At 48.1% G+C, this 461,373-nt stretch carries 407 protein-coding genes, 12 tRNA genes, 7 pseudogenes and 2 riboswitches (2 of these 428 running past the window's edge); of the genes and pseudogenes, 325 read left to right on the top strand and 101 right to left on the bottom strand.

Features of this window, described 5'->3' with window-relative positions:
* The 13 genes from A7975_RS15525 to A7975_RS15465 form a co-directional block, all read left to right on the top strand.
* Positions 1-491, top strand: the 3' portion of a protein-coding gene (locus A7975_RS15525; RefSeq protein ID WP_053372357.1) for a transporter substrate-binding domain-containing protein. It extends 346 nt beyond the left edge of the window; only the last 491 of its 837 coding nucleotides appear in the window; the start codon falls outside the window, past its left edge; its stop codon occupies positions 489-491.
* Between the two features lie 26 nt (positions 492-517).
* Positions 518-1,306, top strand: coding sequence for an amino acid ABC transporter permease (locus A7975_RS15520; protein ID WP_053372356.1), 789 nt, complete (start codon positions 518-520; stop codon positions 1,304-1,306).
* Positions 1,296-2,006 (top strand): amino acid ABC transporter permease, encoded by a 711-nt coding sequence (locus A7975_RS15515; RefSeq protein WP_053372355.1) that lies wholly within the window; start codon positions 1,296-1,298, stop codon positions 2,004-2,006. The genes A7975_RS15520 and A7975_RS15515 overlap by 11 nt, the downstream gene beginning before the upstream one ends.
* The gene (locus A7975_RS15510) at positions 2,003-2,755 is read left to right on the top strand and encodes an amino acid ABC transporter ATP-binding protein (protein ID WP_053372354.1); all 753 of its coding nucleotides are present in this window, start codon (positions 2,003-2,005) and stop codon (positions 2,753-2,755) included. Before A7975_RS15515 ends, A7975_RS15510 begins: the two co-directional genes overlap by 4 nt.
* 21 nt (positions 2,756-2,776) lie before the next feature.
* Positions 2,777-3,787, top strand: a complete 1,011-nt coding sequence (locus tag A7975_RS15505) for an LLM class flavin-dependent oxidoreductase (protein WP_053372353.1) — start codon at positions 2,777-2,779, stop codon at positions 3,785-3,787.
* On the top strand, positions 3,784-4,974 hold the full coding sequence (locus A7975_RS15500; RefSeq protein ID WP_065385672.1) for an amidohydrolase: 1,191 nt from the start codon (positions 3,784-3,786) through the stop codon (positions 4,972-4,974). The genes A7975_RS15505 and A7975_RS15500 overlap by 4 nt, the downstream gene beginning before the upstream one ends.
* Complete coding sequence (gene solA / locus A7975_RS15495; RefSeq protein WP_065385671.1) at positions 4,931-6,094, top strand: N-methyl-L-tryptophan oxidase; 1,164 nt, start codon at positions 4,931-4,933, stop codon at positions 6,092-6,094. The genes A7975_RS15500 and solA overlap by 44 nt, the downstream gene beginning before the upstream one ends.
* A 36-nt stretch (positions 6,095-6,130) precedes the next feature.
* Complete coding sequence (locus A7975_RS15490; protein ID WP_065385670.1) at positions 6,131-6,625, top strand: DinB family protein; 495 nt, start codon at positions 6,131-6,133, stop codon at positions 6,623-6,625.
* A gap of 48 nt (positions 6,626-6,673) precedes the next feature.
* Positions 6,674-7,210: a GNAT family N-acetyltransferase gene (locus tag A7975_RS15485; protein ID WP_065385669.1), complete on the top strand. Its 537-nt coding sequence runs from the start codon at positions 6,674-6,676 to the stop codon at positions 7,208-7,210.
* A gap of 81 nt (positions 7,211-7,291) precedes the next feature.
* The gene (locus A7975_RS15480; RefSeq protein WP_053372348.1) at positions 7,292-8,620 is read left to right on the top strand and encodes an LLM class flavin-dependent oxidoreductase; all 1,329 of its coding nucleotides are present in this window, start codon (positions 7,292-7,294) and stop codon (positions 8,618-8,620) included.
* A 4-nt stretch (positions 8,621-8,624) separates the two neighbouring features.
* The gene (locus tag A7975_RS15475; protein WP_255314295.1) at positions 8,625-9,845 is read left to right on the top strand and encodes a M20 metallopeptidase family protein; all 1,221 of its coding nucleotides are present in this window, start codon (positions 8,625-8,627) and stop codon (positions 9,843-9,845) included.
* Positions 9,846-9,930: 85 nt separating this feature from the next.
* A complete protein-coding gene (locus A7975_RS15470; protein WP_053372346.1) occupies positions 9,931-10,170 on the top strand; it encodes a helix-turn-helix domain-containing protein in 240 nt (79 codons plus the stop codon).
* A gap of 66 nt (positions 10,171-10,236) precedes the next feature.
* Positions 10,237-10,524, top strand: coding sequence for a 4a-hydroxytetrahydrobiopterin dehydratase (locus tag A7975_RS15465; protein WP_065385668.1), 288 nt, complete (start codon positions 10,237-10,239; stop codon positions 10,522-10,524).
* An 82-nt stretch (positions 10,525-10,606) separates the two neighbouring features.
* Here the strand turns inward: A7975_RS15465 and A7975_RS34915 are convergent, their stop codons facing one another.
* The 6 genes from A7975_RS34915 to A7975_RS15445 form a co-directional block, all read right to left on the bottom strand.
* Positions 10,607-10,741, bottom strand: coding sequence for a DUF6254 family protein (locus tag A7975_RS34915; RefSeq protein WP_231637296.1), 135 nt, complete (start codon positions 10,739-10,741; stop codon positions 10,607-10,609).
* A 116-nt stretch (positions 10,742-10,857) separates the two neighbouring features.
* Positions 10,858-11,718, bottom strand: coding sequence for an SDR family oxidoreductase (locus A7975_RS15460; RefSeq protein WP_065385667.1), 861 nt, complete (start codon positions 11,716-11,718; stop codon positions 10,858-10,860).
* A complete protein-coding gene (gene uxuA, locus A7975_RS15455) occupies positions 11,715-12,806 on the bottom strand; it encodes a mannonate dehydratase (RefSeq protein WP_065385666.1) in 1,092 nt (363 codons plus the stop codon). The genes A7975_RS15460 and uxuA overlap by 4 nt, the downstream gene beginning before the upstream one ends.
* 20 nt (positions 12,807-12,826) lie before the next feature.
* Positions 12,827-13,504: a GntR family transcriptional regulator gene (locus A7975_RS15450; RefSeq protein WP_065385665.1), complete on the bottom strand. Its 678-nt coding sequence runs from the start codon at positions 13,502-13,504 to the stop codon at positions 12,827-12,829.
* A 147-nt stretch (positions 13,505-13,651) separates the two neighbouring features.
* Positions 13,652-13,810 carry a hypothetical protein gene (locus A7975_RS34190; protein WP_157265562.1) on the bottom strand — a complete coding sequence of 53 codons (159 nt, stop codon included), beginning with the start codon at positions 13,808-13,810 and terminating at the stop codon, positions 13,652-13,654.
* Between the two features lie 109 nt (positions 13,811-13,919).
* Entirely contained in the window at positions 13,920-14,801 is an 882-nt protein-coding gene (locus A7975_RS15445) for an alpha/beta fold hydrolase (protein ID WP_063845934.1), read from the bottom strand.
* Between the two features lie 220 nt (positions 14,802-15,021).
* Between A7975_RS15445 and A7975_RS15440 the strand changes: the two genes are divergently transcribed.
* The 11 genes from A7975_RS15440 (at position 15,022) to A7975_RS15390 (ending at position 22,196) form a co-directional block, all read left to right on the top strand.
* Positions 15,022-15,186 carry a DUF1328 domain-containing protein gene (locus A7975_RS15440; protein WP_065385664.1) on the top strand — a complete coding sequence of 55 codons (165 nt, stop codon included), beginning with the start codon at positions 15,022-15,024 and terminating at the stop codon, positions 15,184-15,186.
* Between the two features lie 58 nt (positions 15,187-15,244).
* Positions 15,245-15,643 carry a YflT domain-containing protein gene (locus A7975_RS15435; protein WP_053372340.1) on the top strand — a complete coding sequence of 133 codons (399 nt, stop codon included), beginning with the start codon at positions 15,245-15,247 and terminating at the stop codon, positions 15,641-15,643.
* 152 nt (positions 15,644-15,795) lie between these two features.
* Positions 15,796-16,932, top strand: a complete 1,137-nt coding sequence (locus A7975_RS15430; protein ID WP_053372339.1) for a SpoIIE family protein phosphatase — start codon at positions 15,796-15,798, stop codon at positions 16,930-16,932.
* A gap of 136 nt (positions 16,933-17,068) precedes the next feature.
* Positions 17,069-17,683 (top strand): hypothetical protein, encoded by a 615-nt coding sequence (locus A7975_RS15425; RefSeq protein WP_065385663.1) that lies wholly within the window; start codon positions 17,069-17,071, stop codon positions 17,681-17,683.
* Between the two features lie 75 nt (positions 17,684-17,758).
* Complete coding sequence (locus tag A7975_RS15420) at positions 17,759-18,091, top strand: STAS domain-containing protein (protein ID WP_053372337.1); 333 nt, start codon at positions 17,759-17,761, stop codon at positions 18,089-18,091.
* Positions 18,088-18,525, top strand: coding sequence for an anti-sigma B factor RsbW (rsbW, locus tag A7975_RS15415; RefSeq protein ID WP_053372336.1), 438 nt, complete (start codon positions 18,088-18,090; stop codon positions 18,523-18,525). The genes A7975_RS15420 and rsbW (A7975_RS15415) overlap by 4 nt, the downstream gene beginning before the upstream one ends.
* A gap of 187 nt (positions 18,526-18,712) precedes the next feature.
* Positions 18,713-19,123, top strand: coding sequence for a GntR family transcriptional regulator (locus A7975_RS15410; RefSeq protein WP_255314294.1), 411 nt, complete (start codon positions 18,713-18,715; stop codon positions 19,121-19,123).
* Positions 19,116-19,805 (top strand): ABC transporter ATP-binding protein, encoded by a 690-nt coding sequence (locus tag A7975_RS15405; protein WP_065385662.1) that lies wholly within the window; start codon positions 19,116-19,118, stop codon positions 19,803-19,805. Before A7975_RS15410 ends, A7975_RS15405 begins: the two co-directional genes overlap by 8 nt.
* Entirely contained in the window at positions 19,802-20,641 is an 840-nt protein-coding gene (locus A7975_RS15400; RefSeq protein WP_065385661.1) for a hypothetical protein, read from the top strand. Before A7975_RS15405 ends, A7975_RS15400 begins: the two co-directional genes overlap by 4 nt.
* 11 nt (positions 20,642-20,652) lie before the next feature.
* Positions 20,653-21,903 carry a hypothetical protein gene (locus tag A7975_RS15395; RefSeq protein ID WP_065385660.1) on the top strand — a complete coding sequence of 417 codons (1,251 nt, stop codon included), beginning with the start codon at positions 20,653-20,655 and terminating at the stop codon, positions 21,901-21,903.
* Between the two features lie 17 nt (positions 21,904-21,920).
* On the top strand, positions 21,921-22,196 hold the full coding sequence (locus A7975_RS15390) for a hypothetical protein (protein WP_053372332.1): 276 nt from the start codon (positions 21,921-21,923) through the stop codon (positions 22,194-22,196).
* Positions 22,197-22,366: 170 nt separating this feature from the next.
* On the opposite strand, the gene A7975_RS15385 is transcribed toward A7975_RS15390, so the two are convergent.
* Both A7975_RS15385 and A7975_RS15380 read right to left on the bottom strand, forming a co-directional pair.
* Positions 22,367-23,236, bottom strand: coding sequence for a CheR family methyltransferase (locus A7975_RS15385; protein WP_442950600.1), 870 nt, complete (start codon positions 23,234-23,236; stop codon positions 22,367-22,369).
* A complete protein-coding gene (locus tag A7975_RS15380) occupies positions 23,233-25,983 on the bottom strand; it encodes an ATP-binding protein (protein WP_065385659.1) in 2,751 nt (916 codons plus the stop codon). The genes A7975_RS15385 and A7975_RS15380 overlap by 4 nt, the downstream gene beginning before the upstream one ends.
* A gap of 163 nt (positions 25,984-26,146) precedes the next feature.
* On the opposite strand from A7975_RS15380, the gene A7975_RS15375 reads away from it, so the two are divergent.
* Genes A7975_RS15375 through A7975_RS15365 form a run of 3 tightly spaced genes read left to right on the top strand, consistent with a single transcriptional unit; the run spans position 26,147 to position 27,839 of the window.
* Entirely contained in the window at positions 26,147-26,581 is a 435-nt protein-coding gene (locus A7975_RS15375) for a DUF948 domain-containing protein (protein WP_053372330.1), read from the top strand.
* Between the two features lie 38 nt (positions 26,582-26,619).
* Positions 26,620-27,060, top strand: coding sequence for an anti-sigma B factor RsbW (gene rsbW, locus A7975_RS15370; RefSeq protein WP_053372329.1), 441 nt, complete (start codon positions 26,620-26,622; stop codon positions 27,058-27,060).
* Positions 27,057-27,839 (top strand): sigma-70 family RNA polymerase sigma factor, encoded by a 783-nt coding sequence (locus tag A7975_RS15365; RefSeq protein WP_053372328.1) that lies wholly within the window; start codon positions 27,057-27,059, stop codon positions 27,837-27,839. Before rsbW (A7975_RS15370) ends, A7975_RS15365 begins: the two co-directional genes overlap by 4 nt.
* A 75-nt stretch (positions 27,840-27,914) precedes the next feature.
* Here A7975_RS15365 and A7975_RS34185 read toward each other — a convergent pair whose 3' ends face one another.
* Positions 27,915-28,058: a hypothetical protein gene (locus A7975_RS34185; protein WP_176707735.1), complete on the bottom strand. Its 144-nt coding sequence runs from the start codon at positions 28,056-28,058 to the stop codon at positions 27,915-27,917.
* Between the two features lies 1 nt (position 28,059).
* Entirely contained in the window at positions 28,060-28,416 is a 357-nt protein-coding gene (locus A7975_RS15360; RefSeq protein ID WP_065385658.1) for a YtxH domain-containing protein, read from the bottom strand.
* 399 nt (positions 28,417-28,815) lie between these two features.
* Here A7975_RS15360 and A7975_RS15355 point away from each other — a divergent pair, with 399 nt between their 5' ends.
* The 3 genes from A7975_RS15355 to A7975_RS15345 all read left to right on the top strand — a co-directional run bounded on the left by A7975_RS15355 (position 28,816) and on the right by A7975_RS15345 (position 31,328).
* Positions 28,816-29,382, top strand: coding sequence for a hypothetical protein (locus tag A7975_RS15355; protein ID WP_065385657.1), 567 nt, complete (start codon positions 28,816-28,818; stop codon positions 29,380-29,382).
* Positions 29,383-29,543: 161 nt separating this feature from the next.
* Positions 29,544-30,911, top strand: a complete 1,368-nt coding sequence (locus tag A7975_RS15350; protein WP_483295921.1) for a methyl-accepting chemotaxis protein — start codon at positions 29,544-29,546, stop codon at positions 30,909-30,911.
* Positions 30,912-30,980: 69 nt separating this feature from the next.
* A complete protein-coding gene (locus tag A7975_RS15345; protein ID WP_369688924.1) occupies positions 30,981-31,328 on the top strand; it encodes a CDP-alcohol phosphatidyltransferase family protein in 348 nt (115 codons plus the stop codon).
* An 82-nt stretch (positions 31,329-31,410) separates the two neighbouring features.
* Here the strand turns inward: A7975_RS15345 and A7975_RS15340 are convergent, their stop codons facing one another.
* On the bottom strand, positions 31,411-31,824 hold the full coding sequence (locus A7975_RS15340; protein ID WP_065385654.1) for a DUF2500 domain-containing protein: 414 nt from the start codon (positions 31,822-31,824) through the stop codon (positions 31,411-31,413).
* Between the two features lie 247 nt (positions 31,825-32,071).
* Positions 32,072-32,170, top strand: a riboswitch (guanidine-I (ykkC/yxkD leader).
* Positions 32,171-32,252: 82 nt separating this feature from the next.
* Here A7975_RS15340 and A7975_RS15335 point away from each other — a divergent pair.
* The 15 genes and pseudogenes from A7975_RS15335 to A7975_RS15270 all read left to right on the top strand — a co-directional run bounded on the left by A7975_RS15335 (position 32,253) and on the right by A7975_RS15270 (position 51,780).
* On the top strand, positions 32,253-33,578 hold the full coding sequence (locus A7975_RS15335; RefSeq protein ID WP_065385653.1) for an APC family permease: 1,326 nt from the start codon (positions 32,253-32,255) through the stop codon (positions 33,576-33,578).
* 376 nt (positions 33,579-33,954) lie between these two features.
* On the top strand, positions 33,955-34,116 hold the full coding sequence (locus A7975_RS34180) for a nitroreductase family protein (RefSeq protein WP_176707734.1): 162 nt from the start codon (positions 33,955-33,957) through the stop codon (positions 34,114-34,116).
* A 43-nt stretch (positions 34,117-34,159) separates the two neighbouring features.
* On the top strand, positions 34,160-34,342 hold the full coding sequence (locus A7975_RS15330; protein WP_053372320.1) for a YezD family protein: 183 nt from the start codon (positions 34,160-34,162) through the stop codon (positions 34,340-34,342).
* Positions 34,342-34,650 (top strand): hypothetical protein, encoded by a 309-nt coding sequence (locus A7975_RS15325; RefSeq protein WP_053372319.1) that lies wholly within the window; start codon positions 34,342-34,344, stop codon positions 34,648-34,650. The genes A7975_RS15330 and A7975_RS15325 overlap by 1 nt, the downstream gene beginning before the upstream one ends.
* Positions 34,651-34,856: 206 nt before the next feature.
* Entirely contained in the window at positions 34,857-35,453 is a 597-nt protein-coding gene (locus A7975_RS15320; RefSeq protein WP_065385652.1) for a PadR family transcriptional regulator, read from the top strand.
* A complete protein-coding gene (locus A7975_RS15315; RefSeq protein WP_255314293.1) occupies positions 35,443-37,278 on the top strand; it encodes an ABC transporter ATP-binding protein in 1,836 nt (611 codons plus the stop codon). The genes A7975_RS15320 and A7975_RS15315 overlap by 11 nt, the downstream gene beginning before the upstream one ends.
* 32 nt (positions 37,279-37,310) lie before the next feature.
* A complete protein-coding gene (locus A7975_RS15310) occupies positions 37,311-39,074 on the top strand; it encodes an ABC transporter ATP-binding protein (RefSeq protein WP_141680303.1) in 1,764 nt (587 codons plus the stop codon).
* On the top strand, positions 39,049-40,935 hold the full coding sequence (locus A7975_RS15305; protein ID WP_065385650.1) for an ABC transporter ATP-binding protein: 1,887 nt from the start codon (positions 39,049-39,051) through the stop codon (positions 40,933-40,935). The genes A7975_RS15310 and A7975_RS15305 overlap by 26 nt, the downstream gene beginning before the upstream one ends.
* A 134-nt stretch (positions 40,936-41,069) precedes the next feature.
* Positions 41,070-41,249 (top strand): annotated as a pseudogene (locus tag A7975_RS35655) (cysteine synthase A); the annotation flags it as partial.
* Positions 41,250-41,431: 182 nt separating this feature from the next.
* A complete protein-coding gene (locus A7975_RS15295; RefSeq protein WP_065385648.1) occupies positions 41,432-42,364 on the top strand; it encodes an AEC family transporter in 933 nt (310 codons plus the stop codon).
* A gap of 156 nt (positions 42,365-42,520) precedes the next feature.
* Complete coding sequence (locus A7975_RS15290; protein WP_065385647.1) at positions 42,521-43,213, top strand: ABC transporter ATP-binding protein; 693 nt, start codon at positions 42,521-42,523, stop codon at positions 43,211-43,213.
* Positions 43,197-44,222 (top strand): efflux RND transporter periplasmic adaptor subunit, encoded by a 1,026-nt coding sequence (locus tag A7975_RS15285; RefSeq protein WP_053372312.1) that lies wholly within the window; start codon positions 43,197-43,199, stop codon positions 44,220-44,222. Before A7975_RS15290 ends, A7975_RS15285 begins: the two co-directional genes overlap by 17 nt.
* 63 nt (positions 44,223-44,285) lie before the next feature.
* On the top strand, positions 44,286-47,165 hold the full coding sequence (locus tag A7975_RS15280; RefSeq protein ID WP_065385646.1) for an ABC transporter permease: 2,880 nt from the start codon (positions 44,286-44,288) through the stop codon (positions 47,163-47,165).
* A 3-nt stretch (positions 47,166-47,168) separates the two neighbouring features.
* Complete coding sequence (locus A7975_RS15275; protein ID WP_065385645.1) at positions 47,169-48,053, top strand: ABC transporter ATP-binding protein; 885 nt, start codon at positions 47,169-47,171, stop codon at positions 48,051-48,053.
* A gap of 2,611 nt (positions 48,054-50,664) precedes the next feature.
* Positions 50,665-51,780, top strand: coding sequence for an NADH:flavin oxidoreductase (locus tag A7975_RS15270; protein ID WP_065385644.1), 1,116 nt, complete (start codon positions 50,665-50,667; stop codon positions 51,778-51,780).
* Between the two features lie 74 nt (positions 51,781-51,854).
* On the opposite strand, the gene A7975_RS15265 is transcribed toward A7975_RS15270, so the two are convergent.
* From A7975_RS15265 to A7975_RS15230, 8 genes are all read right to left on the bottom strand, one after another.
* The gene (locus A7975_RS15265) at positions 51,855-52,691 is read right to left on the bottom strand and encodes a sulfurtransferase (RefSeq protein WP_065385643.1); all 837 of its coding nucleotides are present in this window, start codon (positions 52,689-52,691) and stop codon (positions 51,855-51,857) included.
* A 15-nt stretch (positions 52,692-52,706) separates the two neighbouring features.
* The gene (locus A7975_RS15260; protein ID WP_065385642.1) at positions 52,707-54,017 is read right to left on the bottom strand and encodes an LLM class flavin-dependent oxidoreductase; all 1,311 of its coding nucleotides are present in this window, start codon (positions 54,015-54,017) and stop codon (positions 52,707-52,709) included.
* An 18-nt stretch (positions 54,018-54,035) separates the two neighbouring features.
* Complete coding sequence (locus A7975_RS15255; protein WP_065385641.1) at positions 54,036-54,893, bottom strand: carbohydrate ABC transporter permease; 858 nt, start codon at positions 54,891-54,893, stop codon at positions 54,036-54,038.
* Between the two features lie 15 nt (positions 54,894-54,908).
* The gene (locus A7975_RS15250; RefSeq protein WP_176707733.1) at positions 54,909-55,841 is read right to left on the bottom strand and encodes a carbohydrate ABC transporter permease; all 933 of its coding nucleotides are present in this window, start codon (positions 55,839-55,841) and stop codon (positions 54,909-54,911) included.
* Between the two features lie 74 nt (positions 55,842-55,915).
* The gene (locus A7975_RS15245) at positions 55,916-57,271 is read right to left on the bottom strand and encodes a sugar ABC transporter substrate-binding protein (RefSeq protein ID WP_065385640.1); all 1,356 of its coding nucleotides are present in this window, start codon (positions 57,269-57,271) and stop codon (positions 55,916-55,918) included.
* Positions 57,272-57,303: 32 nt separating this feature from the next.
* Positions 57,304-58,272, bottom strand: a complete 969-nt coding sequence (locus A7975_RS15240) for an amidohydrolase family protein (protein WP_065385639.1) — start codon at positions 58,270-58,272, stop codon at positions 57,304-57,306.
* Between the two features lie 13 nt (positions 58,273-58,285).
* Positions 58,286-59,797 carry an argininosuccinate lyase gene (gene argH / locus A7975_RS15235; RefSeq protein WP_082198207.1) on the bottom strand — a complete coding sequence of 504 codons (1,512 nt, stop codon included), beginning with the start codon at positions 59,795-59,797 and terminating at the stop codon, positions 58,286-58,288.
* 294 nt (positions 59,798-60,091) lie between these two features.
* A complete protein-coding gene (locus A7975_RS15230; RefSeq protein ID WP_053372304.1) occupies positions 60,092-61,024 on the bottom strand; it encodes an ArsR/SmtB family transcription factor in 933 nt (310 codons plus the stop codon).
* 293 nt (positions 61,025-61,317) lie between these two features.
* Here A7975_RS15230 and A7975_RS15225 point away from each other — a divergent pair, with 293 nt between their 5' ends.
* The 13 genes from A7975_RS15225 to A7975_RS15165 all read left to right on the top strand — a co-directional run bounded on the left by A7975_RS15225 (position 61,318) and on the right by A7975_RS15165 (position 81,990).
* A complete protein-coding gene (locus A7975_RS15225) occupies positions 61,318-62,079 on the top strand; it encodes an SDR family NAD(P)-dependent oxidoreductase (RefSeq protein WP_065385638.1) in 762 nt (253 codons plus the stop codon).
* A 17-nt stretch (positions 62,080-62,096) separates the two neighbouring features.
* Positions 62,097-63,962, top strand: a complete 1,866-nt coding sequence (locus tag A7975_RS15220; protein WP_065385637.1) for a cache domain-containing sensor histidine kinase — start codon at positions 62,097-62,099, stop codon at positions 63,960-63,962.
* The gene (locus tag A7975_RS15215; protein WP_065385636.1) at positions 63,959-65,248 is read left to right on the top strand and encodes an ABC transporter substrate-binding protein; all 1,290 of its coding nucleotides are present in this window, start codon (positions 63,959-63,961) and stop codon (positions 65,246-65,248) included. Before A7975_RS15220 ends, A7975_RS15215 begins: the two co-directional genes overlap by 4 nt.
* A 14-nt stretch (positions 65,249-65,262) precedes the next feature.
* The gene (locus A7975_RS15210; protein ID WP_065385635.1) at positions 65,263-66,336 is read left to right on the top strand and encodes a LacI family DNA-binding transcriptional regulator; all 1,074 of its coding nucleotides are present in this window, start codon (positions 65,263-65,265) and stop codon (positions 66,334-66,336) included.
* Positions 66,337-66,391: 55 nt separating this feature from the next.
* The gene (locus tag A7975_RS15205; RefSeq protein WP_065385634.1) at positions 66,392-66,784 is read left to right on the top strand and encodes a VOC family protein; all 393 of its coding nucleotides are present in this window, start codon (positions 66,392-66,394) and stop codon (positions 66,782-66,784) included.
* Positions 66,785-67,193: 409 nt separating this feature from the next.
* On the top strand, positions 67,194-68,369 hold the full coding sequence (locus A7975_RS15200) for a GntR family transcriptional regulator (RefSeq protein ID WP_053372298.1): 1,176 nt from the start codon (positions 67,194-67,196) through the stop codon (positions 68,367-68,369).
* Between the two features lie 196 nt (positions 68,370-68,565).
* A complete protein-coding gene (locus tag A7975_RS15195) occupies positions 68,566-71,649 on the top strand; it encodes an alpha-mannosidase (RefSeq protein WP_065385633.1) in 3,084 nt (1,027 codons plus the stop codon).
* Entirely contained in the window at positions 71,649-72,560 is a 912-nt protein-coding gene (locus A7975_RS15190) for an ABC transporter permease (RefSeq protein ID WP_053372296.1), read from the top strand. Before A7975_RS15195 ends, A7975_RS15190 begins: the two co-directional genes overlap by 1 nt.
* 13 nt (positions 72,561-72,573) lie before the next feature.
* Positions 72,574-73,470, top strand: a complete 897-nt coding sequence (locus A7975_RS15185) for a carbohydrate ABC transporter permease (RefSeq protein ID WP_442950599.1) — start codon at positions 72,574-72,576, stop codon at positions 73,468-73,470.
* 55 nt (positions 73,471-73,525) lie between these two features.
* On the top strand, positions 73,526-75,220 hold the full coding sequence (locus A7975_RS15180; protein WP_065385632.1) for an extracellular solute-binding protein: 1,695 nt from the start codon (positions 73,526-73,528) through the stop codon (positions 75,218-75,220).
* 14 nt (positions 75,221-75,234) lie between these two features.
* Positions 75,235-77,421 carry a hypothetical protein gene (locus A7975_RS15175; protein ID WP_065385631.1) on the top strand — a complete coding sequence of 729 codons (2,187 nt, stop codon included), beginning with the start codon at positions 75,235-75,237 and terminating at the stop codon, positions 77,419-77,421.
* A gap of 78 nt (positions 77,422-77,499) precedes the next feature.
* Entirely contained in the window at positions 77,500-80,622 is a 3,123-nt protein-coding gene (locus tag A7975_RS15170) for a GxGYxYP domain-containing protein (RefSeq protein WP_065385630.1), read from the top strand.
* Positions 80,623-80,814: 192 nt separating this feature from the next.
* Complete coding sequence (locus A7975_RS15165) at positions 80,815-81,990, top strand: benzoate/H(+) symporter BenE family transporter (RefSeq protein ID WP_255314292.1); 1,176 nt, start codon at positions 80,815-80,817, stop codon at positions 81,988-81,990.
* Positions 81,991-82,034: 44 nt separating this feature from the next.
* Here A7975_RS15165 and A7975_RS15160 read toward each other — a convergent pair whose 3' ends face one another.
* The 3 genes from A7975_RS15160 to A7975_RS15150 are packed head-to-tail and all read right to left on the bottom strand — an operon-like array spanning position 82,035 to position 85,407.
* Positions 82,035-83,210 (bottom strand): glycoside hydrolase family 130 protein, encoded by a 1,176-nt coding sequence (locus A7975_RS15160; RefSeq protein WP_053372292.1) that lies wholly within the window; start codon positions 83,208-83,210, stop codon positions 82,035-82,037.
* Positions 83,211-83,224: 14 nt separating this feature from the next.
* Complete coding sequence (locus A7975_RS15155; protein WP_065385629.1) at positions 83,225-84,436, bottom strand: AGE family epimerase/isomerase; 1,212 nt, start codon at positions 84,434-84,436, stop codon at positions 83,225-83,227.
* Positions 84,433-85,407, bottom strand: coding sequence for a glycoside hydrolase family 113 (locus A7975_RS15150; RefSeq protein ID WP_065385628.1), 975 nt, complete (start codon positions 85,405-85,407; stop codon positions 84,433-84,435). Before A7975_RS15150 ends, A7975_RS15155 begins: the two co-directional genes overlap by 4 nt.
* 315 nt (positions 85,408-85,722) lie before the next feature.
* On the opposite strand from A7975_RS15150, the gene A7975_RS15145 reads away from it, so the two are divergent.
* The 5 genes from A7975_RS15145 to A7975_RS15125 all read left to right on the top strand — a co-directional run bounded on the left by A7975_RS15145 (position 85,723) and on the right by A7975_RS15125 (position 91,649).
* The gene (locus tag A7975_RS15145) at positions 85,723-87,042 is read left to right on the top strand and encodes an ABC transporter substrate-binding protein (RefSeq protein WP_053372289.1); all 1,320 of its coding nucleotides are present in this window, start codon (positions 85,723-85,725) and stop codon (positions 87,040-87,042) included.
* Between the two features lie 95 nt (positions 87,043-87,137).
* Positions 87,138-88,028 (top strand): carbohydrate ABC transporter permease, encoded by an 891-nt coding sequence (locus A7975_RS15140; RefSeq protein WP_053372288.1) that lies wholly within the window; start codon positions 87,138-87,140, stop codon positions 88,026-88,028.
* A gap of 3 nt (positions 88,029-88,031) precedes the next feature.
* A complete protein-coding gene (locus A7975_RS15135) occupies positions 88,032-88,862 on the top strand; it encodes a carbohydrate ABC transporter permease (RefSeq protein ID WP_053372287.1) in 831 nt (276 codons plus the stop codon).
* A gap of 77 nt (positions 88,863-88,939) precedes the next feature.
* A complete protein-coding gene (locus A7975_RS15130; protein ID WP_065385627.1) occupies positions 88,940-89,704 on the top strand; it encodes a response regulator transcription factor in 765 nt (254 codons plus the stop codon).
* A gap of 139 nt (positions 89,705-89,843) precedes the next feature.
* Complete coding sequence (locus A7975_RS15125) at positions 89,844-91,649, top strand: ABC transporter ATP-binding protein (RefSeq protein WP_065385626.1); 1,806 nt, start codon at positions 89,844-89,846, stop codon at positions 91,647-91,649.
* 112 nt (positions 91,650-91,761) lie between these two features.
* Here A7975_RS15125 and A7975_RS15120 read toward each other — a convergent pair whose 3' ends face one another.
* Positions 91,762-92,598, bottom strand: a complete 837-nt coding sequence (locus tag A7975_RS15120) for a M23 family metallopeptidase (protein ID WP_065385625.1) — start codon at positions 92,596-92,598, stop codon at positions 91,762-91,764.
* Between the two features lie 231 nt (positions 92,599-92,829).
* Here A7975_RS15120 and lacZ point away from each other — a divergent pair, with 231 nt between their 5' ends.
* The gene (lacZ, locus tag A7975_RS15115) at positions 92,830-95,937 is read left to right on the top strand and encodes a beta-galactosidase, LacZ type (RefSeq protein WP_065385624.1); all 3,108 of its coding nucleotides are present in this window, start codon (positions 92,830-92,832) and stop codon (positions 95,935-95,937) included.
* Between the two features lie 50 nt (positions 95,938-95,987).
* Here the strand turns inward: lacZ and A7975_RS15110 are convergent, their stop codons facing one another.
* The 4 genes from A7975_RS15110 to A7975_RS15095 all read right to left on the bottom strand — a co-directional run bounded on the left by A7975_RS15110 (position 95,988) and on the right by A7975_RS15095 (position 98,808).
* A complete protein-coding gene (locus tag A7975_RS15110; protein ID WP_065385623.1) occupies positions 95,988-96,677 on the bottom strand; it encodes an AIM24 family protein in 690 nt (229 codons plus the stop codon).
* Positions 96,674-97,141 (bottom strand): hypothetical protein, encoded by a 468-nt coding sequence (locus tag A7975_RS15105; protein WP_053372281.1) that lies wholly within the window; start codon positions 97,139-97,141, stop codon positions 96,674-96,676. Before A7975_RS15105 ends, A7975_RS15110 begins: the two co-directional genes overlap by 4 nt.
* 150 nt (positions 97,142-97,291) lie before the next feature.
* Entirely contained in the window at positions 97,292-98,290 is a 999-nt protein-coding gene (locus A7975_RS15100; protein ID WP_065385621.1) for an aldose 1-epimerase, read from the bottom strand.
* Between the two features lie 155 nt (positions 98,291-98,445).
* Positions 98,446-98,808, bottom strand: a complete 363-nt coding sequence (locus tag A7975_RS15095; protein WP_053372279.1) for a LytTR family transcriptional regulator DNA-binding domain-containing protein — start codon at positions 98,806-98,808, stop codon at positions 98,446-98,448.
* 165 nt (positions 98,809-98,973) lie between these two features.
* Here A7975_RS15095 and A7975_RS15090 point away from each other — a divergent pair, with 165 nt between their 5' ends.
* The 7 genes and pseudogenes from A7975_RS15090 (at position 98,974) to A7975_RS15060 (ending at position 112,235) form a co-directional block, all read left to right on the top strand.
* The gene (locus A7975_RS15090; protein ID WP_065385620.1) at positions 98,974-100,074 is read left to right on the top strand and encodes a lactonase family protein; all 1,101 of its coding nucleotides are present in this window, start codon (positions 98,974-98,976) and stop codon (positions 100,072-100,074) included.
* A gap of 55 nt (positions 100,075-100,129) precedes the next feature.
* Positions 100,130-101,356: an MFS transporter gene (locus tag A7975_RS15085; protein ID WP_065385619.1), complete on the top strand. Its 1,227-nt coding sequence runs from the start codon at positions 100,130-100,132 to the stop codon at positions 101,354-101,356.
* A gap of 149 nt (positions 101,357-101,505) precedes the next feature.
* Positions 101,506-102,858 carry a DUF2087 domain-containing protein gene (locus tag A7975_RS35440; protein ID WP_065385618.1) on the top strand — a complete coding sequence of 451 codons (1,353 nt, stop codon included), beginning with the start codon at positions 101,506-101,508 and terminating at the stop codon, positions 102,856-102,858.
* Between the two features lie 35 nt (positions 102,859-102,893).
* Positions 102,894-104,138, top strand: a complete 1,245-nt coding sequence (locus A7975_RS15075; protein WP_065385617.1) for an MFS transporter — start codon at positions 102,894-102,896, stop codon at positions 104,136-104,138.
* Positions 104,139-104,444: 306 nt separating this feature from the next.
* The gene (locus A7975_RS15070) at positions 104,445-105,428 is read left to right on the top strand and encodes an S-layer homology domain-containing protein (RefSeq protein ID WP_065385616.1); all 984 of its coding nucleotides are present in this window, start codon (positions 104,445-104,447) and stop codon (positions 105,426-105,428) included.
* A gap of 51 nt (positions 105,429-105,479) precedes the next feature.
* Positions 105,480-106,124 (top strand): annotated as a pseudogene (locus tag A7975_RS35435) (Athe_2463 domain-containing protein); the annotation flags it as partial.
* 9 nt (positions 106,125-106,133) lie between these two features.
* Positions 106,134-112,235: a CARDB domain-containing protein gene (locus A7975_RS15060; RefSeq protein WP_176707732.1), complete on the top strand. Its 6,102-nt coding sequence runs from the start codon at positions 106,134-106,136 to the stop codon at positions 112,233-112,235.
* 58 nt (positions 112,236-112,293) lie between these two features.
* On the opposite strand, the gene A7975_RS15055 is transcribed toward A7975_RS15060, so the two are convergent.
* On the bottom strand, positions 112,294-113,454 hold the full coding sequence (locus A7975_RS15055; protein ID WP_065385613.1) for an ROK family protein: 1,161 nt from the start codon (positions 113,452-113,454) through the stop codon (positions 112,294-112,296).
* 230 nt (positions 113,455-113,684) lie between these two features.
* Between A7975_RS15055 and xylA the strand changes: the two genes are divergently transcribed.
* The 3 genes from xylA to A7975_RS15040 all read left to right on the top strand — a co-directional run bounded on the left by xylA (position 113,685) and on the right by A7975_RS15040 (position 118,505).
* Positions 113,685-114,998 carry a xylose isomerase gene (gene xylA, locus A7975_RS15050; RefSeq protein WP_053372272.1) on the top strand — a complete coding sequence of 438 codons (1,314 nt, stop codon included), beginning with the start codon at positions 113,685-113,687 and terminating at the stop codon, positions 114,996-114,998.
* A gap of 21 nt (positions 114,999-115,019) precedes the next feature.
* Complete coding sequence (gene xylB, locus A7975_RS15045; RefSeq protein WP_065385612.1) at positions 115,020-116,516, top strand: xylulokinase; 1,497 nt, start codon at positions 115,020-115,022, stop codon at positions 116,514-116,516.
* A gap of 273 nt (positions 116,517-116,789) precedes the next feature.
* On the top strand, positions 116,790-118,505 hold the full coding sequence (locus A7975_RS15040; protein ID WP_065385611.1) for a methyl-accepting chemotaxis protein: 1,716 nt from the start codon (positions 116,790-116,792) through the stop codon (positions 118,503-118,505).
* A gap of 19 nt (positions 118,506-118,524) precedes the next feature.
* On the opposite strand, the gene A7975_RS15035 is transcribed toward A7975_RS15040, so the two are convergent.
* Positions 118,525-119,430 carry a helix-turn-helix domain-containing protein gene (locus A7975_RS15035; protein ID WP_065385610.1) on the bottom strand — a complete coding sequence of 302 codons (906 nt, stop codon included), beginning with the start codon at positions 119,428-119,430 and terminating at the stop codon, positions 118,525-118,527.
* A gap of 181 nt (positions 119,431-119,611) precedes the next feature.
* On the opposite strand from A7975_RS15035, the gene A7975_RS15030 reads away from it, so the two are divergent.
* Complete coding sequence (locus A7975_RS15030) at positions 119,612-120,028, top strand: hypothetical protein (protein WP_255314291.1); 417 nt, start codon at positions 119,612-119,614, stop codon at positions 120,026-120,028.
* A 75-nt stretch (positions 120,029-120,103) separates the two neighbouring features.
* Here A7975_RS15030 and A7975_RS15025 read toward each other — a convergent pair whose 3' ends face one another.
* Positions 120,104-121,360, bottom strand: a complete 1,257-nt coding sequence (locus tag A7975_RS15025; protein WP_065385608.1) for a BaiN/RdsA family NAD(P)/FAD-dependent oxidoreductase — start codon at positions 121,358-121,360, stop codon at positions 120,104-120,106.
* Positions 121,361-121,419: 59 nt separating this feature from the next.
* Between A7975_RS15025 and A7975_RS15020 the strand changes: the two genes are divergently transcribed.
* The 9 genes from A7975_RS15020 (at position 121,420) to A7975_RS14985 (ending at position 127,963) form a co-directional block, all read left to right on the top strand.
* Positions 121,420-122,259: an alpha/beta hydrolase gene (locus tag A7975_RS15020; RefSeq protein ID WP_065385607.1), complete on the top strand. Its 840-nt coding sequence runs from the start codon at positions 121,420-121,422 to the stop codon at positions 122,257-122,259.
* Positions 122,260-122,371: 112 nt separating this feature from the next.
* The gene (locus A7975_RS15015) at positions 122,372-124,045 is read left to right on the top strand and encodes an ATP-binding protein (RefSeq protein WP_065385606.1); all 1,674 of its coding nucleotides are present in this window, start codon (positions 122,372-122,374) and stop codon (positions 124,043-124,045) included.
* Positions 124,046-124,124: 79 nt separating this feature from the next.
* The gene (locus A7975_RS15010) at positions 124,125-124,577 is read left to right on the top strand and encodes a GNAT family N-acetyltransferase (protein WP_065385915.1); all 453 of its coding nucleotides are present in this window, start codon (positions 124,125-124,127) and stop codon (positions 124,575-124,577) included.
* A gap of 81 nt (positions 124,578-124,658) precedes the next feature.
* A complete protein-coding gene (locus A7975_RS34165) occupies positions 124,659-124,799 on the top strand; it encodes a hypothetical protein (RefSeq protein ID WP_176707731.1) in 141 nt (46 codons plus the stop codon).
* 15 nt (positions 124,800-124,814) lie between these two features.
* Positions 124,815-125,192 (top strand): DUF3905 domain-containing protein, encoded by a 378-nt coding sequence (locus A7975_RS15005; RefSeq protein ID WP_065385605.1) that lies wholly within the window; start codon positions 124,815-124,817, stop codon positions 125,190-125,192.
* 99 nt (positions 125,193-125,291) lie between these two features.
* Positions 125,292-125,726 (top strand): BrxA/BrxB family bacilliredoxin, encoded by a 435-nt coding sequence (locus A7975_RS15000; protein ID WP_053372263.1) that lies wholly within the window; start codon positions 125,292-125,294, stop codon positions 125,724-125,726.
* A 14-nt stretch (positions 125,727-125,740) separates the two neighbouring features.
* Positions 125,741-126,550, top strand: a complete 810-nt coding sequence (gene nadE / locus A7975_RS14995; protein ID WP_065385604.1) for an ammonia-dependent NAD(+) synthetase — start codon at positions 125,741-125,743, stop codon at positions 126,548-126,550.
* Positions 126,551-126,726: 176 nt separating this feature from the next.
* Complete coding sequence (locus A7975_RS14990) at positions 126,727-127,557, top strand: P-loop NTPase family protein (protein WP_065385603.1); 831 nt, start codon at positions 126,727-126,729, stop codon at positions 127,555-127,557.
* Between the two features lie 7 nt (positions 127,558-127,564).
* A complete protein-coding gene (locus tag A7975_RS14985; protein ID WP_053372260.1) occupies positions 127,565-127,963 on the top strand; it encodes a ribosomal maturation YjgA family protein in 399 nt (132 codons plus the stop codon).
* Between the two features lie 103 nt (positions 127,964-128,066).
* Here A7975_RS14985 and A7975_RS14980 read toward each other — a convergent pair whose 3' ends face one another.
* Positions 128,067-129,164 carry an SGNH/GDSL hydrolase family protein gene (locus A7975_RS14980; RefSeq protein ID WP_065385602.1) on the bottom strand — a complete coding sequence of 366 codons (1,098 nt, stop codon included), beginning with the start codon at positions 129,162-129,164 and terminating at the stop codon, positions 128,067-128,069.
* Between the two features lie 163 nt (positions 129,165-129,327).
* Here A7975_RS14980 and A7975_RS14975 point away from each other — a divergent pair, with 163 nt between their 5' ends.
* The 5 genes from A7975_RS14975 (at position 129,328) to A7975_RS14955 (ending at position 135,071) form a co-directional block, all read left to right on the top strand.
* Positions 129,328-130,959, top strand: a complete 1,632-nt coding sequence (locus tag A7975_RS14975) for a hypothetical protein (RefSeq protein ID WP_065385601.1) — start codon at positions 129,328-129,330, stop codon at positions 130,957-130,959.
* 116 nt (positions 130,960-131,075) lie between these two features.
* Positions 131,076-132,137: a DUF4198 domain-containing protein gene (locus tag A7975_RS14970; protein WP_065385600.1), complete on the top strand. Its 1,062-nt coding sequence runs from the start codon at positions 131,076-131,078 to the stop codon at positions 132,135-132,137.
* 9 nt (positions 132,138-132,146) lie between these two features.
* Positions 132,147-134,288, top strand: a complete 2,142-nt coding sequence (locus A7975_RS14965) for a copper resistance protein CopC (RefSeq protein WP_065385599.1) — start codon at positions 132,147-132,149, stop codon at positions 134,286-134,288.
* Positions 134,289-134,386: 98 nt separating this feature from the next.
* Positions 134,387-134,779 (top strand): holo-ACP synthase, encoded by a 393-nt coding sequence (gene acpS, locus A7975_RS14960; protein ID WP_053372255.1) that lies wholly within the window; start codon positions 134,387-134,389, stop codon positions 134,777-134,779.
* A 67-nt stretch (positions 134,780-134,846) separates the two neighbouring features.
* Positions 134,847-135,071, top strand: coding sequence for a hypothetical protein (locus tag A7975_RS14955; RefSeq protein WP_053372254.1), 225 nt, complete (start codon positions 134,847-134,849; stop codon positions 135,069-135,071).
* 66 nt (positions 135,072-135,137) lie between these two features.
* On the opposite strand, the gene A7975_RS14950 is transcribed toward A7975_RS14955, so the two are convergent.
* A complete protein-coding gene (locus A7975_RS14950; protein WP_053372253.1) occupies positions 135,138-135,482 on the bottom strand; it encodes a c-type cytochrome in 345 nt (114 codons plus the stop codon).
* Positions 135,483-135,658: 176 nt separating this feature from the next.
* Between A7975_RS14950 and A7975_RS14945 the strand changes: the two genes are divergently transcribed.
* The 5 genes from A7975_RS14945 to A7975_RS14925 all read left to right on the top strand — a co-directional run bounded on the left by A7975_RS14945 (position 135,659) and on the right by A7975_RS14925 (position 140,800).
* Complete coding sequence (locus tag A7975_RS14945) at positions 135,659-136,537, top strand: helix-turn-helix transcriptional regulator (protein WP_053372252.1); 879 nt, start codon at positions 135,659-135,661, stop codon at positions 136,535-136,537.
* Positions 136,537-137,784, top strand: coding sequence for an A/G-specific adenine glycosylase (mutY, locus tag A7975_RS14940; RefSeq protein WP_065385598.1), 1,248 nt, complete (start codon positions 136,537-136,539; stop codon positions 137,782-137,784). Before A7975_RS14945 ends, mutY begins: the two co-directional genes overlap by 1 nt.
* Positions 137,785-137,812: 28 nt before the next feature.
* Entirely contained in the window at positions 137,813-138,445 is a 633-nt protein-coding gene (locus A7975_RS14935; RefSeq protein WP_065385597.1) for a bifunctional 4-hydroxy-2-oxoglutarate aldolase/2-dehydro-3-deoxy-phosphogluconate aldolase, read from the top strand.
* Positions 138,446-138,460: 15 nt separating this feature from the next.
* Complete coding sequence (locus A7975_RS14930; protein ID WP_082198203.1) at positions 138,461-139,441, top strand: alpha/beta hydrolase; 981 nt, start codon at positions 138,461-138,463, stop codon at positions 139,439-139,441.
* 174 nt (positions 139,442-139,615) lie between these two features.
* The gene (locus A7975_RS14925; protein WP_065385595.1) at positions 139,616-140,800 is read left to right on the top strand and encodes a transglutaminase domain-containing protein; all 1,185 of its coding nucleotides are present in this window, start codon (positions 139,616-139,618) and stop codon (positions 140,798-140,800) included.
* A gap of 164 nt (positions 140,801-140,964) precedes the next feature.
* On the opposite strand, the gene A7975_RS14920 is transcribed toward A7975_RS14925, so the two are convergent.
* The gene (locus A7975_RS14920) at positions 140,965-142,122 is read right to left on the bottom strand and encodes a virulence factor (RefSeq protein WP_065385594.1); all 1,158 of its coding nucleotides are present in this window, start codon (positions 142,120-142,122) and stop codon (positions 140,965-140,967) included.
* 291 nt (positions 142,123-142,413) lie between these two features.
* On the opposite strand from A7975_RS14920, the gene A7975_RS14915 reads away from it, so the two are divergent.
* From A7975_RS14915 to A7975_RS14870, 10 genes are all read left to right on the top strand, one after another.
* Positions 142,414-143,520, top strand: a complete 1,107-nt coding sequence (locus tag A7975_RS14915; RefSeq protein ID WP_053372246.1) for an MBL fold metallo-hydrolase — start codon at positions 142,414-142,416, stop codon at positions 143,518-143,520.
* A gap of 211 nt (positions 143,521-143,731) precedes the next feature.
* The gene (locus A7975_RS14910; RefSeq protein WP_065385593.1) at positions 143,732-144,799 is read left to right on the top strand and encodes a Gfo/Idh/MocA family protein; all 1,068 of its coding nucleotides are present in this window, start codon (positions 143,732-143,734) and stop codon (positions 144,797-144,799) included.
* A gap of 116 nt (positions 144,800-144,915) precedes the next feature.
* The gene (locus tag A7975_RS14905) at positions 144,916-146,361 is read left to right on the top strand and encodes an FAD-binding oxidoreductase (RefSeq protein WP_065385592.1); all 1,446 of its coding nucleotides are present in this window, start codon (positions 144,916-144,918) and stop codon (positions 146,359-146,361) included.
* The gene (locus tag A7975_RS14900) at positions 146,358-146,939 is read left to right on the top strand and encodes an MFS transporter (RefSeq protein WP_065385591.1); all 582 of its coding nucleotides are present in this window, start codon (positions 146,358-146,360) and stop codon (positions 146,937-146,939) included. The genes A7975_RS14905 and A7975_RS14900 overlap by 4 nt, the downstream gene beginning before the upstream one ends.
* A 46-nt stretch (positions 146,940-146,985) precedes the next feature.
* Positions 146,986-148,605, top strand: a complete 1,620-nt coding sequence (locus A7975_RS14895; protein WP_053372242.1) for an ABC-F family ATP-binding cassette domain-containing protein — start codon at positions 146,986-146,988, stop codon at positions 148,603-148,605.
* A 274-nt stretch (positions 148,606-148,879) separates the two neighbouring features.
* Positions 148,880-149,893: a LacI family DNA-binding transcriptional regulator gene (locus A7975_RS14890; protein ID WP_331459218.1), complete on the top strand. Its 1,014-nt coding sequence runs from the start codon at positions 148,880-148,882 to the stop codon at positions 149,891-149,893.
* A gap of 283 nt (positions 149,894-150,176) precedes the next feature.
* Positions 150,177-151,574: an ABC transporter substrate-binding protein gene (locus A7975_RS14885; protein ID WP_065385590.1), complete on the top strand. Its 1,398-nt coding sequence runs from the start codon at positions 150,177-150,179 to the stop codon at positions 151,572-151,574.
* A gap of 120 nt (positions 151,575-151,694) precedes the next feature.
* The gene (locus A7975_RS14880; protein WP_065385589.1) at positions 151,695-152,777 is read left to right on the top strand and encodes a carbohydrate ABC transporter permease; all 1,083 of its coding nucleotides are present in this window, start codon (positions 151,695-151,697) and stop codon (positions 152,775-152,777) included.
* 1 nt (position 152,778) lies between these two features.
* A complete protein-coding gene (locus A7975_RS14875; protein WP_053372239.1) occupies positions 152,779-153,870 on the top strand; it encodes a carbohydrate ABC transporter permease in 1,092 nt (363 codons plus the stop codon).
* Positions 153,871-153,964: 94 nt separating this feature from the next.
* Positions 153,965-155,626: an alpha-glucosidase gene (locus tag A7975_RS14870; protein ID WP_065385588.1), complete on the top strand. Its 1,662-nt coding sequence runs from the start codon at positions 153,965-153,967 to the stop codon at positions 155,624-155,626.
* 60 nt (positions 155,627-155,686) lie between these two features.
* On the opposite strand, the gene A7975_RS14865 is transcribed toward A7975_RS14870, so the two are convergent.
* Genes A7975_RS14865 through A7975_RS14855 form a run of 3 tightly spaced genes read right to left on the bottom strand, consistent with a single transcriptional unit; the run spans position 155,687 to position 158,617 of the window.
* Positions 155,687-156,502, bottom strand: coding sequence for an ABC transporter ATP-binding protein (locus A7975_RS14865; protein WP_065385587.1), 816 nt, complete (start codon positions 156,500-156,502; stop codon positions 155,687-155,689).
* 59 nt (positions 156,503-156,561) lie between these two features.
* Positions 156,562-157,605: a FecCD family ABC transporter permease gene (locus A7975_RS14860; protein ID WP_065385586.1), complete on the bottom strand. Its 1,044-nt coding sequence runs from the start codon at positions 157,603-157,605 to the stop codon at positions 156,562-156,564.
* A 1-nt stretch (position 157,606) separates the two neighbouring features.
* The gene (locus tag A7975_RS14855; RefSeq protein ID WP_065385585.1) at positions 157,607-158,617 is read right to left on the bottom strand and encodes a FecCD family ABC transporter permease; all 1,011 of its coding nucleotides are present in this window, start codon (positions 158,615-158,617) and stop codon (positions 157,607-157,609) included.
* A 265-nt stretch (positions 158,618-158,882) separates the two neighbouring features.
* Between A7975_RS14855 and A7975_RS14850 the strand changes: the two genes are divergently transcribed.
* Together A7975_RS14850 and A7975_RS14845 are read left to right on the top strand one after the other, a co-directional pair.
* Complete coding sequence (locus A7975_RS14850; RefSeq protein WP_065385584.1) at positions 158,883-159,881, top strand: ABC transporter substrate-binding protein; 999 nt, start codon at positions 158,883-158,885, stop codon at positions 159,879-159,881.
* A gap of 255 nt (positions 159,882-160,136) precedes the next feature.
* Positions 160,137-161,042 (top strand): cation diffusion facilitator family transporter, encoded by a 906-nt coding sequence (locus tag A7975_RS14845; protein ID WP_053377422.1) that lies wholly within the window; start codon positions 160,137-160,139, stop codon positions 161,040-161,042.
* Between the two features lie 74 nt (positions 161,043-161,116).
* Here A7975_RS14845 and A7975_RS14840 read toward each other — a convergent pair whose 3' ends face one another.
* From A7975_RS14840 to A7975_RS14830, 3 genes are all read right to left on the bottom strand, one after another.
* A complete protein-coding gene (locus A7975_RS14840) occupies positions 161,117-161,770 on the bottom strand; it encodes a YqaA family protein (protein WP_082198202.1) in 654 nt (217 codons plus the stop codon).
* A gap of 397 nt (positions 161,771-162,167) precedes the next feature.
* On the bottom strand, positions 162,168-163,583 hold the full coding sequence (locus A7975_RS14835) for an NAD-dependent malic enzyme (RefSeq protein ID WP_053372233.1): 1,416 nt from the start codon (positions 163,581-163,583) through the stop codon (positions 162,168-162,170).
* Between the two features lie 84 nt (positions 163,584-163,667).
* Positions 163,668-164,783: an MGDG synthase family glycosyltransferase gene (locus tag A7975_RS14830; RefSeq protein ID WP_053372232.1), complete on the bottom strand. Its 1,116-nt coding sequence runs from the start codon at positions 164,781-164,783 to the stop codon at positions 163,668-163,670.
* Between the two features lie 203 nt (positions 164,784-164,986).
* Between A7975_RS14830 and kapB the strand changes: the two genes are divergently transcribed.
* Entirely contained in the window at positions 164,987-165,382 is a 396-nt protein-coding gene (gene kapB, locus A7975_RS14825) for a sporulation phosphorelay system protein KapB (protein ID WP_053372231.1), read from the top strand.
* Between the two features lie 6 nt (positions 165,383-165,388).
* Here kapB and A7975_RS14820 read toward each other — a convergent pair whose 3' ends face one another.
* A complete protein-coding gene (locus A7975_RS14820) occupies positions 165,389-166,732 on the bottom strand; it encodes a stalk domain-containing protein (protein WP_065385583.1) in 1,344 nt (447 codons plus the stop codon).
* A gap of 426 nt (positions 166,733-167,158) precedes the next feature.
* On the opposite strand from A7975_RS14820, the gene gltB reads away from it, so the two are divergent.
* Positions 167,159-171,763: a glutamate synthase large subunit gene (gene gltB, locus A7975_RS14815; protein WP_065385582.1), complete on the top strand. Its 4,605-nt coding sequence runs from the start codon at positions 167,159-167,161 to the stop codon at positions 171,761-171,763.
* Positions 171,764-171,976: 213 nt separating this feature from the next.
* On the top strand, positions 171,977-172,138 hold the full coding sequence (locus tag A7975_RS34160; RefSeq protein ID WP_157265553.1) for a hypothetical protein: 162 nt from the start codon (positions 171,977-171,979) through the stop codon (positions 172,136-172,138).
* On the opposite strand, the gene A7975_RS14810 is transcribed toward A7975_RS34160, so the two are convergent.
* On the bottom strand, positions 172,113-172,481 hold the full coding sequence (locus A7975_RS14810) for a helix-turn-helix domain-containing protein (RefSeq protein WP_053372228.1): 369 nt from the start codon (positions 172,479-172,481) through the stop codon (positions 172,113-172,115). The genes A7975_RS34160 and A7975_RS14810 overlap by 26 nt on opposite strands.
* A gap of 129 nt (positions 172,482-172,610) precedes the next feature.
* Between A7975_RS14810 and A7975_RS14805 the strand changes: the two genes are divergently transcribed.
* The 4 genes from A7975_RS14805 (at position 172,611) to A7975_RS14785 (ending at position 176,727) form a co-directional block, all read left to right on the top strand.
* The gene (locus A7975_RS14805; protein WP_053372227.1) at positions 172,611-173,051 is read left to right on the top strand and encodes a PilZ domain-containing protein; all 441 of its coding nucleotides are present in this window, start codon (positions 172,611-172,613) and stop codon (positions 173,049-173,051) included.
* A gap of 53 nt (positions 173,052-173,104) precedes the next feature.
* Positions 173,105-174,487 (top strand): sugar phosphate nucleotidyltransferase, encoded by a 1,383-nt coding sequence (locus tag A7975_RS14800; RefSeq protein ID WP_065385581.1) that lies wholly within the window; start codon positions 173,105-173,107, stop codon positions 174,485-174,487.
* Positions 174,488-175,019: 532 nt separating this feature from the next.
* A complete protein-coding gene (locus A7975_RS14790; protein ID WP_053372224.1) occupies positions 175,020-175,940 on the top strand; it encodes an ABC transporter ATP-binding protein in 921 nt (306 codons plus the stop codon).
* Positions 175,933-176,727, top strand: coding sequence for an ABC transporter permease (locus tag A7975_RS14785; RefSeq protein WP_065385580.1), 795 nt, complete (start codon positions 175,933-175,935; stop codon positions 176,725-176,727). The genes A7975_RS14790 and A7975_RS14785 overlap by 8 nt, the downstream gene beginning before the upstream one ends.
* Positions 176,728-176,811: 84 nt before the next feature.
* On the opposite strand, the gene A7975_RS14780 is transcribed toward A7975_RS14785, so the two are convergent.
* The 3 genes from A7975_RS14780 to A7975_RS14770 all read right to left on the bottom strand — a co-directional run bounded on the left by A7975_RS14780 (position 176,812) and on the right by A7975_RS14770 (position 180,716).
* Positions 176,812-177,258 carry a bactofilin family protein gene (locus tag A7975_RS14780; protein ID WP_053372222.1) on the bottom strand — a complete coding sequence of 149 codons (447 nt, stop codon included), beginning with the start codon at positions 177,256-177,258 and terminating at the stop codon, positions 176,812-176,814.
* Between the two features lie 5 nt (positions 177,259-177,263).
* Positions 177,264-178,277, bottom strand: coding sequence for a M23 family metallopeptidase (locus tag A7975_RS14775; RefSeq protein WP_082198200.1), 1,014 nt, complete (start codon positions 178,275-178,277; stop codon positions 177,264-177,266).
* A 177-nt stretch (positions 178,278-178,454) separates the two neighbouring features.
* Positions 178,455-180,716 (bottom strand): O-antigen ligase family protein, encoded by a 2,262-nt coding sequence (locus A7975_RS14770; protein WP_065385579.1) that lies wholly within the window; start codon positions 180,714-180,716, stop codon positions 178,455-178,457.
* Between the two features lie 344 nt (positions 180,717-181,060).
* Between A7975_RS14770 and A7975_RS14765 the strand changes: the two genes are divergently transcribed.
* The 21 genes from A7975_RS14765 (at position 181,061) to A7975_RS14665 (ending at position 202,808) form a co-directional block, all read left to right on the top strand.
* A complete protein-coding gene (locus A7975_RS14765) occupies positions 181,061-181,873 on the top strand; it encodes an ABC transporter permease (RefSeq protein WP_141680302.1) in 813 nt (270 codons plus the stop codon).
* The gene (locus A7975_RS14760) at positions 181,863-183,068 is read left to right on the top strand and encodes an ABC transporter ATP-binding protein (protein WP_065385577.1); all 1,206 of its coding nucleotides are present in this window, start codon (positions 181,863-181,865) and stop codon (positions 183,066-183,068) included. The genes A7975_RS14765 and A7975_RS14760 overlap by 11 nt, the downstream gene beginning before the upstream one ends.
* Before the next feature lie 8 nt (positions 183,069-183,076).
* Entirely contained in the window at positions 183,077-184,537 is a 1,461-nt protein-coding gene (locus tag A7975_RS14755) for a class I SAM-dependent methyltransferase (RefSeq protein ID WP_065385576.1), read from the top strand.
* On the top strand, positions 184,534-186,348 hold the full coding sequence (locus A7975_RS14750; RefSeq protein WP_065385575.1) for a glycosyltransferase family 2 protein: 1,815 nt from the start codon (positions 184,534-184,536) through the stop codon (positions 186,346-186,348). The genes A7975_RS14755 and A7975_RS14750 overlap by 4 nt, the downstream gene beginning before the upstream one ends.
* 18 nt (positions 186,349-186,366) lie before the next feature.
* Entirely contained in the window at positions 186,367-189,078 is a 2,712-nt protein-coding gene (locus A7975_RS14745; RefSeq protein ID WP_065385574.1) for a YfhO family protein, read from the top strand.
* A 3-nt stretch (positions 189,079-189,081) separates the two neighbouring features.
* Positions 189,082-189,639, top strand: coding sequence for a dTDP-4-dehydrorhamnose 3,5-epimerase (gene rfbC, locus A7975_RS14740; protein WP_065385573.1), 558 nt, complete (start codon positions 189,082-189,084; stop codon positions 189,637-189,639).
* A 50-nt stretch (positions 189,640-189,689) separates the two neighbouring features.
* Positions 189,690-190,562 (top strand): glucose-1-phosphate thymidylyltransferase RfbA, encoded by an 873-nt coding sequence (gene rfbA / locus A7975_RS14735; RefSeq protein ID WP_065385572.1) that lies wholly within the window; start codon positions 189,690-189,692, stop codon positions 190,560-190,562.
* A 2-nt stretch (positions 190,563-190,564) separates the two neighbouring features.
* A complete protein-coding gene (locus tag A7975_RS14730) occupies positions 190,565-191,002 on the top strand; it encodes a sugar 3,4-ketoisomerase (protein WP_255314290.1) in 438 nt (145 codons plus the stop codon).
* Positions 190,987-192,309: a hypothetical protein gene (locus tag A7975_RS14725; protein WP_065385570.1), complete on the top strand. Its 1,323-nt coding sequence runs from the start codon at positions 190,987-190,989 to the stop codon at positions 192,307-192,309. Before A7975_RS14730 ends, A7975_RS14725 begins: the two co-directional genes overlap by 16 nt.
* Before the next feature lie 49 nt (positions 192,310-192,358).
* Positions 192,359-193,450 carry a DegT/DnrJ/EryC1/StrS family aminotransferase gene (locus A7975_RS14720; RefSeq protein ID WP_065385569.1) on the top strand — a complete coding sequence of 364 codons (1,092 nt, stop codon included), beginning with the start codon at positions 192,359-192,361 and terminating at the stop codon, positions 193,448-193,450.
* Entirely contained in the window at positions 193,440-194,384 is a 945-nt protein-coding gene (locus tag A7975_RS14715; protein WP_065385568.1) for a glycosyltransferase family 2 protein, read from the top strand. The genes A7975_RS14720 and A7975_RS14715 overlap by 11 nt, the downstream gene beginning before the upstream one ends.
* Positions 194,381-194,947, top strand: coding sequence for an acyltransferase (locus A7975_RS14710; protein ID WP_065385567.1), 567 nt, complete (start codon positions 194,381-194,383; stop codon positions 194,945-194,947). Before A7975_RS14715 ends, A7975_RS14710 begins: the two co-directional genes overlap by 4 nt.
* Positions 194,910-195,317, top strand: coding sequence for a GtrA family protein (locus A7975_RS35430; protein WP_082198198.1), 408 nt, complete (start codon positions 194,910-194,912; stop codon positions 195,315-195,317). The genes A7975_RS14710 and A7975_RS35430 overlap by 38 nt, the downstream gene beginning before the upstream one ends.
* 90 nt (positions 195,318-195,407) lie before the next feature.
* A complete protein-coding gene (rfbB, locus tag A7975_RS14700; RefSeq protein WP_053372208.1) occupies positions 195,408-196,430 on the top strand; it encodes a dTDP-glucose 4,6-dehydratase in 1,023 nt (340 codons plus the stop codon).
* A 1-nt stretch (position 196,431) separates the two neighbouring features.
* Positions 196,432-197,280 carry a dTDP-4-dehydrorhamnose reductase gene (rfbD, locus tag A7975_RS14695; RefSeq protein WP_483295920.1) on the top strand — a complete coding sequence of 283 codons (849 nt, stop codon included), beginning with the start codon at positions 196,432-196,434 and terminating at the stop codon, positions 197,278-197,280.
* An 8-nt stretch (positions 197,281-197,288) separates the two neighbouring features.
* A complete protein-coding gene (locus tag A7975_RS14690; protein WP_065385565.1) occupies positions 197,289-198,227 on the top strand; it encodes a glycosyltransferase family 2 protein in 939 nt (312 codons plus the stop codon).
* Positions 198,228-198,322: 95 nt separating this feature from the next.
* Positions 198,323-199,729, top strand: coding sequence for an undecaprenyl-phosphate glucose phosphotransferase (locus A7975_RS14685; RefSeq protein WP_065385564.1), 1,407 nt, complete (start codon positions 198,323-198,325; stop codon positions 199,727-199,729).
* A complete protein-coding gene (locus A7975_RS14680) occupies positions 199,719-200,693 on the top strand; it encodes a glycosyltransferase family 2 protein (RefSeq protein WP_065385563.1) in 975 nt (324 codons plus the stop codon). Before A7975_RS14685 ends, A7975_RS14680 begins: the two co-directional genes overlap by 11 nt.
* 141 nt (positions 200,694-200,834) lie before the next feature.
* Positions 200,835-202,265: a cardiolipin synthase gene (cls, locus tag A7975_RS14675; protein WP_065385562.1), complete on the top strand. Its 1,431-nt coding sequence runs from the start codon at positions 200,835-200,837 to the stop codon at positions 202,263-202,265.
* 124 nt (positions 202,266-202,389) lie between these two features.
* A complete protein-coding gene (locus tag A7975_RS14670) occupies positions 202,390-202,575 on the top strand; it encodes a hypothetical protein (RefSeq protein ID WP_053372203.1) in 186 nt (61 codons plus the stop codon).
* 47 nt (positions 202,576-202,622) lie between these two features.
* Positions 202,623-202,808, top strand: a complete 186-nt coding sequence (locus A7975_RS14665) for an H-type small acid-soluble spore protein (RefSeq protein ID WP_053372202.1) — start codon at positions 202,623-202,625, stop codon at positions 202,806-202,808.
* 62 nt (positions 202,809-202,870) lie between these two features.
* Here the strand turns inward: A7975_RS14665 and A7975_RS14660 are convergent, their stop codons facing one another.
* The gene (locus A7975_RS14660; RefSeq protein ID WP_053372201.1) at positions 202,871-203,182 is read right to left on the bottom strand and encodes a hypothetical protein; all 312 of its coding nucleotides are present in this window, start codon (positions 203,180-203,182) and stop codon (positions 202,871-202,873) included.
* A gap of 84 nt (positions 203,183-203,266) precedes the next feature.
* Positions 203,267-203,713 (bottom strand): cupredoxin domain-containing protein, encoded by a 447-nt coding sequence (locus A7975_RS14655; RefSeq protein ID WP_053372200.1) that lies wholly within the window; start codon positions 203,711-203,713, stop codon positions 203,267-203,269.
* A gap of 166 nt (positions 203,714-203,879) precedes the next feature.
* Here A7975_RS14655 and uptA point away from each other — a divergent pair, with 166 nt between their 5' ends.
* The 6 genes from uptA to A7975_RS14625 all read left to right on the top strand — a co-directional run bounded on the left by uptA (position 203,880) and on the right by A7975_RS14625 (position 209,472).
* Positions 203,880-204,488 carry an undecaprenyl phosphate transporter UptA gene (gene uptA / locus A7975_RS14650; RefSeq protein WP_053377418.1) on the top strand — a complete coding sequence of 203 codons (609 nt, stop codon included), beginning with the start codon at positions 203,880-203,882 and terminating at the stop codon, positions 204,486-204,488.
* A 62-nt stretch (positions 204,489-204,550) separates the two neighbouring features.
* Complete coding sequence (locus A7975_RS14645; RefSeq protein ID WP_053372199.1) at positions 204,551-205,117, top strand: thioredoxin family protein; 567 nt, start codon at positions 204,551-204,553, stop codon at positions 205,115-205,117.
* Between the two features lie 7 nt (positions 205,118-205,124).
* Positions 205,125-205,790, top strand: a complete 666-nt coding sequence (locus A7975_RS14640) for an MBL fold metallo-hydrolase (RefSeq protein WP_255314289.1) — start codon at positions 205,125-205,127, stop codon at positions 205,788-205,790.
* A gap of 21 nt (positions 205,791-205,811) precedes the next feature.
* The gene (locus A7975_RS14635; RefSeq protein ID WP_082198197.1) at positions 205,812-208,070 is read left to right on the top strand and encodes a Tex family protein; all 2,259 of its coding nucleotides are present in this window, start codon (positions 205,812-205,814) and stop codon (positions 208,068-208,070) included.
* A gap of 102 nt (positions 208,071-208,172) precedes the next feature.
* Entirely contained in the window at positions 208,173-208,619 is a 447-nt protein-coding gene (locus A7975_RS14630) for an RrF2 family transcriptional regulator (RefSeq protein ID WP_065385560.1), read from the top strand.
* A 178-nt stretch (positions 208,620-208,797) separates the two neighbouring features.
* The gene (locus tag A7975_RS14625) at positions 208,798-209,472 is read left to right on the top strand and encodes a nitroreductase family protein (protein WP_053372196.1); all 675 of its coding nucleotides are present in this window, start codon (positions 208,798-208,800) and stop codon (positions 209,470-209,472) included.
* A gap of 177 nt (positions 209,473-209,649) precedes the next feature.
* On the opposite strand, the gene cmpA is transcribed toward A7975_RS14625, so the two are convergent.
* Together cmpA and A7975_RS14620 are read right to left on the bottom strand one after the other, a co-directional pair.
* On the bottom strand, positions 209,650-209,793 hold the full coding sequence (gene cmpA / locus A7975_RS33680; RefSeq protein ID WP_141680301.1) for a cortex morphogenetic protein CmpA: 144 nt from the start codon (positions 209,791-209,793) through the stop codon (positions 209,650-209,652).
* A gap of 77 nt (positions 209,794-209,870) precedes the next feature.
* Positions 209,871-210,233, bottom strand: coding sequence for a hypothetical protein (locus A7975_RS14620; RefSeq protein ID WP_053372195.1), 363 nt, complete (start codon positions 210,231-210,233; stop codon positions 209,871-209,873).
* A 130-nt stretch (positions 210,234-210,363) separates the two neighbouring features.
* On the opposite strand from A7975_RS14620, the gene A7975_RS14615 reads away from it, so the two are divergent.
* From A7975_RS14615 to A7975_RS14515, 21 genes are all read left to right on the top strand, one after another.
* Complete coding sequence (locus A7975_RS14615) at positions 210,364-210,843, top strand: SprT family protein (RefSeq protein WP_053372194.1); 480 nt, start codon at positions 210,364-210,366, stop codon at positions 210,841-210,843.
* 27 nt (positions 210,844-210,870) lie between these two features.
* A tRNA-Asn gene (locus A7975_RS14610) sits at positions 210,871-210,946 on the top strand.
* Positions 210,947-210,955: 9 nt separating this feature from the next.
* Positions 210,956-211,043 (top strand) — tRNA-Ser (locus A7975_RS14605).
* Positions 211,044-211,057: 14 nt separating this feature from the next.
* A tRNA-Glu gene (locus A7975_RS14600) sits at positions 211,058-211,132 on the top strand.
* A gap of 16 nt (positions 211,133-211,148) precedes the next feature.
* Positions 211,149-211,225, top strand: a tRNA-Met gene (locus tag A7975_RS14595).
* A gap of 32 nt (positions 211,226-211,257) precedes the next feature.
* A tRNA-Thr gene (locus A7975_RS14590) sits at positions 211,258-211,333 on the top strand.
* A 73-nt stretch (positions 211,334-211,406) separates the two neighbouring features.
* A tRNA-Thr gene (locus A7975_RS14585) sits at positions 211,407-211,482 on the top strand.
* 73 nt (positions 211,483-211,555) lie between these two features.
* Positions 211,556-211,631 (top strand) — tRNA-Thr (locus A7975_RS14580).
* Positions 211,632-211,704: 73 nt separating this feature from the next.
* Positions 211,705-211,780 (top strand) — tRNA-Thr (locus tag A7975_RS14575).
* A 73-nt stretch (positions 211,781-211,853) separates the two neighbouring features.
* Positions 211,854-211,929, top strand: a tRNA-Thr gene (locus A7975_RS14570).
* A 111-nt stretch (positions 211,930-212,040) separates the two neighbouring features.
* Positions 212,041-212,116 (top strand) — tRNA-Thr (locus A7975_RS14565).
* Between the two features lie 8 nt (positions 212,117-212,124).
* A tRNA-Pro gene (locus tag A7975_RS14560) sits at positions 212,125-212,201 on the top strand.
* A 163-nt stretch (positions 212,202-212,364) separates the two neighbouring features.
* Positions 212,365-213,174, top strand: a complete 810-nt coding sequence (pdaA, locus tag A7975_RS14555) for a delta-lactam-biosynthetic de-N-acetylase (RefSeq protein ID WP_082198262.1) — start codon at positions 212,365-212,367, stop codon at positions 213,172-213,174.
* 151 nt (positions 213,175-213,325) lie between these two features.
* Positions 213,326-215,146: a sensor histidine kinase gene (locus tag A7975_RS14550; RefSeq protein WP_255314288.1), complete on the top strand. Its 1,821-nt coding sequence runs from the start codon at positions 213,326-213,328 to the stop codon at positions 215,144-215,146.
* Positions 215,130-216,755: a response regulator transcription factor gene (locus A7975_RS14545; protein WP_255314287.1), complete on the top strand. Its 1,626-nt coding sequence runs from the start codon at positions 215,130-215,132 to the stop codon at positions 216,753-216,755. Before A7975_RS14550 ends, A7975_RS14545 begins: the two co-directional genes overlap by 17 nt.
* Positions 216,756-216,884: 129 nt before the next feature.
* On the top strand, positions 216,885-218,279 hold the full coding sequence (locus A7975_RS14540) for an ABC transporter substrate-binding protein (protein ID WP_065385557.1): 1,395 nt from the start codon (positions 216,885-216,887) through the stop codon (positions 218,277-218,279).
* Between the two features lie 94 nt (positions 218,280-218,373).
* Entirely contained in the window at positions 218,374-219,273 is a 900-nt protein-coding gene (locus tag A7975_RS14535) for a carbohydrate ABC transporter permease (protein WP_065385910.1), read from the top strand.
* A gap of 67 nt (positions 219,274-219,340) precedes the next feature.
* Complete coding sequence (locus A7975_RS14530; protein ID WP_065385909.1) at positions 219,341-220,171, top strand: carbohydrate ABC transporter permease; 831 nt, start codon at positions 219,341-219,343, stop codon at positions 220,169-220,171.
* A 19-nt stretch (positions 220,172-220,190) separates the two neighbouring features.
* Positions 220,191-222,302: a heparinase II/III domain-containing protein gene (locus A7975_RS14525; RefSeq protein ID WP_065385556.1), complete on the top strand. Its 2,112-nt coding sequence runs from the start codon at positions 220,191-220,193 to the stop codon at positions 222,300-222,302.
* Positions 222,303-222,320: 18 nt separating this feature from the next.
* Complete coding sequence (locus tag A7975_RS14520; RefSeq protein WP_053377348.1) at positions 222,321-222,635, top strand: cupin domain-containing protein; 315 nt, start codon at positions 222,321-222,323, stop codon at positions 222,633-222,635.
* 233 nt (positions 222,636-222,868) lie between these two features.
* Positions 222,869-224,104 (top strand): MFS transporter, encoded by a 1,236-nt coding sequence (locus tag A7975_RS14515; protein WP_065385908.1) that lies wholly within the window; start codon positions 222,869-222,871, stop codon positions 224,102-224,104.
* 65 nt (positions 224,105-224,169) lie between these two features.
* On the opposite strand, the gene yhbH is transcribed toward A7975_RS14515, so the two are convergent.
* On the bottom strand, positions 224,170-225,324 hold the full coding sequence (yhbH, locus tag A7975_RS14510; protein ID WP_053377346.1) for a sporulation protein YhbH: 1,155 nt from the start codon (positions 225,322-225,324) through the stop codon (positions 224,170-224,172).
* 311 nt (positions 225,325-225,635) lie between these two features.
* Between yhbH and A7975_RS14505 the strand changes: the two genes are divergently transcribed.
* The 11 genes from A7975_RS14505 (at position 225,636) to A7975_RS14455 (ending at position 237,243) form a co-directional block, all read left to right on the top strand.
* The gene (locus A7975_RS14505) at positions 225,636-226,448 is read left to right on the top strand and encodes an ABC transporter ATP-binding protein (RefSeq protein ID WP_065385555.1); all 813 of its coding nucleotides are present in this window, start codon (positions 225,636-225,638) and stop codon (positions 226,446-226,448) included.
* Entirely contained in the window at positions 226,432-227,244 is an 813-nt protein-coding gene (locus A7975_RS14500; RefSeq protein WP_065385554.1) for an ABC transporter permease, read from the top strand. Before A7975_RS14505 ends, A7975_RS14500 begins: the two co-directional genes overlap by 17 nt.
* Positions 227,241-228,086, top strand: coding sequence for an ABC transporter permease (locus tag A7975_RS14495; protein ID WP_082198196.1), 846 nt, complete (start codon positions 227,241-227,243; stop codon positions 228,084-228,086). The genes A7975_RS14500 and A7975_RS14495 overlap by 4 nt, the downstream gene beginning before the upstream one ends.
* A gap of 98 nt (positions 228,087-228,184) precedes the next feature.
* On the top strand, positions 228,185-229,276 hold the full coding sequence (locus tag A7975_RS14490) for an ABC transporter substrate-binding protein (protein ID WP_065385553.1): 1,092 nt from the start codon (positions 228,185-228,187) through the stop codon (positions 229,274-229,276).
* A 92-nt stretch (positions 229,277-229,368) separates the two neighbouring features.
* Complete coding sequence (locus A7975_RS14485; RefSeq protein WP_065385552.1) at positions 229,369-230,730, top strand: aspartate aminotransferase family protein; 1,362 nt, start codon at positions 229,369-229,371, stop codon at positions 230,728-230,730.
* A 16-nt stretch (positions 230,731-230,746) separates the two neighbouring features.
* A complete protein-coding gene (locus A7975_RS14480; RefSeq protein WP_053377341.1) occupies positions 230,747-232,018 on the top strand; it encodes a M20 family metallo-hydrolase in 1,272 nt (423 codons plus the stop codon).
* Positions 232,015-232,896, top strand: coding sequence for a nitrilase-related carbon-nitrogen hydrolase (locus A7975_RS14475; RefSeq protein ID WP_065385551.1), 882 nt, complete (start codon positions 232,015-232,017; stop codon positions 232,894-232,896). Before A7975_RS14480 ends, A7975_RS14475 begins: the two co-directional genes overlap by 4 nt.
* A 19-nt stretch (positions 232,897-232,915) precedes the next feature.
* Positions 232,916-234,283: an NAD(P)-dependent oxidoreductase gene (locus A7975_RS14470; RefSeq protein WP_065385907.1), complete on the top strand. Its 1,368-nt coding sequence runs from the start codon at positions 232,916-232,918 to the stop codon at positions 234,281-234,283.
* On the top strand, positions 234,276-235,580 hold the full coding sequence (gene preA / locus A7975_RS14465) for an NAD-dependent dihydropyrimidine dehydrogenase subunit PreA (RefSeq protein ID WP_065385550.1): 1,305 nt from the start codon (positions 234,276-234,278) through the stop codon (positions 235,578-235,580). Before A7975_RS14470 ends, preA begins: the two co-directional genes overlap by 8 nt.
* 1 nt (position 235,581) lies before the next feature.
* Positions 235,582-237,009, top strand: a complete 1,428-nt coding sequence (gene hydA / locus A7975_RS14460) for a dihydropyrimidinase (protein ID WP_065385549.1) — start codon at positions 235,582-235,584, stop codon at positions 237,007-237,009.
* A 21-nt stretch (positions 237,010-237,030) separates the two neighbouring features.
* Positions 237,031-237,243 carry a hypothetical protein gene (locus A7975_RS14455; protein ID WP_065385548.1) on the top strand — a complete coding sequence of 71 codons (213 nt, stop codon included), beginning with the start codon at positions 237,031-237,033 and terminating at the stop codon, positions 237,241-237,243.
* On the opposite strand, the gene A7975_RS14450 is transcribed toward A7975_RS14455, so the two are convergent.
* On the bottom strand, positions 237,240-238,859 hold the full coding sequence (locus A7975_RS14450) for a PucR family transcriptional regulator (protein ID WP_065385547.1): 1,620 nt from the start codon (positions 238,857-238,859) through the stop codon (positions 237,240-237,242). The genes A7975_RS14455 and A7975_RS14450 overlap by 4 nt on opposite strands.
* Before the next feature lie 102 nt (positions 238,860-238,961).
* Here A7975_RS14450 and A7975_RS14445 point away from each other — a divergent pair, with 102 nt between their 5' ends.
* Positions 238,962-240,434: a CoA-acylating methylmalonate-semialdehyde dehydrogenase gene (locus A7975_RS14445; RefSeq protein WP_065385546.1), complete on the top strand. Its 1,473-nt coding sequence runs from the start codon at positions 238,962-238,964 to the stop codon at positions 240,432-240,434.
* 24 nt (positions 240,435-240,458) lie between these two features.
* Entirely contained in the window at positions 240,459-241,586 is a 1,128-nt protein-coding gene (gene ald, locus A7975_RS14440; RefSeq protein ID WP_065385545.1) for an alanine dehydrogenase, read from the top strand.
* 118 nt (positions 241,587-241,704) lie between these two features.
* Here the strand turns inward: ald and A7975_RS14435 are convergent, their stop codons facing one another.
* Positions 241,705-242,949 (bottom strand): MFS transporter, encoded by a 1,245-nt coding sequence (locus A7975_RS14435; protein ID WP_483295919.1) that lies wholly within the window; start codon positions 242,947-242,949, stop codon positions 241,705-241,707.
* 225 nt (positions 242,950-243,174) lie between these two features.
* Between A7975_RS14435 and A7975_RS14430 the strand changes: the two genes are divergently transcribed.
* Both A7975_RS14430 and A7975_RS14425 read left to right on the top strand, forming a co-directional pair.
* Positions 243,175-244,341 carry an exonuclease SbcCD subunit D gene (locus tag A7975_RS14430; RefSeq protein WP_065385544.1) on the top strand — a complete coding sequence of 389 codons (1,167 nt, stop codon included), beginning with the start codon at positions 243,175-243,177 and terminating at the stop codon, positions 244,339-244,341.
* Positions 244,338-247,430 (top strand): AAA family ATPase, encoded by a 3,093-nt coding sequence (locus tag A7975_RS14425; protein WP_065385543.1) that lies wholly within the window; start codon positions 244,338-244,340, stop codon positions 247,428-247,430. The genes A7975_RS14430 and A7975_RS14425 overlap by 4 nt, the downstream gene beginning before the upstream one ends.
* 74 nt (positions 247,431-247,504) lie before the next feature.
* Here the strand turns inward: A7975_RS14425 and A7975_RS14420 are convergent, their stop codons facing one another.
* The gene (locus tag A7975_RS14420; RefSeq protein WP_065385542.1) at positions 247,505-247,999 is read right to left on the bottom strand and encodes a G protein-coupled receptor family protein; all 495 of its coding nucleotides are present in this window, start codon (positions 247,997-247,999) and stop codon (positions 247,505-247,507) included.
* A gap of 64 nt (positions 248,000-248,063) precedes the next feature.
* Between A7975_RS14420 and A7975_RS14415 the strand changes: the two genes are divergently transcribed.
* Entirely contained in the window at positions 248,064-248,438 is a 375-nt protein-coding gene (locus A7975_RS14415) for a DUF423 domain-containing protein (RefSeq protein ID WP_053377330.1), read from the top strand.
* Positions 248,439-248,603: 165 nt separating this feature from the next.
* Positions 248,604-250,505, top strand: coding sequence for a putative bifunctional diguanylate cyclase/phosphodiesterase (locus A7975_RS14410; RefSeq protein ID WP_082198195.1), 1,902 nt, complete (start codon positions 248,604-248,606; stop codon positions 250,503-250,505).
* 56 nt (positions 250,506-250,561) lie between these two features.
* Here the strand turns inward: A7975_RS14410 and A7975_RS14405 are convergent, their stop codons facing one another.
* Positions 250,562-251,056 carry a hypothetical protein gene (locus A7975_RS14405; RefSeq protein WP_053377327.1) on the bottom strand — a complete coding sequence of 165 codons (495 nt, stop codon included), beginning with the start codon at positions 251,054-251,056 and terminating at the stop codon, positions 250,562-250,564.
* A gap of 576 nt (positions 251,057-251,632) precedes the next feature.
* On the opposite strand from A7975_RS14405, the gene A7975_RS14400 reads away from it, so the two are divergent.
* Positions 251,633-251,938 carry a YunC family protein gene (locus A7975_RS14400; protein ID WP_053377326.1) on the top strand — a complete coding sequence of 102 codons (306 nt, stop codon included), beginning with the start codon at positions 251,633-251,635 and terminating at the stop codon, positions 251,936-251,938.
* Between the two features lie 82 nt (positions 251,939-252,020).
* On the opposite strand, the gene mtnA is transcribed toward A7975_RS14400, so the two are convergent.
* Complete coding sequence (mtnA, locus tag A7975_RS14395; protein WP_053377325.1) at positions 252,021-253,073, bottom strand: S-methyl-5-thioribose-1-phosphate isomerase; 1,053 nt, start codon at positions 253,071-253,073, stop codon at positions 252,021-252,023.
* 25 nt (positions 253,074-253,098) lie between these two features.
* The gene (mtnK, locus tag A7975_RS14390; RefSeq protein ID WP_065385541.1) at positions 253,099-254,310 is read right to left on the bottom strand and encodes an S-methyl-5-thioribose kinase; all 1,212 of its coding nucleotides are present in this window, start codon (positions 254,308-254,310) and stop codon (positions 253,099-253,101) included.
* Between the two features lie 144 nt (positions 254,311-254,454).
* Here mtnK and A7975_RS14385 point away from each other — a divergent pair, with 144 nt between their 5' ends.
* The 6 genes from A7975_RS14385 (at position 254,455) to sufB (ending at position 260,487) form a co-directional block, all read left to right on the top strand.
* Positions 254,455-255,036, top strand: a complete 582-nt coding sequence (locus A7975_RS14385) for a DUF1802 family protein (protein WP_053377323.1) — start codon at positions 254,455-254,457, stop codon at positions 255,034-255,036.
* 275 nt (positions 255,037-255,311) lie between these two features.
* The gene (gene sufC, locus A7975_RS14380) at positions 255,312-256,091 is read left to right on the top strand and encodes a Fe-S cluster assembly ATPase SufC (RefSeq protein ID WP_053377322.1); all 780 of its coding nucleotides are present in this window, start codon (positions 255,312-255,314) and stop codon (positions 256,089-256,091) included.
* A 21-nt stretch (positions 256,092-256,112) separates the two neighbouring features.
* Positions 256,113-257,420, top strand: coding sequence for a Fe-S cluster assembly protein SufD (gene sufD / locus A7975_RS14375; protein ID WP_053377321.1), 1,308 nt, complete (start codon positions 256,113-256,115; stop codon positions 257,418-257,420).
* Complete coding sequence (locus A7975_RS14370; RefSeq protein ID WP_065385540.1) at positions 257,417-258,643, top strand: cysteine desulfurase; 1,227 nt, start codon at positions 257,417-257,419, stop codon at positions 258,641-258,643. The genes sufD and A7975_RS14370 overlap by 4 nt, the downstream gene beginning before the upstream one ends.
* Entirely contained in the window at positions 258,630-259,061 is a 432-nt protein-coding gene (sufU, locus tag A7975_RS14365; RefSeq protein ID WP_053377319.1) for a Fe-S cluster assembly sulfur transfer protein SufU, read from the top strand. The genes A7975_RS14370 and sufU overlap by 14 nt, the downstream gene beginning before the upstream one ends.
* Positions 259,062-259,089: 28 nt before the next feature.
* On the top strand, positions 259,090-260,487 hold the full coding sequence (sufB, locus tag A7975_RS14360) for a Fe-S cluster assembly protein SufB (RefSeq protein ID WP_053377318.1): 1,398 nt from the start codon (positions 259,090-259,092) through the stop codon (positions 260,485-260,487).
* A gap of 276 nt (positions 260,488-260,763) precedes the next feature.
* Here sufB and A7975_RS14355 read toward each other — a convergent pair whose 3' ends face one another.
* From A7975_RS14355 to A7975_RS35265, 3 genes are all read right to left on the bottom strand, one after another.
* Positions 260,764-261,816 (bottom strand): HD-GYP domain-containing protein, encoded by a 1,053-nt coding sequence (locus tag A7975_RS14355; RefSeq protein WP_065385539.1) that lies wholly within the window; start codon positions 261,814-261,816, stop codon positions 260,764-260,766.
* A gap of 91 nt (positions 261,817-261,907) precedes the next feature.
* Positions 261,908-262,996, bottom strand: a complete 1,089-nt coding sequence (locus A7975_RS14350) for a ThiF family adenylyltransferase (protein WP_082198194.1) — start codon at positions 262,994-262,996, stop codon at positions 261,908-261,910.
* A gap of 54 nt (positions 262,997-263,050) precedes the next feature.
* Positions 263,051-263,785 carry a molybdenum cofactor biosynthesis protein gene (locus A7975_RS35265; RefSeq protein WP_053377315.1) on the bottom strand — a complete coding sequence of 245 codons (735 nt, stop codon included), beginning with the start codon at positions 263,783-263,785 and terminating at the stop codon, positions 263,051-263,053.
* Positions 263,786-263,887: 102 nt separating this feature from the next.
* Between A7975_RS35265 and moaA the strand changes: the two genes are divergently transcribed.
* From moaA to A7975_RS14310, 7 genes are all read left to right on the top strand, one after another.
* Entirely contained in the window at positions 263,888-264,889 is a 1,002-nt protein-coding gene (gene moaA / locus A7975_RS14340) for a GTP 3',8-cyclase MoaA (RefSeq protein WP_053377314.1), read from the top strand.
* Positions 264,890-264,898: 9 nt separating this feature from the next.
* Complete coding sequence (locus A7975_RS14335; RefSeq protein WP_065385538.1) at positions 264,899-265,366, top strand: hypothetical protein; 468 nt, start codon at positions 264,899-264,901, stop codon at positions 265,364-265,366.
* Between the two features lie 42 nt (positions 265,367-265,408).
* Positions 265,409-266,857, top strand: coding sequence for a bifunctional metallophosphatase/5'-nucleotidase (locus A7975_RS14330; protein WP_065385537.1), 1,449 nt, complete (start codon positions 265,409-265,411; stop codon positions 266,855-266,857).
* 148 nt (positions 266,858-267,005) lie between these two features.
* Positions 267,006-268,124: an HD-GYP domain-containing protein gene (locus A7975_RS14325; RefSeq protein ID WP_053377311.1), complete on the top strand. Its 1,119-nt coding sequence runs from the start codon at positions 267,006-267,008 to the stop codon at positions 268,122-268,124.
* A 136-nt stretch (positions 268,125-268,260) separates the two neighbouring features.
* Entirely contained in the window at positions 268,261-269,400 is a 1,140-nt protein-coding gene (gene yfkAB / locus A7975_RS14320; RefSeq protein WP_053377310.1) for a radical SAM/CxCxxxxC motif protein YfkAB, read from the top strand.
* A 76-nt stretch (positions 269,401-269,476) separates the two neighbouring features.
* Positions 269,477-270,508, top strand: a complete 1,032-nt coding sequence (gene ytvI / locus A7975_RS14315; RefSeq protein WP_053377309.1) for a sporulation integral membrane protein YtvI — start codon at positions 269,477-269,479, stop codon at positions 270,506-270,508.
* A gap of 81 nt (positions 270,509-270,589) precedes the next feature.
* A complete protein-coding gene (locus tag A7975_RS14310; protein WP_053377308.1) occupies positions 270,590-271,747 on the top strand; it encodes a glycosyltransferase family 4 protein in 1,158 nt (385 codons plus the stop codon).
* A 74-nt stretch (positions 271,748-271,821) separates the two neighbouring features.
* Positions 271,822-271,926, top strand: a riboswitch (TPP riboswitch).
* A 30-nt stretch (positions 271,927-271,956) separates the two neighbouring features.
* Here the strand turns inward: A7975_RS14310 and A7975_RS33675 are convergent.
* Positions 271,957-272,217, bottom strand: coding sequence for a hypothetical protein (locus A7975_RS33675; RefSeq protein ID WP_141680300.1), 261 nt, complete (start codon positions 272,215-272,217; stop codon positions 271,957-271,959).
* A 45-nt stretch (positions 272,218-272,262) separates the two neighbouring features.
* Here A7975_RS33675 and thiC point away from each other — a divergent pair, with 45 nt between their 5' ends.
* From thiC to A7975_RS14240, 13 genes are all read left to right on the top strand, one after another.
* On the top strand, positions 272,263-274,026 hold the full coding sequence (gene thiC, locus A7975_RS14305; RefSeq protein WP_141680299.1) for a phosphomethylpyrimidine synthase ThiC: 1,764 nt from the start codon (positions 272,263-272,265) through the stop codon (positions 274,024-274,026).
* Complete coding sequence (locus tag A7975_RS14300; protein ID WP_065385536.1) at positions 274,019-275,092, top strand: ThiF family adenylyltransferase; 1,074 nt, start codon at positions 274,019-274,021, stop codon at positions 275,090-275,092. Before thiC ends, A7975_RS14300 begins: the two co-directional genes overlap by 8 nt.
* Before the next feature lie 37 nt (positions 275,093-275,129).
* Entirely contained in the window at positions 275,130-275,996 is an 867-nt protein-coding gene (thiE, locus tag A7975_RS14295) for a thiamine phosphate synthase (RefSeq protein ID WP_065385535.1), read from the top strand.
* 5 nt (positions 275,997-276,001) lie between these two features.
* Positions 276,002-276,817: a thiazole synthase gene (locus A7975_RS14290; RefSeq protein ID WP_053377304.1), complete on the top strand. Its 816-nt coding sequence runs from the start codon at positions 276,002-276,004 to the stop codon at positions 276,815-276,817.
* On the top strand, positions 276,817-277,965 hold the full coding sequence (gene thiO, locus A7975_RS14285; protein WP_053377303.1) for a glycine oxidase ThiO: 1,149 nt from the start codon (positions 276,817-276,819) through the stop codon (positions 277,963-277,965). Before A7975_RS14290 ends, thiO begins: the two co-directional genes overlap by 1 nt.
* Before the next feature lie 208 nt (positions 277,966-278,173).
* Positions 278,174-279,211, top strand: a complete 1,038-nt coding sequence (locus A7975_RS14280) for a FecCD family ABC transporter permease (RefSeq protein ID WP_053377302.1) — start codon at positions 278,174-278,176, stop codon at positions 279,209-279,211.
* A gap of 62 nt (positions 279,212-279,273) precedes the next feature.
* Positions 279,274-280,245 (top strand): FecCD family ABC transporter permease, encoded by a 972-nt coding sequence (locus tag A7975_RS14275; protein ID WP_082198260.1) that lies wholly within the window; start codon positions 279,274-279,276, stop codon positions 280,243-280,245.
* A gap of 5,753 nt (positions 280,246-285,998) precedes the next feature.
* Complete coding sequence (locus tag A7975_RS35425; protein WP_065385532.1) at positions 285,999-286,514, top strand: WIAG-tail domain; 516 nt, start codon at positions 285,999-286,001, stop codon at positions 286,512-286,514.
* A 191-nt stretch (positions 286,515-286,705) separates the two neighbouring features.
* Positions 286,706-288,088 (top strand): glycosyltransferase family 2 protein, encoded by a 1,383-nt coding sequence (locus A7975_RS14260; protein ID WP_065385531.1) that lies wholly within the window; start codon positions 286,706-286,708, stop codon positions 288,086-288,088.
* A 64-nt stretch (positions 288,089-288,152) separates the two neighbouring features.
* Positions 288,153-288,443 (top strand): hypothetical protein, encoded by a 291-nt coding sequence (locus tag A7975_RS14255; RefSeq protein ID WP_053377298.1) that lies wholly within the window; start codon positions 288,153-288,155, stop codon positions 288,441-288,443.
* A 27-nt stretch (positions 288,444-288,470) separates the two neighbouring features.
* The gene (locus tag A7975_RS14250; RefSeq protein ID WP_065385530.1) at positions 288,471-288,812 is read left to right on the top strand and encodes an alpha-helical endospore appendage domain-containing protein; all 342 of its coding nucleotides are present in this window, start codon (positions 288,471-288,473) and stop codon (positions 288,810-288,812) included.
* Positions 288,809-289,117, top strand: a complete 309-nt coding sequence (locus A7975_RS14245) for a hypothetical protein (RefSeq protein ID WP_053377296.1) — start codon at positions 288,809-288,811, stop codon at positions 289,115-289,117. Before A7975_RS14250 ends, A7975_RS14245 begins: the two co-directional genes overlap by 4 nt.
* Positions 289,111-289,362: a hypothetical protein gene (locus tag A7975_RS14240; protein ID WP_065385529.1), complete on the top strand. Its 252-nt coding sequence runs from the start codon at positions 289,111-289,113 to the stop codon at positions 289,360-289,362. Before A7975_RS14245 ends, A7975_RS14240 begins: the two co-directional genes overlap by 7 nt.
* Before the next feature lie 79 nt (positions 289,363-289,441).
* Here A7975_RS14240 and A7975_RS14235 read toward each other — a convergent pair whose 3' ends face one another.
* Positions 289,442-290,449: a ketoacyl-ACP synthase III gene (locus tag A7975_RS14235; RefSeq protein ID WP_065385528.1), complete on the bottom strand. Its 1,008-nt coding sequence runs from the start codon at positions 290,447-290,449 to the stop codon at positions 289,442-289,444.
* A gap of 159 nt (positions 290,450-290,608) precedes the next feature.
* On the opposite strand from A7975_RS14235, the gene A7975_RS14230 reads away from it, so the two are divergent.
* Positions 290,609-291,334 carry a YhcN/YlaJ family sporulation lipoprotein gene (locus A7975_RS14230; protein WP_053377293.1) on the top strand — a complete coding sequence of 242 codons (726 nt, stop codon included), beginning with the start codon at positions 290,609-290,611 and terminating at the stop codon, positions 291,332-291,334.
* A 222-nt stretch (positions 291,335-291,556) separates the two neighbouring features.
* Positions 291,557-292,687, top strand: a complete 1,131-nt coding sequence (locus A7975_RS14225; RefSeq protein ID WP_065385527.1) for a hypothetical protein — start codon at positions 291,557-291,559, stop codon at positions 292,685-292,687.
* A gap of 61 nt (positions 292,688-292,748) precedes the next feature.
* Here A7975_RS14225 and A7975_RS14220 read toward each other — a convergent pair whose 3' ends face one another.
* The 5 genes from A7975_RS14220 to A7975_RS14200 all read right to left on the bottom strand — a co-directional run bounded on the left by A7975_RS14220 (position 292,749) and on the right by A7975_RS14200 (position 297,070).
* Positions 292,749-293,519, bottom strand: a complete 771-nt coding sequence (locus A7975_RS14220) for a glycosyltransferase (protein ID WP_065385526.1) — start codon at positions 293,517-293,519, stop codon at positions 292,749-292,751.
* A gap of 66 nt (positions 293,520-293,585) precedes the next feature.
* On the bottom strand, positions 293,586-294,275 hold the full coding sequence (locus A7975_RS14215) for a glycosyltransferase family 2 protein (protein ID WP_082198193.1): 690 nt from the start codon (positions 294,273-294,275) through the stop codon (positions 293,586-293,588).
* Complete coding sequence (locus tag A7975_RS14210; protein ID WP_065385525.1) at positions 294,276-295,292, bottom strand: glycosyltransferase family 4 protein; 1,017 nt, start codon at positions 295,290-295,292, stop codon at positions 294,276-294,278. It lies immediately after the preceding gene.
* A 68-nt stretch (positions 295,293-295,360) separates the two neighbouring features.
* Complete coding sequence (locus tag A7975_RS14205; RefSeq protein WP_053377288.1) at positions 295,361-296,050, bottom strand: glycosyltransferase family 2 protein; 690 nt, start codon at positions 296,048-296,050, stop codon at positions 295,361-295,363.
* On the bottom strand, positions 296,051-297,070 hold the full coding sequence (locus tag A7975_RS14200; protein ID WP_053377287.1) for a glycosyltransferase family 4 protein: 1,020 nt from the start codon (positions 297,068-297,070) through the stop codon (positions 296,051-296,053). It abuts the gene before it with no gap.
* A gap of 208 nt (positions 297,071-297,278) precedes the next feature.
* Between A7975_RS14200 and A7975_RS14195 the strand changes: the two genes are divergently transcribed.
* From A7975_RS14195 to A7975_RS14185, 3 genes are all read left to right on the top strand, one after another.
* Positions 297,279-298,265 carry a sugar phosphate nucleotidyltransferase gene (locus A7975_RS14195; RefSeq protein ID WP_065385524.1) on the top strand — a complete coding sequence of 329 codons (987 nt, stop codon included), beginning with the start codon at positions 297,279-297,281 and terminating at the stop codon, positions 298,263-298,265.
* Positions 298,262-299,557, top strand: coding sequence for a UDP-glucose dehydrogenase family protein (locus A7975_RS14190; RefSeq protein WP_082198192.1), 1,296 nt, complete (start codon positions 298,262-298,264; stop codon positions 299,555-299,557). Before A7975_RS14195 ends, A7975_RS14190 begins: the two co-directional genes overlap by 4 nt.
* Before the next feature lie 126 nt (positions 299,558-299,683).
* Positions 299,684-301,003 (top strand): nucleotide sugar dehydrogenase, encoded by a 1,320-nt coding sequence (locus A7975_RS14185; protein ID WP_053377286.1) that lies wholly within the window; start codon positions 299,684-299,686, stop codon positions 301,001-301,003.
* A gap of 105 nt (positions 301,004-301,108) precedes the next feature.
* Here A7975_RS14185 and A7975_RS14180 read toward each other — a convergent pair whose 3' ends face one another.
* From A7975_RS14180 to wecB, 3 genes are all read right to left on the bottom strand, one after another.
* Positions 301,109-301,834, bottom strand: coding sequence for a glycosyltransferase family 2 protein (locus A7975_RS14180; RefSeq protein ID WP_053377285.1), 726 nt, complete (start codon positions 301,832-301,834; stop codon positions 301,109-301,111).
* Between the two features lie 62 nt (positions 301,835-301,896).
* Positions 301,897-302,880: a polysaccharide biosynthesis protein gene (locus A7975_RS14175; protein WP_053377284.1), complete on the bottom strand. Its 984-nt coding sequence runs from the start codon at positions 302,878-302,880 to the stop codon at positions 301,897-301,899.
* A 67-nt stretch (positions 302,881-302,947) separates the two neighbouring features.
* Positions 302,948-304,075 (bottom strand): non-hydrolyzing UDP-N-acetylglucosamine 2-epimerase, encoded by a 1,128-nt coding sequence (wecB, locus tag A7975_RS14170; RefSeq protein ID WP_065385523.1) that lies wholly within the window; start codon positions 304,073-304,075, stop codon positions 302,948-302,950.
* Between the two features lie 332 nt (positions 304,076-304,407).
* Here wecB and A7975_RS14165 point away from each other — a divergent pair, with 332 nt between their 5' ends.
* A complete protein-coding gene (locus A7975_RS14165) occupies positions 304,408-305,517 on the top strand; it encodes a polysaccharide biosynthesis C-terminal domain-containing protein (RefSeq protein ID WP_053377282.1) in 1,110 nt (369 codons plus the stop codon).
* Positions 305,518-305,570: 53 nt separating this feature from the next.
* Positions 305,571-306,641 carry a hypothetical protein gene (locus A7975_RS14160; RefSeq protein WP_065385522.1) on the top strand — a complete coding sequence of 357 codons (1,071 nt, stop codon included), beginning with the start codon at positions 305,571-305,573 and terminating at the stop codon, positions 306,639-306,641.
* A gap of 122 nt (positions 306,642-306,763) precedes the next feature.
* Here the strand turns inward: A7975_RS14160 and A7975_RS14155 are convergent, their stop codons facing one another.
* Positions 306,764-307,897, bottom strand: coding sequence for a glycosyltransferase family 2 protein (locus A7975_RS14155; RefSeq protein ID WP_065385521.1), 1,134 nt, complete (start codon positions 307,895-307,897; stop codon positions 306,764-306,766).
* Between the two features lie 312 nt (positions 307,898-308,209).
* Between A7975_RS14155 and A7975_RS14150 the strand changes: the two genes are divergently transcribed.
* The 32 genes and pseudogenes from A7975_RS14150 (at position 308,210) to A7975_RS13995 (ending at position 335,257) form a co-directional block, all read left to right on the top strand.
* Positions 308,210-312,016 (top strand): phospholipid carrier-dependent glycosyltransferase, encoded by a 3,807-nt coding sequence (locus tag A7975_RS14150; protein WP_065385520.1) that lies wholly within the window; start codon positions 308,210-308,212, stop codon positions 312,014-312,016.
* 15 nt (positions 312,017-312,031) lie between these two features.
* The gene (locus A7975_RS14145) at positions 312,032-313,033 is read left to right on the top strand and encodes a glycosyltransferase family 2 protein (RefSeq protein WP_053377278.1); all 1,002 of its coding nucleotides are present in this window, start codon (positions 312,032-312,034) and stop codon (positions 313,031-313,033) included.
* A complete protein-coding gene (locus A7975_RS14140) occupies positions 313,026-313,460 on the top strand; it encodes a GtrA family protein (protein ID WP_065385519.1) in 435 nt (144 codons plus the stop codon). The genes A7975_RS14145 and A7975_RS14140 overlap by 8 nt, the downstream gene beginning before the upstream one ends.
* 15 nt (positions 313,461-313,475) lie before the next feature.
* The gene (locus A7975_RS14135; RefSeq protein WP_053377276.1) at positions 313,476-314,132 is read left to right on the top strand and encodes a class D sortase; all 657 of its coding nucleotides are present in this window, start codon (positions 313,476-313,478) and stop codon (positions 314,130-314,132) included.
* A 125-nt stretch (positions 314,133-314,257) separates the two neighbouring features.
* A pseudogene (locus tag A7975_RS14130) lies at positions 314,258-314,410 on the top strand (LuxR C-terminal-related transcriptional regulator); the annotation flags it as partial.
* A gap of 49 nt (positions 314,411-314,459) precedes the next feature.
* A complete protein-coding gene (locus A7975_RS14125; RefSeq protein ID WP_065385517.1) occupies positions 314,460-314,654 on the top strand; it encodes a hypothetical protein in 195 nt (64 codons plus the stop codon).
* A gap of 1,636 nt (positions 314,655-316,290) precedes the next feature.
* On the top strand, positions 316,291-316,470 hold the full coding sequence (locus tag A7975_RS14115) for a hypothetical protein (protein ID WP_065385515.1): 180 nt from the start codon (positions 316,291-316,293) through the stop codon (positions 316,468-316,470).
* A complete protein-coding gene (locus A7975_RS14110; protein WP_065385514.1) occupies positions 316,463-316,876 on the top strand; it encodes a hypothetical protein in 414 nt (137 codons plus the stop codon). Before A7975_RS14115 ends, A7975_RS14110 begins: the two co-directional genes overlap by 8 nt.
* Positions 316,877-317,118: 242 nt before the next feature.
* On the top strand, positions 317,119-317,532 hold the full coding sequence (locus A7975_RS14105) for a hypothetical protein (RefSeq protein ID WP_065385513.1): 414 nt from the start codon (positions 317,119-317,121) through the stop codon (positions 317,530-317,532).
* 12 nt (positions 317,533-317,544) lie between these two features.
* Positions 317,545-317,955 carry a phage tail fiber protein gene (locus tag A7975_RS14100; protein ID WP_065385512.1) on the top strand — a complete coding sequence of 137 codons (411 nt, stop codon included), beginning with the start codon at positions 317,545-317,547 and terminating at the stop codon, positions 317,953-317,955.
* Between the two features lie 2 nt (positions 317,956-317,957).
* Positions 317,958-318,248 (top strand): hypothetical protein, encoded by a 291-nt coding sequence (locus tag A7975_RS14095; RefSeq protein WP_065385511.1) that lies wholly within the window; start codon positions 317,958-317,960, stop codon positions 318,246-318,248.
* A gap of 3 nt (positions 318,249-318,251) precedes the next feature.
* Positions 318,252-319,538: a hypothetical protein gene (locus tag A7975_RS14090; protein ID WP_065385510.1), complete on the top strand. Its 1,287-nt coding sequence runs from the start codon at positions 318,252-318,254 to the stop codon at positions 319,536-319,538.
* A 20-nt stretch (positions 319,539-319,558) separates the two neighbouring features.
* On the top strand, positions 319,559-321,253 hold the full coding sequence (locus A7975_RS14085) for a terminase large subunit (RefSeq protein ID WP_065385902.1): 1,695 nt from the start codon (positions 319,559-319,561) through the stop codon (positions 321,251-321,253).
* Between the two features lie 52 nt (positions 321,254-321,305).
* Positions 321,306-322,592 carry a phage portal protein gene (locus A7975_RS14080; RefSeq protein WP_082198190.1) on the top strand — a complete coding sequence of 429 codons (1,287 nt, stop codon included), beginning with the start codon at positions 321,306-321,308 and terminating at the stop codon, positions 322,590-322,592.
* Entirely contained in the window at positions 322,576-323,187 is a 612-nt protein-coding gene (locus A7975_RS14075; RefSeq protein ID WP_065385509.1) for an HK97 family phage prohead protease, read from the top strand. The genes A7975_RS14080 and A7975_RS14075 overlap by 17 nt, the downstream gene beginning before the upstream one ends.
* Before the next feature lie 62 nt (positions 323,188-323,249).
* Positions 323,250-324,461 carry a phage major capsid protein gene (locus A7975_RS14070; RefSeq protein WP_065385508.1) on the top strand — a complete coding sequence of 404 codons (1,212 nt, stop codon included), beginning with the start codon at positions 323,250-323,252 and terminating at the stop codon, positions 324,459-324,461.
* A 46-nt stretch (positions 324,462-324,507) separates the two neighbouring features.
* A complete protein-coding gene (locus A7975_RS14065) occupies positions 324,508-324,804 on the top strand; it encodes a phage head-tail connector protein (RefSeq protein ID WP_065385507.1) in 297 nt (98 codons plus the stop codon).
* Positions 324,801-325,109, top strand: a complete 309-nt coding sequence (locus tag A7975_RS14060) for a phage head closure protein (RefSeq protein ID WP_065385506.1) — start codon at positions 324,801-324,803, stop codon at positions 325,107-325,109. Before A7975_RS14065 ends, A7975_RS14060 begins: the two co-directional genes overlap by 4 nt.
* A gap of 2 nt (positions 325,110-325,111) precedes the next feature.
* The gene (locus A7975_RS14055; protein WP_065385505.1) at positions 325,112-325,570 is read left to right on the top strand and encodes an HK97 gp10 family phage protein; all 459 of its coding nucleotides are present in this window, start codon (positions 325,112-325,114) and stop codon (positions 325,568-325,570) included.
* Between the two features lie 6 nt (positions 325,571-325,576).
* A complete protein-coding gene (locus A7975_RS14050) occupies positions 325,577-325,993 on the top strand; it encodes a hypothetical protein (protein WP_065385900.1) in 417 nt (138 codons plus the stop codon).
* 12 nt (positions 325,994-326,005) lie between these two features.
* Entirely contained in the window at positions 326,006-326,710 is a 705-nt protein-coding gene (locus A7975_RS14045) for a phage tail tube protein (RefSeq protein ID WP_065385504.1), read from the top strand.
* A gap of 83 nt (positions 326,711-326,793) precedes the next feature.
* Positions 326,794-327,129 (top strand): hypothetical protein, encoded by a 336-nt coding sequence (locus A7975_RS14040; RefSeq protein ID WP_065385503.1) that lies wholly within the window; start codon positions 326,794-326,796, stop codon positions 327,127-327,129.
* A 38-nt stretch (positions 327,130-327,167) separates the two neighbouring features.
* On the top strand, positions 327,168-327,470 hold the full coding sequence (locus A7975_RS14035) for a hypothetical protein (protein WP_141680296.1): 303 nt from the start codon (positions 327,168-327,170) through the stop codon (positions 327,468-327,470).
* Between the two features lie 15 nt (positions 327,471-327,485).
* A complete protein-coding gene (locus tag A7975_RS14030) occupies positions 327,486-330,110 on the top strand; it encodes a phage tail protein (protein WP_141680295.1) in 2,625 nt (874 codons plus the stop codon).
* A 12-nt stretch (positions 330,111-330,122) separates the two neighbouring features.
* Complete coding sequence (locus tag A7975_RS14025) at positions 330,123-330,473, top strand: DUF6711 family protein (RefSeq protein WP_065385500.1); 351 nt, start codon at positions 330,123-330,125, stop codon at positions 330,471-330,473.
* Positions 330,474-330,481: 8 nt separating this feature from the next.
* Positions 330,482-332,053, top strand: a complete 1,572-nt coding sequence (locus tag A7975_RS14020) for a hypothetical protein (RefSeq protein ID WP_065385499.1) — start codon at positions 330,482-330,484, stop codon at positions 332,051-332,053.
* Entirely contained in the window at positions 332,053-332,460 is a 408-nt protein-coding gene (locus tag A7975_RS14015) for a hypothetical protein (RefSeq protein ID WP_065385498.1), read from the top strand. Before A7975_RS14020 ends, A7975_RS14015 begins: the two co-directional genes overlap by 1 nt.
* Positions 332,461-333,516 carry a pyocin knob domain-containing protein gene (locus tag A7975_RS14010; protein ID WP_065385497.1) on the top strand — a complete coding sequence of 352 codons (1,056 nt, stop codon included), beginning with the start codon at positions 332,461-332,463 and terminating at the stop codon, positions 333,514-333,516. It abuts the gene before it with no gap.
* Positions 333,517-333,528: 12 nt separating this feature from the next.
* Complete coding sequence (locus tag A7975_RS14005) at positions 333,529-333,918, top strand: hypothetical protein (RefSeq protein ID WP_065385496.1); 390 nt, start codon at positions 333,529-333,531, stop codon at positions 333,916-333,918.
* Positions 333,918-334,067, top strand: coding sequence for an XkdX family protein (locus tag A7975_RS33080; protein WP_082198188.1), 150 nt, complete (start codon positions 333,918-333,920; stop codon positions 334,065-334,067). The genes A7975_RS14005 and A7975_RS33080 overlap by 1 nt, the downstream gene beginning before the upstream one ends.
* 46 nt (positions 334,068-334,113) lie before the next feature.
* Positions 334,114-334,590 carry a phage holin family protein gene (locus tag A7975_RS14000; protein WP_065385495.1) on the top strand — a complete coding sequence of 159 codons (477 nt, stop codon included), beginning with the start codon at positions 334,114-334,116 and terminating at the stop codon, positions 334,588-334,590.
* Positions 334,583-335,257, top strand: a complete 675-nt coding sequence (locus A7975_RS13995) for a peptidoglycan recognition protein family protein (protein WP_065385494.1) — start codon at positions 334,583-334,585, stop codon at positions 335,255-335,257. Before A7975_RS14000 ends, A7975_RS13995 begins: the two co-directional genes overlap by 8 nt.
* 128 nt (positions 335,258-335,385) lie before the next feature.
* Here the strand turns inward: A7975_RS13995 and A7975_RS13990 are convergent, their stop codons facing one another.
* On the bottom strand, positions 335,386-335,829 hold the full coding sequence (locus tag A7975_RS13990) for a hypothetical protein (RefSeq protein ID WP_065385493.1): 444 nt from the start codon (positions 335,827-335,829) through the stop codon (positions 335,386-335,388).
* Between the two features lie 447 nt (positions 335,830-336,276).
* On the opposite strand from A7975_RS13990, the gene A7975_RS13980 reads away from it, so the two are divergent.
* From A7975_RS13980 to A7975_RS13970, 3 genes are all read left to right on the top strand, one after another.
* Entirely contained in the window at positions 336,277-336,480 is a 204-nt protein-coding gene (locus tag A7975_RS13980; protein WP_065385491.1) for a hypothetical protein, read from the top strand.
* Positions 336,481-336,758: 278 nt separating this feature from the next.
* Positions 336,759-337,976: an FtsK/SpoIIIE domain-containing protein gene (locus tag A7975_RS13975; RefSeq protein ID WP_065385490.1), complete on the top strand. Its 1,218-nt coding sequence runs from the start codon at positions 336,759-336,761 to the stop codon at positions 337,974-337,976.
* Complete coding sequence (locus A7975_RS13970) at positions 337,973-338,572, top strand: replication-relaxation family protein (RefSeq protein WP_065385489.1); 600 nt, start codon at positions 337,973-337,975, stop codon at positions 338,570-338,572. The genes A7975_RS13975 and A7975_RS13970 overlap by 4 nt, the downstream gene beginning before the upstream one ends.
* A 55-nt stretch (positions 338,573-338,627) precedes the next feature.
* On the opposite strand, the gene A7975_RS13965 is transcribed toward A7975_RS13970, so the two are convergent.
* A complete protein-coding gene (locus tag A7975_RS13965) occupies positions 338,628-338,894 on the bottom strand; it encodes a helix-turn-helix transcriptional regulator (protein WP_065385488.1) in 267 nt (88 codons plus the stop codon).
* Positions 338,895-339,113: 219 nt separating this feature from the next.
* A complete protein-coding gene (locus A7975_RS13960; RefSeq protein WP_065385487.1) occupies positions 339,114-339,479 on the bottom strand; it encodes a helix-turn-helix domain-containing protein in 366 nt (121 codons plus the stop codon).
* Positions 339,480-339,601: 122 nt separating this feature from the next.
* On the opposite strand from A7975_RS13960, the gene A7975_RS13955 reads away from it, so the two are divergent.
* The 29 genes and pseudogenes from A7975_RS13955 (at position 339,602) to A7975_RS13830 (ending at position 360,359) form a co-directional block, all read left to right on the top strand.
* Complete coding sequence (locus A7975_RS13955; RefSeq protein WP_065385486.1) at positions 339,602-339,880, top strand: helix-turn-helix transcriptional regulator; 279 nt, start codon at positions 339,602-339,604, stop codon at positions 339,878-339,880.
* Positions 339,881-340,014: 134 nt separating this feature from the next.
* Positions 340,015-340,239, top strand: coding sequence for a hypothetical protein (locus A7975_RS13950; protein ID WP_065385485.1), 225 nt, complete (start codon positions 340,015-340,017; stop codon positions 340,237-340,239).
* Positions 340,236-340,730: a hypothetical protein gene (locus A7975_RS13945; protein WP_065385484.1), complete on the top strand. Its 495-nt coding sequence runs from the start codon at positions 340,236-340,238 to the stop codon at positions 340,728-340,730. The genes A7975_RS13950 and A7975_RS13945 overlap by 4 nt, the downstream gene beginning before the upstream one ends.
* An 18-nt stretch (positions 340,731-340,748) precedes the next feature.
* Positions 340,749-342,272, top strand: coding sequence for an AAA family ATPase (locus A7975_RS13940; protein ID WP_065385483.1), 1,524 nt, complete (start codon positions 340,749-340,751; stop codon positions 342,270-342,272).
* On the top strand, positions 342,272-343,186 hold the full coding sequence (locus tag A7975_RS13935; protein WP_065385482.1) for a RecT family recombinase: 915 nt from the start codon (positions 342,272-342,274) through the stop codon (positions 343,184-343,186). Before A7975_RS13940 ends, A7975_RS13935 begins: the two co-directional genes overlap by 1 nt.
* Positions 343,183-343,932 carry an MBL fold metallo-hydrolase gene (locus A7975_RS13930; RefSeq protein WP_082198187.1) on the top strand — a complete coding sequence of 250 codons (750 nt, stop codon included), beginning with the start codon at positions 343,183-343,185 and terminating at the stop codon, positions 343,930-343,932. The genes A7975_RS13935 and A7975_RS13930 overlap by 4 nt, the downstream gene beginning before the upstream one ends.
* The gene (locus A7975_RS13925; RefSeq protein ID WP_065385481.1) at positions 343,933-344,523 is read left to right on the top strand and encodes a DUF1642 domain-containing protein; all 591 of its coding nucleotides are present in this window, start codon (positions 343,933-343,935) and stop codon (positions 344,521-344,523) included.
* Positions 344,524-344,532: 9 nt separating this feature from the next.
* A complete protein-coding gene (locus A7975_RS13920; RefSeq protein ID WP_065385480.1) occupies positions 344,533-345,420 on the top strand; it encodes a replication protein in 888 nt (295 codons plus the stop codon).
* Positions 345,362-345,706 carry a hypothetical protein gene (locus tag A7975_RS13915; protein ID WP_141680294.1) on the top strand — a complete coding sequence of 115 codons (345 nt, stop codon included), beginning with the start codon at positions 345,362-345,364 and terminating at the stop codon, positions 345,704-345,706. The genes A7975_RS13920 and A7975_RS13915 overlap by 59 nt, the downstream gene beginning before the upstream one ends.
* Positions 345,703-347,025 (top strand): replicative DNA helicase, encoded by a 1,323-nt coding sequence (locus A7975_RS13910; RefSeq protein WP_065385478.1) that lies wholly within the window; start codon positions 345,703-345,705, stop codon positions 347,023-347,025. Before A7975_RS13915 ends, A7975_RS13910 begins: the two co-directional genes overlap by 4 nt.
* Positions 347,006-347,215, top strand: coding sequence for a hypothetical protein (locus A7975_RS13905; RefSeq protein ID WP_065385477.1), 210 nt, complete (start codon positions 347,006-347,008; stop codon positions 347,213-347,215). Before A7975_RS13910 ends, A7975_RS13905 begins: the two co-directional genes overlap by 20 nt.
* 365 nt (positions 347,216-347,580) lie before the next feature.
* Positions 347,581-348,258 carry a RuvC family protein gene (locus A7975_RS13895; protein ID WP_065385475.1) on the top strand — a complete coding sequence of 226 codons (678 nt, stop codon included), beginning with the start codon at positions 347,581-347,583 and terminating at the stop codon, positions 348,256-348,258.
* 78 nt (positions 348,259-348,336) lie between these two features.
* Positions 348,337-348,501, top strand: a complete 165-nt coding sequence (locus A7975_RS34155; protein ID WP_176707729.1) for a hypothetical protein — start codon at positions 348,337-348,339, stop codon at positions 348,499-348,501.
* On the top strand, positions 348,498-349,163 hold the full coding sequence (locus A7975_RS13890) for a sigma-70 family RNA polymerase sigma factor (RefSeq protein WP_065385474.1): 666 nt from the start codon (positions 348,498-348,500) through the stop codon (positions 349,161-349,163). Before A7975_RS34155 ends, A7975_RS13890 begins: the two co-directional genes overlap by 4 nt.
* 28 nt (positions 349,164-349,191) lie before the next feature.
* The gene (locus A7975_RS13885; protein WP_176707728.1) at positions 349,192-349,410 is read left to right on the top strand and encodes a LexA family protein; all 219 of its coding nucleotides are present in this window, start codon (positions 349,192-349,194) and stop codon (positions 349,408-349,410) included.
* Between the two features lie 26 nt (positions 349,411-349,436).
* Entirely contained in the window at positions 349,437-350,255 is an 819-nt protein-coding gene (locus A7975_RS13880; RefSeq protein WP_065385472.1) for an adenine nucleotide alpha hydrolase family protein, read from the top strand.
* A gap of 20 nt (positions 350,256-350,275) precedes the next feature.
* Positions 350,276-350,452: a hypothetical protein gene (locus A7975_RS34150; protein WP_176707727.1), complete on the top strand. Its 177-nt coding sequence runs from the start codon at positions 350,276-350,278 to the stop codon at positions 350,450-350,452.
* A gap of 201 nt (positions 350,453-350,653) precedes the next feature.
* Positions 350,654-351,868, top strand: a complete 1,215-nt coding sequence (locus A7975_RS13875; protein WP_065385471.1) for a DNA cytosine methyltransferase — start codon at positions 350,654-350,656, stop codon at positions 351,866-351,868.
* A gap of 286 nt (positions 351,869-352,154) precedes the next feature.
* Complete coding sequence (locus A7975_RS13870; protein WP_065385470.1) at positions 352,155-352,613, top strand: hypothetical protein; 459 nt, start codon at positions 352,155-352,157, stop codon at positions 352,611-352,613.
* A gap of 38 nt (positions 352,614-352,651) precedes the next feature.
* Positions 352,652-353,056 (top strand): hypothetical protein, encoded by a 405-nt coding sequence (locus tag A7975_RS13865; RefSeq protein WP_065385469.1) that lies wholly within the window; start codon positions 352,652-352,654, stop codon positions 353,054-353,056.
* Between the two features lie 148 nt (positions 353,057-353,204).
* A complete protein-coding gene (locus A7975_RS13860) occupies positions 353,205-353,657 on the top strand; it encodes an ArpU family phage packaging/lysis transcriptional regulator (protein ID WP_369688923.1) in 453 nt (150 codons plus the stop codon).
* Positions 353,658-353,706: 49 nt separating this feature from the next.
* Positions 353,707-353,889 (top strand): hypothetical protein, encoded by a 183-nt coding sequence (locus A7975_RS13855; RefSeq protein WP_065385468.1) that lies wholly within the window; start codon positions 353,707-353,709, stop codon positions 353,887-353,889.
* A 9-nt stretch (positions 353,890-353,898) separates the two neighbouring features.
* Positions 353,899-355,491 carry a recombinase family protein gene (locus A7975_RS13850; protein WP_065385467.1) on the top strand — a complete coding sequence of 531 codons (1,593 nt, stop codon included), beginning with the start codon at positions 353,899-353,901 and terminating at the stop codon, positions 355,489-355,491.
* 17 nt (positions 355,492-355,508) lie between these two features.
* Positions 355,509-355,598: pseudogene (locus tag A7975_RS33075) on the top strand (helix-turn-helix domain-containing protein); the annotation flags it as partial.
* A gap of 850 nt (positions 355,599-356,448) precedes the next feature.
* Positions 356,449-356,697, top strand: coding sequence for a hypothetical protein (locus tag A7975_RS13845; protein ID WP_065385466.1), 249 nt, complete (start codon positions 356,449-356,451; stop codon positions 356,695-356,697).
* The gene (locus tag A7975_RS13840; protein WP_053377274.1) at positions 356,694-357,077 is read left to right on the top strand and encodes a retropepsin-like aspartic protease; all 384 of its coding nucleotides are present in this window, start codon (positions 356,694-356,696) and stop codon (positions 357,075-357,077) included. Before A7975_RS13845 ends, A7975_RS13840 begins: the two co-directional genes overlap by 4 nt.
* A 20-nt stretch (positions 357,078-357,097) precedes the next feature.
* Positions 357,098-357,229, top strand: a pseudogene (locus tag A7975_RS33070) (LuxR C-terminal-related transcriptional regulator); the annotation flags it as partial.
* A 167-nt stretch (positions 357,230-357,396) separates the two neighbouring features.
* Complete coding sequence (locus A7975_RS13835) at positions 357,397-358,986, top strand: sensor domain-containing diguanylate cyclase (protein WP_065385465.1); 1,590 nt, start codon at positions 357,397-357,399, stop codon at positions 358,984-358,986.
* Positions 358,987-359,048: 62 nt separating this feature from the next.
* Positions 359,049-360,359: a GHKL domain-containing protein gene (locus A7975_RS13830; RefSeq protein WP_065385464.1), complete on the top strand. Its 1,311-nt coding sequence runs from the start codon at positions 359,049-359,051 to the stop codon at positions 360,357-360,359.
* A 103-nt stretch (positions 360,360-360,462) separates the two neighbouring features.
* Here A7975_RS13830 and ptsP read toward each other — a convergent pair whose 3' ends face one another.
* The 6 genes from ptsP to A7975_RS13800 all read right to left on the bottom strand — a co-directional run bounded on the left by ptsP (position 360,463) and on the right by A7975_RS13800 (position 366,910).
* A complete protein-coding gene (ptsP, locus tag A7975_RS13825) occupies positions 360,463-362,193 on the bottom strand; it encodes a phosphoenolpyruvate--protein phosphotransferase (RefSeq protein WP_065385897.1) in 1,731 nt (576 codons plus the stop codon).
* Between the two features lie 3 nt (positions 362,194-362,196).
* Positions 362,197-362,472 (bottom strand): HPr family phosphocarrier protein, encoded by a 276-nt coding sequence (locus A7975_RS13820; protein WP_065385463.1) that lies wholly within the window; start codon positions 362,470-362,472, stop codon positions 362,197-362,199.
* 27 nt (positions 362,473-362,499) lie between these two features.
* On the bottom strand, positions 362,500-363,951 hold the full coding sequence (gene nagE / locus A7975_RS13815; RefSeq protein ID WP_065385462.1) for an N-acetylglucosamine-specific PTS transporter subunit IIBC: 1,452 nt from the start codon (positions 363,949-363,951) through the stop codon (positions 362,500-362,502).
* 45 nt (positions 363,952-363,996) lie between these two features.
* Positions 363,997-364,497, bottom strand: a complete 501-nt coding sequence (locus A7975_RS13810; RefSeq protein WP_065385461.1) for a PTS sugar transporter subunit IIA — start codon at positions 364,495-364,497, stop codon at positions 363,997-363,999.
* A gap of 12 nt (positions 364,498-364,509) precedes the next feature.
* On the bottom strand, positions 364,510-365,070 hold the full coding sequence (locus tag A7975_RS13805; RefSeq protein ID WP_053377267.1) for a CAT RNA binding domain-containing protein: 561 nt from the start codon (positions 365,068-365,070) through the stop codon (positions 364,510-364,512).
* A 265-nt stretch (positions 365,071-365,335) separates the two neighbouring features.
* Complete coding sequence (locus A7975_RS13800; RefSeq protein ID WP_065385460.1) at positions 365,336-366,910, bottom strand: catalase; 1,575 nt, start codon at positions 366,908-366,910, stop codon at positions 365,336-365,338.
* Between the two features lie 216 nt (positions 366,911-367,126).
* On the opposite strand from A7975_RS13800, the gene A7975_RS13795 reads away from it, so the two are divergent.
* From A7975_RS13795 to A7975_RS13745, 11 genes are all read left to right on the top strand, one after another.
* Complete coding sequence (locus A7975_RS13795) at positions 367,127-367,801, top strand: tetratricopeptide repeat protein (protein ID WP_053377265.1); 675 nt, start codon at positions 367,127-367,129, stop codon at positions 367,799-367,801.
* A gap of 125 nt (positions 367,802-367,926) precedes the next feature.
* Entirely contained in the window at positions 367,927-369,681 is a 1,755-nt protein-coding gene (locus tag A7975_RS13790) for a sensor histidine kinase (RefSeq protein WP_255314278.1), read from the top strand.
* A 148-nt stretch (positions 369,682-369,829) separates the two neighbouring features.
* Positions 369,830-371,443, top strand: a complete 1,614-nt coding sequence (locus A7975_RS13785) for an SWIM zinc finger family protein (protein ID WP_065385459.1) — start codon at positions 369,830-369,832, stop codon at positions 371,441-371,443.
* Complete coding sequence (locus A7975_RS13780) at positions 371,440-374,343, top strand: DEAD/DEAH box helicase (RefSeq protein WP_065385458.1); 2,904 nt, start codon at positions 371,440-371,442, stop codon at positions 374,341-374,343. Before A7975_RS13785 ends, A7975_RS13780 begins: the two co-directional genes overlap by 4 nt.
* A gap of 8 nt (positions 374,344-374,351) precedes the next feature.
* On the top strand, positions 374,352-374,540 hold the full coding sequence (locus tag A7975_RS13775) for a hypothetical protein (RefSeq protein ID WP_053377262.1): 189 nt from the start codon (positions 374,352-374,354) through the stop codon (positions 374,538-374,540).
* A gap of 195 nt (positions 374,541-374,735) precedes the next feature.
* On the top strand, positions 374,736-376,103 hold the full coding sequence (locus tag A7975_RS13770; RefSeq protein ID WP_053377261.1) for an extracellular solute-binding protein: 1,368 nt from the start codon (positions 374,736-374,738) through the stop codon (positions 376,101-376,103).
* Positions 376,104-376,196: 93 nt separating this feature from the next.
* On the top strand, positions 376,197-377,078 hold the full coding sequence (locus A7975_RS13765) for a carbohydrate ABC transporter permease (protein WP_065385457.1): 882 nt from the start codon (positions 376,197-376,199) through the stop codon (positions 377,076-377,078).
* Positions 377,078-377,923, top strand: coding sequence for a carbohydrate ABC transporter permease (locus tag A7975_RS13760; protein ID WP_063846123.1), 846 nt, complete (start codon positions 377,078-377,080; stop codon positions 377,921-377,923). Before A7975_RS13765 ends, A7975_RS13760 begins: the two co-directional genes overlap by 1 nt.
* 21 nt (positions 377,924-377,944) lie before the next feature.
* Complete coding sequence (locus A7975_RS13755) at positions 377,945-379,756, top strand: cache domain-containing sensor histidine kinase (RefSeq protein WP_065385456.1); 1,812 nt, start codon at positions 377,945-377,947, stop codon at positions 379,754-379,756.
* Positions 379,753-381,372: a response regulator transcription factor gene (locus A7975_RS13750; RefSeq protein WP_053377258.1), complete on the top strand. Its 1,620-nt coding sequence runs from the start codon at positions 379,753-379,755 to the stop codon at positions 381,370-381,372. The genes A7975_RS13755 and A7975_RS13750 overlap by 4 nt, the downstream gene beginning before the upstream one ends.
* A 46-nt stretch (positions 381,373-381,418) precedes the next feature.
* Positions 381,419-383,035, top strand: coding sequence for a glycoside hydrolase family 3 protein (locus A7975_RS13745; protein WP_065385455.1), 1,617 nt, complete (start codon positions 381,419-381,421; stop codon positions 383,033-383,035).
* A gap of 74 nt (positions 383,036-383,109) precedes the next feature.
* On the opposite strand, the gene A7975_RS13740 is transcribed toward A7975_RS13745, so the two are convergent.
* Positions 383,110-384,252, bottom strand: coding sequence for a YfbR-like 5'-deoxynucleotidase (locus A7975_RS13740; protein ID WP_053377256.1), 1,143 nt, complete (start codon positions 384,250-384,252; stop codon positions 383,110-383,112).
* A gap of 114 nt (positions 384,253-384,366) precedes the next feature.
* Between A7975_RS13740 and A7975_RS13735 the strand changes: the two genes are divergently transcribed.
* From A7975_RS13735 to A7975_RS13725, 3 genes are all read left to right on the top strand, one after another.
* Positions 384,367-385,344 (top strand): bile acid:sodium symporter family protein, encoded by a 978-nt coding sequence (locus A7975_RS13735; RefSeq protein WP_065385454.1) that lies wholly within the window; start codon positions 384,367-384,369, stop codon positions 385,342-385,344.
* A 63-nt stretch (positions 385,345-385,407) separates the two neighbouring features.
* The gene (pnpS, locus tag A7975_RS13730) at positions 385,408-387,183 is read left to right on the top strand and encodes a two-component system histidine kinase PnpS (protein WP_065385453.1); all 1,776 of its coding nucleotides are present in this window, start codon (positions 385,408-385,410) and stop codon (positions 387,181-387,183) included.
* A 119-nt stretch (positions 387,184-387,302) separates the two neighbouring features.
* Positions 387,303-388,025, top strand: coding sequence for a response regulator transcription factor (locus tag A7975_RS13725; RefSeq protein ID WP_053377253.1), 723 nt, complete (start codon positions 387,303-387,305; stop codon positions 388,023-388,025).
* A 33-nt stretch (positions 388,026-388,058) separates the two neighbouring features.
* Here A7975_RS13725 and A7975_RS13720 read toward each other — a convergent pair whose 3' ends face one another.
* Both A7975_RS13720 and A7975_RS13715 read right to left on the bottom strand, forming a co-directional pair.
* Positions 388,059-388,925, bottom strand: a complete 867-nt coding sequence (locus A7975_RS13720; protein WP_053377252.1) for an AraC family transcriptional regulator — start codon at positions 388,923-388,925, stop codon at positions 388,059-388,061.
* A gap of 94 nt (positions 388,926-389,019) precedes the next feature.
* Positions 389,020-390,162 carry a zinc-dependent alcohol dehydrogenase gene (locus tag A7975_RS13715; protein ID WP_065385895.1) on the bottom strand — a complete coding sequence of 381 codons (1,143 nt, stop codon included), beginning with the start codon at positions 390,160-390,162 and terminating at the stop codon, positions 389,020-389,022.
* A 140-nt stretch (positions 390,163-390,302) separates the two neighbouring features.
* Between A7975_RS13715 and A7975_RS13710 the strand changes: the two genes are divergently transcribed.
* Positions 390,303-391,163: a lipoate--protein ligase family protein gene (locus tag A7975_RS13710; protein WP_053377925.1), complete on the top strand. Its 861-nt coding sequence runs from the start codon at positions 390,303-390,305 to the stop codon at positions 391,161-391,163.
* Here the strand turns inward: A7975_RS13710 and A7975_RS13705 are convergent.
* The 5 genes from A7975_RS13705 to A7975_RS13685 all read right to left on the bottom strand — a co-directional run bounded on the left by A7975_RS13705 (position 391,160) and on the right by A7975_RS13685 (position 395,526).
* Positions 391,160-392,107, bottom strand: coding sequence for a phosphotransferase (locus tag A7975_RS13705; protein WP_065385452.1), 948 nt, complete (start codon positions 392,105-392,107; stop codon positions 391,160-391,162). The two genes, A7975_RS13710 and A7975_RS13705, sit on opposite strands and share 4 nt — an antisense overlap.
* A gap of 50 nt (positions 392,108-392,157) precedes the next feature.
* Positions 392,158-392,586 (bottom strand): threonine/serine exporter family protein, encoded by a 429-nt coding sequence (locus tag A7975_RS13700; RefSeq protein WP_053377250.1) that lies wholly within the window; start codon positions 392,584-392,586, stop codon positions 392,158-392,160.
* A 25-nt stretch (positions 392,587-392,611) separates the two neighbouring features.
* The gene (locus A7975_RS13695) at positions 392,612-393,370 is read right to left on the bottom strand and encodes a threonine/serine exporter family protein (RefSeq protein WP_065385451.1); all 759 of its coding nucleotides are present in this window, start codon (positions 393,368-393,370) and stop codon (positions 392,612-392,614) included.
* Positions 393,371-393,405: 35 nt separating this feature from the next.
* The gene (locus A7975_RS13690) at positions 393,406-394,593 is read right to left on the bottom strand and encodes a M20 family metallopeptidase (protein ID WP_065385450.1); all 1,188 of its coding nucleotides are present in this window, start codon (positions 394,591-394,593) and stop codon (positions 393,406-393,408) included.
* An 84-nt stretch (positions 394,594-394,677) separates the two neighbouring features.
* The gene (locus A7975_RS13685; RefSeq protein ID WP_082198184.1) at positions 394,678-395,526 is read right to left on the bottom strand and encodes an AraC family transcriptional regulator; all 849 of its coding nucleotides are present in this window, start codon (positions 395,524-395,526) and stop codon (positions 394,678-394,680) included.
* Positions 395,527-395,653: 127 nt separating this feature from the next.
* Here A7975_RS13685 and A7975_RS13680 point away from each other — a divergent pair, with 127 nt between their 5' ends.
* From A7975_RS13680 to A7975_RS13615, 15 genes and pseudogenes are all read left to right on the top strand, one after another.
* Positions 395,654-397,717, top strand: a complete 2,064-nt coding sequence (locus A7975_RS13680) for a beta-galactosidase (protein WP_141680293.1) — start codon at positions 395,654-395,656, stop codon at positions 397,715-397,717.
* Positions 397,718-398,104: 387 nt separating this feature from the next.
* Positions 398,105-398,500 (top strand): annotated as a pseudogene (locus tag A7975_RS35650) (CBS domain-containing protein); the annotation flags it as partial.
* Positions 398,501-399,196 (top strand): methyl-accepting chemotaxis protein, encoded by a 696-nt coding sequence (locus tag A7975_RS35645; RefSeq protein ID WP_141680328.1) that lies wholly within the window; start codon positions 398,501-398,503, stop codon positions 399,194-399,196.
* A 99-nt stretch (positions 399,197-399,295) separates the two neighbouring features.
* On the top strand, positions 399,296-400,297 hold the full coding sequence (locus A7975_RS13670; RefSeq protein WP_065385448.1) for a PstS family phosphate ABC transporter substrate-binding protein: 1,002 nt from the start codon (positions 399,296-399,298) through the stop codon (positions 400,295-400,297).
* Positions 400,298-400,487: 190 nt separating this feature from the next.
* Positions 400,488-401,351: a phosphate ABC transporter permease subunit PstC gene (pstC, locus tag A7975_RS13665; RefSeq protein WP_442950666.1), complete on the top strand. Its 864-nt coding sequence runs from the start codon at positions 400,488-400,490 to the stop codon at positions 401,349-401,351.
* Position 401,352: 1 nt separating this feature from the next.
* Positions 401,353-402,228, top strand: a complete 876-nt coding sequence (pstA, locus tag A7975_RS13660) for a phosphate ABC transporter permease PstA (protein WP_065385447.1) — start codon at positions 401,353-401,355, stop codon at positions 402,226-402,228.
* Between the two features lie 41 nt (positions 402,229-402,269).
* Positions 402,270-403,025 carry a phosphate ABC transporter ATP-binding protein PstB gene (gene pstB / locus A7975_RS13655; protein ID WP_053377242.1) on the top strand — a complete coding sequence of 252 codons (756 nt, stop codon included), beginning with the start codon at positions 402,270-402,272 and terminating at the stop codon, positions 403,023-403,025.
* A 120-nt stretch (positions 403,026-403,145) separates the two neighbouring features.
* The gene (phoU, locus tag A7975_RS13650) at positions 403,146-403,805 is read left to right on the top strand and encodes a phosphate signaling complex protein PhoU (RefSeq protein ID WP_053377241.1); all 660 of its coding nucleotides are present in this window, start codon (positions 403,146-403,148) and stop codon (positions 403,803-403,805) included.
* A 198-nt stretch (positions 403,806-404,003) separates the two neighbouring features.
* The gene (locus A7975_RS13645) at positions 404,004-405,536 is read left to right on the top strand and encodes a GGDEF domain-containing protein (RefSeq protein WP_065385446.1); all 1,533 of its coding nucleotides are present in this window, start codon (positions 404,004-404,006) and stop codon (positions 405,534-405,536) included.
* Positions 405,533-406,756, top strand: a complete 1,224-nt coding sequence (locus A7975_RS13640) for an EAL domain-containing protein (RefSeq protein WP_065385445.1) — start codon at positions 405,533-405,535, stop codon at positions 406,754-406,756. Before A7975_RS13645 ends, A7975_RS13640 begins: the two co-directional genes overlap by 4 nt.
* A gap of 101 nt (positions 406,757-406,857) precedes the next feature.
* The gene (gene polA / locus A7975_RS13635; protein WP_065385444.1) at positions 406,858-409,536 is read left to right on the top strand and encodes a DNA polymerase I; all 2,679 of its coding nucleotides are present in this window, start codon (positions 406,858-406,860) and stop codon (positions 409,534-409,536) included.
* A gap of 48 nt (positions 409,537-409,584) precedes the next feature.
* Positions 409,585-410,436 carry a DNA-formamidopyrimidine glycosylase gene (gene mutM, locus A7975_RS13630; RefSeq protein WP_065385443.1) on the top strand — a complete coding sequence of 284 codons (852 nt, stop codon included), beginning with the start codon at positions 409,585-409,587 and terminating at the stop codon, positions 410,434-410,436.
* Between the two features lie 132 nt (positions 410,437-410,568).
* Entirely contained in the window at positions 410,569-411,285 is a 717-nt protein-coding gene (gene ytaF / locus A7975_RS13625; RefSeq protein WP_065385442.1) for a sporulation membrane protein YtaF, read from the top strand.
* 15 nt (positions 411,286-411,300) lie between these two features.
* Positions 411,301-411,897, top strand: coding sequence for a dephospho-CoA kinase (coaE, locus tag A7975_RS13620; RefSeq protein WP_053377235.1), 597 nt, complete (start codon positions 411,301-411,303; stop codon positions 411,895-411,897).
* Positions 411,894-412,460, top strand: coding sequence for a lytic transglycosylase domain-containing protein (locus A7975_RS13615; RefSeq protein WP_053377234.1), 567 nt, complete (start codon positions 411,894-411,896; stop codon positions 412,458-412,460). Before coaE ends, A7975_RS13615 begins: the two co-directional genes overlap by 4 nt.
* 107 nt (positions 412,461-412,567) lie before the next feature.
* On the opposite strand, the gene A7975_RS13610 is transcribed toward A7975_RS13615, so the two are convergent.
* A complete protein-coding gene (locus A7975_RS13610; protein WP_053377233.1) occupies positions 412,568-412,786 on the bottom strand; it encodes an alpha/beta-type small acid-soluble spore protein in 219 nt (72 codons plus the stop codon).
* Between the two features lie 143 nt (positions 412,787-412,929).
* Between A7975_RS13610 and nrdR the strand changes: the two genes are divergently transcribed.
* Both nrdR and A7975_RS13600 read left to right on the top strand, forming a co-directional pair.
* Positions 412,930-413,412: a transcriptional regulator NrdR gene (gene nrdR, locus A7975_RS13605; RefSeq protein WP_053377232.1), complete on the top strand. Its 483-nt coding sequence runs from the start codon at positions 412,930-412,932 to the stop codon at positions 413,410-413,412.
* 43 nt (positions 413,413-413,455) lie between these two features.
* Positions 413,456-413,531: transfer RNA gene (locus tag A7975_RS13600), tRNA-Ala, on the top strand.
* Positions 413,532-414,079: 548 nt separating this feature from the next.
* Here A7975_RS13600 and A7975_RS13595 read toward each other — a convergent pair.
* On the bottom strand, positions 414,080-415,723 hold the full coding sequence (locus A7975_RS13595) for a M56 family metallopeptidase (RefSeq protein ID WP_065385441.1): 1,644 nt from the start codon (positions 415,721-415,723) through the stop codon (positions 414,080-414,082).
* Positions 415,724-415,725: 2 nt separating this feature from the next.
* The gene (locus tag A7975_RS13590; protein WP_053377226.1) at positions 415,726-416,133 is read right to left on the bottom strand and encodes a BlaI/MecI/CopY family transcriptional regulator; all 408 of its coding nucleotides are present in this window, start codon (positions 416,131-416,133) and stop codon (positions 415,726-415,728) included.
* Between the two features lie 430 nt (positions 416,134-416,563).
* Between A7975_RS13590 and A7975_RS13585 the strand changes: the two genes are divergently transcribed.
* Together A7975_RS13585 and A7975_RS13580 are read left to right on the top strand one after the other, a co-directional pair.
* Positions 416,564-417,118, top strand: a complete 555-nt coding sequence (locus tag A7975_RS13585; protein WP_065385892.1) for an RNA polymerase sigma factor — start codon at positions 416,564-416,566, stop codon at positions 417,116-417,118.
* Positions 417,105-417,797, top strand: coding sequence for a DUF4367 domain-containing protein (locus A7975_RS13580; protein ID WP_065385440.1), 693 nt, complete (start codon positions 417,105-417,107; stop codon positions 417,795-417,797). Before A7975_RS13585 ends, A7975_RS13580 begins: the two co-directional genes overlap by 14 nt.
* Before the next feature lie 372 nt (positions 417,798-418,169).
* On the opposite strand, the gene A7975_RS35420 is transcribed toward A7975_RS13580, so the two are convergent.
* Positions 418,170-418,352, bottom strand: coding sequence for a transposase family protein (locus tag A7975_RS35420; RefSeq protein ID WP_082198255.1), 183 nt, complete (start codon positions 418,350-418,352; stop codon positions 418,170-418,172).
* 550 nt (positions 418,353-418,902) lie between these two features.
* On the opposite strand from A7975_RS35420, the gene A7975_RS13575 reads away from it, so the two are divergent.
* The 3 genes from A7975_RS13575 (at position 418,903) to A7975_RS13565 (ending at position 429,557) form a co-directional block, all read left to right on the top strand.
* Positions 418,903-427,140 (top strand): immunoglobulin-like domain-containing protein, encoded by an 8,238-nt coding sequence (locus A7975_RS13575; protein WP_065385439.1) that lies wholly within the window; start codon positions 418,903-418,905, stop codon positions 427,138-427,140.
* Between the two features lie 1,031 nt (positions 427,141-428,171).
* Positions 428,172-428,540 (top strand): DoxX family protein, encoded by a 369-nt coding sequence (locus tag A7975_RS13570; RefSeq protein ID WP_065385438.1) that lies wholly within the window; start codon positions 428,172-428,174, stop codon positions 428,538-428,540.
* A 318-nt stretch (positions 428,541-428,858) separates the two neighbouring features.
* Entirely contained in the window at positions 428,859-429,557 is a 699-nt protein-coding gene (locus A7975_RS13565) for a 4'-phosphopantetheinyl transferase family protein (RefSeq protein WP_065385437.1), read from the top strand.
* 101 nt (positions 429,558-429,658) lie between these two features.
* On the opposite strand, the gene A7975_RS13560 is transcribed toward A7975_RS13565, so the two are convergent.
* Positions 429,659-431,809: an alpha-amylase family glycosyl hydrolase gene (locus tag A7975_RS13560; protein WP_483295918.1), complete on the bottom strand. Its 2,151-nt coding sequence runs from the start codon at positions 431,807-431,809 to the stop codon at positions 429,659-429,661.
* 398 nt (positions 431,810-432,207) lie between these two features.
* Here A7975_RS13560 and A7975_RS13555 point away from each other — a divergent pair, with 398 nt between their 5' ends.
* Genes A7975_RS13555 through A7975_RS13525 form a run of 7 tightly spaced genes read left to right on the top strand, consistent with a single transcriptional unit; the run spans position 432,208 to position 445,284 of the window.
* A complete protein-coding gene (locus A7975_RS13555) occupies positions 432,208-433,998 on the top strand; it encodes an alpha-glycosidase (RefSeq protein WP_065385436.1) in 1,791 nt (596 codons plus the stop codon).
* A gap of 4 nt (positions 433,999-434,002) precedes the next feature.
* On the top strand, positions 434,003-435,043 hold the full coding sequence (locus A7975_RS13550) for a zinc-dependent alcohol dehydrogenase (protein ID WP_053377221.1): 1,041 nt from the start codon (positions 434,003-434,005) through the stop codon (positions 435,041-435,043).
* A gap of 34 nt (positions 435,044-435,077) precedes the next feature.
* On the top strand, positions 435,078-436,268 hold the full coding sequence (locus A7975_RS13545) for a sugar ABC transporter substrate-binding protein (RefSeq protein WP_065385435.1): 1,191 nt from the start codon (positions 435,078-435,080) through the stop codon (positions 436,266-436,268).
* Positions 436,234-436,914 carry a dihydrofolate reductase family protein gene (locus tag A7975_RS13540; protein WP_065385434.1) on the top strand — a complete coding sequence of 227 codons (681 nt, stop codon included), beginning with the start codon at positions 436,234-436,236 and terminating at the stop codon, positions 436,912-436,914. The genes A7975_RS13545 and A7975_RS13540 overlap by 35 nt, the downstream gene beginning before the upstream one ends.
* Positions 436,915-436,943: 29 nt before the next feature.
* The gene (locus tag A7975_RS13535) at positions 436,944-438,314 is read left to right on the top strand and encodes an MATE family efflux transporter (protein WP_065385433.1); all 1,371 of its coding nucleotides are present in this window, start codon (positions 436,944-436,946) and stop codon (positions 438,312-438,314) included.
* Positions 438,315-438,350: 36 nt separating this feature from the next.
* Complete coding sequence (locus A7975_RS13530; protein ID WP_065385432.1) at positions 438,351-443,324, top strand: non-ribosomal peptide synthetase; 4,974 nt, start codon at positions 438,351-438,353, stop codon at positions 443,322-443,324.
* Positions 443,305-445,284: an alpha-amylase family protein gene (locus A7975_RS13525; RefSeq protein WP_065385431.1), complete on the top strand. Its 1,980-nt coding sequence runs from the start codon at positions 443,305-443,307 to the stop codon at positions 445,282-445,284. Before A7975_RS13530 ends, A7975_RS13525 begins: the two co-directional genes overlap by 20 nt.
* Positions 445,285-445,382: 98 nt before the next feature.
* Here the strand turns inward: A7975_RS13525 and A7975_RS13520 are convergent, their stop codons facing one another.
* Entirely contained in the window at positions 445,383-447,143 is a 1,761-nt protein-coding gene (locus tag A7975_RS13520; protein ID WP_065385430.1) for an alpha-glycosidase, read from the bottom strand.
* 329 nt (positions 447,144-447,472) lie between these two features.
* Here A7975_RS13520 and A7975_RS35415 point away from each other — a divergent pair, with 329 nt between their 5' ends.
* Positions 447,473-447,694: an ABC-2 family transporter protein gene (locus A7975_RS35415; protein ID WP_065385429.1), complete on the top strand. Its 222-nt coding sequence runs from the start codon at positions 447,473-447,475 to the stop codon at positions 447,692-447,694.
* Between the two features lie 365 nt (positions 447,695-448,059).
* Here the strand turns inward: A7975_RS35415 and A7975_RS13510 are convergent, their stop codons facing one another.
* From A7975_RS13510 to A7975_RS13475, 8 genes and pseudogenes are all read right to left on the bottom strand, one after another.
* A complete protein-coding gene (locus A7975_RS13510; protein WP_053377213.1) occupies positions 448,060-448,425 on the bottom strand; it encodes a GntR family transcriptional regulator in 366 nt (121 codons plus the stop codon).
* Entirely contained in the window at positions 448,425-449,078 is a 654-nt protein-coding gene (locus tag A7975_RS13505) for an ABC-2 transporter permease (RefSeq protein WP_053377212.1), read from the bottom strand. Before A7975_RS13505 ends, A7975_RS13510 begins: the two co-directional genes overlap by 1 nt.
* Positions 449,071-449,925 carry an ABC transporter ATP-binding protein gene (locus A7975_RS13500; protein WP_065385428.1) on the bottom strand — a complete coding sequence of 285 codons (855 nt, stop codon included), beginning with the start codon at positions 449,923-449,925 and terminating at the stop codon, positions 449,071-449,073. Before A7975_RS13500 ends, A7975_RS13505 begins: the two co-directional genes overlap by 8 nt.
* A 1,097-nt stretch (positions 449,926-451,022) precedes the next feature.
* Positions 451,023-452,225 carry an MFS transporter gene (locus tag A7975_RS13495; RefSeq protein ID WP_065385427.1) on the bottom strand — a complete coding sequence of 401 codons (1,203 nt, stop codon included), beginning with the start codon at positions 452,223-452,225 and terminating at the stop codon, positions 451,023-451,025.
* 24 nt (positions 452,226-452,249) lie between these two features.
* Positions 452,250-452,840 carry a TetR/AcrR family transcriptional regulator gene (locus tag A7975_RS13490; RefSeq protein ID WP_269433152.1) on the bottom strand — a complete coding sequence of 197 codons (591 nt, stop codon included), beginning with the start codon at positions 452,838-452,840 and terminating at the stop codon, positions 452,250-452,252.
* 602 nt (positions 452,841-453,442) lie between these two features.
* Positions 453,443-453,616 (bottom strand): annotated as a pseudogene (locus A7975_RS34885) (transcriptional regulator); the annotation flags it as partial.
* A gap of 237 nt (positions 453,617-453,853) precedes the next feature.
* Complete coding sequence (locus A7975_RS13480) at positions 453,854-454,501, bottom strand: transcriptional regulator (protein ID WP_065385425.1); 648 nt, start codon at positions 454,499-454,501, stop codon at positions 453,854-453,856.
* Between the two features lie 309 nt (positions 454,502-454,810).
* Positions 454,811-456,391 (bottom strand): multicopper oxidase family protein, encoded by a 1,581-nt coding sequence (locus tag A7975_RS13475; RefSeq protein WP_065385424.1) that lies wholly within the window; start codon positions 456,389-456,391, stop codon positions 454,811-454,813.
* Between the two features lie 430 nt (positions 456,392-456,821).
* On the opposite strand from A7975_RS13475, the gene A7975_RS13470 reads away from it, so the two are divergent.
* From A7975_RS13470 to A7975_RS13455, 4 genes are all read left to right on the top strand, one after another.
* Positions 456,822-457,946, top strand: a complete 1,125-nt coding sequence (locus A7975_RS13470) for an NAD(P)/FAD-dependent oxidoreductase (protein WP_065385890.1) — start codon at positions 456,822-456,824, stop codon at positions 457,944-457,946.
* Positions 457,947-458,260: 314 nt separating this feature from the next.
* Complete coding sequence (locus A7975_RS13465) at positions 458,261-458,683, top strand: DMT family transporter (protein ID WP_053377205.1); 423 nt, start codon at positions 458,261-458,263, stop codon at positions 458,681-458,683.
* 39 nt (positions 458,684-458,722) lie between these two features.
* Entirely contained in the window at positions 458,723-459,433 is a 711-nt protein-coding gene (locus tag A7975_RS13460; protein WP_065385423.1) for a Crp/Fnr family transcriptional regulator, read from the top strand.
* Entirely contained in the window at positions 459,430-459,897 is a 468-nt protein-coding gene (locus tag A7975_RS13455; RefSeq protein ID WP_053377203.1) for a DMT family transporter, read from the top strand. The genes A7975_RS13460 and A7975_RS13455 overlap by 4 nt, the downstream gene beginning before the upstream one ends.
* Before the next feature lie 65 nt (positions 459,898-459,962).
* Here the strand turns inward: A7975_RS13455 and A7975_RS13450 are convergent, their stop codons facing one another.
* Positions 459,963-461,373, bottom strand: the 3' portion of a protein-coding gene (locus tag A7975_RS13450; protein WP_065385422.1) for an MMPL family transporter. It continues 929 nt past the right edge of the window; 1,411 of the gene's 2,340 nt are visible here — the last part of the coding sequence; its start codon lies off the right edge, out of view; it ends in the stop codon at positions 459,963-459,965.

Raw genomic sequence — 461,373 nt, 5'->3', positions numbered from 1 at the left:
AACGCGAACAGAAGTATTTGTTCAGCACTGAGCCATATGCGCACTGGAGAAACAAAATCGTTGTAGCGAAGGATAATAATTCCGTTCAAACGTTGGATGATCTTAAAGGCAAAAAAGTGTTGACGACGGCTACGAGCGCCCAATCGACAATCCTTGAGAACTATAACAAAGAAAACAACAATGCGATTAAGATCGTTTACCAAAACGGCGGCGCGAACGACGAAGTAGCGCAAGTAGCATCAGGTCGTGTCGATGCATTCCTTGCGGCTGACTTTACCCTATCGCTTGTCGATACGAAGAAAGAGCTGAAAACAGTAGGTCCAGCACTTAGCGAAGCGGATATCCTGTTCATGTTCCGCAAAGATGATCCTGAGCAGAAGAAGCTTGCTGATGCGGTTGACGGAGCAGTCAAAGAGCTGAAAGCAGACGGTACGTTAGGTAAACTAAGCGCAGAATGGCTGGGCAACGACTTTACTTCCGAAGAAAAATAAGCGCGAGTGAAAGGTGAGATCACTAGATGGGAGAACCATTTGATATTAGTTATGTGTTCGAGTATCTAGTAAAGCTGCTACCTACCTTGAAAATCACTCTACTCATTGTAGTGAGTTCCATCGTACTTGGGCTGGGCGTCGGGTTTATCGTCGCCCTTCCCCAGCTTTATAAGATTCCGGTCTTAAGACGATTTTCGCAAATTTACCTTTCCTTTTTTAGAGGAACTCCGATATTGATTCAGCTTTTTTTGTTTTATTACGGCCTTCCTGAGGTTTTAAAAGCCTTTAACTTGGACGTAGCTAAAGTGCCGGCAATCTATTTTGTCATCCTGACATATGCTTTGCACAGCGGAGCATACATGGCGGAAATGATCCGCGCTGCTGTAGGCGCTGTAGACCGCGGGCAGGTTGAAGCGGCCTATGCGGTTGGCATGACAGGCTTTCAAGCTTTCACAAGAATTGTGCTCCCGCAAGCCATGGCGATTTCGATTCCTGTACTCTCCAATTTGGTCATTGCCAATTTGAAGGATACTTCGCTCGCCTTCTCGCTAGGCATTATGGAAATGACGGGCAAGTCGCAGACGCTCGCCATCATGTCCAGACATTTTGTCGAAACGTACATCTCACTGGCTATTATCTACTTCATTATCAGCTTTGGGCTGGAGAAGCTGTTCCATCTTCTAGAGCGCAAATTGTTGAAGCACGAGCACCGTTTGGCGTCAGAGGATAAGGAGCCCAGCTTGAAAAAAAAGAAAACGAAGTGGCTGGAAATAAAGCCGGGCTTTAGCAGAGGAGGCAGGGAAAATGAAGCTTGATTTTGCATTCATATGGACGGCATTTGTTCAGCTGCTATCCGCAGTGCCGACAGCTTTGGCGATTACGGCCGTTTCTATTTTTTGCGGTCTTATCATTGGAACATCCATTGCCATCATAAGACTGTATAAAGTTCCTGTCCTTTACCCTATCGCTGCATCCTATGTGACGTTTATACGCGGAACGCCTATGTTAACCCATTTATTGCTTATCTATTTCGGATTGCCGATTATTGTTGACGGCATTGCTGAAGCGCTTGGCTTATCGTTCCGGTCGATCTCCATTCCCATGATCGGATTCGCTTATATTTCATTCTCCATTACGGCTGGCGCTTATTTGTCAGAAGTCGTAAGATCAGGCCTGCTTGCCGTTAATCGCGGACAAATCGAGGCAGCCTACTCCATTGGGATGACGAGTTCCCAGGCGATGCGCAGAATTATTTTGCCGCAAGCCTTTGCCGCAAGCTTGCCTAACCTATCGAACTCGATCATAGGCATGCTGCATGGGACGACGCTGGCATTTACAGTATCGGTCGTGGACATTAATGCAAAAGCACAAATCGTTGCAACGACGAATTGGAAGTTCTTTGAGGCATATCTTGCTGCAGCCCTAATTTTCTGGGGATTAACGTTTATTATTGAGCGGCTGACCGCGTTAGCCGAGAAGCGCTTTAACCTTTACAACCGAGGCGGTGTTTCATGATTAAGCTGACACAGATTAGGAAGAGCTTTGGTCGCAATGAGGTTTTGAAAGGGATTGACCTTACCGTTAAGAAAGGCGAGGTTGTTGCGATACTTGGACCAAGCGGTTCCGGTAAAACAACGCTTCTGCGCTGCATCAACTACATGGAGAAGCCAAACGACGGCCAAATCTCCATCGACGATTTTAACGTAAATTGCAAGCGTCCAGACAAAAAAGACATCCATACCCTTCGTCAGAAGACGGCTATGGTTTTTCAACAATATAATTTGTTCAAGCATAAAACGGCCGTGGAAAATGTAATGGAAGGGCTCGTTATCGTAAAGAAGCTTTCCAAGGACGAAGCTCGCAAAAAAAGCGTGGAGCTGCTTGAGAAGGTTGGGCTTGGCAACAAGCTGGATGCCTATCCGAGCGAGCTTTCCGGCGGACAGCAGCAGCGCGTTGGCATCGCTCGCGCGCTAGCGCTAAATCCGGAGGTCATCTTGTTCGATGAGCCAACCTCGGCGCTTGATCCGGAGCTCGTTGGCGAGGTGCTTGGCGTCATTCGCAAAATCGCGAAGGAAGGCATTACGATGATTATCGTAACGCATGAAATGAGCTTTGCGCAGGACGTTGCGAGCCACGTTGTGTTTATGGATGGCGGCGTCATCGTTGAAGAGGGCAATCCAAGCAAGATTTTTAACGATCCAAAGGAAGAAAGAACGAAACAATTTTTGAAACGGATCACACCTGAAGGTGTCTATTCCATCTAACTAATAGAGGAGCGAATCAATATGTCACTAAAATTTGGCATTCTGGATCAAAGTATTATTTTCCCCGGGCAAACCGCTGCAGAAGCGCTAGGCAATACCGTCAAGCTGGCGCAGCTGGCTGAATCGCTTGGTTTCGAGCGCTTCTGGGTATCGGAGCATCATGATTCCCCAGGCATGGCCGGATCCTCGCCAGAGGTGCTTATTGCTTATTTGCTGGCTCAAACAACATCGATCCGTATCGGTTCAGGCGGCGTTATGCTGCAGCATTACAGCCCTTATAAAGTAGCGGAAAACTTTAATGTGCTTGCTTCCTTGGCGCCGGGTCGCGTTGAGCTCGGCATCGGCCGTGCGCCAGGCGGACTGCCTCGTTCGACTAAGGCTTTGCAGAAGGGCATAGCGGAAGCCGCGACTTTAGCAGAGAAGCTGACGGAGCTGGAGCATCTGCTCCATGCCAAAGCTGGCGAAGAGCATCCGCTGGCAGGTCTTGAAGCAAGCCCGCTGCCAACGCAGCCTGCTGACATCTATTTGCTCGGCACAAGCGTTTCGAGCGCGGAGCTGGCTGCGGAGAAAGGGTATCCGTATGCCTTTGCCCTATTTATTAACAATGATCCCGAGACGGCCCGCAAAGCGATTGATACGTACCGAAGCAACTTTAATCGTTCGCTTGGCGCAGAGCCGAAGACGATTCTTGCCTTGTCAGTCATTGCTTCGGATTCGGAAGAGGAAGCAAATGAGCTGGCCGGACATTTCAAAAACGTTAGAGTTACGCTCGCAAGCGGCAAGACGGTTAACGTAGGCTCGTTGGAGCAGGCGAAGGAATTCGCTAGGCAAGCCGGCGAGGAATTTACAGCTGAAGAAAGGGAAGCGGATATTACGAGAGGCACAAAGGAAACGGTTCGCAAGCGGCTGCTCGAAATTCAAGAGCAATACGGCGTCGACGAATTTGTGTTTACGACGATTATCCCTGATTTCGCCAAACGGATACGCTCCTTTGAGCTATTGAAAGAAGCGTTTGAAGGGGAATTGGTATGAGCGATTTCTCGGCAGAATCGATTGAACGGCAATTAGTCGCAATCAGGCGGCAGCTGCATGAGCATCCGGAGCTATCCCATGAGGAATACGAGACGACGGCTGCCATTCGCGGCTGGCTGACGGAGGCAGGCATCCGAATTGTTGATTATGGACTCAAAACCGGCGTTATCGCAGAGGTTGGCGGCCAAAATGGCGGCCCGACCGTTGCGGTTCGAGCGGACATAGACGCGCTTCCGATACAGGAGGAGACGGGACTCCCGTTCGCTTCCAAAATAGCAGGCAAAATGCATGCCTGCGGCCATGATTTCCATACCGCTTCTATTCTTGGCACAGCGTTCTTATTGAAGGAGCGGGAGCAGGAGCTGCAAGGGACCGTGCGGTTTCTGTTCCAGCCCGCCGAAGAGAAAGCGAAGGGCGCAGGGCAGCTCATCGCAAGCGGCGCGCTGAAAGGCGTGGATGCGGTGTTCGGCATGCACAACAAGCCGGATTTGCCGGTTGGTACGATTGGCATTAAGGGCGGCCCTATCATGGCGGCGGCAGACGGTTTTGCCGTTGAAGTGGAAGGAAGAGGCAGCCATGCGGCGGTGCCTGAGGCTGGCCTTGATCCGATCGTCACCTCGGCTCACATCATTACGGCGCTGCAATCGATCGTAAGCCGCAACGTAAGCGCGCTGGATAGTGCGGTCGTTAGTGTGACGAGGCTGAATGCGGGAACGGCTTGGAATATTATTTCCGATAAGGCGGTATTCGACGGCACGCTGCGAACATTCGACGAGCATGTCCGCAAGACGGTTCGCGAACGGTTCGAGCAGGTCGTAAACGGGGTATCCGCAGCCTTTGCCACGAAGGCGCAAGTGAAATGGATTGAAGGGCCGCCGGCTGTCGTGAATGATCAGAAATGGGCAGATCAAGCAACTGTAACGGCAGAGGCTCTTGGATTTACAGTCGTAAGTCCGACGCCATCCCCGGCAGGCGAGGACTTTGCCTTTTATTTGAAAGAAACGGAGGGGCTGTTCGTGTTTCTTGGAACGGCCGGCCCGCAGGAATGGCATCATCCGGCATTTGATTTGGATGAGAAGGCACTGCCGATCGCGGCATCGTTTTTTGCCAAACTAGCTTCAGACGCTTTGCGCAAGCTGGCGGATGAGCGCTTGCCGGGAGGACGACAACATTCCAAAATCGTATGATGTCATCGTTGTAGGAGCAGGCTCAATGGGCATGAGCGCCGGCTATGAACTGGCATCACGCGGAGCGAAGACGCTGCTCATAGATGCTTTTGACCCGCCGCATAACATGGGAAGCCATCATGGGGAGCCACGGCTGATCAGGCATGCTTATCATGGCGGCGGCACGTACGTGAAGATGGCGCTTCGCGCAGATGAACGGTGGCTGGCATTAGAGAAAGCAACCGGGCTAAAGCTGCTGGAGCGCTCCGGCGTGCTGAACATGGCGGAAACGAGCTATTACAATTACGAAGACAGGCTTGACGATGCTGCCGCGAATGGCGTTCAAGTTGAATTGCTGCGCGCGGCTGAGATTAACCGCCGCTTCCCGGGCATTCAGCTCGCAGATTCCTTTCAAGGGATGTACGAGCCGAATGCAGGCTACTTATATAGTGAGCAATGTGTATCTGCCTACAAGCAGCAAGCTCTTGCAGCTGGCGCGGAGCTGATGGCGAACAGCTTCGTAACGCATATCGAGGCTAGTCCCTCCAACGTTGCTGTTCATACAAAAGAGGCAGCGTATACGGCACCGCTAATCATTATTACCGTCGGCGCTTGGTTCAAAATGTTATCGGATCATGTGAGCCTGCCGATCCGTGCGGTTCGCAAGGTGGTCGGCTGGTTTGAAACGAGCTCGGCAAATTTTGATGCAGGTGTTTTTCCAGGTTTTACATGGGGCGGTGCGGCTGGCGGCTATTACGGCTTTCCGAGCATCGGAGGCGCTGGCATTAAGATCGGCCGCCATGATACGGGAGTAGAATGGTCGCCGGGCGAGCCGCTTGCGCCGTTTGGCGCTTACCCGGAAGACGAGGAAGATCTTCGCCGCGCGCTGGATGCCTTTGTGCCAGGCGCAGCGGGCAAGCTGCTGCAAAGCGCAGTATGCAAATATGAGTTTACGCCTGACGAGGACTTCATTATCGATGCGCATCCTGAGCATGCCAATGTGCTGCTCGCGGGAGGGTTCTCCGGCCATGGCTTTAAGTTCGCTAGCGTCGTTGGCGAGATTTTGGCGGATAAATTGGAAAAGAAGGATACGGGTTATGATCTTGGCTTATTCGAGATTAGCCGTTTCTCTAACAAATAAAATGATCATTTTTGCTATTCATAAGGAGGAGCTTACATGAGCCAGTCAACTGTCGATGTTCAAGCCTATTTGCAGGCGTATGATCAAATTGAGGAAGAAATTAAAGGATTGTCGGAGGAACAGCTGAAATGGAAGGCCGCGCCGGCATCATGGAGCGTAACGGAGGTGCTTGCCCACCTTGTTGACCACAGCATCATCGTATCCTTCCGCATCCGCGAGATATTGTCAGGCTCAGAAGCTAGATTGCCAGCCTTCAACCAAGATGCATGGGTATCCGGCCAGAAGGCAAACGAGGGAGATGCGCAGGAGATCCTCACTGCAGCGCGCGCGTTTGTCCAATATAACAGCCTGCTGTTTAATCGGTTGACGGAGGAAGAATGGAATAAGACCGGCATTAACTTTAAAGGCGAGCCCGTATCGATAGCAGCTATCGTGCCTGCTTTTGTAAAACATGTGCAAGGCCATTTAGCGCAAATTCGCCGGATCAAGCAGGGAGAAACAGAAGCTCAAGGCACTAGCTGCACGATTTAATGCTGCAAGGATTTGCTATTATTTTTTGTGGAGAGCGGGTGGAGGGGCATGTCAGCTAAAGCGGTAATCATTCGTAGTGCCGAGCTATCCGATCAGGAGGCGATCCGGGAAGTGCTGCTTGATGCTTACGGGCAATATGAGCATGAGCTGCCGGAGCCGCGCTGGATCGAGTATAAGGAAAGCATACTGGCATCCGTTGAAGGAGCGGCTACCAAGGAGCGTTTAGTAGCCCTGCTGGATGGAGTGGTTGTTGGAAGCGTGTTTCTATTTGATTCCTCAGAAGCAGCCTATGGGCGGCCTGAACTTAATATTCAATCCCCGATTATTCGGCTGCTTGCCGTGTCGAAGAATGCCCGCGGCTACGGCGTCGCAACGGAGCTTATACGCGCCAGCGCGCAGCTTGCGCGGAACTGGGGCGCAGAGACGCTGCATCTCCATACCTCCGACATGATGGATTCCGCCGTAAGATTGTATGAGCGGCTTGGGTTTGAGCGAGCGTACGACAAAGATATTATGAATGGGGAAACGCTCGTTAAGAGCTACTGGCTTCAACTGAAGGAAGCGGCTTTGCTGCAAGCGCAATAGAGGGATAAGGCTTCTTGCAATAAGACGACAATTACGGAATAGTTCAAATACAATCATAAGTGATACGGGAGGCTGTTTAAAATGGCGAATCGCAAACAAATTAAGTTTGGCGCATTGATTCATGGTGTTGGAGGCAACGTGTCGGCTTGGCGTCATCCTGAGGTTCCGGCTGACGCGAGCGTGAACTTTCAATTTTATAAGCAGCAGGCACAGACGGCAGAAGCGGGCAAATTCGATCTCGTTTTTATCGCAGACGGCTTATATATCAACGAGAAGTCGATCCCGCATTTCTTAAACCGTTTTGAGCCGCTTACGATATTGTCGGCGCTTGCGGCTGCTACGTCGAAGATCGGTCTAGTTGGCACGCTTTCGAGCTCATACAGCGAGCCATTTACGGTAGCTAGACAGTTCGGCTCGCTAGATCATATCAGCGGCGGCCGCGCAGGCTGGAATGTAGTTACTTCACCGCTTGAGGGCTCCGCGAGCAACTTTAGCAAAACCGATCACCCGACGCATGACGAGCGTTACAAAATAGCAGAAGAGTACTTGGAAGTGACGCGCGGCCTATGGGATTCATGGGAAGACGATGCTTTCGTAAGAGATAAAGAGTCCGGCGTGTTTTTTGATCCGTCTAAGCTGCACCGTCTGGATCATAAAGGGGAGTATTTCTCCGTTCAAGGTCCGCTTAACATCGCCCGCTCGAAGCAAGGGCACCCGGTTATTTTCCAAGCGGGCTCATCCGAGAGCGGCAAGAAGCTGGCGGGCAAAGCGGCGGATGCGGTGTTTACCGGACATGAGAACATCGAGGAGGCAAAGGCCTTTTATAAGGATGTTAAAGACCGTACAGTAGCGGAAGGACGTTCGGTGGATGATATCGTTATTCTTCCAGGCATCGGTCCAATTATTGGACGCACCGAAGAGGAAGCGGAGCGCAAGTATCAAGAGCTGGCTGAACTAGTCACAATCGAGAACGCTTTGAATTATTTGGGACGTTTCTTCGAACATCACGATTTCTCGCAATACCCGCTAGATGAACAGTTCCCTGACCTTGGCGATTTGGGACAAAACAGCTTCCGCAGCGGCACCGACAAAATCAAGAAGGCGGCGAAGGAGCAAAAGCTGACGCTTCGTCAGGTAGCGCTGCAATCGGCTACGCCGCGCGGACAATTTGTGGGCACGCCGGAGAAGGTTGCCGATCTCATTCAGCAGTGGCATGAGGAAGGCGCAGCGGATGGATTCATTATTCATTCCTCCATTCCGAGCGGCTTGAACGACTTTGTTGAACTCGTCGTTCCGATTCTTCAGGAGCGCGGCATTTATCGTACGGAATATGAATCGGATACGCTTCGCGGCAACCTAGGCTTGCAGGTGCCGGTTAATCGTTATACCAAAGAAAAAGTGAACAGCTAACGAGGTGGATACGACTCCGATTTATACGCTGCTGGAGGAACGGGAGCAGGAATGGATAACGCTAAGAAGGGAATTCCACCGCCTGCCTGAACTGATGTATGACGTAGATCGGACCTCGGAGAGGATTGCAGCGCTTCTGGAGCATTACGGCCTTGAGGTTCAGCGGGGCGTAGGGAACCATTTCGGCAAAGGAGTCATCGGGTTGCTGCGCGGCGGCAAGCCCGGCAAGACGATTTTGCTGCGAGCGGATATGGACGCGCTGCCGATTCAAGAGCGAAATGACGTTCTCTATCGTTCAACCATCGATGGCGTCATGCACGCCTGCGGCCATGATGCCCATATAACGATGCTGCTTGCTGCAGCTTGCGCGCTAAGCCGCTTTCGGGAGCAGCTGGAAGGGTCAGTAAGATTTGTGTTCCAGCCAGCGGAAGAAGGTGCGGCGGCAAGTCCGCTTGACGGCAGACTGTTAAGCGGCGGGCGAGATCTGGTCGAGAGCGGGGCGGCGGACGAGGTGTCCGCCGCTTTTGCTTTCCATGTATGGCCGGAGCTGCCAGCACTGCAAGTCGCCGTTCACCGCAAATATGCGATGGCGGCCTCCTCGCATTTCCGGGTTTCGTTCCGAGGACGGTCAGGCCATCACGGCGCTCAGCATTTAGCTGCCGACGCGCTGCTGATGACCGCACATTTTGTAACCGAATCACGCGCTGCCGTAGCAAGCGCCGTAGATCCTCACGAGCCGGTAGCCTTTGCATTTGGCAGGCTCCAAGCAGGGACGGTCATTAACGCCATTGCGGAGTCAGGCGAAGTGGAAGGAACGTATCGCGCCTTCGAGCCGCATACGGTAGACCGTATTCGCAGCATCATCGAACGCTGCGCAGCCGCATGTGCGGACCGGTTTGGCGGCGAATATGAGACCCGGTTCCGCATGGGAAAGGCGCTGCTTAATGATGCCGCTGCTGCCGCGCTAGTGCAGCGTGCAGGCGAGAAAGTTTTCGGCGATGGAAATTCCAGCGTGCTCGACAAGCCAAGCCTTGCCGGCGAGGACTTCAGCTATTATTTGGACAAAGCACCGGGAGCTATGGTACTAATCGGCGTAGGCAATACGGATAAAGGAATCATCCACCCGCTGCATCACCCGCAATTCGATCTGGATGAGCGCGCAATTGTACTCGGAGCGAAGCTGCATGTGCAGCTTGTGGCGGATGCGCTGGCTGCTGATTTCTAAACGTTTCCGGTTATGCTTTACTTGTAATAGAGAACGGGCTTCTGGGTTAAACTGGTATTGTAAATCCACTACTGGAGGCAGCGCGATGCATATAGAGCTTGGCCCCTGCCTGCTCGAGCAGCGTCTGGCGGAGCGTGGCATGTCGAAGGAGAAGCTTGCGGCGGAGCTGCGCATTAGAGCGGAGCGAATAGGCGATTTTATTAGCGATAAACGAGTGATGCCGCTCAGAACAGCGATTGCTATAGCTGACATTGTAGCGTGCGATGTTCGTGATCTCTATGAGCTGCGCTCATTGAAGCAAAGAGAGGAGTCCTTGCAGCCATAACTGCGAGGGCTTTTTCTTGTGACTAAGACGGGCTGCGTAGTAAAATGGGGCAAAGGAGTGGAGCGTATGAAGCTTACAGAGGCGGAAATCGAGCAGAGCTTGGCGGCAAGCGAGGGCTGGAAGAGAGAAGAGGGCAAGTGGATCGTCAAAAAATATCGATTCCATTCTTTTATGGGTGCCATCCAATTCGTCAACAAAGTGGCTGAGGCCTCGGAGCAGCTTAATCACCACCCCTTAATAGCGATCGATTATAAAATGGTTACGCTTCGTTTGACGACGTGGAATGATGGCGGACTAACCGGACTGGATTTTAAAGCGGCGGCAGCATTTGACCGGTCATATGTCCGCGAATAGTGATCAATATGTCAAAGCCCTCTGACCCAAGCAAAGCAATGGGGCAGAGGGTTTGTTTGATGCGCAATGCTGCGATTATCGCTTATGAATCTTGTTTGGCTTTTATGTTTGCGTCTTCTTGGCTTAGCTCTTCAAGCGACTTCACTTTGCCATGCGGATGCTGCGTATGCTTACGCTGGTTCCATGCATTTTCACGGCGGCCTTTGGATGATGTCATCGTCTTTCCCCTCCTTTCCTCCTGTAGGGTGGCATATTACAGCCAAACTCATACGGAGGTTTCACAATCGGTATCGGGAAGAAAAAGGTGACCGAACACATTCATCAGCCTTCCAGTTAAACGCCCGAATAAGCTAAAAATCCGCCGTCAACGGGTATGGTTGTACCGGTTACGAATCCAGCCGTCGTATCGTCCGCGAGCCATAATAATGCCCCAAGCAGATCCTCCGGCTTGCCGAAGCGCCGCATTGGCGTGTGGGAAATGATTTTGTCTGACCGTTCCGTTAATGAGCCGTCATCGTTCTTTAGAAGCTTACGGTTCTGCTCGGTGAGGAAGAAGCCGGGGGCAATCGCGTTAACTCTAATGCCCGACTCTGCAAGGTGAACCGCCAGCCACTGGGTGAAGTTGACGATAGCAGCCTTGGCTGCGCTATAGGCAGGAACCTTGGTCATCGGCGACGGCGCGCTCATCGACGAGATGTTAATAATCGTTGCGCCTTGCCTCCCAAGCATTTGCTCTGCAAATATTTGAACCGGGATCAGCGTGCCGACAAAGTTGAGATCCATAACGCTGCGAAAGCCGTCAACGCTTAAATTAAATAACGTCGTCAGGTTGTCCGCATTCAGATGCTCCGGCTTAAAAGTCTCGTTCGTTGTATTCGCGCTTGGATGGTTACCGCCAGCGCCATTGATCAAAATATCGCAGGGGCCAAGCTGCTCTAACACGGAAGCGCCAGCGGATCTTGTGCTTTCGATGCTCGTTACATCGCAGGCTACCGCAATTGCCGTACCGCCGGCGTTCGTAATTTCGGCTGCAACGGCAGCGCCTTTCGCTAATGTGCGATTAAGAATCGCAATTTTAGCGCCCTGGCGAGCAAGCTCAAGCGCCATGACGCGGCACAGCACGCCTGCGCCGCCGGTAATGACCGCTACTTTGCCGTTTAGCGATTCATGCATGGGGAGCGGGGGCTGAGTCATCCTTTCACCGCCTTCGGCTCGGAGGAAGTGGCCGCAAGCTGATTAGCATCCCAAAGTCCCCACAAATACATAATGCCGAGCGCGCGGTCGTATAAGCCATATCCCGGTCTGCACTGCTCATCCCAAATATGGCGCCCGTGATCAGGCCTTGCGTAGCCGGTAAATCCGATCTCATGATAAGCGCGTACGATTCCAGCGATATCGACTGTGCCATCCTGCGTACGGTGGGAGGTCTCGATAAAATCTCCGTTTTCGTAAACGCGAACGTTGCGGATATGCGCGAACGGAATGCGGTCCGCGAACTCATGAATCATCGAAATAATGTCATTGCTCGGATTCGCGCCAAGCGAGCCGCTGCACAGCGTTATGCCGTTATAGGGGCTGTCGTACAGCTTCAGAAACGTTCGGAAGTTTTCCTGGCTGGTCATAATGCGCGGCAAGCCGAACACCGGCCATGGCGGATCATCCGGGTGAATCGCCATTCGAATGCCGCTGCGGGCTGCGACCGGAATGATTTCATTTAGAAAATAGCGGAGGTTTTCCCACAGATGCGCCTCCGTCACGCCTTGATACGCTTCAAACAGCTGAGTCAAATGCTGAAGCCGCTCCGGCTCCCAGCCAGGCATAGTCAGTGCCGAGTTGGCATTGATTTCTTCAACCAATTGAAACGGGTCGGCGCCTGTAATCCGGTTATTTTCATAAAATAAAGCGGTAGCGCCGCTATCCATCCTCTTGTGCAGATCGGTGCGCAGCCAATCGAAAATCGGCATAAAGTTGTAGCAGATGACTTTGACGCCAACGCTGCCGAGCTTCTCGATTGTTCTTTTATAGTTTTCGATGTATCGATCACGAGAGGGCAAGCCCAGCTTAATATCCTCATGTACGTTAACGCTCTCAACTACGTCGATATGCAGGCCGTATCGTTCCGCTTGCTGCTTTACCTCCAAAATCCGCTCCAGCGGCCATTCCTCGCCTGCCGCCAAATCGTGCAGCGACCAGACTATGCCGTCCGTGCCCGGAATTTGTTTAATATAGCTAAGCGGGACCGTATCATTTCCTTCGCCAAACCATCTGAACGTCATCTGCATGCGAATCGATCCTCCTATTGTCATTTATAATAATTCGGATATTTTTCTTTCAGCAAGGCTTGATCGGCAATATTCAATGAAAGATGCTCTTTCATTATCCGCTCGGCGGCCGGACCGTCCTGTGCCTTTATCGCGTCCGCCATGAAGCGGTGCTGCTCATAAAGATGAGCATAGTTATGGTCATCCACGAGCCTCAGCATGCGGCTGCGATTCAAGTGAGCGTTCATTTGCTGCATGATTAACCAGGTGTGGCTTTTGCTCGTGCCATCGAACAAAATACGGTGGAAAGCATCATCAAGCTCCAGCATGCTTTTATCATCCTCAAGCCGAACGCATTCCTCTTGGCGGCGAAGGTTCTCTTCGAGCAGCAGCAGGAAAGGCTCCGGAAAATGGTCGCATGCGAGCAATATAACGGCCTTCTCCAGCTGCTCCCGCATAAATCTCGCTTCTTCAACAAGCATCGTATCAATGAGTGAAACGAAAGTGCCGCGCTGCGGAAGCACTTGAACAAGTCCTTCTTGCGCAAGGCGGAGAAAGCTTTCTCTCACGGGCGTGCGGCTGACATTAAATAAGAGAGCGGTTTCATTTTCGGATAAAGGGGTTCCGGGCGGCAGCTCAAGCTTCAATATTTGTTCTTTGAGCTGCGTATAGACCGCATCCCTAGTGGAAAAAGGCTGCGGGCGCAATTGATAATCCATAGGCTCATCCCTTTCGGCTTTACACTACCATACTACCATACAAGTTAGAACGTGTGAAGCTAAAAACGCCAAAAGGGCTGCCCCAAAAAGTAGGAAATCTACTTTCCGGGACAGCCCTTCCGTATGATTCATATCCGTTATTTTGCGCTAATCGGCATTGCTCCAAGTTGTTTCATTACCGCTAACAGGACAAGAAGGGAATTTTTCTCCCTTTTGCAGCTTATCTTTCTTGCCTGATTTTGAAATGTAGTTGCCATCATGCTTAACAATTTCTCCCGTTCGATAAGAAGTATTCGTACTACTCATAGTAACTAGCACCTCCAGTTATTTTGTGGCAGATGATAGGGGTTGTCTGCCTATTCTTATTTACCCAATCGGACTTGCTTTGAATCAGCATTCTAAAAAATGATTGCTGTTATTTTCCAGTCGGCAATTCCGTTTTGCCCTCGGTTCTCGTTTTCTCACGCTCCAAGAGCGTTTTCAAATAAGTGGACATGACCCGGGCGAGCTGATCGGATACTTCAACAAGACTCATATGCGCCACATCCTCGAACGTCGTTTCAAGAATATGCGGATATTTATAGGTCGTTTCAGGCTGATCGAGGCTCGTAACCGTAAAGGTGTCATTCGGCTTAATGACGGCATCCTCTGCACCGGCTACCAGCAATACTGGGAATTTGGCTTCAGCGAGCACATGACTCCGGTCAGGACGCTGCATCATGCCTAATAGCGTAGAGATCACGGCATGTGCTTCCATCTGCTGGCCGACTCCGATCATCTCATTGACCTCATCGCGCATTTCCCCGAGTTTCTCGTCGGTAAACAAATTCGGGATGATGCCGTAAAGGTATTTGCTAATGCCTTTTTCGCGAATCGCTTCAATATCATCCGCTCTTTTTTCCTTAATCTCATTTGTGTCCGGCAGCACTGTCGAATGAATGAGCGCGAAGCCAGCCAGCTTTTTGGGATATTTTTCCGCAAAAGCAGCCGTTACATAACCGCCTAAGGAGTGGCCGAACATGACGACCTTCTCAATCTTAAGCGCATCCAGCATTGCTGCAATATCTTCTGCCATTACTTCCATTGTATAGGTCCCCTCGGGTGAGGAGGACTCCCCGTGACCACGAAGATCCGGGATGATGACGCGATACTGATCGCTCAGCATCGGACAAATTTTTTGCCAGTATTGGGATGAGCCGCAAAAGCCGTGGAGCAATACGATTACGTTTCCATTACTACTTCCACATTCTTCATAGACTAAATCGATGCCATTAACGTGTATACGCTGTTTTTCCATCGATCTCACCAGCCTTTTCTATTATCGATTTGATTTATTTGGTGTAGTCTCTTAACCTCATCAACCGCTTCTGAAACATTTAAAAGCAATGGTTTCTATTTCTTCATTAATAGCGGCGTTTGGAGGCTGGAAACCTAAAAATAGCCTGTTTCAAAGGGCGCAGCGCTGGTTAATAACATGACAAGTTAACAAAAACAGTTTCGAAGGAAGGATGATTCCAATGTTAGGATGGGCATTATTATTTTTCATTTTTGCAATCGTCGCAGGCATTTTCGGCTTCTTAGGAATTGCTTCCGCATTAGCTGGGATCGCAAAAATATTATTCGTCGTATTCGTCGTACTCTTTATCGTATCTCTCATTGTCGGACGAAGACGGGTTAGTTAACAACGTTCAAAGGAAGTACGCCAATACCAAAATAAAATGAATAGCAGGAGGAATTACAATGAATAATCTAACTAATACGAAGGTACACACGGTCAATAATGCAGTGGAGGTTCAAGAGCAGGTGTATAAGTTCCAAACGGAAGGATATGCGAAGGACAAAATTTTCGTGCTGACGCATGATAAAGACCGGACAAAACGGATCGTCGACAACACGGATGCTGAGAAAATCGGCATTGCCGAGGAAGGCCTTGGGACAGCAATCGCGAACATTTTCCGCTCGAACGGTGATGAGCTGCGGGCCAAGATGAGGTCGCTGGGTATTTCCGAGACAGATTCAGAGCGTCTAGAGCGTGAGATGGACCAGGATAAAATTTTGGTCATCGCTTGGGGCGGCAAGGAGTATACGGGCGATGAGTTTGACCCGGCTGTTTATTACTACCCGCACTATGTCGTATAAGCGATCGATTGCACGATAGATTGAAATGAAGTGAACAAAGGCCTATCCGGGAGGATAGGTCTTTGTTCAAATAGGAGCTTTAAAAAGTTGACTCTATGTATCGTTAGGCTCAAAATATGAGTATAGAAACTGGAGTAAAAGGGAGCTTGCATATGAGTATTATAATCGTGGATGATAATGCGACAAATCAGATCATTATAAAAGCCATTTTAAATAAAGCGGGCTACGAGAATTTGAAAATCGCCTCTTCGGCAATGGAGCTATACGATATTTTGGATATTGAATCCGAAACGGAAGCGAAGACCAATGTTGACTTGATCTTAATGGATATGATGATGCCGGAAATCGATGGTTTAGAGGCATGCAAAACGATTCTGCAGGTGGAGCGCTATAAGGATGTTCCGATTATATTTGTTACTGCGCTTGGCGATTCGAACAAAATGGCGGAAGCGCTTGACGCCGGCGCCAGCGATTATGTGATGAAGCCGATCAACAAGATGGAGCTGCTGGCACGGATACGGTCGGCATTAAGGCTAAAGCAAGAAATTGATTGGCACAAAGAAAGAGACAAGCAGGTGAAGTTTAAGCTGGAGCTTGCCAAAAAGGTGCAAAGAAACGTATTAAGCCAGCCGATTAACGATGAAAATGTAGGGATAAGCGCGATTTACCAGCCCTCTACGGAGCTTGCAGGCGATTTTTACGCATGGTATCGCATTGATGAAGGCCGATATGGCGTTATTTTGCTCGACATGATGGGCCATGGCATTGCGTCCTCACTTGTATGTATGTATATATCATCCGTACTCAAGGATACCATTACACGCATAACGGAGCCTGATCTCGTCATGCACGAGCTGAACCGATATATGAACCAGCTGTATAAGAAGGAAGAGCTGCTTAACTACTATTTTACTGCTATTTATTTGGTCTTAGATACGAATGAACGGACGATCGATTACGTAAACGCCGGACATCCACCGGGCAAGCTGCTGATCGGTGATCAGGTTACGCTGCTAACCGAGGGCTGCTGCGCGATCGGATTGTTTGAAAAGATTGATATTCGTAAAGGGAGCATCCCATACGAGGAACATATGAAGCTCGTTCTCTACACGGATGGTCTAAGCGAATCCTTGGGCGATAACGAAGAAGCCAAGCTGGATACGCTCGTAGAGAGATTGATTGAAACTGAAACCGAAGCGCATGCGGAATTGGTTAGTGATTTTATAGCAGGACATAGCAATGAGAGCCAGAAGGATGATATTTGTTTAGTGATGATTGCTACGAAGTAAGGCTTCGAGCATTAACCGTTGAAAATCATATTTTTATAAAATAAATCGTTTGCCCCTGTTTCAAAGGTTCGGATATGGTTTATAAATACGTATAAGTAAATAGATGAAGGACAATCCCGCAGAGGAGGGAGAACATATGAGAAATATGATGATTATCGGCTGCTTGATCGGAAGCATATTCGCTTTTAACAGTGATTATGGCAAGGTGACGAATACCTATTCCTTATCAACGAGTGCAAGCAAGGTGATGTCAGAAGCATCTGCTAAGGCAGCCGATGAAATGGTATCCGCTTCTATGCCTCCCTCCACGGTAACGGAAGTTACCTATGCAAGCAATGATGCAAGTGCGGCCAATGAGGCAACTCAGAGCTTTGCGCTTCAAACGGTCAACGGCATTACGCTTTATGATGACCCTAGCAGTGTAACGAAGAAGCTTGGCGAGCCTAAACGTATTTCCGAGGATCCGCATTTAAAGGAATTGAAGATTTACGAATACCCGAATATGAATGTCGTCTTCAGTGACGGAATGGTTAATTTCGTGGAAATAACCGAGGGCTCCAAATCGTTGTTAATTGATGGCGTTGAAATACCAGCTACGATTGAGGCGGTTAAAGAAGCGTTAGGAGAGCCGGATTACTTCACGGAGGACGGTATTGCATTCGAGCGAAATGAAGCAGTGTTAAAACTATTTGTCGATACGGATACTCAGAAGCTAACGTCCATTCATTACTTTTACAGCTTTACGATGTAGGTGGTGCAGCTGCGCCTTGTACAAAGTAAAGGATATTTGCCTATTTATTAAACAAACGCGAGCGGAGTGAATAGAATGAAGGCTGAGCAATTTCAAGTTGTACAGGAAGAAACGAAGGATCAATATATCCTTCACGTAAACGGAGAGCTCGATTTATCGGTGGTGCCGCAGCTTCGGTCAGCTTTGGAGCTGGTGATGAATAAAACGGATAAGGCATTGGTGCTTAATCTCAAGCAGTTAAAATATATCGACAGTACCGGAATCGGCATTATCGTTTCGGTGCTTAAACTACGTGACGAGCTGAATGCGCCGTTCTTTGTACGCGACATTCCAGCTGCGATTAGACGTTTATTTGATTTAACCGGCATTTCGAGATACCTAATAGAAGGGACAGAGGCCCAAGCATGAATGCCATTCGATTACAAATACCGGCCCATGCAGACTATATCGATATGGTCAGAATCTGTCTATTTGGAATCGCCTCGAAGATGAGCTACGCCTACGAAGAAATCGAAGATATGAAGGTAGCCGTTTCCGAGGCCTGCAATAATGCGGTTATCCATGGCGCTCAAGGCACGGACGAGGGAATGATCGACATTTCCTTTGAGCATGACGAGACTACACTTACGATCAAAGTGAAGAACAACGGCTCAGCTTTTCTGGCCCCCGAGGCGCTTGATAAAGCGGCTCCCCTTCCTGAAGCGGATGTGAGCGGGCTCCGAGTCGGAGGGCTTGGCATCTATTTGATGCAGGCGCTAATGGACGAGGTAGAGGTTAACGCTTTGCAGGATGGAACGGAAGTTGTGCTAACTAAATATTTGAACGCAGCTACGGAGCATTAGTATTTACGGCTGCCAAACGAGCATAGAAGAAGAGCAAATGACGCTGGCGTCATTTGCTCTTTTTTTTTTTGCGTGCAGCATTTTCTGATATGTATTCCAGCATTTGACTTTTAAGTGTATTACGTGCATAATACGCTTATCAAGTGTATTATGCACGTAATACACACGTTTGTTAGGAATGTGAGGAATGATCGCGATGAGCTTAAACGACGGGTGGACAGAAGTGGCGTTTAATACGAGGGACCCTGTCTATTTGCAGGTAGTCGGACATTTTAAGGAAAAAATAGCAACGGGCCGCCTTGCTGCGGGACAGGTGATACCTTCCCGCAGGGAGCTAGGCGGCTTAATGAAGATTAATCCGAACACGGTACAAAAAGCGTATAAGGAAATGGAGGAGCAGCGGTTGATCATTACGGAGGGAAACTCACATAGCAGGATTACGACGGAAGAAAAGGTGCTTAACCAAATAAGAGCGGAATTAATCGGCAATGCAGTTTGTTCGTTTGTGGCGTCCGTAAGAAAAATCGATGTGCCAATCGATGAGCTGCTGCAGCTGGTCAAAAGCAAATATGAGGAAGGAGCACCGGAGCATGATTGAGGTCAAAGATATCCATAAGCGTTACCGCCGCCGCAACGTGTTAAACGGCGTATCCTTTAACGCGAATAAGGGTGAAATTACTTGTCTGATCGGTGCAAATGGAGCCGGGAAATCTACGGTTTTGAAGGCAATCATGGGGCTGACTCCGATTTCGAGAGGCTCTATTCATATTAACGGACAACCGCTTAGACCAAGCCTCTATGAGAAAATATCCTTCGTCCCTGACCATCTGGCGATGCTTCCCGGCATGAAGCTATCCGAAGCGCTCCGGTTCATGGCAGACTTCTATGATAGCTGGAATATGGAACGAGCGAGCGAGCTGATGCATTTTTTTCGGCTGGAGCATTCGGAAAGAGTCGGGAACTTATCGAAAGGAACCGCTGCTAAATTCAACCTCCTGCTCGGTCTTGGCCAAGATTCCGATTATTTATTAATGGACGAGCCGTTTTCCGGGATCGACTTATTCAGCCGCGAAGCGATTACGGAAGTATTTACGAGCGACTTAATTGAGGGCCGCGGCGTGCTGCTTACGACGCATGAGATCGGAGAGATGGAGCATCTCATGGATAAAGCCGTTTTATTGCTGGACGGGAAGGTTAGCCGCTCGTTCAACTGCGAAGAAATGCGAAGCGATGAAGGCAAATCCGTTATTGATGTCATGAGAGAGGTGTACCGGGCATGAACCGATATTTGAAGCTGGTCCATATGGAAGTGCATCGTTTTCGGTGGGTGCTTGCCATCTTAATGGGAATCACGGCAATTTGCCAGATCAGCAGCCTCATTTGGAAGCTTAATAGTGAATTATCCCTGAAGAAAGAGCTGCTGACGCAAGACATCGAAAATAGGTTTCAATTATCGTCACCTGATCTGCTAACTTTTGAGTGGGCGATATTTAATACGCAGATGTGGTTTATTTTGCCGATACTCGCTTGTATTGGTGTGCTAACCGTATATGTCTTCTTCATCTGGTACCGCGAATGGTTTGGGCGTCATACGTTTATTTATCGATTGCTTGTGCTGCCAACAGCAAGGCGCAACATCTATTTAGCTAAAATAACCGCGTTTCTCCTGTTCGTATTTGGCTTTATTTCCTTTCAATTGGTACTGCTGCCCATCGAGCATCTCCTATTCAAGCTGGTTGTTCCGGCGGATCAGAGAGCAGACTCGCATATGGTGGATGCGATCAGCCGCAATCAAGCGCTTGTAGAGCTTATACCTAGGCAGTTTGAACAGTTCCTCTACTATTACGGGATAGGGACGATTGCGGTATTGGCTATTTTTACTGCAATATTGCTGGAGCGAAGCTATCGCCGTTTGGGGATTTTATATGGCGTGCTGTATTTGGCGTGCTGCGTGTTAGCGGTTATTTCGCCTGTATTATTTCTTGGTTATGGTAAGCTTTACACCTTTGTGTATCCAAATGAGATATACGCCATATTGGTGATCATGTGCGCTCTAGTGCTCTGCTTATCGGTGTGGCTTGGAATGAGGCTGCTTGCCAAAAAGATTACGGTGTAAGGAGAATGCAAATGAGGCGTTATTGGTTATCCATCGTTATTGCAGTGATCGCTGTGAGCGGAATTGGCACTTATTATACGTACGGCAAACAAAACCATCTGCCTGAATACAAGCTTGAAACGATACAAGGTGACCCAAAGGAAGCCGCGGCAGTCAGCTTGACTGGCGCTTATTATGGAAATATGAGCTCCGAATTTTTAAAAGTAAATGCAGCTGGAAGCGAGTATGGCGGCTTGAACATGAAAAACATTCGTTTAGGAATAACTGACGCGAATTCATGGTTTTATAACCTGCCTGGAATCAAGCAGCTGATCAATGACCATAAGAGCTTTATGCGAGGAAAACAGAATTCGGGCTTTTACCGTGATAAGGAGTGGGTGATTTACGCAGATACAGTCTTGGAAAATACGGGACTGAAGTCACGTTTTTCCGCACTTCAGCTAAGTGTTCTTAATGAGGCAACAGAAAAAATATCGGAATTCGAGCTGTCCTTTGAGCGGGAAAGGGAGCTTAGATATCTCAATATCGTAGATGTACAGAGGGTGGATGAAGAGGTTCATATTCTGGTTGGGACCTTTTATACAGATAATCCGCAAAGTGAATATGAAGTATTCGTGATGGACATAACGAGCGGAAAGCTGCTGCGAAATGAAAAGCTTGAGTCTTGGGGAAGCACCAAAAGCGATCAAAAAGAGGAGCAAATACAAGTTTCAGCCATAACAACAAATAGATTTTTGACTCCGGCCGATAACGTTTATTTTATTTTTAAAAAGGTGAAGGTCAACGATAGAATGGATGAGGCTGCTCGTTACGCAGAGAAGCTCAGCGAGAAATTTTACTCTTATTCGTATCGTACTGGATTAATGATTGAATTGCCCGAAATGGTTCGGGAGCAGGCTGCTAATACAGAAAGAGTGCATAGCGGGCAAAATGAATATTTATATGTTGCGGAATACGATACGGACCATGTTGCCATATCGCGTTATAGCGCTGAGAACCAAAAATATGAACACGCATATGTTTCGGTATCGGCAGAGCAGCTAGGCGTGAACGAGATTAAAAAGGTGCAGTTTGGATTCAACCGTCTGTACATCCTTTTTAACCAAGCCGGCATTCCAGGAACAGCTGTGGTTGATATTACAAACGGGAAGCTGTTGTTCATAGGAAGTGCTGCCTTTGTTGGCGATAAAGAGCAGGCGAAGGATCAGCTAAAGAAGCTTCATCTGTTAAACTTTGAAATCAACGAAAGCATTATAAAATGATTTGACGAGGATACGTTATGAACGAAATGAGCGCAGCAAAACAACGAATTCACAAGCTTCAACAATTAAGGGGACTGGAGCATTACGCCTACCAGGTTGCCCACTTTATTTTGCAAAATGAATGTCTCGCATTAGAAGCGGCAAAAGCGGCATTAATAGAGCTGAGCCGAATGGGCGCGCAATTCAAGGGTTCGGAGGAGGAATTACGGGGGCTTGCCAAAAAAGTAACCATCAATGCTTCGATCCAAATCGCCCGCACGTCTTCTAATGTGAGCCGGAAAGCGGCCTTATAACAATGAAGGAACTGTAACGAAAGGTCTGGAATGACCTTTCGTTACAGTTCCTTTTCTAGAAGCTTGATGCAATACGTTGCGGCTCCACCCGCCAATTGAGCTGCCAAGCCGCCAACTGAAAATAGAGCTAGAAACTAGCCTTATTTCTTCGTATCCCCCGCTAAAGCGGACTAACTGCTTACCTTGCGGAAAATCCGCTCTGGCGCATTAAAGTCCTCGTATTTATTTTTAAGGGGGGTTAACAGCGATTCCATGTTGCCCAAAGCCAAGAAGCCATTCAAAGCCAAACTTTCAAAAAACAAATGATGCACATGGTTTTGCAGCTCGGAATTAAAGTAGATAAGGACATTCCGGCATAAAATGACGTGAAACTCATTAAAGGAACGGTCCGTTGCCAGATTATGCTGCGCAAACATGATGTTTTCTTTGATATGCGGATGAAATAAAGCATGCTCATAATTAGTCGTATAGTAGGAGGAGAACTCCTTGGTTCCGCCTGCCCGCAAGTAGTTTTTCGTAAAGGTTTGCATCCGCTTTAGCGGAAACTTGCCTTGCTTCGCGCTCTCAATGACAAGCTCGTTCATATCCGTAGCATAGATCTTCGCTTTATTCAGCAGCTCTTCTTCTTCAAGAAGGATAGCCATGGAATATACTTCTTCTCCAGTCGCGCAGCCTGCATGCCAGATCCGAATTTCCGGTAGCTCCCGAAGGTGCGGAATGACGTCTTTGCGGAATGATGCGAAAAAGCTGGGATCACGAAACATCTCCGTCACCTTAATAGAGAAATCGTTAAGCAGGTTGTCGATAAAATTCGGTTCATGAAGCACCTTCTCAAGAAGGGAGGTGATCGTCGGCAAGCCTTCAAGGTTCATCCGATGATAGATACGCCGCCGCAGCGAGGAACGCAGGTAGCTCCGAAAATCGAAACCGTAGATGCTGTAAATGCCTTCTAGCAGCAAGTTGATCTCTATGCGCTCCAGTTCGTCCTGCGTTATCGCATCCTCATTAATGAAGTCTTCCTCATTCCATTCGCTGCTCAATTACCCACCTGCTTTGTAAGCCATACCCGCATAAGCGAGAACAGCTGCTCCATATTGAGCGGTTTGCTAATATAGTCAGACGCGCCAGCCTCTAAGCATTTATCACGATCGCTTTTCATCGCTTTAGCGGTAAGCGCAATGATTGGCGTATCCTGCATAGCAGGAACAAGACGCATCGCTTTCATCGTTTCAAAACCGTCCATAATTGGCATCATAATATCCATAAGCACCAAATCGAAGTCGGTGTCTTTATCGATAATTTCCATGCATTGCTTGCCGTTGCTTGCGATGGTCACGTTAAACTTTTTATTTTTAAGTGATTTGACGAGAGCATAGACGTTGCGGGAATCATCCTCTACGAGCAGCACTCTTTTTCCTTCAAAAAGCGAGCATTCATAGTCTGATGATTCGGAATCCATTTGTTCGATAACGGCAGGCGCTTCCGCTACGACCGAAACTTCTGAAGCCGCTGCTATTTCCTGATGGAATGAAACGAGCTGCTCTTTTTCCATATCAGGCAAGCTTGGCACAAAGAGCGTAAAGCTGCTGCCTTTTTGCGGCCGGCTGTCCAACACAATCCGTCCGCCGAGCAGTCTGCTGAATTCATTGCAGATCGATAAGCCGAGGCCGGTGCCACCGTATTGACGGTTCGTTTCGCCATCAACCTGCTGGAAGGCTTCGAAGATCAGCTGCTGCTTATCGAGCGGAATGCCGATGCCCGTATCCGTTACAGAAATCGCTATAACCGTCTTATCCGTGTGGGCAGGAAGATGCTTCTTCACGCTTTGCGGATCCGCATTTTGAATGTTTAATACAACGGAGCCTTGCTCCGTAAATTTAAAGGCATTGGACAATAGGTTTTTTAAGATTTGCTGCAATCTTTGACCATCTGTATACAGTACAGGCGGTACATCTTCATCTAAATTGATTTGGAAAGCAAGCTCTTTTTTCTCTGCAACTGGGTTAAAAAGAAGCTTCATATGCTCAGGGATTTCGCTGACGTTCACTTCATCCATCACCAAAATGACCTTACCGGCTTCGATTTTGGATAAATCGAGAATATCATCTATTAGCGTGAGCAGATCATTGCCGGAGGTATGGATGACTTTAGCATACCCTTCTTCCTCTTCATTCAACGTATCGTTTTCATTTTCCGAGAGAAGCTGGGACAAAATTAATATGCTGTTGAGCGGAGTGCGAAGCTCATGCGACATATTAGCGAGAAAATTGGATTTGTATTGCGAGCTTTTCTTAAGCTGCTCGGAATACGTTTCGAGCTCTTCCTTCGCTTTTTCCAATTCCTTCGTTTTCTGCTCGGCGAACAGGTTTTGTTCCTCCAGATGCTCGGTAGTCATGCGCATTTCTTCCTGCTGCATTTGCAGCTCTTCCGATTGCGTCTGCAGCTCCTCGGTTTGTGTCTGTAGCTCTTCCGTCAGCACTTGCGATTCGCTTAGCAGTCGCTCTACCTCCATACGACCTGCGACATTGTTAATCGCAACGCCAAATGAATTCTCGATTTGCTCAAGCAGCTTCAGATGCTGCGAAGTAAACGACTCTACGGATGCGAATTCAACGACCGCGGCAACCTTGCCCTCAAACTCGAATGGAACGATTAGAATGCTTCTTGGCTCTACCGATCCAATGCCTGACGAAATGCTGAGCGGATGATCAGGAGCAGAGTTCAGCAAGAAGGTGCGATTATCTAGCGCCGCTTGGCCGATAAGGCCTTCCCCCATTCGAAAGCTGGCATGTCCTGGACTGTCGCCAGCCGCGGCATAAGAAGCAATTTTGTTCAGCTTCTGCTGATCTCCTGCTCCTTGTTTAATATAAAATAATCCGTAGGCTGCATTAAGCATAGGCGCAAGCTTGGACAGAAAGGAATCCGCTAACATCTTCATATCGTTAATGCCTTGATTCATGGTTGCCACCTCGGCGACCTTCGATTGAATCCAGTTCTGATCGTTAAGGTTGTCCAGCAGCGCATTGGTTGCACGAGCGAGATCTCTAATCTCATCACGGGTGTTCACTTTAATGCGCGTCGATAAGTCCCCTCCGGAAGAGGCGATATCCGTTATCGTTTTTACGACATCATTTATCGTCTTGACGATAGTTCCAGAAACGAAAGATACGATTAAGAGAGCGACAATGGAGACGACGAGCAGCATGACATACAGGCTGATAATAAGCATGTCGTTCCGGTTTTCCAATTGCATGATATGGTTTTTAGTTGATGCAATTTCCTTTTGACGCAGTGTTTCGAGCTGTACGCGAAGGGAATCGATATCTTTTTTGCCGGTGTCTCCATTAAAAAAATCAATAATGCCTTGCGTGTCGTTCGCCTTACGAAGTGCGACGGTAGGCTCGCCCGCCACCTTGATCCAATTTTGAATCGTCAGCTTGATCTCCTCAAGGCTTTTGCGCGTTGTCGGATCATCGAATAGATATTGGTACAAAGCATTGTAGTTGGCTTCCCATTCCGCTTTTCCCGCCAAATAAGGCTCTAAATATGTCTCGTTGCCAGTAATGACAAATCCGCGCTGGCTGGTCTCCATGCTGACAGCATTGTAGCGAATGGTCGTTATCAAATTATGCACTTCGATGTCCCGGGTTGTAATCGTCTCAATTTCGTTTTGCAAGGATGAGATTCTATCGCTCACTACAACAATACATGCACCTAGACAACATATGATCAGAAAATAGCCGATTAATATTTTTGCACGAATATTTAATCGCAAATTACGTAACATGATTAGCTCCTTTAATAGTAGTAATCGTTTAATATAATTCTTCTATTATAACATGGATGGTGCGATTGACAATTTTCTTCCTGCTATTAACATCCCGTAATAACGAGTTGTTTCAAATATGGTGATAGCGGGTAACTAATGAAAAAAGAAAGTGGTGACAACGATGGATATGTTAATGCAAATCAGTATTGCTGTTATAGCAATTGCGTTTCTTGTACTTCTGTATTCGCTCATTCAAACGTTGAAAATTTTGAGAGGCGCATTGGATGAGATGCGGGTAACGATCGGTTCGCTTAGAACGGAAGTTACGCAAATCAGCGTCGAGGTGAAAGAAGCGATTCATAATACGAATGCGATGACGCTTGATGTAAGAACGAAGCTAAGCTCGCTGGATGTGTTGTTTGCCTCAGTTAATGATCTAGGTCATGCCCTGCATTCCTTTACCGGTGCAGCCAAAGAGTCGGCTGCGAGTGTGGTAGCCTCTATTAAGGGAGAGGGCAAGAAGGCGAAGTCCGCTGGAGAGCCCGGATTAATTAGCACGGTATTTGACGGCGTGATTTCCACAATAAGGGTATGGAATAAAGTGAAAAAAATATGAGCTATAATAGGAACATACAAGAGAGGATAGAAGAAACTATGAACTCATTCATTCGGTTGACGATTCCGGCGCGGGCGGAATATATCGATATTGTTAGATTGTCATTGTTTGGCATTGCAAGCAAAGCAGGTTTCTCCTATGAGGAAATTGAAGATATGAAGGTAGCGGTTACGGAGGCTTGCACGAACGTTGTGCTTCATGCCTACAGCAACGAGCAGCCTGGAGTTGTAGACATCAGCTTTGAGATTGAGCGGGACGGCATCTCCATACGGATTAAGGATGAAGGCGAAAGCTTCAAATACGAGCCTGCCATCAGCAAATCCGTCTCCCTGCACAACAAGGAACTGAAAGAGGTGACAGCAGGCGGGCTCGGGCTGTTCATGATGCATGCTTTAATGGATAAAGTAGAGGTTTTTACCGAAAGAGGTACAGAGGTGATTCTCACCAAGTTATTTGGTAGGAAAGAGGAGATGGCATGAGCGTGAATTCTTCTTGCCTGGATCCAAAAGAAACGATCGAAAAAATGAAAATATATCAGGAAACTAATTGCAACGATACGGCGACCGTATTGTTGCAGCATTTTGAGCCGATTGTGAAGATGGCAGCCGCCAAAATGTCCCGCAGTCGGCCTGATCTTTACGAGGATCTTTATCAGGTCGGCCAGCTGTCTATGCTGCGCTTATTTAAGCAGTATGACAGCTCGCGGGAAATTCCGTTTGAAGGTTATGCGATGAAGAGCATTATCGGTCATCTAAAAAACTACTTACGCGATAAATCATGGTATATCCAGGTGCCAAGACGCATTAAAGAGAAGGGACTGCTCATTCAGCAGGCTATCGATCACTTAACGGTGGAGCTTGGCCATTCGCCCAAAATGGAGGAAATTGCAGTCCATCTCGGACTTTCCGTAGAAGAAACGATCGAGGTGCTGTCCTGCCGTGAATCTTATCATTATGTATCGCTTGATACGCCTTTGTCGAGCGAAGGAGACAGCGCCGCAACGATAGGGGATCTTATCGGCTCAGACAAGGACGATTATCAGAATGTGGATAATCGTCTGGATCTGGAGGAGGCGCTGGATCAGCTTAAGACGGAGGAGAAAAAGGTGCTTCTGCTCGTGTATCATAGCGGCAAATCACAACGTGATATCGCCGATGAGTTAGGCGTATCGCAGATGAGCGTATCGCGTATCCAGAAGCGGGCCATTGAGAAGCTTAAGCTATTGCTCGTAGATCAGCGTCCGGATTTTAGCATTTGATTAGTTTAGAAAATATAAAAATCCCCTTTCCATATTGCGTATGGAAAGGGGATTTTTTAATGAAGTTCGTATTTATTATTGAGCGGGGTCTGGAACCAGACCCCGCTCAATAACCTCTGCATTCGTTTCCATTTGCTCCATGTCCTCGCCAAGCTTAACCATTTCTTCCTCGGTCGGTGCCATGGAGTTTGTAGTCGTTTCAAGCTCCGTCTTCATCATATTACCTCCCAGAGGTAGCAAGTCCATCCTTAACGTCTTCCTTCGCAGAAGAGAAGGATTCCATAATATGCTGGTTGGATTTTTTGGCGTGATCCACCAAATCGCCGGCTTCCTCTTTGATGTTGCTGGCTAGATCCTTTGTATTTTGCCCGACAGTAGCGGCGAGCTCTTTCGTGTTTTGTCCCACTGCAGTCGCGATGTCTTTTGTTTTTTCGCTAATCTCTTTGAACTTGTTCGAGAGATCCTCCCGAAGATGAGCACCTGATTTTGGAGCAAATAGCAGTGCCGAGATGGCTCCGATAGCTCCTCCTACAATTGCGCCTAACAATACGCCGTTACTAGAGTGTTCTCTTGACATTTGTCATCTCTCCTCGATTGGTATTTGTTGATCTTATTGACCAACTTGTATTCGATTTCTTAGTTATATATAAACGGATATCATTATTTTGAAACAAACATTTAAGGAAAGTATTGACAATTAATAATGCCGATGTTACGATGTGTTTCAAATCCCTAGTTGTCAGCTTGGGATTAAGAAGGTTTATTTTGGCAAGCGGATATACATCAACTGAAAGGAGAATTTTAACATATATTTACTTTCCAACCTTCCATCCTCGTCGTCACAATTTCATTAAATATTATTATGGTTCCGTTAAAATGGTAAATTATTGAGTTATTAATTCCGATAAATAATTAACCTACATATTTTATCTGCGAAGAAACCTACGAGAAAATAGAGAGATAAAGGAGAAAAATCATGTTTAAACGAGTGGAGAACGAGCTGGAGCTAGCGATGTTTAACGGCATTTGGACTACCGTCTGGATGGAGAAAGGGTTTGAACTTGAATTTTCTGAGAATGCTCTTGAGCGATTTGTCGTTGTTACTGCGGAAGGACACTATGTGGGAACGTCTGAAATTAAGCCTTACAGCTTAATTTCAAGCTCGATTAACGATGCAGGCCCTTTTCAAACGTATCCAAAAGTAATAGAAGCAGCTGGCGCAATCGCTGAGATCGATAAGATCGCGCTGCTTAGACCGTATCGCGGGCGATATATTGCTGACCTGCTGTCCTCGGCCGTCTATATTGCTGAAAAGCTGCAAATGAAATATTTTGTCTCGCTTCTGGAGCCTGTATTTCTAAGAGCCCTTCGCATTACTTATCAGGTACCGCTTGAAAAGGTTGGAGAGAAGGTTTTTTATAAGGGAGATGATGTCGTACCGGTATTATTCAACATGGAGCAAATGTATCGCAACAAGCAGCGCTATGAATGGCTCGTCTATCCGCAAGAGACTGTTCTTGCCACAACCGGTGCGGAGGGCTGAGCGAAGCTTACGGACGTATTAGTTAACTTAGAAAAGGCGGAAATGTCGTGAAAAAAGAATTAACAGAACTTGACAAGCGTAATCGATTGTTAATCAAAATCCTTTGGAGCCTCCTTGGTCTTGGGATCGCCACAGATCTTGCTATCGGGCTCGGCGCGGACATGATTCTCCTGCTTGCAGGGGTCGGTATCTTTTTGTGTGGTGCAGCAACTTTCATGACATACCGGAAAATTTTTACGGGATATATTAAATATTTAGTGCCTGTTATTTTGACCGTTATCGTAACTCTATTGATTGTGTCTGATCCGAATCCGATCGTAAGCACTTATTTTTTGGTGTATGTCAATCTAGCGATCATTACCTTGTATGCGGATTATAGGCCTATTATTTTTACCGGGGTTTTGGGAGCGGCGCTCAGCACCTATTTATTTTTTGATCCCGTGCTTCAGCCGAAGCTCTTCCCAAATGAATCGCTGGCGTATTTGTTTTTGTATTTAACGTTTGCAACCGTTGCGATGGCTTTTTCCGCTGGGTTCAGCGGCAGACTGCAGCGGCAGGTGACGGACAAGCAGCGTGAGGCATTAGCTGCCAAGGATATGGCGGAGGGGCTATTGGACAAGCTCAAATCGTCTATTATCGTATTGACGGAATTTAGCAGCAGCCAGCAGACGACGGTTCGCTCGACGGGAGACATCTCGAAGGAAGTCACGATTACGTTCTCCGAAATGTCGGCTGCTATCGAGAAGCAGACATCAACCATTCTGAACATCAGCGAGTCGTCACAGGTCATCGATGCTTCGGTTAAGCAATTGCTGGAAGGTGCGGAGCAGTTGCAGCAATATTCCGCGAGCAATGCCGAGTTGACGGAGAAAAACCGCGAACAAATGGCTACTCTCTCGGACGAAGTGGAAAGCGTGCGCTCGATTATTAAACATACGGTCGAGATGATGACGCAGCTTAATGAACAAAATGATCGCGTAAGCTCTATCGTAAGCACCATTAGCGACATTGCGGAGCAAACGAATCTGCTGGCGCTAAATGCGGCTATTGAAGCGGCACGGGCTGGCGAGCATGGCAGAGGATTCGCCGTCGTATCCGGGGAGGTTCGCAAGCTGGCAGACAATGCAAGAGTTGCGACCAGTGAAATCTCTGATATTTTATCCGGCATTCGTTCGCAAATCAGTGCCGTTCATGAGCAGGTGGAGAGCGGGCAAGAGGCTGTGATGAACAGCAGGGAAGTTTCTCAACAGGTACAGCAGCTTATGGAGCGAATTAACGAGAATACGGAGCTTGTGAAGCGCCATTCGGATAATGTGGGAGTCTCCGCAAACGATCTGCATGAGCGCTATTCGAGCATGGCTGATGAAATGGTTAATATTGCGGCCACTACCCAGCAAAATATGGCCTCCGTCGAAGAGGTCCATGCAAGCATGGAGACGCAGGATATTAAGATTCATACGATGGTCGAGGAATACACGCAGTTGGATCAGCTGCTGTCAGAGCTTCAGCAATTAGTAGCGAAGCATTAAGTCGCTAGTGTAATAGAAGCATCAAAAGCGCCAATTGGAGGAGAGCAGCGTAGGAGCTACGCGGCTTAATTGCTCCTTTTTGGCGCTTTTAGGTTTAGGAGGACTCTTAATCTTGCCTCACAGCCTGTATATACCTGGATCGCAGTTGCCATTATAGGAAGAGAAATGATTATAACGGGCATTCGAGTGGTAGCGGCCTCTCAAAAAATAGCGCTTCAAGCGGATCAATTCGGCAAAATAAAAATGGTGTCGCAGGTGGTTGCGATTGCGGCAGTGCTGTTAAACAATTTGCCTTTCCGTTTTTTTACAAACATGGCTGTCGATCAAATTTTGATGTACGTCGCGTTGATCTTAACGATCTATTCCGGCTACAACTACATAAAGAAAAACTTTCGTTTGTTAAAGCTTGATTTATAATATAGCTGATCAAGGACAAACAAAAAATGAGTAGGATTAAACAAGAAAGAGCACGCTGACCATTCAGCGTGCTCTTTCTTGTTTAGCGTAGGGGCTCGCTGTGGCTGCGCTCAAATGCGACGATCCACTCGCCCTGTACGGCTGCATAGCCGGTATCGCCTTCGACGACCAAGCCGTATAAGTTTTTTACGTCTAAGTATTCCTTTCGCGTCCCGTTATCAAATTCGAGCGTGATATAGTAGTAGGTTCGCGATGAATTCGTGGAATGATGGGCGCCGTCATGGTTATGGTGATTCGTATGGTGGCGGACGTCCATCCGCTTGGATACGATGCGTGCGTAGCACGATTCCTTCGGAGCTCTAGCATTTTTTGCATGATTGATAAGGCTGTACAAAATCCCTCCAATAACGAATATAAAGCCGATGCCAACCAATATCGGGATGATCGTAAACATCAAATTAAACCCGCCGCCGAATGAAGGTCCGAACCCGTTCATCTATTCACCTCCATCTTTTTACTAATTTGTCGTTTGTTATCATACGCAAACATAGGCGTTTTGTTTCGAATTTTTAATAGGGCATTGGAGAGCTGAAGAGAAGCAGCTCATCACTTCTAATTTCATGAAATAAAATCTTTAAATACAGAACAGTTTATGTTATGTTATTTAACATAAGAGAAAAAACGATATTTAATGTTCGGTTATTTGAATATTTTGTGAGGAAACTTATCATATATAAACGATATTAATAGTTTTCTAGGGTTCCGCGGACGATTGTTACGGACTGGACCGAGAGAAGACGCACAGCATGCTGTGTTCACGGAGGGATAAAAGCCCGGGAGATTGTCTAATGACGATGCCTCCCTGGCTTTTGTTGTTTTTAAAAACAGTGAAATGACCAATTAACAAGGCAGAGGGTGCAGCAGATGGAAGAGAAAGTGACGTACCGCAGAACATTAACATTGTTTCAGGTTGTAGCATTAGGACTCGCATGGATGTCGCCTATGATTTATTTTACCGTTTATGGCATTGCCTACGAAGGCTCTAGCGGATGGATGACCAGCTCTTACACCGTGGCTGCAGCGGCTATTTTATTAACGGCGCTTAGCTATATCGTCATGTCCAAAAGATTCTCGTCCTCTGCCTCCGCCTATACCTATGTCAAAAAAGCGATCCATCCCTATGCCGGCTTCTTAGTAGGCTGGGTCGTCCTGCTTGAATATATTTTCTCTCCGGTTATCGCATGCTTAACCTTCGGTCTTTATATGCATGCCCAGTTCCCAGCCGTTCCGGCTTCCGTATGGATCATAGGCATCAATCTCATCTTTGCGATTGTGAATATCATAGGCATAAAATTCTCGGCTGGGCTAAGCAAAATATTTGTAGTCGTGCAAATTTTATTTATTGCCTTGTTTTGTGCGTTTCTGATTAAGGGGTTAGCGGCCAATGCGGCTGCGATTGCCGTTCAACCGCTTTTGCCTCATGGTGAATGGGGGATTTCCGCGATTTTGACTGGCGCTTCGATTGTGTGCTTCTCTTTTCTTGGCTTTGATACGGTTACCACGCTGGCGGATGAGACGATCAACGCTCATAAAACGATACCGCGCGCGATCATGCTTATCGTGCTTATCGCTGCGGTCATGTATATCGTCGTTTCTGTATTAACGAAGCTGGTGTTTCCAAGCCTTTCCTTTACGAATGGCGATGCCGCAGGGTTTGAATTGATGAGGCTTGTCGGCGGCGCCGGCCTTCAGTCGCTTTTTATCTCGGTGCTGATCATGGCTGTATTTACGCAAGGCGTAATCGCTGTGACGAGCGCATCGAGGCTACTGCATGTGATGGGCAACGACTCGACGCTGCCCAGACGTTTTTTTGGCAAGCTGCACTCCAAATATAAGACGCCCGTCAACAGCATTGCCGCCGTATGCGTCGTTTCGATGCTCGCGCTGGTTTTAAGTCTGGAGACGGCTATAAAATTCGTTAGCCTCGGGGCTTTGACGGCTTTTGTGTTCGTTAACGGTTCAGTCGTCGTGCAAATGTACGTGAAGGAGAAACGAAGATCTTTTTCACAAACGATTGTTTATTTGATTATTCCGCTTACTGGCGCGTGTTTTGTAGGATGGCTCTTGACGCTGCTGGATCGAACCGCTTTAATAATGGGCGCATGTTGGCTCATGGTTGGCATTCTTTATCACTTGTATCGCACGAAGCCGGCGCTTGCTGCCATTATGCAAAAACGTCAACTTGATTAGTGGATATTTGTTGACGGATAGAAAACATCATGGTAAATTAAATTTATCCTATTGAATTAGTCGGGAATAGAATTGGAAACTGAATAAGAAATTATGGCATAAGTGTCGCTGTAGTTTATTCACATTCGCGCTCACTAGAAAACTGGAGGCGCATGCCAACCGAATGCCGAATCGGTTGTCGTGCGCCTTCTTTTATTTTTTTGGAAGGGGAGGTGTTGAAGGGTGAACCACTCGGGAAAATGGCGATCCCAACGTATCGCACGCCTTTGATTCCGGGGCGGCATGGGCGACGCTTGCATTGCAGGCGCGGCTGCTTGGCCTTTCAACGCGGGCGATTGGCGGCTTTGATCGTGCTGCAGCTCGTTAGTTACTGGCAGTGCCGGAGCATATTGCGCTTCATGCCGTTATTGCGCTTGGCCACCGAGGGGATGCCGATTCACTGGATGAATCCTTTCAAGAGAAAGAGCGTCCGACCGGCCGCCGTCCTTTGGCAGAGAGCCTGCTGGAAATCAAAAAAATTCAGATGATCAAGTTGTGAGCTCATTAGGGCTGAACCTATAACTTTGGAGAGGATGTTGTATATGTCTCGACCGGCTGAGGTTGCGGATGAGTGGTTGAAACGCATTAAGGAGCAATTGGCAGGCGTTCAATATGGCGTAGTTCAGATCACGATTCATAACGGGCAAATCGTACAGATTGATCGGACTGAACGCAGTCGCTATGACACGGAGAAGGCTCCTTCTGCGGCTCGGAAACAGAGATAATGAAGAACCACCTTACTATGGACGTATACGAATGGCCTGATTTGGCTTTTCATCATTATTGCTTGCAAATGTATCAACTGAATCGTGGTGTCTACAATACGATCGATCAGTGGCTGTACGATAACGGTTATCCTGAAATTAAACGCAGGCGAAAAATGATTATTCGGTTTTTGGATCTTATGGCAAAGAAGCAAGCGGAGGAAGGACGAAAGTTTTTATCCTTCGGCAAGGGCAATTTAATTGTGGAGCTGAGCGAGTTCGTAGCTGAGCACGGCATTCATGCAAGAGGCGTCTTAACCGCATACTAGGCAATATAACTGCAACGATGATGATTGACATCAGGCGGCATTACATTTTTATTTCTACCGTATCATATGAAGGTTATCAGAGCATCACATGATATCCTTTTTTTTTTGGCAGAAAACACTATTTCGTAACAAGTAATTGCCAATTAACGATATATCGTATAGTATTTGAAGTAATACGATATATCGTTAACGAAGGAGAATACGTAATGACAGAAGAATGGCAGCCAGAGGAACGGTTGTTTTTAAATCATGCACTAGAAAGAGAGGTGAGCGGCTCAGGCAGACGTTATTTCAGCCGCGGCGGAGTCAAATATGCTTTGCTTGAGCTTCTGGAGCAGGAAAGCATGCATGGCTATCAAATGATGAAGGCGCTTGAGGATCAATCGGGCGGCACATACAAGCCTAGCGCAGGCTCGATCTATCCAACCCTTCAGATGCTGCGGGATCAAGGATTTGTAGAATCCTCTAAGCAGGATGGCAAGAAAATTTTTGAAATTACGGATAACGGCAGAGCCTATTTGCTTGAAGAGAAGGAAAATGCCGTTAACGGACCCGAGCGCCGCGAATATGGCTACGCCGAGGAGGAAGGCGAGCCATTTGACCGAAGCAAGCGGAATCGGCGATTAACGCCGGCGGGCAAAGAGCTGCTGCATCTGCTGAAGGCGGCAGAGCGGGCAGTCGTGAATGACAGCAGAAAGGCAGCTCAGCTGCGTACGATTCTCGATCATTTGCGCGTCTCGCTCCGGCAAGTGGCTGCGGAAGCGGAAAACGGCGATGACGAGGGTGAAGCGTATGAGCAATAATTACAATTCTGCTCAGTCCTATCGGCCAGGCGGAGGAATGGGCGGCATGAGAAAGTTCGTAACGGGAGAGAAAGCTAAGCCCGCCAGCATCGTCAGCATGTTCGTGCGAGTCTATACGCATGCGCGAATGCAGCTGCCCTTGCTAATCGGGGCTGTTGCTTGCGTCATCGCCATTTCGCTGCTGGAGTTTATCGTTCCGCAGTTAACGCGCCTTACGATTGACCACGTTATTCCGAATAAGCTGTTTTCCAAGCTGTTTCTTATTGGCGGCGGCGTACTCGGTGCCGCGCTTCTGCTCGGCGTTCTGCGCTATATCAGTACTTCCCTGATGGCCTCCGTCGGCCAGAAGGTGCTTTACAATCTTCGCAATGATTTGTACCGCCACATGCAAAGCTTGGACGTATCCTTTTTTGACCGCAATCGGACCGGCGATTTGATGTCTCGGGTTACGAACGACGTAAGCATCCTTCAGCAAATGATTTCCTCCAGCATGATGCAATTATTTACCGATTTTTTCACCTTTACAGCGATTGCGATTTATATGCTTTGGATCGATTGGAAGCTAACGCTGCTGCTGCTCGCTACCTTCCCGTTTATGATACTTACGACCAAAATATTTGGCAAAAGAATGCGTTCCTCGTTCCGAACGGTGCAGGAGTCCGTAGCCGATGTCAGCGACCATTTGCAAAATACGCTAACAGGCATACGGCTCATCAAATCCTTTACCGCGGAGGCTTACGAGTCGGATCGATTCGCTGAGCGCACCCAGCGGAATATGGATGCAAATATACAAGTGACACGCTTGCGGGCTGCTTATGAGCCTATTATTGATTTTCTCAATTTTCTCGGCCTTGCCATCGTCCTTGTGTTTGGCGCATGGCTAGCCATGAAGGACATGATGACGGTCGGCACGATCGTTGCTTTTATTGCTTATTTGCGGCTGCTGCAAAACCCGGTTCGCCATTTTAGCCGGATTATCAATACGATTCAGCAATCAGCTGCCGCGTATGAGCGCATTATGGAGGTTATGGACACGAATGCAGAAATCGTGGAGAAAGAGGAAGCGATCAAGCTGCCGCGAGCAAGCGGTCAAATCGTGTTTAATCATATTGATTTTGCCTATTCCAAAGACTCCGCCGTATTAAAAGATTTCCATTTGGAGCTTGAAGCAGGCAAGGTGACCGCGCTCGTCGGCTCTTCCGGCTCAGGCAAAACGACGATTGCCCATCTCATCACTAGATTTTATGATCCGCAGTCCGGAGACATCACAATCGACGGCTATTCGCTCAAGGATATTACGTTAGCCTCGTTAAGAGAGCAAATTGGGATCGTGTCGCAGGATATCGTTTTGTTTAACGGGACGATTGAGGAGAATATCCGTTATGGCAATCTGCATGCGACGGATGATGAGGTGCTCGCTGCCGCTAAAGCTGCGAATGCCGACGGCTTTATTGATTCGTTCGCGCAGGGCTACGAAACGCAAATCGGCGAGCGTGGCGTGAAGCTATCGGGCGGCCAGAAGCAGCGGCTGTCCATTGCGAGGGCGATTTTGAAAAATCCACGGGTCATTATTTTGGATGAGGCGACCGCGTCGCTCGACACGGAGTCGGAGCAGCATATTCAAGAGGCGCTGGCGCAATTGCTGCACGGGCGCACATGCCTAGTCATTGCGCATCGGCTATCCACGATCCAGCAGGCGGATCAGATTTATGTACTGGAGCAAGGACGAATCGTGGAGAACGGTACGCACGAGGAGCTGCTGCTTCTTCAAGGGCGATACAATCAGCTTTATGAATTGCAATTCCCGCAAACGGATGTATCGTAAAACATACTTTGAAAATGGGAAGTGATCGTTTTTTGAAGCCCAATAGCTTGTTAACTGATTTTTTTCGGAAAACGTGGTACCTATACGTAGCCTCTATCTTTTTTCATTTGATATCGAACACGATTAACGTATTTTTTCCGAAGGTGCTGGGGCAGTTTACGGATAAGCTGCAAATTGGCGGTTTAACGAGCAAGCTGATTGTGGACTATAGCCTGCTCCTGCTATTAATCGGCGTTGGCCAAGTGCTGTTTAACGGCGTAGCGATGTACTTGGTCATGTATGTGGGCAGAAAGTTTGAATTTCTCGTCCGAAGAGGGCTATTCAAGCATTTTACGGAAATGAGCGAACGTTTCTATTCGAAAAATGGCGTCGGGAAGCTGCTCAGCTATTTTATGAATGACGTTACTGCGGTTCGGGAGTCGATCTCTATGGGCGTCAACCAAACCGCAAACGCATCCATGCTGCTTGTGGCGTCTATTACGATGATGCTTGTCAGCCATATTCCTTATTATCTGATTTTGGCATCTGTATTTCCGCTGTTGCTGATCCCGATTATCGTTGTTTATTTGGGGCCGATTATTAGAAAAAGGTCGCTAGAGGTGCAAGAAGCGCTTGGGACGATGACGGAAACGGCCGAGGAGCAATTTGGCGGCATCCGGGTAACGAAAAAGTTTGCAGTGGAAGACATCATGATCGAGCGCTTCGGCAAAACGGTGGATCAAATCCGGCATAATCAATTGCGGCTGGTTCGCGTTTCGTCTTTTTTCCAAGCGTTGATTCCGTTTCTTGGCGCGATTGGGCTGATCGTCGCGCTTTCCTTTGGCGGCTATATGACGATTACGAAACAAATTTCGCTTGGTAACTTCGTTGCACTAACGCTCTATATCCGCATGCTGATGAATCCGCTTCAACAAATCGGGAACGTCATCAACACGATCCAACGCTCGCGTGCTTCGCTGGAGCGGCTGAACGGCTTGCTGTCACAGCGTTCGGAAATCGTGGAGCTTGAGGGCGCCAAGGCTGTAAATTTAGATGATGCCGGCATCAGGATTGACCATTTATCGTTTGCTTACGAGCAAGGCGGCAATCCTATTCTGAAAGACATCAGCCTGCGCGTTGAGCCAGGCACGACGCTTGGCATCATTGGCCGAACCGGCAGCGGGAAGACGACGCTGATGAAGCTGCTGCTCCGAACCTATGACCCGCCTCCGGGGACAATATGGTATGGGCAGACGGATGTGAGAGAGATGACGCTTGAGAGTCTGCGCACCCAAGTTGCTTACGTCCCGCAGGATGGCTTTCTGTTTAGTACAACGATTAAGGAGAACATTGCATTCTCCGATCGCGAACGTGAGCTTGAAGCGGTTGAGGCTGCTGCCAAGCATGCCCAAATTTATAATAACATCGTTGATTTGCCGAATAAGTTTGAAACGCGGCTCGGCGAGCGCGGCTTAACGTTGTCTGGCGGCCAGCGCCAGCGTACCAGCTTAGCTCGCGGGATGATTAAGGAATCTCCGATTATGATATTGGACGATAGCGTCAGCGCGGTGGATGCCGTGACGGAGAAGGATATCATTGACGCGATCCAAACGGAGAGAAACGATAAAACAACGATTATCATTGCGCATCGCATTAGCGCGATCAAGCATGCGGAGCAAATTATAGTCATGGATGACGGCGTCATTGTGCAGCGCGGCACCCACTCGGAACTGCTCGAGCAGCAAGGACTTTATGCAACGCTTCACGCCATACAGGAGGAGGGGAGTCAGCATGCGACCGGCACAAGCCATTCATAATTGGCAGGCGGATCAGAAGGGCGATCCTAATGCACCTGAACAGAAGCCGAATTATGTACCAGCGTTTCGTACCCTTTTCAGCTATGCGAGACCGCATCTCTGGGCATTCATCGGCGTATTTTGCTGTACGTTAATCGCGATTCTGTCTGATTTGCTGCAGCCCTTTTTAATGAAAATCGCGATTGATGACAACTTGCTTTCCGGCAAAAACGATTACAAAGGCTTGCTTACGATTTGTTTCATCTATTTAGGCTTATCGGTATCCAGCTTGCTATTCACGTATTTGCAAAACAACTTGCTCCAAAATATCGGTCAAAGCATCGTGTCACGCATCCGGAAGCAGCTTTTTGGCCATATATTGAAGCAGTCGATGCGGTATTTCGACCGGATGTCGAGCGGCAGCCTCATCACGCATGTCTCGAGCGATACGGAGGCGCTGAACCAGTTTTTTAATCAGGTGCTGCTGAGTCTATTTAGAGACGGGCTTACGCTCATCTTTATCGTCGTGATCATGTTCCAGCTCGATACGAAGCTCGCGCTATATTGCTTGATTTTGCTGCCGATTATTTGGGTGATCGCGATTGCCTTCCGGTCTTTCATGCGTACGACCTATCAGCTGGCGAGAACGAGATTGTCCCGCATGGTGGCGTTTGTAGCTGAGAACCTCTCTGGCATGAATCTTGTGCAGGTGTTCCACCAGCAGAAGGAGCAAGAGAAGCAATTCAACGAGCGGAACGGCTTGTACTTTAAAGCTAATCTTCGGGAAATTCGGACGAATGTCGTGTTTGGCCGTACCTTCGATATTTTAAGCAATCTATCGATTGCTTTTGTCACCTGGATCGGCGGCAACGCCGTGCTGGGACAGCATCTCGAATTCGGTGTTTTGTATGCGTTCATTACGTATATCCGCCAGTTTTTTCAGCCGATCAATACGATTACACAGCAGTGGAATACGCTGCAGTCTGCAACGGTTGCGATTTCAAGAATTTGGAGCGTATTCGCGAATAAGCCGGATATTACGGATCGTGATCTGGAGCCTGTCGATTTGCATAAATCGCATGCGGATCATGATGAGGCGGATGAGCGTCAGGCTTCATTACCGGCTTACAACCTAGAGAAGGTGAAGGGACGCATCGACTTCGACCACATCTCCTTCTCCTATGAGGAAGGGATACCGATTATTCGGGATTTGGATTTGCATATCAATTCCGGTGAGCTTATCGGCGTCGTTGGCACGACTGGCGCAGGCAAAAGCTCGCTCATCAGCTTGTTATGCCGCTTTTACGATGTGAAGGAAGGAAGCATTCGGATCGATGAAACGGATGTGAGGGATATTCCGCAAGCGACGCTGCACCGATTAGTAGGGCTGGTTCAGCAGGAGCCTTACCTTTATTCAGGCAGCATCATTGAAAATATAAGGATGTTTGATGATTCGATCTCCCGCGAGGAGGTTATTCGCGCCTGCGAGTTCGTTGGAGCGGATGCCATTATCAAGAAGCTCAAGAACGGATATGAAACGAAGCTGTCGGAGCGGGGAAGCGGCTTGTCGGCAGGCGAGCGCCAGCTGATATCTTTTGCGAGAATTATCGTCTTTAAGCCAAAGGTTCTTATCTTGGATGAGGCAAGCGCCAACCTTGATTCGCATACGGAGCAGCTGATTCAGAACGCGCTGCAAGTTGTCTCGCAGGATCGGACGACGATCGTCATTGCGCATCGGTTGTCTACCATTATGCAAGCTGACCGCATTATTGTGATGAGCCATGGTGAAATTGTGGAGCAAGGCAATCATCAGCAGCTTTTGGAGCATGACGGTCATTATAAAGAGCTGTATGAGCATTCGCAAGGCAATGTCGCGGTATAGCTCTTGGCATGACCCACGATCATTACGGCACGTGCCGCAAGGCCATTCTCGTAATGCATGAAACGATGAGCTTGGAGCGCCGCAATCTGCTGCGTGCGTATGGCGCTGAACTGGTGCTTACGCCAGGGGCTGTCGCAAGAAGAGTAGCGAAGGAGCAAGGCATCCTAGGCGGCATTTCCTCGGGCGCAGCTGTCTTTGCAGCCATTCTATTGGCACACAAGCTAGATGCGGGCAAGCGCGTTGTTGCGGTTATTCCAAGCAACGGCGAGCGTTACTTGTCTACAGTGCTCTATCAACAGGAGCAGCAGCTGTAGGAGATAAGCTAATCAGAACGGGCAGCGCTGGCTAAGGACGACGGCTGTCCGTTTTTGCATGCCGAGACAAAAAGTAAGCTTGCCTAATAGGCGATGAACCTATTAAAATTAGTGATGCGAACCTGGGAGGGACGACTTGACCCATTACTCACACTATATAATAGAAGGAAGCAGATGCAGGAATGAATATTTTTGTTCATATATTGATGACGAACGTACTTCCGATGGTCATTATGATTGGGCTTGGCATTCTGATTCAACGTGCGTTTAAGCTGGATATCAAAACGTTATCGAAGCTGAATTTTTATTTATTTTCGCCGGCGATCATGTTCGACCTGCTGTACAAAACCGATATTTCCGTTTCGGTAATCGGCAAAATTTTGTTTTTCTTCGTCGTATTTATGGTTGCCCAGTATTTGATCGTTGAGGTTGTTATCCGCATAAGAGGATATAAGCCCAGCATGAAGAGCGCGATGCGCAACAGCATCCTCTTTTATAACAGCGCCAATTATGGCATACCGCTTAATCAGCTGGCATTTGCCGGGAACGAGAAGACGCTCGCCATTCAAGTGCTTATTATGATGACGCAATCCTTTGTGCCCAATACCTATGGCATTTATAGCGTAAATGCGCATAAAGCCGATATGCGTGCGATTTGGCGCACGATTATTTCTATGCCTATCATTTATGTCATTCCGCTTGCTTTTCTATTAAGAGGATTCCATGTGGCGATCCCGCAGCCGATTGCTACGCCGCTAGGTTACTTGGCTGACGCCTTCATCGGCACCGCGCTCATTACGCTTGGCGTTCAACTTGGCAATATGGAGTGGAAAATCAAACGTTCCCTTCTCATCGATGTAAGCCTGTCGGGTATGCTTAGGCTTGTTGCCGGCCCATTGCTCGCATGGCTGATCGTGTGGCTTATGGGACTCGATAAGCTGACGGCAGCAGCTTTGATCGTATCGTCGGCCGTGCCAACTTCTCTTAGCAGCGTGCTGCTCGCGGTTGAGTTCGACAATGAAGCCGAATTTGCTTCGCAATCCGTGTTCGTTTCTACTATTTTAAGCATTATAACGGTTACGGCTGTTATCTTTTTCTTGAATCTTGACATATAAGCGGACTTAAAGCCTATGAATCCTTAAGCATGGATTTCATAGGCTTTTTTAATTGCTTAGTAGTAATAGAATGGCTTGTACATAATGCGAGATGGGTTTAAAATGGAAATTGATACAAATGTAAACGTTTTATTGGAAACGGAGGTTTTCTGATAGATGCAGCTGATAGAGCATGATATGATTCATGCAAGCGCTTTAAAAAGAACGTTTGGACGGGGGAGCGGCGCAGTTACCGTATTGAAGGGCGTGGACTTATCGATCCCTTCCGGCAAGCTGATTGCGTTCAAAGGAAGATCCGGTTCGGGGAAGACGACATTGATTAATTTGCTTAGCGCCTTGGATCGTCCAACGGAAGGGCAAATTACATTTGCAGGCCGTGATTTGACAGCGATGTCGAATCAGGAGAGAGATATGGTGCGCCGCAAGGAAATGGGACTTATTTTTCAATCGTTTGCGCTGATTCCCCTTATGTCTGCATATGAGAATGTAGAGTTTATATTGCGGGTTGCGGGCGTCGCAGCGAGCGGACGCAAGGAAGCCGCTGTCCAAGCTTTGGAGCAGGTTGGCCTGAAGGGGCGCATGCATCATAGGCCATTCGAGCTGTCGGGCGGAGAGCAGCAGCGGACGGCAATTGCTAGAGCAATCGCCCATAAGCCAAAGCTATTGCTGGCGGATGAGCCAACTGCGGAGCTGGACAGCCGGACGGGACTGCAAATTATGAAGGTGTTCCGCGATTTGGTAGAGACGGCAGGCATGACGATCATTATGACCACGCATGACCCTGCTATTATGGAAATCGTTGACCAAGTGTATGAATTGGAGGATGGACAAATTGTCGCAAAAGCTTAAGCCGCTGCTTGGCTGGTCATTCGCGCTGCTCATCAGCGCCTCATTAACAGGGTGCTCCTTGCTGCCTGCCGAGGAGGAAGCTCTGAAGCCTCCATTAATTAAGCCGGCACAGGAAAATTACCGAACGGTCACGGTTGAGAAGGGCACGATTACGCAGGACATTAATGGAAGCGGCGCATTGGAATCTACGAAGTCTGAAATTGCTCAGTTTGTAGGCCAAGGCGGCCGTATTGCGAAGATGCTGGTAACCTCAGGAAGCAAGGTGAAGAAGGGCGACGTGCTCGTTCAACTCAACGTAGACGGATTGGACATCCAATTGAAGGAGCAGGAGCTTGCGTTTGCAAAGGCGAAGCTGGCGTTCAAGCAGGCCAAACTAGGCGGGGACAGCGATGCGATTGACATTGCCAATCTGCAAATGGAGATTGAGGATTTAAAGCTGGAGCGGCTGATGAAAACCTTTAACAGCAAGCAGCTTGTAGCCGGAATGGACGGTCAGGTAACTTTTGTCGAGGATTTGGATGAAGGCGATTTTGTCGAGGCTTACCAGACGCTAGTCATTATATCGGATCCATCGAAGCTGCGCGTGGCGCTTCGGGTCGAAGCGGGCGCTGAAATTAGCGGCGTGGATGTGGGCTTCCCGGCTTTGGTCAAATTCGGCTCGCAGGAGCTGCAGGGCAAAGTGGTGCAGACGCCATCGTCCGCTCCTACGACATTAAACGCGCAGCTTCAAGAGCGGTACTCCAAAACGTTGTTCATCGAGGTGCCGAAAGTGCCGGCGGATGCGTCGATTGGCGCTTTTGCAGATGTGAAGATCATCCTGCAGCAGCGTGATGATATTTTGAAAATTCCGCGCAGCGGCGTGCGCAGCTTCCTTGGCCGAACATTCGTAAGAACGCTGGAGGAAGGCAATAAAATACGTGAGATCGATGTCGAAACGGGCGTTAAGGGCTCGACGGAAATTGAAATCACGAAGGGTCTGGAAGAAGGCGCGATTGTCGTCCTGCAATAACAAAAGCATGAGCTTGTTATAAGGCAATACGTTATCAGTCGTTTACGCTTGGGAGGTTTTCGCGTGGCTTTGTTCGTCATGATTATTCGCAAAATGGTGCAAAACAAGTGGTTGGTTGCGAGCTTGTTTATTGGTTTGGTTATGTCTGTCGCTTTGGTCAGCAGCATGCCCATTTATTCGGAAGCAGTGCTCTCGCGAATGCTGGTCAAGGATTTGGAGACGATGCAAACCAAGAGGAGCGTGTATCCCGGCAGCCAATACAACAAATTATTTTATACCAAAGAAACGCCCGAGCAGATGAATAAGATCTATACGAAAGTGGATCGGTACATCCATGAGCAAGCCGCCGCAGGTTTCCAAATACCGGTGCAGGAGCTTGTTGTCGATTTCCAATCGAAATCGATGAAGATAAGGCCCACAAATGATCCTGAGCCGAATACGAAAAAATCGCTCAAAACGATGGCGCTTCGCTCCTTCTCTGATCTAGAGAAGCATATTAAGCTGAAGGACGGCAGAATGCCTGCGGAACAGCAGCCCGTCGATGGCGTATATGAAGTGCTCGTGACGGAGCGGGGACTTATTCAGTTTAAAACGGTGCTTGATTCCGAGTTTTTTGTCGACGACGATAAAATTGCCGGGGAAATAAAGTTTAAACCGGTAGGCGTATTTGAAAAGCTGCAGGATGACGATCCCTACTTTCGGGATACGGACCTGAGCGAGCTTAGCGGAAGCTTTGTCATTAGCGACAAGCTGGCTAAGCAACAGCTGATGCAGGAGGCGCGAATTCCGGTTGCGTCTGTCGGTTGGTTTTTTGTACTGGATTATTCCAAGCTTGAGCTGAGATTCGTGGACGATTTTATCCAGACGACCAGTAAGATCCGCAACGTTATGCTCAATAACGTGACGATGTATCAGGCGGTGACTGAAACGCCGGCTTTGGATACGATCGCGAAATATATGGACAGGGCAGAGCAGTTAAGAACGTTAATGTGGTCGCTAAATGTTCCGGTGTTGATTATGCTCGGTTTTTATATGTTCATGGTGTCGAATCTTATCGCCGACCGGCAAAAAAATGAAATCGCCGTTCTGCGCAGCAGAGGAGCGGCACGATGGCAGGTTATTACTTCGTATGCGGTAGAGGGCATTATTTTATGCGGCATCGCATTTGGCGTAGGACCCTTGCTGGGGGTCGCATTGACAGAGCTGCTGGGCGCTTCGAACGGTTTCTTGGAGTTCGTGCAGCGCGTGAGGCTGCCCGTCAGGCTTACCGAGGAAGCTTACCGTTACGGGGCAATCGCCTCGGGCGTATGTTTCGTTATTATGCTTATTCCAATCATCATGGCAACTCGCGTCTCGATTGTTGGACATAAACAGCAATTGGCAAGAATGCTGAAATCACCGCTTTGGCATAAAATGTTTCTCGATGTCATTGCGCTGGCACTCGCTATTTACGGCATGTATACGTTCAGAAAGCGGCTCGCCGATTTGCAAAGCCTGGGACTGAATGCTGACGATTTGAATATCGATCCGCTGCAATTCGTTATTCCAGCCTTATTTATTATGGGAGCGGGCTTGCTGCTGCTTCGCTTGTATCCGTGGGTGCTCAGGCTCGTATACTGGGCCGGCAAAAAATGGTGGCCGCCTTCCGTGTATGCAACGTTAATCCAGGTTGGCCGTTCTAGCTCGCAATACCAATTTTTGATGATTTTCCTCATCATGACGATTGCAACAGGCGTATTTAGCGCCTCGGCTGCAAGGACGATCAATAACAATACAGAGGATCGGATCAAATATGGAAATGGTGCCGAGATCGTGCTGACCGCACAGTGGATCAACGATGCGCCTCCTCCGGCGCCGCCGGGTATGCAGCAGCCGGCAGCGCCTGTCGTACAAGCGCCTGTCCATTATTTAGAGCCGGCTTTTGAGCCTTTTAAGGCGATTAAAGGTGTAGAGCATGCTGCCAAAGTGTTCAAGAAGGAGGCTGGTTTCAGCGTCAATGACAGTACGGGCGCGGCAACGCTGATCGGCATCGACTCAGACGAGTTCGGAGAAACGACATGGTTCCGTGACAGCTTGCTTGATTATCCGATTAACGACTACTTGAACCTTCTCGCAGGAGATTCGCAGGCCGTGCTCATTTCCAAAACGCTCGCCGATCAGAAGAAGGTTAAGCCGGGCGATACGATATGGGTAGGCTGGAGCGATGTGCCGCAGCAGCCGTTTAAGGTGTATGGCATCATCGAGTATTTCCCTACCTTTAACCCGAATCCGGCTGTAGGGAGCGTGGATGTGAGCGAAGAAGCGTCAAAAGGCAACGCTCCGATGCTGATCGTAGGGCACTTGCCGCGCATTCAGGTCATGCTTGCGCTTGAGCCGTATGATGTCTGGATTAAGCTGAAGCCAGAGACCAGCACAGCGGAGTTTTATGAAGGCCTCAAGGAATCGAAGCTTCCCATTACGAATATCGTCAATACGAGGCTAGAGCTTGTGGATGCCAAAAACGATCCATTCCTCATGGCGCTGAACGGCATTTTGACGCTTGGTTTCGTTCTCTCGATACTGGTTAGCTTTATCGGCTTCTTATTGTACTGGGTATTATCGCTGCGCGGCCGGACGCTGCAAAATGGCATTTTGCGCGCGATTGGCTTATCGCTCCGACAGCTCATTGGCATGCTCGGCGTCGAGCAGCTGCTCACATCCGGCGTTGCCGTTCTTATCGGAATAGGCGTTGGCAATGTGGCGAGCCTGCTGTATGTGCCAAACTTTCAAATTGCGTTTAATCCGAGCAGCCTCGTTCCTCCGTTCAAGGTCATGTTCGATTCGTCGGATTTAATGCGTATTTATATACTTGTCGGCTTCATGCTGCTCTTCGGTCTTGGCATACTTGCCTATATGCTGTCCCGTCTGCGCATTCATCAAGCGATCAAGCTAGGGGAGGATTGACGGATGATTCATTGCGAAGGGCTAGTCAAAATATACAAAACAGCCGACCTAGAGGTATTCGCCCTGCAAGGCCTCGATCTTCATATTGATAGCGGTGAACTCATGGCCATTATCGGCAACAGCGGCAGCGGCAAATCGACGCTGCTTAATATGCTCGGGGGCTTGGACCGTCCAACGGCCGGCAAGCTGACGGTTGACGGCAGAGACATGCTGAAGTTTAAGGAACGGGATTTTGTCCGTTACAAACGGGAAAGCGTCGGTTTCGTCTGGCAAAATAATGCGAGAAACCTTATTCCGTATTTGACGGCGCTCGAAAATGTAGAGCTGCCGATTTTGCTGACGGGCAGCCGCAAGCGCTGGCGGGCGAAGGAGCTGCTCGATGCTGTGGGGCTAAGCCACCGCGCATCGAACAAGCTATACGAGCTCTCTGGCGGTGAACAGCAGCGCGTGGCCATCGCGATCGCGCTTGCCAATCATCCGAAGCTGTTGCTTGCGGATGAGCCGACAGGCTCCGTAGATTCGCGGATGGCGAATCAGATATTGGATTTGTTCCGCGAGCTGAACCGGACGATCGGCATTACGGTCGTTATCGTTACGCATGATCCAGAGCTTGCGAAGAAGGTAGACCGCGTAGCGGCTATCCGCGACGGCAAAATTTCATCCGAGATGCTGCGCAGGCGGTCATACGCGGAAGAGCTGGCCGAGCTTGAGCAAACGGAGGATGAAGAAGGCACGCATGTGGAGTATGCGGTGCTGGATAAGGCAGGCCGTTTGCAGGTGCCAGCGAACTACTTGGAGTCGATTGGCGTCAAAAACTCCAACAAGCTTCGCGTGGAGCTCGGGGAAGGACGTATCGTGCTGCTTCCTCCAGAGGACAAACCAGAGTAACTAATCAGGGCTGTGCCAGGTCATTCATGACTTAGGCGCAGCTATTTTTCTTGGCAGAGCCGTAAGCTCAGAAAACCAAATTAACAGGAAAACCTCCCGCTAATATCGCCGAATGAAGCTCATCCGGCCACTTAACCGGAAAACCTCCCGTTAATTTTACGCGAAACGCCTAAATCGGGAGAAATACGAGGAATTAGCAGGAGAATTTCCATGTAATTGCAGAAACGGCGTATTCATAGGGCGATTTAGCGGGAGAAATTCCCGTTAAGTTAGTTTGCTTGGGCGCTTCTTCGACGACGAATGCTGCTGCTGCGCGCACGTTGGGCAAGTAGCATGCGGTTGTGGTTGTTACTGTAACCTCAGAAAACCAAATTAACAGGAAAACCTCCCGATAATGTCGCCGAATGAAGCTCATCCGGCCACTTAACAGGAAAACCTCCCGCTAATATCGCCGAATGAAGCTCATCCGGCCACTTAACTGGAAAACCTCCCGTTAATTTTACGCGAAATGCCCAAATCGGAAGAAATACGAGGAATTAGCAGGAGAATTTCCATGTAAATGCAGAAACGGCGCATTCATTGAGCGATTTAGCGGGAGAAATTCCCGTTAAGTTAGTTTACTTGGGCGCTTCTTCGACGACGAATGCTGCTGCGCGGACGTTGGGCAAGTAGCATGCGGTTGTGGTTGTTACTGTAACCTCAGAAAACCAAATTAACAGGAAAACCTCCCGTTAATATCGCCGAATGAAGCTCATCTGGCCACTTAACTGGAAAACCTCCCGTTAATTTTACGCGAAACGCCTAAATCGGGAGAAATACGAGGAATTAGCAGGAGAATTTCCATGTAATTGCAGAAACGGCGTATTCATAGGGCGATTTAGCGGGAGAAATTCCCGTTAAGTTAGTTTGCTTGGGCGCTTCTTCGACGACGAATGCTGCTGCTGCGCGCACGTTGGGCAAGTAGCATGCGGTTGTGGTTGTTACTGTAACCTCAGAAAACCAAATTAACAGGAAAACCTCCCGATAATGTCGCCGAATGAAGCTCATCCGGCCACTTAACAGGAAAACCTCCCGCTAATATCGCCGAATGAAGCTCATCCGGCCACTTAACTGGAAAACCTCCCGCTAATGTCGCCGAATGAAGCTCAACCAGGCACTTAACTGGAAAACCTCCCGTTAATTTTACGTGAAACGCCCAAATCGGGAGAAATACGAGGAATTAGCAGGAGAATTTCCATGTAAATGCAGAAACGGCGCATTTATAGCGTGATTTAGCGGGAGAAATTCCCGTTAAGTTAGTTTGCTTGGGCGCTTCTTCGACGACGAATGCTGCTGCGCGGACGTTGGGCAAGTAGCTTGCGGTTGGGGTGTTACTGTAAGCTCAGAAAACCAAATTAACAGGAAAACCTCCCGCTAATGTCGCCGAATGAAGCTCATCCGGCCACTTAACAGGAAAACCTCCCGCTAATATCGCCGAATGAAGCTCATCCGGCCACTTAACTGGAAAACCTCCCGCTAATGTCGCCGAATGAAGCTCAACCAGGCACTTAACTGGAAAACCTCCCGTTAATTTTACGTGAAACGCCCAAATCGGGAGAAATACGAGGAATTAGCAGGAGAATTTCCATGTAAATGCAGAAACGGCGCATTTATAGCGTGATTTAGCGGGAGAAATTCCCGTTAAGTTAGTTTGCTTGGGCGCTTCTTCGACGACGAATGCTGCTGCGCGGACGTTGGGCAAGTAGCTTGCGGTTGGGGTGTTACTGTAAGCTCAGAAAACCAAATTAACAGGAAAACCTCCCGCTAATGTCGCCGAATGAAGCTCATCCGGCCACTTAACAGGAAAACCTCCCGCTAATATCGCCGAATGAAGCTCATCCGGCCACTTAACTGGAAAACCTCCCGTTAATTTTACGCGAAATGCCCAAATCGGAAGAAATACGAGGAATTAGCAGGAGAATTTCCATGTAAATGCAGAAACGGCGCATTCATTGAGCGATTTAGCGGGAGAAATTCCCGTTAAGTTAGTTTACTTGGGCGCTTCTTCGACGACGAATGCTGCTGCGCGGACGTTGGGCAAGTAGCATGCGGTTGTGGTTGTTACTGTAACCTCAGAAAACCAAATTAACAGGAAAACCTCCCGTTAATATCGCCGAATGAAGCTCATCTGGCCACTTAACTGGAAAACCTCCCGTTAATTTTACGCGAAACGCCTAAATCGGGAGAAATACGAGGAATTAGCAGGAGAATTTCCATGTAATTGCAGAAACGGCGTATTCATAGGGCGATTTAGCGGGAGAAATTCCCGTTAAGTTAGTTTGCTTGCAGTCCCGTGACGGCAAATGCTGCTGCTGCGCGCACGTTAGACAAGTAACATCTCGGAGTAAGCGATCCAGCTAAATGAGCGAGCAGATAGTTTAGGGGTGCCGTCATGACGTTTACATGTTCAGATAGCTATCGCGTGGCGGTTATATAATCCTAGGCAGTTCTTCAAAGCGATGAGTCGCTTTTATTGCAATTAAAGTACTGGGATTACACGGGAATAAATGGTATTATGGAATAGTGTTAAGATAAAAATCGTATCGATACCAAATACATGGGAGGAATCCAAATGTCTAATGCCAAAAACGAAGTATCGGTTGAATCGTTGTTTAAGCCTTTTAAATCAAAGAAGCTAGAGGTTGCTAATCGAATAGTGATGGCGCCGATGACTAGAGGATATTCCCCGAACGGAGTGCCTGGAGAGGACGTTGCCGCTTATTATCGCCGCCGGGCGGAGAATGGGGTTGGTCTAATCGTCACCGAAGGCACGCTGATTAATCATCCCGCTGCGGCGGCGAGTCCCAATTGGCCGAACTTTCACGGTGAGGCAGCCTTGAATCAATGGTCTAACGTCGTAAACGCTGTGCATGAGGCAGGCGGCAAAATCATTCCTCAGCTTTGGCATATCGGATTGACGCGCAAAATCGGCGATCTTCCTAATCCGGAAGCTTTGCCAATCGGGCCTTCGGGATTGAATCTGGCAGGCGAGAAGATAACGGAGCCGCTAACGGAAAGTGAAATCGCGGATGTTATCGCCGCTTACGCGCAGGCTGCGGCAGACGCAGCAAAAATCGGATTTGACGGCATCGAGCTTCATGGAGCGCACGGTTATTTAATCGATCAGTTTTTCTGGGACAAAACGAATAAGCGCACCGACCGTTACGGCGGCGATCTTGCTTCGCGAACGCGATTCGCCGTTGAGGTTGTAGAGGCTTGCCGCCGAGCCGTAGGGGACGATTTTCCGATTGTGCTCCGATTCTCGCAGTGGAAAGCTAACCATTACACCGCAAGGCTGACCGAGACGCCTGAGGAGCTTTCGCAATTTTTGACGCCGCTCGTAGATGCGGGAGTCGATGTTTTTCATAGCTCGACACGGCGTTACTGGGAGCCTGAATTTGAAGGCTCTGAACTGAATTTGGCAGGCTGGACAAAAAAACTGTCAGGAAAACCGACGATAACGGTAGGCTCTGTCGGCCTCGACAATGAGTTTAGAAGCAGCAGCGGAGATGCCGCGCAGCCGGCTTCCCTTGCGGGAATAATTGAAAGGCTTGAAAATGAGGAGTTTGATCTGGTCGCCGTAGGCAGAGCGCTGCTGGCAGATCCCGAATGGGCCGTTAAAATACGCGATGATCGTACGAATGAGCTGCGTGACTATGATACGACTGCATTGAAATCACTTTATTAATAGTTGATGTGTAGTCCGTGTAATAACGAAAAGAGGAGAAGAGGGCGCCAACGCCCTCTTCTCCTCTTTCGTTATTACAGCCTCGTGACCTCCGTATCCTCATCATTTCCCCATTCCTCCCATGAACCTTCATAGGGACGGATATCAGGATATCCAATCAAACGCAATACAAAATAAGTATGGGCACCGCGTTGATTGGACTGGCAATAAGGAACGATTGTTTTTGCCGGATTTATGCCTGCATCTGCAAATTCTTGCTTTAAGGTAAGAGCATCCTTGAAACGGACCACGCCGTCTGTATCGGCTGCCCCAAGCGCTTCCTTCCATTCCTTATGTATGGCCCCGGGTAGATGTCCTCCCTTGCGATTAGACCGAAGATCAGCTCCGGCATACTCTAAGGCGGATCGAGTATCAAGCAGGAGGCTATCTTTAAGCCCGGCTTGAATGTCTTCCTTCGTGACAACGAGCAGTGGTTCGGCGAATAGGGCAAGCGTTCCCTCTTCTGCATCCGGCACTTCGGCCGATACCTCTTTGCCCGCAGCAGTCCAAGCGGCAAAGCCGCCATTAAGCAGCTTCACTTGATCTCGCAGCCCATAATACTCCAGGACATAGAAGAGGCGTGTCGCCAGCACGCTGTTTCCCTCATCATACACAACGATCGTTGCACCGCTGCTTACTCCACATTTCTCTAACACAGCTCTTAAAGCATCTACGGCTGCAAAGGTGTGGGACGTATTATCTTTTAAGGCTTTGACATCAATCCAGTGGGCACCGGGAATATGGCCTGCCGCATAACCTTTGGCTCTGGCATCAAGCAGGATGATATCGGGGTTTCTTCTATGTTTTTCTACCCAGCTAGGATCGACAAGCAGATGCGCATTGAGATCGTTTAAATCTCTCGAATCGGTCACTTTGGTTACCTCCCATCATAGAACGCTATACCCCAAATTTTCACGCAGCGTCCGAGCGGAATATTCAGTAGGGAACAGCCCTCTGCGCTGCAGCTCGGGTACGACTAGATCGAGGAAGGCTTCCGTTCCGCCAAAAGCCAGCTGAGGCATGACGCTGAAGCCATCCGCAGCCCCATTTACGAACCAATCTTCCATCACATCCGCAACCTGCTGCGGCGTACCTGCGATGCTTAACTGGCCATTTCCTACCCAGTACTTATCAAGCAGCTCTCTAAGCGTCGGCTTCTCTTGCTCCACGATTTTTTTTACCATCTGGTAAAAGGATTGGTAAGCATTGACCTCGCTCAGCTCGGGCAGCTCGGGAAAAGGATCGTCCAGACCATACGCCGAGAAGTCGATGCCTAGCAGGTTGGAGAGGGACATGACGGCACGTTCGATTGAGCCAAGCTGCCGAAGCTCGCTCGCTTTTTGCTTGGCTTCTTCTTCTGTCTCGCAGACGATGACATGAAGGCCTGGTAATACTTTAATATCATCCGGGGACCTACCGGCCCTTGCCGTCTTTGCTTTGATATCCGCATAAAAAAGCTGCGCATCCTCAAAGGTGCGCTGAACCGTGAAGATAAGCTCGGCATATTGCGCCGCTAAGCTTTTGCCCTCCTCGGAAGCCCCGGCTTGAATGAGCAGCGGTCTCCCTTGCGGGGATCGCATCATGTTTAACGCCCCGCGAACGGAGAAATAAGCGCCTTCATGCTTGATGTCATGAACCTTGCCTGCATCGGCATATACGCCGGATGCTTTATCCTGAACCAGCGCGTCAGCCTCCCAGCTCTCCCATAATTTTAGCGCAACCTCGGTAAATTCCCGTGCTCTCTCGTACCGTTTCGTATGGGCAGGAAGCTCCTTCAGGCCGAAGTTAAAGGCTGTGCGTTCAACGCCTGTCGTCACGATGTTCCATCCGGCGCGGCCGCCGCTAATATGATCGAGTGAAGCAAATAGTCTTGCCACGTTATAAGGCTCGCTAAAGCTAGTCGAAACGGTAGCAATCAAGCCGATCCGCTCGGTTACGACAGCGATCGCCGATAAGAGGGTCAACGGTTCGAAACCAAGGATCGGGCCATGCTGAACGGCTTTTGTTTCAATAGACAGACCGTCCGCGATAAAAAGCGAGTCAATCCGGGCGGCTTCCGCTTTTTTGGCGATCCGTAGAAGATGGTTGATGTCATGCAGCTCGCTAAGCCTCGTGCTCTCATGGCGCCAAGCCCCTTTATGCGAGCCTGCATTTTGCAAAAATAAATTCAGGATCATTCGGCGGTTTGATTTGCTCATTCTCATCACCTTTGCCTGTTATTTCATCCCGCTGAGTGCGATTCCGCGAATGATTTGCTTTTGAAAAATAAGAAAAAGAATAATAAGCGGCGCGATGGAAATCGTCGTTCCTGCCATAATGAGTATCCAATTGCTCGTATCCTTCAACTCGCTGGAGAAATAAACGATGCCGACGGGCAGCGTAAACTTCGCTTCCGTCTGGAGCACGATTAGCGGCCAAATAAACTGATTCCAGTTGCCTATAAAAGTAAGAATGACGAGCGTCACGATAGCCGGTTTCACTAGAGGAATCGCGATGTGGAGCAGGATGCGCCACTCGTTCAGCCCATCAATACGTGCCGCATCGAGCAAATCCGACGGGATGGAGTCCATAAACTGCCGCATCAGAAAGATGCCGAAGGCGGTAATAATGCCGGGGAACAGCACTCCCCAGTAGGTGTCGGACCAGCCCAAATCGTTCGCGATCAAATACCAAGGAATAATGAGCATCTCCGTAGGTACCATCAAGGTGCTGATGATGAGCAAAAAAATAAGCTGCTTGCCTGCGAACGAAAATTTGGCGAGCACATAACCCGCCGCCGTATCAAAGATCAGAACGGTGCTGGTAGCGATGAGGGAAATGATCAGCGTATTTTTGATCCATGCGCCAAAAGGAGCTTTTTCGAAAATAGCGGCATAGTTGTCAAAAGTAATCGTCTCTGGAATGAGCCGCAGATTATAAACATCCTGGGGGAGCTTAAAGGAGGTGGCGACCATCCATAAAAACGGAAACAGCATAATAAAGACGCCAGCCGCAAGCAGCAGGTAGATGATCGACGTACGAAGCCTTACTGCGGGGGACTTGGCGTGCGTCCTGTTAACCTTTGATGAGCTCACGAAATCAGCCTCCCGTCAATATTCCACTTTTTTATTCAACACTTTTAATTGCAGCAGGGTAAGCGCCAAAATCACGACGAACAAGACGACGGTAGCAGCTGCTGCGCTCCCCATCTTAAACTGTTGAAACGCTAAATTGTAGATGTGAAGCACCATGGTAGTCGTTGCATTAAGCGGCCCGCCATTCGTCATGCTCAGCACCTGCCCGAACGATTGCAAATAGGAAATAACGCCAATGACGGCGGAAAATACGATAACGGGGTTAAGCAGCGGCAAGGTAATATGGCGGAATTTCCGCCAAGCTCCGGCGCCGTCGATAGCAGCAGCTTCATAATACATTTTCGGAATGGCCTCCAAGCCGGTCATAAAGATGAGCATTTGAAAGCCGGTGCTTTGCCAAATCATCGTCAAGGTAATGAGAAACAAGGCTTGGCGGGGCGATTGCAAAAACAATTGCGGTTCGAAGCCTAGGCTTAAGAGCGTTTCATTTAACCAGCCATTGCGCATAAGAATCCAGCGAAATACCCAGCTGACAGCGATGATGCTTGTCACGTAAGGAATGAAGTACACCGTGCGGAACAGCCCGCGAAGGCGCTGCACGTTATGCAGCAGAAGGGCGACGATTAGACCGACAAGCAGCTGTCCGGGAACGCCAAGCAGGACGAACTTAAACGTATTGACGATCGACCGCAGAAAGATTTCGTCACTGAACAAGGCACTGAAATTAGCGAATCCAACGTAGGGCTTATCGGAGGACAATAAATCCCATTCGCGCACGCTCACGTTGAAGGCATAGAGGATCGGCAGCAACCGTGTGCTCAAAAAGTAGAGCAGGGGAATGCCGAGGACGATATAGATAAACAAATAACGCTGCGTTCGGTAGTTAAGCCGTACACGAAGCAGCTCGCGGCTTTTGCGCGCGGTTATACGCAGGGCATGCTCCAGCATAATGAATTTCGCCTCCCTCTCCTTACAAAATGGAGCGCCCGCACTAGGCTAGGCGCTCCTGCCAAGGCAGCCGGTTACTTCTTGTCGACCGATGCCCAATAATCGTCATATAGCTTTTGCGTCTTGGCTACAAGATCCTGAAAGGCTTTCTCCACGGGCACGTTGTTCAGCAGCACTTCATTTGTCGCATCAACAAACAGCGTCTTCTCCTGCGTTTCGTCGATGAAGAAATGCGCGCGGCTGTCATCCAATTGGGAGATGAACGGGCCAAGCTTCTCGTCGCTAACATATTTATCCTGTGTCGCCACCGCTTTCTGCGCTGGCAGCTCGCCGATCTTCTCGACCCATTTCTCTTGAACCTCTTTGCTGGTCAAGAACTTCAAAAACTCGGAAGCGGCTTTCAGTTTGTCGCCCTCGACATTTTTGGGGATCGCATTCGCCCAGAAGGAAGAAGGCGCGGACTTGCTTTTGTATGACGGAAGCGGGGCAACGCCGTAGTTGAGATCAGGGAAATCCTTCTTAATCGAGCCCAGCCGGAAGGAGCCGTCAACGTTTATGGCTGCATGGCCGGTCATAAAGGCATTGCTGTCGTTCTCGTAGAAGCCGTTAATGCCGACCTTATGCTTAATCGCAAAATCGATCAAGTACTGGAACGCCTCAAGTCCGGCTGGCGTCTCTGCCCATAAGATTCGACGGCGATCTTCGCTCAAATCCTGCCCTCCGGCTTGGTGAAGCAAGCCGTCACGGTACCAATGGTGAAGCTGCGCGCCAGGCTCCCAAGCGAAGCCCTCTACGACAAACTGCCCTTTGGCATCCGTTTCCGTCAGCTTCTTGGATACATCGACGAGCTGCTCCCAAGTTGTCGGCAGCTCGGTAATTTGGGCTTTGGACAACAGGTCTTTATTGTAGAAAAGCGCGAGCGTTCTTACAGCGGTAGGTATCGCGTAATAGGAGCCGTCGATTTTGGCGGCATTTACCAAAGGATAGAAGTTGCTTTCGATTTCTGCTGTGGAGAATACGTCCTCAGGCAGCGGCTGCAAATAGCCGGAGGCAACGTATTTTGGCAGCCATCCATAATACAGGTTGATAATATCAGGGCCTTTGCCTGCGGGAACTAGCGTCGCAACCTTCTGATTGTATTGGTCATATGGGAAGTTGGTTTGTTTTACCGTAATGTTCGGATGCGTGGTTTGAAATTCTTTGATGAGTTCGTTAATAAGCTCAACCTTGGCAGGGAATTCATATTGCCAGTATTCAATCGTTACCTTTTTATCCGTTGCTTGCGTCTCTGGAGGGCTCGAGCTATCCGTCTTATTTTCCTTTTCGGCGTTTGCCTGCTCCTTGCTGCTATTGTTTCCGCTGCCGCAGCCGGTTAAGGCAATAATAATGAGCAGACCTGTCATTAACGTCGTCCATTTTTTGTTTTTCATCAAATACCCACTCCTCTTTTTGTATGCAGCGATTAAGCTTGCTCGGCTTTGCCTGACTGCTGCGCGGGCTTGCCATGGGGCAGCGCGAGTCCGAGCAGCCGCCTAGCGTTATTGCCAAATATGTTCTCAATATCAGTCTCGCTGAATCGCAGCTCGCGGCAAGCGCGAACCTGGTCCTGCAAATACCGATAAGGGTAGCCTCTAGGAAACCCGCTTGCATCTGTCCCGAAAATGATCCGTTCCGGCCCGATGAGCTCATAGGTTTTGCGCAGCACCGATTCCAAGGTCAGCTCATAGGGCATCCAGCGCATCCATTGATTGGAGCCGGATGTATCGATAAAGACGTTCGGGCAGCTCCAGCACAGATGAAGCAGCTCTTGAAAATATCCCGCCCCGAAGTGAGGAATTATAAACGGAATATCGGGGAAGCTGCGAGCGGTATTAAAGATAGCCAATGGGCTTATGTTCGGATGATGCGCGATCCCTCCCGCATGTCCGAGCAAGCCGAAATGAATGAGCACGGGCAGCCGTTTCTCTGCGAGAAAGGTCCATATGGGAGTGAGCGACGGATCATCGAAGGGAATCGACGTGAGCGGACCGAACAGCTTATAGCCCTTTAGCCCAAGCTCGTTGACTGCTCGGCGCAGCTCCGCTTCCGCACCTTCTTCTTCAATGGAATGATACGCAAAGCCGGTGAAGCGATCGGGATGTCTGGCAAGCTGAGCAGCCATGTTGTCATTGTCTAGCGCAGTAAGGAAGTTGAGGCCGCCTATCCCGTATTTGTCGAGCTCCTCAACCCAGCGATCAATTAAAGGGGTCGTGTCATTATCCGCGTTAGAACCGACAGGCGCAGCTTCGGGAAAGTCCCACGTCAGCCTCATCCTCTCGCTTCGCTCCGCTCCATAGCGCGAAATCAACTCATGTCTGTTAATGCCGCCGAGCAGCAGCCGGTAGGGGAGATGTCCGTGAATATCAAACACTTTAAAGGGGTTACGAAACATAAGCTCACTCCATTCATAATTCCTTGATTAGCCAATTCGATAAAATGAAATTCAGCTCCGCTGCCGCAGCCTCAAGTCTGTCGGCGCGTTCTTTAAGCCAAAGATTCAGGTCGTTCAGCCGTTTTTGCTGGGCATTTAACGAACGATTCATTTCGGATGGACTAGGCCCGCCCCGGAGCGTGCGAATTTGCACAAAATGGTAAGGGTCCAGCGCTTGCTTCAACTGCTTCTCGCTTAGCCTAAGCGGGATGCCAATCGTCTTAATCGCCGCCTCATTGAGCGATTGAAGGCTCAAATCGCTTACGTGATCGCCCCGCTCAGCAGCAAGGGTGACGAGCTTGCTTACGACCGAATGCGCTTTGCGAAAGGATAAGCCTTCTTCTCTAACGAGCGTATCTGCCAGCTCCGTAACGGTCGCGAAGCTTTCGGCAGCTCGTTTGCTCAGCACGTCCTCCCTGATATGCAAGGTAGAAATGACTTTGGACAACAGCCGATAAACGACCTCGAGCGTATCTAAGCTCTTCCACGCATAGGGCTGCATATCGTCCTCGGTATCGACGATATCGCCAAACGGCGTATTGTGAATCATCGTAAGCACCGTTTGCGCATTGCCCGCAATGCTGGATAGAAGGGAGCGAATATGCTCGATAGAAACCGGATTTCTTTTTTGCGGCATGATGGAGCTGATTTGAACGTAGGGGGCGGCTACTTGGATGACGGCAAATTCCTGCGTGCACCACAGCAGCAGCTCTTGCGTGAACCGGCCTAGATTAATGGCGGCGAGCTGCGTGGCTGAGGCGATCTCGCCTGCGTAGTCGGCGCCGCTTACCGCATCATAGGCATTCTCGATCAGCCCGTCAAAGGCAAGCAGCGCTGCTACGCGCTCCCGGCTGATGGCAAAGCCGGACGTTGTTAATGCAGCAGCACCCATGCTGCTTAAATTGCAGTTTGCATAGGCAGCTTGCAGCCTTTGAATATCCCGAGCCAGCGAATCGGTCACCGCTGCGATATAGTGGGCGAGTGTCGTCGGCTGCGCTTGCTGCGTATGCGTATGCGCAATCATGATCGTATCCGTATGCTTCTTGGCTAGCTCAAGCAGGCTCGCATGCAGCCCAAGCGCTGATCCGATTGATCTAAGCAGCTTTTCGCGGAGCGTTATCCGGTATATGGCTATCCCCATATCGTTGCGGCTGCGTGCCAGATGCAAGCTGCCCGACGCTTCATCCGACAGCTCCAGAAGCTTGTGCTCAACCTCAAAAAACAAATCCTCAAATTGCCCGTTATATGTCCCTATGCGCAGCTGCTCTAGATTTATCGTTAACAAGGCGTTTGCGATTTGGCGGGCTTCGCCCTTCGTTAGCAGCCCTTGTTCAAAGAGCATAATGAGATGGGCTTTATGCACGGCAATCATCGGCTGAAGCAGCTGCTGCTTCGCTTGATCATAAGCTGGCGAAAGTACGGCTTCTACGTAGGTTTTGCCTGGAAAGGAGCTTCCCTCATCTTGCTCATGCCGTTTCATGGACATTGTGTTTGCCTTCCTTTCGTGAGATGGGCATAGCATTTCAGCATATGGAACATAAAAAACAGCCGGAGCTATCGCAACGAGCGATCTCTCCGGCTGTCCGGTTGAAATGGTTTTGAGATTTAGCGTATTATTCCTACTGGAATTGTATGTTTAAGATAGTAGCATTGTTTTCATGCGAAAACAACCCTTTTTTTCTCAGTTTTGATAGAACTTTTGTATAAGATTATCCAATCGTTCTATCGCAGGCAAATAAAAAGAAGCTCCCTGCAAAGGGGGCTTCTCCAAATGATTTGGTTATGCCAGCGTCCGATCCTCTTGAGCCAGCTTCGTGTAATACAGCTTGAAGATAAGGTCCTGATTGTAATTGCCGAAGCCTGAGCCAAATAACGTGACGCCGCCGATATGCTCGGCATCCTCAAGAATCGCGATACGGAACGTCCAGTGGCTGTTGCTGATATCGATCTGGTCCAGACTCACGTTGGAGAGCTTAAGGCCGTCCATGTAGGTGCCGTCTTTCTTAATGATAAGCCGCTTCAATAATCCGAATTGGTTGACATCATCGAACCACCAGGGCGGATTGAGCTTGCCCTTGCCGCCGTAATCGGCGGGGCTCGTCCACATGCCAACGTTCACGCCATTGAAGAAGAACGTAAGGTCCGATGGCCAGTTCATATTGGTGAGGGGGGCCTCCGACGAAATTTCCATCGAGATTTCGAGCTCATCCGGACTTTCGCTGCTTAATAGGAAGTTTGGAATTTTGTATTCGATATAGCCTTGCGAGAACCATAATATTTTGGCGTTGACGCGGTCCGGATCAAGAAAATAGCGCGGATCGTCAAAAATGCCGATCACGTTCTCGGTCGTACAGATCCCGCAAGTAGGTACGATATTCAAATCGGTATAATGGCCGATCGATACCTCGGTCCTTCTGGATTCGCGATGGACGACGTCCTTGCGGGGAAAAGCGATTTCAAGTCCATCCATGCTAAGGGAGCACACCTTCTGTGCGGCGCCGCCTTTGCCGGGTGTCATTTCGGAGCGGATGATGCCCGCCTTCTCCAGCTTTTTGACATGCATAGTCATAATCGCGCTGCTTAAGCCTAATGCTTCGGCAAGCTCGCGAATGTTCATTGATTTTTTGGAAAGCAAATGAATCATTTGGATTCGAACGTTGCTTGATATGGCCTCAAAAATAGGCAAGCTTTGCTCTGATAGGTCGATTTTCAATGGATAACCTCCGAGTGAGAGTTATTATTAATACATATGTGAATAATTAGTGTGTGCGTATAGTCTGTAATATACATGAAAATAGTCGAAATCACAAGGAATATTGCAGGAAATAGCCGATAATCGCGAGGGTAAAGATAACCATATTGTAAATTAATTCGTTGTGTCATTTACTTGTAGTGAAGTTGGAATTAATTATTGAATGCGCTTTATAAAACAGTTGACTTTTTGGTAGCATAATTAATAATAAATGATATAACAAAAACGATTCACATAGAAGGGTGACTAGAGCGATGCAAATTAATCTTTCGAATAAAACGGCACTAATTACTGGAGCTACAGGAGATTTGGGACGCGTAATGGCTCGCACGCTTGCAGGCTGCGGCGCTAACATCGTGCTGCACTACAATAATAACGAGGCGAAGGCGAGAGAGCTGCAGCAGGAGATTACGGCTCTCGGCAGACGCGCGATGATCGTGCAGGCGGATGTTACAAGCGAGCAGCAGATCAACCAAATGAAAGCGAAGGTGACGGAAGAGCTTGGCCATGTCGATATCGTCGTTGCTAATGCGGTCATTCAGTACCAATGGACGAGCATACTTGAACAGCCAATAGCCGATTATGTAAGTCAGTTTGAATCCTGCGTGCTGCAAAGCGTGTTTTTGGCTAAAGCGTTCGTTCCTGCCATGATTGAGAGAGGCGGCGGCAGAGTGATTGGCATTAACACGGAGTGCGCGATGCAAAATTTTGCTGGACAATCCGCTTATACGGCTGGAAAACGCGGCATGGACGGGGTTTACCGCGTCTTGGCGAAGGAAGCCGGTGAGCATCAGATTACCGTTAACCAGGTTGCGCCAGGGTGGACCATTAGCGATCGCGATCGCGCGAGCGGCACGGAGGAGAACAATGCCTATTCCCAAAACGTACCGCTCAAACGCAGAGGGACCGATCAAGAAATTGCCAATACGGTCGCTTTCTTGGCTTCTGATTTAGCCAGCTTCATTACAGGCGCCTACATTCCTGTAAACGGCGGAAATGTTATGCCTGCCATCTAGAATAGGGGATTATGAGGATGAGTTTAAAAAAAGGATTGTGGCGCTTATGGTCGGCTCTTGGCGGCATGCGGATGGAAAGAAAGCTGTTTATCGTATTTTTGCTGCTGATCACGCTGCCGTTGTCGTTCATTGGCTACATCTCCTATAGCAATTACTCCCGTTCGATTGAGGAGAAAACGATCGTTTATTCAACCAAAATGCTGGAAAATATGATGATCCGCGTAGACGATTATATCGAGGACATGGTTCGCATTTCCTCGATTCCCGCGTATCAGAACGATATTAAACAAAATTTGATTCTCTCGAACAGCTATTATGAGCAGCGGCAAACGGCGGCAGGGGACAACAATCAGGTGCCTGACGACTTTGATCTGCTGCTCTCTATCCAGCGGGGCATTGAGGGCAATATATCGTTCATCAATACGATCAAGCGGGGAGCCAATTCGGTCTATATATTCGATCAGTACGGCAACGGCTATTACTCGACCGGTGGCGGCGGTATTCGTCTTAACGTGAAGGAAAGCTATGAGAAATGGCGGGAACGCGTTGACACCTCGGGCGGCGAGGCGATGCTGTTTGGCACGCAGAAATATACGAGCAACTTGCAAAGCGTCAAATACGCGTTTACGGTCGTGCGCAAAGTAATCGATAAATCGCTGAAGCCGCTTGGCATGATTGCGGTAGATGCGAATATTAGCGTGATCGAGGACCAAATGAGCGAGCTTGATAAGGTAACAAACGGCAAATCGGTCATTATTGATGAGCTTGGAAATGTCGTTTACGACAGCGACAAGCAGCGTATGGCGACCAATATTTTGAATGACCCTACTGTCGGTTTGGCAACGGGGACAAAAGGTAGCTTTTATTTTGAGCGTGATGGCTTGAACCGGCTCTATATTTATACGACCTCGCCCAATACGAATTGGAAGGTTATGACCTCCATTCCGGTCAGCGAGCTAACGAAGGATGCCGTCGTTATTCGCAATGTGACCTGGATTGCGACGATTGTTACGATTATCGTGGCGCTCTTTATTTCGATGGTCTTCTCGTTTGCACTGACGAATCCGCTCCGCAAAATGATGCGATTGATGAAAAATGTGCAGGAGGGCGACTTCAACGTTCAGTTTCAGGTGAAATATCGGGACGAGGTAGGGCAGCTTGGCAATCAGTTCAACCGGATGATCGTTCGCATTGACCACCTCATTCAAGATATTTATTTGATGGAGACGAAGAAGAAGGAAGCCGAGCTGCATGCGCTGCAAAGCCAAATCAACCCGCATTTTATGTATAACACGCTGGAGTCGATTCGAATGGCGGCGGAACTGAACGATGATCAGATCGCGGCGGATATGATAGCGATACTCGGAAAGCTGCTGCGCTACAGCATAAGCGATTTGCATGAGGAAGTGACGCTTGAAGACGAGGTTCTGCATATGCGCAATTATGTGGAAATGCTAAATTACCGTTATCCGAATCGCTTCCAGCTGGAGACGAGCATCTCAGATGACCTATGGAGCTACCCGATCATTAAGCTCGTGCTGCAGCCGATTGTCGAAAATGCGATCTATCATGGCATGGATGACAATAAGCTGCTGATGCGAATTGAAATGAGCAGCGAGCGGACGGCACAAGGATTATGGCTCCGTATCAAAGACGACGGGCTGGGCATGGATGAGGAGACGCTGGATCGATTGAACCGTTCGCTTGCAGGCGCAGAGGAAATCGTAAAGCGCAAATCGGGCGGAATCGGCTTGAAAAACGTAAATGAACGCATTAAGCTCCACTACGGAAATGCGTATGGGCTAAAGGTAGCTAGCGTTCGGGATGTTGGCACTGAGGTCATTTTACAGCTTCCATTAGAATTAGGGAGAGACGCAGAATGAACAAATACACATGTATGCTCGTGCTTGTCGTTCTGTTGTGCGGCATAGGCTTCACGGGCTGCCAGAAGTCTCCGGGCAATCATGATGCAGAGACGGAGCCCACAAGCAAAGGGGAGCAGGTCGACAGCGAAGTCATACTTAATGTACTGACTAACCGCGTCGATCTCATCGAAAATGGCGTATTTCAAAAATATGCCGATCGATTCGCTGAGCTTCATCCGGGCGTGACAGTGAAGTTCGAAGGCTTAACGAACTACGCCAGCGATATTATGGTGCGTCTGTCGACCCGCAATTTGGGCGACGTGCTGCTGCTGCCAAACAATATCAAAAATGAGGATTTGCCCGATTATTTTGAGCCGCTTAGCGACAGCTTGTTTGAGCATATTCATTTTGCGGATTTCAAAGCGCACGCCGGGTTGCGCTTTGGCATTGCCACAGGCGCTTCCACGACAGGCATCGTTTATAACAAGGAAGCCTTCAAAAGGGCGGGAATAAAGGACATTCCGACGACGCTGGAACAGTTCTACGCCGCATGCGAGCAGCTGAAAAAAGCAGGCATCGTGCCGGTTTACTTGAACTATGGCGCGCAGTGGCCGCTTATGACCTGGGGCGAGGATTTGGTCAGCTACATGACCGGAGATGCCGATTATTTAAATAGTATGGTGAATACGGATGAGCCTTGGACGATTGGCAACGCATGGGGACAAGCCATTGCCATTGTGAAAACGTTAATTGATCGGGGTTATGTGGAGAAGCAGCTTCTCTCCAATCAATGGGAGACGTCCAAAACGGAGCTTGCGGGTGGCAGAGCCGCTATGTATTTAATGGGGAATTGGGTGATCAACCAGGTCATTACGGCAGGGGCAAAATCAGAAAATATCGGATTTTTCCCGTTTCCATACGATAACAGCGAGAAGCGTTATGCGCCGCTCAGCCCGGACTGGTTTGTCGGCGTAAGCAAATTCAGCGCCAACAAGCAGCTGGCTGAGGATTGGGTGGAATTTTTCGTAAACGAATCCGGTTATGTCGATGATTCGGGATTTTTGCCCGTCCTTGAGAATAAGCAGCCGTCACTGCCGCAGTTCAAGCAGTTTTTATCGTTCAACAGCGAGTTTCTGGAGCGCCGCGTTCCGAACGATCAATTGCTCGAAATAGCGAATACGGCGCAAATCGCTTTCTGGTCAGGCGATTACATTCAAGAATGGATCGCTGCGCCTGATTTGCAGGAAGTCTTCAATCAATATAATGAACGATGGAAGAAAGCAAGAACTATTACCAAAAGCTAAGGTGGAGTACTCCAATGTCAAAGAAAGTCACGATGCAGCAAATTGCCGACTATTTGGGCGTATCCAAGTTTGTCGTCTCGAAGGCGCTCTCCGGCAAGGGCGGCGTCAGCGAGTCGACACAGGAGCGGGTCATACAAGCGGCATCACAGCTGGGATATTTTTCGCAAAAGAATGCTTACGTGAAGACGATGAAGCTGGAGCAGCTTCCGAAGGTGCCAGCAGCGGGCAAACAGTCCGTGCTTGTGCTTATGCCGAATATTCGATTTCAAACGAAGGAGTCGCTTTATTGGGGACGGATTTTGGATGGCATCGCGTCGCGTCTGGAAGAGGATGGTTTTGGCATGGTTATCGTGTCGGAGCAGAGCGTCGACCATTTCCTCCATTTTCTGAATCCGAACGGCATACTCGGGCTCATTGGCGTTGGCGAAATTTCGACTCCGCTGCTGCTGGAGGTGCACCGGATCGGCTTGCCTATGGTGCTGGTCGACCATGAGGATATGCTGATTCCAAGCGATACGGTGTTTACGAACAATTATGAATCGATGTACCGCCTAACGAAGCATCTAATCGGCAAGGGGCATTCGCAGCTGTGCTTCGTCGGCGACGTCAACTATTCGCGCAGCTTCAAGGATCGTTTCTTAGGCTTCCGCAGCGCGCTTGAGGAGCAGGCTGGCAATGCGCCTCGCTTTGGCATAAACGATGACTGCCTGCTGCCCGTCGAGGGCTTTGAGCATGAGCATTTTCAAGAGCCGATCAAGCAGTGGGCTGTTAAGCGGCTGAAGGCGAAGGCTTTGCCTACCGCGCTGCTTTGCGCCAATGATATGATTGCGATCGGTGCGGTACATGCCTTGCAGGAGCTTGGCATTTCGGTGCCGGGGGAGGTATCGGTCACGGGCTTCGATAACATCGACGATTCCTACCGGATGGCGCCTGCGCTGACGACGGTGCATGTGCCGAAGGAAGCGCTCGGCAAACGTGCGGTTGAGCGGCTGATCGGCAGAATCGCGAGCAAGCAGGAGCCGATGGAGAAGCTGCTTGTGGCGGGCGAGCTGCTTTACCGGGAATCGACTGCCGGCGTGAAGTCTTGATGGAGCCAAATGGGGAAAACTGGTTTATATTCATATCGTGTAGGAGCTGAAGAGAATGTCCGATCAAAAAATTACAACGTTCTTTATGTTTAACGGCAAAGCGGAGGAAGCGATTCGTTTCTACACCTCCTTGTTCGAGCAATCCGAAATTAAGCATGTTTTTCATCAACAAGACGGAACGGTCATGCACGCCGCATTTACGCTGAAAGGCCAGACCTTTATGGCGATAGATAACAGCAATAAGGATGAGCATCCTTTTACGCCGGCGATATCCTTGTTCGTAGATTGCGAGGATACGGAAGAAATCAACCGCGTTTTTGAACGCTTAACCGAAGGCGGCGCCGTGCTTATGCCGCTGGCTCCGCTGCCGCCGATGAGCGAAAGGTTTGGCTGGGTGCAGGATAAGTACGGAGTTTCCTGGCAGCTGAGCGTCCGGAAAAAAGTATAGGATGAAGCAGCAATAGGATAAAACGAGCCTTTGAATCGCTTCTTAGGCTCGTTTTGATTTACAGGAGGCGGGCGGCTGCTAATAAACCCGCTAACGAAACCATCATCATTCGGAGGTGTCATTAGTAAGCTGTCGTGTTGAGAGGGAGCGGCGTTAAAAGGCCAGCTTTGGTATTTTTTTGTGAATGAGAATAATTGCTTCTTTTATGATCTATATATATTATACATATATAAGTATGTGGTTAGCTGACCCGTTTATTAAAGACTAACAAATCATGCGTCAAATCGGCATTCTAGCTATGTTCGGCAAAAGAAAATAAACCTTTTTCGACAAATGTATTAGTATTGCGCATTAAGGATTAACCATATATTATATATACAAATATCAATATGAAGCTTGGTGATAGCAGATGAATTCAACAGTCCGAACGCCGCTTTATCAGAAGGTTCAGGATTATATTCGCGAGTTAATTGCAACGGAAGGCTTGAAGGCGGGGGACCGCATACCGACGGAGAAAGAGCTGATGAAGCTCTTTAATGTTAGTAAGATTACAGTTGTCAATGCGATGGTCGGCTTAGCAAACGATAGAGTCATTACGCGGGTGCCCGGCAAAGGCAGCTTCGTCAGCGATGACGAGCTTGCTGAGGCGGAGGCTGCGGAAGAAACGGCATCAATAGCGCCAGCGCCCCTGGTAATGAGTACGGAGAGGACGGTAACCGAGAACAGGACGCGCATCATTGGACTCGTCATGCCGTCCGTATATGATTATTTCGCCATGCGCCTGATCGAGGGCATACAAAGAGCGCTTCGTGAGAAGGGCTACCGCAGCGTGATACTGTTATCCGAGGGTGACGTCGATAAAGAGAAAGAGGCGTTTAAAACGCTCAAGGATATGGGAGCAGACGGCTTGCTGGTCTTTCCGGTAGACGAAGAAAATTATAACGAGGAAATTATAAGCATGAAGTTCAGCGGCTATCCGTTTGTGCTGATCGATCGGTTCTTACCGGGCGTGGAGACCAATTATATCGCTGCGGATGGAAGGCTCGGCACGAGCCTTGCCGTCGATTATTTGTGGGAGCTTGGGCACAGGGAAATCGCAATCTGCTCGGATTCCCCTCTGCAAACGGTAACGGTGCAGGAGCGGATCGACGGATATATGGACGCTTTGAAAAACAAGGGCGCGCTTATCAATCCGGCCCATATGATTACCGGATTTCAGGTGGGGAACATGCATGATGCGGAGAAACACCCGCTGTTTCGCTACATTCGCAACCGTATGGCAACGGCATATATTACGCTTAATGGCAGACTTGGCGTGCAAATTTACCAAATGGCGCAGAAAGCCGGACTGCAAGTGCCGGATGATTTGTCGATCATAAGCTTCGACGATCCAACGTCAATCGTTGAAGAGCTGGGCATTTTTACGCATATTAAGCAATTTGAACATGATATGGGTTATCAAGCCGCGCAAACGCTGCTCGGAATCATAGAAGGCGGGCAGGGCCGCAGCAGCAAATACACGAAAACCTTAATCCAGCCCGAGCTGGTAATCAAGCAGACGACTGGCCGTATTCCGGTCCAATAGTCTAAAGCATAGCAGTGATAAAAAAATCTTTTCCTAAACTAGGAAAAGATTTTTTTATTTATATATTGAATATATTCAATGTATATATTATATTATGTATTAACTGATCGTTAGATAGTGCATCAACAACAAACTTGGATCTCAAGAAGGAAACATGAAATGAAATAGATAACCGGATGAAAAAGGAGACCTGCAGATGCCTTATGAAAAGGTGAAGACGGAGCATTTGAGATCGGTATTGGAACGTTTGAAGGACCACATATACAAACCGCTCTCGGAGCTGAAAACAACAGCTTGGGTAACGCAAGAGCCGGTTACTTATGAAGAGAGAGAGTCAGGCCGGAGAATCGAGCTTGCCGCAGGCGATCGCTGGGGAAACCTTTGGGATTGCGCATGGTTTCATTTTAGCGGGAAGGTTGGGGAGGAAGCGAAGGGCTTAAAGCTCGTGCTCCTTATCGATGTGAACGGGGAGCTTTGTCTCGTAGATGAAGAGGGCACGCCAAAGCAGGGACTTACGAATATCAATTCGGAGTTCGATTATGCGCTAGGGCTTCCCGGCAAACGTGTTGTCCATATTAGCGAAAGCTCATCCGGAGACGAAACGATCGATTTATGGGGAGATGCGGGCTGCAACGACCTGTTTGGTCGCTTCCGCAGCGGAACGTTGAAGGAAGCTCAGATCGCAAGCTGCCGCGAGGACATTCGTAAGCTGTACTATGACGCCGAGGTATTGCTGGAGACGGCGGAGCAGCTGCCTGAAGGATCGGCGCGCAAAGAACGTATTTTGAACGTGTTGTATGATGCCTCCAATCTGCTTATTACATTTACCGAGGAACGAGTAGCCGAGGTATCGCAAATGCTGCAAGAGCAGCTGGCAAAGCGAGGCGGCGATCCGTCGCTAACGATTAGCGCAGTCGGCCATGCGCATATGGACCTGGCTTGGCTGTGGCCGATTCGGGAAACGATTCGCAAAGGAGCGCGTACCTTCTCTACCGTTTTGCAGATGATGGATCTTTATCCCGATTATGTATTCGGCGCTAGTCAGCCGCAGCTATACGACTGGATGAAGACGCACTATCCGAAGCTCTATGCGCGCATCAAGGAGCGCGTCCAAGAGGGCCGATGGGAGCCGCAAGGCGCGATGTGGGTCGAGTCGGATACGAATGTGCCAAACGGTGAATCGTTGATTCGGCAAATTTTGTATGGAAAAAGGTATTTCCAACAAGAGTTTGGCCAAGAGATGAAGTCGCTATGGATGCCGGATGTGTTCGGTTACACGGCCAGCCTGCCGCAGATTTTGAAAAAATCGGGCGTTGACTACATGATGACGCAGAAGCTGTCGTGGAGCGTATATAACCGCCATCCTCATCACACCTTCCACTGGGAAGGGATCGACGGCTCGCGCGTGCTTACCCATATGCCGCCAGAGGATACTTATAACAGTCCGGCAGCGCCGCGCTCGATCATCAAGGCGGAGAAAGAATATTTGGACAAAAACATATCGGAAAATTGCTTGATGCTGTTCGGAATCGGCGACGGCGGGGGCGGCCCGGGCGAGGAGCATCTTGAACGGCTGATGCGGGAGAAAAACCTGCAGGGATTAAGCCCGGTTGTCCAAGAGCCGTCCTCGCAATTTTTCGAGAGGCTGGCTGAGGGCTCGGAGCGTTATCAAACCTGGTCCGGCGAGCTTTACTTGGAGAAGCATCAAGGTACGCTGACGAGCCAAGCGCGGAACAAACGCTATAACCGGAAGCTGGAGAAAGCGCTGCGCGAGCTTGAATTTGCGGCTATTGTTGCCGGATTGGCGAAGGGCAAGCAATATCCTTCGGAGGAGCTGGAGCTCATCTGGAAGGAAGTGCTGCTCTACCAGTTCCATGATATTTTGCCGGGCTCTTCGATCAAGCGCGTATACGACGAGTCGCTGGAGCGCTACGCGGCGCTGCTTAGCCGGGTCGAGCAGATGATTGGGGAAGCTTATGGCGAGGCTGCCGAGACGCTTCCGGCGGGCAAGGACTCCGACGTATTCTTCAACTCCTTGTCATGGGAGCGGGAAGAATGGGTTAAGCAAGCTGGCAAATGGATGCGCGTAACCGTTCCTGCGATGGGGTACGCCGCGGTGAATGCCGATGCGGAAGGTTTGGCGATGGCAGAGACGGCAGCGGCAGAAGCGGAAGCCGTTGCAGCGCCCGAGATCGAAGGAGTCCATCCTGCTTTCCCTGATATGCGCGTTTCGGCAACCGGCCGGGTTTTGGAAAACGATTTGCTCGCGATTACGTTCGCTGAGGACTTTACGATCGTCTCTATTATCGATAAGGAGCACGGTAGGGAAGTAATTCCGCAGGGACAGAAGGCTAATGAACTGAGCCTGTATCATGACGAGGGCGATGCTTGGGATATTAAACAGGATTACCGGCAAACGAGAGGCGTGGCGCTTAAGCCTGCCGAATCGGGCGCTTTCCAGGACGGACCAACGGTAGGGCTGCAGCTCGTATACCGGTTCGGCAAGTCTACTTTGACTCAGAAGGTCATTCTGACTCACGGCAGTCGCCGCATCGATTTTTCCACGAAGGTGGATTGGCAGGAATCTGCGAAAATGCTGCGCACTTCGTTCCCGGTCGCGATCCGCTCGGACAGCGCAAGCTGTGAAATCCAGTTCGGCTATTTGAAGCGGCCTACGCATCGCAATACGATGTGGGATTATGCGAAGGATGAAATATGCGCGCATCAGTGGATGGATCTCTCGGAGCCGGATTACGGCGTTGCGCTGCTCAATGACAGCAAATACGGACATCGCGCGTACCAAAACGTGCTGGATTTGAATCTTTTGCGCAGCACGTCGTACCCAGATCCCGAGGCGGACCTAGCAGAGCACGAGTTCACCTACTCGCTGTATCCGCATAAAGGAGACCATGTGCAGGCGCAGGTTTACAAGCGCGGCTACGAGCTGAACGTGCCTTTGCGGTCGGTGCGCGTGAACGCGGGCGACGCGGCATCGAAGCTGCCGGAAGCTAAATCATTTATAAGCGTGGAACATCCGAACGTTATGGTAGAAACGGTGAAGCAGGCTGAAGACAGCGATGACCTGATTGTCCGTTTGTACGAAACGGCCGGTACCCATCTGAAGACAACAATCTCTATCGATATGAATCTATCGGAAGCATGGCTTGCCGATATGATGGAAACTCCAAGCGCTAGACTCCAAGTGGAGGACGGAGCGTTCCAGCTATCCTTTACTCCGTTCGAAATAACAACGATTCGATTGGCAAGGAGGCAGAATTAATGACTGAAAATATCCTCTGGAAGCGAGTTTGGCGACACAAGCTATTTTATTTGTTCATGCTGCCCGGCATCATATGGTTTTTCCTTTTCTCCTACGTTCCTCTCTTTGGCGTACAAGTTGCGTTTCGTGATTTCATGTTCTCTGGGGGCTTCACTGGAAGCCCCTGGGCAGGGTGGAAGTACTTTCAGCAATTTTTCAGCTACTATCAGTCATTCGAATTGATCCGCAATACGATTGTAATCAGCCTTATGAAGCTTCTCATCGGATTTACGATGCCTATTATATTGTCAATCCTGCTTAACGAGGTTCGCAACGTTAAATTCAAGAAAACAGTGCAAACGCTTTCGTATCTGCCTTATTTCGTTTCTTGGATCGTCGTTGTCACGCTGATGCAGCGTCTTTTGACCCCTTACGGCGGGCCGCTCAACGATCTGCTGGGCTCCTTCGGCATGGAGCCGATCCAATTCCTTAACAACACATCGTGGTTCTATCAAATTATTGTAGGCTCGGACATTTGGAAAAACATCGGGTGGAACTCGATTATTTATATGGCTGCAATCGCAGGCATCGACCAGCAGCTGTACGAAGCAGCCAAGATTGACGGAGCGGGACGCTTTCGCCAAATGTGGCATGTTACGCTTCCAGGCATCCGAAATATCGCCGTCATTTTGTTCATTCTCTCGGTTGGCAGCTTGATGAGCGCCGGCTACGAGCAGCTCTTGCTGTTGAACGGCCCGGCTACCGCGGCATTAGGCAGCGTTCTCGACGTGCACGTCATCAGCGCAGGTATCGGTGAAGGCAGGCTCAGTTACGCCGCCGCAGTCGGATTATTCCAAAGCGTCATTGCCCTCATTCTCATTGTCACAGTCAACCGGATTGCCCGTAAAGTGAGCGACGTATCCCTGTTCTAAGGAGTGGTTTGATATGGTGAAGCGCCAATTTTCAATTTTTAACTGTTTGAATTATATCTTTTTGACCTTGTTCGGCTTATCGATGATTTATCCGTTCATTTATATTTTGGTCTATTCGCTCAACGACGGAAAAGACTCTATGATGGGCGCGCTTTATTTCTTTCCCCGCAAATTCACATTACACAACTACGCGGAGGTTTTCGAAAACGCGCGCATCTGGCAGGCCTATAAGATCACGCTGCTCCGCACCGTGCTCGGCACGTTTTTGCATGTGGGTCTTTGTACGCTGATGGCGTATGCATTGTCCAAAAAAACGCTGCCAGGCAGAACCTTTTTTACTTACTATATCTTCTTGCCGACGATCTTCAGCGCTGGCTTTATTCCTTACTTCATCACCCTGCAAAAGCTGCATCTCATAAATACCTTCTGGGTATACGTCATTCCGATGCTGTTCAACTTCATGCACATCGTCATTCTCCGAACATTCCTGCAGGGCATTCCGGAGGAGCTGGAGGAATCGGCACGCATAGACGGATACGGCGACTTTCAAATTTTCTTAAAAATTATTTTGCCGCTGTCGGGACCTGTACTTGCCACCATCGCCTTGTTCATCGGGGTTTCCCACTGGAACGATTGGTTCACGGGCGCTTATTACGTGTCCGATAAGGAATTGATTCCGGTTCAGACGCTACTGCAAGAAATGCTGACGGAAGCGGAAGCGCTTTCCTCCTCCATGCAGAGAGCCGCGCAGCAGGGCGGTCAGACCGTCAATGTCAATATGGCTGGCGCGACGCCGGAATCGCTTCGAATGGCACTGCTTGTCATAACGGTATTTCCGATTCTCTGCATCTACCCGTTCTTGCAGCGTTACTTCGTTAAGGGCGTAATGATCGGCTCGGTCAAAGGGTAATCGTCCGCAATCGGGACTTTATCATATTTCATAAAAAGTTTATGGGAGGGTTTTTATGAAGAACAAAAAAGGGAAAAGCACGACGGTATGGCTCGCGGTAGCTTTGATGGCTGTAACGACACTGTTTGGGTGCAGCAGCAATAACGGCAACAACGGCGGCAATGCGAGCACGAATGCGCCTTCAGAGAATGCCGGCACTGCGAACAACGGCAAGGAACAGAAAGCAGTGACGCTCAAAGTTCTTCACAACTGGAATGGCTCCGCCGGCGGCGATGTAGATACGACAGCTATCGAAGCGGTTATTAAAGAGAAAACCGGAATTACGATTGAATGGGAATATACGAAAGGCAGCGAGGTCGAGAAGGTAAACACTATTTTTGCGACGCAAGATTTGCCTGATATTTATACAGGTCCAGCTTGGGGCGGAGAGTTAGACGGCATAATCAAAGCGGCGAAGGAAGACCAGCTGGTCGATCTGTCGGATAAGCTTGATAAGTATCCGAACCTCGCCAAAGCGGTTGCGAAGGAGAACGTTCCTCCTGCGCTTTACGAGAAAGCCTTCGATGCCTATGGCGGCAAACAATATTTGCTTTACCAGAACCATCCGGCTACGCCTGAGGATGCAATGGATTGGCTTTACGGCTTCTACGTCCGCAAGGATATTGCCGAGAAGGTCGGCGTAGATCCGCAATCGGTCAAAACCAAAGACGATCTATACAGCTTTTTGAAAAAAATCAAGGACGCCGACCTGAAGGAGAGCGGCATGCCTGTTATCCCGCTTGGCGGCTTCCATAATGGCTGGGCTGTCGGTATCGGAAATTCGATGTTCTACGGCTCGGACTATATCGATAAAGGCCAAGGCACGCTTGAGCACACCTTCTTCTCGAAAGCTTATGAGGATTACACCCTTTATTACCGCAAAATGCTAGCTGAAGGCTTGCTGGACCCGGAAGCGTTCACGCAAACAGACCCGATAGCGAACGAAAAAATCAAGCAGGGCCGCATCGCCGTTCTGGCCGCTCACTATCCAGCTATTCTCGATGCTTCCAAGGACTACGTGAAAGCGCATCCAGGCAGTGATTATATCCCTGTTGGTCCTTTGGAGCGGGCCGGTGCCTCAGCCGACCGTCCAGCCGACCTATCCATCCAAGGCAATAACGTAACCGTTATTCCGAAAAAATCGAAAAACGTGGATGCAGCGCTCCGCTTGCTTGATTATCTCGCATCCGATGAAGGTTTCCTCCTTGTGAGATACGGCGTACAGGGCGTGCACTGGGATATGGAAAACGGCAAGCCGGTAGCGAAGAAAGAATGGTTTGACAAATTTACAGCTGATACAACTGGCAAGATGAAGAAAAATGAAGGAATCGGCATCGGTTTGGAAAGCCTCTCCGGCCAAGACCGCATTAATTCTGTCGGCGGCGGAGACATTTGGGCAGATCAGGACCGTATTGCCGCAATGGACAATGCGCGCAAGATTCTCCGTCCTAACGGCATCAGCGTTATTTCGGCTTACAATCCGGGCGATGTCATGATGAAGTCGTCGCAGTGGGAAATGCTGAAGCCGTCCATGGACAAAATTGGCGACGTTTGGAAACAAGCGATTTTTGCCAAATCGGACGAAGCGGCGCTTAAAATCATTAATGATTTGCGCGGACAGATGAACAAGACGGGTTATCAAGATGCGATCCAGTATACGAACGAAAACTTGAAGGGCAAAGAAGTCGTGCTGCTAGGAATGCCTAACTAAGGAGGCTCATTATTTTGACGAGCAAAGCGCAAGTGAGGGCCGAGTGGACCGGCTTTCAGGAGTCGAGGCCATATGGACCGAAGTATGATTTGCGAACCGATTTCGTTATGGTATACGGCATTTCGAGTGATCTGCCGCAGCGGATAGAGGGCTGGAAGAAGGCCGGCTATACGATCCATCTGATGACAGGCGTATCATGGGGCGAATATCAGGACTATTTGTACGGCCGCTTCGACGGACGGGAGCACTGGGATGAGGCGCAGACGGACCGCAGCGGCAACCATTTGCTGCATGGCAAGGATGTCCCTTATATGGTGCCGACGATAGCATTCGCGGAATATTTGGCTTCCCATATCAAGCTTGCGATTGATTACGGCGTAGAAGCGATTCATTTGGAGGAGCCCGAGTTTTGGGCGGCCTCCGGATATTCCGAGGCTTTCAAGCGGGAGTGGCTGAACTATTACGGGGAGGATTGGATTCCTCCTCACTCCTCGCCTGACGCCCAGTATCGGGCTTCGAAACTGAAAGCGGCAATGTATTACCGCGCACTTGACCGGCTTTGCAGTCAAATGAAGGAGTATTCGCTAGTCACTTACGGCAGGACGGTGCGCTTTTATGTCCCAACCCATAGCCTTATCAATTATACGCAGTGGCGAATTATTAGCCCTGAAGCACTGCTCGTCTCGATGCCTGGCTGCGACGGCTTCATCGCCCAAATCTGGACGGGAACGGCTCGTACGCCGAACGTTTATAAGGGGCTGCGCAGAGAGCGGACCTTTGAGACTGCATACTTGGAGTATGGGATTATGCAGGAGCTTACGAGAGGTACGGGCCGCGAAATGTGGTTTCTCCATGATCCGATTGAGGATAACCCTAGATACAGCTGGAGCGATTATCGGAAAAACTACCGTTCAACCGTCGTCGCCTCGCTGCTCCATCCTGAGGTGAAGAAGTATGAGGTGTGCCCATGGCCGCGCCGCGTATTCGAGGGCAGTTATCCGACAGAGGACGGTCAAGGAAAGGAAACGATTCCCGGCGATTATGCGACTGTGCTTCTGACCGTCATGAACATGCTGCGCGATATGCACAATCATGAAGAAGAGGCTAAAGCTTCCGATTACACCTCTGGCGTAGGCCTTTGCTTATCCAACTCCGCGATGTATCAGCGCGGCGACGTTGTGCTTGGCGAAGAACAACTAGGAGATGCGGTCAAATATGACGGCACTTCCTCCGCGGAAGAGCTGGATGACAAGCAGAAGGAGCTTCTTGACTGGTCGGCCTTCTACGGACTAGCGCTGCCGCTCGTTAAAGCAGGCATTCCGCTTCGGCCGGTGCAGCTTGACAATATTTTGACCTTCCCGGGTTATTTGGATGGGTACCGGGTGCTGCTGCTCAGCTACGAATTTATGAAGCCGGAGCATCCGGGCATTCATCAATCAATCGGTCAATGGGTAAGAGAGGGCGGCATATTGATCTATGTTGGAGACGGCTCGGATCCGTTCCACTCCGTTTCGGAATGGTGGAACCGCGAGAATAGCCGCCGCTCCTACAGCCGGCCAGAAGAGCATTTGTTCGAATCGCTTGGCCTTGGCCGCAGTCCGGAAGAAGGCGAGCACGCGGTAGGCAGCGGGTCTGTTCTGTTTTTCAAGGAAAATCCAGCCGTGCTGTCACGAACGGACGAAGGTGCCGTCCGCGTTAGGAATGCGGTTAAGCGATCGCTCGAAATCCGCGGGGAAACGGTTGATTACAAGGAGAGCAGCACGCTGCATATTAGGCGCGGCCCTTATGTCATCACCCATGTGCTCGATGAGACGGAAGCGGACAGAGCGGTCGTTATTGAGGGCATGTTCATTGACTTGTTCGAAGCCGACCTGCCGGTGAGGCGCTCGGTGGAATTGAAAGCCGGTGAGGATAGCTTGCTGTATGACTTAAACTACTCCGCTCAGGAGCAAGGGGAATCGGGCATTCTCGCCAGCTCGTCGCGCATCCGCGATGAGCTGGCAGATGCGAACAAGTTATCCTTCGTCTCGGAATCGCCGGAGCATGTTACCGTCAGTACGCGGCTTCGCGTACCAAGCGAGCCTAGCCGCGTCACGGCGGGAGAGCAGGCGGCAACATTTGAGTATGACGGGGAGTCTGGCACGGTGCTTGTTCGTTATCCAGGCGTTCCGGAAGGGATAGTGGTCAGCGTAGAGTATTAATACGATTGCTTCAAGAAATGCCGGCAGCTGATGGTGCCGGCATTTCTATATCCAAAACCCATTTGAAGGAGGGCAATTATGAGGAAAAGCATCTTTTCTTTGGCATTATCGATCTGCCTGCTTGGTTCTTTGCTGTCAACACTAGCCCCTGTGTCGGCCAAGCCTCGGCCGGATTCCGGTACGAAGGACGCTTATTATGAGAAAGCGGCTTACCGTGCGAAGAAGCTGAACGTAATCAAGCTGGCGGATATGACGGAATCGGAAAGCGTCATGATCGCAACTCTTCAAGGACTGGTCGCGAACCAGACGTCCGAGCAAATTTATATTTTGCCGGAGTCGGGAAACTACGGGCAGTGGCTGAAAGACTTAGAGGATCAGTATGGCGTCAAAACCAAATCGTACGATGATCCATGGAAGCTGCTGAAAAACTATAAGAAATATGTTGATGGTTATCTGGTATGGAAAAAAGGCGACAGCTCCATTAATGCAGCTACCTCGCTCGCTCATATGAAGCAATCGGTGCTGGTTGAGCAGGGAGAGGTATCGAAGGCCAAAGGGTACAAGAAGGTGATGGATCTCTCTGGCAAGGATGAAGCTTGGGTAAAATCTACTTACTGGAAAAAAATAGACCATGGACTTTTTATCGAGCAGAAGGAGGAGATGGGACCAAAGCTGAGAGACTACGCGGCGATGACGGGCGCCTTTACGTTTTATGACGGCAACAGCGCGTTTCGCCAAACGGTAATGGATGCAGCTGATCCGGACTCGGTATTGCTCGGCTGGGGCGATGCTTCCGGCGGCGAAGACCAATTTATTCGCCCAAGCTCGGATGCGGGCGTGTTCACGCTTCCTGCCGATCATGCCTACAACCTGTCGGTGCTCAGCGGCTTTAAGCTTCAGAAGCTTAAACAGAAGACGGCGGCGGCGCCCGCAGCCGAGGATAATGTCCATTACGTATCGTTCGTTATGTCCGATGGCGACAATATTCAGTGGATGCTGAACGATCTGGGAGAGAAGGGCAAGCCATGGTTCGGCAACGCGAATCGCGGCAGCTTCGATATGGGCTGGGCGATATCGCCAAGCATGATCGATTTGGCCCCGACCGTCGCGGAACGGTATTACAAGGATGCGTCGGAACGGGATGCCTTTGTGGTGGGGCCGTCAGGCGGCGGTTACATGTATCCGAGCCGCTACCCGGCTGCTGAGCTTGACCAGCATTTGAACAGCCTAAACGATTATATGGGCAAAATGGATTTGGGGCTCGTGGAGGTCATTGACTTCAACGCGTTCAATAACACCGAGCTTTGGGACAAATATACGGCGCAGCCGAACGTGGACGGCGTCATTTATTTGGAATACAGCAACCATAAGGCGCTGAACGGCGCGCTTAAATGGGCGAACGGCAAACCGGTCGTAACGCCGAGAGAGATGCTGTGGGAAGGCAATGCGGGCAGCGATAATGCTTCCGTCGTCAATCATATCAATGCCGCGCCCCGCAATCCGAAGAGCGCCGCAGGCTACTCGCTCGTTCTCGTCCATGCTTGGTCCAAATCGATGGACGATGTGAAGGCAGTCATCGACCAGTTGGATGACGATGTGAGGGTCGTTACGCCGGTAGAGATGGTGGGGCTCATTAAGGAGCAGGTGCCGCAGGTCAGTACCGATGTCCCCAATAAGGTGTATCAGGCGGAGACGGACTTTGGCCATCAGACGGGAAAGGCGGATGGAGACGGCTGGTCGGCTAATGCCGCGGAGCATGCGGCTGGCCATATGCTGTTCGGTCCGGGCGCTTCCGATATCCCGGCTGGCCATCATCAGGTAAAGGTCAAAGCGATGATCGACAACCGCGATGCCGACAATAGCCGTGTGCTGAATCTAGATATTTACGATGCTACGGACAATCGCGTAGTGGCGGAGAAAGCGGTTCTGCGGTCGCAGTTCCGAGAGGCCGGCGACTATCAAAATCTCGTCATGGAGTCGGATTTTGTACAGGGCCATTCCTATGAATTCCGCGTCTGGTACGACGGCAATGCGAGCGTGAAGATAGATAGCGTATCGGTCATTATGGAAAGCAATCTAGCGCAGCGCGTCTATGAAGCGGAGAACGATTTTGGCCACAATACAGGGAAGCTGGATGGAGACGGCTGGCTTGCCGCTGCCTCGGAGCATGGCCCCGGTCATATGCTGTACGGCCCATACGTGGCAAATATTCCGAGCGGCGTCCATGACATTACCTATAAGGCGATGATCGGCAGCGTCTCCGGAGCCGATGACCAGGTCGCGTTGCTGGACATATACAGCCCAAGCCTCGATCAGGTTGTCGCTTCCAAGGCATTAAAGAGAAGCGACTTTACAGTCGCCAATGCTTATGAAGACTTTACGCTTATCGACGTTCCATTCTCGCTAGGCAGCACCTATGAGTTTAGAGTTTATTTCAATGATATCGCGGATATCAAGGTAGATCATGTGCGGCTCGATATGCCTGAGCAGGTCGAAGCGGAAACAAGCGGCATTTACTTCAAGTTCGGCGGGGGCAATGTGCAGTCGTTATCCTTTGGCGCGGACGCCGGTTCAAAGCAGCTGCAGGCATGGGGAAAGGCCGTGCAGGTTGGCAAGCCTGACGTTAACCTGACAGCGGATGCAGAATGGTCGCTCGTTAGCGGCAGCGAAGCCGTAAGTATAAGCGAGGATGGCGTGCTGACGGTGCTTGGCGGCGGGACCGCTGTCGTCAAAGCAGCCTTTAACGGTCATGCGGCAGAGCTCCCGATCTTGGTTTCGGGTACGTACACGAACCGGATATTTGAAGCTGAATCCGCTTTTGGCCATAATACCGGAGCGGTTGACGGGGATAGCTGGTCAGCTAATCCAACCGATCACGGCTCGGGCCATATGCTTCACGGACCTGGCGTGTCAGACCTTCCTTCGGGCAGCCATAAGGTTAACTTCCGAATGAAAATCGACGCAAATGCTGGCGATTCGAATCGGGTGTTGAATCTGGATATTTATGATGGAACAGGCAATAAAATCATTGGGGAGAAAGCGGTACTCCGAACCGATTTTGCGGCTGCTGACAGCTATCAGGACTTTGTGATCGACGCTGATTTTGTGTCGGGCCATGCCTATCAGTTCCGCGTCTGGTATGATGACAATTCTACTATTCATGTGGACCATGTATCCGTTCGAATTGCAGCAGCGCAATAGTATATTCGTGTAATTTAGAAGAAGGGTGTTTGCCGCTTAGGCAAACGCCCTTCTTCTTTGCCTTTTATGCATGTACAATTGGAGGGTGGAAAACGGCATGGATTGGATGGATACAAAAGCGGCCAATCTCTTTATACTAAAGCACCTGAAGAGCTGTAAGACTGCAAGATCAACAGATTAGGAAGCGTGTTAATGATGAACTGCGAGATAAAGCTTAATCGGCAAAATGTGTTTACAGGTATTTTATCTGCCATGCTTGCATGCACGGGCGGAGCCGTGCTGATCGTCAGCAGCGCGGAGAAAGCGGGATTCACGGCAATTGAGCTGATCGCGTGGCTGTTTGCGGTTTATTTTTTTGGCGGGCTGTTGAACGTGGCCTTATCCCTCATTTATAAAATTCCGTTCGGAGGCGCTCATTCGATAACGGCTGTTGCTTTCCTTAGCACATCGGCTACCCGGTTTTCCGTGCAAGAGCTCGCCGGCGCAAGTATCATAGCGGGCATCATTATTGCGGTGTTTGGCCTGTCGGGCCTCTCTGACAAGCTGCTTGCGGTGCTCCCTAAGCCGTTAATGGACGCCATGCTTGCGGGATTGATGTTTAACCATATCGTCAAAATCGTACCCGCCATCAAAGATGCGCCATTTGTCGGCTGTATGGCCTTGATCGGTTTTTTCTTATTTCCACGCCTTTTTAAAGGTTTCCCGCCGGTTTTAGGCGTCGTCTGCATGGGGATGCTGGCACTTTGGATCAGCTATGACTTTCCTGCGATGCAGGAGCTTCCGTTTGCGCTGCCTCATCTGATTCAACCCGCTTTTTCGTTTGGCGGGCTGGTGTCCTTGGCGCTTCCCCTTGCGCTGCTTGTCCTTAGCAACGATCTATTCGTTGCCTTGGCGGCGCTTCGCAAAAACGGCTATGAGCCCTCAGCCGCCAAGACATTAACGATTACCGGAATCGCCAGCGCGGCGGTCGGCTTTCTGGGCGGCCATGCCGTAAACGTGGGCGGAATGATGAGCATGCTTTGCAGCAGCGAGGAAGCAGGCCCGAAGGAGAAACGATATTATGCGGCTGTCGTATCGGGTGTATGGGTTGCGATGTTCGGATTATTCGCGTGGAAGGTGATCGCCTTCATCAATATTCTTCCGCCTTCATTTATTTTGCTCCTAACGGGCTTCTCGTTGATGGGCGTGTTCATTCAAAGCCTTCAATCCTCGTTTTCGGAGGCCAAATACCGTTATTCTACCGCGTTCACCTTCGTAATCGCCGTAGCGAATGTCGCTTTTCTAGGCATTTCCGCTCCGGTGTGGTGCCTGATTGCCGGCATCGTCACGATGAAGCTGCTTGGCGAGGGAAAAGGGAGTGCCGCATAAAGTCTGCTAAGACTTATGGTGGCACTCCCTTTTTTGGCGTTTCTCTATGTTTGAAGCTGCAAATTGCGATCAATCAATGCGATGCGCTGCTCCACGCAAGCGTGTGAGCGGAGCGGATCCTCCGGTGTATTAATGCAATAGTCGAGCAGCTGATTGACGGTAGTTGCAGCAACGTGGCAGCGAGTATCCGATGATGCGTAATAAATATATACGTCGCCGTTGTCTTGCGCGATTACGCCGTTGCAGAAGGCAACATTGGATACGTCCCCGACGCGCTCGATGCCCTCAGGCGCCAGCAAATGCCCGCCTGGGCGATGCGTAACTTTGTTAGGCTCCTGAAGATCGGAGAGGAACGCGTACAACACATAACGCAGGCCCGCTGCCGTATTTCGAACGCCGTGGGCAATATGGATCCAGCCTTTATCCGTCTTGATTGGAGCTGGGCCTTGGCCGTTTTTTACTTCCTTGATCGTATGATAATGGCGCTCGTCAATAATGGTTTCACTCTCTACGACAGCGTTCTCGATTCTTTCGGAGAGTCCCCAGCCGATGCCGCCGCCTGAGCCGGTGTCGATGAAGCCGTCCTGCGGGCGCGTGTAGAAGGCATATTTGCCATCGATAAATTCAGGGTGAAGCACGACGTTGCGCTGTTGATTTGAAGCTGTCTTTAAATCGGCAAGGCGCTCCCACTTCTTCAAATCCTTCGTTCTAACGATGCCGCATTGGGCGATGGCGCTGGATAGATCGCCCTTCGGTGCGGAAGGGTCTTTTCTTTCGGTACAGAATAGGCCATAGATCCAGCCGTCCTCGTGCTGAACAAGCCGCATATCGTATACGTTAATGTCAGGATCGCTCGTTTCCGGCAGCAAAATCGGGCGCTCCCAGAAGCGGAAGCCATCCACCGGGCTGCCGCTTTCCGCGATAGCAAAAAAGGATTTGCGATCATTGCCCTCGACGCGCGCGACGAGGTGGTACTTGCCGTTTAAGAAAATCGCGCCGGGATTAAAAACGCAGTGTACGCCAAGCCGTTCCATGAAGTAAGGATTAGTCTCCGGGTTAAAATCATATTTCCAAACAAGCGGAGCATGCGCGGCAGTCAGAACAGGATGGACGTAACGGTCGAAAATGCCGTTGCCGAGCTCTTCCGGCTCGTTCTTGCGCTGCACAAGCGCTTCGTAGCGCTCAGTCAGCAATTGCTTTCGTTCATTAAACTTACTCATCGATTAAACCTCCATTAATGTGATGTTGAATTGCCGCTCAGGCGCTTGATCATTTCGAAGCAGGCTCGTCCGTTATGATAAGGGCATTTCCAGGGGCTGACCTTCTCGATATTTTCGCTAGGCGTGCCGTCACGCTTTACGCTCCAAAACCATTCGCCATGCTCCTTGTCCACGATAAAGCTTTCGATAAATTGCCATGACCGCACGGCAGCCTCACGGTATTTGTCTTCTCCGGTCATTTGATAAGCATTATAGAAGCCGACGACCGCTTCTGCTTGCGGCCACCAATCCTTATCCGTATCCATGAAACCCTCTGGACCGGCCTCGTTAAGCAAACCGCCGTCTTCGTCCACGCCCTCGTTAAGCGTTGCTTCGGCCATACGGATTGCGACGGCTTTGGCGGAAGCCAGCAATTCCTTATCACCAAGCACCTCGGCAGCTTCAACCAGCAGCCAGCTGCCCTCGATGTCATGCCCGTAGGAGATATGCTCCGACTTGCCGTTCCACTCCTCGTCGAAGAATAGGATAAAGTGCGCATTGTCTTCGTTAATAATGTGCTTAATCGTAATTTCAATGAGTTCCTTCAGCTTCGCGCGGAGCTCATCCGATTTCCATACGCGGTATAGATTCGTATATCCCTCCATGACATGAAGGTGGGTATTCATCGATTTTTTCTCGTTTAAATCCTTCTCGCTCAAGCTGTTGTCGTCGGTTTCCAGCCACTCGCGAGTCAGCGCTTCGAAGTAGCCCTTGTATTGCTGGTCATAGCCGTGTTTCTCGAGCGTATGAAACAGCTCAATCGCTTGCTGCAGCGCAGCTTCATTGCCTGTTGCGCGGTGATACTCGGAGAAGGCATAGATCGCGAAGGCTTGCCCGTACACTTGTTTTTTCGTTTCAGACGGCTTGCCTGCCGCATCCACCATCCAATACAAGCCGCCGTACTCCGGGTCCGCAAAATACTCGTTCACATAACGATAGGCACGCTCGGCTATTTTTAAATAGGGCTCGTTTCCGGTTATTCGGTAAGCGGAGGCAAACGTCCATAAAATGCGCGTGTTGAGCACTAGGCTCTTGCCTGCCTCAGGATTAACGGTAAGGTCTCTGCTGATAAAGCCATAGAAGCCGCCGTTTGTCTCATCAAGCGTATGCTCCATCCAAAAGCTGAGAATGTTCGCCTCCAGCTCTTGCTTGATATGGGCTAGCCATTGCTGGTTGCTGTCACTCATTTGGCAGAAGCCTCCTTACCGGATTGCTCCATTTTCGCAGCGTAGTAGTCACGAACGGTTTGCTCGGCTTGCTTACCGTACATGCAATAATCGTCATTGGAAGCAGCCTCGCTTTCTTCATAAAGACGAGCTGGCCAATCCCACAGCATGAAGCCGAGGACCCAATCGCGCTTATCGGAGGCAGAGAACATGGCCTCATAGAAAAGGCGCTGTACCTCCTCGCTTGGTGCGCCCTCAAGTCCCCAGTCATTTGGAATATGCTGCGAGCCTTCGCGGCTTGGGCAGCCTGCTTCCATGAAGAAAAAAGGCATATCGAACTGGGCTACAACCTTCTCGATCCGGTCAAGCTGCTCTTCCCAAGCATCGATCGGGTAATAACCGCTGGAGGAAATGACATCAACAGCATCCCACCATTTGATTTGTCCCTCTTGGTATTTGTCGCAGTTATAGGTCACGATGCCGGAATAAACTTCACGAACCGCCGCGATTAGCGCGCGCCACTCGTTTTCGCGACGATCGGTTTGAACCATCTCGCAGCCAACGCACAGCATTTCGCAGCCGGTCTCCTCGGCGATTCGCGCATAGTGCAGGATGAATTCGGTATAGGAAGCGAACCAATCGGACCATTTTGGCTCGCAAGGAACGTCGAGATCGAAGAAATTAATATGCGCGCGCCATGTGCCGTCCGCACAATTGACAACGGGCTTCAAGCATACCTGAAGACCGAGCTCTTTCGCTTTGCGAATGGCACTGCGTACCTCATCATCGGTTACAGTAGGCTCTTCCCGGAATTTGATTTCAGTGGATTGCGCATGGTCCTGAAGGGCACCGAGTGCAATAGCCGTCCAATTTACGCTTAAACGTTCGGTCATGAGCTCCATGGAGCGGTCTGCCTGAGCACCGGTCCATGTGCCGCGCACGCCGGTCCAGCCCCAAGTCATACCGCCAATATAGGCTGCTTTGCTCGTCATTTGAGTCGCCTCGCTTTATTTTGATATTTTTGTTATTGCTAATCAAAAGGTTTGTTATATAACAAGTAAACATGATTCTTAAAATGTTTGCAATACCTTTCTTCATTCCTGCTCGTTATCAAAATTCAGCTTCATTTAATAACGCGAATAAGGGCAGGATTAGGTAATGAAACGAGCATTAAAGCCTAAGATAGCGTTTTCACGAAATGTCATTTCAAGACTATAAATAATATTTTAAACCATTTTAGATCAGTTATTTATGCGGTATCATTCAAATGTAAGCGGAATCAAAACGAGCTGAGGGGGATTTTGAAAATGAAAAAAACTATTTCGTTAGCGCTTGTTTCTGTAGTTATGCTAACAACGTTAGCTGCTTGTGGTGGCAACAATACGAATTCGAACTCCAATGCGGCGACTAACAAGCCGGCTGCTAACGACACAGCAACGAACAAACCCGAGAATGGCGGCGCGGAGGAAGCGCCAAAAGTTACGGGCGAGGTTGTATTCTTAACGAACCGCACGGACATGATCGACAAGCAATACGTGGATTACGAAAAACGTTTTGAAGAGAAATATCCTGGCGTAGACCTTAAATTCGAGGCGATTACAGATTACGATAAAACGTTGAAAATTCGCATCGCATCCGGCGATTTCCCGGATGTTGTGTTCGTGCCGACGATTCCAAACGCAGAGCTTCCTAATTACTTTGCTCCGCTTGACGACATTGCGTTTTCCGGCGAAATTCACTTCAAGGATTTGAAGGCGCAGGAAGGCAAAATGTACGGCATATCCTCCGGCGGATCGACAGTCGGTATCGTCTACAACAAAAAAGCGTTCGAGAAGGCGGGCATTACGGCGCTTCCAAAAACGTACGATGAATTCCTTGCCGCTTCGCAAAAGCTTAAAGACGCAGGCATCGTGCCGCTTGCTTCGAACTTTAAAGACAAATGGCCGCTTGATACTTGGGTATACGATATCCCAACGCTTATCGGCGGAGCTTCCGATCACCAAAACAAACGCGCAGAATCCGATACGCCTTATACGCTTGACAATGCATACGGCAAATCATGGGGCATCCTTCGTGAGCTGTATACCAAAGGCTTCCTAGAAAAAGACGTGAACTCCACGAACTGGGAGCAATCGAAAAAAGACATCGCATCCGGTAAATTCGGCATGTATCTGCTTGGCAACTGGGTCATCAACCAAGTTATCGAAAACGGCGCTCCTGCCGAGGACGTAGGTTTCTTCCCATTCCCTGCTGATAACTCCGGCGAAGCAAAAGCACCGCTTAACCCGGATTTCTTCTATGCGGTTAACAAGAACGGAAACGTAGAAGCAGGCAAAGCATTTGTGCAATGGATGATCGAGGAATCCGGTTATGACGATTTCGCTGGTTTCATTCCAACATTGAAAGACAAAGAATCCAAGCTTCCACAGCTTGCTGAGTTCAATTCCTTCAGCCCTAAATTTTTCGAGCCGGCCGCACCTGTAGATGCCGCGACTGAAATCCAAAACAAAGCGCAGCTTGATCAAGCAGCTGTCGTTCAGGAGTTTGTATTGTCCAAAGATCCGCAAAAAGTGTTCGATAAAGTGAATACGGCTTGGGCAAAAGCGAAAAAAGATCTAGGTTTGTAAGGTTAGTAGGGTAGTGTGCAGGATGGGTGACCGCAAGCGGATTATCCATCCTGCCTCTTCCGATTAGAAAGACGCAGGAAGGATGGGGTTGTCTCATGTTTAGCAGGCTGCCTTTTAAAACGCAAAAGAATTACGTAATCATCGGATTTGTCGCACTGCCGCTGCTGCTGCTGCTGACATTCGCCTATTATCCGGCGCTTGAGCTTATCCATTTAAGTTTTACAAGCTGGGACGGTTTAAGCTCCAATAAACCTTGGATAGGTTGGTCGAATTACAAAGAGGTATTTGAAAATCCGGCTATATTCGGTGTCTTTAAACATAACTTTGCCTATTTCGCCGTAGGGATCGTGCAAAACATGGCTGCGATTTATTTCGCTGTCGTGCTGAACAGCAAGCTGAAGGGGAAAAACTTTTTTCGCTTGCTGCTCTTTTTACCGTACATCCTAAATGGCGTTGCTGTAGCATACTTATTCGGTTACGTGTTCGATACGACTAACGGATCGTTGAATTATTTGCTCGGACAGCTTGGCTTCGACGCTTTGTCGCAAACGAGCTGGCTCGGAAGTGGATCATTTGTCAACTATACGCTGGCTTCCATCGGCTTCTGGCGTTTCATGGGCTTCAATATGGTCATTTATTTGGCGGCGCTTCAATCCATTCCAAGCGATATTTACGAAGCGGCATCGATTGACGGCGCGAATGGCTGGCAAAAGTTTATTAGCATCACGCTGCCGAACATTTACAAAATTATCGAGCTTAATCTGTTCCTAACCGTTACCGGCGCTCTCGAAGTATTTGATCTCCCTTACATTCTCACCAAGGGCGGACCTGCCGGATCTAGTGAAACCTTCGTTATGAAAATCGTCGAGACGGCCTTCCAGTTCAACAATTATGGATTAGCATCCGCGATGAGCGTAGTCTTGCTGCTCTTTGTTGTTATCGTGTTGTCGATTCAACGCTTCTTGCTAAAAGGAAAGGGGGAATGATCGATGAATAAATCCAATAAGCTCTGGGATACGATCAAATATATCAGCCTCATATTGGCCGCATTTGCGATATTGTTCCCGCCGTATATCATCGTTGTGAATGCCTTCAAGACGAAGGATGAATTTCATGCCAAGTCGACCATCGCGATGCCTGACAGCTTCCTGTATTTCAAAAACTTCGGTCAAGCGTTCAAGCAAGCCGATATGATCAACGCTTTTGGCAACACCTTGTTCATTATTGCTGTTACGCTTATTTTGAACATTTTGATCGGATCGGCGTTTTGTTATGCGGTTGGGCGCTTTAACTTCAAATTTAAGGGACCGCTTGTCGGCTTATTCTTATTCGCGACGATCATCCCGGCAATTACGACCCAAGTCGTCAACTACAAAACGATTCAGACGCTTGGTTTAACGAACAATTTAATGGGCCCTGTCCTCATCTATGTAGGCGCGGATATTTTGCAAATCTACATTTATCTGCAATTCATTCGGAACATTCCTTACGAGCTGGATGAAAGCGCCATGCTGGAGGGAGCATCGCTCATCCGTATTTTCCGCTCCATTATATTTCCGCTGCTCGCTCCGGCTACGGCGACTATCGTTATCTTGAAAACGATCAGCATCTATAATGATATGTTTATCCCGCTGCTGTATTTGCCTAGAGCCGAGCATGTCGTTGTATCTACGTCGCTTATGCGTTTCTTCGGAGTCAACAGCGGCGATTGGCAAATGATTTCCTCAGCGATTCTCATTATTATGATCCCGACAGCGATCCTTTATGTTTTCTTGCAAAAGTACATTTTCGCGGGTGTAACAAGCGGTGCGGTGAAATAACCGTCCGCTTGTTTTACATTGCAGAGGTACCGATTTTAGCGCAAACTAGGAGGAACTAGCGGAAGGAGCGAGCAGGAATGAACATCATGATCGCAGATGACGAGGAGTTTATTAGGCTGGGCCTCGAAAAAATATTAACGAAAATGGATTTGGACATTAAAGTGATCGGCTCGTACAGCAACGGGATGGATGCTTGGTCGCATATATCCAAGCTTGGCGATGGTGAGCTTGACGTGCTTATAACCGATATCAAAATGCCGATGATGGACGGGCTGAAGCTCATCGAGCACCTGCGCGGCAGGACGATTGCGACCATCGTATTGAGCGGCTTTAGCGAGTTCGAATATGCGCGGAAGGCGCTGCGCCACGGGGTTCGGGATTATTTGCTCAAGCCGATCGATAAAGTGAACTTATATGACTTGCTGGTTAAAATTAAGCAGGAGCGCTGCGAGCAGCAATCCGATTCCGGAGCCTCGGGAGCGATTGATCTGCCGCAGGAGCCGATTACGAAGGAAAAAGAGCATCATGTCATCGAGCAAATGAAGGCGATTTTGGAGGAAGAGTACGGCAAAAACTTCGAAATGGAACGAATGGCGGATACGGTAGGCATGAGCGCCAATTATTTGAGCCGACTGTTTAAGCAGGAAACGGGCATGACGCTGACGGATTATTTGATCGACATTCGAATCGAGAAGGCAAAGCAATTTTTGACCGATCATCCGAACTTGAAAAACTACGAAATTTCTCAGCTGGTCGGCTATAGCGATCCGGTTTATTTCAACAAGCTGTTTAAAAAAATGGTTGGGGAGACGCCGAAGGACTATAAGGGCAAGCACCGCTAAATGGGTGCCAAAATCGGATAGAATAAGTGCAAAATAGCACATTTACATGCTCTTGAAATGAGCGTAAGATTGGTGCGGTAGTAAGCCGCTTAGCAAGCGGTTTAGCAGCATGAAGAGCTACAGAGGGATGGAGAGGACAATGGCAGAGAGGGTTATCAATTCGAAGATCGGTGCTGCGAAGGGGCTTGCCAGCACGTTTGAAAATGCGGCATTAGAGGAGAATACTAGTCCGTTTAGATTTTTGTTATCGCTGTACAAAGGCAATTTCGGCAACCTATTCATTTCATTATTGTTTTTATTGATCAAGAGCGCGCCGATTTACGTACTGCCGATCGTAACCGCTAACATTATTAACATCGCGACAAACCCGGCCAAATATCCGTTAAGCGGCATTTGGATTAATTTCATCATTATTTTGATCGTTATTTTGCAAAACATTCCGACGCACGCCGCTTACATATCGTTTCTAAGCCGCGCGGTCAGATACGTCGAAGCGGGACTGCGGAGCGCGCTTGTGCGCAAGCTGCAGCAGCTGTCCATTAATCAGCATCGCGAGCTGCCGGCGGGCAAGCTTCAGTCAAAGGTGCTGCGCGACGTGGAAGCGGTCGAGATGATGTCGAAGCAGTTCATGATCGCGCTTGCTCCGGCAGTCGTGAACATTATCGTTTCGTTTGTCATTACGCTTAACAGCAGCTGGATCGTATCTTTGTTTTTTGTGCTGACGATTCCGATGTCGATTGCGATCGTTACGATTTTCCGCCGCAAAATTCGGAAGTCCAATAAGGAATTCCGCAAGGAGATTGAGCAGATGTCCTCACGGGTGTCGGAGATGGTCGAGATGATTCCGATTACGCGTGCGCATGGACTTGAGAAGGTGGAGATCGCCCGTATCGACTCGACGCTTCGCAATATTCAAGGCAAGGGGTACCGGCTTGATTTGGTAGAGGCTTATTTTGGCTCGACGAATTGGGTGACGTTTCAAATTTTTCAAGTACTGTGCTTAATTTTCACGGCGTACCTTGCTTACAACGGAGAAATTCAGGTTGGCGATGTCGTCATGTACCAAGGGTTTTTCGCGATGATTTTGGCTTCGGTTACCGGCCTTATTAACATTTATCCGCAAATCGCAAAAGGTCTCGAATCGATCCATTCGATCAAAGAAATATTGGTGTCGACCGACATTGAGAACAATAGCGGCAAAAGAAAGCTGGCTAACGTGCGCGGCGAGTTCGCTTTCAAGGGCGTGGAGCTTTCGTATCCGGGAAGCGAGCATCATGTGCTCGAGGACGTTACGCTTGATGTTGAAGCGGGCGAATGCATCGCATTTGTCGGTGCTTCGGGCGCAGGCAAATCAACGGTGCTCAATCTAGTGATCGGCTTCCTGCAGCCTACCGGCGGGAAGGTGCTGATGGATGGCATCGATTTGGCCGACATCGATCTTCGCAGCTACCGCAAGCATCTGGCGGTCGTGCCGCAGACGAATATTTTGTTCTCGGGGACGATTCGCGACAACATCACGTACGGCCTTCGCGACATTTCCGATGAGCAAGTGAGCCGCGTCGTGGAGATGGCTAACCTGTCCGAATTTATCGGGCAGCTGCCTGACGGGCTGGATACGATGGTTGGGGAGCATGGCGGCAAGCTGTCCGGCGGACAACGCCAGCGTATTGCGATTGCAAGGGCACTTGTGCGCGAGCCGAGCATTATTATTTTGGACGAGGCGACCTCCGCTTTGGATAACGAGTCGGAATTCCACGTGCAGAAGGCGATGCAGGAGCTAATCAAAGGACGTACGACGTTTATCGTCGCCCACCGCTTGTCGACGATTCGTGATGCCGATCGCATCGTCGTCATGAAGAACGGGCGTATCGTCGAAGTCGGCACCTTCGATGAGCTGATGGCGAGCAAAGGTGAATTCTATAACCTCAAGCAGCTGCAGCTATAAGCTAGAAAAGGGTTGTCCTTCAAGGACAGCCCTTTTCCTTTTATTCAGCGAGGTTGCTAATGATGCTTGTCATATCGGCATCTGTTTGTGGAGGATAGACCTATAAATCATCCTACAAAGCCCACCATTTCAGATAAAGGTACGGATCAACCGCGTGATAAGCAGGCGTCCGCTTATAGATGCCAAAATGCAAATGCGTAACGAATTTACCTTCCGTGCCTTCGGGGCCGTAACCGCTGCTGCCAACATAACCAATAAGCTGACCAGCCGTTACTTTGACGCCTTCCTTAATATTTGCCGCATATTTGGATAAGTGCGCATAATAAAATTCGGTGTGATCGTCCACTTGAATCGTAACCCGCCAGCCGCCCAGTTCGTTCCAGCCCGCCTTGACGATCGTACCTGCCATTGCGCTGTATACGGCTGTTCCTTTGTCCGCCAGCACATCGACGCCTTCATGAGTGCGAGCCACTGAGCCTTCACTTGACCAAGTGCGAGCGTCAGCATAGCTGTTTGAAAACGGGGTGAAGCTGCCCTTCGCAAGCGGGAATACCCCGTTTAAATATTGGTCAGGTTTTTTCGGAATTCGGATACCCAATCCCGTCCAAATGTTGTTTGGGTTGGTTTGCGGGTTAGCTGCAAGCAGCTTATTAAGAGGAACACTGTGCCTTTGGGCGATTTTCCACATCGTGTCGTTTGGTAGAACGCTAGTTGCCTTGAATTCCGGCGGATCGGGCACGACGAGCTTTTGTCCAACCGATATGGAGTCTGAAGTGAGGCTGTTAAGCTTTTTTAAGTTTCCGGCCGTCGTGCTGTACTTATTGCCGATTATCCATAACGTGTCGTTTTGTTGCACGGTGTAGGAAGCGGCGGAGCCAATTCCGGGTGAAACGGTTAGGAGAGCTAACAAAGCGGTGCTGCAAACGAGCTGGTTCATTCTCTTCTTCATGCAGTTTCGTCCTCTCTATGTAGAAAATGTGTCCTCCGTTTCCATTTTAATAGAGTAAGCGCTTTATATTTAGCGGTAAATGTTGGGCTTGAGCTGTGGGGCAAGGGTTTATTCAAGCAAATTTATTTTCATATTTTTATACTGGATATTGAAATTGTATGATTAAACGAGCCTTCGGAATGCATTATAATGTGAATATCATTTAATAAAAAGGAATGTGGTGCTGAATCTATGCGCAAAAAATGGCATTATACGCCGCCGGTGAACGGCTATCCGGAGTGGAACAACAATCCGGACATTTTTCAATTGAACCGAATGGAAGCGCATGCTTCGCTCATTCCCTTTGACTCCGCCGAGGAGGCTTGGGAAGGCACGCCTAACAAATCGTCCGACTATTTATCGCTTAATGGCGAGTGGAAGTTTGCTTTTGCCACGAATGCGGAATCGCGTATCGCTAATTTCTATCAAGCAGATTTTGACCATAGCCAGTGGGACAGCATTACGGTGCCTGCTCATTGGCAGTTGCAAGGCTACGATTATCCGCAATATACGAATGTGAGGTATCCGTGGGACGGCAATGAGGATATTAAGCCGCCTTATGCCCCAACGGCTTATAACCCGGTTGGCTCGTACGCCCGCAGCTTTACCGTACCTGCCAACTGGGAAGGAAAGCCGGTGTTTATCAGCTTTCAAGGAGTAGAATCGGCCTTTTATGTATGGCTGAACGGCGAGCTTGTCGGCTTTAGCCAGGATACGTTTACGCCATCTGAGTTCGATCTGACGCCTTACCTCATCGAAGGCGACAATAAGCTGGCGGTTGAGGTCTACCGCTGGAGCGATGCAAGCTGGCTGGAGGATCAAGATTTTTGGCGCATGAGCGGCATCTTCCGGGATGTTTATTTGTATACGACCCCAGAGGCGCATCTCTACGACTTTTTCGTCCAAGCCGAGCTTGATGAGCAGTACCGCGATGCGGAGCTGGTCATTGATGCAAAGCTGCTCAATTATTTCATGAAGCCGCTGGGTGAGTTGACAGTAGAGGCGGCACTTTATGATGCAAATCGAGCAGCTGTGTTCGAGGCGCCCCTATCGATCCAGACGGGGATCGAGGGCGAGGGTCTGACAGCCGTTCAGCTGCGCGGAGCCGTTCAAAACCCGCTCAAATGGAGCGCGGAGGAGCCGAATTTGTATACGCTGATCCTCAGCTTGAAGGCGGAGAATGGCACGCTGCTCGAAGCGATTAGCTGCAAGGTTGGCTTCCGCAAGTTCGAGATCAAGGACGGCTTGATGCAAATAAATGGGAGACGCATCATGTTCAAAGGGGTCAATCGCCATGAGTTCTCCTGCGACACCGGCAGGGCGATTAGCGAAGCGGATATGCGCAAAGATGCGGAGCTGATGAAGCGGCATAATATTAATGCCGTCCGTACGTCGCATTACCCGAATAATCCGCTTTGGTATAAGCTTTGTGACGAATATGGCCTTTATGTAATCGATGAAACGAATTTGGAGACGCATGGCGCTTGGTCCTACGGACAGAAAGGGCTTGGCGAAACGGTGCCGGGAAGCCGGCCGGAATGGACGGAGGCGGTGCTTGATCGCTGCAATTCCATGTTCCAGCGTGACAAAAACCATCCATCTATCGTGATATGGTCGCTTGGCAATGAATCGTTTGGCGGCGACAACTTTATGAAGATGCATGACTTTCTGCGCGAAGCCGATCCGACGCGTATCGTGCATTATGAAGGCATCTTCCACTACCGCGAATCGGACGCCGCGTCTGATATCGAAAGCCATATGTACACGAGCCCGCAAGGCGTGGAGCATTATGCCCGCCAAAATCCGCAAAAGCCTTATATCCTTTGCGAATATAGCCATGCGATGGGCAATTCCTGCGGCGGCCTGCACGTATATTGGGAGGTTTTCGAAAAGTATCCTATTTTGCAAGGCGGCTTCATTTGGGATTGGATCGATCAAGCCATTCGGATCAAGGACGCAGACGGCACCATAAAAATGATGTACGGAGGCGACTTCGGCGAATCGCCGCATGATGGCAACTTCTGCGGAAACGGCATTATTTTTGCGGATCGCACGGTATCGCCTAAGCTTCAAGAGGTGAAGAAGGTTTATCAAAACGCGAAGTTTGAGGCCGTAGATTTGAAGCACGGGCAAGTGAAGGTGACCAACCGTCATTTATTCAGCAATTTGGACCGTTTTACGCTCGCTTGGCAAGTCACGGTTGATGGCATACGATTTGAAGAAGGCATGATAGAGTCGGCTGCGGCTCCGGAAACAGAAGAAATGCTGACGATACCCTATACGCTGCCTAAGCTTTCGGGCGTTCACGAGGAGGCTGTTTTAACGGTACAGCTTCTATTGAAGGATAAAACAATTTGGGCAGATGCAGGGCATGAAATTGCATTTGAGCAATTTGTGCTGCCAGCGCCAGCAGTGCCTGTGATTGGACGTGCTGCGGCTAAGCCTGCCATTAACGTAGAGGAAACCGCGAAGGGGCTGCTCGTAAGCGGCGAAAGCTTCACAGCTCAGTTCGATTTAACAAACGGTAGCCTTGTTTCCTATACATGGCTTGGCTCGGAGCGGTTATTGCAGGGGCTTGCGCCAAACTTTTGGCGTGCGTATACGGATAATGACCGCGGCAATAAGCAGCATGTGCGCTGTGCGACATGGCGGGAAGCGGGAACGGAACGTTTGCTGCGTAAGATGGCTTGGGAGGTTGAGCAGAGCAGCATAACGGTACGCGTACAGTATAGCCTGCCAACGACCGTACAATCCTTGCTTACGATTATTTATACAGTCGGCGGTGATGGAGAGGTTAACGTATACGAGGAGTTGCAGCCAGGTGCGGATCTGCCGGAAATACCAGAGGTAGGCATCCTATTCCAAATGCCGGCGCATTATGATCATATCAGCTGGTACGGCAAAGGTCCCGATGAAACGTATTGGGATCGTCAAACAGGCGGTAAGCTTGGACGATATGCCGGAAAGGTCCAAGAGCAGATGGCGTCCTACATTAGGCCGCAGGAGTGCGGCAACAAAATGGACGTACGCCAAGCTGCGGTGACGAATGCTAAGGGTGAGGGATTGCTGCTGAAGGGAGCGCCGCATTTTGAGCTGAATGTACTTCCTTATACGCCAGCGGAGCTTGAAGCGCATGATCATATCCATCTGCTGCCTGCCAGCGACAAAACGGTCGTTCGCGTCAACCATAAGCAAATGGGCGTAGGCGGAAACGACAGCTGGGGACAGCTTCCGGAGAAGGAATATATCCTATACGCGAACCAAACGTATTCGCATCGCTTCTCCCTGCAAGGCATTTAAATAAAAAAAGAGGCTGGTCTTCCGTCTGCTGACGGTTGGCTGGCCTCTGTTTATTTGATATAGATGCCTCCAAACGGCAGCACCTCGCGCAAAATTCTTTTAATAAAACCGCCGTTTTGCAGCTGTTCCTCCAGCTCAGCATCGCGCGAGCCCGTTTGAATGAGCACAGGGCCGCTGCCGCGGATTTCCCACTGCACGTTCATATGCTGGCTTGCGAGCTTATTGCCGTAAACGGACAACTGTATGGATGCATGCTCGGGGTAGGCGACAAGCGCCCCCGTCTCCACGTAAAGGGGACGATCCGGATGAAGCTGGATCGACTTAACGTCGCCGGCCGTTATGATGCCGATCATCCCTGGACCTGAAAAGCGCATGCGGACAAATTCCTTCGTAATCCATGCGTTTTTGAGTTTTTGAATAACGGACTTGAGCTTCATGCCGTCCGAGAAAAAGATAATATGGCGAAAATCGAACAGCAAATCGCTTTTTGCCTCAATCTGAACCGTTTCAAGCGAGCAGCCGGCAGGCAAGCCGATAATGAACTCGGATGGACCGGATAACATAGAGCGAATCCAACGCTTTTTGCGGTACATCCCGGCAAAATCCATAAATCGATCTTCACGGTTATGCGGCTCGCCTTGATAGGCAATGATTGATTTTGGATGCAGGACATGGAGCTTGTCCGCAGCTTCAAGGCTCACATGCACATGCCCGGTCTGGGCGGGGACGGTTATGTTCATCCGCTGATTCCTCTTCCGCCGGTGCTTCGCTGCTTGCGCCATACCACATAACGCCAAACGCGTATCGATACGATGTAAGAAATAAATACGGCTACGATAATAATGACCGTATTGATCAGCTTGCTGACCAATGATTGGCGATCCTGCTTCATGCGCTCCATCTCTGCCTGCATGCTTGCATTTTGCGCGATAAGCTGTTCATTTTGCTGACGGAACTGCTCGTTTTGCTCCAACAGCTGCTGCTGCTTTTGGGCGTATTCGGCTGCGGCCTTGGCAGATTCCTCAAGCTGCTGCTTCGCTTCGATATATTGCTGCTCAAGCTCGTTTATTTTCTCGGGTGTATTGTAAATGTCTTTAATTCGATCAAAGAAACCTGCGTGCGCGGTAGGCTGAGGAATCGTGATGAGAATAAAGGTTAAGAAGCATATAAGTACGAGTGCTTTCCATAATGACTGTCGCATCATATTCTCCCTTCAGTTTTCGACATAAGAGGGGCTGATGCTTACATTTTACAGTCTTTCTCGACAATAGTCACTCTCGTCCTATATTTGGCTGATTTTAAGCCCGAATAAAAAAGAATAGCAGCGAAATCGCTGCTATTCTTTCGGTTATTCTTATTTTCTAACGTATAACCGGCTCGTTTCTTCCCAGATGCCGCCCGGCTCAAGCGCGACAAGACCAATCTGGTCAGCTGGCAGGTTAACGTTCGGCGCGTTGACGAGATTAAGCTGCGGCTCCGGACAGAAGAAGCCCGGCGTAGCGTTGTTGTTCCAGATCATCCACTGCTTGTATGCCGTTCCAACATCGTAGACGAGCGTTACGCCAGTGCGAGTATCCGTCAGCTCCATTTGGTTGCGGCCGTTTTTTGGCTCGGTTGTGTAATGGTTGTCCATCGATGCCCAGAAAGGAGAAATGCCTGTTGTTTTCATCTCTTCTTCGTCAGCTACAAGCGGCTGGTAGTTGCCGGTAGGCAGCATCCGCTCATTAAGCTCCCAGCGTTTGCCGGTCGTGAGGGTGAAGCGGTAATCATCGGAAGTGCTGCCCGGGTCAAATGGCGCATTGATCGTCGTGTGGAAAGCGATCAGGCAAGGCATCGCATCCGTTCCTTCGTTATGTACCGATACATGCTGCAGCAGTCCTGTATCATTTAGAGAGTAGCGAAGCTTCAGCGTGAAGCGATGCGGCAAATAAGTATAGATCGGGTGGTTCTCGTCGATAGAAATTTGGAGTGAAACGTAGCTTTCTGTTTGGTTCGTGCCAAAATCCGCTACGCTCCATGCAGCCGTATGGAAAAAGCCGTGTAAATGGTTGCCCGTTTTGGCTTCGTTAACAGGGAAGGTATAAGTTCTGCCATTCCAAGTAAATGTGCCGTCCTCATATCGGTTGGGAGGGAACAAAACAGGAATGCCGTGAATACCGGGATTTGCTCTAAAGCTGTCCATTTCCTCTAGCGATGGCTCGCGCAAGAAGCTATAGTTGTTTTCTTTATCGCGGAAGGCGATGAGGTTAGCTCCAACTGCCGGCAATACTGCCGCTTCATAAGCGCCCCATTGCAGCCATACGGCTTGCTCGTCATTAAATAATTGCTCGAATGCTTGTCCTTGCGTTGACATGTAAATCCTCCTAAATAGTTATTGAAGTGAAACCTGCTTCGTCACAGCATTAGCGTTAGCTTAGAAAGGCTATTTAAACTAAGAATAGCAGGACGGAGACAAACAAACAACCGCCCTAATTCCCAAAATGAGGGAGTAGGGCGGTTGTTTGTGCCTTAAGGCGTTATGCGCAAATCGCTGCTCGACGCGCGCTGTGAGAACAGCTGCTGAATAACGAATTGCTTGCGGCGATTAACCGATACTTGCTTTGAATCAGCAATCTCGGAGTCGAAATGAATGGTGCCGCCTTGAATGGTTTTGATTTTGCCGATATTAATGTAGCAATTGGAATTGACCGGGTAAAAGCTGCTTTCATGGCAAAGCTGTTCAATCTGCTCGGCAGTCATTCTCTTCTTTATATTGTAGTTTCTGCCGTGGAAGCTTACGAGCCCTTGCATGCCAAGCTTGAAGTAAAGCACATCCGACTCCAGCTCGAAATCCTCATAGACGTTCCGTTCGCTCAGTACTTCATTCATCATCTCAATTTCCCCCTTTAGAAATGTGAACCACTGATTGTTAGCGCTTACATTGTAACATGTTACAATAAGTTTTGTGAAGTCTTTTATAAAAAAAAGACATTGTTTGCTGGAGCGGCATGTGCTATGGTCACTGTAATGCCAAAAAGACAGAGAGGTTGAGTGCAAATGACTAACCAAAATGGACAACCGACATCAAGCGGAACCCTATACATAGGGTCATATGGAACCGCTGAAGAGCCAACCATCCATGTATGCACGTTCAATAGCAAGACAGGCGAGCTGGACGTTATTCAGCGTGTAAGCGGGCTGGAGAATGCTTCGTACTTAACGCTTCATCCGAGTGGAGGCCGTTTGTACGCGGCAAGCGAGACGGAAGCAACGGGAGGCGAGAGCGGAGGCTCGGTCGCGTCATTTGAGATCGATGAATCGACGGGTCAGCTTAGCATTACGGGCAATCGCTTTCTAACGCATGGCGCACACCCTTGCTACATTAGCACGGATGAGGAAGGGAAAGTGTTGTTCGCTGCTAATTATACGGGAGGGAACGTTGCTCTATTGCCGATCGCGGCAAATGGCGAGCTTGCGACGGCCTCCTCCGTACAGCAGCATACCGGCGAGCTTGGTCCTAACGCAGCGAGACAGGATGCTCCACATGCGCACTGTATCGTGCCGCTGGATCATTCCCCTTTCGTATGTGCAGTTGATTTAGGGATCGATGCGGTCGTTACTTATCGTTTTGACGCTGGCCAGGGCACGCTTGCGCCTCATGGAATCAGCAAGGTGCATCGCGGCGCAGGACCGCGCCATTTGATTTTCCATCCGGAATTGCGGGCGGGTTACGTCATGAATGAGCTGGATTCAACCATTACTGTGTTGAAGGTAGATGCGGAGCAAGGCGTATTGACCGCAGGTCAGAGTATTTCCGCGCTGCCAGCTGATTATGACGGATACAACGATGCGGCAGACATTCATCTGGGCGTGTCGGGCCGATATTTGTACAGCACTAACCGTGGACATAACAGCATCGCCGTATTTGCGGTTGATCAACAAAATGGTGAGCTGTCGCTGATCCAGCATATAGACTGCGGAGGAGATTCGCCGCGTAATTTTGCCATTTCGCCGGATGGCGGCCATCTGCTTGTCGCCCATCAGAAGACGGGCAATATTGCCGTATTTACGGTAGATGAGGAGAGCGGTCTGTTGTCGAAAACGGATGCGTCGCTCCAATTAACAAGTCCCGTATGTATTAAATTCGCCAAATCATAAGTGAGAGGGCAACGAAAATGTAGGTTTTCGTTAAGAAAGGCAGGTCCTATTTATTATGTCAGCGCCGCTTGCGAGTAAAGTCACAACGAATTCGGCAATAAAATCAGCTACCGTTTACGCTATCTTAATATGCATTAGCTCCGTGCATCTCATGAATGACATGATGCAGTCGGTCGTGTCGGCTTTGTTCCCCGTTCTAGAGCAATCGCTTGGGCTTAGCCTTGCACAGATTGGCTGGATCGCTTTTACGCTTAATATGACATCGTCAGTCATGCAGCCCGTAGTCGGCTTGATTTCGGATAAGAGGCCAGCGCCATGGATGCTTCCGGTCGGGATGCTCGCGAGTATGGCCGGAATGATCGGTTTGGCTTTTGCCCCTAATTTCTACTTGGTGCTGCTTGCGGTTGTGTTCGTTGGGCTTGGCTCGGCTGTGTTCCATCCCGAAGGCTCGCGCGTCGTTCATTTAGCTGCAGGGAGTCGCCGTGCATTCTCCCAGTCGATCTATCAGGTGGGCGGAAACTTCGGCCAAATGCTCGGACCGCTCATGACGATGCTGATCTTTTTGCCTTTTGGACAGAAGGGTGCGATATGGGGAACTTTGCTTGCTGCAACGGCCATTATTATATTGATGAAGGTTGTGCCTTGGTATAAGAAACAGCTAGCCGTGCATGATGGGAAAATGCAGCAGCGAAAGGCCGCGGGAAACGTAAAGCCGGCGCTTGCGCCGAAGGTCGTCGCTTATGCGCTTGCCATTTTATTTGCGATCGTATTCGCCCGTTCCTGGTATGCTGCCGCAATCGGAAATTTTTATCAGTTTTATGTCGTTGAAACGTATGGCTTAACGATTAAACAAGCACAAATCCCCTTGTTTTTATTTCTGGCTGCCGGTGTAGCTGGGACGTTCCTCGGCGGCATATTGGCGGACCGGATCGGACGCAAAAAAATGATGCTGATCTCGATTCTCGGCGCCGCACCGTTCGCCCTGCTCCTGCCGCACTTGCCGTTAGCTTGGGTTTACCCGTTAATCGTCGTGCTGGGCTTTGTTTTGCAATCCGGCTTTTCGGTCAGCGTCGTTTACGCCCAAGAGTTAATGCCTAGCAAGGTGGGGACGGCTTCGGGGCTTATTACCGGACTTGCGTTCGGCATGGGAGGACTTGGCGCGGTCGTTCTCGGTTATTTGGCGGATGCGCGCTCGCTCAGCTTTGTCATGATCGCATGCAGCGTATTGCCTCTGATGGGGCTGCTGGCGCTCTTGCTGCCAAAGGACAGGAAAGAAGCTTGATCGTGATGATTTAAAAAGGTTAATAGCTGCTTTAAGGAGTGATCCTTAGGGCAGTTTTTTTGTTTTTCAGATAATCCATTGATAAAAACCAAACATAATTATATAATGTCTATAAAATAAGCAAACGAACATGAGAGGTGTTTGTATAAATGGATCAAGAAGAACGGTTTTGGTCATCGTCTGTCGAAGAGCTGAAGCAAGGATATGTATACGAGGAAGCGGAAGGATTTTATTATTGCCTCATATGCGGCGAACGGTTTGAGGATGGAGAAATATTTCATGAGGCGCAAGCTGGGCGCTGGTATGAAGCACGCAAGTATGCATCGTTTCATGTGAAGCAGGAGCATGGCTCCATGCTTGATTATTTGCTTGAGCTAGACAAGAAGCAGACAGGTTTGACCGATTTGCAAAAAGAGCTCATCCGCGGGTTTGCCGACCATTTGTCCGACGCGGAGATGCTGAGCCGTACGGGCGCGGGCAGTGCCTCGACCATTCGGAATCATCGGTTTGTGCTGAAGGAGAAAGCGAAGCAGGCTAAGCTGCTGCTTGCCATTATGGAAATGATGGACGAAGGCACAGTCGCGGCGCCGCGCTTCGTGCCGATCCATCGTACGGCCAAGCAGGTAGATGAGCGGTATGCGATTACTGAAGAGGAATACGCGGAGCTATTGAAGCAATATTTTCCGAAGGGACCTGAAGGGCCGCTTGCCTCATTCCCGCGCAAGGAGAAGCGAAAAGTCGCTGTACTGCGCCATATTGCTTCGTATTTCGAAAACGGTGTCCGTTATACGGAGAAGGAAGTCAATGCGCGGCTCAGCCTCTTCTGGGAAGAGGATTTCGTGACGCTTCGTCGCTATTTAATTGAATATGGATATTTGGACCGCAAAGACGACGGCCGTGCGTATTGGGTCAAAGGCGTGGGCAGGGGCGAACGGCAAGAGGCAGAAAGGCAGGAGACGCAGGAGCAGGCGGCACCGAAAAATGACCCGAAAGGCAAGCAAGGAAAAGCTGGCAAGAAAAAAGCAATAAAGGATGGGCAAGGTCAAGAGGATAATAGAGGGGATGGAGAGAAAATGGATAAGGAAAAACGCAAACAGTTGACGGCGGAGTATCAGGAGCGCGAACGTTCGATGGGTGTGTACCAAATTAAAAATAATGCCAATGGCAAAATATTTGTAGGAGGTTCAACAAATTTAGATGCGCTATGGGGCAAAGAGCAGTTTGTTCTTAATATGGATACACATTCGAATCGGGAGCTGCAGAAGGAATGGAAGCAATTTGGCGGCGAAAATTTCTCATTTCTCATACTAGAGACCGTTAAACTTGAGCAAAAGATTCGTTATGATTATAAAGACGTTTTGGACCCAGAAGGCCGTCAGCCCGTTGATTTGGTTCGCCAATATAATCGGGAAGTGGGAGAGTTAAAGGAACAGTGGGTAGAGAAGCTTCAGCCCTACGGTGAAAAAGGCTATCATGGCCCTGCCGACAAGGGAAACGACTGAAGCAACATTTAGGATGAGGGAGAGTGTTGGTAAAAATGTCTGCTAAGGGAGTAACAGGAGCAGGAGATAGTTTGCTTCGCAACAAGTTTTTTCAAACGATTTTGCTGTCGAACGTATTGCTGCAAATCGGGATTTGGGTTCGTAATTTTGCGATTTTGATGTATGTGACAGATAAGACGAACGAAGATCCGTTTGCAATTAGCTTAATGGGGTTTGTGGAATTTTTGCCGATTTTCGTATTTTCGTTCATCGGCGGTACGTTTGCGGATCGGTGGAAGCCGCGTCTCACGATGATTTGGTGTGACTTCTTATCGGCATTATCCGTGTTTATCGTGTTGATTACGCTGTTATATGGATCATGGCATATGGTCTATTTTGCCACGTTCGTATCCGCGATATTATCACAGTTCTCGCAGCCGTCGGCGATGAAGCTGTTTAAGCAGCATATTCCGGCGGAGCAGCTTCAATCTGCCATGGCGATGTTTCAATCGCTTATCGCCATCTTTATGGTGCTTGGGCCTTCGCTCGGCGTAATGTCGTATCAAAAATTCGGCATTGAGGTTTCGATCGGCGTTATGGGCGTAGCTTTTCTATTGTCGGCGGTCGTCTTGTTCCGCATCCCTCGCGACCGTGAGGTGGAGCAAACGGAAAAGGTTGCAAAACGACAATTTTGGCAGGAGCTTAAGGATGGATTCGGCTATGTATGGCGCAGTCCAGTATTGAAAGCGCTGGGTGGAACGTTCGCGCTGGCAGGTACGGCGGTCGGCATTGCCCAGACGCTTGGTTTGTTCATCGTTCTTGAGCGGCTGGGTCAGCCAAAAGAATTTTTGCAATATATGCTGATGGTCAACGGGGTAGCGATGCTTGTTGGCGGTGGCGCAGTTATGGTCGTAGCCAAGAAGGTTCCGCCGCAAAAGCTGCTTGCGCTTGGCTTGCTGATTAGCTCAGTATGCATGATCGGCACAGGTTTATCGACAAGCGTTCCTATTACGCTAGTACTGCAATTTATTAGCGGGCTAGGTTTCCCGATGATTCAAATCGGCATTAGTACGATGATTTTGCAGTGGTCGGAGGAATCCTACACGGGACGAGTAAACGGTGTTCTTACGCCGATGTTTATGGGAATGATGGTTATTATGACGCTCGTTGCCGGACAGCTCAAGCTGGTATTCCCATTGGTCGGCATCTATGTCGTTGCAGGGTCGATTATGTTTTTAGGGATGCTGCTCCTTATTCCGCTATTCAAGCATAAACCGCTTGTCGCTCAATCGAGCACTTAGTTTGTTGGAGGATATTGACAGATTCTGTCATGTGAAGTAACATCTATTTAAATGAATATGACGTTAAGCGAAGCACGCTTTTACCCTTGGTTGAGGGAGAGGCGTGCTTTTTTTTGTTGTTCGGGAGGCCATTTGGAAGAGTAGCTTTTGAAGGGGGAGTCGTCATTTTGTCGCAAAATGGCAAATGGTGTTTGAGAAATGGAGGGTAAAAAAGGAAAGAAGCATAGAAAGCAAGAAATAGTATATGTAACTGTAAAAAAATGTGTATTTTAAAGATGGACTATTATAAAACGGGAGTGGTTGAATATGCAAAAAATAGGACGAGTAATATTAGCGGTAACCCTATTTACGGTAATGCTGTTGAGTGCGCAGGCAGCTGGAGCAGCGGCAGCTTTTACGGACACGAGCACGCATTGGGCGAAAAAAGAGATTGATAAAGCAGTAGCGCAGGGATGGATCAATGGCTACGACGCCAAAACCTTTAAACCAAATGCAAACATAACGCGGGCAGAATTTTTAAAGTCGCTTGTAGCCGCTTTGAAAATAAAAACAGAAGATACGGACACGCCATTTGTTGATGATCATGGTTGGTTTCGTTCCTACATCGCCACTGGCTTGAAGCAGTCGATTATTAAGGTTGGCGATTACAAGGAAAATAGCTTTGAGCCTAATCTTCCGATTACGCGTGAGGAGATCGCCCGCATGACGATTCGTGCGCTTGGCAAGGATGCAGAGGGCGTAAAGTCGGGTTATTTGGCGGTAGCTAAGAAGCTGGAAATGATGAAGGGTTATCCGGATGGAACGATGGGCGGGGAGAAAAATGCGACTCGTGCGGAGGCTGTGGTGATGGTTTTGAATATGTTGACTGCGAAGAACCCTCCTAAACCAGTATCTTATCCTAAAACCAAAGAAGAGATGAATACTTTGATTAAATCTTTACCAAATTTCAAGGGTACAACAACTTTTGGTGACGAAGGAATTGTATTTATCAACTCTAAAGGATCAGATAATTTCTTGGATAACACACTTATTGTTGAGTATAACACTAGAATAAAAATGACTGTAATTAATATTGCTGACCCCACATCAGACAACCAATTGATGGTAAAGGATTTACTTGAAAATTACTTTCCAAAATCATTTGAAAAAGCTTATGCAACTTATATAAAAGTTAATAAAGCAGCAAATTCAGACACTAATGCGGATATTAGATTAAAATATGACGGACGTGTATTTGAGTCATATAAGGCTACTACCGGTAAGAGAGTTATCATTCGTATTGGGTTGTAATCATTACTCCACAAAATGAAGTTTCTTTAAAAATAGCAGTTAATAAGAAAAATGGAGAGTGAGGAATTGCATATATTGACTAAGAGAAGTTTATTTATTTCTCTACTTATTGTTCTATTTATAAATTCTTCTATTCCTTATAATTTTGTAAGTGCAGCCGGTGCAGTTGATTGTCTCTTACCTGCAACATACGAAGCAAATTCGCAAGCAATTATTGAGCAGAACGATATCCCTACTTCCATCTCTGCCGGAAAAGGAACGCTCAAATTAAATGGGAACTATTTATCCAATAAATGTGGTCTTGGGAAAAATGCTGTCGTATATGGAACGCCTGCCGATGTCTCCGGAAATCAATTTGATCAAGGTCAGTGGAGATACCTTGGTTACGATCTTAATGGCGTTGTTTATCGCAACTGGAAGTTTCGCAGTGATTCCAGAGCAACTTTACATGTGGCTAAAAACTGGGTTAAAAACCCATGGGATGAACCAATAGGTGCCAGTAAGCGAATAACACAAACACCTGAAATTACTGGTCATCCTACTGCAAAAACATGGTTAGAATCAATGATCGACCCCTATCATGAATCAGAGACGTTCATTCAAAGCTATAATAAACGGACAGGGAAAGGATGGACAGGAGATTCACTAAAACCCTATGTCATTTTTCAACAAGTGCCCACAAAATTTACTCCCGGCGTGGTTCAAATGTGGAATATCTGGCAGCCGGACGGATCTTGGTGGTACGAGATGTTTGAGATCCCGCCATTGGACCCTTTAGTCATTAAAAAGCAGCCAGATCTTCTAATTAAAACCATAGTTAGTCCGGCAGATGCGTGGGTAGGCGATTCTGTACCGATTAAAATCACGACTGAAAACAAAGGTACTGAAAGCAGCGGTCCCTTCACTGTAGGCATCGTTGGCACTAACATCAAATCAGAAATCATCCCAAACATTCCCCCAGGTCAGATCAAAACGGTTACGGTGAACGTGTCCTCCACAACGAGCGGAATTAAGAGTTTCGCGGCCAAGACAGACTTTGGCGAAGCCGTAGCTGAATCAAATGAAAAGAATAACACAAAAGATTTTAAAATTGCGTTCAACAAGAAAAACGAGCCAACCACGCCAATAGCTATAATCTCTCATTTAGAGGGCGACCATCGAACGGAACCCGAAATTACGATAAAGCCAAATGTGGATCCCAAGCTGAACGATAAACTCTCGTATTCGCCAGGGAAAGAACCCATAACCCTTTACGAGTGGAAATACAAAACACCAAACGGGAATACTATCAACAAAAAACCAACAACTAAGGATATTTCCATCTTAGGAGAATATCTCGTTGAGCTGCGCGTAACCAACAGCAAAAACAAAATATCCGATTGGGCCAAATTGATCGTTAATGTTACATCCACGCAACCTACGCCAAAACCTAGTACAACACCTACTCCAAGTATAGACCCCGAGGCTACACCAAAGCCTTCACCCAAACGACCGATAAAGGTCGATATCGCATTCAAACCAATCTCTATTTTTACGGGTGAGCAAGCGCGTCTCGAAAATAACACCATCAATTGGGTTAGCTATACATGGACGTTTTCATCCAATTTAGCACCGTTGATTCCGAATGCGTCAGACTTCGAGCACGGCCCTATGACATTCAACGAGCCCGGAAGCTATAGCGCAACGCTGACTGCTGCAGATGAGCATGGTTTTTCAGAAACAAAAACGACTTACCTGTCCGTAAATGATCCAAAGCCAACCGCTATTATTTCCGGTGTTACCAGATGGATACAAGGACGGCCATTCCCTTCGCTTCATCATTTGAACAATTCCTACACGCCGCTCGCTAGTCGAGGAATCACCATGGATTGGAGCCGTTCAGAACGAAGATTTAAAAAAGAAGAGGAATCCACCTATAAAAACGGTTGGCCAACTGCAGCGCCAATGGTATTGGGGAATTATATGCTGGAAGGAAAGGTTTACGATTCATTTGGCCGGATGAGCGAATGGGCCATACAACCGCTAGAAATCGTTCCGGATGAACCGCCAGCCGTAGAAATTACAGCTCCGGATGAAGGCGTAAGAAATAACGAAGTTATGCTCTATATCGATGCTTCAAGTCCGGATGGAGACGATATAACGTCCCTAAGAATCGAGGAGAGATACGATAGCAATGGTGACGGTCAATTTGATGAAGCTTGGAAGGTCATCTATGAAGGACCCAACAAGTTTACGCAAACCATCAAATATACAAGCGTAGGAAAACGTCAGTATCGAGCAACGGCAAAAGAAAATTTCGGATCATCCGCCGTATCCAATTGGGATGAAACCAATATTATTAATATCGCGCCAGTGACGAATTTTAACGTTTTCGGCACGATTCAGCAGCCAGATCAAGGCGAAGATAGCGGACCGCCGATCACGAGCTATACGCCTGAATCCATTTTACGCTCATGGACATTAAAAAAACCTTACGTAGGAGGCAATGAAGGCAAAGCCGGCTGGAAAGTATCGGGCAGCAGCTTAACGACAAGAAACGCCGTATGGGCGGATTTCGGAGGCCATTACAATCTCGCTAAAAACCTGCGTAAGCTTCCTGCATGGGAAGGAACGGTCGGGAAAATATACGCCGGTTATAAAACGCAAGTGCTCGATAAAACGGGGTTCTATTACGAGTATGACAGCGGATCGGTCTACGAGGGGGAATGGCGGTTCCTCGTACGTGATGCAAGAACGGGAGCAATCGAAGGCGACTATAAGCATCCCGGCAAAATATTCGGAGCTGGCAGCGGCACGACATTTTCAAATGCCGCTTTATCAGATCTCTATACGGGAGATGTTAACACGGCTTATTTTGTAACATCAAGCAGATCAGGCGTCCGCGGCGCCGGATTAAGGCTGTACAACATAACAACAGGGGAATTATTACAAGATTATCCGAACGTTACTTCCGTACCGCCTACTGGTTGGAATAGCAGCGTTTCACCGGGCTCGGATATTCAACATGTTTTATTTTCAGATGATAAAAACTTTATGTATGTCACATCTCGGTATTCAAATGGCGAAAATACGTTTTCGACGAGGTATTCCTTGTATTTAACGAAGTATTCGGTGCATCAAAAGACTTCTCTATGGACTGTACTATTGGGACAGCAGGATGATTATTCGACCCATTTCCAATCTCAGCCGCTCGCGACCGATAAATACGGAAATATACACGTTACCTACTTTTATCGGGGTATATTCCAGTATGAAAAAGACTACAAGTCTGCCTATAAAGTATTCAATGCTAACGGGTATCAAATTAATGCTCACGGGTTGTATCTTGGCGTCTATTCAGGAGTCGTCGCTTCACCAGATAAATCAAAAGTGCATGCTGCAACGACTCGATTTGTGTCTGGCAGATACGGATTTTCAAAGGATGTAGGATTGATATCGTATAATGCGGATACGAATGGTTTTAACCATGTGGAGGTAGAAGGAAACATCATAGAAGAGATCCAATTTCCTTCCTATTTTTATACGATGCCAGCAGTTAACAAGTATGATATGGTCCAAATCTATAACGGTGCTATTGTAACCCCTGGAGGCTCGATAGAGCGTTACCACCCTTCGTCTGTCATAAAGTCAGTAGACAGGATACTGGCGCAACATAATACATTGCCAAATTATGCAATAGAAAATGTGTATGATACTACTGGTTATTATGCTTATAACAACAATCAATTTGTTTCACCTCAAATCATTGCGCAGCCTTCGGGAGACTTCTATACACTCATGAGAGGATCAAAGTGGAAGTACAGATGGAAGCCCGCGGGTCAAGGAACTACAGCCTCGGCAACTCCGGTGAGCTACGAGAGGTATATGGCCGTAATGGCACCCAATCAGAGCGATCTTTTATTAGATGGAAAGGGGCAAACGGAGTGGATCTATGGATATAACGGAATGGCAGATCAACTGCTCGGAAAGGAGTATGTCAACTCTACCAATGCAGCACCCGATGGCTCCTTATTTTTAAATACGAATGATTATTATAGGCTCGGCGCTTTTGGAAATTCCGAATATAAAAATATGGTTGTTCCGCTTGTTGGCGAATCAGCAGGAGATTTACCGCGATTGCTCGATGACAACACGGTTGAGGTAGAAAGCGAAACCTGGGGCGGGCTGCTATTTGATCCGACTAGCGTGATGCGGAATCAAGTGCTTGAATTCAACGTATCCGTTAACAGCATGAGCAACAATAAGGTCATAGGCGCAGCCATTAGGATTCAAGACGAGAAAAATTTATACGCGGTAGAATGGTCGCAGGATACGCTGATCCTCTACCGCGTCGTAAATGGCACTAAAACGGAGCTGGCAAGAACCTATTTGGCTCGCCATGTAGGCATACCGGCTGCTTTCAAAATAGAGGCGATCGGCAAAGAGCTTCGTATAATAGTCAATCAGATTAAGCGATTAGAAGTTTCGGACGGCACGTATGCAGCCGGTACAGCAGGGCTGCTATCCCTTGGGCAGCAGATGGCCGCTTTCAGCCAAGTGAAGCGAACGAATTACGGGAACAGTTATCCGCAAAATACCTATGAAGCGGTGCTGGTGAACGACCCGATCAGTTACGAGAAATTGTTTCAGGATATTGAAAGTGATGCGATGGGCACAGAAGAGTGGAGCTACAGCCATAATCCAAGCTTTTTCGAAAATGCTGAAGGATTAAGCATTCATAACGGAAAGACTTACCCTGCCACTATTAATGCTTTAGAAAGAGCTGGCTTGTACGAAATAACGTTCCGAAGCCAAGATAATCCTGGCCTTGCAAGCTATCGGAAATGGTCACAGCCAGTTAAAAAAATCATCTATGCGCATCGAAGGCCGGTGGCACAACCTGATGTCCGTTTTACAGGGAAAGTGTTTGCGGAGGGCGAATCGCTGGATTACGAAACGTATGATACGTCTTATGACCCGGATATTGCCCGCATTTTGTCAGATAAGGTTTTCCGGACTCGTTGGTCCGATGAAAGCAAATGGACGACAGGGAAACGCGAGTACTATAACCGTCCGGGCGTCGAGCTGATCGTACAGGAACAAGTTAGAGATATACACGGCGCATGGTCATATTGGGCTCAGACCATTGTATTTAAAGCAGGTATACCGCCAGTGAACCAAACAAAGCCGGTTATGACGATATCGTATCCTACGGGAACAACGGCTGCTGCTCCAACGGTTCTGATCAAGGAGCCTAAGATTACATGGTCATACTATGATGCTGAGGGAGATCCGCAAGAGAGCTATCGGCTTATCATGACGTATGCTGACAATAATGAGACGGCTTTGTTCGTGGAGCTTGAGGGCAGCGCGCTCCATTATCAAATGCTGGCTGATACGATCACGCCTGGCCGCGTGGTTAAAGTACAAGGTCAGGCGTACTCTGCGGGCGTATGGTCGAATTTAAGCAACATCCGATATTTTGTCCTAGACTTGCCCCCTGCAACTTATTTGCTTTCATATAGTGGAGTAGATGGCAATAATCCGATTTTTTCTAATTCAAATCGACCGCAGCTGCGCACGTTTGTCGTTGATCCCGAAAATCATCCGATTGCAGCTGTTGATTACGAGGTGTTTAGAGCATCAAACGGAGTGGCTGTGGTAGACACAAACGCTGCAACAGCAGCATTGAGCTATATTCCGAATGCTCTTGCTGAAGGGCTGCATTACTGGCGCGCGAGGTCAAACGATAGCTTCATGTGGGGGCCTTATTCGAGCAATGGTTTTTTCTTCGTAGATACGCTGAAGCCGGCCGACGTGAACGAACAGTTAAATATCGAGCCAACAGCTGTAACGGTGAGCTTTAATGCCTTTCGTGACGCTGATCCATCCTCTGGACATGCAGCCAGAATGTTTTATTTGCAGAGGGTAAACCCGGATGGCAGCATTGCTAATATTGATTTGAATAATGACGGAACGAAAGAATACAGCATTCCGCTAGCGCTTGACAGGCAGTCCTATCGGGTAACGGGGTTAGTGGCCGGAGAACGATATCGTGTAACTGTCCTTGATTATGATGTTGCCGGAAATGAAGGTCATTATGCGTATATATACTTTGTCACGAACCGTCCGCCAACAGGAGACTTTGATTGGTCGCCGAAGCCGGTTTATGAGGGGGATATGGTCTCGTTTTCGTCAAATGTAGCGGATCCGGATGGCAATACGCTTTCGATGGTTTATGAGCTGACAAGTCCATTGGGAGTAAGAAGCAGCTTTTCCTACTCCGTCAACGGACCAGCCTATCAGGCAAGGGGACCGTCCTTAAAGCTGACAACGGTTGGCGCTTGGAGCATGAAGCTCACGGTAAGCGACGGCATAGCCGATCCGGTTAGCGTAACTAAGCTGGTTCAGGTGCTGCCGCTTCATGTTACAGCGCTGGTGAAGCATACCGATCTATGGGATAAGCGGCGGATTGACTATAATGTAGACAAATCAGGCAATCCTGAATCTCCGCGGGGCTACAAGATATTTTGGGCTGGCGAGAGGTTTGTGCTTGAGGCCGATACGACGCTAACAGGTACTGCAACGAAGGCGGAGCGGGTCGAGGTTAAGATGCTTAGTTATTTTGCTAGGCTTGATAAAAACAATGCTGCGCAAACGAGCTGGAGCGGCGAGCTGTGGGAGCATGCTTTTGTAGATTTCGAGCAAGGAAAACTACAGTTTGTATTTAAAGCTTACTACTCGAATGGAACCATCAAGGAGGATACCGCCGAGGTATCGATTGATGGTAATATGCTGAATACCGTTGGCGTTCACCGTGTCCAATAAATGAATAGGAGCTGCCCATCGGTCTGAAAAAGACGACCGGGCAGCTCCTGCTTCATGTTTAACTTTTTATTTTAGTGAAAAATCTGCTGATGGCGTAATACGCAGCTCCGCGGACGGCGGATTGGTCCTGAAGCTCTGCGAAGAGGATATGCATTCGCTCGCGGTGATAAGGCAGCGTACGATGATCGACAGCCGCTTGTACGGCTGGGCCCAGCCATTCCGCGGCCCGGCTCATCCGATTGCCAATAATAACGACGTTCGGATTAAACACGTTGACGATATTGGCGATGCCTGCTCCCAAATAATCGCCAATCGAGCGTATTAGCTCGGTTACGCGCTCATCGCCGGCGGACGCTGCGAGGAGCAGCTCCTCCAGATTATCGAAGCCAAGCGATGCCGCGCGTTCAAGCAAAGCATTTTCCGACGCATACAGCTCCCAACAGCCGCGATTGCCGCAGCTGCAAGGCTTTCCGTCATATTCAATCGAGAGATGCCCAAGCTCGCCTGAAAATCCTGAAGCTCCTTTGTACAGCTCTTTGTTCAAAATAATACCCGTCCCGATCCCGATTCCGACACTGACGTAAATTTGGTTCGGAATGCCGCGTCCTGCGCCATACTTCTGTTCGCCCTGCGCGCCTGCGTTTGCTTCGTTGTCGATCGTAACCGGCAGCTTGAAACGCTCCTCAAGCTGCGACTGCAGCTCCACCTGGCGCCACTTTAAATTCGGAGCAAATAGAATCGTTCCGTTATCGTCGACGATGCCGGGAACGCCGACTCCAATACCGACAACGCCATAGGGACTGTCTGGCGCTTCTTTAATAAGAAGTTCGATACATGCTTCAAGCTGCCTAATGACATGCTCGGAGTCCTGCTGCTTCAGCTTGCTTTGATGTTCGGTTATCACATTGCCTTCCAAGTCTACCAGCATGCCGCGTATATAGTTAACCCCAAGGTCAATGCCGACAGCATACCCAGCGGTGCCATTAAAAAGCAGCATTACAGGCTTGCGTCCGCCGCTCGATTGTCCGGGTCCGTTTTCCAAGACGAGATGGTTATCGATCAAGTCTTGAACGAGACTGGACACCGTCGCTTTATTGAGGCCGGTCAGCTCGGATATTTGCGCTCTCGACAGCGGCGCATGCTTAAGTACGGATTCGAGTACGATAGCCGTATTTATTTTTTTGATGAGAGCTAAATCTCCTGTTGGTTTTAATTTCATACTGGAAGCCTCCGTCCAAGTCACAATATCTATCATTGTAGCACGAAATGTCGAATTTGAAGCTTGCTTGAAACGCATACTCCTTCATCCGAAACAAGCTGGAAATAAGATATGGTTAGTTTAACACAAAATCTTAGTTTGTTTAATAGACAAACTAAGTTAAGGCGTGTTATTCTAAATGTAAGCACTAACAAAAATATCGAATTCCGTGAAGGAGGATTTTGTTTTCTATGAGCTATTTCAAAAATATCAACACGATCCAGTTTGAAGGTAAGGGCTCGGACAATCCGCTGGCGTTCAAACATTATGATCCTAACCAAGTTATTCTAGGCAAAACGATGGAAGAGCACCTTCGCTTCGCGGTTGCTTATTGGCATACGTTCAACGCAAATGGCACAGACCCGTTCGGCGCACCTACTATGGTTCGCGGCTGGGATCAATATACGGGCCTTGACCGTGCGAAAGCGCGCGTGGAAGCCAACTTTGAATTCATGAATAAATTGAACATTCCTTTCTACGCATTCCATGATGTGGATATTGCGCCGGAAGGCGAAACGCTGCAAGAAACGAACAAAAACCTCGACGTGATCGTAGCGCTTTTGAAGGACAACATGAAGTCATCCGGCAAAAAGCTGCTTTGGAACACCGTCAACATGTTCTCAAACCCGCGTTACGTTCATGGTGCAGGAACAGCTGTTAACGCTGATGTCTATGCCTATGCAGGCGCTCAATTGAAAAAAGGTCTTGAGGTCGGTAAAGAGCTAGGCGCAGAAAACTACGTATTCTGGGGCGGCCGTGAAGGCTACGAAACGCTGCTTAATACGGATATGGGCTTTGAGCTTGACAACCTTGCCCGCTTATACCATATGGCAATCGCATACGCGAAGGAAATCGGCTTCGACGCTCAATTCCTGATTGAGCCAAAACCAAAAGAGCCTACGAAACACCAATATGACTTTGATGCGGCTACAACGATCTCATTCTTGCAAAAATACGGCTTAAAAGACCACTTCAAGCTGAACCTTGAAGCGAACCATGCAACGCTTGCAGGCCACACATTCGAGCATGAAATCCGCACAGCGGCTATCAACGGCATGTTAGGCTCGCTTGACGCGAACCAAGGCGATCTATTGCTCGGCTGGGATACGGATGAATTCCCGACTGATCTTTACTCGACAACTCTGACGATGTTTGAAGTATTGAAAGCTGGCGGCATCGGCCGCGGCGGCATTAACTTCGACGCGAAAGTTCGCCGCGGCTCATTCGAAGCGGAAGATCTATTCCTCGCACATATCGCAGGTATGGACAGCTTCGCATGGGGCCTTAAAGCAGCTGCGAAATTGACGGAAGAGAAAATTCTCGACAACATCGTCGATAACCGCTACCGCAGCTTCAAAGAAGGCATCGGCGCAGAAGTGGTTGCGGGCAAAGCGACGCTTGCATCGCTTGAGCAATATGCGCTTCAAAACAATCCGATCAAAAACGAGTCAGGCCGCCAAGAGCGGATTCGCCTTGTATTGAGCGAAGTTATTTTCAGCGTTTAAGACCGGGAGGATAACAGGCAAATGAGCTACGTTATTGGGATAGATTTAGGTACGAGCGCAGTCAAAGCGCTGCTCGTTGACCGTAATGGAACGGTAGCAGCGGAAGTTTCCAGGAGCTACCCGCTGTTCCATGAGCATTCGGGCTGGAGCGAGCAGCGGGCAGATGATTGGGTAGTCGGAACCGTTGACGCGCTGAAGGAGCTTACTTCTGCTGCGGGCATTGATGCAGGCGCTATTGAAGGCATCAGCTTTTCTGGCCAAATGCATGGGCTTGTTCTGCTGGACGAGGCAGGAAATCCCGTTCGCAACGCGATACTTTGGAATGACACGCGTACGACGGAGCAATGCCGTGAAATCGAGCGCACGCTCGGTGACAAGCTGCTTAGCATCACACGCAATCCGGCACTAGAGGGCTTCACGCTTCCAAAGATAGTATGGGTTCGTCAAAATGAGCCGGAAGCTTTCGCGAAGGCGAAGCTGTTCCTTCTACCGAAGGATTATCTTCGTTACCGGCTAACGGGCGAGCTTCATATGGATTACTCCGATGCTGCAGGCACGCTTCTTCTAGACGTGGCTGGCAAAGCGTGGAGCAGCGAGGTGCTTGACGCCTTTGGTCTGCCAGCGAGCTTCTGTCCGCCGCTAGTCGAGTCCCACGGATTAGTTGGAACTTTGCTGCCACAGTATGCGGAGCGCACGGGACTGACGGCTTCAACAAAAGTGTTTGCGGGCGGTGCTGACAACGCATGTGGCGCAATCGGCTCTGGCATCCTGTCCGAGGGCTTGACGCTTTGCAGCATCGGCACATCCGGCGTTATTTTATCGTACGAGAATGATAAGTCGAAGGATTTTGCGGGCAAAGTGCATTTCTTTAATCACGGCAAAGAGGATTCCTTCTATGCGATGGGTGTAACGCTGGCCGCTGGCTACAGCCTGAGCTGGTTTAAGAAAACGTTCGCGCCAAACGAATCCTTTGATCAATTGCTTGAGGGCGTCGGCGCTGTAAAACCGGGAGCGGGCGGTCTGCTGTTCACGCCTTACCTCGTTGGCGAACGCACCCCGCATGCAGATTCCGTTATTCGCGCGAGCTTCATTGGCGTTGACGGCTCGCATGAGCGTATCCACTTTGCCCGTGCCGTTATGGAAGGCATCACCTTCTCGCTTAACGAGTCGGTCGATTTGTTCAGACGTGCCGGCAAAACGGTGGATACGGTCATTTCCATCGGCGGAGGCGCGCAAAACCCGGCATGGCTTCAAATGCAAGCCGATATTTTTGACGCGAAGGTCGTCGCGCTCGAGAACGAGCAAGGGCCTGGCTTAGGCGCTGCGATGCTTGCTGCTTACGGCTGCGGCTGGTTTGACAGCTTGGAATCCTGCGCGGATAAATTTGTGAAGCATGCGGATTCCTATTCTCCGCAGCCTGAGGCGGTTGCCGCTTATGCGGGCATCTTCAAGGCGTATCAGCAGGTTTATGAGCAGACACGCGGTTTAAATGAGGCGCTGATGCCTTATCGCGGCTAGGCTAATGGAGTAGTTAAAAGGGACTGTTATTCTCTGCGGAGAATGACAGTCCCTTTTTTTTTTCGCAAAAGGCTCCAGAAAAGCACGTTTCATTTAATGTTTTAAACATTTATCCACAAAAGGAAGCTATTGTGCTTTTAACAGAGGATTGCATGTCTGTAGACCTTGTTTTGCAGAGATTATGAATCTTTAGTCCCAATCGAAATGTGAGCTATACTTACATAGAAAGCAATTTATAATTAATTGCCCCATATCCTTGAGGAGGACACAACCATGAAACGAAAGATGCGAATGACCGTAAGCAGAAAGCTGACTGTTTCCTTCTTAAGTATTTTGATTATATTGCTGGCGAATGGCTTATTCGTATTTAAGATGACGGAAAAAATGAACGTTCAAACGGAGGTCATCTCGAACACTTGGTTAAAAAATATAGAAACGATTCATCGCATCAACTATTTAACCGAGCATTTATTTACTTTGCAGATCAAGGTCGCAGCCGCAAACGAGCCGATAAAGAAGGAAATGCTGCTTGCTGATGGGGACTACACGATAAGCATGATTGACGAGCTGTTCAATGATTACGTGACAAATCGCTCCAAAAACGAGGACATGAACATTTCAAAGTCGCTTGGCGGAGAATGGAAATCTTATATTGCGATTTATCGCAAAGTGATGCTCGCTGCCGTTAAGCCAAACAACAACGCGGAAGTAGAAGAGGCGCTCACAGAGTCAGAATCGTCGTTCAAGACGATGCAGACCTTCACGGACACGCTAATTCGCCTCAATCGTGAAGGGTCGGACAAAGCGGTTAAGGAAAGCGGCGAATTACATAAACAAAGCAATCTGACTATTGTTACCGGTCTCCTCGTCGCGGCGCTGCTCGTTGGAGCTTTAATCTGGTATGTCAGCAGAGCGATCTCAGCTCCAATCAGCAAAACAGCGTACGTGCTTAGCGAAGTCGCATTAGGAAACTTGAATGTGAAGGTGCCAAACGTTAAAAACCGCGATGAAATTGGGGAGATGGTAAAAGCGTCCGCACATATGGTGGAGTCGCTCCGCGCGGCCATTATGAGCGTGCAGGGCGCCTCTATGAGCATATCGGCCTCATCTGAAGAAATGCTGGCTGTATCTGAGCAAAATCGCAGCTCGGCGAAGCAAGCGGTAACCGGCTTCCGGGAGGTAGCCTCAGGCTCTGAGGAACAGGTGCACAGCTTCCAAGAAATAAACCGCGCCTCGGAGGAAATGGCCACGGGGATTCAGCGAATAGCGGAGACAAGCTCCTACGTATCTGAGCTGTCTGCCGATGCAGCAGAGCGTTCCCGGGCAGGAGGAGAGTCAATTGCGTACGTCGTTCACAAAATGACTTCGATCGACGAGACGGTCAGGCAGGCAGCCGAGCAGGTGGAGCAGCTCGCAGCGCATACCCGCAATATTGGTGCCGTTTCCGATATGATTGGCAGTATTTCGAAGCAAACGAACCTGCTCGCATTGAATGCAGCTATTGAGGCGGCGAGGGCAGGCGAGCATGGGAAGGGCTTTGCAGTCGTTGCAGAGGAAGTGCGCAAGCTATCTACGCAGTCTGCGGATTCGGTCGTCAAAATTACAAATTTATTAAGTAAAATTCAGAGCGATACAGGGTTCACCGTCCAAGCGATGCGGATTAGCGAAGCCGAGACGAAGGAAGGGCTTGCGGGCATACAAGAGGCAGGACGATCCTTCGTGCAAATATCAGAGGCATCGAGCAACGTAATGGACAAAATTCAAGAGGTAGCTGCAGCGTCCGAGCAGCTCGCGGCAAGCGCTCAGGAGGTTTCCTCCTCGATAACGCAAATGATGGATATTGCATATCGAACTTCCGAGATTGCAGGCAGCGTATCCGCTTCCTCCGAAGAGCAGCATGCATCTGCGGAAGAAATTGCATCGTCTGCTAACGGCCTCAGTCAAATCGCGCTGGAGATGAATGATGTTGCGCAAAGGTTCAAGCTCTAAAGAAAGGGAGGAGCAGCAGCTACCGCTTAAAGCTGCTCCATATCGTTTCCGGCCTTACCCCCAGCTCTCCGGCGATCAATTCGGCCGTTAGACGCTGGGGCTTTTTAATTTTGCCGTTGCGGATTTTGGAAATGGTCGTAAGCGAGATTAGCGTAGATTGCGCAAGAGAGGTAACGGATATGTTTTTGCTGAGCATAAGCAGGCGGAGCTTGTAGGACGGGTCCTCCTCCTGATTGTTAATGTGCAGGCTAGTCAAAATAACAGCAAAGTTTTTAAAGCTGCGATTGCCATTGTAAAAAGGTTGAATAACCGCGTCGGCACTGTAATAGCGGTCATCAAACTTTAGCTGGAAATCAACGGATTCAGCAGTTCGATTGTTTTTGGCATATTCAAATATCCGTTTTAGCTTGCTGCGCTCGTGCTCTGCAACAAGATCGAATATCGATTTGTTGACATACAAGGAGGAGGGCTGCTGCACAGGGGCGTAATAATGTTTTAAGTTTATGATCGTATAGCGCTCATTGACGATTAAGGAAACCATAATTTTATTGTGCATAATGTAGCTGTCAATCCACTTGGCCTCACGCAAATCCTTGCATATGATGACATAAACCGTTCGCTCCCCTTGCTGAAGCTTGCGGCAGGACAAACGGATATCCGCTGGAGTCGATGTTTTGGTAACTAGCTTGCATTCGATTTGGGGCGAGAATGCATCCTCGTCAGAGAGCTGGCTAACGGCTTCCTTGAAGGAAAGGCCGATTTCCTGCGTCGAGATGATCGTGGAGGGATCGAGCAGCATAAGATCAGATTTCTTAAAGCCGGAAAAGGTTGCAAACGCTTGATTGACATCGCGAATGGACCAGCGGGATTCGTCGAACTCGACGATAAGCATAGGATCTGAAAGCAGATAAAATAAATGATTCATCGATGACACCTTCCCATCATTTAGCGTAGCCAAAAATATTATGTGATAATTATGTCATAAAACCTAACATAATTACATCTTTTTTTTATGTAAGCCTATTAACATGTGATTTTTCAATTCTTTTTACATGATTTTGCAGGAGGAGGACATGCTATACAAAACGAATAAAGGAGGAAAACAATTGTCGATTAATTCAGCCTTATTATTTGAATTTAATGATGATGACAGCGCGGCGCTCGCTTGCGAAACACTGCGGGAGCTCGGCTACGAGACCGTACTTCATGAAGGCAGCCGCATGCATGTGCATTTGGAGGGAAGCGATCTAACGTCAGCGCTTGAGATCGCGCAATCGCATGGCGGACAGCTTGTCGAGCAAGCGCAAATCGATGCGGATGCGGTAACAGGCAGCGCTTATTCGCTAGATGCCATCGCGATACCGGCACATTTGGTGAATGAGGATTGGGCTTCGGCTTCGGCATATGCGGACACCGAATTTTCCGAGGAGCTGCACAATCGTGACGATGATGCGGATTTTAACGAGGAGTTTCTGCCTGATCCCGGGACATATGGCCATTTCTCGGGGGATGTGCGGATTTAGTCTCCTATCTTTACATAAAGATTAGAAAAGGCTGGCCCAACGTCCCGCGACGATGGATCAGCCTTTTTCTATGTCTTATTGAAGCACCGCGTGCAAACCGGCCGTGTAGCCGGTTGAGAATGCGGCGGTTATGTTATAGCCTCCGGTATAGCCATGAATGTCCAAAATCTCTCCACAGAAGTACAGCCCATCCATCAGCTTCGACTGCATCGTTTTTGGATCCACTTCCTTCAAGTTAATGCCCCCGCCCGTTACGAACGCATCTTCTATGGAAAGCGATCCGTACACTCTAATCGGAAAATGTTTAATAAGCTGGGATAGAGCTATCCAATCCTGCTTTGGAATATTATCGTAAGTAAGGCTATCCGGCAAGCCTGCCTTTTGGAGCAGAATCGGAATCATTTTTTCGGGCAAATAACCTTTAAGCACATTTTTAATCGTTTTTTTGGATTCGAGCTCGGTGAGCCTCATCGTTTCTTTGTATACCTCGTCCTTGCTTTTATCCGGCATGAGGTCGATCGCAACTTCAATATTGCCCGTGCCGAATTGCTTCAAAGCTTTGACCACGAACTGGCTGCACCGCAGGACGATTGGGCCGGAGATGCCAAAATGCGTAAACAGCATGTCTCCTTGGTGCTGTATGATCTGCTTTCCCTTCGGGTTCATGACCGACAATGCCACGTCCCTTAAGGATAAGCCCTGCAGCTCCTTGCTCGTAATGAAAGGCTCATTCGACGTGAGCGGAACCTCGGTAGGGAACAGCTCGGTAATCGAGTGGCCGGCTTTCTCCGCCCAAGCGTAGCCGTCTCCGGTCGAGCCGGTCTGCGGCACCGATTTGCCGCCGGAGGCGACGATTACGCTTCTGCTGCGGAACGTCTCGCCGGATTTGGTGCGCACGCCTGTCACTTTTCCTTCGCCATACATGATATGATCGACGGGAGCGTTTAACATGATTTTGACGCCTTGATTCCGAACTTGATTAACAAGCGTATCCACGACGGTTTTGGCTTTGTCAGACACAGGGAACATGCGGCCATTGTCCTCTTCCTTGAGCGCAATCCCAAGATTTTCGAAAAAAGCGATAATGTCTTTATTGTTGAAATTGGCAAAGGTGCTGTGAAGAAACCGGCCATTGCCGGGAATATGCTTGATTAGCTCGTCCAAATCTTTATTATTCGTGACATTGCACCGGCCGCCGCCTGATATGCCGAGCTTGCGGCCTAATTTATCTCCTTTATCGAGCAGGAGCACTTTAGCGCCATCCTTGCTTGCGGCTATGCTCGCCATTAACCCGGCAGAGCCGCCGCCAATTACAATTGCATCATATTGCATCTCGTTCCACCTGCTATATTATTAGTAGATATATAATACCACAAATGAAAGGCGGCGTTATGATGCTGCGTGAGGAATGGCAATTAACAGGGGCAAAGGGCTCAACCTTATTTTTGCGGGAATGGAAGCCTGAAGCGCATGAATTAAAAGCTGTCGTATGTCTTGTACACGGAATGGGCGAGCATGGCGATCGATATAAGCATGTTGCAGCTCATTTTACGGAGGCTGGCATAGCCCTTATTGCGCTGGACCAGCATGGGCACGGCCGCTCATCAGGGAAGCGGGGCCATATGCATTCGATTGGCGCAGCTGCGAGCGATGCCGCTCTTATGATCGAAGACGCAGGCAAGCGCCATCCTGGCGTGCCAATTTTCTTATACGGCCATAGCATGGGGGGCAATGTCGCGTTAAACTGCGCGCTGCGCCTTCATCCGCCTATTCAAGGACTCATGCTGACAAGCCCATGGCTGCGACTCGCTTTCAGGCCGCATCCGGCGGTGGAGTGGTTCGGACGCCGGCTTGCCTCTATCGTTCCGACGATGCAGCAGTCAACGGGCTTAAATCCCGCCGATTTATTTCGCCCTGGCTATGATCAAGCGGCGCCAATAGTGGAAGACCCTTTATGCCATACAAAAATTACGCTGCATACCTTCACCGAGGTTGGCGCAGGCGGCGAGTGGGCACTCGCAAATGCCGCTAATCTGCAGGTTCCTTTGCTGCTCATGCATGGAACCTCCGATCGTGTCACTTCATTTGATGCCAGCTCCCTTCTTGCTGAAAATGTTGCAGCGTTATGTCATTTCAGACGGTGGGATGGCGGGCTGCATGAGCTCCACAACGATATAGAAGGAGAGAAGGCTATTTTAGAAATGATAAATTGGATGGAGGAACAATTGTAAATAGCTGCCTTTTATGTTTTAATCGGATTAATAGATTCATATACTTGGTAATGAAAGGCTAACTAAATAAGGGACATGCATTCGGAGCGCGAGTAGGGGGAACCGATCGGCTGTGTTAAAGGAATTGCTGTTACAATTCATTTTATCCTTATTGCCTGTTTTCGCCTTCCAGCTTTGGCATGACAAAGAGCAAGGCTGGAAGGGAATGCCGTTTTTTATGGGCATTTTTTGTGGAACTTCAATGATACTATGCATGCTGACAGCTCCAAATGTGTTCGATTATGAAGTTGATTTTCGTCTTATTCCATATTTGCTAGGCTCGCTCTATGGAGGTTTTCCAACACTGACCGTACTAACCTTCATTTACATAGTCCTTAGAGTACCGATGCTGGACAGCATATGGGAATCCGTCAGCTTTATTTTGTTTGTCGTTGGCTTTGTTACGCTAATGCTGTTTTCCATCCGTCCTTTCAAGCGAGCATCGGCACTCAGCAAGGAATATAAAGGCACACTTCTAATGATCATATTAATGCTTTATTTCAGTATTTCAGTTACCGCTTTTATTTCATTCAGCGAGGCAACTTGGTCGTTTGGCATAGTTATAGGGCTCATTCTTTCCATATCTGCATCACTGACGGCAACGTGGCTGTCCATCTTTATGATCGAGAGCGTGCAGGAAAAGAAGCTGCTCAATGATGAAGTGAAACGGATATCGGCTAATTATCGAAATGAAGTAGAGAAGCTGCAGCAATTTATAGACGAGACATCCTTTGGGGTGATCGTCGTTGATCGTGAAGGGCAAATAACACATTCTAACGAAATGGCAACGAGATTGTTAAGCTTGGGATCAGAGTATATAAGAGCAAAGCAGCTGCTGGGTACAGCCTTTCCGCTCGTATTTCAGAGCGGATACGGAGATGCTTGTGTCAAGCTGCTCTATCAAGCGCTTAATGGCAAGAAGTCCTCGCTTGTTCCGTTCGCCGATGGGGACAAAATGCTGCTGTTAACGACGATATCGCTGCGAACCTCCTTAACGGATCAAAATGCGGGCGCGGCGCTTATCGCACAGGATATTACGGAGCTGAGTCAGCTTAAGGACGAGGTTGGCCGAATGGAACGGCTAAGCCTAGTCGGTCAAATGGCAGCGAGCATCACGCATGAGATTCGTAATCCAATGGCGGTTATTCGCGGTTTTGTGCAGCTTATACAGGAACGCAGCCCAAATAACCAACAAGAATATTTCCGAATCGTAATCGAAGAGCTTGACCGGGCGAACATGATTATTAGCGACTTTTTGTCGCTCGCACAAAATAGGGCGCTCACGATGGAGCCGTCATCTCTGCATGATATTATTAACGAGCTTATTCCGTTATTGAACGCGGACGCGAACCTGCGCGGGCAGACGATTGAAGTGGAGCTTTGTGAAGGCCTGCCGCTTATCATGATGAACAACCGAGAGATTAAGCAGCTGTTTCTCAACATTGCCCGCAACGGTATGGAAGCCATGAGTGAAAAAGGCTTATTATTTATTAGCACGAGCTATTACGATAACAAAGTAGAGTTGCGAATAGCCGATCAAGGCGTAGGCATCTCTCAAGAACAAATGAAGCATTTGTTCGAGCCGTTTTTTTCAACGAAGACGCAGGGTACGGGTTTGGGACTGCCGCTTTGCCTTAGCATCGCGGAGCGCCATAACGGACGGATAGACGTGGAGTCCAAGGAAGGTCATGGGACAACGTTTATCGTCACCTTCTTCCTGCCCGAGGAGAAAGCTAGTTTAGCGTAAAGTGGGCTGTAAATGAGTGTTCATTCATTTATGGTTCTTTTTGCATTTATGTAGCGATGGAAAAAAAGGAGCGTTGCAGGTGGAAATACGAGAGCTTTTAAAGGAAGAGCAGCCTCCGATGGAACTGCTGCTGCTGGCAGACCCCTCTGAGGCGCTTGTTTCGCAATATTTAAAGCGCGGTAAGTGTTATGTCGCAGTTCTAGATAACGAAATAATCGGGGAGTATGTGCTGCTGCCGACTAGGCCGGATACGGTCGAAATCGTAAATGTGGCTGTCGCAGAAAACCACCAAGGCAAGGGGATAGGAAAGCAACTGGTGAAGCATGCGATTCAGCAAGCAGTGAAGCAGGGCCACAAAACGATTGAAATAGGAACGGGCAACTCAGGGGTTGCCCAGCTTGCTCTCTATCAGAAATGCGGCTTTCGCATGACGAGCATTGACCGGGATTTTTTTGTAAGACATTATTCGGAGCCGATTTATGAAAACGGGATACAGGTTGTCGATATGGTGCGGCTCTCACAGGATTTATAAGGAAGGACGGATTGGCGCATACTACCTTTGAACGATAACCCGCACTATAGGTTATAAGTATAAAGGGAGGAGGCGTTAGCATTGTCACAGCAAAATGAACAAAAAAACCGTTCGGCCGAGCAGGCGCAGCAAGCTGCGAAAAACGCGGCAGAGCAAGGCAAGTCGCCAGAGTCCGCTGGTTTTGACAAAAAGCTGGATGGACCTAATCGTCCGTCCATTTAGCCCGGAGGTGATCATGTGCCTGCGGATAATCATGAGAGCAAGAAGCATGTCGATGATCCGTCTCTAGATCCGTATGAGATCGAGTTTTTGCCTCAATTTCAGGATGGACGCGGAAGCCGCGAGCCTTTTGTGAATCAATATGGAATCGTCATCGGCGATCATCAATATGAGTCGCCGGATTCGCCGCTCTCACAGTGGAGCGAGGATACCGATCCGGCTATCATGGCGGGCGACGAATGGGTGCATCCGTTTAAGGACATAGGCTTCTTGACGGCGGAGAACCGGGATATTTTCGAGAAGGGGCTGCCGCCGAAGGAAGGATTGTTTGCCCATCCTGACAAAAATGCAGCGTATGGCCTCGATGATCCGAGCCGTTCTCCCGATTCCACATGAAAAAAAGAACAGCCGGAGTGATCGCGCTCCGGTTGCTTTATTTTGACTACGGAAGGTATAATAGTAGCTAAAATAAAGTAATTAAAGGAGTGTGTTTCGATGTCGATGTCATTCGAACGATACATGTTAGATATGGTGCAACCTATGCGGGACGATCTTACTCGCATCGGTATTCAGGAGCTTCGCACACCTGAGGAAGTAGAAGCAAATCTGCCAAACGCAAAAGGTACGGCACTTGTCGTAATCAATTCCGTATGCGGCTGCGCAGCAGGCCAATGCCGTCCAGGCGTAGCTGACGCGCTTCAGCATGATATTACCCCTGACCACTTGTTTACTGTGTTTGCAGGTCAAGATAAAGAAGCAACTGCAAAAGCTCGCGAATATTTTGCTCCATATCCGCCATCTTCCCCTTCCATCGCATTGATGAAAGATGGAGAGCTAGTACACTTTATCGAGCGCCACCAGATCGAAAACCGTTCCGCATCGGATATTGCAGCCGATCTGTCAGACGCTTTCGATCGGTTCTGCCGCTAATTGGGAAGGTAACTATGAGCTTACAACAAGAAATCATTGAAAGACTTGGCGTAAAGCCAGAGATTGATCCGGACGTTGAAATTCGCAAACGGGTCGATTTCTTAAAACAATACGTGAAACAATCCGGTACGACGGGGCTGCTCATCGCCATTAGCGGCGGAATTGACAGCGCCGTTGCTGCTGGCCTTTGCAAGCGTGCAACGGATGAGCTTAGCGCAGAATCCGGACGCGAGTATATGACGCTTGGCGTCTTCCAGCCTTACGGCGAGCAATCGGATATTTCCGACAGCTACGCGGTTGCAGAAGCTTTCCAGCTGAAGCACCGCGCAGAGACGAATATTGCGGAAGCAGTGGACGAGATCGCGATCGAGGTGGAGCATAGCTTCAAGTCGCTTGGCATCCCGCGCCATCTGAGCCGCGGCGGCAAGGGCAATGTGAAGGCAAGAACGCGCATGGTCATGCAGTATGCCCTCGCATTTGATCTTAACCTGCTAGTCGTTGGCACGGATCATGCGTCCGAGGCAATTACCGGCTTCTATACGAAGTGGGGCGACGGAGCAGTTGATGTTACACCGCTAAGCACGCTCAACAAGCGTCAAGTACGCCAGCTAGCTTCCCATATCGGCGTGCCGCAAAGCGTGCTCGACAAAGCGCCAACCGCAGGCTTATGGGATGGGCAGACCGATGAGGATGAGCTAGGCATCACTTATGGTGACAATAGCGATTACCTCGAAGGCAAGGACATTAATGCCGAAGCTCGCGAGAAGCTTGAAAAACAATACTTGAAAACCGAGCACAAACGCTCCCCGATTCCGGGCATTTAAGCTGCTTTCGCTGCTCGAAACGTGATAAGGACTGTCCCATTAAGCCGAGTGATCGGCATGGGGCAGTCTTTTTTTTATGCGCAGCAGTTAAGTGGTTTATTTAGTAAGGCAGTTGCAGAGGGCAGGAAAATAGTTTGGCGGAGAGAATATGTAACTGTTGGAAGGGGCTGTTACGGATGAGAAACAGAAAGCTAATTGTTGTGGAAGGCTTGCCCGGCTCAGGAAAAACAAGCACGGCACGATATGTAAAAGAAATATTGGATAAACAAAATATAGCTAACCGCTTATTTTTGGAAGGCGATTTGGAGCATCCGGCTGACTATGACTGCGCGGCTTTTTTGACGGACGAACAATATAAGGAGCTGCTGCACAAGCATGCGGAACGCGAGCAGCTCATCGAACGGCATTCGGAAGCGCAAGCGGACGGATTTATCGTTTATTACGGCAAGCTGATGAAGGAATCGGATTTGTTCCACGGGGAAAATTTTGGCGCTTATGATGTGTACAGCTTGCCGCTCGCGCAGCATCAGCAATTAATAAAGAGCAAATGGAGCTCATTTGTGAAGCGGGCAGCAGACGGGGACGAAGTGTACATATTGGAATGCTGTTTTTTGCAAAATCCATTAACGGTCATGCTGGCGCGTGAAAATCAGCCTCAGTCTGCGATCGCTTCCTACATCCACGAACTTCATAGCCTTATAAAGCCGCTTAATCCATTGTTAATTTATTTGCACCAGCGTAATTTTAAGGATGATTTTTCTAAGGTCATCGCTGAACGGACTGCTGAATGGTTGGATTTTATTACTTGGTATTATACGGAGCAAGGTTATGGGAGAAGCAAGGGTTTAAAGGGCGTTGATGGACTGCTTGAAGCGCTTGAGCTGCGAAAAACATATGAACTGGCGATATTGAACGATTTGCCGATCGATCATCTGTTGTTCGAGAAGAGCAGTACCGATTGGACGACGATAAGCAGCCGTATTAGCTTGTTTTTGCAATCCGTATAAAGTAGGTGTGTATGTATTGAAAGCCGGATTACGGTACTTGATTGCAGTATTTGTCGCGATGATACTTGGCTTTAGCTCTAGGCGTTATGCGGATATGCTGCCTGTTTTTGTTGCAGAGCATGCGGGGGACGCGCTTTGGGCAAGCATGATATATTTTGGCATTCGTCTCTTATGGGTGCGGAAGAGCTTGCTATGGGCTGCGCTGGTTGGCATTTTATTTTGCTTTGGCATCGAGTTTAGCCAGCTTTATCAAGCTGAATGGATTCAAGCGATCCGCAGCACTTTTCTGGGAGCGTTAGTGCTTGGGAGCGGGTTTTTGACCATTGACTTAGTCAGGTACAGCGTAGGAGTTGCCGTGTCGCTGCTGCTTGATCGGTATTTCGGCAGGCAGGGCATCAGGTCATAGGATTAAATGGAAGCACAGCGGGGGAAGCAAGATGTCTTGCTTCCCCCGCTGTTTATTCCGTTTACCTTCTATACCAAGCTAGAAAAGCATCGGCAACCGCAGTTCAAGCAGCTCCGTTCGGATGAGGATCGTTAAAAGGGCTCATAAATTCAGGACGGAGCAGCTCTCCATTAGGCTCGGCTTGTCCAAGCACCGATGCGATGTCGAATACGCCGGAAACGTGGGCAGCGGCTTCGGTTCGAATCCAATCGTTGACCGTGCGCCATACCTTCTCTTGCTCGCCCGAGAAGTTGAAAGCAGGCAGCGTGCACAGCCAGATTGCAAGGTTAGGCTTGCTTTCTTGAAGCTGCTCGATAATGGCGCTTAAATCAGCGATCAATTGCTCGGCGCTTCGGCTCGCGGTGCCGATGTCGTTAACTCCGAGGCAAACGACAACCTCGTCGCCTTGCTTCGCTTTGGCAAGCCACCTGCTGTCGTTCACCAAATCGTAAGCGCGTGCCCAGCCGCTGCCGATGTTCCACACGCCGATGTCGGGCCCGAGGCCCGCCGCAATCTTTGCAGCCCAGAAGGCGTAGCCATCCAGCTCGGTGCGAACGCCTTGCGTAATCGAATCGCCGAGAAAGACGATCGTTTTTTGGACGTTCTTTTCGTAAGCGAGCAGAGAAGGAAGCACCTGGCGGTTGCCGGCAGGAGCATAACCTTCGGAAGAAGCTTGGCCGGCAAGGTCACCATCCGCTTCATACGCGCTCGCGAGCAATGTCTCGGTATTAAACGGTATGCCTTCCGCTGAACCATCTAAAGTAAGGGCCCAGCTAAATGCCAGAAAATGATTTTCGGGCAATGCGATCGCGACGGGGTCGCTCCAAAATTGCTCGCCCTGCTGCACGTTCTTAGAGGGTGCACCGCCAAATGTAACGCCACGCACAGATCCATTGACGATTGCTCCATCCGGCTGTGCGCCGCCGTCTGCGACAAAGCAGGATTCGATCCGCCAGCATCCGCCAAGATCATTGGCTTTGGATTCAGAGCCGTCTGCCCATGTAGAATCGACTGAATTGCTATGCCAGAGCTTGAATGACAACAGGCCATACTCTCGCGGCTGTATGTACGTGCGGAAGGTAACCGTCGTTTTCTTCTCCGCTTTCCATTTAAAGTTTGCTGCGCTAGATAAAGAGGTGATCGATGTGTACCCGGTTTGCAACGTTTCCAGCTCCTTAGACGATTATGATGAGCTCCCTGCGGCGAAGGAGTTTAATTGCTTCAAAGCTATCATTATTTTGGGTAGAAAACAATGAAAAGGTTTCCATCACTATTGAAATTATATATGCTAGTAAGAAAGACAGGCGAACAAGGAGATTAGTAAAATGACCTTTACAGCTAGACAAGTCGAGATTGCGAAAAAAATAGCGATTGCAGCCTGGAACCAGCCTCTGCTAAGCAGCGGACTATGGTTTCATAACGATATACGCGACAACTTCTACTATGCCTCCTATCTATTCGCTGCGGCAGTCGGCATGCCGGAGCAGATGCCCTTTGAAGCGGAGCCCGCTAAGCAGACGGCTGAGAGGGTATTGCTAGAGGTGCTGCAACTTCAAGACCAAAACACTGAAAGCGCTACCTATGGACATTGGCCGTTAAATCTAGGGCAAGAGCCGAGGCATGCGAAACCTAACGTATTGCCTGTGGAGCTGATGGGGAGCTTGATGGCTTTTTTTACGGATCGTTACCGCGCACATTTTTCCGAAAATGTTGCACATGCGTTTGAAACGGCGCTCGTCCATATTTACCGAAGCGGCTTCTACAGGCACAAAAATGTATATGGCCATCACGATGCCAAGTATACAGCGGCAAAGCTGATCTTCGGACAACTTTACGGGGACGCTGAGCTATTGGAAGATGGCCGCACCAATCTCCAGCTCACTTTGGCGCATGTTCGCAAGCATGGGATGTCGGAATACGGCAGCTTGCCATGGTTTTGGCATTGGGTGCAGGCCTTTACATGCGCATGGCTGCTCATTCACGATTCGGCGATCAAAAAAGAGCTCGGCGGCATGCTTGATTATCTCTGGTCAGAGAGAGCGGCGTTTTACTTGAAAGGGACTTGGGCCGGCGCGCACTGCCGCGGACAGAAGCATGATATTCCGCTCGACGGCAACGTCCTGCATGACTATGTGCAATTCGGTGATTTTGTTCTGCCTGCGGAGCTGCCTCGGACGGAGTACGCCGGTCTGCTGTATTATAAGGCTCCCGAGACGGCACGCCAAACCGCGCTGCATAGAGACGAACCTGTAGAAGTGAAGAAGCAGCTCGCAAAGCTGTCGGATGATGGAGCGAAGAGCCTGCATAGCTATGCGTATATTACCTCTGATTTTGCGGCGGGCGGAATGTGGGAGCGGTATGAGGAGTTTGACAATGAGCAGCATCGCTGGGATATCACATTTCCGATTGGCGAAGTAAGCGGCGTAAACCAAGCATACTTTTTCCATCCGGCCGAGCAGAATGCCAAAGACGATCCGAGGCACCAGAGCAGACATACCGAAGTTCTGTTTCATAAAAATACGATCGCTGCCCTTTATCCTCTCCCAGCAGACGCGGTGAACAAAATCGTCGGGGTATTGCCGAATACGGATTGGCTGCAAGAGCCCGGCTTTATGCTCGGACAGACGAATAACGTATACGTGGCGGTCTATTTGATGCAGCCTTACGAGGTTGATAAGCTGGCTGATCGTTATGTCGTTACAAGCGATGGCGGCCGTAACGGGGTCATCATTGAAGCCATTCGCAAGCAAGAGGCGCGGCAACGGGGGATTAGCAGCTTTGAGGCGTTTGCAGCGGAAGCAAGGCTTCATGCTCCTGCTTGGTCGTCTGACGAGAAGCTAAGCGTCCGATATGCGACCTTGGAACAGAATGAGCTTAAGCTAAGCATTGGCGGTCAAGGCAGCATTGTCAAAAGCGTAAATGGGCTTCCGATTGATTTTTCCGAGTATGCGCTCTAATTGGCTGACATAATTCACATATCGTTCACAGCACTATAGCTCTTATGAGTCATGTGCAGCGTGCCCCCTACTGATACAATTTGGAGAGTTAATCCAAGTCGATGGGGGTATTTTTAATGGCATTTCGGAAAAAGATCGTAGGAGCAGCGCTTGCTGCTGTATTGACACTCGGTGCGGCGGTTCCGGTATTCGCGCATGATGGGTGGTCACAGACAAGCGCGCCAATCGTAGCACAGGGGCAAGTATCTTATGTTGAACTGATGTACGGCAACCACTCCAACGAGCACAAAAGCTACCGTCTCGAAGGGCAGTGGAGCAGCGCCTCGAAAGTTTACGTTACTACGCCGGCAGGCGTGAAATCCGACATTACAGGCACACGTTTCTATACGGGCGAACCGGCAACAGAAACGACGCCAGCTCTAAACAATTATTCGGTAGCTTCCTTTAAATCGAATGTACCGGGCGCTTACATCATTTCGACAGAAGGAGACAGCGTGTTCAAGAGTGCAGAGGCTTCAAGCCGAACGCTGCGCAGCGCAAAATCATTTGTGGCGGTAGGCGATATTCCCGTGCTAGAGCGTGTCAAGGCACTGAAAGGCTTCTCTAAGCAGGTAAGCCCGGATCGCGCGGAGCTTGTCCCGGCTTTTAACCCAGCTGCTGTTACACCGGACGAGAAGGTATCGATTCAATTGTTCCTAAAAGGCGAGCCGCTTGCAGATACAGCCGTAGATATTATCCGCCGCAGCAATTCGGAAGCAACCCAGCTGAAGACCGATGCGACTGGCGTTGTTACGTTCACGACTGGCGCTGCTGATTATTATTTGGTTCGCGCCAAGCCAAGCACGAAGGAGTCCAAGGAAGGCGAATACAGCACAACTAACTATGAAGCGACCATGACATTTACGGTTCAAAATAAATCGGTAAAGCTTCCCGGTTCCGTTACGACAGCTAAGCCGCATATTTACGTAAACGGTAATGTGGTTGCCGTGAACAGCTTGACGATTGCGCAAGGTACAACTAAGGTAGATGCTTCTTTCATCAAACAATATGTTGACGCAGCTTACAAAGGCACCGGCTCTGTAACACTCCGCGCGGCAGCAGAGGCGGCTGGCGCAGCCGTTGAATATTTCCCGGCAGTCGGCGGCAATCAACCGGCAGTTGCGATCTACACGAAATAAGGCATTCTCATGAAAAAATTAATAAATCGTTTAGCTATACTTATTATGTTATGGGCATGCATGCCGAGCTTAGTCTCGGCGCATGCCTATATTGCGAAATCGACGCCTTATCAGGATGCGGAGCTGGCGGAGTCTCCTGCTGCGATTCGAATAACTTTTACAGAGAAGATTGATTTAAAGCTAAGCAACGTCACACTTGAGCGTGAAGACAGCGGCACCTCGATCGCTGGCAAGCTGAGCGGTGAAGATGACCTTACGCTTATTTATACGATTCCGAAGCTTGAGAAAGGCGTTTACCAAGTGAACTGGAAGGTGCTGTCGCTTGATTCCCATATGACCGACGGCTCCTTCCAATTCGCCGTAGGTACGAAGCTTGCGGATGCAGCGCCGGACGATACCGTATCCCTTGACGGCAATTCCTCCGGAAACACAGGAAGCGGGGCGAAACCAACCGCCAAACCAACCGCGAAACCAACTGCCAAACCAGCGGCTACGGCGAAGCCGGCTCAGACGAAGGCGCCTACCGAGCAGCCTAAAGCAGCCGTGACTCCGAAACCTATCGTCACTCCTTTGCCGGCCGTAAGCTCCTCGCCTAGCGAGACTGCGGCTCCAGAAAGCAAAGAGGACGTCGTATTAGGGACGGAGCAAGCATCCGGTGACGGCGTTCCCGGCAGCGCTGCTGATTCAGCCGGCGAGGTAGCAGGCTCAGACAGCGTTGATTCAGCAGCTGGCTTGCCTGCGGCCACGGATACGGGAAATACGCCGCATCAGCCTGCTTCGGGTGAAGCGGCAAGCAGTCATGCGAGTCATGGCGAGCATGCTGGCAGCAGCCACGCCGAGGAAGGCGAGCACGAGCATCCGGGCGGCCAGCAGCTTATGGTTATGCTGCGCGTGCTTGATATTTTGGCGGGCGTGATGCTGGCTGGCATTTTGTTTTTCCGATACGTGATTTGGAGAAGCGATGAGACTCAGGCTCCCTATGGCTTTTCTCTGCGAGCGGAGCGGTTAGTTATCGGAATAACGGCTGCAGTCTGGATGATTTCCGGCTTAACAAGGCTTTCCATGCTGTCGAATCAATTCGGCGGCGTTACGATAATTGAGCTGGTTAACGGAACGATGATTGGGAAGATGGCAGCGCTGCGGCCAGCGCTCGCATTGTTTGCGCTGCTGCTTGCATTCGCTCCTAGCCGAGAGCGGAAATGGGCGAATCCACTCAAATTTGGCGCAGCAGCTGGGTTGATTTTGACATTTCCTTTGACGGGCCACGCGTATGCGGCCATGAAGGACGCAGCCTTGGCGATCACTACCCATGCGGTTCATATGAGTGCCGCGGCGATATGGTTTGGCGGCCTCGCAGGTTTGTTTTCGCTCACCTTCAGCCGCAGCGCCATAGACCACTTAAACCAAGCGGCCGTGCGTTTCTCGCGATGGGCGCTGCCAAGCATGGTGCTCATTTTGATTAGCGGCATCTGGCTGTCGGCAGCAAGGCTTTCAGCATGGGAGCAACTGTATACGAGTGCATATGGCAGGCTGATTGTTGCTAAGTCCATCTTTATGCTGCTTGTGCTTGTTATTGCTGCGCTTCACAAGCTGGTGTTCATGCCCCGGATTGCGCAGTCGAAAGCGCCAAAAGCAACACGCGGCTTGCTGCTGGGCGTTCGAATAGAAGTGCTGCTCGCTGTTGCTTTGTTTGTGCTGGCAGGCTGGCTATCGTCGACTTCGCCGCCGGAGGCGGCTGCTGCGCAGAAGCTTTCCGAGCCGATTTATTGGCATGTGATGGGCGAGAAAGCGCATATGAGCATGCGTATTTCTGCTAACGAGAAGACGGGGGGGCAAGCTGCAAGACTTGATGTCTGGCTGCCTGAAGGACTAGGCGCGCCTGTATTGGCTAATGCTGACATAACGCTGGTTGCTGATGATTCCGCGGCTGACAGCAATCAAAATACGAATAAAGAATCGATTCCGCTCAAGCTGCAGCCAGCGGCGAACGAGCCGTTCGAATTTCCCGGCTTCACCAAATACACGTACCGGGCAACAGGCGAGTTCATAGACGATATGCAGCAAAGCTTAATAACGGTGGACGTTAAGGATGCAAAAGGAAATGACTTCCACTATGAACGGGTAATCGGCGGTGGCCAGCAAGTGCCTTAATCAACCTGATGTCCTAATCGAGATGCCGCATGCGGCTAGGCTTGACTTCAAACGAGCCATCTGCTAATCTCACCATCAGGGAAAAGGCAGGTGTTAGCATGATCATCGGCATCGGACATGATTTATCGGATATAACCCGCATCGTAAAAGTATTGGAGGGACCCTCGCGCAAGCGATTCTTATCACGCGTGCTGTCGGCAGGTGAACTCGCGCTTGCTGAGCAGTATTCGGGCGAGCGGCTCCACCAATTTACGGCGGGGCGATTCGCGGCGAAGGAAGCGGTCGTGAAAGCTTTTGGCTGCGGAATCGGAAAGGTTATGGGATTTACGGATATCGAAATATTGCGCGGAAGCTGCGGCAAGCCGGAGTGCAGCTTATCGGCTGCCGCTTGGGAGCGGCTTGACATGAGCCCGGAAGCTGTGCGGATCCATGTTACCATTACCCACGAGCGCAAGCTGGCTTCAGCTTTTGTTGTTGCGGAACGGATATAGCTGTAACCTTTTGCCTATACTTGGAATGTAATATACCAAGCTAGCGAGTCGAGAGGGGTTGGCGGGAATGAAGGAGCAACGGCAGCAGAAGAAGCGTCGGTTTAAAACAGGACAATGGGTCGAATATGACGGTTTGTACTCAGATGATTGGGGCGGGGATTTGATGCTGATCCAGGGCGATCTATTTCCGGCTCATCCCCAAATGGGTGAAACGCACTGGACGTACGCGGGCCAAGCTGCTCTTCATTTTATGAAATCTCCCAAAATAAACGGTCACCATATCGGTTATTAGCCAATATTGAAAAAAGGATGCCGGCGGCAATCAATTCCGCTTAGGCATCCTTTTTGTTGTTTACGATCATTTTTTGGCAGCGAGCCAATCGGATAATCCGGCAATTTCTTCGGCAGTCAGACGTTCTTTGAAGGCAGGCATTGTGTCGCCTCCTTGTTCAATTTGCTTCGTAATGTCCTCGGCGCTCATGCGTTCGCCAACCTTCTGCAAATTCGTTGCAGGACCTACTCTGCCCTGCAGCCCGGTGCCGTGGCAGCTAACGCAATTCGCCTTGTAAACGGCTACGACCTCATCCGGTCCATCCAAAGCTTTGTTTTTCTGTGAAGAGCTTCCGGACCCGCCGCCGCAGCCTGTCATAGCGAGCAGCAGTCCCGCGGAAGCAATAAAAATAATCACTTTTTTACTAGACATTCACAACTCTCCTTACATCTTTTCAAAAATATGGTTATTTCGGGTTTGTTTTGGGTTTTTTCATGAATCCCATATGAATTTGAATCGTTAGTTCGTATAATAGAATAGGTAGTTTTGTGTTCATATCAAATGGTAACGACTATTATTATATCGCAGTTTTACCTATAGGAGAATTTATGAAACCGACAATTGAGAGTATATTACAAAATCAATTGAATAAGATCCAAGCTGAGGTTATCATGACCGCTTATTCGGAGAACCTGCCGGGCTGGAAGGTGCAGAAAACGGAACCCGATTTTTATCGATTCTGCTATCCCGACAAGGGAAGGTCATGGCTGGAAATCGATGATGAGCGCTATATTCTTGAACCGGGGACCCTTTATTTTTTGCCTGCAGGTACGGTACAATCATTCGGTACGGAAGGCGACGAGCCGCACGGCTGCTATTGGTGCCATTTCCGTTTGGAGCTCGGCGATATTGAATTCATCAATTCCATCCATTTGCCGCCGTTCGTTTATGTGCGGGACAGGCAGATGATGAACGATCTTTTTGCCAAAATGTATACTTTTCAATATCACCCTACCATCACGAGAGAGCTGCGTTTAAAAGCGATTTTTCTTGAGATGTTCTCCTTTTATCTAGATGAAAGCCAAATTCAGACACAAACGCTCCAAGACCCTAGCTTTGAGGTAAAATGGAATGAGGTGCTCGCCTATATCGAAGCGAATTTGCACGTGAACATTCAAATCGAGGATCTTGCGAAGGTCGCCTTCCTTCATCCGAATTATTTCATTACCTCTTTTAAAAACTTTATGGGCTGCTCGCCGATTCAGTATGTGACAAATCGCCGGATCGAGCTTGCGAAGCAGCTGCTTATGGAAACGGACTTTCCCGTCGCAACCATCGCCAAGAAGGTTGGGATGCAAAATCATTATTTATCAAGACTGTTCAAAAGGTATATGGGCCTCACGCCCATTCATTATCGACGGATCGTCAAGCATAGCATTGGCAATCGCCTGGAAACCGCTGTCACATCTGAGGAGGACTACAGCTAGTGGAACAAGAAGCAATAAAACAATTTTTTAGTACGGAGCTGCTGACCTGGTACCGGCTCATTAAGCGCGATCTGCCTTGGCGGAAGAACCGCGACCCTTACCGGGTATGGGTTTCGGAAATTATGCTGCAGCAGACGAGAGTAGACACGGTCATTCCGTTTTACAACAACTTTATGGGCAAGTTTCCTACCGTCACAGCGCTTGCGGAAGCGCCGGAGGAAGAGGTGCTCAAAAGCTGGGAGGGACTAGGCTACTATTCGCGCGCGCGCAATTTGCAAGCAGGCGCCAAAGAGGTCGTTGCGCGCTACGGCGGCATTATGCCGGATGATAAAGCATCTGTCGCAGGACTAAAAGGCGTTGGTCCGTACACTAGCGGGGCGATCATGAGCATCGCGTTCAATCGCCCGGAGCCTGCGGTCGATGGCAACGTCATGCGCGTGCTCTCCCGTTATTTTTGTTTGGAGGACGATATTGCGAAGCCCTCTACGAGAGTCGGTATCGAGAAGCTGGCTACTTCGTTGATTCCTGAAGGAGCGGCGGGCGATTTTAACCAGGCGCTTATGGAGCTTGGAGCGCTCGTTTGTACGCCGAAATCGCCAAGCTGCCTGCCATGCCCTGTGATGGAGCATTGCGCAGCTAGGCTTGCAGGCAGGGAAACGGAGCTGCCGATCAAGACGAAGGCGAAGCCGCCGCGCCCAGAATTCAGGGCGGCAGTGATCGTTGCAGGCAGCGGCAAGAACAAGGGCAAAGTGCTTGTAAGGCAGCGTCCAGCCACGGGGCTGCTAGCCCAAATGTGGGAGCTGCCTCACCTGTTATTGGAGCCGGACAAAACGAAATGGCTCGATGAGTCCGCTCCGAAGGAGCAGGGTGAGCTTGCCGAGATGATCAGCCGCATGCTGGAGGAGGATACGGGGCTGCTTATCCGCCCGCGCAGCTGGTTTACGGATGCGGATCATATTTTTAGCCACATTCACTGGAAGATGCGTTTTTATTTAGCTGATTTGGGTGAAGAGGCCGACGCCTATAAGGAGCTGGCTGCAGCGAATAGCACGAATGTGGCGGGGGAGTTACCTCCCTTATACGAGACATTAACACCTGCTGATGCTAACAACGCGGCTCTTGAAGCCGTTTCCGATGGCACAGGGGATACGGGATCTGGCTCTTATCGATGGATTGGCAAGGAAGATATGGAAACTTTACCGTTTCCGAACTTATTTTTGCGAATTTTAAAGAAAATTTGGGAATAAATGAAAGTATAGACCGGAGGAGAAGCGAATGAACGGGATGCTTGAGCTGCTGCTAGAGCACAAAATTGTAGCCATTTTGCGGGGAATCGAAGATCGCCATGCCGATGCTGCGGCGCAGGCTTTAATAGACGGCGGCATTCATATGATGGAAATTACGATGAATACGGAGGGCGCTGCTGCCATGATCGAGCGGTGGCGCACGAAGTTTGGCGCTCAGGCGGCAGTCGGCGCAGGCACGGTAACGGATGTTGCGCTAGCTGAGCAAGCGGTTGCCGCTGGAGCCCAGTTTCTTATCTCGCCTAATTTGGATGAGGACGTTATCGCCTTCGGACGCGAGCGTGGACTATCCGTCTGGCCCGGGGTCATGACGCCGACAGAGATCGTGAAGGCGTGGAAGGCAGGAGCCGATGCGGTAAAAATTTTCCCGATGGGTACGCTTGGCATCGGATATTTGCAGGAAATTCGTGGTCCGCTGAATGAAATACCGATGATCGCAACCGGCGGAGTAGATCTACATAACATTGCCGATTATTTTAAAGCAGGAGCGAATGCCGTCGGAATGGGCAGCAAGCTCGTTAATTTGGATTGGGTTCGCGAGGGGAAATTCACGCAAGTAACGGAGCGGGCACGGCAATTTGTAGAAGCCGTGCGGGCTTTGTAAGCCAAAGGGGGAAATATGGTGGGAAATGCCTTATGGTTTTTGGCTAGCTTGTTAATTATCGTTGGATTGCTAGCTGCGCTTGTCTGGCAAATGGGGGCGCGCAGCCAGAGGCCGCGCAAGCTTTCGAATCCGGAAGCCCCTGCCGTGGACACGCAGTGGCAATCCTTGTCCTTCATGAGCGGCGGATCTAAGCTTGAGGGCTGGCTTCTCCATCCGGCGCCTGAGGCGAGTTCAAACCATGAACAAATTCCTCTTATCGTGATCGCGCACGGCTGGGGCTCCAATCGGAATAGAGTTTTGCGTTATGCCCGCCCGCTTTATGAAGCGGGCTTCGCTGTATTTATGTACGACGCGCGAAGCCACGGCAACAGCGATTCCATATCGGCGCCTTCCGCGCTTATGTTTCGCGACGATGTGCTGGCTGCGGTCAAGACCGCTAAGCAGCTTCCAGGCATCGACCCTGATCGGGTCGCGGTGCTCGGCCATTCGCTCGGCGGCTTCGGGGCGCTGCTTGCGCTTGATCACGGGATGCAGGTAAACGCGGTCGTAACCGACTCGATGCCCGTTCGTTTCGAAACGATGATGAAGTCAGAGCTGAAACGAAAAAAGTTGCCGCTTTTTCCGCTTGCCTATCTAATTCCGAAGATTTGGCTCATTCGTGCACGTATTTCGCGGGCGGAATTTAAGAAGGCAAGCATTCCGTTAGTACTTACGAAACATGCGGGCAGTCCGGAAGAAGGCAGGACGCCGGTTATGATGATTCATTCGAATGGCGATGATTTTATTAGCGCGGAAGATTTGCGAGAGCTCAAGGAACAGCTGCCCGACGGCATGATCAATACGCTGTTCGTATCTGCGAAGGGGCACAGCGCTTCGGAACAGGCGCCGGCATTTTGGGAGAGTGTCATCCCTTTTTTACAGAAGGCGGTCGTACATGCCTCGGCAAAAAAGGAAGCCTGCGGCACGGGGCTGCAGGCAACAAGAGAGAATATATAATAAAGGGGGGTCATGAATTCATTATATAAGCATAAGATGAAACCAAGATGAGAGAAATATTACAGTTTGATTACATAGCTTTAAAACGTAACGGCTGTATTAAAAAATAGGCTCGTGAACGATAGCCGCGGTATTTCGAGGCGACTTGCTTCACAAGCCGTTCAGGAGGTACGAATGCATAGAGTAGCTTCCAAGTTGTTGGTGGTAGTTATCGTCATAATAGCTGCGTTCTATCTTGACTTAAAGCTGGATCTGTTTCCTGCCGCAGCGGAGTCGGAGGAGGTCGCCGTAGTGGATGAGACGAATAAACTGGATCGGCTGGAGCTGGAAATCGCTAAACGCTTCCAAGCGCGGTCTGAGCATTTTTCGGTGGCATACACAGGGGACAAGCAGGAGCTATCAGGAAAGCTGACGGAGATAATTCGCGCAGCCCTTCGTCATGATGACTATTCAGCTTACATTCTAGAATCCTATATCTATACGATTCGTAGCTGGGGCAATAAATCGACGATTGCCCTCGAAGCAAGATACCGGGAGACGCCGGAACAGACAGCTGCCGTTGACCGCGCAGTCGCGAAGGCGCTTCAAGAGATCATTGAACCGGGCATGAACGACCATGAGAAAATAAAAGCGATTCACGATTGGATCGTGAGCCATGTTGAGTACGATCAATCTTTAAAGCATTATACGGCTTATGACGCGATAACGCTTGGGGAGACAGTCTGCCAAGGGTATTCGCTGCTTGGCTACAAGATGCTCAAGGAAGCGGGAATAACGGTATTAATTGCCGAGGGCACGGTGAATACGGGCGAGCATGCTTGGAATATGGTGCAGCTTGGCGGCGTTTGGTATCACCTCGATCTAACATGGGATGATCCGGTCAGTACGGCAACCGCCGGCAAGGACGCTGCAGCGAAAGCAGCCGAAGAGAATAAGAATACAATCCGTTACAATTATTATTTAAAGACGGACGCGGAGCTGCGCGCAGACCATCAATGGACGAAAACCTATCCCGCAGCAACCGTATCCTATGCGGATACGATTCGCGAGCTTGAGCAGCAGGGGCAGGCGACGGAGCGCAATCGATTCAGCAGGCTGAAGCTGGCGCTAGGCCTTCACTGGCTTGAGCCTGAATATACGGTATCAAGCTCGGAGCAGCTTAATCAGATCATTCAATCGGCGCTTGACTCGCGCACGGCAAGCTTAGCGTTTAGGTATGAGGATGGCGCACAATTCCCTGCTGCGCTTAAAGCGGCCTTCCAGGGCGCGAACGTGGCTGTTGGCTACCGGGCAAGCTATGAGCCGTATGCAGGCAATAACTCGCTTATCGTCCATATACAATTGGAGTACGCCCGTTAGCAGCGTTATCCGATCGAAGAAACCCGGGGTGCAGAGATGCGCCTCTTTTTTGTTGCTCGCGGGAGGAGGCAATAACGAAAAAAGGGATGCATCACTGCACCCCTTTTTGCGTATTGCACGTTCTTATTATTGCAAGCTTAGCCGTTCAAATAAAAGGTAATGTTTTATTGCTCGCTTTTGCGAGCCGCAGTCATTTGCTGCCACACAGAGCCGGCTGCTTCCTCGCCGCGCTCGATTCGCTCAAGCGCCATCTGGGCTTGGAGCTGTATTTCGAATTCGCTGTCCTTCGCAGCCTCACGAAGCGCCTCTATCGCCGACTCGTCGCCTGCCTCGTACAGAAAGCGTGCAGCGCGCCAGCGTACAAGCTTGTTCTTGTCGCGAAGCGATTCGATCATCGGCCCTACCGCAGCCGGATCGCCTAGATCGGATAACGTATCGCCGGCTGTCCGCCTGACGGATGTCGAGGAATCGCGCAGCGCAATGAACAAATAAGGCAGCGCTTCAGGGGACCGTAGATCGCCAAGATAAACGACCGCCAATCGGCGAATCGAGGTGTTCTCGTCTTTAATCGCCGCAGCAAGCAGCGGCAAACCCTCGACGGCGGATACATAACGCTCAAGAGCGGCATAGCGCACCTGCCAATCAGGGGAAGCGAACTGCTCCTGTGCTTCTTCAAAGGTAAGCGGAGCAGGCCTGACAACCGCAGCTGAAGCTTCTTCCGCACCGCCAGTATTTCCAAGCGCGATGGCAGCTTGTACGAGAGCTTCTAGCCGCTCTGGCGTATACGAGGCTTCCAGCTCGCGCACGATCTCAGCCGCGATTTCCTCGGGCTCCCCATAACGGACGCCAAATTCCTCCAGCTTGCGCTCGCGAATCATGCCAGAGCCGGCTGCAACGCCGACCGCCTCAGCGAACTGCGGAGGCAGTGCCGAGCGAACCTCGCTGTCCCCCATGCGTACGCGTACCTGCATCGGAATGCCGCGGTACATTTGAACGAGTACCTGCGCTTCGCCGTAGCTTGCCGAAGGACCGCTCTTGCCGCCATCTCCTTCAGCATCAGCCTTATCCTGTTCAAGGAGCTGTCCTGCTGCAGCCAGTATGGCTGCCCAATCCGCCCCAGGCTTCCGGTCTAGGGCTATAAAGTCTGCGGTTCGGAACAGGCTTTTTACGCCGTTGATTTGCAAAAGCTGCTGAAGCGGCTCAGGAGCATTGCTTGCTTCGCTAGCTTTGTAGGTAAGCCTGCGCCCGCGCGGAAGCATCTCATCGACATTCAGCTTCATGGAATTAGGACTTGGAGTTGGTTCTATTGAAATTAGTTTCATAAGGAAACCTCCTGGAAATGATTATGGGATTGATGTTTTTTTGCTGGCTTAGAGTAACAAATGCTGCGTCGAAAGCGTAGTCTTATGTGTAAAACCTATATAACGTAGTTTAACTGATTTCATGTTAGGATGCTAACGACGAGACGGTTAGATTGTGAATATTCGCTTATTGCCAGAAAGGGCTGACCCGCACAGATGAGCTTTTTACGTATAAATAACATATTTGCATTGGGAGCCGTCAACTTGGTATCTTATAAAAACAACAGATAATTGCGAGGGAGGGATGGACGGTTGAGGTTAAAACGATTTGCTAACATAGATCCTATCGAGCAGCATACGTCTTTGAAGCAATTCAAAAGATGGCGTCAGGAACGCATTCGCAGGCTGAGAATGAAGGATTATTCATTCACCGTTCCGAATGTTGAACCTGACATCGCATACTTGGAGGATAATAGAAAACGGCCTTCCATGACATGGGTAGGCCATTCGACTTTTTTCATTCAGCTTGGCGGATTAAACATCATTACGGACCCTGTATGGTCAACCCAGATGGCTTTTCAAAAAAGACTTTCGCCGCCGGGGATCAAAGTAGAAGACGTACCGCCAATTGATGTCGTACTTATTTCACACTCCCATTATGATCATTTAAATATAAATTCGCTGCGCAGGCTAATCGGCGCCAGACAAATGCTTGTGCCTGCCGGCCTTGGAGCTAAGCTGCGGAAAAAAGGCTTTATAAGAATCAAGGAGCTGCATTGGTGGGAGTCGGTTATGATCAACGGCGTGAAGTTCACCTTTGTGCCTTCGCAGCATTCGACCCGCCGGAATCCTTGGGATACGAATAGCTCGCACTGGGGAGGCTTTGTGATCGAGCGCCCTGCATCGCGGAGCGGCAAGACCGTTAGCCATGTTGGCGTCAAAACGGATAAACAGCCTGGCAGCTCGGATGAGGGCGAAGCTCGTGCCCAGATCGCAAGCGCGGCCGAGCCCGTGGCAGCTTGGGAGGATCCATACTTTGGGGAGCTAAACCAAGTGGATCGGCCTGTCGTCTCGGAGTCGCCGACCATCTATTTTGCTGGGGACAGCGGTTATTTCCAAGGCTTCAAGGAAATCGGCCGCCGCTTTCCAATTGATGTTGCGCTTCTGCCTATCGGCGCTTACGAACCGGAATGGTTCATGGGGCCGCAGCATATTACGCCGGAGCAGGCACTCCAAGCGTTTGAGGATTTGAAAGCCAAATGGTTCGTGCCGATGCATTATGGCGCCTTCAAGCTGGCTGACGACACGCCGCGCGAAGCGCTCGATCGACTGGAGAACGAACGCAGAAAACGCCGCATCGATGAAGAGCGTATTCTGATTATGCCGCATGGCGAGACGTGGCGCCTGTCCGGAAAATGACAAACGAGGACAAGAGTGCGCCAAATGCGGACAGTGACGGCGAAAAGCGAAAGCGGTATACTGAGCAAGTAACCGTATAGGAAATGATGAAGCAAGGTTTGCATTCGCAAACCTAAGCCTAATCTTACGAAGCAAGGTTTGCATTCGCAAACCTAAGCCTAATCTTACGAAGCAAGGTTTGCATTCGCAAACCTAATAGGAGGAGCAATACATGAGTCACGCAAACATACGTCTTGGTGTTATCGGCGCGGGTGCGATCGGAAGCATTCACATGGAGACGTTTAATAAAGTAGAGGGCATCGACGTCGTTGCTGTTACGGACGTATATCGGCCGCTTGCCGAGCAGCGCGCCGCGGAGCATGGCATTCAGCTTGTACATGCAAGCCCGCAATCGCTGCTTGAGGATCCGAGCATCGATGCGGTTGTTATCGGCGTACCGAACCAGTTCCATGCGGGGCTTGCCATTGAAGCGCTGAAGCAAGGCAAGCATGTTCTTCTAGAGAAGCCGATGGCTATCGATTCGGAAGCGGCTCGCGCCATCGTGGAGGAAGCGAAGAAATCAGGCAAAATACTAATGATGTCGCATCAAATGCGCTGGTCTGGACTTAGCCGTGCTTTGAAGCAGCGTATCGACAACGGCGATGTTGGTCCTATCTATAATGCGAAGGCAGGCTGGTTCCGCAAAAAAGGCATTCCCGGCTGGGGCTCATGGTTCACGCGCAAAGACCAAGCAGGCGGCGGCCCGCTTATCGATATCGGCGTTCATATGCTTGATCTGTCCCTTTATTTGATGGGCAATCCGAAGCCGATTTCAGTTTACGGCTCAACCTACGCGGAATTCGGACCAAAGCGCCAAGGTACCGGTACTTGGGGAACGCCGAATTGGGATGGGTATTATGATGTTGAGGATCTTGCTTCGGCACTAATCAAGCTCGATAACGGGGCAACCTTATCGCTTGAGGTGAGCTGGGCGGCGCATTCGGCTTTTCTGCCAGAGGACCCGTTTATTCATTTGATGGGAACGCAGGGCGGCGTAGCGATCATTGGAAATAACGGCAAATATGTTACGCATACGGACAATGAGGTTGTGGAGAGCGACATCACGCCGCTTGAGGGCGAAGATGACCGTATACTGATGAGCCGCCATTTCGTAGAATGCATCCGCGAAGGCAAGGAGCCGATTACGTCCGCGCTGTCGGGCTATACGAACAACCGCATTCTCGACGCCATTTACGAATCATCCCGCACAGGGAATGAAGTCAAGCTGAACTGGGATTAATGCTTGTAAAGCTTAAGCGAAACAGCGTTTAATAAATAGCAATGCCTCCTCTAATGAGATGACAGGATGTTGGTCATTTTGGGGAGGCTTTTTTTTGTCTACAGGAGGTCAATAGTTTGAAAAAAGGGATCGTATTGCTTTTGCTGGCAGCCTTGGCTGTTATGCAATATGTAAGAACCAGCTCGGAGGATCAGAATCCGTATCTTGTGACCGATTACAGCCGCCTCCACCCTGTAAAGGTGCAGCGCGTTATTCAAGGCAAAGCAGAAGAGCAGCTCGCCGAGCTTGTGCGGGAAGCGAAGGATAAAGGGATGAAAATATCGATTGCCGGGCAGCGCCATAGCCAGGGCGGCCACACTTACTACAAGGATGCCATCGTTGTCGATATGACTAGCTACAACAAGGTTATATCTGTAGATCCGAAGGCTAAGCGCATTGTCGCGCAAGCGGGGGCGACGTGGGAGGATGTGCAGAAGGCGATTAATCCGTATGGGCTGTCCGTAAGGACGATGCAGTCGCTCAATACTTTTACGATTGGCGGTTCGATCAGCATCAACGCTCATGGAAGGGACATACGCAGCGGCTCGCTTATCAAAAGCGTCCAGTCCTTCCGCCTCCTAACAGCAGACGGAAGCATTCGAAATGTCAGCCGTACAGAAAATGCCGAGCTGTTTCCGCTCGCGCTTGGCGGTTACGGGTTGTTTGGCATTATTTTGGAAGTGACGCTTGCGCTGACAGACGACGAAATATATCGAGAGTCAACGGTGCTGATGAAGCTGGAAGATTACCGTTCTTATTTTCAAAATACGGTTCTAAAGGATTCTGACATTCGGCTGCATATCGCTCGTATTTCAGTCGCGAAGGACAGCTACTTTACCGAGGCATTTGCCAAAAACTATACGATAGACCGCTCATTGCTGCTTGCAGACCATAGCAAGCTCAAGAGCAATGAGAAATGGGTTGCACCCGGCAAGCTGATGTTTCATTTGAACCGGTATACCGATTGGGGCAAAAACCTACAGTGGAATTTGCAAAAATATTTTTTCGTAGAGCAGTCAGACAAGATCATAAGCCGGAACAATGCGATGAGGGCAGCCTCGGCATTTATGGAAAATAACGAGCCGACAGAGAATGACCTGCTGCAGGAATATTTTATACCCGTTAATCAATTTGATGGTTTTGTAACACGTTTGGGCGCGATTGTGAAGCAAGAGGATATGAATTTGCTAAATATAACGATTCGTTATGTGAATAAGGACGAGGAGGCGATCCTCTCTTATGCCAAGCAGGACATGCTGGCACTTGTATGCTTGTTCCATGCGCCTTTGTCGAAGGAAGGGCAGCAGCGGATGAAGCAAGGCGTGGAGCGGATTATCGAAGAGGTCATTACGTATGAAGGCTCTTATTATTTGCCTTATATCGCTTATCCAACAATAGGCCAGTTTAGAGCCGTATATCCGAAGCAAGAGCTGTTTTTCTCGAAAAAAAAGCAGTACGATCCTGACGACGTTTTTATGAACTTTTTTTATGAGCAATATGGACCATTAGGAGGCGGCATATGAATTTGAAGTGGCTCATACGCGCGCAGAGCATGATGACTTTAGCGGCAGGCATGATCTATCCTTATTATTTGCTGTTTCTCAAAAATTTGGGTAACAGCTTCTCCAAGTATGGCTTAGCCTTTGCTGTATTTACGATTAGCTCGGCAGCCGTATCGCAGTGGCTTGCGCCCAGGCTCGATAAGCATGCCGCAGCGATACTCGTTCTAAGCTCAGTCGGCATGATGGGGGCGATGCTCGCTTTTCCATGGACGGTATCCTACGGCTGGGTGCTTGTTTTACAGCTTGTCATGGGGATATGCAACGCGATGCAAAAGATGAGCGAGCGCCTGCTGCTCGCCGACTATACGGAAGCGGGAGCCAGAGGGCCGGCAATCGGATCGTTTCATTTTTGGACATCGGTCGCATCAGGCTTTGCCGTCATTGTTGGAGGTTATTTAATAGACTGGCTGACGATCAATATTTTGTTTTATTTGAGCGCCTTTCTGTACGGATTAAGCGCTTGGACGATTTGGCGGATGAGCGGAAAGGTTGACGGCAAGGCAAAAGAAGGTTCGGTTTCCGCGCATACTGTGGTATAATAGTTCGATATAAAGCGATTTTGTAGTGAAGGACGGGATTAAACGAATGATTAGTACAAGTGGCATAACGCTCCGTTATGGGAAGCGGGCGCTTTTTGAAGATGTAAGCATCAAGTTCACGCCAGGCAACTGTTACGGTTTGATTGGCGCTAACGGCGCAGGCAAATCGACTTTTCTAAAAATACTATCAGGCGAAGTGGAGCAATCGCACGGGGAAGTTCATATAACGCCGGGCGAGCGGCTAGCCGTTCTGAAGCAGAACCATTACGAATACGACGAGTCCGTCGTACTTGAGACGGTAATGATGGGTCACAAACGTCTTTACGAAGTGATGAAGGAGAAGGACGCTCTTTATGCAAAAGCGGACTTCACGGATGAAGACGGCATGCGCGCAGGCGAGCTTGAAGCTGAATTTGCTGATATGAACGGCTGGGAAGCAGAGTCGGAAGCGGCAGAAATGCTGAATGGCCTAGGCATCACGCCTGAGCTGCACGATAAGAAAATGGCTGACCTAAGCGGTAACGAGAAGGTTCGCGTATTGCTGGCACAAGCGTTGTTCGGCGCGCCGAACATTCTATTGCTCGATGAGCCTACCAACCACTTGGACATTGAGTCCATTCGTTGGCTCGAAGATTTCCTTGCCGATTACAAAGGCACTGTTGTCGTTGTCAGCCATGACAGGCATTTCCTGAATACGGTTTGTACGCACATTGCGGATATTGACTTCGGCAAAATCCAAATGTACGTCGGCAACTACGACTTCTGGTACGAATCCAGCCAGCTTGCTTTGCAGCTGATGCGCGGTGAGAACAAGAAGAAGGAAGACAAGATTAAAGAGCTTCAAGCGTTTATCCAGCGCTTCAGCGCGAACAAATCGAAGGCGAAGCAAGCGACATCCAGGCAGAAATTGCTTGAGAAAATCTCGCTTGACGATATTCGCCCATCGAACCGCAAGTATCCGTTTATCCTCTTCAAAGGGGAGCGTGAAGCGGGCAAGCAGCTATTGCTTGTTGACAGCTTGACGAAAACGATCGACGGCGAGAAAATTATCGACAACCTGACCATTGCGCTTAACAAAGGCGACAAGGTTGCTTTTGTTGGACCAAACAGCTTGCCGAAGACTTTGCTATTCCAGTTGCTTGTCGGCGAGGTTGAAGCGGATTCGGGCAGCTATTCATGGGGCGTAACGACTACGCAGGCTTATTTCCCGAAAGACAACTCTCCTTATTTCGATGGGGTAGACTTGAACCTGGTGGAATGGCTTCGCCAATATTCGAAGGACCCGGATGAGACGTTCATTCGCGGCTTCCTTGGCCGTATGCTATTCTCCGGCGACGATGCGATGAAGAAAGCAAGCGTATTGTCCGGGGGCGAGAAGGTTCGCTGCATGCTCTCCAAGATGATGCTTGAGGGCGCCAACGTATTTATTCTCGATGAGCCAACGAATCACTTGGATCTTGAATCGATTACGGCGCTTAACAACGGCCTTACGGACACGGATTGTACCGTTCTGTTTACATCGCATGACCATCAGTTCGTTCAAACGATTGCTAACCGAATCGTTGAAATTACGCCAAACGGCGTTATCGACCGAATGATGACTTATGACGAGTACCTTGAGAGTGCTGAGGTTAAAGCACTCCGCGAGCGTATGTACGCCGTATAAATCTTATAATAGAGCGCCAGCCTGCATAGGAGACTTTGCAGGCTGGCGCTTTTTTTGATGCTGCAAGTAGCAGAGGGAAGTAGACAAGCATATGAAATTTAAGGTTGCACAATAAGCGAAAAGGGATTATACTACGTTTGAAAAGGTTTTCAGAAAAGCTTTTCAGTAAGCCCTTTCATAAAGGGTCGGAAGATAATCGATTTAAAATAATTTGATCTGGAGCAAGCTAGTATACATTATGACAAACGATCTCGCTCATCAAGAAAGGCGTGCAATGATGAAATCGACCATACGCGATGTCGCAAAATACGCAAACGTATCCATTAGCACGGTATCCCGGGTTATGAACGCGCCGGAAACCGTAGTGGAAGAAAAGCGTGTGAAGGTGCTGGAAGCAATTGAAGTATTGCAATACCAACCGAATGGATTCGCTAGGGGGCTGATCTACAAAAAATCAGATACGCTTGGCGTTATGATTCCGGATATCGAAAACCCCTATTATGCCGGCTTGATCCGGGGCATGCAGGACGCAGCCGTTATGCTGAACCACAGCCTAATGATCTGCAATACGGATCGCGACAAGCAGCGGACGATTTCTTACGTGCAAAGCTTTTTTGAAAAGCAGGTTGATGGCATCGTCTTTACGAGCGATTCGCTGCACGAAGAGTATTACGAGGAAATGCAGCGTTACCGCCTGCCCTTCGTATTGGCATCAACCAATGCTCCCGAATACGATATTCCTTCTGTCGACATCGATGATGAGCAAGCCGCATATGAAGCGGTTAAGCATCTGGTAGAAGCAGGCCACCGCAAGATTGGAATGATCGGTTTTCCGTTAGGGTATACGATCTCTGGGGAGCCGCGTTATGCGGGCTTCAAGAAGGCATTGCGGGAGTTTGGGCTTACGGAATATGAGAATAACATCACGTTTGCCGAGCATCGGTTCGAGCATGCTTATGATGCAGCGGAGCTGCTGCTAACGCGCTGCCCTGATGTGACGGCCATTTTTGCAGCGTCGGATGAATTCGCGATGGGCGCGATTTCGTTTTTGCGTGACCATGGCAAATCGGTTCCCGAGCATATGTCCGTAGTTGGCTTTGACAATATTCGCATGGCTCAAATGTTTATACCGAAGCTTACAACGATAGATCAACCGACTTATGATATCGGCTATCGTTCGGTACAGAAGCTGCATGAGCTGATTACGACAGGAGAAGTAGCCGTGCTTAGAGAGAAGCTGCCTCACCATTTGATCGTGCGCGAATCGACCAAACCTATTCCGCAGTAACGTCAAATGAGCAGCAAATAATTTTTGCGAAACGGGCTTTTGCCGCTAAAAAGGGCTTTAGGCGTTTACGCTGTCGAATCTTGAAAAGCTTTTCAACCCAATGTAAGCGTTATCTAATGGACGACATTCGATTTCAATCTAACCTGGGCATAAAAAGAGGCTATGTTGGCACTTTAAGGAGGTGATGACTCAGCTCGTCTTCTATTTTTAAAATAGCGTTTCAAAAGGGACATGTACGTGTAACTTAGTTACTGAATTACTTAAACATGAAAGGATGAGGTCTATGTATACGAGAAAAACAAAAAACGCATTGACTGTCTTTATTCTAATGCTTGTGCTGGCAATGGCAATTACGGCTTGCGGAGGAAAAAATACAAATAACACGACGAACAAGCCGACGGAGAAGCCAAGCGATACAACTGAGGGCGGAACGAATGCTGGAGCAGGCGACAGCGCGCTGGCGCAGGCGTTGAAGGGTGATTTCAAAGGGAAAAAGGTTACGATGTTTGGTCCATTTACGGACGCGGATGAAGTGAAGTTTAACGAGAGCATTAAAGCGTTCGAGGAGAAATCCGGCATCGATATCGCTTATGAAGGCTCAAAGGAATTCGAAGCGACGATCTCTGTTCGCGTGAACGGCGGAAATGCACCTGACATTGCGGATTTCCCGCAGCCGGGCTTGCTCAAAGGGTTCGTGGGCTCCGGTAAGGTTGTCGACGTGAAATCGTTCCTGAGCGATGAATATTTGAAAAAGCAATACAACCAAAGCTGGCTCGACATGGCAACGATGAAGGGTGCCAGCGGTGACGTAATGTCAGGCGTTTGGGCACGCAGCAGCGTGAAAAGCTTAGTCTGGTACAACAAAAAAGCTTTTGCGGAAGCTGGATATACCGTTCCGAAAACATGGACAGAGCTTATGGCTCTGACTGACCAGATCGCGAAGGACGGCGACCCTGCTTGGAGCATTGGCATCGAGAGCGGTACGGCGACTGGCTGGCCGGCTACAGACTGGATGGAGGATATTATGCTCCGTACGACGACGCCGGAAAATTACGATAAATGGGTATCTGGCGAGCTTCCTTTCACAGATCCGGTTGTCAAAAAAGCGGCTGAAAAAATGGCGGAGATTTGGTTCAACGAGGATTATGTATACGGTGGAAAAAAATCGATCGCGACAACATCGTTTGGCGATGCGGTTAAGCCGCTGTTCGACAACCCGCCAAAAGCATGGCTTCACCGTCAAGCGGGCTTTATTACAAGCTTCTTCCCAGAAGGGCTGACTGCTGACGATTACGATTGGTTCCCAATGCCAGCAATTGATGAGCAATATGGCCAACCGGCTCTAATCTCAGGCGATATTTACGCGATGTTTAACGATCGCCCAGAGGTTCGCGCTGTAATGGAATATTTCACAACGGGTGAATCGCTCAAAGCTTGGATTCAAACGGGCGGCGTAACTGCGCCGATGAATGATGCTGATCCATCTTGGTACCCTAATGATCAAGAGCGCAGAATGGCTGAATTCGTGAAAACAGCGGATACGATTCGTTTTGACGGCTCCGATTTGATGCCTGGCGCAGTTGGCGCAGGCACATTCTGGAAAGGGATGACGGACTGGGTAAGCGGTACGGTCGACCTGGATACGGCGCTTAAAGAAATTCAATCAGGCTGGAAAAAATAATTGGCTGCTTGAGGATTCGGGGGCTTCTCGCCGGAAGGCGAAAGCCCCTCCATAATCCCAGGAGTGAATTGCAGCTTACGAAGTCAGGTTTGTATTCACAAACCTTGGAGGAGGATTCTAATGGAACTACAGGCTAGGAAAGGCAATGCTCTGCGGCTACTGTTGTTATCCGTGCTCGTGCCAGTTTTTAATATTGTCCTTCACGGGTGCATCTTTATATTTTTCCGCGACTCCAATCTGCCGCCAATCGTCAACGCTGTACTGGCTGTCCTGTGGGGAGCACTTGGCATTTATTTTATTTACTACTCGTTTAACTGGGTAGTCGAGAAATATCCGGATCAATGGAAGCGGAGAATATTGCCTTTTGTATTTGTTGGTCCGGCGGTGCTGCTGCTTGGCTGGCTGCTTGTTTTTCCGACATTGCGGACGTTGTATTTAAGCTTCTTTGATGCCGGCTCCGTCAATTTTGTCGGCTTTGCCAACTATGTAGCTGTATTTTCGGACCGACTGCTCGTTATGGCGCTTCGTAACAACCTGCTTTGGGTATTTTTCGGCACGCTGGCATGCGTAGGCTTAGGTCTTCTTATTGCCATTCTGGCTGACCGAAGCAGCTTCGAGAAGCTTGCAAAGGGACTTATCTTTATGCCGATGGCGATCTCGTTCGTAGCGGCAGGCGTCATTTGGAAATTTATTTATTACTATCAGCCAGGCGAGGAGCAGATCGGCCTGCTAAATGCGATCGTCGTGAAATTCGGAGGCGAGCCGCAGGCATGGCTTAGCATGATTCAGCCTTGGAACAACCTGTTCCTTATCGTTATTCTCATCTGGATGCAAACGGGCTTTGCTATGGTAATTTTCTCTGCGGCGATTAAGAGCATCCCAGAGGACATGCTGGAAGCTGCCCGGATGGATGGTGCGGGCGAGATTCGCATTTTCTTCAAAATCATGATTCCGTATATCGCGGGAACGCTGCTTTCAGTTACGACGACGATTATTGTATTTACGCTCAAAATATTCGATGTAGTCATGATCATGACCGGCGGACAATATGAGACGGATGTTGTGGCAACGCAGTTTTATCGCCAGCTGTTTATGTACCAAAACGCAGGTTATGGCTCGACTTTAGCTATCGTGCTGCTCATTGCGGTCATACCTGTCATCATCATCAATCTGCGCCAGTTCCGTAGAGAGGGGGGCTTCTAATATGAGCAAAACTAAAAAAGTTCGCAAGTCCAAATGGCTCGTGAACACCGTACTCGCTATCATTTGCTTGATTTGGACGATCCCGACGCTCGGGCTGCTCGTATCCTCATTCCGGCCTGCCGCAGATATTTTAGCAACGGGCTGGTGGAACATTTTGCCCCATCGCGATTGGCAGACGACAGAAAAGCTGCAGCTGCCAAAGGACACGGATCTCCGTGAACCGATCAAAGTAAACGGGAAAACCTTCTCTGATGATCAACTGCGTGCAGGTGTGCAGATGGACGGGGAACGTCTGATTTGGGAAAATCGGCGGGCTAGGACACTTAATGTGCAGGAGAAGCATTGGACGCTCATTTCTCACTTTACCACTCAGAACTACGAGACCGTGCTTGGCGGGAAAACCTACGCGATTACGATGCCTGACGGAACGACAAAAACGGAGAAGGGAAGCGGCATGTCGCGTTCCTTCTGGAATACGATTGCGGTTACGATACCGGCGACCGTCATACCGATCTTTATTGCATCGTTTGCGGCTTATGCCTTTGCATGGCTCCGTTTCCCGGGGCGGAAAACGTTGTTCGTCATCGTTATCGCGCTGCTCGTTGTGCCGATTCAGGTGGCGCTCATCCCGATTTTGCGCGACTATACGTCGCTTGGACTCAACGGTACCTATTTCGGAATATGGCTCGCGCATACGGCGTTTGGTTTGCCTCTGATTACTTATTTCATGTACACCTCCATCAGCCAGCTGCCAAAGGATTTATTCGAATCGGCGTTTATGGATGGGGCAACCAACTTTACGATTTTTAGCAAGCTTATATTACCGCTCTCGGTTCCCGCGCTTGCGTCGATCAGCATATTCCAGTTTTTATGGGTATGGAATGATTATCTGGTGTCGCTTATCTTCCTCGGCAGCCAGCCGGAGGTACAGGTATTGTCCATGAATATTGCGAATATGGTCGGTTCTCGCGGCAATGACTGGCATTTGCTCACAGCAGCCGCGTTCGTCTCCATGCTGATGCCATTAGCCGTATTCTTCGCTTTGCAAAAATATTTTGTTCGCGGCATGCTTGGCGGCTCGATCAAAGGTTAAACGTGTTTTATATCGGATAAAAAAGAATGGCGCAGCGTCTGGGCACGGTGTCCCCTCGCGCGCCATTTGTATGTAGAGAGAAGGAGAGATTGGCATGCAGGCAAAGCAGGCTTGGTGGAAGGAATCGGTTGTATATCAGGTTTATTGGCGGAGCTTCCGTGATACAAACGGAGATGGCATCGGTGATCTGCGCGGTGTTATCGAGAAGCTTGATTATATTCAATCGCTCGGCGTGACGATGGTGTGGATTAATCCATTTAACGAATCGCCTGACAAGGACAATGGCTACGATGTGTCTGATTATTATACGGTGATGAAAAAGGCAGGCACGATGGCGGATTTTGAGCTTTTGGTCAAGGAGACCCATGCGAGAGGCATGAAGATCATGATGGACGTCGTCGTCAATCATACATCGGACCATCACCCGTGGTTCCTTGAATCGCGCTCGTCGATCAGCAGCCCGAAGCGAGACTGGTATGTGTGGCAGGACGGCAAGGATGGGGAGCCGCCAACGAATTGGCGCTCGTATTTTAATCCATCAAGCTGGGAGCTGGATGAAACTACGAACCAATACTACATGCATTCGTTTGCGATCGAGCAGCCGGATTTGAACTGGGCAAACAAAGAAATGCGGCTGGAAATTTATAAAATGCTGCGCTTTTGGCTGGACAAAGGGGTAGACGGGCTTCGTCTTGATGCTCTTGCTCTGCTGGCTAAACCGCAAAGCTTTACAGATGTGGAGGACCCGCGCGATATTCGTTATTTGACGCATAATCCGGGGCTTCACGAATATTTGCAGGAAATGAACCATGAGGTATTTCGCCATTATGATATGATGACCGTCGGTGAAATCGCCTTTGCTACGCCGGAGCTAGGCGCATTGTTTGTTGACGAGGAGCGCCAAGAGTTGAACACGCTGTTCCACTTTGAAGTGGCCGATGAAATGCCGGAGTGGGATATGGTTCGCTTCAAGCATATTCAAAGGCAGTGGGCAGAGGCTTTGGAAGGACGCGGCTTCGGCTCGCAATTTCTTAATAACCATGACCATACCAGGCAGGTATCGCGTTACGGCAACGATAAGGAGTACCGCGAGGAATCGGCTACGCTGCTTGCGACGATGATTCATACGCTGCCAGGCATTCCGTATATTTATCAAGGCGAAGAGATCGGCATGACGGGCGTAAGGTACGAAACGATTGGCGATTACAAGGACATTGCCATGATTAATAAGTATGTGGAAGAGGTCGGCAAAGGCAAGGATCCTGCGGCGGTGTTCCAAGCTCTGCAGCCGCTTAGCCGTGACAACTCAAGAACGCCGATGCAGTGGAATGGCAGCCGGAATGCGGGCTTTGGCAGCGAAGAGCCATGGATAAAGCTTAATCCGAATTATGAGGAAATTAACGTGGAGCTAGCGGAAAACGATCCCCATTCGGTGCTGGCTTTTTACAGAAAACTGATTGCCCTGAGAAAGAGCCATCCTGTAATGGTATACGGCAATTTCACCGATATCAGCGAGGATGATCCGCATTTATATGTTTATGTGCGCGAGCTGGATGAGACCGAATGGATTGTGCTGCTGAATCATGGAGAAGAAGCACGGACGTTCACATTCTCAGATCCGATTTGCGGTGCCGAATCAATGAATCTGCAGCTGGTGCTTGGCAATTATAAAGATACGCCCAGCATTTGGAACGAGGAGAACAGAAGCGTCGAGCTGCGGCCTTTTGAAGCGCGAATTTATGAGGTATTGGGTTAATTCAATACAATATGAAAAATGGTGGAGCAGGAATATCCCTGGTCCACCATTTTTTATTGTTCAGCGTACGCTTGCATGTGCAACGGACAGCTTGCGTCCCTTGCCGTAAGGGATGCAAAGCGGCGTTCCAAAGATAGGGTCGGTCGTGATTTGGCATTCCATCTCAAAGACGGATCGGATGAGCTGTTCGTTCATAATGGCTTCCGGTGATCCTTGTGCGTGAATGCGCCCGTCTTTCACGGCCACGATATGATCGGCATAACGGCAAGCGAGATTAATGTCATGCAGCACCATCACGATTGTACGGTTCTCTTGCTCGTTTAAGTCAAACAGCAAATCAAGAATCTCGATCTGATGGGCCATATCAAGATAGGTGGTCGGCTCGTCTAGTAAAATAGTCGGCGTGTTCTGAGCCAGTGTCATCGCTATCCATGCGCGCTGGCGTTGGCCGCCGGACAGCGAGTCCACCGAACGGGAGGAGAACTCGTCCATATGCGTAACCTCCAGCGCCTTCTTTACCATCTTCTCATCCTCTTGCGACCATTGCTGAAGCCAGCTTTGGTAAGGATAACGTCCTTGCTTCACGAGTTGGTGAACGGTAAGCCCCTCCGGCGCGATGGGACCTTGCGGCAAGATCGCGAGACGTCTAGCAATTTCCTTGCTCGAGAGCTTGGCTATTTCAGCCCCATCAAGCAGGATAGAGCCCTCCTGAGGCTTCAAAAGGCGGGCAAGGGAACGAAGCAGCGTTGACTTTCCGCAGCCGTTGCTGCCGATGAATACCGTGATTTTACCTGGCGGAACAAGTAAATCAAGATTGTTGAATATCGCTTTTTGCCCATAGGACAAGGTTAGGTTTTTCGCTTGAATGGAGGACATGAGAACCACTCCCTTTTTTATTTATTCATTTTTTTACTTGCTTGGCTTAGAGGTGGTTGCTATCCATTACGATGACGGTAGAGCAAATAGATGAAGAACGGCGCCCCGATCGCCGCTGTGAAGACGCCAGCGGGAATATCAAGCGGGATAAATGCTACCCTAGCGACAAGGTCTGAGAGCAGCAGGATAAGTGATCCGATTAATGCGGATACGGGTATGACCCCGCCATAAGAAGGGCCAACTAGTTTCCGTGCAATATGCGGAGCCATTAGGCCGATAAAGTTGATAGCGCCGCCGATTGCAACCGCAGCGCCGGCAAGCGCAACGCTGATGATAAGTAGAACCGTCCGTTTCACTTGGACGGAGCTGCCTACGCTCGTCGCGACCTCATCCCCAAGCTCCTGTACGTTAAGATGTCTGGCGAAGAGAAGAGCGATTGGAAATAAAACGATAATCCATGGAAGCAGCGTCGCAACATCTCTTTCCCACGATACCCCATAGATGCTGCCAGTCATAAACGTAAAAGCTTTGACCGCTACCGCAGTAGGCGTAAAGGAAGCCGTCAAGATGAGCATATAGGTTACGGCTGTTAACGCTGTTGCCATCCCTATGCCGATAAGAACGAGTCTAAGCGGCGTAATGCCCTTGCGGTAAGCGAAAATATAAATAAGAAAAGCAGTGCCAAAAGCGCCAATGACTGCGCTCAGCGGCATGAAGACGATGCTGACATGCGAGAAGTATAGGATGAATACCACGGTTCCAAGTGAAGCTCCCCCGGTTATTCCGATAATATCTGGCGAAGTCAATGGATTGCGTACGATTCCTTGCAGCAAAGCGCCGGATACGGCTAGCGCCGAGCCTACCAGTACGGCAATCAAAACACGCGGCATCCGAAGCGAGAAAATAATCATGGAATCGGATGAATCAGCGGCTCCAAATAAAGCGCGAATGACGTTAATAGGGCTTATCGTTTTGCTGCCAAGGCCAACGCAAATGACGATTGCGGCTAAATTCGCAACGGTCAACAATAAAATAATCATTAATGTTCGGCGGTCCAGCTGATAGGAATGCCTGCGGCCTCTGATTGTAATCCATTTGTTCATATTAGGAACGGCCTCCTCTTCTGGCGATAAACACGAAGAAAGGAACGCCTATGATCGCAGTCATAATGCCAACGGGAACTTCCTTCGGAAAAGCAATATACCGTGAGCCGATATCGGCTGCCAGCAGCAAAATAGCGCCATATATCGCGCAGTATGGAATGACCCAGCGATAATCGATACCGACCAAATACCGCATTAGGTGAGGCACGATGATGCCTACGAATGCGATCGGGCCAGCCATGGATACCGAGCCTCCCGCAAGCAAGACGATAATGACTCCTGCTGCCAATTTGATATAAACGGTTTTTTGTCCCAGCCCAACGGCTATATCTTCTCCAAGTGACAGTACGTTCATATGTCTGGCAAGCACTGGCGCGCCAATTAGGGCTACGACCATATATGGAGCTGCAGTCGTGAAGATTTTCATATTGCGATCCGATACGGAGCCTACAAACCAATTAAGAACTTGGTCAAACGTTTGACCGTTCGTAAGGAGCAAGCCAAGCGCTAGAGACGAGAAGAACGCGGTCAAAGCAGCTCCTGCCAGCGTGACCTTAAGCGGTGTCAGGCCATCATTCCCGATGGAGCCAAGCGTATAAACAAGGATCGCCGTGAAAGCGGCGCCTATGAATGCGAGAGATGCGAATGTCGTTAGGCCGCTTGCGCCAAAAAAGGCGGTGCCTACAACAATGAAGAAAACCGCTCCTGCATTAATGCCGAAAATGCTGGGGGAAGCGAGTTGATTGCGCGTAATGCCTTGCATAAGAGAGCCGGCGACAGCCAGAGCTGCTCCAACGATGGCTGCGATGAGCGCACGAGGCATTCTAGCCGTTTGAATAATAAGATGCTGCTGTGACTTGCTGTCAAATGCTTGATAGGAGTCTAAGATGGTACGCCAGCTGATGTTGGTCGTTCCGAAGGCGATGCTGCAAACGATACCCGCAGCAAATAGGAGCAGTCCCGCAATTAGCCCTGCTACCTTAAGCGTGCGCGTATGCAATAGAGTATCCATAATTTCCTCTTGCCTCTTTCTCAGTGTTTAATAGGTATGACTGTACCGTTTCAAGGAAAAAACGAGATATTTGAACGAGCGTGCTCAACATTGCCTTGGTATTGAAGCTATTAGTGCTACTCCAACATTTTAGGGTATCGGTTAGATAGTGTCAATGAAGTTGAAAATCATTATCAATAGTTATTGACTTTGCGTTGCACAGCTGGTATAGTTTCGTTTGGGATAACAATGAGAATGATTTTCAATAAGAGGGAGAGAAAATAAAATGTTCCATTCATTAAAGAAGAAATTCACTTGGACTGCAACTACTATGTTGCTTACGCTAGCCGTAGTCGTATCGGGGTGTGGCCAATCCGGGTCAAACGATAGCAAGGGGAATGCGGCTGCAACGGATGATTCCGGCACGCCGAAGACTGAAGAAGCAAGAACGATTACGCATGCAATGGGCGAAACGAAAATCGAAGGAACGCCAGCACGTATCGTCGTATTGACGAACGAAGGAACGGAAGCGCTGCTTGCACTCGGCATTAAACCGGTAGGCGCAGTAAAATCGTGGACGGGCGACCCTTGGTACGACCATATCAAAGCAGACATGGAAGGCGTTACTGAAGTCGGCGAAGAAAGTCAGCCGAATATCGAGCTGATCGCCAGCCTTAAACCGGATCTCATTATTGGCAACAAGCTGCGCCAAGAGAAAGTTTATAACCAGCTAGCGGCTATTGCGCCAACGATCTTCTCCGAGACATTGCGCGGAGCATGGCAATCCAACTTTTTGTTGTATGCAGATGCAGTCGGCAAGAAAACCGAAGGAGAAAAGGTTATTGCTGAATACGACAACCGTGCTGCAGACTTTAAGTCTAAAGCAGGCGACAAGCTGAACCAAAAAGTATCCGTTGTTCGTTTTATGGCTGGCAAAACGCGTATCTACCTAGAGGATACTTTTACAGGCATTGCGTTCTCCAAGCTCGGCATTACACGTCCTGATAGCCAAAAATATAAAGATACATTCGTAGAAGAAATTACGAAGGAACGTCTGCCAGAGGTTGATGCGGATATGCTCTTCTACTTCACTTATGAGACTGGCGACGGCAAAGGAACGGCGATGGAAGAAGAAATGCTGAAGGACCCGCTATGGCAAAGCCTGCAAGTTGTGAAAAACAACAAGGCCATTCGCGTAAGCGATGCGATCTGGAATACAGCTGGCGGCGTAATTGCAGCTAACCTAATGCTTGATGAGCTTTATAAAATTTATGAAATTCAATAAATCATGTGAAAGCAGCCGGACATTGCTCCGGCTGTTTTTTATTTTTTTACAAGGAGGAATCTACATTAAAAAACATGTCAATGCTAATCATTTAGCCATCCGATAAAGAACTGAATTGTTGCGTAAATGCATAAAAGTGCGTACCTGGTAAACACTGTTTCTCTAGACCCACACAGGTTCTCTCGGGTATGATACCGATAGATTATTTTCAAGACTCACAAATACATACGGTTCTCGTTTGGGGAGGTATTGAAACTGGATCAATATGAAGAAATAAAACAGGGCGAGAAGGGCGCTTGGATAAGCATCGCCGCTTATTTGGTGCTCTCTGCGATTAAGCTTGGCGCTGGCTATTGGTTCGTTTCCGGGGCCCTCGTTGCAGACGGGTTTAACAACTTAACGGACATCGTTGCTTCGGCGGCGGTTTTAATCGGATTACGCATTTCTCAGAAGCCGCCTGATAAGGACCATCCTTACGGACATTTTCGCGCGGAGACGATTGCAGCGTTAATTGCCTCCTTCATTATGGCAACGGTCGGCATCCAAGTGTTAATTGGAGCAGTAAAGTCATTGTTTGCGAGCGACCACCATGTTCCAAATTTAATGTCGGCATGGATCGCTTTGTTTGCGGCAGCCTGCATGGGCGGCGTCTATCTATACAATCGCAAGCTGGCAACGCGCATAAATAATCAAGCCTTGCTAGCGGCCGCAAAAGACAATTTGTCAGATGCGCTAGTGAGTATTGGCGCAGCTATAGGCATTATAGGAGCACAGTTCGGCTTGCCGTGGCTCGATCCTGTTGCTGCTTTGGCGGTAGGCGTTATTATATGTAAAACCGCATGGGAAATTTTCTACAGCTCTACGCATGCGCTAACGGATGGTTTTGACGAGAACGAGCTTTCTTCCCTGCGGACGACAATCGCCAAGACGAAAGGCGTCAAATCGATAAAGGATATTAAAGCAAGAGTGCATGGCAGCCACGTGCTCGTGGATGTTATCGTACAGGTGGATCCCGAGCTTACACTCATCGAAAGCCACCGGATTAGCGACGAAATCGAGCAGCGTATGGGTCGCAAGCACAACATCATGAGCGTTCATGTACACGTTGAGCCGGATGTGCTTGTAGAGCATATCGAGGTCAGTACGACAGGGAAGCATTAGAAGGCTTGTTATTCATAATAAAAGGCAGGTTAGGGGATTCCCTGACCTGCCTTTCTCATTCATATGCGTTTCATTTAAGAATCGATTTGTATCGTAGTGCTCTCGGCTTGTTTGATTGGTTCAGCCTGCTCGCTCTGAGTCTCGGCTGCTTGTTTGCTCGCCAGCGCTTTTTTCTTGTTGCTTCTTTTGCGAAGCAAAAGATACACGACTACGAGCGGTACGGCCACTACGAAAATGTATAAGGATACATCCTTAACCATATGTTCCGCGGCGCGTCCGTAAAAATAAAATAAGGAACCAACGATATAGAACTTTAATCCTCGGCCGATTGCGGCGTAGCCGATCAATCTCCATAATGGGAAATTCAGGCAGCCGGATAAAATGGTAAACACTTTGAACGGGATCGGTGTAAACGAGCCAATAAGAATAGCGGCTTCGCCGTTTTTCTGGAATTTATCCGTGGCAGCGTCGATCCATTCTTTTTTTAGAAATTTATATAGGACTGATTTGCCCATTACTTTCCCTAGATAATACCCGACAGGCGTACCTAAAAGACAGGCGATATAGCCCACGGTAGCCAGCCATAGCGCAGTTGATGGATTGAGTAAGCTTAATGAAACTTGCAGAAAGAAAGCAGGAATGGGAAAAATGACGGCATCAAGAAAAGAATGAATAAACAATCCCAATGGCCCGAATTCTTTTAAAAAGTCAACTACAGCTTGAAACATTACCAGGCTCCCTTTCCGTCAACTAACCTGCACATAAAGCCTGCTTAACGAGATATGCCATTTGGAACTTCCCCTATGTGCTAACATATGCTGCAGTTTGTTGAAAAAGCGCTTTAGCGCTTGATATTTTAATTATAGCATAATTAAATCGGTTAAAAAGATGATAGTTGTCATGTGTTTGTTGGAAATTAGCAAATGCGAGCTTTAGTGCACTTAGTTCATTGGATCTATGGCAAGTTATAAGAACGAATACGTTTGTAGGCGCGTTCAGGTTTCAATCCGTTTTTTAGATAGAGGCTGTGGAGATGTTAAATTTTGTTTAAAAAAAGCCCCTTGCGGATGGGAGAAATGCTATCCCATTTACAAGGGGCTTTTGCATCTAGGCGCCGGGAGCTTGTTACTCGCGTGTCTGGCGGCGCGAGACGCCGCTTAGCTGAGCAGCTTGGATAACGCGGCGGCGAACCTCTTCAACGACTCTGCTATTGAAAACACTCGGTATGATATACATCGGGCTTAACTCATCGTCGCTAATGGCAGATGCGATGGCTTCCGCCGCCGCAAGCTTCATTTCTTCATTAATCGTTGTTGCGCGGCTGTCGAGCGCCCCGCGGAAAATTCCCGGGAAGCAAAGGACGTTGTTAATCTGATTCGGATAGTCGGAGCGTCCGGTCGCGAACACGGCTACAATATCCTCCGCTGCCTCCGGTCTAATCTCAGGCTCCGGATTCGCCATCGCGAATACGATCGGGTCCTTGGCCATCGTCTCTATGTGCGCACGAGTCAAAATGCCGCCGGCTGATACGCCAATGAATACATCGGCTCCAACAAGCGCTTCCGCAAGCCCGCCGCTGCGACGCTCCGGATTCGTATGGTCCGCATACCACTGCCACATCGCATTTTCGTAGGATCGGTCGGCGGTTAAGATGCCTTCGCGGTCAACGCCGACGATATGCCGAGCTCCGCCTGCGAGCAGCATTTTGGTGCAAGCGGTGCCTGCCGCTCCGATTCCGCAGATGACGATGCGAGCCTCGCTTAAGGTGCGCCCGGTGAGCTTAAGCGCATTAAGAAGGCCGGCATATAAGACGACTGCCGTACCGTGCTGATCATCGTGGAAGACGGGGATATCCAGCTCTTCCCTCAGCCTCTGCTCGATTTCGAAGCAGCGCGGCGCTGAAATATCTTCTAGGTTAATGCCGCCAAAGGCAGGGGCAAGGTTCTTGATCGTCGCGATGATCGATTCTGTATCCTGCGTGTCCAGGCAGATCGGAAAGGCATCTACATCGGCAAATTGCTTAAACAGCATCGCTTTGCCTTCCATGACCGGCATAGCCGCATACGGGCCGATATTGCCTAGACCGAGCACGGCGCTGCCGTCGGAGACGACTGCGACCATATTTCTTTTTACGGTGAGCGTAAATGCCTTGGAGGGCTCTTCAAAAATAGCTTGGCAAACTCTAGCGACATCAGGCGTATAAACGCGGGACAAATCGTCGCGGTTCTGAATGGGGGTTTTGGGCTGGATCGTTATTTTTCCGCCAAGATGCAGAAGGAAGGTACGGTCGGAAATATGGACTAAGCGGATACCGGCTAATGTTTTTAGCGCCGCCGTCAGCCGCTCGGCCGTGCCTTGCTCCATAATTTTGACCGTTAAGTCGCGTAAGCTTTTGTTTTTATCCGTATGTATGACGTCAATGGCGACGATATCGCCGCCGGCTTTCTCGATTGCTGTGGCAGCTCGTCCAAACTGGGCGATCTTGGTATCGATTTCGATCCTCAAAATAATAGTTTTCCCGTCTGTCATATGCGAACTCATAAAAAAACAGCTCCCTTCGTCATTTATACTATTTGGATAAGGGCTTACCATTTATGCTTCATTCATTTATTAGAAAGAAAGCCGTCACTGCATGAGGCGCAGGACGGCTTTCGGGCAACTCGTCGGGTCGTATTGTTGATTCCGCTTGGTAAGCAGACCGTCTCTGAATTGACCAGAGGCGTAAGGCTCGTGGATAAGCGAAAACCATCGATCTACGGTATCGTTTGAGTCGAGCATTTCCCCAAAACCATTGCTTATAAAGTATTCGCAGTTTTCCTCTTCTTGACCCGGGATCGGTTCATAAAAGAGCATCGGTATTCCCTTGCTCATCCCCTCGGTGCAGGTCATGCCGCCGGGCTTCGTAATAAGCAGATCCGATATGTCCATCAGCTTGTTAACCTCGCGCGTGAACCCAAGGATACGGATGTTCGGATGCTGGAAAAGCGGATCGGCGAGCATCTTATCCTTCATCTTCTCATTCGAGCCAACGCAGTATATAAGCTGGGTGCTCTCCCGCCATTTGGTCATGTACTCGAGGGCATTGTCCTCATACATGATGCCCCAGCCGCCGCCCATAATAAGTACCGTCGGCATGTTTTTTAGCTGGAACTGTTCTCGTACTTCCTCTTTATCGTATGTATGCCAGAAATTCGGATGAACGGGAATACCCGTAACCTCAATGCGATTATCCGCGATGCCCTTGTCAATAAGGCGATCCTTCACAAGAGGAGATGACACCAGATACCGGTTCACCTCCGTGTTTACCCAAGAGCCATGCGCGTCGTAATCGGTTATAAGCGTGTAAAGCGGGATATCCAGCCCTAAACGTTTAAGTCTAGCTACAACGGCGTTGGGGCCGGGATGCGTGCATACAATTAAATCCGGCTTAAGCTGCGAGATGACTTGAGACGTTTGGGTATAAAACATGCGATGAAGCGCAAGCTGTGTAAGGCGGTTAAACGATTTTTTATAGTTACTGCGGTACATAAGACCGACCATCTTAGGCTGTTTGCTTACCGTTTTGCGATATGCAGATATGATCCATGGACCAAGCACCGGATTAAGAAATTTTCCAAGCTCGATGACGCGGGTCTGAATCCCCGGACATAATTGCTTTAGTCCGACAGCGAGCGCATAGGCAGCTTGAGTATGACCGGAGCCAAAGCCTTCAGAGAGCAGAAGCACTCTTTTCTTACGCATTCATTCCACCTACTTTTCTAATTCCATATTACGATGCAAGTGCGACTAACACAAGTTTTATCCGATAGTGTTGCGAATATAGCGGTCCATAATTTATCCTTAAAAGCAGATGAGCATATTATTATGATATGTATCCTTAGAGTCAACTATATTTACATATATTTTACAAGTGGATAAAAAATAAACAGCAAGGATGATGCTAAATGGAATTATTTGATCAAGAAGATCAAAGTTTGAAAATTGGGGATTTCGTTCGAGCGGAAATCCGCTCTGGCCAGTATATCGGCGAGCTTCTCGAATTAAATGGACCGCGCGCGCTCGTTAAGGTGTTGGCTGTAGTCAAGCATCCTGAGCAAGGCGATTTGCATAATCCGTATAACCCGGATGTTCCTATTTTTCACGAGCGGCGCGCGCTTAGCTATACGGAGAAAACGAATGTTCTGATTCGTGACATAAAGAAGCATACTGGGAGCATTCCGGAGTACAACGCTTCGCTAAGAGCTGCTGCAGAAGCGGAAGCAGCCGGGCTTGATCGCTTGCAGCGCTGGGCTGCAAAAGGGCTTGAGCAAATGCAGCAGCTTCTTAAGGAATACAAATAAAGCCGTTTATTTATTAATGAAGACCGTTTTTAACGTATCGCGGTAAACGACTTGAAATTGCAAGCCTTCGGATATGGCGGCCAGCGGCACGTAAAGCGTGCTTGTATGGCCGCTCGAATGGATGAAAGCGGGCGGCGCCTGCAGCGGCTTAGTCACGCTGTTGCTCCTATATGTAGTCGAACCGGCGGTAATATCTACTGTTCCGCTTTGCAGCTTGATGGATGCAGTCTGAGTTTTGGCATTCCATGTAATGGCGGCTCCCGTCGCATCCGTAATGCTGCGGAGCGGCACATAGGTTCGATTTTGAACAAGAAGCGGTTTATTGGCACTTATAAGCTCTTTGCCTTTGACAACAATCGATACAGGCACATGGCTCTCCCTCGGCTTCACTACCCGGTAATCGTTCCAAATGGCCTTCGCAAACGCCTTGCCCATTGCCGCATAGCCGGCTCGGCTAGGATGAATATCTCCTTTGGCAATAGAGGTGAAGGCAAGCTCATTGCCTACAAATGAAGAGGCGACGTTTGCGATTCGAATGCGAAAGCCATCCTTCGTTAGTCGTTCCGATACCAAATTAAGACGCTCGCGCAGCTGTTTGACGCTATCTAGAAGAAACAAACGATCACCTTCGGGATACAATGGAAAAAATAACTCTCCTACCTTGATAGGCTGCGGGATCGGCAAATACTGATCTGCAATGACGATCTCTGCTTTCGGCTGCAGGCTTAGCATTAATCGAAGCGAGGCTTCCAGCTCAGCCTCGTAACTGGCAAGCGTGTTTTCACGTACGGCTGCTGCTTCCGTTTGATCCGCTCCGGCTTCGAGCTTCGCAAGCACGGAATACATGTCGTTGCCGCCGATCGTCATTACGATCAAGCTAGCCTCGGTTATAGCCTCCCGCAGCTGCTTAGTCTCGGCGAATATGCGGTCTGCGCGAGGGTCGGGAAGATTGCTTTGAATATCCGCGCTTTTCACGCTCTCTCCGCCAGCGACCGCCTCCATCCAACGCTTCAGCCCCGCAGTCTTCAGTCCCAACACGCCATAATTGGAATAAGCTGATCGAAGGCCGTGGAAGAGAGCCTGCTCGTAGACATGCTCAACATAGCCATACGGAATCGAGTGCTCGGTAAACCCAAACTCGTAACCGGCTGTTACGGAATCGCCCACTGCGACGATTTTGTAAATCTTCTCTTCAATAGGATTGTCCGATTGGGATGCTGCATAGGCGACTGCCGATTGCCCTCCGTTTGGAGCAACCATGAGAGGCTGGGCAAACGCTGACGCCATCAAAGCGGAGATCATGACACCGGCCGCTGCGCGCAGCAAGACTTTCCTAAACTTGCTATACAAAACGCACACATCCTTCTGATAAAATAAAATGAATGCAAAATTAGAACTTATGATATGCTTATCACTCTCACAGACGGAGGTTGTACGGCCAAAAAGCCGACATGTGAAGTTTATGATTGTAGTAAAATAGTGCAAATAATTATGAAAATATTAAATTGATTCCGCTATTGCCTAATGTTAAAATAATATAATAATCGCAATGTCGCGGTATAGGCCCGGTATATGGTCAATTAAACGAATGGCGCTCATGAAGACGAGTCGCCGGCCGTTTAGCTAATGAATGGCAAGGAGCAGGCCGATGCGCCTCGCTGACTACCATTCTATGATAAAACAAGCCAAAAATGAAGCGTAATGCGTATTCATCGGTGCTTATTTTCAACACGTTCACGCTTACCCAAAAATCTTCTCATAGAAAGGTTGCACACAATGAAAGAACATATTTTGGGATTGCCGCCGAAGCAGGGGCTATATGATCCGCAGTTCGAGAAAGATGCATGCGGCATGGGCTTTGTGGCCAACATCAAGGGAATTAAATCACACAAGGTCATCCGCCAAGCGCTGATGCTGCTCGAGAACATGGAGCATCGCGGCGGTCAAGGCAGCGAACCGAATACCGGAGATGGAGCGGGTATTTTGCTTCAAATTCCGCATGCTTTTTTTGCAGCTGAATTAAAGAAGCAAGAGCTCGAGCTTCCGGCCGAAGGCCGCTATGCTGTCGGTATGATTTTTATGCCGCAGGATGAAGCAGCCCGCATCGCAATTGAGCGTGAAGTGGAGTCGATCGTTCAAGAGGAGAACCAATCGGTAATCGGTTGGCGTACGGTACCGACGGATGACAACAAGCTGGGTGAATCCGCATTAGCGGTGAAGCCGTATGTTCGTCAGCTATTTATCGGAATGAACGATAGCTTGAAGGACAATATGGCATTTGAACGCAAATTATATGTGATTCGTAAGCGTGCAGAGCTTGCGATTCGTTATGCCGGCAAAGAAGGCGGCAATATGTTCTACTTCTCGAGCTTATCCTCGCGGAAGATCGTTTACAAAGGGATGCTTACGACCGAGCAGGTTCGCTCGTTCTACACCGAGCTTAATGATGAGTCGGTTGTATCGGCAATGGCGCTCGTTCACTCCCGTTTCAGTACGAACACATTCCCAAGCTGGGAGCGTGCGCATCCGTTCCATTACATGATCCACAACGGCGAAATCAACACGCTTCGCGGTAACGTAAACTGGATGCATGCCCGCCAGACGTTGTTTGCAACGGAACTGTTTGGCGATGACATCGAGAAAATCAAGCCGGTTATTAACCCTGACGGCTCTGATACCGCGATGTTCGACAACACGCTTGAGTTTCTATTCTTGTCCGGCCGTTCGATGGCCCATGCCGCAATGATGATGGTTCCGGAGCCTTGGTCCAATCATGAGAGCATGAGCGACGAGCGCAAAGCTTTCTACGAATACCACAGCACATTGATGGAGCCGTGGGATGGACCGGCTGCGCTGGGCTTTACTGACGGCGTGAAAATCGGAGCGGTTCTTGACCGGAACGGTCTTCGTCCAGCTCGTTACTATGTAACGAAGGACGATCACATTATACTTGGCTCCGAGGCAGGAACAGTTGAAATTCCGCCAGAGGATATTTTATACAAAGACCGCCTGCGTCCTGGACGCATGCTGCTTGTTGATACAGAGAAAGGCCGCATCATCTCCGACGAGGAAGTGAAAGCGGAGATCGAAACGGAGCATCCTTACCGCGAATGGCTGGATGAGCATCTCGTTGATTTGGAAGACCTGCCGGAAGCGCCGGAATTGCCGGAGCCGAACCATGAAACGGTTCAAATGAGACAGCAAGCATTCGGCTACACGTTCGAAGATGTACGCAAAGTGCTTGAGCCGATGGCTGGCAGCGGCGCGGAGCCAATCGCTTCGATGGGCTACGATGCGCCGCTTGCGGTATTGTCTGAGCGCCCGCAGCGTTTGTACAACTACTTTAAGCAATTGTTCGCCCAAGTAACGAATCCGCCGATTGATGCCATCCGTGAGGAGATCATTACGGCGACTGGCACTACAATTGGACCGGAACGCAATCTGCTTAACCCGGAGCCGGAAAGCTGCCGTCATATCAAATTGGCTACGCCGATTTTATCCAACGAGCAATTCGCTAAGCTGCGCCATGTGCGCCGCCCTGGCTTCCGCTCGATCACGCTTCCGATCTTCTTCCCTGCGAATGAAGGCGAAGCTGGCCTCCGCGCAGCGCTTGCTCAAATGTGCGAAGCGGCTGACCGCGTTATCGCGAAAGGCCATAATCTGCTTATTCTATCCGATCGCGGCGTCGACAAGGACAATGCTGCCATTCCGGCACTGCTAGCGGTATCGGCGTTGCATCATCACCTTATTCGCCAAGGCACTCGTACGAAGGTAGCTCTATTGCTTGAGTCGGGCGAGCCGCGTGAAGTGCATCACTTTGCCTTGCTGCTTGGCTACGGCGTAAGCGCCGTTAACCCGTACCTTGCTTTCGAAACGCTTGATGACATGATTCGTCAAGGCATGCTTCGCGGCGTATCGCATGATAAAGCAGTCAAAAACTTTATTAAAGCAGCCACTAAAGGCGTTATTAAAATATTGTCCAAAATGGGTATTTCGACGATTCAATCGTACCGCGGCGCACAAATTTTCGAAGCGCTCGGCTTGAAAGAGGAAGTCATTAACGAATACTTCACATGGACACCGTCCCGTATCGGCGGCATCGGCCTCGATGTTATCGCTGAAGAGACGCTTAAGCATCACAACCGCGCATTCGCTGAGCAAGAAGGCGGAGAGAAGGAGCTTGACTCCGGCGGCGATTACCAATGGCGCAAAGACGGCGAGGATCACTTGTTCACGCCGCAAACGATCCATACGCTTCAAATGGCTTCGCGTGCGAACGACTATAAGCTTTACAAGAAGTTCTCGGCGCTGGTTCAGGGCGAGGACAAGAAGCATCTAACGCTTCGTTCCTTGCTTAAGTTTAAGGATGGTCGCCAGTCCGTGCCGCTTGAAGAGGTTGAATCGCTGGAATCTATCGTTAAACGGTTCAAAACAGGCGCGATGTCGTTTGGTTCGATCAGTAAGGAAGCGCATGAGAGTCTGGCGATTGCGATGAACCGTCTCGGCGGCAAGTCGAATACAGGCGAAGGCGGGGAAGATCCTGCACGTTTCATTCCTGATGCAAACGGAGATTCAAGGCGCAGCGCGATCAAGCAGGTTGCATCCGGACGTTTCGGCGTAACGAGCAACTACTTGGTTAATGCCGACGAAATTCAAATTAAAATGGCTCAGGGCGCTAAGCCTGGTGAAGGCGGACAGCTGCCTGGCCTTAAAGTATATCCTTGGGTAGCCGAGGTTCGTGGCTCAACGCCTGGCGTTGGTCTAATCTCGCCGCCGCCGCATCACGATATTTATTCGATCGAGGATTTGGCTGAGCTTGTTCATGACTTGAAAAATGCCAACCCGCGCGCTCGCATCAACGTTAAGCTCGTATCGGGCGTTGGCGTAGGAACAATCGCGACCGGTGTTGCGAAGGGCCGTGCTGACGTTATTATGGTCAGCGGCTATGACGGCGGAACTGGTGCTTCTCCAATGGGCTCGATCCGTCATGCCGGTCTTCCGTGGGAGCTTGGTCTTGCAGAAACCCACCAAACGTTAATGCTGAACAAATTGCGTGATCGCGTTGTCCTTGAGACAGACGGCAAAATGATGAACGGCCGCGACGTTGCAATCGCAGTATTGCTTGGAGCTGAAGAATATGGCTTCTCAACTGCTCCGCTCATCGTGCTTGGCTGTATCATGATGCGTGTATGTCAATTGGATACTTGTCCAGTAGGCGTAGCGACACAAAATCCAGAGCTCCGCAAAAAGTTTATGGGTGATCCTAGCCATGTGGTTAACTATCTTCGCTTCATAGCGGAAGAGCTGCGTGAGATTATGGCTGAGCTAGGCTTCCGTACGATTCAAGAGATGGTTGGACGCGTCGATATTTTGGAAACGAAAGAGCTGCGTGAGCATTACAAAGCGAAAGGAATCGACCTTTCGGGCTTGCTGTACGAGGCTGACCTTCCGCAGGATGCCGTTCGCTACAACATTCAAGAGCAAAACCATGGTCTTGAGCTATCGCTTGATATGCAGCAGCTCGTTCCTCTGGCGCAAGCTGCGCTTGAGAGCGGTGAGCGCGTACGCGGTACTTTCCCTATCCTGAACACGAACCGCGTAGTCGGAACGATTCTGGGCAGCGAAGTCACACGTCGTTACGGCGCTGCAGGCTTGCCTGAGGATACGATTTCTTATCACTTCGTTGGAACAGCGGGCCAAAGCTTTGGCGCATTCGTGCCAAAAGGCATCACGCTATCGATCGAAGGCGATTCGAATGACTATGTCGGAAAAGGTTTGTCGGGCGGTAAAATTATCGTAGCTCCATCACCGAAGGCAACTTTTGCTGCCGAGGAGAACGTCATCATCGGAAACACTGCGCTATATGGCGCAACTAGCGGCCAAGCATATATCCGTGGTGCAGCTGGCGAACGTTTCGCGGTTCGGAATAGTGGAGCTAATGTTGTCGTTGAAGGCGTGGGCGATCATGGCTGCGAATATATGACAGGCGGGCGCGTTGTTATTCTCGGTAATACGGGACGCAACTTTGGCGCTGGTATGTCCGGCGGCGTAGCATATGTCTACGATGAGAAAGGCGATTTCTACAACCATTGCAATTTGGAAATGGTATTGCTGGAGCGTCTTGAGGATTCGCAGGATATTGCAGAGCTGCGCGGCTTGATTGAATCCCATGTACAGTATACGGAAAGTGCTATCGGTTCCAGGCTGTTAAATGATTGGGATGTATCGCTTGCCAAATTCGTCAAAGTCATTCCGAAGGACTACAAACGGATGCTTGAGCAAATCCGCAAAGTCGAAGATACCGGCTTAGTGGGCGAAGAAGCATTGCTTGCAGCCTTCGAAGCGAACAAAAAAGAGCTTGCTCGTGCAGGCGGCAAATAAGATTGCAAGACTAATAAGGTTATAGGTTTTAAATAAGGGACTGTCCCTGGAGTAGAATAACTACTTCAGGCGACAGTCCCTTTTGTTTTTCGACAAAATGCCAGCAAATTAGAAAAAAGCCGCACCCACTAACCGACATATTCCATCCGATAGCTCAGGTATAATGATGTTAATATATCTTTCATTATCATTACACGATTAGGAGTCGGTCGTATGTTAAGAGATGAAATAGAAATGTCGATCGAGGATGATGCTTCGCATTCAAAGATTACCTCTCTTGAAATACATGACATACTCGATCAAATTGGCATTCCGCAAGAAAGTTGGATTCCAGAGAAGGATGCTGACGCTAGCGCAGCAATCGCTCAGCCCTAATAAAAGCAATGAAGCGTTTTGTCTCATCTGGAGTCAGCGCCCGTCCATCTATGCTTAAGTGATAGCTCTTTAATAGCTCTTCGTCTGATAGCTCGAGATGGTCGACAAAGGCACGAACCTCATCGGTTAACGTTTGCTGGGGGATTGAAGTCCGACCAACCAAAAAGTCGACTGTGACCTGAAATAAATCCGCGAACTTCGACAATGTTTCGGTATCAGGCTCTCTTCGATTTTTCTCGTAATGCGATAAAGCCGCTCGTGATATGCCTAGTGCAGTGGCTGTTTGCAATTGCGTCCACCTTCGCCCGTCCCTCAATGCTGCAAGCCGATTACCGATGCTCATCGAATTCCTCCTGTCTTAGAAAGGCTGCTGATTCTATATTAATACGTATTCGCGACAATTGCATGCATTTAGCACAAATTATGAGTGATTTGAATCATTTTTGTTATTCGTATGATGGAGGAATTGAGTATGGCGACGAATTCGAACGATCTCTCGCGCGCCCACATCAGGCTTCGCTTCACAGAAGGCGTTAAGGCAGAGCTTAGACTTATAAGTAAAGATGGACAGCTGTTGACCCCCTCGACGACGACGGTGCTGCTGCTCAACTTAAGCCCAAACGGCTTATGCTTCCTATCAGGCTTGCAACTACCGATTCAACATAATTATTTCGTCGAGTTTAAAATGACGATTTCCAACGTACAAATTATTGTGCGCGGGCGAATCGTATGGAATTCAAAGACGGATAATCAATTTGCGCATGGCGTCATTTTTGAATGCACGAATACGCTTCGTTCACTTATTATTGGCGTGATGAACCAAGAATTGCTGGAAAGTCAGCCGCAGCAGCGGAAAATCCATTATTTATACAGCAGGCTTTTAAATACAAAACGAATGCATTACAGCGGCTAACCTGTTTTTGGTTTTTAAAAATTGGTAAGCGCTTGATTGAAGGGGGACATGCTTTGAAAATCATACTGTTATCAGGCGGATCTGGGAAGAGATTATGGCCCTTATCGAATAGTAAGCGAGCAAAGCAGTATTTACCGGTATTGGAAGGTCCGCGAGGCGGCATGGAATCGATGCTGCAGCGCTTGTGGCGTCAGCTAGACGAAGCGGATTTACAGGAGCATACCCGTATTGCGACCTGCCGCGAACAGGTAGAGATTTTGCAGAGGCAAGTAGGTTTAGAAGCACCGCTTATCATTGAGCCTGAGCAACGAGATACCTTTCCGGCAGTGGCACTCGCTGCTGCTTATTTGTATTCCATCGCGGGAGTGTCTTTAAGCGAAACGATCATTATTATGCCGGTAGATGCATATGTTGATAATGATTTCTTTTCATGCATAAGAGGGCTGCCTAAGCTTTCAAGGGAAAGCAGGGCAGAACTGCTAATGGTTGGGACAAGGCCCAGCTTTCCGTCCGAGCAATATGGCTACATCGTTCCTGAGACAAGTCCTTATCAAGAAGATGAGGGCATGTGCGAGCGTAAGGTGCGCAGATTTAAGGAAAAGCCATATGAGGCGGAAGCGGAATCGCTTATTGCGGACGGGGCATTTTGGAATAGCGGCATCTATGCCTTTCAGCTTGATTTTATGATTGCCATGCTTATGAACCGCGGTCTTCCTATTCATTATGATGAGCTATATAAGCAGTATTCTAAAATACCGCGTGGAAGCTTTGAAGTGGAAGTTACGCAAAAAACAGATGCAAAATCGGTCATTGGATATGACGGTGAATGGAAGGATTTGGGAACTTGGAAAACATTATCGGAGGAACTATCCTTTGATCGACTAGGCTTGGGTGAAGTGTCGGCGGACAGCGAGCAATCACAGCTTATAAATGAACTAGATATTCCGATCTCGATAATTGGCCTGAGCAACGTGTTTGTAGCCGCAAGCCCTGACGGTATTCTAGTGACAAGCAAGGATGCTGATTCCGTACTAAATGCGAAGCTGCGGTCGATGAATGAGCGGCCAAAATTTGAGGAACATCGATGGGGACATTCGAGGGTTATTGATTCAGCTGTCATGGCTTCAGGTTTACATAGCGTGACGAAACGAGTTTTTATATCGGCAGGGCAAAATCTGAGCTACCAGATGCATTTTAAACGAAAAGAGGTGTGGACGATTATAGCTGGAGAAGGTCTGATTGTTATCGATGAGCTGTTCCGCCACATTGCGCCAGGTGATACGATCGTTATTCCGGAACGCTCCAGACACAGTCTGCGCGCGATTACGGATGTTGAGCTTATCGAGGTGCAGACAGGACAGCAAATCAATGAAGATGACGTTATCAGGCTGGGCGTTACATGGGATGAGATTACTAGTCAATTAAATATGGCATAGTAAACGCGGGTAAGAGGCATTTCTTAATTTTATAGATGGATTGCAAATCGACGTTATGATCGAACATCTGCCATTTAACGTATCTTGTGTACTTAATGTGAAGAGGTTGATACAGTCATTACGAAAGAGAGAGGGAGCGATCTATCGGATGATATGTTCAGAGGACCGATTTTATTGTGTTAGTTGCGGAGAGATGGTAGCAAATCCTGATGCAGATATTTTGTTTCGGACAGGATTTTTCCGAGTGGTACATCCAATGGGTTATTGCTTAACATGCAGCATGGAGCAGGATAAGCTGGATGCTATAGTAGGATCGCCGGGTAAGACCAGTAACTATGACTATAAAATGTTCCTTCGAGCAGACGCAAAAGTTGCCGAACACGTTATACAACCCTATCGAACGAATGATAACGAGAACCTCTGCCCTACAGTCTAACTGTAGAGCGGAGGTGTATTTTTTTGTAAACTACCAATTGTTTCCTTAATCGTTTATAATGAATAGGATTTGGATCTTTTGAGGAGGAGCTTAGAGATGGAGCAGCCTATTGTTAGATTGCAAAATGTAACTAAAAAAATCGGCAAAAGAACGATTATTGATCGGTTGACGCTTGATTTGCCTCTTGGCGAGGTGTTTGGCTTTCTTGGTCCTAACGGATCAGGCAAAACGACGACCATTCGGATGATGGTTGGCTTAATGTCATTGACCGAGGGCGAAATTACGATTAGCGGACATAGCATCACGAAAAATTTTGAAAAAGCTATTCGCCATGTTGGAGCTATTGTAGAGAACCCAGAGATGTACAAATACTTAAGCGGATATGACAATTTAATTCATTATGCCCGTATGATTCCAGGCATTACGGAGCATCGTGTTAATGAGGTTGTTAAGCTTGTCGGCCTTGAAGGGCGAATTCGCGATAAGGTGAAAACCTACTCGCTTGGCATGCGACAGCGGCTGGGCGTAGCGCAAGCCATCCTACATAAACCGCAGCTTCTCATTTTGGATGAGCCGACTAACGGATTGGATCCTGCAGGCATTCGCGAGCTTCGTGATTACTTGCGCTTGCTCTCGAAGGATGAAGGGATTGCGGTATTTGTATCGAGCCATCTATTGTCCGAAATGGAGCTGATGTGCGACCGCGTTGCCATTATTCAAAACGGCAAGTTGATCGATGTTAGAACGATACGCGGCGAGCATGCTGCCAAGGCGAATACGAGGGTTGTCATCGAAGTTGATCGTCCTCAAAGCGCTATCGAGGTGATCCAGGCTGCTGGTTTCGCAGGGGAGCTGGCGGGAGAGAATACGCTGGCGGTTGAAGTCGATAAGGAAAGCACGGCCGCGATTAACGCATCGCTGGTTTCAGCCGGCATAAAGGTATATGGCATTCGGTCACAAGTCAAAACGCTTGAAGATCAATTTTTGGAAGTAACGGGAGGGGAACGCATTGGGTAATTTCTTGCCGCTTATTCAAAACGAAAACATGAAAATATACAGTCGTCCCCGTACGTGGGTGATGACGGGCATTATGATACTCCTTGTACTGACCATATCAATTATGTGGCTGATTTTTGGCGGCAGAGATACTTCGATGTGGGATGTCAGTTTTATGGAGTCTTCCATTTTATTTTTGCTTGTCACGATATTTACGGTAGTCATTGCTGCTGGCGGAGTTGCGGAGGAGTTTACGAGCGGTACGATTAAGCTGCTGCTGATCCGGCCTTGGTCGCGTTCGAAAATATTGCTGTCCAAATATATTTCGATCCTGCTGTTCGCTATTATGCTCGCCATCCTATTGTTTGCAAGCACATTACTGGTGAATTGGATCTGTTTTGGCATCAACGCTTCGCCAGATTTGAAGCCAACCTTCGTAGGCGAGGAAGGCTCAAATCCATTAACATACATGCTGAAGTATTATGGGCTTACCTTAATTTCGCTCGTTGTGACGGTTACGCTTGCTTTTATGCTATCGACCGTGTTCCGCAGCAGCGGACTTGCGATCGGCATGGCTTTGTTCCTTCTGCTTGGCGTTAACAGCTTTATCGGTTTGATTGCGATGCTCAAATACAAATGGATCGATTACTTGTTGTTTATCCACTTGAATCTAACGCAATATTTGGATGGCAACCCGATGCGAGAAGGCATGACATTAGGTTATTCGCTTAGCGTGCTTGCTGTCTACTATGTAATATTCATCGCATTAACGTGGTACATTTTCAAAAAGCGCGACGTTGCTACCTAAGCCATTTAATTAGCAAAAAAGCCGTTCCTGCTGCTCCTTCCTCGGAAGGAAGACAGCAGTTGAACGGCTTTTTATTTTTGCAGCTTAGCCGGCTTGTCTCGATTTCTCCTTTGTCTCCTTAGGCGATGCTTCCTTGCCATGGATTTGAGGCGAATCGGATTCTTGCAGCGCACGGTTTTTGCTGTCTAAGGCCTGCTCCATGTGGCACATGCCGTTTAGTCGGCCTCCGTCTTGGATAACGATCGTGCTCGCCGTAATCGTACCGGTCAAATGGCCGGAGGAGGTGATGATGAGGCGCCCTTTCGTCACGATATCGCCGAAAACTTTGCCAGCTATCGTAACGTCTCTTGCCGTAATATTCGACCTGGCAATGCCGCACTCCCCGATGATGACATCCGCTTTGCATTCAATATCGCCGCGGTACTCTCCTTCAATGCGCAGGCTGGCCTCGCAGTTCATTTTGCCTTCGCTAAGCGTTCCTTGACCGATCAGCGTATCGGTTGCCGCAAGCCGCTTGTTATCTTTAAACATAAGTTCTAGTCCTCCTTTATGAGCGCCAGAAATTTAATAGGATTGACTGGTTCATTTTTCTGCATGATCTGAAAATGCAAATGCGGACCTGTGCTTCTTCCGCTTGAGCCCAATAAGCCGATTTTCTCTCCGCGGACGATTTCATCGCCTTCACTGGCTTCGATCTGTTTTAAGTGCATATAGGCGCTTTGAAGGCCTCCCAGATGATCGATAACGATATAGTGGCCTAAAGAGCTGTTAAAGCCAATTTCGGATACTGTGCCGTCTGCTGCGCTAAGTACGGGATCACCAAGCTTGCCTGTTATGTCAATGCCAGCATGAAACGTGGAACGCCCGGTAAACGGATCGCTCCGATAACCAAAACCGGATGTCAGCAGCTTAGAGCGCGTCGGCCAAGTAGAGGGATAGGCATCCACGGAGGATTTTGTCGTTTGCGCCAGCTCAAGCGTGAGCGCAAGCGACTCCTCCATCGTATCGACCATCCCATGAAGTGAAGCGAGATCATAGCCGGTGTTTTGTGCGAGTAATGCGAACTTTTTTGATTCTTGCAAGCTAGTGGAGTGAATGCTGGATATAGAGGACAAAATAGGCAGCGTTCGCGAGGAAGATGATGATGTTTTGCTAGGCGCAAGGTAAGATGAGGGAGCAGCTTTGTTCCCATAGTTCTCAATGAACTGCTTCAGCTTGAGCTCGAGCTGCTGCAATTCATCGAGCTTTGCTTTCATCTCAAGCGTTTGACTCGATAGGTCTAGTATTTCTTGCTGCAAAGAGGTGATTGCTTCGTCTTTCTCGGTTACGGTTTGGGAAAATTCTGCATCCTGCATGGACAATTGTTCCTCCAAATGATGCAGCTCATAGGCTGACTTTATTTGGAGCCCTCCAATGCAGCCCGTAACCGCTAGAACCGCGGCCGTAGGCGCGGCTAAGACAGATCGCTTTGACACGTGAAACTGCTTCACGGTTTTATCCGCGCCGCGCATCACGACAAAGGACCACTTTGGCTTCCGCGTATGTTTCAATAGCCTGCTCCTTCCGGCTGAGCTTAAGACTTGATCGATCAGAACGTTCTATTGCTATTTATTCGTGGAAGCCTTAAAACATGCCATAAAACTTGCGCTAGAAAGAAGAAAGACCGCCCGCCATGCACGAATGGTGCGGGCGGACAGTCATTGGTAATGCTAGTGATAGGAAAGGATCTATTGCGCGGCTGCGAGCTCGGTCTGAGCTATAGCTTCCTGCATAGTTGGTGTGATAGCGAAGGAACGGCCCTGCTGCTGTTCAGGCGGCAAGGAAGCAAGCTGCTCGATTCTTCTTTTTACTTCATTGGAGAGATCGGTAACGCGCTGCGCGTATTCCTTGGCTTTATCCCCTTTTTGTTCCGAAAGCGCGGTCTGATTTGCTTTTGCATATGAGGTTACAGCAGCTTCATAAAGTTTGATGTCCCAAGGAAATTTGCTGACGCCTTCATCAATGATAGCAAGCGAATCCTCGAATTGCCCCTTCTGTTGAAGAAGGCGGTATTGTGCCAAGAGAAGTCCGCGGTTATAGGGATCTGAGTCGCGTCCTTGTTTTACCGTGCTTATTGCTTCATCAAGGTAGTTTGAATCAGACGTTTGTTTGTATGCTTGCTCGAGCCACTCAGCCTTCGTTAGAAGGAAGGTGGAATGTTTAGGCGATACTTTAATCGTTTCATTCAGCATTGGCATAAGTTGATCCAAAGGCGTCTGCTGCTGAACGGCTAATGCGTATACTTTTTGGTATTTTTGAACGCCGCTGTTCTCTCGAATCGCTATGACTAACAGGAATAAGGAAAGCACTGCAAGCACCGCAGGGTAAGCAACCTTTTGCCAAGAGCGTTCCTTCGTTCCTTTTAACCGTTCAATAATTAGCTTACTGCTATAAGGTGCTATCATACAGCCTAGAGAGATAAATACAAGTGTGCTAATGAACAAGTAACTCATATCGAAATCGATTGCGCTGTGAATAAGCAGTGTTAATGAAAAAATAAAAAAGATAAAGTGACTGCCGCGCAGCTCGGGATAACGTATGAAAGAGCGGATATATAAGCTGTATACAAATGCAAGCAGAGCAAGCAGAGCGATTAATCCGATCCAGCCGGTTTCTACAAGCGATTGAACGAAGAAGCTATGTGCTTGTCTGCTCCAATAAGGGTTGTTCTGATATTGCTCATACATTGCCTGCCAAGCGCCGCCGCCTCCGCCAAGCAGCGGATAATCCTCGGCTACGTGAAGGCCATCCTTGTAGAACGTCAATCGTTCTAGTACGCTGTGCTGTTGTAAATTAATATTTTCGAAGCGAGAGGCAATTTTATCTGGAAGCAAACCGCGAATGGCACTGCTGCCCAGTAGGCTTCCTGCGGCAATGGCTGCAAGGACGATAGCTACTACAGGTACAACTGCAAATGACCATTTGTAAGCAGAGAGTTTTGTTAGTTTTGCTTCAAGGAAAGCATTGGCCTTCGTATGATAGAGCAAGATTAAGCCGGCAGTAATGACCATCCCAAGCAGCAGTAGTCCCCAGTTTTGCAATGGCAGGGAGCTGAACAATGAAATTGTGCTTGGTGCTTTCGTTTCGGTAGGTTGTACAAGAGTAGCAATCGCATCAGCATTCTTCGTAAGCTTGCCCAATATAGCCATCGAGACGACTACGGACAATATCATAAATACGAGGTATGCGATTTGTTTCGTAAAGCGTAGAAACGGCAAAATAAGAAGTACCATAACGGGTATTACTACGATTGCGCCACGAGAATAGGTAAACATGAACGAAATCCAAATCGGTACAAGCATCGCAGCATGGATGAGCCGTGCCGAAGGACGTATGCAGTGTACGGCATAGTAGAGACTAACAAAAAATAAAGCAGCTAGGAAGCCGGCATATGTATTTGAATATTGAAAAACAGATGCAAGGCGATAGCCATCATGCGCAAGCCACAAGGCATCTCTATAGTACATTTGGCCAAAGAGATTGAATAAGCCAAAGATGACAATTAAATAGGAGGAGAGCATAAGCGCATATTCAATCGTTTTGCGAGAGAGCTTGGATTCTGCCAAATAAAGCCCGCATATAAAGAGAGCGGCAAGCAGGAAAAAAACGAGAGTCATAAACTTTGCATAATAGCTGGATACCGCTTGAAAGGAAGATAACCAATAAATGAGCGGAAGCACCATGACGGCAATCGACAAAATACTTCGGTAGCTGTTCATCAGCGTGCTGCGGAACATGTAAGCTGCCGTTACGATCAACAGGATGTATCCAAAGATGATGGCTCCATAAATTGGCCCTTCAAAGCTGAGCTCGTAGCCATTGAATAATCCTTTTTCATATGGGAAAATAACCAGAAATAGGGCAAGTCCTATCGTCCCAATCCACCTCAAAAGCGATAGATCAGCGGCTTTGGGCTGCGTACTGCTTTTTGATTTGTTTCGTGCGCTCATTCGTAAGTACTCCTCATCCATAGTTATGTATATATGCAACAGATATTGCTTCATTTTGTATTTTAACAAATGGGGGAGTAGATTACTATAATGGAAAGATTAAAAATGTATGACGTTTACAAATTTGTAGGAAATGGGTTTGTCGACTTTAGACAATTTAAGCGAGAATTCTACAAAACTTTTGGTTTTGGAAGGATATAAATGTATGAATGTGTTGGAAACTTTGGTAAGATAACGAGGGTGAAGTATCGTTATTATTAGTAAACATAGGTGAAGTTTAAATTTAAACGTCTATTTAAATAGACAATCGTATTAAACAAAAATAGACAGATCGAGGTATGCTAATGATTAATTCAAAAGATTATATGCTCAGCAAATTATGGAGGCAAAAAAGTTTAATTAATCAGTTTATTAAGAGGGAAGTAATAGGAAGGTATAGGGGATCATATTTAGGAATAGTTTGGTCATTTATTAATCCATTAATGATGCTTGTCATATACACTTATTTTTTTAGTGTCGTTTTCAAAGCAAAATGGGGAAGCGGCGTAGGCGAAAGTCAAGTGGAATTTGCACTGATTTTATTCTGCGGATTAATTACTTTTAATTTATTTTCTGATGTAATTACACGTTCGCCTAGTGTTGTGATAAACAATCCTAACTATGTGAAGAAAGTAGTATTTCCACTAGAAATACTACCAATTACTATTTTAGGTGCTGCGCTAGTGCATTTTTTAATAAGCCTTTCAATTTTGACGCTAGGATTAATTTTATTGATGGGGGTTTTTAATTGGACTATAGTCTTTGTACCTATAGTTTTGTTGCCATTACTATTTATGACTTTAGGATTAGGGTGGTTCTTTGCTTCGTTAGGGGTCTTCATCCGTGATATTGGACAATTTTTAGGATTGGCAGTTCAAGCACTTATGTTTTTAAGTCCTATTTTCTATCCTATTTCAATTATTCCAGAAAGCTTTCGAGTTTTTTATTACTTGAATCCAATAAGCTATGTTGTTGAAGATATGAGAAAAGTCATTATACTAGGCCAGTCACCAGATTGGACATGGTTAATTATAGGAACTCTCATTGGCATGCTTTTGTCATGGCTAGGTTATTTATGGTTTCAGAAAACGAAAGGCGGTTTTGCAGATGTCCTCTGATTCACCAATTATTTCACTCACAGGGGTTAGTAAATCATTTAAAATGTATGAAAAACCTATAGATCGACTTAAACAATCTATTTTAAGGAAGAAAACGTACAGAGAATTTTGGTCATTAAAGAATATAACGATGTCGTTGCATAAGGGTCAGACTATTGGAATTATCGGGAAAAATGGATCGGGAAAAAGTACATTATTACAAATAATAGCTCAGACATTGCAACCGACAGAAGGAGAAGTAAGTATCAACGGAAGAATCGCGGCATTGCTTGAATTAGGAAGCGGCTTCAATCCTGAATTTACAGGTAGAGAAAATGTAATAATGAATGGCGCCATTAATGGATTTAGTCCTACTGAAATTAAAGATAGAATGGAGTCAATTGAACAGTTTGCAGATATTGGTGAATTCATAGATCAACCTGTAAAGACTTATTCATCTGGCATGTTTGTGCGACTGGCATTTTCCTGTGCTATCCATGTTAATCCGGATATTCTTATAGTTGATGAAGCACTGGCTGTCGGTGACATGCAATTTCAGTTAAAGTGTATTGAAAAAATGAAGACTTTCAAAAATGAAGGCAAGACAATATTATTTGTCAGTCACGATGGATACTCAATACGTAATTTTTGTGATGAGGCAATATGGATGATTGATGGTCAAATTCATCAACGTGGTGATGCAAATACCGTAACAAAAAACTACGAAGATTTTATGAAGTTTGGTTTAGACTCGGAGAATAAAGATGATGAAAGCGAACAAGTAGATAATTCTTTAACACATGTTATTTCTATTGATAAAGTTGAGTTTAAAAACAAAGAAGGAATTATAAAGAAAGAGTTTGAATTTGATGAGGATATTTTCGTTGAGCTTTCATATAGACAATTTAAGAAGCAGGAAAATATAGTAGGCGGTATCGCATTGTTTGATAGGCAGGGTACCTACATTTGTGGACTTAATACAAAACTAGATAAATACCCATTGCCTGAAGTACCAGGGGAATATAAGTTGATTTTAAAATATGAACAAATAAAACTATTGCCTGGTACATATTCTATTGATGTCGGTTTTTTTGAGAGTTCTGGATTAGTTAGGTTAGACTATAAAGCAAGATACGAGTCTTTCCGAGTAAGCTCAAACCTATATTTTGCAGAAGGTCTAACTTTTATTAATCATAAATGGGATTTTGAAAGGTAGAAGATGTCATGAAATATGATTTTAATATAGATATGTTATCAGATAATTCGCTATCGCTAATTTTAAGAGAAATCCAGCCTAAGACCACTGTTTTAGAATTTGGACCGGCAAAAGGATATATGACAGCCTACCTTAAACATGAGCTTGGCTGCAAAGTAATCGGTGTCGAAATTGATGCTGAGGCAGCAAAAATTGCTGAAGTTTTTGTTGAGAAGATGATTGTTTGTGATGCTGAATCACTAGTTTGGATGAAAGAGATACCTACAGGTACTTTGTTTGACCACATTGTTTTTGCAGATGTTTTAGAACACTTAAGGAACCCTGTAGCAGTTTTGAGAGAAGCTAGTTCTTTCTTAAAGCCAGGAGGCACTATTTTAACTTCTATTCCTAACATAGGGCATTCAGCTGTAATAATGGAATTATTACATGGGAAATTTGAATATCGGCCTTTAGGTCTACTTGATAACACGCATATAAGGTTCTTTACTCGAGAAAGCGTAAAACAACTAATTAAAGATGCTGGATTACAACCGATTAAATGGAAAAGTGCTAACATTTTACCTGAACATACAGAACTGCAACGCGATTATTCAAGCGTACCTCAAGAAATTGGAAATTACCTAAAAAAAAATAAAGATGCTCATGTTTATCAATTTATAACCGTTTCCGGTAAGGTAAGTGAAGAAGTTTCGGAGACAGAAGAACAAGATAATAATTCGTATATTTTAGCAGAGTACGCTCAGTTATTTTGGGCTAAGGATAAGAACTATACTGAAGAATCATCTTTGAAAATTCCTGTTAATTCTAATGATTTCGGTTTTAATACATATGACTTTAAAATCGAAGGTCCAAGCCTTAAATATCCACTTAGATTGGATCCAACTAATTTTAAATCTATAATTGAAATTGATCATATTACTTTGTTAAATCAACAAGGTTCAATTATCAAGTTTTGGACAAATACTGAAATTGCGGATTGTGTTCAAATACTTCACGGTGCTGAGAGTATTCAACTTTATAATAAATATATATTATATGCAAATGGAAATGATCCGCAGCTACTCTTTAATTTTGAATTAGAAGGGACTGTAGAAGAGTATCAACTTAGTGTAAATATGAGCATAAAAAAAGAAGTTCAAGAAGAATACTCAAATCTTGTTACTCACATTGGTGATTTAACAAATGACAATAGATTAAATAAAAATGAATTGTTGAATCTCCAAGATGAATATAAGGTATTGACTATATTCTCAAACGAATTAGTAAGTCGGGAAAAAGAATTGCAATTTCAGTTAACTCACAAAGAAGAGGCAATAAATCAATTTCAAAGCAATATTAAATTATTAAATCAACAGTTAAAAGAATCCCAAGAGATGATTCACCAATTGTTGAATTCTCGTTCTTGGAAATTAACAAAGCCTTTTCGTTGGATAAAAGATGTATTAAGAGGAGTGGCAGGTCGAAAATGAATTCACATTATGAACATGAAAAAAACATAGAATCATTAGATATAATAATAGTTACGTATAATTCAGAGAAATGGATAGAGAATTGTTTGTCGAGTCTTGTAAAAGGGAAATTCCCTCTTGAAAAGATTCATATTACATTTGTAGATAATAATTCGACTGATCATACTAAATCTATTATTGAAAACTATACCAATTCTCATTACTTCGGAGGATATAATTTTCATTTTCTTAGTACTAACACTGGTTTTGGAGCAGCGAATAATTATGGAGTTAATAAAACGGAACAAAAATATGTTTTGTTTTTGAATGTAGATACGGAAGTAGAAGAGAATGCATTAAACGTCCTTATGAGTAATGCAATTAACAGCAACAAACATACAGCTTTATGGGAATGCAGGCAATTCCCTTATGAACACCCTAAAAATTACAATCCGATTACAATGGAACTTTCGTGGGCAAGTGGAGCGGCAAGTATGGTTCTTCGAGAAGTTTTTGTTAAAATTGGCATGTTTGATGAAAAAATATTTATGTATGCAGAAGATGTAGATCTCAGTTGGCGATTTAGAGCAAACGGATATCAGTTAATATATGTTCCAAAGAGTATAATACATCACTACACATATGAAAGCGCTGGTGAAGTTAAGCCAAATCAATTTTATAATAGTACATATAACAATTTAATGTTGCGTTATAAATTTGGAAGTATTCGAGATATTATAAAAGGATATATTCTTTATTACAGTTTATTTTTTAATAAAGTACCATTTTATGGTCACAAAAAAACTGTTCTAAGAAAGCTTATCAATAGCTTAGCAGAAGGTCAACGATTCAGAAGTTGGAAAAGAAACAATAAACAACTTACATTTAGTCCGTCATATCACCTTTGGGATTATGACATTATACGTGATGGTGCATTTTATGTTAACCAACTTCCTAAAAAAACACCACTTGTTTCTATATTAATTCGTACGTGTGGAAGACCTGCAATGTTGAGAGAAGCATTGCAAAGTGTAAGAAACCAGACCTATTCGAATATTGAAGTAGTCATAGTTGAGGATGGCGCAGCTATTTCGAAAGCATTAATTGAGGAAGAATTTGATGATTTGAACATTGTATATCATGCTACAGGGGATAAAGTAGGTCGTTGCATAGTGGGAAATATAGCTATGGAGAAAGCAAGTGGAGTATATTTGAATTTCTTAGATGATGATGATGTATTATATGCGGATCATATTGAAGTTTTATGTACGCAATTAGTTAATAATCCGGATAAAAAAGCGGCATATGCTCATGCGTTTGAAACTCCAATTAAGGTTATTTCAAAAGACCCCTATAATTATGAGGAACTATTTCACAATGTTCAGCACAGACAGCCATTTAATAGACTAGTTTTGCTGCATCATAACTACTTTCCAATTCAGTCGGTTCTTTTTTCAAAGGAATTATATAATGAACTCGGAGGTATCGACCCTGAGTTGGAAGTTCTAGAAGACTGGGATTTGTGGTTGAAATACGCTTTGAATTATGATTTTATTTATTTGGATAAAGTCACATCCGTTTATAGAGTACCTGCTGAAGTTCAACATCATCATTCAAGACAATTATTATTTGATAAGTATCTAACAGTTGTTCGCAATAAGTATGTAGATAAACAAACAAATTTACCAATAGGTACTTGGTTTAAGGATGCTGATCACATACTGAGCAGACCACAAACTGTAGTTTACAATATCAAGGGAATGTCTTTTGGTACATTTTTGTTTAAAGTGAAAAACAAAATTTATAATCGCATTCGGAAAATATTGGGGTAATGTACAGGAGGATCTTAAGTGTTATATTCGAAACTCAGAGAAAAAAAATTTCTGATTACAATTGGGATTATTGTAGTAGCATGTATATTTGTTTATTGGGATTTTATTACCTTCAATAAGTTGTATATCTTCAATGATACTGGTAGTGATACCTTTGATTCCTACTGGCCGTTTCTTTATGATTTGAACTTGAAAATTAAACAAGGGGAAATTCCGTTTTGGTCTCATAATATGGGAATGGGAATTAATTATTTTTCAACTCAAATTTTTATAGGAGATATTTTCTCTTATCTTTTTTTATTGGTAGGACTAAATAAATTAGCATATGCATTTGGTTTAATGGCCGTTTTTAAAATATTGTTGGCTGCGATTTTCTTTTTTCGTTATGTACGCTATTTAAACTTTTCTTTTGTTTCATCAACTATCCCAACACTATTGTATGCATTTAATGGTTATATTGTTTTGTGGGGGCAGCATTATCAATTTGTAAATGTTATGGTTTTTGCTCCATTAGTACTTCTAGGGTTTGAGAAGTTGTTAAAAGAAAAGAAGTGGGGATTATTTACTTTATCAATATTTTTATTAGCTATTAATTCTTATTATTTTCTTTACGTTTTTACCGTATTTATTTTTATATATGGAGTATCAAGATATTTGTTAGTTTATAATTTTAAATTTAAGGGATTCATCACTCACTTCTCAAAAACGTTTGTATTTTATGTCCTTGGTATAATGGCAGCAGGCTTTATGTTTTTACCAACAATATATTATGTTTTGAGTAGCCCTCGTATTAGTGGCTCGTTGAATATTAAATTATTTCAATTAGCAGACTTACAGTATTATATTAGTTTAATTATGAGAGCATTTAGTAATAATTCAATGGGAATTGCTAATGGATTTTATGGCTATATAAATTATTATGAATCACCAATAATATATTCGGGTGTTATTTGTCTTATATTAATCCCTCAAATCTTTTTTCAGGGATCTCGGAAAGAAAAATATATATATGGAATAACTTATTTTTTGTTAATGGCAATGTTATTACTTCCATTTTTCTCTTTATTCTTCAATGCATTTAGTAAGGTTGACTATAGATGGACATTCGGCATTATTATATTTAATTTAGTTGTTCTAGCGCATGTGTTACAAAATTGGATTAAAAATATCTATAAACTGAATATGAAAGCTTTGTTTATAGCATTTGGAGGAGTAATTTTATTTAGTTTTATAGCTCTTAAATTAGGTGGGAATTCACTCGGTTGGAGCGGAGAACAATCTTCGATGGCTTCGAGATCAATTCTTACGTCTTTAATTTTTTGTATACTCTATATGATTATATTATGTCTAATACAAATTTCTAGAGATAAAAAGAATAAATATATACTAATATCCATACTTACTTTCTTATTATTTATCGAGGTTGTTAGTGTGTCTCATGCTTCCGTAAATAATCGTATGTTATTAGATCCTGGATATATTTCTGGAAAACAAGGATATTTTGACTCGACAAATGATGCAATCCGATATATTCAATCTGAGGATCCAGGGTTCTATCGAATAAGTAAGTCATACAATTCTAGATTTCTAAATGACGCATTAATCCAGAGATTCAATGGATTTAAGGAATACAATTCACTAGTTGAGCCATCAACAATTCAGTTTTTACAAAAAATGAATGTTACCATTGGTGGTAACTTTTCATTAGTCTATGGGTTGGATGAAAGAGTGAAATTGGAGACCTTATTAAATAATAAATATTATTTAACTTATAACAAACAAGGACCATTTGGATATGAATTCATTAAAGAAGTAAACGAAGTAAATATATTTAGGAACAAATTTGCGCTGCCTTTTGGCTATACATATGATCGTTATATTGAAGCGAATGATTTTGATAAGCTTGATAATATGCAAAAGGAAGATGCGATGTACAAAGGATTTATTATTGACAACGAAAATCAGAAACTAGATGTTGAAAAATTTAATAGAATGAATATTAATGAATTGCCGATTATTTCAGAGGAAACTATTATTCCACAAATTAAGAAAACAAATAGCAATGTACCCTCTAAAGATTCGTCTATTGAGCTTGAATTAAATAATTCTATGACCGGAGAAATATCAGTAACATTAAACATGAAAAATTCTAATGCGGCGAATGGGAAAATATATTGGAAATCTGAAAATGAAGAGTATTCTGAATTAAAGTCAAAAAGTTTTATAGTTAATAATGAGAATAATGGCTCAAAAATCTCATTAGGAATCGTCCACAATCTAAAATCTTTGAATATTTTATTTCTAGAAGATGAACTTACTAACGAAATAGATAACTTGGAATTAAAAGTTAGACCCATTGTCTACAATAAACCAGATATAGACAAATTTAGTGCTAATAACTTTATAGCAACTTCAATTGGAAATAACAGAATTAAAGGAACAGTACTAGCAGACTCACCTAAAATGTTGTTTTTTAGCATTCCCTATGATAAGGGGTGGAATTCTAAGGTGGATGGGGTTAAACAAAAAATAGTTGAAATAAACAATGGGTTTATAGGGATTCCTTTGGAAAAAGGAAATCATACTGTAGAGTTGAATTATGTCCCACCAATGTTTAAAGTAGGGGCAATATGTTCTTTATTTGCATTAGTAATAATCGGCATACTTAGATCAAGAGTGTATTTTAAAAAAGTGACATTATTAATTACTAGTAAAAGAGATGAGGTGTGATATTTGAAGAAAATTGAGACGAAATTATCTGGAGTAGTACTTTTGGAACCAACGGTATATTGTGACAACAGAGGATTTTTTATGGAAAGCTATAATGAGCAAAAAGCAAGTGAGTTGGGTATATCATATTCATTTGTACAAGATAATCATTCTTTATCGGTAGAAGCTGGTGTTATTCGAGGTCTTCATTATCAACTTAACCCTGAGGCTCAAACAAAATTAATAAGAGTTACTGCTGGTGTGATTTATGATGTGGTTGTAGACATTCGAGTAGGTTCACCAACATTTGGTCAATGGGAGGGCTTTATCCTAAGCTCTGAAAATAAGAGACAACTTTTGGTTCCGCAAGGATTTGCTCATGGATTTTGTACGGTGGTAAAGAATAGTGAAGTGCTTTATAAAGTAAATGCATTCTATTCAGCAGAACACGATCGTGGTATTGCATGGAATGATCCTGTTCTGGCTATTGATTGGCCAATATCAAATCCAATAACATCAGCTAAAGATAACAAACATCCTTTCCTTGCGGATGCTGATATAAATTTTATTTATCAGGGATAAAAAGGATTGAAAAGAATAGTTTTTAAAACTAGATTTAGGTAGGTGTTTCTGTGAAAGGAATTATTTTAGCTGGTGGTAGCGGTACAAGATTGTACCCTTTAACCAAAGCGGTATCAAAACAATTACTTCCTATTTATGACAAACCGATGATATATTATCCATTATCGGTGTTAATGCTTGCTGGTATAAAAGAGATCTTAATAATTTCAACTCCTGAGGATACACACCGATTTGCTCAATTGCTTGGCAGTGGAGAAGATCTGGGAATCTCTATTAGTTATGCCATACAATCTTCACCAGATGGACTTGCTCAAGCATTCATAATTGGTGAGAGTTTCATTGGAAAAGATAATGTTGCGTTGATTTTAGGCGACAATATCTTTTATGGGCAAGGCTTTTCGGAAATGTTATCCAAAGTAGTTCTACGTAAATCAGGCGCCACAGTATTTGGTTATCAAGTTAAGGACCCGCAACGCTATGGTGTGGTTGAATTTAATAAAGAGTTAAAAGCAATATCAATTGAGGAAAAACCCTATATACCTAAATCAAATTATGCTGTAACAGGATTGTATTTTTATGATAATACTGTTATTGATATCGCTAAAAAAATAAAACCTTCATCTAGAGGCGAATTAGAAATTACTGATATTAATTCGGTTTATTTAGAACAAGGAAGATTAAACGTAGAATTATTAGGAAGGGGTTTCGCATGGCTGGATACAGGTACTCATGAATCTTTAATGCAGGCATCACACTTTATAGAAACAATAGAGAAGCGACAAGGTTTCAAAGTAGCGTGTATTGAAGAGATAGCATATTTAAAAGGTTATATCAGTAAGGAACAATTAATAAAGCTTGGTGAAGCTTTAGCGAAGAATGAATATGGAAAATACTTGTTGGAATTAGCTGAATGGGGGGACTAGTTGTGAAAAATAAAGAATTATTTGTTGATAATAAAAGTAGAGTAATTGAAGTAAATGTTTTGGGTGACGAAAGAGGCTTGCTAACAGTAATTGAAGAAAATCTAACAATTCCTTTTGAAATTAAGAGGGTATTTTACATATATAATACTCAAAATGAAGTGAGACGCGGCTTTCATGGTCACTACAAAACAAGACAAGCATTAATCTCTGTTGCTGGCTCTTGTAAAGTTTATTTAGATAATTTGCAAAGAAAGCAAGAAGTTATATTAGATACACCTCAAAAAGTTTTGCTGCTGGAGCCAAATGACTGGCATGAAATGTATGATTTCACACCGGATTGTGTACTATTAGTGCTAGCATCGCATCATTATGATCCTGAAGATTATATCCGAGATTATAAATTATTTAAGGAGGTATACTCTTCGTGTCAGGCAACATAAAAATAAATTTTTCAAAAAGAGAATATAGCTTATTGTTAATAATATTATTTATTTCATTGTTGCAATTTAGTTATTTTGTTTCTCAGAATAGTGTTGCTAGCTATTATGATGAGATAAGGTATTTCGAGATTGGAAAAAATATTCTAAGCAATGGATTATTTAATATTGCAGATGATTTAAGAACTTATTTATATCCATTACTTATTTCAATATTTTATATTTTCACGGATGGTCAAAGTGTGACTGTTAAGATAATATTTAGTGTGTTTCAATATGTTATCTATGTAATAACAATTGCTATGATAGCAAAGGCATCATATAAATATCACAGTAATAAAATAGTATATTTCACTGTTTTTGCTTTAGGTATGCTGAATCCTTATTTAATACAATCTACAACGTTATTTCTAACGGATGTATTAGCAACATGTTTACTTATAATATCATTATTGTATCTATTAACATCAGATTTAAATAAATTTACAAATGGTATTGTAGTTTCTAGTCTTCTGTATTGTGCAGTACTAATTAGACCTTCGAGTGCAATTTTTATGTTGCTTTTCTTTCTTATAGGATTATATAGATTTATTTATGTTAAAGACTTTAAACCTGCAAAATTTACTTTTGTAGGACTACTATTATTGCTTGTTTTTCTTCCTCAACTTTATATGAACATAACAAAATTTAATCATTTCACACCATTAATACATTTAAACCTCCTTGAGCAACAATCAGTATGGGCTACTCAGCATTTAAAATATAGTACAGTGGTAATTGATGGTGAGCACCCAGCACTGAGATATATTACTCCTTGGGCTATGGATAGTAATATAAGTATGATGAAGCTAATGAGCACCAATTTTATAGTTTTTCTTGCGGTTTTTGTTTCTCATATTTTTGGTGTTATTGATTGGGGATATGTAGATACATACATCAGAGATTTATCGGTATCCTCTAGAATATTTCCATCCATTTTATTATATACTCAGTGGTTCATAATTGGTCTAGGCATACTATGGATAAAGTTACATAGAAAATGGACATTTATGACTATTTCTTTATTATTCTCTGCAATTGGCTATACTCTATTCATAGCAACCACTGCAATAGAATCAAGATTTGGATACCCAATATATTTAATTCTTTTATTATTTTCAGGTTTTGGGGTCCAATATATACTAGAAAATATTAAGAATAAGAAGAAGACACTTTATATTTTTTCTTCATTATTGGTATTTATATGTATATCATTTTATTTCAGTTATTTCATTGATATGCAAACAGGTAGAATTTCTTGGTTTGATTGAATAGCTTAATTTATTTATATAAATCCTAATGTTATAAAAGGAGAAGTCGATGATTCCATTTCTTGATCTTAAACAAATTAATATGAGGCATGAGGAAGAAATATCTCAAAGCATGGCACGTTTTCTGCATTCCGGATGGTATATACTTGGTAAGGAAGTTGAAGAATTTGAACAAGAATTTGCAGATTATTGTGGAACAAAATATTGTTTAGGGGTAGCCAATGGTTTAGATGCTCTTATTTTAATATTAAAAGCATATGGGATTGGTGAAGGTGACGAAGTTATCGTTCCATCCAATACATACATTGCTACAATATTAGCAATATCAGCAAATGGAGCAGTTCCAATATTAGTTGAGCCCGATTTATTAAGTTTTAACATAGACCCGGATCGAATAGAAGAAAAGATTAATTCGAAAACAAAAGCAATAATGGTTGTTCATTTGTATGGACAAGCTTGCAATATGTCATCTATACAGGAGTTGGCTGAAAATTACAATTTGAAGATAATTGAGGATTGTGCTCAAGCACATGGAGCAATATATGAGGGTAAACGAGTGGGTAATTTAGGAGATGCAGCAGCATTTAGCTTTTATCCTGGCAAGAACCTCGGTGCTCTGGGTGATGGAGGGGCAATAACTCTAAATGACGAAACATTATATCTCAAACTTAAAGCTCTTCGTAATTATGGTTCACATCGAAAATATGAAAATTTGTATAAAGGTGTAAACAGCCGATTAGATGAACTGCAAGCAGCTATTTTAAAAGTAAAACTAAAATATCTTGACGAAGATAATCAAATCAGACGAAATATCGCAAAGTTTTACCTTGATAATATTTACAATAGTAAGTTGATATTACCTGAAATTAACAATCGTGATTCATTGTCTCATGTATGGCACCTGTTTGTCATTAGAACGGATAATCGTGATCAATTGCAATCGTACTTATTAGAAAAAGGAATACAAACAATGATACATTATCCAATACCAGCACATAAACAAATGGCTTACAGGGAATGGACAGATTTAAGTTACGCAGTTTCAGAGAAGATACATGATGAAGTTTTAAGTTTACCGATTAGTCCTGTAATGAATTTAGAAGATGCAGAGGTAGTTATGGAGGCTTTGAATGAGTACTAAAAAGCGATTCAGTATAGTTGTACCGATATATTATAACGAACTTAATATACCGTATACTATTCCAAGATTGAAAAAACTACAGGATTTAATATCTGAATATGAAATGGAATTTATTTTCGTTGATGATGGCTCTAAAGATAAGTCTTTGGAATTATTAATTGCTGCTGCAAAAGAAGACTCTAGAATTAAAGTTTTAAAATTAAGTAAAAACTTTGGTTCGATGTCAGCAATTCAAGCTGGCCTTCGTTATGCAACAGGAGATTGCGTGGGGATAATATCAGCAGACTTACAGGATCCGCCAGAACTTTTTGCTGATATGATAAGAAGCTGGGAATCTGGAAATAAGGTTATATTAGCAACTCGTAAGGGGAGAGAGGAATCTTTTTCACAACGACTATTTTCAAATTCCTATTACTTTTTAATGAGACGTTTCGCGTTAAAGGATTACCCTAACGGTGGGTTTGATTTTGTATTATTAGATAATCAAGTTGTAGGAGAATTAAATTTAATAAATGAAAAAAACACAAATATTATGAGTTTAATATATTGGCTCGGTTATTCGCAGGAATCTATTGCATATGTTAGACAGGAAAGAGTCCTTGGTAAATCAAGATGGACCTTAAGCAAAAAAATTAAACTGGTAATTGATTCATTTGTAAGTTTCTCATATACACCAATTCGACTTATGTCCTCAGTAGGAATATTTACTGCGTTATTGAGCTTTTTGTATGGATTATTCGTAGTGTATAATGCAGTGTTTGGGACCATCGCTCTTCAAGGTTGGTCAACAATTATTGCCTTAATTACATTTTTATTAGGATTAATTATGGTTATGCTTGGAATAATTGGGGAGTATCTGTGGCGAATACTTGATGAGAGTCGTAAACGTCCCGCATACATTATTGATGAAATTTATAATGAGGTGAATAAATGAATTATTTTAAGCATGAGCAGTCATTGGTTGAGACAGAACAAATAGGCGATGATACAAGAATATGGGCTTTTGCTCATATTCTTGGTGGAGCAGTTATAGGGAAGAATTGTAATATAAATGATCACACTTTTATTGAGAATGATGTAATTATAGGAGATAATGTGACGATTAAGTCAGGTGTATATATTTGGGACGGAGTAAGAATAAATGATAATGTATTTATCGGGCCTAATGTTACATTTACGAATGATTTAAATCCACGTTCCAAACAATATCCTACTGAATTTATTCAAACTGTGGTCAAAGAATTTGCTTCGATTGGTGCTAATTCAACAATTATTGCTGGAAATAGTATAGGAAAGTACGCGATGGTTGGGGCGGGCTCAGTAATAACAAATCATATACCTGATTACACTTTATGGTATGGTAATCCTGCCAGAATGAGGGGATATGTATGCACTTGTGGTCAAAAAATAAATAATGCTATGCAATGTGATAAATGTAAGAAAAAATATGAAATAGTTAATGGTAGTTTTAGTGAAGTTGGTATTAATGAAAACTAAAGTTAATTTTGGAGAAATAATTCGCTTTATTATAGTAGGAATATTAAATACCGGATTTACATATGTTCTGTATTTAATTTTACTTTTATATTTTCCCTACTCAATTGCATATACCATTTCGTATTTTTTGGGGATAATAATTTCTTATTTATTAAATACATTTCTTGTATTTAAACAACCAATCTCAATAAAAAGGATAATTAAATTCCCGATTATCTATGTTGTTCAATATTTAATTAATTTATTGCTTGTATTTATTTTAGTAGATACAATAAATATGAACGAAAAGATAGCTTTATTAATTTCAATTGCAATTACTTTTCCGATTACATTTATTTTGACCAGATATATCTTGAAAAAGCGTAATTAATTAAGCTTTTCTACGCAAATATATAGTGCAAACACACAATTTTCTATCAATGCTCATATCAACTTTGTATATGAAGGGTGAGTTAGACTCGTGAAACTACTAGTTACCGGCGGTGCCGGTTTTATTGGGAGCAACTTCGTTCTCTATATGATCAAAAACTATCCAGACTATGAAATCATTAATGTGGATGCATTGACCTACGCAGGCAACCTTGAAAACCTGCGCGCGATCGAGCAGCATCCGAGTTATACTTTCGTGAAGGCGGATATTGCCAAACGCAGCGAACTCGAGCCATTGTTTCAACAAGGCATCGATGCAGTCATCAATTTTGCGGCGGAATCACATGTGGATCGCAGCATTTTGTTTCCGGAAATTTTTGTGCAGACGAACATTTTGGGCACGCAGACGCTCCTCGACCTTACGAAGCAATACAATGTAACGAAATTTGTTCAGGTGTCTACGGATGAGGTATATGGGACGCTAGGCGAGACAGGACTCTTCACAGAGGAGACGCCTATTACGCCAAATAGTCCGTATTCGGCAAGCAAAGCTGGGGCGGATCTGCTAGTCAGAGCGTATCACGAAACATTTGGCCTCAATGTCAACATTACGCGCTGCTCCAACAACTATGGTCCCTATCAGTTCCCGGAGAAGCTGATTCCGTTGATGATTCAGAATGCTCTACAGGATAAGCCGCTGCCTGTATACGGAGATGGTCTGAATGTGCGCGACTGGCTGTACGTGGAGGACCATTGCAGCGCGATTGATCTCGTTCTTCACAAGGGCCGCAATGGCGAAGTATATAATGTGGGCGGACGGAATGAGCGGAACAATCTGCAGGTTGTACGCACGATTCTCGAAGAGCTTGGGAAACCCGAGTCGCTTATCTCTTATGTCAAAGATCGTCTAGGCCATGACCGCCGTTATGCGATCGATGCGGACAAAATCCGCAATGAACTGGGCTGGCAGCCGAAGTTCAACTACGAGGACGGAATTAAGGAAACGATTCGTTGGTATTTGAGCAACGCGGAATGGATGGAGCAGGTTGCTTCCGGCACCTATCAGCAATATTACGAGACGCAGTACAAGGAGCGCCTGGAGGCGGGCGAATAACATGGCTAAAATAAAAATCGTCATTACAGGCGCGAGCGGGCAGCTTGGGCGTGAATTGGCATTGTGGGCGACGGATACGGCTGACATTATCGGATTTGGCCGTGAGGAACTGGATATTACAAGCTTGCCTGCCTGCCGTAATCTATTTACGCTTCATCGCCCTGATGTCGTTATACACTGCGCTGCTTATACTGCTGTAGATAAAGCCGAGTCCGAGCCGGACGAGGCTTTTCGTGTGAATGCAGCGGCGACTCGCAACGTAGCGGTTGCGGCGCGTGAGGTTGGCGCTAAGCTTTGTTATATCAGCACGGACTATGTATTTGATGGAACTGGCACCGCGCCTTACAATGAATACGACCCGACGAATCCTCAAACGGTTTATGGCAAGTCAAAGCTTGCTGGCGAGCAAGCTGTGCAGACGCTGCATGACCGCTTCTACATTGTGCGTACTTCATGGGTATACGGTAAATATGGAAATAACTTTGTGAAGACAATGCTGAAGATGGCCGGCGAACGCGATCAGCTCAAAGTAGTGGCGGATCAGATCGGATCGCCAACTTATACGCATGATCTGGCCGCATTTTTATTAGAGCTCGTGCATACCGATTACTACGGGATCTACCACGCATCCAACAGCGGAGTCTGCTCATGGTATGATTTTGCCAAAGCGATATTCGAAGATAGCTCTATCAATATTTTAGTTGAGCCATGCACAACGGCTGACTTTCCAAGGCCAGCACCTAGACCTGCTTACTCGGTTATGGACCACAGCGCGATTCGCAGCAATGGGCTAAATGTGCTGAGACCTTGGCGGGAAGCGCTAAACCACTATCTCAAAGACAGTGAGTGATATCAGTTATGCCTACAGTTAGCGTTTGTATTGTGACTTACAACAGCGCAAATGACATTGAAAGCTGCTTGCAAGCCGTTCTTAAGCAGAGCTTCCCGGTTGAGCGCATTGTCGTGATCGACAATGCGTCGACTGATGGAACGCCTGAGCGAGTGCGGCAGTTTGCGGATAACGTTCATTTTATAGCGAACGAAGTGAACAACGGGTTTGCCGGCGGCCAAAATCAGGCTATCCGTCAGACCCGTTCCGATTATGTGCTCGTTTTAAATCCGGATGTTACGCTAGATCCGGACTATTTATCCGAAATCATTACGTACATGGAGCAGAATCCAGCGGTTGGAAGTGCAACCGGGAAGCTTGTTTTTGCGTCTAATATAGAAGTGATGGATAGCGCAGGGCTAGGGATGAAGCGAACGAGAAATGCTTTTGATCTTGGTGCCGGCGAGCCAGCAGCAAATTGGTGCACGACGCAAGCCGTTTTTGGCGTTTCAGGTGCGGCGGCGGTATATCGTGCGGCTATGATTCGTGATATCGAATATGATGGACATTTTTTTGACGAGCATTTTTTTGCGTACAAGGAAGATGTTGATGCAGCCTGGCGTGCGAAGAAGCTTGGCTGGTCGTCTTATTATGTGCCAGCAGCTTATGCGCTTCATCATAGAGGCTGGAAGAAGGGCGGACGCAGCAGCGTTCCGTTGTTCGTACGTCAGCATTCCTATCAGAACCGTTTTTTTACTCTAGTAAAAAATGAACCGATCGGCTGGCACTCGCTTGCCATCGGCCCTCTTATTCTAGCTGCCGAAGCCGTGAAGCTTGGTTATATCGCTGTGCGCGAGCCGGGCTTGCTTCGCTGCTGGCCTACTATTTTTCGCATGCTGCCAAGCATGCTCCACAAACGGAAGTGGATCAACGATAAAGCCAAACGCAAACGAAGCTTATCTCTTTAGAAAATTGTGGTAAAATATGGGGTTCTCCTGACATTCTATTTTTGGTACAATGCAGATAGAGTCGAAATTTAAGAGAATGCGGGTGAAAGCGGCGAATGCTTAGGCAAAATCAAAAGTTTTTAACGCAATTATACATGTTGGCGGATTTATCCTGTACATTGGTCGTGTTTATGGCTGCGTATTGGCTTAAATTTTATAGCAATCTGCTGCCAAGCTACAACTCGGTATCGTTCTCGACCTACCTGCTATGGGGGACGATTTATTCTTTTTCGGCGGTGTTGGTCGGCTTTTACTTTCAGTTTTACTCGCCTAAGCGGCGCAAAAATTATTCCTATGAAGTGCTTCGCATTTTACAAATTCAAACGATAAGTTTTCTTGGCTTGCTCAGCTTGTTCTTTTTTACGCGTGAAGTACATATCTCCCGTGAGTTTCTAGCCATATTCTTTATTATGAATTTCGTTGCCATAACGTTATACCGTTTTTGGGTAAAATCGATTCTTGCGTCGTTTAGGCGCAAAGGCTTTAACAAACGATTTGTACTTATTGTCGGGGCGGGCTCGGTTGGACGCAGCTTTTATACGAACCTTCAGCAGCACCCGGATCTGGGTTATGAGGTTGTCGGATTTTTAGATGATTATCAGACGGACCATGCGCCGGAGTATCAGCATATGAAGCCGATTATTGGCAGGCTGGATGCATTGATGATGAAGCTGGAGAAGGAGCCGATTGATGAGGTCATCATAGCACTTCCGCTAGAGGCTCATGAGAAGTATGCGGAAATTATTGAAAAATGCGAGCAGACCGGCGTCAAAACGCTTATTATTCCCGATTTCTTCGATTTGCTGCCTGCACGTCCGTTTTTCGATAATTTTGCAGGCATTCCGCTTATTAACGTAAGGGACGTGCCGCTCGACGAGCTAAGCAATCGGATTCTTAAGCGCTGGTTTGATATTTCTTTTTCATTAATGGCTATTATTATTACTTCTCCTGTCATGCTGTTTATCGTTTTAGGTCTAAAGCTGACCTCGCCTGGTCCGATTCTGTTCAAGCAGGAACGAATGGGGCTGGATCGCAAAACGTTCCATATGTTCAAATTCCGTTCGATGCATGTATCGAATGATAAGGTATCCGACACGCAGTGGACGGTCGAAAATGATCCGCGCCGCACCAAATTCGGCAGCTTCCTGCGCCGCACGAGCCTCGATGAGCTCCCGCAGTTTTTTAACGTGCTGCTTGGACATATGAGCGTCGTAGGACCTCGGCCGGAGCGGCCATACTTTGTTCATCAATTCAAACAAGAAATTCCAAAATATATGATTAAACATCAGATCAGACCGGGCATTACGGGCTGGGCGCAAACGAATGGCCTTAGAGGCGATACTTCCATTAAAGACCGGATTATGTTTGATATTTTTTATATCGAGAACTGGACTTTTTTCTTCGATATCAAAATCATTTTCAAAACGGTACTGAAGGGCTTGATTAACAAAAATGCTTACTAACAGCGAATCGGCAAGCCGCGTATCTGTTATTATTCCTACATTAAATGCGGGACCAGAGCTTGAAGAGCTGCTGGAGTGGCTGCAGCGTCAGACTGTCCCTCCGTGTGAAATCATCATCATTGATTCAGCTTCGGAGGATGGAACGCAGGAGCGGGCACGCAAGGCAGGCGTGCGGCTGATGAGCGTTGAGCGCAGCGATTTTGATCATGGCGGAACGCGCAATCAAGCAGCCATTCAGGCGCACGGCGATATTTTGCTTTTTATGACGCAGGACGCACTTCCCTATGACGGGAAGCTCATTGAGAATCTGATCAAACCGCTTATCCAAGAGGAGACCATCGTTTACTCATATGCTAGGCAGCTTCCAAGGACAGGTGCAAATGTTTTGGAGCAGCTTGCAAGACAATATAATTATCCAGCTCAATCGCAAGTCAAAGCTTATGAAGATATTGAGCAAATGGGCATCAAAACGTTTTTCTGCTCCAATGTTTGTTCAGCGATCAAGCGTGAAACGTTTGAGGCGATGGGCCGTTTCCAGCAGCCTGTCATTTTTAATGAGGATTTGTTTATGGCTGCAAAATGTATCTTAACGGGCTACAAGGTAGCCTATAGCGCGGATGCAGTCGTATTCCATTCCCATGATTACTCGATTAGGCAGCAATTCAAGCGTTATTTCGATAACGGGATATCGATGCGCTGCAACTCATGGATAACGCCGTACAGCGCAGTAGGCAAAGCTGGCTCCAAGCTCGTCAAGCTGCAGCTCCAGGAGCTTCATCAGTCTCGCCAGTGGCATCTCGTCCCTAAGCTGGTTGCCGAGTCGGCAGCTAAGCTTGTCGGTTACAAGCTTGGCATGAATTTCCGCCGACTGCCTGCTTTTATTACTAGAAAACTTAGTATGCACCGGCTTATTCTTACCCATATCGAGAATATGAACAGTCCTGGCGCAACGATGAAGCAATAATCTTTTTACAATACAAGCCTGTCCGATGAACCATAAATCGGATAGGCTTTTTTTCTTAGCTAAGAATACGTTTCATACCCTTCGTTCAAACTAGGGAAACTTGTCAGCTGCCTCACGGCGAGGAGAAAAAGAGGTGTTTGAATGACAACCTGGTGTATATGGTTCATTGCGGTATTAATAATCTATATTGTCCAATTAGCCATTGTTTTTATGATGGAGCATCGCCGGCCGGCGCAGCTAACGGCATGGCTGCTGATTGTTTTTATATGCCCAATCGTAGGTTTTATTGCCTATCTTGTACTAGGTAAAGATTTCACGAGACGCAGGCGCATTGAACGTTATAAGCAGGAGGTTATACGCAGCGCGAACCAAATGTCACAAAAGGTGACTGAGGCTAAAGACATTGGCAATTCCCAGCTGGCGATAAAGGATAAGCTGTATGCCATGCTTACGGGACTAGTTCCATTTCCGATTACTCGCAACAATGAAGCAGTTGTTCTGACGAATGGACATAAAACCTACGAAGCGATATTGAAGCAGCTTGAGCATGCGAGTCATCATATACATATGGATTATTACACGTTGCGGGATGATGAAATCGGCACGCGTTTTATGGAGGTGCTTACGCGTAAAGCGCGGGAGGGCGTTGAGGTTCGCGTCGTTTATGATGGAATCGGCAGCATGCAGCTAGGCGAAGCATATCTAAATAAGCTGCGCCTTGCAGGCGTTAAGACAAGCTGCTTTTTACCGCCGAGAATCGCTTTTTACGACAGAAAATTAAATTATCGAAATCATCGTAAGATCGTCGTAGTAGACGGACAGGTTGGCTTTTTCGGCGGCATTAATATTGGCGATGAGTATTTAGGGAAAGACCCAAAGCTGGGCTTTTGGCGCGATACTCATCTGCAAATGAAGGGCGACTCCGTTTATTACTTGCAGGAGCTGTTCTTGAACGATTGGGCATTTGCCGCAAAAGAGGAGCTTGATGGGAAGGCATATATGCCGCGCCATCGCTGCGAGGGTGACGAGCGAGTGTTAATCGTGCCAAGCAAGCCCGGTCAGCATGAACATAAAATCGAGGAGGTTATGTTTGCCGCCATTACAGCAGCAAGCTCGCGGATTTATATAACTACCCCTTATTTTATTCCCGATCCCAGCCTGGTGATGGGACTTAGAACAGCGGCTTTAAGCGGCGTCGATGTTAGGCTTATCATTCCGGGCATAGCAGACTCCAAGCTCGTGCTGCTGGCTACTTTATCGTATATTCAGGAAATGCTAGAAGCTGGCGTTAAGGTTTACAGGTATGAAAAAGGCTTCGTTCACGCAAAGGTAATGATTGTTGATCGCATGCTGGCAACTGTTGGATCAGCGAATGTCGATATGAGAAGCCTTCTTTGCAATTTTGAGCTTAGTGCGGTGTTATTTGATGAGGGGACAATTGATCGGCTGGAAGCGGATTTTATGGAGGATTTACAGCATAGCAGGGAGCTGGATCTTCCCACTTTCATGAATCGGCCAAAGGGGCAAAAGGCAGCAGAGTCTCTGATCCATATGCTCTCGCCGCTTCTTTAACCAATGCATGGCGAATAGCCATTTCGGGCATATTTTTCGTAATGGCTCTGCACGACGAGCCGTCAATGCGAATGCAGGCGCAACTCGCCTTAAGCATCCGCAAAAATTTTGGGAGGGTACTAAGGTGACTGATACGAATAATGACGAGAAGCAAGCTGCTGCCGAGCCGAAGCATGAGGGGCGAGAGGATTATTTTATGGACATCGACAGGATGGTAAATGAGGGCTTAGGCGGCGGCAATGTCACGCTGCAAAACGGCCTGATCGACGAATCAACGACCGATACGATGGAGCGGGAGATCAGAGAATAATATGCATTCACGCATTATTCACTTTAAGGTGCAGGAGGGTTTGGGCAATGGAAACAGCGCGTGCAAAACAAATTTACGAGTCGGAGCAGACCTTTGCGGTTCTTCTTGACGAGGATTCGGTTTGGATCGAAAATGTAGACGAATCAAACGGCATGGCGACCGTTATGGTCGGAAACAACCCGGTAAATACAAAAACCGTATCCTGTGATCGATTGAAGGAAGTCACCCATTAAAAACGACTAGAGGCTATCCCGTTAAAATGATGGGGTAGCCTCTTTCTTTCGCATATTCGGCTTTAACCGCCATACGCTTCACGAAACGCAGCGCAAAGCTGGGCACGATCGACTTCCCATAGCTCCGCAATTTCAGCGCTGACGTTTTCGTCCCACCAATCGCATTGGATCTTGCGGTTGCTCTGATTTTCGACGATCCAAGTAAGCTTAAGAATAACCTTTTTAAAATAGAGCTCTTCGGCTTGATCCATTTTTTCCTTCGATATCCACAGCTTCATTCGCTTGACGGTACGGTAAAGCTCTTTGCTGCAGGCTCTACGAAATTTTCGCGCGGTCGGATAGCCGGCATTATGTTTTGGCGCGTTAGCTTTCAATGTAAACCGACTCCTCTCTATATCCCATATGTATGCGCCTGGAAAGGAGGAGGTCACTCACAAATCGCTTTAAAGCTTAAAGGGTCACTGGACGACGATATAACCGACCATCGGGCCGCCGTGACGCATATCGGTATGAGTCAAGCATTGGATCGGATAAGTGCCTTCCTTATCGGCCGTAAAACGGACAACCGTAGTTTTGCCTTTCGTTACTTCGCCTTTAATGCCAAGCCCTTCCACGACGAACGGATGACTGTTGCCGTTCACGCCGCTAATTTGCAGCTCAATGGACTCGCCTTTATTTACGATAATCGTACCCGGGTCCCAGCGGTATACTTCAAGCTCCTTGCCGTCAGCGGTTTGGGTTTTGTATTCGCCGGTTACGAGCTGGATGACCCGCGCCTCAGCAGCCTGTCCGCTAACCGTACGAGACTGGTTCCAGCTTAAGTAAACGCCGGTTAAAATGATCAGCGCGGCTACTACGATAAACAATTGAATCTGTCGTTTACTTACAATGAATACTTTGGACATGAAACGCTCACCTCAACTTTTCGTATCATTTAAGGCTAGTCTATGCAGGGGCTTGTCAGCACATGACAAAAGTGGATGGCTGTCTGTACGTATGTTAGAATAGCTTCAGTACTGGTGTTGCAAACGAAAGTTACATTTTATGAAGGAAGGCGGATTGAGAGCAGGAATGGATTTGATTCATGAGATTTTGAATGACGTGCTGCTATGGGTGGAGAGCTTAGGGTATTTTGGTATTTTAATCGGACTATTAATTGAAGTTATTCCTAGTGAAATCGTATTGGGCTTTGGGGGTTACCTCGTATGGAAAGGAGATATTTCCTTCTGGGGGGCTGTTCTTTTCGGTACGTTAGGCGCTATCGGGCAAAACTGGATCCTTTATTGGATCGGCCGCTATGGCGGACGCCCAATTGTTGAAAAGTACGGCAAGTATATTAAAATCAAGCAAAAGCATGTCGATATCTCTGAAAAATGGTTCAACAAATACGGTGCGGGAATCGTGTTTACGGCACGTTTTGTTCCTGTAATGAGACAGGTTATTTCAATCCCGGCCGGTATGGCTCGCATGAACTTTGCGCTATTTACGCTCCTAACGGCGCTTGCTTCCCTGCCTTGGTCGATTTTGTTTATTTATTTAGGAAAATCTCTAGGCGAGAACTGGGATAAAATCGACGAGAAAGCCGCGCCTTACGTACAGCCGGCAATTTTAATCGCAATCGCGCTGCTTATCGTATATGTCCTATTCAAATTTGTACGCTCGCGCCGCAAGTCGGTATAATGGAACAGTGGACATTAAGAAAACGAATCATTAACCAATAAATGGATGGAAGAGGGATTCTTATGAGCAAAAGCATTGCAGACAAGCTAGGCAAAGGAATTAGCCCACAGCAGTTCATTGACGGCATGACTAAAAATAAAGAGCAATTTATCGATTGGTCCGAAAAATTCGTCTGGACCGATGAGAGCGACAAGGAATATTTCGAATCGCTGAACAATCGCGATGATCTTCGTGTCTTGATTTTGATGGCTGACTGGTGCGGTGACGTTGTTCGCAATATTCCCGTTGTGTTCAAAGCGCTTGAAAATAGCGGCATACCGACAGAAGTGCTTATTATGGAAGAGCATCTTGATACGATGGACCAGTTTCTAACGATGGGCGGCCGTTCCGTACCTGTCGTTATTATTGCAGACACTGGTGGAGCCGTTCTCGGACAATGGGGACCGCGTCCTAGTCATGTACAAGAGGCGATGATCGCGTTCAAGCAGCAAAATCCGGATCGTGAAGCAGCGGATTATCAAGCCAACCTAGCGGTAACAAGGCAAGAAATCGGCCGTCGTTATGGCGAAGGCACAGCATATCAATCCGTCATCGTTAAAGAGCTCCGCACTTTATTGGAGTCGTTTTAAGAGAGGCATGAGCACATCTATGAAAATCGAGACGTTTACATTAGGACCCTTGCAGACGAATTGTTATCTGATTACAGTGACGGAACCAGCAGCGAATGAGAGCGGGCAGCCTTTGGAGCGGGCTATCGTCATTGATCCAGGCATGAATCCTAGAAAGCTGCTTGAGCGGCTTGAGGGCGTAAAGGTGGAAGCCATTCTGCTGACGCATGCGCATTTTGACCATATGGGCGGAGTAGATGAGGTGCGCAAAGCAGCTGATTGCCCGGTCTACATACATGATTTGGAGGCGGATTGGTTAACCGATCCGCGCAAAAACGGTTCTATGAGATGGCAGGATGTAACGCCGCCGCTTTCGACGGACGCAGCCGAATACGCGCTTGCGGAAGGTCAAAAATTAAAGCTGTTAGGCTTATCTTTCCAAGTTATGCATACGCCCGGCCATTCGCCTGGCAGCGTCAGCTTCTTGTGCGGCAATCATTTGTTCTCTGGCGACGTGCTGTTTAAATTATCGGTAGGCCGTACGGATTTGCCTGGCGGACGCGAGCGGGACCTGTATGATTCCATTCGTTTGAAATTGTACAAGCTAAACCCAGAGGTCATCGTTTATCCGGGACATGGCGGACGTACGACGATAGGCTATGAAATGGCAAACAACCCGTATACGGGAGCATGATGTAAGGAAGGGGCATGACGTTTGGCGGATACAAAGGTACAGCATTTTATAGAGGAATCAGAAGAGGGTACGGGGAAAACGAAGCTTACAGCAGAGCAGAAGGCAGCTGAAAGCCAGCGGATCATGAATGGTATCGCTGCGCAGCTATCCATCCCGATCACGAAGGTGAAATCGGCCGTAAGCTTGCTTGATGAAGGCAATACGATTCCGTTTATTGCCCGTTACCGCAAGGAAATGACCGGCGAGCTTGACGAGAACGACCTAAGGTCGATCGAAGAGAAGCTGCAATATATGCGTAATCTGGAAGAGCGCAAGCGCGAGGTTATACGGCTTATTGATGAACAGGGCAAGCTGACGGAAGCGCTGCGCACGGATATCAATAAGTCGGTTAAGCTGCAGGAAATCGAGGATCTCTACCGTCCTTATCGGCAAAAGCGCAAAACGCGCGCCAGCGTCGCGAAGGAAAGAGGGCTGGAGCCGCTTGCTGAATGGCTGTGGGCACAGCCGCGCAGCGGCGATCCGCTTGCTGAGGCAGCAGCGTATGTCAATGCGGAGAAAGGCGTGCCGACCGCTCAGGATGCTCTGAACGGCGCGATGGATATCATCGCGGAGAATATTGCAGATGATGCTTCTATCCGTGCGTGGGTACGTAAATTTACGTTCGATCAAGCGCTGCTGAAAACAGATGCTAAGAACGCCGCTGAGGAAACGGTTTATGAAATGTATTACAGCTATCAAGAACCGGTCCGCAAGCTGCCTCCGCACCGCGTGCTCGCCATCAACCGGGCAGAGCGGGAAGACGTGCTGCGGGTGTCTTTTGACGTCCCGGCAGATCGCATTCACGAGCATATTCAGCGGAAGCTGCTTAGAAACGGTACGGCCCAGCCGGTTCGCGATGTGCTTGCTGCCGTTATTGAGGATTGCTATAAGCGATTAATTTCGCCTTCCATTGAACGCGAGGTGCGAGGCGAGCTGACGGAGAAAGCGGAGGAGCATGCGATCTCGATTTTCTCGGAAAACCTGCGCAATCTGCTGCTTCAACCGCCAGTTCGAGGCAATATCGTGCTCGGTGTAGACCCTGCGTTCCGTACGGGCTGCAAGCTGGCAGTTATCGACGATATTGGAAAGCTGCTGGAGGTTGCCGTTTCTTATCCAACTCCGCCCAACAATAAGGTAGCGGAAGCGGAGAAGCTCATTAACGGGCTGATTGATAAATATAAAGTCGAATTAATCGTAATCGGCAACGGCACGGCTTCACGCGAGACGGAGCAATTTATCGCGACCCTGATAGGCAAGCGCAAGGCGGCTGCTGCGGGCGGTACCGAGCTGAAGTACATTATTGTTAATGAAGCAGGCGCAAGCGTCTATTCGGCCTCCAAGCTCGCTCAGGAGGAGTTTCCGACGCTGGATGTGGCGGAGCGCAGCGCGGTATCGATTGCCCGCAGATTACAGGACCCGCTCGCTGAGCTTGTCAAAATCGAGCCCAAAGCGATCGGCGTAGGCCAATACCAGCATGACGTAAGCCAAAAGCGTCTCGATGAGACGCTCGGGGGCGTAGTTGAGTCGGCAGTTAACCATGTCGGAGTCGACGTGAATACCGCTTCGGCATCGCTGCTTTCCTATGTAGCAGGCATAAACGGAACGATCGCGAAAAATATCGTAAAATACCGCGATGAGAACGGTCGTTTCGTGAAGCGCGCGCAGCTCCAGAAGGTGCCTCGTCTCGGCGCGAAATCGTATGAGCAATGCATTGGCTTTTTGCGTATCGTGGAGCCCGTCAATCCGCTTGACAGCACGCCTATTCATCCCGAGTCCTATGAGGTGGTAGACAAGCTCTTTAAGGAGCTTGGGCTTACGCTTAAGCATTTGGGCTCTGAGGAGCTTAAGGTTAAGCTTGGACAGCTTGATGCGGACCGGGTAGCGCCAACGCTGGGAGTCGGCGTTCCGACGCTTCGCGATATCATGGACAGTCTTCTCAGACCGGGACGGGATCCGCGCGAGGAGCTTCCGCCGCCGATTTTTCATACCGATGTGCTGAACATTGAAGATTTGAAGCCAGGCATGGAGCTTCATGGGACAGTTCGCAATGTGATCGACTTTGGCGCATTTGTCGATATCGGCATCAAAAATGATGGACTCGTCCATATATCCCAGCTGAGCGATAAATTCGTTAAGCGTCCGATGGATGTTGTATCCGTCGGCGATACGGTCACCGTCTGGGTGCTGGGCGTTGATGAGAAGAAGGGCCGCGTAAGCCTGACAATGCGCAAGCCTAACTAATAGCAGCCAAAATTAAGGGTTTGCCTGTAACCAGGCAAGCCCTTATACTTTAAGTAAAGCATGGACATCCCCTACTACCATACAAAAAGGAGTGAGATGACTATGAAAGCTGACAAAAGCATCAGCACCGCCCATCCAAAATGGTTCGGACTATCGCTGCAGGCGCTCGTCATTTTATCGCAAAAGTCAGAGATTTACCCTAGTGCAGCAATTGCCGATTGCTTGAAGTCGGAGGCGACACAGCTGCGTAGAGTGCTTGCCAAGCTCGCGGCAGCTCAGCTCATTGAAACCAGGGAAGGCCGCGACGGAGGCTACAGATTGAAGCGCCCGCCTGAGACGATTTCGCTTGCTGAGGTATATACCGCGCTCAAGGTCGGAGAGCCTTTCTGCAGCGGGATGCTGGACACGATCGGCATTCATGATACAGAACTGAAAATGAAATCGGCTTTTACCGATATTGCGCAAGAAATTGAGCAGAGAACGATTGATACGCTGCAAAAGTACACGATCGCTCAGCTCGCAGAAAGAACGTTATCCAAGTCCTCATAAAAAAGTAAATTTAACAAAGTTAGTTAATTGACAAACGTAGCGGCACGTTCTATACTGTGTATATAAATTATACAGTTAACCGGCAGTAAACTGTGCAGATAATTTCACAGTATAATTTTGAAAATAACTGTGAGTAATTCTACACAGATAAAAAAATATTCCTTTGGAGGGAAACCCAATGTCATCTACTCAAATCGATTCGCAAGTAAAAGTTCAAACAAATGAAAGCTCCCAAGCTGCTTTTTTCGATGTGCTGAATGGTCGTCGTTCTGTTCGTAAATACGATACCAACTTCGTTATTTCGGAAGAAGAAATTCGTGAGATTTTGGAAATTGCTACAAAAGCACCATCATCCTCGAACATGCAGCCTTGGCGTTTTCTTGTTGTAACGGATCCGGAATTGAAGCAGAAGCTGCTTCCAATTGCTTTCAATCAACAGCAAGTTGTAGATGCTTCAGCGATTATTATCGTGCTTGGCGATTTGGAAATGTACACGTTGTCCGACAAAATCTATAATGCGACTGTAGAAGCTGGTTACATGACGGAGGAAGTGGCAAGAAATTTCATTGACAACTCGGTCAAAATGTATTCATCCTTGCCTGCTGAGCGCTTGAAAGATATCGTTGTTTTCGACACTGGCCTTGTGGCTATGCAAATCATGCTGACAGCACGTGCTAAAGGCTATGATACGGTACCAATGGGCGGCTATAACAAAGATCAATTGAAAGAGTTCTTTAATATTTCGGATCGTTATGTGCCAACGCTTATGCTGCCAATCGGCAAAGCGGCTGTTGAGGCACACCCGACAACACGTTTGTCTGTTGATGATGTAACTTTTTTTAACGGGCTGTAATAACGAGCTTAAGTGAATAAACAAAACCCGGCCACTCACATGATGAGGGGCCGGGTTTTTACGTTATAATAAGTAGTTATTTGATTATAATGACACCCTGCTTATATGGCACCGCGAAATGGGCCAACCTGCTCTCAGGTTTTTGCCGTACGCGATTATGTGAGCAATGGGAATTCACTATTGAAATTCGGTGCCGTTTCCTTGTTCCTTCGGACTTTGTTTGTTACGGTAGAAATACCAGCAGTCATTAAGCAGCTTAATTTGCCTGCGGTCTTTCTTCTGAAATGCGCGCATCAGTTGGTTGCACAGCCACTGTGGCATTACATTGTCCTCCTCCCGTGCCTAACTTGTTGTAATACTACAATATGGAGGAGGGCGAGTGTCCGTGCAGGTCCAACCTAAATGCTCTGTTCTTCTTCGTATTCCTCATACCATTGCTCAAGCTGGGCTTGCAGCGCGCGTATTTCCGTCAATAAAGAGATAAGCGGGTAGGATTTTTCTTGTACGCCAGCAAAATCCTTCTCCAGGCTGTTGATGTAATCAAGGCCGGATACGATCGCGATTGATGAATCATGAAGCTCGACATCGTTGCATTCCGCAACCGCGTAAGGCAAGCTCGGAACATGCTCAGCCGTCAATTTATCGATTTCTTTATGAAGCCGCAGATTAAGCGCGCTTAGCTGATAAGCGTGCGAATCAGGCATTTCGACGAATAAGATGCTGTCGTTTTGTTTCAGTAGGACGTAGCGCATTGTTGCCATAATAGTTATTGATCTCCCCTCGGTATGTTACCGTGCATCATCTGCAGATTTTTCTACAAATTCATAATTCCTACTTGACAGTGTAGCGTATCACAGCTTTAAAATTCAAGTAGTTGGGGGAGAATAATCAATGAATAATGAAGCGCTGCAGCAATGGGTCGAACAAATTTCTACGACATGTTTTGGCCGGCCGTTTCTTCATCAAGCGACATTCAACAGTCGCTTGAAAGCAACGGGGGGACGCTATTTTACGCGTTCGCACAATATCGAGATCAGTCCGCATCAGCTTTCCACGTTTGGACATGAGGAAACCGAGAAAATTATTAAACATGAGTTATGCCATTATCATTTGCATATAATGAAGCGGGGATACAAGCACCGGGATGCTGATTTCAAAAATTTGCTTGCCCACGTGGGCGGGTCCCGTTATTGCCAGTCGCTCCCGGAGCGGGCGCAGCGCAAGCCACAGCCTTTTCGGTACAAGCTTATTTGCACCAAATGCGGGATGGAATATTTGCGAAAACGGAAGATTGATCCGGCCAAATATGCATGCGGAAAATGCCGCGGAAAATTAAAGCTAATAATGATTGACAATCAAAATGCAACATGATATATTATTACTTGTCACTTTTACTTTTCCCTGATAGCTCAGTTGGTAGAGCACTCGACTGTTAATCGAGTTGTCACAGGTTCGAGTCCTGTTCGGGGAGCCATATTTTTTTGGAGAGATACCCAAGTGGCTCAAGGGGACCCTCTGCTAAGGGGTTAGACTGCGTAAGTGGTGCGAGGGTTCGAATCCCTCTCTCTCCGTTCCAATTTTTCAAGGCCCGTTGGTCAAGTGGTTAAGACACCTCCCTTTCACGGAGGTAACAGGGGTTCGAGTCCCCTACGGGTCACCATATTTTTTCTTAATGACGCGGGGTGGAGCAGCCCGGTAGCTCGTCGGGCTCATAACCCGAAGGCCGCAGGTTCAAATCCTGCCCCCGCAACCAAATCACCTTTTAAATGGTGAACAACTTCTTTTGCCGTTGTAGCTCAACTGGTAGAGCAACTGACTTGTAATCAGTAGGTTGGGGGTTCAAGTCCTCTCGACGGCACCATTTTTCTCAAGATGCATCTTGGATTAGCCAGATCAGCATCACAAACACCGTAATTGCTGGATATCATCCATATGCCGTTGTAGCTCAACTGGTAGAGCAACTGACTTGTAATCAGTAGGTTGGGGGTTCAAGTCCTCTCGACGGCACCATTTTTCTCAAGATGCATCTTGGATTAGCCAGATCAGCATCACAAACACCGTAATTGCTGGATATCATCCATATGCCGTTGTAGCTCAACTGGTAGAGCAACTGACTTGTAATCAGTAGGTTGGGGGTTCAAGTCCTCTCGACGGCACCATTTTTCTCAAGATGCATCTTGGATTAGCCAGATCAGCATCACAAACACCGTAATTGCTGGATATCATCCATATGCCGTTGTAGCTCAACTGGTAGAGCAACTGACTTGTAATCAGTAGGTTGGGGGTTCAAGTCCTCTCGACGGCACCATTTTTCTCAAGATGCATCTTGGATTAGCCAGATCAGCATCACAAACACCGTAATTGCTGGATATCATCCATATGCCGTTGTAGCTCAACTGGTAGAGCAACTGACTTGTAATCAGTAGGTTGGGGGTTCAAGTCCTCTCGACGGCACCATTTTTCCCAAGATGCGGCTTGGTTTAGGCCAAATCAGCATCACAAACCACCTTAATTGGTGGACATAATCGATNCATCACAAACACCGTAATTGCTGGATATCATCCATATGCCGTTGTAGCTCAACTGGTAGAGCAACTGACTTGTAATCAGTAGGTTGGGGGTTCAAGTCCTCTCGACGGCACCATCTTTTCTCGGGACGTAGCTCAGCTTGGTAGAGCACCTGGTTTGGGACCAGGGGGTCGCATGTTCAAATCGTGTCGTCCCGACCATTTTTAAACCAATGAAATTAACATAAAACCGCTGTCTTCAAAGTCTAATCGACTTGCGAAGATGGCGGTTTTTTTATGTGGTTATGGGGAAATATAACTGCAATATGTCGGCTCAGCGTCATATATCAATTGAACAAGGAGGGCATTGCTGTTGAAGCTCAATATGAAGGTCATGGCACTGTTCGCGGTGCTGGTAGGGTGCTTATTAACTCCTTCCGCTGCTTTTGGGCAACCCGGAGCGTACCACTTTGGATTTAAGAAAAGCGTGGACGGCCGTTTGCCTTCAATAGATGAGGAAGGCTTCAAGCCCATTATTACGAAACATGGCGCGCTGTTTCTTGGAGACACGAATCAAAAGGAGCTCTTTTTAACCTTCGACAACGGGTATGAGAACGGCTTTACTCCACGAATTCTTGATGTGTTAAAGGAGAAGCAAGTGCCGGCCGTATTTTTCGTTACGGGACATTATGTGAAGGATCAACCGGAGCTGCTTAAACGTATGGCAATGGAAGGCCATATTATTGGCAATCATTCATGGAGCCATCCGGATATGTCCCAGCTGTCGGAGGGAAGCATTAAGACGGAGCTCGACAAGGTGAAGGAGCAGGTTGAGGTGCTTACGGGCCAGAAGGAAATGAAATATCTCCGGCCGCCGAGAGGCATTTTTAACGAACGGGTGCTTGCGGCAAGCAAACAATTCGGCTACATAAACGTATTTTGGTCGGTGGCTTATAAGGACTGGGATGTGAATGCGCAGCGGGGTTCTCAGTACGCATATAGCGAGGTTATTAAGCAGCTGCATCCAGGCGCAATCATATTGCTGCATTCGGTGTCCAAAGACAATACGGAAGCGCTTGGCAGAATTATTGACGAGGCGCGCCGCCAAGGCTATGAGTTTAAAAGCTTGGATCAGCTTGGCATGAGCAACCAGCAAGGAGAAGCAGATAATGGCTTTGACCCCTCACAGGGTTAAAGCTTTTTTTTTGCTGTTTTGCTTGCCTCCTAAATAACGAACAACCTTTAAAAATCTGCCCTCGTTCCATGGTTTGCCGCATGTTTACCTTTTGCCATTTGCATTATAATGAAATAGATTGTGTCTAAGCACGGGTACGCCATGAGAGGGGTTGACGAGAATTCAAACGAATATACGCAGATTAATGGTGCAAAAGTTTTTTTACTCCCTTTCATTGAAGCACAGAATCTGGCTGGCCTTTGTCATTTTAATTATGTTCGGCATTACGGCTACAGGGAGCATTTCGTATTTGATCGCATCGAAGGAAATTCAAAGCAATGCGCTAAAGTCCAGTCAGGACACGGTAAACCAATCTGCCCAGATCGTAAACGAGAGGCTCAAAAATATCGGCATAGCAGTAAGGGCGCTCATGTTCAGCGATCCCTTCAAGCAGGTGATGACGGATGCGCAAAATAATGACAGCAGCCGCTACTACAAGACGTGGACGTCATTGCAGGCGGTTTTCTCGCAGGTGAAATTCAACGACTCGATGATCGACAGTATTCTGATTGCTTCGCCAATCGGAGATTATTATCATACCTCGAACGTTAGAAATACGTCGCAATCGTTTTATGACTCGGATTTATACGACCAGTTTAAGGAATTGAAGCACGGCTTTTGGACGAAAGGACATGAGGACTCCTTTTTTATGGATAAGCAGCCGGTCATTTCTCTTGTCGTAGAGGGTGTAAATGACATGGGGGAAATGACATCGGATGTGTATGTCGTGATTAATATCAAGGAAGATGATTTGCTTGATCTATTTATGGAAAATCTTTCGACAACGGACAAGCAGTATTATTTCATCGATTCGGCAGGCGCAAATGTTAATCTGGCCCATACTGCTGACGATCGTTCATTAACGAAGCAGCCTGAATTTATCCGGCAGTTGAAAGAGGAGATGACAGGGTCCTTCTTTTATCGGGACAGCAAGAAGGATTATTTGGTCAATTATTCGAGGCTGGATGTCAAAGAGGACTGGATGATTGTAGGCATTCAATCGAGAGGCGAGCTGCTTGCGAAGCTGAACGGAATCAAGAAGGCAACCTCGTACGTCATACTTGGCTTCATGGTGCTTTCGTTATTCATTGCGAGCCGTTTGAGCGATTTGCTGCTCAGGCCGCTGTTCAGGCTGCATAAGCTGATGAAGCGAGTGGAGGAAAATGATCTTAGCGTACGTTTTGAAAGCGATTACAAGGATGAGGTTTCCCAGGTTGGCTTTCGGTTTAACCGCATGCTGGATGAAATCAAGCAGCTGATTAATGACGTGAAGCAACGTGAGAAGGAGAAGCGCAAAGCTGAAATCAAAGCGCTCTCTGCCCAGATGGACCCTCATTTTTTCTACAATACGTTAAATACGATCTACTGCAAATCCGTGCTTGGGGAAAACCAGGACGTGAACGAAATGATACTCGCTTTGTCGCAAATGTTCCAGCTTAGCTTAAGCGGAGGACGGGACTTGATTACGCTGAATGACGAATTGGATCATGTCCGTCAATATTTAGCCATTCAGCAAATGTCTTATGAGGATTTATTCGTCTGCCATATCGATGTGCAGCCTGAGCTGCTTGATAACAAGATTCCGAAAATTATTGTGCAGCCCCTCGTGGAAAACAGTATTTTGCATGGCTTTCAGGACCGAATGTCGGGCGGAGAAATCCATATTTACGCTCGGGCCGACGAGGATTGGCTCTATTTGAAGGTGGAAGACAACGGGGCGGGATTGCAGCCTGAGAGCATTAAGGCGGATATCATGAATCCGACTACGCACAAAGAAGGTTATGCCCTTCGAAATGTGTACCATCGCTTGCAATTATATTACGGAGACCAGCAGCGAATGGAAATAAGCAACAATGATGAAGGCGGCGCACGGATTGAGCTTTGGATTCCAAGGCAGGGTGAAGGGGATGAATCGAATGAAACAAATGGTTAAATTGTGCATTGTCGATGATATTCGCAGCGTGGTAGAAATGATCAAACATAAAATCCCATGGGGGCAATACGGCATCGAGATTGTAGGCAGCGCCATGAACGGCGAGGAAGGACTGGAGGTGATCCGTCAGTCGCTGCCTGATATTATTTTGACGGATATCCGCATGCCAAAAATGGATGGGCTGGAGATGACGCGAAGAATCGTAGAGATGCTCCCTCATAGCAAAATCATCATATTAAGTGCATATACCGACTTTGAATACGCCAGGAAGGCGATTCAATACGGTGCGCTTGATTATGTCAAAAAGCCATTTTCTATCGATGATATCGTAAAGGTCGTAGTAAAGGCAAAGGAAGCGTGGGAGAACGAAAAACGTGAACGGACCCATGTCATCGAGCTGGAAAAAAAGATGAAGGAGAGCCTGCCTGCGCTAAGGCAGGAATATATGTCCTTGCTTGTCCACCATCAGACGGATGAAACGGATATCGCGCAGTGGTGGGGCTTTCTGGATCTCCCGCCTCTACAGGCGCCATTTGCAGTTATGGTTATTCAGATTGACCAATTCACGGATAAGTACGGCGGCTTAGTCGTAAAGGAGCTGGAGCTTGCGAGGTTCTCCTTGCAAAATATCGTCGAGGAAACGATTGCGGCGCATGCTTCTGCCATCGTATTTCGCGAGGCATTTAACCGTTACGTGTGCCTCCTGCAAGTGAAATCCAAGGAGCTTCTCATTCGGATAGCGGAATCTTGCTGTGAAAATATTGCGAGCCATACGAAATTCACGATATCCATCGGTATCGGACAAGAGGTCAAGCATGTTCGCGAGCTGCCTAAGAGCTATCAGCAAGCGCTCAGCGCGTTGTCCTACCATTTCTATACGGGCGGGAACGGAGCTTTCAGCTCTAATTATGGCGCGCAGGCCAGTTCTGCGGGATGGGTCTATACCGTAGAAAGCGAAAATGAGTTTTTATTCGGATTCCGTTCGGGAAACCGGGAGAAGACGATGCAATGGCTGGCGACTGTTTTTGATGAAATGCAAAAGTTGACGGTTTTGCCCGAGCCAAGCGATGTTGGGCATCTCTTTCACGGCCTCTCGCTGCGGATGCTGAGGGTATTGCTGGAGAAGCTACCGCGCGAGCATCTGTCGGAGTTTGAGTCGAAGGTGCAGGAGGGTAGAGGCGAGAGCAGAGCTTCGCTCCAGGAATATCGGCAGTGGCTCTTTGAGCTGTGCGATATTGGCTGCCGGCTCATCGATAAGGAGCGAGCAAGCGAATCTCAGAAAATTATATATCGTTCGATCGCCTATATCCAATCAAACCTGCAGCTGGATTTGACGTTGGAGCATTGCGCGAGGCAAGCGAATTTAAGTTGGGGCTATTATTCAAATTTGTTTAAAAAGGTGTCCGGAACGACCTTCCAGCAATTTGTCACGCAAGCGAAAATCGAGAAGGCCAAATCAATGCTTATCGATGATTATCAGGTGCAGGAAATCGCACAGGAGCTGGGCTATGAGCATCGGCGTTATTTTAGCGAGGTGTTTAAAAAGCAGACTGGCCTAACGCCTACGGAATTTAAAGAAACTTCGCTCGGCAGGTCGTCCAAGTCTTAGGAGGAGCCGGATCGAGAAACAAGAAATATCTGCCCCTATTCGTAAGTTAGCCTCATTACCTATCCGAAGGGGATCTTTTATAGTTAAAGAGCAAGAAACAAAGATTTACCTACAAAGGGAGGATTACAAATGTATAAAAAAATCGGAACGGTCGTGCTTAGCGCGTTTTTAGCCGTTGCCTTAACGGCATGCGGCAGCGCGAACAGCAACAACGAGTCCGGCGCGACGAACAAGCCGGCGGAAACGGATGCGAGCTCTCCCCCAGCGAATAACGAGAAAAAAACAAAGATTGTTTATTGGACTGGGGATCGCCACGATATGGATTATATCAAGGAGGTCGTACAAACATTTAACGAAACCAATCAAGACAATATCGAAGTCGAAATGGTCGTGAAAACAGACGATTACAACCAAGCGATCGATCTGGCTTTCGCTTCCGGACAAGCGCCGGATGTGCTGAGGGTAAAGGAGAATACGATCCAGCCTTATGTGGCCAAAGGTTATCTAGCACCGATCGATGAGCTGATGACTGCACAGATGAAGCAGGAGTTCCCGCTTATTCAAGACTTCAACCAGATCGGCGGAAAAGTCTACAGCTTGCCGAATTACGGCTCTACTTTACGGCTTGTATACAATAAGGAGTTATTCGCGAAAGCCGGCATTGCCGCTCCTCCTACGAGTCTCGCCGAAATGGTGGATGCAGCGAAGAAAATAACGGCGGTTGGAAAAGCAGACGGCGCCTACGGCTTTGCGCTAAACTTCAAAAGTCCGGATAGCGCGTTCGGCCGTTCCGCACGGGTAATCGCTGAAGTTAGCGGTATTGGGGGTTTCGGCTTTGATTTCAAAACAGCACGTTTCGATTTCTCCGGCTTCAAGGATATTATTCAGGCCTACAAGCAAATGTATGACGACGGCAGCACGCTGCCGGGCATGGAATCACTGGATATTGACCCGCTTCGCGCGCAATTCGCAGAAGGCAAAATCGGCATGTATATATCCTTCTCCTCAGAGCCGGGCGTATATAAAAACCAGTTCCCTGCCAAGATCGAATGGGCGGCGGCGCCAGTACCTTCAATCGACGGCACAATCAAGGGGGCAAGCTCTTTCCTTGGCGGCCAATGGCTTGCCATTAACAGCTCTTCCAAAAACCAAGAGGCGGCTTGGAAGTTCATGGAGTACATGTACGCCGACAATATTTTGAAGACATACCACGAAAAAGGCTTTGGCATATCAATGGTTCCATCTATTGCAGCCGTTGCGAACAAGCCCGATATTAATGGCATTGAAGGTTTCCTGCCAACGGATAATGACAGAACATGGCCGCTCAGCCCGTCAGTAACGGTCGAAGGAATCAAAAGCAACGATGCGTTCTTCAAATATATGCTGGGCGATGGAGACATGGATGCGATAATCAAGGACCTGAATACAAGATACAACGCGGCGCTTGATAAAGCGATCGCCAGCGGCGAAGTGAAGGTAGAGCCGAAACCGGATTTTGATCCAATGAAGCTCGGCGCAAAATAACAGCTTTAATATTAAACGGGAAGAGGAGGGTGGAGTGCAGACTCCGCCCTTTCCTTTTCCTGAAAAAATGACAGATCGTACAGGAGTGGAAACGATGAATAAAGCGCGTCAGATTGGATTCTCCTACGTTTTCCTATTTCCGAGCCTTCTATTGACGCTTGTACTCGGCATTTATCCGCTTGGCTGGGCCATTCGCTATATGTTTTATGATTACAAGGGCTACGGGGAAGCGAAGTTTACCGGTCTATATAACTTTCAAAGACTGCTCGGAGACGCGCAGTACTGGGACTCGGTCGTAAATACGTTCATTTACGCGGGCGGGAAGCTCATTATTACGATTCCGCTTTGCTTGGCGCTCGCCGTTATTTTAAATCAAAAGCTGAAGGGGCGCCAGTTTTTACGGGCGATCTACTTTATGCCGACGATAATCAGCTCAGCCGTCATGGCCGTCGTGTTTTTTATTATTTTCAACTCGTATAACGGCATCTTGAACCAATACCTGCTTAAATTCCATATCATTTCCGAGAGGATAGACTGGCTCGGTCCAAAAAACGCGATGATGACAACGATTATGATCGCCGTATGGGGTGCGGTAGGCAATTATATGCTGTTATTTCTGGCAGGCCTTCAAAACATTCCGAATGATGTGTATGAAAGCGCCTCGCTTGATGGTGCCAATAAAACTCAGCAATTTTGGTATTTGACGATACCGATGCTAGGGCCTGTGCTGCAAATCGTCATTATGCTAGCCATCATTAACTCGCTCAAAGGCTATGAGACCATAATGGTACTGACTGAGGGTGGCCCAATCGGCAAAACGGAAGTGATGTACTTGTACGTCTATAAGCTGTTCTTCCCAACGCCGTCATCAGGAGCCGTCGTAGACCAGCAGTTCGGCTATGGCAGCGCCGTAGGCTTCACAACGGCCGTTATCGTAGGCATCATCACGCTTTTATACCACCTCTTGGCTAGACGAATGAATAAAATGCAATAAGGAGGACGCTATGAAGACAGAAGCCATACCCCATGTTCAGAAAAATAAAAAACGATTGACGCTTCGGATGGGCAGCATAAGCTCTCGCGCATTGCTCTGGATCTTCTTGCTGGCAACGGCGCTCCTAATCCTATTTCCTATTGTCGTCACTTTTCTCGGATCATTTATGTCCAACGCGGAACTTACGACAGGCGGAGCCATCTTGCCATCCGTGTGGCACATTGACAATTATAAGGAGGCTTGGGTTCAAGCGAACTTCTCACGGTTTACTTGGAACAGTCTCATGCTTAGCGGCGTCACGACGATAGGAACGCTTATTGTCGCTTCAATGGCAGCGTACGTTGTGGAGCGTATGGCATTTCCGGGCAAGGCGCTCTTCGTAGCTTTGCAAGCTTCGACGATGTTTATTTCCATTGGCGCCGTCGTCATTAGACCGCAATACGAGCTTATGATCAAGCTGCATCTGCATACTTCATTATGGGGAGTCATCTTAATTTTGATCAGCGGGCATGCTTATATTTTCTTTATTTTGCTTAGCTTCCTAAAGGGAATATCGAGGGAGCTGGACGAGGCTGCACGGATAGACGGGTGCTCGAATGCAGGGATCTTTTGGAAAATCATTTTGCCGCTGCTTAGGCCGGGGCTTGGCGTAGGCGCGCTATTCACGTTCTGCGGCGCTTGGAATGAATATTTGCGCCCGTTAGTATTTACGATGAATTCACCCGACCTTCAGACGTTAACGGTAGGCCTTTCCTATTTGCGTTACGGGGCATCAGCCGCCGTCCAGACGCATTACATGCTGGCGGGTGCTTGCTTATCCATTTTGCCGCTTCTTGTCGTTTATCTGATTGCTAACAAATCGTTTATGCAGATGACGGCAGGATCACTCAAAGGCTAAGGAATGAGGGGAAAACGACATGAACGATCAACGGCTGAATCGACTTCGAACAAACGCCTCTTTGCCTCATTTTGCAGATGCGATGATGCTGCTGCGCCATGAGGTGGAGGAGGCTTCACAGATAACGTATGGCATTGGCCCGGAGGAGCATGGCGAATGGACGCATCAGTACCATTGCCATCATGACGGGGCGCAACTCGCTTTTGATTGGAGGAAGCCCTTGTCTCATCTCTGCCCGGTCTGCGGAACGGTCTGGACGGGTGAGCCATACGACTCGGCATGGACTTCGCTTGTCCACGTCACCATTGGAAAAGCGGTCTACAATATGGCTTTGCTTCATATGATCGAGCCCGATCCGAAGCATTTAGGACAGATCAAAACGTTTTTGACCGCATATGCAGATTATTACGAGGGATACCTGGTTCACGGAGGCATTCCATACAACGGGCCAGGCAAGCTATTTGCCCAAACGCTTGATGAGGCGCATTGGATTATGGATCTGACGTTGGGCTTTTATTGGATCCGCGAGCATTTGTCCCTAGAGGAGACGGCTCACATCCGTGGAGGTTTGCTTGCGCCTTGCGCCAGGTTTCTAATCGAGCATAAAGAAAAGCAGATCCATAATCATTCCGTGCTCATTACCTCCGCGATCGCGTCTATCGGCATTTTGCTGAATGATGAAGCGATTATCCGCTCCGGCCTGGAGGGCGAATATGGCTTATACGATCAAATCAGACGCGGACGCTTTGAAGATGGATTATGGTACGAGGGCAACGTCCATTATCATTTTTATGCTTTCCAATCGCTGCTTCATTTTGCGCTGATGGCGGAAGGTACGCCTTGGGAGGTTTGGCAGACGGCAGGCCTTAAGTCGATGTTCGATTACCCCATTCATTTGATATTGCCAAATGGCGACATGCCCTCGCTGAACGATGCGGGCAACAGGGCTGGCATTCATATGTACGCCCCTTTTTATGAAATCGCGCTCGACATTTTTGGTGATGAGCTTTATCGGTCGCTGCTGAATACGGCCTATGGGACGGAATGGGCAGAGGAGCCGTTCTCGGGAGCGAAGGCGGTTGCCAGAAGCTCGGCTAACGCGCTTCTATTCGGCAGAGAGCTTGCGCCTATAGAGGGAGCGAGCAGCCACCCGCTATGGAATGCTGCCCATCGGAATATTTCTTTGCCTGCTAGCGGGATTACGAAGCTGGTTAATCGCAAGGGGTGGCAAGCCGTCATCAAGCATAGCAAATTCGGAGGCGAGCACGATCATATGGACCGCTTAGGCTTATCAGTCGTTTGCGGGGATATGCCACTGCTCGTTGATGCGGGTACTACCGCCTATGGCGTTCCTGCGCATTATGGCTGGTTCAAGCATACTTTCTCGCATAATACGGTGTGCTTGAACGGGGCCGACCAGCCGCCCGCTGATGGAAGGGTCATCCGGTTTGAGGAGCAGCCATGGGGAGCATGGACAGAAACGGCGGTGGACTGGCTCAGCGAACAATACGAAATGAAGGATCGGATTCATTTGCCGCTTGAGCTATGTCCTTGGGATCGGAACGCTTACGAAGGAGCTGTAATCCGCCGAATCAATGCGCTTACTGATGGTTACTTGCTGGACATTGTAAGCGTTACGGTGCCGGAGCGCCGGAAAGTAAGCTTAATGAATCATTTTAGCGGCATGCTCGCAGAAAATGGAGCAGCCTCGTGGCAGCTGACAGATGATAGACTTTGCGCACTCGACCAGAGATGGCTGAAGCAAAAGCGCAAGCTTATGACATCCACAAGGGCAAGTTCGTTTCATTACCAGCTTGAGGAAGGCTGTTTACGGCAGTTATTTTGGAGCTCTCAGCCTTGCGACATTTATACGGCCTTGACGCCAGACAATCCGCCTGATCGAGACCGAACGTCCATCGTCATGCGGGCGGATACCGACCAACGTATTGTATTTGTACAAGCGCTGTTATATGATTCAAACCATAAGACTGATCTGGATGCATTTGATTCGTTGGCTGTAAATATGCTGGCTGATAATGAATACCGCATTGTGATAGCGACAGCGGGAGAAAGGCAGGCGTACTCGCTTTTTTGGCACGAGAGCGGAGCGGAGCTTGCTAAATGTGATTGAGTGAAGGGAGATAGGACGATGAGCAACATCGGAATATGGGAAAATGCGGAGCCGGGAGTAACCCGTAAAATATTGCAGCCAGGGAATAGCCTTATGCTAATGGAAGTGCACTTTGAGCAGGGCGCGGAAGGTTATGAGCATTCTCATCCGCATGAGCAGCTAAGTTATTGCCTAAAGGGCGCTATCGAATTTACGATCGACGGCGAGAAGCGGATTGTACGGCAAGGGGAATCTATCGTTATTCCGAGCGGAGCGCTGCATGGGGTAAGAGCCTTGGAAGTTTCGGCTTTGCTTGATGCCTTTACCCCTCTGCGCGAAGACTTGATTAAATAAAAAGAGCGATTAAGGATTAGCACTGAAAAATAGCTGTGTGACAAAGGATCAATAGGTTGAATGAAGCTGCTCAAACGGTTGAAATAAACCGTGGGAGCAGCTCTTTTGTATGTATTCTCCTTCTAAAGCGTGTTACTATGGGCAGACTATGTGTAAATAGTGGCAAAGCAGGATAATAAATAAGTATGGCAACCGGCTATATCGAAACGGGAATGAATAAAGGGGCTTTGAACATGAAAAATATGGCTTTAATGCGCGACCCGAAGTACCGGAAATTGTTGTTTAGCGCGGGGCTTAGCTGGCTGTTTGATGCTATGGAGGTTGGGATGATTTCTTTCATCGTAACCGCGCTAGCTGCTGAGTGGCAGCTCGGTGCGCAGCAGATAGGCTTGCTAATGGCTATTAATTCAATTGGCATGGCTGCCGGCGCAGCGATATCGGGATTGATGGCGGATCGCTACGGCCGGCGCGCGATTTTGCTATGGACGCTTCTTATATTCTCGCTCGCAAGCGGCTTGTCCGCTTTGGCAACGGGCTTCATTGCCCTATGCGTGCTGCGGTTTGCAGCGGGGTTCGGGCTTGGCGGGGAGCTGCCGGTCGCTTCAACGCTTGTTTCGGAATCGGTGCCCGCGAAGGAGAGAGGCCGTGCCGTCGTGCTGTTAGAAAGCTTTTGGGCATGTGGCTGGATCGTTGCGGCGTTAATCGCCTATTTTATCATTCCTGCATACGGCTGGAGGATGGCATTTCTAATTGGGGCATTGCCTGCACTATATGCCTTGTATTTGAGACGAGCGATACAGGATTCTCCACGTTTCAAAGCACGGCGCGAGAGTGCGTTGACATTCGGTGATCGGATAAAGTCGCTGTGGTCAGCGAAGCATCGCAGCGCAACCATTACGCTGTGGATTCTCTGGTTTACGGTCGTCTTTTCGTATTATGGCATGTTCCTATGGCTGCCATCGGTCATGGTGCTTAAAGGTTTTGACCTCGTCAAAAGCTTTCAGTACGTGCTGATTATGTCGTTTGCCCAGCTGCCGGGTTACTTTACAGCCGCTTACTTCATCGAAAAATTCGGCCGCAAATTTGTGCTCGTTGCTTATTTGATGCTGACCGCCGGAAGCGCGTTGTGGTTCGGCAACGCGGAGACGGAGGGAGTGCTGATCGCATCCGGCATCTGCCTCTCCTTCTTCAATCTCGGGGCATGGGGCGGGATGTATGCCTATACGCCAGAGCTATATCCGACAGCGGTCCGTGGGACAGGCGTAGGGTTTGCTGCGTCATTTGGACGAATCGGCGGTATCATCGGACCTTATCTAGTCGGTATGCTGGTCGCGCGGAAAATGGCGATACCTTCGGTATTTATGATATTTTTTGTAACGATTATCGTTGGAGCGCTAGCCGTTCTGTTTTTTGGCAAAGAAACAAAAGGGACGGACCCTGACAAAGACATGAGCGATACAATCGCTTAGCAGGAGCCTTGTTTGGATAGAAAAAACCCGCCTTGCCGCATGTGCTGCAGGGCGGGTTTTGCTCGTTAAGCACCGCTTACTTGTTTCGAGAAGAACGTTTTAAGCGCCTTGTAAACCTCGCCTTTTTCCTTTATGACGGAGTACATAAATTTTTTGTGGCTGATATGCTTATAGGCCGACATTAACGTACTGCTTCTGTTGTACTGATTAACCTCGCCGTAGCCGAACATATTGCTTCTCTCCATAAGCTGGCCGATCAGCTTCACGCAGCGCTCGTTATCCGAGGTAAGATTGTCGCCGTCAGAGAAGTGGAACGGGTATATGTTCCAATTTGAAGTCGGATAGCGGCTGTCGATGACCTCGATCGCTTTCTGGTAAGCAGAGGAGCAGATGGTGCCACCGCTTTCACCGCGGTTGAAGAACTCCTCCTCCGTGACCTCCTTGGCTTCCGTATGATGCGCAATAAACACGATTTCCACATGCTCATACTTGCGTCGCAGAAAACGCGTCATCCAGAAGAAGAAGCTGCGGGCGCAATATTTCTCAAAGGACCCCATGCTCCCTGACGTGTCCATGAGGGCAAGAATGACGGCATTCGATTGCGGCTTAACGATTTCATTCCACGTTTTGTAACGAAGGTCGTCAGGCGAGATGCCCCCAATGCCGGATTTGCCTGCGTTGGCGTTGCGCCGCAAGTTTTCGATCAGCGTACGTTTCTTGTCGATATTGGACATAATGCCTTTTTTGCGAATATCGTGAAAAACAATTTCGGTCGTTTGTAATTGGTCCTTTTGCTTCTGCTCCAGATTAGGGAGCTCGAGCTCCTCAAATAGCATATCCTCCAGCTGGTCGATGCTTATCTCGGTATCGACGACATCCTCGCCTGGCTGATCGCCCGCATCCTGACCTTTGCCCGGTCCCTTGGCGGCTTGCGGATCGACCCCTAACACGTCGCCAACCTGTGAATCTCCATCGCCTTGTCCCACGTGCTGCTTCTTGTTGTAGTTGTATATAAAGTGGGATTCGTCGAGACTTTTAATGGGGACCTTGATCGTGCGCCTGCCATCGGACAAAACGATGCTTTCGTCGGAAACCAGATCGGGAAGGTTTTGCTTAATTGCTTCGTGTACCTTCTCCTGATGTCGCGCTTGATCCTCATAGCCTTTGCGGTGGAGCGACCAATCCTCACGGGATACAACAAACAGCGGCTCTGACTCCATTTCCCTCACCTCATTCCATTAAATTCATGCTGCAGCAAACAAGACACCTGAAATATCGCTTCCTAATTTCTTGTCTGTTACTCAATATATTCAAGAGCGGCGCGGTTATGTGAAGGAAAATTAGTCCATTTCTAGCAATCTATCGAATGGCTTGGCCAGCTCTACTTGACATTATGTCAAACGAAGCAGCGGATTTTTAACCATTTTGTATAATGTAATTTTAAAATGGTGTTATATAATATAACATATAAACATCGAAATGTATCTCATACCTAACATGAAAAATGGCATAAACGACGAGGAGGGATTTCATGGATCTATCCGAAGCTGCAAAACAGGCTGAAATCATTGTCGATCAAGTATCTATGCATTTTGGCAAAAAAGGTCATGAGGTTACCGCTCTTGAGCAGGTCAGCTTCAAAATCTATCAAAATGAATTCGTATCGCTCCTTGGTCCCTCGGGCTGTGGAAAATCCACGATTCTTCGGCTAATGGCCGATCTGCTTGAGCCGAGCGAGGGCAGCATTACGATCCAAAATGAGCATCCTCGAGAAGTTCGCCTCCGCCGAAAGTTCGGCATCGTCTTTCAAAACCCCACCTTGTTCGAATGGAGAACCGTCAAAGAAAATATTGAGCTTCCGCTTGAAGTGCTTGGGCAGAAAAAAACGCAGTTTCATGCGCTGACCGAGCAGCTTATCGAAATGGTCGGGCTCTCCGCCTTCAAAAATTATTACCCGTGGCAGCTCAGCGGCGGCATGCAGCAGCGGGTTGCCATTGCTCGCGCGCTTTCCTTAGACCCGCCTATTTTATTTATGGATGAGCCCTTCTCCGCACTGGATGAATTTACGAAGGAGAAGCTGCAGCTGGAGCTGCTTGCCATTAAACGCAAAACAAACAAAACGATCGTGTTCGTCACGCATAGCATTCCCGAGGCTGTCTTTCTGTCGAATCGCATCATTGTGCTCTCGGCTCACCCGGGCAAAGTTCACTCCATTGTGGATATTGCGAGAGAGGAGAGCGATTCTGTTCATTTTCGCGAAACGGAGCGGTTCCATGAAATGACGCGAAAGGTCAGAAATTGCTTTTACGAGGAGAGTGGTTTCCTTGATGAGCAGATGGTTTAGAAGCTATGGGCAAGGCGGCGCGATTGCAATATGGGCGGCAATGGTTTTGCTGTTTTGGGAGGTTATGGCATGGTTCATCGCTAATGTTGCCCATATCATTAATCCCGCCTCTAAGCTGCCATACTTGCATCTTGTCATCAGCAACCTAATCGAGCATTTTCCTGCCTTGATGGAGCAGGGCGCGATTACATTTGGCAATTCCATTACCGGCTTCGTTATTGGCTCGGCAATCGGTTTTTTGCTTGCCATTGTTATGAGCCTGTCGCGAACCATTGAAAATACGTTGTCCCCTTATATGGTTGCCTCTCAAATGATTCCGATCATTGGCCTTGCCCCTATTATTTACGGGATCATCCATGATGCAGCGCTGTCCCGCATTCTAATGGCAGGTTATGTCACCTTTTTCCCGGTTACGATTCATGCACTGCGGGGACTGCAAAGCATAAAATCCGAACAGCTCGAGTTGATGCGCTCCTATGCGGCTTCCACGTGGACGCTATATATGAAGCTGAAGCTGAAAGCGGCGCTGCCAGGCGTATTTGCCGGGCTTAAGCTATCCGCTCCGCTCGCCATAACCGCATCCATCATCGTGGAGCTAATGGGTGCGCCGGACGGCATCGGCGTTCTGATGATCAGCTCGCTTTATTACGGAACGTCGCAGGTCTATATGTTCTGGTCAACGGTTCTTGTCAGCATGGCTATCGGCTTAAGCTTGTTTCTGATCATCGGCTTGCTGGAGAGGTGGCTGACGCCTTGGCAGCCGGAATTCCGGGCGAAGGGGAGGGAGGAAGAATGAAGGAAATGATTGCGGCACGCTCCGCCGAACGCGTCCCTTCCAAACCTTCGGCTGTCAAAATGAAAGCCGGTTTCAAACGCAAACGTCCCGCGTTTCTGCTGCCATTTTGGCTTGGCATCGTCTTTCTCGTCATTTGGCAGCTTGAAGGCTTTCATCGGCTGTTCGCGTTAGAGCAATACCAGCTGCCAATTCCATCCTCCATTGCGGCTTCGATTGGGGAAAATTCCGATGTGCTGTGGAGCTATTCTCTCTATACCGGAAGCGAGATGCTGGGAGGCTGTCTAATCGGATCGCTGCTCGGCTTGCTTGCAGCTGCTGCCGCCTCATGGTTCCCGAAGTTCGGAAGCGGGGGCATTACGCTTATGGCTTCCTTGAATGCCGTGCCGATCGTGGCGCTGGCTCCGGTGATGAACAATTGGTTCGGCGATGGCGTAGCTTCCAAAATGGCTATCGTGTCCATCATGACGATGGCAACGATGGCCGTCACCGCCTTCAAAGGGCTGCGGTCGATCGACAAGGCGTCCATAGAGCTCATGCATTCCTATGCAGCCGGGAAATTTCAGGTGTTCATGAAGCTTCGTCTGCGGGCGGCGCTTCCCCATCTATTCACCGCTTTGAAAATCAATATGTCGACGAGTATTATCGGAGCGATCGTCGGGGAGTTTTTTATATCGTCACGGGGGCTTGGCTACCTGCTCTCCGACCAAATCAAGCTTGCGAACATGCCGCTTGCTTGGTCCTGCATCGTTATTGCGGCAGTGCTTGGCATCGTATTATATTACCTCGTTCAGCTTGCGGAACGGCTGGTTATTCCCTGGCATGTTGCGCAGCGAAAGCACTAGCCCAAAACAGAGGTTCCGTTCGACCATTACGCGTCATCAGGGGCTGACAGCAGCTTTTTATAAATAGAGAAAATTGAAAATGGAGAGGAATGGTCTGCATGACAAACAAAAACCGTAGGCTGCACCCCGTTTTAACGATGATGCTTGTGCTTTCGCTGCTTGCAGTTGCTGCGTGCGGCAACGCTAACAAGCCGGCTTCTGCAACAAATGAGCCCGCATCTGCCACTGACGGATCGGCAGCGACTGAGAAGCCAGCCGCTGAACCGCTAAAGAAAGTGAAAATTCAGCTGAAATGGGTGCCGCAGGCACAGTTTGCCGGTATTTTTGTCGCGAAGGAAAAAGGGTTCTACGAGGAAGAAGGGCTGGACGTCGAGATTATTCCGGGCGGGCCGGATGTCGTAATCGAGCAGCAGGTTGTAAATGGCGCGGCAGACATAGGCGTAACGAGCTTCGACAGCTTGCTTGTTAACCGTGATAACGGTTTGCCGCTCGTTTCCATCGCTCAGGTACTCCAAAAAAGCTCCTATCGTTTCGTAGCGAGCAAGGAGTCGGGCATTGACGAGCCGGCGAAGATGAGAGGCAAAAAGGTTGGCATGTGGACGGGCAGCCAGCAGTTCCAAGTGCTTGCGTTCATGGAGAAAAACGGTCTTGATCCAAAAAAGGACGTTGAGCTGGTGAAGCAAGGCTTTACGATGGATCAGTTTTTTAACAAGCAGCTGGATGTTGCAGTCTCTACTGTTTATAACGAATATCATGTCGTGCTTGAAAGCGGCGTGAAGGAAGAAGATTTGTACGTATATGATTTCGAGGATGCGGGCGTCGGGATGCTGGAGGATACGCTGATTGTGAAAGACGAGTGGCTCAAAAACAATCGCGAGCTGGCGGTGAAGGCGATTAAAGCGACGATGAAGGGCTGGAATTACGCGATTGCCAATCAAGCGGAATCGGTAGATATCGTGATGAGCGCCGTAACGGAAGGAAGCACGACGAAGGAGCATCAGACGACGATGCTGATGGAGATGGCAAAGCTCGTGAAGCCGGATGGGTTCTCGGAGGCGCAGGTAGGGTCATTTGTCGATGAGGCGGTGCAGCGGACCGTCGATATCGCGCTCAAATACGCGCTTATTAAGAAGGCTCCGGATATGGCGGCGGCTGTCGACAAAACAATTTTGGAAGATGCGGCCAAGTAGGCGCATACGCTAGTCTATAACGATCGCGGATGGTTTCATCCGCGGTCATTACGACGATATGAGCGGCAGTCGCGAAGGAGGAGAAGCAGTCTATGGGCGTGAACGAGGCAGCAATGAATACGGAAGCTAAGGAAGAGCTGCTTGAGAAGGATCGCAAATATTTATGGCATCATATTTCTCCACATAATGAGAATCCGATGGTAATCGTATCGGGAGAAGGCAGCTGGATTACCGATATGGACGGCAATCGTTATTTGGACGGGATGTCCGGCCTATGGTGCGTCAATGTTGGCCACGGACGAGCGGAAATTGCCGACGCGGCTGCCGAGCAGATGAAGAAGATCGCCTATTCGACACTTATTCAATCGCATGTTCCTGCAATAGAGCTTGCTGCGAAGCTAAATGAATGGCTGGAGGGAGAATACCGCATTTTCTTCTCCAACTCGGGATCGGACGCGAACGAGGTTGCTTTCAAAATCGGACGCCAATATCACCATCAGCGTGGGAAACCGGCTAAGCATAAGTTTATTTCGCGCCATCGCGCCTATCACGGCAACTCCATGGGTGCTCTGGGCGCAACGGGTCAAGCGCAGCGCAAGCTGAAGTACGAGCCGCTTGGGGTTGGCTTCACTCATGTTCCGCCCCCTTACTGCTATCGTTGTCCCTTTGGCCAAACGAAGGGGGCCTGCGAGACGCAGTGCGCCAAAGCCTACGAGGATGCGATCATTTGGGAGGGGCCGGATTCGGTTGCAGGCATTATCGTCGAGCCGGTTATTACGGGCGGCGGAATGATCGTGCCGCCAGACGATTATCTAGCAAAGCTTCGGGCAATTTGCGATAAGCATGATGTGCTGCTTATCGTTGACGAGGTCATATGCGGCTTTGGCCGTTCGGGCGAGAAGTTTGGGCATCTCAACTTCGGCGTACGACCGGATATCGTGACGATGGCAAAAGGGATGACAAGCGCTTACTCCCCTCTATCAGCTACGGCCGTATCGGCTGAAATGTATGAGAGCTTCAAGGAAAGCGGGCCGGATAGCCATTTCCGGCATGTGAACACCTTCGGCGGCAACCCCGTTTCCTGCGCGGTAGCGCTGAAAAACATTGAAATTTTAGAGCGGGAAAACCTCGTGAGCCGCTCTGCTTATATCGGCAAAGATCTGCTAAGCCGGATAAAGCCGCTAAAGGCGCATCCGAATGTAGGTGAAATAAGAATATTTGGCTCGGCGATCGGCATTGAGCTGGTAGAGGATAAACAGACGAAGGAGCCTGCTTCAGCTGCAAGAGTGGCCTCTATTTTAGCGGGGTGCAAGCAACGAGGGCTTCTTATCAGCAAAAATGGCGATACGGTACCGGGCTTTATGAATATTTTGACGATTAGTCCGCCTTTATCGACGACGGATGATGAAGTCGTATTTATTGCCGATACGCTGCTGGATGTTTTCGGAAGCTGAGAGAGGAGGGGAAGGCATGAAGGAGACGACGATAGCAGCCATTAATTCCAAGAGGCTGCACGAGCGCATTTCTGAGCTGGCGCAAATCGGGAAAATCGGAGACACGGGCGTATGCCGCTTAGCGCTATCGAAGGAAGACCTAGCCGGCGTAGAGCTGGTGCGAAGCTGGATGATCGAAGCGGGAATGGAGACGCGCATCGATCCGTTCGGCAATTTAATAGGCGTGCTGACAGGCGCTGATTCCGCTGCGCCGGTCTTAATGCTTGGCTCTCATGTTGATTCGCAGCCGTATGGCGGAAGGTATGACGGCGTTATTGGGGTGTTAGGCGCAATCGAAGCCGTTCAGACGATGGTTGAATCGGGCTTCCGGCCAGCCTCCAATATCGAGGTTGTCGCTTTCTGCGATGAAGAGGGCTGCAGGTTCAATAAAGGGTTATTCGGCGTCCGCGGCATGACAGGGAAGCTTGAGGAAGGCGAACTCGATCGTATGGACAAGAACGGGATGACCCGCAGGGAAGCGCTGCTGGCGTTTGGATGCGATCCTGCCGAGTTTGAAGGTTATACGTTCCAAGAAGGCCGAATTGGCGCGTTTTTGGAGCTGCATATTGAGCAAGGCCCGGTGCTCGAAGCGCAAGGTGAACCAATCGGCATCGTTAGCGGCATATCGGGTCCCGTCTGGTGGACGGTGGAGATGACGGGTTTTGCAGGGCATGCAGGCTCCGTACCGATGCCGATGCGCCAAGATGCGCTGGTCGGCTGCGCGAAGGTCATCGTTGGTCTCAATGAGCTGGCGTCCGAGGAGTATGGCGCACCGACGGTCGGGACGGTTGGCTCTCTTACGGTCTTTCCGGATTCACGGAACATTATTCCGGAGAAGGTGAGCTTCACGGTTGACTTTCGGGATATCGATCTCGCTAGAAGAAACGCGCTTGAGGAAAAGCTGCTTGCGCTCATAAACGCTGCTTGCCTCGACCATGGCTTAACGTACACGATTCGCGAGGATACGAGGAGCGATCCGCGTTATTGCGCGAGCGGGCTGAGAGCGCTTATGCGGGAGCAGGCGTCGGGGATGGGGCTTGCGCCGCCGGAGCTGATGAGCGGCCCGTTCCACGATTCGCTGACGATGTCGTATGTGTGCGATTACGGCATGATTTTTGTTCGGTGCAAGGATGGGATCAGCCACAATCCGAAGGAGTACTCGTCACCGGAGGACATTGAGCTTGGCGTGGAGCTCCTTTACCGGACAGCTAGGCAAATGAGCTTGCAGGAAGGGGAAGATGGAAGTTGACCATCGTTAAGGTTGGACTCATACAAGCATCAAATGATCTGCATGGCGATGAGCCGGTAGAAGCCCACAAGCGCTTGGCGATCGAGAAGCATATGGGACTCATTCGCGAGGCGGCGGCGAAGGGAGCTCAAATGATTTCGCTGCAGGAAATTTTCTACGGGCCGTATTTCTGCTCCGAGCAGAAGACGAAGTGGTATGCAGCTGCGGAGGAAGTGCCGAACGGACCGACAACCAGGTTGTTTCAAGAGCTGGCGAAGGAGCTTGGCATCGTCATCGTTCTTCCTGTTTACGAGCGGGAAGGAATAGCCGCTTACTACAATACGGCGGCTGTTATTGATGCGGACGGCGCTTATCTAGGCAAGTACCGCAAGCATCATATCCCGCATGTAGCGGCGGGCGAGGGCACGAGCGGCTTTTGGGAGAAATATTATTTTAAGCCGGGCAACAGGGGGTATCCCGTCTTCGATACGGCTTTTGCCAAGGTTGGCGTATACATTTGTTATGATCGGCACTTCCCGGAAGGCGCGCGTGCGCTTGGCCTAAACGGAGCTGAAATCGTCTTTAACCCTTCCGCGACGGTCGCCGGCACGTCGGAGCATTTGTGGAAGCTGGAGCAGCCGGCGCATGCGGTAGCTAACGGTTATTACGTAGCAGCGATCAACCGGGTCGGAAAGGAAGCGCCATGGAACATGGGCGAGTTCTACGGACAATCGTATTTGGTCGATCCGCGCGGATCTATTGTGGCCATCGGCAGCAGGGACCAAGACGAGGTCATCATTGGCGAGATGAATAAGGAGCTCATTCGCGAGGTTAGGGACGCATGGCAGTTTTACCGCGACCGCAGGCCGGAGACGTATGACAGTATCGTGAGCTTATAAGGAGGGAACGGACATGAGCATGGCGGTCAATGCGGCGTTTATTCCCGTTGATTCGCTGCGGCGCAATTTTGCCGAGGCGAAGGCGGGGATGAGGCCTAAGGAAGCGATAGAGGAATCAAATCGATGTTTGTATTGTTATGATGCTCCATGCATTAAAGCTTGCCCGACCGGCATCAACATTCCATCTTTCATTAAAAAAATTGCATCCGGCAATATGAAAGGATCGGCGCGCGCCATTATGGATGCGAATCCGGTTGGTGCTACGTGCTCAAGAGTTTGCCCGACGGAGGAGCTGTGCGAAGGCGCTTGCGTGCTGAACCACTCGTCGAAGCCGATTATGATCGGGAGCTTGCAGCGTTATGCGACGGATTGGGCGATCAAGAACGATCAGAATTTATTCGCTGCCGGTCAAAGCAACGGAAAGTCCGTCGCGATAATCGGCGGCGGTCCGGCAGGGCTGTCCGCAGCGCGCGAGCTTGCGAGATTCGGCTTTGCCGTCACGATATTCGAGGCGAAGGAGCAGGCGGGCGGACTTGATACGTACGGCATCGTTTCGTTCCGTTTGCCGCAGAGCATCTCGGTTTGGGAAGTCGAGCAGGTGAGAAAGCTTGGCGTGGACATCCGGACAAACACGAAGGTTGGCGTCGATATCCAAGCGGAAGAGCTGCTTGAGCAGTATGACGCGGTCGTGCTGGCGATCGGCATGTCCAAGGTTCCGGATCTCGGTATCGAGGGCGAGCAGCTAACAGGCGTATATGATGCAATCGATTTTGTGGAAGCGACCAAAACGGAGCTTTCGACTGATTTTATCGGCAAGCGCATTGCCGTTATCGGCGCGGGCAACACCGCTATTGACGCCGCGACATGCTCGGTGAGACTCGGAGCGGCGAATGTGAAGATGGTTTACCGGAGGACGAGAGAGGAAATGACCGCTTACGATTTTGAATTCGAGTTCGCCAAGCAGGAAGGCGTGGAATTCGTATGGCTGAGCGCGCCGAGCAAAATAATCGGCGATGCGGACGGCAGCGTCAAAGCGCTCGAATGCGTGGAGATGAGGCTTGAAGCAGCGGGTGACGGCGGGCGAAGGAAACCGGTTCCCGTAGAAGGCTCCACCTTCCTGCTTGAGGTTGATGCCGTTATCAAGGCGATCGGCCAGACGCGGTATAAACCACTAATCGAGCAGCTTGGCATCCAGAATAAGCGCGGCATCGTGACGGTGAATACCGAGACGTACCAAACGTCCAATCCCCGCATCTATGCGGCCGGAGACGTTATTTTTGGCGAGGGGCAGGGCGAAGCGATGGTCGTATCCGCTGCGCAGCAAGGCAAGCTGGCCGCCTATTCCATTTACAATACGCTAAGTGCGGGGAGGGGACGTTATGGCTGATTTAAGCATCCAACTGGCAGGAATATCTTCGCCAAATCCATTCTGGCTTGCATCCGCGCCGCCAACGAATACCGGCTACCAGGTGCAGCGGGCATTTGAAGCGGGATGGGGCGGAGCGGTGTGGAAGACGCTTGGCGATCCGATCATCAATACGTCATCCCGGTTTGCTGCGGTTCATTTTAACGGCCAGCGCGTGGCGGGGTTCAACAATATCGAGCTGATCTCCGATCGGCCGCTTGAAATCAACTTGAAGGAAATATACGAAACGAAAAAAAAGTTTCCCGGGCATGCCGTCGTCGTCTCGTTAATGGTTGAACCCAAACGCGGGAAATGGCATGAAATTGTGAAAAGAGTGGAGGATATCGGCGTTGACGGGCTGGAGCTGAACTTCGGTTGTCCGCACGGCATGGCCGAGCGCGGGATGGGCGCGGCCTCCGGACAGCAGCCCGATCTGGTAGAAATGCAGACGATGTGGGTGAAGGAGGCTGCGCGTACGCCGGTCATCGTCAAGCTTACGCCGAATATTACCGACATAACGGCCACTGCCAAAGCCGCCGTTCGCGGAGGAGCGGATGCGATATCGCTAATTAATACGATAAACTCGCTAGCCGGCGTAGATATCGATACGTGGAATACGATTCCGCATGTTGGCGGGAAGGGAGCGCATGGAGGCTACTGCGGCCCTGCTGTAAAGCCAATCGCGCTTAACATGGTTGCCGAATGCGCGCGCAATCCGTTAGTCGGCGTTCCCATCTCCGGGATCGGCGGCATATCGAACTGGCGCGATGCGGTTGAGTTTTTGCTCATGGGCTCCACTGGAGTCCAAGTGTGTACAGCAGCCATGCATCATGGCTTCAGCATAGTGGAGGATATGATCGACGGCTTGAACAATTATTTGGATGATAAGGGACTGAAATCCGTGAACGAGCTGATCGGGAAATCGGTCGAGCGTTACTCCGACTGGGGCAATCTCGACCTGAATTATGCGGTTGTTGCGAGAATCGAGCAGGAGACATGCATTGTGTGCAACAAATGCCATATCGCTTGCGAGGATACCTCTCATCAGTGCATCGAACGTCACACGGACGAAAATGGCGCGGCATACCTCAAAGTCCGCGAGGAGGATTGCGTAGGCTGCAACCTATGTTCGATCGTGTGTCCGGTGGATGGCGCGATTTCGATGATTGAGGTTCCCGCCACGGAGATGCCGCTTAGCTGGAATCAGCGGCAAGCGGCAATCGCGGCACTCGGGGAAGGCAAGGAAGCTGGCGATACCGATAAGAAGGAGGCGGTGTAGGATGACGGCGAAGCTCATTAAAAACGGAACGATCGTTACGGCGGCAGATACGTATACGGCCGATGTGCTGATTAAGGAAGGCGTTATTGCCAAAATCGGATTTGACTTAACTGCCGAGGTGGACGAAATTATCGATGCAACAGGTAAGTACGTGTTTCCCGGCGGGATTGATCCGCATACCCATCTCGATATGCCGTTCGGCGGAACGGTGACGGCGGATGATTTTGCAACCGGAACCAAGGCGGCAGCTTTCGGGGGAACGACGACGATCATCGATTTTTGCTTAACGGCGAAAGGCAAACCGCTTAGCGAATCGATTGATGGCTGGCATAAAAAAGCGGACGGAAAAGCGGTTATCGACTACGGCTTTCATCTGATGATCGGGGAAATCAACGACGAGGTGCTTGCCGAGCTTCCGGTGATCGTCAAAGAAGAGGGCATTACGTCCTTGAAGGTCTTTATGGCGTACAAAAACGTATTTCAAGCGGATGACGGCACGTTGTTTCGGACGCTGCTCGCGGCAAAAGAGCTTGGAGCGATGGTCATGGTCCATGCCGAAAATGGCGACGTCATCGATTTCCTCATTCATAAAGCGCTCGCGGAAGGAAACACCGACCCGATTTATCACGCGCTGACAAGGCCTTCTATTATTGAAGGGGAAGCGACAGGGCGTGCGGCGAAGCTTGCTTCTCTAGCAGGCGCCAGGCTGTACGTAGTGCATGTAACCTGCGCGGAAGCTGTGCAGCAAATTGCAGAAGCGCGAAATCAAGGCGTCGATATTTGGGGCGAGACTTGTCCGCAATATTTGGTGCTCGATCAGTCTTATTTGGAGCAGCCGGATTTTGAAGGGGCGAAATACGTGTGGTCGCCGCCGCTGCGTGAAGCGTTCCATCAGGAGGTGCTGTGGAATGCGCTGAAGAGCGGCCAGCTGCAAACGCTGGGCTCGGATCATTGCTCCTTTAATTTTGACGGGCAGAAGGACCTTGGTCTTGGCGATTTTAGCAAAATCCCAAATGGCGGTCCCGTCATTGAGGATCGGTTTTCGCTTTTTTACTCGGAAGGCGTTCACAAAGGGCGAATAACGCTTCATGAATTTGTGGATATCGTATCGACGCGCAATGCGAAGCTGTTCGGCCTCTTCCCGCAAAAGGGGACGATTGCCGTGGGCAGCGACGCGGATATCGTCATCTTTGATCCATTGGCAGAGCGTACGCTCTCAGCAAAGACGCATCATATGAACGTTGACTATAATCCGTTTGAAGGGATACAGGTGACGGGCGAGCCGATAAGCGTACTGTCGCGCGGCGAATTTGTTATTCAAGAGCGGCAGTTTGTCGGTTCGTTCGGAGCGGGGCGCTACTTGAAGCGCAAGCCGTATGCTGCGGCAGTCCCGTCTGCGCCCGCATCCAAGCAAGAGGTGAAGCAATAACGTTGAAGGGGGGAGAGTGGCATGTGCGCTTATGAGCAATATGCAGAAGAAAAAAGAAAAATCGATGCGTATATCAGCCAGCAATATGTCATTACGGGCGTTAGCGAAGGATTAAGCGGCGACACGCTGGAGCTTAAGCATCCAGGCGGAGACGCAGCGACGCTGCTCGTTATGACGGCGGATGCCCGGAAGTATTTTGTCAATCTGCTCCTTAAGCAGTCTCTAGGCAGCTAAATGATCGGACCATGCACATATTCATAAGCCCGGAGCGCCAGCTCGATCGTCAGCCTTTTTTTCGGCTCCATGAAATCATCCCCAAGGAGCGCAGCGAGCTTGTCCAGTCTATGGTAGAGCGTCTGCCTGGCGATGAACAACGCCTTCGCCGTCTCCTGCTTGGAGCCGGATAACCTCAAATAAACGTTTAACGTTTGCAGAAGATGGCCGTTCTTCTCTTGATCGCTGGCAACTACTGGGCCGATATATTCTTCCATTAAAGCGGGAAGGGCATCTGCTTTTTTGAGCGTATAAATAATTTTGTGCAGATGCAAATCGCCGTAGAAAGGAGACGGAAGCGGTCCGATATCCTTTTGAATCGCAAGCGTTTCCTTAGCGGTCTCGTAGCTTTCCTGCACATTCGTTAATTGCTTAATATAGCTGCCGATCCCGATATGCGACGAGAAGAAGGCCGCTTCCTGATGCTGCTCCGTCTTCTGAAGCCGATGAATGGCGCGCAGGAGGCGCTCCTTGAATTGAATAGCGCTGAGCTGGTCAAGCACGATAAATACGATATGGTCATGCAGCAGCAGCGGGAGAAGCAGCAATCCTTCACCTTCAAAAATAGCACGAGCGACCATGTTTTTCTGAATGAGCAGATTGCCGTCATCCTTGTCGGCCAGCTGTTTGGACACATCGCTGAAATCAAATAAAATAACCGTTACCCCGGTTAGCTTGGCGACTGGCTTAAGCGAGCGGATGTAGTCTTGCACATCATTTGCTGAATGCTTGCCGCTCAGCCAGTCCACCGACCAGAGATCCTCCTTATGGCGGCGGCGCTCCTCCATGTGCTTGGTGCGCATCATTTCCTGGGCAATGGCCGTCGCGGCGCGGTCTAAAGCCAATATTTGAAATTCGCTCAGCTCCAGCTTGCTTTGCAGCAGCAAATCGGCGAATAGGTGGTCGAGCGCCAGTATCGGACGATGGGCGATGATTCGTTTCTGCTGCGGCTCGGCGAACATTTTGCCGTAAATCCATTGCTCATAGAAGCTATCGGCCTTGGCTCTTGGCATATGAGGGACAAAGTGCGGTTCGGCGCCTAGCGGGAAGAACGCTACCTGGGCACCAGTCGTTTGATGGAGCAGCCGAAGAAGAGACATCATGCCCTTGCCGGAGAGCAGCAATTGGTTAAGCTCGGTAGACAATGTCTCCAGCTCAGATACCATGCGATGATGCTGATGAATGAAGTAGGCGTGAAGATCCTGCGTAATATCGATATAACGGACCTCTTCGTGGAAAAAAATGAGGGGAAAGCTCTCGCGCTTCGCGAGCGCCTTCATCTTATCAAACGGCTGCTTGGCATATTGGCCAAGCTCAATGCATAGACCCGAAGCGCCGCTGTCGATCAGCTGCTGCAGAAATAGCAGGCTGAGCGCCTCGTCATCGTGCCAGCCGATACCGGTGCATAGAATAAGCTCATGGCCGTTTAATAGATGGCCGACTTGGGTTACTTCCATAATATGAACCCATTTCACGATGCGGTTCAGCGCTTCCTCGCTGGCGATGGCTTCCGCTTTATGAAACAGGGGACGCTCCAAAATTTCCTTTACCGTTAGCTGCAGCACCGTCTTCACCATAGGCAGTCACCGTCCGTCTCGGATTTGTAACGCTTTTAGATGATTATACAAGATTAATAAAATGAGTGAGCGGAAAATTTGTGCATACAGGAGCTGAAGGAAATGGCCATCGATCCCGCAACATGGCAGGAGACGCTCAAATTACGGAATCTAATTAATGGTGTATGGGTAGAGTCGGCGAGCGAGCAAGCGGATAAAGTGTTAAATCCGGCAACCGGCGCCGTTATCGCCTATGTGCCGCTGTCTGTTGAAGCGGATGTTGCGGCTGCCGTGCTTGCTGCCGAGCAGGCTTTTCCGGCTTGGAGCAAAACGCCGGTTCCGCGCAGGGCAAGGGTGCTGTTCCGCTATTGGCAGCTGCTGCAGGAGCATGCGGGGGAGCTTGCCGAAACCATTACGAGCGAAAACGGCAAAAGCTATAAGGAAGCATTCGGCGAAGTGCAGCGCGGCATCGAAAACGTTGAGTTTGCGGCTGGCGCGCCGACGCATATGATGGGCGCAACTCTTGCTAATATCGCGACCGATCTTGATTCGGAGCTGTTTCGTGTGCCGCTTGGCGTTGTAGGCGGCATTACCCCGTTTAACTTTCCGATGATGGTGCCTTGCTGGATGTTTCCGCTAGCTATTGCGCTTGGCAACACCTTTGTGCTGAAGCCGTCCGAGCGAACGCCGCTTACCGCGAACAAGCTGGCGCAGCTTTTTCAGGAGGCGGGATTGCCGGAAGGCGTGCTTAATGTGGTCCATGGCGGAAGCGACGTTGTAAATGGATTAACAGGCAGCGCCGGCGTCAAAGCGATATCGTTCGTCGGCTCGCAGCCCGTTGCGAAATATGTGTATGAACGGGCATCGGCTAACGGCAAAAGAGTTCAAGCGCTTGCCGGCGCCAAAAACATGCATATCGTGATGCCGGATGCCCACATCGATAAGACGGTAGAAAATATTGTTGCCTCTTCCTTCGGCAGTGCAGGGGAGCGCTGCATGGCCTGCTCCGCGGTAGTCGTTGTCGGAGACGGCGATGTTTTTATGCTGGCGCTGCAAGCTGCTGCAGAATCGATGGTCATCGGCTCCGGCATGCGGGATGAAGTCAGTTTGACGCCGGTTATTAGAGACGAGCATCGTACGCGGATTGAGACTTATATGGACAGCGGGTCGGCAGAAGGCGCTGCGCTGCTGCTGGACGGCAGGCTTGCGGCGGAGCGTGGCGGAGACGGTTACTTTCTTGGGCCGACGATATTTGATCAGGTTAAGCCGGAAATGAAAATTGCGAGGGAGGAAATATTCGGCCCTGTGCTGTCCGTGCTTCGCGCTGCTGATTTGGATGAGGCGTTAGCGATAGTAAACAGCTCGAGATTCGGCAATTCAGCAGTCATCTATACGGAAAATGCGAAGGCAGTGCGCCAGTTCCGCGAGGAAGCGGAGGCAGGCATGCTTGGGGTGAATGTGGGCGTGCCCGCGCCGATGGCTTTTTTTCCATTTTCGGGCTGGAAGGATTCTTTCTATGGGGACCTGCATGCGAATGGAAGGGATGGCGTTGAATTTTATACGAAGAAAAAAATGATAACATCCCGATATTTTTAGCTGATAACAAGGAGGCGTACCATGATGGAGATCGGCGTTCCAAAGGAATTGAAAAGCCAAGAAAACCGTATCGCCATTACACCGGGCGGTGTCCATGAGCTTATGCGCAGCGGGCATAAGGTGTATGTGGAATGCGGAGCGGGTATCGGCTCAGGCATAGCTGACGAGCAGTTCGAAGCTGCCGGAGCGGTTGTCGTGCCATATGCAGAGGATGCATGGAGCAAGCAGCTGGTGCTCAAGGTGAAGGAGCCGCTGAAAGAGGAGTATCGTTATTTTCATGAAAAGCTGCATTTGTTTACGTATCTGCATCTAGCAGCCGAGCCGGAGCTGACGGAGGCGCTTATTAGCCAAAAGGTGACGGCGATTGCCTATGAGACGGTGCAGCTAGCTGGCGGACAGCTGCCCCTGCTGACGCCAATGAGCGATATTGCAGGAAGAATGGCGGCGCAGCTCGGCGCTCAGTTTCTGGAGAAGACGCATGGCGGCAAGGGGCTGCTGCTCGGCGGCGTGCCCGGCGTCCGTAAAGGGCGTGTAGCCATTATTGGTGGCGGCGTTGTCGGAACGGGGGCGGCTCAAATCGCGATTGGTCTTGGTGCGGACGTGACTATTCTCGATACGGATGCCGGCAGGCTTAGGTATTTAGAGGAAAGGTTCGGAGGCAGGGTGCATACGCTCGCTTCGACGAAGCTGCAGCTAGCCGAAGCCGTTGCAAGCTCGGATCTGGTCATTGGAGCGGTACTCATTCCAGGCGCGCGAGCGCCAAAGCTCGTTGCGGAAGACGCGGTTAAGGCAATGGGCAGCGGCTCGGTCATTCTCGATGTAGCGATCGACCAAGGCGGCATATTCGAGACGATCGACCGGATTACGACGCATGCGGCGCCGGTATTCGAGAAGCATGGCGTCTTGCATTATGCTGTGGCCAATATGCCTGGAGCGGTGCCGGAAACAGCAACTGCGGCGCTTACGAACGCAACGGTGCCCTATGTGCTTGCGCTTGCGAACCTTGGCGTCAAGGAGGCTGCGATTGCCTACCCCGCGCTGCAGAGCGGCATTAATACGCTGTCTGGCTGCGTGACGCACGCCGCCGTCGCCAAAGCGCATGGCATGAGGCATACGGAGCTGAACGAATGCTTGCAGTCGATCTCTGCGTAACAACAGTGTCCCCTTCGCAGCTGTGCTTGCAGCCGTAAAGGGGACACTGTCTTTTGCTTTGGGGATGGAGGGTTGGAAACTTGGTCCCTGTGCTTGTTTATTTAGAAACCGGCTCGCGCTACAAAACTTGATTCACGCGCTTTAGCCTGCGGAAGAGCACCAGAGAGGTTGCAGCGCAGAGCAGAGCGCAAAGCGCAATAAACAGATAGCCGGCTTGCAGCCCCGCGACGAGACTTGCTTGCGTATCTCCGCTTCCTGCAAACAGCCGCTTCGTCCAATCCGTAATGGCGCCAATTAGCAGATTGCCGATTACGCTGGCAATGCCCATTAAGGTTACCGTAAACGTAATGGCGGTGTCGGCATTTTTGGGATAACGTTTGGCGAGCAGCGCCATCACGGTCGGATAGATCGGGGCGATGCCTACCCCCGCTAATGCAAATAGAAACGCGCCAGGCTCTCCTATTACAATCGCGGCAACCGAGCATAGGCCGGAAAATGCAGATAGCAGGATAAGCGACTTTGTATAGCCGATCTTGTCGGTGACGGGACCAAGAACAAGACGCGCGAGCATGAAGCAGAAGAAAAAGGCAGACAGCATTTTGGCCGATGCATCGCCGCTCCAGCCATAGGCCTTCTCCAGAAAATTAACGAGCCAGCCGCCAACGGCGAGCTCCGATACGACTCCGAAAGAAAGAACGGCCACGATAAGCCACGCCACTTTGTCACGCGAAAATTCCTTTAGTGAGATTCGTTCCTCGTGCTTCTCTTCATCGTTTGTATACTTGGCGAACAGTCCGGGCAGCATCGGCAATATCGATAGCGCCAGCATAAGCATATACATGCCGCGCCAGCCAAGCGCTGAGCCGAATACGTCCACACCCATTAAAGATGCAGCGATGATAGGCGCGAAGGTGGAGCTTAGCCCGTAGAAAAAATGCGCGAGATTCATCATCGTGCCCGTATTTTTGATAAAGATTCGAGCTGCCAGTATGGCGAGAGCGATTTCCAGTATCCCATTGCCGACATACATGAGGAAATAAGCGGACGATATGGAGGTATAGTTGGCTGCAAAATAGATGCAAACCCCCGATACCGCCATAGAGCCAAAGGCGAGTGCGAGCGTTAGCTTCATGCCTGCCTTGCGGGTGAGCCAGCCTGTGAAGCTGCATGCAAGCAAATAGCCAAGCGAGTTAAAGGCAAGCAGTATGCCGACTTGCAGCTCGTCAAGCTTTAGATCAGCCTGCATTCTTGGGAGAGCGGGCCCTTTAATGTTTTCTGAAAAACCAAAGATGAGAAAACCGCCAAAAACGACGATTAGCAGCAGGATGTAGTTTTTGGATAAAGTGGCAGTTAGGCGAGACACGATTTGTTGACCCCCAAAATAGTGACTATAATGATAGAAGCGTTTAATAGGCAAAGACGGAAATATGCTAGAGACGTGTTTAACTTTAACGCCATTTAATGGGAAGCGCAAGGCGAAAGTCAAGCTGCATGAAGCAAACGATGCGCTGTGCCGATTCGAATGGTAATATAAATGATAGAATGATAGGCTGGCTTTTGATGAGCTAGGAAGGGATGTTTGGGTTATATGAAACTATTTCATACCGCGGACTGGCATTTAGGCAAGCTTGTTCAAGGCGTATATATGACGGAAGACCAGCGTTATGTGCTGGAGCAGCTGCTGCAAGCCATTGAAGATGAAAGACCGGATGCTGTCATCATTGCAGGGGATCTGTATGACCGCGCCGTGCCGCCGACAGAAGCGGTTGAGCTGCTCGACGAGCTGCTCGCGCGTATTGTCATTGATCTGGATACGCCGGTGCTAGCGATATCAGGCAACCATGACAGCCCTGACCGCATTAATTTTGGCACAAAATTAATGGAGAAGAGAGGCCTCCATCTTGTCGGTCAGTTGAAGCAGGAGTTTAAGCCTGTCGTGCTGCAAGATCCATATGGAGAAGTCCATTTCCATCTTGTTCCGTACGTCGATCCGGCGCAGGCCCGCTACCAGCTTGGCGATGATGCGATACGCTCCCATGATGATGCGATGCGCGTTATTACGTCGAAGCTTGCAGCTGGAATGGACCCAGCAGCAAGGCATGTGTTCGTCGGGCATGCGTTCGTAACTGCGACAGGGGAGCCGGAGCTCAATACGAGCGATTCTGAGCGGCCTTTATCGGTGGGCGGAGCCGAGCATGTGAGCGCAGCTTATTTTGAAAGGTTTCATTATACGGCGCTCGGACATTTGCATCAGGCACATTTTGTGAAAGACAATACGATAAGATATGCCGGCTCGCCGCTCAAATATTCGATTTCAGAGGAAAATCATGTAAAGGGTTATCTTGTGGTCGAACTGAATGAGGCTGGCGAAGCAGTCGTTGAGAAGAGAGAGCTTAAGCCGCTGCGCAACATGCGCCGGGTAGCTGCTTCAATAGAAGAGATCGAGAAGCATCCAATCAACGAGGATTATGTGTTCGTAACGCTGCTTAATGACAATCCCGTTCTCTTTCCGATGGAGAAGGTGCGGGCGGTTTATCCGAATGCGCTTCATGTCGACCGCCGTCCGGCGCTCAGCTTAAGCATGGACGGTACAGTCGAAGCGGGCGGCGGCAGAGGAAGGCGCGAGGCTGATCCGATTGAGCTATTTGCCTCATTTTATCAGGAGGTCAAGGGACAACCGCTATCTGAGGCCAAAAGAGCGTTGTTTGCAGAAACGTACGCAGAGCTGCTGCGCGAGGAAGGAGGGGCATTATGAGGCCGATTAAGCTGACCATGACTGCTTTCGGGTCCTATCGCGATACGGAAACGATCGATTTCAGCCTGCTGGAGGATCGCCGCTTGTTCGTTATTTCAGGGAATACCGGAGCGGGGAAAACATCGATTTTTGATGCGATTTGCTTCGCTTTTTATGGCACGGCAAGCGGCGAGGACCGTTCGGACCCACGTATGCTGCGCAGCCATTTTGCAGCTGAGGACACGCATACATCCGTCGTTTTCGATTTTGCGGTAGGCATGAGAAGCTATTCGGTAACGAGGCAGATGCCCCATCGCAAAGGCGGCAACAAAAGCGAAACAGGCGGCAAAGCAGAGCTGTACGAAACGACTAGCGGCGAAGCGGTTCCGGCGGTGGATCGTTTTATCCTCTCCGACGTGAATGCGAAGCTGGAGCAAATTATCGGGCTAACGAAGGAGCAGTTCAGCCAAATCGTCATGCTGCCGCAGGGGGAATTTCGCAGGCTGCTTACTTCCGATACGGATAATAAGGAAGAGATTTTGCGGCGCATTTTTCGCACGGAGCTTTATGAACGGCTGGAGAACCGTTTTCAACAGAAAAACCGTAGTTTGCAGGACCTGCTCAAGGAAGCAAAAGCGACGATGAATGTTTATATGAAGCAAGTGCAGGAGGCGCTCCCGGAGCGGGCGGATAGCGAGCTATCCCGCGTATTGCAGCAGGAAGTGTACAGCCCTGCCCAGATGACGGAAGCGCTTGTGCATGAGTTCGACTTCTATAGCCAGCTTGCTGGACAGGCGGCGAATCAGAAGGAAGCGCTGGCGGTTCAACTAGAAGCGCAGGAGGCGCAGCTGCGGTCAGCCATTACGCTTAACAGCAAGCATGAGGAATATGATCGGAAACGGGCGCAGCAGGAGCTGCAGGAGGGACGGAAGGCTGAGTATGCGGCAAAGGAGCAGCAGCTTGCGCTAGCGGAGAAGGCAGCACATTTGACGCCTTATATGGAGCAGAGCGAGCGAGCTAGCGCGGATGCGATAAATAGGCGCAATCAACTGGCTGCAAGGCAAGCTGAGCTGCTGGCCGCTGAGCGCGAGCAAACGCTGGCTTCTGAGCGTTATGCAGCTGAGGAGCAGCGCGAGGAGGCGCGGCGGGAGTCCGAGCGTGAGCTGAGCAGATTGACGGAAATGGTGCCGATCGTGAAGACGCTGGCTGGCCAGCAGCAGGTGATCGATCGGCTGATCCAATCCGAGAAGAGCTGCGGCGATAAGCTGCAGGCTGGGGAGGCCGCGCTTGCTCAGCTTCGTGACGCGAAGCAAGCAGCGCTGGCAAAGATTAAACAAATAGAGCAAGAGACGGCTGAATTAAACGATATGCTGGACAAGCTGCGATTGATCGAGCAGCAAGGGAAGCAGCTCAAGCGTTTAGTGGATATTGAGAAGGAAATGTCCCGGATTGCCCAGCTTGAAACTGAGTTTGCCCAGTCGCTTGCCAAAGCAAAGCAGGAGCATGATCAGCTTGAGACCTCGTGGATCGAAGGACAAGCATCGCTGCTTGCTGCCCATTTGCATGACGGCAAGCCATGTCCGGTATGCGGCAGCGAGGAGCATCCTGCCAAAGCAGTCACAATCGCCGAAGTGCCGTCGCGGGAGCGTCTGCAGCAGGCGAAAGCCCAGCTAAGCGCTGTGGAACGCGAATGGCTGGCCGCGCGCGCGCAAATGGCGGCGGCACGCGCAACCCGAGAGGAAGGCTCCAAAGAGCTGGCTGAATTTGGTCTTCAAGCTGTGAAGCTGGAGGAGCAAAGAGCGCAGTTGCTCCAGCAATGGCGAGTGCTGAAGGATCAAACGGATCAGCTATCCCTTCAGGCCAAGCAGCTTCCGGTTCTCAAGCAGCAGATGGAGCAGCAGGAGCAGCTTCTTGAAAAGCAGCAGCAAGCGAAGGAGCAGCTTCAGCAGGAACAGCAGCGGTTAATCATTGAAAGAACCTCGCAGCAATCCGCGATGAAGAAGGAGCTCGAGCGCATTCCGGATACGCTGCGCTCGCCGGATAAGCTGAATGTTAAGCTTAAGGAGCAGCAAGCAATCACAAGCCGTCTGCTTGCAGCATGGAAGTCTGTTCAGGAGCTGCTTCAAGCAACGTCAGCGAAGCTGGCCGAACAGAAGGCATACGCAGTTCAAGCCGAGCGTCAGCAGGAGGAAGCGGAGAGCAATAAGCTTCTTGCCGAGCAGAGGCTGCTCGAGGAACTTGCGAAAGCAGGTTTTGGAACAATTCAGCACTATCGTGAAGCGGCGTTGACTGAAAAGGCGAGAGAGCTGCTCCATAACGATATTTCGGCTTATCGCACGGCAGTTTCATTGTTAGCACAGCAGCTTGCCGAGCTGCAGGCCGAGCTAGCCGGCAAGCCAAGAGTCGATCTTGTTCAGCTAAAGGGGCAGCTGGATGGCTTGAAGCAGCAGCTGGAGCAAATGATTGCAGCCGCTCAAACCGCACTTCGTACCGCTCAGGCAGCTCAGCGCTTTTCGGTTTCAATTAACGGGGCAAATGAGCAGGTGAAGGGCCTTGAGGCTAAGCTTGAGGAAGTGTTGGACGTATTCCAAATGCTGAAGGGGGATAATGCGCTTAAAATATCGTTTGAGCGTTATATTCTAATCGAGTTTTTGGAGCAAATTTTGTTTGCCGCAAACGTGCGGCTTCGCGACCTATCGAATGGTCAGTTCTCCTTGCAAAGAAGCGACCGCCTTGAAAATCGAGGCAAGCAGAGCGGGCTTGGACTTGATGTCTACGACGCCTATACGGGGCAGAACCGTGATGTGAAGACGTTATCCGGCGGCGAGAAGTTTAATGCGTCGCTTTGCCTCGCGCTCGGAATGACAGATGTTATTCAGTCTCATCTCGGCGGAGTGACGATCGAAATGATGTTCATTGACGAGGGCTTCGGCTCGTTAGATGAGGAATCGCTGCAGAAGGCGATCGCGGCGCTCGTGGATCTTCAGAAGGCAGGCAGAATGATTGGCGTTATCTCGCATGTGCAGGAGCTGAAGGACGCATTCCCGGCTTGCCTTGAGGTTGTCAAAACGAGGGAAGGCTTCAGCCGCACAAAATTCACAGTGAAATAAACGGCAATAAAAAAGTCTGCTTCACGCGCTCGATTGAGGCGGAAGCAGACTCTTCAATTAAAGTGGAATCCGGTTTATACGGCGCTTGCGGCAATTGCGCTAATGCCCGCAAAAAACAAAGCAATTCCGCCTACAAAGACGACCACGTTAAGGACGATGCCGATCACGCTGAACATCTTGCGGCGTTTGCTTGAGCAGACACCGATAATCGCCAAAATAAGTCCGACGAACGAAATTAAGCCTGCGCTAAAGATACAGAATATGGCCAATACCATTGAAACGAGTACTTCTTGTCCAAGATCCTCGATAGCATTTTGAAATGCGACTCTATCTGCTGATGGATCGGGCAGTTCGGTGCTCGCGATTTGATCAGTGAATGAGGAGCCTGATACAATAGCAATAACAAGCAATACGACGGCGATGATTCCAATAATAAAGGATGCAATGCCAAGTCCAGATTGCTTCTTCGGACCTTCATAAACGGTAGGATCGTTTGAGAAGACTGGCTTAGAAGCAAAAGGTTCGTTCTCGGAAGTGAAATTAGTCCCGTTATTGCGCTCATTTTCCATTTTCATCGTCTCCTTTGCTAATTACGGTAAAATTATACACAAATTTGAAAGGATTGAAAACCACATGTTTCCAAAATATTTTGCAATTGGTGCCATTAATGCGGCGCTTGCGATCGCATTAGGCGCTTTCGGTGCCCACGGATTAGAAAAACAGCTGACGGAGCATTACCTTGAGGTGTTCGAAACAGGCGTGCGCTATCACATGTACAGCGCCTTGGGTTTAATGCTGATTGCTTTATTCGCCAAGCAAATCGGCTCGAGCAAGCTTGTATTGAACGGGGGACGCCTTATTGTAGGCGGAACTATTCTCTTTAGCGGCAGCCTGTATGTACTCTCCATCAGCGGCTTCAGCAAGCTCGGCATCATTACTCCTTTGGGCGGCGTTGCTATTCTTGCCGGCTGGGTTTGTGTTATTGCTGCTGCATTTAAAAAAGCATAATATTTTTTTGAAAAAAAATGTCATATTTCGAGTTGCCGACATAATATGCTTTAATGTAACAAAAAAACGATTAACTTTAGTAAATATTTCTATACCAGAACGAATACATCGTTTATAATAAAGCGAACACTCACTTGACTCGGAATAGAGGAAGGACGTTTGTGCGTGACGAAACGGATGGATGGTTTTCCTGAAAGAAACAAGCGGCAGCGCACGCAGCCATTAAGCGGATCGGTAATGATCAGCTGCCTGCTTACAGCACTCGCGTCGGTTTGGATCGTAGTCGCTTTTTTATTGATTTCTAATCCAATGTACAAATGGACGGCTGCCGCCATTGCCGCATCGTTATTCGTAACCGCAATAATCGTTTATATAAAACGTAACGAATCGTTCAGCTTACAGCACTACCATACCGCAATCGTTGAAACCTTGCTTCGCTCAGATACGGTGCCGCTTGCTATATTAAATAGGAGCGGCATCGTCATGGAGATGAACGAAGCATCTAGCCGCACGCTTGGCTACCAGCGCTCCGAGCTTCTGGGAGAGCCGATATCCCGGCTGGTCGAGCCCAGCAGCCGCCAGTCGCTGCTAGATTCGTTAGGGCATTCTTTGCTTGGTGAAACGAAGCAGACCAATATTAACATTACGCATGGATCCGGCTTTCCGCTGGAGCTTCAAGTAACCTGCTCTCCAATGCTGCAAGAGAACGAGGTTATCGGCACGGTATTGATCAGCCAGGACTTAAGCGACCGCAAACGGAACGTCGAACGAATTCGCTATATGGCTTATTACGATGACATGACCGGTTTGCCGAATCGGACTTTGTTCCAGATGAAGCTGACCGAGACGCTGGTTAGGGCGAGGGAAGAAGAACGGGTAGTTGGCATTTGCTACTTGGATCTGGATCGCTTTAAACTTGTCAATGCTTCGTTCGGACGCGAATTTGGCGATATCCTTCTTATGCAGGTTGCCGAGCGATTAAACAGAGACCTGTCTGACAACGACTTTGCCGCTCGCATGGAAGGCGATGAGTTCGCGCTGCTGTTTTGCAATGTACAGTCAGAGAAGCATTTGCTTGAGCTCTCGAAGCGGCTTCTGAGGTCCATAGAAGAACCATATGAGCTAAGCGGTTTTCCCTTACATATTACAGCGAGCATTGGTTCGGTCACGAACCGCAATGAGGAAGACGACAGCTACTCCCTAATAAAGAAAGCCGACATGGCGCTTGTAAAGGTGAAGGAAAGCGGGAAAAACGACTGCCTGCTCTATTCGGAGAGCTGGAGCAATTCATCGTTTGAGCGGCTTACGCTGCAGCATGAAATGTACCGTGCGATACAGCGCGATGAATTTATTTTGCATTATCAGCCGCAATATGACTTGGTCTCGGGCACGATGGTTGGGGTTGAGGCGCTAGTGCGCTGGAACCATCCTCTTAAAGGAATGATACCGCCGGGCGACTTTATTCCTTTAGCGGAAGAGAGCGGCATGATCGTCCAAATCGGCGATTGGGTGCTCGAAGAGGCATGCCGTCAAAATAAAGCTTGGCAGGATTCAGGGCTTCCGCCTATTCCGGTGTCCGTCAACTTATCCATCAGACAATTCGTCCAAAACGACTTAGCCAGCAAAGTAGCTGCCGTTCTTGGCAAAACAGGGCTTGATGCCAAATATTTGGATCTGGAAATAACGGAGTCGATGACGATGGATGTGAATCATGTGTCGCGTTGCTTGCTCGATTTAACAGACTTAGGCGTCAATATTAGCGTAGATGATTTTGGCACGGGATATAGCTCATTTCATTATTTGAAAAACTTCCCGATAGACCGTTTGAAAATTGACCGTTCCTTCGTTCGTGATATTCAGCAGGATCCTAGCGACGCGGAAATTGTGGCAGCCATTATTGCTATGGCGCATAATTTGAACATACAGGTCATCGCCGAGGGCGTTGAGACAGAAGGCCAGATGGAGTTTTTGAGGAAACATAAATGTGATGAAATGCAGGGCTACTTCTGGAGTCCTCCCGTTTCAAGCGACAATATTGAACTTATGCTAACACCTGGCTATCAATAAAAAAACCGTTCATTGACTGATTGGGCAGTCAATTGAACGGTTTTTTTATAGCTGCATTAATAGGAAAAGTCTTCAATCTCGTTTAATCGGAACGTGTAGACCTGCTTTTCGTCGACATGGTAGACCGTAATAATATTTTCGGCTTCATCCATATTAATGATTCTGCAAGGAATGCTGAGCTTGATGCCAAGCCCTTTGTTTACGATCAGCCTGATTAAGGTGTTGTTTTTCATGATGGCTCTTATTTTGTCAAAATAGCTCAAATGCTCTAAGGATTGCGGAACTGGCTTGTCTGCTGCTTTTAGTTGCGTTTTCGCTTCGTTGCTGCCAGCTTGCAAAGGAATGTCTTGAGCGATTGAGGCTTTCTGTTTTCGTTCGTCGATAAGCTCGCCAAGCTTGATGCCTGATAAAATACGATAATCAACGAACCCCGAGTTATTTAACGCGTGAAGAAGCGTCTCTAACGCTGCTGCATTGTTTTTCCCTTCTACAAGCACCTCAATATTGAAAACATACGATGACTGATTTTGGGATGAGGGAAGTTTTTCCATAGGACCTCCGAACGGTATAAGATAGTACTAATATACCACTAAATGAACGATACAAGTAGTGCTTTAAATGAGCATTCATCCAGCACTTTTAAAAAATTTGCATATCATTTGCTCATGCGAAAAAGCGGAAGGAGTCTACCATTGAAACGTCTCACTTTTAATTCGTTGGAAATTACCTTTCATTCCCCCAAGAAACATACGTTTTCAACAATGAGTTTAAGCATGCAATCGTTTTATCACATGAATATTTTCATGAAAATTCAACAAAATTATGTTTATATACTCCTGCCGAAAAAGAAAATTGGTATCTATTCTGCTGACTTCTTTCGCTCTTTCTATTTATCCGCAAGTGCGGATATCCATCACATCACATCTCACCCCATTGGTTTCCCTCCCATCCCGATTAACCACCCGTATAAAAAAAGTTATCATTTTTAAATTTGTGACCGCATTCGCGATTCCCCCTTCATACATCGTTTAAATGAGCATTTATCCAACACTGTCAAAAAAGTTTTGCATATAATGATGTTGCAGTGTAATGCCTCTTATTTAGGAAATAAAGGGGGTGGATCCTATATGATGCGGATGGTTCCTTTCACGCTTGATAATGGAGAAACGGTTCTTGGCGTTGAAGTGAAGCTGCCCAAAACGACGTTGCTCGCCATTATGACGGATAAAGGATATATTATGTGCGGTGCGCTTGATGTTTCTTTACTGAATGAGAAGCTCAAGGACCGGGAAATTTTGGCCGGCCGTGCTGTAGGCGTACGTACGCTGGAGGAATTAATGGCAGCCCCTTTGGAGTCAGTCACCTTCACGGCGGAGGCAAAGGGCATCGTAGTAGGCATGAAGGGCTCGGACGCGCTTCAGCTGATGGTTTAAAAGAACGAAAAAAGCCCTAATCAGCTAGCGGCAATTTTTTGCCATTCGTACCTGATCAGGGCTTTCACTCGTTTATATTAGCTTATTCGAATAGCTTGCGCAGATTCACATCGTATGGAGCCTGTACAATGCCTTTTTCCGTAATGATCGCAGTTACATATTCGTTAGGCGTTACGTCGAAAGCAGGGTTGTAAACCTTGATGCCTTGCGGCGCAGTACGTTTGCCGAAGCCTTCTGTAATTTCTTCAGCATTCCGCTCTTCGATCGGAATCTCAGCGCCGGTAGGCGTTCCTAAATCGATCGTTGAGAGCGGGCTTGCTACATAAAAAGGAATGCCGTGAGCCTTCGCGAGTACAGCCACGCTATAGGTTCCGATTTTGTTGGCGACATCGCCGTTAGCGGCAACGCGGTCGGTACCGACGATAACCGCGTCGACCCAGCCTTTTGCCATAATCATTCCCGCCATGTTGTCGCAGATGAGCGTTACGTCTACGCCAGCTTGCTGCAATTCAAAGGCCGTCAAGCGAGCGCCTTGCAGAACAGGGCGGGTTTCATCCGCATAGACGCGAAGCGTAATGCCGCGCTCAAGCGCTAAGTAGAACGGTGCAAGCGCCGTGCCGTATTTGGCTGTAGCGAGGCCGCCGGCGTTGCAGTGTGTTAGGACGCCCATATCATCTTTGAACAGTGACAATGCATGCTCGCCGATCATACGGTTCGTTTCTTCGTCTTCGCTTTGAATAGCGATTGCTTCTGTCAGCAAAGCGGATTTGCTCTCTTCAAGAGACAAGCCCTGCTCAGCGAGGGAAGAGGCAGCAGCCTTCATGCGGTCAAGCGCCCAGAACAGGTTAACCGCGGTAGGCCGCGATGTAGCCAGATACTCCGCTTGTTTGCGTACTTGCGCCAGCCAGCCGTCTATCGACTGCTCGTCACGGCTGCCGAGAACGACGCCGTATGCGGCTGAGATTCCGATAGCCGGAGCTCCGCGAACTTTGAGATGGCGAATGGCTTCCCATACATCCTCAGCTGTTGTTAGGGGCAAATATACGATTTCCTCAGGCAATAGCCGTTGGTCTAGCAGATCAAGCCTGTCCTCGGTCCAAATCACCGATTGTAAGCCAGCATAATTTGTTGTCATGATGTCAATTCCTCTCTGTCTTCAATCATTTGCTTGCTGCGGTTAAGGCAGCATCGATTACTTCTTCAATGGACTCCGTCTTGCGGTTGTTGCGGATAAGCGATGTTCCGATCGCAAGGGCAAGTCGTTGTGCCCGCTCGCGAGCAGCGGCGTCCGGAATACGGTCGATGTCAACGACATGCGATAGCCCTACGATGCGGCGAACGATTTTGCAGCCTGCAAAGCCTACAGCATCTTGAAGCAACCGATTCATGTAATAGTCCTGATAGGCCGGAGTAGAAGAAGCAATGCGGTCTAAGCCTTGCTCACTCCATAGTGAGCGGAACTTTTGATCAAATAATTGCCATACATCGCGCACGGTATCCGTTAAATAACGGCGGAAGTCGCTGCGTTTGTCCGCATCTGCGATCCAATGCTCCTGACCGGCAAAGTTAAGGAGCAGGTTCGCGATGACAGCGCCGATATCGAAGCCGATTGGCCCATAATAGGCAAACTCGGGATCGATGACCTTCGTGGACTCCGGCGTTACAAATACACTGCCCGTATGGAGGTCGCCATGAAGCAAGGCTTGTGCGTTTGTTAGAAATTTGTCGCGCAGAATGGCCACTTCCAAGTGAAGCTCCTGGTCCTTCCAAAGCGCTTCAGCAGCATCGCGTATAGCCGGATCAAAGCTGTTGTTAGGTGAGTCCGTATACGGATCGTCAAAAATAAGATCTTCCGTTATTTTGCACAGCTCGGGATTAATAAAAGCTTTCACGCGAAGCTTCTTTTCCTGCTGGTTCAGACCAAGATCCGAGGTGAAAAATAAGGTGCGGGCAATAAACGTTGAAATATCGTCTGCAAATTTCGGGTAGCGCGTTCCGCCGATCAGTCCTTGACGCATAATAATATGGTCGCTGAGATCCTCCATGATCGTTAGGTAGAGCTCGGGATCATATTTGTAAACGGCAGGAACGAGTCCAGGCGCGAGCTCGCCTTCCAAAATAAGCTTCTCGCTCTCAATACGCGCGCGGTCAAGCGTGAGGGGCCAAGACTCTCCTACAACTTTAGCATAAGGCAGCGCTTGTTTCATAATTAGACTTTTGCCGCTGACAGCGTCTGTAATGTGGAAAACCAAGTTTAAGTTGCCGTCCCCGATTTCGCGGCTCGCAAGAGCAGCTCCCTCAGGGAAAAACCCGTCGAGCGAAAGTGCTATTTGAATGGCTTCTTGTTCAGTTAATGGATGATATGCAGACATGGCTGTCCACCTCCGGATTATAGTAGTAGGGCAGCAATGCCCAGTATTCATCTCAACATAGTATAATGTATATTATTTCGCCTTGGAATACCCTCATTTGATATAATGTTATCAAATATAGACGAGTTGGATGGAGGAAGCATGATGACTGCACAAAATAAGGAACAGCCAGTAGCGCTTAAGGAGTGGGCTGTCAGCGTAAAGGCACTAGCAGAAGGGCAGCAAATTATAATAATGCGCAAAGGCGGAATCATTGAAGAAACGCGTGATTTTCAGCTGATGAGCCCTAAATTTTACTTAATGCCGGCTTATGAGCACCAGAAAAAGCATCTATTAAAAGAACAATACGCGGGCGAAATGGACAAGACGCTTGCAGATTGGTCCTTGGATATGAAGGCCATTAAGCTTGAATCGTACGCCGAGGTCGCTGAAGATATAGAAGTAACCGACCAGGAAACGCTGGATCGCCTGCGCGATTTACATATATGGACGGATACGTTTGCCGAGGAAAGGCTCCGCTGGAAGCGGACCAAGCCTCTGCATGTTTTGCTTCTTCGAGTATACCGCTTGGAGTCGCCAATAGAAATACCTATGCGGCCCGCTTATAACGGATGCAAATCTTGGGTAAGACTGGAAGATGAGTTTACTGCCCCCGAGATGATTCCCGTTATGGAGTCGGCAAAGTTTGAAGCGGAGGTTCAAAAAATCAAGCAGGCTCTTGCATAAAACAGTGTATTGTGGTTAAATGGCTGTCGCTGTCACTAGACTTGTTTACTCTCTTTTCTTCTTGAACGTTAAGGAGTACTTACACGGAGTTTAATTCTTTTTATCTTCTAAAAAAGAGACATATTCAACGAAACAGGGCATCTCGCATTGATTTATAACAAAAACTATATTAAAATGATTATTGAGAATCATTGAGAATCACTCTATATAGAAAGTGTAAATCTATGTGGGAGTGACAGAGCGAATTAAACCAACCTTGGAGGGATCAGCATATTATGGCAACGCATTTTGTCATCGAGGGCCTGAAAGCGGCTATCGACGGAAAAGAGATTTTAAAAGGAATTAACCTTGACATTAAAGGTGGAGAAATTCACGCAATCATGGGCCCTAACGGTACAGGTAAATCTACACTGGCATCCGCTTTGATGGGACATCCTAAATATGAAGTAACGGAAGGCAAAGCAGTATTGAACGGCGAAGACATCCTTGAAATGGGCGTTGACGAGCGCGCGCTAGCTGGCTTGTTCCTTGCAATGCAATACCCAAGCGAGATTCCAGGCGTAACCAATTCCGACTTTTTGCGCAGTGCGCTTAACGCTCGCCGCGGCGAAGGCAACGAAATTTCCCTAATCAAGTTTATCCGTCAAATGGAAAGCAAGATGAAGGATCTTGAAATGAACGCGGAGTTCGCTCACCGTTATTTGAATGAAGGTTTCTCCGGCGGCGAGAAAAAACGCAATGAAATTTTGCAAATGATGCTGCTTGATCCAAAGATCGTCGTTCTTGATGAGATCGATTCCGGTCTTGATATCGATGCTCTTCGTATCGTATCGCAAGGCGTGAACGCTATGCGCTCGGAAGATCGCGGTTTCCTTATCATTACTCACTATCAGCGTTTGCTTAACTATATCACTCCAGATTTCGTACACGTTATGATGCAAGGGCGCATCGTTAAATCCGGCGGTCCTGAGCTTGCAGAGCGTTTGGAAAACGAAGGTTATGATTGGGTTAAAGAAGAACTTGGCATCGTAGATGAAACGGTCGGCCAGGCCTAAGCGGAGAAGGGGGCATTACGAATGAGTACACAACTATCGACGCAGGCCAACCGTCAAGCTGCTGAAGCGCTGGCACGCAGCAAAGGCGAGCCGAATTGGCTCGTTGAACTACGTGGCGAAGCGGCTGAGCTAGCCGGAACGCTCGGTTGGCCGAAGCCGGAGAAGGTTCGGATTGAGCGTTGGAATTTAAATGCGGTTGGCGCTTATGAGCAGCCGACAACAGTTGGCGCAATCAGCGACCTGCCAGAGGTTGTTCGCGAGCTGATTACTGAAGGAACTGAAAATTTGCTTATACAACGTAATTCCGGCACCATCTGGAATCAGTTCTCAAGCGAATATGCAAGCAAAGGCGTTATCTTCACAGATTTGGAGACGGCATGCAAGGAGCATGGCGATCTCGTTCAAAAATATTTGTTCCAAGCGGTTGCGAAGGGCGAAGACAAGCTGACAGCACTGCATGCAGCACTATGGAACGGCGGAGTATTCGTCTACGTTCCAAAAAATGTTGAAGTAGAGCTTCCGCTTCAAGCTATTTTCTACAACGATAATGCAGAAGCGACGTTTGCTCCGCATATTCTCATCGTTGCAGACAATAATAGCCGAGTGACATACGTGGATTGTGTTGTATCCGAGCCTGGCGCAAGCGCAGCTCCATTCGTACATCCATCCATCGTTGAAGTTTTCGTGAATGCAGGCGCACATGTTCGTTTTAGCTCCATCCATCATATGGGGGAGACAGGCGTTGACATGTCGATCCGCCGTTCGATCATTGAAAATGACGGCCAAATGGAATGGATCATTGGTGATCTCAATGACGGAAATACGCTGTCGGATACAAAATCGATCCTGAAGGGCACAGGCTCCACTTCGGATGCGAAAGTAATCAGCGTTGGCAAAAACGCACAGCAAAATAGCTTGACGACGCAAGCTGTTCATTTTGGCAAAAGCTCCGACAGCAACATGGTTACCCGTGCTGTAATGAAGGATTCCGCTTCTGCGATTATTAACGGAATTACAAAAATCGAGAAGGGTGCGACGAAAGCGAACGGTGTACAAACCGAGAAGGTGCTCATGCTGAGCCCTAAAGCGCGCGGCGACGCCAATCCGATTTTGCTTATAGATGAAGATGATGTAACTGCCGGTCATGCGGCAAGCGTAGGGCAAGTTAACCCGGAGCAGGTCTATTACCTGATGTCACGCGGTATATCTAAGCAGGACGCTGAACGATTAATTATTTACGGCTTTTTGGCTCCGGTCGTATCGGAAATTCCGGTCGAGGCGGTACGCGGGCAGCTTCAGCGTTTGCTCGAAAGGAAGCTACAAGGATGAATATAAATGCGATTCGGGAACAGTTCCCGATATTGCATCAAGAAATAAACGGGCATCCGCTCGTTTATCTGGACAGCGCGGCATCTTCGCAGAAGCCGCGCTCCGTCATTGATGCGGTTAATCGGTACTACGAGCTGGATAACGCGAACGTTCATCGCGGTGTGCATACCCTTGGTTCCAGGGCGACTGATGCCTATGAGGGAGCGCGCGAGAAGGTAGCGAAGTTTCTGAATGCTGGAGCACCAGAGCAAATCATCTTTACACGCGGCACAACGACGGCTCTAAATCTAGTAGCCTCCAGCTATGCACGCTCCGTGTGCAAAGAAGGCGACGAGATAGTGATTACGCAAATGGAGCATCACAGTAACTTGATTCCTTGGCAGCAAGCGGCTAAAGCTACTGGCGCAACATTAAAATATATTCCGATGCAGCCGGACGGCTCGATCTCGCTAGAGGATGTAGAGAAGACGATCACGCCGCAAACGAAGGTAGTCTCGATTACCTACGTATCGAATGTGCTCGGACTGATCAATCCGATCAAGGAAATTACGCAAATTGCTCATCGCAACGGCGCTATTATGGTAGTTGACGGTGCGCAAAGCACGCCGCATATGAAAATCGATCTACAGGATTTGGACGTAGATTTTTATGCGTTTTCCGGCCATAAAATGTGTGGTCCTACGGGCATCGGCGCATTGTATGGCAAGAAATCGCTGCTTAACAACATGGAGCCGATCGAGTATGGCGGCGAAATGATCGATTTTGTTGATCTATACGAGTCTACTTGGAAAGAGATTCCATATCGCTTCGAAGGCGGAACCCCGATTATTGCGGGTGCTGTCGGGCTTGGAGCAGCTATCGACTTTTTGCAAGAAATCGGACTTGATGAAATCGATCGGCATGAGAGACATTTGGCAACATACGCTTATGAGAAGCTGTCGTCGCTCGATGGAATTACGTTGTACGGGCCAAAGGAAAACCGTGTCGGGCTAGTAACCTTCAATTTGGAGGATGTGCACCCGCATGACGTTGCGACTGTACTGGATTCCAAAGGCATTGCGGTGCGCGCAGGCCATCATTGCTGCCAGCCTCTTATGAGATGGTTGAATGTATCGGCAACGGCAAGAGCAAGCTTTTACCTATATAATACGGAAAATGACATTGACCGCTTAGCCGATGCATTACTACAAACGAAGGAGTTCTTCGGTCATGCAATTGGATGATTTATATCGCAGAGTAATTATGGATCATTATAAAAACCCTAGAAATCGCGGCACCATGAATGAAGAATCGGTTACGATCAACCTTAACAACCCAACCTGCGGCGATCGCATTTCGCTACAGTTGCAGGTTGTTGACGGCAAAGTATCCGATGCGAAATTTAGCGGCGAGGGCTGTTCGATCAGCATGAGCTCTGCATCGATGATGACAGAGGCGGTTAAAGGGAAATCATTTGACGAGGCGCTCGCCATGGCTGAGAAGTTCTCAGCGCTAATGAAAGGCGAACCGGTCGAATTTGATGAATATGAGGAATTGGATGCACTTTCGGGCGTGAACAAATTTCCAGCACGAATCAAATGCGCGACACTTGCGTGGAACGCCTTGCGCAAAGGGATTGAACAGCAGCAAGAATCACATTAATCTAGATTTATGAGGAGCGTGAAAGACCATGGCTAAATCAATGCCGGAAATGGAAGATTATAAGTATGGTTTCCGTGACGAGCACAAAGCCGTTTTCGAATCGGGTAAAGGATTAACGGAAGAAATCGTTCGTACGATTTCAGAAATTAAAGGCGAGCCGGAATGGATGCTTGAATTCCGCTTGAAATCGCTTGAGCAGTTTTTCAAAATGCCGATGCCTAAATGGGGCGGCAACATGGATGAGCTTGATTTTGACGACATCCAATATTATGTTCGTGCTTCGGATAAACAAGGTAAGACTTGGGAGGAAGTACCTTCCGAGATTAAAGAAACGTTCGACAAACTGGGTATCCCGGAAGCTGAGCAAAAGTTCCTAGCCGGCGTATCGGCTCAATATGAGTCCGAGGTCGTTTACCACAGCATGCAAGAGGATCTTGAGAAGCAAGGCGTTATCTTTACGGATACCGATACAGCGCTTCGCGAGTACCCTGAGCTAATGAAAGAATATTTCGGAACGATCATTCCTCCGAATGACAATAAATTCGCAGCACTTAACAGTGCAGTATGGTCAGGCGGCAGCTTTATCTATGTGCCAAAAGGCGTAAAATGCGAAGTTCCTTTGCAAGCCTACTTCCGTATCAACTCCGAGAACATGGGTCAATTCGAGCGTACGCTTATCATTGCTGATGAAGACAGCTCGGTTCATTATGTTGAGGGCTGTACGGCACCGGTATACAGCACGAACTCGCTGCACAGCGCGGTCGTTGAGATTTTGGCTAAGAAAAATGCCCGCGTTCGTTACACGACGATTCAAAACTGGGCACCGAACATTTATAACCTAGTTACAAAACGTGCGGTAGCTGACGAGAATGCAACGATGGAGTGGGTAGATGGAAACATCGGCTCCAAGCTGACGATGAAGTACCCAGCTGTTGTCCTTCGCGGTCGTGGCGCAAAAGGCATGGTATTGTCAATTGCCGTAGCCGGCAAAGGCCAGCATCAAGATGCAGGCGCTAAAATGACTCACCTTGCACCAGATACGAGCTCGACGATCATTTCCAAGTCGATCAGTAAACATGGCGGTAAAGTAACGTACCGCGGCCTTGCATCGTTCGGACGCAACTCTGACGGCGCAAAAGCGAACATCAAATGTGATACGCTCATCCTCGATAATGAATCGACTTCGGATACGATTCCTTACAACGAGATTTTGAACGACAACATCACGCTTGAGCATGAAGCAACCGTATCTAAGGTTTCCGAGGATCAATTGTTCTACCTCATGAGCCGTGGTCTAAGCGAAGCGGAAGCGACGCAAATGATCGTAATGGGCTTCATCGAGCCGTTCACGAAAGAGCTGCCGATGGAATATGCGGTAGAGATGAACCGTTTGATCAAGTTTGAGATGGAAGGTTCCATCGGTTAATATGAACGTTTTCCTATCAAGGACGAAACGGTATCGGTATTTCGTATGATACCGTTTCGATACCAAAATTAAAGAATCCGTAGATTTTATCTACGGATTTTTTTCTTTGGATAAAAAAAGTATTGCCTATAAATCAGGCTATTGTGCCATGGGTCATGCAGGTGGGGGAGATATCGATGATCTCAGTCCACTTATTTCTAAATAATCAAGAATAACCCAAAAACCCTCAACTGCGATCCATGATCGCCGTTGAGGGTTTTTTTACTTGTAGTGAGCCTATATGTGCACAAGCTGAATTTCATATTCACGCTCTAAGGACATATCGATGAATTGCTCGTCGACTTGAATGAGCGGCCGGAAAAATTCGGTCGGATGGGTCATGACGATGATACCGACTTCGCCGCTAACAAGCTCCACTCGCTTACCGATGAAGTTAGGCATCATATGCTTGATAAACGTGTGTGTCGTATAAGGGTCCAGCTCTTTAAAGCTCAGACGGTAAAGCTCTTTAAGGACGAATAGCAAGTCGCGTTTTTGCTGGTAGACCCGCTCTGAGATCATTGCGCTGTAAATGTCGACTACGGATATGATTTTGGAAACAGGATGGATCTCATCGCCGCTTAATCCGTGAGGATAGCCGGTGCCGTCATTCCGTTCATGATGCTGCAGGGCGCCAATCGCTAAGTACGGCTCGTTGAATGAACTAGAAATGATATCATGGCCGTAGATGGTATGTTTTTTCACTTCCTCGAACTCTTCGTCCGTAAGCCGTCCGGGCTTGTTTAATATGCTTTGCTGTATCCGGCATTTTCCAATATCGTGGAGAAAACCCGCTTTGCCAATTTGAATCGCTTTTTCATTGGAATAGCCAACCCAAGTGGCAAGATAGTAGGAAAGCATGCCTACCTGCACGGAGTGCTGATAAGTGTAGTCGTCCTGGGTGTTTAGCAGCAAAAGCATGGACACGACATCACGCTCAAGCTGTAGGTTTTCGAGCAATGGATCAAGCATGGACGATACTTCTTCTTCATCGATTTTCCCTTCGTTCATCGCTTTCGAAAACAGCCCTTCGAAATTTTTGACAGCGTTTTCGTATATGGGCTGCACGGTAGGGAGCCATCTAGGATTTACAGTCGATTCGAGAGTGCGAGGCGAGGTTTCTTCGGCTCTCTCTTCGATATCAACATAATCAATCTGATGCTGAAATAATCTTGATATTTCTTGGCTGTAAACGATTGTTCCTTTGGAGAGTACATGAAGTCCGTAGTTATTAAATGTATCGTTGCTTAATTGGTCTCCATTGATTAATTCTGTTACATGAACCCTCATCAAGACACCTCAATTGATTGTAGTAACTAATGTACCTACAATAGTAGCAATGAATGAATGGAATGGCAATAAGAGGGTAATAGAATAGCGACTAAATACCTAATATTTCGGAATATATGGACCTTGCTTTTATTAATTCATCCGTACCTTGAACGATAGCACGGCCATCGCCGAATAGGATGAAAGTCAAGCCCTCCGAAAGAGCGATGCGCAGCAAATAACGATTGGACGTCACAGCACCTACCGGCTTCAATCGGACGGACAGTTCATCCAAGTTAAGCGAGCTTGATTGATTTGGCGTAATTTGTACGGATTGACGCCCGCAAAGGGACGCTGCTGCAGGTTCAGAGAGCTGCTCATCCAGAAAATCGAACTGCTGCTCTCCGCAGCAGAGGCAATCACTGCGCTTCGCGCTGGCAACCGATACAGGCATCCAGGCATGGTTCCAAAGATCGACTTGAAACAACGTGCGATGCAGCGCCTGTTCGTTTCCGGAGAGAAGCTTAATCGCCTCGGCAGCTTGAACGGAGCCAATAATGTCTACGATCGGCGAAATAACGCCTGCGGTTTCGCATGTATCGGTCGTACCGGGCGGAGGCGGCTCGTTAAATAGACAGCGATAGCAGGGCGTCTCCCCTGGAACAATCGTCATCGTCATGCCGGATGCGCCTACCGCGCCCCCATAAATCCAAGGAATGTTATGCTTCACGCTATAATCATTAATGAGGTATCTTACAGAAAAATTGTCGCTGCCGTCTATAATGACATCTACACCTGCAAGTAATTCATCGGCGTTTGCCGCGGTTAAGTCTGCTACGACGGGCTCGACTATGACGGTACTGTTTATTGCTTGCAAATGTGCGGCGGCAGCCTGTGCCTTTGGAAGCAGAGCAAGCACGTCCTGCTCCGTATAAAGCACTTGCCTTTGCAGATTGCTCCATTCAATAATATCCCGGTCAATAAGCCGCACATATCCGGTGCCTGATCTTACGAGATGCTGAGCAATGACGGATCCAAGCGCACCCATGCCGACCACTGCCGCACGGCTTCCTGCCAGCTGCTGTTGCCCGTTCTCTCCGACAGGTGTAAAGCGGATTTGCCTCGCATAGCGAGCTGAGCCTGAAGGCACCGCTGCTGCGCTAGCGGGTGCTTCTATATTTTCACGATTTGGTTGGTTCATCTCATATAATCTCCTTAAGAGCCTTCTGAAGTTAAGTCTGACAAGCTAGCAGCCTTAAAAGTCGGACAACTGCTCAGTCGGGTTCCAAGGTCCGAGCTGATGGCCCTTCCACTCGGAGCCGTCCTCCCAAATTTCTTTTTTCCAAATAGGCACGATTTGCTTCAGACGCTCGATGGCGTACCTGCTAGCCTCATAACAGCTCTCGCGATGCGGCGAGGATACGGCAATGACGACGCTGGTTTCCGCTAAACCGACTACCCCAATGCGGTGGCTGATCGCACACAAAGCGCCTTGCCAGCGCTCTGCGATTTCATCGCCGATTTGCTGCATCGTCGCGACGGCCATTGGCGCGTATGCTTCGTATTCCAGCCTTACTGTACGCTGTCCATGCGTCCATTCGCGGGTTGTCCCAACGAATGCGATGGCGGCGCCATGCTCGGGCACGATAACTTTAGCAAGCACTTCATCCGAGCTAATGACATCGGAGGTTATGACATAACGCTGAGCAGGCACCTGGGCTCCGTTCTGCTGCTCTTCTCCGCCAGAGACCGGGGGAAGCAGCGCCAGCTCATCCGACACATGCAAAATCGTATCCTCGGCAGCGTAGGCGTGGTTTCGGGCAATGAATGAAATTTGTATCAATGCTTTATGCTCTGCATACTCAGCAGAAATGGCTGCTTTGAGATCGGCGGTGCTCATCTTCTCGGCATCGGATAACAAAGCTATGGAAGGGACCCCAAGACGTTCGGGAAGCCCGGCAAATAGTTTGATTGACCAGCTGTATTTCATGGTATAAAACCTCTCATCGTTTAGGCTCAAAGCTGTTTATAGAATATCATAATTCATAAAAAAATGTTATGCTGATACGTAGACAGAAAGGAAGTGAGATTCATGCCGACATTGACGGATCGTTTTGGACGGGTACACGATTATTTGCGTATTTCAGTAACGGATCGTTGTAATTTGCGATGCTTGTATTGCATGCCTGAGGAAGGGATGGAGTTCACGGAATCTGAGAATTTGATGTCTTATGACCAAATTGTAGAGGTGGTCGAGGCTGGTGCGGCGCTTGGCATCACGAAGCTGCGCATCACGGGCGGCGAGCCGCTTATTCGTCCAGGCTTAGACGGCTTAATTAGCCGATTATCTGCTATTCCAGGCATTCGTGATATAGCATTAACGACCAATGGCATCTTTTTAGCCAAGCAAGCTGAAGCGCTTCGAGCAGCAGGCTTGAACCGCGTTAATATAAGTTTAGATACGCTGGACTCTTCCAGATTTCGTTTTATCGCAAGGCGTGGTGAATTAAAGCGCGTGATGGAGGGGATTGAAGCGGCAGCAAAAGTTGGTTTTGATCCGATCAAGCTGAACTGCGTGCTCCTTAAGGAAGTTAACGAAGATGAAATTGCTGCTTTTCTTAAGCTTGCCTATGAGCAGCCTTTGCATGTCAGATTCATTGAATATATGCCGATCGGACACGCCGATGAAAACTGGAAAAAACATTATTTGCCGTTATCCCGCGTGCTGGAAGTAGCGGAGCAAGAGGGATACGATATTAGCCGCGGGCCGAATGTGCACGGCAACGGGCCTTCGGATGATTGGCAAATGAAGGGCGGGCGCGGCTCGTTTGGACTTATTCATCCAATCAGCGACCACTTTTGCAGCAATTGCAATCGGCTGCGCTTAACGGCGGACGGCTCGATCAAGCCCTGCCTCTATTGGGTAGATGAATTGAATGTGAAGGATGCCTTCGGACATCCGGATGAAATGCAGCGCTTGCTGCTCAGAGCGATGGATATTAAGCCGGAAAACCATGAGATGGCAGCGAAGCTGGCGGATGGCGTACAATCCCACATGCCGACGGAGAGACGCATGTCGCAAATAGGGGGCTGACGGTTATTTATGCAAACGATTAGAATCGAGCATTTTGAGCTGGGCTTGTCAATGACAAGTCCGGCCGAGATGGCGAGGCTGGCAGGAGCAAGCTTTAGCATAGCAGATAGAGTGCCTGAGACGGCAGGAGAAGCGTTTGACTGGCATAGCTGGCATTCGGGCTGGCTCCGGCAAGCAGGCGCGGCAGAAACGGCTGGGGCGCCCACACATTTGATTGTCGAGGCGGCGGATGCTTTTGAGGCTTCGATTCCGTGGGAGCAGCTTAAGCATGCAGCGGTCTTATACCAGCTTGATGGCGAGCCCTTGAAGAAGACAGGGCCTATTCGCCTTTATGTGCCTAACGGAAGCAGCAAATGCTTAAATGTTAAGAGTATTGTCAAACTTAAGCTGGCGTACCATAAAGGAACGGAGCAAGAAGAAGCGGCCTTTGGTTTTAAGCATACATTTTCCGCGGAAGATTTGCGTAAGAACAGATAGAATGACTTGACGGTGCTAAGACGAAGCAATGAGGAGGCGTGCATGAATTTGGCAGACAACTTTCGTACACGAGTGGTGCTCCTTCATAGTAACGATATACATAGCCGTCTGGAGCATGCCGCCAAAATTGCTTCCTTCATCGCGGAGGAGCGGCGGACTTACGGCAGCGACCAAGTGCTTACTGTAGACTGCGGCGATCATATGGATCGGATGCGGGTAGAAACGGAAGGCAGCGATGGAATCGTAAATGTAGATCTGTTGAATGATGCAGGCTATGAAGTCATTACGCTTGGCAATAATGAAGGACTTACTTATTCCTATCAAACGATATCGAACGCATACGCGAGCCGTGCAAGGTTCGCAGTCGTATGCGCTAATTTGCATGAATCCGCAACCGGCGAACAGCCTGAATGGCTCCTTCCGAGCACGATTGTGGATAAAAATGGACTGCGGATCGGGATCATTGGCGTAACTGCAGCTTTTAAAGATTTTTATTCCTTGCTGGGCTGGGAGGTATCAGATCCCTTTGAAGCGCTGCAAGCGCAAGCTTCCCGGCTGCGAGACCAGGTTGACGTGTTGGTCGTGATGTCTCACCTTGGCATTACCTCCGATCGTAAGATGGCGGAAAGCCTTCGGGGAATCGACCTCATTCTGGGAGCGCATACCCATCATTTATTGGAAGAGCCGATAGTCATTGGCGACACGACGATTTGCGCAGCCGGCAAATTCGGGGAGTATATCGGGCGGGTAGAGATCGGGATCGACCCGGTTTCTGCCCGTCCCTTGTTCCGGGCAAAAGTCGTGCCTACATCCGCTTTTGCGGAGCATCCTGAGGCTGCCGCGATCATCAGCAGCCATCGCAAGTCGAGCCAGCAGCGTCTGAGCCGGGTGATTGCAAAGCTTGCGGAGCCGCTGCCTGCCAGAATTGAGCGGGAGTCGCCGCTTAGCAATCTGCTGGCGTCTGGCCTGCGCCGCTGGACGGATGCCGAGATTGGGATCGTCAACACGGGCCAATTGCTTGGCGGACTCGCGCAGGGTGAGGTGACGGCAGGCGAATTGCATGCGCTCTGCCCCTCGCCAATCAATCCGTGCAAAATGACGATTGCAGGTGTAGATATAAGAAAAGCGCTGGAGCAGGCGCTTTTGCCTGAATTCATAGAAAAGCCGATCAAAGGTTACGGCTTCCGCGGCGAAGTGCTCGGAACGCTTGCGATTGATGGCTTGTCCATAACTTATGATTCAACAAGGCCGCCGATGAGCAGGCTCGTTTCGGTAGCTGTAAATGGAGCTCCACTTGACGACGAAAGGCTTTATACGCTTGGCACAATCGATATGTTCAGCTTCAAAGCTGGTTATGAATCGCTTGCGAATGCGGTTCAATTAACCTATTTTTTACCTGAGTTTATTCGAGATGTCATCGCTGATCAATTGTTAAATTTTGCATCTATTGCCGAATGTCGACAAATGAGATGGCGCGATGAATCGAAATAATAGAAATCTTGCATTTTCTCGACAAGATATGTCGAAAAAATAGTATTAAATGGTTGCGATTTTCTCGTTTTTCCCGTACATTAACATTACGAACGGCTTTTTCCGATGTAATAGTTAGCATATCTTTTTATGGGGAAGGATCGAGAAAATGCGTTTGTTGCCAATTGCGAGATGCAGGCCGGGTATGAAACTGGCCAAAAAAATATTTTCTCAGGAAGGTCTCGTCCTTCTCGGCGAAAACATAGAGCTGACAGACCGTCTAATTTCCCGCTTGGAGCAGTGCGGGATTCAATATGTGTATATAGCAGATCCGAGAACGGAAGATATTGTGCTGCCTTCCTTAATCAGTGAGGAGACGCTAAAGTCCTCTCTTAGAGAAATACGAACAAGCTTCCGCGAGATGATGGATCGTCCGACGCGGCGGAAGGGCGTTACATATCCTTATATCGCCCAGCCCTTTAAACAGATGATGAACATGATCATCGATGATCTGTCCAGCCATAAGGATGCGATGATCATGCTGATGGACATGAGCTCCGTCGATCATTATTTGTACCAGCATTCGTTAAATGTCTGCGTCTATACGACGCTTCTCGGCATGTCGAACGGCTACTCGAAGGAGGAGCTTACGACGCTGGGCATGGGCGCTCTATTGCATGACATCGGCAAAACGCAAATCGCGATCGATGTGTTAAGAAAGCCCGGCTCCCTCTCCAAAGAGGAATTCGAGGCGATGAAGCAGCATGCAAAAATCGGCTATGAGCTATTGAAGGATGAGCCCAATCTTCCGCTGTTGGTAGCCCACTGCGCTTTCCAGCATCATGAGCGTATCGATGGCAGCGGTTATCCGCGCGGAATCAAAGGAAATGAGATTCATGATTACGCAAAGTGGATCGGGCTAGTTGATTCCTACGATGCCATGACAACAAACCGCGTCTATAGCGCGCCAATGCTGCCTCATCATGCGATTGAGCGGCTTTATGCAGGGACAGGAACTCTCTACGAGCAAAAAATGGTGCAGCTGTTCCGCGACAAGGTTGCTATCTATCCAATAGGAATAACGGTTAAGCTGCAATCAGGCGTGTCGGGTATCGTCGCTGATCTTAATCATGCTTACCCGCATAGGCCGATCGTTCGCGTCTTGTATAATGAAGCGGGCGAAGAGCTGGCATCCCCGTATGAAATTGACTTGTCGAAGCAGCTGACAATGATGATCGTAAGCGTGAACGACGACTCGACTGAAGTGCAGAGAGTTGCTGGTATTTAAATAATGATGAGCGTGTGGAGCCGATACGGCTCCTTTTTTCTTCTTTTTTTGTCGATTTATTTGCTTCCTTCGCAGTCGCGCATTACAATAAAACAAGAATGTTTCATTCAAGAAAATAAGTCAGGTGCTGAAAAAAATGAACACAATAGATTTGCAACAAACCAGTAGACCGCTATCCGTTTTATCGCCAACGAATGATCCGTGGGATCCGATTCGTTCGCTGCAGCAATATGGAAGACATCGTTTGACAAGCGTGGAAATGACCGTATCCAACCTTTGCAATATGAGGTGCGAGCATTGCGCCGTCGGCGATACGCTTGTTTTGTCCGAGCCCGCCAAGCTGCCGCTCAAACAGATGCTTGAGAGATTAGATGAAGTGGAGCATCTTGAGACGATCAGCATTACAGGCGGCGAGCCGTCCTTCTCCGATCGAACGGTACGCGATTATATGGTACCGCTGCTTCAATATGCTCGCAGCCGCGGCATCCGTTCTCAAATCAACTCAAACGTGACGCTCCCGTATAGCCGTTATGAGCAGCTTGCTCCGTATCTTGATGTCATGCACATTTCGTTCAATTACACGTCTCCGGAAGATTTTCATCAAATCGGGTTTGCTAAGGCCGGGCATCAGGTATCGCTTGAGACAGCGACTAAGCTGTACGAGCGAATGATCGACAACACGCGTCGTCTCAGCGAGACAGGCGTACTCGTATCCGCGGAATCCATGATTAACTATAGAACGTACGACAAAATCGACGAGATCCATAAGCTGATCGTTGAAATGGGCTGCCAACGCCATGAAGTGCATCCGATGTATCCGAGCTCCTTCGCGAAGGATTTGCCGGTGCTCTCCCGCGAGCAAATGCTGGAGGCTATCGATCGCCTGCTGCAGGCAAGGGACAAATCCGTTTGGATGCTGTTCGGAACATTGCCCTTCTACCAATGCAGCGACAATCCCTTCGAGCGCAAGCTGCTGCGAAAGCTAGCGGAAGAACCGAATGTAACGATCCGCAACGATCCGGACGGCCGGAATCGGTTAAACGTCAATTTGTTTACCGGCGATGTTTTTGTAACGGACTTCTCCGACGTTCCTGCCTTTGGCAACATCGGCACCTCGAAGCTTGAGGATTTATTTGATAAATGGCTGGACCATTCACTCGCCCAAAGCGTGAATTGCCACTGTCCGGCAGCTGCATGCTGCGGACCCAACCTGCTCGTTAAGGATATGTACTATAAAGATGTTAATTTCCATGAGCGCAGCGCAGTGATCGACTAGTGCGCGGGAGAGGCTGTTATTCAGGCTTAATAGCGAGATAAGACGCATATAGAATAAGTGAGAGGAGGAGAAGCTGTTGTCGATCAAGACAATCATATTTATCGGATTAGGTTTGCTGCTGCTCTATTTGTTTTTTACAGTCGGAGCGCCATTCCTGCTTGCGCTTGTAGTCGCGATTTTTCTGGAGCCGTTAAATCAATTGTTTATGAAAAAGTTTCGAATGAACCGGCTTTTGGCAGCAACGATATCCAGCAGCTTGTTTACGGTTATTCTTATAGGCTTAATCGCGCTGCTTGGCGTCAAGGTTGTAGCGGAGCTCATCGCGTTCTTCAAGAAGGTGCCGAACTATTTTGAAAATGCGAACGACATGGTTGACGATCTAATGGTGCAGGCACAGTCGTTATATCAAAATTTTCCGCCTGATGCGATTGAAACGCTGGAAAACTGGCTGATGGGATTAACGAGCACGCTGACCAAAATGGTAGGCACCTTGTCAAATTCCGTTATAGGGTTTGCTTCCAGCATTCCGGGCATGTTTATCTTCTTTATCGTTTTTTTGGTAGCAGTTTATATGATGAGCTTCAGTCTCAATACGATGAAAGCTACCGTGTTGTCATTGTTTGAAGAGAAATCGCAACCGCAGGTCAATGAATTATTGAACAACCTCAAGAAGTCGATTTTCGGCTTCCTGCGCTCGCAATTTATTTTGAGTGCTCTTACATATATTATTTCTTTGCTCGGTTTGCTGGTGCTTAACGTGAAGTATCCGCTCGCGATCGCTTTGCTTATTATCATCGTTGATATTATGCCGATTCTTGGAACAGGCTCGGTGCTTGTTCCATGGGGAAGCTATTTACTGCTTACGGGCAACATGTATGTGGGCATCGGGCTTATCGTGCTGTTCCTCGTTATTACCGTGTTCCGCCGCATTGTGGAGCCAAAAATCCTCGGCGACTCCGTCGGTATCGGGTCATTGTCAGCGCTCGTCAGTTTATACGTAGGCTTCAAGCTCGTTGGCGTAATCGGCGTTTTCATCGGACCGTTAGTCGTGATTATCTATATGGCGGCGCGCAGAGCCGGATTATTCCAGATGAAGTTCAAGCTATAGGCAGAAGGGCCGTGTCAAAACCATTTCCGGGAGCGTATGATACTGCAAAATAAGCAGATCATGTAGGAGGCATCCGATGAGATGGCACCAATCAAAGTAGCGATTGTTACCCCTGGCTCGTTCCCCATTCCGTCCTCAGGAAGCAGCTCTGTTGAGCGGGTGGTTGAGAAGTTTGCACCGCTGCTGATGCCTTACGCAGAGCCGCGCATTTATGGGAAACTAAGCAGAAGCCTGCCGCGCCTGGGACAGTTTAAAGGTGTTGTTTGCGAGAGGTTTTCAGCCGCCAGCAAGCAGCGATATATTCATGAAGTTGGCCGTGCGGTAAAACGGTTTTCTCCCCATGTCATTGATGTGGAGAACCGTCCCCAATTCGTGCTGACGATGAAGCAAATGAATCCAGGCAAACGCGTCTGGCTTTATTTGCATTCCTCTACTTTTATTTCTCCGAATCATATATCACCTGCGAAGCTGCATCAATGCTTGCAGGCCGCAGATAAAATCATCGTGAACAGCGAGTTTATTAGGCGAGTCGTCGTATCCAAAGTGCCAGAGGTTGCATCTAAGCTGCGGGTTATTTATCCAGGCGTGGATACGGTACGTTTCCCGTCGCAATACTCTGCCGCAGGCGCTGCAAAGAGGGAAGCGCTGCGGAAAAAAAGAGGGCTGACCGACAAAAAAGTGGTGCTGTTCATGGGAAGACTCATTCCGCTGAAAGGCGTACACCATCTGCTGAATATTGTGCCGCAGCTAGCGAAAAGCCATCCAGAGCTTGTTGTGGTCATCGTCGGAAGCCCGTTTTATGGCTCCCATCGCAAGACGGCGTATGCGCGCAAGCTCGAGAGTCTGGGACGCAAATGCCCGGGCCATGTTCGGTTTGTGCCCTACGTGCCGCATAATGAAGTACCGGGCTGGATGCTCGTAGCCGATGTAGCGGTCGTTCCGTCCGGGCAGCGCGAAGCCTTTGGTCTTGTCAATGTAGAGGCGATGTCATGCGGCGTTCCTGTCGTTGCAACGCGAGCGGGCGGAATGAAGGAAATTATTCGCAACGGCGAGACGGGGTATCTAGTTAATCAAGCCCGGGTCGAATCGGAGCTGCGCGAGAAGCTGCAGCTGCTGCTGCGGGATAAACAGCTGCGCCAAAGGCTGGGCAAGCGCAGCAGAGAGCGCGTCGAGCAGACATTTACATGGCGCCATACGGCGGATCGCTGGGTGAAGCTGCTGAAGGAAAGCGGCATGTAGCTGGTCCTATTTTGCAAGGAGATAGCAAATAGAGGGTTGACACCCTTCTTCTCTTAACGTTATAGTCAAACAAGGAAATCCACTAGGGGCGCCGTCATGGCTGAGATAAAGCGAATTGCTTTGGTCCCTTTGAACCTGATCTGGGTTATGCCAGCGTAGGAAAGTGGGATTGTGCGTTTATGCAACTGCGCGTGAAAGCTCTGCCGTTGTCAGCTGGAATGACTGCTGAAACGGAGAACTTTCAAAGCTTCGTCACGATGGGGGAAACTCTCTTTTGATGTTGCGCGTATGACGGCACACTTCGACCGCTCCCTCGCTGGAGCGGTTTTTTTGATGTTGAACGGACTGCGCCGAATCTCGCCAAGCGAGGGTGCGAACCGTTCAGCCACGCTCCAGCGATTGCCGTACACGTAGCGACTATACGTGCGCGGAAATAGCGGTGCTTCAAACTTTCTTATATGCTTGCGCATGCCTCCAGGCGGAATTCTACATATTCCATTAGGAGGTTTTTTGTTATGGCGATTATGACCACGCCCCTGCCGGGCAGCCGTAAAGTATATGTTACAGGCTCGAAAGAGAGCATCCGTGTGCCGATGAGGGAAATCGCGCTTGAGGCGAGCACGGGAAGAAATGGCGAAGAGCAGCCGAACGAGCCGATACGGGTCTATGACGCGAGCGGTCCTTATACCGATGAAAGCTATGAAACGGATGTGCGGCGCGGCTTGCCTTCCTTTCGCAGCGAATGGATCAACGGGCGCGGCGATGTGGAGCATTACGAGGGGAGAGATATAAAACCCGAGGATAACGGTTTTATGACGGAAGATAAGGCAAACCAGCGAGGCGCTGAGCGGTTTCCTGGCTTAGTTAGACAACCGCTGCGGGCAAAAGCGGGACATAATGTTACGCAGCTTCATTACGCCCGGAAGGGCATCATTACCTCAGAGATGGAATACATCGCGATTCGCGAGGGGATGGACGCTGAGTTTGTTCGCAGCGAGATTGCGGCTGGGCGCGCGATCATCCCGACAAACATCAATCATCCGGAGAGCGAGCCGATGATTATCGGTCGTCATTTTCACGTTAAAATCAATGCGAATATCGGCAATTCCGCTGTTGCGTCCTCCATCGAGGAGGAAGTCGAGAAGATGACTTGGGCGACTCGGTGGGGAGCCGACACGATCATGGATCTGTCCACGGGCAAAAACATTCATACGACGCGGGAGTGGATCGTCCGTAATTCGCCGGTTCCGGTCGGAACGGTACCGATCTATCAAGCGCTGGAGAAGGTAAACGGCAAAGCGGAGGATTTAAGCTGGGAAGTGTTCCGCGATACGCTGATCGAGCAAGCGGAGCAGGGTGTCGATTATTTTACGATACATGCGGGTGTGCTATTGCGTTACATACCGCTCACGGCGAAGCGGGTTACCGGTATAGTCTCGCGGGGCGGCTCGATTATGGCGGCATGGTGCCTGGCACATCATAAGGAGAACTTCCTGTATACGCATTTTGAAGAGATTTGCGAGATTATGAAGGCTTATGATGTGTCGTTCTCGCTTGGAGACGGACTGCGGCCAGGCTCGATTGCCGATGCGAACGATGCGGCGCAATTTGCCGAGCTGGATACGCTTGGCGAGCTTACGAAAATCGCATGGAAGCACGACGTGCAGGTTATGATCGAAGGCCCGGGCCATGTGCCTATGCATTTGATCAAAGAAAATATGGACCGGCAATTAGAGGTTTGCGATGAAGCTCCTTTCTATACGCTGGGGCCGCTTACGACCGATATTGCGCCGGGTTATGACCATATCACCTCGGCAATTGGAGCTGCAATGATCGGCTGGTTCGGTACCGCTATGTTATGCTACGTAACCCCGAAGGAGCATCTAGGTCTTCCGAATAAGGAGGACGTGAAGGAAGGCGTCATTACGTATAAAATCGCTGCCCACGCGGCCGATTTGGCGAAGGGGCATCCGAGGGCGAAGCTGCGTGACGACGCGTTGTCCAAAGCGCGTTTCGAGTTCCGCTGGCGCGACCAGTTCCATCTCTCGCTTGATCCCGAGCGCGCTATGGCGTACCACGATGAGACGCTCCCGGCAGATGCGGCAAAATCAGCGCATTTCTGTTCGATGTGCGGCCCTAAGTTTTGCAGCATGCGCATTACGCAAGACATCAGGGAGTATGCAGCGCAGAACGGGATGGAAACGACGGATGCGATTGAAGCGGGAATGAAGGAGAAGTCGGAAGCGTTCAAAGCGGCAGGGAGCATGATTTATGGCTGATGCGGCTGATCCGGTTTTTTCGGACCGTTATTCCAGGCAAACGAGATTTGCGGCAATCGGCGAGGAAGGTCAGCGCAAGCTGGCCGAATCGTCGGTGCTCATTGTCGGCACCGGCGCGCTTGGCGCATCGCTTGCGCAGCATATGGTTCGGGCGGGCGTAGGCGAAGTCAGGCTGGTCGACCGGGATTTCGTCGAGCCAAGCAATTTGCAGCGCCAAATGCTGTTTGACGAAGCGGATGCGCTTGCCGTCCTGCCCAAGGCGGTTGCCGCAGCCAATAAGCTGCGCCGTATTAACAGCAGCGTGAACATTGAAGCGACAGTTGCTGACGTGAATGTTTCTAATATCGAAGCGTTAGCGAGCGGCGTACATCTGGTGCTTGATGGCACGGACAATGCAGCGACTCGGCTTCTGCTCAGCGATATATGCTTTAAGCAGCGCATTCCGTTTGTATATGGCGGCGTGGCAGGGGCACAGGGGATGCAGGCAACGTTAGTTCCTGAATCGACCTCATGCCTCCGCTGCCTGATCGGCGCAGAGGATTCGGAGAACGAGGCAGATACTTGCGATACGGTAGGCGTACTGGCGCCAGCCGTTGAATTCGTAGCTGCGCTGCAAGCGGGCGAGGCGATCAAATGGCTCTCCGGCAATCAAGGAGCCGTACGCCAGACTTGGCTGAGCGTCGATCTATGGTCGTTCCGGCTTAGGGAATCGAAGCTGCCCGCCGGCAGCGCGCACTGCCGGTATTGCGGCACAGGGCAGGAAGCGGCAAGAGGCGCCAAGGCAATACTCGAAACCGATAGTCAGAATGAGAGTGCGATTGGCTCTACCGTGTTATGCGGAAGAGATACGGTCCAAGTGACGTTAGGCAAGCCGCTGCAATTGGCGATATTAGAGAAATCATTAGAGGCACAAGGCTGCAAGCTGACCGTTAATCGCTATTTAGTGAAGGCGGCTCTCCAAAGCGGCGAGCAGATGATCCTCTTTTCGGATGGGCGAGTGCTTGTGCAAGGCACGGCGGATGCGGTGCATGCTATTTCGTTATGCCATGCCTATTTACTAGACTAAATTCGATGATTCTGACGATAGAGAGAGGTGCAAGTAAATGAGCAGGCCTGATTGGAGAGGTTTTCGTCTGTACGCCATTACGGCGGAAAACAATCATCCGGGGAAATCCGTTGTTGAGGTAATGGAGCAGGCATTGATCGGCGGGGCGGAGATCGTGCAGCTTCGAAATAAGACGGGAGCCAGGGAGGAAGTGCTGGAGCAAGCGAAGGCACTGCGTATATTGACGCGCAAATACAACGTCCCTTTCATCATTAACGATTATCCGGATATCGTGCTTGAGACGGATGCTGACGGCGTCCACCTTGGGCAAGAGGATATGCCAATTGCAGATGCGAGAGCCTTGCTTGGACCGGACCGCATTATCGGCATTTCGACTCACAACTTGCAGCAAGCTATAAAGGCTGAGCGTGACGGCGCTGATTACATCGGAGTCGGTCCCGTGTTCCCAACGGATACGAAGCCGGGCCGCGCCGCTGTCACTACCAGCTATGTAACGGAGGCGGCACGTCATATCACGATTCCGTTTGTTGCGATAGGCGGCATTACATTAGGCAATGTGGATAGCGTGCTTGCTGCGGGGGCGAGGCGCATATGCGCCGTATCGGCGATTGTAGGCGATGCTGACCCGGCCGGCGTATGCAGAGCTTTTCTGGAGAAGCTTGAGGCGGCTGTCCGTGAGCTTGCTCCCGTGCAAAAGATGGAGCGGAAGACGCTGATTATCAATGGGCGGAAAGAACGGTCAAGCGCCGGAACGGTCGAGGAGCTTATCGCGCAATTAGGACAGCAAAATAAAAAGCTTGTTATCGAGCTGAATGGCACAATCGTGCAGCGAGCGCTATGGGCAGAGACTGAGCTGCAAAGCGGCGCTTCCATTGAGCTGGTGCATTTTGTCGGAGGAGGCTGAGCAGGTTGAGTGATTGGGTAGATAAGGATCCGCTCGTCATTGGCGGTCATGTGCTGGGGTCGCGGTTTTTGTTCGGTACGGGGCGATTTCCAAGTCCCGCGATTCTTCAGCAGGCGCTTGAGGCTTCAGGCTCGGAGGTTATTACGTTTGCAGTAAGAAGGGTTAACCTAGAAAACGTCGAGGACGATTCGGTGCTGCAGCATTTCGAGGACAGGCCGATCAAATATTTGCCGAATACGTCAGGGGCAAGAACGGCGGAAGAGGCTGTGCGTATTGCGCGATTGGCGCGTGAAGCGGGGCTTGGAAACTGGATAAAGGTAGAAATCAGCGGCGACCACCGTACTTTGCTGCCTGATCCGGTTGAGACGCTTCGCGCTACGGAGCAGCTGGCTAACGAAGGTTTTATCGTGCTCCCCTATACATCGGACGATCCGATCTTGTGCCGTAGATTAGAGCAGGCTGGAGCTTCGGCGATCATGCCTGGCGGCTCGCCAATCGGAAGCGGCCTCGGCCTGCTGAACCCTTACAATTTGGGACTAATTGCCGAGGATTCGAGCGTCCCTGTTATTATAGATGCCGGCATCGGCTCAGCACGGGACGCAGCGGAGGCGATGGAGCTGGGAGCCGACGGCATATTAGCCAATACGCCGATCGCGAAGGCGCAGGACCCGGTCATGATGGCCCGCGCCTTCCGGCTTGCAATTGAAGCTGGGCGTCTTGCGAGGCTTGCCGGCCGCATCCCGAAGAAACGTTACGCGTCAGCAAGCAGCGACTTGGCGGGCTCCTTGTTTGAAACAGCAGGCAGTGGAGGAGAAATGTAATGCCTCAATCCGTAATTATACTGGGCGGCGGCATTATCGGCTTGTCCTGTGCGTTTGAAGCGGCGAGAAGAGGGATGAATGTAACGCTCATAGAGCCTAATGAGCTAGGCGGCCAAGCATCGGGCGCGGCTGCCGGCATGCTTGCTCCTTTCTCGGAAAATACGGAGCAGCCCGACGCTTTCTTTCATTTATGTTTAAGCAGCCTTCGTTGTTATCCGGAATGGATCAAGGCTGTCGAGGAGCTGTCGGGCTTATCGGCTGAATGGGTGCAAAGCGGAAGCATTAATGTGTTCATGCACGAAGCGGATGCGCTCCCAATTGCATCCAGATTGCAGTGGCAAAACGAATGGGGCGCTAAAGCGGAGCTCATCGACGCGGCTCAGCTGCGGACGCTGGAGCCGATGGTGTCGCATTCGGCGGTTGCCGGCATCTACACGCAGCAAGAGAGCCACGTGTACGCGCCGAAGCTGGTCTTGGCACTGGCTGCTGCTTGTCTAAAGCTAGGGGTTACCATTTATGCACACGCCGGGGAAATGGAAGAGGTGCTTGTTCATCCAAGCGGCGGAGTATCTGTTCGGGCAGAGCGTTTAGCAAGCGTCCTTCACGCCGACCGGTTAGTCGTAAGCGCGGGAGCTTGGTCGGGTGCTTACGAGAAGTGGTTTGGTCTCAGCATTCCGATTCATCCGATTCGCGGGCAAATATGCTCCTTTGAGCATCAGGCAGACGAGGTTCGCCATATGGTATTTTCCAGCCAGGCGTATTGGGTCGGCAAAAACAATGCGCGGCTCGTATGCGGCGCTTCCGAGGATGTCGCCGGTTTTGCGACAAGTGTGACGGAGCGGGGAATTGGCCGCCTCATTCGCAGCAGCAATCGGCTGTTTCCTTTTCTTGAAGGCAGGCAAACCGCCCATAGCTGGGCAGGCTTGCGCCCGGCAACCCGAGACGGGCTGCCGCTGCTTGGAAACATTGAGGGCATGCCGGAGGTCATCATGGCTGCCGGGCATTATCGCAATGGCATATTGCTAAGTCCGATCACGGCACATACCGTAGCAGATTTGCTAGAGGAAAAGCAGCCGGGATTAACGATCAGCAGCTTTGCTCCACACCGTTTTACGGCTCCTGCGAGCAGGGGAAGAGTGTTTGCCTGAACTAAAATGGCTGAAAATCGCTAGAAATCGACTTAATTATTTCATTGAAATCTCATAAAAAGTCTGCTATATTGAAAACGAGAATCGTTATCAGTACGGCGGATTTTTTTTTATGCCATAAAACTGTGCTACGTTATAAAGCTAGCTGCACAACAAGCTTATTCTTAATAGTTCAACAAAAGTATACATACAGAAGGGTAGTTAGAAGATGTCTTCTCCAAATGCGAAAGCGCTGGCAGGCACAAAGCTGCGTACTCGGCCTCTAGTGGCCACCATTATTTTGTTTGGCGGCATTGCTGCGCTCATCTTGTCGCTTGCTTTATCGATTTCGGTTGGAGCGGCGGACATAAGCCTGTCCACCGTATGGGATGCGGTATTCCACTTTAATGCCAATGAAATTCAGCATCAAATTATTAAAGAGCTTCGGATGCCGCGCGCGCTTGCGGCTGCGCTTGTAGGCGCAGCTTTTGCTGTCGCAGGCTCTGTCATGCAAGGAATGACTCGCAATCCGTTAGCGGATTCGAGCTTGCTCGGTATCAATGCGGGAGCAGGCTTCATGCTTGCGGTTTGCTTTGCATTTTTCCCATCGGTTTCGTATTTAGGGCTCATGTTTATATGTTTTGCTGGCGCTGCTGTTTCGATGGGGCTTGTATATGGAATCGGCTCTTTGGCAAAAGGCGGCTTAACGCCCGTTCGACTTACGCTGGCAGGGGCTGCAGTAGGCGCTTTGCTGCTTGCGATTACGGAAGGCATCGCGCTTTATTTTAAAATCGGCCAAGATTTGGCTTTCTGGTATGCAGGCGGCGTAGCCGGCACAAAATGGGTGCAAATCCAAATTGTTTCCCCATGGGTAATCGGCGGTTTGCTTGGCGCCATTGCGTTGTCCCGCTCGATCACGCTGCTCAGCTTGGGCGATGACGTTGCGGCAGGGCTTGGCCAAAGAACGGGCTGGGTAAAGGCGGGAGGCGTAATCATCGTCTTGCTGCTCGCCGGTACGGCTGTATCTGCCGTAGGCTCGATTGGCTTCGTGGGTTTAATCATTCCTCATATTTCACGTTTTCTCGTTGGCGTGGATTATAGATGGATTATCCCTTGCTCGGCTGTTCTCGGCAGTCTGCTCATGGTTCTTGCGGATATTGGCGGGCGTATGGTCAATCCGCCACAGGAAGTGGCAATCGGTATCATTATCGCGGTAATCGGCGTTCCATTCTTCCTTTATCTTGTAACTAAAATGAAGGGGGAATAAGCGTGGATACTTTATTTATTAATGCAACGGAGAAGCGCAGAAGAAAACGCGCTATTCTCGTCATGACGGTGCTAGGCGGGCTAATTGTTATTTCTTTTATCATTAGCATGAACACGGGCTTCATTCGGCTGGCTCCGCTAGACGTATTTAAAACGCTGTTTGGCGGGGGCACAGCCAAGCAGGAGCTTATTTTGTTTGATTTTCGCTTGCCGCGAATTGTCATTTCGATATTAATTGGAGCCGGATTCGCCGTATCGGGTTGTATAATCCAAGGGTTGTCACGCAATCCGTTAGCGGATCCAGGGCTGCTTGGCATTAACGCAGGCGCTGGACTTGCCGTTATTTTGTTCATTTCATTTTATCCGCCAACGGAGAAAGGCTCTATCTTCTTGATGCCTTTTCTCGCTTTGCTTGGCGCATCGATGACGGCATTGATCATTTTTGTGCTTTCATATAAGCGGCACCGCGGATTGTTGCCAACCCGGATGATTCTCGTTGGTATTGCTGTGGCGGCGGGCATTAGCGCAACGATGCAAATATTGATTTTGCGCCTTACGCCGGAGAAATATCAGTTTTTTGCCACATGGATGGCAGGAAGCATTTGGGGAACGAACTGGAAATATGTGCTGGCACTGCTGCCCTGGCTGATCGTTATTTTTCCATTCGTGCTGTATAAGGCGAAAGCGCTCAATGCGCTCAACCTTGGCGATCAATTGGCGGTAGGGCTCGGCGCTCAGGTGAATAAGGAAAGAGCTTGGCTGCTTGCAGCTTCAGTGGGCCTTGCCGGCTCTTGCGTAGCTGTCGGCGGCGGCATCGGCTTCGTGGGGCTGATTGCTCCCCACTTGGCTCGGCGGCTGGTTGGTCCTCAGCATCAAGTATTGCTTCCAGCGTCGGCATTTGTTGGAGCGCTGCTTGTCATCGTGGCGGATACGCTGGCCAGATGGGCATTCCAGCCCAATGAAATCCCGACCGGCATCGTAGTAGCCGTTATCGGAGCTCCCTATTTCCTATATTTGCTGTCCAAATCCAAATAATCGAACAGCCTATTCAAAACCGCGGAGAGCAGCACGCTCCCGCGGTTTTTGCATGCGGATTGCCAAATACGGAGATTTGTCTTCGCTGCCAGTAGCCAGCCCATGGGTATGTGCATATATTACCTATGACATTTCTGGTGGAAGAAGGAGAGGACTATGACTAAAAGCAGTAAAGGGAAAAGCCCGAAGGGGCGAAAGCCGCTTTTTTATGTTGATAATCCGCATACTTCCGAGTTAAAGTGGCTGGATGAGCTGAATAAGAAGAAGGTTGCCGCAGTAGAGGCGGCCAAAGCATCGTTGGAGATAACGGAGGATTTGGAGCCGGAAGTAAGCATCAATGCCGTTGCGCCCGTACTTGATCAAGCTGACGCTGAGCCTGAATCGATCGAGCAGGAAGAGGAGCAGCATACCGAAGAGCTGGTTGAGCTGGTTGAACAGATTCAACCCATTACCTTGGAAGAGAAGCTGGAGAAAGTGGAGGAAAAGAAGGAGCCGGAGGGTCCGCTCGCTTTTATTTATACAGATGATTTGGTTGACTTGTCCGTTACGGCGGAGAAAATCGCGCCTGGGGCGATCGATAGCAGCAAGCTGGCGGCAGGCAGCGTGCAAGCAAGCGCGCTTGCCGATTATGCGGTTCAGAGCATTCATCTGGAGGATGGGGCGGTCAATTCAGCCAAAATCGCAAACGAATCGATTACGGGGGGGCATCTGGCCAACCATTCGATCTCCGGCGATAAAATTTTGGATCAATCGATTTCCGGCAATAAGCTTCAAAATGGCAGCATCACATCGGAGAAGCTGGATGACCGCATGATCAGTTCGGATAAAATTGCCGAAGGCTCGATTGAATCCAGGCATTTAAAGTCGTTTCTGATTACCTCAGAGCTGCTGGCAGATCAGTCGGTTACAGCGGAAAAAATTAAAAGCGGAGCGATCCGTCCGGACAATTTGGCGAATGAGAGCATTAATAATTCCAAGCTCGCCGATGGCGCGGTAACGCACTCGAAGCTGCGGGATGCAGCCGTTACGAGCGAGAAGATAGCAGCGGAGTCGATTGATTCCGAGCATTTGAAGCCTGGCGTATTGCTTGCAGATCACATTGCGGTTGGTATCATTCAGGGAAAGCATTTGGCCCCGAGCGAAATCACAGCAGAGCATTTGGCAGAGGGCGCAGTCGGAACAAGGGAGCTGCAGGCAAAGGCGGTCGAAGCCGAGCAATTGGCGGACGAAGCGGTGTCTTCATCTCACTTGCAGGCAGCAGCCATTCTAAGCGCACACGTCGCAAGCGGACAAATAACAAGTGAGCATCTAGCCGATCAATCGGTCAATTCGGCTAAGCTGGCGGATCAATCGGTTTCGACCATTAAGCTAGTCGATCATTCGATTACGTTATCAAAGCTGTCCGATCAAAGCGTGAACGCACAAAAGCTGGCCAATGATTCGGTGCAAAACCGTCATTTGGGAGTCGGGAGCATCACCTCCGAGAAGATAGCCGTTGATCAAATATCGCAAGCACATATAACGGGTGAATCGATAACAGCTAGGCATATCGCTCCGAAAGCTGTCTTAAGGGCGCATTTGCAAAATGGAATTATCAACGAAGATAAGCTTGCGGCTCAAGCGGTTCGAGAAGAGCATATCGGCTTTGAGGCAGTTGGCATGTCGCAGCTAGCGGATGAATCCGTTTCAAGAAGCAAGCTCACAGAGAATGCTGTCGATGGTTCGATTCTCGCTAATGGCTCGGTTGAATCCAGGCATTTGCAAGATGAGGCGGTTACCTTTCAGAAGCTGGCGCCTGAATCGCTTCGAGGATTCCATTTCTCGCCGGGCTCCGTAACCGGTGAAGCGATTAGTCATGAAGCCATAAAAGGCGAGCATCTGAAGCAAGCGATTATAGCAAGCCGCCACTTAGCGGTTGATTCGGTCGATACACTGAAGCTGCAGGATGGTGCTGTTACAAGCAATAAGCTCGCGCTTGGTGCTGTGACGGAGCGTTTTATCGCGCCAGGCGCCGTATTTTCTCATCATCTAGCCGATCATGTCGTGAACTCGCTCAAGCTCTCGCCGGAGTCGGTCACGACCGATAAGCTGACGGATCTAAGCGTCTCGACCGAAAAGCTTGCTGATGGCAGCGTTACGAGCGCCAAGCTTTTGCCGCACGCGATATTGTCCAGTCATCTTGCGATCAAATCGGTAGCATCGCAGCATATCCAGCCGGACTCCATTCGCTCGTTCCATATCGAAGAAGGGGCAATCGGAGCCAGCCATCTCGCTGAGAAATCGATAGGAACGGATCCGCTGCAGGATGGGGCCATCACAGGAGCTAAGCTTGCCTTTGGCGCTGTGCAGTCGAAGCAAATCGCAGATGAAGCCGTGCATAGCCGCCATTTGGGGAGCGCGTCCGTCCTCGGCATTCATCTAGGGGAGAGCAGCGTGCACGGCGCCCATTTGGCGGTTGACTCCATATCATCCGATAAGCTCGCAGAGGGCAGCGTCGGTTCTAAGCAGCTGCAAAACGGATCCGTTGGAGCGGAAGCGCTTGGCTGCGGCGCTGTTGGTACGGACCATATCGCGGATGGCGCCATCACCTCAGCGAAAATTGCCCATCTATCGATCAGCGCCAAGCAGCTCCAGCCCGATTCGATCTATTCGGTTCATTTGACAAAAGGCAGTATTGGGGAGCAAGCGCTTCAGGATGAATCGGTGACGAGAGTGAAGCTTGCGCAGGATTCGGTATCGAGCGAGCATGTGCAGCTGGAGTCGCTGGCGGGCAAACATTTGAAGTCGGATACGATTCAAGGCTACCATATCCGGAAAGGCACGATTACGATTGCCCATTTGGCGAGCGATGTGCTTTCTTTCGATAAAATAGCGGATGATTTGATCGGCGGTAATAAGCTTAAGCAAGGGACTGTCGGCAGCAAGCAATTATCGGTTAACAGCGTAAGAACGGAGCAGTTGAATGACGGAGCTGTTACTCGCGAGAAGCTTGCGGCTGATGCCATCGGCACGAATCAAATCGAAGCAGGCGCAGTTGGATCGGAGCAAATCGCCGATGGCAGCGTCACATCGTCGAAGCTGGCGTTTAGCAGCGTAGGCACGGAGCAGTTGTCAGAAGGAAGCGTAACGTCATCAAGGCTTGCAGACGGCAGCGTTGGAGCAGAGCAGCTGGCAGATCGCAGTATAACGACAGCGAAGCTGGCGCTTGGCAGCATTGGAGCAGAGCAGCTCGCGGCGGGGAGCGTAACGATCTCGAAGCTGGCGGAGGCCAGTGTAGGCACGGAGCAGCTTACGGATGACAGCGTGACGGCAGAGAAGTTATGTTCCGAAAGCGTAGGTACTGAACAGCTGGCGCCTGGCAGCGTGACATCCGCGAAGCTGGCGAGTGGGAGCGTAGGCACGGACCAACTGACTGCGGGAAGCGTAACTTCATCGAAGCTGGCGCTCGGCAGCGTTGGGACGGATCAGCTATTTACGGGAAGTGTAACAACGTCAAAGCTGGCGCATGGCAGCGTAGGAGAGGAACAGCTTACTGAGGGAAGCGTAACTTCGTCGAAACTGGCGCTCGGAAGCGTAGGAGAGGAAAAACTCTCTGAGGGAAGCGTAACCTCGTCGAAGCTGGCGCTCGGAAGCGTAGGAGAGGAACAGCTCTCTAAGGGGAGTGTGACCTCGTCGAAGCTGGCGCTCGGAAGCGTAGGAGAGGAACAGCTCTCTGAGGGAAGCGTAACCTCGTCGAAGCTATCGTTCGGCAGCGTAGGAGAGAAACAACTCTCTGATGGGAGCGTAACCTCATCGAAGCTGGCGCTCGGCAGCGTAGGAGAGGAGCAGCTCTCTGAGGGAAGCGTAACGGCGTCGAAGCTGGCGCTCGGCAGCGTAGGAGAGGAGCAGCTCTCTGAGGGAAGTGTAACGGCGTCGAAGCTGGCGCTTGGCAGCGTAGGGGCGGATCAGCTATTTACGGGCAGCGTAACGGCGTCGAAGCTGGCGCTCGGCAGCGTAGGAGAGGAGCATCTAACAGCGGAGAGCGTAACGGCGTCGAAGCTGGCGCTTGGCAGCGTAGGAACGGAGCATCTAACAGCGGAGAGCGTAACGGCGTCGAAGCTGGCGCTTGGCAGCGTAGGAACGGAGCATTTATTAGCGGAGAGCGTGACCGCATCGAAGTTGGCGCCGGGAAGTGTAGGAACGGAGCAGCTGACAGCGGGCAGCGTGACCTCGTCGAAGTTGGCGCCGGGGAGTATAGGAACGGAGCAGCTGACAGCGGGCAGCGTAACGGCGTCGAAGCTGGCGCTCGGCAGCATAGGAGAGGGGCAGCTGGCAGACGAGAGCGTAACGGCGTCGAAGCTGGCGCTCGGCAGCATAGGAGAGGGGCAGCTGGCAGACGAGAGCGTAACGGCGTCGAAGCTGGCGCTCGGCAGCATAGGAGAGGGGCAGCTGGCAGACGAGAGCGTAACGGCGTCGAAGCTGGCGCTCGGCAGCATAGGAGAGGGGCAGCTGGCAGACGAGAGCGTAACGGCGTCGAAGCTGGCGCTCGGCAGCATAGGAGAGGGGCAGCTGGCAGACGAGAGCGTAACGGCGTCGAAGCTGGCGCTCGGCAGCATAGGAGAGGGGCAGCTGGCAGACGAGAGCGTAACGGCGTCGAAGCTGGCGCTCGGCAGCATAGGAGAGGGGCAGCTGGCAGACGAGAGCGTAACGGCGTCGAAGCTGGCGCTCGGCAGCATAGGAGAGGGGCAGCTGGCAGACGAGAGCGTAACGGCGTCGAAGCTGGCGCTCGGCAGCATAGGAGAGGGGCAGCTGGCAGACGAGAGCGTAACGGCGTCGAAGCTGGCGCTCGGCAGCATAGGAGAGGGGCAGCTGGCAGACGAGAGCGTAACGGCGTCGAAGCTGGCGCTCGGCAGCATAGGAGAGGGGCAGCTGGCAGACGAGAGCGTAACGGCGTCGAAGCTGGCACTCGGCAGCGTAGGAGAGGGGCAGCTAGCAGACGAGAGCGTAACTTCCTTGAAGCTGGCAATTGGCAGCGTAGAAACCGAACATCTATCAGCCGAGAGCGTTACATCCTCGAAGCTGGCGAATGGCAGTGTAGGATCAGAGCATCTATCAGCGGCAAGCGTAACCTCATCGAAGCTGGCGCATGGCAGCGTAGGCTCGGAGCAGCTGTCAACGGGCAGCGTAACCTCGTCGAAGCTGGCGCTCGGCAGCGTAGGAACGGAGCAGCTGACAGCGGGCAGCGTAGGAGAGGATCAGCTGCTAGCGGGCAGCGTAACGGCGTCTAAGCTGGCGCTCGGCAGCGTAGGAGAGGATCAGCTGCTAGCAGGCAGTGTAACGGCGTCGAAGCTGGCGCTCGGCAGCGTAGGGGAGGAACAGCTGCTAGCAGGCAGCGTAACCTCATCGAAGCTGGCGCTCGGCAGCGTAGGAGAGGATCAGCTGATAGCAGGCAGCGTAACCTCGTCGAAGCTGGCGCTTGGGAGCGTAGGAACGGAGCAGCTGACAGCGGGCAGCGTAACCTCGTCGAAGCTGGCGCTCGGCAGCGTAGGAGAGGATCAGCTGCTAGCAGGCAGCGTAAGNTGGCGCTCGGCAGCGTAGGAGAGGATCAGCTGATAGCAGGCAGCGTAACCTCGTCGAAGCTGGCGCTTGGGAGCGTAGGAACGGAGCAGCTGACAGCGGGCAGCGTAACCTCGTCGAAGCTGGCGCTCGGCAGCGTAGGAGAGGATCAGCTGCTAGCAGGCAGCGTAAGCTCGTCGAAGCTGGCGCTCGGCAGCGTGGGAGAGGATCAACTGCTAGCAGGCAGCGTAACTTCATCGAAGCTGGCTGCCTTGAGCGTAGGAACGGAGCAAATCGCTCCGGGAAGCATTACCGCGGATAAGCTTGCTGCCGGTCTGCTGCCGGAATATTCGCTGGGCTTAGCAACGATTCAACCGGAGCATGTGGCGGATGGAGCAATAGAAAGCAGACATATCCAGGAGCAGTCTATCGAGCTCTCAGCGCTGCGGTTTGCGCCGGTTATCACGTCACCCGGCAAAGGTGTTGTTAAGCAGCAATTCGGTCTGACGCCGTATAGCTTTGCCCCGCAAGCGGAGCAAGTCGAATTGATTGTCCCGTTTGATGAGCCTTTCGCGGACAATCGATACGTCATTACGGTGACGACTGACAACCCGGCTTGTTATGCGATCGTTCACTCGAAAGCAACGGATAAAGCAGCGATCATCATTATTCGTACTCGGATCAGCCATGAGCCTAGAGGAAATATTAATTGGATTGCGATTGGCAAAGCCTAATATTCACAACAGAACAGCTGTCCGGCAAGGTCTGAAAAGGCCTGTAGGACAGCTGTTTTATTTTCCGAAAAAATGGAATCTATTAAATTGTTTTCTGTATAAGCTGTATACTCGCCGTTACAGAAATAGCATTCCTACATACGATATGATGTTGAACCGAACGATCATATGATGGATTGGAGAGATTATCGATGAGACGCAAAAAAAGGCCGGTCCGACGTCTCAAAAGCAGTGCTGGCTTGCGCAATAATGCGGAAAAAAGGTTGGAGAGGTATAGGCTTGGCCTCAGCAAAGGTTATGAGCAAGGTTTAAAGGCCGGCCTAGATAACTATGAGGCTTATTTCGAAGGCACTAGCATTATCATTCCGAGCGATAACGAGGTAGAGTCGGTGAAAGCATGTATTGAAGGCATCATGGACCATACCGATCTCGCCTATGAGATCATCGTTATTGATAATAGCTCCACGGATGGGATCGAGCATTATTTAAATCAATTGGATGGCCAAGTGCGATATCGGATTCTGCCTGAATCAATCGGTTTCACTGGCGCAGCGAATATAGGTTTCATGATGGCTAAGGGAACGAGCATATTGCTCCTGAACAATCGTATTCAGCCTACCGAAAACTGGCTCGAAAATTTACTTTTATGTTTGAACAGCGATGATAGCATCGGATTGGTAGGGCCTGTATCAAATGGACTAAGCGGAAAGCAGCGGATGGAGATTCACTTTGATGATTTGGAAGATAAGCATGAATATGCAAGAGTCAACAACAAAAGCGATTCCTCCAAATGGCATCAAACAGATCGCCTGTCGGGCTGCTGTTTGCTGTTTCGGCGCGAGCTGCTGGAGAGGGTTGGATATTTGGATGAGGGCTGTCAGGAAACGCCTTATTATGCAGATGATTATGGCCTGCGGGTGAAATTACAAGGATCTTCACTCGTTTATGCGAGAGATGCTCTTGTTTATTTTGCAGAGCAGGCGGAAGAGAGGGTTGAGCGGCAAATGAGCCAAGCTGGGCACCCGGATTCAAGCCTCTATTTTTCCAATAAGTGGAGGGGAATCGACAGCGTAATATTTGATATGGAAGCGTCTGCATATGGCCGGGATGAGTGGTTTAAGGGGATGTCGGCGGAGAGCGGAGCGAAGCTGGGAGAGTCGGCTTTTTACCCGCAGCATTTGGCTGTGAAAGGTCTCGGCGAGACGATCTATTGGATTGAGGATTGCGTAAGAAGGCCGATTAACGGGCAATGGGGAGAATCTGTCATTTGCTTGTCACAGCTCGATCTTTGGCGCTGGGCAATGGGCGAGCCGGTTCCTGCGGAGGCACTGACTGCTTTCAAAGGTTTTTTGGGCGAGGATGAGGCGCTGCGTGACGGCATGTTGTGCGAGGACAGCAACGGAAGCAGCTATTATCTTGAAAACGGCAGAAAACGTGCGATTATTAGCAGGCTTGCTGCCGAGTGTTGGGGATTGGACGCTCATCGACAAATGAAGCTTACTGATGAGGAGTTAAGCGTCATACCGGATGGCCTGCCAATCATTGCGCCTGTAAAGCTGCTCCAAGCTTTGTAGTATATAATCGAGTACCTCGCCTGCTGGGGACGCATATGCTATAGAAGCAAGGAGGGAGAGTTCCATGCAAAAAAAGATTACAGAAATGATGCGGCATATGTCTTTATCCAATGAGCATCTAGCAAAGGTACTTGAGGAAGAGCGTCATGTGACCGTTCGGCTTTCGGAAATTGTACAATCGATTCCTGATGAGCACCCCAGCTTCGGCGGCGATTCAGGTCTGCTGGAAAATACGCAGGCGATGGGGCAAAATATCATCGCTTATTTAAATAGTATCGCGGATTTACAGGAAACGATTGCTGCGCAGCTTACGTTCGTTATTCGTGAGTTGAAGGAAGCGGACGGGGAAGAATGATGAGGGTATAAGGAGGCATTGCTTGGTATGAGTCGCGAACACGCGTATATGCGAATGCTTGGCTCAACAGCTAACATGCAAAAAAATATAGCGATCATGTTAGAAGCCAAAGCTGCTGAAGCCGAGAAGAGGAGTTACTGGATCTGCAATCATTTGCACGGCCAAAGCTTTAATTCGCAGCAGTCCCAGCTGGACCAGTCGTTGCAAATGCATGATCAGGTCATTGAGATGATCGATGGCATTACGAAGCTGAACCAAGGCATCGTTTCCATTATGAAAGCTGTGCTGCGCCAGGATGAAGAAGAAACGGAAGGGTTAGGGGAAACGCTGCTTGGCAAAGGCATTTCCTTTGGTGATAAAAACGAATGAGCGGAATAACGACGGAACGTGAGGCAAGAGCAGACTTTTTAGCTTCGCTTGCCAGAAGCCAGCATGCGCTTGCCCGTATTTTGGAGAGTGTCGCGGATGTTGCTGATCAATCTCCGGATACGGCAAAGCTTCTGCGCGACAATGTGCGTTCGCTTACCGACCTGCAGGAAACGATTGCAGAGGCGGCAACGGGCCTTGCTTGGCGCAGAAGGGTGAAACGGAGAGGAAAACCCGTGAAGCCCTGGCTTCAGCCTCAGCTAACAATCTATGGCGATCAACGGTCAGGGGGACAATTCCATTGCTGAACAATAAGAGGAAAGCCTCGCTGGGCTTGAAGAGCAGCGCAAAGGGGACGCGTAAGCGAACGCTCCGTAGAAATTCGATTGTCAAAAAGTCGCTGCAGCGCCGAAAACCGCTGCTTCGAAAGCGGTTTACACAAAAGGAGAACGAGCAGGCGGAACTTGGGCAAACGTTCAATAACGGGTATAATGCCGGTTTCGCTAAAGGATTTGAAGACGGACACCTAGCCGCTTACAAATTGCGGCCATAACGAACAGAATAGCCCTATACCAAGTCGTTTCTCTGTGATGCAGAAACGGCTCGGTATAGGGCTTGTTTAATGCTGCTTCTTATAAAGTCCATTTGAGAATGACGCCAGCTTGCGTAAGGCCGCCACCAAAGCCGTACAGGAGCATGAGCTGGCCTGGCTTCACCGTACCTGATTTGACGGCTTCGTCGATTGCAAGCGGTATGGAGGCTGCTGACGTGTTGCCAAACGCTTTAATGCTGGATAACGTTTGGCTAAGCGAGAAGCCGGTTCGCTCGCAAAGCGATTCAATGATGCGCATGTTTGCGCTATGGGGGATAAACCAATCGATGTCGGCTGCGGAATAACCGCTGCGATCCAATAGCTGCTGTACGCCTTCCGCGACGTGGCTGACCGCCCAGCGGTAGACTTCGCGGCCATTTTGCACAATAAACCCGCTTGTCTGAATGTCATGCTCACCGATTGCAGATGCTAAGCTGCTGCGATAAAGGAGATGGCCGCGGGAGCCGTCGGTCTTGCTGTATACGGCGGCGATATCGCCATGTCCGTCTTCGGATGCTTCGATGAGAAAAGCGCCGGCACCGTCGCCGAACAATATGCAAGTCGAGCGATCCGTATAATCGGTAATTTTGGACAGCGTTTCTGCTCCTATAACCAAAATCTTGCGATGAGCCCCAGACAGAAGCAGGCCGTTCGCCAGCTGTATGGCAGCAGCGAAGCCCGCGCATGCAGCTTGGATGTCTGCCGCTCCGGCGCTCACGATGCCAAAATGAGACTGTACCTGCGAGGCTACGCTCGGGAATACGGCGTCCGGCGTAGAGGTAGCGACGATAATGTAATCAACATCAGCGACGGTAACGTTGTAGCGTTCAATCATGTTATGGATAGCAGCAAAGCATAGATCGCTCGTGAATTGGCCATCTGATGCGATATGCCGCTCCTTGATGCCGGTCCGCTGCACGATCCATTCATCGTTAGTCTCCACTAGCTTCTCCAAATCAGCGTTGGTTAATATTCGTTCAGGAACGTACGAGCCGATTGCGGTAATGACAGCATTCGAGTGAATGGCAGCATATTTTGTTTCATTCATACGGAGCACTTCCTCTCATAATTAGTACCAAGTACTAGTAGTTGATACTAATTTACTTTATCCAATCGTCTTTGTCAATGAGATGAATAGCCGATTCGGAAAAGGCAAACGATAAAGGAAGGTCCGGGGCCTAATTAAAATAAGTTGGAGGATGGCTAAATGCGCAAACAAATCGCTGCTTTGTCTGCAGGTGTGTTGCTAAGCACATTGCTGGCAGGCTGCATGGAAAATCACGGTGAGCTTGGGAATAAGGACATCCGCTCGAACAGCATAAGATATGATGCAAATGGCAATTTATTAAAGGATAAACGATTTGCCAACGATCAGATGAACGAAATGAACCGCGTGAACGGACGCAGGCTTAATAGCAATAACGTCATTGGCTCGCATAAAAATTATCGCATGGAAATGAGCGAGACGATCGCTAAGGCGATTACGGATATGGGTGCCGTAAAATCCTCCTACGTGATGTTGACGGATCATAACGCCTATGTCGCTGTCTCGTTGGATGAGGCGGAGCCGAAGGCTGAATCCAAAATGATGAGCAGAACGAACAGCGGTTACATGGGCAAAGAGGGAACAAGGATGAGCAGACGAATGAGCAGCTTGTCAACGGGACAACATTTGCTCACAAACCAAATGAAAGATGAAATTGCCAAAGAGGTACGACGCTTAAAGCCTGGCGTGGAGCATGTGTATGTTTCCGCGAATCCGGATTTTGTCGGCCGAATGAACGCGTACATGAATGACGTGAAGCTGGGACATCCTATCCAAGGGTTTATAGCGGAGTTTAATGCAATGGCCGAGCGGGTATTTCCAGCCCAGCCAAGCGATAAAAATATGGAAACCAGAAGCATCAAGGACAGACGGATGATTTATGATTAGTTATTTTATAATAAAATGAAATCATTAAGCTTGAGGACAAACTGTCCTTGAGCTTTTTTTAGTTGGGAACGATATCGTTATCCATATATTTTTATATATAAATTTAGACAGCCAATCAGGTTACTTATGAATCTAGACAATCATAGTATAGGGAAGGAGAGGAGTTGGTTGAACTACCGTGAATGCAAATCGGCGGCTTGTGTATAAACGGAGGGGAGCAGCATGATCATTGGAACGGTATCAAGTGCCAGCCGGCTGCCCAGCGCGATGATTTTGGCTAAATCGGTCAAGAAGCATATGCGCGAATGTAAAGTAGTAGTTGGCATTATCGAGGATTCAATGCCGAGCGAGGCGCTTATTTACCCTTATTTCGATGAGGTTGTACTAATAAAAGATTTGGGCACGTATCCCGATATGCAAAAATTCTTTTTTCAATATACGGCTGAGGAAGCGACGCGGGCTTGCAGGGCGCCAATGATGAAGCACATATATAACAAATATACGGATGAGCATTTGATGCTCTACATGGATGCGGAAACGAAGGTTGTATCGCCGCTAGAGGAGCTTGCCGCCGCTGCGGCCAATCATCCCATCATCCTGATCGGCAACGTCGTCCATCCGGAGACGCTGGATATGGATTGGCTTTCCGGCATCCGCCATAGAGGCATTTACCATCCCGGTTTTTTGGCTTTGAAACGGCATCCCGACGCTGAACGCTTTTTGTCGTGGTGGAGCAAGCTGAGCGAGAACAATAGCTACTACGACCATGGCAGCAAACGTTTTGCCGATCATGCATGGCTTGATTTAACGCATACGCTCTTCGATGACGTCTATGCGCTTCGCCACAATGGATACCTGGTCACAGCCGAAAATATAATGGAAAGATGGAATATACATCAGGTTTCTCCCGATGCGTATACCATTGACGGACAGCCGCTGCGCTCCATTCATGTAACGGATGATTTTTTGCACGCAACCTCTTGGATCGATTCGGAAAGAGGGGAGCTGTTCGGCAGTCTATTTCAGGATTATAGCGAAGAACGGAAGGGAATGGCTCAGCTCGCAGTAAGTATCGCACCTTGGAGCTACAGCCGCTTCGCTGGCGGAGAACCGATTGAAGATCAAACGAAAGAGATGTTCCGCCGCCATTATTACGTAAATCCTGAAATAGACAACCCGTTTTTGCTATCGAATGCTTTTTTTACGGGAGAGCAAAGAAGCGTCGAAGCTCCTTCGCTACCAGCTTTGCTTCCAAAGAGCAAGCCGGTCATGCAAGCAAGAAGACGAAGGCTAAGGCTAAGGCGTAAGAAAGAGTATTCTGTTCGTAAAAAACGCAGAGCCTCGAGCGTATGATAGGCATTTAAAAAAACGAGCCCTAGAGTCGCTTCTAAGGCTCGTTTTCGTATGTTTTTGTTCAAGATTGCGAAGCGGGCAAGCTTTTGTGGCTGCCGGGAATAGGAAGCCTGTTGAGCGATTTATTAATATACGGCTTGAAGTCGGTTGTATCGATAATGCTGGCGTTTTTGTCCGTCAGCAGCTGCTTATCGGTTATTTTCCATGTATGAGAAAGGTTGTTTGGCCGCCTGTACGCTACGAAGTTATAGGGAGAGGTAGTGTATATGCGGAAACCTTTGTTTAAGCAAGCGCGAACAAAACGAACGTCCGTGCCTTGGCGCACATGCCTTGAAAAATGGACCTTTTGAAAAACCCTTTTATGGAACATGATCGTTGCCCCGGCTATTTTTCTGCATGGCTTATAGGGGGGGACGGAGGTTTTGCGAAGCAAAAGCTTGGATCGATGCGGGAAAAAGAAATAACAGGAGCGTTTGCCAATGACATCCGCTTTCGAATTCCCGAACAGCTGCATAGCCTCTGCGAGATAATAAGGCGAGTAATAGTCGTCGTCGTCAAACTTGGCGATGTAGTTGTATTTGGCTGTAGATGCGGCGTAATTGAGGCATGCTCCCAAGTTTTTTGCCTGGTCAACCCGATAGATGCGGACATTTTGGTATTGCAGCGCCTTCTGCTTATACGGTTCTAATGAAATATTGTTTTTGTTCACAATAATAATGAGCTCTTTCTTATTCCAAGTCTGACGGGCATAATTCCGGAAAATATGATGGAGATGCTCCGGCCGAATGGTCGAGGTTATGATAGATACGCCTTCATTCACCATGTTCAACATCTATCGAGCCACCTTCCCTGTCACTTTAAAAAGCAGCGAATCGGTCGAAATGCTTATGCAGACGCTTTAAGACACATACTTGGTATAGTCATTCGTATATCTGACCAGCCTGCAATAATCCATATACTTTTTGGTGCTGTTCTTTTGCGTATGCGACTCAACATTTTTCCGGCGGACGCAGACATAATTTTTTTTGGAGACGGAATAAATTTTATATCCTTTTTTGCGGCAGCGAAAAGTCCACTCCGAATCGGTGCCCACCAATCGGTTTTCCGGAAATTTCACATTTCTCCAAACCGATTTTCTAAAGAGCAGCGTTCCTCCTTTTATGGAGCGTCGATACGACTGCTCGCTTCCGGCCCGGAACACCATAAGCGCTTTTGTTTCTTCAAAATAAAGATAGGAGGTTGTTTTGCCGACGATGCTGGCTTTGCCTGCTCTGAGCGCCCTTATGGACTCGATCAAATAGTTTGGCGCGTAATAATCATCATCGTCGAACTTCGTGATGATCCCGTCCTTCGCCCTCGCAATAGCATAATTCAAACATTTGCCCAGCAAATATTTTTGTGGAAGCTTGTAGACCCTGACTTCGTTTTTGGGGTACTGGCTGGCGCGCTCCTTCCACAGCTTAATATCCATGTCATCTTTATTCAAAATAATAATCATTTGTTTGTCCTTCACCGTTTGCCGATTATAGTTGGCGAATACATTATCCATATAGGCGGATCTCATCGTGCATGCGATAATGGTTACCACTTATCTCAGCCCCTTGCGGTGAGTTTTGGTTTTGCGCTTCGTCCATTTGGTGTTTCTCACGATTTTATATCGTTTTTCTTTAATGATTTTTTTGTACAGCTTCAAAAACTTGTCGGTCATGGAACGGTCGGAAAAATGTTTTTGCACATAGGCTCTGCATGCCCGGGCTGTTGGAAACTTGGACGGCTTCTGAACTTTCTTGATCATATCCTTCGTGCTGCTGCAAAGCAGCTGCGGCATGCCGTTCAGCACTTCCGGCACGGCGCCGCCCTTCCTAAAGCCAAGCACGGGCGTTCCGCTGGCGAGCGCTTCAATGAGAACGAGGCCAAACGGCTCATCCCAAGTAGACGTAAAGAGGACGCAGCTTGCGCGGGACAGCAGATCCATTTTTTTGCGGCCGCCAACGGATCCGATATAGCGAATCTTGTTATTCAAATAAGGCTTGATCTTGGAATTAAAATACTTTTTATCATTTATAGGGCCTGCCAGTATAAGCTCTTTGCCGGTTTTTCTGGCGACCTCGACTGCGAGGTGAACGCCCTTCTGCTTAATGATCCGGCCAAGAAACAGCAGATATCCCTTTTTCTTTTTGCGGAAGCGATAATCTTCGACCCGAATGCCGTTATGCACGTAAAAGCCTTTATTTTTACCGTATTTCCGCAAAATCGTTTTGCTCACATATACGGGAATTTGGACGCCGGCCACTCCCTTTGAATGGGAGCTTCGAATAGTGGGTATGGGCGGGTTCGAACTGGCTACGATGCCGTAATGGTCATGAATAAAATCGACATCGCTGGGCAGGTTTTTCATAATAAAAGCAAGCTGCTCGTTCCGGTCGTTGGACGGATATTCGAAGGTTTGGGTAGAGCGGGCAGTGGAGCCTTTCTTCGCGAATAAAATGACTTTATGGCCGCGCCGAACGAGCTCTTCCGTTAAATAATGGACCTCACGCTGCGTGCCGCCGTAATCTTTAGGAGGAACTGGTATGGTATTAGTTGATATTTGTGCTATCTTCAAAATCGCACAGCTCCCTTAATTTAGAATATTTAAGCCTTGCTTATTAGGCGTCGGATGCATTGTGTAGTTTACGAGATGTACTTTGCAAAATGGCGGGTACGACGGACAAGCTTGCAGTGGGACATATATCTTTTTGTGCTCTTTTTTTGCGTATGCGAGCCTATATTTTTTCTTCTAATGCAGACGTAGTGTTTTTTGGAAACGGAATAGATTTTAAAGCCTCTTCTTCTGCATCTTCCAGTCCATCCGGAATCAGTGCCTACCAGCTTATGCTCCGGGAATTTCACTCTTCGCCATACCGATTTTTTAAAGAGAAGCGTTCCGCCTTTAATGGATCTTTGATATTTCCGCTCTCCGCCTCTGCGAAATACCATGAGCGCCTTTTTCTCTTCAAAATAGAGATAGGACGTATGCTTGCCGATAATGTTTGCTTTCCCCTTCTTCAGCGCCCTTACCGATTCCCTTAAATATTTTGGAGCGTAATAGTCATCGTCATCGAACTTGGCGATAATGCCTTCCTTTGCCAAGGAAATGGCGTAGTTCAAACATTTGCCCAGCTTATATTTTTGCGGCAGCTTATAGACCCGCACTTCGTTGTTGGGGTACTGCTTTGCTCTTTCTTTCCAAGCTTTAAGGTCCATATTATTTTTGTTCAACACAATAATCATCTGTTTGTCTTTCCACAATTGCCGGTCGTAGTTGGCGAACACGTTATCCATAAAAGAGTTTCTCATGGTGCATGCGATAATGGTGACCATTTAATACAACTCCTCGATTTCGTTTTTTGCCTTTGCCTTGCGCTTATTCCACAGGGAATGTTTGATCAGCTTATATTTTTTGCGCTTAATAATTTTTTGGTACAGCTTGAGAAAGTTGTCGGTCATGACGATGTCGGAGAAGCGTGCTCTGACGTAACGCCTGCATTTGTGGGCAGAGGGCAATTTTTTTGAATTTCTTATTTTTGAAGCCATTTCGTTGGTATTGCTGCAAAGCAGCTGAGGCAGACCCTTTAACACTTCCGGCACGGCGCCTTTCTTGAAACCAAGCACAGGCGTCCCGCTTGCCAGCGCTTCTATGAGAACAAGGCCAAACGGTTCATCCCAGGTGGAAGTAAAGAGTACGCAGCTTGCGCCGGATAGCAGTTCCTGCTTCTTGCTGCCGCCGACAGAGCCCACATAGCGGATTTTATGGTTTAAGTGAGGCTTGATTTTTGAGTTGAAATATTTCCTATCATTTAAAGGACCTGCAATGATCAGTTTTTTGCCGGTTTTTTTGGCGACCTTGATCGCAAGGTGGACGCCCTTTTGCTCGATCATACGGCCGATAAAAAGCAGATAATCGTCTTTGTTCTTGCGAAACTGGTAATCCTCGACCCGAATGCCGTTATGCACATAAAAACCTTTATTTTTGCCGTATTTTTTTAGAATCGTTTTGCTTACATAGATCGGAATTTGCACGCCGGCGACGCCCTTTGAATGGGAATTGCGAATCGTAGGAATGGGCGGGTTGGCTTTGGCTACGATTCCGTAATGATCATGAATGAAATCAACGTCTTCTGGAAGGTTCTTTATTATAAAATCAAGCTGTTCCTTACGGTTGTTGGATGGGTATTCAAAGGTTTGGCTTGCGTTCGAAGTAGAGCCTTTCTTGGCGAACAAGATGACTTCATGACCGCGACGAACCAATTCTTCAGTTAGATAATGAACGTCACGCTGCGTGCCGCCATAGTCTTTAGGAGGTACAGTTATTGTATTTGTTGATATTTGTGCAATTTTCAAAGCCCGCACAGCTCCTTTAGGTTAGTATCTATAAGGCATCACACCGTAGGATATGAATGGTCAACTATTCATGGCACGGCGTTTTCATTAGATGGCAGCAGTTCTTTTCCGCGCAAGAACGAGCGATTTGCGAAGCTTGGCCTACACCAATCGCAGCTCCTTTTCATAGAATGATAGAAATTGATTTTTTTAATAGGGGAGATGCGTTTTGAAAGGACTAATACTCTGTGCTGGCAAAGGGACTCGGCTTTATCCGTTCACCCTGAAACATCCTAAAACGCTCATACCTGTAGCTAACACTCCCATTTTGCAATCTTGTATTGAGAAGCTGACAGAGCAAGGGATTAGGGAGATCGGGGTGGTCATCCACCCGTCGCAGGAGTCGGATATTCGTGAATGTTTGGGGGAAGAAAAGGATGTAACGATCACTTATATTTACCAGAATGAGGCGAAGGGCATCTCGGACGCGGTGAAGCAGGCTGAGGCGTATATTGAAGATGAAGCTTTTTTGCTGTTGTTAGGCGACAATTTAATTTCCGATAGTTTAAGAGAATTGAAGATTGACGTAGAAGAAAGAGGAAGCCATGCCTCCTTGCTGCTCGCAGAGGTTGCGAATCCACAGGATTACGGCATAGCGGAGGTGCTCGAGGAGCGTATCATAAGGCTCGAGGAGAAGCCGCGCATTCCAAAATCGAAACTTGCCGTCTTAGGCGCTTATGCCTTTAAAGGATCGATATTCGCAGCGGTCAGCGACATTAAGCCCTCCGCAAGAGGCGAATATGAAATTACGGACGCCATTCAATGGGTTATCGATCAAAACCTTCCCGTAACTTATCATGTGACGCAAAAGCTTAACATGGACGTCGGGACGCTGGAGCGGTGGTTAGAGTCCAACCGCAAAAGGCTTGACGAGATTCCGAGCAAGAGCCTGAAGCATGAATCGGTCATCTTAGACAACTGTACCCTTATTGAGCCTGTTTCCATTGCTAAAGGAAGCGTGTTGAAGGATTGTACCGTTGGCCCCTATGTTTCGATCAGTGCCGACTCGCATATCGAGGATTGCCGAATCGAAAACAGCATTATTTTGAGCGGCGTACATTTGCAGCATATTGCTTATTCGTTAAAAGATACGGTCATTGGTTATCGATCCGTCATGGCAGGCCTGCATGCAAGGAAAGAAGGGGGAAACCAATGAATATATTAGTAATCGGCACGGGATATGTAGGGTCAACAACGGCGATGGTCTTTGCTGAGCTTGGCTGGAAGGTGACGGGGCTGGATACCGACAAGCATAAAATTCAGCAGCTGGAGCAAGGGGTGCTTCACTTTTACGAGCCAGGGCTCGAGGACATGCTCCGCAAGCATGTGCAATCTGGACAAATACAATTTACGACGAATAAAGATAAAGCGATCAGAGACAATGATTTAATTTTTATATGTGTCGGAACGCCCTCTCGCGCCGATGGCAGCGCCGATATGCGATATGTGAAGCAGGTTGCAGAGGATATCGGGCAAAAGATGAACGGCTATAAGCTGGTCGTAACAAAAAGCACCGTTCCTGTAGGGACACAGGAGCAGATTACCGCTTGGATTGCCGCCGCTCAAGAGCAGGCTTATCCGTTCGACGTCGCTTCAAACCCGGAATTTTTGCGCGAAGGAAAAGCGGTAGCCGATGCTTTAAATCCTGATCGCATTATTATAGGTTCCAATAGCAAACGTGCTGCTCATCTGCTTCAATCGCTTTACCAATCGGCTAAATGCCCCGTAGTCATAACGACCCCGAGAACAGCCGAGCTAATCAAATACGCTTCAAACGCCTTTTTAGCTACTAAAATATCTTTTGTTAACGAGCTTGCCAGACTCTGTGATGTGCTGGACGTCAATGTGAAGGAAGTATCGTTTGGGATGGGACTTGATCCACGAATAGGCCCAAGCTTTCTGCAGGCTGGAATCGGATACGGAGGGTCATGCTTCCCGAAGGATGTGTCAGCCTTAATTCTTACGGCAAAGCAAAATAGTACCGAGCTGTCAGTGCTAGAGAAGGTTGTACAGGTCAATCAAACGCAGCATGCATACCTGATTAATAAAGTGAGAGAGCGTTTGGGAAGTCTTGCAAACCAAAAAATAGCGGTACTAGGCCTGGCCTTTAAACCGGATACAGATGATATAAGGGAGGCTCCGGCACTTCGTGTGATAGAGAGCCTGCTGAACGAGCAAGCGCATGTGACGCTGTATGATCCAGTAGCTTCGCTGCCGGCTGACGCAGCATATAAAGCCGTCACGGAATGCTCCAAGCTGGAGGAAGCGCTGCAGGCTGCCGATGCGGTCATTTTGTGCACGGAGTGGCCGATTTTCAAAAATATAGATTGGGGCCACATGAAACTAGTAATGTCCCAGCCGAATGTATTCGACGGACGAAATATACTGGATGCGCGTGACATGCGCGCCAATGGCTATTATTATCAAGGAATTGGCCACAACGGCTAAATTTTCGATCCCCCAAATGGGGGATCGTCTTGTTTATAGCCGCCATTGTCCAATCAATTGAAACAGGCTCTTCATATATTATTATAGTTGGTTATAGCAGCTAGAAAGAGGGCGAGATCATAGATTATGAGCAAGGAACGATTCAATAACATCCCTGATGAGCCGCGGACGGTAGCCATAGTAGGACTTGGCTATGTAGGCCTTCCGTTAGCTTTGCTATTTGCCCAAAAGGGATTTCACGTGCTGGGCATTGATTTGGATCATCAAAAGATTAAAAAGCTGAGCAGAGGACAGAGCTATATTATCGAAGTAGAGGATCAGGAGATCCAATCGGCCTTGGAGGCCAAACGTTTCACCCCATCGGATCAATACAGCGTTATGGATAAAGCGGAAGCCATTATTATTTGTGTGCCGACACCGCTGACCTCCTATGGCACGCCTGATCTGAGCTTTTTGACGCAGGCAGCCAAAGAAATAAAGAGCAGGCTCAGAGAGGGTCAATTGGTCATTTTGGAAAGCTCGACGTATCCGGGAACGACTAGGGAAGTGCTGCTTCCTATTTTAAGTAAATCCGGTTTGCGGGTTGGGGTAGATTTTCACGCTGCCTATTCGCCTGAGCGGGTAGACCCTGGCAACAAAGAATACCGGGTAGAAAACATTCCGAAGGTCGTTAGCGGAATTACGCCAGACTGCTTGAGCAGGGCAGTTGAATTGTACCGGCAAGTATTCGCACAGGTTCATAAAATGTCTTCGACGGATGCCGCCGAAATGACAAAGCTGCTCGAAAACGCCTATCGGCTGGTCAACATTTCATTTATTAACGAGCTTGCGATGATCTGTGACGTGCTCGATTTAAATCTCTGGGAGATCATTGAGGCAGCCGCTACGAAGCCGTTTGGCTTCAAAGCCTTTTACCCTGGACCGGGCGTCGGGGGCCACTGTATTCCTGTTGATCCTTCTTATTTAGCTTGGAAAATAAAGCAATACGGCATCAGCTCCGATTTTATTCAAACCTCCAATGCAGTCAATCGCATGATGCCTCTGTATATTACGCAGCAGCTAAAGCTGCATCTTGCCCCTAAAGCGTTAACGAGCACGAACATTCTAGTTTATGGAGCTGCTTATAAGCCGGATATTGCTGATTATCGGGAATCGGCTTCTATTGAGCTTATTCATCTGCTGCAAATTGAAGGGGCGGGCGTTTATTATCATGATCCTTACGTGCCTTCCATGCAGGTCGGGGCGCATACTCTCGAGAGTACGCCGCTTACTGAAGCGTTGATTAAAAGTATGGACTGTATCGTCATAGCGACCGACCACTCAAGCCTTCCGTTGCCGCTTCTGCTTGAGCATGCGGCGCTGATCTACGACACGCGGAATGTTACCAAGGATGCGGTTGGCAAAGCTAAGATCGTAAGGCTTGGCGGCGGCAAAGGCGAGCTATAAAGGAATGGCGAGCGACACGAGCTGAAGGCAGCCGGGTCGTTCGTTTTTGTTTTTTTACACGAAAATAAGGATGGCCATCGCCATCCTTATTTTTCTTGATATCGGTTAATAACTTTCATTGACGGCATATCTGCGATAATCGTCGGTATGCGTGATAAAGATGCCATTGTTCAGAAAATATTCTTTGGATGGATGCCAAGTGTGCAAGAGCGGGTCGGCTCTGCGATTGCAAACATAGTTATACCGGTTCGTCGCATAGATTTTGAACCCGGCATGAATGCTGTCACGTAAGAAAGCGACGTCTTCACCGAGCGAAATAGGCTGAAAGCGAACGCGATGAAATACTTTTTTGCGGAACAGCAGCGTTGCGCCCGCCACATGTTTGGTATAAGCATTTTCACGGTTAGGAAAACGCAAGGCTAAGGTTCTGTCTTCCTCCAAGTACGTGTGATAGGTGCATTTTCCAATGATATCGGCTCTAGTCGTATTTAATGCCTTCAAAGCGGAGCTTAAATAAAACCTTGAATAGAAGTCATCATCATCAAACTTTGCGATTACATCATATTTGCTATGCTCAGCCGCAAAATTCAAGCATTCGCCTAAGCTTATAAACTCGGGGAGTTTATAAATGGAAATGTTCGGATACAGCAGCGAACGCTCTTGCCAGTCGGCTAAGTCGAGCTGATCGTTATTTAAAATAACGATTAGCTCCTTATTATCTAAGATCTGCCGATCATAGTTATTGAAAATATTGTACATATACGGGAGTTTGTTCGTACAAGTAACAATCGTAACGCCCGTATCAGCTGCTACCTTCCTTTTCTTCTTCATTGTCACACACACCACCTAGGTTTGTTCGTAAAGGGAAGCTCCTCCTTATTTCTTCAATGGATTTAAATGAATTTTCCTTTTTTAAGCAGAAGCTCAATCTCTTGATTGGTCATCAAATCTTGATCGGATTGGAAATACGGGAAGGTTACTTTAGGCAGGTGATTGTAGTGCGAGAGCAGAAGCTCGGTTGGGTGCGAGGGCAGAATGACAAAATATTGCTCATCGTATTTATAGGAGTTAGGTGATTCCGATAAGGAAATCAACACTTCATGAAGCTTCTCTCCAGGACGAATGCCGATATCCTTAATCGGCGAATGAGCTCCGCCAAAGATGTTTTTCAACACTTGGATCAAATCGATAATTTTGCAAGCGGGCATCTTCATAACGAAGGTCTCGCCGCCGATGGCCACTGCCGTTGCTTTCAATAACAACTGGATGGCCTCTGGAACGGTAAGGAAGAAACGGGTCATATCAACGTCGGTTAACGTTATTTCTTTGCCTTCCACAATCTGCTGCTTAAATAAAGGGACAACACTTCCGTTTGTTCCAAGCACATTACCGCCGCGGATACAAACGAAGCGTGTTTTCTCGCTCATGTCATTGGCTTTAATAATGAGCTTCTCGCCAATCGCCTTTGTCATGCCATAGAAGTTAATAGGATCGACTGCTTTGTCCGTTGAGACGTCGATAACCTTCTCAACTCCCTGCATGATGCTGGCTTTTATAATGTTTTGCGTGCCGAGAACGTTCGTTTTCAGCGCCTCAGTCGGTTGGTATTCGCAAATGGGAACATGCTTTAAGGCAGCGAGGTGGAACACAAAGTCAACGTTTTGGCACGCTTCATATACCGCATCGAAATCACGAACGTCACCAATTATAAATGTCAGCTTTGGATCGTTAAATTTTCTTTTCAAATCAACCTGCGTAAATTCATTGCGGGAAAAAATTCTGATTTCCTTTGGATTGGTTTCCAATAGGTTTCTCGTTAATTCTTGCCCCCACGAGCCTGTGCCGCCCGTAATTAATACGATTTTATCCTTAAACATGTATAGCCCTCCCTGGTAACTTATCCTAAATTCATTTACTGGTCTGCGGCTGCGTCCAATGGCAGCTCTATTTATTCCAAATGGATCTATTCACAATTTTGGTATAGCTCTGAATAATTTTGACCACCTTAATGGAAACATTCGTATCCTGATAATCTGGCGGGATTGGGATATTCGACTGATTATTGGATTGAATGCCGACTGCCAGCTGAATGGATTGCAAAATCTCATCTCCCGACACGCCGCCGATCACGATCGTGCCTTTATCGAGCACCTCAGGCCTTTCCGTACTTGTTCGAATCAATACGCCAGGGAAGTTTAGAATCGAGGACTCCTCGCTTAAGGTTCCGCTGTCGGAGAGCACGCAGTAAGCATGCTGCTGCAAGTGGTTATAATCCAAAAAACCAAAAGGCTTATGAACTTTGACGAGAGGATGGAGCGGCATTTGTTTTTGCTGGAGCTTCTTAAGCGATCTTGGGTGGGCGGAGTAGATGATGGGGAATTGCAAAATTTCTGCGACTTGGTTAATCCCTTTTATTAATGAGGCAAAGCGATTGTCGATATCTAAATTTTCTTCGCGATGCGCGCTTAACAAAATATATTTCTTCTGCTCTAATCCCAGCTTAGTTAATATATGACTCTTGTTAATCTCATTTTGAAATTGCAGGAACACCTCAGGAAGCGGCGAGCCCGTTACGAAAATATGCTCTTTGCGAACACCTTCGTCCAGCAAATACCGTCTGCTGTGCTCGGTATAGGGCAGGTTGATATCGCTGATGTGGTCGACGATTTTCCGGTTGGTCTCCTCAGGCACATTTTGATCAAAACAACGGTTGCCTGCTTCCATATGGAAAATGGGAATTTTCAATCGTTTTGCCGCAATCGCGCTTAAGGCACTGTTCGTGTCGCCTAGCAGCAAGACGGCATCCGGCCGCACGGCTTCCATTAAATCGTAGGCTCGGGAAATGACATTGCCAATCGTCTCGCCCAAGCTTTTGCCGACAACATTCAAATAATGATCGGGTTTTCTGAGCTTTAAATCTTCAAAGAAAATATCATTGAGCTGAGGATCCCAGTTTTGTCCGGTATGGACAAACACATGATCAAAATATTGGTCACATGCTCTAATGACGGACGCCAATCGAATGATCTCCGGCCTGGTCCCTAGGATCGTCATTACTTTCAATTTGTTCACTAATTACCGCCTCCGGGTAGATTGTAATGGTTCGTTCCATTCCCTTTTCTCTGATCTCTCTGCAGCTGAACCATTTTGTTTCCTTACGATAAGTATCACCTCCTGGTCGGCTGCTGCGGGCATGCTTCAAGACAATGTCGGCATGGAAATATTACTCTATCGTATTCCTTAGATATAACAACGGTTTCGGTCATTCATCTATGTCTACGAGATTTAGTTCATAGACTAGGAGGTTAAAGCCCTAATTTTTCATAGCGAATCGCATTGTTGAAGGAACGACATATACTAGAGAGAGATATTTAGGAGTCAAACATGTCGGAGAGGGGAATGTCATGACAAATATTTTAATAACAGGCTCAAACGGGTTTGTTGGAAAAAACTTGTTGGAAGGGCTTGGGAAGCTAGATTCTGCGAATGTTTTCTTATTCAACAGAAGCAGCAGCGCAGAGGAGCTGGACACCTATCTAGCAAACGCGGATGTGATCTATCATTTGGCCGGCATTAATCGTCCGGTCCGTCCAGAGGATTTTCAGGGCAATGTTGAGCTGACGGAGCAAATTATTAAAGGGCTCAAGCAAAACAATAAAAAACCAAAAATAATATTCGCATCGACCATACACGCCTTATCGGATAATGATTATGGAAGGAGCAAAAAAGCGGCTGAGGAAGCACTGATCCAGTTTGGAAGCGAGACAGCGGCCGATGTTTATATTTTTCGATTGCCGAACCTATTTGGGAAGTGGTGCAAGCCGCATTACAATTCAGTTGTAGCGACCTTCTGCCACAATATTTCAAGAGATTTAGAGATAACGATATCGGATCCGGACCAACAGCTGGAGCTCGCCTATATTGATGATGTGGTAAAAAGGCTGCTAGCTGTATTGGCGCAGTCCGAACATAGCGATGGGCATTATTACTCTATTGAGCCAACATACTCCGTCACATTGGGGGGACTGGCAAATCAATTAATGGAATTCAAAAAAATCCGATCAACCTCGATTCTTCCAACGCTATCCGATCCCTTCACGAAATATTTGTACTCGACTTATTTGTCCCACCTGGACCGTCAAGACTTTGCCTATCCCATCCAAACCTTCAACGATCATAGAGGAAGCTTGTTTGAAGCGATTAAATCGAAGCATGCGGGCCAATTGTTTGTATCTACGACAGTGAAGGGAGTAGAGAGAGGGAATCACTACCACAATACGAAGGTTGAAAAATTTTGCGTTATAAAAGGAAAGGCGCTCGTTAAATTTAGGCATATATTTGAGGACGAATCGTTCACTTACACGTTATCGGATGAGAAAATAACGATTTTGGACATTCCGCCGGGGTATACGCATGCCATCGAAAATATTTCCGAAGACGATTTAATCGTATTGTTTTGGGCGAACGAAATCTTTGACGCGAGCCGTCCTGATACGTACCCAAGTCAAGTGTAGCCGGTAAAGGATGGGATAAGACCACCTAAACCATTAAAAGGAGCGGGTTTCTATTGAAGAAAAAGACAGTAAAACGCAAGGCAGCGACAAAGCCCAAGGCAGCGGCAAAACGCAAGGGCAAGGTGCTAAAGCGAGCATCAGGGAAAAGGAAAGCGAAGGTCGTCAGAAAACGAACAGCAAAGCCAAGAGCATTAAAGCTTAGAAAAAAAGGGAGAAGAAAAGGGCTGCTGAGACGAAAAAGGGCGCGTGCTTCCGTTCGCGAGGAACGGCCGCATGAAGGCAATACGCGAGTCATTGTATATATCCCTTTTAATAATCTGAATGTACGGGAGACGCTGCCTTCCTCTATCTCGGATGTCACGCTTCCTGAAGCGAACACGCAGTTTACAGAAGAATGGATTAATAAAAGAGTAGCTATTTTCATGAACTTTACGTTAAAAAGCCTGCAAAACCAGACCAATCCGCATTATCTTGCTTACATTGTTTATCATGACAGCTCAAGGATGTACATCGATCAAGCGCTCCGCAACTATCCTCCTTTGCCTTCGAATATTACGTTTATATCTGCCAGCGAATATGAAAACGCGGTTATTAGCCAGTTGAATGGCTATAAGTACTGGTATGAGCTTCATCTTTATAGCGATGACATGTATCATAAAGCGTATATCGACATGCTTTACAATTACAGGCCAAGACCCGAAACCAAAGTATTAATCTGCCAAAACGGCTACATCTACAACTCCGTTTCCGACGTGCTCGCCAAATACTTTAATTTTTCCAGCTCCTTCAATTGCTTAATCTACAAGGTTAGCGATTATTTGAAAGGGATAAGGCATAATATTTTCCAGCCTTCCGAGACTGGCATTTGGACGGGAGCGATCCAGCTTCCGCACGAGATCATTCCGCACCCGGTCTATATCAATCATAGCCATAATGCCAATACCGCTTTCTTCTTTGCGCAGGAAATACAGAACAATGTGGCGCTTGACGTTTGGACCAATCATGAAGGCCAATACTCTTTGTTTGGAGAAATCATTTACGATCCTTATTTGAAGCAACGGATATTAGGAGATTTTATGGGAAGCTACCCGCCGGTTGCAAGCCCGGCTCTCGCAACCGCATAACTTAAACAGCCAGGGGCTGCCTTGCAAGGTTATGAATCTTGCATGCAGCCCCTGGCTTATGGATTGCCGAAATAAAAAACAGCCGAGCAGCAATTGTAATGCTGCTCGGCTGTTAAATCCTTTTAAGCCAACTGGTGGATGGAAGCGGAATGGTACAGCTTTAAAAACTTGGAATCTTCGGAAGCATCGAAATTATAGTTTTCGATTGGAAGGCTGTAAAGCATTTTATCGATATGATAAATATCGGGAAGCGGCTCTTCTGTGCGGTATAGCAAGAAATAAGGGGTATCCACTGATTTAAAGCCTTCCTTGATCATATCATTAATCGAAGCGTTAGGATGCGAGAAGTATTGGGTACGAGAATCAGGATTGAGTTGGATAATCGGAAGTATGCTTTGGTCTGGCGTCACGTCATAAACGATTACTTTATAGTTTGATATATTTGATTCATATAACGTTTCTAGATTTTGCGTGAATTGCGGGGAGGCATTTGCTGCATAGATGATTACCGTTATGAGAGGGCTAATATTTCTCCGCAAACGGGCTTGATGCATGACATGGTACATAATATAGCGGCGGTTGCGCTTTTTCTCTATATTATTTTCAATTTGCATCGAATTGCTGTGAGGGGTTGTAAGCATGAAGTCCATCAGCAGTTTTGGCACATAGACTATATCGCAAATTTCAGTCAGGCGCAGAAAGTAATCATAATCCTCGACAGGGGTGTACTGCCAGCCTGCTATTCGCATCGCATATTCTTTCTTATACATAAACGAGTAGCCGATGAAGTAGAAGTCTACTAATTTTTCCTTCGGCTGGTTTTGCCAGATTAACCACGTTTTTGTCGTGTCCAGTCGCCTGCCGTCTCTAATAAGGCCAAAGCAGCCGTAAGCCAGCCCGACGTTTGGAGGCGATTTTTTTAATTTATTTCTTAACGTGCCTACGAAGTTGCGATAATAGTAATTATCGCTGGATACCCAAGTCAAATATTTGATTCTGTGCTGCTTCTGCAAAATTTCAAAGCCAACGTTTAGCGCGGTCGCGGTTCCCTGATTCTGCTTCCGAGGAATGACACGCACCCTCTTATCTCTGCGGGCATAGTAGCGCGCGATTCGCAGAACATTGCTCGTAATTCCGTCTATTACGATGAGCAGTTTAAAGTTTCTATAATTCTGGCTAAGGATAGACTGTATCGCCCTCCTGAATAATTTACTGTCCTGTGTATACACAGGCATTACAATCCCTACATCTGCCATTACGTAACATCACTCCCTTATATCTAGTTACCCACATTATTGTATTCTTCCGTTCCTTTTCAGCCACGGCACCCTCCTAGTTTCTTCCTGTAAATAGGCAAAGTTTCATAGGGGAATTCAAAGGCAGGATTGAAGAATAGACGATGAGGAGAGATGCCCGCATTTATAGCGATCTTTTTCGTTATTTGCATTGACCATGCGGTTATTATCCTTTAGAGTTAATATGTCATGCTAATTGAATAACTAGAATAATAATTCCATTTAAATTCCATTAATCCCCACATAACCTAATATGAGGTGAACAATCAAGCAATGTTCAAACTATCCTTCCGTTCAATGGCAATCGTCCTTCTCCTAGCTCTACTATGGCCTGCTGTCATGGGTCATGCTGCGACTAATCTCTTAAAAAACGCCAGCTTTGAAAATGTAACGGCCGGAGCGCCGGCTGATTGGAATCATGACGCATATTTAAAAGAAGATAATGTCACGGCTTATTCGGTCTCAAGCGACGAGTCGCACACAGGAACGTATTCCGCCGTTCTAGAGAATAAGGGAGCCAACCATTCGCGGTGGACCCAAGTTGTGAACGTAAAACCTAAAACGACTTATAAGCTGTCTGGATATGTGAAGACGGAGCAGATCGGGCCGGATGCAACCGGAGCGCATTTCTTCGTTGACGGAGTTGCCGTTACATACCCGGAAGTAAAAGATACGAATGGCAAATGGGCGTACGTTCATTTTTATGCGAAGACGGGCAAGGATCAAAAGAGCATTACGTTTGCCGCTAGTCTTGGCGGCTATGGGGCCATCAATACAGGCAAAGCCTATTTTGATGATGTAAGCGTGGAGAAGGTGTCGAAGGCTCCATCGGGCGCGGAAGTATTCAGCTTGGTGCCAACAGAAACAGGACAAGGTGCTGACGCCACAGGGGCTGGCGTATCGGTATTGCCGCTCATTTTGTTCGGTGCGCTGTTTTGCTTGCTGTTCGCTGCTGTATACAAGAAGCTGTTTCGCGATCGAGGCTGGCTGGACGAGAAGCCGCATTTGCATAAAGTGATATTGGTCTTTGTACTCTTAGGGGCGCTCGCTCTGCGATTCTGGATTGCCATTGCGAGCAAAGGTTATGCCAATGATATTGCGTTGTTTATGGCTTGGGCCGATCATGCGGTGAAGCAGGGCCTCTCCGGCTTTTACCATACCGATATGTTTGTAGATTACCCACCCGGCTATATTTATATTCTGTATGTGCTAGGCGCTGTCAAAAGCATGCTCGCGCTAGACGCATCCTCTAATGCAGCGATGCTGCTGTTCAAGCTGCCGGCCATTCTAGCTGATCTTGCGGCTGCTTATTTTATTTTTAAAGCGGCAAATAAGAAAGCCGGCTATTCGGTAGCTTTAGGGCTGTCGCTGCTATACGTATTCAATCCAGCGATTATTGTAGATTCAGCGGCTTGGGGCCAAGTGGATTCGATTTTTGCGCTGGCGCTAGTATTATCCATTTACGGCATAGCGGAAAATAAAATCGAGCGCGCATCCGTATGGTTCGCGATAGCTGCGCTCATTAAGCCGCAAGCGTTCATTTTTATGCCGGTGCTGCTGGTCTGGTTCGTTTATCGGAAAGCCTGGAGAAAAATCCCGGTGAGCGCATTCTACGGCTTTACAACGTTTATTTTACTCGCTCTGCCGTTCTTCTGGGGCAATGGAGGATTAGCGGGCCTTATTAATTTGTACCGGGGAACGTTATCCTCTTACCCTTATGCAACGCTAAACGCCTTTAACTTTTATACGCTGACCAATGATAACTGGAAGCCGATCACCGATACGTGGCTGCTGTTTTCGTTCCAGACATGGGGCATGATCTTTATTTTGGCGGCAGTTGCGCTAGCGGCGTATTTCTCCTTTAAAAAGCTGGACGGCGATTCGTCGAAGCGGGCTTTTTACGTAGGCATGGTGCTCATTGTTGTCGTGTTTATGGGCGTAACGAAAATGCATGAGCGCTATCTGTTCCCTGTTCTATTGCTTGCGGTCTTTGCCTTTATTCAATCGCTTGACCGAAGAATGCTGATGCTTTATTTAGGATTCAGCCTTACAAGCTTCATCAATATCACATACGTGCTCGATTACAGCAAAGTCAGCACAAACGTACCGTTTAATGGCATTGTCCTCTTGTGCTCGCTAGCAAATATTGGGCTTCTGCTTTACTTGCTTTATATCGGATATGATAAATATGTACGCGGCAAAGTGAAGCCGGTAAGCCCTCTATTGGAGGAAGAGCTTCAGCAGTCGGACGAAAATGTGTTGGCTCCGTTTAAAGCAGGAGCGGTTTCGAGATTGAACCAAGAAAACAATCGTCTCGAGCGCAAGGATTGGATATGGATGGGCGCTGTTACGCTCATTTATGCCATCGTTGCTCTCTACCAGCTAGGGGAGATGAAAGGGCCGGTAACCGTATGGCAGCCCGCAGAAGCGAATCAAAGCTTCATCGTTGATTTGGGCGGAGTGAAGCAGCTTGACCGCATCAATAGCTTCGGCGGCGTAGGCACCGGGAAGTTCAAATACGAATTCAGCCAAAACGGCACCGATTGGGATAACGTAATGGAAATGGACAGCAGCCATGTCGCTGTCTTTACGTGGACGAGCCAGCCCGCGGCGCTGCAAGCGCGTTATGTGAAGCTGACAACGGTGCAATCCGGCTTCTCCATGCATGAAATCGCGATCTATGAGCAAAGCAACAAAATACCTTTGCCGATCGTTGGTATAAATGATGAACAAGCCAAAAATGCCAAAAGAGGCAGCGTGCCGCAGCTGTTCGACGAGCAGAGCCTTGCGAAATATGATGCGACCTATATGAATGGCTCTTATTTCGATGAGATCTACCATGCGCGCACGGCTTATGAGCATTTGGAGCATATCGTCGCTTACGAGAACACGCATCCGCCGCTTGGCAAAATCATCATCGCGCTTGGCATTAAGCTGTTTGGGCTAAATCCGTTTGGCTGGCGCGTCATGGGCACGCTGTTTGGCATCGCGATGCTGCCGCTCATGTATTTGTTTGCTAGAAGGCTATTTAAGAGCAGACTATACGCAGGACTTGCCGCTGCGCTGTTCGCAGCCGATTTCATGCACTTTACGCAAACGAGAATTGCAACGATCGACGTTTATGGCGTGTTTTTCATCATGCTGATGTTTTATTTCATGCACAAATATTATTCGTTGAATTTTTACCGGGTCAAGCTAAGCGTGACGCTGCTTCCATTATTTTTGGCAGGGCTGTTTTTTGGAATCGGAGTCGCATCCAAGTGGATCGTGCTTTATGGCGGCGCCGGGCTTGCGATCATGTTGGCTATTTCCTTATTTGAACGCTACAAGGAGTATGCGGCAGCCAAGCGCGTGCTGCGAAATGATAAAGCGGAGTCTGCATTCAGCTTAGACAAGCTGCAGCATATCGTAAACGTGTTTCCGCGTTATACGATCATTACGCTCGCGGTATGTCTCGTCTTCTATATCGTTATTCCGCTCTCGATTTATGCGTTGTCTTATATTCCGGTGCTTACCGTTATGGATGAAGGGTACACGCTGAAAAGTCTTATTGATTATCAGAAGCATATGTTTAGCTATCATAGCCATCTCGTTTCGACGCATCCATTCTCCTCCTCCTGGTGGGAGTGGCCGTTCATGAAGCGGCCGGTGTGGTACTACTCAGGCGACAATATGGCGCCTGGAATGAAATCAACGATCGTAGCGATGGGCAATCCGCTCATTTGGTGGGCAGGCATTTTTGCGATGGCTGCGACGATCTGGCTCAGCATCAAACGGAGAGACCGGGCGATGTATACGGTTTGGATCGCGTTCTTGGCGCAATACGTGCCATGGATGCTCGTGACTAGGCTCACATTCCTATACCACTACTTCGCTATGGTGCCGTTCATCATTTTAAGCTTGGTGTATATATTCAAAGTAATCGAAGAGAAAGAGCCGAGCTTTAAGCGCGTTAGGAACATCTTCTTGGTTGTATCCATTTTATTATTTATTGTTTATTATCCTGCTCTTTCCGGTATGACCGTGCCAACTTGGTACGTTGAGCATGTGCTTCGCTGGTTTCCAAGTTGGTTATTTTAAGAAAGGGGCATACGGATGAACAAATCACCTGTAAAATACAGCGTTATCGTTCCGATGTATAACGAAGAAGAGGTCATCGAGCATACGTATGAGCGGCTGAAGGCCGTGATGGACGGCGCGGACGGTTCGTATGAGCTTATTTTCGTCAATGACGGCAGCAAAGACCGTACGGTTGAATTGATTTCGATGATCGGCGACTTTGATCCGAGTGTCCGCCTTATTAACTTCTCCCGCAACTTCGGGCATCAGATTGCGATCTCGGCAGGCATGGATTATGCGCAGGGCGATGCAATTGTTGTCATTGACGCGGATTTGCAGGATCCGCCCGAGGTTATTCTCGATATGATCGCGAAATGGAAGGAAGGTTATGAGGTCGTTTACGGCAAACGGCTGAAGCGCAAAGGCGAGACTGTCTTCAAGAAGCTGACCGCGAAAATCTTCTACCGGACGCTGCGAAGCTTGACGAACGTCGATATTCCTGTTGATACGGGCGACTTCCGGCTCATTGACCGCAAAGTATGCGACGTGCTGCGCGGGTTGAAGGAAAAAAACCGCTTTGTGCGCGGGCTGGTCAGCTGGATCGGCTTCCGGCAGACGATGGTCGAATACGAGCGGGAAGAGAGGTTCGCGGGCGAAACCAAATATCCGCTGAAGAAAATGATTGCTTTTGCGATAGACGGAATTACCTCGTTCTCCTACAAGCCGCTCAAGATTGCGACGTATATCGGGTTCACCCTATCTTTCACAAGCTTTCTATACCTGCTGGTCGTTATTTTCCAGAAGCTGTTCACGGGCAGCACGATTGCAGGCTGGGCATCGATCGTCGCGGTTAATCTATTGTTTAACGGCATCATCCTCATGCTTCTTGGCATTATAGGCGAATATATCGGACGAATTTATGATGAATCCAAAAACAGGCCGCTGTATATCGTGCGCGAGGTCAAAGGTTTTGCCGATGAGGAAGCGGAGCGGAAAGCAGAAGCGTTGCAGACCGATCGGAAGAAAGAGTATGTCTAAAGAGTCCCGAAAAAAGCTTATCGTTCAATTTATAACCTTCAATATTGTCGGCTTGCTCAATACGGCTGTCGACTTCTTGATGTTCACCGCCTTGATCTGGTTTGGCGCCTATTATCTGCTCGCGCAGGTGGTCGCATACAGCGCGGGGATGATTAACAGCTTTGTGCTTAACAGCCGATATACGTTTAGTAAGAGCAACCATACATCAAGCGACACGAAGAAGCTTGGCATGAGCGTAAGGTTTATCGTATGGAACGGTATTTTGCTCGGCGTCACGCTGCTTCTGCTCGCTGCTTTAACGCAGTGGTGGGGGCTCAATCATCTTGTTGCCAAAGTTATTGTAACGGGGGTTACCGTTTTGCTTAATTTTTACGGGAGTAAAAAATGGGTTTTTACAACGAATGGAACACAGGCCGAGAGCAGCTAGCGGAAGGTGGGGAAAATGAAAAAAATATTTTCTTATACGTTGGTCGTCGTTGGCATTCTCATATTGCTCTACCCAAAAGCGAATGAATGGTACGAGAATCGCCAGCAGGATAAGCTGATGGCAGAGTGGGAAGACGCAAGCTTCGATGAAACGCCCCAGCAGCAAGCGCAGCAGCAGTATGAGCAGCTGACGGATCTGTTTAACGAGGAATCCACCGCTGCAACAGCGCAGCCAGCAAGCACGCCTACAGAGGCTCCTACGACGGCTCCGCCCGTTCAAAAAATCGCATCGATCGCAACGCTTAAGATAGACAAAATAAAACTTAAGCTGCCAGTGGTCGAGGGAGCAACCCAGAAAAATATGAAATCGGCAACGGCCCATCTAAAGGAAACGACAGCCATTGGCGAGGTCGGCAACGCGGCTATCGCCGGGCATCGGATGCGTTCAAAGGGAAGATTGTTTAACCGGCTCGGAGAGCTTGAGGTGGGCGACAAAATCGTCGTGGAGACGAAGGAAAAAACCTATACATACAAGGTATATAAAGTATCGATCGTCAAGCCAACCGACGTGTCCGTCCTTAATTACAATAACAAAGATAAGCTGCTCACCTTAATCACTTGTGACCCAATTGTAAACCCCACTCACCGCTTAATCATTCACGCAAAAATGTAAACGGCAGCAGAGCCCATTTTCGTTAGGCAGCAGCACCAATGGTATCGCCCCTTCATAGTATAAGTTGACTGTATCCCTTAACCTTGTTAAACCATAAAAACCCGCGCAAGGAGGGGTGACAAACATTGAAGGGTAGCGACCATAAGAGCAAGTTTTTATTGACGCATCGTGAACGCGAGGTATTCGAGCTGTTGGTACAGGACAAGACAACAAGAGATATCGCACAGCAACTATTCATCAGCGAGAAGACCGTCCGCAACCATATTTCTAATGTAGTATAGTTTGAAGCACACAACAATTGTGTGCTTCTTTTATAGGAGTGAGAGTATGAATAAATCTTTACCACAATTCAAATCAGCACAAGAAGCTATGACTTATTTTGAGAAGTATGGACGCCTTGAGTACTTCGGGCGTGGAACGGATATGGCTCGCATCATTAACTATCATGTCAAGGATGGTCGGTTGCTGCGGATCTATATTTACGATAACGGTAAGGTTGAATATATAAATCAGGGGCAATGACGCTCCTGATTTTTTGTTTCCCCATCAAACACCCCGAAAACACTACGAAATTCCTCAAAACAAATTGAGCAATTATTGTCCAAAAATTGGTTGTGAAGTGTGCGCCATTAGGTTTCAGACGTGGTAAATTGATATCATAGGAAATCGAGAAAGAGAGCAGCACGCGACACAACCATATGCCTGTTTGACGGAGGTAGGCAATAAAACGGCGGCAACATTTAGCCCTCGTAATAAGTCCTGCAAAGAGCCGCAAGGGTAGAACAAGCGCGAATGACTGGATTGAGTATCGAAGACCTTAGAGAATGAAGCCGTTGCATAAAACCGCTGGACCCGGTAAAGGAACGACGGTGGATGTTCTCGAATGACAAAGCGGCCCGCGTCGATATGTAGTTTGTGCTTATTTACAACGGCGGCTGTAGTGCCAATACAAATCATGTCGAACATCCTGTCGTGGAGGTGTTCGGCGTTGATGATTAAATGTCTCTGCTCTGATCTTTCACCTAACAGCTACGCTCCGCTCTTTTCGGGTGGCAACCGAACTAAGGATAAGGACTCACACCTTTTCCTCGTAGCATGATTAGCGGAGCAATTACGATTAACGGTTCTCTTGACGGTATTTTTTAACATCGATATAATGACCTTGTTCTTACTCCAAAGTTACAAAGTACGTATATCTTTAAACCTAATCGCCGTTCTACGGCGTACATTGCATTTAATGCGGAGCGAAGCGTACCGCATGCCTTGCACAACCTTATATCGTTTTATCCAAGTCGCCCAAATGGAGCGGCTTTTTTTATTGCCTTGAAAGGAGCTGTCGCGATGGTAGACGAGGAAACATTGCTTTGCGTGGTGTGCGGCTTTTCGTGGTGTGAATGCGGCATAGAGGATGAAAGATGCCAGAACTGCGGCGATGTCGACCGTGCGACATGCGGTTGTTATGAATAATGGGTAAGTCAGCATGGAGCAAGCAGCCGGAGCAAGCAAAGGCAACAACGAGCAGGCCAGAAGTGCAGACGTTAACAGTCACATATAAGTGCGGACATGAGGGAGTTCGAAGAGAGATCGTTTATCCTCATGTCGGCATTTCGCACACGTTGCAGTGGATTAGAAGAAATGTGAAATGTGGTGATTGCTATGAAGCCATGAGCAAAAAAGTTCTATAACAGCAAGGCTTGGAAGGACTGCCGCAAGGTGAAAATCGAAAGCGTTCATGGATTGTGTGAGCGTTGCGATAAGCCGGGATACATTGTCCATCACACGGTCTATCTGACGGCAAAGAACATAAACGATCCTTGGATATCGCTTAATGTGGAGCTACTCGAATACACTTGCCGAGATTGCCACAATGAGGAACACATGGGTACAGCGGAGCCTATAACGGCTCAAGGAACGGCTTTTGATGAATACGGAAATCTAATCCTGGTCGGGGAGGGATTCAAACGTGGATAAAGAGATTTGTGCGCGCTGCTTCTTCTCTAGCTTGTGCGCTAAATGCAAACTACCACATTGTAATGGGAACGACTATTTCCCAGCTCAAGGAGGTCTGAAACATGAAGCATCCAAAGGAACTAAAGAATCTAGCTTGTCTAGTACTTGTTCTATCGACGTTGGTCGTGGACAGCAGGAGAGAGCGGCTATGAGTACTAAACGCGGTCAATGCGGCAAATGCGATCATATCGCGGACTATAGCGAGGAAGAAGTTAAAAGTCCGGCAATGGTTGCTTGTAAGAATGAGTTTTGCCGAAGTAAATCAGTTTGGCGTGTTTGGACGGATGATGAAATAGAACGAATGGTGAGGGGTGAGAAGGTTGAATAAAAAACCTATGTTTAGTTATGAGGAATACGACCGAGTTTATCAACGCACGGTAGATGCGAATGTTCGTATTGGCGAGTTGCTCGCGGAGAATAAGAATCTTAAACAAAAGGCTTCAATTAACGATAAGCTGCAATACTTGGATAGGTTGCATTCTGATAAGTTTAAAAATGCCGATCGTATCAAACGAGTTTGTGACAGTATCGAGAAAGACTTGGGGTTGAGCAAACCTTTCAAGGTTGGCGATCTAAAGGTGAATATTAAAATCGACGTTGACGATCTAATAGCCCGGTTGAAAGAAGCTATGGGCAAAGTGCCTCATACTGGCGGTTATGTAAAGGCTTCTGAGGAAGCAGCTATTGAAGAACCTGTATACGGTAGGGACACGAAGACTATACAGCGGGGGTAAGCGCATGAACGGGTTTAAAGCATTGACTATAATGGTTGTGGCTTATCTCTTGTTCATGGTTGCCATGACTTTAATATCTAAGATGTAATAAGGCGCTGAATATGGCGTCTTTTTTTGTGCCCAAAATACCCCCCCTTCTTACTTTTAGGAAGTGGAATCTGGCAGACCGCTGTCCCCCATTTTCATAATACACAGGTCACGCGCGAGGGGGAGGGGTCATTTGCAAAGGAGGTGGACGAACCATGAAAGAGCGGAAGGTATCGCAAAAGCCCATCGACGGGCGGACGGTAGGCGCCAAGAAGTCGAGAGTTACGAAGGAAGAGACAAGGCTTCTTAAGATATTCGCCAAGCTGCCGCCTGATGTACTTTCGATAGCGCATGGATTGATTAGGCGGGCTGCTCACATGCGGATTACACTGGACGACTATGAAAAAGACATTGACGAAAAGGGTACGGTCGACCTTTTCAAGCAGTCGGCAACGTCGCCGGAGTACGAGCGGACGCGGCCCGTAGTCACGAACTATAATTCGCTGGCTAAGAACTATCAAACAATCATCAAGCAGCTTACGGACTTGCTGCCGAAGGCTGACGAGGTGTTCGACCCCAATAAGAGTAACGACGGCTTTGACTCATTCGTTGATAAAAAGAATATATAGGGGGTTTTTATAATGTCGGGTTCACTTTCTCCTCAAAGCAAAAACAACATGCTTGACGCTGAGCTAGCGGGCACGTTATACGTCGGTTTATTCACGGATGCAGCGGGCTTACTATCCAATCAAACGCCAACAACAGAGGCGACGGCAGGCAATTGCCCCGGCTATACCCGCCAAGCGGTAACACATGCAGCAGCAGCAAACGGATTAAAAGAAACCAATTCAGCCGTAGCCTTTACAGCGACTGGAAACTGGGCTACGGTTCGCTACGCTGGCGTTTTTACCGCTGTAACGGGCGGAGCGCTCAAGTATTGGGCAGACCTTCGCGCAGCTGGTGTGCTGGCTCCTAAAACGCCTACAAACGGTGAGCAAGTCACCATTGCCGCAGGCGAACTTGAAGCTACTCTAATTTCTCCGGCGACCTAACCATGATCTATAAAATCCGTGGTGAGATAACGACATTCGATGGTGTTCCTGTTATTGTCGCGGCATTGGGCGTGTACCCATTGGAGTTGATCGTACAGGATGTTGAGGTGAACGGCGTTGACGCGTTCTCCTTCGAAGCTATGACAGTTGGTGAAGAAGTGAAGACGGCAGTTTTTAACGATCTAAAGCCTTTTGTTGATAGGTGGGGCGGTTGGATAGACTGGCATTTTTGCAGCCATGACGACCCGATCAAGAAGCCCTGCGCTATAGCGGAGACATATACGAGGGGGTAGCTCATGGCTTACTATCTCCAATTTGACGGTGTGGATGATTACTTACGAACACCCACGTTGACGTATACAAAAGTCGTTATCGACATGACGAAGGGCACGACGCTCAATAAAATTTACGTGGACGATAGCGGCAGCGCTCGGTTGTTCGAGAACGCAGCAGGTGAGGAAAAGCGGAGCACGTACTCAATTATCAACGTTAACGGCGTTACCGGGAATGGATTCAACAACATTTTCAACGCTGGGGAAACAGGGGTTCTAACAGGCGAATTAGGAACAGCTAGAACATTCCCGCTGACGTTCTTTTCGAACAATGCTTTGCAGGCCGGGAACTTCATGGATTGTATTGCGCGTAACATCAAGGTGTACAACGGTGCGGTACTTGTCGCTCACTATGATTTGACTTTAGGTAGCGTACAAGATCAATCCGGCAATGGAAACCACGCAACATTGGTAGGCGGGACGTGGGCCGAAGAAGGCGGAGGCCCTGTTATCCACGCGGTAACGGGATCGGCTTCTAGCGTGTCTGCGGCGTCTGCTGCGGTGGGGTTGAGCGCGCCTGTCTCCGGCTCCGCATCTTCGGTGAGTTCTGCGGCTGTGGTCGTTGGTCGGTCAATGTCGGTTAGCGGATCGGCTTCGGTTGTATCTAGCGTATCGGCAGAGATCGGCAGTACTGGCCCTATCAATCATCAAGTGTCCGGCAGCGCGTCCGCTATCTCCGGGGCAGCCGCTACCGTTTCGCGTAGGTTGGCTGTCGTCGCTTCTGCGGCGTCTGAATCGCTCGCTACGGCGTCCGTAGGTTTGAGGTATAAAGTTACCTCCCAAGCGGTCGCAATAGCAGAGGCGCGGCATAGTGAGGCGGCAAAGGTTGAATACAGATTTATCCTCAAGGGATCGCGGGGCCGGAGCATTGTTTTACGCGGTTCCCGTCGCTCCGGGGTTATATTGCGAGGTGGTAAAGTGGCAATTCGGAACAAGCCTATTAATATGTTTGCAGGCGATACAGAACCGATCAAAGTCGAGTTATTTGAGGCGGACGGTGTGACCCCGATGAACCTCACAGGGCTTTCGCTAGAGTGGATCATGCAAAGGGAAGCGGGGGCTTCTGACGCTCTGAGGAAGACGATTGGAGCCGGGATAACGGTCGTTTCTGGCGGCGTATCTATCAGTTTCGAACAAGCTGATACGCAGAATCTACCGACAGGCACTTATTACTATGTCGGACGAGAAGTAAACGCCAAGGTAGAAACGCTATTCCTCGGTTCTATCAAATTAATTAACGCAGGGTTTTGAAATGGGGTGATAGATTGGGGATATTGAAAGAGTACCCGCTTACGTATAACCCGATCCTTAAATATTGGAATCAGATAGAGAACGGCGAAGTTGTCGTAGGCGAAAAGGTGCGCCGGATGTATCGCCAGCTCGCCGCCGACATTTACGATCAAAGCACCGAGTACGAATATAGCGTGAAACACGCAAACCACGCTATTGAATTTATCGAAAACTTTTGCAAGCATAGCAAAGGCTCTTGGGGCGGTAAGCCAATAGCGCTTGAAGATTGGCAACAAGCCTTTATAGCTGCCATATTCGGTTTCATTCACAAAATCGATGGAACTCGCAAATATCGCGAGGTGTTAATGGTCGTGGCCCGGAAGAATGGGAAATCGACTGTTGCCTCCGGCATTGGCTTATACTTGCAAATCGCTGACGGCGAAGCGGGAGCAGAGGTTTACGCTTGCGCCACCAAGAAGGATCAAGCCAAGCTCGTTTGGTTAGAAGCCAAGCGCATGGTCAATAAATCTCCATCGCTTCGGAAGCGTATAAAGCCGCTTGTCGCGGAGCTTGTCGGATTGCCTAACGATAGCACCTTTAAACCGTTAGGAGCCGACAGCGAGACGCTTGACGGCCTCAACGTATCCGGCGCGATGATGGATGAAATACATGCATGGAAAACGAAAGACCTTTATGACGTTATCGTCGATGGTACAAGCTCGCGGGAACAGCCGCTAATAGTCATGATCACGACAGCCGGGACAGTTCGAAATTCAATCTACGATCAAAAGTACAACGAGGCGAAAGAGAAAATCGAACGCCTCGGCTTCCCGTACAAAGCAGGTGAGGAAGACCCGCACGAACGATTCTTGCCGATCATCTACGAATTGGACGACCGTAAAGAATGGGTTGATCCTGCTTGCTGGCCCAAAGCTAATCCGGGCCTTGGAACGATCAAGAAGCGTGACCAACTAGCAACGAAAGTCGCAAAGGCGAAGGCAAATCCGATGCTTGTTAAAAACTTGCTGACGAAGGATTTCAACATTCCCGAGACAAGCGAGGAAGCATGGCTAACATTTGAGGAAGCGTACAACGAGGCGACCTATGACATAGAGGATTTGCGAAACACTTACGCGGTAGGCGGTGCCGATCTATCTAGCACGACGGATTTAACATGCGCTACGCTGCTCGTTATGAAACCGGGCGACGATACGATATACACCATTCAACAATACTTTCTGCCGGAAGAGAATTTCGAGCAGCGGGTTAAAGAGGATAAGATTCCTTACGATGTGTATCATGAACGCGGCTGGCTGACGTTGAGTGCTGGCAACAAGATCGACTATAAGGACGTAACCGCATGGTTTGTGAAGATGCACAAGGAATACGACATTACGCCAATGTGGATAGGCTATGACCCTTACAATTCCAAGTACTGGATCGACGAAATGATCGAGGAAGGGTTTGACATGCGAGTAGTCCGGCAGGGCGCGCTAACAATGAGCCAGCCGATGAAGGAAATAGCAGCGGATTTCGCAGCGAAGCGGGTCAATTACAATCACAACGCCTTAACACTTTGGAATCTGACGAATACGAACATTAAGGAAGACGACAACTCCAATATTCGGCCTGTAAAAGGCCGTAACCAAAAGGCGCGGATCGACGGTACGGTTTCCATCATAAACGCCTACGCCATCTTGTACGAGAACATGACCGATTTCAAAGCACTTATTTAGACCACGACGTTCGTCGAATTGGTCTATTTGTCATGCGGAGGGAGGTGAGAAATTGAAAGAAAAGCGTTCAATATTCCAAGAGGCCCGTTCATTCTTCAACATGGTTTTTGGCGGCAAACAGCCTTCAAACAATCATAGATACATGCAAATGATGAATAGCGCGCCGACGCTCTATGACTTTTCTGGCGACGCCTACGACAGCGATACCGTCCGGGCTGCTGCTGACGCATTCGCAAGGAATGTCGGCAAGCTCAAGGCGAAGCACATTAGGCGATTGGATGGTGAAGTCAGCTACCCTAAAAACTCTAATGTTGAGTGGCTTTTGCAAACTAGACCGAATCAGTTCATGAATGCCTATATCTTTTACTATCGTTTGGCGACTCAATTTTTGATGTCAAACAACGCGTTTATATGGGTTAAGCGCGACGCCATGAACCGAATAGAGGGATTCTATCCTCTTACATCATCGGGCGTCGAATTGATCGACGTCAGCGGTCAAATGGCAGTTAAGTTCCGTTTTTACGACGGCAATGAATACGCGGCCCCTTACTTTGACGTCATTCACTTGCGGCGATTCTTCTACCAAAACGACATGTTTGGGGAAACGAATAAAAGGGCTCTGAATCCGATCCTCGACCTTATAGCGGCTACGAACGCAGGGCTTAAGAATGCAGTTAAAACGTCAGCTATCCTCCGCGGTATCTTAAAGTTCGGCAGCATGCTTAAAGAGGACGACATGAAGAAGCAGACCGAAGCGTTCAAACGCGACTATCTTGACGCGAGTAATCACGGCGGCATCGCTGCAACTGATTCAAAGGCTGAGTACCAGGAGCTTAAGAGTGATCCGAAAATGATCGACGACAAGCTCATGACAGCTATGGCTGACAAGGTTTACGACTACTTCGGCACTAATAAAAAGATTATTCAATCCAACTATTCGGAAGAAGAATGGAACGCTTTTTACGAGTCGATGATTGAGCCATTCGCCTTGCAAATGGGCTTGGAGTTTACAGCCAAAGTGTTCAGCGATAGGCAGCAAGGGCATGGCAATGAGATTTTATTCGAAGCCAATCGCCTACAGTATGCCAGCAATGACACAAAAGTCAAAATCATTGAGACGTTAGTCGACCGCGGCATGATGTCCATCAATCAAGGCTTAGAAGTCTTCAACCTCCCTCCAATTGAGGGCGGTGAAAAGCGAATTATGAGCCTTAACTTCATTGATGCGGATAAGGCTAGCGAGTATCAGCTAGGAAAGGTCAAGTCGAACGATGAAGTCTCGAAAGAAGAGCAGAATGACCCGGAGGGAGGTGAGAACAAAAATGACGGTGACGAATGAACGGTTAATACGATTGTTTGAAGTTGAAGCGCGATCTGCTGACATTGACGGTGGTTCACAGGAGCTTTTTGTGGAGGGCTATGCTGCCACGTTCAACTCTCCGACGGTGCTATATTCGTTCGATGGCGTTGATTACAAGGAAGTTATCGACGCTCGCGCATTCGAAGGGGCTGACATGTCGGATGTGATTTTTAATTACAATCACGGCGGCAAAGTTGTGGCTCGCAATCGGAACGGCACGCTTGAGCTTAAGACGGACAATAAGGGCTTGCATATTCGGGCAAGACTTGATGGAACTGTAGAAGGTCGCAACCTTCATCAAGAGATCAAGGACGGCTATATCGACCGTATGAGTTTCCGCTTTGCAGTAGACGTTGACGGCAGCAAATACGATCGTGCAACGCAAACGCGGACGATTACGAAATTTAAAAAGATTTACGATGTATCAGCCGTGGACATTCCCGCATATGACGATACGAATATTTCGGCTCGTAGCTTCTTCGAAGCAGAAGCGGAAAAAACCAAGCAAGAAGCTGAGGACGCCGAACAACGCCAAAGGCTGCTGCTTGCACTAAACATATCTCTAGCGCTTTAAGAGCCATCCGTAAACGGATCGGTTCTTTTTTTATTTCCTAATTTGAGAGGGGTAATCATTCAATGACACGTTTACAACAAATCGCAGCACGTATGCAAGAAATCCGTTCGGCTCTAGCTGGTGACGGTCAAGTCGATGTAGCAGCTTTTCAAACTGAGTTCGACGCTTTGACTACTGAAAAAGGTCAAATCGAGGCACGCAACGCTCTATTGAGCAAAATGCCAACCGAAGTTGTTCCTGTAGCTGCCAATACGGCTGCTGCCGCTAGTACTGTGGAAGTGGACAGATTCGACACTATAGAATACCGCTCGGCGTTCATGAAGTTCGCGCAAACAGGCGTCATGGCTCCTGAATTCACTGGTCAAGAATACCGCGCAAACTCAACAACTACGACTACTGACGCTTCTGCGGTTGTTCCTACAACCGTCCTTAACGAGATGGTCAAAAAAATGTACACAACAGGTCAAATCTTCAAACGTGTACGCAAACTGAACGTGCAAGGCGGCGTCCAAATCCCGATCTTGTCGCTTAAACCTGTCGCTTCTTGGATCGGTGAAACTCCCGTTTCTGACCGTCAAAAGGTACAAGCGAACACAAACGTCACTTTCACTTACTTCGGTCTAGAATGCCGTGTGTCTCAAACGTTGCTTGCTAACACTGTTACGCTTGCGTCGTTCGAATCCACTATCATTGCTCTGATCGTTGAAGCAATGGCAAAAGCCCTTGACCTTGCAATCATCAAAGGTACGGGTACTGGTCAACCGCTCGGAATCACTGTTGACCCTCGCGTGGTAGCTGGTCAAACAGTTACATTGTCCAAAGCGGCAACGGGTGAGTTCAGTTCGTGGGCTGCTTGGCAGAAGAAAGTAATTGCTAAAATCCCTCTATCCTACCGTCAAGGCGGCGTCTTCATTATGGCGGCTGGCACGTTTGAGGCTCAAATTAACGGCATGGTGGCTACTGACGGTCAACCTATCGGACGTATCAACTACGGCATTACCGATGGTTCGCAAGAGCGTTTTGCAGGCAAAGAAGTCATTCTCGTTGAGGATGATGTTATCAAGCCTTGCACGGATCAAGCAGCTTCGGTTGTGGGCGATATCCTCGCTATCTTCGTTCGCCTTGACGATTATGCAATCAACAGCAACATGCAAATGCAAATGACACGTTGGTTGGATCAAGACAAAAACGAATACGTGGATAAAGCAATCCTTATCTGCGACGGCAAGCTAGTTGATCCGGATAGCGTAATTATCGTTAAGGTAGCTGCCTAGTAAAGATTGGCGCGGCTTCGGCTGCGCCTCTCAAGGGGGTTTTATCATGGCTATTTTAGAGGATGTAAAAGCAGCTTTGCGGATCATGCCAGCGAACACATTCTTTGATACAGAGGTTGCGGATTTGATTGCGGCAGCGCGGGATGATCTGCGCCTTGCTGGGGTTTTATCTTCAAAGGTTGAAGACGACGAAGACACACTTATCAAGCGAGCCGTAACGGTATACTGCAAAGCAAACTTCGGTTTTGACAGCCCCGAGGCTCCGCGCTTCCAAGCTTCATACGACATGCTTAAAATGCATCTCACGCTATCGCAGGAGTACACGGTCGAGGTAGCTCCATGATGTGGCGGGATGTGGTCGGATTGATCAAAGTCACAAAGCAGAAAAACGAACTAGGTGAGCGCGTACCTGTTGACGGCGTGCCGCGCGAAGCTTTCGCAAACGTGAAGTCAGTCGGTAGTCGTGAATTTTACCAAGCTTTCGTAGCTGGCGTTAAGCCTGAGATCATTGTCGAGCTTATCAAAGCGGAATACGACGGCGAGGAAAAGGTGAAGCTCGAAGGCACAACCTACCACGTTATACGGGCGTACTCCAAGGGTGGCGACAAGATCGAGCTTACATGCTCCCGCTATCCGATGGAGGTATAGCTATGGCGCGTGACGACATCGTAGGTCTGGACGAGCTGCAAAGGGCCGTCCGAAGACTAGGCGAAAAAGTGCCGCAGATTGCAGCAACTAGAGCTGCCCGTGCAGGAGCTAAAATTGCTTTCAAAGCTGCAAAAGCAAATGCACCTATTGATACAGCCGACCTTAAAAACGGACTAGTAATGAAGCCTGAGAAGAGGACGACAAAGGGCAAGAAAATGTTTGATATCATGCTAGACCCTTTGAAGAATAACGTTTTCGTCAAGGTGTCTAAAGTGGGCAAACGTTCCTATTATCCGGCATCGCAGGAATACGGCTATCTAACCGTTAGCGGACGCTATATTCCGGGATATCGTTATTTAAGAAAATCGATTACGGAAAACAAGCGCGAGATCGAGACCACTATTGTACGCATCGGTATTGAAGAAGTGGACAAGGCATGGAACGCAAGGAATGCGAGGTGATTGCAAGTGAATTTTGAAAAGGCACTAGCGGAGGAATTGTCTTCGCTGGCTGGAATAGGCGGTCGCGTTTTCCCAATCATGGCTCCCGATACTATAGAAGATCCAGATGGCGGCGGTGACGATGTCCCATTAGTGACACCTTACATTCTTTATGAATCAGGCTACGGCGTCGAGGAAAAGGCTTTAGGCGGCTATCTGGATATGAGGGAGATTGAAGGGGAAATAAACGTCGTTACATCCACTTATGCGGGTCTTAAGCAAAACGTCGCTGCAATCATTGAGCGGCTAAAAAGTTTCGAGCGTCGGGCCATTGGCTCTGACGCTCTTTTTATTTCTGAGGTTACTTACGAGGCCCCCGTTGAGCTGTGGGAGCCGTTGCCAAAGCTCTATCGGTCGGTAATCGAATTTAAAGTAAATATTTAGGGAGGTTTTTACGTGGCACAAAGAGCGGTAGGAACAACATTGCAAGTCGGTGCTAATGTCGTTACCGAATTAACATCAATCAACGGTTTAAGCCTAACAGCAGAAACGATCGACATCACGAATCTATCCAGCGGCGGCGGATACCGCGAGTTTATGGGCGGTTTTAAAGATGCCGGAGAGGTTGCCATTACGGGACACTTCAACGCACAGGACGCTAATGGACAAATGGCGCTATATGCAGCTTTCGAAAATGGATCTACTAACTCGTATATCATCACTTTTCCAAGCGGCGGATCGTGGACATTTAACGGCGTTGTTACTGGATTCACTACAGCAGCCGAACTTGAGGGCACGGTATCTTTCGAGGGGACGATTAAAGTATCCGGCGCTCCTTCCTTCGGAATCACGCAATCAGGCGGCTTGACGGCACTCGTTCTTACGGCTGCTGGCGGCGCTCTGGCTCCGGCCTTTGCAGTCGGCAACCGTTCTTACAGTTATAGCGGCGTGACTGCTACGACGGCAACAGTGACGGCTACGGCTGCGGCTCACACGCTTAAGCTGTATGTTGACGGTGTTTACGCTCAAGACCTTGTTACGGGATCACCTTCGGTAGCTATTGCGCTGACGCTGAACGTCGGTAGGAAGCTGACTATCATCGCATACGAGGCAAGCAAATCCGCGAAGGTTTATGAAGTCGTTGTAATCAAGACAGCCTAATTATTAAAGGTCGGAGCGCCAGCGTTCCGGCCTTATTTTTGTTTAAAAGCACGCACAAACCACTATGACGGAGGCTAAAAACGATGGAAAAGAATAACGACGTTGTAATGATCACTCTCGATACGGAACGTGAATTGCGGTACGGACATAAAGCCCTGAAACGCCTTGCTGCGAAGACAGGGAAGAGTGTCGAAAGCTTAATCGATGGCGAACTAGATATGAACATTATGGAGGAAATAATCTTCTACGGCTTGGAGTCTGACGACAAAAAGAACCATGGCGGCAAGCTTGAGCTTAAGGACATGGAGGACTTGCTAGACCTTGCTCCGACCCCGAAATACTACTTGGATAAAATGACCCAAGCCATGACTAATGCGTTTGGTCAACAAGAGGGCGCAGAGGGAAACGCGGGGAAGTAAGCGAGCCAGAACCGTGGGATTGGGACAAATCGAAACGAATGTCGATCCGCGTAGGGATTAGGCCGGATGAGTACGACGACATGACCCCGCACGAACTAAACATGCACATTGAAGAGTTTTATGCAGCGAAAGACGATGCGGAGAAAGAGCGGGCGTTACTTACTTACATCGGCGCTAAGCTGCCGTTACTCAAGAAATTCCCAACCTTCGAAGAAGCATTCGGTTTCAAGCTCGGTGAAGATGAACCGACCGCTAAGAAGCCGAAAGAGCCGCAGCCGGAGGAAGAAATGAAAGCTATGGTAATGGCGCTAAACGCAAAGCTTGGCGGGACAGTTTACTAGAAAGGAGGAATATGCGTGGCATTAGTTAGGCAGTTAATGGTGCGTGCTGGTGCCGATTTCTCAGCAATGAGAAGGGAATTAAGGCGGGCTACTAGCGATTTGGACAAGTTTAAAATCGGCATGAAAGCTTCACTCGCTGGACTAGCTACCGTGCTTGCGGGGATCGGGCTAGGCGGAGTTTTCGCGGACGCTTCCGAGGATGCTATTAAGTTCGAGGCATTAATGGGGACGATTAGCAATACGCTGGGTAACTCCATGAACGATTTTAAGAAATGGCAGAACACGGTTGGTGACGCTATGGGCTTCTCCAAATTAGAAGTCGCGGGCATGGCTAACAACTACTCGCTACGGCTTAAATCCATCGCCAAAACCGACCAGGATTTGCTTCAAAAAACAATGTCATTAATCAAAGCAGCTGCAATCATACGAAGCAAAACGGGCATGAGTTCGATTGAGATTTCAGACCGTATGAGATCGGCAATGAACCAAGAAGCCGACGGCGCGGACGAGCTGGGCGTAAACGTCCGGGTTGCGGCTATCATGCAGTCGAAAGCATACAAAGAGCTGGCAAACAATCAGCCGTGGGATTCGATGTCAGAGGGTATGAAGAAAACAATCCTCTATCATCACATACTGGATTCGGTGACAAACAACTTCGGAACGGAGATCGCAAAAAACACCGCACTGTTAAAAGGTGGATTTGTCGCTGCTCTAGCTGACGTAAAGCTTGCTTTAGGCGAAGCATTCCTGCCTATACTCAATACCGTTTTACCGTTGCTAACTACGATGGCGCGAGCGGTGGAGGCCGTATTCAAACAAGTGTCCGCCTTCATGCGCGGGCTATTTGGCATGAAGGTAGAGGCTGGTGTAGCTCCGGCGGTAATCGATTCGGTGGATGGCCTTGGCGACTCTTACGAGAAGGCAGGGAAGAAGGCGAAGAAGGCAGCGAGTAATTTGCAAGGTTTCGATGAAGTGCACACGCTCCAAGAGGATTCAGGCAGCGACGATAAGGAAAGCGCTGGTTCGGCGGGCGACATCGGCGGTCCGAATGTAATGGGTGCCGATCCCGGCGGCATTAATACTGTTTTGGACGCGGCTGCTAAAAAAGCCGAGGAAGTCGCGAAACGTATGAGGGAAGCTTTCAAAGACCTATTCAAAGAAGCAGACAAAAAGCGGGCAGTCGATGCGATAAACGAGGTCAAAAGGTCGTTTGAGAGCTTAAAAGAAGCTATCGGCGGATTGAAAGGCAATAAGGCGGTTGAGGGCTTTCTAGGCAATATAATCAAACTTTTCAAAGATGCTACTGTTTCGCAGTTCGCCGGGTTCATGACTTTCTTGAGCGGACAAATAGACATGGTCGCGGGCGCCCTCAAGCTTTTAGACGGTATTTTAAGAGGTGACTTCAAAAAAGCATTTCAAGGAGTCGAGTTAATAGCCGAGGGTTTTTATGACACGCTCAACGGTATAGCGTACATGCTCCTTCCCGCGTTTGGTGACGCAATGAAGAAGCTTAAAGAAGATTTCACGAAAGTATGGCAGCAGTTCAAGGCCGACGTCAAAGCCTACGGCGACCCGACTAAGGTAGAGGTATCGGACTTCGCTGATTACATCAAAGACAAGATCACATCCCGCATGAAAGAAACGAAAGACAATACCAATGAAAACTGGGAAGCGATGCGTTCCAATATCAACGAAGTATGGGAAGGTATCAAGACTGGAGTTAAATGGGACTCCATCAAGGAAGTTGTTTCGAATGTTTGGGGCGCAATTAAAACGAAGACTAGTGAAGAGTGGGAAAGCATCAAAACGACGGTGTCCGGCATTTGGGATAGCTTCCTAACCTTCGTCAAGTGGGACGGCATAAAAACTGTGACCGCCAACACGTGGGCATCTATTAAAACGAGTACGACCACAGCATGGAGAGATATTGTTCAATCCGTTTCTGACAAGTGGAACACCTTCGCTACTGCTGTCTCGTGGGATTCCATGTTGAATATGGTCGCGAATACATGGAATGGTGTTAAGGAGGCAACGCGGGTCGAGTGGGAAAGCATTAAGGCTACAGTATCCGAACTATGGAACGGTATCGTTTCGTTTGATTTCAGCGGAATTATTGAGACTGTTATGAATGTTTGGCGCAATTTGAAAGAAGGCACTAAAGACATGTGGAAGGGAATAACCTCCGCTGTCGAAACGGCTGCAAACTCGTTCGCTACAGTTATTAAAAAACCGCTCAATGATGTCATTGATATGGTTAATAAAGTTCTTGAATCGATCAGTTCTTTGTCAACGATCAAACTTCCGAAGGCACTAGGAGGCGGGGAAGTTGGTATTAAATTGCCGACACTTCCGAAACTGGCACGCGGCGGCATCACTAAAGGCACAACGAACATGGGTAACTTCATCGCAGGCGAGGCAGGAAGTGAATTGGTCATGCCTCTTGAAAATACTTCGTTCGTCGACAAGGTGGCTTCGGCTCTCGGCACGGCTGTAATGACTGCCATAACAATGGGTCAAGGCCAAAACAGAGGCGAAGGAAGTAACATTTATCTCGACGGCGTTGCGCTTGCTAGAGCTTCCGCAAAATACACCAGCAACGAGAGCAGTCGACTAGGCGGTTCTATGATCAAAACAACATAAGGAGGGGTTGGCGTGGCTCTGCTAAGTATTAACGGGGTTGATTTGCCGACCCCTGCGGATTACACAGTCAGCAAGCAGGATATCGTTAAAGCCGAACGGAATGCGCGTGGAAAGATGCTCAAGGAGCTTATAGCAACGAAAGATAAGATTGACCTTACATGGGTTTATTTGACACAAGCGCAAGCCTCTCAAGTTCTGACAGCGGTCAAGGTTAATTTCTTCGAGGCGACGTACTTCGAGCCGCAGACAGGCGCGTTCAGAACTGCGGAGTTTTACCGGGGCGATGTTTCGGCCCCGGCCTTAAGTTTCATCAACGGCACCATGAGATACAAGGATTTGAAATTTAACATCATCGAAAGGTAGGCGGGCGCATGTACCCAACATCACAGGCTTTCAAAGATGCGGGCTATGCATCCACTCGCAACGCTACCGCTCGCGTCATGTTCGACATTTCCGACGTATCCGCCGTTGCTGACGTCATTGATAACACGGTAACGACAGAGCATGCCAATTTGAGCCAAAAGGCACAAGTAATAAATAAGAAGCGAATCGCCTCTTACAATCTTGCCACGCTTGAGCAGGATCGCTTCCGACTTGACGGTACATTCTCCTTCCCGGACGCACTGCCTGCCAACAATGGCGAAACGGGTTATGTTTCCAATGCCTTATGCGGAGCGGATGGCGTATTCTCGCCAGCTCGAACGATAGCCATAACATTCGGTGGGCTGCACTCAAGCGCTGGCATTACGGTGACGTTTGACCAGTTTAACAATGAGTACGCGACCGACTTCAACATAAGCACCTATAACGCCGCGAACGCGCTAATCAAAAGCGTTGACGTTACAGGAAATACGTTGGCCCTGTACCCCTTGTTCGGCCCGTTTGATAACTACAAAAAGATAATCGTCACAATCAACAAATGGAGTGTAGGCAATCGCCGGGCGCGGGTGCTTGAGGTTGATTTTGGTTACGTGAGATTGTACACGGACAACGAGATTATTCGATTAAACATGGTCGAAGAGATGGACATGACGAGCGGGGCGCTTCCTTCTCCTGAGTTCCGTTTCTCTGTTGATAATAGCGACCGCGTTTTCAATATTTTAAACCCAGCCGGATATGTGAAGTACTTGCAGCAGCGGCAAGAGGTCGTTGCCGAGATCGGCTTCGAGGTCGCGCCAAACATATTCGAGTTCGTGCCTGTTGGTCGTTACTTGCTCTCTGAGTGGGCATCTGAGGAAGGTTCATTGCTAGCGTCGTTTACAGCTCGGACAAACCTTGACTTGATGGCTAACTATTTCATGGAAAGTTTAGTCCCTTCAACGGCGACCCTCGCGCAAGTAGCTATATTGGTTTTCAATTACTGTGGCATTAAAAACTTTAGTATTGACCCGGCATTGAACAGCGTCATGACCAGCGGATTAGTTAAGAAAACGGATTGTCGAACGATTATTCAAATGGTTGCTATCGCTGGTTGCTGCAATATATTCGTAACCCGCGACAATGTAATCACGCTCAAGCGGGTGGCGTTCAGTGCTCCGGCTGCTGGTCTTGATTTCGATAACATGTACACGGAGCCTAAGATTGAGCTAGAGGGCGTTGTGAAGCGTGTGGATGTTAATTATTGGACTACCCTTGAAACGTCCGGCACATCGACAGTCACGGCGGCAGGTGTGGACAGCGGCGAAGTTCTCAAGCTAGAAGAGAATACTTTGATCAATTCGTCCGCCGCTGCTTTAACGGTCGCAAATTGGATTCTTGCACAGAGGCAGTACAGAGCCAAGTATTCAGCGAATTGGCGGGGAGACCCATCGTATGAACTGGGTGACGTGATATCCATTGAAAACAGCTACGGCAGCAGCATGACGGCGATGATAACCAAAACGGAAATCGATTACGAGGGGTATTTGCAGGCTCGCACAGAGGCAAAAGGAGCGGTGAACTAATGGCGTGGATTGCTCCTAAACTGGATTGGGCTAGCTCGGACAGAATCAATGCAGCAGATTGGAACCGCATTGAAAATAATATTGTCGAGGTTGTTTCGTATTTGAACAGCATCCAGTATACAATACCCGCACTTACGTCGGTCACTAATCGGACTCAAACCTATGTCGATACGCTGACCAGCATCAACCGTATCGAGAATAACATTGATACGATGCGGCTGTCGTTCCTCACGCCGCCGGACTACCAGGCTAAAAAGGTTTGGGCGCTTGGAAAAGGCTTCGACAATCTCGACGCTATCCGGATCGAGCAAAATATTAAATTACTTATGGACTATGGTCTGATCGTGTATCAAAGCTTTCGCTACTGCGGAGCTACAATATGCGGGGACGGGGGAGGAATTATATAAATGGCTTACACGCCTAGAGTTTGGGTAGACAGAGCGGTAGCTACCCCGAATCTTTACACCAAAACAGGAGAGACCGCGTCAGAAGTAACTCTTGTAGCTAAGCCAGGGACGATTACTCAAGCGGGAACTCCTATCAACGCCGCCGCTATGAACCAGCTAGAGACCGGGATACAAGCCGCCGCCGCTAACGCTGACAAGGCGAATACAACGATTCTAGCTAGTCCAAACCTAAATACATTAACGGCTACGGGGCGTTATTATTGCACCACGCCTACCAATTTACCACTTGCTGGTTTGAACTTCTATGTAGACGTCATTAACATCAACGGCGGGACGTCTTCTGTCTACTGCATGCAAGTGGCGTATAGCGGAGCGGATAACCGTATATGGACAAGGCGTAATTTAAACGGCACTTGGACGGCTTGGACACAGGTTAGCAATGAAACGAACACGCTTGGAAATGGCACAAACGTTAATGACATAGCTGTTAGCGGGCGTTTTTGGGCAAACGCTACTTGCACGAACACCCCTATAGTTTCGACGGACTTTTTTATAGATCACATTCAATTAGACGTGAATTGGGCGAGACAAACAGCTTATGAATTTTCGACAAATAGAGCATGGACGAGAACAAAGGTTATTGGAGTTTGGACGCCGTGGGTGGCACTACATCAAACGTTCATGGTTCCTAGCGACACGGTAATTATGTCATTGCCAACAGAAAAAGCTACAGGCGTAAGCGTCACTGTCGAACGCTTCACCGTCAAACATACGGGGAAGTATCGCCTTAAAGGGGAATACAAGGCGGGTGGAACGGTGGGTTCATCAACTACTATAGCAGCTTATGTAAATGGCGACCGACAAGCAGGATTCGTCCAAACGACAAGCCAAACCTATTCAGCTTTCTCGTTCGATCTTGAAGTTGTAGTAACTCAAGGCGATTTTGTAAACATCCAAATACAAGCAGGAAGCACAGGGTATATAAGGAACGTGACTTTATGTGGCACGGAAGTATACGACAATCCGTTTGCGAATGTCGCGGCTTATCTAATTTAGGGGGCGAATTGTATGTTATTGATTGAGTATGAGATTTCGACAGGAAAGTTATTGAGCGCTTCAATGGGCGGCGTGGAGTTCATAGAGCTTCCTGAAACGTCCGCGAGCTGCATAGTTGAGGATGCAGAAACAGCAAAGGTTATTTGGTACTCGCATGTAAACGGCGGCTCCGTAATTGTGTTCGTTGACGTGGTTGGAAAATTCTTATCCGCAGATATTGACGTAGTCACGCCGCCATTGCCGGAGGTTCCGAAGACGCCGGATCAATTGAGGATCGAGCAACTAGAAGCTGAAAATGCAATGATGGCTCTTGAAGTCGCAAATACAAATATTCGCCTTGATCAATCGGAGCAGGCGCAAGCTGACTTGATGCTTACTTTAGTATTGGAAGGGGTGCTGTAATGGATTGGTTTACACTGGTCAAGCGCTATTATGATAATGATCGCTACAACAAAGATAATGTCGCAGTTTTCGTGCAGGCGAACAAGATAACCGATGTGCAGTACGAAGAGATAACGGGCGAGACATTCACGCATGAAGGTATTGTATAGGGGCTTCCGCAAAAGCGGGGGCCTTTTATTATGGGGAGGGAACAACGTGAACAAGGTTCAACTTAGCTTTACAACAATCGGAGCTATATTAGTACCAGTATTTGAATTTGCTTATGGAGCAGGTGAAGCCGTGTATGCCTCGATGATCGCACTGACGTTTTTTATTTTGATGGATTGGATAAGCGGCATCCGTGCATCTAAAAAGGATAACAGTTACGGCAGCTCCTATGGCATTGATGGTATTTTCAGAACTGTGTTCATGCTCGCGCTGCCAGCAGGGGGCCATTTGCTTGACGTGGTTTTTAGTCTGCCGGGGATTTTGTTCGGTGCACTCACTGCCGGTCTTTTATATCATATTATTCAATCGATGATTGCCAATTCAATCCGGGCAGGCTGGGGAAACTGGCTGCCGCTGAATGTGTTTGAAGCTATTCTCAAATGGGTAGGCAGTGAATTGAATAAGAAAATTGAGCGGGCGGCACAGCGTGGCGGCGTTACTGGGGAGGAAAAGGACGGTGGTTAACTATACGATTGATCACATTCCGAAGACAACGCCACTCAACCGCAGGCCGGGCCACGCGCTGAACGCAACAACGATTACGATTCATAACACAGGCAATCCGACAAGCTCGGCCAAGAACGAACGTGCATGGCTTACAAATCCATCGAATAGCCGGGTGGCCTCTTACCATATCGCGGTGGACGAGCACGGTGCGATTGAGTGCTTGCCCCTTAACGAGAATGGTTGGCATGCTGGTGACGGCAATGAATCGATGAGTGGTAATCGCACTTCAATCGGCATTGAAATTTGCGAGAATGGCAACTATGCCAAGACACTCGACAATGCTGCGGAGCTGGTAGCAAACATGCTCAAGGCTCGAGGATGGGGAGTAGATCGGCTGCGGCGCCATTACGATTGGAACGGCAAGATATGCCCGCGACTTATGTATAACAAAGGCACATGGTTGGGCTGGACTGCGTTCAAAGCAGCGGTCGCGGCAAAGTTAGTTCCGCAGATTCTGAAAGAGGAGGAAGACGAATTGACGAAACTTTTAGCGCAATCTGACGCAAATAAGATCATCGCATTTCTATCCGCGTCATACATGGCGGCAAGCGATGGCGTTAGTCGGGCGGAGTTTAAGCGGCTGGCGAATGAACTGCGGAGAGTTAGCGGACAGGCAAAACAATAAAAACGCTTGTCTGTGTTGGAATGATATGGTATATTTTTATCAAATCCGAAAGCATCGGTCGCGTGGGAAAGCATCCCATAGCAAAGAAGAAGCCCCTGACCTTAATTGGTCGGGGGCTTTTTGTTGTTTTATTTGAATTTAGAACGTAATTCGTTAAATGCTACTTTAGTTTGTTCGTCTTCGTCTGTTGATGTATAACCCCACATTATTTTTCCTTCTGTAATCATCATGATAATTTCCTTGTCACCATCAGCGTGAATCAAATTAACCGATCCCTTTACGCCTTCTTCTTCATACTCAATTGATTCAATTAATTTAGGATTAAGCAGTTTGTTTTCTTCTGCCGTTTCAGCAGCAGCTGCCAGATTAAATACCGGCTTAACGTCGTTGTGTACTTTTTCTTCAACAAACTTTTTTTTCGCATCCAGATCAGAACCATTAAGAAATACATTTACATAATCCAGTGATAATTGCTCACCAGCAGTTAGTTTTTTTTCCTCATTAGCTGCTGAACTACATCCCGACAAAAGAGAAATGATCAAAATGAATGATAGTAATAAACTTTTCTTCAAGTAAAATGACCCCCTTATTTATGAGATATTTTACTATATACTTCCTGCTTTGCCTATCGGTTTCGGAAATTATCCCCAAAAGTCGTCTGCCCGGACGTCGTGACCGTGTTTGCGGAGAGATGAAATGACCTTTTGAACCGTGCTCGGACGTGGTTCATATGAATCATCGCCGCACAATTTGGACACTGAATTTTTGTTCAAACCCGTTTTACTTTCCAGCCATCCTTGAGTGATCCCGTTCTTATCAATATACCTCCCTAATTTAGTTCTTTGCTTCCCTAATCCGAACATATTCACCACACCCCTCTAGTAGAAGTGTGGACAATCTATGAAAACTTTATTCATCAAACTAGGAAACACAGGCAAGCCGTTCGACATATCCTTTAACAAATCCAATTACTGCACTAGTTCATTTGCAGTAAACGACAAAGGGAGAGTGAGCGGTTCATGGATTATTTAGAGCCAGTTTTAAAGATTGCAGGCATTGCAATTAGCAGCGAAATTATAGGCAGGCTGATGGAGGAAAACGGACATGGAGGAAAAGTGGTCTTTATTAAAATCGTTGCTTACGTGGGATGCGCTTATATTGCTATGGAGTTTTGGTGGGCTGGGCTGCGTTATATTGCTCGCTCATTCGGGGTGAGCGTATGACAAGGGCCGTTCCTCTCTCTGATGTTGTCGGTTGGGCTTTGGTTGGAATTTCTTTTTTAGGCGGAGTGTATATTTGTTGGATTTTTGGGCACGCTGTCGCTCGCCCTCTCGCTCATTTTCTTCTTTCTCCATTCTCTTAATTCTTCGTACACTTTAAACAAATCTGAAAATATAGTCACATCAACTCTTTTAGCTTGTATTAATGCACTATTGATAATCGAGTAATTAATAGAGTAAGAACAGCATTAAATACTGCAATATATCGGGGGTACTGGTACATGCTGATGATTGGAACTAGTGCAGTAATAGTAAGCAAGATTGCGGGCGTACTGGCAAGCTCTTACGTAGCTTGGACGGCTTACAGCACCATGCCGGAAACGGAGCTGCGCCGGGACATCCACAAAGCTTTTCGGGCCGGAGGGTTAGGAAAGAAGGTAACGCGGCGAGCTGGGAAGACGTCAAAGGAAATCATCATTCATCCGAAGGTGCAGCGCGTTTCCGTGTCGCTTGAGCGCAAACAGATCGTTTTCACGGTGCCTACTGGCATGAATCCGAAAGAGGTATTCGACCACGATTGGTTGTTTATGCAAGTGTTCGGGGAGCATATCGAGCTGAGCGGTACGGTTAAAACATTTGCACTAAATGTATACCGGGAAGGCATATCGATGTTTGATTATGACACAGCGGAAGCTGCTGAAACGATCAAGGGGCTGCGGCTGCCGATCTACGTCGGGCGGGGCCGGACAGGAGGCGTTGCTTACGACATGACTGAACACCCACATTTACTTGTGGCTGGGGAGACGGGCAGCGGAAAGTCCGTGGCGCTCCGATCCATCATAACTACATTGATCCGCAGCACCGAGAAAATGGATTTGTATTGCGCGGATTTGAAGCGCTCGGAGTTCCACCTATTCCGTGGCATCGCGGTCGATGTGGTCATGGACGCAGTAAGCTTGCACCGAATATTGCTTAAGCTTAGAAAGGAAATGCAGAAGCGTGGCGACTTACTTGACCAGGAGGGATTAGCGCACATTGACGATCTCCCAGACGAGAAGCGGCCTAACTACATCGTGCTCGCGATAGATGAAGTGTCGCTGCTCAAAAAGCATGAGTGCATGGACATTGTAGAAGAGATAAGCGCGATAGGTCGGGCGCTTGGAGTGTTCCTGATTCTTTCTATGCAAAGGCCAGATGCCGACGTTCTCGACGGCAAGCTCAAGAACAACCTAACGGTTCGAATGGCGTTCCGGCATGCTGACGAGATCAATAGCCGCATTACGATCGGCAGCGGAGAAGCCGCCAACATTAAGCAAAGTCAAAAGGGATTGATGATTCATAAGCTCGATGGCTTGCGGTTCGTGCAGGCGCCATATTTGGATATACCGAAGGCTCGCGAATTGTTGGAGCCATACAAACAGGGAGAGGAAGAAGGGCAGGAGGAAGGTGCACAGGAAGCGGAGGACGATGATTTCGAGTTAGGAGGGCTACCGTTTTGATTACAAGGGATAAGGCGATTGTTGCTGACTTAGTGCGGTTCCGTTGCATGACACGCGACGATGTAGCGGAGCTGCACTTCCATACGGTTAAGAATCGAATTACGGAAGCGAACAAGGCTTTGCTGCGCCTGCGCCGGGATGGCGTCATAGGGGTATCAAAAGAGCGGCGAAAATATCTGTATTTCCCTAATCCGAGTATTAAGAAGGATAGCGCGAAGATTGGGCATTTCCTAGCTATCGTAGAATTTTACAGGCAGCTACGAAAGTACGAACAGCCGCGAACGTTTGTAGTTGAACCGAAGATAGGCGGGAAGGGACTGCCGGAGCCAGATGCGTTCGTGATTTGGAAGAACACGCCGTTTTATGTCGAGATTCAGAATAGCGTATATACGGAGAAGCAAATGACAGAGAAGCTTAATCGATATGAGGCTCATTATTTGAGTGGGGATTGGGAAAAAGCAGAGTGGCAACCGCGGGACAAAAAGATATATCCGTTCGTTTGGATCGTGGGGGCCGGGCGGTATGACGTCGGGGTGAGGTCATTCAAGGTTATGCAAAGTGATGTGGATAGCGTTATAAATCGCCAGAAGGGTTAATAAGTCTTGCCTTAATTCGGTACGTATAAGTACCAAACGTTCCGGGGGAGTGCGGCTATTCCCGCATCCGCCTGCTTTCACTGGCTTCAAGCTTCCAACGATAAAGTTCCTCCATCTTGATGTCTAAAATCGTTGCTACGGTATACATCGCCTCAACACTCATAAGGCGTTCATCGTTGCACCAAAAAGATATAACACGCCTTGTCCATCCAGCATCTGGCGTGGCTTCTGACCATCCAGTTCGGCGCGATAACTCCGTTTGGGTTAACCCTCTTTTATGGAGCCAGTATGAAAGCAGGCACCTCCCACGGGAGAAGTGCATTCGACATTATTCCTCCTTCTTTGTCGAGACATGTCGTAAAATTTTCTAGCTTGTTCGACTTTCTGTTCGTATCCTGTTCGCATTTTATGTGCTATACTTCTCTCATAATTCACATTAACTAAGGGGTGCTCATTATTCAAAAAGAAATCATCATCGTTAACGAACTAGCCGGAATAACCGAGGAAGACCTAAACACCTTGCGAGAAGGTTTGGAGCAACTCAGTTCTTCAATTGGCGGTTTGTCCGCAGAAAAGCAATGACGAAACGCGCCTCATCCTCGGTCAATTCCTTGCCGTCTAATACGATAGTATATTGATTGAGCAAATCCTTTTCAGAAAGTTCTAGCCGTTGAAGAAACTCCGAATCAGGTTTGTCGGAGTTTTCGGTTTTTCCAAGCAAGTAATCGGCAGATACCCCGAATACGTCCGCGAATTTTTTCAACGTTTCACTAGGCACGTTTTTGATTTTGTCCAGCTCATAATTAGATATATTAACTCTGTTCATCCCCATGCGTTCCGCAAGCTCGTCTTGCGCCCATCCCTTTTTCGTGCGAAGTTCTTTGATTCTTTGTCCTAGTGTATTCATTGTTTTATCCCCTTCAAATACCGAGTATATTATTTTATTCCACCACTTACGAAAATAGTACTTGCGTAATTACTGGTTACATGTTAAATTGTGGTTACCCCAAAAAAAGGAGGTGAAACAATTTGCAAAAGAACGCGCAACCAAGAGCCTTTAAACCGCGCCAACGGTTTAAAGAACTTCGTATAGCCAAGGGCACCCAAACCCAAGTAGCTGTTGATATGGGGGTTACTGAAACCACGGTTCGAGCTTTAGAAGCTGGTCGATCTAATCCGAGTATCGAGAAAATGTTTGCTTTCGCTATGTACTTCGAAACTGACGTTTACGACTTATGGCCTGACTTAATTCAAGGTAATGAACGTATTGCAGTACTATCGAAATGTGAGTTTTGCTCACAAAAGTAATTATAAACCGTAAGTGGCACTTACGCAAGCATTTGTTTTCATTATATTTCCATTTGCTCGAATGGGGCTATTTCTCCATGCCTTTATTGTAACCAACAATTACGTAAACCATACATGAAGCGGAGGTGTTTCGGTTGAAAGTAAAGGTTGAATTGTCCGATCATTTACAACCTCAAGAGGCTGATCAATTACGGGCTTTGCTCAATTTCAATAATAATTCGGCTGCGGTAACGCATTTAAACGACCTTCACAGATTTTTGTTAAGCGGACAAGTTCACGATGCTGGCAAAAACATTCTTGAAATCGAAATAGCCGAACTGACAAACGACATCGTTAGAACGGAGGCGTTTAATGCATGACACAACGAAGAGGATGGACGGACGAAGAAAACGCCGATCTTTTGAAGACAGTCGAATACGTGATTAATCAAGGCGCTACGTATGAGACAGCTTTTGAATTATACGCAGCGGATTTTGGCAGGACGGCGGCAGCAGCTAAACGTCAGTTCAAAAATATTAGGCCTAGGCGCGAGGACGGAACAACCATAAAAGCGGTGGACATCCAGCCGCAGCCGCAAGCTAAACAAGCGTCGATCCATTCAGCCTTGGGTGCTGTGTCGGATTACATCAACGGCTTGGAAGCTCAAAACGCAGCTCTAAGAGAAACGATTGACGAACTGAGGCATGAGAACGCGCTGCTCGAAAAGCGGGTCGATGAAGCAGCGCAGAGCGAGAATGAACTTAATCATCTGTTGTCCATCATCAACCGCAGTCGCAAGGAGGCTTTTGCCGGAGAAGAAGCGCCGAAAAAATACCAAGTTATCGACGGCGTACCCGTATTCAAAAACTAATCGGAGGTATCCACGACAATGAAAATTTCCATACCTGAACTAACGCTTAAGAACTTCAAAAGTTACAAAGGAGTTAACACATTCGCGCTTCATGAAATAACTCGCATCCTCGGAAAAAACGGCGCTGGCAAATCATCCATCGGTGAAGCTATCACATGGGCGCTGTACGGCGTTGATACGCTGGGCAACACGTTAATTAAGGCGCTGTCGCCAGAGCCGACCAACTATGAGTACGATCGCGTCGAAGTTCACTTACTACTGTCGGTTGACCAAAAGGAAACGCGAATTACTCGCATGATCGAAAACGGCAGCATGCTTTACTACATCAACGACGTTCCGCAGAAAGCGACGATCTTCAAAGAAGTTATCGAATCATTGTTCGACAAATCGCTTTTCCTGTCCTTATTTAATCCGCTTTACTTCTTCACACAGAAGTGGGAGGAACAAAGAGCACAGCTTCTAAAGCACGTGACGCCGCCGACTGAAAAAACCGTGCTGCAACAACTTTCTAATTTGTATCTCGACACACTCACACCCCTGCTAAAGAAGACAAAGCTCGCGGATCTTGAAGCGAAGCACCGCGACAACAAGAACAGGCAGGACAAGCAGACGCTAATCCTATCCGGCACAGTCAAGGCGATTCGTGATGATGTCAACCAAGCTCCGAACGTGGACAAGGATGCTATCGAAAAGTTTACAGCCGAACTCACTGCCGTTGAAAAAGAGTTAGAAGAAGCTGACAAAAGAGATCACGCAAACGCCATTGCACAACAATCATATAACAAACTACAGAACGATATTGAAGGCGTGAAGTTCAAAGCCGATGCTATGAGGCAACATCATGCAAAGGTGAAAGGGACGCCAATTGCAGAAGAGTGCGAAGCCTGCAAACAACCTCTTAATGAGGAAACGAAAAATAATGTCCACCTTCATATTGAAGCTGAATTAACGAATATAAAGACTGCTTATGCCGAACTCGTTGACAAGCATAAAGAATTAAAAAAGCAGCTGGACGAACTCGTTATTCCCGATCCAGACCCGACGGATTTCCAAGCTCTTCACAACAAACGGCACGATATTAAAAATCAAATAACAAAGCTGAATGAACAAGCTGGACTAGTTGCAAAGCTCGCAGCAGCAGAGAAGCAAGAGCAGGAGGCCCGTGACAGTCACAATGAATCCGTGTTGATCCTAGAAGCAATCAAGTCGTTTAAGGCTGCGGAAGCCCATCTAATGGCGGCAAAGATCGCAGAGTTATTCCCAACTCTCAAGCTTGAACTTAAGCAGTACAACGCTGACGGGACAGACAAGCCATTCTTCGAGGTCTACCAGGACGGGAAGCCATTCCGCAAACTGTCGAGAGCTGAGAGCGTGAAAGCAGGCTTGGAGCTGGTTGAAGTACTTACAAAACAAAGCGGCATCGCGGCTCCTATGTTCTTGGATAATGCCGAAAGCATCCTGAAATACAAGCAGCCGCTAGGCCAGCTCATTGAGTGCCGTGTCGCGGATCAACCATTAACCATAACGGAGGTCGAAAATTAATGACAAATCAATTGGCAGCAAGCAATACACAGGCTCTTGTCGGAAGCTTTACGCAAACCGAGTTAGACACAATTAAAGGCACAATCGCAAAGGGTACAAGCAATGAGCAATTTGCGCTTTTCGTCCAAACGTGCGTAAGCTCCGGCCTTAATCCATTCCTTAATCAAATCTATTGCATTACTTACAACGGCAAAGACGGCCCTGTAATGAGCATTCAAATAGCCGTCGAGGGTATCGTAGCCCTTGCAAAGAAAAACCCACAATACAAAGGCTTCCGCGCTTCTGAGGTCAAGGAAAACGATGAGTTCGAAATTGACATGATTACGGGTGAGCCAGTTCACAAAATCAAAACCTTGCAACGCGGGAAGACGATCGGCGCTTATTGTGTGGCCTACCGTGACAATGCGCCAGATATGGCGGTTATCATCACTAACGATCAAGTCGAACATTTGCTTAAGGGTCGCAACGGTGAAATGTGGAAGAACTATTACGACGATATGATCGTGAAACACGCAATCAAGCGGGCGTTTAAACGTCAATTCGGTATCGAGGTAGCCGAAGACGAAGCAGCCGGACAGGGGGAAACAATCGACAATGTAAGCCCGTATGATCGCCGCGACATTACGCCGCCTTCGGAACCTATTAAAGAGCTAGAGCCGGAACGGGGGCAGCCGGAAGAAGAAAAGCCGCCAGCCGCACAAGTGAATGATATGGTAATCGTCATGGGCGATATTGTACGAGCTTTCAGAACGTTAGGCGTCACGAATAAGGATGAGCAGAAAAAAATTCTCGCTACCGAATACGCGCCGAAGAAAGACAAACACACACTTGCCGAGCTTAAAGGAATTCTCAAAACGCTGTTGATCAAGGTGGAAGAAGCAAAAGAGAACGACGGCCTTGAGCCAATAGAATGATGAACGTCAAGGTTCTCGCGTCCGGCTCGGAAGCTAACTGCGTATGGATCGGAAATGAACAAACAAGCGTGCTGATAGACATTGGTTTACCTAAGACGAAGGTCGAAAAAATCCTAGTCGAAAACGGCATTGACCCGACCAAGATAGATGGTGTGTTTATCACTCATGAGCATAAAGACCATTGTAAGGGTGTAGCGTTTGCGGACAAGTACAAGATTCCTGTCTATGCCAGCGAGGGGACGCTTAAGGCGCTGGACAGGCTGGAAAGCGGTAAAGATGTAAGCGGCCCGATTGGGTTTGACGTCTTCTCGGAATCATTCCTTTTCGTCAATAGCTTCACTGTCCATCACGACGCTTTTGAGCCTGTCGGCTATACAGTCACCGACTATAACGGCGAAAAGGTGAGCGTCCTAATGGATACGGGCAAGGTAACGGGTGAGATGATCGGGGCCATGATGGACAGCAGCGTCTATGTCTTCGAGTGCAATCACGATATTGATATGGTGAACGATGGCCCATATCATGACGACTTGAAGCGTCGGGTACTGAGCGATACAGGACATTTGTCAAACGAAGCTGCCGCAGCTGCTCTGGCGCTGCTGGTGCGCGGTAAAGGTGAACGAATCTTACTAACCCACATGAGCAGTAACAACAATATGCCAGCGCTGGCGCTTGCTACAGTTAAGCGAACATTGAAGGCGAAAGGTTTTATCGAAGGCAATCATTATCATTTGGAGGTCGTATAAATGGGACGCATGAAGGATCGGGATTTTCATTTAGTAAAAAGACGTGTGATGGAAGATGGCTGCTATGAAAGTGGCAGCGTGCTTGTTAAAGGGCTTATCGGTCATGTTGAAGCAATCGAAAGCGAGCTGCATGAGGTTGTTGCCAAGTTTGGGCAATCAGAAAAGAATGTGGATCGGCTGACGGAGAACGTCGCGCAGCTTCAAAAAGAAAACATGTCTATGTTGGAATTGATCAAGAAGCATGAGGCGCCTGCAAAGGTTGTGCTGCCACAGTACGTTGCGGACGATATAAAAGCTCGATTAAAAGCTAATCGAGGAATGTTCTACAGCGCTATTCATGATTTTGTTCATAATGCGGGGATTTCTCCTCGCACATGGCATTGGGTTAACTCTCATGTGGATTGCAATTTAATCGCAACTGCCATGATTAATGGCTACACGGTCGAGAAGTCGAAAGAGGAACGGCTGCGGGAGGGTGTTTACGGGCTTGTTATGAAATGGTGGAGTGATCCCGCCGAACCACAACTCCATGAAGATTTAGCGAATAAAGTAACCGACTTTGTGACCAAGTTCCACGCCGAAAACGCGTAAGGTGCAGCAATGGCGAAACCGCAGAAGGAGAACGGCTATACCGTTATTGCTCACGAAATACTCGACAACATATGCCGTTTCAATTTCAACGGCGCTCAATTGCGAATCATTATGAAGGTTTGGCGCATGACTTACGGGTACAAGCGGAAGGATCACGCATTAGCTCTTACTTATCTACAGGAAGCGACGGGGCTATCTCGCGGAACGATGAAGAAGGAGCTTGGCTATCTAATAGAAGCAAAAGTTTTAATCGTGACAAAAGAGGCCACGAATAAAGACGCTCGCAAGCTTGCTTTCAATAAGAATTACGACGAATGGGAGGGCGTGGCAATGGCTGCTAAAGGTAACTTTGAGGGTTCCGATAGTGACCCTCAACAATTAAGTTTTGAGGGTTCCGATAGTGACCCTCTAGAGGGGTGCAACACTGACCCTCTAGACCTTACTTTGAGGGGTGCAATAGTGACCCCAAATAAAGATATTAAATCTTTAAAGATAATCTTTAAAGATAATACACCAGCGTTTGATTATTTTGATTATTTCTACTCTGTATATCCAAGAAGGATTTCTAAGCAAGCAGCCTTAAAAGCATGGACGAAACTGTCCAGGGAAAAGAGCTTTGACCCGGAGCGCATTATCAGCAATACGGTTAATTATGCAGAGACGTGCAAGCTTCTGGATACAAAGGTCAACTTTATACCCCATCCTTCAACATACCTCAATCAGAAAAGGTATGTGGACTATTGGGAAGTCGATCCCGAAGGATTGGCAGCGGGCAAGGCTACTAAGTTCGACGACAACATGGAATTTTTCAGAGAACAATTTGGCGGGGGTGAACGGCTTGGACAGGCAGCAGATAACCTTGCTATTGACGAAGGCGGCAGCGGCTTACCCGAATAGCGCGCCGAACTTTCGGCAAAGCCCTCACTTATTCCAGCCATGGTTAGAGATGCTTGCCATCTTTGATGGAGAAACGGCGCTGCGGAATTTACATCGTCATATCAGTTCGTCGACCTTCTTCCCGACGATAGCCGACATCATGAGAGCGGAGCCGGACAGCACAACGCACGGCGAGCTGTTATTGCTGGAAGCCTCTGAACGCCTTGACCAGCTCGACCAATGGGAACGGGATGCAGTAGACCCGCCGAAGGAATTGCTGCAACGGAAACGAGGTGCTAAAGAATGAACGCACTCCTGCAAGCTGAGCAAGCGGTGCTCGGCGCATTGATCCAAACGCCCGAACGTACTGACGATCTTTATATTCAACCGTCAGAGATGGCAGCGGACGAACGTCATAAGCTCATTCTCGAAACATTGATCGACAACTACGAAGTTGAGGGAACGATTGATCTTGTCATGATGGCCCAGCGCTCTGGCGCAAACCTTGGGAAGATAGGCGGCATTTCGTATCTTTCACAGCTCGCCGGATCGGTGCCGACCGTTGACAACTTCGACCGTTACCAAGCAATCATTCGCGACGAGTACATACAGCGAGAGACAGCAGAAGCTTTTCGGATTATGTACGAAGCAACGAAAACGGGCGTGATAGACGTCAAGGAACGGCTTGCCGCAGCACAAGCACAACTCGAAGAATTGCAAGAGTTGGCAATCAAGAATGAGGACGCTGGGCTTCGACATATGGGTTCGACCCTCGACGGTCATACAAAGGAGCTGGAAGCGCGGCGAACCAAAAAGGGCATGACAGGCGCTAAGACAATAAGCCGGGAAGTCGACCGCTTAACTGGCGGGCACCAAGTCGGGGATTATGAAGTTATCGCAGCTCGCCCATCAATGGGGAAAACAGCGGCGATGGTCGGTGACGCAATTCGAACATCAACAGGTGGCGGTGTAGCTTCTGCGATCTTCTCCGCAGAGATGAAAGAGATTCAAGTAACCGAGCGCTTCATATGCGCGCTCGCTCATTTGGATAGTACGAAGATGCGTTCCGGTATGTTCAACAATGACGATTGGAAACGATACAGCGAAGCGCGGGACGAGCTTGATCGCTTGCCGATATACATCACGGATAAGCCGGACATGACCGTCCAGTTCATTCGGGGCGAGGTTAAGAAGCTCAAGAAGAAGCATGACTCGATTGTTGTTTACGTCGATTACATCCAAATCATTGGCGGCGGGCGAAAGTTCGGCAGCAGGCGCGAAGAGGTCGAATATGTTTCACGACAGCTTAAGCTAATCGCCCGGACGCTCGGCGTGACAGTGGTCGCCTTATCCCAATTAAGCAGAGATGTGGAGAAGCGACAGGATAAGCGGCCTATGATGTCCGACCTTGGGGAATCGGGTGGTATTGAACGGGATGCGGACATTATCACATTCCTGTACCGGGACGACTATTACGACAAGGAAAGCCAGAAAAAGGGCGTTGTCGAGCTTATCATTGCCAAGGGCCGGAACGTTGGAACGGGCACGGTGGAGATGGTCTTCCAAAAGAACGTAGGAAAATTCATCGACATAGATAGGAGTCACCATGGCAAAGCCGCTTCCTAACCGCATCGAGACATACCAGGAATATGAAGAACTGCTTGCGCGTTTGGTTGCTGGGGCTAAGAAACTAAGCGATCCGCTACTAGATGATGAAGAACGAGCGCGATATATGCAGGCTTACAACCGCATTGATAAGCTGCTCGGAGACTATAGCGAAAGGATGGTTGGTAAATGGGATTTCTTGAACGGTTAAAAGAAAAAGTTTTTGGAATAGACTTGGCGAATAAACCTGATAAGATGGTTTGGCTTTCAATCGGTCGGCGGAATGGGAAGACAACTTTAGTTAACGAGCTGCACCTCTGGCAGTTAGAGGTTGAAAAGTTGAGAGCCATACGCAGTAAACAAATCAGGCGTTTAAGCTACCGCAAAACGAAGTCACAACGCCGGAGGGGTTGAAGGTGAAGCGCGAGCCTCGGAAGGTTCGGTACGTTGACCCGATCTTCCAGCCGCTACCGTGGGAGATACACCGCAACGAGCAAGGAGAGGTCATAGGTGAGGTTTTCTTAATGCCAGCATGGCAAAGGAATGACGGAGTAATTCGCAAAGGGGAGACGTGGAATGAAAAGGTATGTAGGAATAGACCCAGCATCAACAACGGGGTTTGTAGCTCTGGACGAGCGCGGAAACGTCATGAAGCAGAAAGATTTGACGGGAGTCGGTGACATTGATCCGAAGCGCATGGAAACGCTGATTCAAGAAATTATGGATCACTTGCTGCCTGACGATGTGATTTGCATCGAGTCTCCGGCAACGAATGCAATAGGGCAAGGCGTAGGCTTTATGTGGGGGCTGGCATACGGCATAAGAGGCGCCCTATACCGCAGGAACATAAAGTTTCATGACGTAGCACCAACAGCGCTCAAGAAGTTCTGCGATGGATCGCGGCACAGGAAAGGCGCAGACGGCAAGAAAATGGATAGCAAAGCGACGGTTGCCGCTGGCGTGTATGAAATATGGGGTTATCACCACGCCAGCAATAACGTTACAGATGCTTATGTGCTGGCACAAATCGCATACGCCACAACGGTGACACAGTACGAGCTTGAGCATAACTTCACGGATTATCAATATGAGGTTGTAAAGACGGTGCTTAAACCGATGGTCGAGAAGAAAGCAGACAAGGCCGCAGCAAAGAAAAAGGCGAAAGAGAAGGCTATCGCAAAAGCTTTGGGAACGACGCCAGCACGGAAGCCTCGCTCGCGTACAGAAAAGCCCACAGTCGGCGTTTTATTTTAACCTTAATGTAATTGGTGGTTACGAAAATGAAAGGTAAGAGCAGGCTTCTAGGAGCTTTAAACGACGGGAGGACATTGCATGAACTGGCGAAAAGCAACGAGGGCGCAGCTAGTAATCATTGCATTTAATGACGAAAAAGCTTCGACGGTTGACAAAGCAGCGGCACAAGGCGAATTGCTCCGACGGGAAAAGCGGATAAGCAGCAAGCCAACAATGCGGGGGAAGGAGTTGTTTAAAAGATGACGTTTGCGAAAGACAAGGAGCAATTAGTGCTTGATAATATGGGGCTTGTCAAAGACTTGGCCTCCAAGATGGCGTTTAAAACTCGTACTACTTTAGTTGATTATGATGATTTTGTTCAAGTCGGAAGCATGGGCTTAATGCATGCAGCTGAACGGTTTGACGAGTCTCAGGGGAACACGTTCTCAACCTATGCTTACAAAACAATTCTTGGATACATGATGCGGGAGCTGACGTTGAAGACAACCTTTCGTAGTCCTGTACATGTAGTCAACCTAGCATTGTCAATTAATAGACGGCAGGAGACAGAGCAAACGCTTGAGTGGATCGCTGAGAAGTATAACGTTCCAATCGACAGGGCAAAGAAGGCACTTGAGTACCTTAGACTCTCCGCCATATCATCGGATGCCATCGTCGCAAACACTGATCATAAAGAAGGCTTCTACAACCTTCATGGCACAACGGACGATTACACGATGCCAATAGTCGAGGAATTTATAGCAACGCTGAAACCGCGGCATCAATGGGTGTTGCATGGGCTAATGAATCACAAGACGTTGCGCCAGATTGCGGAGACAGCAGGCATAAGTTATCAGCGCATCGGGTTTTTGAAAATTGAGATTGGTAAACGGTACAAAGTATATATCGCTAAATCCGCACGATGAGAGGCCAATAGGGAAAAGGGAGGTGGACGTGATTAAAAGACAAGATCAAATATTGGACTTCATAACTTCCTTCATAAGCAGCAACCAACATCCGCCAACAGTGCAACAAATAACTGATGCTGTGGGGTTGCAGTCGAAATCTACAACGCATGGGCATTTAGTAAGGTTGAAAGAAAAAGGGATTCTTGATTGGGATTACGGCGACGCTCGGACATTGCGGCTTGTTGAGGATCAAGTATCTGAATGAATACGGAAATACATGAGGAGGAATAAATGGAACAGTTAAACGTCCTTAGCTTAGGAGCTGGCGTACAGTCAACCACAATGCTGTTGATGGCCTGTCATGGCGAATTCGAAACAAAGCCCGATCTTGTTATATTTGCAGATACAGGTTGGGAGCCGAAGAAGGTGTACAACCACGTACAATGGCTAAAAAAGACAGTGTCACAATTCGGGGTTGAGATCATTACAGCCTCGAACGGAAACATTCGGACCGATACTTTACGAGCGGCACAATGGAAAACAAGGACAGCAAACATGCCCTACTATGTGCAACAAGCGGATGGGTCGAAAGGAATTATACCAAGAGGTTGCTCAGACGAGTACAAGATTGATGCTATTTATAAGGCGGTGCGATCGCATTTGGGCTTGAGGCCGAGACAGCGTATGAAGCCGCAATCGGTCGTTAAATGGCTCGGCATATCCACAGACGAAGTCGAACGGATGAAGACAAGCAGAAATAAGTGGGAAGTGCTCTGGTATCCGCTTATTGAAAAAAGGATGAATCGATTGGATTGCATGAATTGGCTAGAAAGGAACGGTTATCCGATTCCTCCAAAGTCAGCATGCATCGGGTGCCCCTTTCATAACGATCGTGCTTGGCTTGAAATCAAGCGCCATAGCCCAGAGGAGTGGCAGGAGGCTGTGGATCTCGAAAAAGCACTGCATGAGTATGGATTAAGACAGATGCGAGGTAAGGTTTACCTTCACAAGTCATGCCGTCCACTCGAAGAGGTGGACTTGAACGAAAATCAGATGGACTTATTCGACGACGATTTTATTAATGAATGCAGCGGTCATTGTGCACTGTGATGGATAGGTGGTCAATATGCATGAGTAGATGCTCTATTGATGAACTGGAATTGCGGGATGGAGAACGCTTCTGGGTAGTCATTGACGAGGAAAGCGGAGAAGACATCAAAGAGTTTTATGAGCGCGAAGGTAACGACATAGAAATGGTGAGAATGTGGGCAGTTAACCAGGGTTACGATCAGATCGTTTATCTATGAACATTCGCTGAATATTGAGGAACTTGGGGGTACTGGAATGCACTATGAATGTAAATTTTGCGATAGCCCATTTGGTCCCGCGAAATCGGGAGACGATCTTGTATGCCGTAACTGCGGAGCAGAGTGGGAAGCTGCAAAGGTGTTAGTAGAATCTGAGGAAGACTGAACACCGTTTGAATACGGAAGAACATGAGGTGATTTATGAAGGCACTTAGCTTATTTACAGGTATTGCTGGCTTAGATATAGCAGCTCATTGGGCTGGTATTGAAACCGTAGCATTTTGTGAGAGGGAGCCATACCCACAAAAGGTGCTTCGGAAGCACTGGCCGGACATTCCTATTTACGATGATGTATGTGAGCTTACGAAAGAGAGGTTAGAAGCAGATGGAATCGGGACAATTGACCTTATTCACGGAGGATACCCTTGCCAGCCTTTTAGTCATGCCGGGAACAGAAAAGGCAAAGATGATGACCGCCACCTCTGGCCGGAAGTACGCAGACTTATTGAAACCATCAGACCCCGTTGGTTTGTTGGAGAAAATGTTGCTGGGCACGTCTCTTTGGGACTCGACGATGTGCTTTCTGACTTGGAAGACCTTGGTTACACCGCAAAACCGTTCATTATTCCGGCTGCTGCCGTCGGCGCCCCACATAGACGAGACCGAGTATTCATTGTGGGCTACGCCGAAAGCATCGATTCGAGGGGATTGTCAATCAGAGCGAGAGAGGAGAACGCCGGACCTGCATTCGCAAGTCAAAATGTGGAGCACACCGAATGCTGCGGATGCGGTAGGGAGCCACGGTGGGGGGCAGAGTCGGAGTTTGAGGACGGACATATCGGAATGGAAAGCAGAAATGTGGCCAACGCCCCAAGCGAGAGATTATCGATCGGGCGACAAACCGAATGGTCCGAGATCATTACGGAAACTGGAGCAGGGCTGGACACCGAACCTGAACGATGCAGTCAAACTTTGGCCAACGCCGAGAGCGAACGACGCGGAGAAGCGCGGGAACATTTCGGACGATCCGAGAAATGGACTACCGGGGGCTGTTCGGATGTGGCCGACTCCCAATGCCTCAGACAATCGAGACAGGGGGAACTTATCAAGTCCTGCGATTCAAAGGAGAATCGAAAAGGGGAAACAAATCGAACTGTCGATGTGCGTATCCGAGCAATCCGGGCAGCTCAATCCCGAATGGGTGGAGCGCTTGATGGGATTTCCGCCAGGATGGACGGATTTAGATGGCCCGCCGGACGAGGACAACAACAGTGCGATTGGGAGCCGCCGCGAGTAAAGACAGGCGTTAAACATCGGGTAGGCAGATTAAAGGCCCTCGGAAACGCAGTGGTGCCGGCGCAAGTTTATCCAATATTTGAAGCAATTATGAAAATAGAAGCGATGAACATTCACTGAATATTGAGGGACTTCACTCGTCCCATTTATATGGAGGAGAGTGGTAGAAATCGATTAAATTCCTAGCATCTTGGATAGTGGGAACCAGCTTTGTACGTTTAGTGCCAAGATCAGCTCGGTAACCATCTTCTGATTCATACTGTAAAATTGGAATATTTCTATAGGTTTCAATCTTTTTATAATCGGACATCATGAACACCGCCTACAGGTATTTATTGGTAGTATATCACGTGCTTTCACAGACGAACAGGTCTGAATCCGTAAATACATGGGAGGGTGATAAGGTATGGAGAACGCTGTTAAAGCAATTGTTAAATTTAACGATGGGGTTGCCTATGTACTGGATAATCCCGTTGAGTTCACTTACTACCGCGAAGGAAATATTATTATCGGATTGGATAGCACATGCACCTTTGTTAACTGCTATGTATACGATCGTCCATCACCAGGTTTTCAAGCATTCGGCGGGAGGAGATTCGACATCAAGCTTGATAATGGCGACGTCATTGAGTGCCACGGTCAATGGTGGAATGGCGGGTACAGTAAAGCCGCAGAACTGTTGGGCGAGAAATTAGTTTCCGTCACATATAAAGATGTTGATTCCTTAAAGAGCTGCTACGTGTTTAATGGTGCTTGCGCCATTAAAAGTCGAGTGGAGGATATGAACAATAACTATGATGGGGTTATCCACGGCTATTGGGAGTATGAAGCAATTCTCAATGGTTGGGAAAAACCGAGACGTTAAAAATTTATTAAAAACTAATTTTAAGGGGATATGACCATATGAAAATTCAAATCAAAGCTCAATTCAACAAGCAAACGAAGGATTCGAAAAAGGAACTTGTTCAGTTCTTTGTCACTGGTGATGACGAGAAGCGCCCGGAGCTGAACGCCATGACTCGCGAGGTTGTTATCTTGAGCATCGAAGGTCTTGACGTAGAACTTAAGGCAGCATTCAACAAATCGTCCAAGGATGCAAAGAAAACGATCATCGACTTTGAAGTAAAGGGCGACAGCTCCGCAGCGCAGACGTTTGAGTTCTATAAGAAAGCTGGATCGTCGGTAGTATTGACGATCGCCGCTGCTCAAATGAGCATGGACGAGTTCAGACAAGGCGGCATGGATGATGAAGAGGAAGAAGAACGCGACCCGGATCAAGCCGAAGCCGAGTTTGAAGAACTTGAATAATGAGTCGCTATAACTGGCAATTCATCGGCGTTTGGTCGGCGTTGCTGCTATATAATGCATTGGTATGGTACGGCATCATATCTTTATTCAAATAAACATAAGCGCTCCGGCTCCGGCTGGGGCGCACCCATTAAAGGGGTGAAGCACCTTGCAACTGAGCTTTAAGATTCCTGAGTTAGATCGGGAAATGACGCAGGCAGCAGTCGAGCAGGCTTTAGAGGAATATCGACTATACAATACAATCACGCTAGACGAGCGAGAGGCCAGCATAACAGCCGGGTATAACGAGCGTTTCCATGGGCCGACTAATACGACGAGCGACCAAACGGCAAACATAGCTATTCATAACGTCGATAAGGCGGCAGCGCGGTGGGCCTATTGCGAACGGTTGGAACGGGCGGTAAGACGGCTGCATCCAAAGGAACGGCTGCTAATCGAGGAACGATACATGAAAGAGGATTACGTTTATGATTGGGTCGTTTATCAGCAGCGTTTCAATCCTCCGATAAGCGCGGGCACTTATTCCAAGATACGATGGAAGGCATTTTATAAGCTGGCTCTCACTCTGGATATTGCGGTTGAGAAAACAAGCAATGATTAGGGGCAAGTTAGACTTGCCTCTCGTCATATCATAATAGCGGGTGATGCTTATGGAGAAAGAACCGAAGAAGAAAAAAGTTGTTGTCAAAGTGAACTTCATTCCTGTTGAGGGCGACGTTTTAGAAGTAATCATAAATGCTATAGAGCCGAACATAAATTCTGTGTTGGCAAAGCATGGTGCAAGCATTAAAATAGGGGTTAAACAATTATTGCGTAACCATGCCAAGGAGTGACGTGTACCTATGCTGAAAAATAAAAATGCTAAAGAAGAGGCGCGGGCCTATGTCCGCGTCTCTACTCTTAAAGAATCACAGAAGGACAGCCCTGAACATCAAGAAGGGTTGATACGCGAGAATGCTGCGACAGAAGGCGTTGCAATACACAAGGTTTATCTGGATCGAGGAACGGCAACGAACATAATTGAACGGGAAGACGTTCAGCAAATGGTTGAAGATGCGAAGCAAGGAGAGTTTAACACGATATATTTTGCTTCATTATCCCGGTTCAGTAGGGATACATTGGATGCTATTTCACTTAAACGGATTCTCGTTAATGCACTAGGCATCCGGCTTGTATCTATCGAAGACATGTATGACTCCGCTAAAGAAGATAACGAAATGATTTTCACCATCATATCCTCTGTTAACCAAAAACAATCAGAAACGACAAGCACCTCTGTAAAGCGCGGTATTAGACAATCAGCAAAGAAAGGGAACTTCACTGGCAGCATTGCCCCGTTTGGTTATAGGAAAGTTACCATCGATGGTCGTAAATCGTTAGAGATCGTGCCGGAAGAAGCTAAGATCGTTCGCGAAATATATGATTTGTACGCCAACAAAAGCATGGGCGAGAAAGCAGTAACCAATTATCTAAATGATGTACTTGAGCTGCCGAGTCCTAAAGGCGGAATTTGGGGTCTTTCATCGGTTCAACGCATATTACAAAATGAGAATTACACAGGGTACCTGACGTTTTGTAAGCTGGAAACTCAAAAAGTTTATGAAGACTTGAATGACATGCAAAATAGAAGAAAAAAGCTTGTACAGCGTGATAATACGTTGTGGGAGAAAACTGACTTTCAAACGCATGAGGCTATTATTAGTCCTGAGTTGTACGAAAAGGCACAACAGATACGAGGTGTTCGCGGCGGTGGAAAGCGGGGAGGTCGCAAAGATTTTGTCAATGTCTTCTCGAAAATGATCTTCTGTAAAGAGTGCGGAACAGCTATGGTCACAATGAGCAGCGAAAAGAAGCTGAGTAAGACAGAAGAACCGAAGCGCTATAGATACCTTATGTGCAGCAAGCGCAGAAGGCAGGGGGAAAAGGGTTGCTCTAATAATACGTGGATACCGTACGAGGATACGCGAGATACAATAATAGCCGGGATTATTGAACGCTTGAATCGTAAAATCAATCTCGAAGGGTTTACTGATGAAGCGTCTGAAACGTCCGAATATGCCAATAGGGACTTTGACAAGGACATTAAACGACTAGAAAAAACGATTGCGGACAATCGTAGATTCCTATTCGAGATAAGAAAATCCAGTATGCTTGGAGAAATCACACAAGATCAATACGACTATGAGAAAAGCCAATATGAAGAAGAGATCGCGGATTCTGAACGGAAAATTAAATCATTAAGCAAGACAGCGGACGAGCACAAGAATAGAGGCCAATTAAAGGCAGACATGCAAGAGACGCTAAAATACCTATCTGAAATTGAATCTTATGATGAAGTTGATAAGACCCGGATGAATCTGCTGCGGCTTATTGAAAAAATCGAAGTGGATCGAGCGGGCGAGGTGGATGTTTATAGCGTTTTAGGACAACTATAATTTTGTGTGCTTGAAAACACACGATGAATGTCATGCAAAAGCTGAACGTAAAAGGTCGTTCACAAGCGGTTGTCGAGCTAATCAAGCTTGGTGAATTACAAATCTAACATAGCAACCTAATCCGGACGGCATAGCGATATGCTGTCTTATTTTTTTTATATGCTTATCCTTACAAATGGTGACAAACATTGAAGGTTAGCGACCGTAAGAAGGAAACAAAACGTCAGAAAGAATAGCTTGTAATAGTAGAAAAACAAGATCAATTACTGGGGATGTTGAAGAGTTTCTTCCAGACCTCTCTCATTAGCTATGCCAAAGTGACGCTGATCCACATTACTTGGGTTGGAGACGTATTGTTTTAAGGTAATTTGGTCAGTGAAAATGTTGTGTATATTGTTTTGATTATCACGTATTACAACATAGTTCTTTTCCTGATACACTCGAATGTAACTCTTTTGAGAAAGCTAGGTAGTTGATAAGTACCTCCCACCAAGAAGAATTTTTTGAAGCGTAGAACAAATAATAAGGCAACAATGGAACAATATATTTTAATAATCCCCAAAAGAATATGAAACCTAAAACAACTCGACGATAGAAGCAATAATAAATAATTTTCTGGTTCTGCTTCTTTGAAGAAGTTTTCTTCCGAGAAACAGAAAAACCCTAGTGGTACTATGGTTAATATGGTTATGAACAGATACACAAAAGCATAATAAAAATACAGCCTATTATTGAAATCGATTGGATTTCGATTTAGCTCAATAAATGAAATAAGATTTAAATATTTTTTTCGGTCCAGATAATTGATTCCAATTATAAGCAATTCCTCTCAGTCGATGTATTTTATAATTAAAGTAGACTTCCCGATAAATCATTTATCGGTATTACCAATGCGAAATGAATTTTTATGGTAAAATAAAGACATGAATGACAGTAGACAGTAGGAGTGATATAACGATGAAATGGAAACAAGTCAGAGAGTTGTTCCCTGACCAATTTGTTTTGATTTCCATACTCGATTATACCGAGCAAGAAGATAAAAAAATCGTGACGGAAGTTGCCCCAATACGAGCAGTTCCCGCATTAGATGCAAACAAGGCATTTTTTAGTGCCGAGCCAGGTAGTATTGTTTATCACACTTCCAATGAGGACTGTATTATCCATTTGCGTAAGGATCCGCTATTGAGAGTGAGACGCGGCTCATGAAGATGAATTATGACGGACAGCTCCTGACTGCTGCAATCACTCTTTGTTATCGTGGGAAAACGTTGCAGGTTACCGATATTATTATTGATACAGGCTCTACACATACTGTTTTTAACCCTGATACTTTGGAAGCTATTGGAGTAACGTATGAAAATGGGGATCCCGTTTATGAAGCGTATGGCATCGGTGGTACCGTTCCTTTTTATACGAAAGTTATGGACTACATCCAGCTTGATAAGCTAAAAGCAGAGAAAATAGAGGTCGATGTTGGCATGCTTCCCAAGTCGCATAAGGGACTGCTCGGACTGGATATTCTAAAAACACATGGTTTTATTGTGGATATGGATAAACTTGAACTCTACACGCCTATTTCCCGCTGACAGATAGTTTTTCTTATCATGAGCTGGCTGCCTTCCTTGTAATATCCCAGTGTACTCTAAATCATATTTCTAATGTCATGCAAAAGCTGAACGTAAAAGGTCGTTCACAAGCGGTTGTCGAGCTAATCAAGCTTGGTGAATTAAAAATCTAACATAGCAACCTAATCCGGACGGCATAGCGATATGCTGTCTTATTTTTTTGCGTTTGCCAATATGTGACAAAGTGCTTCTAATTATTGTAATTATATGAAAGATGGAGAAGGGAATTGTCGAATGCGGTCGAATAATAAATAGTAACATGATGTTGAGGAAGGTTAATATGTATAAAGTACGCCTGAATAAAGCATCTGAGAAAAAGAAGATTAGCTTGGCAACGCTTTTGACAGGCCTGGTTACGATTTCTGTCTTGCTTACATTAACGATTTTGCTACTCGCATCCTATCAATCCCAGAAAAAATCTTTAATTGAAACGACGCTTACTTTGAATCACTCCACTGCAGCCAAGATGAGTCAAACGATGGACTCTTTATTTATATCGATGCGCAGCAGCCTAAAAAATGCAGCAGCATTTTATTCTATGAACGATACACAAAGTACAGCTGAGTCGGAAAAGCATCTTGATCTGATACGCAAAAGCAGCAATTTTTTTAATTCGATTATCGTGGTGGATGAAGAGGGCATCATACGCGTTTTTTCTCCACCATCATTAAGCGCAACAGGAGAGAGGGTTAAGACGAAGCCGCCGCTCGAAGCATTAGCACTAAAAAAGCCTTACATTTCGAAGCCCTATGTTAGCGCTGTGTCGAATAGGCTGCTTGTGTTCATCAGTGAACCTTTATTCGATCGAAATGGCGCTTACCGCGGTTTTATCGGCGGTTCCATCTATTTGCAAGAGCACAACGTTTTGAATATGATTTACGGGAAAGACAGCATTGATCAGAATGGCTCTTACTTCTATGTGGTTGGCTCAGACGGCCATTTGCTATATGATCCTGATAATAGCCATAACGGACAAGCCATTAACGATGGCGAAATCGTCCAGAGGCTTGCCCAGGGAAAAAGCGGATTTGAGCAGACCGTTGATTCAAACGGATTGACCCTACTCGCTGGATATTCCTATGTGCCGGAGAGCAAATGGGGAGTTATTGTGATTTCTCCAGCATGTGCTGTGAACGCAGAATTAAAAGATTATATTAAGTCGATTCTTCTTTATACGCTCATTCCGTTTATTCTATTGCTGCTGGTGACGATTGGGTTTGCTCGCCGACTAGCTAAGCCATTCGTAACGCTATCAAACCTCGTCGGCAAAATAGGAAAGGAAGAGGTTGTGTTACCGCCCGTGAGGCATCATTGGAACAGAGAAGCGGATTCATTAACAAAGACCGTCATACTGGCGATGAGCGGCATTAAAGCGCAAACCGATTTATTGACCCAAGCGGCTATGACCGATGTTTTGACCGGGCTTAGCAACCGTCGAACGTTAGAAATCATTATGAAGCAGTGGGTAGAGGAGAAAAAGCCTTATTCCATTCTTGTTCTGGATATCGATCGATTCAAATCTATCAACGATAATTATGGCCATCAAGAGGGAGATAAAGTTTTGCAGCATCTGGCTGAAATAGTCAGGCAATCCGTAAGGGCAGGCGCTGTATGCAGCCGTTACGGCGGCGAAGAGTTTGTTGTGCTGTTGCCATTTGCGACGGCTCATGAAGTTTATGAAACGGCCGAACGTATAAGGATCACGATGGAGAAATGCGAAAATCATCTGAAACAGGCCGTTACGGTTTCGCTTGGGGCGGCACATTTTCCATCTCAGGCAAGCCATGCGGACGCATTGTTCTTGCTCGCTGATCAGGCGTTATACAAGGCCAAAAATGCAGGAAGAAATCAAACGGTAATAGCCGGCTAGCTGTTAGCTTGCAGGTATGCCGCTTTTGATTGAATAACTTAGTGCTGAAAAGGATTAATCTAATGAATCTGAACCTATTATCTACAAAAAAAAGAATGATTTATTTTTTCATCATCTCGATTGCGGCTCTAAGCTTGCTCACCGGCATGAAGGTGTTTTTCTCTTATCACTCCACGAATAAATCGGCTGAGATCGCGCTGGCGAAGCAGTACACCGAGATCGCGAAGGAAATGGCAAAGGGACTTGATCTAGAGAGTTACGGTAAGCTTCTCCAAAGCCAAACGTATGATGGGAATTATCAAGCAACGAAGCGCTATTTGGAGGAATTTCGCAAACGAATTAACGCCCTATATGTATATACGCTGCTGCTGGACGACAGCGATGTCTCCAAAATCGTGGTGTCAGCCATTCCGCCTGGCGTAGAGGATTTGCCTATCGGCTTTCCATGCACGGTTCCTGCGTCAGCAGTGAGGCTTGCCAAACATGGCAAAAACTATTACACCGGCGTTATTCATGATGAACGAACCGGATCATATATGTCCGTTGGCGTCCCTATATTTAACGATAAGGGCGAGCATATCGGGGTTGTCGGAATCGATATTGCCGCCGAGGAATTAGGTTATATCAGCAAGCATGTCATCAAAAACAATACGGTGATCTTTGGCATGGACGTATTGTTCGCACTCGTATTGTTAGCCGGCGTATTCTTTTTGAACAAATGGTATAAAGCCCGCTTGAATCAGGATTTGAAGGAATCGGAGACGATATACATTTCCGAGCTAGGAAAAATAGTAGGCACGATTAAATCAAGCAGGCATGATTTGATGAATCATCTTCAAGTGCTGAACGGCTTAATGGATATTCGCATGTATGACAAAGCGCATGAATATTTAAAGCAGCTTACGGTTGAGTCCAGAACGCTCGAGTTGTCATTGCGGGTTAAAAACCCGTTTTTGATGGTGTTGTTTCAAAGCAAGTGGGAGCTGGCTCACTCCAAAAACATAGATATCGAATTTGAAACGGAATTTAACGATTTTAACAAAATGGAATCGATGGATCTGATTAAACTGTTCTCGAATCTGCTGGATAATGCGATTGAAGCCGTTGAAGCGTCGTTCAGCGAGCTGCCGCAAAAGATTCGTGTCAGCTGCAAAACGGATAAAGGGAAATACAAATTTGCGATTGAAAATGCGGCAGTGCTTACGGATAAAGAGTGCAGCAGCCTCTTTCAGAGCGGGTTTACGACAAAAGGAGAGAGTCAGTCCTTGCGCGGGAACGGCCTTACGATCGTAAGGAAAACGGTGGAGAAGTACAAGGGTGATATACGTTTTACTTACGAGGAGGACAAGCTTCTTATTGAAATTACGATTTAATGGGTAGCGCTCTGCAAAGTGAGCTTTGTTTATCGATGTAAAAAGAAAGGGCAGTCGAGCAAGGGTAATTACCTTGATCGCCTGCCCTGCTTTATGAGCATCGTTATTTCAGTGCTGGCACATGCGTCTCGACATAAGCGCGAACCTCTTCAGCCGATTCCAGCTCTAGAACCGCATGCGCTATTGCCTTCATCTCTTGCTGGGACAGCTTAGCAAGCAGGGCGCGTGCCGGCAGCACTGCGCTCGCGCTCATGCTGAATTCATCAAGCCCAAGGCCGAGCAAGATAGGCAGAGCATGCTTTTGTCCAGCCATTTCGCCGCACATTCCGGCCCATTTGCCATTTGCGTGAGCCGCCGTAATGACGCGCTCAATCAGCTGCAGGATGGCGGGGTGGAGCGGGTCATTTAAGTAGCCGAGCTTCGGATTCATCCGATCGGCCGCCATCGTATACTGCACCAAGTCATTGGTGCCGATGCTGAAGAAATCAACTTCCTTCGCGAACTTATCGGCGAGTATGGCAGCAGCCGGAATTTCAATCATGATGCCAGCCTCGATGGTTTTGTTGAATGCGATGCCTGCTTCGGTCAGCTCCTGCTTCGCTTCCTCCAGCAGAGCCTTCGCTTTGCGCCATTCGCTAATCGCAGCGATCATCGGAAACATGACTTTCAAATTGCCGAACGCGCTTGCCCGCAAAATCGCCCGAAGCTGCGTCTTGAACATATCCGGTCGATCTAGGCAGATGCGAATCGCGCGGAAGCCTAGGAAAGGATTGTCCTCCTTCGGCAGATTCATATAAGCGATTTCCTTATCGCCGCCAATATCGGATGTTCGGATGACGATTGGAGCATCGCTGCCGAACGCTTCGGCTGCTTTGCGATAAGCCTCAAACTGCTCATCTTCGGAAGGCAGCTCCGCTGCATCCATGTAGAGAAACTCGGTACGGAACAATCCGATGCCTTCAGCGCCCATCTTTGCGGCTTGCTCCGCATCCTTTACCGAGCCGATATTCGCGACAAGCTCTACCTGCACGCCGTCGCTGCTAACTGAAGGCTGGTTCATATAGGTTTGGTAAAATTGCTCATGCTCAAGCTGCTTTTGCTGCAATTGCGAATAACGGGCTAATGTATCGTCATCCGGATCGATAATGACTTGTCCCTCTGTACCGTCGATAATGACCGTTTGACCTTCCGTTACGGCCTTCTCAAGCATACTTCCAATGCCTACGATAGCCGGGATGCCGATTGATCTTGCAATAATAGCGGAATGCGACGTCCGTCCGCCTGCCTGAGTCGCAAAGCCAATGACCTTGTTCGGATCTAGCTGCGCGGTATCCGATGGCGTCAAATCCTCTGCAAACAATATGATGTTGCCTGCCTCGCCATTTACAGAAGCGGAGGTTATGCCCTGCAATTTATTTAACACCCGGCGGCTTACGTCACGAATATCTGCTGCTCGTTCCTTCAAATAAGGATCATCAAGCGAGCTGATCATTTCGGCTATTTCCTCAGAGGTGGTGTAAAAAGCAAACTCGGAGTTTATTCGCTCCTTGCTAACCATCTCCTTCGAGCGGTCAATAAGCTCTTCATCTTCAAGCAGCATAATATGCGCTTCGAATATTTCAGCTTCTGCTTCCTTATTCTCTCTGACCAGCTTATCATGTATCGCTTCAAGCTCCACGCGGGTTGCCGCGACCGCAGCCTCGAAGCGAGCGACCTCTTTATCCAGTTGATTGGCATCAAGTTGTTCTTTAACGATCTGTACTGCTTTCACCGACAATATCTTGGCTGTGCCAATCGCATAACCGGGCGATGCGGCAATCCCTTGAAGAAGCATCATTTATTGCTCCTTTTCCGCATGCTGCTCGACTGAAACCAATACCGCTCCGATAGCGGAGATGACATCCGCTGCGTTTTCGCCTTCAGCTGTAACGGTGATGCTGTCGCCTTGCCTTGCTCCAACGGAGATGACATGAACAAGGCTTTTTGCGTTAAAGCTTTTGCCGTCCTTCTCAAGCGTAACGGCACCGGCGGATGCTTTAGCCGCGTCGACGATTTTGCGTGCAGGCCTAGCGTGAATACCAAATGGGTTTTTTATAGTAAAGCTGTTTTGCATCGTTTTCCACTCCTATTAGTTGTAACTTCACAGTATTTTTTTGATTTCATCCTTTAGCTGCTCGGATTGCGTGCCGAAAATAACCTGTACGGCTCCTTTGCCTAAACGAATGATGCCAGCTGCTCCCATGCCCTTAAGCTTGGAATCATTGACGACGGTCTCATCCTTCACGACCAAGCGCAGCCTTGTAATGCAAGCATCCAAGCCTACGATATTAGAAGATCCGCCAAGCGCTTGCAGTACGTTTGCAGCTTTGCTGTCGCCGTCAGTTGCAGACGCGGCATGTTCAGCTTTTTTGTCCTCTGCGGTTTCGTCCTCGCGGCCAGGTGTCTTGATGTTGAACTTAATGATGATGAAGCGGAACAAGAAGTAGTAAACGACCGCAAAAGCAAGCCCGACAGGGATAATGAGTAGCGGGTTGGTCGCAAGTTGATAATTGACCGCGTAATCGATGAAACCGGCAGAGAAGCCAAAGCCGTGTTTGACATCCATTTGATAAAGGATAAAACCCGACAAACCGGTTAACAGGGCGTGAATGACAAACAGAAACGGTGCAGCGAACATAAAGGCAAACTCAAGCGGCTCCGTAATCCCGGTAAGGAAGGAGGCGAAGGCGGTCCCGATAAAGATGGAGGCCACCATCTTGCGCTTCTCTTTGCGTGCCGTATGAATGATAGCTAGCGCGCCCGCAGGAAGTGCGAACATCATAATCGGGAAAAACCCGGTCATGAACATCCCCGCCGTCTTGTCCCCGGCGAAGAAACGCGTCAAATCGCCATGCACAACTTTGCCGGCAGCATCCGTGTAATCGCCGATTTGAAACCAAGCGATTGAATTGAGGACATGATGCAAGCCAGTAGGAATGAGCAGCCTGTTGGCCGTAAGGAATACGAAGGAGCCGATGCCGCCAAAGCCGACAATCCAGCGTCCAAACGTATCTAGTGCGCCTTGAACAGGTCCCCATACGAGGCCAAGCAGGAGCGCAACAACGACCATAACCAGCGACGTAATAATCGGAACAAAACGTTTTCCGCTGAAGAAGCCAAGCCAGTCGGGCAGCTTAATCGTATGGAACCGTTTATATAAGTAAGCAGAGATTAGACCTGCAATGATACCGCCTAGTACGCCCATATTCAGGACAACATCTTTTCCCACTATGCCTGTGAAGACAAGTGGGACTTTAATTTGAACTGTAATAAGCACCTGATAGGCGATAACAGCGGCAAGCGCGGCAACCGCGTCGCCAGCAAGCCCAATCGCAACGCCGACAGCGAAAATCAGCGGCAAGTGGTCAAATATTGCGGATCCGCCAGCCGCTAGAAACGGGGCGACGTATTGATTGATAAACTCACCGGCGCTTCCCATATGGAAGTCCTTCACATAATCGATATTGCCAAAACGAAGCAAAATGGAAGCCGCAGGCAGCGCGGCAACCGGGAGCATTAATGCTTTACCTATTTTCTGTAGAGAGGCCAGCATGTTTGATCGTCCTCTTTTCTTTCAAAGTATGGTTGGGTTTTAGGGTTAGCTGTTCATTTCTGCGCGCAGCAGCATGTCTTTCCCGGCAGCGGCAATGCCGCCTGAGACTAGATGCTCAAGCTGCTTCACATCATCCCCGTTAGCGATGACGATCGGCGTGACGGTAGGATATCCGGCTGCCTTGATTTTGTCCTGGTCAAATGATATCAGCGTATCGCCCGCTTGGAAGCTGTCGCCTGAAGCTATATGGGCATTAAAGCCATCGCCGTTCAAAGCAACGGTGTTGATTCCGATATGAATAAGCAGCTGCAAGCCGGAAGCATGCTCAATAATGATGGCGTGATTCGTATGAATGAGATGGGAGACCGTACCGTCGAATGGCGCGATAATTTTGCCCTCTGATGGCTCAATCGCGAGCCCGTCGCCCATATGCTTGCCTGCGAACGCCTCGTCCGGCACCTCAGTTAATGGCACAATCTTTCCTGACAATGGTGCCGTAATTTCAATCGATTTTTGTTTTGATTTTCCGAAAAGTTTGGATAACATGGTTTAGTCCTCCTATTGTTGATCTGTTTGTTTGATAATTTGTCCTACCGCTACATTATGAATACCGGAGTAGATATGGAGCGCTAGAAATCCGATTTCATCCTCTGGCACCGCAACCTTGAACTGCGTGCTGATCCATTCCGCTAATCGAGCTGCGATTTCATATTCCATCGGAAAGCTCTTTTTGGTCTCGTTTAGAAAAGGATTTACAATATCCATGCCATTACGCAGCCGATAAACAGCAAATTGGATGTGGCTCGGCAAGGCGAAATATAGCTTCGGATGCACATCAACGCCGATCATCTGCTTGATATGGTCCGCAATCCGCTCTGTTACTTCGATGATTCCGGGATCGATCTCCTCGAGATAGGAGTGGTACTGCTTCATCTGTTCGGTATCGTCTAAGCGAAATCGCTTCTCGATACGCGGGTCCGTGCTGGCGATGGTTTGGCCGGCTTTCAGCGCGAAGCCAAGCCCTTTGCCGAAAATGACATATTCTCTCTCGGTTTGCGTGTCGGCCGTTAACAGAACATTGTTGCCGATCGCACGTTCTACCCGGAATGCGCGAGCCATGCTTGAAATCCCTCCTTTGTCATTAAGGTGCCCAATTGGCAAAAAAAAGAGCCAAGAAAAGAAGACCGCTCTAATTCGACATTAGATGGTAATCTTTTCTTGGCTCATGCCTCAATGGATGAGTAACACGCCAAATGGTTATGGATGATCGTTAAAATCAATTAAATGAGTTTTGCAATCATTCGCTTGAATAGTAACATCATATTAACTTAAAGCGCTTTCGTCAAGAGGATTCTCGCTTGAAAAATTACACTTTCATCTTTTTTCAATAGCCATCGGTGGAATGTCCAAGCTCGCTTGCGATCTCCATTCCTTCGTTTGCCGGCGTTGTGCCGACATGCCCTTTATCCGCAAGATGCTTATCCTTTTGCTTAAGGCCTTCGGCTACACGACTCCCGTATTCACTGTCAGCTTCGGAAAAATGCTTAATCATTTGTTCGCGAATGACCGAGCTGCAGTTGCTAAGCGCATCCACTAAATTTTCAATGAGCTCGTCGCGCTCCCATTGCTCGAATTTGCGATAGGTATCGCCGGCTTGCTTGAAATTGTTTTGCCGGTCGATGGGCTGCCTGGTCAGCTTAGCTGAATAGGATGGCTCATGCGGCTCGCCGGATGGCGATGCTTCCTTTAAGCCGCCCATCGTTGAAGGCTCATAGTTGACATGTGGATTTTGGCCAGGCGCAATATCGATATAGAAAGCCATCTGACCGTCGCGCTGATTGGTCGCAACCGGCTTCTTCGGCGCGTTGATCGGCAATTGCAGATAGTTGGTGCCTACGCGATGGCGCTGCGTATCGGAATAAGAGAATGTACGCCCTTGCAGCATTTTATCGTCGGAGAAATCCAGTCCATCCACTAATACGCCAGTGCCGAATGCGGCTTGCTCAACCTCTGTGAAGTAGTTTTCCGGATTTTTGTTCAGAACCATCCTGCCGACAGGCAGCATAGGGAACAGCTCGGGATCCCACAGCTTCGTATCGTCAAGCGGGTCAAAATCAAGCTCATCATGCGCGTCGTCGCTCATCCACTGCACCTGAAGCTCCCACTCCGGATACTCGCCGCGCTCGATTGCCTCATATAAATCCTGAGTGGCATGATTGAAGTTTTTCCCTTGCAGCTGCTCAGCTTCAGATTGCCGCAGGTTGCGTATGCCTTGCTTCGGCTCCCAATGATATTTGACGAGAACGCCTTTGCCTTCGGCATTCACCCATTTGTATGTATTCACGCCCGAGCCTTGCATTTGCCGGTAATTAGCTGGAATTCCCCATGGGGAGAACAAAAAGGTAATCATATGCGTTGCTTCAGGAGACTGGGACACAAAATCAAAGAAACGTTCCATGCTTTGCACATTCGTGACCGGATCAGGCTTGAAGGCATGCACCATATCGGGAAACTTCATCGCGTCGCGAATAAAAAATATTTTTAGATTGTTGCCGACAAGATCCCAGTTACCGTCCTCCGTATAAAACTTGGTAGCAAAGCCGCGCGGGTCACGAAGCGTCTCCGGGGAATGGCCGCCGTGAATAACGCTTGAGAATCGAACGAATACAGGCGTCTGCTTGCCTGCCTCTTGAAAGAGCTTCGCTCTCGTATATTTGGCAATCGGCTCATCGCCGAGCTTCCCATAGGCCTCGAAATAGCCATGTGCCCCAGCGCCCCGCGCATGCACGACGCGCTCAGGAACGCGTTCGCGGTCAAAATGTGAGATTTTCTCAATAAAATGATAGTTCTCTAACGTTGAGGGACCGCGGTTGCCGATGGTCCGGATATTTTGGTTGTCAGTGACGGGATGGCCCTGCCTAGTCGTTAGTGTTTGGTCAGGCGTATCATTTGATGCCATAACATGATCATCCTCCTTTTTTTTTTCATATGCCTAAATACGCGACTAGTTTGAGTCTTTCGCCTAATTATTATGCACCTCTCGGGTAAGATGACAATTTGCTAGTATTGCTCAATAATCGAGAAAATTATGGTATAATCGAACCATATTTGTACAATAAATCGCTGGGTTTTGCATTGAAAGCAGATTCCATTATACATTTTGTAGGGGGATAAGATGTTAAAATTTAGTCTTTTCATTTTCTTGATATGGTTGTTCGGCAACCCATTTATCGCTATCCTCGTCATGCTAGTCCTGCTTTATATGTTAGACCGGCGCTTTGTCGGGTTAACGCCCAGCCTCTTTAAACCTATAAAAAGACTCTCTAGAATAAAAAAGCTGAAACAGCAAATAGACAGCTCCCCAAACGATGTCTCCTCCAAGCATGAGCTAGCCAGGCTTCTAATCGAGAGAAAGAAGTATGGAGAGGCTCTTCGATGGCTTGAACCGCTGCAGCATACGCTTGAGGATTCCGCTGAGTTCTGGGATGACCTCGGCATGAGTTATTTGTATACAGGCGATGAGGAACGCGGGGTTGCCTGCATGCTTAGAGGTCTGGACCTTAATCCGCGAGTCAAATATGGAGCGCCGTACCTGCGCCTGGCATCCCATTACTCAAGCGGACAAACCGAGAAGGCGCTCACCTATATCCAAGCTTTTCAAGCGATTAATTCCTCGTCCTGCGAAGCTTATGACCAATTAACATCCATTTATAAGCAGCTTGGAAATGCGGAGGAAGCTAAGCGCACCACGGAGGAGGGGCTTCGCATATACCGGATGCTGCCTCGTTACAAGAAACGTCAGGAGCGCAAATGGGCCGTTCGTTTATGGTGGAAGAAGACAACCGGTTAACGCCAGCAATCTCGTTTATTTTGTTTTTGATGACCGTATATTTGTTATCATTTGTTAGTGGAAAGAGTATTGTCGTTTGGTTTAGGATGCTACATAATGAAAGCTATAATAGATAGAAGGGCAAGATGCAGGAGATGCAACGCAATATTTGGCTTGTGGCGATTAGCGTTATCGTCGTTTTAGTTTTATTGAACAATACGGCTTATTATTTTCTTACCAAAAAAACGCTGGAAGACTCTTTTAACGAAGAACTCCTGAACCATGCAAATCGACTGCAAATTTCACTAGAACAATCTCGCGAAGGCTCCGAGCAATTCCAAAATCAGATCGGCCGTGAGCTTCGCGCCGCTTCGATCGCTATCCAATATGCTCTAGATCCCGATATCGAGAAAGTAACGTCTGAGCAGCTGATCGAGCTGCGCGACAAGCTGGACCTCAGCCACATCACACTTCTTAAGAAATTACCTGATGATATTGTGCTATACAAATCCTCTAACGAAAAACAAGTGAATACGAGTACGAAAAGCTGGAAGCCATGGTACGAGGTGTTTAACCAGCTGTTCGAGAACAAAAATGCTTCGGTGGACTGGCTTGGACAATCGCTTCCGAATTTCTGGAGCGGACCGTTCGAGGTATCTACGACCAACGTGGATCAGCTTAACAAATGGGGATACTATTACGATGGTGCAACAAACTATATCATCGATCCCTACGTGGATTATGAGCGGCAGGAAGCCTATGAAATCGCCACTGGCGTTCATCGCATGATCGAAAATTCGGTCCAGAGCAGCGACTCCCTACTAGAGATTGCATTCATAAACCCGGAGACGTACCCGGATGGGAAAGCAACGATTAATCCGGAAGGCCAAGTGCAAGGCCATAAAGTACAGGAGCCGATTTTTTATGGCACGTACTCGATAAAGTCGGCGCAGGATACGAGCATGGTGCGCAAAGCCTATTTTTCTAAGAAGACAGTTACGCTTCGTGAAAATATTAACGGTAAAGAAATTTACAAAATGTATATTCCGACATTCGTGAATGAAAAAGGGATTAACATAACGGATCGGGACGGCCAGCCGATGAATAGCTACGTGCTGATGCTTACTTCCGATTATCATGTCATTCAAGAAAAGCTTGATTCGCAGTTTCTCAATTTAGGCATCATAATATTGATCGTAACCGGCTTAAGCTTGCTGATTGCCGTTGTTGCGATGAGATATTATAGGCATTCGCGCGATAAGGTGGTACGCGTCACGCAAGAAACCTATGTGGACGAGATCAACCAAATGTTCCAATCGATAAGGGCGCAAAGGCATGATTTCTTAAACCACGTGCAGACGATCCATTCTCTCGCGGAGCTCGATAAATCGCAGGAGCTCGTTGCATACACGAAGGAGCTGACCGGTGATATCCGGATGATGAACGATATTATTAATATCGGCAATCCGGCGATAGCGGCACTTGTACGCTCCAAAATTTCGCAGGCGGAGAGCAATAAAATTCAATTCAGCTGCTCGTTTACCGGTCTTAATATGCAGGAAATGGGCGTTAAGACGCTTGACGTCAATCGGATGCTCGGCAACTTGATCGATAATGCCTTTGATGAAGTGCTGAAATATTCGGAGGACAGGCGGCATGTTACGCTCGTTGGCAAGCAGACGGCTGATTTCCTGGAGTTTACCGTTACGAATACCTGTGAAAACGCTGATGAAGCGATATCGAAGCCTATTTTCGAGGCGGGTTATTCGACCAAGCAGCAGGACCATCAAGGTCTAGGTCTATCCATTGTGAAGTCGATCGCGAAGCAGTATAAGGGAGACGTTCACGTCACTGCGGAGCCGACCGGAAAATTAACGTTTATCATAAAAATGCCATTATAATAAAGAGTTTGCCTTGCCGACTGGAGTTCCGGGTCGGTAAGGCATTTTTATTTGCTCCAGATCAGGCATTTGACGCCAAATGATGGCAACAGCCGTTTCGGCTTGGTATAATAGAAAGAATGCAAGTGAACGGAAAGGAAGCGGGTGAATGTCTCTAATGCACCTCAATGAAAAGCTGCACGCGCTGATTGAACAACAGTTAAACGTTCACGTCGAAACGACGATTATGAAGCGAGGTTGGCAATATTACATGGAAGGCAAAGTGAACAGCGCGAATGAAGGCAGCCAAGACCATTTATATGGCGTCGTTCAGGGCTCGGATCTTTATGCTGTTATATTAGATGCAAGCAACTTGCGGTACAGCTCCTGTACCTGCCCATATACCGGTTTTTGCAAGCATATGGCGGCCGTATATTTTCAATATTGCAGTCAGCAGGAGGGGGGGCATGGGCTAGCGGAACGATCCTATTTCCGACTGCTCGGACTCTCATCTGCAAGTTCGCTGCTGAAGACTTCGCAGGCGGCAAGGGCTGAGCCGCAGCCGCAATTGCCCGTCGCTCCCCGCGACCCTGGCGCACTTGCGACCGCCGGGGAGTGGCTGAGCTGGATGGAGGAGACGCATGGCGAGGTTTGGCGGAAGTGCCGCCATTCTCTGCATGCGCTGCAGCCTTTATTATCATCCTTAAAGGGACTCGCGAAGGACTGGGAGAAGCCGATGCAGCGATTGCACTGGTCAACGGCTATTCTATTCGTGCTGGAGCAAGCAGAGCGAGCCATTAATACGGTTGATTCGTTCAGCAGATATTACCATGAGATGTCGTTTATCCGTATGGCAGAGCCTTGGGTGGAGCATCTCTATACGCTAATATCCGAGTTGACGCCGGAGACGATGGGGCCGGAGGAAGAGGCTTGGGCGGATGCGCTGATCGCACATGTGAAGATATGGGCAGCCAGCACGGAGCGGCAGCTCTTTGACTGGGGCTATATTTATTTGGCCTTCTGCGAGAAGCTATCCGAAAACCGCAGCTGGTTTGAGCGCGAGCTAACCTCGATGGTCGAGCTGTCTCACGCAGAGGATGCGGAAGGCGTCAATAAGGAGTTTTTGCATACCGCGATTGGCATTATGTACTTTTTTGACAAAAACGATGAACTTGCGATTCAACATTTTGCATTAACGAGCTTTGAGCGTTCGCAGAAGGTGATGTATCCATGCGCGGCACAGCGGATGGAAGAAGGAAAATGGGAGCTCGTGGAGCGCTGGATGAGCTTTCTGTTCGAGCGAGTCAACAAAGTGAAAAACGGCCGTTCGGTTGGCCCGTTCGTAACGTTATGCCGCCGAGCCGATCTCGACCGTCCGGATTTGCAAATATGGACCGACTACATGACGCAATTGCTGCCTCATTCCTATTCAGAATTATCTGACCATTGGCTGGATCAGAAGCGTTATGAGGAATGGGCCGATCTGCAGATGCTCGTGGGCTCCCGTCCGGAGGATGTCGGCGCTCATGCGCTGCGCGAAATTGCGAAGCTTGCTCCGCATGCGTTAATGCCTCTCTACCATCAGTCGGTTGAGGCATCCATTCAGACTCGCAACCGGCAAGGGTACCGAATAGCCGTTAAGCAGCTGAAGAAGCTGGAGCGTTTATATAAAGCAGACAAGGATACACCGAAATGGGATCAATATATTGCAGGACTTGTACGGAAACATCAGCGTCTTAGAGCTTTTCAGGAAGAGCTGTGGAAAGGGAAAATCGTTACATGAAAACATACATTGGCGCGCGCAAGTTAATGATAGACGGGTTTTGGAACGAAGAGGAAGGCGACGCCTCGGTTCTGTTAAGCGCAGTCGATCGGAAGGATGCGGCCGATAGCAAGCTGCGCTCCTTGTTGTTTGCATGGCATAAGGCATCCTGGTACGGGGCGGATATCGAAGAGATTAGCGTTGGCGAACGGAAGCTGCTGAAAGTGCCGCCGCTGCTTGCCATGGATTATTTATCTTCGCCGCAGCATGTGCGGCTGCTTCAATTAGAATGGACGGACCGCTTGTCCGTCCTGATGAGAATGGCAGGGCAAATACGGACCGCATTGATCAATGGCTGGTTTGCGCCCGATTGGGAGCGATGGACGGAAGATAAACGCAGCTGGCGCATGGACATTCCGGAGCACGAGAATGATCTAATTGAGGCTTGGAATAACAATGTGCAAGCGGCGCTTCAAAATGGCGATCATGGGAGCGAACACTGGATCAGCGGCGCTGTCGAGCAAATGATCGCCGAAAACGAGCAGGCGGCGAAGGCATGGAACGCTATAGGCACAGCTTCAGGCGAAGCGGTGCTAAGAAGGAAGTCGGCCGATGAGGAAGATTGGCTCATCGCGATCGGACTTCGCAAGGATGTTCTGCCGTTTCGTACCGCGCTTCAGCTCGTTGAGCCGATGGAGTCGTCCTTGTGGCGGCTTCGCCCTGTTCTGCAAGATCGCGACGGGGGGCAGTGGCTGCCCATTCGGCTTAATGAAAATGAGGATGGCTGGGAAGCGGACACCGAGGATGGTCGCGCGATTCCAGCGGAATGGCTGCCGCTGCTTGAAGGCAAGCTAGCCAAAGAGCAGATGAAATGGACGACGGCGCTGCCTGAGCTGAAGGATATGCAGGATGAGAGCAAGCTTAGGGAATTGCTGTCGGACAATGAGGCGTGGAAGTTTTTGGAGGAAGCAAGCGTTCGACTGCTGGAAGCGGGTTGTCCCGTGCTTCTGCCTAGCTGGTGGGAAGCGGTTCGCTCACGGAAGCTGCGGCTAAGAGCCAAGATGAAATCGTCAGTGGGTTCGGCTGCACAGCCGATGTTCGGGCTTGACCAAATTGTTCAATTTGACTGGAAGCTTGCGCTTGGCGACGTGAATCTGACCGAGGCGGAGTTTCTCCACTTGGCGGAGCAGAACCGCCGGCTTTTCAATATCGGCGGCGAGTGGGTTCATTTGGACCCGCAGGATGTGACGCAAATTAAACAATGGCTGAAGCGGATGGGCAAGCGCAAGGGGCTCTCATTCCGAGATGTTCTGGAGATGCATCTAAAAGGCGGAATTCCGCTCGATGAAACGGGCGAGCTGGACAATGATCTGGAAGCGGAAATTGAGCTGAATGAGCATTTAACGTCTTGGCTCGCTCAGCTCCAGCAAACATCGCAAATTCCGCTCGCCGAAATACCGCCAACGTTTTTGGGCGAGCTTCGCCCCTACCAGCTTGAGGGCGTATCATGGCTGCTCTTCTTAAGGAGGTTCGGGCTCGGCGGCGTGCTTGCGGATGATATGGGGCTTGGCAAAACGATTCAATTTATGGCTTATCTCGTCTATTTGAAGGAGAGAAAGCTGCAATCTGGCGGACCTTCCCTGCTTATATGCCCGACGTCGGTAATCGGCAACTGGGAGAAGGAGCTTGAGAAGTTCGCGCCTTCGCTTCAAGTGATGCTGCATTATGGCAATAAGCGGGATAAGGGAGAGCAATTCCGCGATTCGGTTGCTGGCGCGGATCTGGTCATTACCTCCTACTCGCTCGCGCAGCTAGACGAGGAAGATTTAAGCTTGGTCGATTGGGATGCGCTTTGCCTCGATGAGGCGCAAAATATCAAAAATATATATACGAAGCAGTCAACCGCCATTAGGCGTCTGCCGGCGGGGCATCGCATTGCGCTTACGGGAACGCCGATGGAGAATCGGCTGACCGAGCTCTGGTCAATCTATGATTTCATTAATCCCGGTTACTTGGGCAACATTAACGAGTTCCGCAAGGAAGTGGTTACGCCGATTGAGAAAACGCGGGATGAGAAGCTGATCGCCGGGCTTCAGCGCTGGGTGAAGCCGTTTATGCTGCGGCGAATCAAGAAAGACCCTTCGATTCAGCTGTCGCTGCCGGATAAGAATGAGTCGAAAACCTATATGACGCTAACGGCAGAGCAGGGTGCCATGTACGAAAATTTAGTGGCGGATCTGCTAGAGAATCTGGATAAGCTCGGCCCGATGCAGCGAAGAGGCCTTATTCTTGCCGCATTAACGAAGCTGAAGCAGCTTTGCGATCATCCTTCACTGCTTGCGGATGAGGAAAAAACAGCTTTATGGGAAGTGGACCGCTCTAATAAAGTGGCACGTCTGCTTGAAATGTGCGAGGAGATCGCAGCGGAAGGCGAACGCTGCCTCATCTTTACGCAATATATCGAGATGGGGCATCAGCTTCAGCAGCTGCTTGAGGAGAAGCTTGGCCTGCCGGTGCCTTACTTGCATGGCGGAGTGCCAAAGGCGAAGCGGGATCAAATGATTGATCAGTTCCAAAATACGGAGGAGCCATGCTGCGCTTTTGTACTTTCGCTGAAGGCTGGCGGCACGGGGCTTAACCTCACCGCTGCAAACCATGTGTTCCATTTTGACCGTTGGTGGAATCCTGCGGTGGAGAACCAAGCGACCGACCGGGCGTTCCGAATCGGACAAACAAAAGAGGTTCATGTGCATAAGTTTATTACGCTCGGCACGCTTGAGGAGAAGATTGACGAGATGATCGAGCGAAAGCAATCGCTGAACGATCAAGTCGTCGGTCAGTCCGAGCAGTGGATAACGGAAATGTCTACCGACGATCTGAGGGAGCTTTTTGCACTGCGAAAAAGCTGGTTGAAGGGATGAGGATATAAATGACAGACGGCAGCATCCGTGCCAAACAGGAAAAATTAATGCTCGAAACGGCAAAAGCGAATCAATCCGCTCAAACCTCACATGCAGTTGAGGAAACGCCGCTGGGAAATGGCCAGAATGAGGGCGCGAGCACCGAATGGCGAAGATTTTATGACGCGGTTAAACAAATAACGCTCGACATGCGTTAATATAAGACTAACTACATGACATAGCCTGTCGGGAAAAGTAACCCGGCGGGCTTTAAATTTTTATCCCTCCAATCCCAAATAAGAGGATAGTATCCCTAACTCGTCGTTATTTGGACCTCCTAACCATTGTTCAAAGGCGACTATAATAAGGATGCGAGGCAAACAAGCAGCACCATAAACGAGGAGGTCTTCCCAATGAAAAAGAAACACACTCTACTTGCCACCCTTTTAGTATCGATCATGCTGGTCGCGACGGCATGCGGTGCTAACAACAATGCAGGGACGAACAAAAACGCAGGTACAAACAGTACAAATACACCTGCCGAGACTACAGACGCACCTGCAGAAGCTAAGGACGTTACCTTGTCTTTGCGCCATACACAAATTAAAGAAACGAGCAAAACTCGTTTGCAAATTCTAGAAGATGTCGTTGCCAAAACACAGGAAGAAAACAAAGGCCTTACGTTCAAGCTAGAAGGCATTGACGAGATCGTTAACCGCGATCAAAAGCTGAAAGCTGAAATGGCTGCCGGCAACCCTCCTGATATTTTCGAAGTATTCGGCGGCGCTGACCTTAATCTTTATGTAAAAGCGAACCGCATGCTGGACTTGACTCCAATCATTGATGAGCTTGGCCTTAAAGACAAGTTTGCAAGCTTGGATGAGTTCACAGTTGACGGTAAAGTATACGGCCTTCCTTTCGGCGGATACAGCGAAGCGATTTTCTACAATAAAAAAATCTTCACTGAGCTAGGCTTGGAAATTCCCACGACTTGGGCGCAATTGCTTGAAATCTCCGAAAAAATTAAAGCTGCCGGTTACACGCCATTCGGTTTGGCTGCAAAAGACGGCTGGGTTAACGGGATGTTGTGGAACACAGTTATGGAGCGCAACGTTGGCATCGATGCATTCAGCAAGGTGGTATCCGGCGAAGCGAAATGGACAGACGAGAACTTCGTTAAAGGGTTTGCTTCCTATGCAGAGCTCGTGAACAAAGATTACTTTACAAAAGGCGCGCTTGGCCTTGCTTACGCTGATCAAGGCGCACAATTGCTATCCGGCAAAGCGGCTATGGTGTTCACAGGAACTTGGGATGCTAACCGCTTCTCCGGCGACGAAGCAGGCGAATTGAAAGGCCAAATCGGTTACTTCGCATTCCCGTCCATCGATGGCGGCGCAGGCGACCAAACCTCCATCAATGCTTCCTACTCAAACGGCTTTGGTTTCTCTGCAAACCTAAATGAAGATCAAGTAGCGGCAGCTAAGAAATTTATCGCTAACTTCTACACGGAAGAAGTACAAAAACGCACATTGGTTGAAGACAAATTGCTTCCTTCGATGAAGCTTAGCGATCTGTCCGGCGTAGACCCGCTTACAACTGAAATTTTGACTGTAATGGCTAACGCTTCTTCTTCTTGGAAAGCTTATGATGCAATCGTTCAACCAGCTGTAGGCGCTGACGTTAACGTTGGTATCCAAGAGTTGATCGGTAAAGTGACGACACCGGAAAAAGTAGCAGCAAAAATTCAAGCGTCGCAAGACAAGGCTAACGCAGCGAAGTAATTGCATGACATTACAATCGTTCCTGATGGGCGAGAGGGTGTCCTTCCTTCCAGGAGGACACCCTTTTTAACGCCAGGATAAAAGGAGGACATTATGAACAGAGCTCTCAAAAATCCAATTACTTACGTGGCGTTCATTATTCCGACGCTTGCATTATACGCTTTATTTTTTGTTTATCCGGTCATCGTTTCGTTCTTTTATGGCTTCTTTCGTTGGGACGGCATTACCGAGAAGGTATTTATCGGATTCGATAACTTTACGAGACTGTGGCAGGATGAGGTTTTTAGAAAAGCGCTTTTGAACAACTTTTACTTTATGGCTTTTTCCTTAATTGTGAACATTCCGCTCGTCTTCTTGATTTCGATAATTATCAGTAAAGTTAGACGGATGCGCGACTTTTACAAATCGGCCGTATTCGTGCCGGTTGTGATCTCGACGGCTACAGTAGCGATTTTGTTCGGCGTGCTCTACAACTATGATTCCGGTATGATCAATCAGTTTATTCGACTGGTTGCACCAGAGAGCTGGGCGCGTGAATGGTTGTCCGATCCGAAGCTTGCCATGCTTTCGATTCTAATTGCAAACGCTTGGCAAAATATCGGCTTCTTCATTGTATTATGTTTGGCGGCTATTCTAAACATTCCGAAAGAGATCGTCGAAGCTTCCAAGCTCGATGGCGTTAACGGCTGGCAAGAAACATGGTCTATTACGCTTCCTCTCGTCAGACCTATCCTGTTCGTTATGCTGCTGCTCACCGTTTCGGGAACGATGAAGGTGCTTGATATCGTACAAATTATGACGAATGGCGGTCCGTTCCAATCCACGGAGGTTATGTCGACATACATGCTTAAAGTAGGCTTCCGTTCGCTTGAGCTTGGTTATGGCAGCGCGATCGGGGTAGCGATGTTCATTATTATTTTAGTGCTTACTGGCATTTTGCAACGCATCACGAAAAGCGAGGAGGTGCAATACTGATGAAACGTTCCGGTAACTCACAATGGTGGATGCATACTTTTTTATTTGGTTATGTAATCGTATTGCTCTTCCCTTTGCTGTGGCTTTTCATGTCTTCCTTCAAAACGAATCGTGAGATCACAGTCAATACATGGGCACTGCCAACCAGCTTTAATTTTGACAACTATGTTGCCGCATGGCAAACCGCGAATATCGGAAAATATGCTTGGAACAGCACCTTTGTAACGGTAATCGCATGTGTGCTTACGCTGCTCTTCGCAGCGATGACTTCGTTTGCAATCGCGCGCATGAAATACAAGAAAACGAACAAAGCGATTTACCAATTTATTTTGCTTGGTCTTATCGTGCCTCCGGGTGCTTTGTTTATTCCGCTGTACCGTTTGGTTCAAGGCATTAAGTTGTTCGGACAGCCATTATATGATACGCATTGGTCGCTAATTTTGGTATACTGCACTTATGCTTTGCCAATTACCGTGTTTATTATATATGCTTTTATGCTATCGATTCCTAATGAATTGGAAGAAGCGGGCATTGTGGACGGGCTTGGCGCGACGGGATTGTTTTTCAAAGTGATCATTCCGATCTCCTTGCCGGCGCTTGTAACCGTATTTATTTTAAATTTTATTTCCAATTGGAACGAATATATTTTATCCCAGTTATTCATAACGTCTGAATCGCTCAAAACGCTGCCTACCGGCATGGCTACCTTTAATGATGGTTACCGCACTAACTTTGCATCGCTCTCCGCAGCGGTCATCATAAGCATCATTCCGGTTCTAGTCGTGTATATGTTCTTGCAGCGCCAAATCATTGAAGGCATGACGGCGGGCAGCGTAAAAGGGTAAATAGAAAAAGGAGTCTACCAGATGAACTTGAGACCGAAATTGATGCTTGCTTTCATATGTCTAATTATCATTCCGATGATTGGCCTCGGCATATTCTCTTTCCTAAATTCAGAGACGCTGCTCGAGAAAAAATATAGCGAGCAAACGGAAATTTCGCTCAAGGCGGTAGGAGGCAACATTCGTTACTTTTTTCGCGAGCTGGATCAGCTCTCCGACGGCAATCTGACAAGTTCGGAGGTGCAGGATACGCTCAAATACAGCTCGTATACGTCTAATGACGCCAGTACGCTCATCGCGATCAACCAAGCGGAGAAAGAAATGAAACGGATCTTGTTTCAGCATCCCGCCGTAAGCTTCGTCGTCATGTATGCGAAGGACGGTACGATGTTCCGCTCTTATCGCAACGACCCAACGACATTCAAGCCGATTTCGTTTGATATGCTGAAGGCGCATTCCACTTACAAAGAAGTGATGGCGCTTGGCGGACGACCGCTATGGATCGGCCCGTACGAGCAGCGGGAGCTGACTGGCGTTGAGCCGCCGCTCTTTACGCAAATGCGCGTCGTAAAGGATATCGAGTCGTTTAACGATCTTGGCGTCATGATTACGCAGTATAAGACGGAAGAGATTTCGAGCATGCTCAAAGCGTTTCAAAATCCGAAGGCGGACGCGGCTGAGACAAGGTATCTTATCGTGAACAAGTCTGGCCTTATTATGCTGGACAGCAGCAGTGAATTTGACGGCCATAACATTAATGAACAAACGGACGCGCTTCCACAGCAAACGGATAACTATATGAGCTCCAGAGTAAAGTTCGAGGGTATCGATAGTTTGGTTTCCTCTTATCAGCTCGATCGCAACGAATGGATTCTTGTATCGGTGAAGCCTTGGGATTCGCTAACGAATGAGAATGTGCGGTTCGTGCAATGGATTGGGATGATTACCGTGCTTGGGTTGTTATCGGCGGTACTCTTCAACGTCTTCTTCGTGAACCGTGTAGCCAAATCGATCATCAAGGTTGTCCGCAAAATGAGACTGGTCGAGCAAGGCTTGCTCGACATTCGCGTTACTGCGCAGGGCAAGGACGAAACCGTCCTGCTTGCGAACAGCTTCAACAGCATGGTGGAGCGGATCGGGAATCTGCTCAGCGAGGTACGTACGGAGCAGGCCCGCAAGCAGCATGCGGAGATGATGCTGATGCAGGCTCAAATCAAGCCGCATTTCCTATTTAATACGCTGGAGTCGATTAATGCGCTAGCTGCGCAAAACGAAGGCGCCAAGATTATGTTAATGGTACGCAGATTAAGCAATTTGCTCCGCACGAGCATGCATCATTCGGAAGAAATAAGAATAAACCAAGAAATCGAGCATGTGCGCAGTTATTTGGAAATTCAGAAGTACCGCTTCGAGGAGCTATTCAGCTATGAGCTCAACGTTCAAGAAGAGGCGCTTGATTATTCCATATTAAAGCTGACGCTGCAGCCCTTGGTAGAAAACAGCATCCAGCACGGTTTTGACGGCTATGAGGATGGGCAGGGCGTCATTACGATAGATGTAACCGCCCAGCGCCACAGCATCGTCATTATGGTCCGTGACAACGGACTTGGGATGAGTTCCAGCGTATTAACTAAGCTGGCGAATGGTTTGAATCCTTCCAGCAAGCAGCCAAATGCTGTAGAGATGGGCGAAAGAAGAGGGCTTGGCCTGCGAAATGTGGCCGATCGCCTTCGCATTCATTATGGCCCTGCTTATGGCATGTGGATTTGCAGCCAAGAGGGCAGCGGTACCGTTATTCGTTGTGTTATTCCGAAGAGCAGAGGTGATCAGCTATGACCGGTAAGGTTCTCCTAGTCGATGATGAAGCGCATATTACGAGAAATCTGGAAAAAGTTATTCCCTGGGAAATGCTTGGACTTACTGTTGGAGGAACGGCCAAAAACGGCGTTGAAGCATTGGAGTTGATGGAGAATCAAACCTTCGATTTATTGCTGTGCGATATTAGGATGCCAGTAATGGACGGTTTGGAGCTAGTGCGTCATATCCGTGAGAAAGAGATGGCCTGCGACATTATTATGCTGTCGGGGTATCAGGATTTTGCGTATACGCGAACGGCTATTCAATTCGGCGTCAATGATTATATACTAAAGCCCATTCCGTACGATGAATTAACGGGCGTCATTGCCAGAGTGATGTCGAGCCAGCGGAGTAAACAAAAGCAGCTGCAAGAGGAGAAGCAGAAGCTTGGCCGAATGATTGATCTGGCCAGTGAAAAGATTTTATACGATATCATCATGGATTACACCGATGTTACCGCGGATAACTGGCTATTGACCGGAGATGAGCAGCAGCTGAAACAGCAGCAGTTCGTCTTAATTGTGCTTGATCTTGATGTCAGCTCCGAGAAAACGAGAGATTGGCGCGATTGGTCGGACAAGGAGCGGAAGCTGTGGAACTTTGCCGTATGTAACGTCCTTCGCGAGAAGCTGCAGCAAAACGGGCTGCATCATGCCGTCATTCAAATTCGCGATGGCGAATGGTGCGTCCTTATCGAAGTTGAAAAAACAGCTGAATTTGACTTAACGCTCATAAACGATTGGGCTGATATGCTGCTCACCGCGATAAAAAGCCATGTAAAGCTGTCTTTGTTTGCAGGCATTTATCGGGAATTTGCAGCGGTTGCCGATTTGTCTCACGCTTATAAGCAAGTTCAGCAGGGCATGCAAATTACGCCGGAGCATGACAGCATTGCGATCTATCCATCCGATCAGCAAAAATCATCGCAAGCGGATCAAGCGTTTTGGGAAACGGCAGAAAAAATTATTGGAGCCGTTAAGCGCGGAGACACAAAAGCTGTCGATATAGAGCTCAATAGCATTACCGAGCTGCTCCAGCGAATGAACGAGCCTTCGCTTAACCGAGTTAAACCGCTGTTACATTTCTTCGTCCTGCATCTCATGCGGGAAATGAAGGAAATGGGGGTATTCACGCGTGAGCAGGAGGATATGCTGTGGCGCAGGCTGGATCGCCGCTTCGGAATCAAGGATTTGCTGTCGGTTATCCGTCAGGTGACAAACGCGGTTTCAGAAAAGTCGATGGATAAGAAGAAGCAGTCGGAGCGTTCGATGACCGAGGCTAAAGCGTTTCTGGATCGCAACCTGTATCGTGATCTTAGCGTGGAGGAAACGGCAACGCATGTCGGATTAAGCACTTCTTATTTCAGTCTATTGTTTAAACAAACGTTCGGAGAAACGTTCATTGAATATGTTACGCGGCAGCGGATGGAGCGTGCGAAGGCGATGCTGGCGGATACGCCAAAGAGCGTAGCGCAGATCGCGAAGGAAGTCGGGTATGCGGAGCGGCGTTATTTTACGAAGGTGTTTATGAAATATACGGGCGAGAATCCAACGGACTTCCGCAGCAGGCGGCAAGATAATATTGGAAATAACTAACAACCGCTTAGATCAAAGTTCAATCATTGGGAGGACGGGGTAAGAAATGACGATACAGCGTGAATGGCAAAGCTGGAGCCTGAATAAAAAAATTGGTCAACTATTTGTATTCGGTTTCCACGGCTATGAGCCGACCGAGCAAATTAAACGGTTAATTGAAGCAAATGGCATTGGCGGCACCATTTATTTCTCTCGCAACGTGAAGGATGCGAAGCAGGTACATAAGCTTAGCGGCGAGCTTCAGAGCATTGCGAAAAATGCAGGCCAGCCGCCCTTGTTCGTCGCCATTGATCAGGAAGGCGGGATGGTGGCGCGCTTGGTTGACGGCGTTACGCTTATGCCGGGCAATATGGCGATTGGAGCGGCCGGACTTGCGGAAGGCGCAAGAGAAACGGCGCGCGTATGCGGCGAGGAGCTGCGCCAGCTTGGCGTGACGATGAATTACGCGCCCTGTATCGACGTGAATAACAATCCGGACAATCCTGTCATTAACGTTCGGTCGTACAGCGACCGTTCGGATGTTGTATCTGAGCTTGGAGCGGCAGCCGTACTTGGCTATCAGTCAGCGCGGGTAGCTGCGACGGTTAAGCATTTTCCGGGACATGGCGACACCGCGGTTGATTCTCATCATGCACTGCCAATTCTTCTCCATGGCCGCGAGCGGCTGGAAGCGATTGAGCTGAAACCTTTCAGAGCTGCGATAAAAGCAGGCACGGACTGCATTATGACCGCGCATGTGTGCTTGCCGGCGCTTGATCCAACAGGCGTTCCTTCGACGTTGTCCGAGCCGGTCATTACGGGCTTGCTGCGCAAGGAGCTTGGTTATGAGGGCATTGTCGTTACCGACTGCCTGGAGATGGATGCGATCGACAAAAACTATGGGCCAGCGCAAGGAGCGATCAAAGCGCTACAAGCAGGAGCGGACATGGTGCTTATTAGCCACACGTTTGAGAAGCAATGGGCTGCTCTGGAAGCGGTTATTGCTGCTGTAGAGAAGGGTGAGCTTTCCGAAGCGCGCATTGATGAGGCGCTTGACCGGATTATGTCGCTTAAGGTGAAGCTTGAGCTTGATGAATCTTTGAAGGCGTGGGAGCAGGTTGAGCCAATAATCGGTACGGAGGCAAACAAAGCAGTAGCGAGAAGATGGAGCGAAGCTTCCGTTACGCTGGTGAAAAATGATGGCGGATTGCTGCCTTTGAGCCGCAGCGAAAGCACGCTTGTGCTATGGCCGGACATTGTTCCCGTATCGGTAGCGGATGAGATGCTATCCGGTGACGGTTCTTTAGGCCAATTCCTCGGCGAGTACGGGGCTAATGTGGTGGAGCGGCGGATGAACAGCGACAACCCGCTTGCGGATTTGGATCGCTTCGCCCAAATTATCGTTGTTACCTACGATGCCTCCAAACATCCGTTAGAGCGCGATATTGCGCGTGAGGTTGTCAAGCTGGCGCCGGAGCGTACGGTAGCCATCTCGGTTCGGAATCCGCTGGATTTGCTGCTTTATCCCGAGGTGAAAGCTTATGTTGCTGTCTATGAATGCAGGCCGCTTGCGCTTGCGGCAGCAGCGAAAGCGTTGCTGGGCGACATAAATCCGATAGGGAAGCTGCCGCTTGAGATATCGGCGGCGTATCCATTTGGCTGGAACGCAGCCGCCGACAGCTAATGTATACGAATAAGGATGTTAGACTGCGAGTGAATGATACTCGCGGTCTTTTTCATGTTTGGTGAGTGTTGCAGCTATTGTCCAATCAGATTCGAATAGGTCAAATCATGCAATATATAGGCCAGAAAAAAAATAACGCAAGGATTCTCGTAGCGATGCTGGATTTTGACGAGCTGGTGATAATAGGTGTCCGCGTAATGAGGGTTGTTGCGCATCTCCAGGCTAGCCTTGATCAAGGCATCCAGCTTGTCTGCAATATCGACCATTTCGCCGATATAATCATCGGATTTGCTGTGCGCGATAAATTCGATCATGTCCTCGTGAAAGAGCGACGGCAGCTTATTGATCATAAACCGCGCGGTTTCCTTCTCATACTGCTCGAACGCATGCTTGATGTCTGGATTGTTATGCTTGAAATTCGATACGACATCGCCGGACAACGCCTCGGGCAAATCATGCAGCGTTGCTTTGGCGAGCAGCTTATAAAGATCGATGTTCGTGCTGCCGAAGCGCTCGATTTCGAGTAAGCCATTAAACAAAGCAAGCGAGGCTACGCGGAAGGAATGGGTTGCATCATTGTCCGGAACGAGGTTATAGCTGCCGTTCCACCGTTTTACCGTGTCCAAATTGACGATGTATTGGATGAATTCATAAAAGCCGTCCTGCTTGTCATACTCGTTCAGCAGCCATTCCATAGATTCGAGCTTCGTATCAAGCAGAGTCTGCCTAAGCTCCTGATGTTTCGCATGAAAGAAAGGGTTCGTATCGTATCTGGATTCCCGGTGACAATACAGGTAAGCATCCAGCGTATCGATGGCATCGACCAATCGCCCGATATGCGTGTCATCCTGAGCATTTACGATATAATCATATGCCTGCGGCTGAAGAGACTTCGAGAGATAGGAGACGATCTCCTTGCTCAGCTCCTTCTCGAAGTCGCGGATATGATTCATGACGAGCGATTCCTTCTTGGTGACGTGCTTAATGGAGCCTGTCCCCGTGTTATTTAAATCGCCCCATAAACTTCTGGCGAGCAGCTTCAATTTGTCGATCGGCTCATTGCACACTTTCTCTTCAATGATACCGATAAGAATGGACAAGGCGGCACATCTAAAGCTATGCGTGGAAGCATTGTCCTCGAAACGAGGCGCGTATTCGCTCCACCTTGGCACGTATTGCATACGGATGATCGTGTTGGTGAACTTGCCGTTTTTCATCGTTATCTCCTTTGCCAGCATGAATTCATCGTTATCGTTACTGTACAGGAATGTCTATGTTATTATAAAGCTTATGTACAAAAACGACTAGATGAGGCAAATGAGGAGAATAACATGCGTGAATTTGGATTGGCTTTTAACCGGCATTTTGAACGATGGATGTTTATCATTATTCCGAGTTCCTTGATACTCGGTTTTATATTTGCTTCGCAGCTGCAGCCTTTTATTAAATCAGTCCCTTATTTATTTGCCTATATAACGTTAACGATGGCGATCGGCTGCGGCCTCGGGCAATTGCGTATCGTGATGAAAAGGCCGGGCGTGATGGTGCTCACCTTCGTGATCGCTCACGTGTTGTCTCCGCTAGCTGCCTACGGACTTGGTGCCCTCGTATTCGGAGCGGATTCACCATATGTCGTCGGGCTTGTTCTGTTTACGATTATTCCCATCGGCGTCTCGACGGTTCTCTGGGTAGGGATGTCAGGCGGCAGCGTTCCGCTTATGCTGGCAATGGTCGTACTCGATTCGGCGCTTAGTCCGCTTGTAGTGCCGGCCGGCATTCATCTGTTTTTTGACTCATCGGTTAATGTGAAGGCGGGACCTATCATTATTGATTTGCTTGTCATAATCGTGCTTCCTACCATTATCGGCGTCGCGCTTAATCAAATGAGCCGAGGCCGCATTCAGCAAGTCGTTCAGCCGTACACATCGCCGCTGTCCAAGCTTTGCTTCGTAGCCGTGGTATCGCTGAACGCATCGGCGATCGCGCCGCATCTGGATAAGCTGAAGCAGGATATGCTGCTGCTCGTTCCGCTAGTTGTCGTGCTGGTTGGCTTATGTTATGCCCTCGGTTATATCGGAACGGCGTATCTTCGCAATAACGAGCAGCAGGTGACCGTGTCTTATGCGACCGGCATGCGCAATATTTCGCTTGGCATCGTGCTCGCGCTTGGCTATTTCAGCCCGCTTGCAGCTGTTCCCGTCGTATTATCGATTCTAATTCAACAGCCGTTCGCCACGGTGCACCATTACGTTTTACAAAAACTTAATAAAAACAAGTCTAGCGAAAGTACAGTGCCGCATGTACGATAAACGATGTATGTAAACGCACCGTCAAAAGGGTGTAGGCCTGACCAAACATAGGGAGTGAACCGGATGAACAGCTTTCGCACTAGGCTGACGCTTATTATGATCGCGATGATCGCATTATCAGTGAGTGCAGCAGGCTTATTTATGGTCAAAACGTTTAATCAAAACCATATAAACGCGCTTGAAGACAATATGGTTCGCGAGATGCAAATTATTTCGGCAAAGATGGAATGGAAATCAGGCGAATTATCTTCGTTATTTGACTATTATTCGGAAGAGGCAAAGGAGCTTAAGCGTTATACGGGCGCACGCGTAACCTTTATTCGCAATGACGGTGTAGTTCTTGGCGATTCGGATGGGGACCCTAGATATATGGACAACCATCTTAGTCGAATTGAAGTAGAGGAAGCGTTAAAGTCAGGCACCGGCAGAGCGATTCGTGCTAGCGAAACCGTTAAGCAAAATATGATGTATGTCGCCATTCCGGTTCAGGTTATCCCGGATCAAGCACCGGATGTTATTCGTCTTGCCATGAGCTTGAAAGAGGTTGAAAACAGCATCCGCAACTTGACGATGGGCCTTATGGCAGGCCTGCTTGTGCTCTTCTTGATCGCAGCAATTATCAGCTACCGCCTTGCTTTAGGCTTGACTAGGCCGCTGGAGCAAATTACGAAGGTTGCAAAACGAATTAAAAACATGGATTACCGCGCGCGAGTGAAGGTGACGAAGCAGGATGAAATCGGCGAGCTTGGCAACGCTATTAATGCGATGGCTGACAGCCTTCAGGTGCAAATGACGCGCATTCAGCAAAACGAGAATCAGCTCGAGAGCGTGCTTGATAATATGATTAACGGCATCGTGATGATTGACCGCGGCGGCAAAATCGTGCTGATGAACAGGCGTGCCGAGGAAGTGCTTGGCTTCTCTGCCCGCGAGCTGGTCGGACGCCATTATGCGGAAGCTAAGCAGCAATACGAGCTGTCGCAAATGATTCAAGAGGGATTAAAGAGCAAGCAGCATTTGCGTGAGGAGATCACGTTTTATTTTCCGGAGGAGAGGCTGCTTGAGCTTAACCTCGTGCCGATTCATCCAGAGGGCAATGAGTTCTCCGGCGTGCTGCTCGTCCTGCAGGACGTATCGGCAATCCGCAGGCTGGAGCGGATGCGCAGCGAGTTTGTCGCTAACGTATCGCATGAGCTGAAGACGCCGATCACGGCTGTCAAAGGTTTTGCAGAGACGCTGCTAGGCGGCGCGGTCAATGATGAAGAAACGGCCCGTTCGTTTTTGCAAATCATCTTCGATGAGAGCGATCGCCTTAACCGGTTGATCGGAGACATTCTGGAACTGTCCAAAATCGAGTCGCGCCGCGTGCCGCTCGTATTCTCGCCGGTCGAAGTGGACAGCTTCGTAGAAAAATCGATCAGGCTTATGGAATCGGAAGCCTCCCGCAAAAACATCGAGCTTACGATGAATATCGAGCCGGGCCTTTATGTTGAAGCCGATGAGGATCGACTGCGGCAAATTATTATGAATCTGCTCTCCAATGGCATTAATTATACGCCGGAGGGCGGAAAAGTATCGCTTAAGGTTGAAGGGCTGGGCGATGATCACATTCGCATCCAAATTACGGATTCCGGCATCGGCATTCCGAAAAAGGATTTGCCGCGCATATTCGAACGTTTTTACCGTGTGGACAAAGCACGCTCGAGAAGCTCAGGCGGGACGGGGCTTGGCCTCTCCATCGTCAAGCATCTCGTAGAGCTGCATAAGGGAACGATATCCGTAACAAGCGCTGTGGGAGTCGGTTCAACGTTCACAATCGAGCTGCCTGTCCTGCAATAGAAAAAAAGATTTACCTATTCTTTACGAAACCATGATAAACTAGCTTTAAAAGCAAAGCTATAAATAAGCGGACGCAGCGTGAATAACGCTGCTATTCGCTAGGTTGGAGTGGAGGTAACATGTCGCATAAAGTGCTCGTCATTGAAGATGAACCGACATTAGCGAGACTATTGTCGTACAACTTGACCCAAGAGGGCTATGAAACGACCGTTATCGATCATGGCGGGGAAGGCTTGCAAGCCGCATTGCAGCGCAATTTCGATTTGGTCATTCTGGACATCATGCTGCCTGGCATGAACGGCTTCGAAATATTGAACCGCCTTCGCCAGAACGGCGTCAGAACGCCAGTCATTATTTTGACGGCCCGCAATGCAGAGGAAGAAGTCGTGCAAGGCTTGAAACATGGCGCAGACGATTATATTACGAAGCCATTTGGCGTTGCCGAGCTGCTTGCACGCGTATCTGCGGTGCTGCGCCGGACACAGCTGGACGACAGCAAGCCGATTGAATCAACGGAGAAGGTTATCACTGCCGGAGACCTATCGATTTATCCGGAGAAGTATGAGGTTATTTTAAACGGAGATGCCATCCCGCTTAGACCGAAGGAGTTCGAAGTATTGCTCTATCTTGTGCAGCGTCCGGGCATGGTTATTACTCGGGATGATCTGATGAATGTCGTATGGGGCTTCGATTATATCGGCGGCCAGCGTACGGTTGACGTTCATGTGAGCTCGCTAAGGAAGAAGCTGGAGCTTGGGCAGCAATCGGTCCAAATTGAATCCATTCGCGGCGTCGGCTACAAACTCGTTATGCCAAAAAAGCTCGTTACCCCGAAGTTATAGGGCGGACGAGCTTTTTTTAATCATTGAAGCTGGCTATTGCCTGTTCCACACGAGCATTTTACGCTGGAATTGCTTCGGCGAGCAGTCGTTGTATTTTTTGAACATTTTATAAAAATGAGCCATATTCGGCATCCCGATTCGTTCGCCAACCTCCGAAATGCTTAAATCCTTCGTCAGCAAAATCCGCTCCGCCCATTTGACTTTGCGATAGTTTACATATTCCGTAAACGATAAGCCAATCGTTTTCTTAAAATATTTGACGAAATAGTAATAGCTCATATTGGCGATTTTGCAAACCTCTTCGACCTGAATCCGATCGGTCAAATGATTTTCGATATAGTCCAGCACGGGCTTTAGGCGTATGCGGTCGAAGTTATCCTGCTCGATCAGCACCTTACGGCTGTCGTGGCGCAGCAGCAGAAGCAATATTTGCTTAATAAGCACGCTGACGGCCAGCTCATAGCCGGTTTCCTTGTGGGTCGCCTCATTTAATATTTGCTGAATGCATGATGCGGTCTGCTGCTTAACCGAACTATTTTCCGCAAAAATATAGTTGGCTTTGCTCAGCGGCAGCTGCGTCTCTGAGAAATAACGCATATAAGGAATCGTGCTTTGATCAAAGAAGGGCTCAAGATCAAATTGGAGCACGATATAATCGAGCGTGCTATGGCTGCGATCGCGGTGCAGCTCGGATGCCCCGATCAGGACCACGTCTCCGGGCGCAAGATGGAAGCACTCTTCATCCACATAGATGTCCAAATTACCTTCCAAAATGAGCAACAGCTCAAGCTGCTTATGATAATGCCAGTTCGTAAATCCATCAAGATTGCGCACCGTTTGGAAAATGCGCAGCGACAGCAATGGGTTCTCATATGCGACTTTTTCATTTATAGCTTCCATGTTTATTGAATCCCCCTTGGCGCTGCATGACAATACCCTTATTGTAGTGAAAGCGCAGGTCATTAGCAATAAGGAGGAGGCATATAAACGTGATTTACGGTTTAATGACGACCTTTATGCAGCCGTCTTCCTTGTTATTGAATATTTTGTAGCCATTTTCTGCGTCCTCCAAATGAATCCGGTGCGTTATGATGTCGGTCGGATCAAACTCGCCAGCTTTAATCTGTCTATAGAGCTCAGGCATATAGTGGATCACGGGAGCCTGTCCCATGCGTAAGTTGATGTTTCTTCGAAACAAGTCCCCAAACGGAAATAGATTATAATTCATTCCATAAACACCCGTTACCTGTATTGTGCCACCCTTGCGAACGAGATTAACAGCCATCCGAAAAGCGCCCAAGCCGCCGCCTTGCAGCTTTAGCATCGTTTGAATTTTTTCGGCGATTGTTTTTTCTGAGTCGAGTCCGACGCAATCAATGACCACATCCGCTCCGCCGCCGGTAATCTCTTTTAGATGCTCAACAAGATCATCCATCTCTCCTACGTTAAACGTCTCGACCTTATTCGTTTTTTTGGCATGCTCTAACCGGTACTTTGCATAATCGACGGCAATGACTCGTTTTGCGCCTTTTTTCCAAGCGAACTTTTGCGTCAGCAAGCCTACTGGACCGCTCCCCAAAATAATAACGGTATCGCCTTTTTTGACGCCTGCATTGTCTACGCTCCAATACGCAGTAGGAATAATGTCGGAGAGGAAGACAAGCTTCTCATCCTCAAGCTCTGCATCCTCTGGCACTTTAAACGGAACAAAATTGCCGTAAGGAACGCGCAGCAATTCAGCTTGACCGCCTGCATACCCGCCGTATGTCTCCGAATAACCAAAATATCCGCCTGAATCTCCATGTAAAAATTCATTCGAATTGTCACACTGGCTTTCAAGCTGATGATTGCAAAACCAGCATTGGCCGCATGCGACGTTAAACGGAATAATGACACGATCCCCTTTTTTGACATGTGTGACCTCGGGGCCAACGGCTTCGACGATTCCCATTGGCTCATGCCCAATCACGTAATTATCTGGCATGTTCGGAATTTCTCCATTATAAATATGGAGATCCGAGCCGCAAATTGCAGTTGTTGTAATGCGTACTAATACATCGTCTGGCTTTTGAATAGAAGCATCGGAAACTTCTTTTACCTTTACTTTTTTCATTCCTTGATAAGTGAGTGCTTTCATCATCTAGCCCCTTTCTCCATCGGTATTTGTATTTTGTCCTAAAAGGGGAATAGAAGATGCATGTATGCTCATTTATCGGTAAAATAGATGTTGGAGCAACAACGCGGAACGATGAGCAGGAGAGGGCTGGGCGAAGACGAATGGAATGGGATTCGATTGAGGATTTGGGACTTGATAATGTGTTGCTGCTGGATCGGATGAATGAGCTTGATGAGCGGGATGTATTATATCCGTTCGCGCTTGATGAGCTGCTTTGCAGGCAAACGGGACGGGGAGGGCCGGCAATCTGCCATATATGGCGCCATCCGAGAGGTTTTGTGATGGGGCTGAAAGACAGCCGTCTACCCGGTGCCTCGGAAGCAGAGCGGCTACTGCAAGCCGATGGATGGGCTACCGCCGTCCGTAATTCAGGGGGAGCCGCTGTACCGCTTGACTTAGGGGTCATCAATATTTCGCTTATTATGCGCAAGCCCGATGTGGATTCGTTTCATTTTCATGAAGATTTCGAGCGCATGTACGGGTTGATCCGTCACGCGCTGAAGGAAACGGGCTGCCGAGTCGACAAGGGCGAAATACGAGGAGCGTATTGTCCAGGCGAATTTGATTTGAGCATCGATGGGTTGAAATTTTGCGGCATTGCGCAGCGGCGGCAGACACATGCCTATATCGTGCAAGCCTTTGTTGTGGCGGAGGGGTCAGGACAGGAGCGGGCAGGCTTCGTTCGCTCTTTCTACGACAAAGCAGCAGATAGGCAAAACGCGAGCGATTTTCCACTGGTGACGGAAGAGAGCACGGCTAGCTTGGAGCAGCTGACGAATCTGGGCGCTGGCGCTGGACGAGCTTTTGTAGATGCGCTCAAAGGAGTAATCCTGTCTCAGCAGACGGAATCTGGTTTAAGGGAAGCGGAGGAGAAGCTGGCCATGCCGACCTCCGAGCAGATTTTATCAATGGCAGCGGTATTGCGCGCAAGGTATGCGATTCAGGAGAAGGAAGCCGACTAGAGCTGTAAGCCTTTGGCGCATTGGAGGAGGTTTGACGTTGTTTCGTCAAGCTGCTGCTTCAATTGTTCGATAGGCCATGTGCCGTTGTTTGCTTGGATGTCATTTGTAATCAGCTTCAGCATCCATAATGAGAAAAGACATGAAAATAAATAATAACCTCGTTTGAATGCGGATTTTTGCAGCCCGTATCCATCCTGCTCAATTAGCAGGAGGTAACGATCCAGCAAGCGCTCGCGTACGGTGGGTGACATCTCTTTTGGAAAGGTTGGATGAGAGAGGTCGATAACATGATACAGATCCCAGTAGCGGCTGTTCAGATGGGCATGCTCCCAGTCGAGTACCTTTATTTGTCCGTTTACGCTAGCATAGTTGCCAAGGTGCAGATCGCCGTGCGAAAATACCCGATCCTCCGCTTCAACGTTTTCATGCTGGAGCATTGCAAATAAGGAGCTGAGCAGTGAACTTGGCAGGCTTGGCCACTGTGCTGCAAGCTTATAGGAACTGGTTCCCTGAAGGAGCAGCTCCTTGAGGATAACGCTTGCTTGGGGCTTTGGTCCGCGCAGCGGGGCATGCAGCAGATGACTTGTCGGCAGCGCGTGCCAGTTAGCTATGTAGGAGATTAAATCCGATGCTTTGTCCTCGTCAAAAGCATGCTTCAATGCTCCTAAATCTTCGAACATCATCCAATAGGATGTTGTATCCGCTGAAGAGGAGCAGGCAAGCAATTGCGGATAGATACGTGGAAGAGCCGGCAAAACATGCTCATATACCCATGCTTCCTTGCCTAATTGCTCATGATTTGTGAGCGGCTTAAAAATAATCGTCTCGTTTGACGCTAGGTAGATCCGTTCGACGCTGCTTCCGTTCATCCCCTTATAAAGCGTTTCCCTCCGCCATATTTTCTCTTCGATGATTCGGCCGTCAGGCCCTACGATAGGATGCATGAATGATTCCCCTCTCTGGCGCTTGCTGGTGCTGGGCAATCGATATTTTATTAACGCTCGGATTTCCGGATGATTTGATTAATGACTTCTGAGAAAACGAGTCCTATCGCAATCGCTCCCGAGATCATAAATGCTTTGACGGCCAGCTGTACCGCTATGTCATAGTTATCTTCAACGACGTTCCGCATCGCATCGTACGCGAGTCCGCCAGGCACTAAAGGGATGATGCCCGATACGCTAAAGACGATAATGGGCGTTTTGTATAGCTTGGAAAATAACTGGCTGATCACGGTTACAACAAAAGCGGCGATAAGCGTAGCCGGTATAACGTCCAATGAGAGCTGCGTACACGAAACATAAATAAGCCAGCCAACCATACCGACAGCGCCGCAGTGCGCAAGCGTCCGCTTCGGCACGTTGAAGATGAGACCGAAAGCGGCTGAGGCGATGAAGCTTGTGAATAGCTGTTCCAGCATCATCAACGTGATGCACCTCCGTTATTAATTAGTAGAAAGACAGCACAGCGGCAATGCCTGCGCCGACGGCAAATGCAGTCAGAAAAGCTTCCGCACCCTTCGATAGACCCGATACGAGATGCCCCGCCATCAAATCTCTGACAGCGGCGGTAATATGAAGGCCAGGTACAAGCGGCATGACCGAGCCGATGATGATTTTGTCCAGATCATATCCGAGCCCCTTATGTACAACAAACACAGACAGCGTTCCGATGATCAAAGCGGTAATAAATTCTGCGAAAAATTTGATGGGCACGATGCGGTGCAGCCGTACAAAAAACGCGAAACCAAAGCCCCCGATCAGCACGACGGGAATAAAGTCGCCCCAGCTGCCTTGGAACATGATAAGGAAGCAGCCGCTTGCGATCGCCGCTGCCAACACTTTTAACCAAGCAGGGTAGATGAATGCATGGGTATCTACCTCTTGCAGCATTCTATGGGCATCGCCTGCCGCAAGGTTGCCTGAGCTGATTTTTCTGGAAATATCGTTCACTAACGAAACCTTAAGCAGGTTAGTCGAGCGTTCTGAAATTCGAATAAGCTTCGTCATTTGCGATGAGCCGTCGATGGCAAAAATAATGCCGGTCGGCGTAACGAAGCTATGCGAATTCTCAATGCCGTAAGCAGCGGCTATCCGCATCATCGTATCCTCGACACGGTAGGTTTCGCCGCCGTTTTGCAAAATGATTTTGCCGGCTAATAAACAGATTTGCGTAATCTCATGGCTATTGATGATGGGTTTGTCCATATGGGCGAGCCCTCCTTATGCGAGCGAAGTCGGTGTTATGAGCTGCTCTTCGTTTGCTGCTCGAATTCGGTGCGAATTCGGGCGAGCAGGGCAGGATCTGCAAACACGTCATATGCTGTGGCGGCGAGCATTTTAGCTCCAAAAAGCATGCCGTCGAGCGCATATTCAGTCATTGCGGCATCGCGGAACGCTTCCGTATGAAGGAGCAGTCGATCCTGCACGACCTTAACGAAAGGATGGATAGCCGGACAGCGAACGGATACGTTGCCGAGGTCAAGCGAGCCGTGATCCTTTCCGGTCTCGATTTGCTCCGGGAGAATGCCTGCTTCAATAAGATTTGCATTAAACCGTTCGGATAACGCTTCGTTGGTCAGCAGCTCGTCATAGGAGAACTCGAATGCATTTGTTGTTAGCGTACAGCCTGTTTGCAGGGCAGCACCCTCTGCACAGCGAAGCACCTTGGCGGTCAGCTCATTCGTGTAAGCGCGGGAAGCCGAGCGAATATAAAACTTTGCCGATGCATAGTCAGGGATGATATTCGGCGCTTTGCCGCCATCGTCGATTATGCCGTGAATGCGTGCGTCGCTGCGCGTCTGCTGACGGAGTGCATTGATGCTGTTGAACAGCTGAAGCACCGCGTCAAGCGCGTTAATGCCTTCATAAGGGCTTGCTGCTGCATGGGCGGATAAGCCATGAAATTCAAATTGCAGCGCATCAAGGGCGAGTGACTCTCCGGAGCGCTCGAAGGTATGGTAGGGATGAGCCATTAACGCAAAATCGCAATCATCAAATAAGCCGGCTGCCGCCATCGGAACTTTAGCGCCGCGAGTCTCCTCGGCTGGCGTGCCGTAGATGCGGATTTTTCCGCCGATGCCGCTGCCTTCGAGTGCGGCTTTAAGTCCAACCGCTGCGGCAACGCTCATGGAGCAGATCAGATGATGCCCGCAAGCGTGCCCGATCTCCGGCAGCGCATCGTATTCGCATAACAAGCCGACCGTCGGTCCAGACTTGCCCGTATCATAGACAGCGATAAACGACGTTTTAATGTCAAGGATGCCCCGTTCCACCTCGAAGCCATACTTCGACAGCTCGCTGCAAAGCAGCTCCGATGCGAAAAACTCCTCATGGCCAAGCTCGGGCCTATTGCCTACGGCGCGTGATATGGCACGAAATGCCTCCGCATAGTGATCAATCTCGCTAAAAATCAATTTTTTGTTGGACATCGTTGTATTTAAACCTCCTGAAATGGTGAGAAACATGTGTAACGTTATTTTAGGCTCGTATACGTGCTTACTGCCCCCAACCACCTAACGCATCCCATGTATTTTCTTGAATTGCTCCGGGCTTAAGCCCTCGAGCCGTTTGAAAACAGAGCTGAAATAGCTGGGTGAATCGAAGCCGACGCGCTGCGCGATTTCATGCATTTTGATATCGCTCTCGCGGAACATGAGCTCCTTGCTCCGATTGACGCGTTCCCGATTCACATACTCCATCGGCCGCATTTTGAGCGCTTTCTTGAACAATAAGCATAAGTACTGCGGCGTTACGTCAATACAAGCGGCGAGATCCTTTATCGCGATCAGTCCATTGTAATGTGCTTCAATATATTGAAGCACAGGCTGAAGCTTCAAATAATTTTGCTCAACCGAGTGAGAGCTTACAAGGATAACCTTCATCAAATCGAGCAAAAACATGTAAACGAGCTTCGAGCATTCCAGTCCTAGAAAGGATCGGCCAGACTGCGTCATAGCAGAAATGTTTTTCATATGGGTAACAATCATATCATGATCGGCAGTAGAATAGACACCTGATTGCGTAATTCCTGCCTGCCTGAACAGCTTATCGGACAAGTCCCCGCGAAAGCTCATCCATATGACCTCCCAAGGCTCCTGAACGGAATAGTAAGCATGCTGCTCGTTTGGAAAAAGGCAAAACCCTTGACCGGCGCGAACGGTCATGATCTGATCGCCGACACGGAGCTCGCCTGTTCCTGCTATGACTTGAAGCCATTGAAAATGGGGATAGCCGTTTGGACGGTCAATCGACTCTTGATTGCTCCAATGCCCGATGCTGGTGAGATATACGGGAAGAGTCGTGTCCGTCTCTGTCAAAGTCGGGAAAACCATCGTGTCGATAATAGCAGCCTCCAGGTTCATATTTTTAAAGGGATGCGAAAATACTATTATATAGTTGGTTCAAAGAACGAGATATAATATGAATATCATTATAGTATAACCAATGATGAGTACAATCAAGACGAAACTGGAGGTTGCTGAACCCATTATGAAATTCGCCCCGATAAGTCCTAAAATACCGCAAATGCTGCATGGTGCAGATTATAATCCGGATCAATGGCAGAAATACCCCGAGGTGCTGGAGGAAGATATCCGGCTGATGAAGCTTGCGCATTGCAACGTCATGTCGGTCGGTATTTTTGCATGGATGGCTATTGAGCCGGAAGAAGGCGTATTTACGTTCGATTGGCTTGATACGCTGCTCGATAAATTTGCCGCTAACGGCATTTATGCTTTGCTTGCAACGCCAAGCGGAGCGCGTCCCGTATGGATGTCTCAAAAATATCCCGAGGTGCTGCGCGTTGCCCCAAACGGTATTCGCAATTTGCATGGCGCACGCCATAATCATTGTTTCTCCTCCCCGGTATACCGGGAGAAGGTAGCCATTATGAATACGAAATTAGCTGAACGTTATTCGGAGCATCCTGCCGTCATTGGCTGGCATATTTCGAACGAGTACGGCGGCGAGTGCCACTGCTCGTATTGCGAAGAGGCTTTCCGTGGCTGGCTGAAAAATAAATACGGAACAATCGAAACGCTTAACGATGCTTGGTGGACGACGTTTTGGAGCCATACGTATACCGATTGGAGTCAAGTGGAGTCCCCGACGGAGCGTGGCGAGAAAGCTGTTCACGGCCAGAACGTGGACTGGAGAAGATTCGTAACTGACCAGACTGTTGATTTCTGCAAGCACGAAATCGATCCGCTGCGCGCTGCCAATTCGGAGCTTCCGATTACGACAAACTTTATGCTTGATTTTGAGCCGCTTAACTATTGGAAATTTACCGAGCTGCTTGATGTCATTTCTTGGGATGCCTACCCGACTTGGCATGACAATGGCAGCGACGACAGCGAGCAGGCGGCATGGATCGGTTTCAACCATGACGTATTCCGCTCGCTTGGCGGCGGCAAGCCGTTCATGCTGATGGAAAGCACGCCGAGCATGACGAACTGGCAGCCGATCAGCAAAGTGAAGCGTCCGGGCATGCATTTGCTCTCGTCGCTTCAAGCAGTCGCGCATGGCTCCGATACGGTACAATACTTCCAGTGGCGCAAAAGCAGAGGGTCAAGCGAGAAGCTTCACGGCGCAGTCGTTGACCATGTGGGCCATGAGCATACGCGCGTATTCCGCGATGTTGCTGAGCTTGGCGCTACGCTTGAGAAGCTAAGCGAGGTTGTCGGCACGACGGTGAAGCCTGAGGTTGCCCTTATCTATGACTGGGAAAACCGCTGGGCGGTGAAGGATTCGCAAGGGCCGCGCAATAGCGGGCTGCATTATGAAGAAACAGCGAAGCGCCATTATCGACCGTTCTGGGATCTTGGTGTTCCGGTCGATATTATTGATTCGGAATGCGATTTTGAATCCTATAAGCTGCTTGTAGCCCCGATGCTGTACATGGTTCGTCCAGGCGTTGGTGAACGTATCGAGCGTTTTGTGGAAAATGGCGGCATCTTCGTTGCGACTTATTGGACGGGCATCGTAGACGAGAATGACTTATGCTTCCTAACCGGTTTCCCGGGACCGCTGCGGAAGACGCTTGGCATATGGTCCGAGGAAATCGATTCCCTGCATGACCATGATTCTAACCGCGTTGTGATGAGCGACGGAAATGCGCTTGGTCTCACCGGCGAATATACAGCTCGTGAGCTATGTGACCTTATCCATCTTGAAGGCGCGCAGGCGCTTGCGGTATACGGAGAAGATTTTTACGCTGGCAGGCCAGCCTTGACCGTTAACCGTTTGGGTGCGGGCAAAGCTTACTATATCGCATCGCGTAATGATGCCGTATTTACGAATGATCTGCTTTCCACGATCGTGAAGCAAGAGGGCATAAGACGTGTAATCGATTCGGAACTGCCGGATAGCGTAACCGCTCAGCTTCGTACAGACGGCGACAACGATTACGTATTCGTATCGAACTTCAGCGCAAGCGAAGTTTCGGTTGCCCTCGACGGACGGAGCTATTCCGATTTGTTAACGGGTGCCTCCTTCGACGATAGCTTGGAACTAACAGCCTATAGCTGCCGTATTTTGAAGCGCGAGTCCAACTAAATTTGCTCATTTCCAAAAGCTGTGTGAAGCGTACAGAACCTAGTACGCTTCGCTCAGCTTTTTTATGTTTACAGGACTTTGGTCGCACTAACTTTTGCTTAAAACCGTTTGAGTTTACCGAATCGATAAAAACAAAAGGTGAATTTAACATTGCGAAAACATTTCAGCATATTCCTGTTGATGCTTCCGACCTATAGTGATTGCAAGAGGAAATAGAAGGAAGGGTGATGGTGAGTGACAGCGACTGTTCTAGAGAAAGAAAAAGACACGGATATCGAGAAAATTGAGCGTACTGATCCGAACGCACCGCTTAACGGAGAAGTTTTGCCGCAAGAAGCCAAAGCAGAGAAAGGACAAGCCCCGGAAGAGGCGGCGACTCCTCGAGTGATGGCAGCTTCACCAGCTGCACAGCCAGCGAGGCTTCAGCATTTTTTGCGCCAAGCACCAACGATTACAGCAGAGCAAACATGCCGGGAAACGATATCTGTGTTTAAAATGCATCCAGAATGCGAATGTGTCATCGTGGTCGGGGAGCAAGGGGCTCCTATCGGCTTGATGATGCGGAATCGTTTTTTCTTAAAGCTGGGGCATCGCTTTAGCGCAGATTTGTATGATGATAAGCCTATATCGAAGCTTATGGATGCAAGCCCTCTGCTGGTGGATTATGATTTTGCGCCTCAGCAGCTCATTGACAGTGCATTAAGCCGTCACGAAAGTGTCCTATATGATTGTGTCATCGTTACGTCAAACGGCCGTCTCGCCGGAATTCTGACCGTTTCCGATATGCTCAAGCTGTCCAGATTGCTGCAGCAGGAAGCGGTTGACAGCCAAATGAGAACGATACGCTCGGCAGAGCAGCGCGTAACTGAAATCGAACAAGCGGTCAGCAGCGTTCGCGAGTCGACATCACAAGGCGAATCCTTGTCGGTAGAGATGGTAGATTTGACGCTGTCCGGTAAAAACGAACTAGATAAAGTAATGAAAGCTTTTGACGCGATCGCAGCAAATTCGCAGCTTCAAGAAAACCGGATGAACGAGCTGCAAGCCGAGGCAGGCTCGATCAGCAAAGTATCTCTATTAATTAAAGAGCTGGCAGAGCAAAGCAATCTGCTCGCGCTTAATGCTTCTATTGAAGCAGCGCGTGCAGGCGAGCATGGCCGCGGCTTCGCTGTAGTAGCCGGCGAGGTGATGAAGCTTGCAGGCCAAACGAAGCAATTCGCCAACGAGATTACGACTTTAACCAGAACGATCGTTCAAGCCATCTCGCAGACGACTGAGCTTGCGCATGCTGGCCGCTCCGAGACTTCGGCTAGCGAGGCCCATGTCAATGAGGCGGTAGAGGCGTTTAATCGACTGTTCCGGGCAGCGGCAGACAACCGAAACAGCGCAAAGCAGATCGGATCGTTATCCGAACAAGCGCATCTGCAATCGGTTCATGTAGCCGACGAAATGAAAAAATTGCAGCAATCATACTTTTAACATGGAATTTACAAAAACAGAATACGAGGTTTACAAACGGCTAGTAGTATAAGAGGCACAGGGGCAACCTGGGCAGACATAATAAGAGGAGTGGTAAAGTTGTTAAAGAAAAAAAGCTTTAAGGGGATCTTGATGTTGTCGATGGTGGCGGTACTCGTATTCGCAGCTGCTTGTGGTAACAGTGCAAATGGCGGAAATAATGGATCGGCAAATACAGGTTCTACAAACAACGCAGCTACAAACGCTCCAGCTGACGAAACGGTAAAACTAGCAGGCGAAGTTAAAGTTGACGGATCAAGCACAGTGTTCCCACTTACGGAAGCTGCTGCTGAAGAATTCAACAAAGAGCACCCTGACGTACGTGTTCCTGTCGGCGTATCTGGCACAGGCGGCGGCTTCAAGCAATTTTGCGCAGGCGAGATCGCAATCGCAGATGCTTCCCGTCCGATCAAAGAAGAAGAAGCAGCAGCTTGTAAAACAGCTGGCATCGAATACACAGAGCTTTCTGTAGCATTTGACGGTTTGTCTGTAGTCGTTAGCAAAGACAATGACTTTATCGATCACTTGACGGTTGAAGAGCTTAACAAAATTTTCGTAACAGGCAGCACAGTGAAAACATGGAAAGATGTTCGCGACACATTCCCTGCAGAACCAATCGTTATGTTCTCGCCAGGCGCTGATTCCGGCACTTATGACTACTTTAACGAAGCTATTCTTGAAAAAGCGGGCATCCGCAACGATAAAGCAATCAGCTTCTCCGAAGATGACAACGCGCTTGTTCAAGGCGTAGCAGGCAGCAAATACGGCATTGGCTACTTCGGATTTGCATACTTCGAAGAAAACCAAGACAAGTTGAAAGTCGTTCCGGTTGATGGCGGCAGCGGCGCTATCACTCCATCGCATGACACGATCAAAGATGGCACTTACGCTCCATTGTCCCGTCCGCTCTTCATCTATGCGAACAACAAAGAGCTTGAGCGTCCAGAAGTAAAAGAATTCGTTAAATTTTACATCAACAATATCGGAACATTTGCTAATGAAGTTGGATATGTAGCTCTTCCAGACGAGCAATACGCTACGGAAGCTGCAAAAATTCAATAAACAGTAAATTTGGTAGATGATAAAATGTGGTGTCTTGCGGGACATCACATTTTTCACGAAACATATGTAAACGAATTGTAAAGGCAAGAAGGAGGACGCCGCAATGCCAAGGCAAGGGCTGCAAACGGCCACTAAAGCTCAAATAGCAAGCAAGGAATTATATAATTTCAAAAATAACCGCGTTAGCATCATGAATAAATTGATGCCGATCCTATTGTTTCTATGTGCATCCGTATCCGTTCTTACAACAATCGGGATTGTCGTCACACTCATCTCAGAAACCTATCAGTTCTTTCAAAAAATACCGATTTTTGATTTCTTGTTTGGGACAAAATGGTCACCGTTAATCCCTCCCAAAAGCTTTGGCGTTCTACCTCTCTTGTCAGGTACGCTTATGATTACGCTTATTGCCTGCTTAGTTGCAATACCGCTAGGCTTGGCAAGTGCCATTTATTTATCGGAATATGCGCCGAAGCGGGTTCGCAAAATCATTAAACCGATTCTTGAGGTTCTCGCAGGAGTACCAACAATCGTTTATGGTTATTTTGCACTAAGCCTTGTAACACCGCTTATTCAGAGTATTTTCCACAGCGCCGGCGTGTTCAACGCGCTGAGTGCCGGTATCGTAGTCGGCATTATGATTATTCCGATGGTTTGCTCGCTAAGTGAGGATGCGATGTCATCCGTGCCACGCACCTTGCGCGACGGTGCGTATGCGCTTGGCGCTACAAGATTTGAGGTTGCGCTAAAAATCGTAGTGCCCGCTGCCTTCTCCGGTATCGTGGCATCGGCCGTGCTCGCTTTCTCGCGCGCGATCGGTGAGACGATGATCGTTACGGTTGCGGCAGGTTCCACGCCTAATATGACCGCTAATCCGCTCGAGAGTATCCAGACAATGACCGCCTATATCGTTCAGGTCAGCCTCGGAGATACGCCGCACGGGACGGTTGAGTATGGATCGATCTTCGCGGTCGGCATGACGCTGTTCGTCATTACGTTCCTGCTCAATATTCTTGCCCAGTATATCGCAAGAAAATTCAGAGAGGAGTACTAAGATGAACATATTTCAAGACGCGAACCGTAAGCAAATCGCTAATCGGCGGAAGACGGATTGGATGCTGCATATCCTGTTTGTCGTAGCCACTTCAATCGGCGTTCTCGCGCTTTGCGCGTTAATCGTAGATATTTTAATCGATGGCATTTCCCGGCTCCAGCCAGACCTATTCACGAACTTTCCGTCTCGTAAAGCGGATGGTTCCGGCATGAAGTCTGCGCTCGTCGGCACGATTTACATGCTGCTTCTTATGGCGCCGATTTCCTTTATCTTCGGCGTTGGAGCAGCGATTTATCTAGAGGAATATGCGAAGAAGGGCAAGATTACCCGGATGATTCAGCTAAATATCAGTACGCTAGCAGGTGTTCCTTCTATTGTATACGGTATTTTGGGGTTAACCTTGTTCGTCCGTCTTCTAGCGCTTGATCGCAGTCTCATTGCCGGCGCGCTAACGATGACGCTGCTTGTTCTTCCGATTATTATCGTTTCCGCCCAGGAAGCCATTCGCGCCGTTCCCAAATCGCGCCGTGACGCTTCGTTCGCGCTTGGAGCGACCAAATGGCAAACAGTTTCACGTTCCGTTATGCCATCTGCGCTTCCCGGCGTATTAACAGGCGTCATTCTAGCGATGTCGCGGGCAATCGGAGAGACGGCGCCGCTCGTTATGATCGGAGCATTGACTTACGTCGCATTTTTACCAAATGGCCTTAAGGATTCGTTTACCGTTATTCCGATTCAAGTGTACAACTGGTTGTCCAAGCCTCAGCTAGAATTCAAGGAGCTTGCGGCCAGCGGTATTATCGTTTTACTCGCATTACTGTTGCTAATGAACTTCTCAGCTATTTTGCTTCGCAACAAGTATCAGAAAAACGTTTAAAGAGTTTAGAAAGCTGTGAACACAATTAGGAGGAGAACGATATGGAAGCACTTATTAATATTAACAAACTGAATTTGTTTTACGGCGCTTTCCACGCTTTGAAGGATGTAACGCTAACGATACCGGAGAAAGCGATCACTGCTTTTATCGGGCCATCGGGCTGCGGCAAGTCAACGCTGCTTCGTACGTTAAACCGGATGAACGATATGATTCCTGGCACTCGGATCGAGGGAGGCATCGCAATCGGCGGTACGGAAATTTACTCCAATGAAGTAGACGTCGAGACGCTTCGCAAAAAAGTGGGCATGGTGTTCCAACAGCCGAACCCGTTCCCGAAATCAATCTATGACAATGTTGCATACGGACCGCGCCTGCACGGCATTACTAGCAAGCGCGAGCTTGATGAAATCGTAGAAACAAGCTTGAAATCCGCTGTGCTTTGGGATGAGGTTAAGGATCATTTGAAGCGCTCCGCTTTCGGTTTATCCGGCGGTCAGCAGCAGCGTCTATGTATAGCTCGCGCACTTGCTGTGAATCCAAACATTTTGCTCATGGATGAAGCGACTTCAGCACTAGACCCGATCTCCACGCTTAAGATTGAAGAGCTGGCACAAGAGCTTAAGGACAAATACACGATTGTAATGGTTACTCACAACATGCATCAGGCAGCACGCGTATCCAACCAAACCGTGTTTTTCTTAAATGGCGAAGTCATTGAGTATTCGGACACAGAGAAGCTTTTCTCCAATCCGACTGATCAGCGCACGGAAGATTATATTAGCGGACGCTTCGGCTAAGCGAAACGATCTAATGAATGGAGCCTGTATACCACAGGCTAGAGCGTGCTTCACCTTACTTAAAGCCTAGACCTTCGAGGCAGGCTTGTTTCATGAACCTTTAGGAGGAATGCCGTTGTGATGACTACGCGTAAAGAGTTTGACCAAGGACTTGAGCATCTTCATAACCTGCTTATCGATATGGGTACTTTCGTAGAAAAAGCGCTCGCAGAATCGATAGAAGCGCTGAAGCTGGTTGATGTTAACCGTGCGAAGCAAGTGATTGCCAACGATCCTGTCTTGAATCAGATGGAAGAAAAAATTACGGAAATCGGATCGAAGCTGATTGCGACGCAGCAGCCGGTTGCTAAGGATTTGCGCCGCATTTTGTCCGCATTCAAAATCGCGAGCGACTTGGAGCGCATGGGCGATAATTCCGTCGATATCGCTAAAGTTGTCTTGCGCATGGAAGGGCAAGAGCTGATTAAGCCTTTGATCGATTTGCCGCGGATGGCAGAGATCGTTCAATTGATGACTTATGAGGCGATTCAATCCTTTATTCAAGAAAATGTAGACTTGGCTTACAAAATGGCGAAGGACGATGATCAGGTCGATGCGCTTTATGGCCAGATCTCGCGTGAGCTTTACTCGCTAATGATGGAAAATCCTCGCAACATTACGCAAGCGTCACTGCTTAGCTTCGTAGGCCGTTATTTGGAAAGATTCGGCGATCATGCGACAAACATCGGTGAGAGCGTCGTTTACCTCGTTACGGGCAACAGGCCGGATTTGAACGTTTAGAATGATTTAAATGATACGAAAGACCGTCTAAGCCATGACGCTTGGACGGTTTTTTTTGCGTATACAGGTCTAAAGCGCTAATCTTTTGTCGAATTTTACCTGAAGTTAATTCTTTTATGCATCTCCAATCACAATTGGCTGTTAAAGTCAGTTATATCATACAACTGAAATAGACAATGATCGATCGAGGGGATACGGATGGATGAGGTTGGGGTTGGTTTATTCAATCGAGATATGATCCGCAGCATTAAAGAGCGCTGGCATGACGGTGGTATCGGCGTTATTTATGTCCGCTTCCGAATTGGGAACGCGGCTTCTGAATCGGCATTGCAGCACTTTGAAAGCGGGGAGCCGAGACTTTTTTGGCGTCAGCGGCTGGAATGGGATTATTATTATTTATTTTATCGCAAGCCCCAGGACGAGCCGATTGATAAGCTAACGGGTAAACTGGCGGAGCGTCTAATTGAGGGACTTCGGAAGGCATGGGCCAAAGGCGGAGATGAATATGAGGGAGGCAAAGGGTTTGATGCCAGCATCGGCGTGGCGACTGCTTTTCCGCCGGCGACAGGCAGATCCTCCGAAGCGGTCATTTATCGGATGCTGCTGGATGCAATGGAGCAAACCACGCTATTGGATTCAGAGGACACGGCGCGAGATAAAGAAATTGACGAGAGCAGTCATGATAGCGTAGTCAAGCCTCAGCTCGCTGCAGCGAGCGAGACGGAAAGGAAGCGCTCACCGCTATGGCTCCAAAGCAAAACCGTCCGAATTGGCGAATTGGCAGTCCCCTTTCCGAGTGTCTCTGCCCGTGCCAGAGTATCGGAGGTTGCGTATTTATTCGATACGAATGCAAAAGCGCAAGGAGCGGTAATCATTGATCAAGGCCGGCCAATCGGCATCTTGATGAAAGAGAAGCTTCATCAAATGCTCGCCGGACAATTTGGTCTTCCGCTTTATTGGAATAGACCGGTGGAGCGAATCATGAACAATCAACCGCTTATCGTAGACGAACAGCTGCCTGTAGAGCAGGTTTCCCAGCTGGCGATGGCCAGAGATTTTTCGCAGCTCTATGATGTAGTGCTCATCACAAAGGACGGAAGGATGGCTGGAGCAGCCTCGATCCGGTCAATTCTGGAGTGCATCACGACGCTTCGGACGGAAGCTGCACGAGGTGCTAATCCACTTACGGGGCTACCGGGAAACGAGGAGATTCAGCTCGAGCTGCGCCGCCGCATTGGACAAGGTGCGCCCTTTGCGGTCATCTATGCGGATCTGGACTATTTTAAGTGGTATAACGATTGTTTTGGCTTTGGCTTGGGGGATGACCTTATCCGGTATTTGGCTGAGATCCTGCGCGAGAAGCAGAGCCTGCTCGGCAGTGAAGGAGATTTTATCGGACATATAGGCGGAGATGACTTTATCGCGGTTACGAACGCAAATGTTGCAGAACGGCTATGCCAAGCGTTGATCAAACGATTCGATGACGGAATCAAGCCGTTTTATGGCGGTATCGAGGTGACAACGGTGGAGGACCGACATGGCAATCTCATCGAGCAGAAGGGTGTAACGCTCTCATTATCGCTCATGATATGGGACGGCATGGTGCCGCTGACGAGCGAGGAAATTCCGAGGCTGGCTGCAAAACTGAAGAAGCAGGCAAAGGCAATGAAGGGCAGCGTCTATGTAAAGGATCAAATAAAAGGAATGCAACATGGAGAGGATCGACAGTGAAATTGAGACAACTTCGAGAGCTAGGGCAGCTAAGCAGCGTGGAAAACGAGAGCTCAGACTATCTCGGAATCATTTATTTATCATGGCAGATTGGGTCTGACGAACCATGCTGCAGCGCATCTTCCTTGCAGGAGAGATGGCGTGTTTTCGCTAATCGCGAGGTGGAAGCCGTGTTTAAAGGTTTTTTGCTTTACGAGGGCATGCAATGGATGAGGGAGGATTTGTTTATACAATTGCGAATCCCTGTCGGACAGCAATCTATTTTAGAGGGATGGCTGCTTGAGCTGGCACATAAGTATACGACGGAATGGGAGCAGCAATTCGCAGAAGAGCTCGGCGATTCACTTATCAGCTGTTTAGACGGAAAGCTGCTAGGCGGAATCGCGGTTGTTGCATCCGATTCGTTAACGGATGGCTTGACTTGGTATGAGGCTATGAAAAAAGCGATTTTGCATGGTCAATCGGCCGGTGCAATGGAGCATAGCCTGAAACGGAGAGCCATCGAACGTTTAATACGGGAGCGTCTTATTCATACGGTTTATCAGCCCATCGTTTCGTTGAAGCGGGAGGGGGAGATTTTTGGGTACGAGGCGCTTACGCGTACCGATGAGCGAGCTTGGTTCCCGGGACCGATGGAGCTGTTTCTTTTTGCCGATCAGGAGGGGCTGAGCTACCCGCTCGATCGACTTGCGAGGGAGAAGGCAATCGAAGGCTGCAAGCCGCTTAAGCAGGAGCAGAAGCTATTCATTAACATGATGGCGCAAATTATGGAGGACCCTAGCTTCTCTCCCGGAAAGACGCTGAACCTGCTGGAGCAGCACCGGATATCGCCGCATAATGTTGTTTTCGAAATTACGGAGCGAAGCTCGATCGCTGATTTTGGCTCCGTGAAGAAGGCTTTGGAGCATTACCGCAGCCAAGGCTACCAAATTGCAATCGATGACGTGGGAGCAGGCTACTCGTCGCTGCAATCGATTGTAGAGCTGAGGCCGGACTATTTGAAGATAGATCGGTCCATTATCCAAAATATCCATCTGGACGAGATGAAGGAGCATATTTTGTATACGCTCATTCAGCTGGCTGACAAAATGGGCATTTCGATCATCGCCGAAGGCATCGAGCTCGAAGAGGAGCTGGAGAAGGTGCGCGAAATGGGCATCGCGTACGCCCAGGGGTATTTGCTTGGAAGGCCAGCCGCCTTCGAAGGCAGCATGCAATAACAAGTAGAAAGGGCTTTCCTCTGGCAGCGATGCTTGGGAAATGCCCTTTTTGTGGTATACTTAGGGGTATGAATGATACATAAAGAAGGTGTTGATCCCATATGGAAAAATGGATGCTAATTGACGGCAATAGTATAGCTTACCGCGCGTTCTTCGCGATGCCGCCGCTCACGAATTCGGCTGGTCAGCATACGAATGCGATATTTGGTTTTACGACGATGCTGCTAAAGCTGCTTGAACAAGAAAATCCGACACATGTGCTGGTTGCTTTTGATGCCGGCAAAATAACGTTCCGCCACGAAGGCTATACCGAATATAAAGGCGGAAGGCAGAAGACGCCGCCTGAGCTGTCCGAGCAATTCCCTGTGCTTAAGGAGCTGCTGCATGCGTTCAGCATCGCGCAGTTCGAGCTTTCAGGCTACGAAGCTGATGATATAATTGGCACGCTTACGAAAGCGGCTGACGAGAAGGGCGTGCCTACCGTCGTTGTTACGGGCGATAAGGATATGCTGCAGCTTGCTTCGGACAAGGTCACGATCGCAGTTACGCGTAAAGGGGTCAGCGAGGTTGATCTGTATACGCCGGAAGCGATTCAAGAGAAATACGGTCTCGTACCGATGCAAATTATCGATCTAAAAGGGCTAATGGGCGATACCTCCGATAACATTCCGGGCGTGCCGGGCGTTGGCGAGAAGACGGCGCTGAAGCTTCTGCATGAGCATGGCTCGGTCGAGAGCGTGCTGGAAAACCTGGACAAGCTCAAAGGCAAGCTGAAGGAAAATATCGAGAACCACAAGGACGATGCCACAATGAGCAAAAGGCTGGCAACGATTTTCCGCGAGGTACCTATTGAGCAGGGCATTGATGAAATTCGTTATGCAGGTTATGACGGCTTGAAGCTGGCAGAGGCATTCCGCAAGCTCGAATTCAAGTCGCTTATCGAGCGTCTGGGGTTGGGCGCGAATGCGGGCGATATGGAAGAGGAAGCTCAGGCTGCTGCCGCTGACTTAACTATTTTTGTGATTGAGTCGGAAAAGGATGCGGATGCGCTGGATAAACTGGTTCAGCTGCTGGGCCAAACCGATAAAAACGGGCTGTATGTAGAAGCAATTGGCGAAAACCCTCATCATGCGGAGCTGATCGGCCTGGCCATTGCTACGGAGGAGGCGGTGTTTTCCCTTCCGTTCTCCGCTTTGAAGGCTCCTTTCGCAGGCAAGCTGCGCGAGTGGCTCGAGCAGGCTGACAAGCCAAAATACGGCTTCGATCTGCATAAGGTAGAGCTTGCTCTCAAATGGAGCGGGATCAACTTTGAAGGTGCGGCATTCGATGTGCAGTTAGCCGCTTATTTGCTTGATCCTACCGAGGCTAGTCAGACGCTAAGCGGGATCAATGAAAAGCAGGGACTTTCCGTCTTGCCATCCGACGAGTCCGTTTATGGGAAAGGCGCGAAGTTCAAAGTGCCGGACGCGGAGACGCTCTATCGGCATTTGGCGCTGAAGGCTGAAGCTATCCGCCAGCTGGTGCCGCTGCTGACCGAAGAGCTTAGCCGCACGGGGATGAGCAAGCTTTATTTTGACATTGAGCAGCCGTTGTCCCGCATTCTAGCAGGCATGGAGCATCTCGGCATAAAGGTGGAGAAGGAAGAGCTTGAAGCGCTAGGACGCGATCTGGAACGCCAGCTGACTACGATTATCAGCAGCGTTTATAAGCTTGCCGGAACTGAATTTAATATCGGTTCGCCGAAGCAGCTTGGCGAGATTTTGTTCGAAAAGCTTGGTCTTCCTGCTAAGAAAAAAACGAAAACCGGCTATTCGACTGATGCTGAGGTGCTGGAGGAATTAGCTCCGTACCATGAGATCATTCCGCTGATTCTGCATTACCGCCAGCTCTCGAAGCTGCAGTCCACTTACGTGGAGGGCTTGCTGAAGGAGGTTCGCAAGGACACGGGCAAGGTGCATACTTACTATCGGCAGACGATTGCGGCAACCGGCCGTCTTAGCAGCCAGTTCCCTAACTTGCAGAACATTCCGATCAGGCTGGAGGAAGGCCGCCAAATCCGAAAAGCCTTCGTTCCATCACAGCCGGGCTGGTTCATTGTCGCAGCCGACTACTCGCAGATCGAGCTGCGCGTGCTCGCCCATATTTCGGGTGACGAGAATCTGAAGGAAGCGTTCATTAATGATATGGACATCCATACAAAAACGGCGATGGACGTATTCGGCGTTTCGGCCGATCAAGTCGATTCCAACATGCGGCGCTCCGCGAAGGCGGTTAACTTCGGCATCGTGTACGGCATCAGCGATTTTGGACTATCGCAAAACCTTGGCATTACCCGTAAAGAAGCGGCCCATTTTATCGAGCAATATTTTGAGGTGTTCAAGGGCGTGCGCAAGTTCATGGACGATGTTGTGAAGGATGCCCGCCGTGACGGGTACGTGACAACGCTGCTTGAACGCAGACGTTATTTGAATGATATCAAGGCATCCAACTTCAATCTTCGCTCCTTCGCTGAGCGGACCGCGATGAATACGCCGATTCAAGGTACGGCGGCAGACATTATTAAACTGGCAATGGTGCATATGGATGCTACGCTGCGTGAGCGCAAGCTAAAAAGCCGTATGCTGCTGCAAGTACATGATGAGCTCGTATTCGAGGTGCCGCAGGATGAGCTTGAGCTTATGAAGACGCTTGTGCCTGAGGTCATGGCTGGCGCGCTTAAGCTTGATGTTCCGCTTAAGGCGGACATGAGTTTCGGTGACAATTGGTATGAAGCAAAGTAGCCCATTGGCGGGCAGTTTCGGGTATAATGGTTGTTGAGGTGAGGAGAAATGCCTGAATTGCCAGAGGTAGAAACCGTAAGACGAACATTAATTGAACTTGTAGCGGGAAAACGAATCCAATCCGTAACCGTAAGACTCCCGCGTATTATACAACGCCCTGCCGAGCCTGAACAGTTCGCGGATGCGCTTGCCGGGCATACGATCGAAACGGTCGAGCGGCGCGGTAAGTTTTTAAGAATTATTTTGGACGGGCTGGTGCTGGTGTCGCATCTTCGCATGGAAGGACGTTACGGCGTATTTCCTTCCGAGGAGCCTATTGAGCTTCATACGCATGTGATTTTTCATTTTGACGATGGAACGGATCTGCGTTATAAGGATGTGCGCCAGTTCGGCACGATGCATCTGTTCCAAGCGGGCTCTGAGCTCGAGCTGCCGCCGCTTAATAAGCTTGGCATCGAACCGCTTGAGCCGTCCTTCACGCTTGAAGCGCTGCGCGGGAAGCTGGAGAAACGTGCGACGAAAATCAAGCCGCTGCTTCTCAATCAAGAGCATATCGTTGGCCTAGGCAATATTTATGTAGATGAAGCGTTGTTCCAAGCGAGAATTCATCCGGAGCGAACGCCAAATACGCTGAAGCCAGCTGAATGGAAAAGGTTATACGAAGCGATTCGCTCGACGCTTGCGCATGCGGTTGAAGCAGGCGGATCATCGATCAAATCTTATGTGAACGGACAGGGTGAGATGGGCATGTTCCAGCACCAGCTCCTTGTCTACGGCAAGAAAGACGAGCCATGCCCGACTTGTGCAAGACCTATCGAGAAATTCATCGTAGGTGGCAGAGGCACGCATATTTGCAGCAAATGCCAGCAGCTGAACATGCCTTCCAAAGTAAAGGCTTAGCAGCAATTCCTAATCGACAAGCACAGACAAATACTCCCCGCATATGATAGATGTGTTACGAACAATGGGCGGATGACTACTCACAGCCATTAAGGTGAGCTGGCAGCCGCTGTGCGGGGAGGGACTAAAGTATTGTTCGCGCATGTTGTTTCACTATTAGTGCTTGCTTTTGCCGTTAGTTTGGACGGATTTGGTGTTGGTGTGACGTATGGATTGCGGAGAATTCGCATCCCGTTACTGTCGGTGTTGATAATAGCTTGCTGCTCTGGCATCATCATTTATTTGTCGATGCAGGTCGGAGGTTGGCTTACCGGATTTTTGTCAGAGTTTGTCGCGCGCCTGATCGGTGCTTGCGTGCTTATTCTAATTGGGGGCTGGGCGCTGTTTCAGCTAAAGCGCGGCAGGCAAAACGATGAAGCGGGCGAATCCGCTGAGGCTGCAAGCCAGAGCAGTGCGGAAGCTGCTGGAGGCGGAGTAAAAACACATGCAGGAGAAATTGCAAATGCAGCACTTGTTGTCATGGTGGAGCTGAAACGGCTTGGCCTTGTGATCCAAATCTTGCGGACGCCGCAAGCGGCCGACGTAGATAAATCGGGTACGATCTCTGCATCGGAAGCGATCATGCTTGGCTTTGCGTTATCGCTTGATGCATTTGGAGCAGGCTTAGGAGCCGCAATGATTGGATTGCCATCCTTGATTACGGCACTCACGATAGCTGCTGCAAGCGCGATTTTTCTAGTAAGCGGCATCCGCTTCGGCTTTCGTTTCTCCGCGTGGAAAGGCATGCAAACATTATCTTTGCTGCCAGGCTTATTATTAATCATGATTGGAATCATGAAGCTGTTATAATTTGAGGTGAAATGGATGAAAATCGGATTAACCGGCGGTATTGCCAGCGGCAAAAGCACCATCGCTAAAATGCTCGTTGAGCGCGGTGCGCTGCTGGTCGATGCCGATCAAGTTGCAAGGGAGGTTGTCCTTCCCGGTGAGTCAGCATTAGAGGCAATCGCCTCTACGTTCGGACAAGCCGTGCTTGCAGCAGACGGCTCGCTTGACCGCAAAGCGCTCGGCGAGATCGTATTTCAAGATAAAGCCTCGTTGGCGAAGCTCGAAGCGATTACACACCCTGCTATACGCTCGAGAATGCAGCAGCGCATACATACGTATGAGGAGCAATTTCCTGAGCGGTTGGTCGTAGCGGATATCCCGCTCTTGTATGAAACGAAGCAGGAGCATTTGTACGACGGCATTATGGTTGTATATGTCCCGGCTGAAATGCAGAAATTGCGCTTAATGGAAAGAAATCATTTGCCAGAGGAAGAAGCCAGCCGCCGCGTAGCGCTGCAAATGGACATCGAGCAGAAGCGGGAAAAAGCGGATTGGGTTATCGACAACAGCGGAACGCTTGCGGAGACGGAGCGTCAGCTAGAACAATTTTGGAAAAGTAAGTGTCTGCCATGAGAGTACTACTGAAGAAAAGAGTGATATTAGTTTTGCTGCTCGGGCTGATTACGATTTTGTTTCTTAAGTCGGATTGGCTGGCCGCTATGATGTATCCGGTTCATTTTAAGGATGACATTCGTGCAAGTGCTTCAAATTACGGGGTTGAGCCACATTTGGTAGCTGCGATTATTCGCAGTGAAACCAATTATCGGACAGGCCAGGAATCAAGGAAGGGCGCTTTGGGCTTGATGCAAATTATGCCGGATACGGCTAATTGGGTTATTCAAAAGGCGGGTTTTGAAGAGGTTACCGAAGATATGCTTAGGCATCGAGCAGATGTCAGCATCGAGGTTGGCGCGTGGTATTTAAAATCATTGGATCAGCAATTTAATCACAATAAGATCGCCGCTATAGCCGCATACAACGCAGGGCCTGGAAATGTAAGGAAATGGCTTGACTCTGGTGTATGGGACGGTAAAATAGACTCGGTGAAGGAAATCCCTTTTGGCGAAACTAGGCACTATGTACAGAGGGTTGTATACTATTATAATAAATACAAGGATTTATATCCGACCTTCTGATGAACGATTATACCGAATATGCAAATACAACGAAGCCTTGGAGGCCCGTCACTTCTTGGACGGGCCCTGCCAAAGCATCCTTTATTCATACAACATGTAATGAATCATTATTTGTATTGGCCAGCAAGGGATTGCTCGGCAATTTGCACTAGGCGACGGGTAATGTAACCCCCGATGGAGCCAGCGTCTTTTGTAGCCATGTTGCCGTAGTATCCGTCTTGCGGAATTGCGATGCCTAGCTCTTGAGCAACTTCATATTTCATTTGGTCAAGTGCAGCTGTCGCTTGTGGTACTACTAGTTGGTTACTGCTGCGGGATGCGCTCATGTATGTTCACCTCCTTGCGGTTGGTAAAAGTATTATGTGCAAAAATCAAAACTTCATTACAGGAATTACTTGGAAATTAAATTAATTTGAGAAGAGCCCATTTCAAAGGCTCTTGCTGACTAAGAAAGGAGGCAATACGCAGCATGAAATGTCCATATTGCGACTATGCCGGAACAAAAGTATTGGACTCGAGGCCGGCTAACGAAAACAAATCTATTCGTCGCCGCCGTGAATGCGAAAAGTGCAGCCGCCGCTTCACGACCTTCGAAATGATTGAAGAAACGCCTCTAATCGTCATCAAAAAAGACGGAAGCCGCGAAGAGTTCAGCCGAGACAAAATACTACGCGGTCTTATCCGCGCCTGCGAGAAGCGTCCCGTACCGGTAGAACGCCTCGAAGTTATTGTATCCGAGGTTGAGAAGGAGCTTCGCACAACGGCACATGCCGAAGTTGACAGCAGCGATATCGGCGGCATTGTCATGAACGAGCTTTACCCCGTTGACGAGGTAGCCTATGTCCGCTTCGCGTCTGTTTACCGCCAATTCAAGGACATCGATATGTTCATGAAGGAGCTCAACAACCTGCTGTCCAAACATCCGCTCAACGGCATGATAGATAAAGATTGACAATTTTGGCGACGCTGTGCTAAGATCAATCTTGTCGTCATTTGGGGCCTTAGCTCAGCTGGGAGAGCGCATCGCTGGCAGCGATGAGGTCAGGGGTTCGATCCCCCTAGGCTCCACCAAACACAAATTTTAACACGCCAAATTTTGGCGTGTTTTTTTGTGTTTGGTGGAGCCCTTACAGGTGGCGAACTCAGGGGTTCAGTCCGCGCGGACGAAATGGGTGAGTAAGCTTCGTCAGCCATTTGATCAAGATTCGGACATCCCATGGTGGAAAGACGAGTAGCCGAGTAGTATCCCCCAGGCTCCACCAAATAAACAATTCACACCACGTCCTCTGGACGTGATTTTCTGTTTACTATGGTGGATGCGCTAAATGGGGCAGACGGCGCGTACGAAGCGTGAACGTAGTAGCATGGCATCGAAATTTACCGCTGTGCTTTGCTTCTTTTGGATAAGATCAGGGGAAGGTTATTAATAGATATTTCACCATGTGCAAATTAGTGAATTATTGAAGTATTTTACCAAGGTTCAACTTGTGAAAAAAACCAGTGCGACAATCTGATGTTCAGAATGCTGCACTGGTTATTTAACTATCTTTCTCCGATTGCCCATTTGTTGCCCTACGGCGCTGAGAAAGCAGTTGATAACCTGCAGTCGTTCAGCTCATTCACAGAAAAGGATTAATATTCATGATAGCTCCAGTGGATCGGTCCAAAGATACATGAAAACTGCCATCGCTAATAAGATTGCCTGCGGAAGAAGGTTTAATTTCAAATAAAATAAGAGAGTCATTGGCGTAGCTATGCTCGATTGTTGTGATTTGTACTTCTTGAACACTAACGTCCAGGAATGGTTGAGCCAACTGAATCGCTTTCTCTTTACTTTGGTCTATTGAAATCCACTGTTCTTTTTGTGTTCCATTTCTTTTTTTTAATTCTTTCCATGCCATCATATTGTTGAGACCGATTATTTTATTATTCTGACCAACCCATACACGCATACTGTCATCTGTGGTTACATATGATGCAGTGGCTACTTCTCTCTCATCTGGTATAAGTGAAAATCCAGTCAGGTTAAAATACTTCTGCAATACCAGAGTAGCTTCTTCCGCAGTATTGACTGTCAGGCTTTGGATTTGGCCGCCTCCAGGCTGCGATAGCTTTACAACTTCAACTGTTTCTTTTAATTGGGCATTCCCTTGAGCATTTACTAATGAGAATGAGCAGACAGTTAATAGCGTTACAATTCCTAATACAGATAAGCGAATAGAATTTTTCTTAAAATGTTTAATCATGAGAATTCTCCTCTTGAGATGCTTGTAATTACCCGATAATCCGACCAAACCTGGATATCTCCGGGCTCCTGCATAATGCTCCAATAAATTAATGATCGTCTGACCGTACGCTGCTTTTTGTTCAGCATGGATGTAGGACAGGGCTAATGCATCACAGGCTATTTCTTGATCTGCCCGCATTCGTGCGTAGACAACCCACATAATCGGATTAAACCAATGTAAAATAACCAGAACATGCATGAGCCAATTCATCGCAACATCCCTGCGCTTGATATGTGCCAGTTCATGATTGAAAATATAACGGAATTGATCGGCATCCATCGAACGAATCAACGAACGGGATAATAAAATCCTTGGTTTCATAAACCCATAAACCGCAGGACTCGGCACTTCATCTGTTTCGGTCAGAAGAATCGGTTGTTTGACCGACATTTGGCGTTTGCATTGCTCGAATACTTGTAAGACCGCCGGATTGGTTACATGGGGCTGTTTTTTAATTCGTCTATACACGTTGATATTGGCTATAAGGGTTATAAGACTTAACACTATGACCCCTAGCAACCAAACAAACAACAGCATGTCTCGCAGCGTTATTTTGGATAATAGATTCACAAACGATTGCATGGCAGGGATTTCTTGCTCAGGAACGTTTGCAGCGGAATGAACTGTGACGTCGGATGAACCTTTGAGTGTCCATCCGCTCGGAGAATCCTCGTTATTCTTCAACTGATTTCTTTGTTCATAACGATTGGAAATATCATAGAGCGATCCTGAAAGGAATTCATTAGACAACGGCTGCTTAATTGGAAGTAGATTGTACACGCTGTACGAGCTCTCGGGTGCCCAAGGCAATACGAGCCGAATGACAACAGGAAACCATAGGAAATAATGCCACTTCGGCTGCAACTTGTTTCTGAGCATCCATTTGATCATGACAATGAGAATAACCAGCACACTTGCCATCAGCGAAGCCCGAATCACCCAGTCGAAAAAAACCTGCATATACACATATGTCATGGCTATATGCCTGTCTTCGATTTGTTATCATCGTTTTTGTTATCATCGAATAATTGTTTCAGCTCATTGATTTCCTGTTCCGTCAGTTTTTTCTCCTGCAGGAAGTTCGCAAGCATCGGTTTAATGGCTCCACCGTACAATTTTTGCAGAAAAGTTTTGGTTTCACTTTGCAAATACTCATTTTCTGAAACCAATGGATAAAACATTTGGGCTCGTCGCGATTCATCTTTGTTGATTCCAACCGCTTCTTTCTGCACCAGGCGGTTAAGCAGCGTACGAATCGTCTTCGGACTCCAGTCCATTGTTTCCGTTAGTTGTTTAACAATTTCGCTGGATGGGCATTCCTCCTTCGCCCAGAGGATTTTCATAACTTCCCATTCTGCATCTGTGATTTGTGGTAATTTAATCATTCTTGAAACCTCCTGTTACATGTAAAAGGATCACAATTGTAGGCCTGAAATCCATATACTACACGTGTAGTCCTATTATGTCAACGAACGTCTCGTACCATTCACTTCCTATAACGACGAAAATAATAATTATTATAATGTGTATTACCCCTAGGTGGGAGAGCGCATCGCTGGCAACGAAGAGGTCATCTAGTGAAAATAGTGTTAGTATAAACGGATATGGGGGATCTTTTAAACCAAAGATGAAGTCGAAAAGCCGCATCAACAGTCATACTGTACATGTGGCTTTTATCGTTTGAAATTCAAGCAAGAAGGCGTATGGTGAATTAAGCTCAATTTCGCGAAATCTTTATTGGACTGTCAGATTTAAAGCGCAGTGCAGCGAAAAATGCGCTCAGGCCGTCTAATAGGTGGAGGTGATAATTCAGTGATGCCGGCCGGCTCGAATAATAAGGAAAATTTCCCGAAAGATCCCTCTCAAGCTCTAGAGCAGCTGATGGAAAGCTTTGGCTCGACGATCATGCGCACCGCTTATTTTTATACCGGCGATCGGCATTTTGCCGAGGATATCAGTCAGGAGGTGTTTCTTCGCGCTTATCGCAACTGGAACTTGTTTCGTGGAGATAGCGCGGTTAAAACCTGGTTGACGACGATCGTTATCAACGTTTGCCGGGACAAGATGGGCGTGAGGATGTTTACGGAACAGCCGACCGATCCCAGCCTGATGGAGCGGGGACGGATATTCAACGTGGAAGAAGAAGCGCTTAAAAGATTGCAGAAAAGCGAGATTTTGCGGCATATGCTGCTTCTGCCTCTGCCGTATCAGGAGGCTTTGTATTTATATTATTATCTGGACTTGGACACACGGGAAATTGCGAAAGCGACGTCGTCGCCCGAGGGTACCGTGAGAAACAGACTGCACCGGGCGCGCGAGGCGTTGGCTCGGGAAATGCGCAAGGAGGAGACAACCGATGACGGACATTGAGCGTAATTTACGTCAACATTTGCAAAAGGAGTCGGATGATATGTTGTTTTCTAGAATGGAATTGAGCGATAGCGTTAAACAGAAGATCAGGAAACAAGCCGCCGCGGAGCAGAGAGGCCGCGCCCGATTCGTTCTTCCGAAAGCCTGGCTTGCAGGAGCGGCAGCGCTGGTCGCGGCAGTCGTCATAGTGACGGGATTGCCGATGCTGCAAGAGCCCGCCGCAGTCCCGACGCCAACGGATAATTCTTCGGGAATCGTGCTGCCCGGAAACGGAGGAGCCACGGGTTCGGAGTTGTCCCAATTGATTACGACTCCGTTAGGAACGGCGGAGGCAGCGAAAGCAGCTTTCGGTTCCGGTGTGCTTGTTCCTCAAGTCGCCCCGGAAGGCTTCAAGCTGGCTGAGATCGTCGGCGTGGGAATGAAGGACCAACCGCTCAGAGATTTAAACTTCACATACAGCTCGGGTGATAAGACGGTGACGTTCAGCGCGAGCCGCATGCCGGCGGTGTTCCCGACGGACCTGTTCACACAGACCAAAGTGGGCGGAGCGGACGGCTTAATTTTCGAGCAAGCCGAGTTCACGGAGCTGTTCTGGGTGGCTGACGGCATTCAGTATGGCGTGTCCGGTCCGATTTCGGGCGACGAGGCCATGAAGTTAGCCGAATCGGTGGAGCCTTAATGAGTTGATGAGTGTATATTGTAAATGAATTGAACGCTCCACCCGTCGAATGCTAGATAAATTGGGGTAGTGTAATATCCCCATACGGGAGAGCGCATTACTGGCTGCGATGAAGTCAGGGGTGAGGGTCCCCCTAGGCACCTCCAAACAATTAATTCAAACCACTTCATCTGAAGTGGTTTTTTTGGTGTAGCCTATTTGCTTCAGAAGATTACAGGAGGAATTGAAATTTAGGATTGGAATCAAGATTGAATTCAATCTACGGTTGAGCCAGTTCATTGGAACGATGGGGTAGGGGTTGACGAACTGGTAGATTCGAAAATGACAAGTTGAATTGTGATTGGGGACGATACCACATTATCTGTACAAGCGTCACCTTATTACAAGCGTTACCTTATTACAGCTTTTGCAGCTTGTTCTTGGCACTCTGGCATGCATATAGGTTTTCCAATTCCAGAAGTCGAGATGCCGCCAAGTTTTCCGTTCAACATCGTAGACCTTGCTTGTCGACCCGCAATTCGGACACGCAAATTCGGTTCTGCGTTCAAAGTTGATAAATAAGTGCCATGCCTCGTCTTGACCGTCGTACTAGGTATGTGTTAACTGCCAGTATAGCGAGACAGCATTGCGTATTCATCAAATTAATATTGCCCCCGTAAAGGATAAGACTACCTCATTGGAACTTTATTTCAACACTCGTATGATAAGATAAGTCCCCAATATACAAATCGTGTTCCGGGAACTTATTACAGGGTTGAAAGAAGTAGTGAGATTACGTTATTTGCACGTACGCTTATCGCTCTTTGAATCCTGTTATTTTTTTGAACTTGTGAAAACGCTAACATCGAGTCGATTATGGACGGATGCGTTTTTACAAGATTGGATATATGGAATAGGAGAGGTGATGCGGCGGCTAGCATAAAAGCGGGAAAGTGTTGTCAGCCTACACATGAGGGGTTCATATCGGGTAGTAAAGGATCACTTTTTTTGTGCACTACATAAAATCATAGAAAGTTTTGAATTTGGTATTTAAGGGAAGAAGATTTTATAGAGTTATGGGATCTCTTCAAAACCTAAAAACAGGATATATGGAGGAAATTCGAGAATGATAAAAAGACGGTTATTAGCATCTTTACTTGTGACAGCGATGCTACTTACTTTGTTTTCTCCGCCTATGGCAGTCAGTGCGGCATGGGGAGATGACGTATCTCTTTTGACTGTAAATGCAGGTGCAGATGGTAATACGGCGGCATCCGCCGATGCGCCGGACGGACAGAAAGCGTGGAGTTTAAATACCGGAACCTCAAAGGGCGGGGGGCCTTGGGATAACCTCTTCACGCCGAGCGTGGCGCCTCTTAGAGATGTATCCGCTTACAAAGACGGCTACTTCGTTTTCGAGATGTATGTTCCAAATGCGAGCTTTAAAAATATGCAAGGAAATAACTGGCTCGTCATCGTAAGCGACAGCAATCCCGCCGCGGATAAGTTTAACGCCGATTCTCGTCTCCAACTTGATGTAAGCGGGGTCACAAATGCAGCGGTGGGCACATGGGCGACGGTCTATACGAAGTTATCGACGTCAAGTGCCGTAGCCGGGAATTTCAATGACGCCTGGCTAGACAAAGTAACTAGGCTTGCTATGCATCTGCAATGGGATACTAATGTCCCTAGCACCGATGTTTTCATAAAAAACCCTCGTTTCCAGAAAAGTACGTTAAGCGTTCCGCTTTCGCCGTCAACGGCTCCCGCACTTGACGTAGCAACAAAAACAGTAACTGCGAACGCACCGGCTAGCGGGCAAGCTGTGGAGTTCGCAATAAGCGAAGATGGGATCGCTCCCGCAGCCGGCTGGGTGGATGGAAGCAAAAATGATAATGTTTATTCTCATCAATTTGCCACATTGCCTTCAGCACAGACCTACTATGTATTTGCGCGCGCGAAAGCAGACAACAGTTACAACTTCATCGGCGCATCTTCAAGAATTACTGTAACGTCTATTGACGAACAAACATTGGTAAATGAGGCGGCGGCGTCTCTGACATGGGATATGATTAAAGGTAGCAATACTTCGAATAACGATGTAAAATCACAACTCAGTCTTCCGGCAACAATAGGAACAACTAACGTAGCATGGGCTTCGGACAATGCGGCAATAAGCAACACCGGAGGCGTAAATCGTTTTTGGAATAGAGAAATAGACAAAACCGTAGTACTCACGGCGACAATAACGAAGGGTAATGCAAGTGCTACGCAAACTTTTACCGTGACGGTGAGAGCCGTGCCGGCGGAGGTCAACGCTCGGGCTGCGACATATTTTCCTAATATAGAAGAGGGAACGAACAACGCTATTGCGCCGGACGGAAATAACGCGGTTAAGTTGGGAGCTGGAAAAATAGGCGCCGGCGCTGAACGGCTTTGGGATGCCCGCTTTGTTAGCAGCAGTGGCAATCAGGATTTATCAGCTTACGCGAATCAATATTTTGTTTTTGATATGTATGTTACGCATACAGACCTTTTAAAGCTCAGTGGCAATAACTGGATCGCCATGGCAAGTGGCGGTAACAATCTTGACACCAATTCGCGTCTTAACCTTAATGTTAACGAAATCAAAAATGGCCATGTTAATGAATGGATTACTGTTTATGCGCAATTATCAGCAGCCAATTCTCCGAATGGTTTCAATCCCGTTAATTTGGACACGGTTCAGGCAGGGAGATTGCAAATGCAATGGTCTTCCGTGCCCCAAGGCGACATCTATATCAAGAACCCGCGTTTTCAGAATACCGTGGATTCGCCGAAGCCTATTCCCACGGCTGTTGAGACAACCGACAACATTACGCTATCTTCAGCAGCGCCGACAAACGGTCAGGCTGTGCAGTTCGCGATCAACACCACCGGTAACGCTCCTGCGGTCGCCGATTGGACGACGGCTACTCTGGGTACAGGCGTTTATACTGCGGCATTTACAAAACCAACAGGCAACATATATTATACATTCGCACGCACGGCTCAAAATACGCAATATCCTTTCGCAGGAACACATACAAGAGTTAAAGTGGAGCATCTTGACGACAATCAAGCAATATCGGACGCAGCAAATAAGCTGACATGGGACACGATCAGAAATTCGAATGTTATTCAATCCGAAGTAAGAACGGGGTTGACTCTTAAGGCAACGGGTGCGAACGATACTGCTATAGTATGGTCGGCTGAACCGGCAGGTATCATAAATACCGCAACTGGCAGTGTAACTCGCGACCCTGACGTAGGAAAAGCCGTAACCCTTACGGCGAAAATAACCAAAGGTAATGCAGCACCTGTTAATAAAATTTTCAATTTGACAGTAGCCAGTACGACTAACGAACTTGCTGAAGTGTTCATTGACTTCAACGATCCTGAATCATTTGATGCAGTCGATACAATTGGAAGCGGTTTAGGCGACGGTGGAGATCCGGCTGGACCTTACAAAGGACTACAAGGCAGCGGCATAGGCATCAGCCTCATCGGAGACGGCGGTACCGCAGTGGATGTAGTCACTCAAAGCGGCGTAGACGCTGTGAAAGTTGGCAACTTTATGTATGTAATTGTAGACGACCTTAAACTTAAGCAAGCAAACAAGGTCGAATTAGCGGTCACATACTGGAGACCAAGCGCAACGGGCGGTATTTCGTTACAGTATAACACCATATATCCCGGCGGTTTCTCTGGATTTGAAGCGTATAGATCAGCGAGCATTCCGGCGGCAGGAAGCGGAAACGCTTGGGTGACTTCAAAGGTTGTGCTTAACGGAGCTAATTTTGCGATAGGAGCACAAAATCAAGGAGCACACTTCCGTATCGGTGCAGCCGGAGCGATCATACAGAGCATACGAATAACCGAAATTCCTCCAACGGATGAAGAAGCGGTAAAGCTTGTTTCGGACGCGCTGACTTGGGACGCTATCAAGGGCACGAATACCAGACAGGATCTGGTTGAAACCAATTTGAATCTTGCTAAGGTGGGTTCAGCGAGTACGAGCATTGTGTGGACATCTACCCATAACACGGTGATAAACAGCAACACCGGCGCAGTAGATCGTCAAGGAGCCAATACAGTCGTAACTCTTACGGCGACAGTAAGCAAAGGAACGGCAACACCGGTTGTTAAAACATTTAATATAGTCGTTCGCGGAACAGGAGCCGGAACCGACGAGGATGCGGTAAACGATATGTTGAATAAACTGACATGGGATTTAATCAAAGGCGTGAATGCTTCTGAGGCTAATGTGACAACGAACTTAGTTCTCCCGACAATGGGTGAAAATATGACGGATATTACATGGACGACATCCGCTGCTACCCTCATAACCGCTGCAGGCGTGATACCGACAAACCGTCCGGACGGCGGCGGTGAGGTAACGCTCACGGCGACGGTAAAAAGAGGTCCGGTAGCCGCTCCTGTAATCAAGACTAAAACATTTGTGCTCACAGTTCCGGATAGATATGATTACGCAAAACATATGAGAACGGCAATTGTTCAGGAACACGACGCGAAAGATTGGGCGATATCGGACTTTAACGTACTCGCTTTCGGCGCGAAAACAGCAGAGATGGCAGAAGCGGAAGGCTTAGTTGATTTCGATAACAGAGAGGCTTTCCAGGCGGCGATTGATGCGGCTTATAATGACGGCGGCGGCGTAGTCTATATTCCGGCGGGAACCTATGCGTTCCATACGGAAACTACCGGCACAATAAGCGTTCAAAGCAAGACAGGCAGTACCACTTACGAATATAAACAAGTTTTAAATTTACGGGCAGGCGTACAGCTCCGCGGGGAATGGGATAATCCGGATGCGGACGATTACGACGGTAAAATCGACGGAACCATTCTCGCAGTCTATGCCGGACATAATTCCGCCAATTATGACACGTATGTTGACTCTGACGAGAGAGAAAATCAGACAGGCGGCAAAAAAGTAGCTAACGTGTCCGATAGATTCATAGACATGGAACAAGGAACAGGTGTAACGAACCTTTCAGTATGGTATCCGAATCAAGATATTAATGCTACAACCACTGTTGAAAAGAGGAACGCAGATGGCCAGAAGACAGGGGAATTTGAGGACATAAAAGGAATTCCGTACCCGTGGACGTTCTATCAGAGAACTGGAAACAGCGTGACGCTTGATAACGTTACTCTTGTAAACGCTTGGGGAGGATTCATTTCCCTGCCGAGCGAAATGCATTATGTTGTGAACAGCAATATGACGGCACTCTACAAGGGCATCGTGGTTCACACCTGTACAGACATCGGACGTATCGAGAACGTTGACATTGACCCGAAATACTGGACGAATTCAGGTCTTGACGGCGCACCGTCTCGTTCGGACGCGGCAGCGTACACAAGAGCGAACGCTACCGGATTCATGATGCACCGATCAGATTGGGAATATGTCTCGGGATTGAATATTTCCGGGTATAAGACGGGTATGTGGATCGGTAGGGAACCTGGCGGCGACGAAGCTCCGAACGCACAGTTCTACGGATTGAAAATCGAAGACAGTCAAACGGGCATATACATTGACAACGTTAACGGTTTCGGTCTGCTTTTCTCGAACTCGGAAATCGGAGGCGACACGGCAGTATATTTCAACGAACGTTTCGACACTTCTGTTCAATTCAACGGAGTTGCATTCAAAGGTCCGATTGTAAGCAACGCCAGAGGCGGAGTTATATCCTTTGAGGATAGCACGTTCGACGAATATGACAATTACGCGCTGAACTTCCTGGGCCGAGGCAACGCATTAGTCAGTCAGAGTAACTTCAAACAGGCAGACAAACATGCACATTTCGGAGCAAACTTCGGAACATTCAAATCGGTAAATTCCGGTTATAACCTTAACATCGAGAGCGCTAACCTAGCCGCTCACATCGATAAACTTGAACTTGACGTTAAGGCTGACGGTAATAACACCGCTGTACAAATCGTTAATGATGTTGATTATCTGTTTGAACCTATTCCGAAAGACGTAAAAACAGATATTGACGTACACCCGAGACCTACATCAAGCGCAGTGCTTAGACTTGACTTCCCGCGCTCGTTAACAGGAAACGCGCCAACCGTGGATATATCTGCAAAGCTGCAGGAAGCTCTTGACTATATTAAAGCTAATCACGGCGGCGGCACGATATATTTACCGGGCGGAAGATATAGACTGAATAGCCCCGTCATCGTTCCCGAGGGTGTTGAACTCAGAGGAACATGGGACGTACAGCACCATACACAAGGCGGCGGCACGGCTATATTTACCGCTTACACCGGTGGCGCTCAGGGAGAAAACGGAAATTCTTTAATTCAGCTTAAGGCAAACGCAGGTCTCAGAGGACTTAATATTGCGCAAACGAATATAACCAGCGTCAATCTCGACAACCCGAACCAAACTTTAAAAACACCGTTTTTGGTACAGGGACAAGGAGCAGGCGTATATGCAATCAACTTAACGATCCCGATAGGGGATAAAGGCATAGACCTGGCTTCATATAAAACCGATGGTCACTATGTTGATTATTTAGGAGGCACGCTCCTCAGAGCAGGCATTTGGGTCGGAGGAGGCGCGGAAGGCGGATTTATCAGAAATATGCAATTCAATCCGCATTACGCTTTGAGACTTCCGGGAGGTCAAGGATATTCGGCACCTACCGGCGATTTGTACGGATTCGTGCAAAGATACATGAGTGCGCTCAAATTCGCCGATGTGGAAGACCAGACGATTTTCAACAATTTCGTTTTCGGTTCGGTATACGGCATACACTTCCTGAAAAGAGACTTGGGGAACGGCGAATTCGCATACCCCGGAAAAATGACGATGATTGGTCACGGTTCGGACGGAACCACGTACGCTCTCTATGTGGAAGACGCGGATGAACACACCAAAATAATCGCGATCAACTCGGAATTGGTTAATACGAACATCACAACGGAGCCGAATAGAGCGTATGTCAGAATGGGAGATGCAGCTAATACTGTGAAAATCCACCAAGACGCTGAACTTGTCCTGTACAACAGCGCGTTCTGGGGAAGCCCGACCGTAGCGGGAGCGATCGTAAATAACGGTATTGTTCGCTTACAGCAAGCAAACTTCACTCAACTGCCCGGCAATAATCCGGGTATAGATGTCCATGGCGGTAAGGCGCATGTATACACTTCTTACTTCCAGCCGTCCAAGAACGGCCAGAATAATAATGTGTATGCCATGCTGCGCGAGAGCGGCACATCGATAGAACTTAGCAACAATTATTACGCATCCGGTTTGAGAAACAGCACCCCGGCGGGCAATCCTTACGGCATTTACGGCTCGGATTTAATTGCGGAACCGTTTGTATTTAACCTAACCAAAAACGGGGATAAACAACAATTCAACGTTAAGTATAATGTCGGAGGAAGAGCCTCTGCACCCGGAACATTGACGATTGTTTCCCCGGCTGCCTATGCTAAAGATCTCACTCCTATTAAATTTAACGCGCTTGCGGCAGGCGAATCCGTAACCGTAGATTTACCGTATTATGTTGCAGGTCTGATCACATTTGAGCTTCATCTCGAAGACGGAAAAACATACACCTATACGGCAAAACTTGACTCGGCTTACGCTGAAAAGGCAAGTTCTGCAGGCGCAGAAAATCCGGCAAAGAGTGCTGCAACTCCGGCATTTGTAATGGACACCAAAGATTATGTCACTTCGGGAACGTGGGATGGTCCGCAAGACCTCAGCGTAGGATCGCATTTCGCATGGGATGACAGCAATTTATACGCGTACATTGTCGTTACTGACGACGTGCACTTCAATAGCCAGACCGGAGGCAATATATGGAGAGAGGATAATTTGCAGTTAGGCATTGATTTACGCAATCCTGCAACGAGCAGTACTACGCGGAATGAATTGGGGTTCGCGCTCACCAATGACAACAAAGATGTAATATGGGCTTGGACTCGTCCCACAGGCGCCAATGCACCGACTGCTCCGATAACTGATATCGCGGCAAAAATTACGAGAGATGAAGATACTAAAACGACTATTTACGATTTAAAGATTCCGTTTAATACTGTTCATAATAGTCCTGCATCGGAGCTCGCGAACGGCAGAATCGGAATATCAATCATGCTCAACGAATCTGACGGCTCGCATGAATCTGACAGTACCAGATCCACCTTTGAAGTTGAAAGCGGACAATTAAAAAATTCAAATTCATTTACAGACGTATATCTGTTAGGCGCAGGCAAATACAACGAAATGCTTGAAGCATCGGCAAGGGCTGCCGTTTCAAAGGCTCTCGCGTCTGGATCAGCTGCCCATATCGCTATGGCCCGCAACTTTGTCACTATTATGGCAGACGGCGAAGTTAAGACGGATCTTCTTAACAAAATCAAAGATACCGATCAGGATAGCGAAATCAGCCCAGCTGCTGCTGAATTTGATTTGAACCCTAGCAAGCAGCAAGCAGCTACAATAAAGCTGAAACTTAAAGGGAATACACTGACAGCCATTAAGAACGGCAGTACTCAGCTGCAGGCCGGAACTGATTATGTTGTGAATAGCGATCAGATAACGGTTACGACGGCTTACTTGGCGAAATTACAAAAAGGTACTGCGAAGCTAACGTTTGAGTTTAGCGCAGGACAGCCGCAGGTGTTGACGATTACAGTAGTTGATACAACGCCTGACAACAACAACGGCGAAAACAACAACGGTAACAACAACGGTAACAACAACGGTAACAACAACGGTAACAACAACGGTGGCAACACCGGCGGAAATCAAGAGAACCAGATTGAATTGAAGGATATTGCTGGACACTGGGCAGAAACTGCGATTCGTAAGGCGGTGACTAAAGGTTTTGTGGTTGGCTACAAGGATCAAACCTTCAAGCCAAATGCAGCGGTAACCCGTGCGGAATTTGCAGTGATGTTATCCCGCGCATTGACTGTACAAAGTGATGGAAAGCAGCATGCTTTTAATGATGGGGCTGACATTGCTCCATGGGCAAAAGAAGCGCTTCAGCAGGCAGTATCAGCGGGAATTTTAAGCGGCTATGCGGATGGGACGCTGCGTCCAAATAGCGGTTTGACGCGCGCTGAGCTTGCGGTTATGATTGCTCGTACTTTGAAGCTGGAAGACCAAAAGGACAAAGCAGCAAACTTTACCGACCATGCAAAACTGCCAGAGTGGGCAAAGGGCGCGATTGGCGCAGTAGCTGCAAAAGGGATAATGCAGGGCAAGGAAGGCGGCAAGTTTGACTTCAATGCAGTGGCAACCAGAGCGGAAGTAATTACAATTCTGCTCCGTATTTTGGAGCTGGATGAGAATTAAGAAGATCATTCAGCAGAATTGTTGCCAGCGGATCGTAGAGTCTTAATCAGTGAGGATGTCAGCGGCGATTAGCCAAGGCTGACATCCTTTTTATTTGCCTTTGTATGGTTAGGCATTGAAGCGCCATTACAATGGCTGCGCGTACTTGTCCTGAACACTTAATCACCGTAAAACGCAGCGAATAAAGACCGCCCTCGGGTTGTCTTTTTTAATTGTGGATCATGGTTAAATCCAGCAAGCAGGTATAATTATAGGGTACCCCGGGGTTCAGTCCACGCGGACGGAATGGGCGAGTAAGCATCGAAGGATATTCTGATGCATGCGGACCGAGGCTCCGTTATTTGTCCGAATTTTTCATTTTGAGTGTGTAAGAGGACAGGAGAGACGCTATTACCCATCAAACGAGTGAATTCCGTGTGTTTATGAGTGAATAGCGGAATCTCAGTCCACAATCGTCATATTAAATAGATGATTCCCATTAATAACGGAATCTCTGTCCTCCCAATATCCTCCCGTGTTTCCGCTGCACGACTCTTTATTATGGTTTTAGGTGCAGGTTTGGTGGTGACAGCATGCGATATCGAGTATGTGCAGACTACCCAGTTAATGCAAAAGATGTGCCCCATCTCATCTACCGATCGCTTACCTAAGAGGGCTGGCCGGTTCCTAAAGCGCTATTGGACGCACAACTCGGTTAAAATGCAACATCTACCTAATTTGTATTAGTGGCATAAGGTGAATTAGTAGTGGCGCTTAGGCTAGTTCGGAATGAAAGATGAATGATACTTTGAGAACTGCTCGCCGTGAAAACCCAACAGTCCGCATTATTGTTCAGTATGGCCGTAGGATGGTGCGTCATAATTAATATCAGGCTGGCATGACGCTTATTATGAATCCAAATCTCCCAATGTAGAAGTTTCCACCCTAAATATCATAATAATTGCTTTACAGGACACGTAATGGTGTTATATTATGAAATAGGACACTGATTGGTGTCGGATAATAATAAATGATTAAGGAAGTGGATGAAAATGCATATACTAACCATCGTTCTTCAAAGTTGGCTTCTTTTTTCCATGGCCTTCTTTGGCGGAAGCAAGCTTGCAGGAGCCAAGCATCAGGTCGAACTGTTTGATTCGATTAAACTTCCTCAATGGTTCCGCGTCATTACGGGCTACGTTCAAATTGTTGGATGCATAGGACTCATTGTCGGCTACTGGTATCCGGGGATTGCAGCATGGACCGGAATATTAATTGTCATTATGATGCTATTGGCGTGCTTCTCGCATTTCAGAGTCAAACATCCGATCGGAAAAGTGATACCGGCATTATTGAATCTCGTAATAGCTATTGCTGTAGTATTATTATATGCAGACGAACTGCCCCACCTTTTTGGGTAAGGATGTCCAGTACGGCGCGGACGGAATGGTTGAGTGGGCTTTGGAAGTGATACTTCTAATGTAGGAGCACGGTGTCTGAATTTATCGCTAAAAGTCTTCTTCGATTTATTTTCGTCAGTTCGTCAGCTATTTGATCAAAGATTCGGTCATCCTATGCTAGATAAGCGAGTTAGTAAGAGCAGGACCCCTCTTGGCTCCACCAAACTTCAACCCTTGCGTAGCAAGGGTTTTTGTGAGCTATTGACGATGAAGTGCGAAAAATATCGCGAGATGTGGGAAGCACAGGCACAGTACTACGTATAAAAAAGGAGCATGAACATGTTAGAGATATACGTACTGCAAGTTCCTGACCAAATAGATACTGAGCTGTTTGCAAAGCTATTGAATGCTGTTTCGGAGGACAAAAAGCTGCGGATTAGTCGGTTTAAGCAGAGAGCTGATGCAAATAGAGCGTTGTTGGCTGATCTATTAATTCGTTCAATCATTATGGAGAAGTACCGTATGGAGAATCAAGAGATAACCTTTGTATACAATCCGTATGGCAAGCCAACCTTGGCTTTGGATCAGAGCTTTTCTTTCAATCTTTCTCATTCAGGAACGTGGGTTGCTGCCATTGTAGGGGACGGAGGGCTGGTCGGAATAGATATTGAAGAAGTTCGTCCAATTGAGAACGACGTAGCCAAACGATTTTTTGCCCCTGAAGAATACGTTGATTTGGTTGCAAAAGGAGAAGAGGGAGGGCTGTCATACTTTTACGACCTTTGGACATTAAAGGAAAGCTTCATAAAGGCAGTTGGCAAAGGTCTGTCAATCCCTTTAGATTCATTTGTAATTCGGTGGGATGAATTAGCAGGACGTTATACGGTTAATCAAAATGTTGAAGATCAAGCTTTTAGTTTTCAGCAATATCAAATGGATCCCCATTTCAAGCTGTCTGTTTGCGCTGATCGAGATGACTTTCCAGATTCGGTAAGCATATACGAATGGTCGGAGCTTTATAAAAAGACGGTTCTCTGAGCCTAATCATTAAAAAAATAATCCCGCAAGGAACACCATCTCGAATAGATGAGTCCTGCGGGATTTTTGTTGCGGCTCTAGTTGATCAGGATGTTAAGCGATTACCATCCAATTGTAACGGTAGCAACTCCGCTTGCTGGAGTGACGAATGTCTTATTCGCTCCGCCTTGGAAAGTGACTGTCGAACCATTTTTCTTGAAGTACTTGTATTCTAAAGTCGTATTTGCTGGCACACTCACATCAAAGTACCAAGTTGGGTAAGAATAGATGACTTGATTGTACATAGGGCCAATCGCTTTATTCGTATCCCATCCGCCAAGTTCTGCTACATTTCCAGCAAGATAAATGGCTTCGCCAGGGACAGTTGTAGCGTTGTTTACTACGAAACGAACGGTTACCTGTGTGCCTGTAAGCACGTTGTAGCTAGCAACAGCATTGCTGTCTACAGACGCTGCTGTACGGATCATCACATTGTATTTGCCCGCTGCTACGCTTGGAACGATAACTCTAATTTGTGTATCTTCCCATGAAGTGATATTAGCGCCAGTTACAGCAGTTGTTCCGAAGAATACGGTTCCTTTTGTTGCGCCAAAGCCTGTTCCGTCGATTGTTACAGTGTTTCCTGCTTTGCCCATTTCTGGACCGAAGTTTCCGATTTGAGCAGCAGATGCTGCTGTGTATTCCCATACACCAACTGCGCCTGCAGCAAGTGAGAAGGTATTAACTGCACCACCGCTTGCAGCTGTTATGCTGTTGCCGTTCAGCGTTCCGCCAAGAACATCGGCATACGTGCCTGCTGCCAAAGAAGTAAGCAATCCGTTGATGGAAACACTTGAGCTGCCACGGTTAATAGCAACCACAGCAACATTGTTGCCGAATTTGCGCTCATAAACATATACATCGTTGTTGATCCAGCGCTGCTGCGTCGAACCGTAAGCCATTGCTGGGTTCGATTTGCGAAGCGGCGCCAGCTTCTTAATGACATTGTATGCCGTTGTTGTTTTGCTGAAGGAATTCATCATGCCGCGATTGTTAGGATCGCCATTGCCTGTCAAATATTGTTCTGTACCGTAGTAGATACCAGGAACGCCGCGTGAAGTTAGAGTGAATGCAAGCGCTTGTTCCAGCTTGCGGCTGGATGCACCTGTTACTTGGAAGCGGTCTAAATCATGATTGTCGATAAAAGTAACTTGATCGGCTACTTGCGTATAAGCAGAAGCAGTGCCAGAGATCATAGTGTCCAAATTATACATATTTGCTGTATTGTCGCGGAACACTTGGCGTACCTTCTGACCGAACTCAAAGTCCAGCAAGCTCATCCCTGAATTATTTGCGAAGCTGTAATTCTCTTGGCTAATTTCGTTAGTTCCAAGGAACCATTCCCCGAAAGTAAAAACAGGCTTGTAATTATGAATATAAGACATCCAGCTCTTCTGCCAGCCGAAAGGCATATGTTTTACTGCATCAACACGAATGCCGTCAATGCCCATATCCAGCCAAAGCTTAATGGAATCTTTAAAGTAAGTATCGATTGTGTTGCTGTTATGGCTAATATCGGCAAGATCGTACAAATTGCGGTAAATGCCATCTTCTGTGGACGAGAAGTTTGTTCCTAAATTGTGATGGAAGATGCCGTTAGTATCGCCTGTGTAGCCTGCAACTAATGTTCCATTATTGTAAAGCCTGCCGTTATCGGCAAACGAAGGATCATCTTCTGATGCAGGCGAGGTATGATTTGGTGCAAAATCGATGACGATTTTGATGTTTTTGGCATGCGCTGCATTGATCAGATTTTGAAAATCCGTCATGCTGCCAAAAGCAGGATTCGTCTTTTTAAAATCGCGTGCCCAATATCCATGATATGGAGTATTGTGAACACCAGAGTTTGTAATAACAGAAAAAATATTTTCAACCGGCTGTGAAATCCAAAGTGCTGTAATACCCATATCGGTAAAATAGTTGTCGTTAATTTTGTTTACGATACCAGCCCAGTCTCCGCCGCAATAGACGCGCATGTTGGCACATCCAGCAGAGAAAGCGTTTCCTGTCGGATTGTTAGCTGCGTTGCCGTCAGAGAAACGGTCGGTTACGATCTGATAAATGACATCCGTAGAGAAGTTTTGTTTGTTTTGAACAGATGTAGCTGGTGCTGATTCAACAATAGATTTACTGCCGATAGGCGTAAGCAGGGCAAGTGATAGCAATAGAGCAAATAGTAGATAAATGACGGGTCTCGAAATTTTTTGAGCCACTAAGAACACACCTTTCTTTTTTGTATTCGCTTACAATTTTGATGGTTGTTGCTTGGAGCCGTTATTATTCCCCCCTTATTTGACTTTGTTCCCAAAATAAAAACAACCCCGGAGCGTTCTCTTAAAAAAAGAGATCCGGGGTTGTTCTTAAACCGCATTACGGTTCAAAAAGGCATAGCCCTTATTTTTGGAAACTTTCGAGGTTATGCCTAATATTTTATGAGTGAAAAGCGTTGATTGTCAATAGCCCGTTTGATTTTTTTTTTAGTAAATAACATATTGAATTTACAATTTTTTGATGCTATACTCAATCTCAAATGCAGGCAATGCTACTGAAAAGTACAACCTCGGCTAGTCGAGGTTGTGCTTTTTTTTGTTTCAAGAAAGAGGTGAACGGATTGAACGTAGAGGCGCTGTACCATAGACACAAGCAAAATTGGGCATTTATTTATGAACAAAATGTCGTTTATTTAAGGCTGCGGACGATGAAAAATGATGTCGAAAGTGTTCAGGTTTGTTATGGGGACAAGTATAACTGGTACAAGACAGAACAAAAGGCTGATATGTACAAGCTGCTGTCTGACGCACTTTATGATTATTGGGAAGTACAAGTACAGCCAATATTCGGCAGGCTTAGCTACCGGTTTCTGCTGCATGCAGGAGATCAATCGCTGTATTACGCGGAGCGTTGGTGCAAGGAATATGCGGCAGAATATGATTTTGGTAATTTTGAATACCCCTATGCACATGAGAGTGACAGAATCACTCCACCGGCTTGGGTGAAGGATGCTGTATTGTATCAAATTTTCCCTGATCGATTTGCTAATGGTGATCATGCTAACGATCCAGTGCAGACCGAGCAATGGGAAGCGACATCTACGAAACTTAATTTTTTCGGCGGTGATTTGCAAGGTGTGCTTGATCGGTTGGATTACTTGACGAGGCTTGGCATTACATGTATTTACTTTACTCCATTGTTTCAGGCGGAGACGAATCATAAGTATGATACAGCAGATTATTACAACATAGATCGTCAGTTTGGCGATAATGAATTGTTAAAAAAGCTGGTGGATGAGTGCCATCAACGAGGCATTCGAGTGCTGCTTGATATTGTGTTCAATCACAGTGGACATGCGTTTCCGCCATTTGTCGATGTGATGAAAAATAAGCGGCTATCACCATATGCGGACTGGTTTATATGGAGGGATGAATGGAATAAGCAGAGCGACGCACCGGCGTATGAAACGTTCGGTTACGAAGCTAACTTGCCAAAGTTCAACACGTCAAATTCAGAATTGATTGAATATTTAGTTAATATAGCAGTGTTTTGGCTAAAAACATGTGATATTGACGGATTCAGGCTCGATGTTGCGAACGAAATTGATCATCGGTTTTGGAGAACGTTTCGAGATTCGGTAAAAGCGATTAAGCCGGATGTGTATTTGGTTGGTGAAATGATGCATGATGCGATGGCTTGGCTGCAAGGGGACCAGCTGGATGCGGTGATGGATTACCCTGTTCGTTATAGCGCTATTCAGTTCTTTGCTGCTCGTCGAATCGATGGCAAGGAATTTGCTGATACCGTAAGCGCCCAAATGGTTGCTTATCCGCTGCAAGTAGTGGAGGCGTCTTTCCAGTTGCTAGGGAGTCATGATACAGCGCGAATGCTGACTCTGTGTCAAGGCAATACGGAACAGCTAAAGCTGGCTGTATTGTTTCAATTCACGTATTACGGTGCGCCGTGTATTTATTATGGCGATGAGATTGGGATGAGCGGGGGAGATGACCCAGATAATCGGCGCTGCATGATTTGGGATGAGGACCGTCAAGACAGCCAATTATTTGAGTTCTATCAACAAATGATCGTTATGCGCAAGCAATATTCAGCACTTCGTTATGGTGGATATCGGTTTTTGCATGCGGAAGCGGGAGATCACAAAATCGCTTATGAGCGATGGGATGACAGCGAGCATTTTATCGTAGCGATGAATGTATCCGAGCAAGCCGCAGCATTGTCCGTTCCGGTAAAGGATACGAATGCTGATGAGCATTGGGTGGATGTGTGGTCAGGCGAGGTGCTGATTGCGAAAGCGGGGATGCTTGCGATGGAACTGCCTGCATTTGGTTATCGGCTGCTCCGGCGTCACACGACCCATAACACTGTGCACAACTCTAGAAAAGGAGCGTAATCGAATGGAAGCAATTGTGTGGTCACGCAGTAATAGGCTGGAGCTTATCACTGCTCTGGAGCCTCAGATCGGATCACCTTGGCAAGTAAAGGTTGAAATTGCGATGACTGGAATATGTGGAACAGATCTCGCTGTGGCAGCAGGCAAGGAGAGGGGAGACTATGACGTCATTAGAGGGCATGAAGCGGCAGGTGTTGTCGTTGAAGTCGGGAGGGAGGTTTCTAGCATACGCGTAGGCGACCGGGTAGTCATTGACCCGAACAAAAACTGCGGACGATGCCGATTTTGCAGAAGGGACAAACCACATTTATGCTCTGGGGTAAATGGAGATGGAATGGCTATATCCGGCATCACAGAGTCAGGAACGTTTGCGCGTTTTTTCGTAACGGATGAGCAGTTTGTACATCTTATACCGGATCATATGACCTGGGAACAAGCGGTATTCATTGAGCCTTTGGCATGCGTTCTGCACAATTACAATGAGGCGCAAGTGCGTACTGACGATGCTGTACTCGTGCTTGGCTCTGGTCCAATGGGACTGCTATGTCAAATTGTAGGCAAAAGAAGGGCTGGCTTCGTAGCAGCTACGGAGGTGAATCCCCACCGTCTTCAGCAAGCAGCTTCTGTCGCAGACGTTGCGATTCACCCGGAGCTGTTGAATGAAGCGATTGTCAGCAAATGGTTAGGTGAGCGTAAATTCGACGTTGTTATTGATGCTGTAGGCAATCAATTTCATACCGCAGAACGTTTTGTTGACAGGGGTGGCCGAATTGTTCCGTTTGGCATTCATGCTGGCTTCCAGCACACGTTCAAACCGACGAGCTATTTGCAGCAAGGGATTAAGGTGATTGGAGCAGGTGAATATCTGAATACGTTTCAAGACGCGCTAAAGCTTGCTTCGGAATTGAATGAGCTAGACGGCATGGTTACGAAGAGGTACCGACTTGATGAGCATGAAATAGCAATTGCGGAGCTGCTGAACGTAAGCAAAGCGCAAGAGAGCGGGCAAGTGAAGGAAACGATGAAAACCGTATTTATTCCTTGAGATACAAATGGATGAAAGATAAGGGGATGATGAATTGACGGAGCTTGTTATTTGGCATGAATTTGATGGGCAAGGAGATACGTCTATTGAAGTGCTTGAGCAGCTATGTGAAAAATTCGAGGAGCAGCATGGCGTACATATTAGGCTGGAGTCAATGAGCATTACGGAGCTGGGGGAGCGAATAAAGCATATTCATCGGACAGGAGAAGGGCCTCATATGGCAATCGTCCCTTCAGACATGGCGTCATACAAGGAAAGTGCTTTGTTGTCTGCGGTTCCGCTTGCTTGGTATGAGGGGATTATTGGTGAGCATGTTTTACAATCGATGCTGGTGGACGGCTATCAAGCAGGATTGCCTATTCTGACAGGCAACCATCTAGCTTTATATTATAATCGCGGGTTGTACAAGAATCCGCCACTGGATTGGCAGGAGTGGAGCGAGCGTTCTGCGGAGCTGAATGACAAAGGAATTACACCTGTTGGAATAGATATCAAGCAGTCGTACAGCTTCATCCCGTTGCTGACAGCGTTTGGCGGCTGGCCGATGCATAACAATAAACCGAGCCTAGGCACCCCTGAGATGGAGGCGGCTATCGCCTACGTTCATAATCAACGAGAAAAAGGCGTATTAAAAAGCTTTGACGGTGCGACCGAGCTGCTGGAGCAGTTTTTAGCTGGACAAATCAGTGCAATTATTACGGGCGAGTGGATTTACAACTACTTGCAGCGCGAGATGGGCGATGAGCTGGGAGTTGCACATTTGCCTGCGATTGCTGGCAAAGCTTCCTTTTCGATGTCCTCTTCAATTGGACTTATTTTCCCCAACGATTCCATTAACACAAGTCTTGGCGACGATATCCGCAAGTTTGCTGCGTTCCTGCTGGAGGATGAGAGCCAGCTTGCTTGGGCAGAGCGGGCACAGCGAATTCCTGTACGGACGGGAGCGATGGAGAAGCTTCAAGCGACCGCAGACCCGAACAGACAAAACTTAATTGCAATGGCGAACGCGAGTAGACCGATTCCGGTCAGCCCGTTCATGATTGCAGCTTGGGTAGGTATGGAAGCAGGTCTAGCGGAGCTAGAGCAGGGGAATGCTGAGGGCGCTTGTCGCAAGATGGTGGATGTGTCGGAGGAAGTTGTGGCGCAGATCGAGCAGTTTTTGCTTGAAAAAAAAGAGGAGGATGAAAGGAATGAAAGTAACCGTGTTCAGCCAAGTGTCCATTGATGGCAAATTAACGTTCGGAAGCGGGTATTCAAGCAAGGAATTGTTTCAATTGTTTACGCAGGAGGATATGGAGTTCATTCATCGCTTTCGTGGGCAAGTGGACGGGATAATGGTCGGCAAAAATACGATTTGTACAGACAATCCCTTTCTAACGAATCGTTATGAAACGGGAAAAAATCCGGTTCGTCTCGTGCCGACAAGAACGATGGATTTGCCGCTCGACAGCAATATATTTATGGACGATGAACGTACCATTATGATAACGACAGAGCAAGGAGCAGACGAAGAGAAGAAGGAATGGATTCGGAGCCGGGGCAAAGAGGTGATCGTATGCGGTCAAGAGCTTGTCGATTTCGGAAAACTATTCCCTTTGCTAGAAAAGAATTATGGATTCCGTCATTTGATGGTAGAAGGGGGAGGCATGCTGAACTGGCATGTGTTTGATCTTGATTTAGTTGATGAAATTATTTTGATGCAGCTTCCAATCATTATCGGCGGTGCCTCGAACATTTCGCTCGTAGACGGCCAAGGCTACAATGATTTGTCGTATACGAAAAAATTTGAAGTAGCAGATATTCAAATTAAAAGAAATTATACGTTAATGCGTTATGTAAGATCAGAAGCAGCGAATGAATGGATAAGCTGATAAGTTATTGCTAGGAAAGAGGCACAGACATGGCTAAAGTCGAAAATAAAAGTTTTTATAAAACACTTCTCCAACTGGCTGTTCCGATTACGCTTCAAAGCTTAGTGATGTCATTGCTGTTTATGACGGATCAAGTGATGGTCGGACAGCTTGGCGATACCGCTATTGCAACGGTAGGTATTGCGAGCAAAATTAACAGCGTTGTATCGGTTGTATTAGCTGGCCTTGCTGGTGCGCTTTCGATTTATGTGGCGCAATATTGGGGCAGCAAGGATCGGAAAAGCATCTCGCAGCTGCTTGGCCTTGGACTCGCTATTGGTCTCGCTTTATCGCTAGTGTTCGCGGCAATAATCATTGCCAAACCAGACTTGTTATTGTCCTTGTTTACGAAGGATAGCAGCATTCTTAGCGATGGGCGCATTTATTTGCAAATTATTGCAATTAGCTTCGTTCCAGCCATGCTGACGATGTTGTACTCTGCAATGCTGCGGAGTACAGGGCATGTGAAGTTTCCTATGTATATTAGTTTATTTACGGTCATTTTGAATATTGTGTTGAATTATTTGCTCATCTTTGGTCATTTTGGCTTGCCGAAATTAGGGCTGGCAGGGTCGGCTTATGCCACCTTAATCTCACGTGTAGTTGAAAGCATGCTTATTATTGGGTCCGTCTACAAATATCGTCTGCCTGGCGGCACGTCACTTAAAGAGCTGGGTAGCATTTCAAAGCCGCTCGCAAACAAGTTTCTCATTACGATGTATCCGCTTGTACTGACTGAATTGGTATGGGTTTTAAGTGAGGCGGTTTATGCGATTATTTACAGCCGCATGGGCACGGTTGAAATGACAGCGATGACGATTACGTTCCCGTTGCAAGGATTAATGATTGGCTTATTGACCGGTATTAGCGGGGCTGCTGCTGTTATGGTTGGCAATAAGCTCGGAGCTGGCGAACCTGTAATTGCGCAACAATATGCTAAGCGGCTTATTCGGTTTGGTATTGCTGCCGCATTTGTATTAGGTGTGGTGATTGCTCTAATTGCGCCGCTTTATACGAAATTGTTCCAGGTATCCGCAGAAGCAGATCAGCTTTCCGTTTATATTTTGTGGGTGTTCGCAGCGTTTATTTGGGTGAAGGTTGCCAATATGATTATGGCTGGAGGCGTGTTGCAAAGTGGAGGAGACAGCAAATTCGTCTTTGCAATGGAATCGGCCGCTACGTGGCTGGTCGGCGTACCGCTTGGCTTACTGCTGTCCGTTGTATGGAAGCAGCCGATTTTCTGGGTATATTTTTTCCTCTCATTGGAAGAATTAGTTCGGTTCGTCATTGGCTGGCAGCGGCTCCGCTCAGGTAAGTGGGTACGTAATTTAACGACTAGTGAGGAAAGCATATCTGCATAGATGTCGCTAACATGATGCGCAAAGGAGGGCTTAAATATGGAATCTGTGTTAAATGAGGTGCAGCTAGTTCCTTTAACACATCCTCAGAAGCGGATTAGTTACGTGGAGCAACGGTATGAAGCAAGCCCTATTCATGTCGTGGGCTGTTTAAGCCGGATCGAGGGCGAAGTGGATTTTAAGCTGCTGGAGCATGCGATTCGTTTGGTTCTCCATCAGCATGAGGCGTTTCGGCTTCGATTCGTACAGGAAGACGGCGAGCTGAAGCAATTCGTACAGAGTGGACTTGCAGAAGACGTTACAGCATTTATGGATTTCTCGGTAGAAGATGATCCCGAGCAAGCCATGCAGCAATGGTTAGACCGTGAGGAGAATACGCCTATTCCCCTCATGGACGGCTGCTTATTTCGAATTACGATGTTCCGTATTAGTGAGCAGCATTGCGGTTTCTTGACGTTGTTTCATCATATGATCGGGGATGGCTGGTCTCTGCAATTATTTATTGATGGTATTGGCAAGAGGTATGAGCAGCTATTGCTGCAGGGTGAGAATGTTCTTGATGAAGAGGCTACCGGATATTTGAGCTGGCGACATCAGGAGCAAACGTATTTGGCTTCCAGCCGTGCCGAGCGTGATCGATTATTTTGGCAAGAAAGTCTTCAGCATTTGCCAGAGCCGATGTTCCCAGAGGACAGCAGCAGCTGCATTGCAGGCGCGAGGCAATCATTCCGATTAGGGGAAGAAGATACGGGGGCGCTCAGAAAGCTGGCGCAGAAGCTTGGCTGTACGGAAAATACGATGCTGACGGGGCTTGTCCTGCTTTATTTGCAACGAACGCTTATGCGGGATGATCTCGTCATCGGGACGCCAGTATTTAATCGCAGTGGGAAATTGGAGAAGAAAATATTTGGTGTATTCACCAGTACGATGCCATTGCGAGTACAGATGGATGCAACTGAGCAGGTATCTCTTTTTTTTGAGAGACTTAATCGTATCATTCGGCGGAGTCACTCTCATCAGAAGTATCCTTATGATCTGCTTGTCCAGCAGCTTGAGCTGCGCAGGATTGGTCTGGAGCAAGTATTTCAAGTTTCCGTTAACGTGTTTAATACAACTTTGTTGACAGAGCTGGATGGCATGACTGTAAAACATCGCGAAGTATATAGCGGTAATCAGGGCAATGCGCTGCAATTTGTCATCAATGATTGGAATGGCGAGAATGACTATACCATCGATATCCAATATAAGACTAGCCTGTTTACAGATGAGTCAATTGGGAAAACGATTGCTGTGCTGCGTCATCTATTAAGGCAATTGCTTAATAACTCTGAGCAACGAATAAGTTCCTTATCTGTTGTTCTTGAGGATGAAAGGCGGCAGCAGCTCTATGCATTCAATGAGACAAAGCTTGAGCTGCCGCGTTACCAGTCAATTGTGGAATGGTTGAAGGAAGGGGCTGCGCAAAGGCCAGACGCCATTGCTCTGGCATTTAAGGATCAAGAGATGACGTACTCGGAGCTGAATAAAAGAGCGGATCAAATCGCTTGGCAATTGCGCGAGTCGGGTGCAGGTCCTAATCGTATCGTTGCTATAATGGCGAATCGTTCAATAGAGATGATCGTCGCTATTTATGGCGTCTTACTATCGGGCGGCGCTTATTTGCCGATTGATCCTGCATATCCACGTGATCGAATTGCTTATTTGCTGGAGGATAGCGGCGCACAGACGATGCTTGTTCAGCGAGGGCTTCGCCAGCAAAAGGCAATGGCAGAGCTAGGGATAAAATGTCTAGAGGTATCTATTGATGAGCCGTTGGATGAATCGATAGACGGCGGTGATCGCTATAATGACCAGTTGTCTTTTGTTAATACACCAGACCATTTGGCCTATATGATCTATACGTCAGGATCTACCGGAAAGCCAAAAGGCGTAATGATTCAGCATCATTCCCTCATTAATTTCATAGCGGCGATGAAGGAACAGCTGCCGTTTGAAGAAGGGGCAATCATGCTGTGCGTGACGACGATATCGTTTGATATTTTTGTATTGGAAACGTTAGCCCCCCTTGCTTTTGGCATGAAAATTGTAATTGCAGACGAGGCTGAGCAAGTGGATGGCGCTTTGCTTAATAAGCTAATCGTTAACGAGCGGATACAATGGCTGCAAACGACCCCATCCCGAATGCTGTTATTGCTTGCGGATGAGGGAGCAGCAGAGGCACTTGGCCTTTTGAACTATATTTTGCTCGGCGGAGAACCATTTCCGGCTGTGCTGCGTGAGCAGCTGACGCAGATTACAAATGCAAGATTATTTAATATGTTCGGACCAACAGAAACGACCGTTTGGTCTACGATGCAGGAGTTGACAAGCGAAGAAGCGATTACGATTGGGCGACCGATCGCCAATACCTCCGTTTATATTTTAGGTGAACATCAGGAGCTGCTGCCGATCGGCATGGCTGGTGAGCTCTGTATTTCGGGTTATGGCTTAGCAAGGGGATATTGGAATCGGCCGGAGCTGACGGATGAGAAGTTTGTGCCGCATCCGTTCGAGTCTGGGCAAAAGCTGTACCGAACAGGCGATCTGGCGAAATGGCTGCCAAACGGGCAATTGCAGCATTTGGGCCGGATGGATCAGCAGGTCAAAATTCGTGGATATCGGATTGAGCTTGGTGAGATTGAAAGCTGCCTGATGATGCTAGAAGCGGTTCATATGGCCGCTGTCGTTGTATGGATCAGCCCAAGTGGCATTCAGGAGTTGATTGCTTATGTGAAGGTGAATCGACCGCTTGAGTCTTCTGAGCTAAGAAGTCAATTGGCGGTACATTTGCCGGGATATATGCTTCCCTCCCGATATATTCAATTGGAGCAATTGCCGCTTACTCCAAATGGCAAAGTGGATCGCAAAGCGCTGCCAGACCAGCAAACGACGGGAGTATCGCAAGCGCAAGCAGCTTTGATGGCTGATTCGCAAACATCAAAAACCCAAGTAGTGAAGTTAGAAACGGCAATGTCCGTAGAAGCAGCTAAGCGTTTAACAACGTCGCATGCGACTGTATCGCTGCCTGAAGCTGACGAAACGGATGAGGGAGCAGCAGCTGTCGAATATTCGCTCGAGCGAACGATTGTAAATTGCTGGCTGTCCATCTTGGCTGGACATAATATTAGTCATTCCGACAACTTCTTTGAAGTTGGCGGGCATTCACTTCATGTATTAAAAGTTATTTCTGTTATGAAGGATCGCGGAATTCCGGTACAAGCATCGGATATGTATGCCGAGCCAACCGCGAGCGGACTAGCGGAACGGCTGCGAAAGCGGCATGGAGCTTTTGTATTCGAGCCATGGCAAGACACTTCGGTGAACAAAGAGGTAGTTTCCGCCATTACCATCAATGGCGCGATAACAACGAATCGAGACGCCTATCGCTGGGAGCAGGTTAACTGCTTTACGAAACCGATGGCGATACTGTTTGAATCGTTTCAACGCGGATATTTTGAGCTGTTCCTGTTCCGCTACAATTTTTATATGACCTTTTTTGCAGATAAATGGAAAGAAAGTCCGTTTGAACGTGAGGAAGAGCCGAATGCGGATTTTGTGGATTTATATGAGAAAAAGCTGAAAGAAGCTTTTCAATTGGATATAAGTAAAGTCACCTTCAACGATGCTAATGAGCTAAGAGCATTATTGCAGGAAGGGCTGAGGAACGGGCAGCGGATGTTAGTTCCCGGGGATTTGTATGGGCTTTATTATTCCAATCATTATTTAGGCGAGCCGCATACGCATTATTTTGTTATAAAAGGCTACGACGCGAAGCGTGACCTTGTTTATATGCTGGACAATATGCATATTGAAGGAGGGGCGCTGCCGGTTTATAAGGACTTCGTCATTCAGACGGAGCAATTAGTCGGCATGAGCCGCTTTTATGCACAGCATTGGTGCCCAGAAGGTTCGATTCCGTATTTGTTATCGCTGGAAGAACGGGCTGACGTGCAAGAAGCAATGGATAAGCGCTCATTATTATGTGAGCATTTGGAGCTGCTGGAGCGTTGGACGCAGGACAGCTCACTTATCATTTATTTAGAAGAAGAGATGCTGAAGGAAATCGAGGTTCGCAGGGATACATCCAGAATTACAAAGCTTATACCATTGACTAACTATAAGTCAGTCTATTATGATCAATTATTTTCTTTCATGGAATCTTTGCAGGTGGAACAGTCGGGTATTGATGAATTACGCTTGCTCAGCATGGCCATCGGCGAGGAATGGGAACAATTCCGGCTGGCACTATTTGATCGGGTAGCTGATCGCAGGTATGAGGTGAAAGACCTTAAAATAGAAGCAACGCGGATAGCCCAGATGGAGACGATGTTTTTCCATACACTTCGGCAATTGCTGGCAGGAGCTAATTTGCGTGAACGGTCGTTAAACGAGGAAGCTTCTGCGGGAATCGGTCATTTTGCGGAATTCAATTTGAATGCACAAAACGGAGTATGGCAAGCGGACAGCCTCACCATGATTCATACGACAGCCCGAATCGACGATACGTGGATCGTGAAGGATGAAGCACCTCAGCTACTCGCAACACCGACGAAGGAGCAATTCCGCATGGAAGCAACTGTGGTAAATCGCAACAAATACGGCCCATGCTATCATAGTGGTCTAATCGTCAAGTTCAAGGATCATAGCAAAATAATGTTTGGCAATGCCCGGCGCAAGCTGCTAGGTGTATTTTACCCGGAGAGAACGGACAACTACGAATTGTTTGCAAGATTGGATGTGCAAGAAAAACATCGATTGTGCATCGAAGCAAGTGGTGACGAGCTGTATTTCCGAGTCAAGCATGAAAGTGAAGCGGACTGGGAGCTAGTTTGTTCATTTAAAATAAGCGAGCCGGTCATTAGTGTTGGTTTATTTTCGAAAACATGGGAGCCAACAGATCATCAAACAGAGTTTACCGAAATTATCTTTTACGATGGGGAAGGTGAAAGTGGAAATGAACACGAAACTGCATAATCATCCATCCAAGCAACAAGCAATGGTTCTAGAGGACATGTCCCCGCTGGCTCGTATTTCTTCATTTATACGTTCACGCATTAGTGAAAACACAACGCTGTTATGGCTGCCAGCTGTCTGGAACACTTGTGGCTATGCGGATATTTTGGAGATGAAGCAAGGTGAAATATTGGTTGCAGCCTATCCGTTTCTGGATGCTCATTTGGAGCAGCTGGGCAGAGACGCACATCGTTACCACTTGGAGGAAGCAACCAATCTGGATGAAAGTGTAATCTACTCCTCGCTTGTTCGTTATTCTACTGCTTGGGACACTGATCATGACGGAAACATTGAGTCTGGAACTTTTCTAAAAATGATTCTGCTGCTTCCGCTGCTCAAGCAAATGGGCGTCAACATTTTGTACATGCTCCCGGTGACACGGTACAGCACAATTAACTTAAAAGGTGATATCGGATCACCGTACGCCGTACAATCGATGTTCGAACTCGATCCAAATCTTCATGATCCATTGTTGGATGATATGACTTCAATAACGCTTAATGATGAAATGTCTGCGCTTGTAGCAGCATGTCATCTCCTTGATATTAAAGTGACGGTGGACTTTATTCCTAGAGTCACTGCAAGAAACAGTGATTTGATTCGTAACCATCCTGAGTGGGTGTATTGGATTCACAACGAAGCGTTGGAGGGCTTCGCGCCGCCGCCAATTCCTGAGCTTGATTTCTTCGAGGAATGCAAACCGGACAAGCTCGAGACGGTGTATCGAAGTGGTGAAACGGCAGCTTTTTTAGCGAAATTTTCGTTGCCGCCTAATGATCTGAATGAGGAGCTTTGGTTGAAGTTGAAGCATCGTTCCCAAGAGACAGGCGAGGAGCTGCTTCATTTAATTGAAGAGGAGATGGGGATTACGACGGCCCCTGCTCATTCGGACTGGATCAATGATGTTCAGCCGATATGGACGGACATTACGTTCCTGCGCTTGTATGCGGATAACAATCCGCTTGTGGAGCATTTAATTAAACCGGATCAGGCACCTTATGTATTATTTGATACGATCAAATGCAACTATTACCCGGCAAAGAAGCCGAACCGTGAATTATGGGATTTGCTCATTGAAGGGCTGCGCTTCAATTTAAACACGTACGGCATTGACGGCTTCCGCATCGATATTGGGCATGTGCTGCCGGTTCCGCTGCTTGATGAGATGTTTAATGTGGTAAAATCAATCAAGCCGGAAGCGCTGCTCATTAGCGAGGATCTATTTAATCGCAATCACCAGAAAGCGGCTGCAGTGGGCTATAACATTATGCTCGGCAGTGGCTGGAACATTATGACTGACATTACCAAAGACAACTTAACTGAATACTTGCGGGAGCTTCCGCAGCTTGCCATTCATGTATTTGCCTGCGCAGAGACCGCGGACACCCCGCGTATTACGAGCAGGGGAGGCGTAGCGCTGGCGCGAATGATCGCTGTGTTTAATGGGTTTTTGCCGAATGCAATTCCATATATTACGACTGGATTTGAAATGAACGAGGAGCTGCCGCTGAATTGCGGATTAGGCGATAATACAGATGGAGCTGACATTCCGCGGGCGTTCTTCAACCGGATGCAAATTGATTGGTCAAAGTCGGAATCGATGATTCCGTTGTTATCTGAGCTTCATGAATTCAAGAGCCTTAAGCGAAATCTGATGGATGCAGAAAAGTTTTTTGTCGCCGAATCTCCAGAACATGTTGTTGTGTATGGATATATGGACGAAGAGGAACGACTGATTTGCTGCTTTAATCTGTGTGGAGAACAGGCTGTGGAGCTGTCATTGGCGCCTTTACAGCATGTTGATGCGGCGTGGAAGGTGGGAATTGATAGCCATTTCGGGCAGGGACAGCTATCATCAGCCGCTCTATCAGCGAATAAGGTGAAGCTTCAGCCGTATCAGGCGATTATTTTTACTTGTTGAGTAGGATAGTTGGTTAGTTTTCGTGTTGAGAAAAAAAGGACGAGCCAGGGCTATCACCCCGATCTCGACCTTTTTTTCATTTTAAGACGATCCCTTCGTTACACGCTAGCTTTAACTTTAACCTTAGCTTTAAGAATCGAGTATCCGAAAGCTGGCAAGCTTAATTGCTTGGTACCGGATTTGATAGACTCACCGGAAAGCGCATCGATCCATTCATATTCGTTGTTCTCACTAAGTGAGTAAGCTGCTACAGCATCCGAATTATTGATCGCGATAAGGAAGCGTTCATCGGCATTCTCTCTTTCGTAGGTCAGCAATTGCTTGTTGCTTTGAGCCAAGAATCGGATGCTGCCTGTACGAAGCGCTTCATGCTTCAGACGAAGATGGATCATGTTTTGGAAGAAAGTAAGCAAGTTCTGATCTTGCTTGTTGACATCCCACTCCATACATTTGCGGTTGTGAGGATCATGATCGCCATCCATACCGATCTCGTCACCGTAGTAGATACAAGGAGCGCCAACAAATGTTAATTCAAACAAATACGCAAGCTTAAGCCGAGCTTTATTGCCTTGGCACAACGTCAACAGCCTAGTCGTGTCATGGCTGCCGAGTAAATTAAAGGAGGTTTCATTGACTTGGCGCGGGTAGCTGGCAATCTGCCGCTGAATGGCATCAGCAAAGCCTTTTGCATCAATCCGAGAATGAGCAAAGAAATTTAAAAGTGCGTTTGTGAAAGGATAGTTCATTACGGCATCAAACTGATCGCCTTGCAGCCACGCCATGGAATCATGCATAATTTCGCCCAAAATATAAGCCTCAGGATTGATCTCCTTAACCGCTTTGCGGAACTCACGCCAGAAATGATGATCGACTTCATTAGCAACGTCAAGCCGCCAGCCGTCAATTCCAATTTCTTCGATCCAGTACCGAGCAATACTAAGCAAATAATCCCGTACTTCTGGATTCTCAGTATTCAGCTTCGGCATAATCGGTTCAAAGCCAAACGTATCGTAGGTCGGGATGCCCTCCTTCACATCCAGCGGCCATTCGCGAATGAAGAACCAATCGGCATATTTGGATTTAGGTCCATTTTTGACAACATCAACAAACGCAGGGAACGTATTGCCGCAATGATTGAATACCGCATCGAGCACGACGCGAATGCCTCTTTGGTGACAGGCTTCAACCAGCTCTTTGAGCTTCTCATTTGTACCGAAATGTGCATCAACCTTGAAATAGTCCTGCGTGTCGTATTTGTGATTCGTAGTGGCTTGGAATAATGGGTTGAAATAGATGGCATTAACGCCAAGCTTGGATAAGTAATCCAAATGATCAAGTACGCCTTGCAAATCGCCGCCAAAATAGTTAGTAGGAGTTGGTGTTCCGCCCCAAGGCAATACACCCTCTGGGTCATTGCTTTTGTCCCCATTAGCGAAGCGCTCAGGGAAGATTTGATAAAATACCGCGTCTTTAACCCATGCTGGAGGAGAAATAATATCGATAGGATTCAAGAAAGGGAAATCGAACAATCCTTCATAAATGACATCAGGGGCCTCATCAAAAAATCCTTTTTCGAGCATATACACGACTTGCTCTTGGCTGCGAATTTCAAAATAATAGACGGTTCTGCGGTATCGCGGCTGAATAGCAGCTTCCCAGTAATCGAATCGTTCATCTGACGCAAATATCGCCATGGGAACGGAGGAATTCGTATGATCCCAGCCATACTTATCCCCACAATGTAGGACGACAGTATCAACATCATCCCTTTTTGTGCGCAGGCGAATATGAAGCGTTTTCTCATCGTAAGCATAGGACCAGTTTTGTTTCATTCTGTGATACATGACGTCTAATTGCATGGTTTGATCGCTCCTTTAAAATAGATAAAAGGCATGAAAAAAAGGGCCCAACCTCATTCTTGAACGAGGTTGAACCCTAGGTTTCATTGCCTTTTAATTTGATTAATTATAGCATATGCGATATCGCATATCAACAATAATTCACATTTCTACAAGTAAGGAACTGTGGCTTATACAGAGCTCCATCTACAGTGAACGGCAGAATAAATAATAAATGGATTTTTTTGTATAGATGGCGTATGGGTAGCGGCAGAAGTACATTTTCGCCTGGTGATTCAAAGGTTTTTGCGGTGCTGGATGATGGTGATGAGGCGAGCTGCCTTTGAGAGATGTTCGACTTTTTCATTTCATTAGAATGGAAATTTATCGCCGACCTGCTTCCATTTCAATTTTTAGGATTTATACCTGCAGTTATATATATGGAGAAGCTTGAAACGAGTAACGTCATGATGATATTGGGAAAGGGCTGCATATGGATTTTATTATTATGGGGAGCAGTGAAGTTGCTTTGGCATAAAGCAATTAAAAGATCGGTTATACATGGTGGTTAATGTGGAGATGTTCATCAAAGGTGGGAAGTTATGAATATTCGATTGTTTCTACATTTTGTGAAACTGATCATTAAATCGCGAATGGAGTATAGAGGGGCATTTATCATAGGAGTAGTTGGTCAAATTGTCGGTTACGCAGCTAATTATTTGGTTATATGGCTATTGCTACAAAGGTTTGAAGTTATTAATGGCTAGAGTTGTTTAACCAAACCAATTAAACCATTTTTATACTATTTAGCCAACTTGTTCAATATCGGATACATATATCAAGGAGCGGGTGGGTGAATGGGATTCCCCTAGGCTCCACCAAAAAAACAAAGACAACCACATCCTCAGGACGTGGTTGTCTGTTCATATCTGCATTTTCAATAAGCTTTCTTCAAAAGCTCAAAAACTTCTTCAATCGTGAGGCCAAAAGATTTGTAATACGAAGTGTCAATAACCATCTGCTTCAAGATCATTTCATTGCGTTTTTGAAGCATCTCGTCGGGCGAGAGTTCGGCTACAAAACATCCTTTGCCGGTAACGGTGTAAATCAAACCAAGTCGTTCGAGCTCTTCCCACGCTTTTTTTACGGTAATGATACTAACACGAAGTTCCGTGGCCGCATGACGTATGGGCGGCAAACTATACCCATTTTCTAATTCGCCCTTGAGAATTTGTGCGCTGATTTGTTCGAAAAGCTGCTGATAAATGGGTTTATCAGATGTGTTCGATATAGCTATATTCATTATATTTCCACTTTCTCAAACCGTTTGATGGCAATATGATAAGCGATAATCGTAAAGATCGCAAATATCAAAATGCCCGCGATCAGGATCGATAATTGAGTTGCCAAATGATCAGTACCCGCTCCTTTAAAAAGATCATACACGAACGAATTCTGGATGCCGAGCCATTCTGCGCCTCCAGCAAACAGCATAGCGGCTGTAATGGATGCAATCGCTGCTGCGCCGTATTTATATGCAGTCTTATAATACATGGATATAAAGATAATATTGAAGATCGCAATCATGACGAAACATAGTCCCCAAAAACCTAAGGATGGTTTGAAAAAATAGTAGATCATATTCGGATATAAACGAATGCTAATCATGCCATATATCATTGCAACAACAATATGCATTAATTCCAGGATGACAATAACGGATATCTTTGCTTTTACAATGTCTTTTTTTGTTACTGGCAGCATGCCCGTAAATATCAAATCATTCTGAGTTTTATATCCTGCGAACATATTCGGTATCGTGATAAAACAAAAGTAAAGGAGGACAAGGAAATATAACCATCCGGGTATTAGCATTAAGGCGCCTGTCAGAAAGGGCATCACATAAAAGAAAGGACTTACGCCCAACTTTAATTCTTTCATCAGCAAGTTATACATGATTAACCTCCTTTTTCGAAAAATAGATCATAATTTCCTCAAGATTAGGCAAGGTTGACTTCAAATCCAAAGAGGGATCAAAGTCTCTGGTATGAATCAAGCCTGTAAAGCCAAATGAATTCTTTTTGTAGGAAATTAACCGGTCTTTTATCAAATCCAATTGGTCAAACCGCCCATTAACCAAACGATAGGTATCAATAAATTCTTCTTTCTCAGAGCTGTTGATGATTTGTCCGTTATCGATAAAAGTAATATAATCAGCGCATTTTTCCAAGTCGGATGTGATATGAGTCGAAAACAGGATGCTAATTTCGCCATCTTCCACCAGTTCCTGGAATATATCCAACAGATTATCTCTTGCTACCGGATCAAGTCCGCTTGTAGGTTCATCAAGAATAAGGAGCTTTGCGCCGTGTGACAAAGCAAGGGCCAAGCTGTATTTTACTTTCATTCCGGTCGATAATTCAGCTATTTTTTTGTCTTCATGCAAATTAAATTTTTTCAGGTAATTATAATAGGCTTCATCATTCCAATTATGATAGAACTTTTTGATTACGTTCGTTAACGTTTTGATTTTGCTTCGCGTATAGAAATCGATGTCTCCGAAGGCGGAGCCAATTTCTTGCTTCAATTCGAGTTCGTGTTCGACCATCTCCTTGCCCAAAATACGGATTTCGCCGCTATCCAAATGAAGCAAATTCAAAATTGATTTTATAGTGGTTGTTTTTCCCGCGCCGTTGGCTCCGATAAATCCCATAATATAGCCCTTTTCCAGTTGAAAAGTGATGTTTTTTAGATGAAAATGTTCATATTTTTTATTTAAATTTTTAATATCTAATGCAAGCATATATCCAACCTCCATCTAAATTGTGTATATCGTGCATGCACAATATAACATCGAGGCAATTCTGATGTCAATTGTTTTTATCAAGGCGCATATTGGGTTTGGCTTAATAGAGCGAATCTGTGACCGCTCGCGCGGACGGAATGAGGGGAGAAGGCTTGAAGGCAAAAGCTTCTAATGGAGAAGCACGGGGTCTGAATCTACCGCTAAAAGTCCGCGCAGGGTAATGATCCTCAGCTATATCAGCAAGACTTGGATATCCCAAGATGGATATGCGAAATTGATGAGATTAATAGCCGCAATGGCTTAATTTCTATCGTAAACACTCTTTTCTGATGCGAGCGGACTGAGTATCCGCTATTTGTCCGAATCATACATTTTGAGTGTGTATGCGGACAGGAGAGACGCTATTACCCATCAAACGAGTGAATTTTGTGTTTTTATGAGTGAATAACGGAACCTCAGTCCGCAAGTATCATAATACTTAGTTGATTATCATAAATAACGGATTCTCTGTCCTCCAGATATCAGATGTTCCTGCTTCGAGGCATTTTTTAAAGTAAGAATCGAAGTTTGTAGGTGCGAGCTTGGTGTTGAGCGCTCGGGGTGCCCGGTATGTGCAGATAAACCAGTTGGTGTAAGAGTGCCTTGTCTGCCGATCGCTCACCTTAAGATGGCTGTCGAGTTCCAAAGGCGCGATTGGACGCAAAAGTAACGTGCATACCGGACCGTTTTGACTTCTAACGAAGAAAAGATGGAGGGTACGTTGACTGCAAATGTGCTAATTTACGGGGTTAGTGCTGTAGCACCCTGTAGCGGGAAACCGCAGCGATGAGGTCAGAGGTTCGATCCCATGAAGCTACACCAAACCATTACCACAAATCACAGATTGTAGAGGGAAATACGTCATTTTCAAAGGCATCTTGTTTCTCGTTTGTTTTACGGCGCTGATCATACACTTCATCGACTTCCTTAACGCGGTACATAAAGAAAGCTGTCGAGACTTGCTCGACAGCCTGAGCAGATCGTTCCTCAGTAGAGGGCGAGCTGCTTTTGTTTTGTTAACCGTACCATTCTATTCACAAGCACTATTTCTCGCATTATTTTGCCAAGCTGCCAGCTGATTGTTTTTCTTTCCACATCATTGTAATGACAAGTCCAATAAACATAATGGCAGCAGCAAAGAGATACGGATAGTTAATGTTCACATCAAATAATATACCGCCTAATGCGGGGCCGACGATATTGCCCAGGCTTGTATAGGTAGAGTTCATTCCAGCGATAAATCCTTGTTCTTTTTCGGCAGTTTTTGATAAATAGGTCGTTAATGCCGGTCGTAGCAAGTCAAATGCGAGAAAGATGAAGCATGTTATTATTAAAATGGCTAAATAGCCTGAGATCATAGTGGATGCTACCGCCAATAGAACGCCAGCGATTAAGCAAATCTGGATGAGCTTCTTTTCACCGAGTTTATCTACCATTTTACCAAACATAAAGACCTGAACGACAACGCCGAAAATTGCACTTATTGTAATAATGGCAGCAATATCTCGTGGAGTGAAGCCAAATTTATGATCAGAATACAGACTGAATACAGTCTCATATGCGGATAAACCAAAGGCGAGTACAAACACAATAATAAAGGCAATAATGTATAGTGGATGAAGTGATCGTTTGAGATCACTTACAAAGTTGGTATCTTTTTTAAGCTGAGCGGTTTCCAGAAGCTGCTGTTTGGTTAGTGGCTCTTTTAAAATAAATAGGGATGAAATACATGTTAGTAATGCGAAGCCGGCAGCAAAGTAGAACGGGGCACGCACGCCCATCTCAGCAATAAAGCCTCCGATGCCTGGGCCAATGATAAATCCGATGCTAATGGCGGCAGAAATATAGCCCATTGCTTTGGGCCTCTCCTCTACTGACGTAATATCAGCAACAAAAGCAGTTACAGCCGGCATAATAAATGCACCGCTAATGCCTCCTAAAATTCTGGATAAATAAAGAACGGATACATGTGTACCTAAACCAAAGATCAGCTCTGATACACTGAAGAGGAATAAGCCGATTACGATCATTTTTTTTCTGCCATAGGTGTCAATCCATCGTCCAGCGAGGGGAGACATGAGTAATTGTGCAAACGCAAAGGCGGCCATTAGATAACCCATCGTTTGGCCGGATAAATGCATAATATTCATAAAGGATGGCATAACGGGAACAATTAATCCGACGCCTAGAAAAACTATGAATATATTACTGAGTAGAATGAGTAAGACTGTTTTTTGTTCTTTCAATGGTTTCTTCATGAAGAAATACCTCTCTCTGTAAAATCATAGCTGTGAAATACCTCTCCAGAATACAGTCCATGAGGCATGTAATTTATCAGTCAATCGTTTTTCATTATTCCCATATGCAAGCTCTAACATGATGGAATCAACTACACCTAAGAAAGCAAGCGTAGGGATAAAGGCTGCATCTGACATGATGGCTTTAGCATCGATCCAAGCTTGAAATTTGCTTTCTAGCACGGATTGAATCTTTAATTCCGTATCCATTACTTCCTCATTAATCGCTGTTGCCAGATGTTGAGGCGGAAAAAAAGACATACGCAGCCAAAACTTTAACTGCTCGCTCTGTTGAAACAAATCAATGACCAATTGCAGGTATCCAAATAAATCGGCTTTCGGATTTTGGGTATCTACTTTACTCAAATATTCTAGTTTCGATGAGATTTCTGTCTCTTTGGCATCTTGTAATACCTGTAGAAATAGATCGTCTTTCCCTTTGAAATGGGCATAGAGAGACTGTTTCTTCATGCCGACATTGTCGGCAATTTGAGACAGAGATGCTCCCTCATACCCATGGATTGCGAAAAATTTTAAAGCGATGTCTTTAATTTCTTTACTTTTCAATAAAATCACCTCGATATTAACGAACGTTCGTCAGTTATATTATCAAATTTACTTTTTTAACGCAAATGTAATTTCCTTTCAGTGGTTAAGGTCGAGCGATTATTGTATATTCATGGCCCCTTTAATGTACGGACCAGAAGTTCTCTTGCTCTTGCCATTCCGTTATTGGAGGATGGGAATTGAAGCATGATTGTGTCCACAGGTAACACGAGGCAGATAGCTACTGTGGAGCCATTATTGAGGGGGAACCGAAAGCGGCTGGAATCAGGATTCGGGCATGCGATTTTGATGAGATTATTATTCACAATGGCTTGATTTCTAAAAGGCGTTATTGGACGTAAAAGCCGGCGTGCAAACCGTACCGTTTAAATTTCGGTTGTGCGCGGACTGAGGTTCCGCTATTTGTCCGAATTTTTGATTTTGAGTGTGTATGCGGACAGGAGAGACGTTATTACCCATCAAGTGTNAACGAGTGAATTTAGCGTCTTAAGGAGTGAATAACGGAATCTCAGTCCGCAAGTATCATAATACATAGCTGATTTCCATAAATAACGGATTCTCTGTCCGCTAGGCTTTCTGTGTATCCGCGTCGTCCCGACAATGTTTTTTCGTTAAAATCGAAGCTTGTAGGTGCGAGCTCGTTGTTGACCGCTTGCGATGTCGAGTATGTGCAGATTAACCAGCTCATGCAAGATGCGCCTCGTCTGCCGATCGCTCACCCTAAGATGGCTAGCGAGTTCCAACGGCGTTATTGGACGCAAAAGCCGGCGTGCAAACCGTACCGTTTAAATTTCGGATGTGCGCGGACTGAGGTTCCGCTATTTGTCCGAATTTTTGATTTTGAGTGTGTATGCGGACAAGAGGGACGTTATTACCCATCAAACGAGTGAATTTAGCGTCTTAAGGAGTGAATAACGGAATCTCAGTCCGCAAGTATCATAATACATAGCTGATTTCCATAAATAACGGATTCTCTGTCCGCTGGGCTTTCTGTGTATCCGCGTCCCTACACTGTTTTTTCGTTAAAATCGAAGCTTGTAGGTGCGAGCTCGTTGTTGACCGCTTGCGATGTCGAGTATGTGCAGATTAACCAGCTCATGCAAGATGCGCCTCGTCTGCCGATCGCTCACCCTAAGATGGCTAGCGAGTTCCAACGGCGTTATTGGACGCAAAAGCCGGCGTGCAAACCGTACCGTTTCGGCTTCTAGCCAGGATAAGCTGGACGGGACGTCGGTTGCAATGAACTTTCCTATAAAAGAGAGGACCAACTGTTGGCACTGTTTTGGCTCGTCTACAATTGATGGGTAGGCAATCGGAAGGAAAGTCCATCCATCGAGTGATAATAAGCAATGGCGACGACATAAATCTTTAAATCGTCTTACATCAAGATCTCTGGCATGGGGACCGTACCCTTGAATCTCAATTCCGCCCTTTGCACCGGCAGGCATATAAGCGAGGTCAAGATAACGATAACCATTACTGAAGTCACGAACCTCCCACTCGGGAAACAAATGCTTCAAATTACCGACTGCGGGAAACCATGCGGATCGAAGGAATTCAACGGTCCCATGTCCTAGTCCTTTACTTAGCAATTCTCGCCTTCGGGGATTGTTCTCGTTATCAATGTTTTCCCGTAACCACTCCTCATAATGCTGCTCAAATCGTACCACTGTGCTCGTCCTCCCTTTAGTAACTAATGTAAGCTTAGTAATTTTTCACGCCAACAAAAAACAAAAGCCGCTCCCATACAACTCACCCCAATTACTCGATCAGGATGTTCATTGTATGGAAGCGGCGTGTTCTTCACGACCTTTACGATGTAATTATATCGTGAGCTTTTCAAATCAACAATAAGACATCCTAAAACAAATCCGATGAATCGAGATTTTTTTGAACAAATTGTTGCGTTCTCCGAATTTTTTAATAATAAGTAGGGGAGGATCGCTCGGATGATGGGCGTTTCTTGAAAACCCATGCTTTCATTTATAGCGTAATGGGTAAATCATTCTCTTCAGTATGTTTTTCAGCGTATTCTTTTTGTTATGGATTTCAAAGGGTCGCATCATCTCGTGATCTTCATGCTCGAGCATATGACAATGCCATACAAAACGTCCGGTGAGAGGACCGAAAGTTGCGATAAAAGAGGTAACGTAACCGGCGGGAGCTCGAATCGAATCTTTAAATCCCCTTTCGTTAGGCTCAGGAGGAGCCGCGCGCCCTGTAAACTTAAGTTTTCCTGTGGCTTGAAAATGAGCAACATCAAATGGCTGGCGCTCAAGAATTTGCATGTCGACGATATGCAAATGAATGGGGTGATCATCCGTGGATAGATTGATTAACCGCCAAATCTCAACAGTTCCCACCTCAATCTTCTCCGAAATGCGATTAATCCACATTTTACCATCAAGTAAATTCAACGATCTTCCATATTCATCCGCCACTTTGATGAGTGTGAGATCTCTTGTCCTGCTAGCCATTTTTCTTGAAAGAAAATCAATCTTCGCTAAATGATCAGGAATGGAGCTGGTGTCTTTCCCCTTTAAGGGAACCGTAACTTTAAATTGCATCACATTTGTTGTTTCGGGGGAAGCACCCTTGAAGACATTTTTAAGTACAATCGACTGACCGAAAGATCCAGAAAAATCAATGATCACATCCGCACGTTCGGTAGTTAGAAGGAGAATCTCATTCATTACCACTGGCTTCTCCATTAATCCGCGATCGGTTCCAATTTGATAAAATGGCTGTCCGGAGTCCAATTTGAACGTAATGGCTCGACTATTGGAAGCGTTTAAAATGCGAAAACGGTATTTTCTGGGCTCCACTTCGAGATAGGGCCATACTTTTCCGTTTACCAATATCGTGTCTGCGTCAAAAGGTGTCACAATCGAGGGATAAGGGAGACTAGTGTTCTTTTCATCCGGCGAACTAGGGTAATAGAGCGATCCGTCTAAGTTAAACGAGCGATCTTGGACCAATAGAGGGATTTCATATATTCCCATCGGTAGATTCAGGGATTGTTCAAGCTTATCACGGATGATAAAGAATCCTGAAAGTCCCGCATACATATTCAATCTCGTAATTCCCATTGTGTGATCATGATACCATAAAGCAGTGGCTTCAAGGTTTGGGTACTCGTATATTTCTCTTTCAAACAAAGGTCCTGTTTGTTCAAAATTTTTTGTGAACCATGCCTCAGGGTACCCGTCGCTATGGGCTGGCTGTTTACCTCCGTGTAGATGAACGACAGTCCTAACCGCTGGAAGAGTCCCTTCTGCACCATGAATGGTCGTATCAATAGGGAGAAAGTGCTTTGTAGGCAGATCATTCATCCATTTGACAAATGTCGTTTCGCCCTTCATCACATCAAAGGTCGGGCCTGGGTACATGCCATTGTAGCCCCATAAGCGGGCAGGTCCGAGATCACGATGTAGTTTTTGTGTGAATTCCTTCATGGTCACTTCATAATAAGAGCCTTTTTTGTCTCGTTTGACTGGGGAAATGGTTTCAGGAACTGGCAGTTTATCAACAAACTTTTGCAAGTTGACTTTTGGTGGCATATCAATAAAACACCTCCTTTATGTATGACCGCCAGTTAGGCTGATGCTTTGGCATAAGCTTCCGCAATTGTAGAAGTCACATAATGCGCTCTAGACCAAGGAACTCAATCGTGATACTGCGGGTTTGAGTACCTCCTCCAAACATTAACCTTTACTATCATATGTATAAAATACATTTCCATGAGACAATTATAAAAAGCGTACCACCTAGGACGGCACGTATTTTGGGCTGTCAGATTTCTCTCATGATATTTTCGTTTAGATGAGGAGAGCGCTTCGCTCACAGCGATAAGGTCAGGCGGTTTCCCCGTAGAAACGACGACTTGGTAAATCCAATTTGTTTACGATGAAAATAATTGTTTTGTAGATATGGGAAATGATAGAGAACTCGTTATAATAAGAATATCGATTACAGAAAGAAGTGAAAATCATCATGAAGGTAATTGTCATTGGAGCGGGAATTGCCGGAGCATCAACCGCATACCAATTGGCTAAGCAGGGAGCAGATGTCATCATCATCGATCGGAAAGATGAAGGACAGGCCACGGATGCAGCTGCCGGCATTATTTGTCCATGGCTGTCGCAGCGGCGCAATAAGGCTTGGTATCGGCTTGCGAAAGCCGGAGCGCGTTATTACCCTGTGCTAATTGAAGAGCTTGAAAGCGAAGGGGAAACCGATACGGGCTATGCCAAGGTCGGGGCACTCAGCATACATACGGATCCGGAGAAAATCGGCAAAATGGAAGAGAGAGCTTACAAGCGTATAGAAGACGCGGCGGAGATCGGTGAGATTACCCGGCTTGATGAACATAGAACCCGTGAGCTCTTCCTGCTGCTCATGGAGGGATATTCGTCCATTCATATTAGCGGTGCCGCCCGTGTCGATGGCCGGGCGCTGCGTGACGCTTTGCTTCGATCTGCACAAAGAAACGGGGCTGAGCTTATATATGGGGATGCTACGATTGACTATCAATCCAACCGCGTAACGGGCGTAACGGTTGGGGCAAATCGCTACCCGGCTGACATCGTTATCGTTTGTGCAGGAGCTTGGGTGCGACCGCTGCTGCAGCCTTTAGGCATTGATTTTCAGGTCAGTTACCAGAAAGCGCAAATCATGCACTTGCAGGTTCCAGACGCCAATCAAAATACGGGCAGCTGGCCGGTCGTTATGCCGCCTTCCGATCAATATCTGCTCGCCTTTGATCAGCAGAAAATCGTGATAGGGGCGACTCATGAAAATAATGTTGATGGCTACGATACGAGGATCACGCCCGGCGGAATGCACGAAATTTTAAGCAAATGTCTTACATTCGCACCTGCGCTGGCAGACAGCACGTTCCAGGAAGTAAGGGTGGGGTTTCGCCCTCATACAGCTGATTTTCTTCCGGTCATAGGCGCCATACCAGATTGGGAAGGGCTTCTTGCGGCAAATGGTCTTGGGGCCTCCGGATTGACGATGGGCCCTTATATCGGAGTCCAGCTGGCTAAGCTAGCGCTAGGAATGGAATTAGATATCGATCTAACCGATTATGACATTCGTAAAGCTATCGGCTGACCTGTTGATTATTTCGAATAAAGCTGTAGAAGGGCAAAAGCATACGTACATAGAAATCCGCTTTTTTTAAGCGGATTTTTTTTATCGTGTGTTATGAACGAATGAATAATAGCCGTCGTTGCGGTTAGACAAATATCGGAGTCTCTCTTCAGGTCGGGATGGAACAACAGGATAACCCAGCTGACTTGAAAGTCTAGCTATAGAACAATTGTCACTCACTATCATTATTATGAACGCGGACATATGTCCTTTTCGGAACCTTCTCGAATTGTTAAATTAGAGTGAGCCTGAAGGCGAGGGGAGAAGAGAAGGACATGAAAGGTGTAATATACGCTTGTTTGGGCGGTGCGTTTCTGACTCTTCAGGGTGCGGCTAATGCGGCCATTGGCGAAAGTATCGGAACATGGCAGGCAGCTGCTCTAACTCAGGGTACTGGATTTATAGCCGCATTAATGCTTGTTTGGTTTCTCGGAGACAAATCATGGAGAAATCTTAAGCATGTGAAGCCTGCTTACCGGCTCGGAGGGGGGCTTGCAGCTTTTATCCTGTTCAGCAATATAACGGCGTATCACCAAAATGGTGCGGCATTGACCGTATCGGCAGTCCTGATTGCTCAAATCACAGCAACCTTAATCATGGAGAAAATCGGCTGGTTCGGCTCTGTCTCACTTTCCTTGAGACCATCGCAATGGGTCGGTGTCGGGTTGATGGTTATTGGCATCCTTTGTTTAACATAATGAAAAATGTAATACCTAGTAAGGGAGAGGGAGCCAGCTATGAAAGAGATCATGGACACGAAGCGGATCAATCAGTATCTAAGCCAATTTGGCTTGGAAAATATTTTGCCGGAGGCATTACGACAACATCTGGGTTTATACCGTTTTGGATCGGATGAAACACTATGCCAGCAGGGGGAAGAACCTCAATTCATATATTTTATTGTGCAAGGAAAGGTAAAAGTGTTTACCACCTCAACGGAAGGAAAAACATTGCTCATTAATTTTACTACCCCGCTGGGGGTTATTGGGGAAATTGAATGTTTACGGGGGATGGAAAATTTAAATACGGTTACCGCGGTGTCTAGTGTAGAGGCGATCGGCGTTCACAAACGATGGTTAAGGCAATTTGAAGGAGAGGCATCGTTCCTGAAATTGCTGCTTGACGTGGTGACCCATAAGTTTTACCTGAAATCGATATCGCTTAGTTATAACCTGCTGTACCCAGTAGAAATCAGGGTCGCCAGTTATTTACTCTCTGTCTCAACTGAGGACGTGAAGGGGGCATATTCAGGTATAAGCATAGCGAGTTTAAAAGATACAGCGAACCTCATCGGAACGAGTTACCGACATTTGAACCGGGTGCTTCAAGGATTCGGCCAATCAGGGCTGGTTGTGCGGAGCAATGGCACGCTCATTGTGAAGGACCGGAAGGGGCTATACGATATAGCCGGACAAAATATTTACGAGAACGGGGACAGGAAGTCATGATAGGGGGCATCATGATGGCTTTGGCGGCAGGCACCTTAATCAGTGTTCAAACGATGTTCAACAGTAAAGTCAACGAAGCTGCGCGTTCTCATACTACGACGGCTCTAGTGCTTGGCATGGGATTTTTATTCTCGTTCAGTTTAGGGTCAATGTTGGACGGTGCCGATTTTTTCAATTTGAAACCAATGCCATTATGGTTCTGGTTCAGCGGTTTGCTGGGGATTGGCGTTGTAACATGCGTTGTAAGAGGAGTGAAATTGCTGGGACCAAGCCACGCGATCTCGATCGTCATGGCATCTCAGCTAATCTGTGCATTATGGTGGGATTCCGCAGGCTGGTTTGGACTGGATACGGTTCCTTTTACGAGTCAAAAGGCAATAGGGGTAATTGTATTAATCTGTGGCGTATTATTATTCAAAGCACAGCCTGGAACATTTACTAAAAATCAGGGGCAAAACAGTTAGAGCCTTCTTCTTAAAAAATAAATGGCCAACCAGATCAACTGGTTGGCCTTCGTTTTTTTCTGAAATCAGTAAGCCTTACGAGGGTTAGCTATGATGTCAACTGTGCTTTCCTTGTCCTTCAGCTCTGCAAGCAGCTTATCGCCTTCGACATCCAGGTTAGGCAGCATGCGGTCTAACCATTTTGGCAGCCACCATGCTTTATCACCGAATACCGCCATGACTGCTGGGACGAGCGCCATGCGGACGATGAAGGCGTCGATAAGGATGCCGATCGCCAGCGCAAAGCCGATTTGTTTGATCATGATATCATGAGCGAAAATAAACCCGGCGAAGACAGATACCATAATTACGGCTGCGGCTACAACAACGCGGCTGGCCTGCGTATATCCGTGAACGACGCTATCCGTTCCGCGATGGCCATGGACGTAAGACTCGCGCATGGAGCTGACGAGGAAGACCTGATAGTCCATCGCCAGCCCGTAAAGAATGCCGGTAACCATAATCGGCATAAAGCTGAGCAGCGGACCGCCGGTATCAAAGCCGAATAGGGAGTGAAGCCATCCCCATTGGTATACGGCCGTGGTGATCCCGAACGTGGCGAGCACACTGAGAAGAAAGCCGACCGTAGCTTTGAGCGGAACGATGATCGAGCGAAACACGAGCAATAGAATTATCAGCGAGAGGATGACGATAATGCCGACGTAGAGAGGGAACACCTCTGCCAGCTTCGACGACATATCAATATTAATCGCAGTGAATCCGGTAACGCCAACCGTGACATCATGCGTTAGCGCCATGCTAGAATCGGAAGCCCGAATCTCGCGTACCAGGTTTTTGGTTTCCGCATCCGTCGGTCCTGTTTTCGGAATAAGACTAATAATCGCCATATCTCCGGTCTTGTTTACGCCCATTGGCGTCACGAGCGAAACGTTCTCATGCTGCTGCAAATCCTGAACTAGACCCATCAGCGTTTCCGGCGTCATTTTGTCCGAAGCGCCTTTTGGCTTGGCAACCAGGAGCAGCGGGCCATTGAAGCCTTCGCCGAAACCGTTGGAAATGGCGTCGTAGCTCTGTCTGGACGGTGTGTCCAAGTTCGCCGTGGCACCCGAAGGGATACCCATTTCCATTTTTGCTACAGGTAGTGCGGCTGCGCCAAGAATGACAATGACGCCAACAATAATAAGCCAACGGCCCTTCTTTACGCCCGTAACCCAGCGGTGTGCGAATCCATGAGAAATTTTATTCGCGTGGGTGCTGCTCTTCGAACGCGCTTTTGCCGAACAGATGCGTTCACCCAGCAGACCTAGCAGAGCAGGCAGCAACGTTAGGGCAACCAGGACGTTGACGAGGACGGCCAAAGCGGCAACAAGCGCCATCGCGGACAAAAAGCCAATGCCAATTACAAGCATGCCGCACAGCGCAATGATAACGGTCAAGCCAGCGAAAAATACGGCGCTCCCGGCAGTGCCGACTGCT

It is taken from the genome of Bacillus sp. FJAT-26390, assembly GCF_001682865.1.
In the GTDB taxonomy this organism is placed as follows: Bacteria; Bacillota; Bacilli; order Paenibacillales; family Paenibacillaceae; genus Pristimantibacillus.
Note: the sequence above shows the minus strand (reverse complement) of the source record. Positions and strands in the feature narration are given on the sequence as shown.

What these genes read in the sequence shown, in the direction of transcription:
- A7975_RS15520 (WP_053372356.1), top strand. Translation starts at nt 518, where the DNA reads ATGGGAGAACCATTTGATATTAGTTATGTGTTCGAGTATCTAGTAAAG.
- A7975_RS15515 (WP_053372355.1), top strand. Translation starts at nt 1,296, where the DNA reads ATGAAGCTTGATTTTGCATTCATATGGACGGCATTTGTTCAGCTGCTA.
- A7975_RS15510 (WP_053372354.1), top strand. Translation starts at nt 2,003, where the DNA reads ATGATTAAGCTGACACAGATTAGGAAGAGCTTTGGTCGCAATGAGGTT.
- A7975_RS15505 (WP_053372353.1), top strand. Translation starts at nt 2,777, where the DNA reads ATGTCACTAAAATTTGGCATTCTGGATCAAAGTATTATTTTCCCCGGG.
- A7975_RS15500 (WP_065385672.1), top strand. Translation starts at nt 3,784, where the DNA reads ATGAGCGATTTCTCGGCAGAATCGATTGAACGGCAATTAGTCGCAATC.
- solA (WP_065385671.1), top strand. Translation starts at nt 4,931, where the DNA reads ATGAGCGCTTGCCGGGAGGACGACAACATTCCAAAATCGTATGATGTC.
- A7975_RS15490 (WP_065385670.1), top strand. Translation starts at nt 6,131, where the DNA reads ATGAGCCAGTCAACTGTCGATGTTCAAGCCTATTTGCAGGCGTATGAT.
- A7975_RS15485 (WP_065385669.1), top strand. Translation starts at nt 6,674, where the DNA reads ATGTCAGCTAAAGCGGTAATCATTCGTAGTGCCGAGCTATCCGATCAG.
- A7975_RS15480 (WP_053372348.1), top strand. Translation starts at nt 7,292, where the DNA reads ATGGCGAATCGCAAACAAATTAAGTTTGGCGCATTGATTCATGGTGTT.
- A7975_RS15470 (WP_053372346.1), top strand. Translation starts at nt 9,931, where the DNA reads ATGCATATAGAGCTTGGCCCCTGCCTGCTCGAGCAGCGTCTGGCGGAG.
- A7975_RS15465 (WP_065385668.1), top strand. Translation starts at nt 10,237, where the DNA reads ATGAAGCTTACAGAGGCGGAAATCGAGCAGAGCTTGGCGGCAAGCGAG.
- A7975_RS34915 (WP_231637296.1), bottom strand. Translation starts at nt 10,741, where the DNA reads ATGACATCATCCAAAGGCCGCCGTGAAAATGCATGGAACCAGCGTAAG.
- A7975_RS15460 (WP_065385667.1), bottom strand. Translation starts at nt 11,718, where the DNA reads ATGACTCAGCCCCCGCTCCCCATGCATGAATCGCTAAACGGCAAAGTA.
- uxuA (WP_065385666.1), bottom strand. Translation starts at nt 12,806, where the DNA reads ATGCAGATGACGTTCAGATGGTTTGGCGAAGGAAATGATACGGTCCCG.
- A7975_RS15450 (WP_065385665.1), bottom strand. Translation starts at nt 13,504, where the DNA reads ATGGATTATCAATTGCGCCCGCAGCCTTTTTCCACTAGGGATGCGGTC.
- A7975_RS34190 (WP_157265562.1), bottom strand. Translation starts at nt 13,810, where the DNA reads ATGAGTAGTACGAATACTTCTTATCGAACGGGAGAAATTGTTAAGCAT.
- A7975_RS15445 (WP_063845934.1), bottom strand. Translation starts at nt 14,801, where the DNA reads ATGGAAAAACAGCGTATACACGTTAATGGCATCGATTTAGTCTATGAA.
- A7975_RS15440 (WP_065385664.1), top strand. Translation starts at nt 15,022, where the DNA reads ATGTTAGGATGGGCATTATTATTTTTCATTTTTGCAATCGTCGCAGGC.
- A7975_RS15435 (WP_053372340.1), top strand. Translation starts at nt 15,245, where the DNA reads ATGAATAATCTAACTAATACGAAGGTACACACGGTCAATAATGCAGTG.
- A7975_RS15430 (WP_053372339.1), top strand. Translation starts at nt 15,796, where the DNA reads ATGAGTATTATAATCGTGGATGATAATGCGACAAATCAGATCATTATA.
- A7975_RS15425 (WP_065385663.1), top strand. Translation starts at nt 17,069, where the DNA reads ATGAGAAATATGATGATTATCGGCTGCTTGATCGGAAGCATATTCGCT.
- A7975_RS15420 (WP_053372337.1), top strand. Translation starts at nt 17,759, where the DNA reads ATGAAGGCTGAGCAATTTCAAGTTGTACAGGAAGAAACGAAGGATCAA.
- rsbW (WP_053372336.1), top strand. Translation starts at nt 18,088, where the DNA reads ATGAATGCCATTCGATTACAAATACCGGCCCATGCAGACTATATCGAT.
- A7975_RS15410 (WP_255314294.1), top strand. Translation starts at nt 18,713, where the DNA reads ATGATCGCGATGAGCTTAAACGACGGGTGGACAGAAGTGGCGTTTAAT.
- A7975_RS15405 (WP_065385662.1), top strand. Translation starts at nt 19,116, where the DNA reads ATGATTGAGGTCAAAGATATCCATAAGCGTTACCGCCGCCGCAACGTG.
- A7975_RS15400 (WP_065385661.1), top strand. Translation starts at nt 19,802, where the DNA reads ATGAACCGATATTTGAAGCTGGTCCATATGGAAGTGCATCGTTTTCGG.
- A7975_RS15395 (WP_065385660.1), top strand. Translation starts at nt 20,653, where the DNA reads ATGAGGCGTTATTGGTTATCCATCGTTATTGCAGTGATCGCTGTGAGC.
- A7975_RS15390 (WP_053372332.1), top strand. Translation starts at nt 21,921, where the DNA reads ATGAACGAAATGAGCGCAGCAAAACAACGAATTCACAAGCTTCAACAA.
- A7975_RS15380 (WP_065385659.1), bottom strand. Translation starts at nt 25,983, where the DNA reads ATGTTACGTAATTTGCGATTAAATATTCGTGCAAAAATATTAATCGGC.
- A7975_RS15375 (WP_053372330.1), top strand. Translation starts at nt 26,147, where the DNA reads ATGGATATGTTAATGCAAATCAGTATTGCTGTTATAGCAATTGCGTTT.
- rsbW (WP_053372329.1), top strand. Translation starts at nt 26,620, where the DNA reads ATGAACTCATTCATTCGGTTGACGATTCCGGCGCGGGCGGAATATATC.
- A7975_RS15365 (WP_053372328.1), top strand. Translation starts at nt 27,057, where the DNA reads ATGAGCGTGAATTCTTCTTGCCTGGATCCAAAAGAAACGATCGAAAAA.
- A7975_RS34185 (WP_176707735.1), bottom strand. Translation starts at nt 28,058, where the DNA reads ATGATGAAGACGGAGCTTGAAACGACTACAAACTCCATGGCACCGACC.
- A7975_RS15360 (WP_065385658.1), bottom strand. Translation starts at nt 28,416, where the DNA reads ATGTCAAGAGAACACTCTAGTAACGGCGTATTGTTAGGCGCAATTGTA.
- A7975_RS15355 (WP_065385657.1), top strand. Translation starts at nt 28,816, where the DNA reads ATGTTTAAACGAGTGGAGAACGAGCTGGAGCTAGCGATGTTTAACGGC.
- A7975_RS15350 (WP_483295921.1), top strand. Translation starts at nt 29,544, where the DNA reads ATGATTCTCCTGCTTGCAGGGGTCGGTATCTTTTTGTGTGGTGCAGCA.
- A7975_RS15340 (WP_065385654.1), bottom strand. Translation starts at nt 31,824, where the DNA reads ATGAACGGGTTCGGACCTTCATTCGGCGGCGGGTTTAATTTGATGTTT.
- A7975_RS15335 (WP_065385653.1), top strand. Translation starts at nt 32,253, where the DNA reads ATGGAAGAGAAAGTGACGTACCGCAGAACATTAACATTGTTTCAGGTT.
- A7975_RS15330 (WP_053372320.1), top strand. Translation starts at nt 34,160, where the DNA reads ATGTCTCGACCGGCTGAGGTTGCGGATGAGTGGTTGAAACGCATTAAG.
- A7975_RS15325 (WP_053372319.1), top strand. Translation starts at nt 34,342, where the DNA reads ATGAAGAACCACCTTACTATGGACGTATACGAATGGCCTGATTTGGCT.
- A7975_RS15320 (WP_065385652.1), top strand. Translation starts at nt 34,857, where the DNA reads ATGACAGAAGAATGGCAGCCAGAGGAACGGTTGTTTTTAAATCATGCA.
- A7975_RS15315 (WP_255314293.1), top strand. Translation starts at nt 35,443, where the DNA reads ATGAGCAATAATTACAATTCTGCTCAGTCCTATCGGCCAGGCGGAGGA.
- A7975_RS15305 (WP_065385650.1), top strand. Translation starts at nt 39,049, where the DNA reads ATGCGACCGGCACAAGCCATTCATAATTGGCAGGCGGATCAGAAGGGC.
- A7975_RS15295 (WP_065385648.1), top strand. Translation starts at nt 41,432, where the DNA reads ATGAATATTTTTGTTCATATATTGATGACGAACGTACTTCCGATGGTC.
- A7975_RS15290 (WP_065385647.1), top strand. Translation starts at nt 42,521, where the DNA reads ATGCAGCTGATAGAGCATGATATGATTCATGCAAGCGCTTTAAAAAGA.
- A7975_RS15275 (WP_065385645.1), top strand. Translation starts at nt 47,169, where the DNA reads ATGATTCATTGCGAAGGGCTAGTCAAAATATACAAAACAGCCGACCTA.
- A7975_RS15270 (WP_065385644.1), top strand. Translation starts at nt 50,665, where the DNA reads ATGTCTAATGCCAAAAACGAAGTATCGGTTGAATCGTTGTTTAAGCCT.
- A7975_RS15260 (WP_065385642.1), bottom strand. Translation starts at nt 54,017, where the DNA reads ATGAGCAAATCAAACCGCCGAATGATCCTGAATTTATTTTTGCAAAAT.
- A7975_RS15250 (WP_176707733.1), bottom strand. Translation starts at nt 55,841, where the DNA reads ATGCTGGAGCATGCCCTGCGTATAACCGCGCGCAAAAGCCGCGAGCTG.
- A7975_RS15245 (WP_065385640.1), bottom strand. Translation starts at nt 57,271, where the DNA reads ATGAAAAACAAAAAATGGACGACGTTAATGACAGGTCTGCTCATTATT.
- A7975_RS15240 (WP_065385639.1), bottom strand. Translation starts at nt 58,272, where the DNA reads ATGTTTCGTAACCCCTTTAAAGTGTTTGATATTCACGGACATCTCCCC.
- argH (WP_082198207.1), bottom strand. Translation starts at nt 59,797, where the DNA reads ATGTCCATGAAACGGCATGAGCAAGATGAGGGAAGCTCCTTTCCAGGC.
- A7975_RS15225 (WP_065385638.1), top strand. Translation starts at nt 61,318, where the DNA reads ATGCAAATTAATCTTTCGAATAAAACGGCACTAATTACTGGAGCTACA.
- A7975_RS15220 (WP_065385637.1), top strand. Translation starts at nt 62,097, where the DNA reads ATGAGTTTAAAAAAAGGATTGTGGCGCTTATGGTCGGCTCTTGGCGGC.
- A7975_RS15215 (WP_065385636.1), top strand. Translation starts at nt 63,959, where the DNA reads ATGAACAAATACACATGTATGCTCGTGCTTGTCGTTCTGTTGTGCGGC.
- A7975_RS15210 (WP_065385635.1), top strand. Translation starts at nt 65,263, where the DNA reads ATGTCAAAGAAAGTCACGATGCAGCAAATTGCCGACTATTTGGGCGTA.
- A7975_RS15205 (WP_065385634.1), top strand. Translation starts at nt 66,392, where the DNA reads ATGTCCGATCAAAAAATTACAACGTTCTTTATGTTTAACGGCAAAGCG.
- A7975_RS15200 (WP_053372298.1), top strand. Translation starts at nt 67,194, where the DNA reads ATGAATTCAACAGTCCGAACGCCGCTTTATCAGAAGGTTCAGGATTAT.
- A7975_RS15195 (WP_065385633.1), top strand. Translation starts at nt 68,566, where the DNA reads ATGCCTTATGAAAAGGTGAAGACGGAGCATTTGAGATCGGTATTGGAA.
- A7975_RS15190 (WP_053372296.1), top strand. Translation starts at nt 71,649, where the DNA reads ATGACTGAAAATATCCTCTGGAAGCGAGTTTGGCGACACAAGCTATTT.
- A7975_RS15185 (WP_442950599.1), top strand. Translation starts at nt 72,574, where the DNA reads ATGGTGAAGCGCCAATTTTCAATTTTTAACTGTTTGAATTATATCTTT.
- A7975_RS15180 (WP_065385632.1), top strand. Translation starts at nt 73,526, where the DNA reads ATGAAGAACAAAAAAGGGAAAAGCACGACGGTATGGCTCGCGGTAGCT.
- A7975_RS15170 (WP_065385630.1), top strand. Translation starts at nt 77,500, where the DNA reads ATGAGGAAAAGCATCTTTTCTTTGGCATTATCGATCTGCCTGCTTGGT.
- A7975_RS15165 (WP_255314292.1), top strand. Translation starts at nt 80,815, where the DNA reads ATGATGAACTGCGAGATAAAGCTTAATCGGCAAAATGTGTTTACAGGT.
- A7975_RS15160 (WP_053372292.1), bottom strand. Translation starts at nt 83,210, where the DNA reads ATGAGTAAGTTTAATGAACGAAAGCAATTGCTGACTGAGCGCTACGAA.
- A7975_RS15155 (WP_065385629.1), bottom strand. Translation starts at nt 84,436, where the DNA reads ATGAGTGACAGCAACCAGCAATGGCTAGCCCATATCAAGCAAGAGCTG.
- A7975_RS15150 (WP_065385628.1), bottom strand. Translation starts at nt 85,407, where the DNA reads ATGACGAGCAAAGCAGCCTATATTGGCGGTATGACTTGGGGCTGGACC.
- A7975_RS15145 (WP_053372289.1), top strand. Translation starts at nt 85,723, where the DNA reads ATGAAAAAAACTATTTCGTTAGCGCTTGTTTCTGTAGTTATGCTAACA.
- A7975_RS15140 (WP_053372288.1), top strand. Translation starts at nt 87,138, where the DNA reads ATGTTTAGCAGGCTGCCTTTTAAAACGCAAAAGAATTACGTAATCATC.
- A7975_RS15135 (WP_053372287.1), top strand. Translation starts at nt 88,032, where the DNA reads ATGAATAAATCCAATAAGCTCTGGGATACGATCAAATATATCAGCCTC.
- A7975_RS15130 (WP_065385627.1), top strand. Translation starts at nt 88,940, where the DNA reads ATGAACATCATGATCGCAGATGACGAGGAGTTTATTAGGCTGGGCCTC.
- A7975_RS15125 (WP_065385626.1), top strand. Translation starts at nt 89,844, where the DNA reads ATGGCAGAGAGGGTTATCAATTCGAAGATCGGTGCTGCGAAGGGGCTT.
- A7975_RS15120 (WP_065385625.1), bottom strand. Translation starts at nt 92,598, where the DNA reads ATGAAGAAGAGAATGAACCAGCTCGTTTGCAGCACCGCTTTGTTAGCT.
- lacZ (WP_065385624.1), top strand. Translation starts at nt 92,830, where the DNA reads ATGCGCAAAAAATGGCATTATACGCCGCCGGTGAACGGCTATCCGGAG.
- A7975_RS15110 (WP_065385623.1), bottom strand. Translation starts at nt 96,677, where the DNA reads ATGAACATAACCGTCCCCGCCCAGACCGGGCATGTGCATGTGAGCCTT.
- A7975_RS15105 (WP_053372281.1), bottom strand. Translation starts at nt 97,141, where the DNA reads ATGATGCGACAGTCATTATGGAAAGCACTCGTACTTATATGCTTCTTA.
- A7975_RS15100 (WP_065385621.1), bottom strand. Translation starts at nt 98,290, where the DNA reads ATGTCAACGCAAGGACAAGCATTCGAGCAATTATTTAATGACGAGCAA.
- A7975_RS15095 (WP_053372279.1), bottom strand. Translation starts at nt 98,808, where the DNA reads ATGATGAATGAAGTACTGAGCGAACGGAACGTCTATGAGGATTTCGAG.
- A7975_RS15090 (WP_065385620.1), top strand. Translation starts at nt 98,974, where the DNA reads ATGACTAACCAAAATGGACAACCGACATCAAGCGGAACCCTATACATA.
- A7975_RS15085 (WP_065385619.1), top strand. Translation starts at nt 100,130, where the DNA reads ATGTCAGCGCCGCTTGCGAGTAAAGTCACAACGAATTCGGCAATAAAA.
- A7975_RS35440 (WP_065385618.1), top strand. Translation starts at nt 101,506, where the DNA reads ATGGATCAAGAAGAACGGTTTTGGTCATCGTCTGTCGAAGAGCTGAAG.
- A7975_RS15075 (WP_065385617.1), top strand. Translation starts at nt 102,894, where the DNA reads ATGTCTGCTAAGGGAGTAACAGGAGCAGGAGATAGTTTGCTTCGCAAC.
- A7975_RS15070 (WP_065385616.1), top strand. Translation starts at nt 104,445, where the DNA reads ATGCAAAAAATAGGACGAGTAATATTAGCGGTAACCCTATTTACGGTA.
- A7975_RS15060 (WP_176707732.1), top strand. Translation starts at nt 106,134, where the DNA reads ATGTGGAATATCTGGCAGCCGGACGGATCTTGGTGGTACGAGATGTTT.
- A7975_RS15055 (WP_065385613.1), bottom strand. Translation starts at nt 113,454, where the DNA reads ATGAAATTAAAACCAACAGGAGATTTAGCTCTCATCAAAAAAATAAAT.
- xylA (WP_053372272.1), top strand. Translation starts at nt 113,685, where the DNA reads ATGAGCTATTTCAAAAATATCAACACGATCCAGTTTGAAGGTAAGGGC.
- xylB (WP_065385612.1), top strand. Translation starts at nt 115,020, where the DNA reads ATGAGCTACGTTATTGGGATAGATTTAGGTACGAGCGCAGTCAAAGCG.
- A7975_RS15040 (WP_065385611.1), top strand. Translation starts at nt 116,790, where the DNA reads ATGAAACGAAAGATGCGAATGACCGTAAGCAGAAAGCTGACTGTTTCC.
- A7975_RS15035 (WP_065385610.1), bottom strand. Translation starts at nt 119,430, where the DNA reads ATGAATCATTTATTTTATCTGCTTTCAGATCCTATGCTTATCGTCGAG.
- A7975_RS15025 (WP_065385608.1), bottom strand. Translation starts at nt 121,360, where the DNA reads ATGCAATATGATGCAATTGTAATTGGCGGCGGCTCTGCCGGGTTAATG.
- A7975_RS15020 (WP_065385607.1), top strand. Translation starts at nt 121,420, where the DNA reads ATGATGCTGCGTGAGGAATGGCAATTAACAGGGGCAAAGGGCTCAACC.
- A7975_RS15000 (WP_053372263.1), top strand. Translation starts at nt 125,292, where the DNA reads ATGTCGATGTCATTCGAACGATACATGTTAGATATGGTGCAACCTATG.
- nadE (WP_065385604.1), top strand. Translation starts at nt 125,741, where the DNA reads ATGAGCTTACAACAAGAAATCATTGAAAGACTTGGCGTAAAGCCAGAG.
- A7975_RS14990 (WP_065385603.1), top strand. Translation starts at nt 126,727, where the DNA reads ATGAGAAACAGAAAGCTAATTGTTGTGGAAGGCTTGCCCGGCTCAGGA.
- A7975_RS14975 (WP_065385601.1), top strand. Translation starts at nt 129,328, where the DNA reads ATGACCTTTACAGCTAGACAAGTCGAGATTGCGAAAAAAATAGCGATT.
- A7975_RS14970 (WP_065385600.1), top strand. Translation starts at nt 131,076, where the DNA reads ATGGCATTTCGGAAAAAGATCGTAGGAGCAGCGCTTGCTGCTGTATTG.
- A7975_RS14965 (WP_065385599.1), top strand. Translation starts at nt 132,147, where the DNA reads ATGAAAAAATTAATAAATCGTTTAGCTATACTTATTATGTTATGGGCA.
- acpS (WP_053372255.1), top strand. Translation starts at nt 134,387, where the DNA reads ATGATCATCGGCATCGGACATGATTTATCGGATATAACCCGCATCGTA.
- A7975_RS14955 (WP_053372254.1), top strand. Translation starts at nt 134,847, where the DNA reads ATGAAGGAGCAACGGCAGCAGAAGAAGCGTCGGTTTAAAACAGGACAA.
- A7975_RS14950 (WP_053372253.1), bottom strand. Translation starts at nt 135,482, where the DNA reads ATGTCTAGTAAAAAAGTGATTATTTTTATTGCTTCCGCGGGACTGCTG.
- A7975_RS14945 (WP_053372252.1), top strand. Translation starts at nt 135,659, where the DNA reads ATGAAACCGACAATTGAGAGTATATTACAAAATCAATTGAATAAGATC.
- A7975_RS14935 (WP_065385597.1), top strand. Translation starts at nt 137,813, where the DNA reads ATGAACGGGATGCTTGAGCTGCTGCTAGAGCACAAAATTGTAGCCATT.
- A7975_RS14930 (WP_082198203.1), top strand. Translation starts at nt 138,461, where the DNA reads ATGGTGGGAAATGCCTTATGGTTTTTGGCTAGCTTGTTAATTATCGTT.
- A7975_RS14925 (WP_065385595.1), top strand. Translation starts at nt 139,616, where the DNA reads ATGCATAGAGTAGCTTCCAAGTTGTTGGTGGTAGTTATCGTCATAATA.
- A7975_RS14920 (WP_065385594.1), bottom strand. Translation starts at nt 142,122, where the DNA reads ATGAAACTAATTTCAATAGAACCAACTCCAAGTCCTAATTCCATGAAG.
- A7975_RS14910 (WP_065385593.1), top strand. Translation starts at nt 143,732, where the DNA reads ATGAGTCACGCAAACATACGTCTTGGTGTTATCGGCGCGGGTGCGATC.
- A7975_RS14900 (WP_065385591.1), top strand. Translation starts at nt 146,358, where the DNA reads ATGAATTTGAAGTGGCTCATACGCGCGCAGAGCATGATGACTTTAGCG.
- A7975_RS14895 (WP_053372242.1), top strand. Translation starts at nt 146,986, where the DNA reads ATGATTAGTACAAGTGGCATAACGCTCCGTTATGGGAAGCGGGCGCTT.
- A7975_RS14890 (WP_331459218.1), top strand. Translation starts at nt 148,880, where the DNA reads ATGATGAAATCGACCATACGCGATGTCGCAAAATACGCAAACGTATCC.
- A7975_RS14885 (WP_065385590.1), top strand. Translation starts at nt 150,177, where the DNA reads ATGTATACGAGAAAAACAAAAAACGCATTGACTGTCTTTATTCTAATG.
- A7975_RS14880 (WP_065385589.1), top strand. Translation starts at nt 151,695, where the DNA reads ATGGAACTACAGGCTAGGAAAGGCAATGCTCTGCGGCTACTGTTGTTA.
- A7975_RS14875 (WP_053372239.1), top strand. Translation starts at nt 152,779, where the DNA reads ATGAGCAAAACTAAAAAAGTTCGCAAGTCCAAATGGCTCGTGAACACC.
- A7975_RS14870 (WP_065385588.1), top strand. Translation starts at nt 153,965, where the DNA reads ATGCAGGCAAAGCAGGCTTGGTGGAAGGAATCGGTTGTATATCAGGTT.
- A7975_RS14865 (WP_065385587.1), bottom strand. Translation starts at nt 156,502, where the DNA reads ATGTCCTCCATTCAAGCGAAAAACCTAACCTTGTCCTATGGGCAAAAA.
- A7975_RS14860 (WP_065385586.1), bottom strand. Translation starts at nt 157,605, where the DNA reads ATGAACAAATGGATTACAATCAGAGGCCGCAGGCATTCCTATCAGCTG.
- A7975_RS14855 (WP_065385585.1), bottom strand. Translation starts at nt 158,617, where the DNA reads ATGGATACTCTATTGCATACGCGCACGCTTAAGGTAGCAGGGCTAATT.
- A7975_RS14850 (WP_065385584.1), top strand. Translation starts at nt 158,883, where the DNA reads ATGTTCCATTCATTAAAGAAGAAATTCACTTGGACTGCAACTACTATG.
- A7975_RS14840 (WP_082198202.1), bottom strand. Translation starts at nt 161,770, where the DNA reads ATGTTTCAAGCTGTAGTTGACTTTTTAAAAGAATTCGGGCCATTGGGA.
- A7975_RS14835 (WP_053372233.1), bottom strand. Translation starts at nt 163,583, where the DNA reads ATGAGTTCGCATATGACAGACGGGAAAACTATTATTTTGAGGATCGAA.
- A7975_RS14830 (WP_053372232.1), bottom strand. Translation starts at nt 164,783, where the DNA reads ATGCGTAAGAAAAGAGTGCTTCTGCTCTCTGAAGGCTTTGGCTCCGGT.
- kapB (WP_053372231.1), top strand. Translation starts at nt 164,987, where the DNA reads ATGGAATTATTTGATCAAGAAGATCAAAGTTTGAAAATTGGGGATTTC.
- gltB (WP_065385582.1), top strand. Translation starts at nt 167,159, where the DNA reads ATGAAAGAACATATTTTGGGATTGCCGCCGAAGCAGGGGCTATATGAT.
- A7975_RS34160 (WP_157265553.1), top strand. Translation starts at nt 171,977, where the DNA reads ATGTTAAGAGATGAAATAGAAATGTCGATCGAGGATGATGCTTCGCAT.
- A7975_RS14810 (WP_053372228.1), bottom strand. Translation starts at nt 172,481, where the DNA reads ATGAGCATCGGTAATCGGCTTGCAGCATTGAGGGACGGGCGAAGGTGG.
- A7975_RS14805 (WP_053372227.1), top strand. Translation starts at nt 172,611, where the DNA reads ATGGCGACGAATTCGAACGATCTCTCGCGCGCCCACATCAGGCTTCGC.
- A7975_RS14790 (WP_053372224.1), top strand. Translation starts at nt 175,020, where the DNA reads ATGGAGCAGCCTATTGTTAGATTGCAAAATGTAACTAAAAAAATCGGC.
- A7975_RS14780 (WP_053372222.1), bottom strand. Translation starts at nt 177,258, where the DNA reads ATGTTTAAAGATAACAAGCGGCTTGCGGCAACCGATACGCTGATCGGT.
- A7975_RS14770 (WP_065385579.1), bottom strand. Translation starts at nt 180,716, where the DNA reads ATGAGCGCACGAAACAAATCAAAAAGCAGTACGCAGCCCAAAGCCGCT.
- A7975_RS14765 (WP_141680302.1), top strand. Translation starts at nt 181,061, where the DNA reads ATGATTAATTCAAAAGATTATATGCTCAGCAAATTATGGAGGCAAAAA.
- A7975_RS14760 (WP_065385577.1), top strand. Translation starts at nt 181,863, where the DNA reads ATGTCCTCTGATTCACCAATTATTTCACTCACAGGGGTTAGTAAATCA.
- A7975_RS14755 (WP_065385576.1), top strand. Translation starts at nt 183,077, where the DNA reads ATGAAATATGATTTTAATATAGATATGTTATCAGATAATTCGCTATCG.
- A7975_RS14750 (WP_065385575.1), top strand. Translation starts at nt 184,534, where the DNA reads ATGAATTCACATTATGAACATGAAAAAAACATAGAATCATTAGATATA.
- A7975_RS14720 (WP_065385569.1), top strand. Translation starts at nt 192,359, where the DNA reads ATGATTCCATTTCTTGATCTTAAACAAATTAATATGAGGCATGAGGAA.
- A7975_RS14715 (WP_065385568.1), top strand. Translation starts at nt 193,440, where the DNA reads ATGAGTACTAAAAAGCGATTCAGTATAGTTGTACCGATATATTATAAC.
- A7975_RS14710 (WP_065385567.1), top strand. Translation starts at nt 194,381, where the DNA reads ATGAATTATTTTAAGCATGAGCAGTCATTGGTTGAGACAGAACAAATA.
- A7975_RS35430 (WP_082198198.1), top strand. Translation starts at nt 194,910, where the DNA reads ATGGTAGTTTTAGTGAAGTTGGTATTAATGAAAACTAAAGTTAATTTT.
- rfbD (WP_483295920.1), top strand. Translation starts at nt 196,432, where the DNA reads ATGGCTAAAATAAAAATCGTCATTACAGGCGCGAGCGGGCAGCTTGGG.
- A7975_RS14690 (WP_065385565.1), top strand. Translation starts at nt 197,289, where the DNA reads ATGCCTACAGTTAGCGTTTGTATTGTGACTTACAACAGCGCAAATGAC.
- A7975_RS14685 (WP_065385564.1), top strand. Translation starts at nt 198,323, where the DNA reads ATGCTTAGGCAAAATCAAAAGTTTTTAACGCAATTATACATGTTGGCG.
- A7975_RS14680 (WP_065385563.1), top strand. Translation starts at nt 199,719, where the DNA reads ATGCTTACTAACAGCGAATCGGCAAGCCGCGTATCTGTTATTATTCCT.
- cls (WP_065385562.1), top strand. Translation starts at nt 200,835, where the DNA reads ATGACAACCTGGTGTATATGGTTCATTGCGGTATTAATAATCTATATT.
- A7975_RS14665 (WP_053372202.1), top strand. Translation starts at nt 202,623, where the DNA reads ATGGAAACAGCGCGTGCAAAACAAATTTACGAGTCGGAGCAGACCTTT.
- A7975_RS14655 (WP_053372200.1), bottom strand. Translation starts at nt 203,713, where the DNA reads ATGTCCAAAGTATTCATTGTAAGTAAACGACAGATTCAATTGTTTATC.
- uptA (WP_053377418.1), top strand. Translation starts at nt 203,880, where the DNA reads ATGGATTTGATTCATGAGATTTTGAATGACGTGCTGCTATGGGTGGAG.
- A7975_RS14645 (WP_053372199.1), top strand. Translation starts at nt 204,551, where the DNA reads ATGAGCAAAAGCATTGCAGACAAGCTAGGCAAAGGAATTAGCCCACAG.
- A7975_RS14640 (WP_255314289.1), top strand. Translation starts at nt 205,125, where the DNA reads ATGAGCACATCTATGAAAATCGAGACGTTTACATTAGGACCCTTGCAG.
- A7975_RS14630 (WP_065385560.1), top strand. Translation starts at nt 208,173, where the DNA reads ATGAAAGCTGACAAAAGCATCAGCACCGCCCATCCAAAATGGTTCGGA.
- A7975_RS14625 (WP_053372196.1), top strand. Translation starts at nt 208,798, where the DNA reads ATGTCATCTACTCAAATCGATTCGCAAGTAAAAGTTCAAACAAATGAA.
- cmpA (WP_141680301.1), bottom strand. Translation starts at nt 209,793, where the DNA reads ATGCCACAGTGGCTGTGCAACCAACTGATGCGCGCATTTCAGAAGAAA.
- A7975_RS14620 (WP_053372195.1), bottom strand. Translation starts at nt 210,233, where the DNA reads ATGGCAACAATGCGCTACGTCCTACTGAAACAAAACGACAGCATCTTA.
- A7975_RS14615 (WP_053372194.1), top strand. Translation starts at nt 210,364, where the DNA reads ATGAATAATGAAGCGCTGCAGCAATGGGTCGAACAAATTTCTACGACA.
- pdaA (WP_082198262.1), top strand. Translation starts at nt 212,365, where the DNA reads ATGAAGGTCATGGCACTGTTCGCGGTGCTGGTAGGGTGCTTATTAACT.
- A7975_RS14545 (WP_255314287.1), top strand. Translation starts at nt 215,130, where the DNA reads ATGAAACAAATGGTTAAATTGTGCATTGTCGATGATATTCGCAGCGTG.
- A7975_RS14540 (WP_065385557.1), top strand. Translation starts at nt 216,885, where the DNA reads ATGTATAAAAAAATCGGAACGGTCGTGCTTAGCGCGTTTTTAGCCGTT.
- A7975_RS14535 (WP_065385910.1), top strand. Translation starts at nt 218,374, where the DNA reads ATGAATAAAGCGCGTCAGATTGGATTCTCCTACGTTTTCCTATTTCCG.
- A7975_RS14530 (WP_065385909.1), top strand. Translation starts at nt 219,341, where the DNA reads ATGGGCAGCATAAGCTCTCGCGCATTGCTCTGGATCTTCTTGCTGGCA.
- A7975_RS14525 (WP_065385556.1), top strand. Translation starts at nt 220,191, where the DNA reads ATGAACGATCAACGGCTGAATCGACTTCGAACAAACGCCTCTTTGCCT.
- A7975_RS14520 (WP_053377348.1), top strand. Translation starts at nt 222,321, where the DNA reads ATGAGCAACATCGGAATATGGGAAAATGCGGAGCCGGGAGTAACCCGT.
- A7975_RS14515 (WP_065385908.1), top strand. Translation starts at nt 222,869, where the DNA reads ATGAAAAATATGGCTTTAATGCGCGACCCGAAGTACCGGAAATTGTTG.
- yhbH (WP_053377346.1), bottom strand. Translation starts at nt 225,324, where the DNA reads ATGGAGTCAGAGCCGCTGTTTGTTGTATCCCGTGAGGATTGGTCGCTC.
- A7975_RS14505 (WP_065385555.1), top strand. Translation starts at nt 225,636, where the DNA reads ATGGATCTATCCGAAGCTGCAAAACAGGCTGAAATCATTGTCGATCAA.
- A7975_RS14500 (WP_065385554.1), top strand. Translation starts at nt 226,432, where the DNA reads ATGAGCAGATGGTTTAGAAGCTATGGGCAAGGCGGCGCGATTGCAATA.
- A7975_RS14495 (WP_082198196.1), top strand. Translation starts at nt 227,241, where the DNA reads ATGAAGGAAATGATTGCGGCACGCTCCGCCGAACGCGTCCCTTCCAAA.
- A7975_RS14490 (WP_065385553.1), top strand. Translation starts at nt 228,185, where the DNA reads ATGACAAACAAAAACCGTAGGCTGCACCCCGTTTTAACGATGATGCTT.
- A7975_RS14485 (WP_065385552.1), top strand. Translation starts at nt 229,369, where the DNA reads ATGGGCGTGAACGAGGCAGCAATGAATACGGAAGCTAAGGAAGAGCTG.
- A7975_RS14480 (WP_053377341.1), top strand. Translation starts at nt 230,747, where the DNA reads ATGAAGGAGACGACGATAGCAGCCATTAATTCCAAGAGGCTGCACGAG.
- A7975_RS14470 (WP_065385907.1), top strand. Translation starts at nt 232,916, where the DNA reads ATGGCGGTCAATGCGGCGTTTATTCCCGTTGATTCGCTGCGGCGCAAT.
- preA (WP_065385550.1), top strand. Translation starts at nt 234,276, where the DNA reads ATGGCTGATTTAAGCATCCAACTGGCAGGAATATCTTCGCCAAATCCA.
- hydA (WP_065385549.1), top strand. Translation starts at nt 235,582, where the DNA reads ATGACGGCGAAGCTCATTAAAAACGGAACGATCGTTACGGCGGCAGAT.
- A7975_RS14455 (WP_065385548.1), top strand. Translation starts at nt 237,031, where the DNA reads ATGTGCGCTTATGAGCAATATGCAGAAGAAAAAAGAAAAATCGATGCG.
- A7975_RS14450 (WP_065385547.1), bottom strand. Translation starts at nt 238,859, where the DNA reads ATGGTGAAGACGGTGCTGCAGCTAACGGTAAAGGAAATTTTGGAGCGT.
- A7975_RS14445 (WP_065385546.1), top strand. Translation starts at nt 238,962, where the DNA reads ATGGCCATCGATCCCGCAACATGGCAGGAGACGCTCAAATTACGGAAT.
- ald (WP_065385545.1), top strand. Translation starts at nt 240,459, where the DNA reads ATGGAGATCGGCGTTCCAAAGGAATTGAAAAGCCAAGAAAACCGTATC.
- A7975_RS14430 (WP_065385544.1), top strand. Translation starts at nt 243,175, where the DNA reads ATGAAACTATTTCATACCGCGGACTGGCATTTAGGCAAGCTTGTTCAA.
- A7975_RS14425 (WP_065385543.1), top strand. Translation starts at nt 244,338, where the DNA reads ATGAGGCCGATTAAGCTGACCATGACTGCTTTCGGGTCCTATCGCGAT.
- A7975_RS14420 (WP_065385542.1), bottom strand. Translation starts at nt 247,999, where the DNA reads ATGGAAAATGAGCGCAATAACGGGACTAATTTCACTTCCGAGAACGAA.
- A7975_RS14415 (WP_053377330.1), top strand. Translation starts at nt 248,064, where the DNA reads ATGTTTCCAAAATATTTTGCAATTGGTGCCATTAATGCGGCGCTTGCG.
- A7975_RS14405 (WP_053377327.1), bottom strand. Translation starts at nt 251,056, where the DNA reads ATGGAAAAACTTCCCTCATCCCAAAATCAGTCATCGTATGTTTTCAAT.
- A7975_RS14400 (WP_053377326.1), top strand. Translation starts at nt 251,633, where the DNA reads ATGATGCGGATGGTTCCTTTCACGCTTGATAATGGAGAAACGGTTCTT.
- mtnA (WP_053377325.1), bottom strand. Translation starts at nt 253,073, where the DNA reads ATGACAACAAATTATGCTGGCTTACAATCGGTGATTTGGACCGAGGAC.
- mtnK (WP_065385541.1), bottom strand. Translation starts at nt 254,310, where the DNA reads ATGTCTGCATATCATCCATTAACTGAACAAGAAGCCATTCAAATAGCA.
- A7975_RS14385 (WP_053377323.1), top strand. Translation starts at nt 254,455, where the DNA reads ATGACTGCACAAAATAAGGAACAGCCAGTAGCGCTTAAGGAGTGGGCT.
- sufC (WP_053377322.1), top strand. Translation starts at nt 255,312, where the DNA reads ATGGCAACGCATTTTGTCATCGAGGGCCTGAAAGCGGCTATCGACGGA.
- sufD (WP_053377321.1), top strand. Translation starts at nt 256,113, where the DNA reads ATGAGTACACAACTATCGACGCAGGCCAACCGTCAAGCTGCTGAAGCG.
- A7975_RS14370 (WP_065385540.1), top strand. Translation starts at nt 257,417, where the DNA reads ATGAATATAAATGCGATTCGGGAACAGTTCCCGATATTGCATCAAGAA.
- sufU (WP_053377319.1), top strand. Translation starts at nt 258,630, where the DNA reads ATGCAATTGGATGATTTATATCGCAGAGTAATTATGGATCATTATAAA.
- sufB (WP_053377318.1), top strand. Translation starts at nt 259,090, where the DNA reads ATGGCTAAATCAATGCCGGAAATGGAAGATTATAAGTATGGTTTCCGT.
- A7975_RS14355 (WP_065385539.1), bottom strand. Translation starts at nt 261,816, where the DNA reads ATGAGGGTTCATGTAACAGAATTAATCAATGGAGACCAATTAAGCAAC.
- A7975_RS14350 (WP_082198194.1), bottom strand. Translation starts at nt 262,996, where the DNA reads ATGAACCAACCAAATCGTGAAAATATAGAAGCACCCGCTAGCGCAGCA.
- A7975_RS35265 (WP_053377315.1), bottom strand. Translation starts at nt 263,785, where the DNA reads ATGAAATACAGCTGGTCAATCAAACTATTTGCCGGGCTTCCCGAACGT.
- moaA (WP_053377314.1), top strand. Translation starts at nt 263,888, where the DNA reads ATGCCGACATTGACGGATCGTTTTGGACGGGTACACGATTATTTGCGT.
- A7975_RS14335 (WP_065385538.1), top strand. Translation starts at nt 264,899, where the DNA reads ATGCAAACGATTAGAATCGAGCATTTTGAGCTGGGCTTGTCAATGACA.
- A7975_RS14330 (WP_065385537.1), top strand. Translation starts at nt 265,409, where the DNA reads ATGAATTTGGCAGACAACTTTCGTACACGAGTGGTGCTCCTTCATAGT.
- A7975_RS14325 (WP_053377311.1), top strand. Translation starts at nt 267,006, where the DNA reads ATGCGTTTGTTGCCAATTGCGAGATGCAGGCCGGGTATGAAACTGGCC.
- yfkAB (WP_053377310.1), top strand. Translation starts at nt 268,261, where the DNA reads ATGAACACAATAGATTTGCAACAAACCAGTAGACCGCTATCCGTTTTA.
- A7975_RS14310 (WP_053377308.1), top strand. Translation starts at nt 270,590, where the DNA reads ATGGCACCAATCAAAGTAGCGATTGTTACCCCTGGCTCGTTCCCCATT.
- A7975_RS33675 (WP_141680300.1), bottom strand. Translation starts at nt 272,217, where the DNA reads ATGCGCAAGCATATAAGAAAGTTTGAAGCACCGCTATTTCCGCGCACG.
- thiC (WP_141680299.1), top strand. Translation starts at nt 272,263, where the DNA reads ATGGCGATTATGACCACGCCCCTGCCGGGCAGCCGTAAAGTATATGTT.
- A7975_RS14300 (WP_065385536.1), top strand. Translation starts at nt 274,019, where the DNA reads ATGGCTGATGCGGCTGATCCGGTTTTTTCGGACCGTTATTCCAGGCAA.
- thiE (WP_065385535.1), top strand. Translation starts at nt 275,130, where the DNA reads ATGAGCAGGCCTGATTGGAGAGGTTTTCGTCTGTACGCCATTACGGCG.
- thiO (WP_053377303.1), top strand. Translation starts at nt 276,817, where the DNA reads ATGCCTCAATCCGTAATTATACTGGGCGGCGGCATTATCGGCTTGTCC.
- A7975_RS14280 (WP_053377302.1), top strand. Translation starts at nt 278,174, where the DNA reads ATGTCTTCTCCAAATGCGAAAGCGCTGGCAGGCACAAAGCTGCGTACT.
- A7975_RS14275 (WP_082198260.1), top strand. Translation starts at nt 279,274, where the DNA reads ATGACGGTGCTAGGCGGGCTAATTGTTATTTCTTTTATCATTAGCATG.
- A7975_RS14260 (WP_065385531.1), top strand. Translation starts at nt 286,706, where the DNA reads ATGAGACGCAAAAAAAGGCCGGTCCGACGTCTCAAAAGCAGTGCTGGC.
- A7975_RS14255 (WP_053377298.1), top strand. Translation starts at nt 288,153, where the DNA reads ATGCAAAAAAAGATTACAGAAATGATGCGGCATATGTCTTTATCCAAT.
- A7975_RS14250 (WP_065385530.1), top strand. Translation starts at nt 288,471, where the DNA reads ATGAGTCGCGAACACGCGTATATGCGAATGCTTGGCTCAACAGCTAAC.
- A7975_RS14245 (WP_053377296.1), top strand. Translation starts at nt 288,809, where the DNA reads ATGAGCGGAATAACGACGGAACGTGAGGCAAGAGCAGACTTTTTAGCT.
- A7975_RS14235 (WP_065385528.1), bottom strand. Translation starts at nt 290,449, where the DNA reads ATGAATGAAACAAAATATGCTGCCATTCACTCGAATGCTGTCATTACC.
- A7975_RS14230 (WP_053377293.1), top strand. Translation starts at nt 290,609, where the DNA reads ATGCGCAAACAAATCGCTGCTTTGTCTGCAGGTGTGTTGCTAAGCACA.
- A7975_RS14225 (WP_065385527.1), top strand. Translation starts at nt 291,557, where the DNA reads ATGATCATTGGAACGGTATCAAGTGCCAGCCGGCTGCCCAGCGCGATG.
- A7975_RS14220 (WP_065385526.1), bottom strand. Translation starts at nt 293,519, where the DNA reads ATGTTGAACATGGTGAATGAAGGCGTATCTATCATAACCTCGACCATT.
- A7975_RS14205 (WP_053377288.1), bottom strand. Translation starts at nt 296,050, where the DNA reads ATGGTCACCATTATCGCATGCACCATGAGAAACTCTTTTATGGATAAC.
- A7975_RS14190 (WP_082198192.1), top strand. Translation starts at nt 298,262, where the DNA reads ATGAATATATTAGTAATCGGCACGGGATATGTAGGGTCAACAACGGCG.
- A7975_RS14185 (WP_053377286.1), top strand. Translation starts at nt 299,684, where the DNA reads ATGAGCAAGGAACGATTCAATAACATCCCTGATGAGCCGCGGACGGTA.
- A7975_RS14180 (WP_053377285.1), bottom strand. Translation starts at nt 301,834, where the DNA reads ATGAAGAAGAAAAGGAAGGTAGCAGCTGATACGGGCGTTACGATTGTT.
- A7975_RS14175 (WP_053377284.1), bottom strand. Translation starts at nt 302,880, where the DNA reads ATGTTTAAGGATAAAATCGTATTAATTACGGGCGGCACAGGCTCGTGG.
- A7975_RS14165 (WP_053377282.1), top strand. Translation starts at nt 304,408, where the DNA reads ATGACAAATATTTTAATAACAGGCTCAAACGGGTTTGTTGGAAAAAAC.
- A7975_RS14155 (WP_065385521.1), bottom strand. Translation starts at nt 307,897, where the DNA reads ATGGCAGATGTAGGGATTGTAATGCCTGTGTATACACAGGACAGTAAA.
- A7975_RS14150 (WP_065385520.1), top strand. Translation starts at nt 308,210, where the DNA reads ATGTTCAAACTATCCTTCCGTTCAATGGCAATCGTCCTTCTCCTAGCT.
- A7975_RS14145 (WP_053377278.1), top strand. Translation starts at nt 312,032, where the DNA reads ATGAACAAATCACCTGTAAAATACAGCGTTATCGTTCCGATGTATAAC.
- A7975_RS14140 (WP_065385519.1), top strand. Translation starts at nt 313,026, where the DNA reads ATGTCTAAAGAGTCCCGAAAAAAGCTTATCGTTCAATTTATAACCTTC.
- A7975_RS14135 (WP_053377276.1), top strand. Translation starts at nt 313,476, where the DNA reads ATGAAAAAAATATTTTCTTATACGTTGGTCGTCGTTGGCATTCTCATA.
- A7975_RS14125 (WP_065385517.1), top strand. Translation starts at nt 314,460, where the DNA reads ATGAATAAATCTTTACCACAATTCAAATCAGCACAAGAAGCTATGACT.
- A7975_RS14115 (WP_065385515.1), top strand. Translation starts at nt 316,291, where the DNA reads ATGAGTACTAAACGCGGTCAATGCGGCAAATGCGATCATATCGCGGAC.
- A7975_RS14105 (WP_065385513.1), top strand. Translation starts at nt 317,119, where the DNA reads ATGAAAGAGCGGAAGGTATCGCAAAAGCCCATCGACGGGCGGACGGTA.
- A7975_RS14100 (WP_065385512.1), top strand. Translation starts at nt 317,545, where the DNA reads ATGTCGGGTTCACTTTCTCCTCAAAGCAAAAACAACATGCTTGACGCT.
- A7975_RS14095 (WP_065385511.1), top strand. Translation starts at nt 317,958, where the DNA reads ATGATCTATAAAATCCGTGGTGAGATAACGACATTCGATGGTGTTCCT.
- A7975_RS14090 (WP_065385510.1), top strand. Translation starts at nt 318,252, where the DNA reads ATGGCTTACTATCTCCAATTTGACGGTGTGGATGATTACTTACGAACA.
- A7975_RS14075 (WP_065385509.1), top strand. Translation starts at nt 322,576, where the DNA reads ATGACGGTGACGAATGAACGGTTAATACGATTGTTTGAAGTTGAAGCG.
- A7975_RS14070 (WP_065385508.1), top strand. Translation starts at nt 323,250, where the DNA reads ATGACACGTTTACAACAAATCGCAGCACGTATGCAAGAAATCCGTTCG.
- A7975_RS14065 (WP_065385507.1), top strand. Translation starts at nt 324,508, where the DNA reads ATGGCTATTTTAGAGGATGTAAAAGCAGCTTTGCGGATCATGCCAGCG.
- A7975_RS14060 (WP_065385506.1), top strand. Translation starts at nt 324,801, where the DNA reads ATGATGTGGCGGGATGTGGTCGGATTGATCAAAGTCACAAAGCAGAAA.
- A7975_RS14055 (WP_065385505.1), top strand. Translation starts at nt 325,112, where the DNA reads ATGGCGCGTGACGACATCGTAGGTCTGGACGAGCTGCAAAGGGCCGTC.
- A7975_RS14040 (WP_065385503.1), top strand. Translation starts at nt 326,794, where the DNA reads ATGGAAAAGAATAACGACGTTGTAATGATCACTCTCGATACGGAACGT.
- A7975_RS14035 (WP_141680296.1), top strand. Translation starts at nt 327,168, where the DNA reads ATGTCGATCCGCGTAGGGATTAGGCCGGATGAGTACGACGACATGACC.
- A7975_RS14020 (WP_065385499.1), top strand. Translation starts at nt 330,482, where the DNA reads ATGTACCCAACATCACAGGCTTTCAAAGATGCGGGCTATGCATCCACT.
- A7975_RS14015 (WP_065385498.1), top strand. Translation starts at nt 332,053, where the DNA reads ATGGCGTGGATTGCTCCTAAACTGGATTGGGCTAGCTCGGACAGAATC.
- A7975_RS14010 (WP_065385497.1), top strand. Translation starts at nt 332,461, where the DNA reads ATGGCTTACACGCCTAGAGTTTGGGTAGACAGAGCGGTAGCTACCCCG.
- A7975_RS14005 (WP_065385496.1), top strand. Translation starts at nt 333,529, where the DNA reads ATGTTATTGATTGAGTATGAGATTTCGACAGGAAAGTTATTGAGCGCT.
- A7975_RS33080 (WP_082198188.1), top strand. Translation starts at nt 333,918, where the DNA reads ATGGATTGGTTTACACTGGTCAAGCGCTATTATGATAATGATCGCTAC.
- A7975_RS13980 (WP_065385491.1), top strand. Translation starts at nt 336,277, where the DNA reads ATGGATTATTTAGAGCCAGTTTTAAAGATTGCAGGCATTGCAATTAGC.
- A7975_RS13975 (WP_065385490.1), top strand. Translation starts at nt 336,759, where the DNA reads ATGCTGATGATTGGAACTAGTGCAGTAATAGTAAGCAAGATTGCGGGC.
- A7975_RS13965 (WP_065385488.1), bottom strand. Translation starts at nt 338,894, where the DNA reads ATGCACTTCTCCCGTGGGAGGTGCCTGCTTTCATACTGGCTCCATAAA.
- A7975_RS13960 (WP_065385487.1), bottom strand. Translation starts at nt 339,479, where the DNA reads ATGAATACACTAGGACAAAGAATCAAAGAACTTCGCACGAAAAAGGGA.
- A7975_RS13945 (WP_065385484.1), top strand. Translation starts at nt 340,236, where the DNA reads ATGACACAACGAAGAGGATGGACGGACGAAGAAAACGCCGATCTTTTG.
- A7975_RS13940 (WP_065385483.1), top strand. Translation starts at nt 340,749, where the DNA reads ATGAAAATTTCCATACCTGAACTAACGCTTAAGAACTTCAAAAGTTAC.
- A7975_RS13935 (WP_065385482.1), top strand. Translation starts at nt 342,272, where the DNA reads ATGACAAATCAATTGGCAGCAAGCAATACACAGGCTCTTGTCGGAAGC.
- A7975_RS13930 (WP_082198187.1), top strand. Translation starts at nt 343,183, where the DNA reads ATGATGAACGTCAAGGTTCTCGCGTCCGGCTCGGAAGCTAACTGCGTA.
- A7975_RS13925 (WP_065385481.1), top strand. Translation starts at nt 343,933, where the DNA reads ATGGGACGCATGAAGGATCGGGATTTTCATTTAGTAAAAAGACGTGTG.
- A7975_RS13920 (WP_065385480.1), top strand. Translation starts at nt 344,533, where the DNA reads ATGGCGAAACCGCAGAAGGAGAACGGCTATACCGTTATTGCTCACGAA.
- A7975_RS13910 (WP_065385478.1), top strand. Translation starts at nt 345,703, where the DNA reads ATGAACGCACTCCTGCAAGCTGAGCAAGCGGTGCTCGGCGCATTGATC.
- A7975_RS13905 (WP_065385477.1), top strand. Translation starts at nt 347,006, where the DNA reads ATGGCAAAGCCGCTTCCTAACCGCATCGAGACATACCAGGAATATGAA.
- A7975_RS13895 (WP_065385475.1), top strand. Translation starts at nt 347,581, where the DNA reads ATGAAAAGGTATGTAGGAATAGACCCAGCATCAACAACGGGGTTTGTA.
- A7975_RS34155 (WP_176707729.1), top strand. Translation starts at nt 348,337, where the DNA reads ATGAACTGGCGAAAAGCAACGAGGGCGCAGCTAGTAATCATTGCATTT.
- A7975_RS13890 (WP_065385474.1), top strand. Translation starts at nt 348,498, where the DNA reads ATGACGTTTGCGAAAGACAAGGAGCAATTAGTGCTTGATAATATGGGG.
- A7975_RS13880 (WP_065385472.1), top strand. Translation starts at nt 349,437, where the DNA reads ATGGAACAGTTAAACGTCCTTAGCTTAGGAGCTGGCGTACAGTCAACC.
- A7975_RS34150 (WP_176707727.1), top strand. Translation starts at nt 350,276, where the DNA reads ATGAGTAGATGCTCTATTGATGAACTGGAATTGCGGGATGGAGAACGC.
- A7975_RS13875 (WP_065385471.1), top strand. Translation starts at nt 350,654, where the DNA reads ATGAAGGCACTTAGCTTATTTACAGGTATTGCTGGCTTAGATATAGCA.
- A7975_RS13870 (WP_065385470.1), top strand. Translation starts at nt 352,155, where the DNA reads ATGGAGAACGCTGTTAAAGCAATTGTTAAATTTAACGATGGGGTTGCC.
- A7975_RS13865 (WP_065385469.1), top strand. Translation starts at nt 352,652, where the DNA reads ATGAAAATTCAAATCAAAGCTCAATTCAACAAGCAAACGAAGGATTCG.
- A7975_RS13855 (WP_065385468.1), top strand. Translation starts at nt 353,707, where the DNA reads ATGGAGAAAGAACCGAAGAAGAAAAAAGTTGTTGTCAAAGTGAACTTC.
- A7975_RS13850 (WP_065385467.1), top strand. Translation starts at nt 353,899, where the DNA reads ATGCTGAAAAATAAAAATGCTAAAGAAGAGGCGCGGGCCTATGTCCGC.
- A7975_RS13845 (WP_065385466.1), top strand. Translation starts at nt 356,449, where the DNA reads ATGAAATGGAAACAAGTCAGAGAGTTGTTCCCTGACCAATTTGTTTTG.
- A7975_RS13840 (WP_053377274.1), top strand. Translation starts at nt 356,694, where the DNA reads ATGAAGATGAATTATGACGGACAGCTCCTGACTGCTGCAATCACTCTT.
- A7975_RS13835 (WP_065385465.1), top strand. Translation starts at nt 357,397, where the DNA reads ATGTATAAAGTACGCCTGAATAAAGCATCTGAGAAAAAGAAGATTAGC.
- A7975_RS13830 (WP_065385464.1), top strand. Translation starts at nt 359,049, where the DNA reads ATGAATCTGAACCTATTATCTACAAAAAAAAGAATGATTTATTTTTTC.
- ptsP (WP_065385897.1), bottom strand. Translation starts at nt 362,193, where the DNA reads ATGCTTCTTCAAGGGATTGCCGCATCGCCCGGTTATGCGATTGGCACA.
- A7975_RS13820 (WP_065385463.1), bottom strand. Translation starts at nt 362,472, where the DNA reads ATGCAAAACAGCTTTACTATAAAAAACCCATTTGGTATTCACGCTAGG.
- nagE (WP_065385462.1), bottom strand. Translation starts at nt 363,951, where the DNA reads ATGCTGGCCTCTCTACAGAAAATAGGTAAAGCATTAATGCTCCCGGTT.
- A7975_RS13810 (WP_065385461.1), bottom strand. Translation starts at nt 364,497, where the DNA reads ATGTTATCCAAACTTTTCGGAAAATCAAAACAAAAATCGATTGAAATT.
- A7975_RS13805 (WP_053377267.1), bottom strand. Translation starts at nt 365,070, where the DNA reads ATGGCTCGCGCATTCCGGGTAGAACGTGCGATCGGCAACAATGTTCTG.
- A7975_RS13800 (WP_065385460.1), bottom strand. Translation starts at nt 366,910, where the DNA reads ATGGCATCAAATGATACGCCTGACCAAACACTAACGACTAGGCAGGGC.
- A7975_RS13795 (WP_053377265.1), top strand. Translation starts at nt 367,127, where the DNA reads ATGTTAAAATTTAGTCTTTTCATTTTCTTGATATGGTTGTTCGGCAAC.
- A7975_RS13790 (WP_255314278.1), top strand. Translation starts at nt 367,927, where the DNA reads ATGCAGGAGATGCAACGCAATATTTGGCTTGTGGCGATTAGCGTTATC.
- A7975_RS13785 (WP_065385459.1), top strand. Translation starts at nt 369,830, where the DNA reads ATGTCTCTAATGCACCTCAATGAAAAGCTGCACGCGCTGATTGAACAA.
- A7975_RS13780 (WP_065385458.1), top strand. Translation starts at nt 371,440, where the DNA reads ATGAAAACATACATTGGCGCGCGCAAGTTAATGATAGACGGGTTTTGG.
- A7975_RS13775 (WP_053377262.1), top strand. Translation starts at nt 374,352, where the DNA reads ATGACAGACGGCAGCATCCGTGCCAAACAGGAAAAATTAATGCTCGAA.
- A7975_RS13770 (WP_053377261.1), top strand. Translation starts at nt 374,736, where the DNA reads ATGAAAAAGAAACACACTCTACTTGCCACCCTTTTAGTATCGATCATG.
- A7975_RS13765 (WP_065385457.1), top strand. Translation starts at nt 376,197, where the DNA reads ATGAACAGAGCTCTCAAAAATCCAATTACTTACGTGGCGTTCATTATT.
- A7975_RS13760 (WP_063846123.1), top strand. Translation starts at nt 377,078, where the DNA reads ATGAAACGTTCCGGTAACTCACAATGGTGGATGCATACTTTTTTATTT.
- A7975_RS13755 (WP_065385456.1), top strand. Translation starts at nt 377,945, where the DNA reads ATGAACTTGAGACCGAAATTGATGCTTGCTTTCATATGTCTAATTATC.
- A7975_RS13750 (WP_053377258.1), top strand. Translation starts at nt 379,753, where the DNA reads ATGACCGGTAAGGTTCTCCTAGTCGATGATGAAGCGCATATTACGAGA.
- A7975_RS13745 (WP_065385455.1), top strand. Translation starts at nt 381,419, where the DNA reads ATGACGATACAGCGTGAATGGCAAAGCTGGAGCCTGAATAAAAAAATT.
- A7975_RS13740 (WP_053377256.1), bottom strand. Translation starts at nt 384,252, where the DNA reads ATGAAAAACGGCAAGTTCACCAACACGATCATCCGTATGCAATACGTG.
- A7975_RS13735 (WP_065385454.1), top strand. Translation starts at nt 384,367, where the DNA reads ATGCGTGAATTTGGATTGGCTTTTAACCGGCATTTTGAACGATGGATG.
- pnpS (WP_065385453.1), top strand. Translation starts at nt 385,408, where the DNA reads ATGAACAGCTTTCGCACTAGGCTGACGCTTATTATGATCGCGATGATC.
- A7975_RS13725 (WP_053377253.1), top strand. Translation starts at nt 387,303, where the DNA reads ATGTCGCATAAAGTGCTCGTCATTGAAGATGAACCGACATTAGCGAGA.
- A7975_RS13720 (WP_053377252.1), bottom strand. Translation starts at nt 388,925, where the DNA reads ATGGAAGCTATAAATGAAAAAGTCGCATATGAGAACCCATTGCTGTCG.
- A7975_RS13715 (WP_065385895.1), bottom strand. Translation starts at nt 390,162, where the DNA reads ATGAAAGCACTCACTTATCAAGGAATGAAAAAAGTAAAGGTAAAAGAA.
- A7975_RS13710 (WP_053377925.1), top strand. Translation starts at nt 390,303, where the DNA reads ATGGAATGGGATTCGATTGAGGATTTGGGACTTGATAATGTGTTGCTG.
- A7975_RS13705 (WP_065385452.1), bottom strand. Translation starts at nt 392,107, where the DNA reads ATGCATCCTATCGTAGGGCCTGACGGCCGAATCATCGAAGAGAAAATA.
- A7975_RS13700 (WP_053377250.1), bottom strand. Translation starts at nt 392,586, where the DNA reads ATGATGCTGGAACAGCTATTCACAAGCTTCATCGCCTCAGCCGCTTTC.
- A7975_RS13695 (WP_065385451.1), bottom strand. Translation starts at nt 393,370, where the DNA reads ATGGACAAACCCATCATCAATAGCCATGAGATTACGCAAATCTGTTTA.
- A7975_RS13690 (WP_065385450.1), bottom strand. Translation starts at nt 394,593, where the DNA reads ATGTCCAACAAAAAATTGATTTTTAGCGAGATTGATCACTATGCGGAG.
- A7975_RS13685 (WP_082198184.1), bottom strand. Translation starts at nt 395,526, where the DNA reads ATGAACCTGGAGGCTGCTATTATCGACACGATGGTTTTCCCGACTTTG.
- A7975_RS13680 (WP_141680293.1), top strand. Translation starts at nt 395,654, where the DNA reads ATGAAATTCGCCCCGATAAGTCCTAAAATACCGCAAATGCTGCATGGT.
- A7975_RS35645 (WP_141680328.1), top strand. Translation starts at nt 398,501, where the DNA reads ATGCTCAAGCTGTCCAGATTGCTGCAGCAGGAAGCGGTTGACAGCCAA.
- pstC (WP_442950666.1), top strand. Translation starts at nt 400,488, where the DNA reads ATGAATAAATTGATGCCGATCCTATTGTTTCTATGTGCATCCGTATCC.
- pstA (WP_065385447.1), top strand. Translation starts at nt 401,353, where the DNA reads ATGAACATATTTCAAGACGCGAACCGTAAGCAAATCGCTAATCGGCGG.
- pstB (WP_053377242.1), top strand. Translation starts at nt 402,270, where the DNA reads ATGGAAGCACTTATTAATATTAACAAACTGAATTTGTTTTACGGCGCT.
- phoU (WP_053377241.1), top strand. Translation starts at nt 403,146, where the DNA reads ATGACTACGCGTAAAGAGTTTGACCAAGGACTTGAGCATCTTCATAAC.
- A7975_RS13645 (WP_065385446.1), top strand. Translation starts at nt 404,004, where the DNA reads ATGGATGAGGTTGGGGTTGGTTTATTCAATCGAGATATGATCCGCAGC.
- polA (WP_065385444.1), top strand. Translation starts at nt 406,858, where the DNA reads ATGGAAAAATGGATGCTAATTGACGGCAATAGTATAGCTTACCGCGCG.
- mutM (WP_065385443.1), top strand. Translation starts at nt 409,585, where the DNA reads ATGCCTGAATTGCCAGAGGTAGAAACCGTAAGACGAACATTAATTGAA.
- coaE (WP_053377235.1), top strand. Translation starts at nt 411,301, where the DNA reads ATGAAAATCGGATTAACCGGCGGTATTGCCAGCGGCAAAAGCACCATC.
- A7975_RS13615 (WP_053377234.1), top strand. Translation starts at nt 411,894, where the DNA reads ATGAGAGTACTACTGAAGAAAAGAGTGATATTAGTTTTGCTGCTCGGG.
- A7975_RS13610 (WP_053377233.1), bottom strand. Translation starts at nt 412,786, where the DNA reads ATGAGCGCATCCCGCAGCAGTAACCAACTAGTAGTACCACAAGCGACA.
- nrdR (WP_053377232.1), top strand. Translation starts at nt 412,930, where the DNA reads ATGAAATGTCCATATTGCGACTATGCCGGAACAAAAGTATTGGACTCG.
- A7975_RS13595 (WP_065385441.1), bottom strand. Translation starts at nt 415,723, where the DNA reads ATGACATATGTGTATATGCAGGTTTTTTTCGACTGGGTGATTCGGGCT.
- A7975_RS13590 (WP_053377226.1), bottom strand. Translation starts at nt 416,133, where the DNA reads ATGATTAAATTACCACAAATCACAGATGCAGAATGGGAAGTTATGAAA.
- A7975_RS13585 (WP_065385892.1), top strand. Translation starts at nt 416,564, where the DNA reads ATGCCGGCCGGCTCGAATAATAAGGAAAATTTCCCGAAAGATCCCTCT.
- A7975_RS13580 (WP_065385440.1), top strand. Translation starts at nt 417,105, where the DNA reads ATGACGGACATTGAGCGTAATTTACGTCAACATTTGCAAAAGGAGTCG.
- A7975_RS13575 (WP_065385439.1), top strand. Translation starts at nt 418,903, where the DNA reads ATGATAAAAAGACGGTTATTAGCATCTTTACTTGTGACAGCGATGCTA.
- A7975_RS13570 (WP_065385438.1), top strand. Translation starts at nt 428,172, where the DNA reads ATGCATATACTAACCATCGTTCTTCAAAGTTGGCTTCTTTTTTCCATG.
- A7975_RS13565 (WP_065385437.1), top strand. Translation starts at nt 428,859, where the DNA reads ATGTTAGAGATATACGTACTGCAAGTTCCTGACCAAATAGATACTGAG.
- A7975_RS13550 (WP_053377221.1), top strand. Translation starts at nt 434,003, where the DNA reads ATGGAAGCAATTGTGTGGTCACGCAGTAATAGGCTGGAGCTTATCACT.
- A7975_RS13540 (WP_065385434.1), top strand. Translation starts at nt 436,234, where the DNA reads ATGAAAGTAACCGTGTTCAGCCAAGTGTCCATTGATGGCAAATTAACG.
- A7975_RS13535 (WP_065385433.1), top strand. Translation starts at nt 436,944, where the DNA reads ATGGCTAAAGTCGAAAATAAAAGTTTTTATAAAACACTTCTCCAACTG.
- A7975_RS13530 (WP_065385432.1), top strand. Translation starts at nt 438,351, where the DNA reads ATGGAATCTGTGTTAAATGAGGTGCAGCTAGTTCCTTTAACACATCCT.
- A7975_RS13525 (WP_065385431.1), top strand. Translation starts at nt 443,305, where the DNA reads ATGAACACGAAACTGCATAATCATCCATCCAAGCAACAAGCAATGGTT.
- A7975_RS13520 (WP_065385430.1), bottom strand. Translation starts at nt 447,143, where the DNA reads ATGCAATTAGACGTCATGTATCACAGAATGAAACAAAACTGGTCCTAT.
- A7975_RS35415 (WP_065385429.1), top strand. Translation starts at nt 447,473, where the DNA reads ATGTTCGACTTTTTCATTTCATTAGAATGGAAATTTATCGCCGACCTG.
- A7975_RS13510 (WP_053377213.1), bottom strand. Translation starts at nt 448,425, where the DNA reads ATGAATATAGCTATATCGAACACATCTGATAAACCCATTTATCAGCAG.
- A7975_RS13505 (WP_053377212.1), bottom strand. Translation starts at nt 449,078, where the DNA reads ATGTATAACTTGCTGATGAAAGAATTAAAGTTGGGCGTAAGTCCTTTC.
- A7975_RS13500 (WP_065385428.1), bottom strand. Translation starts at nt 449,925, where the DNA reads ATGCTTGCATTAGATATTAAAAATTTAAATAAAAAATATGAACATTTT.
- A7975_RS13495 (WP_065385427.1), bottom strand. Translation starts at nt 452,225, where the DNA reads ATGAAGAAACCATTGAAAGAACAAAAAACAGTCTTACTCATTCTACTC.
- A7975_RS13475 (WP_065385424.1), bottom strand. Translation starts at nt 456,391, where the DNA reads ATGCCACCAAAAGTCAACTTGCAAAAGTTTGTTGATAAACTGCCAGTT.
- A7975_RS13465 (WP_053377205.1), top strand. Translation starts at nt 458,261, where the DNA reads ATGAAAGGTGTAATATACGCTTGTTTGGGCGGTGCGTTTCTGACTCTT.
- A7975_RS13460 (WP_065385423.1), top strand. Translation starts at nt 458,723, where the DNA reads ATGAAAGAGATCATGGACACGAAGCGGATCAATCAGTATCTAAGCCAA.
- A7975_RS13455 (WP_053377203.1), top strand. Translation starts at nt 459,430, where the DNA reads ATGATAGGGGGCATCATGATGGCTTTGGCGGCAGGCACCTTAATCAGT.